The 461,373-nt window shown below is 43.2% G+C and carries 391 protein-coding genes, 1 tRNA gene and 4 pseudogenes (1 of these 396 only partly in view); 236 read left to right on the forward strand and 160 right to left on the reverse strand.

Annotation, left to right across the window (positions count from 1 at the left end; translation table 11 throughout):
* Window positions 1-346 precede the first annotated feature (346 nt).
* Complete coding sequence (locus tag RM544_RS05260) at window positions 347-1,258, forward strand: alpha/beta hydrolase (protein ID WP_311360732.1); 912 nt, start codon at window positions 347-349, stop codon at window positions 1,256-1,258.
* Between the two features lie 47 nt (window positions 1,259-1,305).
* Here the strand turns inward: RM544_RS05260 and RM544_RS05265 are convergent, their stop codons facing one another.
* Complete coding sequence (locus RM544_RS05265) at window positions 1,306-3,336, reverse strand: DUF3857 domain-containing transglutaminase family protein (RefSeq protein WP_311360733.1); 2,031 nt, start codon at window positions 3,334-3,336, stop codon at window positions 1,306-1,308.
* Window positions 3,333-4,694: a hypothetical protein gene (locus RM544_RS05270; RefSeq protein WP_311360734.1), complete on the reverse strand. Its 1,362-nt coding sequence runs from the start codon at window positions 4,692-4,694 to the stop codon at window positions 3,333-3,335. The genes RM544_RS05265 and RM544_RS05270 overlap by 4 nt, the downstream gene beginning before the upstream one ends.
* Before the next feature lie 1,194 nt (window positions 4,695-5,888).
* On the opposite strand from RM544_RS05270, the gene RM544_RS05275 reads away from it, so the two are divergent.
* Window positions 5,889-8,102 (forward strand): winged helix-turn-helix domain-containing protein, encoded by a 2,214-nt coding sequence (locus tag RM544_RS05275; protein ID WP_311360735.1) that lies wholly within the window; start codon window positions 5,889-5,891, stop codon window positions 8,100-8,102.
* Here RM544_RS05275 and RM544_RS05280 read toward each other — a convergent pair.
* From RM544_RS05280 to imuA, 3 genes are read right to left on the reverse strand one after another with little or no spacing between them, the layout of a single operon-like run.
* On the reverse strand, window positions 8,086-11,205 hold the full coding sequence (locus RM544_RS05280; RefSeq protein ID WP_311361331.1) for an error-prone DNA polymerase: 3,120 nt from the start codon (window positions 11,203-11,205) through the stop codon (window positions 8,086-8,088). The genes RM544_RS05275 and RM544_RS05280 overlap by 17 nt on opposite strands.
* Window positions 11,189-12,652: a Y-family DNA polymerase gene (locus RM544_RS05285; protein WP_311360736.1), complete on the reverse strand. Its 1,464-nt coding sequence runs from the start codon at window positions 12,650-12,652 to the stop codon at window positions 11,189-11,191. Before RM544_RS05285 ends, RM544_RS05280 begins: the two co-directional genes overlap by 17 nt.
* Before the next feature lie 18 nt (window positions 12,653-12,670).
* A complete protein-coding gene (imuA, locus tag RM544_RS05290; protein ID WP_311360737.1) occupies window positions 12,671-13,360 on the reverse strand; it encodes a translesion DNA synthesis-associated protein ImuA in 690 nt (229 codons plus the stop codon).
* Between the two features lie 254 nt (window positions 13,361-13,614).
* Here imuA and RM544_RS05295 point away from each other — a divergent pair, with 254 nt between their 5' ends.
* On the forward strand, window positions 13,615-14,070 hold the full coding sequence (locus RM544_RS05295; RefSeq protein ID WP_311360738.1) for a YciI family protein: 456 nt from the start codon (window positions 13,615-13,617) through the stop codon (window positions 14,068-14,070).
* A 34-nt stretch (window positions 14,071-14,104) separates the two neighbouring features.
* Here the strand turns inward: RM544_RS05295 and RM544_RS05300 are convergent, their stop codons facing one another.
* The 9 genes from RM544_RS05300 to RM544_RS05340 form a co-directional block, all read right to left on the reverse strand.
* Window positions 14,105-15,331, reverse strand: coding sequence for an EAL and HDOD domain-containing protein (locus tag RM544_RS05300; RefSeq protein ID WP_311360739.1), 1,227 nt, complete (start codon window positions 15,329-15,331; stop codon window positions 14,105-14,107).
* Window positions 15,332-15,465: 134 nt separating this feature from the next.
* Window positions 15,466-17,016: a polyamine aminopropyltransferase gene (locus RM544_RS05305; protein WP_311360740.1), complete on the reverse strand. Its 1,551-nt coding sequence runs from the start codon at window positions 17,014-17,016 to the stop codon at window positions 15,466-15,468.
* Window positions 17,017-17,400, reverse strand: a complete 384-nt coding sequence (gene speD, locus RM544_RS05310; RefSeq protein ID WP_311360741.1) for an adenosylmethionine decarboxylase — start codon at window positions 17,398-17,400, stop codon at window positions 17,017-17,019.
* A 108-nt stretch (window positions 17,401-17,508) separates the two neighbouring features.
* Window positions 17,509-18,393: a hypothetical protein gene (locus RM544_RS05315; RefSeq protein WP_311360742.1), complete on the reverse strand. Its 885-nt coding sequence runs from the start codon at window positions 18,391-18,393 to the stop codon at window positions 17,509-17,511.
* Between the two features lie 13 nt (window positions 18,394-18,406).
* Window positions 18,407-19,021: a sigma-70 family RNA polymerase sigma factor gene (locus tag RM544_RS05320; RefSeq protein WP_311360743.1), complete on the reverse strand. Its 615-nt coding sequence runs from the start codon at window positions 19,019-19,021 to the stop codon at window positions 18,407-18,409.
* A complete protein-coding gene (locus RM544_RS05325) occupies window positions 19,022-20,881 on the reverse strand; it encodes a vWA domain-containing protein (RefSeq protein ID WP_311360744.1) in 1,860 nt (619 codons plus the stop codon). It abuts the gene before it with no gap.
* Between the two features lie 184 nt (window positions 20,882-21,065).
* Window positions 21,066-22,283 carry a response regulator gene (locus tag RM544_RS05330; RefSeq protein ID WP_311360745.1) on the reverse strand — a complete coding sequence of 406 codons (1,218 nt, stop codon included), beginning with the start codon at window positions 22,281-22,283 and terminating at the stop codon, window positions 21,066-21,068.
* Window positions 22,267-24,843, reverse strand: coding sequence for a hybrid sensor histidine kinase/response regulator (locus RM544_RS05335; protein WP_311360746.1), 2,577 nt, complete (start codon window positions 24,841-24,843; stop codon window positions 22,267-22,269). The genes RM544_RS05330 and RM544_RS05335 overlap by 17 nt, the downstream gene beginning before the upstream one ends.
* A gap of 108 nt (window positions 24,844-24,951) precedes the next feature.
* Window positions 24,952-25,581 carry an alpha-glucosidase C-terminal domain-containing protein gene (locus tag RM544_RS05340; protein ID WP_311360747.1) on the reverse strand — a complete coding sequence of 210 codons (630 nt, stop codon included), beginning with the start codon at window positions 25,579-25,581 and terminating at the stop codon, window positions 24,952-24,954.
* Window positions 25,582-25,805: 224 nt separating this feature from the next.
* Here RM544_RS05340 and purT point away from each other — a divergent pair, with 224 nt between their 5' ends.
* Complete coding sequence (gene purT / locus RM544_RS05345; protein WP_409220062.1) at window positions 25,806-26,987, forward strand: formate-dependent phosphoribosylglycinamide formyltransferase; 1,182 nt, start codon at window positions 25,806-25,808, stop codon at window positions 26,985-26,987.
* A 143-nt stretch (window positions 26,988-27,130) separates the two neighbouring features.
* On the opposite strand, the gene RM544_RS05350 is transcribed toward purT, so the two are convergent.
* Window positions 27,131-28,534: a YdgA family protein gene (locus tag RM544_RS05350; RefSeq protein WP_311360748.1), complete on the reverse strand. Its 1,404-nt coding sequence runs from the start codon at window positions 28,532-28,534 to the stop codon at window positions 27,131-27,133.
* Between the two features lie 209 nt (window positions 28,535-28,743).
* Window positions 28,744-30,522 (reverse strand): DUF885 domain-containing protein, encoded by a 1,779-nt coding sequence (locus tag RM544_RS05355; RefSeq protein ID WP_311360749.1) that lies wholly within the window; start codon window positions 30,520-30,522, stop codon window positions 28,744-28,746.
* A 426-nt stretch (window positions 30,523-30,948) separates the two neighbouring features.
* On the opposite strand from RM544_RS05355, the gene RM544_RS05360 reads away from it, so the two are divergent.
* The gene (locus RM544_RS05360) at window positions 30,949-31,992 is read left to right on the forward strand and encodes an alpha/beta hydrolase (protein WP_311360750.1); all 1,044 of its coding nucleotides are present in this window, start codon (window positions 30,949-30,951) and stop codon (window positions 31,990-31,992) included.
* A 13-nt stretch (window positions 31,993-32,005) separates the two neighbouring features.
* Here RM544_RS05360 and RM544_RS05365 read toward each other — a convergent pair whose 3' ends face one another.
* Both RM544_RS05365 and RM544_RS05370 read right to left on the reverse strand, forming a co-directional pair.
* On the reverse strand, window positions 32,006-33,154 hold the full coding sequence (locus RM544_RS05365; RefSeq protein WP_311360751.1) for an MBL fold metallo-hydrolase: 1,149 nt from the start codon (window positions 33,152-33,154) through the stop codon (window positions 32,006-32,008).
* Window positions 33,151-33,744: a TetR/AcrR family transcriptional regulator gene (locus RM544_RS05370; RefSeq protein WP_311360752.1), complete on the reverse strand. Its 594-nt coding sequence runs from the start codon at window positions 33,742-33,744 to the stop codon at window positions 33,151-33,153. The genes RM544_RS05365 and RM544_RS05370 overlap by 4 nt, the downstream gene beginning before the upstream one ends.
* Before the next feature lie 372 nt (window positions 33,745-34,116).
* On the opposite strand from RM544_RS05370, the gene RM544_RS05375 reads away from it, so the two are divergent.
* From RM544_RS05375 to RM544_RS05385, 3 genes are all read left to right on the forward strand, one after another.
* Window positions 34,117-35,763, forward strand: coding sequence for a M28 family metallopeptidase (locus RM544_RS05375; RefSeq protein WP_311361333.1), 1,647 nt, complete (start codon window positions 34,117-34,119; stop codon window positions 35,761-35,763).
* Between the two features lie 169 nt (window positions 35,764-35,932).
* Window positions 35,933-37,015 carry a CDP-glycerol glycerophosphotransferase family protein gene (locus RM544_RS05380; protein WP_311360753.1) on the forward strand — a complete coding sequence of 361 codons (1,083 nt, stop codon included), beginning with the start codon at window positions 35,933-35,935 and terminating at the stop codon, window positions 37,013-37,015.
* Between the two features lie 131 nt (window positions 37,016-37,146).
* A complete protein-coding gene (locus tag RM544_RS05385; RefSeq protein ID WP_311360754.1) occupies window positions 37,147-38,352 on the forward strand; it encodes a capsular polysaccharide export protein, LipB/KpsS family in 1,206 nt (401 codons plus the stop codon).
* On the opposite strand, the gene slmA is transcribed toward RM544_RS05385, so the two are convergent.
* Both slmA and coaBC read right to left on the reverse strand, forming a co-directional pair.
* Window positions 38,341-38,934 carry a nucleoid occlusion factor SlmA gene (gene slmA, locus RM544_RS05390; protein ID WP_311360755.1) on the reverse strand — a complete coding sequence of 198 codons (594 nt, stop codon included), beginning with the start codon at window positions 38,932-38,934 and terminating at the stop codon, window positions 38,341-38,343. The two genes, RM544_RS05385 and slmA, sit on opposite strands and share 12 nt — an antisense overlap.
* Window positions 38,935-38,956: 22 nt before the next feature.
* Window positions 38,957-40,171, reverse strand: coding sequence for a bifunctional phosphopantothenoylcysteine decarboxylase/phosphopantothenate--cysteine ligase CoaBC (coaBC, locus tag RM544_RS05395; protein WP_311360756.1), 1,215 nt, complete (start codon window positions 40,169-40,171; stop codon window positions 38,957-38,959).
* A gap of 93 nt (window positions 40,172-40,264) precedes the next feature.
* Here coaBC and radC point away from each other — a divergent pair, with 93 nt between their 5' ends.
* The 6 genes from radC (at window position 40,265) to mutM (ending at window position 43,961) form a co-directional block, all read left to right on the forward strand.
* Window positions 40,265-40,939: a RadC family protein gene (radC, locus tag RM544_RS05400; RefSeq protein ID WP_311360757.1), complete on the forward strand. Its 675-nt coding sequence runs from the start codon at window positions 40,265-40,267 to the stop codon at window positions 40,937-40,939.
* A 119-nt stretch (window positions 40,940-41,058) separates the two neighbouring features.
* Window positions 41,059-41,811, forward strand: a complete 753-nt coding sequence (locus tag RM544_RS05405) for a glycosyltransferase family 25 protein (protein ID WP_311360758.1) — start codon at window positions 41,059-41,061, stop codon at window positions 41,809-41,811.
* 293 nt (window positions 41,812-42,104) lie between these two features.
* Window positions 42,105-42,341, forward strand: coding sequence for a 50S ribosomal protein L28 (rpmB, locus tag RM544_RS05410; protein WP_311360759.1), 237 nt, complete (start codon window positions 42,105-42,107; stop codon window positions 42,339-42,341).
* A 9-nt stretch (window positions 42,342-42,350) separates the two neighbouring features.
* Window positions 42,351-42,506, forward strand: a complete 156-nt coding sequence (gene rpmG, locus RM544_RS05415) for a 50S ribosomal protein L33 (protein WP_311360760.1) — start codon at window positions 42,351-42,353, stop codon at window positions 42,504-42,506.
* Window positions 42,507-42,665: 159 nt separating this feature from the next.
* Window positions 42,666-43,139, forward strand: coding sequence for a hypothetical protein (locus RM544_RS05420; RefSeq protein ID WP_311360761.1), 474 nt, complete (start codon window positions 42,666-42,668; stop codon window positions 43,137-43,139).
* 9 nt (window positions 43,140-43,148) lie between these two features.
* The gene (mutM, locus tag RM544_RS05425) at window positions 43,149-43,961 is read left to right on the forward strand and encodes a bifunctional DNA-formamidopyrimidine glycosylase/DNA-(apurinic or apyrimidinic site) lyase (protein WP_311360762.1); all 813 of its coding nucleotides are present in this window, start codon (window positions 43,149-43,151) and stop codon (window positions 43,959-43,961) included.
* 20 nt (window positions 43,962-43,981) lie between these two features.
* Here mutM and coaD read toward each other — a convergent pair whose 3' ends face one another.
* The gene (coaD, locus tag RM544_RS05430; protein WP_311360763.1) at window positions 43,982-44,473 is read right to left on the reverse strand and encodes a pantetheine-phosphate adenylyltransferase; all 492 of its coding nucleotides are present in this window, start codon (window positions 44,471-44,473) and stop codon (window positions 43,982-43,984) included.
* Between the two features lie 188 nt (window positions 44,474-44,661).
* On the opposite strand from coaD, the gene RM544_RS05435 reads away from it, so the two are divergent.
* A complete protein-coding gene (locus RM544_RS05435) occupies window positions 44,662-46,131 on the forward strand; it encodes a capsule assembly Wzi family protein (protein ID WP_311360764.1) in 1,470 nt (489 codons plus the stop codon).
* A 184-nt stretch (window positions 46,132-46,315) separates the two neighbouring features.
* Window positions 46,316-48,652, forward strand: a complete 2,337-nt coding sequence (locus tag RM544_RS05440) for a bifunctional diguanylate cyclase/phosphodiesterase (protein WP_311360765.1) — start codon at window positions 46,316-46,318, stop codon at window positions 48,650-48,652.
* Here the strand turns inward: RM544_RS05440 and RM544_RS05445 are convergent.
* Window positions 48,644-49,429: a 3-deoxy-D-manno-octulosonic acid kinase gene (locus RM544_RS05445; RefSeq protein WP_311360766.1), complete on the reverse strand. Its 786-nt coding sequence runs from the start codon at window positions 49,427-49,429 to the stop codon at window positions 48,644-48,646. The two genes, RM544_RS05440 and RM544_RS05445, sit on opposite strands and share 9 nt — an antisense overlap.
* 85 nt (window positions 49,430-49,514) lie before the next feature.
* On the opposite strand from RM544_RS05445, the gene RM544_RS05450 reads away from it, so the two are divergent.
* The 5 genes from RM544_RS05450 to RM544_RS05470 are packed head-to-tail and all read left to right on the forward strand — an operon-like array spanning window position 49,515 to window position 53,839.
* Entirely contained in the window at window positions 49,515-50,558 is a 1,044-nt protein-coding gene (locus RM544_RS05450) for a glycosyltransferase family 9 protein (protein WP_311360767.1), read from the forward strand.
* A gap of 54 nt (window positions 50,559-50,612) precedes the next feature.
* Entirely contained in the window at window positions 50,613-51,806 is a 1,194-nt protein-coding gene (locus RM544_RS05455; RefSeq protein ID WP_311360768.1) for a glycine C-acetyltransferase, read from the forward strand.
* A 26-nt stretch (window positions 51,807-51,832) separates the two neighbouring features.
* The gene (gene tdh, locus RM544_RS05460; RefSeq protein ID WP_311361334.1) at window positions 51,833-52,864 is read left to right on the forward strand and encodes an L-threonine 3-dehydrogenase; all 1,032 of its coding nucleotides are present in this window, start codon (window positions 51,833-51,835) and stop codon (window positions 52,862-52,864) included.
* Window positions 52,865-52,892: 28 nt separating this feature from the next.
* A complete protein-coding gene (gene glpE, locus RM544_RS05465; RefSeq protein ID WP_311360769.1) occupies window positions 52,893-53,219 on the forward strand; it encodes a thiosulfate sulfurtransferase GlpE in 327 nt (108 codons plus the stop codon).
* Between the two features lie 47 nt (window positions 53,220-53,266).
* Window positions 53,267-53,839, forward strand: coding sequence for a rhomboid family intramembrane serine protease (locus RM544_RS05470; protein ID WP_311360770.1), 573 nt, complete (start codon window positions 53,267-53,269; stop codon window positions 53,837-53,839).
* Here the strand turns inward: RM544_RS05470 and RM544_RS05475 are convergent.
* Entirely contained in the window at window positions 53,836-54,303 is a 468-nt protein-coding gene (locus RM544_RS05475) for a flagellar basal body-associated protein FliL (protein WP_311360771.1), read from the reverse strand. The genes RM544_RS05470 and RM544_RS05475 overlap by 4 nt on opposite strands.
* A gap of 12 nt (window positions 54,304-54,315) precedes the next feature.
* Between RM544_RS05475 and RM544_RS05480 the strand changes: the two genes are divergently transcribed.
* On the forward strand, window positions 54,316-54,951 hold the full coding sequence (locus RM544_RS05480) for a chorismate--pyruvate lyase family protein (RefSeq protein ID WP_311360772.1): 636 nt from the start codon (window positions 54,316-54,318) through the stop codon (window positions 54,949-54,951).
* A 31-nt stretch (window positions 54,952-54,982) separates the two neighbouring features.
* Window positions 54,983-55,846, forward strand: coding sequence for a 4-hydroxybenzoate octaprenyltransferase (ubiA, locus tag RM544_RS05485; RefSeq protein ID WP_311360773.1), 864 nt, complete (start codon window positions 54,983-54,985; stop codon window positions 55,844-55,846).
* 4 nt (window positions 55,847-55,850) lie between these two features.
* Here ubiA and ubiK read toward each other — a convergent pair whose 3' ends face one another.
* Entirely contained in the window at window positions 55,851-56,099 is a 249-nt protein-coding gene (ubiK, locus tag RM544_RS05490) for a ubiquinone biosynthesis accessory factor UbiK (RefSeq protein ID WP_311360774.1), read from the reverse strand.
* Between the two features lie 197 nt (window positions 56,100-56,296).
* Here ubiK and rep point away from each other — a divergent pair, with 197 nt between their 5' ends.
* Window positions 56,297-58,306, forward strand: a complete 2,010-nt coding sequence (gene rep / locus RM544_RS05495) for a DNA helicase Rep (RefSeq protein WP_311360775.1) — start codon at window positions 56,297-56,299, stop codon at window positions 58,304-58,306.
* A 24-nt stretch (window positions 58,307-58,330) separates the two neighbouring features.
* On the opposite strand, the gene RM544_RS05500 is transcribed toward rep, so the two are convergent.
* From RM544_RS05500 to RM544_RS05520, 5 genes are all read right to left on the reverse strand, one after another.
* Window positions 58,331-60,955, reverse strand: a complete 2,625-nt coding sequence (locus tag RM544_RS05500) for a bifunctional diguanylate cyclase/phosphodiesterase (RefSeq protein WP_311360776.1) — start codon at window positions 60,953-60,955, stop codon at window positions 58,331-58,333.
* A 68-nt stretch (window positions 60,956-61,023) separates the two neighbouring features.
* Window positions 61,024-61,419, reverse strand: a complete 396-nt coding sequence (locus tag RM544_RS05505; RefSeq protein WP_311360777.1) for a c-type cytochrome — start codon at window positions 61,417-61,419, stop codon at window positions 61,024-61,026.
* Window positions 61,420-61,599: 180 nt separating this feature from the next.
* Entirely contained in the window at window positions 61,600-63,285 is a 1,686-nt protein-coding gene (locus RM544_RS05510) for an SWIM zinc finger family protein (RefSeq protein WP_311360778.1), read from the reverse strand.
* Window positions 63,286-63,307: 22 nt separating this feature from the next.
* Window positions 63,308-64,213 (reverse strand): dienelactone hydrolase family protein, encoded by a 906-nt coding sequence (locus RM544_RS05515; protein ID WP_311360779.1) that lies wholly within the window; start codon window positions 64,211-64,213, stop codon window positions 63,308-63,310.
* Window positions 64,214-64,364: 151 nt separating this feature from the next.
* Window positions 64,365-65,696: an NCS2 family permease gene (locus tag RM544_RS05520; protein WP_311360780.1), complete on the reverse strand. Its 1,332-nt coding sequence runs from the start codon at window positions 65,694-65,696 to the stop codon at window positions 64,365-64,367.
* 211 nt (window positions 65,697-65,907) lie between these two features.
* Here RM544_RS05520 and RM544_RS05525 point away from each other — a divergent pair, with 211 nt between their 5' ends.
* The 5 genes from RM544_RS05525 (at window position 65,908) to RM544_RS05545 (ending at window position 71,717) form a co-directional block, all read left to right on the forward strand.
* Entirely contained in the window at window positions 65,908-66,930 is a 1,023-nt protein-coding gene (locus RM544_RS05525; protein WP_311360781.1) for an adenosine deaminase, read from the forward strand.
* The gene (locus RM544_RS05530) at window positions 66,930-68,012 is read left to right on the forward strand and encodes a 5'-methylthioadenosine/S-adenosylhomocysteine nucleosidase family protein (RefSeq protein ID WP_311360782.1); all 1,083 of its coding nucleotides are present in this window, start codon (window positions 66,930-66,932) and stop codon (window positions 68,010-68,012) included. Before RM544_RS05525 ends, RM544_RS05530 begins: the two co-directional genes overlap by 1 nt.
* Window positions 68,013-68,015: 3 nt before the next feature.
* Window positions 68,016-68,687: a YceH family protein gene (locus RM544_RS05535; protein WP_311360783.1), complete on the forward strand. Its 672-nt coding sequence runs from the start codon at window positions 68,016-68,018 to the stop codon at window positions 68,685-68,687.
* Between the two features lie 50 nt (window positions 68,688-68,737).
* A tRNA-Arg gene (locus tag RM544_RS05540) sits at window positions 68,738-68,814 on the forward strand.
* Window positions 68,815-69,128: 314 nt separating this feature from the next.
* Window positions 69,129-71,717, forward strand: a complete 2,589-nt coding sequence (locus RM544_RS05545) for an AAA domain-containing protein (RefSeq protein WP_311360784.1) — start codon at window positions 69,129-69,131, stop codon at window positions 71,715-71,717.
* On the opposite strand, the gene RM544_RS05550 is transcribed toward RM544_RS05545, so the two are convergent.
* Complete coding sequence (locus RM544_RS05550) at window positions 71,691-72,686, reverse strand: nuclease-related domain-containing protein (protein ID WP_311360785.1); 996 nt, start codon at window positions 72,684-72,686, stop codon at window positions 71,691-71,693. The genes RM544_RS05545 and RM544_RS05550 overlap by 27 nt on opposite strands.
* A gap of 380 nt (window positions 72,687-73,066) precedes the next feature.
* Here RM544_RS05550 and RM544_RS05555 point away from each other — a divergent pair, with 380 nt between their 5' ends.
* The 5 genes from RM544_RS05555 (at window position 73,067) to RM544_RS05575 (ending at window position 79,058) form a co-directional block, all read left to right on the forward strand.
* Window positions 73,067-73,591: an excalibur calcium-binding domain-containing protein gene (locus tag RM544_RS05555; RefSeq protein ID WP_311360786.1), complete on the forward strand. Its 525-nt coding sequence runs from the start codon at window positions 73,067-73,069 to the stop codon at window positions 73,589-73,591.
* A gap of 44 nt (window positions 73,592-73,635) precedes the next feature.
* Entirely contained in the window at window positions 73,636-75,378 is a 1,743-nt protein-coding gene (locus tag RM544_RS05560; protein WP_311360787.1) for a class I SAM-dependent methyltransferase, read from the forward strand.
* A gap of 109 nt (window positions 75,379-75,487) precedes the next feature.
* Window positions 75,488-75,886 carry a (deoxy)nucleoside triphosphate pyrophosphohydrolase gene (locus RM544_RS05565; RefSeq protein ID WP_311360788.1) on the forward strand — a complete coding sequence of 133 codons (399 nt, stop codon included), beginning with the start codon at window positions 75,488-75,490 and terminating at the stop codon, window positions 75,884-75,886.
* Between the two features lies 1 nt (window position 75,887).
* The gene (locus RM544_RS05570; RefSeq protein ID WP_311360789.1) at window positions 75,888-78,695 is read left to right on the forward strand and encodes a DUF3427 domain-containing protein; all 2,808 of its coding nucleotides are present in this window, start codon (window positions 75,888-75,890) and stop codon (window positions 78,693-78,695) included.
* A gap of 189 nt (window positions 78,696-78,884) precedes the next feature.
* Window positions 78,885-79,058 carry a hypothetical protein gene (locus RM544_RS05575; RefSeq protein WP_311360790.1) on the forward strand — a complete coding sequence of 58 codons (174 nt, stop codon included), beginning with the start codon at window positions 78,885-78,887 and terminating at the stop codon, window positions 79,056-79,058.
* Between the two features lie 31 nt (window positions 79,059-79,089).
* Here RM544_RS05575 and RM544_RS05580 read toward each other — a convergent pair whose 3' ends face one another.
* Entirely contained in the window at window positions 79,090-79,947 is an 858-nt protein-coding gene (locus RM544_RS05580; protein ID WP_311360791.1) for a helix-turn-helix domain-containing protein, read from the reverse strand.
* Between the two features lie 110 nt (window positions 79,948-80,057).
* Here RM544_RS05580 and RM544_RS05585 point away from each other — a divergent pair, with 110 nt between their 5' ends.
* From RM544_RS05585 to RM544_RS05605, 5 genes are all read left to right on the forward strand, one after another.
* Window positions 80,058-81,716, forward strand: coding sequence for an alkaline phosphatase family protein (locus RM544_RS05585; protein ID WP_311360792.1), 1,659 nt, complete (start codon window positions 80,058-80,060; stop codon window positions 81,714-81,716).
* Between the two features lie 106 nt (window positions 81,717-81,822).
* Window positions 81,823-82,242, forward strand: a complete 420-nt coding sequence (locus RM544_RS05590) for an MAPEG family protein (protein WP_311360793.1) — start codon at window positions 81,823-81,825, stop codon at window positions 82,240-82,242.
* Window positions 82,239-82,808, forward strand: a complete 570-nt coding sequence (locus RM544_RS05595) for a gamma-glutamylcyclotransferase (RefSeq protein ID WP_311360794.1) — start codon at window positions 82,239-82,241, stop codon at window positions 82,806-82,808. Before RM544_RS05590 ends, RM544_RS05595 begins: the two co-directional genes overlap by 4 nt.
* 104 nt (window positions 82,809-82,912) lie before the next feature.
* Window positions 82,913-83,635, forward strand: a complete 723-nt coding sequence (locus tag RM544_RS05600) for a hypothetical protein (RefSeq protein WP_311360795.1) — start codon at window positions 82,913-82,915, stop codon at window positions 83,633-83,635.
* A 114-nt stretch (window positions 83,636-83,749) separates the two neighbouring features.
* Window positions 83,750-87,019: a glycosyl hydrolase gene (locus RM544_RS05605; RefSeq protein ID WP_311360796.1), complete on the forward strand. Its 3,270-nt coding sequence runs from the start codon at window positions 83,750-83,752 to the stop codon at window positions 87,017-87,019.
* Window positions 87,020-87,070: 51 nt separating this feature from the next.
* Here RM544_RS05605 and RM544_RS05610 read toward each other — a convergent pair whose 3' ends face one another.
* Together RM544_RS05610 and RM544_RS05615 are read right to left on the reverse strand one after the other, a co-directional pair.
* Window positions 87,071-89,935 carry a M16 family metallopeptidase gene (locus RM544_RS05610; protein ID WP_311360797.1) on the reverse strand — a complete coding sequence of 955 codons (2,865 nt, stop codon included), beginning with the start codon at window positions 89,933-89,935 and terminating at the stop codon, window positions 87,071-87,073.
* Between the two features lie 146 nt (window positions 89,936-90,081).
* Window positions 90,082-90,606, reverse strand: a pseudogene (locus tag RM544_RS05615) (DNA/RNA non-specific endonuclease); the annotation flags it as partial.
* 335 nt (window positions 90,607-90,941) lie between these two features.
* Here RM544_RS05615 and RM544_RS05620 point away from each other — a divergent pair.
* The 8 genes from RM544_RS05620 to RM544_RS05655 all read left to right on the forward strand — a co-directional run bounded on the left by RM544_RS05620 (window position 90,942) and on the right by RM544_RS05655 (window position 98,993).
* Window positions 90,942-91,859: a mechanosensitive ion channel family protein gene (locus tag RM544_RS05620; RefSeq protein WP_311360798.1), complete on the forward strand. Its 918-nt coding sequence runs from the start codon at window positions 90,942-90,944 to the stop codon at window positions 91,857-91,859.
* A 284-nt stretch (window positions 91,860-92,143) separates the two neighbouring features.
* The gene (locus RM544_RS05625; protein WP_311360799.1) at window positions 92,144-93,523 is read left to right on the forward strand and encodes a sigma-54-dependent transcriptional regulator; all 1,380 of its coding nucleotides are present in this window, start codon (window positions 92,144-92,146) and stop codon (window positions 93,521-93,523) included.
* Entirely contained in the window at window positions 93,520-93,750 is a 231-nt protein-coding gene (locus RM544_RS05630; RefSeq protein WP_311360800.1) for a histidine kinase dimerization/phospho-acceptor domain-containing protein, read from the forward strand. Before RM544_RS05625 ends, RM544_RS05630 begins: the two co-directional genes overlap by 4 nt.
* The gene (locus RM544_RS05635; protein ID WP_311360801.1) at window positions 93,725-95,215 is read left to right on the forward strand and encodes a sensor histidine kinase; all 1,491 of its coding nucleotides are present in this window, start codon (window positions 93,725-93,727) and stop codon (window positions 95,213-95,215) included. Before RM544_RS05630 ends, RM544_RS05635 begins: the two co-directional genes overlap by 26 nt.
* A 17-nt stretch (window positions 95,216-95,232) precedes the next feature.
* On the forward strand, window positions 95,233-95,694 hold the full coding sequence (locus RM544_RS05640; RefSeq protein WP_311361335.1) for a response regulator: 462 nt from the start codon (window positions 95,233-95,235) through the stop codon (window positions 95,692-95,694).
* A gap of 12 nt (window positions 95,695-95,706) precedes the next feature.
* Complete coding sequence (locus RM544_RS05645; protein ID WP_311360802.1) at window positions 95,707-97,644, forward strand: response regulator; 1,938 nt, start codon at window positions 95,707-95,709, stop codon at window positions 97,642-97,644.
* Between the two features lie 193 nt (window positions 97,645-97,837).
* Window positions 97,838-98,383, forward strand: coding sequence for a BON domain-containing protein (locus tag RM544_RS05650; RefSeq protein ID WP_311360803.1), 546 nt, complete (start codon window positions 97,838-97,840; stop codon window positions 98,381-98,383).
* Between the two features lie 103 nt (window positions 98,384-98,486).
* Window positions 98,487-98,993, forward strand: coding sequence for a hypothetical protein (locus RM544_RS05655; RefSeq protein ID WP_311360804.1), 507 nt, complete (start codon window positions 98,487-98,489; stop codon window positions 98,991-98,993).
* A gap of 15 nt (window positions 98,994-99,008) precedes the next feature.
* Here RM544_RS05655 and RM544_RS05660 read toward each other — a convergent pair whose 3' ends face one another.
* From RM544_RS05660 to RM544_RS05710, 11 genes are all read right to left on the reverse strand, one after another.
* Window positions 99,009-99,452, reverse strand: a complete 444-nt coding sequence (locus tag RM544_RS05660) for a hypothetical protein (RefSeq protein ID WP_311360805.1) — start codon at window positions 99,450-99,452, stop codon at window positions 99,009-99,011.
* Window positions 99,453-99,477: 25 nt separating this feature from the next.
* Window positions 99,478-99,789 (reverse strand): hypothetical protein, encoded by a 312-nt coding sequence (locus tag RM544_RS05665; RefSeq protein WP_311360806.1) that lies wholly within the window; start codon window positions 99,787-99,789, stop codon window positions 99,478-99,480.
* A 346-nt stretch (window positions 99,790-100,135) separates the two neighbouring features.
* Window positions 100,136-100,294 (reverse strand): YqaE/Pmp3 family membrane protein, encoded by a 159-nt coding sequence (locus RM544_RS05670; RefSeq protein ID WP_311360807.1) that lies wholly within the window; start codon window positions 100,292-100,294, stop codon window positions 100,136-100,138.
* A 45-nt stretch (window positions 100,295-100,339) separates the two neighbouring features.
* Entirely contained in the window at window positions 100,340-100,804 is a 465-nt protein-coding gene (locus tag RM544_RS05675; RefSeq protein WP_311360808.1) for a pyridoxamine 5'-phosphate oxidase family protein, read from the reverse strand.
* Window positions 100,805-100,846: 42 nt separating this feature from the next.
* Window positions 100,847-101,065 (reverse strand): hypervirulence associated TUDOR domain-containing protein, encoded by a 219-nt coding sequence (locus tag RM544_RS05680; protein ID WP_311360809.1) that lies wholly within the window; start codon window positions 101,063-101,065, stop codon window positions 100,847-100,849.
* Between the two features lie 12 nt (window positions 101,066-101,077).
* Window positions 101,078-101,506, reverse strand: a complete 429-nt coding sequence (locus RM544_RS05685; protein WP_311360810.1) for a hemerythrin domain-containing protein — start codon at window positions 101,504-101,506, stop codon at window positions 101,078-101,080.
* Window positions 101,507-101,526: 20 nt separating this feature from the next.
* A complete protein-coding gene (gdhA, locus tag RM544_RS05690; protein WP_311360811.1) occupies window positions 101,527-102,864 on the reverse strand; it encodes an NADP-specific glutamate dehydrogenase in 1,338 nt (445 codons plus the stop codon).
* Between the two features lie 164 nt (window positions 102,865-103,028).
* Complete coding sequence (locus RM544_RS05695) at window positions 103,029-104,426, reverse strand: DUF2254 domain-containing protein (protein WP_311360812.1); 1,398 nt, start codon at window positions 104,424-104,426, stop codon at window positions 103,029-103,031.
* A gap of 70 nt (window positions 104,427-104,496) precedes the next feature.
* Entirely contained in the window at window positions 104,497-104,868 is a 372-nt protein-coding gene (locus RM544_RS05700; protein WP_311360813.1) for a hypothetical protein, read from the reverse strand.
* Window positions 104,869-105,000: 132 nt separating this feature from the next.
* The gene (locus tag RM544_RS05705) at window positions 105,001-105,198 is read right to left on the reverse strand and encodes a hypothetical protein (RefSeq protein WP_409220060.1); all 198 of its coding nucleotides are present in this window, start codon (window positions 105,196-105,198) and stop codon (window positions 105,001-105,003) included.
* A gap of 49 nt (window positions 105,199-105,247) precedes the next feature.
* Window positions 105,248-105,424 (reverse strand): DUF1328 domain-containing protein, encoded by a 177-nt coding sequence (locus RM544_RS05710; protein ID WP_311360814.1) that lies wholly within the window; start codon window positions 105,422-105,424, stop codon window positions 105,248-105,250.
* A gap of 307 nt (window positions 105,425-105,731) precedes the next feature.
* Between RM544_RS05710 and RM544_RS05715 the strand changes: the two genes are divergently transcribed.
* The gene (locus tag RM544_RS05715; protein WP_311360815.1) at window positions 105,732-107,141 is read left to right on the forward strand and encodes a DUF2130 domain-containing protein; all 1,410 of its coding nucleotides are present in this window, start codon (window positions 105,732-105,734) and stop codon (window positions 107,139-107,141) included.
* Between the two features lie 67 nt (window positions 107,142-107,208).
* Here the strand turns inward: RM544_RS05715 and RM544_RS05720 are convergent, their stop codons facing one another.
* From RM544_RS05720 to RM544_RS05750, 7 genes are all read right to left on the reverse strand, one after another.
* Window positions 107,209-107,787, reverse strand: a complete 579-nt coding sequence (locus RM544_RS05720) for a beta-class carbonic anhydrase (protein WP_311360816.1) — start codon at window positions 107,785-107,787, stop codon at window positions 107,209-107,211.
* Between the two features lie 135 nt (window positions 107,788-107,922).
* Entirely contained in the window at window positions 107,923-108,948 is a 1,026-nt protein-coding gene (gene arsB / locus RM544_RS05725) for an ACR3 family arsenite efflux transporter (RefSeq protein ID WP_311360817.1), read from the reverse strand.
* 9 nt (window positions 108,949-108,957) lie between these two features.
* A complete protein-coding gene (arsH, locus tag RM544_RS05730) occupies window positions 108,958-109,656 on the reverse strand; it encodes an arsenical resistance protein ArsH (protein ID WP_311361337.1) in 699 nt (232 codons plus the stop codon).
* 20 nt (window positions 109,657-109,676) lie between these two features.
* Window positions 109,677-110,147: an arsenate reductase ArsC gene (locus RM544_RS05735; protein WP_311360818.1), complete on the reverse strand. Its 471-nt coding sequence runs from the start codon at window positions 110,145-110,147 to the stop codon at window positions 109,677-109,679.
* Window positions 110,148-110,163: 16 nt separating this feature from the next.
* On the reverse strand, window positions 110,164-110,499 hold the full coding sequence (locus tag RM544_RS05740) for a metalloregulator ArsR/SmtB family transcription factor (protein WP_311361338.1): 336 nt from the start codon (window positions 110,497-110,499) through the stop codon (window positions 110,164-110,166).
* A 192-nt stretch (window positions 110,500-110,691) separates the two neighbouring features.
* On the reverse strand, window positions 110,692-111,036 hold the full coding sequence (locus RM544_RS05745; RefSeq protein ID WP_311360819.1) for a cupin domain-containing protein: 345 nt from the start codon (window positions 111,034-111,036) through the stop codon (window positions 110,692-110,694).
* Window positions 111,037-111,168: 132 nt separating this feature from the next.
* Window positions 111,169-112,047 carry an NAD(P)-dependent oxidoreductase gene (locus RM544_RS05750; RefSeq protein WP_311360820.1) on the reverse strand — a complete coding sequence of 293 codons (879 nt, stop codon included), beginning with the start codon at window positions 112,045-112,047 and terminating at the stop codon, window positions 111,169-111,171.
* 364 nt (window positions 112,048-112,411) lie between these two features.
* On the opposite strand from RM544_RS05750, the gene glf reads away from it, so the two are divergent.
* The gene (gene glf / locus RM544_RS05755; protein WP_311360821.1) at window positions 112,412-113,533 is read left to right on the forward strand and encodes a UDP-galactopyranose mutase; all 1,122 of its coding nucleotides are present in this window, start codon (window positions 112,412-112,414) and stop codon (window positions 113,531-113,533) included.
* A 4-nt stretch (window positions 113,534-113,537) separates the two neighbouring features.
* A complete protein-coding gene (locus tag RM544_RS05760; RefSeq protein ID WP_311360822.1) occupies window positions 113,538-114,578 on the forward strand; it encodes a glycosyltransferase in 1,041 nt (346 codons plus the stop codon).
* On the opposite strand, the gene bglX is transcribed toward RM544_RS05760, so the two are convergent.
* Window positions 114,558-116,765, reverse strand: coding sequence for a beta-glucosidase BglX (bglX, locus tag RM544_RS05765; protein ID WP_311360823.1), 2,208 nt, complete (start codon window positions 116,763-116,765; stop codon window positions 114,558-114,560). The two genes, RM544_RS05760 and bglX, sit on opposite strands and share 21 nt — an antisense overlap.
* A gap of 922 nt (window positions 116,766-117,687) precedes the next feature.
* Between bglX and RM544_RS05770 the strand changes: the two genes are divergently transcribed.
* From RM544_RS05770 to RM544_RS05825, 12 genes are all read left to right on the forward strand, one after another.
* Window positions 117,688-118,845, forward strand: a complete 1,158-nt coding sequence (locus tag RM544_RS05770) for a hypothetical protein (RefSeq protein WP_311360824.1) — start codon at window positions 117,688-117,690, stop codon at window positions 118,843-118,845.
* 145 nt (window positions 118,846-118,990) lie between these two features.
* Window positions 118,991-119,686 carry a response regulator gene (locus RM544_RS05775; RefSeq protein WP_311360825.1) on the forward strand — a complete coding sequence of 232 codons (696 nt, stop codon included), beginning with the start codon at window positions 118,991-118,993 and terminating at the stop codon, window positions 119,684-119,686.
* The gene (locus tag RM544_RS05780; RefSeq protein WP_311360826.1) at window positions 119,677-121,230 is read left to right on the forward strand and encodes an ATP-binding protein; all 1,554 of its coding nucleotides are present in this window, start codon (window positions 119,677-119,679) and stop codon (window positions 121,228-121,230) included. Before RM544_RS05775 ends, RM544_RS05780 begins: the two co-directional genes overlap by 10 nt.
* A 48-nt stretch (window positions 121,231-121,278) precedes the next feature.
* On the forward strand, window positions 121,279-121,833 hold the full coding sequence (locus RM544_RS05785) for an isochorismatase family protein (protein WP_311360827.1): 555 nt from the start codon (window positions 121,279-121,281) through the stop codon (window positions 121,831-121,833).
* A gap of 49 nt (window positions 121,834-121,882) precedes the next feature.
* Window positions 121,883-122,818 carry a peptidylprolyl isomerase gene (locus RM544_RS05790; protein WP_311360828.1) on the forward strand — a complete coding sequence of 312 codons (936 nt, stop codon included), beginning with the start codon at window positions 121,883-121,885 and terminating at the stop codon, window positions 122,816-122,818.
* 19 nt (window positions 122,819-122,837) lie between these two features.
* On the forward strand, window positions 122,838-123,488 hold the full coding sequence (locus RM544_RS05795; RefSeq protein ID WP_311360829.1) for a DsbA family oxidoreductase: 651 nt from the start codon (window positions 122,838-122,840) through the stop codon (window positions 123,486-123,488).
* 366 nt (window positions 123,489-123,854) lie between these two features.
* Window positions 123,855-125,951 (forward strand): S9 family peptidase, encoded by a 2,097-nt coding sequence (locus RM544_RS05800; RefSeq protein WP_311360830.1) that lies wholly within the window; start codon window positions 123,855-123,857, stop codon window positions 125,949-125,951.
* Between the two features lie 75 nt (window positions 125,952-126,026).
* Window positions 126,027-128,222, forward strand: a complete 2,196-nt coding sequence (locus tag RM544_RS05805; RefSeq protein ID WP_432264472.1) for a prolyl oligopeptidase family serine peptidase — start codon at window positions 126,027-126,029, stop codon at window positions 128,220-128,222.
* A gap of 177 nt (window positions 128,223-128,399) precedes the next feature.
* The gene (locus RM544_RS05810; RefSeq protein WP_432264473.1) at window positions 128,400-128,954 is read left to right on the forward strand and encodes a cytochrome b; all 555 of its coding nucleotides are present in this window, start codon (window positions 128,400-128,402) and stop codon (window positions 128,952-128,954) included.
* A gap of 81 nt (window positions 128,955-129,035) precedes the next feature.
* Window positions 129,036-129,503, forward strand: coding sequence for a hypothetical protein (locus tag RM544_RS05815; protein WP_311360831.1), 468 nt, complete (start codon window positions 129,036-129,038; stop codon window positions 129,501-129,503).
* 166 nt (window positions 129,504-129,669) lie between these two features.
* A complete protein-coding gene (locus RM544_RS05820) occupies window positions 129,670-130,440 on the forward strand; it encodes a class II aldolase/adducin family protein (RefSeq protein WP_311361341.1) in 771 nt (256 codons plus the stop codon).
* A 33-nt stretch (window positions 130,441-130,473) separates the two neighbouring features.
* Window positions 130,474-131,649, forward strand: a complete 1,176-nt coding sequence (locus RM544_RS05825; RefSeq protein WP_311360832.1) for a mandelate racemase/muconate lactonizing enzyme family protein — start codon at window positions 130,474-130,476, stop codon at window positions 131,647-131,649.
* 49 nt (window positions 131,650-131,698) lie between these two features.
* Here RM544_RS05825 and RM544_RS05830 read toward each other — a convergent pair whose 3' ends face one another.
* From RM544_RS05830 to RM544_RS05840, 3 genes are read right to left on the reverse strand one after another with little or no spacing between them, the layout of a single operon-like run.
* Window positions 131,699-132,682: an amidohydrolase family protein gene (locus RM544_RS05830; protein ID WP_311360833.1), complete on the reverse strand. Its 984-nt coding sequence runs from the start codon at window positions 132,680-132,682 to the stop codon at window positions 131,699-131,701.
* A 23-nt stretch (window positions 132,683-132,705) separates the two neighbouring features.
* Window positions 132,706-133,431, reverse strand: a complete 726-nt coding sequence (locus RM544_RS05835) for an SDR family NAD(P)-dependent oxidoreductase (RefSeq protein ID WP_311360834.1) — start codon at window positions 133,429-133,431, stop codon at window positions 132,706-132,708.
* Window positions 133,431-134,018: a hypothetical protein gene (locus tag RM544_RS05840; RefSeq protein ID WP_311361342.1), complete on the reverse strand. Its 588-nt coding sequence runs from the start codon at window positions 134,016-134,018 to the stop codon at window positions 133,431-133,433. The genes RM544_RS05835 and RM544_RS05840 overlap by 1 nt, the downstream gene beginning before the upstream one ends.
* Window positions 134,019-134,363: 345 nt before the next feature.
* On the opposite strand from RM544_RS05840, the gene RM544_RS05845 reads away from it, so the two are divergent.
* From RM544_RS05845 to RM544_RS05880, 8 genes are all read left to right on the forward strand, one after another.
* Window positions 134,364-137,099, forward strand: a complete 2,736-nt coding sequence (locus RM544_RS05845) for a M16 family metallopeptidase (protein WP_311360835.1) — start codon at window positions 134,364-134,366, stop codon at window positions 137,097-137,099.
* Between the two features lie 290 nt (window positions 137,100-137,389).
* Window positions 137,390-137,938 (forward strand): GbsR/MarR family transcriptional regulator, encoded by a 549-nt coding sequence (locus RM544_RS05850; protein ID WP_311360836.1) that lies wholly within the window; start codon window positions 137,390-137,392, stop codon window positions 137,936-137,938.
* Window positions 137,939-137,981: 43 nt separating this feature from the next.
* Complete coding sequence (locus RM544_RS05855) at window positions 137,982-138,926, forward strand: methyltransferase domain-containing protein (protein WP_311360837.1); 945 nt, start codon at window positions 137,982-137,984, stop codon at window positions 138,924-138,926.
* Between the two features lie 53 nt (window positions 138,927-138,979).
* A complete protein-coding gene (locus tag RM544_RS05860) occupies window positions 138,980-139,396 on the forward strand; it encodes a hypothetical protein (protein WP_311360838.1) in 417 nt (138 codons plus the stop codon).
* Between the two features lie 153 nt (window positions 139,397-139,549).
* Window positions 139,550-140,569, forward strand: a complete 1,020-nt coding sequence (locus RM544_RS05865) for a YncE family protein (RefSeq protein ID WP_311360839.1) — start codon at window positions 139,550-139,552, stop codon at window positions 140,567-140,569.
* A 33-nt stretch (window positions 140,570-140,602) separates the two neighbouring features.
* Window positions 140,603-141,772 carry a M14 family metallopeptidase gene (locus tag RM544_RS05870; protein ID WP_311360840.1) on the forward strand — a complete coding sequence of 390 codons (1,170 nt, stop codon included), beginning with the start codon at window positions 140,603-140,605 and terminating at the stop codon, window positions 141,770-141,772.
* A 116-nt stretch (window positions 141,773-141,888) separates the two neighbouring features.
* Window positions 141,889-142,728: a substrate-binding periplasmic protein gene (locus RM544_RS05875; protein WP_311360841.1), complete on the forward strand. Its 840-nt coding sequence runs from the start codon at window positions 141,889-141,891 to the stop codon at window positions 142,726-142,728.
* Window positions 142,729-143,076: 348 nt separating this feature from the next.
* On the forward strand, window positions 143,077-144,021 hold the full coding sequence (locus tag RM544_RS05880; protein ID WP_311360842.1) for a hypothetical protein: 945 nt from the start codon (window positions 143,077-143,079) through the stop codon (window positions 144,019-144,021).
* A 20-nt stretch (window positions 144,022-144,041) separates the two neighbouring features.
* On the opposite strand, the gene RM544_RS05885 is transcribed toward RM544_RS05880, so the two are convergent.
* A complete protein-coding gene (locus RM544_RS05885; RefSeq protein WP_311360843.1) occupies window positions 144,042-144,641 on the reverse strand; it encodes a 1-acyl-sn-glycerol-3-phosphate acyltransferase in 600 nt (199 codons plus the stop codon).
* A gap of 241 nt (window positions 144,642-144,882) precedes the next feature.
* Between RM544_RS05885 and RM544_RS05890 the strand changes: the two genes are divergently transcribed.
* The 3 genes from RM544_RS05890 (at window position 144,883) to RM544_RS05900 (ending at window position 146,828) form a co-directional block, all read left to right on the forward strand.
* Window positions 144,883-146,094, forward strand: coding sequence for a DNA methyltransferase (locus tag RM544_RS05890; RefSeq protein ID WP_311360844.1), 1,212 nt, complete (start codon window positions 144,883-144,885; stop codon window positions 146,092-146,094).
* Window positions 146,091-146,564 carry an NYN domain-containing protein gene (locus RM544_RS05895; protein ID WP_311360845.1) on the forward strand — a complete coding sequence of 158 codons (474 nt, stop codon included), beginning with the start codon at window positions 146,091-146,093 and terminating at the stop codon, window positions 146,562-146,564. Before RM544_RS05890 ends, RM544_RS05895 begins: the two co-directional genes overlap by 4 nt.
* A gap of 72 nt (window positions 146,565-146,636) precedes the next feature.
* A complete protein-coding gene (locus tag RM544_RS05900; protein ID WP_311360846.1) occupies window positions 146,637-146,828 on the forward strand; it encodes a DUF3185 family protein in 192 nt (63 codons plus the stop codon).
* Between the two features lie 80 nt (window positions 146,829-146,908).
* Here RM544_RS05900 and RM544_RS05905 read toward each other — a convergent pair whose 3' ends face one another.
* Together RM544_RS05905 and RM544_RS05910 are read right to left on the reverse strand one after the other, a co-directional pair.
* Window positions 146,909-148,069, reverse strand: a complete 1,161-nt coding sequence (locus RM544_RS05905; RefSeq protein ID WP_311360847.1) for a DUF547 domain-containing protein — start codon at window positions 148,067-148,069, stop codon at window positions 146,909-146,911.
* Between the two features lie 196 nt (window positions 148,070-148,265).
* Complete coding sequence (locus RM544_RS05910) at window positions 148,266-149,132, reverse strand: LysR family transcriptional regulator (protein ID WP_311360848.1); 867 nt, start codon at window positions 149,130-149,132, stop codon at window positions 148,266-148,268.
* Window positions 149,133-149,290: 158 nt separating this feature from the next.
* Here RM544_RS05910 and RM544_RS05915 point away from each other — a divergent pair, with 158 nt between their 5' ends.
* Window positions 149,291-149,977 carry a type 1 glutamine amidotransferase domain-containing protein gene (locus tag RM544_RS05915; RefSeq protein WP_311360849.1) on the forward strand — a complete coding sequence of 229 codons (687 nt, stop codon included), beginning with the start codon at window positions 149,291-149,293 and terminating at the stop codon, window positions 149,975-149,977.
* An 89-nt stretch (window positions 149,978-150,066) separates the two neighbouring features.
* On the opposite strand, the gene RM544_RS05920 is transcribed toward RM544_RS05915, so the two are convergent.
* From RM544_RS05920 to RM544_RS05930, 3 genes are all read right to left on the reverse strand, one after another.
* Window positions 150,067-151,158, reverse strand: coding sequence for a bile acid:sodium symporter family protein (locus RM544_RS05920; RefSeq protein WP_311360850.1), 1,092 nt, complete (start codon window positions 151,156-151,158; stop codon window positions 150,067-150,069).
* Window positions 151,159-151,253: 95 nt separating this feature from the next.
* On the reverse strand, window positions 151,254-154,433 hold the full coding sequence (locus RM544_RS05925; RefSeq protein WP_311360851.1) for an efflux RND transporter permease subunit: 3,180 nt from the start codon (window positions 154,431-154,433) through the stop codon (window positions 151,254-151,256).
* Window positions 154,434-154,446: 13 nt separating this feature from the next.
* The gene (locus tag RM544_RS05930; RefSeq protein WP_311360852.1) at window positions 154,447-155,520 is read right to left on the reverse strand and encodes an efflux RND transporter periplasmic adaptor subunit; all 1,074 of its coding nucleotides are present in this window, start codon (window positions 155,518-155,520) and stop codon (window positions 154,447-154,449) included.
* Between the two features lie 243 nt (window positions 155,521-155,763).
* Between RM544_RS05930 and cdd the strand changes: the two genes are divergently transcribed.
* The gene (gene cdd, locus RM544_RS05935; RefSeq protein WP_311360853.1) at window positions 155,764-156,177 is read left to right on the forward strand and encodes a cytidine deaminase; all 414 of its coding nucleotides are present in this window, start codon (window positions 155,764-155,766) and stop codon (window positions 156,175-156,177) included.
* A gap of 8 nt (window positions 156,178-156,185) precedes the next feature.
* On the opposite strand, the gene RM544_RS05940 is transcribed toward cdd, so the two are convergent.
* Window positions 156,186-157,001 carry a DUF4097 family beta strand repeat-containing protein gene (locus tag RM544_RS05940; RefSeq protein WP_311360854.1) on the reverse strand — a complete coding sequence of 272 codons (816 nt, stop codon included), beginning with the start codon at window positions 156,999-157,001 and terminating at the stop codon, window positions 156,186-156,188.
* 282 nt (window positions 157,002-157,283) lie between these two features.
* On the opposite strand from RM544_RS05940, the gene RM544_RS05945 reads away from it, so the two are divergent.
* The 7 genes from RM544_RS05945 to nosR all read left to right on the forward strand — a co-directional run bounded on the left by RM544_RS05945 (window position 157,284) and on the right by nosR (window position 171,443).
* Entirely contained in the window at window positions 157,284-163,313 is a 6,030-nt protein-coding gene (locus RM544_RS05945; protein WP_311360855.1) for an alpha-2-macroglobulin family protein, read from the forward strand.
* 5 nt (window positions 163,314-163,318) lie between these two features.
* Complete coding sequence (gene pbpC, locus RM544_RS05950) at window positions 163,319-165,802, forward strand: penicillin-binding protein 1C (RefSeq protein ID WP_311360856.1); 2,484 nt, start codon at window positions 163,319-163,321, stop codon at window positions 165,800-165,802.
* Window positions 165,803-165,935: 133 nt separating this feature from the next.
* Window positions 165,936-166,727 (forward strand): peptidylprolyl isomerase, encoded by a 792-nt coding sequence (locus tag RM544_RS05955; protein WP_311360857.1) that lies wholly within the window; start codon window positions 165,936-165,938, stop codon window positions 166,725-166,727.
* A gap of 319 nt (window positions 166,728-167,046) precedes the next feature.
* Window positions 167,047-167,619: a helix-turn-helix domain-containing protein gene (locus RM544_RS05960; protein ID WP_311360858.1), complete on the forward strand. Its 573-nt coding sequence runs from the start codon at window positions 167,047-167,049 to the stop codon at window positions 167,617-167,619.
* A complete protein-coding gene (locus RM544_RS05965) occupies window positions 167,616-168,449 on the forward strand; it encodes a phosphate/phosphite/phosphonate ABC transporter substrate-binding protein (RefSeq protein WP_311360859.1) in 834 nt (277 codons plus the stop codon). The genes RM544_RS05960 and RM544_RS05965 overlap by 4 nt, the downstream gene beginning before the upstream one ends.
* Window positions 168,450-168,463: 14 nt before the next feature.
* Window positions 168,464-170,137, forward strand: a complete 1,674-nt coding sequence (locus tag RM544_RS05970; protein ID WP_311360860.1) for a sensor histidine kinase — start codon at window positions 168,464-168,466, stop codon at window positions 170,135-170,137.
* A gap of 16 nt (window positions 170,138-170,153) precedes the next feature.
* Window positions 170,154-171,443, forward strand: a complete 1,290-nt coding sequence (gene nosR / locus RM544_RS05975; RefSeq protein ID WP_311360861.1) for a response regulator c-di-GMP phosphodiesterase, NosR family — start codon at window positions 170,154-170,156, stop codon at window positions 171,441-171,443.
* A gap of 10 nt (window positions 171,444-171,453) precedes the next feature.
* On the opposite strand, the gene RM544_RS05980 is transcribed toward nosR, so the two are convergent.
* The 6 genes from RM544_RS05980 to cyaY all read right to left on the reverse strand — a co-directional run bounded on the left by RM544_RS05980 (window position 171,454) and on the right by cyaY (window position 176,684).
* A complete protein-coding gene (locus tag RM544_RS05980) occupies window positions 171,454-172,620 on the reverse strand; it encodes a heme biosynthesis HemY N-terminal domain-containing protein (protein ID WP_311360862.1) in 1,167 nt (388 codons plus the stop codon).
* Window positions 172,617-173,942 carry a uroporphyrinogen-III C-methyltransferase gene (locus tag RM544_RS05985; protein WP_311360863.1) on the reverse strand — a complete coding sequence of 442 codons (1,326 nt, stop codon included), beginning with the start codon at window positions 173,940-173,942 and terminating at the stop codon, window positions 172,617-172,619. The genes RM544_RS05980 and RM544_RS05985 overlap by 4 nt, the downstream gene beginning before the upstream one ends.
* On the reverse strand, window positions 173,935-174,648 hold the full coding sequence (locus tag RM544_RS05990; protein WP_311360864.1) for a uroporphyrinogen-III synthase: 714 nt from the start codon (window positions 174,646-174,648) through the stop codon (window positions 173,935-173,937). The genes RM544_RS05985 and RM544_RS05990 overlap by 8 nt, the downstream gene beginning before the upstream one ends.
* A gap of 91 nt (window positions 174,649-174,739) precedes the next feature.
* Entirely contained in the window at window positions 174,740-175,675 is a 936-nt protein-coding gene (gene hemC / locus RM544_RS05995; RefSeq protein ID WP_311360865.1) for a hydroxymethylbilane synthase, read from the reverse strand.
* A 3-nt stretch (window positions 175,676-175,678) separates the two neighbouring features.
* Window positions 175,679-176,356, reverse strand: a complete 678-nt coding sequence (locus tag RM544_RS06000) for an alpha/beta hydrolase (protein WP_311360866.1) — start codon at window positions 176,354-176,356, stop codon at window positions 175,679-175,681.
* Window positions 176,357-176,360: 4 nt separating this feature from the next.
* Window positions 176,361-176,684 carry an iron donor protein CyaY gene (cyaY, locus tag RM544_RS06005; protein ID WP_311361343.1) on the reverse strand — a complete coding sequence of 108 codons (324 nt, stop codon included), beginning with the start codon at window positions 176,682-176,684 and terminating at the stop codon, window positions 176,361-176,363.
* A gap of 91 nt (window positions 176,685-176,775) precedes the next feature.
* On the opposite strand from cyaY, the gene gmk reads away from it, so the two are divergent.
* The 6 genes from gmk (at window position 176,776) to RM544_RS06035 (ending at window position 181,978) form a co-directional block, all read left to right on the forward strand.
* Window positions 176,776-177,447 (forward strand): guanylate kinase, encoded by a 672-nt coding sequence (gmk, locus tag RM544_RS06010; RefSeq protein WP_311360867.1) that lies wholly within the window; start codon window positions 176,776-176,778, stop codon window positions 177,445-177,447.
* 83 nt (window positions 177,448-177,530) lie between these two features.
* Window positions 177,531-177,803: a DNA-directed RNA polymerase subunit omega gene (gene rpoZ / locus RM544_RS06015; RefSeq protein WP_311360868.1), complete on the forward strand. Its 273-nt coding sequence runs from the start codon at window positions 177,531-177,533 to the stop codon at window positions 177,801-177,803.
* Between the two features lie 162 nt (window positions 177,804-177,965).
* A complete protein-coding gene (spoT, locus tag RM544_RS06020; RefSeq protein WP_311360869.1) occupies window positions 177,966-180,077 on the forward strand; it encodes a bifunctional GTP diphosphokinase/guanosine-3',5'-bis pyrophosphate 3'-pyrophosphohydrolase in 2,112 nt (703 codons plus the stop codon).
* Between the two features lie 17 nt (window positions 180,078-180,094).
* The gene (locus tag RM544_RS06025; protein ID WP_311360870.1) at window positions 180,095-180,481 is read left to right on the forward strand and encodes a RidA family protein; all 387 of its coding nucleotides are present in this window, start codon (window positions 180,095-180,097) and stop codon (window positions 180,479-180,481) included.
* Window positions 180,482-180,526: 45 nt separating this feature from the next.
* Entirely contained in the window at window positions 180,527-181,207 is a 681-nt protein-coding gene (trmH, locus tag RM544_RS06030) for a tRNA (guanosine(18)-2'-O)-methyltransferase TrmH (RefSeq protein WP_311361344.1), read from the forward strand.
* Between the two features lie 129 nt (window positions 181,208-181,336).
* Window positions 181,337-181,978 carry a peroxiredoxin-like family protein gene (locus tag RM544_RS06035; RefSeq protein WP_311360871.1) on the forward strand — a complete coding sequence of 214 codons (642 nt, stop codon included), beginning with the start codon at window positions 181,337-181,339 and terminating at the stop codon, window positions 181,976-181,978.
* A gap of 46 nt (window positions 181,979-182,024) precedes the next feature.
* On the opposite strand, the gene RM544_RS06040 is transcribed toward RM544_RS06035, so the two are convergent.
* Both RM544_RS06040 and RM544_RS06045 read right to left on the reverse strand, forming a co-directional pair.
* Window positions 182,025-183,224, reverse strand: coding sequence for a tetratricopeptide repeat protein (locus tag RM544_RS06040; RefSeq protein ID WP_311360872.1), 1,200 nt, complete (start codon window positions 183,222-183,224; stop codon window positions 182,025-182,027).
* A 5-nt stretch (window positions 183,225-183,229) separates the two neighbouring features.
* Window positions 183,230-184,453: a tetratricopeptide repeat protein gene (locus RM544_RS06045; RefSeq protein ID WP_311360873.1), complete on the reverse strand. Its 1,224-nt coding sequence runs from the start codon at window positions 184,451-184,453 to the stop codon at window positions 183,230-183,232.
* Between the two features lie 147 nt (window positions 184,454-184,600).
* On the opposite strand from RM544_RS06045, the gene recG reads away from it, so the two are divergent.
* The 5 genes from recG (at window position 184,601) to RM544_RS06070 (ending at window position 189,878) form a co-directional block, all read left to right on the forward strand.
* Window positions 184,601-186,676: an ATP-dependent DNA helicase RecG gene (gene recG, locus RM544_RS06050; protein ID WP_311360874.1), complete on the forward strand. Its 2,076-nt coding sequence runs from the start codon at window positions 184,601-184,603 to the stop codon at window positions 186,674-186,676.
* Window positions 186,663-187,571: a class I SAM-dependent methyltransferase gene (locus RM544_RS06055; protein ID WP_311360875.1), complete on the forward strand. Its 909-nt coding sequence runs from the start codon at window positions 186,663-186,665 to the stop codon at window positions 187,569-187,571. The genes recG and RM544_RS06055 overlap by 14 nt, the downstream gene beginning before the upstream one ends.
* A gap of 131 nt (window positions 187,572-187,702) precedes the next feature.
* Window positions 187,703-188,176, forward strand: a complete 474-nt coding sequence (locus RM544_RS06060; RefSeq protein ID WP_311360876.1) for a peroxiredoxin — start codon at window positions 187,703-187,705, stop codon at window positions 188,174-188,176.
* A gap of 66 nt (window positions 188,177-188,242) precedes the next feature.
* Window positions 188,243-188,650 carry a methyltransferase family protein gene (locus RM544_RS06065; protein ID WP_311360877.1) on the forward strand — a complete coding sequence of 136 codons (408 nt, stop codon included), beginning with the start codon at window positions 188,243-188,245 and terminating at the stop codon, window positions 188,648-188,650.
* A gap of 4 nt (window positions 188,651-188,654) precedes the next feature.
* Entirely contained in the window at window positions 188,655-189,878 is a 1,224-nt protein-coding gene (locus RM544_RS06070; RefSeq protein WP_311360878.1) for a BaiN/RdsA family NAD(P)/FAD-dependent oxidoreductase, read from the forward strand.
* Window positions 189,879-190,088: 210 nt separating this feature from the next.
* Here the strand turns inward: RM544_RS06070 and RM544_RS06075 are convergent, their stop codons facing one another.
* Both RM544_RS06075 and RM544_RS06080 read right to left on the reverse strand, forming a co-directional pair.
* Window positions 190,089-190,787 (reverse strand): hypothetical protein, encoded by a 699-nt coding sequence (locus RM544_RS06075; protein ID WP_311360879.1) that lies wholly within the window; start codon window positions 190,785-190,787, stop codon window positions 190,089-190,091.
* 231 nt (window positions 190,788-191,018) lie between these two features.
* Window positions 191,019-192,488 (reverse strand): sensor domain-containing diguanylate cyclase, encoded by a 1,470-nt coding sequence (locus tag RM544_RS06080; protein ID WP_311360880.1) that lies wholly within the window; start codon window positions 192,486-192,488, stop codon window positions 191,019-191,021.
* Window positions 192,489-192,979: 491 nt separating this feature from the next.
* Here RM544_RS06080 and RM544_RS06085 point away from each other — a divergent pair, with 491 nt between their 5' ends.
* A complete protein-coding gene (locus RM544_RS06085; protein ID WP_311360881.1) occupies window positions 192,980-194,671 on the forward strand; it encodes a serine hydrolase in 1,692 nt (563 codons plus the stop codon).
* Between the two features lie 24 nt (window positions 194,672-194,695).
* On the opposite strand, the gene RM544_RS06090 is transcribed toward RM544_RS06085, so the two are convergent.
* Entirely contained in the window at window positions 194,696-195,478 is a 783-nt protein-coding gene (locus tag RM544_RS06090) for a hypothetical protein (protein ID WP_311360882.1), read from the reverse strand.
* A 129-nt stretch (window positions 195,479-195,607) separates the two neighbouring features.
* Complete coding sequence (locus tag RM544_RS06095; RefSeq protein WP_311360883.1) at window positions 195,608-196,660, reverse strand: hypothetical protein; 1,053 nt, start codon at window positions 196,658-196,660, stop codon at window positions 195,608-195,610.
* 257 nt (window positions 196,661-196,917) lie between these two features.
* On the opposite strand from RM544_RS06095, the gene RM544_RS06100 reads away from it, so the two are divergent.
* Window positions 196,918-197,472: a hypothetical protein gene (locus RM544_RS06100; protein WP_311360884.1), complete on the forward strand. Its 555-nt coding sequence runs from the start codon at window positions 196,918-196,920 to the stop codon at window positions 197,470-197,472.
* Window positions 197,473-197,546: 74 nt separating this feature from the next.
* On the opposite strand, the gene RM544_RS06105 is transcribed toward RM544_RS06100, so the two are convergent.
* Together RM544_RS06105 and RM544_RS06110 are read right to left on the reverse strand one after the other, a co-directional pair.
* Complete coding sequence (locus tag RM544_RS06105) at window positions 197,547-198,167, reverse strand: YigZ family protein (protein ID WP_311360885.1); 621 nt, start codon at window positions 198,165-198,167, stop codon at window positions 197,547-197,549.
* A gap of 16 nt (window positions 198,168-198,183) precedes the next feature.
* On the reverse strand, window positions 198,184-199,794 hold the full coding sequence (locus tag RM544_RS06110) for a hybrid sensor histidine kinase/response regulator (protein WP_311360886.1): 1,611 nt from the start codon (window positions 199,792-199,794) through the stop codon (window positions 198,184-198,186).
* Between the two features lie 273 nt (window positions 199,795-200,067).
* Between RM544_RS06110 and RM544_RS06115 the strand changes: the two genes are divergently transcribed.
* A complete protein-coding gene (locus RM544_RS06115; RefSeq protein ID WP_311360887.1) occupies window positions 200,068-201,732 on the forward strand; it encodes an AMP-binding protein in 1,665 nt (554 codons plus the stop codon).
* Between the two features lie 108 nt (window positions 201,733-201,840).
* Here RM544_RS06115 and RM544_RS06120 read toward each other — a convergent pair whose 3' ends face one another.
* Window positions 201,841-202,692, reverse strand: a complete 852-nt coding sequence (locus RM544_RS06120) for a hypothetical protein (protein WP_311360888.1) — start codon at window positions 202,690-202,692, stop codon at window positions 201,841-201,843.
* Between the two features lie 101 nt (window positions 202,693-202,793).
* Between RM544_RS06120 and RM544_RS06125 the strand changes: the two genes are divergently transcribed.
* The 3 genes from RM544_RS06125 (at window position 202,794) to RM544_RS06135 (ending at window position 206,990) form a co-directional block, all read left to right on the forward strand.
* Window positions 202,794-203,894, forward strand: a complete 1,101-nt coding sequence (locus RM544_RS06125) for a polysaccharide lyase family 7 protein (protein WP_311360889.1) — start codon at window positions 202,794-202,796, stop codon at window positions 203,892-203,894.
* A 127-nt stretch (window positions 203,895-204,021) separates the two neighbouring features.
* Window positions 204,022-206,055, forward strand: a complete 2,034-nt coding sequence (locus RM544_RS06130) for a hypothetical protein (RefSeq protein ID WP_311360890.1) — start codon at window positions 204,022-204,024, stop codon at window positions 206,053-206,055.
* A 116-nt stretch (window positions 206,056-206,171) separates the two neighbouring features.
* Window positions 206,172-206,990, forward strand: a complete 819-nt coding sequence (locus RM544_RS06135) for an HAD family hydrolase (protein ID WP_311360891.1) — start codon at window positions 206,172-206,174, stop codon at window positions 206,988-206,990.
* A gap of 47 nt (window positions 206,991-207,037) precedes the next feature.
* Here the strand turns inward: RM544_RS06135 and RM544_RS06140 are convergent, their stop codons facing one another.
* On the reverse strand, window positions 207,038-207,277 hold the full coding sequence (locus RM544_RS06140; protein WP_311360892.1) for a hypothetical protein: 240 nt from the start codon (window positions 207,275-207,277) through the stop codon (window positions 207,038-207,040).
* Between the two features lie 199 nt (window positions 207,278-207,476).
* Between RM544_RS06140 and RM544_RS06145 the strand changes: the two genes are divergently transcribed.
* From RM544_RS06145 to RM544_RS06155, 3 genes are read left to right on the forward strand one after another with little or no spacing between them, the layout of a single operon-like run.
* Window positions 207,477-208,937 carry a RimK family ATP-grasp domain-containing protein gene (locus RM544_RS06145; RefSeq protein WP_311360893.1) on the forward strand — a complete coding sequence of 487 codons (1,461 nt, stop codon included), beginning with the start codon at window positions 207,477-207,479 and terminating at the stop codon, window positions 208,935-208,937.
* Window positions 208,938-210,116: a peptidase C39 family protein gene (locus tag RM544_RS06150; protein ID WP_311360894.1), complete on the forward strand. Its 1,179-nt coding sequence runs from the start codon at window positions 208,938-208,940 to the stop codon at window positions 210,114-210,116.
* On the forward strand, window positions 210,113-210,919 hold the full coding sequence (locus RM544_RS06155; RefSeq protein ID WP_311360895.1) for an RMD1 family protein: 807 nt from the start codon (window positions 210,113-210,115) through the stop codon (window positions 210,917-210,919). The genes RM544_RS06150 and RM544_RS06155 overlap by 4 nt, the downstream gene beginning before the upstream one ends.
* 104 nt (window positions 210,920-211,023) lie before the next feature.
* On the opposite strand, the gene RM544_RS06160 is transcribed toward RM544_RS06155, so the two are convergent.
* Window positions 211,024-211,179 carry a carboxymuconolactone decarboxylase family protein gene (locus tag RM544_RS06160; protein ID WP_311360896.1) on the reverse strand — a complete coding sequence of 52 codons (156 nt, stop codon included), beginning with the start codon at window positions 211,177-211,179 and terminating at the stop codon, window positions 211,024-211,026.
* A gap of 170 nt (window positions 211,180-211,349) precedes the next feature.
* Between RM544_RS06160 and RM544_RS06165 the strand changes: the two are divergent.
* Window positions 211,350-211,992 (forward strand): annotated as a pseudogene (locus RM544_RS06165) (transposase); the annotation flags it as partial.
* 330 nt (window positions 211,993-212,322) lie between these two features.
* The gene (locus RM544_RS06170) at window positions 212,323-212,784 is read left to right on the forward strand and encodes a hypothetical protein (protein WP_311360897.1); all 462 of its coding nucleotides are present in this window, start codon (window positions 212,323-212,325) and stop codon (window positions 212,782-212,784) included.
* A 401-nt stretch (window positions 212,785-213,185) separates the two neighbouring features.
* Here the strand turns inward: RM544_RS06170 and RM544_RS06175 are convergent.
* Window positions 213,186-213,398: pseudogene (locus RM544_RS06175) on the reverse strand (ATPase, T2SS/T4P/T4SS family); the annotation flags it as partial.
* Window positions 213,399-213,471: 73 nt separating this feature from the next.
* Between RM544_RS06175 and RM544_RS06180 the strand changes: the two are divergent.
* Together RM544_RS06180 and RM544_RS06185 are read left to right on the forward strand one after the other, a co-directional pair.
* Window positions 213,472-214,547 (forward strand): IS3 family transposase gene (locus tag RM544_RS06180; RefSeq protein WP_311360899.1). Its coding sequence is split into 2 segments (ribosomal slippage): window positions 213,472-213,721 and window positions 213,721-214,547, totalling 1,077 coding nucleotides; the frame shifts between segments, so codons are not numbered across the junction.
* 65 nt (window positions 214,548-214,612) lie between these two features.
* Window positions 214,613-214,846: pseudogene (locus RM544_RS06185) on the forward strand (RMD1 family protein); the annotation flags it as partial.
* 105 nt (window positions 214,847-214,951) lie between these two features.
* Here RM544_RS06185 and RM544_RS06190 read toward each other — a convergent pair.
* Together RM544_RS06190 and RM544_RS06195 are read right to left on the reverse strand one after the other, a co-directional pair.
* Window positions 214,952-215,500 carry a carboxymuconolactone decarboxylase family protein gene (locus RM544_RS06190; protein ID WP_311360900.1) on the reverse strand — a complete coding sequence of 183 codons (549 nt, stop codon included), beginning with the start codon at window positions 215,498-215,500 and terminating at the stop codon, window positions 214,952-214,954.
* A 105-nt stretch (window positions 215,501-215,605) separates the two neighbouring features.
* Entirely contained in the window at window positions 215,606-216,187 is a 582-nt protein-coding gene (locus tag RM544_RS06195) for a TetR/AcrR family transcriptional regulator (protein ID WP_311360901.1), read from the reverse strand.
* A gap of 262 nt (window positions 216,188-216,449) precedes the next feature.
* Here RM544_RS06195 and RM544_RS06200 point away from each other — a divergent pair, with 262 nt between their 5' ends.
* The 6 genes from RM544_RS06200 to RM544_RS06225 all read left to right on the forward strand — a co-directional run bounded on the left by RM544_RS06200 (window position 216,450) and on the right by RM544_RS06225 (window position 221,677).
* Window positions 216,450-217,151: a cupin domain-containing protein gene (locus tag RM544_RS06200; RefSeq protein ID WP_311360902.1), complete on the forward strand. Its 702-nt coding sequence runs from the start codon at window positions 216,450-216,452 to the stop codon at window positions 217,149-217,151.
* 9 nt (window positions 217,152-217,160) lie between these two features.
* Entirely contained in the window at window positions 217,161-218,282 is a 1,122-nt protein-coding gene (locus RM544_RS06205) for a glutathione S-transferase family protein (protein ID WP_311360903.1), read from the forward strand.
* Entirely contained in the window at window positions 218,272-218,880 is a 609-nt protein-coding gene (locus RM544_RS06210) for a DUF502 domain-containing protein (protein WP_311360904.1), read from the forward strand. Before RM544_RS06205 ends, RM544_RS06210 begins: the two co-directional genes overlap by 11 nt.
* Before the next feature lie 231 nt (window positions 218,881-219,111).
* Window positions 219,112-219,435 (forward strand): DUF3718 domain-containing protein, encoded by a 324-nt coding sequence (locus RM544_RS06215; RefSeq protein ID WP_311360905.1) that lies wholly within the window; start codon window positions 219,112-219,114, stop codon window positions 219,433-219,435.
* 206 nt (window positions 219,436-219,641) lie between these two features.
* On the forward strand, window positions 219,642-220,853 hold the full coding sequence (locus RM544_RS06220) for a sensor histidine kinase (protein ID WP_311360906.1): 1,212 nt from the start codon (window positions 219,642-219,644) through the stop codon (window positions 220,851-220,853).
* A complete protein-coding gene (locus RM544_RS06225) occupies window positions 220,850-221,677 on the forward strand; it encodes a LytR/AlgR family response regulator transcription factor (protein ID WP_311360907.1) in 828 nt (275 codons plus the stop codon). Before RM544_RS06220 ends, RM544_RS06225 begins: the two co-directional genes overlap by 4 nt.
* On the opposite strand, the gene RM544_RS06230 is transcribed toward RM544_RS06225, so the two are convergent.
* Both RM544_RS06230 and RM544_RS06235 read right to left on the reverse strand, forming a co-directional pair.
* Window positions 221,661-222,212: a prepilin-type N-terminal cleavage/methylation domain-containing protein gene (locus RM544_RS06230; protein WP_311360908.1), complete on the reverse strand. Its 552-nt coding sequence runs from the start codon at window positions 222,210-222,212 to the stop codon at window positions 221,661-221,663. The two genes, RM544_RS06225 and RM544_RS06230, sit on opposite strands and share 17 nt — an antisense overlap.
* A gap of 50 nt (window positions 222,213-222,262) precedes the next feature.
* Window positions 222,263-223,297, reverse strand: a complete 1,035-nt coding sequence (locus RM544_RS06235) for an AraC family transcriptional regulator (RefSeq protein WP_311360909.1) — start codon at window positions 223,295-223,297, stop codon at window positions 222,263-222,265.
* A 176-nt stretch (window positions 223,298-223,473) separates the two neighbouring features.
* On the opposite strand from RM544_RS06235, the gene RM544_RS06240 reads away from it, so the two are divergent.
* The 4 genes from RM544_RS06240 to RM544_RS06255 all read left to right on the forward strand — a co-directional run bounded on the left by RM544_RS06240 (window position 223,474) and on the right by RM544_RS06255 (window position 227,793).
* Window positions 223,474-224,628, forward strand: a complete 1,155-nt coding sequence (locus RM544_RS06240) for an acyl-CoA dehydrogenase family protein (protein WP_311360910.1) — start codon at window positions 223,474-223,476, stop codon at window positions 224,626-224,628.
* Between the two features lie 44 nt (window positions 224,629-224,672).
* A complete protein-coding gene (locus tag RM544_RS06245) occupies window positions 224,673-225,671 on the forward strand; it encodes an NAD(P)H-dependent flavin oxidoreductase (RefSeq protein ID WP_311360911.1) in 999 nt (332 codons plus the stop codon).
* A gap of 75 nt (window positions 225,672-225,746) precedes the next feature.
* On the forward strand, window positions 225,747-226,616 hold the full coding sequence (locus tag RM544_RS06250; RefSeq protein ID WP_311360912.1) for a crotonase/enoyl-CoA hydratase family protein: 870 nt from the start codon (window positions 225,747-225,749) through the stop codon (window positions 226,614-226,616).
* 28 nt (window positions 226,617-226,644) lie between these two features.
* The gene (locus RM544_RS06255) at window positions 226,645-227,793 is read left to right on the forward strand and encodes a DNA alkylation repair protein (protein WP_311360913.1); all 1,149 of its coding nucleotides are present in this window, start codon (window positions 226,645-226,647) and stop codon (window positions 227,791-227,793) included.
* On the opposite strand, the gene RM544_RS06260 is transcribed toward RM544_RS06255, so the two are convergent.
* The 3 genes from RM544_RS06260 to RM544_RS06270 all read right to left on the reverse strand — a co-directional run bounded on the left by RM544_RS06260 (window position 227,790) and on the right by RM544_RS06270 (window position 231,703).
* Window positions 227,790-228,707 (reverse strand): DUF2167 domain-containing protein, encoded by a 918-nt coding sequence (locus RM544_RS06260; RefSeq protein ID WP_311360914.1) that lies wholly within the window; start codon window positions 228,705-228,707, stop codon window positions 227,790-227,792. The genes RM544_RS06255 and RM544_RS06260 overlap by 4 nt on opposite strands.
* 265 nt (window positions 228,708-228,972) lie before the next feature.
* Window positions 228,973-229,578: a redoxin domain-containing protein gene (locus tag RM544_RS06265; RefSeq protein WP_311360915.1), complete on the reverse strand. Its 606-nt coding sequence runs from the start codon at window positions 229,576-229,578 to the stop codon at window positions 228,973-228,975.
* Window positions 229,568-231,703, reverse strand: a complete 2,136-nt coding sequence (locus RM544_RS06270) for a protein-disulfide reductase DsbD family protein (RefSeq protein ID WP_311360916.1) — start codon at window positions 231,701-231,703, stop codon at window positions 229,568-229,570. The genes RM544_RS06265 and RM544_RS06270 overlap by 11 nt, the downstream gene beginning before the upstream one ends.
* An 87-nt stretch (window positions 231,704-231,790) precedes the next feature.
* Between RM544_RS06270 and RM544_RS06275 the strand changes: the two genes are divergently transcribed.
* Entirely contained in the window at window positions 231,791-232,267 is a 477-nt protein-coding gene (locus RM544_RS06275; RefSeq protein WP_311360917.1) for a DUF4174 domain-containing protein, read from the forward strand.
* Between the two features lie 3 nt (window positions 232,268-232,270).
* Here RM544_RS06275 and RM544_RS06280 read toward each other — a convergent pair whose 3' ends face one another.
* The 3 genes from RM544_RS06280 to RM544_RS06290 all read right to left on the reverse strand — a co-directional run bounded on the left by RM544_RS06280 (window position 232,271) and on the right by RM544_RS06290 (window position 235,061).
* Window positions 232,271-233,287, reverse strand: a complete 1,017-nt coding sequence (locus RM544_RS06280) for a serine hydrolase domain-containing protein (RefSeq protein ID WP_311360918.1) — start codon at window positions 233,285-233,287, stop codon at window positions 232,271-232,273.
* Between the two features lie 245 nt (window positions 233,288-233,532).
* Entirely contained in the window at window positions 233,533-234,201 is a 669-nt protein-coding gene (locus RM544_RS06285; RefSeq protein ID WP_311360919.1) for a glutathione S-transferase family protein, read from the reverse strand.
* A gap of 143 nt (window positions 234,202-234,344) precedes the next feature.
* Window positions 234,345-235,061, reverse strand: a complete 717-nt coding sequence (locus RM544_RS06290; protein ID WP_311360920.1) for a hypothetical protein — start codon at window positions 235,059-235,061, stop codon at window positions 234,345-234,347.
* Window positions 235,062-235,223: 162 nt separating this feature from the next.
* Here RM544_RS06290 and trxC point away from each other — a divergent pair, with 162 nt between their 5' ends.
* Window positions 235,224-235,658 (forward strand): thioredoxin TrxC, encoded by a 435-nt coding sequence (gene trxC / locus RM544_RS06295; protein ID WP_311360921.1) that lies wholly within the window; start codon window positions 235,224-235,226, stop codon window positions 235,656-235,658.
* Between the two features lie 84 nt (window positions 235,659-235,742).
* Window positions 235,743-237,539 (forward strand): cation:proton antiporter, encoded by a 1,797-nt coding sequence (locus RM544_RS06300; RefSeq protein ID WP_311360922.1) that lies wholly within the window; start codon window positions 235,743-235,745, stop codon window positions 237,537-237,539.
* A gap of 18 nt (window positions 237,540-237,557) precedes the next feature.
* Here RM544_RS06300 and RM544_RS06305 read toward each other — a convergent pair whose 3' ends face one another.
* Window positions 237,558-238,769 (reverse strand): flavin monoamine oxidase family protein, encoded by a 1,212-nt coding sequence (locus RM544_RS06305; protein WP_311360923.1) that lies wholly within the window; start codon window positions 238,767-238,769, stop codon window positions 237,558-237,560.
* Between the two features lie 92 nt (window positions 238,770-238,861).
* On the opposite strand from RM544_RS06305, the gene RM544_RS06310 reads away from it, so the two are divergent.
* From RM544_RS06310 to RM544_RS06395, 18 genes are all read left to right on the forward strand, one after another.
* The gene (locus RM544_RS06310; protein ID WP_311360924.1) at window positions 238,862-239,410 is read left to right on the forward strand and encodes a TetR/AcrR family transcriptional regulator; all 549 of its coding nucleotides are present in this window, start codon (window positions 238,862-238,864) and stop codon (window positions 239,408-239,410) included.
* A 75-nt stretch (window positions 239,411-239,485) separates the two neighbouring features.
* Window positions 239,486-240,112, forward strand: a complete 627-nt coding sequence (locus tag RM544_RS06315; protein ID WP_311360925.1) for a hypothetical protein — start codon at window positions 239,486-239,488, stop codon at window positions 240,110-240,112.
* 155 nt (window positions 240,113-240,267) lie between these two features.
* The gene (locus tag RM544_RS06320; protein WP_311360926.1) at window positions 240,268-240,819 is read left to right on the forward strand and encodes an energy transducer TonB; all 552 of its coding nucleotides are present in this window, start codon (window positions 240,268-240,270) and stop codon (window positions 240,817-240,819) included.
* Window positions 240,820-240,927: 108 nt separating this feature from the next.
* Window positions 240,928-241,374, forward strand: coding sequence for a DUF2141 domain-containing protein (locus RM544_RS06325; RefSeq protein ID WP_311360927.1), 447 nt, complete (start codon window positions 240,928-240,930; stop codon window positions 241,372-241,374).
* Window positions 241,375-241,576: 202 nt separating this feature from the next.
* Entirely contained in the window at window positions 241,577-241,807 is a 231-nt protein-coding gene (locus RM544_RS06330; protein ID WP_311360928.1) for a FeoA family protein, read from the forward strand.
* A 1-nt stretch (window position 241,808) separates the two neighbouring features.
* The gene (feoB, locus tag RM544_RS06335) at window positions 241,809-243,626 is read left to right on the forward strand and encodes a ferrous iron transporter B (RefSeq protein ID WP_311360929.1); all 1,818 of its coding nucleotides are present in this window, start codon (window positions 241,809-241,811) and stop codon (window positions 243,624-243,626) included.
* A gap of 180 nt (window positions 243,627-243,806) precedes the next feature.
* Window positions 243,807-244,955, forward strand: coding sequence for an N-acetylglucosamine-6-phosphate deacetylase (gene nagA, locus RM544_RS06340; protein WP_311360930.1), 1,149 nt, complete (start codon window positions 243,807-243,809; stop codon window positions 244,953-244,955).
* Between the two features lie 366 nt (window positions 244,956-245,321).
* Entirely contained in the window at window positions 245,322-247,895 is a 2,574-nt protein-coding gene (gene nirB, locus RM544_RS06345) for a nitrite reductase large subunit NirB (RefSeq protein ID WP_311360931.1), read from the forward strand.
* 11 nt (window positions 247,896-247,906) lie between these two features.
* Window positions 247,907-248,290 (forward strand): nitrite reductase small subunit NirD, encoded by a 384-nt coding sequence (gene nirD, locus RM544_RS06350; protein ID WP_311360932.1) that lies wholly within the window; start codon window positions 247,907-247,909, stop codon window positions 248,288-248,290.
* A 23-nt stretch (window positions 248,291-248,313) separates the two neighbouring features.
* Window positions 248,314-251,250: a nitrate reductase gene (locus RM544_RS06355; RefSeq protein WP_311360933.1), complete on the forward strand. Its 2,937-nt coding sequence runs from the start codon at window positions 248,314-248,316 to the stop codon at window positions 251,248-251,250.
* The gene (cobA, locus tag RM544_RS06360; RefSeq protein ID WP_311360934.1) at window positions 251,247-252,155 is read left to right on the forward strand and encodes a uroporphyrinogen-III C-methyltransferase; all 909 of its coding nucleotides are present in this window, start codon (window positions 251,247-251,249) and stop codon (window positions 252,153-252,155) included. Before RM544_RS06355 ends, cobA begins: the two co-directional genes overlap by 4 nt.
* 24 nt (window positions 252,156-252,179) lie before the next feature.
* Window positions 252,180-253,199, forward strand: a complete 1,020-nt coding sequence (locus RM544_RS06365; protein ID WP_311360935.1) for a glycosyl transferase family protein — start codon at window positions 252,180-252,182, stop codon at window positions 253,197-253,199.
* Window positions 253,200-253,322: 123 nt separating this feature from the next.
* Window positions 253,323-253,928 carry an ANTAR domain-containing response regulator gene (locus RM544_RS06370; RefSeq protein ID WP_311360936.1) on the forward strand — a complete coding sequence of 202 codons (606 nt, stop codon included), beginning with the start codon at window positions 253,323-253,325 and terminating at the stop codon, window positions 253,926-253,928.
* A 73-nt stretch (window positions 253,929-254,001) separates the two neighbouring features.
* Window positions 254,002-255,078 (forward strand): CmpA/NrtA family ABC transporter substrate-binding protein, encoded by a 1,077-nt coding sequence (locus RM544_RS06375; RefSeq protein ID WP_311360937.1) that lies wholly within the window; start codon window positions 254,002-254,004, stop codon window positions 255,076-255,078.
* A gap of 392 nt (window positions 255,079-255,470) precedes the next feature.
* Window positions 255,471-256,883, forward strand: coding sequence for a CmpA/NrtA family ABC transporter substrate-binding protein (locus RM544_RS06380; RefSeq protein WP_311360938.1), 1,413 nt, complete (start codon window positions 255,471-255,473; stop codon window positions 256,881-256,883).
* Between the two features lie 72 nt (window positions 256,884-256,955).
* Window positions 256,956-257,909, forward strand: a complete 954-nt coding sequence (locus RM544_RS06385) for an ABC transporter permease (RefSeq protein ID WP_311361345.1) — start codon at window positions 256,956-256,958, stop codon at window positions 257,907-257,909.
* 43 nt (window positions 257,910-257,952) lie between these two features.
* Window positions 257,953-258,855, forward strand: coding sequence for an ABC transporter ATP-binding protein (locus RM544_RS06390; RefSeq protein ID WP_311360939.1), 903 nt, complete (start codon window positions 257,953-257,955; stop codon window positions 258,853-258,855).
* A gap of 122 nt (window positions 258,856-258,977) precedes the next feature.
* Complete coding sequence (locus RM544_RS06395) at window positions 258,978-260,198, forward strand: alginate export family protein (protein ID WP_432264474.1); 1,221 nt, start codon at window positions 258,978-258,980, stop codon at window positions 260,196-260,198.
* An 81-nt stretch (window positions 260,199-260,279) separates the two neighbouring features.
* On the opposite strand, the gene RM544_RS06400 is transcribed toward RM544_RS06395, so the two are convergent.
* Window positions 260,280-261,011 carry a FadR/GntR family transcriptional regulator gene (locus RM544_RS06400; RefSeq protein WP_311360940.1) on the reverse strand — a complete coding sequence of 244 codons (732 nt, stop codon included), beginning with the start codon at window positions 261,009-261,011 and terminating at the stop codon, window positions 260,280-260,282.
* 312 nt (window positions 261,012-261,323) lie between these two features.
* Here RM544_RS06400 and RM544_RS06405 point away from each other — a divergent pair, with 312 nt between their 5' ends.
* The 4 genes from RM544_RS06405 to RM544_RS06420 all read left to right on the forward strand — a co-directional run bounded on the left by RM544_RS06405 (window position 261,324) and on the right by RM544_RS06420 (window position 264,610).
* Window positions 261,324-262,292: a sugar kinase gene (locus RM544_RS06405; RefSeq protein WP_311360941.1), complete on the forward strand. Its 969-nt coding sequence runs from the start codon at window positions 261,324-261,326 to the stop codon at window positions 262,290-262,292.
* 236 nt (window positions 262,293-262,528) lie between these two features.
* Entirely contained in the window at window positions 262,529-262,666 is a 138-nt protein-coding gene (locus tag RM544_RS06410; protein ID WP_311360942.1) for a hypothetical protein, read from the forward strand.
* A gap of 85 nt (window positions 262,667-262,751) precedes the next feature.
* On the forward strand, window positions 262,752-263,618 hold the full coding sequence (locus tag RM544_RS06415) for an ATP-grasp domain-containing protein (RefSeq protein WP_311360943.1): 867 nt from the start codon (window positions 262,752-262,754) through the stop codon (window positions 263,616-263,618).
* A gap of 26 nt (window positions 263,619-263,644) precedes the next feature.
* Window positions 263,645-264,610 (forward strand): carbon-nitrogen hydrolase family protein, encoded by a 966-nt coding sequence (locus RM544_RS06420; protein WP_311360944.1) that lies wholly within the window; start codon window positions 263,645-263,647, stop codon window positions 264,608-264,610.
* A 21-nt stretch (window positions 264,611-264,631) separates the two neighbouring features.
* Here RM544_RS06420 and RM544_RS06425 read toward each other — a convergent pair whose 3' ends face one another.
* The 5 genes from RM544_RS06425 to RM544_RS06445 form a co-directional block, all read right to left on the reverse strand.
* Window positions 264,632-265,063, reverse strand: a complete 432-nt coding sequence (locus tag RM544_RS06425) for a response regulator (RefSeq protein ID WP_311360945.1) — start codon at window positions 265,061-265,063, stop codon at window positions 264,632-264,634.
* A 274-nt stretch (window positions 265,064-265,337) separates the two neighbouring features.
* A complete protein-coding gene (locus RM544_RS06430) occupies window positions 265,338-266,738 on the reverse strand; it encodes a DUF3300 domain-containing protein (protein WP_311360946.1) in 1,401 nt (466 codons plus the stop codon).
* An 85-nt stretch (window positions 266,739-266,823) separates the two neighbouring features.
* Window positions 266,824-267,441, reverse strand: coding sequence for a GTP cyclohydrolase II (gene ribA / locus RM544_RS06435; RefSeq protein ID WP_311360947.1), 618 nt, complete (start codon window positions 267,439-267,441; stop codon window positions 266,824-266,826).
* Between the two features lie 59 nt (window positions 267,442-267,500).
* Window positions 267,501-270,455, reverse strand: a complete 2,955-nt coding sequence (locus tag RM544_RS06440) for an EAL domain-containing protein (RefSeq protein WP_311360948.1) — start codon at window positions 270,453-270,455, stop codon at window positions 267,501-267,503.
* A 132-nt stretch (window positions 270,456-270,587) separates the two neighbouring features.
* Window positions 270,588-272,105 carry a protein adenylyltransferase SelO gene (locus RM544_RS06445; RefSeq protein ID WP_311360949.1) on the reverse strand — a complete coding sequence of 506 codons (1,518 nt, stop codon included), beginning with the start codon at window positions 272,103-272,105 and terminating at the stop codon, window positions 270,588-270,590.
* An 88-nt stretch (window positions 272,106-272,193) separates the two neighbouring features.
* Between RM544_RS06445 and RM544_RS06450 the strand changes: the two genes are divergently transcribed.
* Window positions 272,194-272,526, forward strand: a complete 333-nt coding sequence (locus RM544_RS06450; protein ID WP_311361347.1) for a c-type cytochrome — start codon at window positions 272,194-272,196, stop codon at window positions 272,524-272,526.
* Between the two features lie 145 nt (window positions 272,527-272,671).
* The gene (locus tag RM544_RS06455; RefSeq protein ID WP_311360950.1) at window positions 272,672-273,340 is read left to right on the forward strand and encodes a glutathione S-transferase family protein; all 669 of its coding nucleotides are present in this window, start codon (window positions 272,672-272,674) and stop codon (window positions 273,338-273,340) included.
* Here the strand turns inward: RM544_RS06455 and recQ are convergent.
* Entirely contained in the window at window positions 273,337-275,169 is a 1,833-nt protein-coding gene (recQ, locus tag RM544_RS06460; protein ID WP_432264475.1) for a DNA helicase RecQ, read from the reverse strand. The genes RM544_RS06455 and recQ overlap by 4 nt on opposite strands.
* A 206-nt stretch (window positions 275,170-275,375) precedes the next feature.
* On the opposite strand from recQ, the gene RM544_RS06465 reads away from it, so the two are divergent.
* The 6 genes from RM544_RS06465 to trpS (RM544_RS06490) all read left to right on the forward strand — a co-directional run bounded on the left by RM544_RS06465 (window position 275,376) and on the right by trpS (RM544_RS06490) (window position 281,369).
* The gene (locus RM544_RS06465; RefSeq protein ID WP_311360951.1) at window positions 275,376-275,612 is read left to right on the forward strand and encodes a prevent-host-death protein; all 237 of its coding nucleotides are present in this window, start codon (window positions 275,376-275,378) and stop codon (window positions 275,610-275,612) included.
* A gap of 54 nt (window positions 275,613-275,666) precedes the next feature.
* Window positions 275,667-276,080 carry a type II toxin-antitoxin system VapC family toxin gene (locus tag RM544_RS06470; protein ID WP_311360952.1) on the forward strand — a complete coding sequence of 138 codons (414 nt, stop codon included), beginning with the start codon at window positions 275,667-275,669 and terminating at the stop codon, window positions 276,078-276,080.
* Between the two features lie 63 nt (window positions 276,081-276,143).
* Window positions 276,144-277,073, forward strand: coding sequence for an EamA family transporter RarD (gene rarD, locus RM544_RS06475; RefSeq protein WP_311360953.1), 930 nt, complete (start codon window positions 276,144-276,146; stop codon window positions 277,071-277,073).
* A gap of 143 nt (window positions 277,074-277,216) precedes the next feature.
* Window positions 277,217-279,436 (forward strand): putative bifunctional diguanylate cyclase/phosphodiesterase, encoded by a 2,220-nt coding sequence (locus RM544_RS06480; RefSeq protein WP_311360954.1) that lies wholly within the window; start codon window positions 277,217-277,219, stop codon window positions 279,434-279,436.
* Window positions 279,437-279,521: 85 nt separating this feature from the next.
* The gene (locus RM544_RS06485; RefSeq protein ID WP_311360955.1) at window positions 279,522-279,974 is read left to right on the forward strand and encodes a hypothetical protein; all 453 of its coding nucleotides are present in this window, start codon (window positions 279,522-279,524) and stop codon (window positions 279,972-279,974) included.
* 372 nt (window positions 279,975-280,346) lie between these two features.
* On the forward strand, window positions 280,347-281,369 hold the full coding sequence (gene trpS / locus RM544_RS06490; protein WP_311360956.1) for a tryptophan--tRNA ligase: 1,023 nt from the start codon (window positions 280,347-280,349) through the stop codon (window positions 281,367-281,369).
* 96 nt (window positions 281,370-281,465) lie between these two features.
* Here the strand turns inward: trpS (RM544_RS06490) and RM544_RS06495 are convergent, their stop codons facing one another.
* The 5 genes from RM544_RS06495 to uvrD all read right to left on the reverse strand — a co-directional run bounded on the left by RM544_RS06495 (window position 281,466) and on the right by uvrD (window position 288,732).
* Window positions 281,466-281,702, reverse strand: coding sequence for a TIGR02647 family protein (locus tag RM544_RS06495; RefSeq protein WP_311360957.1), 237 nt, complete (start codon window positions 281,700-281,702; stop codon window positions 281,466-281,468).
* Window positions 281,703-281,866: 164 nt separating this feature from the next.
* Window positions 281,867-284,971, reverse strand: coding sequence for an efflux RND transporter permease subunit (locus tag RM544_RS06500; protein WP_311360958.1), 3,105 nt, complete (start codon window positions 284,969-284,971; stop codon window positions 281,867-281,869).
* Window positions 284,972-284,976: 5 nt separating this feature from the next.
* Window positions 284,977-286,071: an efflux RND transporter periplasmic adaptor subunit gene (locus RM544_RS06505; protein ID WP_311360959.1), complete on the reverse strand. Its 1,095-nt coding sequence runs from the start codon at window positions 286,069-286,071 to the stop codon at window positions 284,977-284,979.
* Window positions 286,072-286,204: 133 nt separating this feature from the next.
* Window positions 286,205-286,501, reverse strand: coding sequence for a putative signal transducing protein (locus tag RM544_RS06510; RefSeq protein WP_311360960.1), 297 nt, complete (start codon window positions 286,499-286,501; stop codon window positions 286,205-286,207).
* Between the two features lie 50 nt (window positions 286,502-286,551).
* A complete protein-coding gene (gene uvrD / locus RM544_RS06515) occupies window positions 286,552-288,732 on the reverse strand; it encodes a DNA helicase II (RefSeq protein WP_311360961.1) in 2,181 nt (726 codons plus the stop codon).
* Window positions 288,733-289,138: 406 nt separating this feature from the next.
* On the opposite strand from uvrD, the gene RM544_RS06520 reads away from it, so the two are divergent.
* A complete protein-coding gene (locus RM544_RS06520) occupies window positions 289,139-293,038 on the forward strand; it encodes a hybrid sensor histidine kinase/response regulator (RefSeq protein ID WP_311360962.1) in 3,900 nt (1,299 codons plus the stop codon).
* A gap of 60 nt (window positions 293,039-293,098) precedes the next feature.
* Entirely contained in the window at window positions 293,099-293,911 is an 813-nt protein-coding gene (cysE, locus tag RM544_RS06525) for a serine O-acetyltransferase (protein ID WP_311360963.1), read from the forward strand.
* 35 nt (window positions 293,912-293,946) lie between these two features.
* On the opposite strand, the gene RM544_RS06530 is transcribed toward cysE, so the two are convergent.
* The 8 genes from RM544_RS06530 to RM544_RS06565 form a co-directional block, all read right to left on the reverse strand.
* Entirely contained in the window at window positions 293,947-294,663 is a 717-nt protein-coding gene (locus RM544_RS06530; RefSeq protein ID WP_311360964.1) for an HAD-IA family hydrolase, read from the reverse strand.
* The gene (locus tag RM544_RS06535; RefSeq protein WP_311360965.1) at window positions 294,660-295,595 is read right to left on the reverse strand and encodes a tyrosine recombinase XerC; all 936 of its coding nucleotides are present in this window, start codon (window positions 295,593-295,595) and stop codon (window positions 294,660-294,662) included. Before RM544_RS06535 ends, RM544_RS06530 begins: the two co-directional genes overlap by 4 nt.
* 15 nt (window positions 295,596-295,610) lie before the next feature.
* Complete coding sequence (locus RM544_RS06540; protein WP_311360966.1) at window positions 295,611-296,306, reverse strand: DUF484 family protein; 696 nt, start codon at window positions 296,304-296,306, stop codon at window positions 295,611-295,613.
* Window positions 296,303-297,133: a diaminopimelate epimerase gene (dapF, locus tag RM544_RS06545; RefSeq protein ID WP_311360967.1), complete on the reverse strand. Its 831-nt coding sequence runs from the start codon at window positions 297,131-297,133 to the stop codon at window positions 296,303-296,305. The genes RM544_RS06540 and dapF overlap by 4 nt, the downstream gene beginning before the upstream one ends.
* 52 nt (window positions 297,134-297,185) lie before the next feature.
* Window positions 297,186-298,436, reverse strand: a complete 1,251-nt coding sequence (gene lysA / locus RM544_RS06550; RefSeq protein ID WP_311360968.1) for a diaminopimelate decarboxylase — start codon at window positions 298,434-298,436, stop codon at window positions 297,186-297,188.
* A gap of 1 nt (window position 298,437) precedes the next feature.
* Entirely contained in the window at window positions 298,438-298,602 is a 165-nt protein-coding gene (gene lptM, locus RM544_RS06555) for an LPS translocon maturation chaperone LptM (RefSeq protein WP_311360969.1), read from the reverse strand.
* A gap of 83 nt (window positions 298,603-298,685) precedes the next feature.
* Window positions 298,686-299,756, reverse strand: coding sequence for an MJ1255/VC2487 family glycosyltransferase (locus tag RM544_RS06560; protein WP_311360970.1), 1,071 nt, complete (start codon window positions 299,754-299,756; stop codon window positions 298,686-298,688).
* Between the two features lie 19 nt (window positions 299,757-299,775).
* Window positions 299,776-300,294: a phosphatase PAP2 family protein gene (locus RM544_RS06565; RefSeq protein WP_311360971.1), complete on the reverse strand. Its 519-nt coding sequence runs from the start codon at window positions 300,292-300,294 to the stop codon at window positions 299,776-299,778.
* A gap of 176 nt (window positions 300,295-300,470) precedes the next feature.
* Between RM544_RS06565 and rraA the strand changes: the two genes are divergently transcribed.
* Together rraA and RM544_RS06575 are read left to right on the forward strand one after the other, a co-directional pair.
* Entirely contained in the window at window positions 300,471-300,956 is a 486-nt protein-coding gene (rraA, locus tag RM544_RS06570) for a ribonuclease E activity regulator RraA (protein ID WP_311360972.1), read from the forward strand.
* A 217-nt stretch (window positions 300,957-301,173) separates the two neighbouring features.
* Complete coding sequence (locus RM544_RS06575) at window positions 301,174-301,461, forward strand: GIY-YIG nuclease family protein (RefSeq protein ID WP_311360973.1); 288 nt, start codon at window positions 301,174-301,176, stop codon at window positions 301,459-301,461.
* 98 nt (window positions 301,462-301,559) lie between these two features.
* Here the strand turns inward: RM544_RS06575 and RM544_RS06580 are convergent, their stop codons facing one another.
* From RM544_RS06580 to mpl, 3 genes are read right to left on the reverse strand one after another with little or no spacing between them, the layout of a single operon-like run.
* Complete coding sequence (locus RM544_RS06580) at window positions 301,560-302,342, reverse strand: S1/P1 nuclease (protein WP_311360974.1); 783 nt, start codon at window positions 302,340-302,342, stop codon at window positions 301,560-301,562.
* A 38-nt stretch (window positions 302,343-302,380) separates the two neighbouring features.
* Window positions 302,381-303,022, reverse strand: a complete 642-nt coding sequence (locus tag RM544_RS06585) for a flavin prenyltransferase UbiX (protein WP_311360975.1) — start codon at window positions 303,020-303,022, stop codon at window positions 302,381-302,383.
* A 3-nt stretch (window positions 303,023-303,025) separates the two neighbouring features.
* On the reverse strand, window positions 303,026-304,429 hold the full coding sequence (mpl, locus tag RM544_RS06590; protein ID WP_311361349.1) for a UDP-N-acetylmuramate:L-alanyl-gamma-D-glutamyl-meso-diaminopimelate ligase: 1,404 nt from the start codon (window positions 304,427-304,429) through the stop codon (window positions 303,026-303,028).
* A gap of 221 nt (window positions 304,430-304,650) precedes the next feature.
* Here mpl and RM544_RS06595 point away from each other — a divergent pair, with 221 nt between their 5' ends.
* The 5 genes from RM544_RS06595 (at window position 304,651) to RM544_RS06615 (ending at window position 309,653) form a co-directional block, all read left to right on the forward strand.
* On the forward strand, window positions 304,651-305,619 hold the full coding sequence (locus RM544_RS06595) for a class 1 fructose-bisphosphatase (RefSeq protein ID WP_311360976.1): 969 nt from the start codon (window positions 304,651-304,653) through the stop codon (window positions 305,617-305,619).
* Window positions 305,620-305,760: 141 nt separating this feature from the next.
* Window positions 305,761-306,294, forward strand: coding sequence for an inorganic diphosphatase (ppa, locus tag RM544_RS06600; RefSeq protein ID WP_311360977.1), 534 nt, complete (start codon window positions 305,761-305,763; stop codon window positions 306,292-306,294).
* A 199-nt stretch (window positions 306,295-306,493) separates the two neighbouring features.
* A complete protein-coding gene (locus RM544_RS06605) occupies window positions 306,494-306,919 on the forward strand; it encodes a DUF3299 domain-containing protein (protein WP_311361350.1) in 426 nt (141 codons plus the stop codon).
* A gap of 54 nt (window positions 306,920-306,973) precedes the next feature.
* Window positions 306,974-308,593, forward strand: a complete 1,620-nt coding sequence (locus tag RM544_RS06610) for a methyl-accepting chemotaxis protein (RefSeq protein ID WP_311360978.1) — start codon at window positions 306,974-306,976, stop codon at window positions 308,591-308,593.
* A 238-nt stretch (window positions 308,594-308,831) separates the two neighbouring features.
* Window positions 308,832-309,653 carry a DUF4198 domain-containing protein gene (locus RM544_RS06615; protein WP_311360979.1) on the forward strand — a complete coding sequence of 274 codons (822 nt, stop codon included), beginning with the start codon at window positions 308,832-308,834 and terminating at the stop codon, window positions 309,651-309,653.
* An 88-nt stretch (window positions 309,654-309,741) separates the two neighbouring features.
* Here the strand turns inward: RM544_RS06615 and RM544_RS06620 are convergent, their stop codons facing one another.
* The gene (locus RM544_RS06620; protein WP_311360980.1) at window positions 309,742-310,455 is read right to left on the reverse strand and encodes an anti-sigma factor; all 714 of its coding nucleotides are present in this window, start codon (window positions 310,453-310,455) and stop codon (window positions 309,742-309,744) included.
* A complete protein-coding gene (locus tag RM544_RS06625; RefSeq protein ID WP_311360981.1) occupies window positions 310,452-310,991 on the reverse strand; it encodes a sigma-70 family RNA polymerase sigma factor in 540 nt (179 codons plus the stop codon). The genes RM544_RS06620 and RM544_RS06625 overlap by 4 nt, the downstream gene beginning before the upstream one ends.
* 294 nt (window positions 310,992-311,285) lie before the next feature.
* Here RM544_RS06625 and RM544_RS06630 point away from each other — a divergent pair, with 294 nt between their 5' ends.
* Together RM544_RS06630 and RM544_RS06635 are read left to right on the forward strand one after the other, a co-directional pair.
* Window positions 311,286-312,878, forward strand: a complete 1,593-nt coding sequence (locus RM544_RS06630) for a DUF4331 domain-containing protein (RefSeq protein ID WP_311360982.1) — start codon at window positions 311,286-311,288, stop codon at window positions 312,876-312,878.
* A 25-nt stretch (window positions 312,879-312,903) separates the two neighbouring features.
* Window positions 312,904-313,419 (forward strand): Ig-like domain-containing protein, encoded by a 516-nt coding sequence (locus RM544_RS06635; protein WP_311360983.1) that lies wholly within the window; start codon window positions 312,904-312,906, stop codon window positions 313,417-313,419.
* A 25-nt stretch (window positions 313,420-313,444) separates the two neighbouring features.
* Here RM544_RS06635 and RM544_RS06640 read toward each other — a convergent pair whose 3' ends face one another.
* From RM544_RS06640 to RM544_RS06660, 5 genes are read right to left on the reverse strand one after another with little or no spacing between them, the layout of a single operon-like run.
* Complete coding sequence (locus RM544_RS06640; RefSeq protein WP_311360984.1) at window positions 313,445-315,139, reverse strand: hypothetical protein; 1,695 nt, start codon at window positions 315,137-315,139, stop codon at window positions 313,445-313,447.
* Window positions 315,117-317,618, reverse strand: a complete 2,502-nt coding sequence (locus tag RM544_RS06645) for a glycoside hydrolase family 2 protein (RefSeq protein WP_311360985.1) — start codon at window positions 317,616-317,618, stop codon at window positions 315,117-315,119. Before RM544_RS06645 ends, RM544_RS06640 begins: the two co-directional genes overlap by 23 nt.
* 16 nt (window positions 317,619-317,634) lie before the next feature.
* The gene (locus RM544_RS06650; protein WP_311360986.1) at window positions 317,635-318,963 is read right to left on the reverse strand and encodes an alginate lyase family protein; all 1,329 of its coding nucleotides are present in this window, start codon (window positions 318,961-318,963) and stop codon (window positions 317,635-317,637) included.
* On the reverse strand, window positions 318,963-319,736 hold the full coding sequence (gene kduD, locus RM544_RS06655) for a 2-dehydro-3-deoxy-D-gluconate 5-dehydrogenase KduD (protein WP_311360987.1): 774 nt from the start codon (window positions 319,734-319,736) through the stop codon (window positions 318,963-318,965). Before kduD ends, RM544_RS06650 begins: the two co-directional genes overlap by 1 nt.
* A 14-nt stretch (window positions 319,737-319,750) precedes the next feature.
* Complete coding sequence (locus RM544_RS06660) at window positions 319,751-321,085, reverse strand: glycoside hydrolase family 88/105 protein (protein WP_311360988.1); 1,335 nt, start codon at window positions 321,083-321,085, stop codon at window positions 319,751-319,753.
* 247 nt (window positions 321,086-321,332) lie between these two features.
* Here RM544_RS06660 and RM544_RS06665 point away from each other — a divergent pair, with 247 nt between their 5' ends.
* The 6 genes from RM544_RS06665 to RM544_RS06690 all read left to right on the forward strand — a co-directional run bounded on the left by RM544_RS06665 (window position 321,333) and on the right by RM544_RS06690 (window position 330,980).
* Window positions 321,333-322,712 carry a DUF4861 family protein gene (locus RM544_RS06665; RefSeq protein WP_311360989.1) on the forward strand — a complete coding sequence of 460 codons (1,380 nt, stop codon included), beginning with the start codon at window positions 321,333-321,335 and terminating at the stop codon, window positions 322,710-322,712.
* Between the two features lie 47 nt (window positions 322,713-322,759).
* Complete coding sequence (gene kduI / locus RM544_RS06670; RefSeq protein WP_311360990.1) at window positions 322,760-323,590, forward strand: 5-dehydro-4-deoxy-D-glucuronate isomerase; 831 nt, start codon at window positions 322,760-322,762, stop codon at window positions 323,588-323,590.
* 206 nt (window positions 323,591-323,796) lie between these two features.
* Complete coding sequence (locus RM544_RS06675) at window positions 323,797-326,667, forward strand: TonB-dependent receptor (protein ID WP_311360991.1); 2,871 nt, start codon at window positions 323,797-323,799, stop codon at window positions 326,665-326,667.
* 116 nt (window positions 326,668-326,783) lie between these two features.
* On the forward strand, window positions 326,784-327,974 hold the full coding sequence (gene uxuA, locus RM544_RS06680; protein WP_311360992.1) for a mannonate dehydratase: 1,191 nt from the start codon (window positions 326,784-326,786) through the stop codon (window positions 327,972-327,974).
* A gap of 94 nt (window positions 327,975-328,068) precedes the next feature.
* Window positions 328,069-329,481 carry a glucuronate isomerase gene (uxaC, locus tag RM544_RS06685; RefSeq protein WP_311360993.1) on the forward strand — a complete coding sequence of 471 codons (1,413 nt, stop codon included), beginning with the start codon at window positions 328,069-328,071 and terminating at the stop codon, window positions 329,479-329,481.
* The gene (locus tag RM544_RS06690; protein ID WP_311360994.1) at window positions 329,478-330,980 is read left to right on the forward strand and encodes a mannitol dehydrogenase family protein; all 1,503 of its coding nucleotides are present in this window, start codon (window positions 329,478-329,480) and stop codon (window positions 330,978-330,980) included. The genes uxaC and RM544_RS06690 overlap by 4 nt, the downstream gene beginning before the upstream one ends.
* Before the next feature lie 16 nt (window positions 330,981-330,996).
* Here RM544_RS06690 and RM544_RS06695 read toward each other — a convergent pair whose 3' ends face one another.
* Entirely contained in the window at window positions 330,997-331,701 is a 705-nt protein-coding gene (locus RM544_RS06695; RefSeq protein WP_311360995.1) for a FadR/GntR family transcriptional regulator, read from the reverse strand.
* Window positions 331,702-331,951: 250 nt separating this feature from the next.
* On the opposite strand from RM544_RS06695, the gene RM544_RS06700 reads away from it, so the two are divergent.
* The 4 genes from RM544_RS06700 to RM544_RS06715 are packed head-to-tail and all read left to right on the forward strand — an operon-like array spanning window position 331,952 to window position 335,223.
* Window positions 331,952-332,968, forward strand: a complete 1,017-nt coding sequence (locus RM544_RS06700; protein WP_311361351.1) for a TRAP transporter substrate-binding protein — start codon at window positions 331,952-331,954, stop codon at window positions 332,966-332,968.
* Window positions 332,968-333,507 (forward strand): TRAP transporter small permease, encoded by a 540-nt coding sequence (locus RM544_RS06705; RefSeq protein WP_311360996.1) that lies wholly within the window; start codon window positions 332,968-332,970, stop codon window positions 333,505-333,507. The genes RM544_RS06700 and RM544_RS06705 overlap by 1 nt, the downstream gene beginning before the upstream one ends.
* Window positions 333,507-334,808 carry a TRAP transporter large permease gene (locus RM544_RS06710; protein WP_311360997.1) on the forward strand — a complete coding sequence of 434 codons (1,302 nt, stop codon included), beginning with the start codon at window positions 333,507-333,509 and terminating at the stop codon, window positions 334,806-334,808. The genes RM544_RS06705 and RM544_RS06710 overlap by 1 nt, the downstream gene beginning before the upstream one ends.
* A 49-nt stretch (window positions 334,809-334,857) precedes the next feature.
* Window positions 334,858-335,223 carry an MmcQ/YjbR family DNA-binding protein gene (locus RM544_RS06715; protein ID WP_311360998.1) on the forward strand — a complete coding sequence of 122 codons (366 nt, stop codon included), beginning with the start codon at window positions 334,858-334,860 and terminating at the stop codon, window positions 335,221-335,223.
* Window positions 335,224-335,238: 15 nt separating this feature from the next.
* On the opposite strand, the gene RM544_RS06720 is transcribed toward RM544_RS06715, so the two are convergent.
* The 3 genes from RM544_RS06720 to uvrA are packed head-to-tail and all read right to left on the reverse strand — an operon-like array spanning window position 335,239 to window position 339,232.
* Window positions 335,239-335,961 (reverse strand): 2OG-Fe(II) oxygenase, encoded by a 723-nt coding sequence (locus RM544_RS06720; protein WP_311360999.1) that lies wholly within the window; start codon window positions 335,959-335,961, stop codon window positions 335,239-335,241.
* A 21-nt stretch (window positions 335,962-335,982) separates the two neighbouring features.
* Window positions 335,983-336,390, reverse strand: a complete 408-nt coding sequence (locus RM544_RS06725) for an acyl-CoA thioesterase (RefSeq protein WP_311361000.1) — start codon at window positions 336,388-336,390, stop codon at window positions 335,983-335,985.
* 1 nt (window position 336,391) lies between these two features.
* Window positions 336,392-339,232, reverse strand: a complete 2,841-nt coding sequence (gene uvrA / locus RM544_RS06730; protein ID WP_311361001.1) for an excinuclease ABC subunit UvrA — start codon at window positions 339,230-339,232, stop codon at window positions 336,392-336,394.
* Between the two features lie 208 nt (window positions 339,233-339,440).
* Here uvrA and RM544_RS06735 point away from each other — a divergent pair, with 208 nt between their 5' ends.
* From RM544_RS06735 to RM544_RS06745, 3 genes are all read left to right on the forward strand, one after another.
* A complete protein-coding gene (locus RM544_RS06735; protein ID WP_311361002.1) occupies window positions 339,441-340,796 on the forward strand; it encodes an MFS transporter in 1,356 nt (451 codons plus the stop codon).
* A 214-nt stretch (window positions 340,797-341,010) separates the two neighbouring features.
* Window positions 341,011-341,601: a single-stranded DNA-binding protein gene (ssb, locus tag RM544_RS06740; protein WP_311361003.1), complete on the forward strand. Its 591-nt coding sequence runs from the start codon at window positions 341,011-341,013 to the stop codon at window positions 341,599-341,601.
* A 149-nt stretch (window positions 341,602-341,750) separates the two neighbouring features.
* A complete protein-coding gene (locus RM544_RS06745) occupies window positions 341,751-342,674 on the forward strand; it encodes a universal stress protein (protein WP_311361004.1) in 924 nt (307 codons plus the stop codon).
* A 56-nt stretch (window positions 342,675-342,730) separates the two neighbouring features.
* Here the strand turns inward: RM544_RS06745 and RM544_RS06750 are convergent, their stop codons facing one another.
* On the reverse strand, window positions 342,731-343,246 hold the full coding sequence (locus RM544_RS06750) for a prepilin-type N-terminal cleavage/methylation domain-containing protein (protein WP_311361005.1): 516 nt from the start codon (window positions 343,244-343,246) through the stop codon (window positions 342,731-342,733).
* A 425-nt stretch (window positions 343,247-343,671) separates the two neighbouring features.
* Entirely contained in the window at window positions 343,672-344,826 is a 1,155-nt protein-coding gene (locus RM544_RS06755) for an iron-containing alcohol dehydrogenase (RefSeq protein ID WP_311361006.1), read from the reverse strand.
* Window positions 344,827-345,090: 264 nt separating this feature from the next.
* Here RM544_RS06755 and pilM point away from each other — a divergent pair, with 264 nt between their 5' ends.
* The 25 genes from pilM to tldD all read left to right on the forward strand — a co-directional run bounded on the left by pilM (window position 345,091) and on the right by tldD (window position 374,564).
* Entirely contained in the window at window positions 345,091-346,083 is a 993-nt protein-coding gene (gene pilM, locus RM544_RS06760) for a type IV pilus biogenesis protein PilM (RefSeq protein WP_311361007.1), read from the forward strand.
* Window positions 346,080-346,682, forward strand: a complete 603-nt coding sequence (locus RM544_RS06765) for a PilN domain-containing protein (protein WP_311361008.1) — start codon at window positions 346,080-346,082, stop codon at window positions 346,680-346,682. Before pilM ends, RM544_RS06765 begins: the two co-directional genes overlap by 4 nt.
* The gene (locus RM544_RS06770; RefSeq protein ID WP_311361009.1) at window positions 346,675-347,385 is read left to right on the forward strand and encodes a type II secretion system protein M; all 711 of its coding nucleotides are present in this window, start codon (window positions 346,675-346,677) and stop codon (window positions 347,383-347,385) included. Before RM544_RS06765 ends, RM544_RS06770 begins: the two co-directional genes overlap by 8 nt.
* Complete coding sequence (locus tag RM544_RS06775) at window positions 347,375-347,755, forward strand: hypothetical protein (protein ID WP_311361010.1); 381 nt, start codon at window positions 347,375-347,377, stop codon at window positions 347,753-347,755. Before RM544_RS06770 ends, RM544_RS06775 begins: the two co-directional genes overlap by 11 nt.
* On the forward strand, window positions 347,748-349,427 hold the full coding sequence (gene mshL, locus RM544_RS06780; protein WP_311361352.1) for a pilus (MSHA type) biogenesis protein MshL: 1,680 nt from the start codon (window positions 347,748-347,750) through the stop codon (window positions 349,425-349,427). The genes RM544_RS06775 and mshL overlap by 8 nt, the downstream gene beginning before the upstream one ends.
* Before the next feature lie 2 nt (window positions 349,428-349,429).
* The gene (locus RM544_RS06785) at window positions 349,430-350,356 is read left to right on the forward strand and encodes an ExeA family protein (RefSeq protein ID WP_311361011.1); all 927 of its coding nucleotides are present in this window, start codon (window positions 349,430-349,432) and stop codon (window positions 350,354-350,356) included.
* Window positions 350,353-351,531, forward strand: coding sequence for a tetratricopeptide repeat protein (locus RM544_RS06790; RefSeq protein ID WP_311361012.1), 1,179 nt, complete (start codon window positions 350,353-350,355; stop codon window positions 351,529-351,531). The genes RM544_RS06785 and RM544_RS06790 overlap by 4 nt, the downstream gene beginning before the upstream one ends.
* 3 nt (window positions 351,532-351,534) lie before the next feature.
* Window positions 351,535-353,367, forward strand: a complete 1,833-nt coding sequence (locus tag RM544_RS06795) for a GspE/PulE family protein (RefSeq protein WP_311361013.1) — start codon at window positions 351,535-351,537, stop codon at window positions 353,365-353,367.
* A complete protein-coding gene (locus RM544_RS06800) occupies window positions 353,367-354,593 on the forward strand; it encodes a type II secretion system F family protein (protein WP_311361014.1) in 1,227 nt (408 codons plus the stop codon). The genes RM544_RS06795 and RM544_RS06800 overlap by 1 nt, the downstream gene beginning before the upstream one ends.
* Before the next feature lie 15 nt (window positions 354,594-354,608).
* On the forward strand, window positions 354,609-355,106 hold the full coding sequence (locus RM544_RS06805; protein WP_311361015.1) for a hypothetical protein: 498 nt from the start codon (window positions 354,609-354,611) through the stop codon (window positions 355,104-355,106).
* A 32-nt stretch (window positions 355,107-355,138) separates the two neighbouring features.
* Window positions 355,139-355,744, forward strand: a complete 606-nt coding sequence (locus tag RM544_RS06810) for a prepilin-type N-terminal cleavage/methylation domain-containing protein (protein ID WP_311361016.1) — start codon at window positions 355,139-355,141, stop codon at window positions 355,742-355,744.
* 69 nt (window positions 355,745-355,813) lie between these two features.
* Window positions 355,814-356,305 (forward strand): prepilin-type N-terminal cleavage/methylation domain-containing protein, encoded by a 492-nt coding sequence (locus tag RM544_RS06815; RefSeq protein WP_311361017.1) that lies wholly within the window; start codon window positions 355,814-355,816, stop codon window positions 356,303-356,305.
* Between the two features lie 23 nt (window positions 356,306-356,328).
* The gene (locus RM544_RS06820; protein ID WP_311361018.1) at window positions 356,329-356,886 is read left to right on the forward strand and encodes a type II secretion system protein; all 558 of its coding nucleotides are present in this window, start codon (window positions 356,329-356,331) and stop codon (window positions 356,884-356,886) included.
* A complete protein-coding gene (locus tag RM544_RS06825; RefSeq protein WP_311361019.1) occupies window positions 356,876-357,487 on the forward strand; it encodes a type IV pilus modification PilV family protein in 612 nt (203 codons plus the stop codon). Before RM544_RS06820 ends, RM544_RS06825 begins: the two co-directional genes overlap by 11 nt.
* Window positions 357,487-358,359 carry a PilW family protein gene (locus RM544_RS06830; RefSeq protein WP_311361020.1) on the forward strand — a complete coding sequence of 291 codons (873 nt, stop codon included), beginning with the start codon at window positions 357,487-357,489 and terminating at the stop codon, window positions 358,357-358,359. Before RM544_RS06825 ends, RM544_RS06830 begins: the two co-directional genes overlap by 1 nt.
* Complete coding sequence (locus RM544_RS06835; RefSeq protein WP_311361021.1) at window positions 358,349-358,858, forward strand: type II secretory pathway component; 510 nt, start codon at window positions 358,349-358,351, stop codon at window positions 358,856-358,858. Before RM544_RS06830 ends, RM544_RS06835 begins: the two co-directional genes overlap by 11 nt.
* Window positions 358,859-358,861: 3 nt before the next feature.
* Window positions 358,862-363,763, forward strand: coding sequence for a LamG-like jellyroll fold domain-containing protein (locus tag RM544_RS06840; protein WP_311361022.1), 4,902 nt, complete (start codon window positions 358,862-358,864; stop codon window positions 363,761-363,763).
* Between the two features lie 146 nt (window positions 363,764-363,909).
* Window positions 363,910-364,953, forward strand: a complete 1,044-nt coding sequence (locus RM544_RS06845) for a rod shape-determining protein (protein WP_311361023.1) — start codon at window positions 363,910-363,912, stop codon at window positions 364,951-364,953.
* A gap of 26 nt (window positions 364,954-364,979) precedes the next feature.
* The gene (gene mreC / locus RM544_RS06850; RefSeq protein WP_311361024.1) at window positions 364,980-365,915 is read left to right on the forward strand and encodes a rod shape-determining protein MreC; all 936 of its coding nucleotides are present in this window, start codon (window positions 364,980-364,982) and stop codon (window positions 365,913-365,915) included.
* Window positions 365,912-366,388 carry a rod shape-determining protein MreD gene (gene mreD / locus RM544_RS06855; RefSeq protein ID WP_311361025.1) on the forward strand — a complete coding sequence of 159 codons (477 nt, stop codon included), beginning with the start codon at window positions 365,912-365,914 and terminating at the stop codon, window positions 366,386-366,388. Before mreC ends, mreD begins: the two co-directional genes overlap by 4 nt.
* 1 nt (window position 366,389) lies before the next feature.
* On the forward strand, window positions 366,390-366,962 hold the full coding sequence (locus tag RM544_RS06860) for a Maf family protein (protein WP_311361026.1): 573 nt from the start codon (window positions 366,390-366,392) through the stop codon (window positions 366,960-366,962).
* A 10-nt stretch (window positions 366,963-366,972) separates the two neighbouring features.
* Window positions 366,973-368,439 (forward strand): ribonuclease G, encoded by a 1,467-nt coding sequence (rng, locus tag RM544_RS06865; protein ID WP_311361027.1) that lies wholly within the window; start codon window positions 366,973-366,975, stop codon window positions 368,437-368,439.
* Window positions 368,436-372,299, forward strand: a complete 3,864-nt coding sequence (locus tag RM544_RS06870) for a YhdP family protein (protein WP_311361028.1) — start codon at window positions 368,436-368,438, stop codon at window positions 372,297-372,299. The genes rng and RM544_RS06870 overlap by 4 nt, the downstream gene beginning before the upstream one ends.
* Window positions 372,292-373,122 carry a carbon-nitrogen hydrolase family protein gene (locus RM544_RS06875; protein ID WP_432264476.1) on the forward strand — a complete coding sequence of 277 codons (831 nt, stop codon included), beginning with the start codon at window positions 372,292-372,294 and terminating at the stop codon, window positions 373,120-373,122. The genes RM544_RS06870 and RM544_RS06875 overlap by 8 nt, the downstream gene beginning before the upstream one ends.
* The gene (gene tldD, locus RM544_RS06880; RefSeq protein ID WP_311361030.1) at window positions 373,119-374,564 is read left to right on the forward strand and encodes a metalloprotease TldD; all 1,446 of its coding nucleotides are present in this window, start codon (window positions 373,119-373,121) and stop codon (window positions 374,562-374,564) included. The genes RM544_RS06875 and tldD overlap by 4 nt, the downstream gene beginning before the upstream one ends.
* 24 nt (window positions 374,565-374,588) lie before the next feature.
* On the opposite strand, the gene RM544_RS06885 is transcribed toward tldD, so the two are convergent.
* On the reverse strand, window positions 374,589-375,362 hold the full coding sequence (locus RM544_RS06885; RefSeq protein WP_311361031.1) for an MBL fold metallo-hydrolase: 774 nt from the start codon (window positions 375,360-375,362) through the stop codon (window positions 374,589-374,591).
* A 38-nt stretch (window positions 375,363-375,400) separates the two neighbouring features.
* Window positions 375,401-375,691 (reverse strand): YebG family protein, encoded by a 291-nt coding sequence (locus RM544_RS06890; protein WP_311361032.1) that lies wholly within the window; start codon window positions 375,689-375,691, stop codon window positions 375,401-375,403.
* A gap of 228 nt (window positions 375,692-375,919) precedes the next feature.
* On the opposite strand from RM544_RS06890, the gene RM544_RS06895 reads away from it, so the two are divergent.
* Both RM544_RS06895 and RM544_RS06900 read left to right on the forward strand, forming a co-directional pair.
* Window positions 375,920-376,573, forward strand: coding sequence for an HAD family hydrolase (locus tag RM544_RS06895; RefSeq protein ID WP_311361033.1), 654 nt, complete (start codon window positions 375,920-375,922; stop codon window positions 376,571-376,573).
* Window positions 376,574-376,739: 166 nt separating this feature from the next.
* Window positions 376,740-378,467: a helix-turn-helix domain-containing protein gene (locus RM544_RS06900; RefSeq protein WP_311361034.1), complete on the forward strand. Its 1,728-nt coding sequence runs from the start codon at window positions 376,740-376,742 to the stop codon at window positions 378,465-378,467.
* A gap of 18 nt (window positions 378,468-378,485) precedes the next feature.
* Here the strand turns inward: RM544_RS06900 and RM544_RS06905 are convergent, their stop codons facing one another.
* Complete coding sequence (locus RM544_RS06905) at window positions 378,486-380,717, reverse strand: GspE/PulE family protein (protein WP_311361035.1); 2,232 nt, start codon at window positions 380,715-380,717, stop codon at window positions 378,486-378,488.
* Between the two features lie 544 nt (window positions 380,718-381,261).
* Between RM544_RS06905 and rpsJ the strand changes: the two genes are divergently transcribed.
* From rpsJ to RM544_RS06965, 12 genes are all read left to right on the forward strand, one after another.
* A complete protein-coding gene (gene rpsJ / locus RM544_RS06910) occupies window positions 381,262-381,573 on the forward strand; it encodes a 30S ribosomal protein S10 (RefSeq protein ID WP_006012796.1) in 312 nt (103 codons plus the stop codon).
* An 18-nt stretch (window positions 381,574-381,591) separates the two neighbouring features.
* Window positions 381,592-382,230 carry a 50S ribosomal protein L3 gene (rplC, locus tag RM544_RS06915; RefSeq protein WP_311361036.1) on the forward strand — a complete coding sequence of 213 codons (639 nt, stop codon included), beginning with the start codon at window positions 381,592-381,594 and terminating at the stop codon, window positions 382,228-382,230.
* Window positions 382,231-382,247: 17 nt separating this feature from the next.
* A complete protein-coding gene (rplD, locus tag RM544_RS06920; protein ID WP_311361037.1) occupies window positions 382,248-382,853 on the forward strand; it encodes a 50S ribosomal protein L4 in 606 nt (201 codons plus the stop codon).
* The gene (rplW, locus tag RM544_RS06925) at window positions 382,850-383,149 is read left to right on the forward strand and encodes a 50S ribosomal protein L23 (protein ID WP_195733443.1); all 300 of its coding nucleotides are present in this window, start codon (window positions 382,850-382,852) and stop codon (window positions 383,147-383,149) included. The genes rplD and rplW overlap by 4 nt, the downstream gene beginning before the upstream one ends.
* Before the next feature lie 11 nt (window positions 383,150-383,160).
* Window positions 383,161-383,985 carry a 50S ribosomal protein L2 gene (rplB, locus tag RM544_RS06930; protein WP_311361038.1) on the forward strand — a complete coding sequence of 275 codons (825 nt, stop codon included), beginning with the start codon at window positions 383,161-383,163 and terminating at the stop codon, window positions 383,983-383,985.
* Between the two features lie 15 nt (window positions 383,986-384,000).
* Window positions 384,001-384,276 (forward strand): 30S ribosomal protein S19, encoded by a 276-nt coding sequence (rpsS, locus tag RM544_RS06935; protein WP_010179506.1) that lies wholly within the window; start codon window positions 384,001-384,003, stop codon window positions 384,274-384,276.
* Between the two features lie 10 nt (window positions 384,277-384,286).
* On the forward strand, window positions 384,287-384,619 hold the full coding sequence (rplV, locus tag RM544_RS06940) for a 50S ribosomal protein L22 (RefSeq protein ID WP_311361039.1): 333 nt from the start codon (window positions 384,287-384,289) through the stop codon (window positions 384,617-384,619).
* A gap of 9 nt (window positions 384,620-384,628) precedes the next feature.
* Complete coding sequence (gene rpsC, locus RM544_RS06945) at window positions 384,629-385,330, forward strand: 30S ribosomal protein S3 (RefSeq protein WP_311361040.1); 702 nt, start codon at window positions 384,629-384,631, stop codon at window positions 385,328-385,330.
* Window positions 385,331-385,332: 2 nt separating this feature from the next.
* The gene (gene rplP, locus RM544_RS06950; RefSeq protein ID WP_195733447.1) at window positions 385,333-385,746 is read left to right on the forward strand and encodes a 50S ribosomal protein L16; all 414 of its coding nucleotides are present in this window, start codon (window positions 385,333-385,335) and stop codon (window positions 385,744-385,746) included.
* On the forward strand, window positions 385,746-385,937 hold the full coding sequence (gene rpmC, locus RM544_RS06955; RefSeq protein ID WP_195733448.1) for a 50S ribosomal protein L29: 192 nt from the start codon (window positions 385,746-385,748) through the stop codon (window positions 385,935-385,937). Before rplP ends, rpmC begins: the two co-directional genes overlap by 1 nt.
* Window positions 385,937-386,188, forward strand: a complete 252-nt coding sequence (rpsQ, locus tag RM544_RS06960) for a 30S ribosomal protein S17 (protein WP_195733449.1) — start codon at window positions 385,937-385,939, stop codon at window positions 386,186-386,188. The genes rpmC and rpsQ overlap by 1 nt, the downstream gene beginning before the upstream one ends.
* Before the next feature lie 130 nt (window positions 386,189-386,318).
* On the forward strand, window positions 386,319-388,259 hold the full coding sequence (locus RM544_RS06965; RefSeq protein WP_311361041.1) for an alpha/beta hydrolase family protein: 1,941 nt from the start codon (window positions 386,319-386,321) through the stop codon (window positions 388,257-388,259).
* Here RM544_RS06965 and RM544_RS06970 read toward each other — a convergent pair.
* Window positions 388,254-389,045: a hypothetical protein gene (locus tag RM544_RS06970; RefSeq protein WP_311361042.1), complete on the reverse strand. Its 792-nt coding sequence runs from the start codon at window positions 389,043-389,045 to the stop codon at window positions 388,254-388,256. The genes RM544_RS06965 and RM544_RS06970 overlap by 6 nt on opposite strands.
* A 273-nt stretch (window positions 389,046-389,318) precedes the next feature.
* On the opposite strand from RM544_RS06970, the gene RM544_RS06975 reads away from it, so the two are divergent.
* Together RM544_RS06975 and RM544_RS06980 are read left to right on the forward strand one after the other, a co-directional pair.
* The gene (locus tag RM544_RS06975) at window positions 389,319-391,214 is read left to right on the forward strand and encodes a S8 family peptidase (RefSeq protein WP_311361043.1); all 1,896 of its coding nucleotides are present in this window, start codon (window positions 389,319-389,321) and stop codon (window positions 391,212-391,214) included.
* Window positions 391,215-391,421: 207 nt separating this feature from the next.
* Entirely contained in the window at window positions 391,422-394,730 is a 3,309-nt protein-coding gene (locus RM544_RS06980; protein ID WP_311361044.1) for a ligand-binding sensor domain-containing protein, read from the forward strand.
* Window positions 394,731-395,071: 341 nt separating this feature from the next.
* Here RM544_RS06980 and RM544_RS06985 read toward each other — a convergent pair whose 3' ends face one another.
* Window positions 395,072-398,179: a sigma 54-interacting transcriptional regulator gene (locus RM544_RS06985; RefSeq protein ID WP_311361045.1), complete on the reverse strand. Its 3,108-nt coding sequence runs from the start codon at window positions 398,177-398,179 to the stop codon at window positions 395,072-395,074.
* A gap of 244 nt (window positions 398,180-398,423) precedes the next feature.
* Here RM544_RS06985 and moaA point away from each other — a divergent pair, with 244 nt between their 5' ends.
* The 3 genes from moaA to RM544_RS07000 all read left to right on the forward strand — a co-directional run bounded on the left by moaA (window position 398,424) and on the right by RM544_RS07000 (window position 403,526).
* Complete coding sequence (gene moaA, locus RM544_RS06990) at window positions 398,424-399,398, forward strand: GTP 3',8-cyclase MoaA (protein ID WP_311361353.1); 975 nt, start codon at window positions 398,424-398,426, stop codon at window positions 399,396-399,398.
* 103 nt (window positions 399,399-399,501) lie between these two features.
* Window positions 399,502-402,219, forward strand: a complete 2,718-nt coding sequence (locus RM544_RS06995) for a PAS domain S-box protein (protein ID WP_311361046.1) — start codon at window positions 399,502-399,504, stop codon at window positions 402,217-402,219.
* On the forward strand, window positions 402,216-403,526 hold the full coding sequence (locus RM544_RS07000; RefSeq protein WP_311361047.1) for a 3-deoxy-D-manno-octulosonic acid transferase: 1,311 nt from the start codon (window positions 402,216-402,218) through the stop codon (window positions 403,524-403,526). Before RM544_RS06995 ends, RM544_RS07000 begins: the two co-directional genes overlap by 4 nt.
* A gap of 136 nt (window positions 403,527-403,662) precedes the next feature.
* Here the strand turns inward: RM544_RS07000 and RM544_RS07005 are convergent, their stop codons facing one another.
* Together RM544_RS07005 and purU are read right to left on the reverse strand one after the other, a co-directional pair.
* The gene (locus tag RM544_RS07005; protein ID WP_311361048.1) at window positions 403,663-405,828 is read right to left on the reverse strand and encodes a M3 family metallopeptidase; all 2,166 of its coding nucleotides are present in this window, start codon (window positions 405,826-405,828) and stop codon (window positions 403,663-403,665) included.
* A 125-nt stretch (window positions 405,829-405,953) separates the two neighbouring features.
* Window positions 405,954-406,802, reverse strand: coding sequence for a formyltetrahydrofolate deformylase (gene purU / locus RM544_RS07010; protein ID WP_311361049.1), 849 nt, complete (start codon window positions 406,800-406,802; stop codon window positions 405,954-405,956).
* 331 nt (window positions 406,803-407,133) lie between these two features.
* Here purU and phbB point away from each other — a divergent pair, with 331 nt between their 5' ends.
* Complete coding sequence (gene phbB / locus RM544_RS07015) at window positions 407,134-407,856, forward strand: acetoacetyl-CoA reductase (protein ID WP_311361050.1); 723 nt, start codon at window positions 407,134-407,136, stop codon at window positions 407,854-407,856.
* 92 nt (window positions 407,857-407,948) lie between these two features.
* On the opposite strand, the gene RM544_RS07020 is transcribed toward phbB, so the two are convergent.
* The 7 genes from RM544_RS07020 to RM544_RS07050 form a co-directional block, all read right to left on the reverse strand.
* Window positions 407,949-409,190, reverse strand: coding sequence for a lytic murein transglycosylase (locus tag RM544_RS07020; RefSeq protein WP_311361051.1), 1,242 nt, complete (start codon window positions 409,188-409,190; stop codon window positions 407,949-407,951).
* 233 nt (window positions 409,191-409,423) lie between these two features.
* Window positions 409,424-410,641: a polyhydroxyalkanoate depolymerase gene (locus tag RM544_RS07025; RefSeq protein ID WP_311361052.1), complete on the reverse strand. Its 1,218-nt coding sequence runs from the start codon at window positions 410,639-410,641 to the stop codon at window positions 409,424-409,426.
* Between the two features lie 197 nt (window positions 410,642-410,838).
* The gene (locus RM544_RS07030; RefSeq protein ID WP_311361053.1) at window positions 410,839-411,189 is read right to left on the reverse strand and encodes a phasin family protein; all 351 of its coding nucleotides are present in this window, start codon (window positions 411,187-411,189) and stop codon (window positions 410,839-410,841) included.
* Window positions 411,190-411,240: 51 nt separating this feature from the next.
* Entirely contained in the window at window positions 411,241-411,981 is a 741-nt protein-coding gene (gene phaP / locus RM544_RS07035; protein WP_311361054.1) for a TIGR01841 family phasin, read from the reverse strand.
* A 173-nt stretch (window positions 411,982-412,154) separates the two neighbouring features.
* Window positions 412,155-412,622 (reverse strand): polyhydroxyalkanoate synthesis repressor PhaR, encoded by a 468-nt coding sequence (gene phaR / locus RM544_RS07040; RefSeq protein ID WP_311361055.1) that lies wholly within the window; start codon window positions 412,620-412,622, stop codon window positions 412,155-412,157.
* An 86-nt stretch (window positions 412,623-412,708) separates the two neighbouring features.
* On the reverse strand, window positions 412,709-414,496 hold the full coding sequence (locus RM544_RS07045; protein ID WP_311361056.1) for a PHA/PHB synthase family protein: 1,788 nt from the start codon (window positions 414,494-414,496) through the stop codon (window positions 412,709-412,711).
* 59 nt (window positions 414,497-414,555) lie between these two features.
* Window positions 414,556-414,789, reverse strand: coding sequence for a hypothetical protein (locus tag RM544_RS07050; protein WP_311361057.1), 234 nt, complete (start codon window positions 414,787-414,789; stop codon window positions 414,556-414,558).
* A 175-nt stretch (window positions 414,790-414,964) separates the two neighbouring features.
* Here RM544_RS07050 and mrcB point away from each other — a divergent pair, with 175 nt between their 5' ends.
* The 5 genes from mrcB to RM544_RS07075 all read left to right on the forward strand — a co-directional run bounded on the left by mrcB (window position 414,965) and on the right by RM544_RS07075 (window position 421,499).
* Window positions 414,965-417,295 (forward strand): penicillin-binding protein 1B, encoded by a 2,331-nt coding sequence (gene mrcB / locus RM544_RS07055; protein WP_311361058.1) that lies wholly within the window; start codon window positions 414,965-414,967, stop codon window positions 417,293-417,295.
* Window positions 417,296-417,478: 183 nt separating this feature from the next.
* Complete coding sequence (glnK, locus tag RM544_RS07060) at window positions 417,479-417,817, forward strand: P-II family nitrogen regulator (protein ID WP_101182143.1); 339 nt, start codon at window positions 417,479-417,481, stop codon at window positions 417,815-417,817.
* 31 nt (window positions 417,818-417,848) lie between these two features.
* Window positions 417,849-419,165, forward strand: coding sequence for an ammonium transporter (gene amt / locus RM544_RS07065; protein ID WP_311361059.1), 1,317 nt, complete (start codon window positions 417,849-417,851; stop codon window positions 419,163-419,165).
* A gap of 318 nt (window positions 419,166-419,483) precedes the next feature.
* On the forward strand, window positions 419,484-420,302 hold the full coding sequence (locus RM544_RS07070) for a sulfite exporter TauE/SafE family protein (protein WP_311361354.1): 819 nt from the start codon (window positions 419,484-419,486) through the stop codon (window positions 420,300-420,302).
* A 30-nt stretch (window positions 420,303-420,332) separates the two neighbouring features.
* On the forward strand, window positions 420,333-421,499 hold the full coding sequence (locus RM544_RS07075) for a pyridoxal phosphate-dependent aminotransferase (RefSeq protein WP_311361060.1): 1,167 nt from the start codon (window positions 420,333-420,335) through the stop codon (window positions 421,497-421,499).
* Between the two features lie 7 nt (window positions 421,500-421,506).
* Here the strand turns inward: RM544_RS07075 and RM544_RS07080 are convergent, their stop codons facing one another.
* Together RM544_RS07080 and RM544_RS07085 are read right to left on the reverse strand one after the other, a co-directional pair.
* The gene (locus RM544_RS07080; protein WP_311361061.1) at window positions 421,507-423,147 is read right to left on the reverse strand and encodes a diguanylate cyclase; all 1,641 of its coding nucleotides are present in this window, start codon (window positions 423,145-423,147) and stop codon (window positions 421,507-421,509) included.
* Window positions 423,144-424,649, reverse strand: a complete 1,506-nt coding sequence (locus RM544_RS07085; RefSeq protein WP_311361062.1) for a bifunctional metallophosphatase/5'-nucleotidase — start codon at window positions 424,647-424,649, stop codon at window positions 423,144-423,146. The genes RM544_RS07080 and RM544_RS07085 overlap by 4 nt, the downstream gene beginning before the upstream one ends.
* Window positions 424,650-424,871: 222 nt before the next feature.
* Between RM544_RS07085 and ggt the strand changes: the two genes are divergently transcribed.
* The 5 genes from ggt (at window position 424,872) to htpX (ending at window position 430,538) form a co-directional block, all read left to right on the forward strand.
* Window positions 424,872-426,566 carry a gamma-glutamyltransferase gene (gene ggt, locus RM544_RS07090; protein ID WP_311361063.1) on the forward strand — a complete coding sequence of 565 codons (1,695 nt, stop codon included), beginning with the start codon at window positions 424,872-424,874 and terminating at the stop codon, window positions 426,564-426,566.
* A gap of 4 nt (window positions 426,567-426,570) precedes the next feature.
* Window positions 426,571-427,512, forward strand: a complete 942-nt coding sequence (locus tag RM544_RS07095) for a Dyp-type peroxidase (protein WP_311361064.1) — start codon at window positions 426,571-426,573, stop codon at window positions 427,510-427,512.
* Window positions 427,512-428,198: an ATP-binding cassette domain-containing protein gene (locus RM544_RS07100; RefSeq protein ID WP_311361065.1), complete on the forward strand. Its 687-nt coding sequence runs from the start codon at window positions 427,512-427,514 to the stop codon at window positions 428,196-428,198. The genes RM544_RS07095 and RM544_RS07100 overlap by 1 nt, the downstream gene beginning before the upstream one ends.
* Entirely contained in the window at window positions 428,199-429,572 is a 1,374-nt protein-coding gene (locus RM544_RS07105) for an ABC transporter permease (protein ID WP_311361066.1), read from the forward strand.
* Window positions 429,573-429,665: 93 nt separating this feature from the next.
* Window positions 429,666-430,538 (forward strand): protease HtpX, encoded by an 873-nt coding sequence (htpX, locus tag RM544_RS07110; protein WP_311361067.1) that lies wholly within the window; start codon window positions 429,666-429,668, stop codon window positions 430,536-430,538.
* Window positions 430,539-430,555: 17 nt separating this feature from the next.
* On the opposite strand, the gene RM544_RS07115 is transcribed toward htpX, so the two are convergent.
* Window positions 430,556-431,014, reverse strand: a complete 459-nt coding sequence (locus tag RM544_RS07115) for a hypothetical protein (RefSeq protein WP_311361068.1) — start codon at window positions 431,012-431,014, stop codon at window positions 430,556-430,558.
* 198 nt (window positions 431,015-431,212) lie between these two features.
* On the opposite strand from RM544_RS07115, the gene RM544_RS07120 reads away from it, so the two are divergent.
* Window positions 431,213-432,142 carry a DMT family transporter gene (locus RM544_RS07120; RefSeq protein WP_311361069.1) on the forward strand — a complete coding sequence of 310 codons (930 nt, stop codon included), beginning with the start codon at window positions 431,213-431,215 and terminating at the stop codon, window positions 432,140-432,142.
* 45 nt (window positions 432,143-432,187) lie between these two features.
* Here the strand turns inward: RM544_RS07120 and RM544_RS07125 are convergent, their stop codons facing one another.
* The 5 genes from RM544_RS07125 to RM544_RS07145 all read right to left on the reverse strand — a co-directional run bounded on the left by RM544_RS07125 (window position 432,188) and on the right by RM544_RS07145 (window position 436,663).
* Window positions 432,188-432,481: a protein-tyrosine phosphatase family protein gene (locus RM544_RS07125; RefSeq protein WP_311361070.1), complete on the reverse strand. Its 294-nt coding sequence runs from the start codon at window positions 432,479-432,481 to the stop codon at window positions 432,188-432,190.
* 27 nt (window positions 432,482-432,508) lie between these two features.
* Window positions 432,509-433,549 (reverse strand): adenylate/guanylate cyclase domain-containing protein, encoded by a 1,041-nt coding sequence (locus RM544_RS07130; protein ID WP_311361071.1) that lies wholly within the window; start codon window positions 433,547-433,549, stop codon window positions 432,509-432,511.
* Between the two features lie 15 nt (window positions 433,550-433,564).
* On the reverse strand, window positions 433,565-434,857 hold the full coding sequence (gene hemL / locus RM544_RS07135; protein WP_311361072.1) for a glutamate-1-semialdehyde 2,1-aminomutase: 1,293 nt from the start codon (window positions 434,855-434,857) through the stop codon (window positions 433,565-433,567).
* A 1-nt stretch (window position 434,858) separates the two neighbouring features.
* Entirely contained in the window at window positions 434,859-435,875 is a 1,017-nt protein-coding gene (locus RM544_RS07140) for an aspartate carbamoyltransferase (protein WP_311361073.1), read from the reverse strand.
* 149 nt (window positions 435,876-436,024) lie between these two features.
* The gene (locus RM544_RS07145; protein ID WP_311361074.1) at window positions 436,025-436,663 is read right to left on the reverse strand and encodes a TetR/AcrR family transcriptional regulator; all 639 of its coding nucleotides are present in this window, start codon (window positions 436,661-436,663) and stop codon (window positions 436,025-436,027) included.
* 160 nt (window positions 436,664-436,823) lie between these two features.
* Here RM544_RS07145 and RM544_RS07150 point away from each other — a divergent pair, with 160 nt between their 5' ends.
* The 3 genes from RM544_RS07150 to RM544_RS07160 all read left to right on the forward strand — a co-directional run bounded on the left by RM544_RS07150 (window position 436,824) and on the right by RM544_RS07160 (window position 442,052).
* Entirely contained in the window at window positions 436,824-438,041 is a 1,218-nt protein-coding gene (locus tag RM544_RS07150) for an efflux RND transporter periplasmic adaptor subunit (RefSeq protein ID WP_311361075.1), read from the forward strand.
* A 2-nt stretch (window positions 438,042-438,043) separates the two neighbouring features.
* Window positions 438,044-441,187: an efflux RND transporter permease subunit gene (locus RM544_RS07155; protein ID WP_311361076.1), complete on the forward strand. Its 3,144-nt coding sequence runs from the start codon at window positions 438,044-438,046 to the stop codon at window positions 441,185-441,187.
* Window positions 441,188-441,341: 154 nt separating this feature from the next.
* Window positions 441,342-442,052 carry a DUF2982 domain-containing protein gene (locus RM544_RS07160; RefSeq protein WP_311361077.1) on the forward strand — a complete coding sequence of 237 codons (711 nt, stop codon included), beginning with the start codon at window positions 441,342-441,344 and terminating at the stop codon, window positions 442,050-442,052.
* A 44-nt stretch (window positions 442,053-442,096) separates the two neighbouring features.
* Here the strand turns inward: RM544_RS07160 and RM544_RS07165 are convergent, their stop codons facing one another.
* Together RM544_RS07165 and RM544_RS07170 are read right to left on the reverse strand one after the other, a co-directional pair.
* The gene (locus tag RM544_RS07165; RefSeq protein WP_311361078.1) at window positions 442,097-444,037 is read right to left on the reverse strand and encodes a tetratricopeptide repeat-containing diguanylate cyclase; all 1,941 of its coding nucleotides are present in this window, start codon (window positions 444,035-444,037) and stop codon (window positions 442,097-442,099) included.
* Between the two features lie 2 nt (window positions 444,038-444,039).
* Window positions 444,040-447,186, reverse strand: a complete 3,147-nt coding sequence (locus RM544_RS07170) for a hybrid sensor histidine kinase/response regulator (protein ID WP_311361079.1) — start codon at window positions 447,184-447,186, stop codon at window positions 444,040-444,042.
* Window positions 447,187-447,363: 177 nt separating this feature from the next.
* On the opposite strand from RM544_RS07170, the gene parC reads away from it, so the two are divergent.
* Window positions 447,364-449,688: a DNA topoisomerase IV subunit A gene (gene parC / locus RM544_RS07175; RefSeq protein ID WP_311361080.1), complete on the forward strand. Its 2,325-nt coding sequence runs from the start codon at window positions 447,364-447,366 to the stop codon at window positions 449,686-449,688.
* A 3-nt stretch (window positions 449,689-449,691) separates the two neighbouring features.
* On the opposite strand, the gene RM544_RS07180 is transcribed toward parC, so the two are convergent.
* Window positions 449,692-450,225, reverse strand: coding sequence for a mechanosensitive ion channel domain-containing protein (locus RM544_RS07180; protein ID WP_311361081.1), 534 nt, complete (start codon window positions 450,223-450,225; stop codon window positions 449,692-449,694).
* A gap of 445 nt (window positions 450,226-450,670) precedes the next feature.
* On the opposite strand from RM544_RS07180, the gene rimK reads away from it, so the two are divergent.
* The 3 genes from rimK to RM544_RS07195 are packed head-to-tail and all read left to right on the forward strand — an operon-like array spanning window position 450,671 to window position 453,084.
* On the forward strand, window positions 450,671-451,576 hold the full coding sequence (gene rimK / locus RM544_RS07185) for a 30S ribosomal protein S6--L-glutamate ligase (protein ID WP_311361082.1): 906 nt from the start codon (window positions 450,671-450,673) through the stop codon (window positions 451,574-451,576).
* Between the two features lie 2 nt (window positions 451,577-451,578).
* Window positions 451,579-452,616, forward strand: a complete 1,038-nt coding sequence (locus tag RM544_RS07190) for a succinylglutamate desuccinylase/aspartoacylase family protein (protein ID WP_311361083.1) — start codon at window positions 451,579-451,581, stop codon at window positions 452,614-452,616.
* 45 nt (window positions 452,617-452,661) lie between these two features.
* Window positions 452,662-453,084 carry an ATP-dependent zinc protease family protein gene (locus RM544_RS07195; RefSeq protein WP_311361084.1) on the forward strand — a complete coding sequence of 141 codons (423 nt, stop codon included), beginning with the start codon at window positions 452,662-452,664 and terminating at the stop codon, window positions 453,082-453,084.
* Here the strand turns inward: RM544_RS07195 and RM544_RS07200 are convergent.
* The 8 genes from RM544_RS07200 to rpe form a co-directional block, all read right to left on the reverse strand.
* A complete protein-coding gene (locus RM544_RS07200; RefSeq protein ID WP_311361085.1) occupies window positions 453,081-453,899 on the reverse strand; it encodes a DUF1338 domain-containing protein in 819 nt (272 codons plus the stop codon). The genes RM544_RS07195 and RM544_RS07200 overlap by 4 nt on opposite strands.
* 10 nt (window positions 453,900-453,909) lie before the next feature.
* Window positions 453,910-455,382 carry a succinylglutamate-semialdehyde dehydrogenase gene (astD, locus tag RM544_RS07205; RefSeq protein WP_311361086.1) on the reverse strand — a complete coding sequence of 491 codons (1,473 nt, stop codon included), beginning with the start codon at window positions 455,380-455,382 and terminating at the stop codon, window positions 453,910-453,912.
* A 9-nt stretch (window positions 455,383-455,391) separates the two neighbouring features.
* Window positions 455,392-456,426: an arginine N-succinyltransferase gene (astA, locus tag RM544_RS07210; RefSeq protein WP_311361087.1), complete on the reverse strand. Its 1,035-nt coding sequence runs from the start codon at window positions 456,424-456,426 to the stop codon at window positions 455,392-455,394.
* 39 nt (window positions 456,427-456,465) lie between these two features.
* Window positions 456,466-457,671 carry an aspartate aminotransferase family protein gene (locus RM544_RS07215; protein WP_311361088.1) on the reverse strand — a complete coding sequence of 402 codons (1,206 nt, stop codon included), beginning with the start codon at window positions 457,669-457,671 and terminating at the stop codon, window positions 456,466-456,468.
* A gap of 413 nt (window positions 457,672-458,084) precedes the next feature.
* Entirely contained in the window at window positions 458,085-459,299 is a 1,215-nt protein-coding gene (locus tag RM544_RS07220) for an HDOD domain-containing protein (RefSeq protein ID WP_311361089.1), read from the reverse strand.
* A gap of 25 nt (window positions 459,300-459,324) precedes the next feature.
* Window positions 459,325-459,927, reverse strand: coding sequence for an anthranilate synthase component II (locus tag RM544_RS07225; RefSeq protein WP_311361090.1), 603 nt, complete (start codon window positions 459,925-459,927; stop codon window positions 459,325-459,327).
* A 14-nt stretch (window positions 459,928-459,941) separates the two neighbouring features.
* Complete coding sequence (gene trpS, locus RM544_RS07230; RefSeq protein WP_311361091.1) at window positions 459,942-460,949, reverse strand: tryptophan--tRNA ligase; 1,008 nt, start codon at window positions 460,947-460,949, stop codon at window positions 459,942-459,944.
* Window positions 460,950-461,013: 64 nt separating this feature from the next.
* Window positions 461,014-461,373, reverse strand: the 3' portion of a protein-coding gene (gene rpe, locus RM544_RS07235) for a ribulose-phosphate 3-epimerase (RefSeq protein ID WP_311361092.1). It continues 318 nt past the right edge of the window; only the last 360 of its 678 coding nucleotides appear in the window; its start codon lies beyond the right edge, outside the window; the stop codon is at window positions 461,014-461,016.

Raw genomic sequence — 461,373 nt, forward strand, 5'->3', positions numbered from 1 at the left:
GAATTAAAAAGGGGGTCAGAGTGAATTATTTATCATTTAGCGTTGAGCAGGCCCTCACCAATATAAACACGCTTGTTGGCATCCTGCCCGCTCCCAAACGGCATCCCTGCCGTTTGAAGGTTTATATTGGTGAGCGCCTACTCAAAGCCAGAAAAATAAATTCACTCTGACCCCCTTTTTAATTCACTCTGACCCCTTTTTTACTGACCCCTTTTTTAGGGTGTTTTTGTTGAGTGCCTTCTTACAATGTTTTAACGCATTACATACGAATTCACCTTCGTAGTGCTGGCTTTTTTATGTAAATAGGCAGAAGCTTAGTTGAATATAGGTAAAAGGAACTTTGACGATGAAATATAAATTACTTCCTTGCATCACTGTTTTGATGCTATGTGCGGCTGCACGACCAATCCCTAAAGTAATCAGTGAGGGTAGCATTCATACAATTGAAAACTTTGAATCCGAGTTTATCGCACCAAGAAATGTACACGTTTGGTTACCTGATGGTTATACGGTAGAGAAAAAGTACCCTGTTTTGTATATGCATGATGGCCATATGTTGTTTGATCCGACAAACACATGGAACAAACAAGAGTGGGGTGTGGACGAAGTTGTTTCAAAGCTCATCAAAGATGGAAAGGTGCCTCCGTTTATCGTTGTGGGCATAGATAGCTTAGACGACACGCGTTACCAGGAGTATTTCCCAGAAAAGGCACAAGTGTATGCAAAGAATAGCTCAGAAAGCATTCCAGAGGCCTTTCTTGAGATTGATTTTATGGCAGACAATTACCTTCAGTTTTTAGTAAAAGAACTGAAGCCATTTATAAAATCAAAATATTCAGTTAGCACAAAGAGGGAAGATACTGCTTTGATGGGGTCTAGCATGGGCGGACTAATTTCTATGTATGCCTTGAGCGAATATCCCAATGAGTTTGGGAAAGCGGCCTGTATCTCAACTCATTTTCCTGGATGGGTCCCCGAGCAATCCAATGGTATCGGAGGCTCTATCGTGGCCTATATGAGCGACAATTTCCCGGAAGCAGGGAATCACAAAATATATTATGATTTTGGTACTGAAGATTTAGATAGTTTTTACGAGCCTTACCAAGTGCTAGTTGACGAACTAATGAAGACTAAAGGGTACACAAATAGTGACTGGTTAACCTTTAAAGATGAAGGCGCGGGTCATAATGAAGTGTCTTGGAATAAACGTCTTCATATACCCATGACATTTCTATTTCAAGCTAAGCCTAAATCTTAGGCCTAGCTTGCCTCAAGAACCAACAATAAATTAACTCTGCACCCATTTTAGTTTTTGCCTAATGCCTCACGAAGGCGTTGTTGCAAGGACTTGCTTACGGAGTTCGATTTATTGGGCACTGCAACTGAATAGTAAAGCGCATCTCTAATATCACGAATATTAGCAATATGCTCTTTTGTATCATCGGCAGCAATGTGGTCTGATTTTGTAGCGTATTTATGTGACACACTAATGGCGCTTGGCTCAGCAACAATATTCCGTTGATAGCTTATGCCCTTATCTTCAATGGTCAGATCTTTATCTTCAAGCTCCCAACCGATCGAAAAAGGTAGCTTAATATCAATATTGTGTTCCGAGGTGAATCCTTCATATAAAGCCATCGGCATCTTACGCTCCTTAACAGCAGGAAGTTCCACATAAGAGCTTACATTGGTACCGTATAGGGGAAAGACGATGGTCTCTTCAGTACTAATAAATGGATTCGGCATGAGGTAAGTACTACTGAAAGTCAGGCGATTGTCTACATAAGAATCTGACTTAGTGAGATCACTTTCTTCTACCAGCGTTGGGTAGGTTCTTAAATAATAGTTATATAGTTCCGATTGGAACACTTTCATACCGGCACTGGCGATATATTCTCGCATCCTCTCGGCTTCAGCACCCGTATAGACTATGTCAATTTGCACTTTCACATCGCTCGTTTTATCGCTGTAATCAAAACGTTCGTTTAAGGTTACATCTCTAGCATGTTGAGTCGGCGGCGTAACCGGTACTAAACTTGTCTCGTCGTCTTTGATCAACAAGCCATATTGAAAATTATTGATACTCTTGTTGTCCAAATCAGTCAACTGAAATGATTTAGTGCCATCGATCCAGTATTCTTTCCCATCGTAAATAAAGCGCGTAACTACATGGTTAAACTGCCCTGGACTAGGTAAAACATCGAGCAGTTTTTTGCGTTGGTTTGTTGAAATTAAAGCGGCATGAGCCTCAATTCCTGCATCTTGAAGTAAGGCAGCAATCAGAAGTGCCTTATCTTTACAGTCACCAAAGCGTCTATCGAATACTTCAATTGGACTATGCGGTTTATGGCTATTTTGTCCAAGCTCAAGTCCTAAGTAACGGATATCATTTTGGGCAAATTCAATCACCTTATTAATGTAATCTTTTTTATTTTCGCTGCTATCTAACCATTCTTGGTTTTTAGCGTGGATTTGCGGTGACAATTCATCGCTGTATGGAAATAGCTCAGTTGCCCAGTTAACTACTTCTGCCCATGATTGATAAGAGGTGAATTCAATAAATCCATAGGGGTTATGCCAATATGGATAGTTGTCTTCACCCGCTACCTCAGGTACATCTTGGTATGTCCAATCGTAGCGCGTTAATCCCGAATCCATTTGCTTAACCTGAATTTCCCCTGGCGTATTTTCCATTCGGTATTGCATCTTCTGATCTGACAACACTGTTATATAACTATCATTGACAGGCACCTGCCAAGTTGTTGTGTAGCCGGTAAAGGCTTTGTCGCCAAAGATTGTATTAACACCGTCTATGGTAAACGAGTAATCGATTTGATCACCGACCCGCACGTCTGAAAGTAATACTAAGGCAGTCACTTGACCGGTTATTAAGCCCATATTTAATTCGCTTTCAGGTTGGATCAAACGAATATCGGCAGATTGAATAATACTTTGCTCTTGGCCATTCCGCGTGAGCGTGATGTCATGGAAGATTAAATTTTGAAAATCAGGGCTGAAACTAACCTCTAAGCGAGCGCCATCTTGCAAGCCCTGTTCTGAACTAATTGTATGTACTGTGCGTCGGTAACTTTGGCGAACGTCGCCTTGTACGAGAAACTGTGAATCTAATAACTGATAGTTTATGCCAAAGCCTGCATCTACTTCATAACTCCTCTTGGCGCGAACTTCTACCCAAGCTGGTGTTTCATCTATTTCATACTGGAAGCTATTGGATTCGATTACTTGCGCGCTGGCTGAGAATGAAGTTATAACGAAGAAGCCAAGTATATTGGCAAAAAGTAGTTTGTAGGTGTTAATCATTGTTTTTGTGTTCACTTTTGTGGTGTCCCTTGCATTGCGATATCGCTAGCCTGATGCGCTTGCAATACAGTGTAAAAATCCTTTATTCGCTTTCGTAACGAGCTTGATAATAGTGGTCGCGTGCCAGCAAAATTCGTGAGTGATAGCTTCCAAGCGTCAACAACATGAGTATCAAGTTGTTTCGCCAAGAGGTCTAAGTAAAGATTGAATTCTGAATCCGCTAAAAAGGTGCGAACCCAAAGATAGCTGGCATTCTCCAAGCCAATTTTATCAACGGTTCGCATAAAGGCTTGACTGACAATGCCTACATTACCTTCAACGTCCATTCTAAGTAGCGCTTGGCTTGCCACAGATTGTAATTCTGGAATACCTAACTCTGCATAGTAGACAAGGTCATCCTGTACATTAACTTGAGCATCGAACGTACCTAATGCCATGTGTGCCTGCGCACGAAATGCCAACGCTAAGGGAGTGTCTTGCTGTCTGGTGTTAATGGTTTCAAGGAGTTCTTCGTACTCTCCATCGAACAGCATGTTCCGGTAACTATCAATTTGTACCGCATAATGTTGCGAAGATAAAAGTGCTTGTTTCTTAATATCAATGATTGAGGAGATATCATCAAAGTAAGTTAATTCACTGTCGCTCAGAGTGGCTTTGATTGAGGATATAAAGAAGTCTGTTTGATCTGCATAGGTTAATGAATATTGGTTTGTGACAGAGTCGATGCCATGGTGCATGATAAGAATGCGATCTTTTTCGACCACCATTTCTGTATCAAATAGATCAATACCCGCTAAATCCAACAAATACTCCGCTTCATAGACTTCACGGACTTTCAGCGGTGTGTTGTCAGAAAAACCATTCTGACTGCTTCCTATGAGTTCACTGCTAATTGATACAATACTGTCGGCGATTGAGTTTTGAGCGTCAACCATGTCGTATTGATTAGCACAATCCAACAAAACAGATAACATGGGTAGGCTGCTAGGGTGGTAAACCATGGCTTGTTTGATAATTCTTAAATGCCGAGTGCTGCATTTGTTTGCATCTGAGATTGTGTGAACTCGGTCAGATAAGTCGACATACTTCGATGTCGCTCTTGCCACTTTTTGTGATTCATAATTACTAATATCTTTTCGCCATACATCAGGCTGCTGATTTTTCCTTGCTAATGAAGCAGATATTTGAATCAGCATGCTCACTGCTTGAGAATCAATACTTGATGCTGATTGGCGAGCTTCTGTTGGTGATGATGCGTTACTAACGGCAACGGCTTGTTGATTAGAAGGCTGAGTTGACCCGCATGCACCAAGAATAGACAATGTGCCTAATAGAAATAATTGCTTAGTAAGTGAAGAAGCTTTGTCCTTCATGATTTTGCTGTAAGACGTCATCCCTGTACAACTCAATATTTAAACGACTTTTGAAGATACTATATAATGTCAAAGATTAATAGCATGCCATTTCTCGTGTGTATCATCATCTAGTCTACTCGGTACATTAAATACGGCATAAATAGCCTGCCTAAGATAAGTTCTGCTAGCCATGACATCACAACTCAGGCGGCCAGTTCGAGCAATAAACTAACGCTTTTCTGTTCTTATATTTTCATCATTTTAATTATGGTTTGTAAGTGCTTACTGGGGTGGTTTAAGTTAATGTAATTGTTGGAGAATAAAATTCTCATCATACTAGTTAAGAAAATAGTCCAATTCATGATGAGACAATGAATCTGTTCTTTTTTTGGTTTTGCGTAACTTTAAAAAATTCAGCTTTATTCGTCATTTTAGTGCTCTTTGATTTATTATATGTAGCGAATTTCTTAAGACCAACCAGATTGAAATTGAGCTCAAAATCGAGAGAATTCGATCCATCATTATGATCTGAGGGTTTGGCTTTATTCTTATAAAAATTGAGATCAGAAAACGTTAAGAGTGAAAAATTGTCGGTTATGCGAAATTTTTAATTTTCAGTTATGCGTATCTTTTATGAGCGACACAAAACATCTCCAATGAGGGCGTTCAAATTAATCATAAATTATCCGATATTTTTGAAAGTAAAAATGACAAAACGAGAGCAGAGTTAATCACACTTATATTTTTTTAACTTCCATATCAATCCATAGAACCTATTTTGCATTTGCGAGTTGACGTTTAGTTTACCCCTGACATATTTTCGCATTTGTCAGGTTCGGGAGAGTTTTTATCGGTTTTTGCCTTGTTTGAACTGACACCTTTTTAACTGCAGACTGTTTGTGAAATTGCAATGTGAACATATTGTCCGATTTTGCAAACGCAAGGTCACATGGCATCATCAAGAAGTAAAATTTCTTCATCGAGGGCGAAAGTAGCGAATAAAGATGGCTACGAACGGATGAAATTAAAGAGTAAATGTGCGACCTTTACATGAAAAAGGGTGAGTAAAAAATAAGCGGTGAAGCATACACGTTCATCTAAATTGGTGATATAGTCGATAGCCTAAATAGTGAACATGAGTTTTCTTGTCTGTCCTAAGATAAGTAAATAAGCGGCCTTCAGCCGTTCACAAAAAGTCATATAGGAAGCTAAGTGCAAGATTCCCTGCTGCAATATTTTGGTGAAAGCGAAATCACCTTTGATAATTTCGTGATCCAAACCCCTAGTGGCAATGTCACCTTCAAAGGTGAGCCAGTCAAATTAGAACCTCAAGTATTCACTTTTCTATTATTGCTGATCAGACATAAAGAGCACATCGTTTCACGCGAAGAAATTGTTGCTGAGGTGTGGTCTGGCAAGACCGCAAGTGATGATGCAATTCGAGCCTTAGTGAAAAAGCTGCGCATTGCACTGGGTGATAACGCACGTGCACCGAAGTTCCTAAAAACGGTTCCTTTGAAAGGCTACTTGTTCATAATGCCTGTTGAAATCAATTTTCACCAGGGTGATTGGTGGCGATCAAAATATGTTTTCTATGCTTTTGGTGCCGTCCTAGTCATTGCCCTTACTTTACTTATTCAATCTCAATTTGGGTCATTTCAAAGTAAGGATCTAACACCAAAACGCGAAGTCACAAGCTCACTTATTACACAAATTAAAGGTAGTGAAGTAAGTCCTTACTTATCAAAAAATGATCGACTCCTGTTTTCACACCAAGGGAATAATGAGTCATATTTACAGGTTTTTGCCAAAGAGTTGGGGCAAGGGGCGGCTAAACGACTCACGTGGGCGGATGCCGACTTCACCAATGGCATTTTGTCAGCGGATGGCCGCCAGGCGATTGTTACCAGAACCGATGAAAGTGGTGAATCGATCGTATTATTTGATTTGGACGATAAGTTAAACCTAGTTTCTTCGCAAACTTTGGCTTTGGACCCAGCCTTGTTAACTCAAAACATTGCAGCTTTGTCTTATGCTAACAATGGCAAGTCACTCTATTTATATGGTCAGGCCAAAGCTGAAGACGGCAATGCGAGTTACGGCTTGATAAAATATGATTTGGCGACTAAATCATCTCGCATCGTCACCTTGCCAATCTCCGCAGAGGCGAGAGTCGTAGCGGCCAAGGAATCAGCAGACGGACGTATGTTGGGTGTTTTGGCAAATCATACAAATAGCGCTGTAATGGTTATTCTTAACCAAGAAGTGGGCGAAGTAGTCGTTACCAAAACTTTACCAAGCCCGGCGAGTAGCTTTGTATGGTCACCTGAGGGCGAAAGTGTCAGCATCGCCAGCAATTCAAATACGCTTCTCAATTTACATATCCAAAAGCAGCGTCTTTATGAATGGACTGGCCTACCGAAACCAATTAACAAAGTGATCAGTCAATGCGCTGAATACTGTTTTGTTGTGCAAGAGTTAGGGCAGCGAAGTGTGGATGTTATTGAAAGGCCAGCAGTGTTTCAAAGTATTGACTATATGAGCACGGCGCAGTTTGCTAACGCTAGCGTTGATTTCTTTCCAAGTTACTTTAATCAAGGCGAAGGTGTGTATTTCTTATCCTTGAGTGAAGACAAGTTACAGCTCAACCAGTATTTGAATCAAGGCGAATCAAAAGCAGTTTTTAATCTGCCGCAATCAGACTCTATTGAATCCATGGTTTTGAGCCCAGACGAGCAGTCGTTCATTGGTGAGCTAGACCGCAGACTATTTGCATACAGTGTGAAAAACAACACGCTACGTTTCTTGAATGTGCCAGAAGCCAATCCTAGCAATCCCGTTTGGTCTCTTGATAGTCAAAAAGTCTATTATCGAACCGCCGCTACTACTGCAGCGAGCACGAATAGTACTGAGCCTGCACAATGGGTGAACAAGATATATGCTCACGATATGAGTTCGAACAAGAGTGAACTGATTGCCGAAGGCTTGGTGTTTCTTAAACCATTAGATCAGCTAAAGTGGTTAGCCATTAATGAGGCAAATGAGGCCTTTTTCGTAGCGGATAGTTTGTTGTTTGCCGAGCCAGTGTTTAATGCTGCCCAGTTAGAGGAGCAGAATAAGATCACTGAGATTAAGCGCTATAACACCAACAATTTTAGTTTGCTCAATGAGATACTGTATTTTACTGAACAGCAGGATGAGCAGACGATCTTGGTCAGTATCCCTATCAATCAAGAAGCCCCCGCAGAGAATCTACAAAGCTGGACCCTGAGTGGGAGTATGCTATTGCCTCACTTAGACATTCACCCCGATGGTCAAAAAATGTTATTGGTAGAGTCAGCTCTGAATCAGTCTAATTTGATGAAAGTGGATGGCTTGACCCTAGCACCTCTGCAAGTTAGACAAGTGGCTACCGAAACTCCCTAGACTTTAAATCTAGTTGCGCTAGTAGGTGAGTTTGGTCAACAAGCTTACCTGCAATAACGTGCACTACATCGCCATCACCCCTTTCCAGTATGCCTTTCACTTGTAGTATCTTGGCATTCATATAGGCCTGCTTTTGTGCGCGAGCTGATGATTGCCAAACAATCACATTGATATTTCCAGTATGATCTTCAAGCGTGATGAATGTGACACCCGCGGCTGTGCCCGGACTTTGTTTTCCAGTAACCACACCAATAATGCTAATAAATGACTGGTGTGGAATGTCGACTAAGTGATTCGCAGGGGTAAACCTTGGTAATAATGCTGCTTGATGCAATAAGGCCATGGGATGGTGTTCAAGTGATAAACCTGTACTCGCAAAGTCTTCTATTAGGTTATCAAATAGTGATGGCTGTTTAATGTAGCTTGGCTGTGGTATTTCATCTACGCTGTTAGCAAACAAAGGCAGTTCTTGGATCGAGTCCATCAGTTGCCAACGTGCTTGATAGCGATCGTTTGCTATTTGCGCAAACGCATTTGCACTGGCTAGGGCTTGTAAACAAGATGAGGGCAGCCCAAGTTGACGTACTTCCGCAATACTTTGATAACCTGTTTCTGGTCGCTGCTTAATTAAATAGTCAACAGAGTCTTTCTTCAAGCCTTTTACTAAGCGTAATCCCATGCGAATGCTTAGCGATTGGCTTTGTTCATGCTTGGTTTGCAAAGCATGATCGTAGTCTGATGCATTTACGCAAAAATTCAGTGTACTCACACCATGCTGTTTGGCATCTTGAATGATTTGCGAGGGTGAATAGAAGCCCATCGGTAAGCTATTCAGTAAACCGACATAGAATGCTTCGGGATAGTAATGCTTTAACCATGCAGACACATACGCTAAGACTGCAAACGAAGCCGAATGAGATTCAGGAAAACCATACTCACCAAAACCGCAAATTTGTTCAAATAGCCTTAGCGCATAGTCGTGGCTATAACCTCGTTCGGTCATGCCGTCAGTAAGCTTTTGTTTAAATTTATATAAGTCGCCGTTTTTCTTCCAGCTCGCCATTGCTCTGCGCAAACCGTCAGCTTCGCCACCTGAAAAACCCGCAGCAACCATTGCCAATTGTATGACTTGTTCTTGAAAAATAGGCACGCCCATAGTGCGTTTCAGTACCTTTTCGATCTCTGGTGAAGGGTAATCAATTTGCTCTTTTCCATCACGACGAAGTAAATATGGATGCACCATATCACCTTGGATCGGACCCGGACGTACTATCGCAATCTGCACTACTAGGTCGTAATACTCCTTGGGTTTTAGGCGCGGTAACATGCTCATTTGGGCACGGGACTCAATTTGGAAAATACCCACAGTATCGGCTTTTTGGATCTGTGCAAAAACTTGCTGATCATCCGGTAGTGCAGTAATAAAAGGGATGCTATATGTGTGCTGGTAATGCTGTTTAATCAAGTCGAAACTCTTACGAATAGCCGTGAGCATACCTAACGCGAGCACGTCGACTTTCAATAGCTTTAATGTTTCTAAGTCGTCCTTATCCCATTGAATCACCGTCCTTTCTGCCATTGAAGCATTTTCGATGGGTACCATTTCATACAAGGGACCTGCGGAAATAACAAAACCGCCAACGTGCTGAGAAAGGTGGCGAGGAAAGCCAATAAGTTGTTCAACAAGATGAATGAAGTGCTGTCCTTTAGGGGATTCAGGATCAATACCCAACTCAGTCAATTGAGATTGCCAGCTAAGCTCGCGATCTCGACGATTCACATTCTTGATAAAATAGTCTAAGTCGGTATTGTTGATACCAATCACTTTTCCAACTTCTCGTAAGGCGCTTTTAAAACGATAGCAGACCACGGTCGCGGCAATTGCGGTGCGCTCTCGACCATATTTGCGATAAATATACTGGATGATTTCCTCACGCCGTTCGTGCTCAAAGTCAACATCAATGTCGGGCGGCTCATTGCGTTCCTTAGAAATAAAGCGTTCAAATAGCACACTGATTTGGCGTGGATCTACCGCTGTTATTTCTAAGCAGTAACACACAATCGAATTTGCGGCTGAGCCGCGGCCTTGATACAGGATATGCTTGGCTTTGGCGAATTGAACAATGTCGTAAATAGTGAGGAAGAAGTATTCATAAGCCTGTTCATTGATGAGTTTGAGCTCTTTTTCAATCGTGGCGCGGATCTCCTTACTAACTCCAGATGGAAAGCGTTTTGCAATGCCCTGTTCAACTAGTTCGCGTAAGTAAATAGCGGGTGTGGAGCCCGCTGGTAATATTTCAGCAGGATATTGATAGGCTAACTCAGAAAGGTCAAAGTGACACAAATCAGCAATTTTAACACTGGTTTCGAGCCAGGCTGACGGGTATAAATTACTTAGCTTTTGCAGTGGTCTTAGACAAGCTTCCTGATTTGATAACGCTTCACGCCCCAAGTCTTGGATGAGACAAGCTTCTCTGATGGCGTGTTGGCAATGTTGTAAGGCTTGTCTGCTTGGATCATGCATTAAAGCACATGAGCTCGCGACAAGATCTAAGTCAAAACGCTCTGCAATATCCTCACAATAACTAATGTGCTCGTACTCGTTTGCGGTTAACCAACGTTTTATACCTAGCCATGTACGTCCAAGGTAGTGCTTATTGAGCCATCTTGCCCAATCATGATCTTGTTGGCTGTCACCGCTAGGAAGCCAAATACATAGGCAGTGCTTCACCGATTTTAAGTCCCATTCGCTTAGCTCATAGTGGCCTTTCTCTGCACGGCGGCGAGCGTTGGTGATAATACGGCAGCACTCACTGTAGGCGAGTTTATTGGGGCAAAGTAAAACAATAATGTTGCCATTGAAAACGAACTTACTGCCGACAATCAGTTTAATCGGTAGATGATGTTGTTTAATTTCAGCATAAGCGCGCACGATGCCAGCCATTGAGCATTCATCGGTGATAGCAATAGCTTTGTACTGTAAAAAGTAAGCTTGGCGAACCATTTCCTCTGGGTGAGAAGCACCCTCCAAAAATGAAAAGTTGGTTTGGCAGACGAGTTCAGCAAAGGCCGCGTGTAGCTTGTTTTTAGATGAAGTAACCATGAATAAACCACTCGTCTTTGGGTGTTCTAAATATCCATAATTGCTGTCCCTGTTTGCTTTGCGCCAAAAAGTAATCGCGCTGTATTTCTTGTTTATCCCACCATCCTGACACAATGCGTTCTGGGCCATCTATGATTTGTGCCTTGCCTTGTAAAGGGCGAGGTTCTTTGAGTAAAAACCCCGGCCTGTCTAAGTAGATTTTAGTGGCCTTTATCCGCTTTCTATTGTCCTGTTGTTGGTGGTATCGACTATTGCACTCAGGCCGATAATCGTCGCTGTAGTGCAGCAAGCTCACTTGCTCTTCTCCAAGTTTAGCTTGCAAGCGAGAAAGCAAAGTCATTGCCGCAATATGCGTGCTTTTTTGGGTGAAAAAATCGCTATCACACAGGTCGGCTTTTTCAATTTTACGACAGCTTAATGTAATCCCATATACTGCTGAGCTTAAGCTAAGGCTCTCAAATCGCAGGGCAATAATATCTAGCCAGTGAGCGCTTTTGTACAAAGGCTGCGCACTATTAATCACTTGTTCAATAGGCTCATGTTCTCGTTGATGTAAGCAAATCGTCAGACTCAATGCTAATGCGTTACGTACTAACAAATATGATTCAAGTGTTTGCAAACAACGCTCAAGCACAGGAAGAAGTTTATCCACAAGCTCAATGTCGTAAAGAAGCTCTAGGTATTGTTGATAATGCTCGGGTGGTTGGTAAAAACGAAGTTTTGCCGGCGCTTCTCCGCGTAGCTCAGCAATTAGGTGTAGACTCAATTTAGATACCCGAGTAGCAAGCTCTGATGAGGGATGTGATAATAAGTCATCAATTGTTTTTACGCCGACACGTTGTAGCTTTTCAATATCTTTACGATCAATATCACTCATAGAAAGCGTACATTGCTTGAGTTCTTGCGCAATGGAGGTTTTGTTATCACTCATGAATCGGCGACGATGTTTCGCAATGAGTTTTGCTACATTTACAGAATAAGCGCTAGCATAATAAACGTCGAATGAGTGTTGCGCTAAGCTGCGTTTTATCGCTTGCCAGTAGTGCTCTAAACTGCCATATAAACGCAGCATATTTTGTGCACGTAAATACAAACCGTGGGGCTCATCAATAACGATATCAGAGGTTAATAAGTACAATTCATTGGCCAAACTTTCGAGAGTTTGCTTAGCAAGTTCAAGCTTGTATTCACTGACCGCTAACTCAGCACAAAGTAGACTTGCACTCGCTAAACCCATGCCATGCTTAATGCCTAGTTTAGCAGCTGCACGATTGAGCTGAATAACCTGATTGAGTTTGGGATCATATACAATCCGAGCTTGTTGAGAGCGTTGCTGCACCCTTTGTGTATTTGGTTCTTGCAGATGAATACCTTCCGCTTCTTGGACATTTAGCTGTAAATTCGGGAGGTAGATATATATCCACAATGAAGAGGTATCGAACTGCATAGGGTTTGACTGCTTAAACTATTGATTAGCATGCAGTGCAACAACATTGTGTTGTTGAGCTTTCATTGGCTTTCGCATAGGTGAACCGAGCTTTGCTTTGAAAGGCACTTTCACCGTAAATGGTGGCAAGGGCCAGCCCACTTTTTGTTTATTGATTTTTACCTGAACCATTTGCTTATCTCGCTTCATTGAAAGTGACAAGCTAACCGGCAAATTCTCAATTTGATGCTGACCACTGGTAAAAAAGAAGTTCAAGCACTGGCCCTTTAAAGCCGCGAGCTCTAACTTTTTTGCTTGGCTTTGTTGTAAGGTATTTTGCCATACAAATACAGCGCTACAGGCGCCACTTTTGGCACATTGCTCTGCGCTCCAAAGCGCTTCTTGAGAGCTATTCGCCTGAATAATTAATACCCGTTCTAAGTCGATGCCTTCGCTAAGAAGGAACTCGGCATTTAATAAATGAGGTGGAGCAATGAAGGCACATAGGCGCTTGTCTTCGTGCATGTTAAGTAGCGCTGGTACGACTAAACGCATTTCGCCACAGCCTAGAATAGAAGCAATGTGCACTAGTCCTGATTGTGGAAATCCACCATTGAGTGCTTCGTCGAGCTTTTGATAACCTGTAGCAACACGCTCCTGTTGTTGATCTAGTTTGGCCGCTGTCCACACAAGTTGTTTTTTCTGTAAATCATGTAGCAGAGATTTCATCTAGCACCTAATCATAATTAGCTTATATGTATATTTATACAGTATAAATGCTTATGTTTTTTGATCAAGGAATTGTTTTACAATGCCGCTACAGGCGAGAACAAAAAGCACAAGTTAATGATTAGATTATGTTTTTATTTTTGATGTCTGTGCATTTTGAATTTGTATTTTATAGGGCTCTTATGTACTGTAGTTTTACACCTTTGCTCACTATTTTATTGAGTTCAAGGACTTAACTTAGGAGCGGCGTCGCGATGAAAAACAGACTCAAAAAAATGTACTATGTATTAATGCTTAGTTTATGCATGAGTGTAAACAGCTATGCGGAATACGATGAAGAGCTCGCAGCCTCGGTGGGAGCGGATGACTACGGCATGAAATCTTATGTCATGGTGTTGTTAGTGACCGGCGATAAAACAGTTGAAGATAAAGCGGAAAGAGACAAAGCATTTGCTGGCCATTTTGCCAATATGAGTCAGTTAGCAGAAGAAAAGAAGCTGGTTGTCGCTGGCCCTTTTGTTGAGGCGAGGCCAAAACGAGGCTTATTCATCTTTAATACCGATAGTTTAGAAACGGCTGAAACCTGGGTGAAAACCGACCCTGCAGTAAAAGCGGGCATTTTCAATTATGAGCTATACAAAATATACAGCTCAGCGGCTTTGATGTTGGTGAATGAACAACACAAGAAACTGCAAAAAACGGCAATGTAAACAGGCATGCCTATGAAGAGTAGTTTGATGTTTATTACAAACTACTCTTCATTTCATTCGCCCAAGTAGTCGCTTGATAGTACATCTGAAAAAGATCTTCCATGGGTGAATTAATTCTTTCAGCGAAAGCTTCAATTTTAGCCCAATCTGCAGTCTCAAACGCGACGCACAATTGATATTGCTGGGCGAGTTCATCCTCTTGCTCTTTTTTACACAGTACATTTTTGATGACTTCAGTGAAAGGTAGCTTCTCTAAAACTTGTTCAATAGGCATATCGAGTAATGCGTCTGTTCGTGAGAACAAGCCCAATATAAAACTATTTGGCGGATCTTCAGCAATGCCCATTTTAGATGACACTAACTTACAGAATTGTGCTCGGGTTAAGCTTGAAACTAATAAGTCTTCTGGCTTATTACCTTTTAAATTGGCAAGTGTTAGCAAGGCAATAAACTTTTTCAGTTCGACATGACCTAAGTACTTTAGAGCATGAGACAATGACTCAATCTTGTTGCGCTTATTCACACTGGGGTTGTTAATAAAGCGCATTAGCTTAAATGTAAGCCCCACATCTTTTTCAAATACTTCAGTGACCTTCTGTACATCTAAGGTCGTTGCTACGCTAATGCGTAAAAGTTCGACAACAGAGGTCATCGAGATATCGATATTTTTATGCTTTACCACTTCTGGTTTAGATAAAAAATAGCCTTGAAAATAGTGAAAACCCGCTTCTTTAAAGCGTTCGAACTCTTCATGAGTTTCGACTCTTTCAGCTACTAATATTTTACCTTGTTTCTTAAAGGCGTCTATTTGGTCAACGACACTTGGATTTGTTAGGTCAACCGCTTCAACTTCCAGTTTGATATACGATATGAAGGGCATGAGTGGCTGCCAATGAGCACTAAAGTCATAGTCATCTAGCGCAATTTTATAACCCATTTCATGGATTTGTTCGCAAGCCTTCACTAATTCAGGGCTGACATCGACCGTTTCAACAATTTCAATAACGACATTTTTGGGGTCTAGCGTAGACGGAAATCGATAAATAATAGTGTCGGTATGGAAGTTGATAAATGCGGCTTTGTTGAAAGTGATGCTTTCTACGCCGATAGACAAGTGACTGGCGGCTAGCATGTTGCTTGTGGCTTCGTCTGGAGAGATATCAGGGAAACAGTTTTTTACACCATCGCGGAATAATAATTCATAGCCAAACACGTTTTTCTTCGTGTCGTAAATCGCTTGTCGTGCTACATATGCAAACATCAATGGCCTATCAAGGTGTAAAAGAAGAAATCTAGTATACACATATCGGTTGTGTTGTTAATACTATGAGGCTTAATTGTGATTGAGCTGCTTATTTAAGCGGCGTTCAGGCATATAATACGCTTTATCAAAAGCTAGTATCCAAAGCGTTGCCAACCTTCCAAATAGTAGCTGATTAACACCGGGTTATGGATGTTATTTACTTCTACGTCGGCATGCGCTTGGTCCTTTGCAAAAACGCGCATGGCATCGAGCATCTTTATGTTCAAAAACTCGTTTGAGGGTAAAATGGCGTTCTCACGTAAGGTGGATAATTCAGTATCGCTGGCCATGATAAAGCCCCAATCTCCAAATGAGGGGACATCAGCGCGATAAGGTACGACGTGAGTAAAGCCGCTGGCCTCAACGGTGTTATGAATGCTCCAAAATGCTTTGGTCGCGAAATAAGGGCTGGTGGATTGCGTTACGAATATGCCTTTGGGCGCTAAGTTTGTACGCATGGCCTGATAGAACTGCTTGGTATATAGACGTGCAAGTTCAATATTATTAGGGTCGGGTAGGTCGCTAATGATTAAGTCGAACGGTACTTGGTTTTCCATCAAATACGTAAAGGCATCGGCAAACACAATTGATAATTTAGGATCGTCTAAACTACCCTCATTATGTGTGAGTAAATGTGGGTTTGTGCGCGCTAGTTCAACTACGCGCTCGTCCAAATCAACTAATACGATAGCCTCTATCTCAGGGTATCTTAGTAATTGCTTCACCGCTAAGCCGTCACCCGCTCCAAGTAATAGGACTCTTTTCACTGGGCCTTGTTTATAGGCTAAAGGATAAGAAATAAGAGATTCATGATAGCGATACTCATCGCGAGATGAGAACTGGATATTGCCGTTCAGATAGAGACGAATATCATCTTCGTTTTTAGTTAGAATGATCTTTTGATAGCGGCTTTGCTCAGCGTGCACAATTCGGTCATCGAATAAGGCTTGGTCCCATTCATATAGGGCTTGGCTCGTAAAAACAACACCGGCACTTAGCACTACAGCAATCACAATCAGCCAAGTGACGATCTGCCTCTTTGCTGTTCCTAGACTGTTACCAAAATACCGCATGAGGACAGCAATGATGCTCAAGTTAATTAGGCCTAAAACTAAGGAAGATTGATAATTACCTAGTACCGGCAATAAGAAGAAAGGAAAGGCGATAGTGGCAATTAAGGCACCAATATAGTCGAACGTAAGAATATTGGCGATATTGCTTTTTAAGGCCTTAAAAGATTCCATTAAACGAGTGAGAAAGGGGATCTCTAAACCAATCAAAAAGCCTATGGCACAAGTAAGCAACACATAAGTTGGAATAAACAGACTCTCGTGAATATAACTTAAATATAACAAGGGGATACTTAGACCGCCGAGCGCCGCCAAGGCAATTTCGAATTGTAAGAACCGCGAAATAAGATTTTCGCCGATGTACTTAGAGCAGTATGAGCCCGCGCCCATTGCTGCCATATACATACCAATAGTTAAGGAAAAGTACCGCACGCTGTCACCCAAAAAGTAGGAGACAGTGGTAGCGATAAGTAACTCATAGACTATCGAGCATAAACCCGCGACAAAGGCTGCGTAGGTCAGAGCTAAAGCTTGCTTTTGTGTTTCATCCGAAGGCGGAATAGGCTCACTCATTTAAGCGATCTTTCGTCGCAAACCAGCATCACTTTGGCCGCCTCGCGAGTACACTTGTTTATCGATTTTTTGCGGTTTAAAGCTTTTTTCTAGGGGAGTGATAGCTTGCTCGGGATCGCAATCACCACACATGAAAATATCAATGGCTGCAAAATGCGTTTCGGGCCAAGTATGAATACTGATATGGGACTCAGCGAGAAGTGCAACGCCAGTGATCCCTTGGCCTTCACCAAAGCTGTGCACTTGTATGTTCAAAACAGTTGCGCCGCATGCGTTGGCAGCGCTCTGTAATGCTGTTTTTATAAAGTCAGCATCGCAAAGGTGTGACGCTTTATAAAAATCCAATAGCACATGTTTGCCCGGTGCGAAGTTGGGCTGAGACATCTAAACTCCTTGTCAGTCACGCTGCTTTTCTTGGGCCTAAGAATATGGCATTCGAGACGGTGGCGCAATCATAAAAAGTCGATGAATGGTCGCAGTCTTCCAGGCTCTTTATTCCTCTTTGAGCAGTATTGCGATTTGCTTCTCTGTTAATCCTGTTTTGTATTTTTCAGGCAAGCGCCAGTCTTCTTCTGTTAACTTTTGTTTTTGTAAGATATTGAACAAGGTTACTTGTAACTCGATGTAACTGTCTGGTTTTTTTGTATTTGCTTGCGTCTGACTTTCAGCGTTTGCCACTTTCTGAGGTACTTCACTGGCATCTTGCTTGCTACTCGTTTCCTGGTTTTCCGCACTGTCTTTCAGGCTGACTTTTTCTTTTTCAACAAGGCGCCTTTGGTTTTCTTTTTTCGCGCGAGCTTGCATGGCCATGGCGCTTCGAGCTGCAATTTCATCGGCCTGCCTGATACTTTGCATTTTCGTAAATACAGCTTTCGCTTGCGCTGTTAAGCTCAGCTCTATTGGTGCTTCCATTCCAGAGGAAAGGCTATCCATTTCGTTAGCAACCAGCTCCATTGGTTTGCTTTCAGAATTTCTCGTTTGCATAGGTGAGGGTGCAAGTAATTCTTCTTGAGTGTCTATCAATGAACTTAGGCTTGTAGGGTTTGATAATACCGCCTGTTCGGGCATATTTTCATGCTGGCCAATATAAATAAATACCAATATAAGCACAGAGGCTGCCACGGAACCGCCGTATTGCCAACGCAGCCAAGAATATGGCTTTTTCTGAGTGCTTGTTTGTTTTGTACCGCCTTGTTGTGTCACTCCTTGCATTATATTGGCCTGCTTTGCTTTTGCCAAAATAGCGTCATCAATAGCAACACTAGGCGAAGACTGACTTTCGCTTACTTGTTGTTCACGCATCGCTTTTTGATACTGTTTGCTTACCCATGCTTCATCTTCATTCATGGGTTTGTCGTTTGGTGGTGTCTGACTCATGTTCCGAAGCTCCTTATGGTTTAAGCCTAATATCGCGCTGGTTTAAGCAAGAACGTAAATTCTTGTATGCTGTTTTTAAGCGACTTTTAGCAGCCTCTAGTCCTACATCAAGAATTTGAGCAATATCATTGAGTGATAAGCCAGATTCTTCTCTGAGTAAAAACGAGTCTAATTGATGCTTTGGCAATTTCTCTAAACAATGTGTGATTGCTTCAGCTTGAATAGCTCGTTCATGCGCTTGTTGAGGAGTGTCATTTTGAACCGAAGTACTATTGGGTGGATCATTTCTATCTTGAGCATCTTGAGACGAATCCTCAATTTCAACTTGATCGTGGTCAGCCATCACAGTACTGACCACTTTTAAATGTCGATGTTGATCGATGACTTTGTTGCGTGCGATGCGGTATAGCCACGTCGTAAACTTAGCACTCTGTTGGTAGTTTGAAGCGCTATCAATGACCGCACTCCACACTTCTTGAAATAGCTCTTCAGCCAAATTCTGTTGTTTTAATTGGCGCAACAAGTAGCGATACACACCGCCCTTGTTACGCTTATATAAAGTCTCGAAGGCTGCAAAATCACCATTTGCATAACGCTTCATCAACAATTCATCTGAGAGTTCGTCCACTCACTTCCTCATTTGGCTAAGTCGTTCACTATCCGCACTAACGACATCTCGGGCACTTAGTTGCTCTGCATTTCGCACTAACTGAATGAACTCACTACGGTAGCCAAACTCATCTTTGCCTTTTGTCTGCAAGGCAGTTTGGGTAATCCACTGATAGTCGATGTTCGCTGCGTATTTACTGTTCTTTAAGCGCTGAGCAAAGCTCGCGACTGCGCTTGCAAACTTAAAATCATTACTTTGCTGGGCGAATGTTTTTATATCCCGCTTTTTCACTATCGTATCAATTAATTGGCTAGTATCAGAATCAGTTGGTTTATATCGTAGCTTAACATATGCTAATTCGTCGGCGGTGTTATCTGATTCAGTCGCTTTTTTCAGACTTGACTCCGAGTTGGTATAGCGGCGTTCATCGTTGAATTTATGTTTGCTATCGCTCAAGGTAATTTCGTACAGCGCCGTCACTTTATGGCCAGCGCCAATATCACCCGCATCCACTTTATCATTATTAAAATCTTCGTTAGCAAGTTGGCGGTTTTCATAACCAATCAGACGATATTCCGCCACATTGTCTGGGTTGAATTCAACCTGAATTTTGACATCTTTCGCGATCATCTGCATGGTCGATTGTAGCTCGTCAACTAGGACTTTGCGTGCTTCGTTAATTGTATCAATATAAGCATAATTACCATTTCCGGCGTCTGCCAACTGCTCCATTAAATGGTCGTTATAGTTACCTTGGCCAAAACCAAGGGTGGTTAGGGCAATGCCTTTTTGCTTCTTCTGTTTGATTAGGTTCAAGAGTGCATCGTGGTTAACAGTGCCAACATTAAAGTCGCCATCAGTTGCCAGGATAACTCTATTCACCCCCCCTTTAATAAAGGCTTTCTCTGCTAATTGATAGGCTTGTTCTATGCCTGCTGCACCGTTGGTTGAACCGCCAGCACTGAGTTTATCCAGTGCTTGTTGAATCGCTAGCTTGTTATTGCCATCAGTTGGCTCGAGCACCACGCCTGATGCGCCGGCGTAGACAACAATAGACACTTTATCTTTACTGTTAAGTTGATTGGTCAACATGGTGAGAGAGCGCTTTAACAGTGGTAACTTGTTTGTTTGGTTCATTGAGCCAGAAACATCAAGTAGAAATACTAAGTTGCTGCCTTTCGATTCACTCAGTTCGGCTTGATAGCCCTTTAGCGCAATTCTGAGAATGTGGCGCTCGCTATCCCATGGCGCTTCAGAAACTGCTGTGTTAACACTAAACGGCGTATCGATTGTCTGAGGAGCCTCATATTGATAGTCGAAATAGTTGATGAACTCTTCAATTCTTACCGCGTCAGCCGGTGGCAAATAGCCCTGATTTAACATGCGTCTTGTGTTCGTATAGCTGCCAGTATCAACGTCGATAGAAAAGGTTGAGACTGGCTCCAATGCACTTATCTTCACCTCGTTAATTTCGGGCGACTCATACTTCTCACCATTGCTTGGTGTTGCCTGCCATTGCACATCTTTATCAAACTCTGGTGGCATTGGGCGAGAAACCATTTTCATGAACGCTTGTTCTTGCTGCGGTGCGGAGCGCATGATCGAAGCGATATCTCGGGTTCTGTTTGCCTCAGCTCTTAATGCCTTTTGTTTTTGTTCATGTGCGCGCGCTGTTTGTTCAGCTTTAGCCGCTTGTTCTTTTTCCTGAATTTGCTGAGTAGACTTGTCTTCAGGTGCTGCACAAGCGCTCAAAAATACGATTGCTGCGCTGGTAGCCGCTACCAGAACGCTTCGTTTAAAGCGCACAGGATAAGGTCTTGTTTGATTAATGCTAGCTAGATTCTTCTGTGTATTTAGCAGTCGGTGTTGTTTAGTCATGATAGTCATCCTTTGGTTAGCTTAATTCACAATCCACCCCTTTATTTGTTTACAGTGAGGTATGGATTTTATGTGCTTCTTATTGCTTACCAACGGATGAGTTTTACAAAAGGGTTTTTTATTTTTCGGTGGGGCGAAGATAAACCTATAGTGTGCTATTAAACTTATGATAGTCCCAGGGCGCTCATTGTAATTGAGGCAGATGTTTCTCGAAAATGGCTTGTATGGTTTTCTTAGTCAGCGGTTTAACAACATAACCTTTAGCACCATTTTTTAGTGCTTCAGCCACTATTTGCTTTCTCTTGCTACCGGTCAGCATAATAATAGGAGTGTCATAATTTAAATGACCCTCCGTTTTTGTTTGCGACATTATATAAATGCCGTTTGTATCCGGTAAACTGATGTCCATTAAAATTAAATCATATTTTACGCTGCTGAGGCTTGCTAAAGCCCGTCTTCCAGATACGGCAAGCTCGGTTTTTGTGTTTAATGAACTTAGCAGCCTCACGGTTAATTTTTGACTGATCAAATCATCTTCAACTAACAAAATTCGTATTGCCGACTGCTTGGTGTTGGGGTCATCTTGCGCATTGATATCTTGCTGATAAAGGCGATTAAATACTGGCGTGGGTTCATCTGACTTTGCAGTGTCTGTTTCATCTTCAGCGTTTCCTGAGGCGCCAAAAGTGATGGTTTTTTCAAGCAATGAAATGGCCTTTGCTTGCAATTCCAGTAGTTTTGGGCGAATTTCATTTGAACGTATTTGTTTGAGCGTTTCTTGTAGTTTATTCAGATCAAGGTCGACCGCTTGATGTTGTTGGATTTTTTTATCAGCTTGGTTCAAACAAGTCTCAATATCTTCAATTGAGCTTTTGAATGACAACTCAATTTGATTTTTATCTTCTAGTAACCGAGACATAAGAGCAGCGAATTCTTCACTTACATTGTTCGTTAGTCTTTTACTGAGCTGTTCTTCACGCATGGACGGTAGCGATACGCCTAACTCCAACAATAAGTGCTCGATAATGAGGACGATTCTATTCGCTTCATACAGAGGTCTGGCAATCAAATAGTCGTCAATTGCATTGCATCGATGTGCTTCAAAGGCATCAATTTCTGATTTAAGTGGTATGAGAGAAACCACCTTGTGTTCACAAACGGTGTAGTCTTTTACTGCGTCCAATGACCGATAGTAATTGAGCATGCTTTCTTCGAGATTATCACCCGTCATCAAGAAAACAGTGGGCGTGTTTTTGGTCGTGAGATGACGACATAACTCTTTTAAACTGCGACATGCTTCACAGTTTTCGAAGTACTGCTTAATTTTTTCAAACATGACCTTATCATTTTCCATGTCGGTCACATACAGCACTATTTTGTAGTCTTTAATCGTCGATTTCATTGCGGATCCAATTTTTGATGTCAATTAAAGAGTCGTCGAGTTGTTTTTTCACCTGCATAAACAACTGACCTATTTCCTCGGCATTGCCGGTTTTGCACAAGTCTTCTAGTTTTTCGCAACTCAAAAACATGGGATGATTTCCCGCAACTTTCGCGCTGCTTTTCATACTGTGTGCAGTTTTACCAGCTTGAGAAAACTTACCTGAGCTAATCTCGTACTCCAATTGAATAACAGATTGCTCAATGTTGTCCATATACATTTTTAGGAAATCAGCGATCTCCCCAACATCAGATTCGTCCAGTATTTCATGGATGACTGATATATCAAAAACACTCTTTGTGTCCCATGCAAAGTCAAGCTCTTCAAAAGAGGCAGTATCGTCGATTTCAAGGCTAGTTGTGGTCTCTATTGCTTTATCTTCGCCGTTTTCTGGACTTACCAAACCTATCAGTGCGTGCAGCTTTGTCACGGAAATTGGTTTCATGATGATTTTATCGGCACCCGCCTTGTTGCATTCATACTCGCAGTCTTCAGTTTTATCTGCAGTAAGAACAAACATCTTATTGGGTGGTAATCCATAGCTTGATTCATAGGATCTCAGTGTAGAGATGAGCTCTGCACCAGACATGCCTGGCATTTGATAGTCAGTGATAACCACATCAAACTCATGCTTTTGCCAGCACTCAAGAGCTGAGTGTCCATCGTGGGCAAAGTGTGCGTTTAAGCCTAAGGCTTTTGCTTGTTCTTTAATGACAAATAAATTGTTTGGGTTATCTTCCACAAACAGTATCGAGGTGTGTGTATGCTCAAAAAGAGTACTTGTATCGACAGTTTTAGTAGACGAGTTATCTTGGCTCGTTCCACTTTGTAAGCAATGTACGATTTGGTTAAGTAGCAATGGACTTCTATTTACAATGGCTGAACTTGAGCCACCCAAAGAGTAGGGGTTTGATCCCAAATGGAAAAGACTGTTTTGCGGCTCGCCATGGTGGATTTCTTTGTTCGTTATAATTACCTTGTTTGCGCTACTGATATCTTCAATATTTTCAATAAATACGAATTCGCTATCAAAATAAGGCTGATATTTTTGCAGTGAGTCATAGAATTTAGCGTCGTCAGTTAACAGTGTTTTCGAGCAATCCAAGGTTTTTTGTAAACTCTGCTTAAAGGGCTCATCGTCTGTATGAAGTGGCAGCGTGACAGAAAACTGTGTTCCTCTTCCTAACTCACTATCCACTTCAATTTTGCCCTCCATTAAGTCACAAATTTGTTTACAAATACTTAAACCCAAGCCACTTCCACCGAAGGTGCGGTGTATGTCAGTTGATGCTTGTGAGAAGCTTTCGAAGATGGTTTCTTGTTTGTCACCTGCAATGCCGATCCCATTATCTGTAACGCTTAACAAGAATGATGATTCTGAATTTTTTTCTATGCTAATTGAAACGTGACCATGTTCGTTTGGTGAGAACTTAATTGCATTGCTGATCAGGTTGTTGAGAATTTGCGAGATTCGAATGTCATCTACTTCAATATGAGTGGGTAATTCAGGGTCAATAAATAAAGATAAGTGAACCCCCTTGTGTTCGCACAGTGCAATCTGATCAAGCGCTATTTGCTCAAACAGAGGGCGCACCTCACACCGAACCTTAGACAAGCTGACTTTTTCAGCATCGAACTTAGTGAAGTCGAGTACGTCGTTCACTAAGCGAAGTAGATGGTCAGCACTGCTTGATAGTCTTGATATGTATTCGTGTTTTGCGAATTGAGGCTCTAATGCACAAAGATCTAAAATCCCGATCATCGCATTCAGCGGTGTTTTCACTTCATGACTCATTGCTGCCATAAAGCTGCTCTTAGCCTTACTTAGGCTGAGGGATTCCGTATAAGCAAGTTCAAGCTGTTCATGTAAAAACATAATCGAAGATTCATCGATAAACATACAAATCCGTTCACCAGCTTCAGATACGGTATCTCGGTATTCAATATATCGACTATCTGTATTCTTAAACGAAAAGTTAATCGCTTGTTTTTGTTTCAATTTTCGTTTGAGTAACCTGCCGAATGCTTTTGCTCGCTTTGGGTTCTCTGACAGCACTTGTTCCGCTATGAGCGTAAACAAATTTCCGATTCTTTGACCTTCTACGGTTGGCCTTTCTAAATAGGAAAATAGTTGGAACAGAGTATCATTGCAAAAATCAATATAGCCAAACTCATCAACTATTAAGACAGCTTCACTCATTCGATGAAGGGCCTTCACCATCGCGTTATAGCGCTTTCCTTGCTCAACTGGCGCTGAACTACTCAAAGACACTAGGTATGTTTGCTTTTGTGTTTCTATCGCCCGAAAAGACGTGTTCGCAATCGGGCTTGCGCCCTCATGGATAGCGTTTTGTAAAGAATCTCTCACAGTATTGATGAGCTCTGAGAGCTTGACATCACCCAGGTTTAAGCCGAGTAGGTGAGTGTTGATGTGGCACAGTTTGTCTGGGCCCAATAGCAGTGCTGGACCAGGTAAGGATTCACAAAAACTGATTGCTTGCTCACTAAAATGATTTGGCAATATTCACTTCTTTGTCAGTGCTCAATATTCTAATATGGGCAACACGTGATATACATTAACTTATACAAGATGATGGGTTTCTGCAACTTCCTGACTTGATTGAACTTGTCACTCTACTATCACTACTTTTCCAGAGAAGGCCTGAACACCGATGGCTTGCTGTGTGACAAAGCGCTCAATATCTTTGCCAGACGCACTAACGGAGTCACTTTGCCAAACGGCTACTTTTGTTGATGCCATGAAACCAAATGGCAGTGGCATTTCCTGTGTATTAAAGGAGAAATTCAATGCGATATATGCTCGCGCGCTACCATTTTGTCTCGAATATGCAAATACGCCTTCAGCGTTGTCGGCGTAATATACTTCCAACCCTCCGTTTTCTAATACAGGCATGGTCTCGAGTAAATGCTCTAAAGAAGCAATGTATATAGCCTCGTCAGCGGCTTGCTTTGGATCATAAGGGCTCACTTGTTGAGATATACGATGTAACTCTTTCTTCCCGTAGGTGGTCGCGAGCTGAAACAAAAGTAACTTATACCGATTGTACTGGCGTTCTCTTTTCGCGTTATTTTCCGACAGCGCGGGCGTCAATACTTCGGAGTTCTTATATGCTTTAGCACCTAGCCATGCTTGACTATTCTCATTGACTAAACTTTGTAATTGTTCGGCAATACTTTGCACATCAATGGTCTCGCTATCGCTGATGATAGTGCTAGTCATAAAACTCGACCAAGCCATTCTATATTCTTCTTTAGGTACTTTTGAGCTCGTATTATTGCCCTGAATACTTGGGCTGCATGCACTGAGTGATAAGCTAAGTATCAGTAGGTAAGTTTTTATAATGAAACTGTGCGGCATATTTTGATCGAGTTTAATCAGGTGTAGTATTAAGTTTTGATACGCAACAAACTCTCAATTAGGCTCATAGTGCTGAGCGCCCAAATTAATTAAAAAGGATCGTCATGACAAATATTGGTACCCCATTTTCTTCAACAGCAACGAAGGTCATGCTATGTGGCGGCGGTGAGTTGGGTAAAGAAGTGGTGATTGAATTAAAGCGTTTAGGTTGTGAAGTGATTGTGTTGGATCGTTATGAAAATGCCCCAGGTATGCAGGTGGCCGATCGCAGCTATTGTATTTCAATGCTCGATGGTGACGCGCTACGCAAGATTGCCTTAGAGGAAAAACCAGACTTTATTGTTCCCGAAATTGAAGCCATTGCCACACAAACCTTACTCGATTTAGAGGATGAAGGCTTTCATGTGGTTCCGTCGGCTAAAGCGGCGCACTTAACTATGAATCGTGAAGGGATCCGCCGTTTGGTTGCTGAGGACTTAGGCCTGCCAACTTCTCAATATGCTTTTGCAGATAACTATGACGACTTTGTATCAGCGGCTGATAGCATTGGCTTTCCATGTATTATTAAACCCATCATGAGTTCATCAGGAAAAGGACAATCTTTTGTTAAAGACCAATCTGAACTTGCACAAGCTTGGAAATATGCACAAGAGGGTGGTAGGGCAGGTAAAGGAAAAGTCATCATTGAATCGGTTGTTAATTTTGATTATGAAATTACCTTGCTGACCATTTGTCATCAAGGTGGTACATCCTTTTGCGAGCCTATCGGACATCGCCAAGAAGAGGGTGATTATCGTGAATCATGGCAGCCACAACAGATGAGTGATGCAGCTTTGGCATTATCAAAAGAGATTGCGAGTAAAGTGACTCAAGCGCTGGGTGGAAAAGGATTGTTTGGTGTTGAATTATTTATCAAAGGTGATGATGTTTTCTTTAGTGAAGTATCGCCAAGACCTCATGACACTGGCATGGTCACGCTTATTTCTCAAGACTTATCTGAATTTGCTTTGCACGCCAGAGCATTCTTAGGATTGCCAATCCCGAACATTCATTTCCATGGACCGTCGGCGTCAACAGCGTTATTGGTAGAAGGAAATTCGACACAAGTGAGCTTCGGAAACTTAATTGAAGCTCTCAGTGTAGCCAATACCGACCTTAAATTATTTGGTAAACCAGAAGTTGCTGGGCGTAGGCGAATGGGGGTCGGATTGGCGCGAGCTGAGAGTGTTGAAGCCGCGATCCGTTTATCAACACAAGTAGCGGATGCAGTAAAAATTACGCTCTAAAAAGCAATGCTAAAACCAAGGTCCTAAACAAAGGCCGAAAACCAAACGCTAAAAAAGCCCAGCAGGTGAAAGCACATGCTGGGCTGAGATTTTCTACTGACTATCCGCTAACAACAATGCTGTTTAGCTATGTGACGTGTCACTTAGAAAGGTAGAGGCATTGGGTTACCATTTAACATTGCCTGACCATCTTTCATGGTGAAAGTCATTTCATGCATACCTTCAGGCGTCACTGTAATCATACCTTGTTGAGTAAACATACCAATCATGCCTTCAACTTGTTGGGCAGCTATCGCGCTGATTTCTTCTTCTGTCATACCGGCAGTATTGGGGTCAGACATCATTTGAGCGCCTACAGCTTGCTCACCAATCCACAAAGCCATTGCTTTATCCATGCTTATTTTAGAATCCACGACTAACTTCGACATCCAAAAACTCGTGTCGGTTATTAATGCCGGCATTGCATCGACACCTTCGAGCTTAGTATGAATCTTACCCGTAAAGTTGCCGTCATTGATTTGACCAGACAGTTCAGCAATATTTATCTCAGGGTTTGCTTGTAGTTGAGGAAGTAGCTTTGTTTCCATCACTTCTGGCAACAACTCAGGGTCCATACTCGCTTCTTGATAAGCTTGGAAGAATGTTTTCTCTAGGTTGTTAAACTCTGTCTTAAGGAGTACATTCTTGGCGTCTACGCCAACTACGCTGAGCTCATCCATTGCATAATTTAAATCCATATCCATCAACGTGCCCGCGTCATTTACTTTAGTCACCGCATCAATGACGAAGTTTCGCATCGACATGTTGGCTTCTTCTAATGGTGAAGAAACAGCGAGCTCTCCCATTACGAACTTCGCATTAGAGTTATAGAGAACGTTCTCCATAGCCGCAGCGAAAGAACCTTCGAGCGAGGACTCCATCGTTATCGTGGATATCGTAACTTCTGTATCAGCGTCTGGTGCAGCGAACTTGAATGAGTCCATAGCACCGTCATAAATAGTGTTCGAGCTGGACACAGAAAATTCACCCTTCCAGCCACTGAACTCTAGTGAGCCACCATCAATTGTACCTTCTGCTTGCGTAAACGAAGGGATGGTGTCAGTACCATTGAATGAACCCGTAAAACCAACATTACCTGCGATAGTGTAAAAACTCTGATCGCCAGCATATTGCAAACTATCGCGGAATGTATCTAGATCCGTTTCTGCTTTTACTGCGGTTAACCCTAAGCTGAAGCCGTTGAGAAGAAGCACTGGACCGTGTTGGGCATTTACATTTAACGTGAAGGTAAGATCTTGAAACATTTCCATTTGTTCAGCAGGCAACGCTTCATCTTCAAACATTGCTGGATCGATACCAAACTCTATGACTGAAGAGCTAGTGAACCAATTTTGGGTGCGCTCGTTAATCGTCGCCGTATAACCTGGCATGTCATTTACGCTGGTAACAAACTCATCGAGTTGGGTGTTATAGCTTGAACCGGCTAGTTTAGGGCCAATTAGGCCAATCGCAGCGATAAGTGCTACAGGAATAATCACTTTTTTCATTTTACTTCCTTGTGAGGAATGTCGACTTCGAAACGGAAATTATCCGTTTCACGTTTTGTGTATCATCATGATCACACTCGTCACTAAGTTTATCCTAGGGAGTGTTGAGGTGCGACCGTTTTTGAATCGAAAATAACAATATATAGATCAGCCCTTTTAGCAAGAGCTTGATCTATATCGTAAATTTCAAGGTTTGTGATGTTTGCTGTTTAGCGATTATCTTCAATAAATTGGTCGATGTTTTGTTCTAAAACGAACAAGGGCACAGAGCCATGTGCTAATACCGCATCATGGAAATCGCGAACATCAAATTTTTCGCCTAAGGCTAATTCTGTTTTCTTTCGCAATTCTTTAATTTTTATCTCACCAATTTTATACGAGAGAGCTTGTCCGGGCCACGAGATATAGCGGTCAATCTCTGTGCGTACATTATGCTCGGATAATGCCGTATTCTCCATCATATAACTGAGTGCCTTGTCTCGACTCCAGCCAAACATATGCATGCCAGTATCAACAACTAAACGACAGGCGCGCCACATTTCATAGCTCAAACGACCAAAGTTATCGTATGGATCCTCATAAATACCAACTTCTAAGCCAAGGTATTCTGAATACAAGCCCCAACCCTCACCAAAAGCTGATATATAGGTTGAACGGCGTACATCAGGTAGTTCGTCCATTTCTGCCGCTAAAGAAATTTGCAGGTGATGACCGGGTACTGCTTCATGTAAGGTTAAGGCAGGTAATGCATACAATGGACGCTTGTCTAGGGCATAAGTATTTACCCAATAATAACCTGGACGGTCATCTGAACTGGGTGATATGTATCGGCCAGTTGTATATTTGGGCGCTATGCTGTCTGGTACAGCTTCAACGCCGTATGGCGTGCGTGGTAATTTTTTAAAAAGTTTCGGTAGTTGAGCATCCATTTGTTTGGCGATATACGATGCCGTGATGATCAGATCTTCTGGTGTTTGCGCATAAAAACGCGGATCAGTACGAAGAAACTCAATAAACTCATTAATATCGCCATCGAATTCCAGAGCGTCGACTATTTCTTGCATTTCAGCTCTGATACGAGCGACTTCTGCTAGGCCAATCTCATGTATTTCTTTGGCTGTGAGGTCGGTGGTAGTGAAGTGCTTGATTCTGTTCTGGTAGAAAGCTTCGCCATTCGGCCATGTTTTGACTGAAATATCACGCTTGGCTTCAGGGATATATTCGTCACTTAAAAAGTGATAAAAATCAACGTAAGCTTGATTGACCTTTTCAATTTCTGCCTTCGCTTCACTCATATCTCTATCGGTTTTTAAGCTGTCGGGCATATTCGCAAAAGGAGAGAAGAAAAGGCTATCTTCTGGTGTTTCAGCAATGAATGCAGAAACCGATTCTTCGAAGCCTTTCAAGACAGCTTTGGGTTGCACTTGGCCTACTCGCATACCTTCTTTCATATAAGCGATTTGTTGAGCAAAGTAATCTGGTATTTCAGAGAGCAACATCATGTAGCTGTTGAGTTGCTCATCGGTTTTGATTTTTGTATTGCTAGCACTATTGCCTATTGCACTATGAAAACCATATTCAGCGGTAATTGGAACGAGATATTCTTTAAATGTGTAAGAGTCGATATAGTTTTGAAGTCGATACTTCTGCATTAATAAGGAGATGTTTTCTGAATGGCTTAGTTCTTCGCTATTTATTTCATTCAGCATGCTCATAAAGGCTTTGTATTGAGCTGCTTGCTCAGCAAGCCCTGATTCACTGATATCCTCTAACGCCCTTTGGGTTTTTTGCCCTCGCGACTTTGCCAAATAAGGTGAAACAGACATTTCATATGCCCAAATTTCATCTAATAAAGATTGTAAAGTATAGGATGCTACCGGTTTGACTTGTGCCATCGGTGCCGTGGTGCTAGTTGGAGAAGTGGGCTGGGTTGAACCACAGGCCGCCAGTGATAACGCCACTGCAACAGAACAAAAAACCTTTTTCATATCTTACCTCGTTTATCAATCAGGCTCTCAGGTTACTCGAAAGCTCGATTAAAGTTAACCAAAAGTTAAATATGTCTCGTCATCCGTCATTCCTGCAATTATCCGTCATTCCTGTAATCATCCGTCATTCCTGCAATTATCTGTCATTCCTGCAATTATCTGTCATTCCTGCAATTATCTGTCATTCCTGCGGAGGCAGGAATCTAGGTCCCCGCCTTCGCGGGGATGACGAAAGCGCGGGGATGACGAAAGCGCGGGGATGACGACAGCGCGGGGATGACGAAAGCGCGGGGATGACGAAAGCGCGGGGATGACGACAGCGCGGGGATGACGACAGCGCAGGGAAGACGAGAGTGCGGGGATGACAAGCAAGCGTGTGGCTGATATAAAACAAGTCATGAAGTACCACACAATGGCAAAATAGCGATGAGTAAAATGGAAAATGACCCAAGAATAGATCCAAGGATTAAAGCCGCTTTTGGAAAAATGCGTCTTACGGGGTCTAACGATATAGAGAGTCGCGAGGCCGCTCTTGAAGCTGCTCAGTCAGAACGAGCGATAATGACTCGCCAAATGATGAAAGGCTTCCTAGATAATTGCAACGATGAAACCATTGCACCTAGCACGGGTCTGAATATTAGTACTCATTCTTTCACATCAAGCCCAGATGGTAATCAGGTCAATATTCAATTCATTCGACCCGACAATCAACATAACTTACCGTGTATTTATTACATACATGGTGGCGGTATGGCGACGATGTCCTGCTACGATGGCAATTACACTGCATGGGGCAAAATGATTGCTGCACAAGGCGTAGCGGTTGCAATGGTAGATTTTAGAAATGCACTGTTGCCTTCATCATCACCCGAGGTTGCGCCGTTTCCTGCGGGATTGAATGATTGCGTATCGGGACTTCAGTGGTTATCTGAAAATAGCGATACCTTTAACATCGATGTGGATAATATTGTGGTATCGGGCGACAGTGGTGGCGGGAACCTAGCTATCGCCACGGCTCTGACTTTAAAAAGCAATAAGCAATTATCGCTTATTTCTGGCGTTTACGCATTGTGCCCTTACATTGCAGGGAAGTGGCCCTTGCCAGAAAATCCATCATCGGCAGAAAATAACGGTATTTTGCTCGATCTACACAACAATATAAGTGCGATGATTTATGGCATCGAGGCATTCGAAGCACAAAACCCTTTAGCTTGGCCAGGTTTCGCGACTGAAGAAGATCTAAAAGGCTTTGTGCCAACGATGATTAGCGTTAATGAGTGTGATCCTTTGCGAGACGAGGGAGTGAATTTCTATCGCTTGTTATTGCGTGCAGGTGTTCAAGCCAGTTGTAGACAAGTGATGGGTACCACTCATGCAGTTGAAATGTTCCCCATTGCCTGTCCTGACATTAGTCGTGAAACTGCTAGCAGTATGGCAAATTTTTGTGCTGAAGTAGCCAAAGGCCGATAGGTTCACGAACGGCTTATGGTTCAAAACGCATTGTTTCGCCGATAGCCATCGTGGTGAATTTCGATTCATCTAGTGATTGTGTTTCTTGGGCATGTTTGAGCGCTTTGACTGGGTCACCCGGTTCTTCCGCGGTGAGTGGAAAGGTACCCCAGTGCATCCCAATTGCTTTGCTAGCTTTTACATCCGTCTGTATTTTCAATGCTTCGTCTGGATTCACGTGGTATTTCTGCATGAACCATCGAGGTAAGTAGGCACCTATGGGAATGAGCGCCAAGTCGATAGGATCGGTACGTTCGCCAATCTCTTTGAATTGAACGCTGTTATAGCCAGTATCTCCGGCAAACCAAATGTGAAACCCATCAATATTTATTGACCAGCTTGCCCAAAGCGTTTGCAATCTGTCACTTAGCCCCCGCGCTGACCAATGTTGGCTTGGTAGTGCCTGTATATCGGCCGAAGCAAAGGCGTTTTGCGCAATGCTCTTATCCCACCAATCTAGCTCAGTTATATTATTAGCGATTACGCCCTCTTGTTCTAAGTGGGCTTTTAAACCTAGAGGCACAAAAAAGCGAGTAGGTGAGACCTGTTGTAAGCTTCTTTCGGCTAAGGTGCTCAAGGTACTGTTGTCTAGGTGGTCGTAGTGATTATGGCTAATAATGACAATGTCGATATTAGGTAAGTCTGCGTAGTCCATTGCATGTGGTACATAGCGTTTTGGTCCGGCAAACGAGAGTGGAGATGCCCGATTACTAAAAATAGGATCGGTGAGTAAGGTGAGACCTTTATGTTGAATCAAGAACATAGAGTGCCCCAGCCATGTTATTAACGGCAGATCTGTCTCGGCTTGCAGATCACTTTTCGCTTGAATTCTAGCAATATCTACTTGTTGCTGAGGCACTTGGTCAGCCAAAGCGGGGTGGTCTGCCCATACTTCATCGCCCAGTAAACGCATTTCCAGAAAATCAAAAAAGCTCTTATCGGTATCAACAACGTATAAGTTCTTAAAACCATCGGGCGTATGATGCTCTTTGCCCTTGCGCTGTTGGAAGCTGTCAGTACCAGCACACGATGCTAAAAATACAATAAAAATCAGACCAATGAGTCGATGTGACCACGTGAGCTGATACTTTGCCGAAGTATGGCTCTTTGTCATATTTCTCATGTGTCGGCTTCTTGGTTTAGTGCAACGCTAGACAAAACCTGACGCATGGCAATGAGCACATCGTCTTCGCCATCTTGCAAAATACTCGATACCGCAAAGCCTTGAGTAAAACAGGTAAGCTGTAAGGCAATTGCTTCAATATTCACATCTGGGCGAATTTGTTGATGTTTCTGTGCTCGCTCTAAACAAGCAATAAAGCATAATTGCAATGAATCATAATAATGACGCGCGATAGTTTGCACCTGTTCGTCGCTTCGGCCTAGTTCGCTAATACAGTCAACTAATAAGCAACCTTGTTCGGATATAAGTGAATAATAAGCTCGGAAGTAGTCGTCTATTGCAACCGTACCCGTTTCTCTGCGTGCAACTAAGCTTTCTTGGCATCGCGATAATTGCGTGTCGACGTAGTGCTGTAAGACCGCGTGTAGGAAACCGCGTTTACTCTTAAACTCTAGATAAAACGCTCTTCGATTAAATTGCGTTCGAGCGATGATTTCTTCCATCGAAGCGCTAGCAAAACCTTGCTCTGTGAAGATTTCAACTGCGTACGAAAGAATGTCGTTGATGTTGTACTGGGCTTGCTTTGGCATAGGCAACCTTCCTATTCACAACCTGTTTTTTGCGCATGCAGGTGGCGATTTAAGCCAATACAATAGCGCTAAACATAAAAGAACATCTGTTCTTAATGCTATAGGTATAACAGCCTTTTAGGAAAATGCCAAGAGTTTGAATTTCCCCTCCTTAGATTACAAACACCTATTAAACGAGCTTTCAGAAGCAACCTTAGGAAAATGTTACACAATATTTCAGAAGGCATTACATCGTAATATTGGGCCTGAATTTATGATATAAACACGGCGTGAAAAATGAAAAGCAAAAATCGAAAATCAAACTCGAAAACCAAATTCGAAAACAACACTGACACGAAAAGAGACAATAGTATGAAACGCTTTACGCAACTAATGCTGAAATCGACGATTGCAGCAAGCGCCAGTTTACTGGTTCTAGGCTGCTCCATGACAGCCCAACAACACTCGATGAGTAGCATGGTAGATGTGACTCCTAATATTGAGAACATTAAGTCACATATGGGCTTTTTGGCAGACGATTTATTAGAGGGAAGAGAAACCGGTTCCCAAGGTCATGAGATTGCTTCTTTGTATATTGCTGGCGAATTTGCCAAGTACGGTTTAAAGCCTGCTGGAGACAACGGTACTTATATTCAACGCATTAATTTCCGTAAAGGTTTGCTGGTGCAAGATTCACCTAGCTTTAATGTAGAATCTAAAGGTGAAAGCTTTGCGCTAACGTATCCTGATGACTTTTTGAGTGGACCTAACTTAGTGTCTGAAGATGCTAGCGTTACTGCTCCCATTATTTTCGTGGGATACGGTATTGTTGCACCAAATCTAAACCATGACGATTACGCCGGTTTAGACGTTGAAGGCAAGATTGTACTAGCTTTATCGGGTAAGCCAGCTTCGTTTCCATCGGAAGAAGGCTCGCATGCTGCTTCAGGTACGCAAAAATCAAAGTATGCTGCAGAGCGTGGCGCAGTTGGCTACATGACAGTCACAACACCAAGCAGCGAAAAAAGACGTCCTTACAAGAATTTATTGAATTACCTATATTCTCCTAGAATGCGCTGGGTGCAAGAAGATGGTAACCCTTCAAACGTGCAGCCTGGCTTAGTGGGTAGTGCTTATCTCAGCCCGCCAGCGGCTGAAAAACTGTTTGCACTTGGGTCAACTCCTATTGCAGATGTCTTCGCGCAATTAGAAAAAGAAGAATCTCCAGTGGGGTTCGATATTCCAGCAACGGTTACCCTGAGTCGCAAAACGACCCATGAGAACCTAACTAGCCCGAATGTCGTCGGTATCTTGGAAGGCAGCGATCCCGTTTTGAAAAATGAGTATGTTGTATTTTCTGCTCACTCTGATCATATCGGTATTTCTAAATCAGTAAAGAAAGACAAAATCAATAATGGCGCAATGGACAACGCTACTGGTACATCTGTCTTAATGGAAACGGCAAGAATGTTCAGTGAGTTACCTGTGGCACCGAAACGCTCAATCATCTTCATCGCTGTCACAGGAGAAGAAAAAGGTTTGTTGGGTGCAGATTATTACGCGCGCAATCCAACGGTACCAAAGGGGAGTATGATCGCCAACGTGAACCTAGATATGCCAATTCTCACTTATGAATTTGCAGATGTGATTGCCTTTGGTGCAAATCATTCTTCTATGAAAGCATCGGTAGAGTTAGCTGCGAAAAACGCTGGATTAACATTGAGTGAAGACCCGTGGCCAGAGCAGAACTTATTTACCCGCTCTGATCACTATAGCTTCGTAAAACAGGGCATCCCAGCGGTATTCTTAGTACCTGGTTTACAATCAAAAGATCCAGAAATAGATGGCAGCAAAGTATTCAGTACTTTCTTATCTACCAACTATCACAAACCGGGTGATGATATGAGCCAACCTTTTGTATGGGAAGCGGCGAAAACCTTCACAAACGTCAACTTCCAAATTGGCCTGACTTTAGCTAACCAAGCTGAAAAGCCGACTTGGAACGAGGGCGATTTCTTCGGCGAGACCTTCGCGAAGTAAATTCAAAAACAAGTACCACCTAGGATTTTCTTAGGTGGTACCATCTTATTCTAACGGATGCCTTGACGAGCTGTCGCTTATCGCGTTTGAAAGAGCCTGTTGTCATCAAACTGTCATAAATAGTTCATGTACGGTATTATATTGTTTTGACATATAAACTTGCTGGATTATGAAATCAGTCATCTTCGACGTGTTGCACTTGTACTACTTACCTCAGTTTTTACCTGTGGCACATTGCCTTAAAAAAGCGGGATGCGAGGTATCGTTTTTACTCCATGAAGAACCTGAAATCTCCCCGATTACAAAAAAAGCCTTAGATGAAGAGGGCTTTACTTACGCAATGGTAAACGATGGGCAGGAAGCGAAAGCTTTCTATGCTAACAAGCAGCCTAGCTGGATTGTGTTTGGCAATGCACCGGATGATGCTTTCACGCAATTACAAGAGCAGGGGATCAAGTTAGCCTACATGCAACATGGCATTGGTCCAAAAGCTTGCTATTACGTCACTAGTCAATTCCCGTTTGATGTTCGTTTCGTTGAAGGCGACACCCGAAAACAGCGATTAGAAGAAATGTTTCCAAATCGTCGCTTTGAAGATGTGGGTTACGCTAAGCTCGATCCTTTATTTAGCGAAGATAAAGCATTGCAATCAGAGTTAACTCTGCAGTCTATCGGTTTAGATCCGACCAAGCCTACTGTGCTGTACGCTCCCACATTTTTTCCATCCAGCATTGAGTGTTTCCCGAAAGATTGGCCGGCAGAAATGTCCGAATACAATTTTATTATCAAGCCCCACTTTTTTAGTTTCACCAAAGCAAAGTATGCAAAACAGCGCGCCTTGCTAAATGCGTGGTCTACTTATGACAATGTGTATATTGGTCCTGTAGATTGCTATTCTCTGCTCCCGTTTATGGATCTCGCTGACCTCATGTTGTCAGAAGCTTCCTCAACAGTTTTTGAGTTTGCAGCACTCGATAAGCCAGTTGTCTGGTGTGACTTTTATAAAGTGAGATGGAGCTACCGAGGTCTGTTTAAGTTCAGAATGGGTAAACGTATGGACCAAGACTTAGCTTTATTTCATGACTTATGTGAGCAAGCAAAGAGCCCCAAAGAAGTGAAAGACAAAGTCGCTTACTGTTTAGCAAATCCCAGTGCTAAGTCAGCCTATAGAAAGAAAATTACTTTGGAAATGGCCGGTAAAACTGACGGGAAATGCAGTGACCGTATTACCGATTTTATTCTTGCGAACTAGTTAAAAACAGATTCTTGTTAATATTTGATATTGTCACAAAAGTGACATTCCTCGTTAATTTAAGCATCATCTTATTTTCATAAACTCTTGGGCTAGTGTGCGCCAAATGCGCGCAAGAGTCGGAGTGATGGATGTTAGATGTATTGTTTATAATAAAGCGAAATAGTCATGGTAAGTACTTTGCAAAGCTCTCTAAAGGCGTACGTCTTAAAACAGAAGTGAATTACTTAGGCATGCCAACCTTAGGCGCGCTATTTGGCTTGCTCCCTGCGATGAAAGCTGATCTTAATGACATTGTTGAGAAGCAAGTTGAAAAGAAATCAGTGCAGTCTCCATGGCTTTTTTCATATCGACTTTTTCGCAATCTCCACTATGTCGTGACTTACTTTTTGCAAGTTTTACGATTCGCTAAATACCATGAAATTTTCAAGCAAAAACAGCCAGCAGCTATCGCTGTTTGGAATGGCCATAAACTACCAGCCGAGACATTAGTTTACCTTGCAAAAAGTCTTAATATTAAGGTTTGGTATTTTGAGAATGGATTACTGCCTCGTACAACGACGCTCGATTGCAATGGAGTAAACGGTACTAGTTCAATCCCAAAGGATCCTCGGTTCTATTTAAATCGTGACGGGTCTTTAGCATCTTCAACGATATCGTCTCACTCATTAGTGCAGCGTAAACCGCATAAACAACGAGCAACACAAACTGAAACGAGCCTCCCTGACAATTTCATTTTCATACCCTTTCAAGTGCCAAACGATTCTCAAATTATCAGTAATTCTTCATGGATTAAAAGCATGGAGCAGTTTTATGAAGAAGTTGTGAGTGCCTTTGATGCCTATCTGAATGATGCTTTTTACCTTGTATTCAAAGAGCACCCATCGTGGCCCAAGCATTATGAGCAGTTGTATGACAAGCACCCAAACACCCTTTTTGCCAATGGAAACAACACGCAGGAGTTAATTCAGAAAGCGAAAGCGGTTGTCACCATTAATTCGACCGTTGGTCTGGAGGCATTGTTGCTTGGCAGAAAGGTTATCACCTTAGGCAGCGCTTGTTACAACGTACCGGGCTTAGTTATTCACTGCCCAAACTCAGATGTATTAGGTAAAAGAATAGCTGTTCTTGATGAGTGGGAGATGAATGAAAGCCTACGTTCGCGGTTTCTGGCTTTTCTTCAAACTGAGTATTGTATTCCAGAGCAATGGGTAGATGCGGGAACGGCCAACATTCATGCAGTTGAAAGGCGCATGAATGGACAAGATGGTTTTTTAAAAGAATTTGAAGAAGTGAGTGTCGATAACACTCACCACAAAAATTGGCTAGTTAGCTAAGTAATGGTCTTTAAAGGCTAACCAATACTCACCAAACTGTTGCGTTGGTGGACGCTCAAACTTCGTTCTCACGAACTGATTGATTTTACCGTCAACAAAACAGATAAGAATATTGGCTAACACAGCTTCGTCTACACTCAGTGTTTTGCCTTCACGCAACTTGCGCTCTCTTAGTATTTGCTTCAATTGTACTTCTAAGCGTTCGAACAATTTAGCAATGCGGTCTCGCAGGCGCTCTTGTTCGCCAAGTAATGCATCGCCGTTTAATATTCTAGTGATACCTGGGTTTTTCTCGGCAAAGCCTAAAATTAAATGCATGATCAATTGGCATCGCGTTGCGGCTTCTTTCTCTTCTTCCATAATCTTATTGATACGGGAAAAAAGTGTTTCTTCAATGAACTCGATCAAGCCTTCAAACATACGCGCTTTACTAGGAAAGTGACGGTATAAGGCGGCTTCAGAAACACCTACTTGCTCAGCAAGCTTTGCAGTTGTGATTCGTTGACCATGATTGTGTTCTAGCATTCCTGCAAGTGCTTGCAGTATTTGTGCGCGGCGGTTGGGTCTTTTTGTCGCGGGCATGAGAGTACCTATTTACTTTTTATTATTTTTGATTGCTATATTCAATATGCAACAGTGTTAGTAACTCTTTCGCTAGCGCTTTTTTGCTAGCCGGTGGTAAATCCGTTTTATTATGCTTTGTAATTACCGTTAGTGCATTTCGATCAGAATTAAAACCTAAGTCTGTTGATGATACATCATTGGCGGCAATCATATCCAAATTTTTACGCTCAAGCTTACCTCTGGCATAGGCCTCTACGTCATTTGTTTCAGCGGCAAAACCTAGGGTAAACGGTTTCTTATTTAGTGCTGCAACGGTCTTTAGAATATCAGGGTTTTGCTCAAATGAAAGCGTTAACAGCCCTTCTTTTTTCTTAACTTTGTGAGTAGGTACTTCGGCCAAACGAAAGTCGGCTACGGCTGCGCAGGCAATAAATATGTCTTGGTGGGTAATATCTCGCATTACCGAATCCAGCATGTCTTGAGCACTAACAACCTGATTGCAAACAATATTCTTCGGAGGGTTTAGGTTAACTGGGCCGGAAACCAAGGTGACTTCAGCACCTAAATCTCGTGCGACTTCAGCAAGCGCATAGCCCATTTTACCCGAGCTATGATTCGTTACATACCGCACAGGATCCAGTGCTTCTCGAGTCGGACCGGCTGTAATCATGATTTTCTTACCAGCGAAAATCTGTTCACTGGCTTGGTCTTCGAAATCATATTCGAGTAAGAATTTGACGATATCTTCTGGTTCAACCATACGACCATAGCCAATGTCACCGCAGGCTTGTTCGCCACTTGCTGGCCCAATGAAGCTTAATCCTCTTGCTTTTAGTTTTTCAGTATTTTCAAGCGTTGCTGGCGCAGCCCACATTTGTTGGTTCATGGCGGGCGCAATAATAATTGGCGCTGGTGTCGCTAAGGCGAGGGTAGTGAGCAAGTCATCAGCTAGACCGTGAGTGAGTTTAGCCATGACATTTGCGGTCGCGGGTGCTAACAAGAATACGTCTGCCCAGCGTGCTAGTTCGATGTGACCCATCGCCGCTTCAGCATCTTCGTCCAAAAGACTGTTACTAATCTTATTCCCTGAAACGGCTTGAAGTGCTAAGGGGGAAACAAACTCTTTGGCTGAATCAGTCATCACAACTCTGACATTAGCGCCTACAGCAGTCAGTTTTCTGACCAAGTCAGGTGTTTTATATGCGGCTATGCCACCACTAATACCCAGTAAAACGTTCTTTTGTTCAAGTTGCATATTTTGCTATTGAGAGTACAAGTATAGCTTGCGCTCGTTCTTCAAAGGATTGGATAAGCGCTATTGTGACAAAGAAACCAAAGGAATGGAAATATGAAAATGATGAAATGGCCAGAACATGAGAGGCCGCGAGAAAAATTATTGAAATTTGGTGCAGAAACACTATCCGATGCTGAACTGCTTGCCATTATTATCAGCACCGGTAGTAAGGGACGAAACGCTGTTGAACTTGGGCGTGAGGCATTGGCGAGGCATGGCTCTGTTCGCGCTATAGTTAGTGCAAGTAAGGCGCAATTAAGCCAAACCACTGGCTTTGGGCTAGCAAAATATGCAACCTTAAATGCTTGCTTTGAATTGACCAAACGTTCGCTAGCAGAATCACTGACAAAGCCCCAAAGTTTCACGCACGCAGAATCAGCTTCAGATTACTTATTAGCGCAACTGCAACGAAAGCCTCATGAAATCTTCGCTATGCTATTACTCGATAGCCAGCACCAACTCATTGCCTTTCGGCATATGTTTAAAGGCACAATCAACAGTGCTGCAGTGTATCCAAGAGAGCTTGTAAAACAAGCATTGGAAGATAACGCTGCAGCTGTGATTTTAGCGCATAATCATCCAAGTGGTGTGGCAGAGCCTAGCCAAGCTGATATCCAAATCACGGGCCGAATACAGCGTGCAATGGAGCTAATAGATGTGAGAGTGCTAGATCATTTTGTGATTGGAGACGGTGAGACAGTGTCTTTTGCTCAACGGGGTTTGCTATAGCTCTTTGCTTGCATGTTCTTCTTGATATTTTTTGTCTGTATGCAAATAGCGCCTATGTGATCGCGTTTCAATCTGCGTTATCATTCGTCTATTCAGTCGGCAGGAACAAATAGTATTACATGAAGAAATGGAAAATTTTTGTCATCAATTTGGCAGAGTCAAAGGATAGACTCGGGGCTTGCGCTCAACAACTAGATGATGCCGGTTTAGACTTTGAGCGTATCGAGGCAGTCAATGGCCTGTCGATGTCAGCTGAAACCTTAAGCCAACTCTATCAGTTTGCAGAGTCCGACTATTATAAAGAACTGAGCCCCGGTGAAATTGGTTGTTGTTTGAGTCATCAACAAGTCTGGAAAAAAATCATCGAAGATGAGCTTGATTTCGCAGTAGTACTAGAAGATGACTTTGTTCTACAGGATAGCGCTAGCGATGCCATCCAGACCTTGGCTGAACTTGACACATCTTGGGATATTATCAAATTAGGTGAAACGCCTATTAAGCGACGCGCTATCCATCAGATCCCCAAAAATGACTTTTCATTGGTAACCTATAATAAAGTGCCAGCCGGCACTTATGCGCAAGCAATCAGTGCCGAAGGTGCAAAGAAACTGTTAGCGTATGATGGTTTTATTCAACGCCCGATCGATATCGATATTCAATATTGGTGGGAGCGCGATCTCAAAGTGTTTGGTTTGTTGCCGTATTCAATTTTGGTTGATCGCCAAAAGTTAAGTGATATCGGTAAAAACAGCAGTCAGGATGATGCCAGAAGCCAGGCCAAAAAGAGCTTTTGGAAACAGCTCACCAGTCGACTTTATTTCTTGTTCAAAAACAAAAAAGAGCGAGCGAAACGTTTAAACCAATTAGATTAGTCATAAAAAAGCGACCCGATAGCCCTTTATTCGAACTCTTATCGCTTAAGTGATTGATATATTGTAAGTATGTTCTATATCGCCAAGTGATTTTATGAGTTCTGCAAGTGTTGCCCGTTCAAAAATAATACAATCGTTTTGAGCTGATCGTAAAAAGATCGCCCAAAAAGCAAGTTTTTGTTGAATTGGGGTGGCGTTTCCTGTATAAAATGCGCCCTCATTATTAAAGACGTTTAACAGCAATATTTGTTTGCTTGGGTTAGACGGCAAACAGTTTTTCTGGAGACAATAAGATGTCAAAAGTTTGTATAGTTACAGGTAAGCGTCCTGCAGTCGGTAACAACCGCTCACACGCTAGAAACGCGACTCGTCGTCGCTTTTTGCCAAATCTTCAAACTCACCGTTTTTGGGTTGAGAGTGAGAACCGTTTCGTGAAATTACGCTTAACTACTAAAGGTATGCGTATTATCGATAAAAAAGGCATTGATACAGTACTAGCTGATATCCGTGCTCGTGGCGAGAAAATCTAAGGAATTCCCATGAGAGATAAAATCAAATTAGTTTCATCTGCTGGTACGGGTTTCTACTACACCACAGACAAAAACAAGCGTAACATGCCTGGCAAAATGGAGATCAAAAAATACGATCCTAAAATTCGCCAGCACGTTATGTTCAAGGAAGCGAAAATCAAGTAATAAACTTGTGCTTTGTCTCCACGAGAACCCAGCTTTTGCTGGGTTTTTTGTGTTGTGAAATAAGATAAAATGTTTGATGATGTTGTTCGGACCATAAAAGGTCCAGTTATTTCTTCAATCACAGTGACTTAATTATCGGAAAGGCAAAAAGGGCAAAGCATGGCGCGTTTATCTCAAAAAGCTTGGAATAATGTCATTATTTTCGCAATGTTAGCGATGATATTTGCGCTAAATATTGGAAATTTTCAATCAGATGATGCTGACCAGCCTTTTCCTATAATTGAAGAGGGAGCGGTATTACTTAGCTTACATATCGATCAAGATATTGTTGAGAGAGCGGGTAAAGCTTGGCGTCTGAAGATGGGCTCTCCTAGTTTATCTGAATCGGCACCTGCCCCCGGTCAGCTTGCAGCATTAATCGACAATTGGACCAAGGCGCTTGTTAAGCGTCAGAGCATGGTTGATAAAGCCGCGTTTTCTACTCCCGATCACGTCATTGTTTTATGGCTTGCTGGTGAGCGCAATGGTCGGGTTATTTCCACCATCGAGCGCGAGCAGCAAACCTACATTTTGTTTAATGACGAGGTATTATTGCTCGACTTTCCAACTATCCAACAACTAACCCAGTGGTAAATCCTTCTTATGCCTGAATTACCTGAAGTTGAAGTGACCAAACTCGGTATTGCTCCATTCCTTGAGGGGAATATCATTTCGAAGATTGTGGTTCATCAGCCGCAGCTTCGTTGGTTGGTTCCCGATGAGGTGCATTTAGCCAGTCAGCAAACTATTCGATCGGTAACTCGTCGGGCTAAATATCTATTTATTAACACAGATCTAGGCGCCTTAGTCATGCATTTGGGGATGTCGGGTAAAATGCGTGTTGTTGATACAAGTTTACCCCGCAAGAAGCACGATCACATTGAGATTGAGTTGAATACGGGTAAGAAACTTGTTTTAAATGATGCTAGACGGTTTGGCTCCTGTTTGTGGCAATCTCCTGATGAAGAACCGCTAAAAATACTACGAGCGCTGGGTCCTGAGCCGCTTACTGATGACTTTAATGCTAAGCTTTTGTTCGATAAGTCACGCGGTAAGTTGTCACCAGTGAAAACTTTCATTATGGATAACGCAATTGTGGTCGGTGTGGGAAACATTTATGCCAATGAGTCTTTATTTAAATCAGGGATCGATCCACGTAGAGCTGCTGGCAAAGTGGGTTTGAAGCGTTATCAATTGCTCACCGAGAACATTAAATTAGTGTTGGCCAACGCAATTAGCCAAGGTGGAACAACGTTAAAAGACTTCGCCCAAGCTGATGGAAATCCAGGTTACTTCGCTCAACATCTTTTAGTGTACGGTCGTGCAGGCGAGGAGTGTGAGGTTTGTCAGACACCTATCCGCTCTAAAGTAATAGGGCAACGTAATACTTTTTACTGTATTCATTGCCAAAAGTAATATTATTGTTGGAGTAGACCTCAGTCTTTATCTTCTAGGCGTTTTCGCAAGGCTTCTAGTACCACCGGAGAGCAGAAGCTACTCACGTCACCATTGTGTAATGCCACTTCTTTCACCAAAGTAGATGAAATAAATGAGTTTTCTTCCGAGGGAGTCAAGAATACACTTTCCAAATCTTTATTTAATCGGCGATTCATATTAGCGAGTTGAAATTCAAATTCAAAATCTGAAACCGCACGTAAACCGCGAATTAAAATATTTGCCCCTTCCGCTTTTGCTAAGTCAGCAAGCAAGCCTGTAAAACCTTTAACCTCTACGTTAGGCAAGTCTTTGGTGATCTCTGTGACCATTGCAACCCGCTCTTCTAAACTGAACAAAGGTTGTTTATTAGGGTTATATGCTACCGCAACCATCACGTGTGAAAACATTTTGGCAGCGCGACCGATTAGGTCTGCATGACCATTCGTAATAGGATCGAAAGTACCAGGATAGATCGCTTTAATCTGTGTCATCCCTACAGCCTTGGTGTTTGATTTCGTGTGTGGAAACGAACAGTAACTGAAAGCAGACAATAATTGCAACGAAAAACCGATAAAAAGTGTTTAACTACAAGCCAATGAGTTATTATTACCTATTCGGTTTTCAGATTATTGGACTTTAATTTGACTGTAATTTTTTCACTTTTCGGGGATGCTTTTTAGTGACAGGACGCACGACATTTTTCATTTCTCTTTTTATTGCTTTATTAGCGATTGTTTCGCCAAGCAAGGCTTCACCTTGGGTAGGCACAGTAGATAAGCAGTTGCATTACGATCTTCAAACGCTTCAAGAATGGGGTTATTTAGATGCCACCGTGATCACTTACCCGGTGCCATGGAGAGGTGTTGCTGACCAAATAATGAAACTCGACATCGCTAAAATGCCGAATATTCCTAAACAGGCTGCGCAGCGTTTAGACCATTATTTGTACTTACAGAAACAGCAAAAAAGACGCACCTTTCTTGAGATCCAAGGCGCAACGAGCGAACCTCGCCTTACGTCATTGGATGGTGTCGAAGATGTGAAAGCGTCTGTCAAAATAACCAATGAATTCTATTGGCAACGTTTTAGTGCGCAACTCAGCGTAAATTACCAATCGGGTGGTAAAAAGAATCTAGATAACAGTTTCTTAGCATACCAATTTGGAGAGTGGAATTTGCGTGCGGGCGCAATCGACCAGTGGTGGGGGCCCGGTCAATCGAGCAGTCTAATTTTATCGAATAACGCACGGCCAATCCCAACATTAGCACTGAGCCGCTCAAGTGCTACACGTTCTGAAAGCCCTTGGCTCTCGTGGTTAGGTCCTTGGTATTTAACTAGCCAAATCGGGCGCTTGGAAGAAGACCGAGCAGTGCCTAACACAAACTTATTACTTAACCGTTTTACCTTCAGCCCGTTAAAGCGCCTTGAAATTGGTGCATCTTGGGCAGTAATGTGGGGAGGCGAGGGCAATCCCAGTGGGTTGAGTGCGCTGCTCGACGTTGTCACATTCCAAGAAGTCTGCCTTCGCCGTGAAAGCTGCACTAAAGACCAGCTGACGAAAGCAGGCAATCATTTAGCCGGATATGATATCAAATATAGTTTCGAAGTATTCAATCGTCCTATCTCTATTTATGCACAACGCATCGGTGAAGATTCAAAAAGCGGTATTCGCATCACCGATAACGCAAACTTAGTTGGTTTATCGACTTATATTGGCAACGCAAAAGTGTACTTGGAAACGAGCGATACTAATATTTCTTGTGGTGGTGACGATGATACCAGTGTGAATTGTTTCTATGAAAATGGGACCTATTCAAGCGGATATCGATACCGAAACAGAGTTATTGGAAGCACTTTTGATAGTGACGCAAAGCAACTCACGCTTGGCACGAATATACGCTTTGAGGGTGGCGCTTTAGCTGAGGTTATTTTGCGTGTTGCTGAGCTGAACAAAGATGGGACAAGACCTTCTCCTGTGTTAACGGATGCAGTGACTGAAGACTTGGTACAAGTGAGTGGGTTTTACCAAAGACCCTTTGGAAATTGGTTGTTAAAAGCAGGTGGAAGTATCGAATCACGAGACCTTGTCGACCAAGGCAGCGAAGTTGACGCCTTGCTTTATCTTAACGCTACTTACGCGTTTGATTAAGGTTTTGACATAAGCCAAATTGCTGACCTCCTTTTTGGAAGGAAATTTGGGGATAAACACTGACGATAAAACACTCAGTTGTATATATTCTGCTTGTGGTCTATTCTTGAGCAAATAAGATTGTTAGTGATCACTATAATTTATGATGTGGTGGTTGAAAGCTTTACTCCTGAGGAGATCCAGCTTGAGAGTTGCTCCATTACCGCCTAACGAAAAAGACCGAATTTCGGTATTACAGAAGTTAAATATTTTAGATTCGGAAAAAGAAGAGCGCTTTGATCGAATTACCCGCTTAGCCGCAAGTATTTGCAGGTGCCAATTCTCTACGATCTCATTTATCGACGCTGATCGACAATGGTTTAAGTCCGACGTTAACCTTGGGCTCAATGAAACCCCTCGCTCATCTTCTTTTTGCTCTCATACCATTCTCAGAAATGACATCTTTATTATTCCAGACACCCTCAATAACGAAGATTTCAATAACAACCCATTTGTTATCAATGCGCCTTTTATTCGATTTTATGCGGGTGTTAAGATTTCTATTGAGGGTCATCATATTGGTTCGCTTTGTGTTTTTGACACCAAACCGGGGACTTTGAGTGATGAGCAAGTTCGAGCGCTTAAGGATCTTGTCACGATTGTTGAAGATGAATTAAATAAAGACAGGGCGTTGAGTACGCAATTATTAGGCCTTAGACTACAAAAGAAGCTTGAAGAAACGCAGAAATTAGCGCGTGTTAGAGATGTTTTGTTAGAAAAGGTGGTTAGTTCATTCTCGCTACAGCCGGTTCTTGAAGAGATTGTGACTGCGGTAGAACAAGAATACGTCGGACAATATTGCAGTATTTTGTTGCTAGATGGCACGCGCTTATTGCTAGGGGCTGGGCCCTCATTACCTCAGTTCTATAACGAGGCTATCCACGGTGTTGAAATCGGTGTAGGTCAAGGTTCATGCGGTACTACAGCGTTCACAGGTAAACGGACGGTGGTAGATAATGTCAGCACACATCCTTATTGGACAGATTGGGCCTCTATCGCGGAAAAAGCTGGATTGGCAGCCTGCTGGTCAGAACCTATAAAATCTGCTGATGGCAAAGTTTTAGGTACCTTCGCTATTTACCATTCAACTCCAACACTGCCAACAGCAGAAGAACTCAACAGAATAGAGCAGTTCGCACATGTTGCCAGTATTGCAATTGAACGTTATCACGCAAGTGAGCTTATCTGGCGTCAAGCCAATTTAGATGAACTCACTATGCTTCCAAATAGAAGCGTAATGCAGAAACACTTGAAGCGCGCCTTAGCGGCAGCGAATAGCAATGGAACATTAGTCGCTGTTATGTTTATCGATTTAGATAACTTTAAAGATATTAACGATACTTTGGGCCATAGCACTGGTGACGATCTACTGATAGCGTGTTCGAAACGAATAAAGAGCTCTATTGCTCAAAAAGATATAGTAGCTCGCTTGGGTGGTGATGAGTTTATTGTAATATTGAATGATATTACTCAAGTATCTGACATTGACACTGTAGCCAACAAGCTCATCGAAAAAATAAGCCAAGGATTTCAGCTGCAAGATGAGTTTGTTTACACTACCGCCAGTATTGGTATCACCGTCTACCCAAATGATTCTAACAATGTTTCGAGCCTCTTAAAAAATGCAGATCAGGCCATGTACGGAGCGAAAGCGATAGGCAAAAACAAGTACCATTACTATACCAAAAGTATGCGAGAGCAGGCCTTAAAACGCGTCACTTTGATCAGTGACATGCGTAACGCAATCAAGAATGAAGAGTTTTTTGTGTTGTACCAGCCTATATATGACTTGAAGACAGGGAAAATAACCAAAGCAGAAGCTTTGATTCGTTGGCAACACCCGACTCATGGCGTAGTTAGCCCCTATGACTTTATCCCTTTAGCTGAGGAAACCGGCCTAATTAATGAAATAAGTGATTGGGTTTTTGAGCAAGTTTGCAAAAACATTTGTTATTGGCGCCAGCACTATTTACCGGAATTACAAGTCTGTATCAATACATCGCCAATGCAGTATGTAGACACAGAAAATGGAATTGCTACTTGGTTAGAGCATCTTCGGAAGTCGGAAATATCCCCGCAAGCTATTGTGTTAGAAATAACTGAGCGTTTGCTGATGAGTGCTGACCATACAGTTTCTGATATATTAGCTCAATTTCGAGCTGCGGGTGTGCAAGTAGCTCTTGATGACTTTGGTACCGGTTATTCTTCTATCTCCTACTTACAAAAATTTACAACAGACATTATAAAAATAGATAAGTCATTTGTACATTCGATAAATGACTCCAAGATCAATAGAACCCTGTGTGAGATAATCATCATGTTGGGGAAAAAACTAAACCTACAAGTTGTCGCTGAGGGAATTGAAACTAGCGAACAGAATGAGATCCTACAGGCTTTGCAATGCGATTTTGCACAAGGCTATTTATTTTCTAAACCGATAGAGCCTGAGGAATTAACGGCCTTATTGCGCGATTCAAGCTGATTGATAACCTTGAGTAAACCAGTGCCAGTTTTCTTCGCTGAAGAAATACTGGTCCTGTTTATTGCATTGCTTGTCGAGTGAACGTCTGAAGCGAGCCAAGTTTTCTATTTTCCAATTTTCACCTTTTCTCTCTTTGCAGCCATCAAAATCAAGAATGAATACTTTTGTCATCCCGATTTTATCTAACTCTTTGCTATTCATATTTGCCTGCAAAAGCAGGTTTTTCACGTTGAGGTCGGTGTGGCAAACTTGAGCGTTGTGCAGGAGCTTAATGGTTTTGCCTATCTCCAACCAAATAGGTTTGTCTAAGCTGGTTTGCATTAAAAGCTGATGCAACTCCTGAGATTCTTCAATAGCGCCAGTAATAATATCAGCGCTATAACTAAGCCCTCTTCTTTGTACTTTCGCCGCCAAGGGCTTTGGTACGTTCAATCCGGCATTAAATAACTTGCAGAGCATTGATAGCTCTCTGTAAGGGCGAGTTTGTTGTATGCCGGTAAAAACAAAATTATCGTCAGTGAGTTTAGCTACCATGCCGCCGCGGAAATAATGTCTCAGTACACACTTTTCATCCATGGCTTCAAAAAAATAAACCATACCTCGACCAGATGCGGTTTCGCTCACTAAACCTTCAGAAACTAACCAGTCTGGCTGAAAAAGCTGCAGGTATTTCGCCACGTTGATATCTAGAGAGCCGCGCACAATATCACGTTGCCAGTGACTATCTCTCACTAGCATCAGCTGTTCATCGGGGTTAATAGAGTATAGTTCTATCATATTGATATTTACCAAGCGCTCTGTAAAAGCTTAGGATTTGGTGTAACATAACAAAAAAAACGACATTTCGCCTTACGGATTTCATTTGAGCCAAGCTTTTCAACTCTGTATTTTACGACTTTCTGCTATTGGAGACGTTTGTCACGCCGTGGCAATGGTGACTCGCATACGAAAACATCGCCCTGATATTAAAATTACCTGGATCATCGGAAAGGTCGAATATCAACTTCTCAAGGGGATGCAAGGTGTTGAATTTATCGTCTATGACAAAAAAGCAGGTAAGCAAGCGAAAGAAAGCGTAAAAGAAGCACTCGGTGATAGAGTCTTCGATGCACTGTTTGTGATGCAAGTTGCCCTTCGTGCGAATTTATTATCCAAAGTCATAAAAGCGAAAAGACGCATTGGTTTTGATTGGAAGCGCAGTAAAGAAGGTCATCGATTCTTCACTAATGAACGTATCGCTCCTCAACGCTACGCCCATGTCCTAGAGGGGTTTATGGGTTTTGCTGATGCGATAGGCATTCCCAAAGATCCAGAGCCTAGTTGGGATATGCCGTTGTCTGAAAGCGACTGGCAATGGGCAAGAGAGCAAACCCAGCATCTTGGCAAGTATATCGTGATTAGTCCCGCGGCGTCGAAGGCAGAAAGGAATTGGACTGTACACGGTTACGTAGCTGTAGCTGAGTACTTAAGCGAGAAAGATTACAAGGTAGTGCTGTGCGGTGGCCCCGGTCCTTTAGACGCTGAAATTTCTGCTAAAATAAAAGAACAAAGTCAGCATATCGATCTTGACCTCGTTGGAAAAACAAGTTTAAAACAAATGTTAGCATTGCTTGCAGATGCTCAATTAGTGATTGCGCCAGATACTGGGCCGGCACATATGGCAACCGCCATGGGCACTCGCGTTATTGGCTTATATGCCCATAGCAACTACCGACGTACCGGGCCATACTTATCGCAAGACTACGTGGGCTCTGTCTATGAAGTGAATATAAAAGAGCAAAAGGGCAAAGAGTGGGTTTATTTACCTTGGGGAACACGCGCTAAAGGTAAAGATTTAATGACGCATTTACTGGTACAAACAGTGTTGAAAAAGGTGGATTTAGCCCTTCGTCACCTAGACACATAGAGCACAATACTGGACAATGCGCGAGTCTAAGAACATGCAACCTGAGGGTAATCTATGTCACAAGGTTTTATCTCACACATTCAAGCGCAATTGGATGCCACTAAAGCAGATGGTTTATACAAAAATGAGCGCGTAATCACGTCACAACAACATGCCGACATTAAAGTCGCAGGTGGCGATGACGTTATCAACTTCTGCGCGAATAACTACCTTGGTTTAGCCAACCATCCAGACCTTATCGCGGCAGCGAAAGCTGGCTTAGATTCTCATGGTTTTGGCGTTGCATCTGTTCGTTTTATTTGCGGCACGCAAGATATACACAAAGAACTTGAGCAAAAAATCAGTGAATTCTTAGGTACAGAAGATACCATTCTCTATCCCTCTTGCTTTGACGCGAATGGTGGTTTGTTTGAAACCGTTCTCGAAAAGGAAGATGCGGTTATTTCCGATGCATTAAATCACGCCAGTATCATTGATGGTGTACGCCTGAGTAAAGCCATGCGCTATCGTTATGCAAGTAATGATATGGCAGCGCTTGAAGAACAGCTAATCAAAGCGACAGAGGATGGCGCACGCTTTAAGTTGATCGCAACTGATGGTGTGTTTTCAATGGACGGCGTTATTGCTGATTTGAAAGGTATTTGTGACCTTGCTGATAAATACGATGCGATGGTCATGGTCGATGATTGCCATGCTACCGGTTTCGTTGGTGAAAACGGCAAAGGTAGTCATGAGTACTGCGATGTTATGGGCCGAGTGGATATATTAACAGGTACCTTAGGTAAAGCGCTCGGTGGTGCATCTGGTGGTTATACTTCAGGTAAAAAAGAAGTGATTGATTGGTTGCGTCAACGTTCACGTCCTTACTTATTTTCTAACTCTGTTGCGCCTCCTATCGTATCAGCCTCGTTGAAAGTATTCGATATGATGGCAAACGGTAAAGACCTTCGCGATGCATTGATCCGAAACTCTTTGCACTTCAGAACTCGCATGGAAGATGCTGGTTTTACACTTTCGGGCAAAGATCACGCCATCATCCCTGTCATGTTAGGCGATGCAAAACTTGCCAGTGTCATGGCTGAAAAAATGTTAGAGCGTGGTATCTACGTGGTTGGTTTTTCTTTCCCAGTCGTACCTAAGGGCAAGGCAAGAATCCGCACACAAATGTCGGCAGCTCATTCTATTGCTCACATTGATAAAGCGGTAGACGCATTTATTGAAGTTGGTAAAGAATTAGGAGTGATTTAATGAATTCTCCCGCTAACCCTCAGCAAATGAAATCACTTGCTAAGCTGCATCGCGAGCCTGGTATATGGATGGCTGATAACCCGGTGCCTGAAATTGGCCCGAATGACTTATTAATTAAGATCCGCAAAACCGCGATTTGTGGTACCGACATGCACATCTTTAATTGGGATGAATGGTCGCAACAGACTATTCCAGTGCCTATGATTGTTGGTCACGAGTATGTAGGTGAAGTAGTCAAGATTGGGCAAGAAGTCGCTGGTTTTACCCTAGGTGACAGAGTGTCGGGTGAAGGGCATATTACCTGTGGTCATTGCCGAAACTGTCGTGCTGGACGCCGCCACTTATGCCGCAACACAACCGGCGTTGGTGTAAACCGTCAAGGTGCGTTTGCGGAGTATCTTGTGATACCTGCATTCAATGCATTTAAAATTCCTGCCAATATCAGTGATGATATGGCGGCGATTTTTGACCCGTTTGGCAATGCTGTTCACACTGCTTTGTCTTTCGATTTAGTCGGTGAAGATGTACTGATCACGGGTGCTGGTCCGATTGGGATTATGGCGGCTGCTGTTGCAAAACATGTTGGTGCTCGTCATGTGGTGATTACTGATATTAATGACTATCGTCTTGATTTAGCCAAAAAGATGGGCGCAAGCCGTGTGGTGAATGTGGCGTCAGAAAACCTTAAAGACGTGATGAACGAACTCGGCATGACAGAAGGGTTTGATATTGGACTCGAAATGTCGGGCGTGCCAAGCGCATTTCGTGACATGTTAGATAAAATGAACCATGGTGGCAAAATTGCCATGTTAGGTATTCCACCACAAGATGTCGCCGTGGATTGGAACCAAGTGATATTCAAAGGACTCACGATCAAAGGCATATACGGCCGAGAAATGTTTGAAACTTGGTATAAAATGGTCAGTCTATTACAAAGTGGTCTGGATCTTTCGCCAATTATCACTCACCAGTTTGGCATAGATGATTTTGCGAAAGGCTTTGAAACCATGGGCTCTGGGCGTTCAGGTAAGGTATTATTAAACTGGCAGGCCGATTAGTCGAACCCAAGAAAAATAAAGGTGTTATATGGAACAGTTTGCACACATTTCGATCGTAGACACAAAAGCAAAGCTTGATGAAGGCAGCGCTAAGATTGTAGACATTCGTGACGATCAATCGTTTGAGCAGGCTCATATTCCCGGTTCAATCCAATTGAATAATGGCAGCATTGCTCAGTTTATGAATGAGAATGACTTTGATACGCCAGTAGTCGTGGTCTGCTACCATGGACACAGCTCTCAACAAGCAGCCCAATACCTTCTGCATCAAGGCTTTGAGGAAGTATATAGTATGGACGGCGGTTTTGAGATGTGGCGACAACAGTTTCCCATTGAAGCTGGCGATCGCTCTTGAGTTTTCCCGAGCCGAATAAATCCGGGGGGGCACCTCCTTGGTTGCAAATGGCGAAACAAACGCCTTTTACATCTATTATTCTACTTATATGTGCTCTTGTTTATATCTTTAGCTATTTCGGTGCATTTCAGCCCATCGCCCAAGCAATCAGTATTCGTCCAATTGGCGTGCTAACACAAACACATGAGTGGTGGCGTCTTATTGGGCCTGTATTCCTGCATTTTAGCATGCTGCATATCGTATTTAATCTTTTATGGTGGTGGGTATTAGGAACGCAATTAGAGCGAATGTTTGGCACGACTTCGTTAGTCATTATGTTTTTAATATCTGGCGTCGCGTCAAACGTCGCACAGCTGTTGATTTCGGGGCCTAATTTCGGCGGTCTATCTGGCGTAGTGTATGCATTATTCGGTTTTGTTTGGTGGATTGGCTGGTTGCGCCCGCAATGGGGAATTGGCTTACCAAGAAACTTAGTGTTGTTTTTACTAGCTTGGTTGGCGCTGGGTTACGCTGATGTTTTGTGGGTGAATATGGCGAACGAGGCACATCTGTTTGGCTTAATATCAGGGTGTTTGATGGCACTCGCGAGCCACCAAATTGCAGGTATTAAAAAGAACTAACCGCCCTGACGTAAATACTTGGTGAAGATAATGTTTTGTATTGTATCTTCGCCCGTTTCACGCTTCATAATATCTCTGAATTGTTGTAACACCATTCTGCGAATATCCTCACGACCCGTTAGTGATCGGATCTTGTCCTCTGGCTGTGCGCCGAATACTTCAATCGCTGTGGCTCTTAGCAGTGGCATATGATGTTCAATTTCTGGAATGAGGCTAGGATCCGAAACCATCATTTCAATGGTCACGCGAACATAACCCAACTTCTTCGAATTGTCTCCCGCATAGTTTGTTACGATGTCTGGCTCAAGGCCCACATAGGCGTATGATGGAGCGGCAGACTCGTCTTGAGCATTCGCGCTCACTGACAGCGCCAGTGAAAAACCAATGAGTAATGCTAATGAAAGCAGAGCCTGAAGGACTTGCTGTTTACGATTACTCTGATGTCTTTTTTGCCAAACTGCCATGATCAAGCCTCTGTGAAGAACAATACGGATGCAGATATATTCTTTGCTGTGTTAGACTTAGTATATCGGATTAAACTCAAATTTCTAAATCACTTGTCAGAAAATAATCAATTTCCCATCGGTATTGACGCCAACTGGGTATCACCAACACAGCATCATATTCCGCAAGTCGGCTTGTCTGACTGGCTGCTTAATACCGGTTCATTAACAGAACGTTTACAAGCACTTACTTCTAGCTTTGAAGTTGAAGTGATTGGACAAGCAACCATGCACGGTGACGAAAGTGAACAATTAGCGTTACCGCAATATGACGAACAAGCGTGGCAAGTTCGCGAAGTCATTTTGTATGGTGAAGGAAAACCATGGGTCTTTGCTCGCAGTGTGTTGCCTGAACATTTGTGTAAGACAACATGGGCGACTCTTGGCAATCAACCTTTAGGCCAACGGATTTTCAACGATGACCAATTCGTTCGTAGTGAATTCTCTATTGCAAAACTAACGACAAATCCGATTGACCCACATGCCGAACTCAAGCACGCTCTGTGGGGACGCCGCTCGAAGTTCAAAGTACATGACTGGCATTTGCTGGTGGCTGAAGTTTTCCTGCCCGACTGTCCTTGCTATGTCGCCGAGAGCATGCAGGCATGAGTTACTTGTTCACCTTGCTGAGCGTTGGCTAATGTTACTTAAGTGGCAAAATCGTGAAGCTTATTGGCACCTAATGCGTGCTGATAAACCCATCGGTATTTATTTGTTACTGTGGCCAACCATGTGGGCTTTGTTGTGGGCAGCAAACGGGTTTCCTGCTTTTCATATCCTTTTTATTTTCACAGCGGGTGTCGTTTTGATGCGTTCAGCCGGTTGTGTGATCAACGATTATGCTGATCGCAAAGTAGACGGTGAAGTTGCCCGCACCAAGTCAAGACCACTCGTGTCGGGCAGAGTCAGCGCAAACGAGGCCCTGCAATTGTTTGCATGCTTGATTGCGTTAGCGTTTATCTTGGTCTTGTTTTTAAATTGGCAAACGATTGTGCTTTCTGTTGGCGCTTTATTTTTGGCTAGCCTTTATCCTTTTATGAAGCGTTATACACACTTACCACAAATATTCTTGGGCGCCGCTTTTAGCTGGGCAATTCCTATGGCGTTTATGGCGATCCAAGAAAGCCTGCCGTATTGGTTGTGGATTGTATATTTGGCGAACTTAACATGGACTGTGGCCTACGATACCGCCTATGCCATGGTCGACAGAGATGATGACCTGAAAGTGGGGATCAAATCGACGGCCATATTGTTTGGTCGCTATGACGTGTTAGCCATTGGTATATTGCAGGTCATCAGCCTAGGTTTATTGATTTGGGTGGGGATAATTACTGAGCTGAATGTGGCGTATTTTGTGTCGCTATTCATTGCTGCAGGTATGTTTATTTATCAGTTGCGCTTGGTGACAACTCGCCAAAAAGAACTGTGCTTTAAAGCATTCTTACACAATCATTGGGTTGGCTTAGTCATCACCTGTGGCGTATTTGCAGGACTGTCTTTCTAGCGGCTTACTTTTCTTCCGGCGTCTCTAAAGCAGCTAAACGCGCTTCCAAGGCTTCGAGCTTCTCACGTGTTCTGATCAATACTTGGCTTTGCACATCAAACTCTTCTCGCGTCACTAGGTCGAGTTTCGACAACTGGGCCTGAAGGACTTGTTTGACGCGATTCTCAGCTTCACCAGCCATCGTTTTTACGCCTGGCGGGATAGCATCACTGATATTTTTGGCAATTTCTTCTAACTTTTTTGGGTCAAGCATCGCTTATTCCTTCATTTAAATTCTCTGTATAATTGTAGCCCGAAATACAAAAGAAAAAAGCGTTATCTACGCGTCATTTGTTATAATTTATTTCTTGTTTCGGATCCTGCCTCCTAAGGTGTTTTCCGTCACTACCAGAACAGCTTTTCAAAACAGCTATTCAAAATCACTCAACGCGAGTCTATTAGAGAGAAAATATGCGCTTAAACGATGCACAACAAGAGGCAGTCGAATATGTATCAGGTCCATGCTTGGTACTTGCCGGTGCAGGTAGCGGAAAAACACGTGTTATTACCAATAAAATAGCCTACTTAGTCCGAGAGTGTGGTTATAAAGCTCGCCAAATAGCGGCAGTGACGTTTACGAACAAAGCAGCCCGTGAAATGAAAGAGCGGGTTGGACAAACCTTAGGTAAGGCAGAAGCACGTGGTTTGAAAGTGTCAACGTTTCACACTCTTGGCCTGAGCATTATTAAGAAGCATGTGCTGCAGTTAGGCTACAAGGCAGGTTTCTCTCTCTTCGATGATAAAGATACCTTAAGTCTCTTGCGTGATTTAACCGAAATTGATTACGACGGTGATAAAGACTTGTTGTCAGCGCTGCAAAGTCGCATTTCAAATTGGAAGAACGACCTAGTCATGCCAGAGGCGGCATTGAAGATAGCACAAGGTGATATCGAAGTTGAGCAGGCCAAATATTACGTACAATATGCCTCACACTTAAAGGCATACAACGCACTCGACTTTGATGATCTTATCCTGCTACCTACTTTATTGCTAAAGACGAATCAGGCGGTTAGAGAAAAGTGGCAAAGCATGTTGAAGTACTTGCTCGTCGATGAGTACCAAGATACAAACACCAGCCAATATGAGTTAGTGCGTTTATTGGTAGGGCAAAGAGCTCGATTCACTGTGGTAGGTGATGATGACCAATCTATTTATTCATGGCGTGGCGCACGTCCACAAAATTTGGTCTTGCTGCAAAAAGACTTTCCAAGCTTGAAACTCATTAAGCTGGAGCAAAATTACCGTTCTTCGGGCCGCATATTGCACAGCGCAAACATCCTTATTCAGAACAACCCGCACGTGTACGATAAACGTTTATTTAGTGAACTTGCTTACGGTGAGTCATTGAAAGTGGTGGTATCAAAGAATGAAGAACATGAAGCGGAGAAGGTAGTGGCCGAATTGATGGCTCATCGCTTCATGAATAATACGGCTTATGGTGATTATGCGATCCTGTATCGTGGCAATCACCAATCCAGAGTCTTCGAAAAAGTACTCATGAGCAACCGTATTCCCTATAAAATCAGCGGTGGCATGTCGTTCTTTGGGCGAACTGAAGTAAAGGATATCATGGCTTACTTGCGCCTTTTGGTAAACCAGGATGACGACAATGCTTTGCTGCGCGTCATCAATACACCCACTCGTGGCATTGGACGGGCTACCCTTGAAAAAGTTGGACACTTCTCTAATGCGAACAAAATTGGACTGTTTGAAGCCTGCTGCCACGACGGCTTAAAGAGTATTTTAGGCACTAGTGCGTACCAATCGGTCAGTAGCTTCTCACGCTGGGTTGTTGAAGCGGCAGACAACATGGACCGTGGCGATACGATTGGTGTGCTGCGAGACTTTATTAAAGCAATGGGTTATGAAGAATGGCTGTATGAACAAAGTGCGAGTCCCAAGGCGGCTGAAATGGCAATGGCCAATGTGAGTACACTGTTTTCTTGGGTCAATGATATGTTGCAAGGCGATGAGCTAGAGCCACCGATGACACTCGTTGAAATAGTTAATCGTTTAATACTGCGAGACATGATGGAGCGTGGTGAAGATGATGCCGAAGCTGATCAGGTTCAGTTAATGACATTGCACGCTTCCAAGGGACTCGAATTCCCATATGTTTATATGGTGGGCATGGAAGAAGGCCTGCTGCCTCATCAGAGTAGTATCGACGAGGATAATGTAGACGAAGAGCGCCGCCTTGCCTATGTTGGGATCACCAGAGCACAGCAAGAGCTTGTTTTCAGTATTGCCCGGGAACGTCGTCAATTTGGAGAGATAATTCAGCCTGAACCTTCTCGTTTCCTCTATGAATTGCCCCAAGATGATGTTCAATGGGAATTTCAAAAGAAAAAGCCAAGTGCTGAAGAGCGTCAAGAAAAGGGAGAAAAGAGTATCGCAAACCTGCGTAACTTACTGGGGTAGTTGCGCAGTTAAAAGGTGTAGTGCTTATTCTTCGGTGGCAGCGTCGTCAGTGTCATCAACGAAGTCGAGAAGAATCGTTTGTCCGAGCATGTCGCCTTGCCCAAACTCACATCCTAGCCCAATTAAACCATCAAGCTTAGCTTTGCTGGAGATACCTTCAGCAATAACTGTCAGACCCACTTTCTCTGCAACAAGAATAACAGACTCAATAAAACGTAAGTTCTTCTCAGAGCGAGTAAATGATTGGACAAATCGCTCGTCTATTTTTAAGAATTTGAAAGGATAAGAGAACAAATAGTTCAATGACGCAGAGCCACTGCCAAAGTTGTCTAGGATCAGACCGAAGCCGTTGCGTTTGATTTTCTTAATCGCAGGCAGAATAAATTGCGAGCGGTTGGTTAGTGCGCTTTCTGAGAACTCAAGTAGCAACATGTCCGGTTCGAAATCGGCTTCTTTTACTTGCTCAATTAACTCATTGACCAAGTCTTTCTGCATTAAATGCTCCACTGACAAGCTTACGCCAATGCGCTGGTTGGCGTATTGTGGATCGTGTTTCCACTGAGCCAGCAAGCCGATGGCACCATCAAGCAAGAATTGGTTTAAATCTAAAGTCAAACCGCATTGTTCAGCTATCTGCCAAAACTGCTCACGGTTGATTTGACCGAAGGTTTCATTATGCCACTGCAATGTGCATTCGTAGTAGAGCAATGTCTCATCGGTAAGTGACATAACCGGTTGGAGCACGCAGTCAAAGCTTTTTGCTTTAAGCGCTTTGCGGAATTCAGCTTCAAGTTGGATGTCTTCCAGTAGCTTTTCACGCATGCTCTTATCGAAGGTTATATAGCGTCCACGACCTAAGCTTTTCGCCTGATACATTGCTGCATCGGCGTCACGCAGTACTTCGTCTGCTGACATGTAAGTACTATTGAGGTGAGCAATACCGATACTTGCACCACTGAACATTTCTTTACCATCGAGTACGAAAGGTACGGAAACGGAATTAATAACGCGTGTTGCTACTTCTTCAACGGCACTGACCGTCTCAAAGTTATCCAAGAGGATAACAAACTCATCACCGCCTAGGCGCGCAAGTAAGTCATGGCCACGTTTACATAAGGCAATTCGCTGAGCAACTTCAACCAGGAACTCATCGCCAGCATGATGGCCGAGAGTGTCGTTAATAATTTTAAAGCGATCGAGATCGATAAAGAGAACAGCAAATTGATTCTCAGGATGTCGCTTTTTGTTAGCAATCGCCAACTCTAGGCGGCTATTAAACATAACGCGATTCGGTAAGTCGGTTAAGGCATCGTGATGGGCATCATGAATAAGCTTTAACTCAATTTCCTTACGCTGCTCTATCTGTTTCTTCAGGTATTCGTTAGTTTTGTTTAATTCTTCAGTACGCTCTTGTACTTTTTCGGTCAGCTGTAAATTGTATTCTTTCAGCGATTCCGAACTTCTTCTACGCTCCATTGCAACGGCAATGTGGTGGGAAACAAAGCGCAAAATTTCGAGATCTTTCTGTGTGTAATCTTCTAACTTACCGTAGGTTTGAACTGCAATAACACCGTGAACTTCGCCGTCGATCACAAGTGGTGAGCCCAACCAGGAGTTGTTATGCTCCATCATGTTCTGTGCAATAGTAACGTCGACTTCGCCTTCTTCAACTAAGGCTAAAATACGTGAGTTGTCTATCAGTGAGGCTTCACCGCGACGAATGATATATTCCGTTAAGCCAAGACCTAAAGGACGTTCTTCTGCCGATTCATGTAATTCATCACTGAAATACGGAAAGTTAAGGCTGTCTTTATTTTCAGTCAGTACGGCGACAAAACAGTTAGGTGCACTGATCAAACGAGCCAATATTGCATGTAGCTTCGAATAGAAGCGCGGCATGTCATCGTCTAAAGCGACTGATAATTCTGAAATTTCAAATAATGCGGTTTGCAGAGACTCAATTTTCTGACGTTCCAAGATTTCTTCTTGAAGGTCATCATTGATGGTTCGCAATTGTTTGGTACGTTCACGAATGGTGCGTTCGGTCACTTCACGACTTTTAACACGGTCGACCGTAGTCACAATGTGTTGAGAGATAAATGAGAGAACTTCAAAGTCGTCTTGGTCATAGCGAACATCGTCGTTATAACTCTGCACAACCATGGCACCAATGACTTCGGTACTGCGTTTCAATGGTACACCAACCAAATCAACCGGCGGAGTCCCTAGTATTCTAATACCCGTTTCTTCGACTACCGATTCGAGGTTTTCCTTGGTTAATACCAAGCTAGTACCGCTTTTTAGAATATACCCCGTAACGCCATCCATGATCCGTTCGTATGGCACTCGGCTGAGTTCTTCTTCATCAACTTCATCAACAAAGTAGGCAAAGTCGACGTGTTTATCGGAAGGATCGTAAAAAGCAACGTAGAAGTTGTCAGCGCTCATGAACTCACTAACAATGTCGTGAACGGCTTTATAAAGACGATCGAGATTACTTACTGAACTCGCGAGTTCACTAATCTCGAATAACGCTTTCTGAACTTGCTCAGCGCGCTTATATTTTTCGGTAAGTAACTGGAGTTGGGGAATAAGCTCCCGCAACTCTTGTTCACTTAACTCACCGATTACTTTTTCGTCTTCGCTCATTTCAAGGAATGATCCTACCCGCTCTTAATACAACTAAATTTAAGGGTACGCGCGACTGAATGCGCTAGTTAGATACCTTCGATCATGTACTCGACAGCAACTTTGATGTCTTCTTCAGTACAATCACCACAAGTTCCCATGGCAGGCATGGCATTGATACCATTGACCGCGTTTTTCCACACCTGTTCAAAACCTTTCTCGTCTAGGCGTGGTTTCCAATCAGCAGCAACTTGAAGTTTTGGTGCACCTAATACGCCAGATGTATGACAAGCGACGCACGCGCCATCATATATTTGTTTACCTGTACGAGGCCCGGCAGCTGCAGCAGGTGCCGCACCAGCAACATGCACTTTTCCGACCGGTTTAATGCGGTCTAGCAAATCTTGGTCGGTAGTCTCTTGAGCGTTTACACTCACAATAACCAAGGCTGATATAAATAGACTTAACAACACTCTAAGTTTCACAAAAATCTCCTGCAATTTACTAAGACTCACAACAACTTACCGCAATTATAAACATTAGTCAGGGGTAAACAACTATTTGTTGCGCTTTCACTACACGAATATAAACGTGGTAGAAAGGGTTTTATCTCTTTTTATCGGTTAACAAACTGTTTTGATTAGCTAAACTCTGCACAAAATGGTTTACAAGCCATAGTATTTACCTAACAAAGCAAGGAATTTTCGTTTCTGTTTGAACTCATAATTCAGTTCACTGACTAAAAAATCGAAAGCGAGCTTGGCCTTTTCAGGGCTTTTTGAAGTGAATAGCAGCGCCTCTTTTAATTCATTTAACAAGTTAATCGCTGTCATATAATCTTCATGCGTGGTTCTTGCTGGGTAGTGCATGATCAGTTTACGATACAAATTGAGACCCGTATCGTAATCTTCAGTAATGGCTCTTTGAGCTAATTGGTGCAGTAATGCTGGTTTGAGATCACTTTGCATCGCTACTTGATAGGCCGCTTGCCAGTTATTTGTGATCATAAACACTGCAACTAGCTTATCATTATCAAACGAACTAGCTTTGTCATTGAGCTTCATTTTTGCGAGGTTCTCAGCTTGCTGTTGATAATTTTTTACCTGCTCAGGCTCAAGATGATTGAGCATATTCAAAAACGCCTGCAAATCGGCGGGCTCTAAGTTGCTTTCGAAAATATCCCAGAGCTGTTTCAACTGCACTTCTTTTGGGCTTGTCGCTCCCTGTAGCGCTAATTCAAGTTTCTGTAACTTTGTTATTTGAGTTTGGTTTAAGGTGGTTGCCTGCAATTCATCCATGAGGTCTTTAGCACTTTTTACTTGTTCTGCTTTTATATAATAACCAAGTAATTCCAGCTTTTGATTCGCCTCGGTTGCAGTGCTTTCGCTGATAGAAATCAGGCTTTTCCAGTCGCTGTTGAGCATGAAATAATGCCGTAAATCTTCCGTCAGCGTAAGCGCTTGGTCGGCTTGCAGGCTCTCACGCCAATCAAGAATGGATTGCACTATGGCTTCTTTCTGTTCGATGTCATTTGTGAAGAAACGAGATAGGACAGGACGAAGTGTAAAATTAGCATAGTGCGTCAAATACAGATTCTTTAAAAACGAAACATTCTGCTCAATAGGCCAAGCGCATGCCTCGCTGAATTGTATGAGCCACTGTGTGAATAAATACTCAACTTTTAAGCTCTGGCTTTTATCGTCCTTTATTTTATTCATGACCTTATCGTAGCGCTTTAGCGCGTACTCGGTAATTTCCACAGCGTTTTCAGCAGGTAAGCGAGGTAAAATATCGTGCACAGCATTCAGTTTGGTGATGGCAAGGTCGAAGTATGTTTTGACTCTGTCTTTGCGCCATACTTCACGGACTGGCAAAGCGGTATTGATGATGTCGCAGATATCTTTGATATTGGCCTTTTTCGCTGAAATGTCAGCAATGATTTGCCATTTGTTGAGATCATCAGTTTGTTTTGTCATGAGCTCAAGCAGCATTGCTTTGGCATCATCTTCATCTAAGCTGCTCACGTACGCGGCGATCCGGTCCTTTGCATCGCCACTGCGAAGTCGCTCCAGCTCTTGTTCTTGCTCATCGTTTGCTAAAGCGACAGCAACGCAATGCTGGCAAAATTCAAAGCCTTCAGAAACATCACACTCACATTGCCCCTCGTACTTATCATTTACTAAGGACAGGCTCACCCGATACTGTGTGTTATCTTCGACAATGGCTGTAATTAACAGTTGATCCCGTTGCAGAGCGCGTACTTTTTTTTGCTCATGAAGACGCATACCTTTACTAAACGCGCGTTGGCCTGCAACTTTCTCTAAATACAGATTGATGTTATCTGATGGCATTAAGTCAATGTCTCGCGAAGAACTACGCGAGATGTTTACCAAAGAAATCTAACGTACGTTGCCAAGATAAGTCGGCGTCTTGAGGGCTGAAACGACTGGTAGAGTCATTATGAAAGCCGTGTTGAGCGCCAGCATAGAAATGCGCTTTATAATTCGCATCGTTAGCCTTAAGAACGGCTTCGTACGACTCCCAAGATGCATTCACACGCTTATCCAATTCGGCAAAGTGGATCATCAATGGGCCTTTCACATTCTGTTGGAGCTCAGCTTTTGCTGGTGTGCCATAATACGGTACAGCGGCATCGATCTCATTAGGCATTGTCGCTGCTAACAAGTTACTAATATAACCACCAAAACAGAATCCAACGACACCTAATTTGCCTGTACCACTTTCATGCTTTTTCAGCCAGTTAGCTGCTGCCATGAAGTCTTGTTCAATTTTGTCACGATCTAGGCTTCGCTGCATGCTTCGACCTTCGTCATCATTCCCAGGGTAACCACCTAAAGGTGCTAAGGCGTCTGGTGCAAATGCAACAAAACCTGCTTTGGCAAGACGTCGAGCGACATCCTTAATGTAAGGGTTTAAGCCTCTATTCTCGTGAACCACAAGTACAGTGGGTGCCTTTTTGTCGAGATTACGCGGTACCACTAAGTAACCTTCGCCTTTCCCATGCCCTAGCGGCGAGTCGAAAGTTTCATAGGTAGCTTTAATATCAGCGTCATTGAAGCTAACTTGCTCCGCTTTTGCGTAGTCTGGGATAAGTGAGCTAGAAATAAGCCCTAAAGATAAACCTGCAACAGACAAGGTACCTAATCGTGATAAAAACGTTCGTCGGTTAATATCGCCATGGGCATATTCGTCATACCAATCGAAGGCTTGCTGTGGGATATCTTCCGGTTTAAGTGAGTCAGTTTTATGCGATGTCATTGATTTTCCTTTTCATACCGTTGCTATAGTCATTGAGCAAGACAATGCGAGCGGCCTTGCAGTCACTGGATTGGTAAATACTACGTACGTTTATATCCTGACAGTTCAAAATCTTTACAATTGGAAACATGTTTAGCTTGTCACTAAGCGCTTATTTCAAATCAAGTATATACCTTAGTAAGAAAACTGCCGCCATTGCGTAGGTTAAAAGACTCACTTTTTTGAATTCACCCGTCCCCAAGCGAATACCTACATAAGTGATAAAGCCCAAAGCGATCCCCTCACTGATACTGAAAGTCAGTGGCATTGCCATTAACGCGATGATTGCGGTAGCGACGCTGGTTAGGTCGTCAAACTCTAGCTCTTTGATTGAGTCCATCATGAAAATACCCACCATCACCAATGCTGGCGTGGTTGCCATTAGGGGTATAACTAACATGAGAGGGGACAAAAATAAGGCGAGTAAGAAACAAATCGCAACGACGACAGCGGTTAAACCGGTTCGCCCGCCAGCTGATACGCCCGCTGCAGATTCCACATAACTAGTCACAGGTGAGGTGCCCAAGGCTGCACCAACAACACCGGCAGTCGCATCCGCGGTCATCGCCCGGCCCATAAGCGGTAACTTGCCTTGTTCATCTACTAGCTTGGCTCGTTTCGATACACCAATTAAAGTGCCAATAGTGTCGAACATGTTCACAAACATCAGCGCAAATATTAAGTCCCACGTTGTAGCAAAGTTGATGATGGGATACATCAAGTCCATTGCGAAAAAGGTATCTGAAATAGGCGCGGGCAAACCAACGATTGCATCAGGTTTAGCAGTCAAGTAGCCGGCTTCTGTTGGAATGAAAAGACCAATGAGGGTAAGTGTAATAATAGAGATAAGGATGGCACCCGACACTTTCTTTAAGACCAAAACAATGGTGAAGATAATACCGAAGAGCGCAAGCAATACAGCAGGTTCCGAAAGGTCGCCCAATCCGACAAATGTCGCAGGGTTGTCAACAATCAGTCCTGCATTCTTCAGACCGATAAAGGCAATGAATAAGCCGATACCGCACTGTACGCCAATTTTCAGGGCCGCGGGGATTGCTTCGGCAATTTTTTGTCTTAGCCCAGATAACGTTAACAATAAGAACAGCACACCATTATAAAAAACGATGCCAAGCGCGGCTTCCCAAGGTATTTCTCGGCTTAAGCATATAGTAAAAGCAAAGAAGGCGTTCAACCCCATGCCGGGCGCAAGTGCCACCGGATAATTGGTTAGCCAAGCCATTAGCAAAGTACCTAAACAAGCAGCCAGCGCGGTGACAGTGATAAGGCCAGCCACTGGCATTCCGCTCAGGCCAAGTATGCTTGGATTCACTATGAGAATATATGACATTGCCGCAAAGGTAGTTAAACCAGCAATGACTTCAGTTTTCACGGTGGTCGCGTGCTGTTTAAGTGAAAATGTGGTTTCCAAGAAGCGGGCAAGCATGGGTCTTCCTCTTTATTATTCTTATTTTATGCAAGACATTGTTTGGCTTGTGATTGTTAGGGTTATTTATAGCAGATTATCACTACATCATCAGTATATTACTATGGTAATGTAATGGAAGCCGTGTTTACCTTTTCTTACTTGCCGAAGACCTCATCGCTTTGTTTGTCCAGATTTTGTAGACCAGATCAATCAGCCGCAGGAACTTGGAATGAGCAATCTTGAAACATTGATTCAGCGCTTACCGAAAGCAGAATTACATTTACATATCGAAGGTAGTTTAGAGCCACAACTCATGTGGGATTTGGCTCAAAAGCATCATGTTGAATTGCCTTTTTCCGATGTCGACGCAATCAAAAGCGCCTATCAGTTCGACAATCTTCAAAGCTTCCTTGACCTATATTATCAAGGAGCGGATGTGCTTCGAGACGAAGACGACTTTTTTCAGTTAATGTGGGCTTATTTGTGTAAGTGTCATGAGCAAAACGTATTGCATGCTGAAATTATGTTTGACCCGCAAACGCATACAGAACGCGGAGTTTCTTATGATGTCTTTATGCCGGGTTTTATTAAGGCCATCGAGAAAGCCAGAGATGAACTGGGTATTAGTGTTTATCTTATTTTGTCTTTCTTACGCCACCTTAGTGAAGAAAGCGCCATTGAAACCCTAGAAAAAGCGAGGCCTTACTATGAGCATATTAAAGCCGTCGGGTTGGATAGCTCTGAGCTGGGGAATCCGCCATCTAAATTTGAACGAGTGTTTGCACAAGCAAAAGCATTGGGTTTTAAACTAGTTGCACATGCTGGAGAAGAGGGGCCGCCAGAATATATTTGGGAAGCACTACATTTACTCAAGGTTGACCGCATCGACCATGGCGTGAGAAGTATTGAAGATCCCGAACTCATGGCGTACTTAAAGCAACATCAAGTGCCTTTAACCGTCTGTCCACTGAGTAATCTTAAGCTTTGCGTGATTGACCAAATGAGTGAGCACAACATTCTTCAATTGATGAATGATGGCTTACGCGTAACTGTGAACGCTGATGACCCGTCCTACTTCGGCGGCTATCTGAACGAGAACTTTATGGCACTAGCAGAGCATGTGAACATGCAAGCATCTGACCTGATTACCTTGGTGCAAAATGGTTTTAAAGCTAGCTTCCTGCCAGAAAAAACGAAGCAAGATTGGTTGGGCATTATTGAAGATACGGTATCGCAACTAGGAGTGAAGTGATGAAAACAGTAAGCCATTTATTGAAAGGGTTGGTGACAGCGCTTCTATTCGTGTTCGCGACTGGCCAAGTGCTCGCCGAGAATCGATATGGTCCAAGAGATTTCAGTACAGAAGAAGGTTTCACTGCCATTGTTGCTGCTTACTCGCCAGAGATAAAAGCCATTGATACTGCATTCAGTCAATTGGCGCACGCCCAAATTGATGAAGTCTTGACTATTCGCGGTGTGAAGTATCAATTAGGCACTTACAAAGGTGAGAAGGTTCTTATTTTTACCACAGGGATTTCAGTCCCTAACGCGGCCATGACGATGCAAATGGCACTCGATTACTTTCCTGTTAAACGAGTCGTGATGATGGGGATTGCGGGTGCCATCAACCCTGAGTTTAATGTGGGCGACATTGCGATACCTGAACGTTGGTATTTTCATGATGAGTCGGTGTATGTGAATCCAAAACCAGCGCGTGCCGCAGGTGGTACCAACAAAGCCTTGAAGGATAACGGCCAGGAATACACCTTACCGTCTTACTACGAACAAGCCTTAGCGCGATACAAAGAACGTGAAAAGAGCGATCCGCATGCGCCAAAGTACAAAAACTTTGGGTACCAATTCCCAGAAGAGATGTCGGTGGTTAAACAAGGATGGGACTCTCCTCAACAGATGCCTTATTTTACGGTATCAGATAACTTGCTTAAGCTTGCTCAACAAGCAGTAGACAATGTCGACGCGATCAAAATGCCCTCGGGTAAAGAGATTAACGTGAGAGTGGGCGGCAATGGTGTGACGGGCTCGGTGTTTGCCGACAACGCAGAATATCGAGTTTGGTTACAAGATGTTTACAATGCACAAGTGACAGAGATGGAATCGGCGGCAGTTGGGCAAGTTAGCTTCGTGAACGAAGTTGATTGGATTATTATTCGTTCGGTGAGTGACCTTGCAGGAGCGCAACACGGTAAAAATGAAGAAAGCGTGTTTGATGGTATCGCATCTGGCACGGGCACCAAATTCCTAATCGCACTATTAGATGAAATTGTTAGTGCATCGAACACAGATAAGAGCGCACAAACAAAAGAGGTGAAATAGAGTATGTTAATCCAACTGACTGCACTTGAAGCACGAGTTATAGGCGTATTGCTAGAGAAGGAAAAAACCACACCCGACCAATATCCCTTGACCTTAAACTCAATTACCACGGCGTGTAATCAAAAGAGTAATCGAGAGCCAGTAATGGAACTAAGCGAAGGTGAAGTGCAGCGTACCTTGGATGATCTGCGAGAAAAGAACCTTTTGTTTGAAGTCAGTGGCACAGGTAGCAGGGTGCTGAAATACAAGCATCGATTCTGCAATACAGAATTTAATAGCCTGAAATTCTCCGAACAACAAAAAGCCATTATTTGTGTGCTTCTGCTGCGTGGCCCTCAAACACCAGGTGAACTTCGTACCAGAACAAACCGCTTAGCAGAGTTCGCGAATGTAGTAGAGGTTGAACAAGCATTAAGCTCATTGGCTGATCACAATGGCGAAGAGATTGTTGTTAAGCTAGAGCGTGAGCCGGGCAAACGTGAAAGCCGCTATGCGCATCTATTTTCGGGCCCTGTTGATGCAGCGGTAGTCAGCAGCAGTGTGAGTGATTTCGCTCCAGATAAGGATGTTTCTGTAGGCGAAGCACAACAAGACCGCATTGCTAAATTAGAGAATGAAGTAGAAGAATTGCGCAAAGAACTAGCACAAATTAAGCAAGCGCTGGATTTGGATTAAGAGCTTAGTGACACGCTCGATAGTTATGATAAACTCCGCACCTCAATAAAGCTCCCGTAGCTCAGCTGGATAGAGTGTCGGCCTCCGAAGCCGAAGGTCACGCGTTCGAATCGCGTCGGGAGCGCCATTTCTTCGTTGTTTGTCATTGTGGTTTTTATCTATAACGCCCGTTTAACGTAGCTTAATTCAGCAACTTTTTTTATTTACGTGATTAGCTCACTGAGTATTCAATTCATGCAATCAAGTTACGGTGTGCGCGGCACCAACCAATGCTGCCGTATGGTCTGTAAAGTTTAATTATCCTATACTCTATAATATGCGATTTTAGTACAGAAGAATCTGCCATGTGAAACGCACTTAGCAAGCGCATCATTAATGCTATGAGTGCAAACCTTCCCTTAGGAGCAGGACTTGTTTCGTTGAAACCGAGGTACGGGCTAATTGGACAATTCAAATCAATATCAAAAAATTTTGCTCAAAGGAAAAGAACAGAGCGGTGTTGAGAGCTGTTTCCATGAAAACGGCAAATATAAGGTTAAGTTTGAGGGTAATGATACAGTCTATACATATCATGAACATGATGTGCAAATTGTAGAATCGGTTCTCTCTCGGCAAGATGCAAAGACTTGCTTGGAGTATTTGAAAGAACTCGCCAGCATTACTGGTTTGAAGGTTGTGACATCAGAAAGCGAGGAGTTCAACGCCTTACATCATTATTATTCAAACATCAGCTTCGTGGATTCGCAAAGCCTATTAGGTGCATTTTTAGCGAGTGAAGTACCAAAAGATAGTCAAACTCCGTTTATTTCAATCTCTTCTATCTATTACCCGTTTGGCTTTAATATCAGTCAAATAGAAGCTGTAAAAAACGCGCTTAATAACAGGATAAGCATAATCGAAGGCCCACCAGGCACAGGTAAAACTCAGACGATACTCAATATTATTGCCAATGTAGTATCTAATGGTGGAAGTGTTGCTGTTGTTTCAAGTAACAACGCTGCAACACAGAATGTTCACGCTAAACTCTCCAAATATGGTTTCGAATTTGTTATCGCGCCTCTCGGTAGTAAAAAGAATAAAACAAACTTTTTACAAAACCAGCAACCCCAACCTGATTTATCCTCTTGGAAGTTGTCGCCTAAAGAGCTAACGGATCTTCAGAATAATATCAGCCAACTTTACTCAACATTACAAGCCAAACTGAACTCTAAGGTAGAACTCTCCAAGCGAAAGAGTGAGCTTCAGGCCCTAGAACTTGAATATAGCCATTTTAGACAACAGCGAGAAGATTTTAATGTTGAGCAGTTGGACGATATGTTTAATATTCGCTCATTTCAAGAAGCCATTAAACTTTGGATATCATATCGGTCATATAGGATACGTAGCTTATTAGTAACCTCCTTGATATTTGTTTATGACAGCTTTAGGTTGCGAAAAAGTCGCGTTTTCAAATTACGACAGTACGTCTTAGAAAACTCACTGGCTTCATTAATTGAGTATTTTCAATCTAGCTTTTATCGATTAAAAATCAAGGATAGTCAGGAATTCATTTCTTCACTCGAACTTGACTTAGAAGCATTTGATTTTGATAAAAATATGAACCGGTACACGCAATTATGTATGAAGGTCTTCAGGCATAAAACTTGGCAGCAATATTGTCAAAATAGGCGGAAGCAATACACTATGCAGGAGCTAAAAACGCGTTCGAACGAATTTTTAAAAGACTATCCTGTGGTGTTGAGTACTACCTATTCTGTCAATAACAGCCTATCACCAGATACACAATATGATTATCTAATAATAGACGAGGCGTCACAGGTTAACATTTGCACTGGAGCATTGGCGCTTTCATGCGCTAAAAGAGTGGTAGTTGTGGGTGACACAAAACAGCTGACCCATGTGGTCGACAATAAAACCCATGGTTTTACAAAAGGCTTATTAGACAAATTTAGGTTGGATGAGAGGTACGACTATTCCAAACAAAGTTTACTATCGGTGTTTTCAAATTTTTTTGAGCACGTCCCCAAAACCATGTTGAAAGAACATTACAGATGCTCGCCCAAGATCATCGAATTCTGCAATCAGAAGTTTTATGGTGGTGAGTTGATTGTGATGACCGAATCGACAACGGATAAATCTCCACTCTTGGTATATAAAACAGTCCCGGGCAATCATCAGCGTAACCGGGTTAATCAAAGACAAATTGATGTTATCAAAAATGAAATAATTGTAGAGCAAAACCTTAATGTCTCCGACGGCTCTATAGGCATAGTTACACCATATCGTAGTCAAACTGACCAACTTCAAAAAGCCTTTGAGGGAACAACCATCCAAGCTGATACGGTTGATAAATTTCAAGGAAGAGAGAAAGACGTTGTCATTATATCTACGGTAGATAACCACATTTCGGAATTTGCAGACGAGCGTAACAGATTAAATGTAGCAGTGTCTCGCGCAATTGATCAGCTTATCTTGGTTGTAAGTGAAAATGATTCAGTCCTCGACACCAATATCGGGGATCTAATAAAATATATAGAATATAACAACATGACGATTGTAAAAAGTAAGGTCTATTCAATTTTCGATTATCTTTATCGCTCTTACGCAAATGAGAGACAGAATTATCTTAAATTCAGTAACAGAATATCAGAATTCGATAGCGAAAATCTTATGTATACTCTTATTCATAGTATTCTGGAAGACGAGCAGCTCTCTAACCTTGGTGTCTCGTCTCACGTTCCTTTGAATTTGATTATTCGCGACAAACGCAATTTAAGTGTTAGAGAAAAAGCCTATGCGGCTAATCAACTCACGCATGTTGATTTTCTAATTTACGATAAAGCATCAAAATTACCAAAATCCGCAGTAGAAGTTGACGGAGTCAATTTCCACAAAAAGGGCTCTTTGCAAGCAGTTCGAGATAAATTGAAAAACTCCATATTCGAAAAGTCAGACATCCCGTTACTAAGGTTTAGGACTGATGGAAGCGGTGAAGAACAATTGTTACGAGATCATCTTCGCGCCCTTTGAAACTAAGAATATATCCACCGTCGAATCACACTCATTACAAATCAAAGAATAAATATCTTTGCGTTTTTGTACTCTTGTTTGAGAGCTGTTGCAGCTCTGGCATTTAGATTTCATAGATGTATTACATGAGCAACTGCTACATGTTACGTAGTATCCATATCGACCATAATTAGCTGTTAAATTAGCATCAGAATGACATTTTTTACATTTGATAACAGTATCATTGCTGCTCTTCAAAACTGTGTTAGTTGATTCTGGCGTTGAAGTAACTGGCACTTGACCTTGTAATTCGTTGACTGGCTTTAATGCTTCTTTACAAATTGAATTATTGTGTTGAAGCAAGACGTTACCGATATTAGTGAGAACAGCAGCGCTGAACCAAGGGCGCTCATCTATTATTAGTTTTTTTATAATCGAATTATTCAAATTCATGATTTCATGTAGCTTTGCGACCAGAAATTCTGACTTAACAACTTGTTCTGAAATTTCTTCAGGGATTTCATCTCGCTCTACAATTGCATTGCTTGAAACTGCGCAAAGAGAATGCCATTGACGACCTCCGAAACCTTGAGGGATAAGACCAAGAAATTTGCTCTCATAAATTGAGTCTCTTCTCTCAATTAGAAACTTCAAAAGTAAGTCTCGTTGAAGCTTTGCTTGCATTAATGGTGAAGGCATTCCGCTCCATTTACCATTCAAACTGCGAGTCCACTCACCATGCTTATTTACTTTTATTTCACCCTTCACACTTTTTGATTCTATTAATATGAAACCATATGGATAAACGACTAAGTGATCTATTTGAGCATTTTCGCCGTCAACGTTAATACGGAGGTCGTTTAGAATAAGAATTGACTCTTCATTTTTAAATTCCCTTCGTAGGTAAAATGCAACATCCTTCTCTTGCTTTTCACCAGCGGCTATTTGGGGGTGTGTTGATTGAATATAGTCTTTTTCTCTTAAAATCATAAGCTAATGAAGTTCATCGTTTTTTTGTAGTGTATGCTTAAAATCAGTACAGAAACGTAGTTATAATAATACTTAGGTTTTTATAGTCTACTTCATTCGACATACACTTTTACTTAATGTCTAACTCCGCTCAACTAGCTGCTGAAGATCATCGACAAAGCATAATTTATCTGAACAAAGAACTCCGATGAACCCTCATGCCAGAGCTCTTGCTGCCAATGAAGTGTTCTCTATAGAATCACTGTTGACCAGGCTTGATCGATGGAAATAGCTTTGGGCTGGGTAAGCTCTCACAAGATTTAAAATGTTAGCCGCGCATCAATAGCATTTTTAAGTGTTCCTGTTAAAATTTATGAAATGAATACTAAACAAGGACTGTTATGTACAAAGGTAGATTAGATAAATGGGACGCAGTTAACGGTTATGGTTTTATTAGCTCGGACGAGTTAACAAGCGACACCTTTATTCATATCTCTGCACTTAAACACATGAGTCGGCAGCCGGTTGCAGGTGACTTCATCTATTTTGATGTGGAGGAGAATAAGGGGAAAAAACGGGCTACGAGAGCACGTATTGAGGGAGTGAAAGTAAAGTTTCCAAGTGAAAATACTGCTGACACCCAAACAAGTCCCATTAATTTGACGCCCTACTTTGTCGTCATTAGCATCTTAATCGCGGTATTTATCTTTTTTAAGTTAGCGCCGTATTTAGACAACCTGCAACCCGTAAATTACTTTACTTCGAGTGATAATACCCCGCAGAAGAACTATGTTTGTGACGGGCGGCAACACTGCAGTCAAATGACCTCTCGGGAAGAAGCGGTATTCTTTATACAAAATTGTCCAAATACAAAAATGGATGGTGATTATGATGGCGTGCCTTGTGAAAACGATTCGAGATTTTAATGGCATCTTTTGAATCAACAAAACAACAAAGTTGAGATAAAACTATGCCAACTCATAAATCAGGCAACGACGCTTTCTATGACAATCACGTCAGCGAACTCAATGCTCAATATTTGTCTGTCAAAGCGGAAGATGTTCATGAAGCATGGCTTCCTTCTTTGCAAAGTAACAACAGCGCTGAAAGCAACCTGCATGCCCTCGACGTTGGCACTGGCGTTGGTCGAGACGCAGCTTACCTTTCTAGTTTGGGCTACAAAGTCGTTGCCGTTGATAAGTCACAAGCCATGCTTGAGCAAGCTAAGCAAAATTTTCCTAATCAATCGATTACGTGGTTACAAGACGCCTTACCCTCACTGCGTGAAGTGAGAAAGTTGGACCTTAAGTTCGACGTCATTCTGTTAAGCGCGATTTGGATGCATATTCCCGCTTCAGAGCGAAGAAAGTGCATACGTATACTCAGTAGCCTATTGGTGCCAAACGGTAAAATCGTTATCACTTTGCGCCATGGTAGTTTTTCAGACGGTAGAACAGCTCATGGCGTTTCTCTTGACGAATTACGCTTACTCAGTCAAGCGTATGGCCTGATTTTTCGTTCTCCTTCTCGAGCATTCACACAAACGCAAAAGTGGCAATCAGATAAATTAAATCGCCAAAATGTGACGTGGGAAACGGCCATTCTTACTTTGCCTGATGATGGCTCCGGTGCGTTTCCTTTATTGCGAAATATTGTTATCAATGATGCCAAAGCAGCAACTTACAAAGTGGCTTTGCTCCGTTCTGTTCTGAGGATTGCAGAAGGGCATCCTGGGGCTGTTATTCAATCAAAATCCACTAGCTCAATGGTGGCAATTCCACTGGGTTTGGTCGCCATGTATTGGTTGAAGCTGTTCAAGCCTTTGATTGATAATTTCAATATGCCACAAAACTCAAACCCCAATAAAGGACTTGGCTTTGTGAAGGAGTCAGGTTGGTTGCAATTAAGCGGACTCACGAATAACGATGTTTTCGTTGGTGCCATCTATATGGAGACTCATAAACAGGTTCACCGAACCTTATTGGACATCACGCGTACGATAAAAAATATGCCTGCTAAATACATCACATTGCCTGGCACTGACACGTGTGTTTTCGAAGTGGATAGGTTACGAAGCAGAGCGCCAAAAACAAGTCTACTCTTGGATAACAATTACCTGATGGGCTTGGGAACCTTATATGTGCCAAGGAATATTTGGCGAACATTGAGTGACTATAGTTGTTGGATTGAACCGGCTTTAACAAATGAATGGCTTAGGGTGATGCAAGGGTTTGAGGCGAAAACGGGCCGCAGTTATAGTTTGGAACAATATCATTTAGCACTGAAGTGGGAAGACCAAACCCGCTCCACCAATAAAGTGAAACAGCGCGTCTCTATTTTACAAAAACAACAAGATATCGTGTGCACATGGGGCAAAACTAAATTAAATAAACGCTACGATATCGACCATACCTTTCCCTTTGCACGCTGGCCGAATAACGATTTGTGGAACTTGGTACCAACGAAACCAGCAGTCAATCGAAACAAGTCCGACAAACTGATCACAGAGCAGCGTTTGCTTAATTCAAAAGAAGAGGTCATGCACTTCTGGCAGCAGGCATGGCAGGAAGAACAAAGACTTTTTTTCACACAGGCAAACATGGCCTTACCTGATTTAAGCACTGAAAATACGGATTTTGATAGTGTGTTTGAAGCCATGTTGTCTCAACGCGATAGAATTAAGGAAACTCAGCAGTTGGTGGATTGGACTTGAGTGTGTTTGCCTATTGTAATCCGCATAGCTTGTTCTGATATGACTTAATTTGCGATGAATACAAATAAAGATTACCCTGGACGAAAGTAAGTGTTTTTCAGGTTAGTTAATGATTGAAGTTGTTGCTGCTGTAATCAAGGAAGATGGTTTGGTCTATTGCTTTAAAAAAGGCCAAGCGAAGTATGACTATCTTTCGAATAAATTTGAATTCCCGGGCGGAAAAGTTGAAGCTGGGGAAGATCATCGACAGGCTCTTCGACGAGAAATAAACGAGGAGCTACTCACCGATATTGACGTTGGTGAACACTTACTCAGCGTTGAACATAATTACCCTGATTTTTCTATTCGCCTCCATTTCTATACATGCACTATATTGCGCCCAATAGGCCGTCTTACCGAGCATACTCAGCTTGTGGAATTACCAACGGAGCAATTGCTAGAGTTAGACTGGTTACCAGCTGATGTACCCGCAGTGAATTTTTTGCTAAAAAATGCAATAGCTCAATAGAATGCGCGTTCAAGATACTTCCGCTCGATACGACTATTTAAGCATTGATGAGCTTAACGATAAGTTTGTGACTAACAATGCACAAGAGCGACGCCGTGTTCTGACAGAGTTAAAACATGCATTGAGTGAGTCTGAAAGTTTCGATATGGCTGTTGCATTTGTCACTAAGTCCGGTGTGATTTCATTACTTCAGTCGTTACTAAACTTTACTGAACGTGGTGGCCGAGCTCGTATTGTTGCCTCTGACTATTTAGCCTTTACACAACCCGATGCTCTCAATTTATTGCATGGGATTGATGGTATTGAGCTGAAATTGCTTCAAGGGGTTCAGTACCATGGGAAACTGTTTCTATTCAAAAAGAAACTATCTACTCAAGTGCTAGTGGGCAGTTCAAACCTGACTCAGGCGGCTCTCTCTAAAAACGATGAGATCAACTTTCTATTCTCCGATGGCTCAGAGCGTATCGATAAAGCTGAAAAAGAGTTTTCGAGGATTTGGTCGAACGCTGATGTTCTTAGTCCAAAATTGCTGACTGACTATGAGCAGCGTTACCTTGCTAATAAACAGAAAACACCTGCGGGCATCGTTAAGCTAAACACATTCACGCCAAACGAACTACAAAAGCAAGCCTTAGAAAACCTAAAATACTCGCGCAGTTTAGGTAAGCGTAGAGGACTTGTTGTATCAGCAACAGGAACAGGTAAAACCGTATTATCTGCATTTGACGTGAGGCAATGTAATGCAAAGTCCGCATTATTTCTGGTCCATCGAACCACGATCGCAAAAAAGTCGATGGAAACCTACCAAAGCATTTTAAAAGGGGAATATTCTTTCGGCTTGGTTGGTGGAGACTCCGATGATTGGGATGCTGATTTTTTGTTTGGGACCGTTCAAACTTTATCAAAAGCAGCGAACATGGCGCGTTTTGAGAAAAATCGCTTTGATTATATTGTTATTGATGAAACTCACAGAGCTGCATCGGACTCCTATCAGCGCGTTATTGATTTTTTTGAGCCTAAATTTCTATTGGGTATGACGGCAACACCTGAGCGTAGTGATAATCAGAATATTTTTGATATTTTTAACAATAATGTTGTTTGTGATATTCGTTTGCAAGATGCATTAGAGACTGAAATCTTGTGCCCCTTCCATTATTTTGGTATCGCTGATTTATGTACGTTAGATGGCGACGATATTTCTCTTCAATCATTAACACGCCAGAAAAGGTTTGCGCATATCTATTCACAGTCATTAAAACTGGGCTCAGATAGGCAACCAATCAAAGCTTTATGTTTTTTGTCTCGCGTTGAAGAAGCAGAAGCCTTCGCCGACTTTTTAGTTTCAACTGGAAAGACTGCGATTGCCTTGAGTGGAAAGTCATCGGAGCTAGAAAAACAAAATGCTATTAGACAACTAGATGATGGTGAACTCCAGTATATAGTTACCGTTGATATATTTAATGAGGGTATCGATATACCCAGCATTAATCAGATTATCATGGCGCGGCCGACACAGTCCGCGATTATATTCGTGCAACAGTTGGGGCGTGGCTTACGAAAATATGATGGCAAAGAATACCTGACAGTTATCGATATTGTAGGTAATTATGATAATAACTTCCTTATTCCTATCGCACTTTACGGTGATCGTAGTCGCAACAAAGATACGCTGAGACGGCTCATGCGTAGTGAAGAGTCCTTATTACCGGGTGAAAGTACCATTTCCTTTGATAGGATCGCAAAGGAGCGAATTTTCAAAGCCATTCAGACGTCACCGAAAATCGGTATTCGCGATTTAAAATCTGAATATAGGATTGTAAAAGCGAAAATAGGTGAGACACCCTCGTTAATGGACATAAGGCAACATGGAGACTTATCTCCATATTTGTTTTGTAATCAATCCCAAGTCAAGTCATTACATGAGTTTGCATCCAAATATGACAAAGATTACGACTCATCTGAGGTTGGTAGTTTTCCGTTGTTGGGGTTGTTAATAAAAGAGGGGCTGGATGGGGTCAGACCTTTTGAACCTATTGCATTGAGGCTGTTACTTGAAAATGGCCAAGTAGACTATGCTGAGTTCAGTAATTATTGCGATTCACATTGCGGTATAACACCTTCATTAGAAGACTTTGCATCCACTCTTAATACTTTAAGTTTTCATTATGGCCAAGCTACCAATGCACGCGTTTTTGACGTTATCAATGTAGACTCGAAAGTCATAGGAAAAGACTTAGCTTCTCTAAACTCAAAACAGATTTTGCTTATCAATGATGCTATTGATAATGCTCTGGGAGAATATTCTGACCGTCGGCAAATAGGGCCTTATAACCAAGGTTTCATTGTAGGTGCAAAGTATACGTATAAGGAAACTTTTCGTATTTTAGGGTGGAATAAAAACCCTAATCCACAAAATGTAGGAGGATACTTTTACAATCGCGACACCAATGATTGTGCGATTTTTGTGAACTATAACAAAGATGAGGAAATAGCAGAGTCGACACAATACAACGATTATTTTATTGATAGAAAACGATTCCACTGGACAACCAAAAACAGTCGCACCTTAGCGAGTCCAGAGGTTAAAGCCCTTCTAGAGCAAGATGAAAATAAGCTCAGAGTGCCTCTTTTTATTCGCAAAGAAGCTAAAGCTGAAGGGTCCGCACGTTACTATATTGGTGAATTGAAAGTGATTAAAGGCAGTGAGCGACCAACTACTATTGGCGGTAAAAATGCAGTGTCTATGGAATTTGAAATAGACAGCCCAATTCCACAAAAACTCTACCAACACCTTATTAAAAAAGTTTAGTTTGATCGCTGCTGATAAATGACTAACGTAAAATTAATTTTCGAAATATTACACATGGAACGTCCATTCAACTTTTGATACCCATCGAAAACACTTCCATTTATAATGGCACCGACAATGCCGCACCAAACATCACCTTATTTTCCGTTATCCAAGGAGCAGCGTTTACTTAATTCAAAGGAGGAGGTCATGCACTTCTGGCAGCAGGCATGGCAGGAAGAACAAAGACTTTTTTTCACACAGGCAAACATGGCCTTACCCGATTTAAGTACTGAAAATACGGATTTTGATAGTGTGTTTGAAGCCATGTTGTCTCAACGCGACAGAATCAAGGAAACTCAGCAGTTAGTCGATTGGGCTTGAACGTTAGTTGACTAAATTGGTCCAATTTGACCTACTTCAACATCTGCTTTCTATACTCAATCGCAGTGACCAGAAACGCTTGCTTAAACCGCCTGCAAAAATAAGAATAGTCATTGTATCCAAGTGAAAACGCGATGGCTTTCACCGACTTACTTGTGTACATCAATAGCTTGCATGCTTCGCGTAACCTTCGTTCTTCCAGTAAGCTCTTTACGCTTTTACCAAAGTGACGTTTGCAGATAACATTCAAATAATTGTTGCTGATGCTCAACGCGGAGGCATAAAAACTCACATTGCTATCAGAGGCAAAATGACGTTCAAGCAAAGCGCGAAACTTGGTGACATGAGATGTGCTTGATTCCTCCTGTTTTTGCCCTTTTTCTTCAATAAACCAGCGGTTTAGTATAACAAGCAGTTGATAAGTCATTGCTCTCAAACAGTGTTCACTATCCATTTTTAAATCTGTAAATTCATTCAGGATATCATCAAGAAGGCTGCTGACTTTCTTAAACTGTTCTGTCCGAAGCGTTAGTGCCATCTCTCCACTGGTAGAATGAAAGAAGCGAAAACGATGTAAGAATTCACTGTCTTGGAATAGGTGAAGAAAGAACGAAGGTTCGAAAAGTACTACAATGGCTTTAAAGTTACTTTTTAAGACAGTACGTCTAACAGAGTGAGGGCTTGTAAAAAACACCGTTCCCTCGGTCGCATGGAATTTGTACTGATCAATCCAGACGTCGGCATAACCTTCAAGCACAATAACAATCTCATAGAAGTCGATTATGTAGGGCGTGTCTGTTCGTACAAAGCTGCTTAAATCATCTAAGTATGCCGCATCAATGAGTAATTCTTGAGCATACTTTTTTCTATTGAACTTAAAGGTTTTCACAAAGATCTCAAAATGCGTGGATAGTTGAAAAGTACCATTCGTAACTTGCTTTGTCCATTGTCGTTCAGTCTAGTTCCTTTATGATCACTAGGTAAACCGGAGGAAGTAACATGCATCACAGTTTTCGATTAGTCATCGCGATAATTTTGTTTTCAACAGTATTTGCTATAAATGCGAATGAAAAAGAACGTCTAGTCATTCTATCAATCGATGGCTTGGGGTGGCATGAATTACAAACATTCAAAGACGATGGTACTTTGACTAGTGGCGCTCTAGTTCAACAAGACTTGATAATTAACAAGCTACAAGTCCTTGCGACAGGGAATACAGGGCCTAGTCATATTACTGCATATACCGGCGTTGAGCCGAAAGAGGGTGGTTGGGTTGGGAATACCTATTTGGTCCAAGGTCAATCACAAAAGACACGTCAAAGTGCCTTCACAGCGGTAAAACCGCACTCGGAAATTAAGCATGTAGTCACCAAAATTAAAAATAAAGGCTTGAGCACAGCCTGTTTGAATGCCCCTACCGTAAACCCAAACCTACAATGTGATTTCCAACTCAGTTTTTCTCCTCGAGTAGAGCCTTCCTGCGGCTTTTCTCTGACTAAGACAAATACTAAACTTCAATGCGGGACGGACAATCTCGCTATTGATTCGAATCGCTCAACAGTAACGTTCAATAATGTAGAAGTCACCTTGAAAGAAGGTGCCGTCGCGCCAATGTGCTGGTCAGAGAACGAAAAGTACTTTTCTCGATTGTTGTATAAAGAAACAAGTAGAGAAGGCATTAAACTCTATGTGGGACCTAAGCATTCTGTAAATGCCAATGATGCTTTTCACCGAGAGGCCCCGTCTTTTGTTTGCTGGCCTGGCTTAATCGATGGAAATAGCATAAGACTGGGTAAGATCTCACAAAGTGGTTTCTATAAGATCAGCCTATACCAACACGATTATGCTATGCGATTACTTCAGTATGTTTTGTCAATGCAGCAATATGACGTTGTTCTTGCCTACACTTCATTTTTAGACAAGGTTCAACACGAACTATTGTCTGAAGTAGTTATTGATTCTCAAGGTAATACTATCAACTTTGTTGAGAATGCTTTCGCGGTCGTTTCGGATGATCTTAAGAGCATCATCGACAGCCTAAATAAAAATGACTCGATGTTAGCTTTTTCTGATCATGGTTTTCAGAAATCAGACTTTGTGGTCTTTCCAAATGGTCTGTTACGCCCGTTCAATAAAAACATTCAGAACGATAAAAAAGCAGCTCACGTATTAGTGAGCGGTGCTTTAGGTCACATATATACAAATGACATGTCACGTTCGGAAAAAGAACAATTAAAAACCAGCTTGTTGAATTTGGAAATTAACGGCCAAGGTGTGTTTAATTTTGTTATTGAGAGAGGAGACGAAGGTTTTTCTGATTTCAATCATGAGAATAGTGGAGACATTGTTGTCATGGTAAATCCCGGTTTCAGCCTAGATCCTCGTGTGCCTCCTACCGACAGATTTATCTATCCATCAATGGCCAAACCGGATGAAAAGCTAAAGAAATTACTGGTCGATATAGAGTATTTGTTTTTAAGCAAAGGAACGTCCAATAGGGTCTCACCCGGCGTGCACGGTTTTAACAGTGATGTTGCAGAAATTGATGGCATTATTTTTGGCACCAACACATTTCAAGTTTTGCTTGAATCTGGCACAAGAAGTAAGAAAATCAGCGATGTAACTCCACTAATTGAAAAAGCAATATCAGCACATTAAGCCGAATACAAATATGCGAGTATTCAATGTATGAATGGCGGACTTCACACTTTCTGTTTATATTGGTCTACATAAAAATAAACATTTTGCTGATGAGGAAGCTGTAATGAACAACGAGATGATATTCCTGCCAGTACTTGCAAATATCCTACTGGTCTTTGGTATTTATGCCTACATGGGAAAAGCAAAATCACGAGCAGTAAAACAAGGAAGTGTTGATAAGAAAGTGGCAGCTCTAAACTCAAAGGCATGGCCCGAAAACGTTGTGAAGATTTCCAACAACCTAGACAACCAATTCGAATCACCGATCCTCTTTTACGTACTAAGCATTGTTTATTATTTAACAAATAATGTGACGGATATCCTAATACTCACCATGGCTGTCTATGTTATTACGCGTTACCTCCATAGTTACGTGCATATGACATCTAACTACGTGCCGTATCGCTTCAAATTGTTTGTCCTCGGTGTGTTAATTTTGTTGGGTTCATCGGTTTGGTTGGCAATAAAAATAATTACCCAATGACGCTAGACACCCAACACCTCAACAAAAATCGCCAAGACCTGAGTCAGTTAGACGAAATTTGGTTGTTCGGCTACGGCTCGCTGATCTATAAAGTTGATTTTGACTACATTAGAAGTGAGAGAGCACATATTTTCGGTTACGAGCGACGCTTTTGGCAGGGAAGTCATGATCATCGCGGTACGCCCGACAAGCCAGGCAGAGTGCTTACGCTCGTTGAGTCAGAAAACACGCGCTGCGGCGGTGTCGCATTTCAGGTTAGTCACGATGTATTCGATCATCTCGATCACCGTGAAAAAAACGGCTACCTGCGCCATGAAATTAGCCTTCATTTGGATTCCGGCAAGGCAGTCACTGGTTTGGTGTATACGGCTGATGCCGACAATGAAGCCTACTTAGGCGAGGCGAGCATTGCCGAATTAGCTGAGCAAATATATGAGTGTAGCGGACCAAGTGGACCTAATAGAGAGTATGTCTACGACTTGGCTGCGGCATTGCGTGCTCATGGCGAAATTGATGAGCATGTATTTGCGATAGAGAGGGCGCTCCGAGCAATGGAGCCAGCGTAAATACAATCGTCCCCTATTGACGACATGCGTTCATTTGATGATACTTAATTGATGGCACCAGCTATAACTTACACTTAAGTACAGCATTTATATTCAAGGAAGACATGATGAAAATGAAAACACCACTCTATGCTGCAGCGCTCCTTTCACTCGGCGTTGTTAACCAAGCAGCTTTTGCTCAACAACCAACCCTATCTTTCGTTGAGCTTGGATATGGTCAAACTAAGATTGAAGATGTATTTTCGGAAGACCGTTTTTCAGGTCTTAACCTGTCAGCCTCTTTTGAATTGACAGAGGATTGGTATTTGCCCATAAACTATTTCAAGCACAGTGCAGATGACACGGCTACTTTCTCTCAGAGTTATACAGACGGTGTGAATGTCTTCCAAGAAGACTTTGACGAAAAATTTGAAGTGGATTACTCAGAATTTAGTATCGGATTAGGCTACATATTCAGGCTAGGCGATAGTTCTATGTTCACGGCAGATATTAGCTACTTGAAAGTTGAGGCAGAGGTAGCAACCACCGTCAATATTCGCACAACGTCGCCCACTGTCCCTGAAACCTTATTCACAGATCGATTTAGTGCATCAGAAAGCGACGATGGTTTATCTTCAAGACTTATGTACCGCAAGCGGGTGAACGATGCATTTCAGTTCAACGCAGGCTTGCACCTTAAAGTTGCTAGAATTAATAGTGAAACGGAGTCAAACAGCAGCGTGATTGCAGAGGGTTTGTATCATATCAATGAAAATTTTGCTTTGAAGCTTGCTGCTAGCTTAGGCGATGACGATGCAATGATTGGCTCTGTCAGATATTCCTTTTAAGACGTACTGAGAATAGCGCACCGTTTACCTAGCTTTTCCCTGCTTATCGTGGCTTTTCACCGTAAGCAGGACCACTCAAAACGGGAAAATACCATTCCCTATAGGAATAGCGATATGTCGATTACTCAATATCTCACTGTTGGCAGTCTTGCCTTACTGTTGACGCTTAGCTCCCCGCTTACTGTTGCGCAAGAGAAGGAAACCAACCCTCTCGCAAACATCAAGTTACGTAATATTGGCCCTGCCATGATTTCAGGGCGAGTCTCTGATTTTGCTTTTAATCCAACGTCGCCCAACGAGTTTTATGTTGCAACAGCATCTGGGAACTTATGGAAAACCAGTAACAACATGACAACTTGGACTCCCTTGTTCGAGAATGAAGGTGCGTATGCAATCGGTGTGATTGAAATGGCACCCTCAAACTCCAATATCTTGTGGCTTGGATCGGGTGAGAATAATGCGCAGCGCTCTGTTGCGTATGGCGATGGCGTATACAAATCCTTAGATGGTGGTAAAAGCTGGTCAAACATGGGTTTGAAGGATTCCGGCCATATCTCGCAGATATGGATTGACCCGAAAGATGTTAATCATGTGCTGGTGGCGTCTCAAGGTCCTTTGTGGAGCAATGGCGGCGACAGAGGTTTGTATAAAACAACCGACGGCGGAAAGAATTGGCAGCGTATTCTCGACATTGATATTTACACCGGGGTGAATGAGTTTGTTGTCGACCCCAGTAATCCAGACGTGATTGTTGCCACTAGCTATCAGCGTAGACGACACGTATGGACTCTGATTAATGGGGGGCCGGGCAGTGGTATCCACAAAACCACTGATGGTGGTAAAACATGGTCACGCGTTACCTCGGGTTTACCTTCAGATAATATGGGACGTATTGGTATTGCAATGGCACCATCTTCCCCGAATACCTTGTACGTAATCATTGAATCTAATGATAAAGATAAAGGCGTTTATCGTTCGCAAGACTTTGGCCAAACTTGGCAAAAACGTTCAGGCTATATGAGTAGTAGTCCACAATACTACAATGAATTGATTGTCGATCCTCTTAACCCCGAGCGCATTTATTCGATGGATACGTTTACTAAAGTGTCAGAAGATGGCGGCCAATCTTTCCAGTCACTTTCAAACGAATTCCGACACGTTGATGATCATGCGCTTTGGATTGACCCAAACAATACGGAGCATCTCATCATTGGAGGCGACGGTGGTGTCTATGAAAGTTGGGACAGAGGACAAAAATGGCGACATGCGCAGAACTTACCTCTAGGTCAGTTTTATCGTATCCAACCAGACAACGAAAGCCCGTTCTACAATGTTTGCGGCGGAACGCAAGATAACACGTCGCTGTGTGCACCTTCACGCACCGACCTGATCCACGGTATCACGAATGCAGACTGGACCAGCGTCATCGGTGGTGATGGATATAAGCCACAAATTGACCCAACCGACCCTAATATCATCTATGCACAATTTCAATATGGTGGTTTAGCCCGATACGATAGACGAACGCATGAACGTGTATCGATAACGCCTCATCCTAAAGAAGGTGAGAATGCTTATAAATGGAATTGGAATTCGCCAATACTGATTAGCCCGCATAAATCGACTCGCTTGCTCTATGCTGCTGAAAAAGTCTTTCAATCTGAAGATCGCGGCGAAACATGGCGTGCGATCAGCCCAGACCTTACGCGGAAAATAGACCGCAATACGTTGAAAGTAATGGACCGCGTTTGGAGTGTTGATACCATTGCCAAAAATGCTTCTACCTCGATGTATGGCGCTATTATTGCCTTAAATGAAAGCCCAGTGAAAGAGGGACTGATTTACGTTGGTACAGACGATGGCTTGATTAGCGTCACTGAGGATGGTGGTGAAAACTGGCGAACGGAAAAGAGCTTCCGTGGCGTGCCAGAAATGTCACTCGTTGAAGATATCGTCACTTCTCTGCACAATGAAAACGTCGCTTATGCTGTGTTCGACAACCACAAGCGAGGCGACTATAAGCCTTATGTGTATAAAACAACGAACAAAGGGAAAAGCTGGAAAAAGATAAGTAATGATCTTCCAGAGTGGGGTTCGGCGCATACTATCGCTGAAGACCATATTGATCCGAACCTGTTGTTCGTGGGCACCGAATTTGGCCTGTTTGTGAGTCAAAATGGCGGAAGCAATTGGTCTCAAATGAAAGGTAACTTCCCTACGATTGCGGTGCGTGATATTGAAATTCAACGACGCGAGAGTGACCTTGTTGTTGGCACATTTGGTCGCGGTATTTATATCCTTGATGACTATTCACCTCTGCGTACGCCGGCATCGAAACTCGCGAAGCAAGAGGCCACTTTATTCCCAGTGAAAGACAGTTGGTTGTATCTTGAAGGTTATCAATATGGCGGCGAGCGCAAAGGCTCAAACGGCGATGCGTTTTATAGCGCAGATAATCCAGCCTATGGTGCTGTCTTCTCTTATTACTTAAAAGATGGTTATCAAACACTACAACAGGCACGACGTGCAAAAGAAAAGGAAATAGAAAAAGCTGGTGGTGATACGCCTTACCCAAGTTGGAGTACTTTGCGCAAAGAAGATCGTGAGGAAGCCCCCAGCGTCTTTCTTGAAGTAAAAGATGCACAAGGTGAAGTGGTTCAGCGTGTTGAAGCTGCATCAGGCAAAGGCTTCCATCGTGTTGCATGGGATATGCATTATCCCTCGTCTGCGCCAGTATCGCTTAGCAAACCATCTGGCTATGTGCCACCTTGGGCCATTCCACCGAAAGGTCCCATTGCCTTACCTGGCGACTATACCGTTACTCTGAAGAAGCGTCAGTTTGGAAAGGTATCAGCTTTATCAGAGCCGAAAACTTTCGCCCTGAAGTTACTGAATAATAGTCCGGAAATAACCTCTGATCGCGGCGGTTTGCTTGCAGTACAGCAGCGAGCAGCGAATCTTTATCGTTCAGTTAGCGGTGCGTCGAAAGCGCAGAGTGAATTGCGCACGCGAATTGCTCATTTGAAAGCGGCGATTGATGTCACACCATCAGCCACCGAGGAACAAGCTCAAGCGGTAAGAGCCTTGGCAGACCGTCTGGCTCAGCTAAGCGTGTTATTAGATGGCGACGCTACAGTACGCTCACGTCAAGAGCCTGTGCCATGGTCGGTCTCAGGACGCACACAAAATCTTTACTGGGCAATTAGTAGCAGCCAAAAAAGTGTGTCAGGAAACCATTTAGCATCACTCGATATTGCAGAGTCGGAATATACCCGCGTTGCTGATCAACTGAAAACCTTACGAGCGGAACTGGAAGGATTGGAGGCACAACTCGAAGCGATTGGTGCACCATGGACACCGGGAAGGATCCCAACAATAGAGTAAGAAGCTTAAGCAGTGTTAGACCCTGCAATAGGGTCTAACACATCTAAAGGACTAATTGAGTAAAACTGGCTTCCCAAAGCCTAGCTTTTCAAGTCTTTCAAGCTGCGTAGCAGCATCACCGACTACCACTACATGCATCGCGTCTGGGCGAACATGCGAATCTAGGACCGATTTAGCTTTTTCTAAATCCATTGCTTGAACAATTTCCATGTTTTTGCTTTTGGCATCATATGGCAAGTTAAAACGAGTGATTTCCTGAACCAAGCCCAGTTTGTCACCCAAAGTTTCGTTCTTCAGCGCCTGACCGCGAAGCAAGGCATCTTTCGTTTGAGCCAATTCTGCTTCAGTCATCTCTTCGCTATAGCGTCCTAAAATTTCATTGATTAAGCTTAAGCTTTCTAAGGTTACGTTAGTTCTTACTGACGTACCCACGCCAAATTGGCCTTGTTCTGCGTTACCAGTAGCGAACGAGCGAATACCATAAGTATACCCTTTGTTAACGCGAAGCTCGGTCATCAGCTTCGATGTATAAATACGACCTAGTGGGAAGTTAAGCGCTTCTAGCTTGGCAAAGTCATCATTTGTGACAGGCAATGCAGGACGGCTCATTTGCAGCACAGATTGCTTAGACTCTGGTACATCATAGAAATAGACTTTGGTCTTTTCGACAGCAGCCAACTTCGGCACGGCTAGCTTAGGTAATGCTTCTTTGGCTGGCCCTTCGAGAGAAGAGAACAGTTTCAGCGTTTTGCTTTCATCAAAGTCACCCACAATGTTTAATTTAGCCGACGAAATTGCATAGTACTTGGCGTGGAAAGCCTTCACATCGTCTAAGGTAATTGCATTAATTTGCGCTTCAGTGCCAGAACCAGCAATAGCAAGAGGTGTAGGCTCAGCATAGGTAATTTTCGCCATTTCACGAGCCGCGATGAAGTCAGGGTTAGCAAGCTGGGAAACCGCATTTTGACTATAGCTTTCTTGCATCAGTTTAAATTCGCTCTCATCAAAACGCGGTGCATTGATCATGTCTTGAAGCAGGGCAACAGTCTTATCAAGGTTTCGTGCTAATGTTTTACCGCGAATCAGCGTATATTGGCCTCTTGTTTGCGTACTTAAACTTGAGCCCAAAGCACCTAATGCTTTTTCAAATGCTGCAACATCTAAGTCGCCAGCACCTTTGGTGAGCATATTTCCTGTGATTGAAGCAAGCCCTGGCTTATCGAGCGGTGAGCGCATTTTGCCCGCATCAAACTCTAAAGAAAATTCAATGAGTGGTACTTCGTCAGATTGAATACCGACCATTTGCAAACCGTTGCTGCCTTCGGCGTCCCAAATGGTAGGTGTTGGCAATACAAATGAATCACCAAAAGGCGGTTCAACACTGCGATCGAAAGACGATTCAGTAGGTTCAAAAACGCGAGCAGTCGGGTCATACGGCACGTCTTTTTCTGCGCCTTGAACCACAACTTCTTCTACTACCTTAGCAACTTGCGCACCTTCCAGAGCCAACTCTTTTTGGCCTTTAGGGGTAAAGCTCGTGGAGATATAGTGCTTGTCTTTAATGTACTTCTTATAGACATTCATAACGTCTTCAGCAGATACAGCCTGAAGGTTTTTAATATCAGTCGTTAAAAAACCAGGGTCACCGGTAAAGATATTGTATTCACCCATCGCGATGGCTTTACCTAATGCGCTTTGGATACTGTCGAAAATACCCACTTCTGATTCGGTTTTGATGCGCGTTAAGGCTTCATCAGGAATACCGTCTTTTTCGAAGCGAGCGAACGCTTCCCATACCGCAGGAAGCAAATTGTCGATATCTTCGTTTGGTTTAGGGTTAATGAATAAATAGACTTCACCCGCCAGTTCTTTCGTATAGTTAAAACCAGAAACACCGGTAGTTAATTGTTTTTCGTCGATTAGCACTTGATTCATTGGGGCTTCTTTGCCGTCAATTAAGTATGACAACAAGACATTTAAGGCATAAGAATCTGGGTGATATTCTGGTACAGCAGGCCATGTTAAGGTCAGCTGTGGAAGTGTCGCAAAGTTGTCTTCGTGCACGAAATGTTTAGTTTCACTCAGTGTGACAGCTTGAGCTTGGGTTTCAGGCGTCGGTTCAGCACCACTTGGGATTTCACCGAAGTATTTTTTGATAAGCGTTTTGGCTTCTTCAAGTTCAAAATCACCTGCCAAGGTTACCGTCACATTATCAGGGCGGTACCATTGATTGAAAAAGGCTTTTGTATCTTCTAAAGTCGCATTTTCTAGGTCTTCAAGCGAACCAATTACTTGGTGATGATACGGATGTCCTTCAGGATAAATCGCTTTGCCAATCACATATAAGTTGTGACCATAAGGGCGATTGTCTACGCGCTGACGTTTCTCGTTTTTCACTACCTGCTTTTCACGGTCGATAATGTTCTGATTCACCGTTTTAATAAAGTAACCTAGCTTGTCAGCTTCAGCCCAAATAACCTTTTCTAAGGCGTCTTTTGGTACGGCTTGGAAGTACTGCGTCATATCGTTAGTCGTAAAGCCGTTTGTGCCTTCACCACCGATACGCGTGTTCATTTCATCAAGACCACCATAACCCAAGTTTTCTGAGTCCATAAATAAGAGGTGTTCGAATAAGTGAGCGAAGCCGGTTTTACCGACTTTTTCCCTACCAGAGCCTACGTGAACAGCAAGGTTGATCGCCACTAATGGATCAGAACGGTCGATATGGAGTACAACTTCTAAACCATTGTCCAAGGTCATTTTTTCAAAATCTAAAGAGGGAAGAGCGGCTGATTCAGCCTGCTCAGGTGCTTTTTCTGCAAGCGGTTCGTTGGTGTTTTTACTGCATGAAACAACCGCGAAGAGAGAAATCCCGACAAGAAAAGGAAGTGTGAGTGATTTGCGCAAAGGGTACATTCTAAGGTCCTTTTAATTTAATTATGCAAACGGTAATGTAAAACGGGCGCGATGTCGACAATCGCGCCTCTTAAAAGTGTCACTGAATGTGTAAGCGTTTGTAAAAAAAGTTGGGGTCGGCCTAACCGCCGACGCTGATGTACTTACTAGCAGCCCATTTCGCTTGTCATTCCACCAAGACGACCTTCTACCGAGTATTCAATGTAACTAGGGAGAGAGGGCATTAAGTTCAAGCCTGTGCGGTTCTCAATCTCATTGATAGTCACTTCTTTCGCGCAGAAATTATCACGACGTCCGGAATCTTGTTCCATGATAAAACCAGATGCTTCAATCCAACCTGAACTACTAATCGTCATCACGACTTTAAAATAACCAGATGGAACGGTGTGGCGCTCATTGGCTCTCGGTAAGTTCGCAAAGAAATATTCATACAACGGGCCCGTCACAACGTAAACCGATTCTCCGGTTCTCACGTGGGCACGAACAGCGTTTTCAAGTTTCACCCAAGGCCCTTGGTTTAGATTGGACGCTTGTGGAGTGATATTCGACAAGTAGTTTGTTTGTGACCAGTAAGATGTATTACTAAAACTTGCCAGTGGTGCTTGGTGACCTCGGTCAGTTTTTATCACAGCGTTGGCATCTCGGTAATCCGTTGGTTCAAGCGTATAGCGATAGAACTAGAGTAAATAGTGTTTTCATAGTCATCCTGTTGAGTACGTTTATTGTTTTATTGTTGTACTAGCAGCACAGACGACGGCTTTTAGAAGCCAGTACCTGTACTATGGTGAAGGTGCTTTGTAACAATTTTATGACCAGTGTATTTGGGCTCTGTAAATTTTACCGATTTGTTTGTTTCTATGCCTATGTGAAGTTATAAAAAATCAATTAATTCAGGTGTTTATGGTTTGGCCCTGTATTTGCAATCTAGGTAGTAATAACAACAAATATTGCCAGAAACATCAGGTAAAACTGAGTTTCTGATGGGTATCATAAGAGGAAGTACACAATGGAATTTGAAGTCATCAACCAATTTTGGGATCTGATCCACGAAAAAGTAGAGTCTTGGTTAGAAATGGGGATCAAGCACTTACCCAATATGGTAGTCGCCATCATCATAGTCATGGTCTTTGCTTTGATAGCGCGCATTGCATCACGCATCGTATCGAAGGTATTACACCGTGTGTTTGAATCCAAACAAATCGCGGATCTAATTACCGCCATTTTTAAAGTCATCGTGTTTATTGCCGGTTTGTTTATTGCACTCGAGTTCTTAGGCTTAACAGGCACGGTTACCTCATTACTTGCGGGTGCCGGTATCATCGGCCTCGCAATTGGTTTTGCGTTTCAGGATATGACAGAGAATTTGATTGCTGGCATAGCTATGGGTATTCGAAAGCCATTTCAAATCGATGACGTAGTAGAAGCAAATGGTGTGTTTGGCACGGTCAAAGCGATTAATTTGCGCAATACCATTGTTGAAACCTTCTACGGGCAATTAGAAATTGTTCCCAATAAAATTCTTTTTAGGAATATCGTGACCAATTTCTCGACTCAAGGGAAACGCCGTGTTGAAGTGCCGGTGGGTATATCTTATGCCGATGATGTCCTTGAGGCTGAAAAGGTGATTATTGAAGCAATTAATCAGCAAGACTTTGTTATCGAGCATGAAGAAACAGCTGTTTATGCTGAAAGTTTTGGAGATAGCAGCGTGAACCTACTTGTGTGGTTTTGGATTGACTATCCGGGCGAACCGGGCTTCATGCAAGCACGATCAGGTGCTGTGAATACAATTCATAAAGTATTGGCGAAAAATGATATTCTTATCCCATTCCCAATCCGTACCTTGGACTTCGGTGCGAAAGGCGGTGAAAAGCTAAACACCATGCTAACGAATCGCGAGGGCAGTGGCTCTGCCAACGCCTAGTTGGTGTAGTCCTGACGTTTAGATGTTTGAAAGGGTAGCAAGCTTCGGCTTGCTTTTCTTGATCTACACTATCAATCAGAAAGTAATATCAATAATGTTTAGCACAGCAATCGAATGCAGTTGATGAGTTAGGTGAAGTGATTGAAAATAGTCTACAATTACAAGCTAAAAATGAGTCCATCAGTCGTGCACGAGAAAGGAAGTTGCGGTAGATTAAGTGTCTACCTGAACGCTGATTGCTAAACAAACATAAGCATAACGACATAATAATTAATGGAATATAAGTGAAATCGATTCTACTGATAGATGACGACAAGGACTTTACGGAAGTCGCTACCCACATTATTGAATACCTAGGCCATATCGTTTCTGTGGCGCACTCGGTGGAAGACGCTAATGAGTGGATCGATAACAATGATTTCGACCATGTTTTTATCGACTTTATGCTGCCAGACGGAAGTGGTTTGCACATTTATGACCATCTGTCGAAAACGAAAACACGTACGCCTAAATGTACCTTTATTACCGGCAATCCAAAGATCAAACAAGCGATAGGCTCCATCGCAGGGCCAAGTGTCGACTATTTGATGAAGCCGATTGAACGTGAAGACATCGAAAACGCGCTACAAAAAAAGACGGTCAAAAAAGCAGGTTCTTCGAATAATAAGAAGCTCAAAGCTGACAGTGTAAGTAAGGCAACAGCCCTACCTAAAATGCATTTTGGCTGTCTAATTGGTGAGTCGAGCGCGATGCAAACCTTATACACCATGATTGAGCGAGTCGCTCGAAGCTCCGCAAACGTCATGGTGATGGGCGAAAGTGGCGTAGGTAAAGAGCTTGTTGCACAAGCCGTTCACAATGCAAGTGACTGTGATGGCGACCTAATTGCTACCAATTGCGGCGGGTTATCGAAAGAGCTTATTGGTAGTGAATTGTTTGGACACGAAAAAGGCGCTTTTACCGGCGCTATTGGTCAGAAGAAAGGTGTATTCGAACGCGCTGAAAAAGGGACTTTGTTTTTAGATGAAGTGACCGAAATGCCCATTGATATGCAGCCTAATTTGTTACGCGTACTCGAAACTAGACGGGTTAGCAGAGTCGGTGGTACACAAGAAATTCCGATTGATTGCCGCGTTGTCAGCGCGACTAATCGCTCCATTGACGATATTGCCAAAGAGAATGTGCTTCGGGAAGATATTTACTTCCGCTTAGCTGTATTCCCTATCGATATTCCACCGTTACGTAAGCGTAAAGAAGATATTCCCCTATTAGTGACAAGCTTTTTGCATGAGCTAAACGCCGAACATAACGAAAGCTATGAGATCAGCGATGCACAATTAAAGCGCCTGCTTGACCATGATTGGCCAGGCAATGTGCGTGAGCTTCGCCACACACTTCACCGTGCATTCATTATGGGCGAACCAGGTGGTAAAACAATTGAGCTTCCCAGCACGTTTGCCTCACCTTTCTCACAGATGAGTACTGATGAGGGAAACGATGGCGGGCAACTGCAAGCAGGTAAAACTATCGAAGAAGTAGAGAAAGCGCTCATTTACGCAACCTTGGACGAGGTTGGCGGTAACAAAACAAATGCGGCTGAGATGCTTGGTATTTCAACGAAAACCCTATACAACCGCTTGCATGCCTATGGTGACGACGCATGAGTAAATATCAAAAGCAACTGCATGATATCCGCAAACCATTGAATACTATCAGCATGCAAGCTGAACTCATTCGTATGTTAAGCGAAAAATTAGCGTCGCAAGGGGATGATATCGAACGCTTAGACGCGTCTGCTTTGAAGATTATTGCTAGTGCAAAAGACTGCAGCCAGCAGCTACAAGATTTATTTGAAGAGATTGAACATGACCAATCAAATCAACCTGACTGAGGGTAAAAGTACACGCTCTACTTGGGGATTCATTTTGTTCGTTTTCCTCTTACTCGTAGGGGTGAATAGCTACCTTAGCAGAACCACCATAAATGAACTGTCCGACTTGCAAACCGAAATCAGAAAGTCTTCAAGGATTGTGGGGCTGTTACAGCAATTGCATGTTCAAGTGTTAAGAGTAGAGTCTGGTCAGCGCGGGTTTCTGCTCAGTGAAGACCCAATGTACTTAAAGCAACACCAACAATCGATCAGTGAAATTGATCAATTGGTTGAGCGTTTTGCAGGCATTGAATCTTCTGATGAATCCCAACAATTGCTGATGCGAGAGTTGCTTCACACGGTTGAAATTAAATTATCTGAAATACAAAAGGTGATAAGTCAGGTTAAGGAGACAGAGTTGACTCAAGCCTTAAAAGTATATGAATCAGAAAAAGGTCAGCAACTGTATAGCCAAGTGCATCAGATGATCCAGCAGCTTAAAGAGAATGAGCAATCAATCTCGGATGCTCAAATTGCCGAGCTTGAAAAAGTCACCCAAGAGTCAGAGAGAAACCTAATTATTTCTTTTTCGACAACCATGATCCTAGTATGCGGCTTGTTTTTTCTGGTGCGTATCAACTTGAGAACGCAGCAAGAGAGACAAGAAGAAATTGAGCTACAAAATGAGAAGCTTCAAAATGCGGTAGAGGAGAGAACTAACGAATTATCACTCTACTCGGAGGAACTCACGCGGAGTAACCGAGAGCTGGAAGACTTTGCTTTTGTCGCCTCCCACGATTTACAAGAACCGCTCAGAAAAATCATGGCCTTTGGCGACCGTCTTGAGTCCCAGGCAGATGCACTGAATGACAAGCAACTCGACTATTTACAACGAATGCGCGGTGCAGCAGCAAGAATGAGCAAGCTTATCAGCGACCTGCTTGAATTCTCAAGAGTCAACACGAAAGGCAGAGAGTTTCAAGAGGTCGACTTAAACATTGTGGTCGCCGAAACCTTGGATGATCTAAATGTGCTAATCGAGGAATCGGGTGTTTCCTTAACTATTGCTGAGCTGCCAACGGTGACTGCTGACGCGCCTCAAATGCAACAACTGTTTTTCAATTTGATTGCGAATGCAGTTAAGTTTTCTGAGCAAAATGAATCACCTAGTGTAGAGGTGCGCGTAAATTCAGTGCCGCAACCTGAACAGCTAGAGCTGGAAGGACTTTCTAACTGGTATTGTTTTGAAATAATCGATAACGGTATTGGTTTTGACCAAGAACATGCGGAAAAAATATTCGCGCCATTCCAGCGCTTGCATTCACGATCGGAATATAAAGGAACAGGGATAGGATTAGCTATTTGCAGACGCATTGTTGAGCGGCATAATGGCATCATTACAGCAAGCGGTGAAAGTGGCAAGGGAGCTACTTTTTCAGTCACCTTACCCGCAAGCAATTATTTAAATAGTATTAAACAAAGCTAAGGAAGCGTGGTATGTCGATGAGTACAAAAATAGATGAACCCACCGTTATTCTCATGGCTGATGACGATGAAGACGATCGTTTGTTAGCAAAAGACGCAATGGAAGCTGCAGGCTCAAAATACAGTTGTTTTACCGTCGCTGACGGCCAAGAGCTATTGGATTACCTGCGTTGTGAGGGGGCGTTTACTGGCAAAGCGCCAGCCGAGCTTCCTAGCGTGATTCTGTTGGACTTAAATATGCCGGTGATGGATGGCAGAGAAACACTCAAGCAACTTAAGGCTGATAAGTTTCTCGCGAGCATCCCAGTCGTTATTCTTTCTACCAGCGCTGAAGTTGAAGATATTAATGATGGCTATGGCTTAGGCGCCTCTTCCTACATGATTAAACCGACGGAATTCTCCAGCATGGTCACTATGATGAAGCAGTTTAATGACTATTGGTTTGATTGTGCCTCAGTACCGATGATGGTTAGACACTAGTCTCAACCGACAATGAATAGCATCAAGCCTGTTTTAATAATTGATGATGATGAAGATGACTGTTTGCTCATTGAAGATCGCCTGCGCGATATTTTTGGTGATGATTGCTCATTTGTTGTTTGCTACGAAAAATCAGAGGCGATTCAATATTTAAAAGAGCGTACATTTTATTTATGCATTCTTGACTATCGCCTAGCGGGCTATGAAGGAATTGAGGTCTTAGAGGCGGTTTCTAAAGCAGAGTTAGCCACCCCAATTATTATGCTGACTGGGCAAGATGACAGTGTGGTAGCTGAAAACGCGATCAAGCAAGGGGCGCAAGATTTCGTAATGAAGTCTGCAATTGATGATGATGTTTTCGAAAAGTCAGTGCAATATGCAGTAACACGGAAAGCCCTCGAATTCGCTCGAACCTTGGGTAAAAAAACAGAAGCAGAAAATGTGGCCAAGGATAAATTTATCGCCCATTTGAGCCATGAGCTTCGTACACCGTTAACCTCCATCTTAGGCTATACATCCTTGCTTTTGGATAACGCAAAGGCAAGCGATTTTCATCAAGAACTCGGCATTATCTCTAATAACGGTAAGCATTTGCTTAACCTATTGAACGATGTACTGGATCTCTCGAAGATCGCGGCCAACAAGTTTGAGCTGAAAGAGGAGAGGGTTAACCTAGAGCAAACCTTAATTGAGTTGAATTCATTGGTTTCGATGAATGCGATAGAGAAAGGGCTGAATTTGCGTTTTGTCTGCGAAACGACTTTGCCAAAAGACCTAATAATAGATGATGTTCGTTTTCGTCAGGTACTCCTCAATTTGCTCAGCAATGCGATCAAGTTTACAGACACAGGTGAAGTCATAGCGACTTTTGCTTATCGAGAAGGCCCCGAGGCCGCACTCAAAATTGCTGTTAAAGACACCGGCATAGGCATGTCACCAGAACAGGTGAAAACAATCTTTTCTCCTTTTACCCAATTGGAAGATGTTGCAAATCGAAAGGCCGGTGGGGCTGGCTTAGGTTTGTCTATTTCGTCAGAGATAGTCAAGCACATGGGCGGCCACTTTCAGGTGGTGTCTGCATTAGACAAAGGCTCTGAATTCACCCTAACATTGCCCTGCAAAGGGCTAGAGCGTGACCAAAAGCTCGTTCAATTCAATTTGGAACAAGACGCTAGTATAGTCAAAAAACAACCTGCACCCGCATTGCACGGCAAAGTGTTAGTGGTCGATGACGTACTTGAGATACGCCAATTAGCGGGCTATTTTATTAAAGAGACCGGTGTAGAAGTAGAATATGCGAGCAATGGCCAAGAAGCGATTGAGAAGGTTTCACAGGCAGCCTCGCAAGGCTCTCCGTTTCAGATTGTTTTCATGGACTTACACATGCCAATCATGACTGGCAGCGAAGCCAGTGACAAGCTGAAAGCAGATTATCAAGAACTGAACATTGTTGCGATGACTGCCGCGATTAACAAGGGTATGGAGCACGAGTTACTCGCTGCTGGCTTTGACAAGCTAATCGCTAAACCATTGAATAAAAAATTATTATGGCGCTTGTTGAGTGAACTGCTAATGCGGGCGGAAAAACCTCAATCATCGGAGTCAACGCTGACAGTGGTGCATATCGTCGAAGACGATGCGGATAATGCCATGATTATGCAAATGATGCTTGAGCAACTCTCGTGTAATGTGCTCATTAGCAACAATGCGCAAAGTGCCATCGATACAGCACGCTCAAATAGCAATATTCAGCATCATATTCTCGATTTGGGGCTACCAGATTTGGCTGGCGAAGCGTTTTTGGCTGCTTTCTTTGCTCAACCAGTGTCAGGTGCTGTGAGCATTCTCAGTGGCAATCAGCCAGACCCCTCTTTAAGTCAGTCCTTTCCCATCACAAAGCAACTTGTTAAGCCAATCAACAAAGATGAATTAGCGTCACTCCTTAGCTAAGCGTTCGCTAGCGTTGTACCTCATATATATTGGGTAAAAACTACCTAAACTCTGTAAGTCTTACACCATGATGTTTATTTTTACGCTAATCATTTAGATAAAAGCTATATAAACCAATGCTTTAAATCTTGGTATGAACTTGGCATTAGCACAAGTGAAGTAAGATACTTTTACGATACACAAGGAGAAAAATATGAAACACATATTATTACCAGCTGCATTAGTAACTGCTTTATTTTCAACAAGCGCAATTGCCGCGAATAAGTGGGAAAAAGAATCAATGGATGCTTGGATTGATGGGAAAGCGGAAGCGACCATTTTATTCAACGGCAATTTAGATTCATTCGACATTAACACTGACGTTCAAGACGGCATTGTGACGCTAAGCGGTAGTGTCGATAATAAAATTGAGCGTGAGTTAGCCGAGGAGCTAATTTTAGGTATCGATGGCGTGAGTGATGTGGAAAACCGCTTAACGGTGATCAACAAAGATATGAAAGATGACAGCGAAATCGCCAATAATTTTAAAGACGCAAAAATTAGCACTGTCATCACGAGCCGATTGTTATTCGAATCGGAAGTCAGTGGCACAGCGATCGACGTTGATGTAGATGATAGAGTCGTTACATTGAACGGTGAATTAAGTTCTGAAGCAGAGCGCGATTTAGCCATCACGATTGCTGAAAATACGGCGGACGTGAAGTCGGTGAAAGACAATATCAAAATTGATGCCGAATAAATCGAATCAAAAGTGAATACTTACTTTTAATTAAATGTATAAAGGGCCTGTCTTTGAGGAGAAGGCCCTTTTTTATTCTTTTAAAAATCCAAGGGAGGCCAAGATGGCAGAACTTATTAACCAACGTTTCGACGAGCGAATTGCAGCAATTTATGACGAAGAAACGAACGCCCACCGAGCGAAAAAGAAGCTAAGAGAGGAGTTAAATTTGAATCCTCAAGTGCTACACGTAATAGGACCTAAAGAAAGAAAAACAGCCGAGAAACTCGAAGGAAGAAGCGCGCCGATTGGCAAGCAAATGCTGTCAGCTCACTTCTTGTATGCCATTGCTAGCTTTTTGCTGGGTATGTTGATTGCCTTACTGCTAGTTGAGTTTGGTCCTTCGTTATTTGCCAATAATCCCTTATTTACATTTATGGCATTTGTCAGCCCAGGTATTTTTATTGGTGTCTTCGTCGGTGGCCTCCGCAGCCTGAAGCCTGAAAGAGATAGAATTAACCAGGCAACAATAGAAGCGAAGGGGGTAAACAAATGGACCTTAGTGGTAGATACTGAAAAAGCACAGGCGTCAAAAGACGACATAATAGAGACAATTAAGCAAACGCTCTAAAACTAATGGCCGTGTTTACTGACTTATTACTATATCAATCAAGCGATTTAAGACCCTGCTTCTCTCATAGTCGCTATCAATTGAATTTGCTGCTGTATAAACCTGTTCCTGCAGCGCTTGTGATATCTCATTGTCATCGATAATTTGAAGCAGAAGGGTAGCAAGTTCGTAATCCGATTGAATTTCATTTTGTGCGAGCTTTACTAAATCGACCAAGTGGCGTTCGTGGGTTGATGATTTAGCAAGTGCTGTCATAGCCTCACGCATTTGATAATCACTTTGAATGCTATTCAAACTGTTTAGCATAGCATCGGTAGATTCACTCGCGACCGTCATATTGGCCACTTGCTTTACAAATACGTCACTGAGTAAGCTATCAGACTCGCTCGTACTGCTGAGACTAATTAATGCGGATATTTCGCTACTTTCAAGCTTTATTGTTTGTATGGTTTCCAACAAATAAGCACCTTTACTAGAGTCACTTTCAATGAGCGCTGACCTTCCCGTTGACTCGATATTCGTATTCGACCTTCCCCGAAACGTTCTCTATTTGGAGTCGGCGCTTTTGCCCTAATACTAAATCTCCAATAACTAAGCTAATAGATTCTGGGAGTACTTCAATATCGGTTTCATCATCATTAAAGCTTAGCGCATTGCGAGATGCTTTATTTGGTGCTTTCAACTCAAAGAAAAAATCATCATCGTAGATCATGTGTCTGTGCCCAATATGGATTGAGCAGGCCGATAGCATTGCTATGAAGATAACTAATAAAACGTTTCTGAAATGATGATGCATGATTCCCTATCCTGTTTATGCTTCCAGTGCTTGCTTAACCTTCTTGTTGTAAACATAACGATAAATACAAACGAGTGCTAACACTTATTTGTTTCAAGTTGTTTTATTCGGTTTTTGCTCTACCCCGTCATTACCTCGAAGGAGGGAATCCCGATTTTAGGTTACCGCCTTCGCGGCAATGACTAGTCCGTGATATTTCTTCCTCCCCACCTTCGTGGGGATGACGGTAAAAATGGCGTTACTAGAAATGGAGACTAAGGTAGATCCCCACTTTCGTGGGGATGACGAGCTTGTGGGGATGACGTTGACGTGGGGATGACGAGGTTGTTGGGATGGCTAGTCCGCGTTACCGTTTTGCAATTATCCAGACCGCATGCACGACGCCGGGTATATAACCTAAGATTGTCAGTAAGATGTTTAAAAAGAACTGACCCGTTAGGCCGACTTGCAAAAACACGCCAATAGGTGGCAGTAATACAGATAATAAAACACGTATAAAGTCCATGATATTTCCTCTTGTTAGTTTAGAAATTTTTGTTCTTTCTCTAAGTTAGTAATCGATTTTAATATTCTCGCCAACTTCACCTGACTTGATGGTAGCGCCAGTAGCAAGTTTGATCAGCCCGCGTAATGTTGGGTCAACTGACCATATTTCTGCGCTATCTAATTCAAAGCGCAGCATCACCAAACTGGGATCTTGCTTGCCTTCTTCAAACCAGGCTTCTACTTGTTTGCTCCAGTATTTATCAACGAGATCGTCGTCGGACTCATGAACTAAATGGCCACTGAAGCTGGCGAACATATCGTGATTTTTGCTGGAAAACGTGATTGTTGCCTTCCCACCTTCTGCTACGCGATTGTCCTTAGATGTATAAAACCAGAAAGCGTTATCTGCGTTTCTATCTAACAACGCTCTCATCGGTTCGGGATGTTCAGCATTTTTATTTAATCCAACCATCACGTATGGGCTATCCGAAATTGCTCCCCACATTTGTTCTACTAATTTGCTAGTCATATTTCCTCCAGTTTCGCATTTGAATGAATTGCGTTTAAAAATTTAACTACTTGGTTTTATTTCACTATGAGATTTCAGCACTTTGTCGCCGTCACTTTGTTCTATTAAATAGGCCGGATCATCTTCGCTAGCGTTACGAGTAACCTCGCTTCCTTTTAAGGTTTTGCTGACCTTGTCGGTAAATTTCTCTCGAATATATCCCTCTGCGGTGCCATTTCCCCAATCCCATGTCACCAGTGTGTTGGTCTGAAAATGTTTCATTGCCGTTCCTCCTTATGCATCCATTTCTTGCTGGTATTCTTTCGCTAGCTTTGTTTTTTCTTCGTCACTGAGTGTTTTACCCGCTTGCTGGAAGAACTCTTGCTCTTCTTCGGCTAAATGATGCTCAATTTTATCTGCTAGCTTTTTAAAGCCAGCTAACCACTGAGGAGTAGACATGTCAGTGTTATCAAGCTCTGCGACTAACTTATCCATTTGATGGTGCTCTGCAACACCATGGCGTGACATTTTGATTGTTGAATCTGCTTGCATAAGAGGCGCATAAAAGTGCCTTTCTTCTGCTTTTGCGTGCAAGGCTAACTCTTTTTTCAACTGCTGATAGTAGGTCTGACGAACCTCTGAATCACCTTGTGTATCTAGCAGTAATTTCACTAAAGCACGCTGTTTATCATGGTCCTTTCTTAAGGCTTCAAAAATCTTCATATACTTCTCCTAATCCTTCTCTAATATGCTGTTGCGACAATTGCATTCGCTAACTTTCGAAATGCGGCAACATTCGCACCTCGTTCATAATCTATAATGTCACTATCGGAATTTTTGCCTTCTTGAACGCATTGCTCATGGATATTTTTCATTGCTGCCTTGAGCTCTTCTTCTAGAGTTTGCTCAGATTGATAGCGCATAGCAGCGTTCTGCTGCATTTCAAAGCCGGATAAAATAACCCCGCCGGCATTCGCTGCTTTACCAGGCACGAACGTGATCTTATGCTGCTTAAAATACTGAACAGCCTTTTGTGTGCATGGCATGTTGGCTCCTTCAACGACGAATAGAGCACCATGATTTACAATGTCTTTTGCTTCTTGTTCGTCAACTTCGTTTTGAGTAGCGCAGGGCATCGCGATAGTGCTGTCGATGCACCAAGGGCTTTGGTCTTTAATAAATTCAGCTTCGCTCTCATCAGCCAATGCCGACAATGCGTTTTCTGCGTTTTGCCCTTCGGTCAAAAGCCAGCGAATATCAGATGCAGAGATACCTTTTTCATTTAATAAAAAGCCTCGGCTATTCGACAGTGTTTTCACCTTTGCCTTTTTCTCAATTGCTTTTAGGGCCGCGTGCAAAGCAACATTACCTGCGCCAGAAATACAAATAGTTTGATCTTCTAAAGCGTTCGAGTGACTCTGCAATACTTCTTCTGTAAAGAAAATGACACCAGAGCCGGTTGCTTGAACGCGATACTCGCTCCCGCCTAGCTGAATTGGCTTGCCTGACAACACGCCATCAAAAGACTTTTGATTCTTCAAATATTCACCGAACATATAGCCAAGCTCGGTGTCCGATACGTTAATGTCACCGGCAGGCACGTCGCTATTAGCACCGATATAGGGTTGCAATGCGCGCATGTAAGCTTTGCAAAATCGTCTAATTTCACTCTTTGATGCAGTTTTTGGATCGAAGTCAGCACCGCCTTTACCCGCACCTAAAGCGAGTCCGGTGAGCGCGTTCTTAAAGCTTTGCTCATATGCTAAAAATTTGAGCACAGACGTGTTAACACTTGGATGGAAACGAGTACCCCCTTTGTAGGGCCCCAATATGTTGCTGTGTTGAACACGGTAACCCTGATTTACTCTACAAGTACCAGTGTCGTCTTCCCATTCAACCTTGAACTGAAGCACTCTGTCGGGCGTGATTAAACGCTGCAAGACATTATGCTTTTTATAGTCTTCATTGGCATTCACGATAGGAACAATGTGTTGAAAGCTTTCTTCTAAAGCTTGGCGGTATTCCACTTCATGTTGAGTATGTTGACCAAGCCAAGATAAGGTATCTGTGTGTAGAGACATGTGTACTCCGAAATTAGTAATTAACGGAGGTGTTTCAATATACATGCCATTCGTTTTATTTTTCTATCGTTATGATTTTATTGGTAAAAATAATATATTGAAAATAATCAGGCGGGTGTTTTGGTAAGAAGTACAGAACCTATGAAATTTTTACATAGGCTCTTTTAGTCAATATCGCTGATACCTAATTTACGCAGACGCTGGTTAATTGCAGTCAAATCAAGCTCGCAGTGTAATTGACTTTGATGGCTGAACAACTTTTTAAGTGCCATGGCCTGAGTCTTAATAGGAGCAATTAAATGCTCTGGATTTTCACTCGCTTCAATTAAGGCGTGAAAAGTGTCTAGTAGATGACAAACAACCGCCGGGCGTTGCACTGCCGATTGCCTAATTTGTGTGAAGGCATTGGCAAAAATCTCTGCAAATGATTCGTCACAAGTGACTAGTCTTGCATTATCATCGGTATCGAGCATTAAATTGGAAGGTAAATTGCTCACAGTGAATGTGCCTAATGCACAAGCAATTTTATCAATACAGTTTTTTGCAGTATGCGGGTCATCCATGCTTGGTGAGAGTGCTCGCAAGGCGATTTCAACCAGTTGACTTATCGCATATTCTGGATCTTGCAGTGGCGTGCGTTTGTCACCTATCTCCAAAAAGCGCGACTGTGTGTATTCTTCCAAGTTAATGTCTGGGTCGTTAGTATATAAAGTCGCTATTGACGCTCCATTGATGAGATATTTTCCTGCCCTTGAATTCAGCTCAATAAAGCCCTTAGACTTTTTGGCGAGCTGCACCAATGCACCATATTCAATAGCTTGAACATAGCCGGGTAGCGATGCGCGAATCTGGTACTTTTCAGAGTATTCGCTCAAAGTTGGTTTGGCTTCATTCGACCCTAGTTTGTAGGCCATATTGTTATTTGCTTGGCTACTGTCATGGTGTTGTTGGAGGGCCTTCATATCTGCCATGAGTGATTTAGCAATCGTTTCCACAACGTTATCCGCTTGAATCGAGCTGGCCACATGATGGATAAAGAAAATGAGGGTGACAACACATAAAATGGCACTGATAAACACCACTGCAACCGGATAGCCTAAGTAGGCTTCTGTACTGTGAGCCTGTTCGAATAATTGCTTGTTTTGTGTATTTAACTTGGTGTAAACAATCACACTGTAGACGAATGTAGAGGTAAATAAGCCAAGCGTGAACTGGGTTTTCTTACTTTCCATAAAGCTTCGAATAATGCGGGGGCCAAATTGACCGGATGCCATGACGAGCGCAACCAAGGTCATAGAGAATGCAATACTGATCACGGATATTGTCGATGACGCGACTAAGTTGCTCATTCCTTGACTGGCAGTAACATCATTAATCTTTAGCAGATTGAGTATCCTGAGGTCTGTAGAGGAAAACGGGCTGAGGAGTAAACCAAAAAATATCGCAACAAAAACCATCATAAGAGGAGCGAACCAAAAACTTCCGCTCACCTGAATGGCGGTTTTCTTTAGTTTCACGCTCAACTTCTTGGGGCCTGTCACAATTGATTCAAAAAAACTCATGCTTTTTCCTTAAAAAGCCCCAGTGATAACATCCCTGGGGCGCTTGTTACTTTTTCAAAATCAAATCACTTTATTGTTTTGCAATTTCAGTGACGACCTTATCGGTTTTTGCCATTGCTTGATATGTTTTACGTATTTCTTCAGCTTTACCGCTGCTTGAAGCTGGAATAATCAGGCGTGTCGTTTCGCCATCGAGCTTAATTTCAATCTCATGTTTTACCCCTTCAATCGTCATGGCAAGGGTCTCACTTGGTTTTTTAACCTTAAACATTTTTTCGAGGTTTTTGTCCTCTAGTAACACTTTGTCTGGCGTATCAACGTCAACTTTTATCTCGTCTTTAGTTGAAGCCATCGCTACTGAAGTGTAGCCAAAAAATGTACAGATTACTGCTACTGATAGTAACTGTGTTGTTGTTCTGATCGTTTTCTTAATGTTTTTCATGATATCTCCTAAGGGTGAGGACTAGTAATAAATAGCCCTATTTTCAGCTAAGCCATAAAACTGAGTGACTGCTAACAAAAATGCCGCTACGTTCAGGCAGCGGCATTGACTTTATGTACTCGCTTTTTAGATTTAGCAGTCTTTATCTTTTGCGTCTGTTGCTTCTTTTGCGTCTTCACACGCATCTTCCACTGCGTTACCTGCATCCTCAACAATTTCGTCTATATTCTCGCCCGCTTCTTCTGCTGGGCCTTCTGAACATGCGCTTAAGCCCATGGCGAAGAAAATTGCTAATGCTGCAGTGCCAAATTTTTTCATTGAGTTTGTCATAATGATTCCTTTTTTTAATGTGTTGATAAATTGAATGACCTTAGTCTAGCTAGACTTGAGGCTTCTTACCTTTCAAAGCTCCTGCGACCAATGAAATGACTAAGAGTACGATAAATACAAAGAATAGAATTTTCGCTATTCCTGTCGCAGCTCCTGCAATACCCGTAAATCCGAATAGTGCCGCGATAATTGCGATAATAAAAAATGTAATTGCCCAACTTAACATGGCTTTCTCCTTTTTTGATTGTCACTGCAAAGATGTTGAACACATCAATGCGACTCCTGATTTCGGTGATTGTTATTCTTGAAGTTGCACAATAGATGCCAATAGATAAGGCATTGAAAATGTTAGATTATATTTTTTTAGTTAAGCTTTCGTGCAGCGAACATGGAAATTTTTACACACTTAAGTGGAACATCTTACTCAATAGTAAATAATGCTGGGTTTTTGCTTAACTAAAGCTTTACACTAATAGCAGATGAATCAGATGTCTTACTGATTAAAGTGAGATGAAAACCTAAGAGAACACACCATGCATGAAATAAAGTGCCCGCACTGTCAAAAGGCGTTTAAGGTTGATGAAACTTCCTATGCTGACATCCTCAAGCAAGTGAGGGATGAAGAGTTCGAGCATCAGTTACATGAGCGCTTGGCGCTAGCAGAAAAAGACAAAGTGAACGCCTTAGAGCTGGCTAAGAGCCAGGCGAGTAGCGAAATACAGAAAAACACCGCTGCTAAAGAGTCTGAAATACAGGCATTGAAAGCCGAGCTAGGTAATGTAGAAGTCAGCAAAAAGCTCGCGGTCAGTGAAGCGCTTGAGTCTATTAAAAAAGAGCGTGATGCACTTGCGAATAATCTTGAGCAGGCAAAACGAGATAAAGAAGCGGCGTTAGAACTGGCGAACCTGAAGTTGCAAAGTGAGTTGAAAGAAGTCCTTTCTACCAAAGATAAAGAAATCGACAACTTACGTACTCAACTTAACTCCATTCAATTGGAGCAAAAAGTCGCTATTACGACCGCTGTTAGCCAGGTTGAGAAAGAACGTGACGAGCTTAAAAGTGGTTTACAGCATGCTGCCTTAGAGAAGCAGTTAGCAGAAAAGTCGCTTACTGATAAATATGAAACACAAATAAAAGACCGAGATGAAGCTATTGAACGTCTTAAGGATATGAAGGCGCGCTTGTCGACGAAAATGGTAGGTGAGTCCCTCGAAATCCATTGTGAAACGGAGTTTAATCGAATCCGCTCAACCGCATTCCCTCGTGCTTATTTTGAGAAAGACAACGACGCAAGCTCTGGTAGTAAAGGAGACTATATTTTTCGTGACTCAGACGAAGAAGGCACTGAAATTGTTTCTGTCATGTTTGAAATGAAAAACGAAAGCGATACTACAGCGACGAAGAAAAAGAACGAAGATTTCTTCAAAGAGTTGGATAAGGACAGAAATGAGAAGGGATGCGAGTATGCTATTTTGGTTTCATTATTGGAGCCAGAAAATGACCTTTACAATACAGGTATTGTCGACGTATTCCATCGCTATCCTAAGATGTATGTGGTTCGCCCTCAGTTCTTCATTCCAATTATTACGCTTCTTCGAAATGCAGCAATGAAATCCTTGGAATACAAGAAGGAGCTTGCCTTAGTGCGCGAACAAAGCGTCGATATTACAAACTTCGAGGAAGACTTAGAAAAATTTAAGTCAGCTTTTGCAAAAAACTATGAGCTGGCGAACCGAAAATTTCAAACCGCCATTGATGAAATTGATAAATCGATTAATCATTTGCAAAAAACCAAAGACGCGCTGCTGAGCACAGATAGAAACTTGCGCTTGGCGAATGATAAGTCGCAAGATGTGACTATCAAGAAGCTGACGCGTCGCAACCCTACGATGGCTGCTAAGTTTGCTGAAATTGAGGAGAGCGACACTAAGGACAAGGGATAGATAACGTTGACTTATAGATACAATCTATTTGCTCTAAGCTCGGCGTGAGCTTTTTATAATCACAAGGTTAGACTTTACCAATCTCAGTCGCTTCAGGGACCTCAACTAACTTTCCGGTTTTGCAATCATAAATATAGCCATACACGGGAATGTTATTGGGGACCAAATTACTTGAACGTATGCGCTGAACATCTTCAACTACGCTTTTTGCATTGTCCTTAAATGTCAGCCAGTTAATATATTTACCGTCAGTGCTGCCACCTTCGGTTTGTTGATTGCGCCAGCCATTTTCATCTACCGTCGCTGTCGCTAAGCTGTCTTCTAATAAATCACCCATGATATTGCTATCAAACAACTCCATGCCGCAGTCGGTATGGTGAATCACAAACCATTCGTTTGTACCTAAAAGTTTATGTGAAATGACTAAGGAACGGATAGCATCGTCGCTGGCTCGCCCTCCAGCATTTCTTATTACATGCGCATCACCTTCAGCCAAGCCAGCATATTTGGCTGGATCAAGACGCGCATCCATGCATGTTAAAATGGCAAAACCTCTTGCTGGTGGTAATGCTAAGTCTGCTTTGTCACCGAAGTTTTCAGCATATTCTGCATTTGCAGCTAAGACTTCTGATTTAATTGTGCTCATATATAGGTACTCGTTTTTGAAAGTAAGGACCTGAGTATAGAGCGTGGTTGATTGTTAGCGCTATTAAATAAAAAGAGCGATTTGTTATTTCAAAGTTATTATGGTTATAGCGGCAATATGTGACACCAACCTTCATTACTGCTCAGGCTTGAACCAATGTTGCGTGCGGTTAGCAAACCAAACGAGTGAAAGCATCACCGGTACTTCTACTAATACACCGACAACGGTGGCAAGAGCGGCACCCGAATGTAGGCCGAATAGTGAAATTGCAACGGCAACGGCGAGTTCAAAGAAATTTGATGTTCCTATCATACAAGCAGGAGCTGCAACGTTATGAGGTAACTTCATTCGCTTGGCCAACCAATAAGCAATCGCAAATATTCCGTACGTTTGAATGAGTAAAGGAATTGCGATTAAAACGATTGCTTCAGGTTTCGATAAAATCGTATCAGCTTGAAAGCCAAATAAAAGTGTGACGGTTGCCAATAAGCCAAGTATCGACCACGGTTTCATTATCGCAAGAAATGAATCGACTCTGGACAGGTCGCCCTTCTTGTCCAATTTTTTACGCGTAATCGCGCCGGCTAATAACGGAACTAAAACGTACAAAACTACCGACAACACTAAGGTGTCCCAAGGCACGGTGATATCAGTTACGCCAAGTAATAAGCCAGCAATGGGGGCAAAGGCAAATATCATGATGATGTCGTTTATCGACACTTGCACCAAGGTATAGTTTGCATCTCCTTTCGTCATTTGGCTCCACACAAAAACCATGGCAGTGCAGGGGGCAACACCCAGCAAAATCATCCCCGCGATATACTCGGTTGCGGTTTCAGGATCGACCCAATCTGCAAATAATACCTTGAAGAACAACCAGCCAAGAAAGGCCATGGTGAAAGGCTTGATCATCCAATTTATCACTAAAGTGAGTGCAAGGCCTTTCGGTTTTTTACCCACGTCTTTAAGTGATGAGAAGTCTATCTGCACCATCATAGGATAAATCATCAGCCAGATAAGCACGGCAATCACAATGTTTACATGCGCAAATTCGAGCTCTGAGACGACAGTAAAAAAACCTGGCATGAAGCTCCCTGCAACAATACCAACAATGATGGCGAGACCAACCCAGACCGACAAATACCTTTCAAATAAACCCATAGCTATGCCTTAAATTGATTTTTGATTAACGCGTTGGCTGACTTGTTCGGCAGTTTCAACACGCTCTGAATAACGATCCACAAAGTGGTCCTTATTATCTCGAAGAAGAAGTGTGAATTTCATCAACTCTTCCATTACATCGACTATGCGATTGTAATAAGGAGAGGGTTTCATTCGACCATCATCGTCAAATTCTAAAAATGCTTTTGCGACTGAAGACTGATTTGGAATAGTGACCATTCTCATCCATCGTCCCAAAATTCGCATTTGATTAACGGCATTGAATGACTGAGACCCGCCGCACACCTGCATGATAGCGAGTGTTTTTCCTTGTGTAGGACGCACGCCACCCATATTCAAAGGTACCCAATCAATTTGGCTTTTAAAGATACCGGTCATTGAGCCATGACGCTCGGGCGAGCACCATACTTGCCCTTCTGACCACATCATTAACTCATGCAACTCTTTTACTTTTGGGTGAGAGCCGTCGTTAGTATCTGGTTGTGGAAGACCTTCGGGGTTAAAAATGCGCGTCTCTGCTCCAAAAGCATTTAATAGGCGAGCACTTTCTTCAATCACCAAACGGCTAAATGAACGCGCTCGCAATGAGCCATATAGCAACAGTATCTTAGGTTTGTGCGCTGTCGTGTTTATTTGCATCTTGTCAGGAGCAGGCACCTCAAGCATGGCTTGATCCAGGTTTGGCATGTTCCAGTTTTCTATTGTCATTAGTGAGCTCCTAACTCAGCCAGTGCTCGTTTAAGAGACACTCTATCTAGGCCTTGTTCAGCAATATCTTTTAACTTCATCACTCGGGATGATATTTCTTCAATACAGGATAAAAAGGCGGCTTCAAGTTGAGCATCATCCCCGTCTATTTTTGAAGGATCGCTTAGCCCCCAATGCACCTTTAGGCTAGCACCGAAATAAACCGGACATGTTTCACCTGCGGCAGAATCACAGACGGTAATCACAATATCCGGCTGAAAATCTTCAAAATAATCCCATGATTGGCTATGTAAACCTTCAATAGAATGCCCAGTTTTAACAAGGTATTTCAGTGATAAAGGGTGAACCACGCCAGCAGGCTGACTTCCTGCGCTTTTTGCTTCGATTACATCACCAGCAAGTTGATTGCTTATTGCTTCAGACAAAATACTTCTGCAGCGATTGTGAGTACAAATATAAAGAATTTTCATTTGAGTTGGTCTCTCATTAGCAACATTTTAGGCTTGAAGATTTTGAAGCGACCAACTTTTGTAGTGCCGTCTCAAAGTATGAACTATTATTCTGTGCTGCATTGACAATAACGTCGCGCGCCCACGCAGGGAGTTCGTGATGAAGCTTATAAAACACCCATTTTCCCCGCCTTTCGTCGAGTAGAATGCCGCACTTACGTAATTGCGCGAGGTGACGAGATGTTTTGGGCTGATCTAAATCGAGTGCTTCCATCAGATTACAAACACAAGCTTCACCCGCTTCTGCAATTAACAGGAGTGACTTCAATCTCGTATCGTCTGATAAGCATTTAAAGAATGTACAAGGATTCATCATTTATATGTCAGAATTATATGTGGAAAATAACATATGTGAAATATCGCATGTGATTGTATGTAAGTAAAGTGTTTCGTTGGTGGGACAAGGTTTGAGTACGAAAAATGAAACAGCTGGAGTGATGGAGCTAGAAAGGAAGAAAAAGGTGGCGTTGGGCAGGGAACGTCCAAGCCACCGTGTAGCTAAACTTTATAAATCGTCAACAAAGTCTTCACGAGCAGGACTGAATGTATCGATCAAAATGCCACCCGTTGGGCAAACTGCGCCATGGTCTACGTGTGGTGGAACGAAAAAGCTATCTCCCGCTTTGAGTACTTTAATCACGCCATCTACATTGACATGAAATTCACCTTCCACTACGTAAGAAACTTGTGAATGACGGTGAGCATGCACATATCCCTCAGCGCCCTTATCAAACCAAATTTTGACTGCCATTAATTCGTGGTTGTATCCAAGCATTTGGCGCTTTAGACCGCCACCGATGTCTTCTATTTCGGTTTCGTTGCCAAAAGAAAAATGTTCGCTTTGACTCATAAGAAATCCTCTTTTCGGTTTAGTCGTTTGATTCGCCAAAACTAAACTCGGTGTATTTTACCAATAGGTCGACTAATAAGCAGAACACTGCACTGCTTGTCGACCAAATTGTTAGACCAATAGATCCCTGTTTTACTTCTTCAGTTGAAGGAAGTAATCGTAAATCTCAGGAACGTTACCATTTGCCATACCAGCATCAAATGCTGCTTGTAAGTTAGCAGACGTACCTTCTGCAATTTCTGCGCGAGTACCTAAGTCTTTCACCATTTCCAAGAAGTAACCTAAATCTTTATTCGCGTTACCAATCGAGAAACCTAAATCGCTAACGCCATCTACGGCGTAGTTCTTACAGAACTGCATGAATGGAGAGTTAGACGGGCCAGTAGACATAATATCAAAGAGTTGTTGACGATCTACACCAGCAAGCTCTGCTACAGCGAATGCCTGTGACATAGCAGCAACGGTAGTCATTCCCATGAAGTTGTTAATCAGTTTCGTGGTATGACCGGCACCTAAAGCACCTAAGTAAAAGACGTTCTCGCCTTGCATTTCTAGTACAGGCTTCACTTTATCAAACGTCGCTTGATCGCCAGACGCCATAATGTTTAGTAGGCCATCTTTTGCGTGGGCTGGTGTGCGACCCAGAGGTGCGTCAATCATGCCAGCGCCTTTCTTAGCTAGGTCTGCGCCAATTTTACGCGTAGATGCTGGAATTGAAGTACCGAAATCAACAAGGACAGCACCCTCTTTAATACCAGCTAAAATACCGTTGTCTGCGTAGACTAGGCTTTCTACAACATTTGAAGTTGTTAGACACAACATAATGATGTCACTAGCAGCTGCTAATTCAGCCGCTGATGATGCTTCTTTCGCACCGCGGGCAACCACAGCAGCAACAGCATCTTTATTGAGATCCATTACAATTGGTTCGAAACCCTTCTTTTGAAGGTTCTCAACCATGTTGCTACCCATAAGGCCAAGGCCGATGAAACCTATGGTAGGTTTTGTCATATCTAACTCCTAAAATTGTAGTGTATATCTATCTGAGTACTAACAAGTGCAAGCGTTTTGCTATGCATTAGTAGTAAAAGTCAGCTGTTTCCAGTTAATGAGTTTGCAACGCTTTATTAAAGTCTTGTTTACATCTCTATCTTTAAAGTCACATACTAACCAATCTGCTTTTAAATTGTCAACCAATTTAGTTTAAATTGGATAACCATATCTGGTTTTGTTTTTTCGAAAAGTGTTTTAAGTCACAATGAAAGTGCCTTACTTGGCTTGTGAGCCCCAATTTTATTGATTGTAATGAATATAGCGTTTATCCTTGACCTCTCAATTTTTTGGCTTCTTCCTTACTAAAAATGGACTATAAAATATGACTACAAGTGCTAAATATGACTACCTAATCGTTGGTGCAGGCCTGTTTAGTGCTGTCTTTGCGCATCAAGCCAGTTTGCAAAACAAGCGCGTATTGGTCATCGATAAGCGTGACCATAGAGGTGGTAATATCTACTGTGAAAATGTAGAGGGCATTAATGTACATAAATATGGCGCACACATTTTTCACACCAGCAATAAAGAAGTATGGGATTACGTGAATCAGTTCGTTGATTTTAACCACTACGTCAATTCTCCAGTCGCAAACTATCGCGACAAGCTTTATAACCTGCCATTCAATATGAATACCTTCTATCAGCTATGGGGTGTAAAAACACCAGCGGAAGCAAAGGCCAAGATTGAAGAGGTACGCGCACCTTATAAAGATTTAGAGCCGAGTAACTTAGAAGAGCAGGCGCTATTTTTAGGTGGTAAGGATTTATACGAGAAGCTCATCAAAGGCTACACCGAGAAACAATGGGGCAGGCCGGCCACACAAATTCCTTCATTTATTATCAAGCGTTTACCTTTTCGTTTTACTTTTGATAACAATTACTTCAACGATTTGTATCAAGGGATCCCAATCGGTGGTTACAACAAACTGATTGATGGATTGTTCGGTGACACAGAAATATTGACCGGTTTGAATTACTTTGATGAAAAAGAAAAGTATGACGCAATGGCAGATAAGGTGCTTTACACCGGTAAAATAGATGAGTTTTTTGACTGCCAGTTTGGCAAGCTAGAGTATCGAAGCTTACATTTTGAAACCGAAGTGCTCGACACTGATAACTTCCAAGGCAATGCGGTGGTAAACTACACTGACAAAGATGTGCCTTTTACCCGCATCCTTGAACACAAACATTTTGAGTTTGGCACTAGTGATAAAACCGTGATCACACGTGAGTATCCGCACGAATTCAGTAAAGATAATGAACCTTATTACCCATTGAATGACAAAGTAAACGAAGCGTTACTGAGTCAGTATCAAGAACTGGCTCAATCTGCGCAATACCGTGAAAAGTACATTTTCGGTGGCAGGTTAGCTGACTATAAATACTATGACATGGATGACACCATAGAAGCGGCGCTTAAATTGACGTCGCGAGAATTAAGCTAATAATATGAATAATAAAGTTTTTATTGCCCGTAATTACCGCTCAAAGTTTGACGCTGCAGGTAAAGCAAAGATGGATTGTGAAACCATCCTATTAAACAATGGGTGGCGCAACGTTGGCTTTAAACAAACGTGGATTTCGAACTCCCTACTAGGCACCTTGATAAGCGCTATTGGTATTACTTGGGGAATATTGCGTATACCCAAAAACAGTTATATTTGTTTACAGTATCCATTCAACAAATTTTACGGTTATTGTTTGTGGGGTGCTAAGCGCAAAAATTGTAAAGTCATTACGATCGTTCACGATGTCAAAAGCCTGAAAGGTAAATATGGCTATTCGCAAGACGAAATCGACACCTTAAATGAATCTGACCAACTCATCGTACATAACAAAGCCATGAGAACTTGGTTTGAGAGTCAAAATATTAAGCCTGATATGTATGAAATTGGCGCCTTTGACTACTTACACGAACCAAAGCTTTCCTTACCAAAAGTAGCGATTGATTATGCGAATTTACGTATTGTCTTCGCCGGTAATATGGGTTCAAAACAAAGTTTTATTTATTCATTAGATGACACTGAAACAGCTGGTTTTACCATGGACTTATACGGCGTGGGTTTTTATCCCGAATCAGTTAAAAAGTCAGAAGGCTCAGTACTCAACTACAAGGGCATGTTCCCAGCCGACGAAGTGATCGATCGCATTGATGGTGACTTTGGTCTAGTTTGGTATGGCGAGTCTTTAGATTCCTGCGATGGCGTTGCAGGGCAATATCTCAAATATAATAATCCACATAAGTTGTCATTGTACTTGCTGTGTGAAATGCCAATTGTCATTTGGGATAAAGCGGCCATGGCTGCTTTCGTAACAGAGCATGATATTGGGATTACCGTCAGTTCCTTAAGTGAATTATCAAGCAAGATAACAAGTTTGAGCAAAGAGGATGTTGAGCGCTTTAAGACGAATGTTAAAGCGCTTAAATTGAAACTAGAAAAAGGCGAGCTCTTATCCGCTGCCCTAAGGTCAGCTGAGGCGGAACTGTAAACTTTCATTTGTCGAAGAGTCTGAGCCAACAAAAACCGTGAACTCACCGTTTTCAACGACTGTGCTCAGATTCTTGCCAATAAAGCCTAACTTGTCGCTAGCGATCACAAACTCAATGGTCTGTTGTTGTTCTGGCAATAACAGCACTTGCGCGAAGTCTTTTAGCTCCTTAAATGGGCGGCTTACCGAAGCCACTTCGTCTCTGATATACAATTGAACAGTCTCTATTCCTTGCCTTTCGCTGACATTCTTTACGTCAACACTCACGATAATTGAGCTGTCTAGAGTCATACTTTGAGAGGACAATCGCAGGTTTGAATATTCAAATTTTGAGTAACTCAAGCCAAAACCAAAACAATATAAGGGCTCAGACTGAACATCGCGATAAGTTGTACTGTAGCGTAGGTCATTCTCTCCCGCGTCAAAGGTGTGACTAGTGCGCTTGTAGTTATAGTAAATCGGCACTTGTCCTGAATGATAAGGAAAGGTTACGGGTAACCTGCCTGCGGGATTATACTCACCAAGTAAAATGTCAGCGACCGCCTTACCTCCCATTGTTCCTGGCATCCATGCTTGTAACAACGCGTTTGAATTTTTTGCAATATCAGTCAGAACATATGGGCGTCCAGATACAATGACCGTGACTACCGGTGTGCCGGTGAAAGCAATTGCTTCAAGCAACTGTTCTTGCAAGCCAGGCAAGTGCAATGAGGCAGTGCCACCGCCTTCGCCACTCATCCAATATTCCTCACCTAACACGACAACAGCGATATCCGCCTCTTCTGCGGTCTTTATAGCTTCAGGAATGAGATCAGCGCCAGATTGCGTAAACTTGTCAATGCTAACACCTTGCGCATAGCTAAGTTTTATTTTGCCAGCCAAGGCAGTGTCGAGACCCTCAAACACGCTGATGGTGTCCTCTGGGTTGCCTTCAGCAAACCACCATCCATTTAAGTCTGCTTTGGTTTTTGCAAAAGGACCAATAACAGCAATTTTGGTCAGATTTGAATTGCTTGAGTCAAGAGGCAAAATACCATTTTTGTTTTCCAACAAAACCATACTTTTGCGGCTTAGCGCCAATGCGGTCTGTTTGTTTTCAGTTTTGAGAAGCTCGTTAGTTTCACGTTGCTCATCAAAATATAGATACGGATCGTCGAATAAACCCACTGTGTACTTTAAGCGCAGTACCCTGCGAACCGATTCATCAATAATATCCAGACTTATTTTGTCCTCGTCCAGTAGGGCTTTCAGGTGAAGAGTATAAGCATTTGAGGTCATATCCATATCGACATTATTTGAGATTGCCATCAGGGTTGCTTGTTTTAAGTCTTCGGCAACGCCAATTTTAATTAAGTTTGGAATAGTTTCCCAATCTGTCATAACTAGACCTTGAAACCCTAGCTCGCCCTTTAACACATCCTGAACGAGAAACTCATTACACGTCAGCGGAGTACCATCATACGCAGTATAAGCTAACATAATGCTCGACACGCCAGCATCAATCGCGGCTTTGAATGGCGGAAGGTGGATCTCGCGTAACTCTCTTTCGCTGATGTCCTGAATGTTATAGTCTCTGCCAGCAAGCGCAGCACCGTAGCCAGCAAAGTGCTTAACTGTTGCGAGGACGTTTTCCGTTTGCAAGGTATTTGTGGCTTGAAAGCCCAAAACTCGACGCTCAGCAATCAGGCTTCCCAAAAAGGGATCTTCGCCAGCACCCTCTAGGATCCTTCCCCAACGAGGATCGCGACTCACATCGACCATTGGCGCATAAGTTAAGTGTAACCCTGAAGCGGCAGCTTCTCTCGCCGCGACAGCCGCTGAGCTTTGGATCAAATCGAGATCCCATGAAGCTGCCTCAGCGAGAGGAACCGGAGTAATCGTTTTGTAGCCATGGATGACGTCTTCTTGAAATAACAAAGGCACTTGACCATTTGAAACAGCGATTTCCTGCAATGCACGATTTTGCGCTGCGCCATTTGACTTCAATACACTACCAACTTTCCCTTCAGCAATTAACGCATGATGTTCTGACGTGGGTTTACCCTCAATTGGGATCAGATTAAGTTGCCCTATTTTCTGTGCCAAACTAAGTGAATTTAGTAGCGATTCAATTCTATTATTTGCGTCATTCCCTAAATCACTTCCCAAGGCTGTTTTTTTGCTATTTTCAATTGATAAGTTCGTCATAACACCGCTTCTTTCATGGCATTCATTCGTATTCTCTATCGAACAAGATACTGTGCATTTATGACGATTACATTATCATGTGCGTTTCGTCGGGCTGAATAATTAAATTTCATTATCAAATGTCGTAATTACATATTTTCAACGTCACGATGCCAAGCAGCCACCGCGAGAACAGCCGTCACCCCGCCCACAGCCGTCACCCCGCCCACAGCCGTCATCCCCGTCCACAGTCGTCATCCCCGCGAAGGCGGGGACCCAGATTCCTGCCTCCGCAGGAATGACGAAGAAAGTAGGAATGACGTGCCCCCCACAACCGTCATCCCGCCCACAGCCGTCATCCCCGCGAAGGCGGGGACCCAGATTCCTGCCTCCGCAGGAATGACGAAGAAAGTAGGAATGACGTGCGCCACAGTCGTCTTCCCCGCGAAGGCGGGGACCCAGATTCCTGCCTCCGCAGGAATGACGAAGAAAGTAGGAATGACGAAGAAAGTAGGAATGACGTGCCCCACAACCGTCATCCCCGCGAAGGCGGGGACCTAGATTCCTGCCTCCGCAGGAATGACGAGGAAAGTAAGAATGACGAAGAAAGTAGGAATGACGTGCCCCCCACAACCGTCATCCCCGCGAAGGCGGGGACCTAGATTCCTGCCTCCGCAGGAATGACGAAGAAAGTAGGAATGACGTGCGCCACAGTCGTCTTCCCCGCGAAGGCGGGGACCTAGATTCCTGCCTCCGCAGGAATGACGAGGAGAGTATGAATGACGTGGAAATCAGCAATAACCGTTGAACATGAGTCATTGCATGCCACGCGCATTCAATTTATTCTATGAGAGTGCTGTAAAAACAGAAGCGGCTTCAAATACCTCCTTCGTTCAAACGTTCAAAGGCAAGTTTACCTATATTAAACCCATGGAAGATTTCAATGCGCCTAGCCAAAACCTCTCGTCTTACTAAACCAAAAAAGCCAAAGATTATGCTCATTAGTTTGTTCTGGCTTGGCTTGTTTGTAGGCTTGATATTTATGGTGAGATACACTAACGAACATAATCAGGAAGTTGTTGTTGCCGAAGTCGGCGATCCTTGGGATCCTAAACTAATCGAATGCAATAAAGTGGAAGATGCCACGCCAAGTGATGCCTTATCAGCCTGTATCGAAGTTGCGCAAAACGGTTGGTACAATGCTATGTATCGTTTAGTTTGGGCGTATAACCAGCCTGGAGAGTTCTTCGATTGGCGTGCGTCCTATTATTGGGCAATGGCGCTTAGTGAAGTCGATGACTATGCTGAAGTTTTTGCACAGTTATTACTATTCAAAAATGGTGAGAGCGATACCGATAAACTAAAAGGCGAAAAGCGCATTCGACAATTGGCTTCAAACAACCATCACATTGCCAGTGCATATTTGGCGTCCTTATATTACCTAGAGTTAAACACCTTGCCTAAAACCGAAAGGATCAGTTGGCTGCTTGAGCGTTCATACAATGAGAATAAGCATTGGGTGTTGCCAACAGACATCGCGACTATTTATGCCGAGGGTTATTTAGGAAAAAAACAGCCTGCCAAAGCGAAGAAAGTGCTCCTGGCAGCTGCTGAATTAGATTTTCCACACCACGCAAATAATATTGCTTGGTTAATGGCTACCACACCTATCAAAGAACTAGCCGACTATTCCACCGCGTTGAACATTGCATTGAAAGTCACAGAGGTTGAAGAATACTCTATAGACTATGTTTACGTTGATACCCTCGCGGCAGCTTATGCTGCAAGCGGTGATTATGAAAATGCGGTTGAAACTCAGAAGAATGCGGTTGAGTTGCTAAAAATCGAATATGAAAATGGCGGAGAAGGGCACCCTAAGATTAGCTCCTTCGAATCGCGCTTAAGCTTATTTAAGCAACAGAAACGCTTTGTTGATGATCTACCAGCCAATGATGGAAAGGCCTTTTTTACCAACTTCAAGGATATGATTGAAGCGGATTTAGGGCAGAGCTTTTTCTTTGAAATCGAGGCGCCAGAAAACCCAATGGTGATTGAAGACGAGCCCACCGTTGAAGTTGATAGCAATAACACTCAAATGTAAAGCAATGTAAAGATGCTGAACTAAACTCTGTTCTCATGGACTTATTCACGTTGAAAGAGCGCATTGCAGGTTTCATCCCTACCTTTTCCTGCGATGCAATCTTTCACATTTTCAAAAGTGAATATGATTGGAGAGTCCAAGCCCCATGCAACAAGCTAATATCCTTCTTATTGATGACGATGTTGAGTTAACCGACTTATTGAGTAAGTACTTATCGGTTGAGGGATATCAAGTGACGGTTGCGCATGATGGGGAAGCCGGAGTTGCCTTGCTAACAAGCCATAATTTCGACCTGATTTTGCTAGACGTCATGCTACCTAAAATGGATGGTTTCGAAGTTTTAAAAGAAATTCGCTTCCGTCAGTTAGTGCCGGTGGTTCTGCTAACAGCGAAAGACGAAGAATTCGAGCGGGTTTATGGTTTAGAGCTTGGTGCTGACGATTATGTGCCGAAACCCTTCAGTTCTCGAGAGTTACTAGCCCGTATCAGAGCGCACATCCGCCGCGAAAACTATGCTTCTAATCGCAATATGCAATCGACACTGAACATTGGCAAGTTGGTTGTGAATACCAATTTAAGAGAAGTGTTTTTCAATGGTATGTTTCTTGACCTTACGGATACTGAGTTTTCACTCGTTGAAATGCTTGCGCTTCATAAGGGTAAGGTTGTATCTCGAGAAGACATCAGCCTACAAGTATTTCGACGTCCACTGAACGAATTTGATCGCAGCATCGATATGCATTTTAGTAATCTACGGAAAAAACTAGCGATGTGCAAAGCCAATAACTTGATCCGCACTATTCGCGGAAATGGTTATATGTTGGTGCAAGAATGGCGCTGATAAGCACTCATAAATTCAGTCAAATTTTGCGTCGTATTAATCCATCTGCGAGTATCTTCGCGAGAGTGTTTATCTGGTTTTGGTTTGCGACGATCATACTTATAGCAACAACAGCATATTTAGCTAGGCAGGTGTTCTTTGAGCTAGAGATCCACGACATAGACCCATCGCAATTGCTAGAGCTGAGCATGATTGAGCAGGATCTCAATAAGTACTTTCAATCCCTAGATGCGGAGTCACTCGACCCAAACCAAAAGGCAAAAGCACTGTTTGAGTACTCAACTGACAATAAGATATTTTTAATCGCTTTGCCCGCACAAGATCCTCTTCAAGCGCTATCAAATAGTCTTGAGCGTGATCTGGCTGGTGAGTTAAATGCTTCGATAAATTTGGATTTGATTGCACTTCCACCGCCTGTGATCCCGTCAAATATCCAACTGCAAATCTTTAAAAATCAACAAGAACTGAAACGTTTTGATACCAGTTCAGCGGCATACTATGGCCCATTAAATTTAAGTATCGGCGATGAACGCTTTTTGGTCTTTCGAGCAGTCCCCAAACCGCTTGCTTGGTTCGTTAGCGCAAATCAAAATAGCCCCAAGTTTTTGGCGCTTCTGTCAGTGCTACTCAGTGGCGTGTTTTGCTTTGCTTTGGTAAGAACCTTACTAAAACCTATTAAAGGTTTGCAAGAAGCCACATCACAGATGGCGAATGGGCAACTGAATTACAGAATGCAGGAAACAAAACTGGGGAAAGACGAACTCGGCGAGTTAGGGCGTCAATTCAACACAATGGCTGCTCGTATAGAGCAACAAATGTTGGCCCAGAAGCGACTTTTGGCGGATATATCTCACGAACTTAAAACGCCCTTGGCGAGGCAATCTATCGCCCTAGATTTGATTCACCAACAGAAAGACCAAGCACAGCAAATCCTTGCTGCCGACTCTATTTCATATGATGAGCACCTGCAGCGTATAGAAAAAGAAAATAAGCTAATCAACGAAATGATAGGTAGTTTGTTGACCTTATCCAGACAGGAGCTGGATGAGACAAGGCAGCAAGAGGTCTTTCAAATTGGTGTTGTGATCCAAGACTTAGTCGATGATGCAGCCTATGAAAACACACGGATCACAGTGTCATTTGACAATCATTTAAGCCAAGCACTATTACTCAATACAAACAGGCAACTTTTATCTAGTGGCTTAGAAAATATTCTGAGGAACGGACTGAAATATGCGAAATCATTTGTTTTGGTATCCTTACGACAAGAGGGGAAAACGCTCAACATTACCATTGAAGACGATGGTTGTGGCGTGGAAGAGGAAGAGCTTAGTAACATATTCAAACCCTTTGTTAGAGTATCAAAGGCCAGAGACCGGATTAGCGGCGGAGCAGGCTTAGGTTTGGCAATTGCACAAAAAGCGATTGATGCCATGAAAGGTGATATTGAAGCCAATAATAACGAGTATGGCGGCTTAACCGTCAGCGTTATTTTACCCATCGATTTATCAGTAGAGTTTGAGAATTCCGCCGCCGTACTCTAAGCTAGTAACACATCAAAACGATATCCAACATGCTTTAGGGAACGAAACGTGCTGCAACCAGAATCGACCGGCGTTATTTTTGTTGATATCCAAGGTAAATTGGCTGAGCTCATCGAACAAGCTGAGCCCTTTATTAGCAACACAGTGGCTCTGTTCAAGGGCGCACAAGACTTACACATGAAAACGCTTGTTTTAGAACAGATGCCGGACAAACTCGGTCATACGGCTTCTGCACTCAGCGACTGTTTTTCTTCAGAACAACAAATCATCGCTAAACACCATTTTAATGCGTGTCATGAAGCTGAATTTGTAACACAGTTGCAGGATCCCAGCATTAGCGACTGGCTAGTTTGCGGTATCGAAGCGCATATTTGTGTCTATCAAACAATCACTGGGTTGCTTGAAAGTGACCTAGCTACACCGCGGTCTATTCATCTAGTATGTGATGCCATTGGCTCGCGAAACCTGAATAATAAAGCCATCGCTATTCAGAAGCTCAATGCTTTGGGAGTGCAGTTAAGTTCCACTGAAATGTGTCTGTATGAGCTCTTAAAGGATGCTCAAAATCCGGCTTTCAAGCGCATTTTGAGCTACATCAAATAGGACGAGAGAATTCGCATGTCCCAAACATCGCAATACCAAAGGAAGACTAATGAACACGAATTACATATTGAATAGCCGCCTGCAACGCTCTGCACTAAACTTGCGGGCAGCAACCTTCGCCGGTTTGGCTCTGTTAAGTTTGTGTGCGACGAGTTTTCACAGCCAAGCTACACAGGTTGCGAATAAGTCTCAAGAAACGAACAAAGCTCAAGAAACCCTCTCTCAGGACAATTTGATATACATGCTCACTGACAAGGGCATGATAGTCATTGAGCTTGCCGACTTTATTGCCCCGAACCACGTGAAGCAATTTACCGCTCTAGTGGAAGAAGGCTTTTATGATGGATTAGATTTCTATCGTGTTATTGACGGCTTTGTGGCCCAAGGCGGGGACCTGAGTGAAAAGAAAGCATCGGCGCATAATGGCCCTTTGCAAGCCGAGTTTAGCCGGATAAGCGAGCCTAAATCTGAATTCTACCCGGTTCAATCTCCCGATTTATATGCAGACGAAACGGGTTTCATTAAAGGCTTTCCAGCGGGTCGAGATACAGAAGCAAAGACTGAGTGGTTGCTACATTGTCCTGGCGCTGTCGCAATGGCGCGGACTAATGACGCCAACTCTGGCACAAGCGATTTCTACATTGTGATTGGCCAAGCACCTCGTCAGCTCGACCGCAACATGAGTGTGTTTGGTCAGGTTGTTTATGGCATGGAGCACGTACAAGCCTTTTCACGGGGTAAAAGGGAAGACGGCGGACAGATTAGCGATGCAAGTCAAAGAAGCAAAATTATTAGCGCAAGACTCGGTAAGACCATCCCTAAACAAGAACAAATCGTGCTCACACGCCCAACCGTGCGAGGAGACATATTTCAGCAACGACTGGAAGGTGGCAGAACCTTGGATAATCCCTTTTTTCACCACAAAGGGAATGGCAATGTTGATGTTTGTTATTACCGGCCCATGACTTCCGTTGCACAGAACTAATTTAAAGAGGTAAACAAAAATGACTCAGTTAACTATCGATATTGTTTCAGACGTAAGTTGTCCGTGGTGCATTATCGGTTATAAAGCGTTACAAGAAGCGCTTGAAACCGTCTCACCAGATGTTACGGCTACTATTGAATGGCAACCCTTTGAACTCAATCCTCAAATGCCACCTGAAGGCCAAGAAATCACCGAACATCTGACGCAAAAATATCGGATTTCTGAAGAGCAAGCGGAGCAAAATCGCGAAGTGATTAAACAACGGGGGCTTTCTGTGGGTTATGAGTTCGGTAATCGAGGTGGCGGTCGTATTTACAATACCTTTGATGCTCACCGTTTGTTGCACTGGGCTAAAACAGTAAGTTCAGCAAAACAAACTGAGCTGAAACTCGCCTTGTTCGATCTTTACTTCAAAAACAGCGGAAACCCGAGTGATCATCAACAGCTATTGGACCTTGTCGAGCAAGTCGGTCTTGATAGAGAGCTCGCGTCTGAGGTTTTGAGTTCCAATCAATACGAATCAGATGTAAGGCAAATTCAGCAACGTTATCAGCAAGCGGGTGTGCAATCGGTTCCTGCGGTTATTGTGAATAACAAGCATTTGATTAGCGGTGGTCAACCTGCAGATGTATTTGCTCAAGCACTCACCGAGATAGCCAAGCAAGCTTAAACTGAGAAACCGCTTAATACTCTGCCTGCTATATTTGCCTGCTATCAGCACGGCAACTAGAACGCGCCTTACATGCCTTGCAGTGCGGCGAAGGAGCGGGTGTAAATTAAAATTTACACATCATGAAAAGATGAACAGTAAGCCAGTTTATAACGACTTAAACATAACAAGCGGCTGTTATAGGATGAACGATTAGCCAATACGGAACGTATAAAACGCCCGACGTAAACCCATTATAATAACGATAAATAAAAGCATTGCGACCAATCTTAATGGCATAGGTTAGGGTACTCTAACCGGCAGCTCAAGAGATGAAACGCAGTGGTCTGGATATTATTCTAACAATAAACATGGAGCCCCAAACTAATGACGAAAACAACAAGTCGCCTTCCTCTGAAAAAAGTTTTTAAAGCGAGCATTATTGCCGCTTCGCTAGCGTTCGCCGGATTTGCATCTGCCGCAGAAAGCTTCGAGATAGAACATCTACCTAAGGTGAAGCACGCTGGTAACATCACCGTTTCGGCCGATGGCAAACATACCGCTTACACTGTATCTAACCCACGCGACATGCTCGCGGGTGATAAAGATGGTACGGCCGACACTCATTTGTATGTGATCGGCAGTGGCAAGAACGCTAAGCCTATTAAGTTCATTGGGAATAAAGACGGCGTATCGTCATTACAGTTCAGTGCAGATGGCGAAACCTTATTCTTTAAGTCTAAGCGTGAAGACGACAAAATGACGTCTTTATATTCTATTTCAATGTCGGGTGGTGAAGCGATTAAGCGCTTTGAATTCGAAACATCTATTGGCGACTATGCAGTATCAGAAGATGGTAGCACCTTATATTTTGTTGCGCGTGAAAAGCAAAAAGAAGACGACCTAAAGAAAAAAGGTTTTAAAGCTTATGTTTATGAAGAAGACCAGCGTTTAGCATCACTATGGTCTGTCGCATTAGGTGATTCCGAAGCGAAAGCAACAAAACTGTTTGAAGGCGGAAATGTATCAAATTTTGACCTTTCACAAGACAATAAGATGATTGTGGCTGCCGTTGCTCCCACCAATCTAATCGATGATTACTACATGCAACGTGACCTTCATGTGATTGATGTTAACTCTGGTGACGTGACTGCAACTGTCGATATTCCTGGCAAATTAGGTAGCTTTGAATTTAGTGAAAATGGAAAGCACATTGGTTTACTTGCTGGAACGGATATTCACGATTCATCAAATGGCGTGCTGATGGTCGCTGATACAAAGTCAGGTAAGCTTACTCAGTTAACACCAGACGCGGAACAACACATTGTTGATATTGATTGGATGGGTAAAGACATACTCGCTGTTGCTCATCGAGGCGTTGAGAGTGCTGTTGTATTGTACGAAACAGACGGTGATATTAAGCGCACTTACAAAACACCTGAAGATATTGTGGTTCGAAGCGCAGATATTGGCAAAGGCGAGATTCGTTTTATCGCAGACAGCCCTAAGCATCCGCGCGAAGTATTCGAGCTAACGCGCAGCAAAGCGACTAAACTGACTAACAACAACACTTGGCTAAAAGATATCGAGTTGGCAAGCCAGTCAACATTTAGCTTTAAAGCAAGAGATGGCCGCACAGTTGAAGGTTTGTTAATGCAACCCAGTGGCGAAGCCCCTGCTGGAGGTTGGCCATTGATTATGGCTGTGCACGGTGGTCCAGAAGCCCATTACAGTGATGGTTGGTTAACTGGTTATTCAACGGCTGGGCAGTACGCAGTCGCAGACGGATACGCAGTCTATTATCCGAACTACCGTGGCTCAACTGGGCGAGGAGTAGCATATGCTAAAGAGCATCAGAACGATTATGCCGGAGCTGAGTTTAATGATTTAGTTGATGGTGTAGATGCGCTTGCTGAAGCTGGCGTAATAAACCGTGATAGAGTCGGTATCACCGGGGCATCATACGGTGGTTATGCGTCAATGTGGGGTGCCACTGCCTTATCTGAGCATTTTGCTGCATCAGTTGCTTTCGTTGGCATTTCAAACCAAGTCTCTAAGTTTGGTACCAGCGATATTCCAAACGAAATGCAGTTAGTTCACTCATTGAAATGGCCTTGGGAAGACAACTGGATGAACTTACTTGAGCGCTCTCCTGTGTTTCATGCTGGTAAGGCTAAAACACCCATCTTGATCCTACACGGTGAAGAGGACACTCGCGTTCACCCAGGTCAGTCGATGGAGCTATATCGTTCTATAAAAGTGCGTACTGAAACGCCGGTTCGCTTAGTATTTTACCCAGGCGAAGGTCATGGCAACCGCAAAGCAGCTGCTCAATATGACTACGCTCTTCGCTTAATGCGCTGGATGGATACTTATTTGAGTGAAGATGCAACTCGCACTACACCAATGCCTGAATTTGATTTAGGCATGGCTGAGCGTTTAAAGAAAGATGACGAAAGTAGCAAAGACGATAAAGCTGAATAGTGATTTAAGTGGCGACAAGCTATAAGTTTTGTTGCCACTCCGCTAAAACAAATAACAATAAACCGTGGAAATTTCATGAAAACAAAAAATAATGTAATGAAAACAGCAGTACAGGCCAGTATCGCCTTTGCTGTTGCTGGCAGTTTAATGGCTTGCCAACCTAGTTCAGATGAAAAAACAGCGCCAGCAGAGGCTGAAAAAGCCGCTAGCGCAATGAAAATGATTGAAGTCGAGTACCCAATGACGGCGAAAGGTGATGTGGTAGACACCTACTTTGGCGACGAGGTGGCTGATCCCTATCGTTGGCTTGAAGACGACCGCAGTGCGGAAACGGGTGAGTGGGTGAAAGCACAGAACAAAACGACGCAAGATTACTTAGCGAATATTCCTTATCGCGAAGATATTGCAAAAGTTGTTCGTGAAATGCTTGATTATGAACGTGTATCAGCCCCTTTCAATGAAGGTGACTATACTTACTTCTATAAGAACGATGGTTTACAAAATCAAAGCTTAGTCTATCGTCAAAAAGGTGATGGTGAGCCAGAAGTATTTATTGACCCTAATAAATTCAGTGACGACGGTACGGTTTCCTTGGCCGGTTTGTCTTTCTCTGGTGATGGCTCTTTAGCCGCTTACCAAACATCTACCGGTGGTAGTGATTGGCGCAAAGTGACAATCATCAATACTGACACCATGGAAACCATTGGTGAGCCACTTGTGAATGTTAAATTCAGTGGGTTAACTTGGTATAAAAACGAAGGTATTTACTACTCAAGTTATGACAAGCCAGAAGGCTCTGAGCTGAGTCAAAAGACTGATCAGCATAAACTCTATTATCATAAGCTGGGCACTGCGCAAGCCGATGACCTTAAGGTATTCGGTCACACCGACGCTGAGAAGCACCGCTATGTTGGTGCTCAAGTCAGTGAAGATAACCGTTACTTGCTAGTGTCAGCTGCTGTGTCTACGTCAGGTAATCGCGCTTATTTAAAAGACCTTACGAAACCAGATTCAGCTTGGAAAACAGTGATTGATACTGTCGATAATGATGTATCAATGCTCACAAGCAAAGGTGAAACCATTTATTTGTTTACCAACAATCAAGCACCAAATTCGCGTGTGGTTATGGTCGATGCAAATAATCCAGGTGTTGAAAACTGGAAAGACCTCATTCCTGAAACTGAAAATGTGTTGTCGCCCAGAATGGCCGGTGGCTTCATCTTCGCACAATACATGGAAGATGCGATTTCTAAAGTTTACCAGTACTCGCTAGAGGGTGAACAGGTTCGTACAATTAACCTGCCGGGTGTTGGAACAGCAAGTGTGAATAGCAGCAAGGCGAGCGAGTCAACAACGTATTATTCTTTCAGTAATTACGTCACTCCTACGACCTTCTACTCTTTAGATATTGAAACGGGCGAATCTACCGTTCATAACAAGCCAAAAACGAACTTTGATGGCAGCAACTATGTCACTAAACAAGTCTTCTATAAGTCTAAAGATGGTACTCAAGTACCTATGATCATTACGCATCATAAAGACACTGAGCTTAATGGTAAAAACCCAACTATTTTATACGGTTACGGTGGTTTTAATATTAGCTTAACACCACGTTTTAGCGCCACCGTTGCTGCGTGGCTAGAGCTTGGCGGCGTTTACGCGGTGCCAAACATTCGTGGCGGTGGTGAATATGGGAAAGCATGGCACAAAGCCGGAACTCAGCTACAGAAGCAAAATGTATTTGATGACTTTATAGCTGCAGCTGAATACCTATTTGCTGAGAAATACACAAGCAGTGATTACTTAGCTCTACGCGGCGGTTCGAACGGTGGCCTGCTAGTCGGTGCTGTTATGACACAGCGTCCGGAGTTGGCAAAAGTTGCCTTGCCTGCGGTGGGTGTATTAGACATGCTGCGTTACCATACCTTCACAGCGGGTGCTGGCTGGGCTTATGACTATGGCACATCAGAGCAAAGCGAAGAAATGTATCAGTATTTGAAAGCTTACTCTCCAGTGCACAATGTAAAGCCGGGTGTTGAGTATCCAGCGACAATGGTAACAACAGCCGACCACGATGATAGGGTTGTTCCAGCTCACTCATTCAAGTTCGCTGCAGTGTTGCAGGAGTTTCAAGAAGGGACTAACCCAACCTTGATTCGCATTGAGACAGATGCTGGTCATGGCGCAGGTACACCCATTAGTAAAACCATTGAGCAGTTTGCCGATATTTACGGCTTCGTGCTATACAACATGGGTGTTGAGTCACTTTAAGGTATTTGTACACTAAATATCTAACATGAGTACGACTATTAAAGCCTCCAGCAAGTGCTGGGGGCTTTTTTTTATTGGTGCTTTGCGTACTAAGTTGACGTTGATCAAAACGTGAGCACTTCAATCCATTACACTCTAATTTCCACAATCGTTAAATCGCGTTTAAAAAGGCCAAACATGATGAAAATCGAAATGTCACCGAACAAGCGTTTTGATTCTGCTGTCATTGCTATGCATTGGTTGATGCTGGTGTTGTTGATTGCAGTATTTGCTTCCATCGAACTACGAGAGCTTTATCCTAAAGGTACTGAAACGCGAGAGCTGTTTAAAACATTTCATTTCATGACAGGTCTGACGGTTTTTTTACTGGTTTGGATTAGATTAGGGTTTCGTGCCTTGTCAAAAAGGCCACCAGTCTACCCGCCAGTTGCAAAGTGGCAGCACTACGTGGCTATGGTAACGCATACTGTTTTGTATTTACTCATGATTGCTATGCCAATAGCGGGTTGGGCGATACTCAGCGCGGAAGGAAAGCCGATTCCATTTTGGGGATTGGAATTACCTGCACTTATCGCTGAAAACAAAGAGTTGGCGCATACAATTGAAGAGCTACACGAAACGGCCGGACTTGTTTTTTATTACACACTCGCACTACATGCATTAGCAGCTTTGTTTCATCACTATATTGTGAAAGACAATACTTTACGTCGTATGCTTCCATTCAATAAATAGCGCCTGTAATTTTTGATTGCATCGCCTAAACGCTTCCTCTAGCATGACCGACCTGAATTGTTAATTGCTATAAGGAAATGCATGAATCTTACAATTAAAACGGCTTTGGTCGCCTCTCTTTTTGCCCTCCACTTTACGACAAACGCTGAAGACATTTCTGTCGGAGTAGGTGCGGGAATGAGCTATTCAGGTTTAGGTGCTAATGTTGCTTATGTTTCCGAAACTGATATGAAATATGTCTCAGCCGGCTGTGTCTCTTATTCTTCTAATTCAGGCAGTACTTGTGGTGCTGGCATCGGCTGGATAAAAACAGACCTTTTCGACAATGACTCCAATAAACATGGTCTAGGTGCGTACCTTGGTGTTGTAGGCGTCGAAACAGCATTTTTGAGAGATGACAAAGCAGTGTATGGAGCGGGGCTTGGCTATCATTATTTCTTTAACGGAATCGATAAATCAGGTTTCAACCTAGGTATTACAGTTGTAGCAGCCGACACTGAAGATGATGATAAGTTTGGTCTTTCTTTGCAAGCGGGTTATCAGTTTTAAGCTATCATTAGGACCACTCACGGTAGTAAGCGCTTCAGCGCTTTAGTTTATAATGGTGTACTTCCGTATTGGGCGGCACTTGTATATATTACATGCATAGTGAAATTAGCGCTCAAGTGCCAAGACGATAGAGTGGCCGAGCCATTAGTAAGAGTGTTTAATGAGAATGTATAATATTCCGGAAGTAAACCTGCAAGGTAAAGTGTCAGACCAAGAATGGCAAACGCGCGTTGAGCTGGCGGCTTGTTATCGCTTATTGGTTATGCACGGTTGGGACGATCTTATTCACACCCATGTTTCTGCTCGGATCCCTGGCAGTGAACACCTGTTAATTAATGCCTTTGGCTTAGCGTTTGAGGAAGTCACAGCATCAAACTTAGTGAAAATAGACATCGAGGGTAATGTAATAGACTCGGAATCCCCATTCACAATCAATCCAGCTGGTTTTACCATTCATAGCGCTGTGCATATCGCTCGTCACGATGATCAATGTGCATTACACTTGCATCATCCCGACGCAATTGCAGTGGCTAGTTGTGAACAGGGCCTTCAAGCATACAGTCAGTATTCGGCGTTTGCGCTCGCCAGTATGAGTTATCATAATTATGAAGGCTTGGCGGTTAATCCAGATGAAATTAAACGTTTGCAAGAGAACCTTGGAAATGCGAATTTTATGCTGCTGCGGAATCACGGTGCACTCACGATGGGCGTGACCATTGGTGATGCATTTATGCACATGTACGATCTACTGCGGGCCTGCGAAATTCAAGTAAAAATGCAGAACAGTGGCGATGATCTTATTCGTGTGGACCAATCTATTATTGATGGTATCAAGGCACAAGCGAGCATCGTACATACGGGTCAAACTGGCGGTCAAAAAGCATGGCCAGCTATGATGCGCAGAGTAAAAAGAGCTTACCCAGACTTCGACCAATAGGTCACCCAATTAACTACATTAAAGAAGAATCAAATGAAGATTACCCATATCGAAATTTTTGATATCCATTGCCCAGAACGTCCGCCATGGAATCCCATATTTGTCAGAGTTCATACCGATGAAGGAATTCACGGTGTCGGTGAAGCCGGTTTAGCCTATGACTGGGGACACAGCGCCGCAGCTGCGATGATTAAGGAAATTGCCGAAGCGGTGTTGATCGGTTTTGACCCCTTTAAAACAGAATTATTATGGTCACGCATGTTACGTGAGAGCTTTTGGGGTTTGGGTGGTGGTCCGGTGCTTTACGCAGCAATGAGCGCCATCGATACCGCATTGTGGGATATTAAAGGCAAAGCCTTGAATGTGCCGGTTTATCAGCTTTTGGGTGGTAAAACGAATGATGATTTACGTACTTATGCCAGCCAACTTCAGTTTGATTGGAGCCAAGATTGCGTAAAAATGTTAACACCTGACGACTATGCGCGATCGGCTGCAAAAGCAATGGCAGAAGGTTATGATGCGGTAAAAGTCGACCCAATTGTTTACGATGAGAATGGTGATTCTTCTTTCGATCGAACAAAGCTTTTCACACCTAAACAGATGAAACTATTTGGTGATCGCCTTCGCGCTATTCGTAAAGAAGTTGGTGATGAAGTGGATATTATTTTTGAGGCTCATTCATTAATGGGTTGTGCATCTGCTATTCAGATGGGCAGTATCGTTGAAGAAGTTGGCTGTATGATGTTCGAGGAGCCAGTAAACTATCTCAATTCTGCGGTACACAAAAAAGTCGCAGAGAATGTAAAAGTGCCCATTGCTGGTGGAGAGAGGCTTTATCACCGTTGGGACGTTCGGCCTTACTTTGAAGACCAAAGTATTGATGTATTGCAACCTGATGTTGGCTTATGTGGTGGTTTCACTGAAGCTAAGAAAGTTTGCGACTATGCTGATGTTTACGACATTCGAGTTCAAGCCCATGTATGCGGTGGGCCGGTAGCAACTGCAGCATCATTGCAACTAGAAGCTGCAATCCCGAACTTCTTAATTCATGAACATCACACTTACGCGATCAAATCTTGGAATAGAGAATTGTGTATTCAGGACTATCAGCCAGTAAATGGAAAGTTTAAAGTACCAGACTTGCCAGGTATTGGTATTGAGTTAAACGATGAAGTGGTGAAACGTTCACCGCACATCACCGTTAAGTAATGTGATACACCAATAGAATGAATGGTAAAAAAGCTAAGATCACCAGGCCTTAGCTTTCAATGCCATAAATACGAGCGGCATTATCATGCAAAAGGGCAGTCATTAACGCTTCGCGTTGATTCTCATCCTTGTCTTTGAATAAATGCTGCAATGCTCCCAACGCGGTTTCCCAATAGTCCTGATAAGACATCGAGAATAAGCATAATGGAAAGTTGCTAGCCATCATGACTTTGTCAGAGCCGAACGCATCTATGCAATGCTTAACGACGGCAATAACGTCTTCGTTTGTGTATTGAATGACAGCGCCGATAGCATCCTTATCTTCGTTCAGCAAAGACATTTCAAAACCTGAACACTTCACGGCAACTTTGGGAAGTTTTGCTAGCAGCAACAGGTTTGCCTGCCAATTTGTGAAGTCGAGTTGATGGGCGTAAATCGATGCTTGATTGCTTTCTTCTTTTTCTAGAAAAGGGGCGAAACCTGCGTGATTTAATACTACTTGAAGTTCCGGTAAGCGATTAAAAAAGGCGTAGACGAGAACAACCAATTCCGTATTTTTCACATCTAATTGAAGTTCAAAAGTCCCTTTGTGTTTACCCAAAAAAGCAAGATTTTTATAAGAACATTCATTCTCTAGTGTCGCTTTTATTTCATTCAGCGAGCCGTCGAGGATATATCGTATGCCACGGGAGCTGCGAAATTCAGACTGCTTTCCTAGGGCATATAGGAAGTCGTCATGAGGTAGGGTGATATCTACATAACCCATAGTGCACATGGGGATCGACGCTTTTTCTTCAAGCATGGCTAATTCACGCTCGCCTGACTCATTATCATAGCCCGCTTCAATATGGACATAGGCGGCGAGACGCAATGGCTCTTCTAAGTATAGAGCGTTGTCGACGTAAGTTCGGTTAATCAAATATTTTTGCGGCCAAAAAGGGGCGTTGTTGGTTTTTAACCAGTCATAGTGTCCATTTTCAATATCGAACAAATGTACATGCGGATCGATAATGCTGAGTGTGCTTCCATTCATTTTTCATTCTCGTGTTGTTTTTATTATTTTGCGGTGTAACCACCATCTATCATCTGCAAACTGCCAGTAATGAAACTAGCGTCATCTGAGGCGAGGTATAGGGCCAATGATGCAACTTCTTCTGCTTGACCTATTCTTCCTAGGGGTTGCTGAGCTGCTTCTTCAGCATGTATTGCGGTTTTGTCTGCGCCACTTGTTGCACAATAGCGGTCAATCGCGTTGTGATAAAGTGGCGTTTCAATCGTACCAGGACAAATTGCGTTCGCTCTGATGTTATACGATGCGTAATCCAGAGCTGTGGTTTTGGCCATAGAGGCGAGGGCATGTTTACTCATGTTGTAAGCGAATGAATGAGTCTTTCCAATCACCGCTTGGTCTGATGCAATAAACAAAATGGCGCCATTATTGTTCGTTTTCATGAAGGGTAAAGCACTTTGTGTGGCAGAGAAGGCACCTTTCACATTCAAATTGAATAGGCCAATTAGGTCGCTTTCTGTTGTCGCCTCAATTGAGGCCGATAAGTGTTTGCCTGCGTTACAAATAAGGGTGTCTATACCATGCTTTTCACCAATCGAATGAATAGCTTCAGTCACTTGTTCATGCTGTGTCATGTCGCATTTTATAAACTGCCCGTACTCGCCGGATTGTATGTCGAGGTTGAAAACTTGATATCCCGCATCTTCAAATTTCTTTGCGATGGCTAGCCCTATACCAGAACTACCACCGGTAATGACAAGTGTTTTTGGCATTAGTCTACATAGCCCCATGGTGCAGGTGGCGGTGTGATCGGTTTCGTGAGATCAAAGTCCACACGGAACTCACGACCCTCTCGTACCAATCGATATGAAAATACATCTTCATAAATGTACATCTGCCATGTGTTAGTAATCGACTGCGGTAGACCTTCTTTCGCAAACAATTGTTTAGAGTACTCATCAACAGGGAATGATTGAATTTCATTATAACCGGCGTCTACAGTATGGCCGCCATACATGGTCACCGTGTCGTGAGAGCCATCTTCATGGCGATGATCATGCTTTAAACTTAAACCGCTGCCAGTTTTCGTTATTAGCCATGTACGTGAGGCGTTGTCACCAACGTAAAAAGGTACCTGTAACTGACTATCAGAACATTTGCGCACAAACATCACCAAAGGTGCATCAAAGGCACTACTTGGTTGATTGTCCACTGTCACTTTACCCTCGTATGCCTTTGAGCAGTGTGCTCGTATACTGTCAAAAAAGGCATCTTGAGTTGGAATTGAAACTAAAGGCGCAGGTCCAGTATCTGCGCCAGCATTTGCTTTAAACGTAAATAGTAAGCAGCTGATGACCATTACCATCATCGAACTTATGCTAATGAACGAAGGTTGCTTAGCGCTAGACTGCTTGCTGTTTGTGCTCTTTTCGAAAAACGGAGACGTCAACATGTTAGATTCCTTATTCTTATTCTTGGTTTTATCGCTCTAAGTCTACTGGATTCAAGGTAAATTACCTACTCTGTGCGTCAATTTCTCAGTCATCGATAACAGAAACGAAACATTTAGGTTTACAAATGGAACTTTAGATTGATTTTAATGACTTACATTAGACTACAAAAGGCGCTAAGTTCAGTTGATTAAAGCCAATTCAGTGTCTATTCTACACCACTAGGTAAATTTTCTTAACTATAGGGACGTAACATGAAACTACGACTAATCGGCGTCGGCTTTCTAGCTGGAATGCTCTCTCTCGCTAGCGCTAACGCTATGGCTCAAAGCAAACTCGAGCCAATAAACGCAGTAGAGGGTATCAGCGAATATAGACTGGATAACGGTCTTCAAGTGCTTCTATTCCCAGATCAAACCAAAGAAACGGTGACGGTAAATGTTACCTATCGTGTGGGCTCTAAGCATGAAAACTATGGCGAGACTGGTATGGCTCATCTACTTGAGCATTTGGTTTTCAAAGGCACACCTAAGCATAAAGATATCCCTGCAGAATTAAGTGCTGCGGGTGCAAGGCCAAACGGGACTACATGGACCGATCGGACCAATTATTTTGAGACATTCTCAGCCACCGAAGAAAATATCGAGTGGGCATTGTCTATGGAATCAAGCCGCATGGTTGATTCATTCATCTCTAAAGAAGATTTAGACAGTGAAATGACAGTGGTACGTAACGAATTTGAACGTGGCGAGAACAGTCCGTTTCGAGTGACTCTTCAACACATTGCCAGCGTAGCTTACGATTGGCATAACTATGGTAAGTCAACTATTGGTGCGCGCTCTGACCTAGAGAATGTGCCAATCGACCGCCTAAAAGCCTTCTACAAAAAATATTATCAACCTGACAACGCTACGCTAATTGTTGCTGGTAAGTTTGAAGAAAAGGACATGTTAGCTCGCATTCAAAAGTATTTTGGTGTGATTCCAAAGCCTGAGCGCGTATTACCAACATTGTATACTAGCGAGCCAGCGAAAGCGGGTGAGAGAAGTGTGACTGTTCGCCGTGTAGGAGACGCCCAAATCGTTGGTGCGGCGTATCACATCCCAGCCGGTTCACACCCAGATTTTGCTGCCATTGAAGTCCTCAGCCAAGTGCTAGGTGACACTCCAAGCGGTCGCTTACACAAAGCCATTGTTGAAAACAAACTCGCGAGTCGTGTTTACGGTTTTAACTTTCAGTGGCAAGAGCCGGGGCTTGCCTTTTATTTCGCAGAAGTAGACAAAGCGAGCGATTTATCTAAAACCAAAGATGTTTTATTAGATGTTGTCGAAAGCTTAAATAGCAATCCTATCACTCAAGATGAAGTTGATCGTGTAAAACGCAGTTTAATTAAAAATATTGAATTAACATCGAATTCTTCTGAACGTATCGCACTCGGATTAAGTGAGTGGTTAGCAATGGGTGATTGGCGCTTGTATTTCTTAAACAGAGATCGCATTGAAACGGTGACTTTAGAAGACGTTCAGCGCGTGGCTAACACCTATTTGGTGCGAAACAATAGAACACTAGGTCAGTTTATTCCTTCCGAAACAGCAGAGCGAGTCACTATTCCAGCAGTCGAAAGCGTTGCTGATATGGTTGATGGCTACAAAGGACGTGAGCAAGTGGCACAAGGTGAACTGTTCGAGCCTTCATTCGACAATATTGAAAGCCGTAGTGAAGTTGTTGCGTTTAATAATGGTACAAAAGCAGTGATGCTTGATAAAAAGACACGCGGTGAATCGGTGTCACTTACCATGATGTTCCAATTTGGCAACCTCGACAAATTAATGAACAAAGGCATGGTAGGTAACGCTACTGCAACCATGCTAACTCGCGGTGCAGCAGGTATGTCTCGTCAAGAAATCCAAGACGAGTTCGATAAGTTAAAAGCCAGAGTCAGTATTAGCGGTGGTTCAAGTTTAGCGTTTGCTAGCATTAGCACAACGAAAGAAAACCTAGCGGCTGTTATGACCCTGGTTGAAAAAATCATGAAGCAACCTGAATTTGATGCAAAAGAGTTTGAGCAGTATAAGAGCACGATGAAGGTGGATATTGAGCAAAACCTTCAAGACCCACAACAGCTTGCTTTTAATCAGTATGGTCGCTTAATGAACCCTTATCCAAAGGGTCACCCTTTGCACTCTGCTACTTTCGAGACCATGTTGGAGAACTTAGAAAAATTAAGCCTAGATGACTTAAAGGCTTTCCATAAAGAGTTCTACACTGATGACAACTTGCTAGTAAGCATTGTTGGAGATTTTGATAAGGCTGAGATCAAGAAGGTCTTGGAACAAAGCTTCACTTCTTGGGGTAGCGATGTTGATTACCAGCGTTTAAGCAACGCCTATCAAGAGATTGAAGCTCAGAATATTGTATTTGATACACCTGACAAAGAGAACGCGACTTTTGTCGCTGCTCTTATGTTGCCAGTAGGCCAAAAGCACGCAGATGCTCCTGCGCTAGAGTTAGGTAACTATATCTTCGGAGGTGGTTTCCTCAATAGCCGGATGGCAACGCGTTTACGTCAAGAAGACGGTTTAAGCTACGGTGCGGGTTCATTCATTTCTCAACTACCTGAAGATGATAAAACTACCTTTGGTGCCTATGCTATTTGCGCTCCGCAAAACCTCGATAAAGTCGAAGTTGGCTTCAAGGAAGAAATGGCTAGATTGTTGAAAGATGGATTCACTGATGAAGAAGTAGCAGCAGCTAAATCAGGTATTTTGCAATCGAAGAAAGTCAGTCGTGCACAAGACCGTGAGCTCGCAGGCACTCTGCGTAATACGATCCGTTATGATCGTGACTTACAGTGGTACGCCGATTACGAAGCGAAAATGGCAGCCTTAACGACGGAAGAAGTCAACGCAGTGATGCGTAAATATTTCGACCTCGACAAGATATCTATTATTAAAGCTGGCGATATGCAAAAAGCGAAGTCTGGAGAATAAGACAAGCGCTTAAAATCACAAGAGCCACTTCAATTTGAAGTGGCTTTTTTCTTTCTGTTCTGTTGCCCTCATGGTTTATGCACCCTCACCAAACGTTTCATTAATGGTAGCTTACTTGGGAATGGCTGTAATAATCTCTTGGCCGCATGTCTTAAAAGCTTATCACTCTCATCCTACTGAAAAAACCGTTTACCTTGCATAAATCCAATTCTTGTATTACAGTTATTTCTGTAAGTACAGAAATAACTGTAATACAAGCTTTCCAAACTAAAAGCACAAGGCTAATCAACATGAGTGATAACGATATTCGTATTACACCGTTAATGGAAACCTACATTTTGCACTGGGGAGAAATGGGCACGCGCTGGGGGGTAAATCGCACCGTCTCGCAGATTCATGCACTTCTTTACCTTTTAAATGCGCCAGTCAACGCAGAACAAATCGCGGCAGCCTTGTCAGTTGCTCGCTCCAATGTAAGCACTAGCATTAAAGAGTTACAGAGCTGGGATTTGATAAAAACTCACTCAGTGCTTGGTGACCGTCGAGATCATTTTTGTGTGAAAGGTGACACTTGGTCAATGCTTCTCACTATTGTTGAAGGTAGAAAGAAACGCGAGATTGACCCGATTCTTAGTATGCTTCGACAATGTGAACTCGATATGGAAAGCGATGCTGACACGCCAAAACAAGTCAAAGCTCAAATTAGCAAAATGCTAAGCTTTATGAATACGCTGACGGACTGGTATGAACAAATTAGAAGTTTACCAACCAGCAGTTTAGTCTCTTTAATGAAAATGGGTGCCAGAATTACGCGTTTCCTTCCTGGTAAAAAAAGCTAAACATTCGCGCTCATAGTAAGCGCTTTATGTGGAGTAAAGAGTTATGAAAGACACGGTCAAGCCCCTAGGTCAAAACCTTAATGTAGGTCCGCATACTGGTTTAAATACTCACTACCAGTTCGACGCAAGCCAGGTTTCCCAAGATATCATTCAATATTACTCACAGGTTGGACTCGACTACGAACCTTGGAGCCCAAATTACAACATGCACTTTGGTTACTATCTAATGGGAATGAATCCTTTTAAACGTGAACCTTTGCTTGTTGAAATGAATCATCAGGTGTTATCTAGACTGCAGCTCGACACTGATGCTATGAACCAAGTCATTGATCTTGGTTGTGGAGTAGGTGCGACGGCACGTTATTGTGCTCAGCATTATGAGAACACTTATATTACGGGCGCAACAGTGGTTCCTTGGCAAATTGAAAAAGCGTCGGTTTTCACTGAGCAGGCTAGTCTTCATGAACGAGCAAGCTTTCACCTAATTGATTATAGAAACACCCCATTTCCTGACAATAGCTTCAATGGCGCCTATGCTGTTGAAAGTAGCTGCTACGCTGATGGAACCAGTAAGGCGTCGTTTATCAATGAGGCTTTTCGGATCCTTAAGCCGGGAGCGCGACTAGTCGTTGCCGACGGATTTAGAAAGCGGACAAAGTCTAATCCATTATTTGAAAAGGCGTTTCGCCTTGTATGCAAGGGTTGGTCAGTTGATACTTTCGCTAATATTCATGATTTTACCCAAGCGCTCCGCGATGCCGGTTTTGTTGATATTAAGGTGAAAGATTCATCATGGCGTGCGTTACCGAGTGTTTTACATGTGCCTTGGGTGTCGATTAAATATTTTTTTAGTAATATTGCCATGAAAAAGGGCGAACGGACGATGCAGAAAATGCATTTTATCGCGCCTGTTATGGGCATGGTTATAGGTATGCACAGACGTGACTTTGCCTACTACCTTGTGAGTGCAAGAAAGCCAGAGCAATAAGCGCTTAGAAATGATATAACTATGAAAACTATCAAGATTTGAAGGAATAAAGAATGAAAGGTGCAGGTGGAAGTTCGGGTGGTGTAGGACTCTTTTTTATTGGTTTAGTGATGATGTGTGGTGGTTTCTACATGCTACTGAATGCAATAACAGTCAGTTCAAACTTTGGTTTAGGCTCTCGCCTTTTTGGTTTCTCTGGTTTTGGTAGTAATGTTGGTATAACTGGCGGCATGATCATGATTCCCTTCATTTTCGGTGTCGGCATGATTTTCTACAATAGTAAAAATTTACTCGGTTGGATCTTATCCATAGGCTCTATTACAGCTTTGATTTTTGGTGTGATATCTACCGTTAGATTCAACCTACGTACAATGTCTTCTTTTGAACTTATCGTCATACTTGTGTTGGCTGTGGGTGGCATCGGTCTGTTTTTGCGTTCACTAAAAAAGATAGATAGTAAATACAGTTAAGCCAAGACTCCTCAAATATTAAAGCGATGCTCGGCAGCACATAGGGGCTGCCATTGACATCAACTATTACATTTTCAACTTCGCAATGCTTCTATACTTGGTTTAAGCTGGGTGCATATTATCTAGAACAACGCTTTCTGAAGGACTAGCAAAATGCCTCACACTTTTTTATCACTGTTGTTATTGCCGTTTTTGGTTTTTACTTCGCCCACGAGCACAGCAATGTATCAACAGAAAGCGAAAGCAGGGGCCTCAGAGTCAAAGATTGTGGGACTGCTTGTGGTGGTAAATAAAACGGACAATAGCATCAGTATCATTGATACTGCTCAGCGAAAAGTCATCAATACATTACCAACAGGTAAAGGCCCTCATGAATTAGTGGTGAGTCAAAACGGAAAGTGGGCTGTAAGCACTGACTTTGTTGGCGGCGACAGTCTAACGGTGTTTGATATTGCAAACCAATCGGTGGTTCGCACCATAAAATTGGACAAATACCCTGGACCGCATGGCATTCGTTTTTTGAATGACCAACAACACGTGGCATTTACCTCAGGCAAGAGCCAGCACTTTGTGATCGCCAATATTTTTACTGGTGAAGTCACACAAGCAGTCAGCACGAAGCAAGACACTACCCATATGCTAGCGTTCAGCGAAAAAGAAGATTTCGCGTACACCACCAACATTCGCTCAAACACCATTTCAAAAATATCTTTGAATGATTTTAGTGTAGTTGAGCAGATCCCAAGCGCCGAAATGCCGGAAGCTATCAACATTACGCGTGATGGCAAGGAGATCTGGTATGGTGGAAATAAAGCAGGCTTGGTTCGTGTGATTAGTGCAGATTCTCATGAGACGCTGGCTCAGTTTGATGATTTTAGCTTCCCTTATCGCGTGCTTTTCTCTCATGATGAAAAGATTGCCATGGTGCCTGATTTTAGAAACCACGATATACGCTTTTTTGATGTTGCAAACAAAACGGAAATTGGACGTTTAGCGCTTGAAAGCGAAGCCGGTCCTCAAGGTATTACCCTACATCCAAGCCTCGATGTTGCATTCCTATCTTTGAACTTAAAAAATAAAATTGTTGCTATCGATATCCATACCCAAGAAATTATTGCAGAATACCCAACTGGCAATAACCCAGATGGCGTGGCTTTTATATCACTCAACTAATATTGAATTCCAGACAATAGGCAGTGTTAAACAGTGAACGATGATCTAAGTACGAGTAAGAATGAGCATTCTGATAAGCGTTTAAGAAAGTCTTATATTGCGGTTGCACAGAACGCTTCAGGTAGAAGTTTGAATGTGCCCATCTACCGAATTAGTGACAACCTACCTGGTCCAAAAGTATATATCCAAAGCTCCATTCACGGTGCAGAAGTGCAAGGTAATGTGGTTATTTATCACTTGATAAACGCACTTAAAGATATCCAAATTCAAGGCGAAATTGTACTCGTGCCTAACTGTAATCCGGTTGGAACGAATATAAAAGCGGGAGAGTACACGCTCGGGCGATTCGACCCCGTGAATGGTACGAATTGGAATCGTGGTTATTTTTATGACAAGGAAAAAGTGCAAAGCTTCGCTGATACCGTTTCTGCTGAAGACGATGAAGTGACGATAAAAGCCTTATTCCGCAAACAGTGGCAACAAGAGATTGAAAACAAGTTAGAACAACCTTGGGGGCTAGGCTTAGCGCAACAATTAAACCTTCGACTTCAACAATTAGCATTTGATGCCGACTATGTGCTCGATTTACATAATGGTCCAGTATCTACCCGTCACGTTTACATTCCTGAATACGCAAAATCAGCTGCAAAGGCCTTTTCTATTCCGCATTGTATCTTCATACCAAATGTTTTTGCTGGCGCCCTTGATGAAGCTTGCTTTTGCCCTTGGTGGACCTTACAAGAACACTTAAAAAATCGGTTTAATCAGGCTTATGATTTCGGTGTTCAAGCATTTACTTTGGAGATGGGTAGCCAAGAGGTTATCGATTTTGACGAAGGTGCGAAAGATGCAGCTAGCATTTTAGGTTTCTTAGCTGAAAACGGCGGCCTAGCGCAAAAAGAAAGCGCCGATGTTCATTATGCGCCTGCCAAAATGCAACGCTTAGGTGTTTATTTACGTCACTACAAAACCTTGTTCACGGATTTTGGTGGTATGGTCGAATACTGCGTTAGGCCGGGTCAACATGTGAAGCAAGGCGAAGTGATGGCACGTGTACTCAATATTGATGACCTTGATAACGATAATGCAATGCATGAAGTCAAAGCGCCTTGCGACCTAATCCCTATGCTACATTTTCCATCAGCGTCGGTGCTCAGTGGCACTCAATTATATAAGTGCTTTACTGAATATTTTGACGTTTAACCGAGTAAATGATTAAGCGGGATACTGCCGTTGTGTGTCTCTGCAGCCTAAAGTGAAACAAACTAGCTAATTCCAAATTGTATCGTATACTTTATGAACAGTTTAAGGAGTCACATATGAAAATTAGCTACTTGCTTATGATCTTTCTTCTTGCTGCTTGCAGCCCTCAAGTTGAAACAACAGAGGAAGCACAGAATACTACGGAAACGACCCTCCCCGCAGCTGCAGAACTTGCAGAATCTACCCCTATTGTTAAAGAATGCAGTCTACTTTTAGGCTTTGATGCGTGGGAACCTTATCAATACGCCGATGTGGGTGGACGAGTGGCTGGACTCGATATTGAATTAGTGAGTTTAGTTGCTAACGGAATTGGTTGTGAGATTACTTATAAACAAGGGACTTGGGTGGACTTATTAGGCTTACTCAAAGAGGGTGATATTGATATTTTGTTGGGGGCGTCTAAAACCCCTGCTAGGGAAAAGTTCGCCTTCTTTAGTGAGCCTTATCGTATGGAAGAGTTTTCTTTATACATCCGAAGCGGAGAACAAGACGACTTGGTTTTCACTACGCTTACAGAGTTTGTTAATAGTGGAAGCAAAGTTGGCGTCGTTGCTGAATACCTTTATGGAGAAGAAGTTGCGCGCTTAGTTGACCATCCTGAAACCTCGAAAATGTTTGTTAACGCCATTATGGGAGAGCTGAATGTTGCTCGCCTAATGGATGGCGATATCGATGGCTTTTTAGAAGACAGTTTCGTTGGTGCTTCAATGTTGAGACGCAAAGCATTGTCAGATTACATTATTGCCCAAGGCATCACGATAGAAACAGGCAACGCTTATGTGATGTTCAGCCAGGAGAGTGTTACACCAGAGCAGCTCGCTGCGTTTAACGCCGAGCTAAAACGGGTAAAAGCTAGTGACGATTATGAAGACCTCATGGCCAAGTATTCTTATTAACTAAACTGGTGGCGACCGGTCACTACCGCAACCGGTCACCAGCCGTCATCCCCGCAACCTGTCATCCCCGTAACCTGTCATCCCCGTAACCTGTCATCCCCGCTAGCCGTCATCCCCGTAACCTGTCATCCCCGCGAAGGCGGGGACCTGATTCCTGCCTCCGCAGGAATGACAATATGGATAGGAATGACAAGATGGGCAGGCGTTACAAGATAGGCAGGAATGACAATATGGGCAGGCATGACACCAACAAAAGTATAGCAATATAAATGTTATAAAAACGCCACAATAACGTGTTGAAACTGTGATTATTTGGCTGCTGCCTTTCCCCTATAATCAAGGCACCGAATGACTCATGAATCCAAAATCATGTATACACGAACTTCTTTATTGGCTTTTTTAATGCTGTTAGCAAATTCAGCATACTCTTTTGATTTTGATATAACGTCATTCAGAACTACGCTATCAAAGCCTGACACCAGTCACACATTGATATTTGAACCTCAAGGTATTGATGGGCAGAAAACGGTCTTTAATTTAACACCACTGAATAACGAACGCCTTGGTTTTTTTGTAGACGTCAATGGAATTGAGATTGGTTATGCCGTAGATGTTTTTGAAAATAGCGTTGAAACGAAAACCCAGAATTTCCTGTTTTCCTATCGCAAGCTTAAACACTCAAGGATTACTCTTAATTATCAAATACTCGAAGGCCTTGAGACTGAAGCTGAAAACCTGCGTGGCGTTGGTGCAGAGCGTCGTTTTTTGGAGAACAGCAAATCGTCCAAAATAGAACTCTTCGGTTTACATAATTTGTATACTTTTGGTGAAGGTGAGTCTTTATTTGAGCATTTCTTTTTAAATCGCCCTGTATTAAGTAACAAGTTTGATTGGTCTCTCAGTGTTGTTGGCGGATGGTCACTGAAGTATTTGTCGCTTGAAAGTCCCAACTCTATCCTATTTGATGCTGAATTTATTCAGGGAGATATACCTCAAGTGACTGAACTCAAATCGACTTCGTTTAGCGCGAATGTTGGACCTTTGTTGAGTGTCAACTTACCTAACAACTTCAACTTCTTTGCCGAGTATAAATACGGAAAAGGTCATATTAAGAATGAGAACAGTAGTATCGGTTTGAAGCAATCAGGAGATGAGAAGTCGAAAGCACTGGGTGTGGGTTTTTCTTGGACATCGCAAGATAAGAAAACCCTAGTCCTTATTCGTGGATGGGATCAAAAAGGACGCCATATTGAAACCTCCTTTGGTGACCTTTCGGTAGTGCGCTTCTTTTAAAGCACTTCGCTGAGTAGGGCTTATTCCGCTGGGAAAACAACTTTATCAGGGTATTTTGCTGGCACATTTTTATAATAGCCATAGACCGTCGTCATGTCTTGCTGGAAATCACCAGAGCTTTTGAAATTCGGACCAATCAGCACTTTTTTATCTACAAAATCAAAGCCAATTAAAACAACCGGCACATCTGCCTTGTGTGCAATGGCGAGAAAACCTGTTTTCCAGGGAAAAACCTGAGAACGAGTTCCTTCAGGTGCGACCGCTAAAATCATCTTCTCATTCGCATCGAACTCCTCAACAACTTGTGCCACAACACCGTGCTTAGAACGTCTGTCGACCGGCATACCGCCAATAAACTCTAGCAACTGTTTTACCACCGGGACAAAGATACTGTGTTTGCCTAAAAAGCGGATCTTGATACGCAGTGAGAACAATACTGCAACGCCTAAAAAGAAATCCCAATTGGATGTATGAGGGGCCACAGCCATTACAAACTTTGGCTCTTGTGGCAGCTTTCCTTCTATTTTCCAGCCAGTGACTTTTAGAAGAGTATCACCCAACCACCCAGAGAAACGGTTGCCGCCTTTTGGTGGCTCATTCGCCATCGTGTTTATTGCCATTTTTACCTTCATTGTTTGCTGAGCGATCAAGGAGTTTAGAAATAACAAAGATGAGTGCCACAATAGCAAGTAAAATTAAAAGGTATGGCAAGCAACACTCCTAACTTGTCTATTTCCAAATTTATGCACCATACTAGTGCCTTAATTTGTATTAGGCAATCAGCTAATCTTGTAGTCACCGACATGCCTAGGTAACATGCAGTTGAGCAAGCACACCGTGACTACGTATGGAAACCTTTAATTGAATTCTCAACAAGCAAATATGGAAGAATTGAATACGCTATATTTGGGCGATTGTTTGACCGAAATGCGTAAAATAAGGCCAAATTCAATTGACCTAATCTATCTCGATCCCCCGTTCTTCACCGAAAAAAAACACAGTTTGAAAAACCGAGATGGCAGCACGACATTCAGCTTTAACGATATTTGGGGCGATCAAGAAAGTTATGCTTTGTTTTTGCATGAACGTTTGTTGGTCATGCGAGATCTACTGAGCGACACCGGTAGCATTTTTGTGCATTGTGATAAGTCAGCAAATCATATTGTGAGAGCCTTGCTAGATGCTGTGTTTGGTGCGGAGAATTTTCAATCAGAAATTATATGGCACTACAAACGATGGTCAAATGCCAAAAAGGGCTTACTACCCAGCCATCAAAACATCTACTTCTTCAGCAAAACAAAGAACTTCAAATTCCGCAAAGTTTTTACCGCTTATTCTGATGCAACCAATTTAGACCAAATTCTGCAAAGACGTACACGAAACAAAGACAATAAGTCGGTATATGCACGCGATGCAAACGGTAAGATTGAAATCGGAGATGCCAAACAAGGTGTTCCTTTGAATGATGTTTGGGATATTCCTTATTTAAATCCAAAAGCCAAAGAACGCGTGGGCTACCCAACGCAAAAGCCCTTGCTGTTACTTGATCGCATAATCGAATTGGTCACAGACGAAGATGATGTCGTGTTGGATCCATTTTGTGGTAGCGGAACAAGCTGTGTGGCCGCAAAACTATTGAAGCGGCGTTACCTTGGTATCGACCAGTCTGAAGACGCTATAAACTTAGCACAAAGTCGCTTACAGGCGCCGGTAAAAACAGATTCAGCGCTGTTGACGAAAGGGCGAGACAGCTTCGCGAAACAAGACTCGGTAATACTGGAATGCCTAAAAGGCCTAGCTTTTAATCCGGTCAATAGGAACCAAGGAATTGATGCAATCCTGATCGAACAGTTTGAGAACACGCCCGTGTTGGTAAAAGTCCAAAAGAGCGATGAAACCTTAGCTGAAGCAGCTACTCGATTACTGAAGGCTGCGTCGAAGAAAGGCTCAAAACGTGTATTCTTAGTACAAACACTAATAGACCTGAATGACTTGCCGCCTAGCCGCGATAATATTGATATGATAGTCATTCAAACACCCAGTGTGCAAATCCAAGCAAGGAGTCTAGCTTGAATAAAGTCGCTATTTTTGTTGATGTTCAAAATATCTATTACACCACCAGGCACACTTTTGGTCGTCAATTTAATTACCGCCATTTTTGGCAGCATATTCAAGCCGATAAACAGATAAGTGAGGCTTTTGCATATGCAATCGATCGTGGGGATGAGCAACAAAGGAAGTTTCAAAGTGCCCTACGGCACATTGGTTTTGAAGTAAAACTAAAACCTTTTATTCAGCGTGCTGATGGCTCAGCAAAAGGGGACTGGGACGTGGGCATCACTATCGATATTCTGGAAGCGGCGCCTCATGTCGATGAAATTATATTATTGTCTGGCGACGGGGATTTTGACCGGCTACTCAGTAAGGTCCGACAAGACCATAACTGCAAAGCCAGTGTTTATGGTGTGCTGAATCTAACAGCGAACTCTCTTATCAATGCGAGTTCCGAGTTTATCGATATTGATGAGAAGTGGTTGATGTAGTAACTTTCCCACAGTGTTGGGTGGCATGAATGTGTAAACTGTGTAACAAAAATAATAGAAAACGGGTGAATAATGAATAATAAAATAATAGGTATCGTTCTTTTAGTAGTGGGTGTAGCGTTGGCTTTTTGGGGCTACGATGTTTATGACTCTGCGGGAGCAACGATAGGTCGTGCAATTAGCGGAGATACGCCCATCGAAGCCTGGCTAGGAATGGTTGGCGGAGCGGTGTGCATTATTCTAGGTGCATTAAAGCTTAAATGACGAATATTACTTTGAGCTTGCTAATGAGGACCGCTTGAGCACGATGATAATCTAAAATGCGCTCAAGCGACCAACTTAACTTAGTTGCTGTCTTTGTCACTCTCTTGTTTTTTCGCTTCAGCTTCAGCCCTGGCTCTGGCTTCTGCCTCTTTCCTAGGGTCAAGGTCGGTCACTGTGACAGACCCTCCGCCGAAGTTCACCGCTCTCACTCTCATAAGAGAAATAAGCTCGTTTTTCTGCGCTGGAGACATCTCAGTACCGGTAGCCATGCGGGTGCCGCCGCCATTAGCCACATAAAGTCCGATATCTCTGCGGCGAATGCTTCCGTACAAATCGTTAATACGCCAGTTACTGATGTCTGCTTTGAAGCTTGAGGCGTTTTCTATGAGCTCTCGAATAGACGCATTCGCAAACTGTAAAAGATGTGATTTGAGTGCTTGGTTAAAGCCCGGAAAAAGGTGCGCATTTCTCTCATAAAAACTGGAAACTCTCACGACACCCTTGCCACTATTGAACTGTGTGCCTCTATTTGAGTTAACAAACTCGGCGGCATTACTCTTTAAGTTCTGTATAACGTTACTTGCAGTGAAGGCTTTGGTACGAATATTAGGGCTACCTTTAATGCCTTGGTGTAAACCGTAAATGTATAAAGTACTATCGGGGTATAGAGCGGGAAGTACTCGATAATGGATATCATTGAGGCTCAGTTGAACGCCATCTACTGACAACAATTTCCTTTCAAGAATAGAATCTTCGCCGGTTAAAACGGGTCGTAAACTATTCATCGGATAAAGGAGAGCGACTTCATTAATAAGCGTCACATTGTATAGATTTAACCAGTAGGCCAACTGCGCTTCTTGTGTAAATTGATTCAAAGGAGTCACACTAGGGATGGCTTCAAGTTCTTTGCGCAGTCTTAGAATTTTTTCTTGGTCTTTCTTAAGGCTTTCATAAAAAAAACGGTTTGCTTCATTTTCTGTTGCGCGATCGACTGTTTGTGTAAGACGCGTCCCTGTTGATGGTGGTACAGGCCTGGCAAAAGCGCGCGTCGAAGGGCCCATATTCATCACGCCAGCATGCATTAGTTGGTCCACAACACTAAAATCCATTTCAAGCTGTGAGTTTTCAGTGAACTCTGAATACTTGGCATAATTCAGCGTGTTGCCTTGCTGAGCGATTAAGCTACCAGACACAGTGAGCAATACGGTAAGTACTGATACCTCGAACAATCTTTTAAACATTGCGGCAATCCTTGTTATTTAAGCTTCATCCGAAAAGTTAGAAAGGTCTAACTCTTGCTCTTGAGTATAAAAAACTTCTCAGAATTTATAAATATTACTCATGAGATTACTTATACTTAAATTGTCGCAAATTGTTTCAAATGACACATGAAAAAGTACATTCATACAGACAACTAACTTTCACCAGTTCGGCGCTTCACGATGCCGTAGAGGTGATCAGGTAATCCATTGCAGCACGGACCCGTAATGGTAAGAAGCGTTTACTCGGATACACCAACCAGGTAGGTATTGCACTGAAGCAGAATGGCTTAAGAATGGGCTGAAGTGATTGATTCTCGATAGCTTGCTGTAGCGTCGTTTCTGGCAAGTAACAAATTCCCGCACCCGTTACAGCGCTTGTTACAAGGCTTGTGGCGCTATTTGACTGCCATACTGCAGGGACGCGTACAGAAAACTCCTTACCGCCTTCTTCAAAGCGCCAAGTATCATTCATTGAGATAATGCATCGATGTTTGCTCAGTTCACTAGGGTGTGTCGGTTCGCCATGTTGTTTCAGATAAGCTGGCGAGGCAGCTGCAACCAACTTGCGCTCAGTGAGTTTGCGGGCAACTAAACTTGAATCAGACAAATGTCCGTAGCGAACAGCAAAATCAAAACCGTCGTCGATGAGGTTGATATTGCGCGGATTAAAATCCATTTCGATACGCAGTTTTGGATGCAATAATCCAAAGCGTGCTAGGGCAGGGGACACGAACCGCTCTGCATAATCACCAGCAGCTGATACCTTAATTCTACCTTCTAACTCTGCCGCATCAGAAATAAGCGAGGCATTGGCTTCCTCCATTTCATCAGAAATATCAGCGCACTTTTGAAAATAGTCATGGCCCGCATCGGTTAAGCGAACGACACGGGTAGTGCGGTGGACTAACCTAACACCAAGCTTTTCCTCAAGCGCATTCACTCTCCGACTGATATGCGAAGCAGACACTCCCAAACGCTTAGCCGCTTTTGAAAAACTTTGAGTTTGACCAAGCGCGATAAACTCTTCAATTGCAAAAAACATAGATTACTCCGACAGCTGCTTTAAGGAGTGTATCAATTTTAAATGCTTATTGTTGCTATATAGCAACAATGATTTGTGAATATATGGGATTATCACCAAATGGCTTCCAATCTATACTGTGCTAACTCGTGTATAAACACTGAATTAAATAATGGAGAATGGAAATGAAAAACATACTTGTTGTATTAACATCGCATGATGCCTTAGGTGATACTGGCGAAAAAACAGGGTTTTGGTTAGAAGAATTGGCAGCTCCATACTATGCATTCGTTGATGCGGGGCACAAATTGACCTTGGCGTCTCCGGCAGGTGGACAGCCTCCCTTGGATCCAAAAAGCAACGAAACAGATTTCCAGACTGAAGACACACATCGTTTTGAGGCCGACGCAGAAGCAAAAGAAGCTTTGGCTAACACTCATAAGCTTGCTGATATCGATGCGAGCCAGTTTGACGCAATTTTCTACCCAGGTGGTCATGGTCCTTTGTGGGATCTGCGCGAGAATGCAGACTCTATTAAGTTAATCGAAACTTTTTATTCTTCGAATAAGCCAGTTGCAGCGGTTTGCCATGCACCTGCAGTATTGTTGAATGTAAAAGATAATCAAGGCAACGCTTTGGTCGCGAATAAGAAGGTCACGGGTTTTACTAATGGCGAAGAAGCCGCTGTTGAACTGACAGATGTTGTTCCTGTGCTATTGGAAGATGCTTTCAAATCACTGGGTGCAAACTACCAGAAAGGCGACGATTGGAGTTCTTTTGTAGTCGAAGATGGTTTATTGCTAACGGGTCAGAACCCAGCTTCATCAAAAGCATTGGCAGAGCTTCTAGTAAGTAAACTGGCATAGCAATGACTTGCGAATGAAAAGTGACGAATAACAAAAAGCCATCAAGATGGCTTTTTTAATGTCGGAAACTATTGTTCGTTTGCCTGAAGTTAATCTTTAGGCTCTTGAGGAGGTTTGCCCCGCCACCACGCGGCCAAGGATGAGCCGGTGATATTCATCATCGGACCGAAAACCGCAGGTGCTAAACCCATCGATGCTACCTTACCCATCTCCAACGCAATGCCTGATGCTAAGCCCGAGTTTTGCATACCCACTTCAAACGCGATAGTACGTGAAGATGCTTCGTCCATTCCCATGACTCGGGCACTACCATAGCCTAATACATAGCCCAAAATATTATGAATCAATACTAAGACTATCAAAATCAAGCCTATGCTGAGTAAACTGTCTCGGCCAGCAGCAGTTATCACGGTAATGATGATAGCGATGCCGAGCATCGATATTTTTGGCATCGCTTTATCGACGATGGGAAACTTACCATGAAGAAAGTGATTGAATGCTAAGCCCAAAATAATCGGCAGTATGACAATTTTACTGATGCTCAAGAACATCGCCATTGCATCGATAGGCACAAATTGATCTGCAAAGAGTGACATATAGAATGGCGTAATGAATGGCGCAAGAAGTGTTGATACTGCCGTTAAGGTAAGTGACAGCGCTAGGTTTGCGCCGGAGATATATGCCATGACATTCGACGCTAAACCACTTGGCGAGCAGCCCACAAGAATAATACCGGCAGCGATTTCTGGTGGCAAATCTGACATTGTCGCCAAGCTGAAACCGACAATGGGCATAATAGAGAACTGCAATACTAGGCCGATCAGAACACCTTTTGGCATTTTACCAACCCGCACGAAGTCATTGACGCTCATTGAGGTGCCCATACCAAACATGATGATCATCAAAAGCGGCACTATAAGGCCCTTGAATTCGAAGTCACCTACACCGATGAAAAGCTCTGGGTAGTAGAGCGAAGCCGCAACGGCAGCAAAAATCACAAAGGTGAAGGCAAAACCAGAAAAGTGCTCGGTTTTGCGCAAGAAGAGAACTAGAAATATGAAAAATAGAATGATAGCTGGGCCTGATAGCGTCCACTGCTGCAAAACAAATAATACAATACTGCATAGCCCAGCAATAAGCGTCAGAGCACCAAATAGATTTAATCCCTGTGTCTTTGTCATTTTTCTCTCGATTTCTCTCGATATAGTAAAGCGCGTTTGTGTCAGCTAATACTATTCAACGCACAAATGCGGAATATCGTTCAAAAAATAAGTAACTAGTTTTCCTCAGGGGTTTCAGAAACTCGCACCGAAGATACGTCCTGAGTCTTCCGACGTTTAAAATATGCAGACATATTTTCACCCAGCATCAGCAAACACGGTGTTAAAAACAACGTCAGTAAGGTCGCAAAGGTAAGGCCCCCAGCGATTGCACTAGCAAGCTGCGTCCACCACTGAGCTGAAGGTGCACCTATTGAAAGGTCGCGACCCACAATATCAATTGTGAGTGCAAAAACCATCGGCAGCAATCCGAGCACGGTTGTAACCGATGTTAGCAACACTGGACGCATCCTTTGGGCACCCGTGCGAAGCAGTGCTTCTTGTGCGCTCATACCACGCTTTTTGAGGTCGTTATACGTATCTATCAGAACTATATTGTTGTTTACAACGATGCCCGCTAAGGCAATTACACCCAGCCCGACCATAACGACGCCAAATGCTTGCCCAGTTACCAACAAGCCGAGCAATACGCCCGCAGTAGAAAATACAATGGCGCTAAGTACCAGCATGGCTTGATAGAAACTGTTGAATTGCGTCACCAGAATAATAGACATTAAAAAGATGGCAGTGATGAACGCCTTGCTCAAAAATGCCATCGTTTCTTGAATATCTTCGTCTTGGCCTTTGAATTTAACGTTAATTCCGCGAGGTAATTCAAGCCCTTGTAAAGCTTCTTTAATCTTGTTTACCTGTGCATCCGGCAACAATTCAGGATCTACTGCGGCCTTGATTGTCATGACTCGTTTACCATCAGTGCGATTGATAATGCTAGTCTTCGGTGCAGGTTCGAAGGTCACGAAGTTACTAATTGGAATTTGTCCGTTTTGTGATGGCACGCGCAAGCGGTTTAATTGCTCTAAGGTACGATCGCTACGAGGGAATCGTAAACGTATTTCTACTTCTTCTTCGGCATCATCAGGGCGATATTCAGCAAGCAAAACGCCATTTGTAATTAAGGTAACGGCATTACCTACTAGCGTGACGTCGGCACCAAATTCTGCTGCTTTTTGTCTATTCACTTTTAATCGCCATTCAATACTAGGTAAGGGGCGTGAATCTTCAACATCGATAAAGCCGCCTATATCTTGCATTGTGTCACGTAGTTTAGCTATTGCAGCTGCAATGGCACCGCCATCAATACCGCTCACTTCTATTTGAACCGGCTTACCAGAGGCTGGGCCCGACTCTTCCTCGCGCACTTGAACTTGAATGCCCGGAATCGTCGAGGCTTTGTCACGTAGCATCGGTTTAATTTCCTCTGCAGATGGACGATTTCGCCAATTGACAAGCTCCAGTTGAATGACACCGATAGTGTCGTCTGGCATATTGCTATTTGATTGATTATTAGCGCCTAGTGTGCGCGCATAGACCGATTTGATTTCATCAACATCAAGCACATGACTTTCTACTTGGCGAACAATTTGGTCACGTTCAAAAATAGAGAGGTCGCCACGTGCTTGCACTTGAACTTGCAAAAATTCTGGTTCAACCGACGGGAAGAATTCGACACCTTTGCCTAAAAAGGCATAAACGGTGTACGCGCCAACGATGAAAAACATTGCGGTTCCGAAGGCTTTAGCAGGATGCTTTAGAATGAATGCTAAAGCGTTTAAGTATTTTCCAACCCAACCTTTTATGGAAGATAAGTCGCCGTCTTCGGCCGCTTTCATTTGTTCGTCTTTCTCATCTACTCGCTTTTTGGCTTTGGTTTTCTTGTTCAATATCCCACCTAAAACAGGGATGAATATGAGTGCCATGGCAAGTGATGCAGTGAGCGTAATGATGACCGTAATTGGTAAGAATTTCATAAACTCACCAACCAAGCCTGGCCACACTAAAAGCGGTAAGAACACGACGAGCGTTGTGAGTGTTGAGGCGATAATAGGCCATGCCATCCTTTTAGAGGCCTCAGCATAGGCTACTTTGGGGTCACTTCCTTCGGCTGTTTTTCTGTCGGCAAGTTCGATAGTCACAATTGCACCATCGACCAACATTCCGACCACTAGAATTAAACTAAATAGCACCACCATATTCAGCGTAATGCCCATTAGGTCGAGCACTAGCATGGCAGCTAAAAATGAGCCAGGAATCGCAAAACCAACCAGAATAGCAGGACGAACACCCAGAGCGGCAATAATGACGATCATGACTAAAATAATAGCGGTGATAACATTATTTTCTAAGTCGCCAAGCATCGTACGGATGTTTTCAGACTTGTCCTGAAGATAGTTGACCTGCACTGCAGAGCCCCATTCTTGGCTTCTAGCGTCGACGATAGCGCGAACAGCTTCAATGGTTTCAATGATGTTGGCGCCACTGCGCTTGGATACTTCTAAGGCTAGTGCTGCTCGGCCATTTAATCGGGCAAAACTTAAGGGATCTTTAAACGTACGACGTAAGCTAGCAACATCTTGGAAAGTGACTACGGTGTTGCCGTCTACTTTGATTGGCAAAGTGGCAAGGTCTTCAGCGTTTTCAATAACACCTGGCACTTTAAACACCATGCGTCCCGCACCCGTATCTAAGGCTCCTGCAGCAACTAAACGATTGTTCTGCTGTACAAAATTGAAAAGTTCGGTGTAGGAAATGTTGTAGGCTTCCAGTGCAGATGGGTCAACGATAACCTCTAAAACCTCTTCTCGGTCACCGCCTATTTCAACTTCAAGCACGCCAGCAAGCGCTTCAATTTCATCTTTCAAGCTTCTGGCTATTGCCACTAGTGACCTTTCAGGAATGGGGCCTGACAACACCACATTTAGTACCGGGAACAAAGCAACGTTAACTTCTGTTACTCTCGGTTCGTCTGTCCCTGGTGGCAACTCTGCGCGTGCTAGGTCTACTTTTTCACGTACGTCTTGAAGCGCTTGGTCAGAGTTAAAGCCTGCATCAAATTCAAGCGTAACCGAGGCATAGCCTTCGGCACCAATTGAACGAATCTCTTTTAGCCCTTCAATCGATTGTAACTCTTTCTCTAATGGTCGAGCCAAAAGTCGCTCAGCGTCTTCTGGCGCAATACCTTCGTAGCTAACGGAAACATAGACAATAGGAATGGCGATGTCAGGTTCTGATTCTTTAGGGATAGTGACGTAAGCGCTAGTGCCCATTAGCACTAACATCACAAATACCAAAACAACGCTACGACCGCGACTGAATGCTGCGTCAATGATGCTGTTCATTTAACGTCGCTCCTTATTCGCTTTTGGCGCTGGTTATTTGAATCTCGACCTTCGTACCGTCGTCAACAAAACCTTGCCCAACAGTAATAATACGAGCCGTTTGCGGTAATCCAGTTACCCACAGACCGGCTGTTTCAGATTTGACGATAGTGACCGAGTGAAACTCGACCTCGTTGTTCTCATTGGTAATTTTCACGCCAATATCTCCATCTGTGCTCAAGGCTAAGATGGCTGGTGAAACAAAGTGAGCATTCACTTCTTTCACAGGTATTTTAATTTCAGCGCTCATACCGGCAGGTAAACTCTGGTCGCGGTTGTCTAACATAATTTCAACACGGAAAGTTCGCGTACCTTGATTTGCCAGTGGGGAAATGTAAGTGATTTTTCCTTCTTTAACCTGGCCTGTCGCTAAGCGAACCTCTGCCGTTCCGCCAATGCTTACCTGTTGAATATTCTGTTGAGCAACGGGGGCGATGACCTTTAAGCTTGTATTATCGACAAAACGGGCAATCTCAGTACTTTCAGTCACATAACTACCTTGCTCAACCATGCGGCGGTCGACCGTACCGGAGAATGGTGCGTTTATTTCCAGCTTTTCTATTTCAAACTCGATTTGTGCAAGGTCTGCTTCCGCTGCTTTTAGTTGGGCGTAGGCTTCTTCTAACATTGATTTGGATTGCAGATTGTCTTTTGAGAGGGTTTGCGTTCTTTTGTATGTTTCTTGGCGAGACTTCAATTGCGCCTTTTGACGTTCTAAACGAATCTCTCTATCTTCCAATGCCAAAGTCGCGAAACGCTCTCCGGCTTCAATACTTTGTCCTTCCTCTGCGTGCAAAGCGGCAATACGGCCTTTAATGTCTGAACGAAGGATAACTTGGCGATTCGGTTCAACTTGTCCTTGAACAGTGAGATACAAGAAAACGACTTGCGCTTGCTTGTCTTCAACTTGAACCAACATTTTTGCTTGGGCTTCACGTTTGGCTGGCGCTGAGTTTGTTTCTGACTCGGCGCTAAAAAGCATACCGCTAGCCATCCATAATACGATAATGGCGGTCATAGCGATGGCGATGATGTGTGGTTTTTTCATTAATACAGCCTGTTGAGGAACTGGGTGATAAGAATTCGAACTGAAAACGGACGCATATTATACGCTCAGTGGTCTTACAAGTGAATGACACAATTAAAACTATTTACCCATAAAATGTAGGGTTTCTGTAATAAAGTGTGTAGAGCTGCATAGAATCTTTACATTCAAGTCTTGCGAGCGCATATGAATTCATATAATTTATATTTTCTTCCCAATGCATAAGCACTACTTAAGAGAAATATTTTGTCATCAACAAAGATACACACTGAGTCACTAAAAACCGAGCTAAGCGAAATGCTTGGCAAAGCGTACAGCCCTTATTCAGGGGTTAAAGTGGCTGCAGCCGTCGAGTATGAAGTCAATGGCGAAAAGAAAGTTGCCTACGGTGTGAATGTCGAGAATGTGTCTTACGGCTTAACGGTCTGTGCTGAACGCTCGGCCATTTCTGCTGCGATAGCACAAGGGATGACATCTATTTCTGCACTTCATGTTATGTCCAATCAAGAACAGGCAATTTCGCCTTGCGGTGCTTGCCGACAAGTAGTGACGGAATTTATGGGACAAGTTGATGGGCCAGTGATGTGTGTTAATCAAGCTGGCACTGAAGTATGGGAAAGTACGCTTGGGCAATTGCTGCCCAACCGATTCGACCTCTAGTCTATCTCTTATTCGTAGTTGCGTTTAACTTTGTCAGCTAGGTCTGGGTTTTCTAATTCTAGGTCAACTGGACGATCAAGAATGATATTACCTTCAACAACCGAATCTGCACTAATATATAGCGTTGGTCTGCGCTTGTTGTAGTTGTTTTTAGAAATAGGTTCAAAATGAATGTCGCCTTTCACGACTGAACCGTCTTTCAGAGTGACGCTACCATTTTTTGTAGATATATCTTTGCTAACAATTACACCTTCAAGACGAATGCTGCCGTTCACGGTAGAAACTGCGCCACCCACAGAGCTGTCATTATCAATGCGAATCCCCCCATTTACGGTGCTCACCTGACCTCTTGATTTAAAGCCAGAACCAATTTTTACTTGGCCATTTACAGATTCAACACTGTCGGCACTCACATTGTCACCAATGCTCACCTTACCGTTAACACTAGAAATATCTTCAGCACTCACATCATCAGAAACCTTCACGCTACCGTTGACTGAACTGATATTTTCAACACTGCGTCCTTCTCCAACTTTGACACTTTTGTTGGTAGAGCTAATATCGCCTGAATAGCTACTTTCACTGCCTTTCTCGTAGTCCCAGTCGGCGTCTTTTGCATTCACATGCACAATGCAACCGCTTAAAAATATGCTGAATAATGAAATGCCGATGAATGTATAAACTGGGCGTTTAATTTGAGTGATCATGGTGTTCTCCGTTTTGCCTTGAGTGTGTTTGTTATTAATTGTGTATGCGTCATTTCTTACAAATGACTCTGTTAGCTCGCCTTTTAGCTCACTTTTTAGCTCAGTATGAGCAATCATTGTGCCTATATGTAAGTCTATGAAAATTAATAGTAAATTTTTTCAGTGCTGAATAAATGAGACTGACATCGGGTTACTTTCACTATTTCTTAGTCGTTTTCACTAATCAATGTGGGTTAAACCCTATCTCATCTTCAGAGCTTCTATATCGTTTGTCGCAAGGAATGTGCCTTTGGTTTAAATCCCTTCATAGGTTTCTGAACATCATGCTGATATGATGGTCTATCAAGGAGTTCTGACTCACAAGTAGGTCAGGCGAACCGCGACTTCCAGGATGAACGCATGCAGACTTTAGTAACCATTATTTTATTTCCTATTACGCTCATGATGAATGTACTGTCTTCAATATTTGGTAAGGTAGCGTGGTCGATGCCACCGTGGTTGGTGCACCTGAATACCTTGAGAAAAGCCAAGCCTCTAGCCTTTATCTTGACGCTATTCGTCATTGCGGCGCTTTTGATTGGAGGTTATAAAGGCTACGACTACTATCAAAATTTACCTGTGCCAAAACTCATCGAGGCGAAGGTGAACCTTCCTAAAACATCGATGGCTAGTGCTGAATTGAGCATGGAAGCATTCGATAGCGAACGACAGGAATCTCTGGCTAAAAAGAATCCCTTAGGCATCCAATTTTCTTATAACAAAGGGAGCAGCCTTCCGTCAGTCGCGCCTATTGAACTGATTGGCGCCGAGATAAAAGCAGGTATTAAAATTCGTCCTGCAAAAGAAGGTGAATGGATGTGGGTTGACGACCGGACTATCTCTTTTATTCCTCTTGAACCCTGGCCACCAGGTGAAGAATACGAAGTCAGTTTTGCTCCGGAAGTGTTCAGCACAAGTGATGAATTTGCTAGCGATTATGTGAAATTTACCACTGTTCCTTTAAGCGCAAGCTTGGAAGCGGCTGAATTTAATCTCGATCCAGAAACCCAAGAAAAACGTGTCTATTTTGATTTTAACTTCACCTATCCAGTGTCATTGCAGAGTGTTAAAGAAAACATCAGTCTCGCTTATCTTGAACAAAATGGGGAGACAACAAAGTTAAACGCTATTGAAAATGTTGAATACGCCCTCGATGCAAACAAGATGTTCGTCAGCGTATCTTACTCGCTCACAGCCTTACCTGAGCAAAGTCGTATAGTGCAAGCAAGCGTTTCTGAAGGTCTACGCAGCATTTATGGTGGTGCCGCTTTATCTAACGCACTCACATCGAAAGTGACCGTACCGGATGTTTATAGTTTTCTTGAGGTGAGCGATTTCACCGTCGATATTGTGCGCTCTCCTGAGAACGACCCTGAACAGTTTATATTGCTGAGTTTTACCGATTCGATCTCGCGCGACGAGTTACTGCAAAAGGTATCATTATATCGCCTGCCGAAAGGACAAGAAGAGCAGGGCAAAAACTATTGGGAAAGCCCAAGACAAGTCAGCACACAAGTGTTGTCCGCAGCAAAGAAAGTGAACTTTGAATTAATGCCCACTCAAGGCGAGCGTTCTACAGATTATCAAATCCGTATCGATCGTCCTGAGAATGAGCAGCTCTATTTTAAAATTGATGCGGGCTTGCGTTCTGCGAATGGCTTTATTCAGCGTAGTTTCTTTGATCGTATCATCGCAGCACCACAGTATCCGAAAGAAGTCATCATTAATGGCGAAGGTTCAGTGATGACCTATAGCACAGACCAGCGCTTGGCTTTCACTACACGCGGACTGGATTCTGTGTTGGTGTCGATTGGTAAAGTTATTGATGACGATTTATACCATTTGGTATCACAATCTCAAGGCGATATTAGCAATCCGAACTTCAACTCATGGAGCTTTGGCCCTGAAAACCTTGCTGAATTTACCACTAAAAAGATCACCATGGACAACCGAAGCGGCAAACCTCAAGACCCAAGTTATGCTTCTGTAGATTTTAATGCGTTAGTATCAAAGCAAGATGGCAAAGTCGGTTTGTTTTTCGTTGAAATTAAAGGCTGGAACAAACAAAACAACCGTGAGGAATATGGCATTAACGATAAGTTGTTGCTTCTTGTCACCGACTTGGGTGTGATTGTTAAAACCAGTAATGACCAAAGCCAAGATATATTTGTACAGTCTTTAAAGCAGGGTAAGCCGGTTGCTGGTGCGAAAGTGGAACTATTAGCAAAAAATGGTACTGCGTTGTTTACCAAAACAACAGATGCTAGAGGACATGCTAGCTTGCCTTCGGCGTCGGGTTTCAATCGTGAAAAAGAGCCGACTGTATTCGTTATCTCTCACGAGGGAGACGTGTCCTTTATCCCCTTTAATCGCTACACACGACAAATCAATTACTCTCGTTTTGCAGTGTTTGGGCGTTACGATAGACCCGAGCAAGAAGAAGACACGGCAAATCAAGCAAATGCATTTATGTTCAGCGATCGTGGTATTTATCGTCCGGGTGAAACAGTGAAATTAGCAGCTATTGTGAAAGGTAAAAACTTTCGTGACCTTAGCGGTATTCCTCTTGAGCTAGTTATCCGTGATCCCCGTTACACTGATGTGTTGGTCGAGCGCCTTATCTTGCCCGAAATGGGCTTGCTGGAGTACGAGTTTCCAAGCGAAAGCGGGTTCGCCACTGGCGACTATGTCGCGTCTCTACATTTAGTCAGAACCAATCGACAGTCGAATGGACGCACCTCAATGTATCGTGATCGCCAAATCGGCAGCGTCACCTTTCAGGTAGAAGCATTTCAGCCCGACACGATGGCAATAACCAGTGAGATAGAAGGTTTAGAAGAAAACAAAGGGTGGTTAAGCGGCAGCAGCATTAAGAGTAAAGTCAGTTTAACGAACCTCTTTGGTAGTCCAGCTCAATTGCGTGATGTGAATGCGGGCTTGAATTTAATGCCACGCGCTTTCAACTTTAAAGAATATGATGGCTATGCTTTTAACAGTATCGTTACCGCGAGCGATGTTGAAATTACAGATTTAGATATACCGTCCCAGTCTGCAACGACTGATGCGGATGGCATAGCTGAAATAGCATTTGATGTGTCGAATATTCAAGGTGGCTCTTACATTGCCTCGCAATACGCCGAAGGCTTTGAGGCATCCGGCGGTCGCTCGGTGAAGACCACGAGTACTTTCAGATACTCTCCGCAAACTTACATGCTCGGCTATTCTGCCGATGGCAGACTTGCTTACGTGAACAAGGGCAGCGAACGAAAGGTTCATCTGCTCGCAATTAATTCGCAGTTGCAGCCAATAGCATTGGAGGGAATAAGCCAACGCTTGAGTCAGCTTAAAACTATTTCAACACTAGTGAAACAATGGAATGGGCGCTACGAGTATCAAAGCATTGAACAGAAGCTGTTGGTTTCTACTGACGAGATATCTTTGTCGGCAAATGGATTACATTTTATTCTCGACGCAGAGCAAGCTGGTACGTATTTATTGGAATATCTCGATCCACAGGGCCGCTTACTCAGTGCGTTCAAATACACCATCGTGGGTGAAGGAAACGACACTGGCGAGCTGAGTAAAGATGCGCAACTAAAACTCAGTTTAAATAAACAAGACTTTGCACCGGGTGAAGAAATAGAGCTCAGTATTCAAGCTCCATATGCTGGCAGTGGTTTAATTACCATTGAAAGCAATAAAGTGCATCATTTCTCTTGGTTCACTTCCGATACGAAAAATACCGTTCAACGCATTACCATTCCGAAAAACATGGAAGGGAATGCGTATGTGAATCTCAGCTTTGTTCGTGATGCGTCATCGCCTGAGATATTTGCCAATCCTTTGAGTTACGCGGTACAACCATTCTCTATCGACCGCAATAAGCGCCGCATAGCCACAAGCATTGCCACAGATGAGATCGCACAACCAGGCGAAGCCTTAAAAATCGATGTTGATTTAAAAGAGGATGCGAAGCTAGTTGTTTTTGCTGTCGATGTAGGCATTCTGAATGTTGCCTCTTATAGTACGCCAGATCCTTTGTCTCACTTTTTGCAAAAACGAGCTCTAGGTGTCAGAACGATGCAAATACTGGATTTGATCCTACCGGATTTTGCCTTAGCGAAATCATTATCAGCAGCGGGCGGTGATATGGAAAGGAGCGCTGAAGCCGATATGTTTGCAGAGAAAATATCGGTGACCGGTTCACGCATAAGAAGAACCGATAATCCCTTCGCAAAACAAATACAAAAACCCGTGGTCTATTGGTCTGGCATTGTCGACGGTAAGAAAGGTGTGAATACACTTACTTATGATGTACCCGAAGATTTTGCTGGTGGTTTGCGAGTAATGGCGGTGAGTGTGAGCCAATCGAAAGTAGGCAGTGCGCAGAAGTCATTGTTAGTGCGTGGTCCATTTGTGTTAAGTCCGAATATTCTGAATCAAGCGGCGCCAGGAGATGAGTTTGATATCACTTTAGGCATTGCTAATTTAGTTGAAAATTCAGGTCAAGACGCTGAAGTCAGTATACAAATTAGCATGAGTCAACATTTAAGTTTACTAGATGAAAGCAATCAAAGGATGCAATTAACCTTAGACGAGAATCAAGAGGATTATGTACGTTTTCGCGTCAAGGCCAATGCGATCCTTGGGGCGGCAAAAGTATCATTTGATGTGTCCCTAACAGACCAAAGTGGGCGCACATGGCGCTCGTCGCGCAGCGCAAACATGAGTGTGAGACCGGCCATGCCATATCAAGTAGACATTGCTACCGGCCAAACGAATGATGAAGTGAAAGTGGATCTACGCACTGATTTCTATGCTGAACAATCGAGTCATATGCTGCGTGTATCATCAAGTCCTTTAGTTATTGTGGAAGGTTTGAGTGACTATCTTGCAGACTATCCACACGGCTGTACGGAACAGATGGTATCTCAGGTTTTTCCTTTGGTCGGTTTATCGAATCTAGCGAAATATAAAGCAACAAGCGGCTCAAAAGAATCGGCAGATGTCTTAGCTCATTTTAATGAACTGCTGACCACGCTTCGTCAACGCCAAACCTATGCAGGTGGTTTTAGCTATTGGCCAGGTCAAGAAGCGAATGATTTAGAAGTCAGTTTGTATGTTATGCACTTCCTTTTGGACGCAAGAGAATTGGGTTACCCTGTTCCGAAGGACATGCTCCAAAGTGGCATTAACTACATTGATTCCACACTGTCTGCACACTTGAAGAACAAACCACGCGGGCTTGGGCAAAGAGTTGGTTTAAATAATAATATGGTCAATGTCAGAAACCGAGCGTATGGCATTTACCTACTCACACGTTTTGGTGTGGTGACTTCAAACTTGCTCATTGATCTGCTTGATGATCTCAATCATACAGCAGGACAGGGAGGCCAAACCGATTCTGCGCTTGGTAATTGGAAGAAAGATATTGCGGCTGCCTACATCGCATCGAGCTATAGATTAATGCAAATGTCCGATGAGGCTCAGGCTTTGATAACAGGCTATGATGTGTCAGAAGATAAGCCAATTGCGCAAGCAATTATGGGTAAGGCGCCGCGTTTGGCTTTAGATGCTCAATATATTTATCTGCTTGCTAAGCACTTTCCATCACTCATTAATTCAATGGCACAAGATAGCAGCCTACCGCTATCAAGCGCCGTTCGGTCAATGAATGAGTCTATCTATCAGGGCAATTTCAATACGCTCTCGGCGGCGTACAGCACATTAGCACTGGGGGCTTATCATTCGGCGATTGGCAGCGACAATATCGAAGCCATAGACAAACAGATCGTTTTCACAGCTTATAGACAACAGCAAGCAGCAGCGTTAATGCCTCGTTATAATCCATTCCCCACCGTGTCTTTTTCGAGTCGGGAAGACAGAGTCACTGCGAAAAAAGAAAACGGTGACCTTACACCCTTACACTTCGTTAGTATGCAAGCGGGTTATCAAACGAAAGTACCTTCAGAACCATTAAAACAAGGAATTGAAATACAGCGCGCTTTCTTGAATGAAAACGGCGAAGCGGTAACTGAATTTGTGCAAGGTCAGAAGGTGATGGTTAGGTTACGCGTTCGAGCTACAGATAAGGATTTCATTGATAACGTGGCGATTGTTGACCTCTTGCCAGGAGGTTTTGAGGTACTGAGAGAATCTGTGAATAGACGAGCTGGACCTTGGCAGTCCGAATACATTGATATTCGCGATGATCGTATTGTGTATTACGGACAGTTAACAAAAAGGGTGACAGAAATTAAGTATCAAGTGCAGTTGACCGCGGCAGGTAAATTCGTTGTGCCGCCAAGCTTTGCAGAGTCTATGTACGACCGAGCATTGAAAGCTTGGTCCGCGAGTTCTTCGGTGATAGTAACAGAGGACGAAGAGTAGGCTTTATGCTGGCAAAGAAATCAGGCCGGTGGCATCAACTAACCGCTCGCTTCAAGTTGTCGATGTTGGTTCTCTTTGTTTTGTGCATAGGCGCATTAAGCTATATTTTATTGCCAAAACCTGAGCTTCGCTATTATCAAAGCTATTCGTCCGCGGTGTACGACCGCAATGGTCAACTACTGCGCTTAAGCCTAGCACAAGACCAGCGTTATCGTTTGTATACAGCGCTAGAAGATATTTCGCCCTTGCTACAAGAAGCCACGGTACTGTACGAAGACCAGGGCTTTTATGAGCATTCAGGGGTAGATTATCCTGCTCTTATTAGAGCATTTTGGCAAACTTACGTGTTAAGAGAGCGTCGAATTGGCGCTTCCACCATCGTGATGCAAGTCGCTAGGCTGCGTTGGCAGATTGAATCAAACAGTATTACTGGTAAAGCAGAGCAAATCTTTCGTGCCTTACAACTGGCTCGGCATTACTCAAAAGAAGAACTGCTTGAAGCCTATTTAAATTTTGCTCCTTATGGCGGAAATATCGAAGGCATTGGTGCTGCAAGTTTGATTTACTTTAACAAATCCGCATCACAACTAAGTTTGCCAGAAGCGATCACCTTGGCGCTGATCCCTCAAAATCCAAATAAACGAAATCCTTCAAAACCGAGCGGACAACAGGCACTCTCAGAAGCGAAAAAAATCTTATTCGCACGTTGGCAAGAAGCTCACCCAGAGGAAGCATCAAATATACTCGATATGCCGTTACGCGTAAGATCTTCAAAAGACTTGCCATTTGAAGCTCCTCACTATGTAGATTGGGTAATGCAAAAGAAATCGACTGCTCAAAAATCAAGGTCACAAAGTACTTTGGTCACTTCTCTCAATTTACCTTTACAGCACCTAGTAGAAAAGCAGCTTGAAGCCTATATAAACCAAAAGAAAGTACTTGGTTTTAGTAATGCGAGTGCATTGGTGCTAAACACCAAAACAATGCAAATTGAAGCGATGATCGGCTCGGCTGACTTTTCTGATGTAAACATTCAGGGGCAAGTAAACGGTACCTTAGCCAAACGTAGTCCGGGTTCCACTCTTAAACCCTTTATTTATGCGCTTGCAATTGATGCAGGGCTAATACATCCGCTCACTTTGCTGAAAGATTTACCCAAACGCTACAGCGCATTCACACCAGAAAATTTTGGCAAAGGTTTTGTCGGACCAATATCTGCAGCAGAAGCATTAATACGCAGTAGAAATGTACCAGCAGTAGAATTGCAGTCTCGCTTAAATCAACAACAAGAGAGTAAAGCGAGTCAATCAACTGCGAACAGTAATGTATTCACTTTGTATCAAATGCTGCAAGCTGCCAATGTTAGTCAACTTCGTTCCGAGGATTTCTATGGGCTTGCACTCGCCTTGGGCGGCGTCGAATTGAGTATGCTGGAACTTGTCTCATTGTATGCTGCTATTTCTAACGAAGGTATCTATAAATCAATTGATTTGGGCGGAGTAAGCGTTAACTGGGTGAGTGGTCCAAAAAGTGAAAAGCGCTTGTTTTCCGCTGAATCGGCTTACTTAATTCGTCAGATGCTAAGTCAGAACACTAGGCCGGACAATCAAATACCAAGCTACACAATGGCAAACGCTCGAAGTGAGCTTGATGCTATTGCATGGAAGACGGGGACCTCTTGGGCATTCAGAGACGCTTGGGCCATTGGTATTGCTGGCGACTATGTGGTTGCGGTATGGATTGGTAACTTTAATGGTGAGGGTAACAATGCCTTTATTGGGCGAACAGCCGCAGGTCCTTTGCTATTTGGCATTGTCGATGCCTTACGCGCAATTCAACCAATCAGCAAGCAAAGTGAAATGAAAGCGCATCTACCCATACGCCTGCCAGCCCACTTAAATCTAAAACACGTGAAGATATGCAAGCCAACAGGTGATTTGTATGAAGTTGGATGCCCTGAACCTGCGCTGTCAGCTTTTATTCCTGGGGTCTCACCAATATCGAGCTCAAATATTTACAGAAAGGTTTTAGTTGATAAGGTGACAGGTTTATTACGATGCGATCGTGATTACACTAAAGGCACAGAGGAGTTTGTCGCGTTCTGGCCCAAATCGTTCTTAGAATTATATGCAAATGCGGGCATTGTGCTAGAACCCCCCCCCTCATACATGCCAGGCTGTGATATGAACTTCCACAAACAAGTTAACGCATCGATAGACATATACTCGCCCCAAGAAGACCTTAGCTACATCGTAAACTCTACATTATCGGACGCTGCCGAAATCCCACTACAAGCCAATGCTGATGGCGCGGCCAGCAGGCTCTACTGGTTTGCGAATAAGGAGCTTATTGGAGTGCAGGAACTAATGAGTAAAGATCGCTCTAACATCATTACATGGAATGCTCGCCCCGGAAACTATGAGGTGCTAGTAATAGATGATCTTGGGAACTCGGCCAGTAAACAGCTGACTGTGTTAGCGGGCAAATGAGTTTGTGATAGAAACGTTAAGATTTACTGCTATTGAAGGGTGGTTTTAGGCTAAGGAATGCATTATTCTTGGGCTTCAATAAGGTTTGTCGTCGCAAATCGCTTTTACCTAAAATAACAAAAAGAATATAACTATGTTTTCCTCTTTAAAAAAATCAAAATTCATTGCCGGTGCTCTGTTAGGTGCTGCCCTTTCGTTATCTACTGTTGCTAACGCTACTGTTGTAGAAGTACGAACGAATGTGGGTAACTTTCAAATCAATTTGTTTGATCAAGAAACGCCAGAAACCGTTGAAAATTTCCTAAGTTATGTGAATTCCGGTTCATATGCTAACGCCGTTTTCCATCGCTCTGTACCCGGCTTTGTGCTTCAAGGTGGCGGGTTTGCCTATAATAATACCTTTCCACCAAATAGTATTGCTGCTGGTTCACCAGTAGTTAACGAACCTGTGTTATCAAATGTACGTGGCACCATTGCGATGGCGAAAGTAGGCGGGAATCCAAACAGTGCCACTAATCAATGGTTTGTAAATGCGGTAAATAACGCTGGAAACCTTGATAATCAAAATGGTGGCTTCACTGTTTTTGGTCAAGTACTTGGGGATGGCATGGATGTAGTCGACGAAATTCTTGCGCTAAATCGTTTCAACTATGGTAGCCCATTCGATACTTTACCACTAAAAGACTTTACTGCTGAGCAAGCCTCAAGTGGCGCTGAGCCTACAGGTGACAACCTGATTGTGATTTCAGATATTGTGGTTATAGACTCAACGGTTGTCACAAATCCTAACTTAAACCCAGTCCGCAATACTACTGTGGACGCTGGCGGTGATGATGGTGATTCAGATTCAGGCGGTTCCGTTGGCTGGTTGCTAGTGTCCGTAATGAGTTTATTCGCTATTCGTAAACGTATGATTGCTCGATAAATTGAAAATTGATATTTTGATTTGGTAAAAGGCCGCCGTAGTGCGGCTTTTTTATTGCGTAAAAGCCAAAATCCAGATTTTCTCTAAACTTAAGTCTTAGCTATTTGGCATCATATTACTTGACTTGCTTTTGTCTTATTTCTTGTGCCCTGCGGGGCATACTCAAAGGTTTAAGTACGCGCTTGTCTTCTCAGGAATGAATCTAAACTAGGTATATATTTTAATAGCTTAGTATGGTCGTAAATTGGCCTGAAAGTCGCATTTCAAATGGCCTTTTGCTAATGTTCGCTCCACGTTAGTATGATGTAGTCGATAGAATATGAAGTCATTCTCAAGTGGTGAAGTTGCTAAAATTTGTGATGTAAATCCACGCACAGTTATCCGTTGGATAGAAGCTAAAAAATTAAAGGCGTTCAAATTGCCAGGCCGCGGTAACAACCGTGTGAAGCACAGTGATTTGCTCGATTTTCTGGTCCAAAACCAGATCCCAGTTCCATCAGAACTGATCGTGGAACAAGAAAAGTCATGTTTCATTGTTTCTGTTGAGAAGCAATTAGTGAAAAACGCGCAGCGTATTGCAAGAAATGCAGGTTTCGTTACGCAAGTATATCAATATGGTATAGAATCTGGCGTAGAGATTGCGCAACATAAACCTTCTCTGATAATGATAGATTCTCAAACGTCACGAGTGGACATCACTGCTTTGACTGAGGTGATCGAAGAGAAGCTAGAGTATAAACCACATATTATTGTTTTCGATGAATTTACCGATAACAGAATAGCTACTCAAAACGACGCTAAAGTGTTTAAGATTGCTAAGCCAATAGATAACTATGCTTTAGCTATGGTCTTAGACTCAATCGTCGAGACCGAACAAGAGGCGTTTGCATGACACGAAGGCTTTTATGCCTAATATTGTATTGCTGCTGTATCACGTCGTTACTCGCTAACGACAAGCAAACTAAATTAACATTCGGAATTGTTCCACAACAATCCGCATCGAAACTGGCCGCCAAATGGGGGCCGGTTTTAGCTCGTTGGTCCGAAGAATCCGGCATTCAGCTTAAGTTCTCTACGGCCAAAAATATTCCCACCTTTGAGCAACGGCTAGCCGCTGGCGAGTACGATATCGCCTACATGAACCCCTATCATTACGTGAGTTATAGTGAAAGCTCAGGCTACCAAGCACTTGCCAAAGAGAAAGACAAATTACTGAAAGGTATTATTGTTGTTAGAAAAGATTCGCCAATTGAAGATATTTCACAACTGAATGACAAGCAGATTGCCTTTCCTGCGCCAGCCGCTTTTGCGGCAACGATCATTCCTCGCGCAGTGCTAGCTCAGAACCAAATCGACACCAAATCTCGGTTTGTATACTCTCACGATTCGGTGTACCTAGCGGTAGCACGAGGTTTCTCTCCTGCCGGTGGAGGTGTTATGCGTACCTTCAATAATACACCACAGGAAGTACGTGACTTACTAAGAATCGTGTGGACAAGCCAAGGTTATACGCCGCATGCTATCGCCACTCATCCAGATATTGATCAAGAGACCAGAGAGAAGCTGTTAGCGGCGTTAATGGTGCTGAATCAAGATGTGTCATTTCTGGCACTCATCAAAGAATTAAATTTTAAACCATTTGAAATGGCAACACACCAAGATTGGAATAGTGTGAAGGAATTAGGGATATCGGGCTTCTTGGCGCAAGACGCGTCTAAATAACTACTGAGGCCTAAATGCGTCTATCTATTACCGCAAAAACAACCATCGGCACTGCTCTGATTGAAGGGGTGTTATTGTTGATGTTAGTGATAACTGCGACGCACTTCATGGGCAATATTGCCAACGAAAATCTAGTTAAGCGTGCTAGTACAGCTTCTAAACTTTTCGCCGCAACAACGAAAAGTGCCGTACTATCATTTGATTTGGCCTCCCTCGACGCTATTACTGACGAAGTACTCACTAACCCTGACATAGTCTACGCCAAGGTATTTGATGTTGACGGCCGTTTACTCGCCGCTGCCGGGAATCTGGGTTTATTGAACCGCCCCTTCGTTGAAGACGTTTTAGTCGATGATGTGAATGATGGCGTATATGACAAAATGTCACTCATCTTTGCTGGAGACCAGACTTATGGAAGAGTCGAATTAGGTATCAGCATATCGGAAATGCAAAAAACCATGACTAAGGTAAAAACGTGGACTGCAAGTATTGCCTTTGTTGAGATGCTCTTGGTCGGACTGTTTTCAATATTTCTTGGTCGTTACCTCACTAAACAACTGAATGTGTTGCGCAGAGGCGCTAAAAAAATAAATGCGGCGTTGGATTCTGGTCAATTTGATGTTGCCAGAGTGCCGGAAGATAGTGACGATGAATTAGCTGAAGTGGCAAAGGCCTTTAATTCCTTGGTTGATAACCTAGAAGTAGAGTATCAACGAACTCAATCATTTCAGAATGCCTTGCAAGGGCTGAACCGTACTCTGGAAATGAAAGTCAAGAAGCGTACTCAGCAGGTTGAGGCGCAAAATGAAGAACTTACTCACATCAATCAGAACCTAAAAACTACGCAACAGCAGCTATTGCAGGCAGAAAAAATGGCCTCTGTAGGTCAACTAGCTGCTGGTGTTGCTCATGAAATCAACAACCCAATCGGTTTTATTAATAGCAATATGGGCGTATTGAAAGGATATATCGACACTTACATTGAGATAAGTCTCAAACTTGAAACCTTGGTAAAAACGCCTACCGATGATGACAACTATCAGAATATGCTCGATGAGTTTAAAGCATATTTAGACGAACAAGATATTTCTTTTATCAATGATGACGTTAAAGAACTCCTCGTGGATACTGACGATGGCTTGAGTCGTGTAATTGATATCGTGAAGAATATGAAATCATTTAGTCGAGCAGACAGCGACACTATGCAGTTGTTCGACATTAACCAGTGTATTTCTACCACTGCAAAAATGGTAAAAAGCAAGGTAACCCAGAATGCAGAGCTAGTTTTGGATCTGAAAGATGTGCCGGATAGCTTGATGAATGTGGGTAAAATCAATCAAGTGTTAACCAATTTGATCGTCAACGCGGGTCAAGCCATACAAAAAGACGGTACAGTGACTGTTCACTCTTTTCAGGACGGCGACAATATTAAAATTATGATAGTCGATACCGGGACTGGCATGTCGGCGGAAACGATGAAAGATATTTTCAACCCTTTCTTTACCACTAAGGAGGAAGGAGAAGGCACGGGACTGGGCCTGTCAATTTCATTTGATATTATACAAGAGCATGGAGGTTCAATCGCCGTTGAGAGCGAAATAAGCGTTGGTACAAGGTTTACAATCACGCTTCCAATAACGAGCAGTATGAATAGCGACTCAAGTCAAATTGAGTCTTCGATAAGTTAGAGTGGATACCCTTTTCATGAGTGAAGAAAAATCAGAAGTAAAAGCAGCTCCGAAATTCACTGTGCTTTTTGTAGATGACGAAACCAGCATCCTACGCACTATGAAACGTATTTTTCACAGTAAACCGTTCAAATTGGTGCTTGCGGATAGCGCGCAAAAAGCACTGGATTTTATGCAGGAAAATACCGTTCATGTGGTTGTTTCTGATATGAAAATGCCGGGCATGAATGGTGCCGCTTTTCTAAGCCAAGTTGCGTTAAACTTTCCCGATACATATAAAATCGTACTGTCTGGTTTTGCTGATTTAGAGTCGACTTTAGAAGTGATCAATAACGGCCAAATTCAACGTTTCTTGCAAAAGCCGTGGGACAATGAAGTATTGATCGAGGCAGTAGAGCGCGGCATCAACCAACATAAATTAGCAGCAGAAAACAAACGTCTTCAGCTACTAACAGCTAAGCAAAACAAAGAGCTGGCCTCTCTAAATGGCGTATTAGAGCAAAAGGTAGAACAGCGAACCAAGCAATTGAAAGTGGCACTTTCGCGTTCAGAGCAAGCGACAACTTCTGTGAAGAAAGTGATTTACAACATGCTTAGCAGTAACCCCTTGTTTAGCGGTGCTTATGCAAAATCGGTCAGCAGTGTGGCCAAATCGATTGCAGATAGAATGGATCTTAGCGATAAACAAGTAGCCGATATTACTTATGCTGCTTTGATTGCTGAAATAGGCATGGTTGGACTCGATACCAAAATTATCCAAACGCCTTTCTCAAAGCTTACGCCAGCACAGCAAGAAAGCTACTATAGCCAGGCTTATCGTGCTCAGTTAATTTTAGCGCCAGCGCAGTTGCCAGAGGTGACCGATATTATTATTAACCAGTTTGAGTTTACCAATGGACGAGGTTTTCCTAATAGTGTTGCCGCAGACCAGATACCGCTTGGCTCAAAAGTGTTGGCGGTGGCAAGAGATTATATGCGCTACCGTAAAGGACGCATAAATGGTACCGAATACGACGCTTTGGATGCGATTGACAAAGTAAATAATTATTGCGGTCTTCAATACGATGGCAGTATCGTGAACTTGCTGAAATTAGAGCAACAGGCCGGATCTGAAGATAAATATGATATTGGCTTGAAGACATCTCAACTCGAGCCAGGCATGGTGTTGCATGAAGCTTTGTACAATGAGAACGATATCTTAATTTTACCGCAGGGCCATATATTTGATGCGGGAAGCATTGAGAAAATTAAAGCGCTAGAAGAGCGCTTTAATATGACCTTGTCAATCCTGATAGAAGAAGATTAGTCGGTTCTATCTACGAGGTGAGTAAGCCTTTGTAAACATTATTCGCTTTCTCGAATGCATTTTGCTGTTCGAGTAAGCGGGCAAGTAGACGACCATCATCTGGATCGCTAGCGAGTTCCAAGGCTTTCCTTACCGCTTTTTCAGCTAATTCACTGTCACCACTATTGTAGGCCAAGTGCGCCAACACTGAATACAGTTTGGCGTTTTCAGGATCGGCTTTAATCCAGCTTTCAATCAAGCGCATGGCAGCAAAAGGAGAAGGGTGCTTGAGTTGCTTAAATAAACTGTGGAATGCACTATGCTGAGACTTCTTAGCTAAGTCGACCAAAATAGGCTCTGCATCTTTCGACAAGCCCTGATCTATGAGCAACTGTATAAATACAATCTGATTAGCGATGTCTTTTTTCGCTGCTCTCGGCAATTCTTCCCATTTTTGACGCAGTGCGTTCGCACCGTGTTTACTCGCAATTTCTGCAAACTCGCCCTGGGTTGCTTGCTGAGCCCAAACGACATAATCGTCACCTAAGACCTTTTTATGTAATTTTAAGCGTTCTTTTACTTCATCCCATTGGCCTAGAGCTGCTAGTACTGATAACCACAGACGCGCGATAACAGCTTGGTTCTGAGCTTTGGTATCGATGCCCTCAAGTACTTCTTTAGCTTTGTCAAATTGGTGCTGTTGTACAAAATGCGCCGCTTGTTGCGCTTTGGCCGATACTGCCGAAGCTTCAAAGGTTTCAGCGATACTGAGTAAATTCTCCAGATTGTTACCGTTATTTACTTTGCGATCGATATCCGCAGCTAAAATATAGTTTGAACCACCAAATTCACCAGGAAAGGTCTTGCTTATGGCCTTTTGAGCGGATTCATAATCACCAATCGCACAAGCGTTGATTGCCTCATGAAAGGCTTTTTGTTGTTTGCGCCGGGATAAGCTACCAAACCAGTTGCGTGAACCCGTCAACATGCGCGCTAACTTTACAAGTAGCCAGCCGATAATGATCACGCCAATACTGCTGGCGAGCAGGACAATGCCGGCGCTCACTACAGTCATCTGAATGCGTAAGTCACCCATCGCAATGAAAATACGCCCTTTTTCACCAATCGCATGATGGCCAAAAAGAATCGCCGCAAATAACAGGGCAATTAAGATGATGTAAAATATCAGTTTCTTCATAAGGCACCCTCAGAAATTTTGTCGGGGTCCTGGTCAAGAGTCGGTTGGTTGCCAAATGCGCCTTTAACGCGCTCGTCGATGATATCTTTTAATGCAGACGCAGAGCTTAATTCGCGAGGATAAGTTTTAGAGACTTCGGTACCTTGAAGTTGTTGCATCACTTCAATGAATTGCTTCACGTTGTTTTCTTCTAGCTGATAATGCTCAACGACAACAGCCATCGCTTGCTGCAATGACGCTTGATAAAGGGTATTTCGTTCGCTCAGTGCAGCACTTTGAGCTTGTGCTAAGGCTAGTTTTAGTTGTTCGGTAATCAGCCATCTTTGTTTGGTGGATAAATAGGGTAGAATGGGCTCGTCACTGACATCTACCTGTATAAAATCATCAACAATCGCTGTCCAAGTCTTAGATAAATTTTCCTGCCAGTCAGCAATATCGTCACTTAGCTCTGTTGCCGCTGGATTTGGCTCGAACTCTTGAATTTTCATGGCGTTTAGGGGCAACTGATCAACTTGAGAAATCATGCCATTCAAAGCTAACGCAACGGAGTTAGTCGATACTGGACTTACTTGGTGAAGCGCCTGAATGTCATTGGCAATGAGTTTTCTTACTGGAAAAAGTGATGGATCTGCGAGGTCCGCCAGTCGAGAATCTGCCGCCTGCAACATTAACATGGCAGTGCTAACATCTTTCTCTAGCCATAACTTCCTTCCGGCCATGCGCACAAGGTAATCGGCCTCAGCAAGCAGCCAGTCGGCAGGTCGTCGCCCAGATAATTCGCTTACTTTGCGTTTTAATAAATCAGTGTCGTCAGTGTTTTGCGCCGACAAGGCAAACAATTCATTTAGCGCAGAATCAAAATTAGCGCTCTGTGCGGCCATGGAGTCTTTGATACTGCTTTGTAATGTTTCATTGGCTTGGTTTAGCTCGCGTTTCAAAGAGGCTATTTCATCGTTCGCGTTACTCACTTCAGTTTGTAGTACCGTCAACTCGTCGTTCTCGTTGCTGGCGCCCTGTTGCCAGTTGTACCAAACCCAAGCAGCGGCGGCACAAAGACCTACAATGATGAGAAAGTTCAGCAATGCTAGGAACCACAAACCACCTGTTTTTACCGTTTTCTCTTCAGCACTACTAGTATTTGTACTACGTGCGTTTGTCGTATTTGAATTCGTCACAGGAGCACGCTTACTGAGGGTTTCAGCCGACTCTTCAATCACCACAGCGTCTTCAATTCTCTGTTCATCAAGCGTGCTCTGATCGTCAACATTGGCCTCGTTCTCATTGGCTTTCGATGTGTCGTTTGTTGACTTCTGGTCAGTCATTTTGTGATCCTTTGACTTTGCGGGTTGCTGCAATCAAACATTGATCACTTGCACCCTCGCTATTGATTATGTGTTTCGCACCCAATGCCGCAAGATGAAGTTTAACGCGGTCACTGACTACTATCCATTGGATAGTATTAAGCCATTCTGGTTCAAAGTAATTATAAGCCGCATCTACAAAAGCTGCACTTGTTGCAATAATACAATGAATATCACTTTGCACAAACTCTTGTGTAAATTGCGCTTCCTGCAAGCATACCCGTTTGTACAGGTCTTGATGGACCAGTGTTATTCCCACTTTTGCTAGGCTCTGCTGGATAAGTTGCCGGCCGCCTTCACCCTTTAATAGTAGCACTTGGGAAGGCTTGATTTTGCGAGCTTGAATGGCCGCGACGACCCCTTCTGAGTTTGCTGGCACGGCTTCACTAACACGACTGAACTTACAGGCAAGTTTCTTTGCGGTGCTGGGCCCTACAGCGATAATGGGTATGTCTTTGGCAAGGTCTTGCTGTACACGTTCAACAAAGATATCTGCAGCGGCGGTGCTGGTCACAATGATCAGGTCAGCCTGGTAATCACTAAATTTGATGTCACTCGATAAGGGGACGATATCAATGAGAGCACAACCAACGGCATCTAGACCCGCCTCAGCAAATCGCGCTACTGAGGTGTCTATTTTGGTTGTCGGTCGAAGTAGTAAAAACATACTCTTTGCTCTACATTCCTATTGTCGTGAATTCATCGATTTCGTTTGCGCTGTCAGTTTGTACAATCAACGGCTGATGCAGTGCAAAAGACTAGTCACCAAGAGCGTCTAAAATCTCTCTTGCACCTTGTTCAAGTAATTTATTTGCTACTTCAGTCCCGATGTTTTCTGCATCTGCAAGCTGACCCTCTGCTGAGGCTTTCAAGATCGTTGTACCATCAGGCGTCCCCACGAGGCCGCGCAATGTGAGTGTATCATCACTTAGTACCGCGTAACTTCCGATCGGCACTTGGCATCCGCCTTCCAATCTAGCATTCATGGCTCTTTCTGCTAGCACTCTGGCGGCAGTTTGTGAGTCGTTTAGTGCTTGCAGTAAGCTAATGAGTTCAGCGTCGTCATTTCTACATTCGATACCAACTGCACCTTGACCAACCGCAGGTAAACTCACGCCGGTGTCAATCTCTTGCTTGATACGCTCACGCATTCCCAAGCGAATAAGACCAGCGGAGGCGAGGATAATGGCATCGTACTGGCCCTCATCCAATTTGGCTAAGCGGGTATTCACGTTGCCGCGAAGGTCTTTTATCACTAGATCGGAGCGAAAAGCGCGTATTTGGCATTGACGGCGTAAGCTTGATGTACCAACGACAGCGCCTAGTGGGAGAGCTTCAATGCTGTCATAATGATTCGATACGAAGGCATCGAAGGGGTTTTCGCGCTCACAGATTGCATGCAAGCCAAAGCCCTCTGGGAAAGCAACGGGTACATCCTTCATAGAGTGGACAGCAATATCGGCTTCGCCATTTTGCATCGCAATTTCAAGTTCTTTAATGAATAGGCCTTTACCCCCAATTTTCGCGAGGGGAGTGTCTAAAATGCGATCGCCTTGGGTCGACATTGGCAGTAGCTCAACATTCACATGAGGATGATGCTCTAAGAGTTTGGCTTGAACATACTTCGCTTGCCACATCGCCAAATCACTTTTTCGGGTTGCGATTCGAATCGTCCTAGTCGTTGAGTTGCTCATGTCTTACTTTGCTCCCAAGTGATCTTGAATGAACTTAGAAATGTCGACTATTTCTGGCATACACACATTGTGCTGCATAACGTACTCTTTCCAAATCACATTGTAATCGTTCTGTTTCATGGTTTGATAAGCGCTATTGCCCAGAAATAGAGGGACAACTTCATCTTGTTGACCATGCGCAAAGAATACCGGGGTGTCTTGGTTTTCAACCGATTTTTCAGTTTGTAGTGTATTCGGGGCGCACATGTAGGTGCTGAGCGCGACGATACCAGCCAAACGATGTTTGATTCGGGTGCCTAAATGCAAAGAAATGACACCACCTTGAGAAAAGCCAATTAGCATGATTTTACTCGCATCAATACCGCTGGCTATCTCCGCCTCAATTAATTTTTCGACACGCTGAGACGAATCTAGAACGCCTTCTAAATCGGCTCTAGAGTCCATATCCATCGATTTAATATCGTACCAAGCACGCATCTCCATGCCGTTATTAATGGTCACTGGCCGGATAGGCGCATGGGGGAAAACAAACTTCACACCAAGCTCGTCAGGTAGCTTCAATTCAGGTGCAATTGGCGCGAAACCATTACCTGAATCACCAAGACCGTGAAGCCATATTATCGTTGCCTTGTGCTCAGCTTTCGCAGGGATAACAACGGAAGGAAGTAATGCGTCGCTCATTCATCTAGTCCTGTAAATTCAATTTAATATCTTGGCCCGCTTGCTTACTAAGCGCTTCATCGAAGAAGCTAAAGAACTCTGCATCGGTACGCTCATCAATCCACTGACCATCTGTAAAATTGAAATGATGGCCATTAAACTTAGTCGCCACCCACAGTTGTTGCAGGGGAGGTTGTTTGTTGAGTATTATTTTGGTGTGGTTAGGCATTGTCAGAGTGAGGATGCCACCAGCACCTTCATAATCGATGTCTACTTCACACACTTCTAATGCTTCTTCTATCGCGATAAATAAGTTATCGATAAGCTCATGATAATCAGCGTCTTTCATTCTTAAGTTTTCCATTTTGCGCACTTTGTATTGTGCATATGCTACCATTGTAAATTATTGCAACACTATCAATTAGCTAAATTTCCACTATATGCCTGATATTAAAACAAATTCTTCACCGAGTGAACTAACTAAGCCACTTGGTAACCTGTTTATCGTTGCTGCTCCCTCGGGCGCCGGTAAATCGACCTTGATCAAAGCTATTTTGGCAAAGTCGCACAGCAGCAATCCAATGCAGCTTTCGGTCTCTCACACTACTCGCAAACCGCGCCCTGGCGAAACGAACGGTGTTGAATATCATTTTGTTGATCATGCCGATTTCGAGGCCATGATTGAGCAAGATGCGTTTTATGAGTATGCCGAGGTCTTCGGTAATTATTACGGTACTTCTAAAGCTGCGATCAGTGACAAATTACATCAAGGGGTCGATATTTTCCTTGATATAGATTGGCAGGGTGCAAGGCAGGTGAAGGCACTTAATCCTGATGTGATTGGCATTTATATTGTACCGCCGTCCGTTGAGGCTCTGCAGGCCAGGTTATCCGGTCGTGGGCAAGATTCGGATGAAGTTATTGCAGGGCGTATGGCGCAAGCTAGATCTGAAATTTCTCACTACAATGAATTTGATTACGTGGTGGTAAATGACGATCTAGAACAAGCACTAAAAGAGTTTGAAGCAATCGTTTTAGCAAACCGCTGTGATTTAGAAAACCAAGAAAATAGACATCAGGCACTTTTTGAGCAATTATTAGCGGGTAAATGAGCTATTTTTACTAGGCTTTAGCGAGATTATGCAGTATACTTCGCGACCTTTTTGAAAACCCTATTGATTTTTCGGAGCATTAAATGGCACGTGTAACAGTTGAAGACGCTGTAGATCAGATTGGCAACAGATTCGATTTAGTATTAGTTGCAGCGCGACGCGCTAGACAAATTGCTACAGAAGGCAAAGACCCACTTGTAGAAATGGGTAATGATAAGCCAACTGTTGTCGCTCTTCGTGAGATTGAATTAGGTCTTGTGACTGCAGACACAGTAGAGCAGTCTGACCTTCACGATGAACGTGAAAAAGAAGCTGCAGAGTTTGCTTCGGTAGCAAGTATCCTATCTGAAAACTAGGCCACTTTGCTCAAGTCTTTTTTATCGCTATCTAGGCGCTTGAAAGACGAACAAATTGATTATTTTGAAACGTCGATGAAAATCGGCGTTTTTGCGTTTGCAAAGCGCAAAAATAACCGTATTCTACATATATGACAGTCATCATTTTCATAATAAATATCTGTGTATCTTTTTGAAGGTTTAAAAACAAAAGTAAGTAAATACTTACCCACTGATCAAGTCGAGTATATTCAAGCGGCTTACGTACTTGCGCGCGATGCACACGATGGCCAAACTCGTAGCAGTGGCGACCCTTACATCACACACCCAGTCGCGGTCGCTGGCATTCTTGCAGACATGCACCTCGATTATGAAACACTCATGGCAGCCTTGCTGCATGACGTGATTGAAGATACCCACTACGATAAAGAAGATTTAAGCTTGGCGTTTGGCGAGACGGTTGCCGAGTTAGTTGAGGGCGTGAGTAAACTCGATAAGCTGCAATTTAGCAGTAAGCAAGAAGCTCAAGCTGAAAACTTTCGTAAGATGCTAATGGCAATGGTGCAAGATATCCGCGTGATTCTAATTAAGCTCGCAGACCGCACACATAATATGCGTACTTTAGGTGCTCTGCGCCCAGATAAACGTCGCCGTATCGCCTTAGAAACACTCGAGATATACTCTCCACTTGCGCACAGATTGGGTATCCACGATATTAAAAACGAGCTTGAAGACCTGGGTTTTCAAGCTATGTATCCTATGCGTCACAAAGCCTTACGATCTGCCGTTAATCAGGCACGAGGTAACCGCAAAGCCATCATCGAGAAAACGCAAAGTGAGTTAGTTCAACGTTTAGAGTCTTATAAAATCGAAGGAACCGTTCTGGGGCGTGAAAAGCACCTTTACTCTATCTATCGTAAGATGAAAAACAAAGAACTATCGTTTACCGAAGTCATGGATATTTATGCTTTTCGTATCGTGGTAAAAAGCATCGATAATTGCTATCGCATTTTGGGCGCTATGCATGGCTTGTATAAACCTATTGAGAACCGCTTCAAAGACTATATTGCGATTCCACGCTCTAATGGCTATCAGTCACTTCATACTTCGCTTGTCGGCCCTCATGGTATTCCCGTTGAAGTGCAAATTCGCACGGAAGAAATGGACCACATGGCAGATAAAGGGGTTGCGGCTCATTGGCTGTATAAAGAGGCGAACGATAAAGATACCACCGCACAGTTGCGAGCTAATCAGTGGATGCAATCCCTAGTTGAACTACAACAGCGCTCAAGCACCTCAGTCGAGTTTATCGAAAGTGTCAAATCTGATCTGTTCCCTGATGAAATTTACGTGTTCACACCGAAAGGGACTATTGTTGAATTGCCAATGGGAGCAACTGCCGTTGACTTCGCATATGCAGTCCATTCAGATGTAGGAAACACCTGTGTTGGGGCCCGCGTAGAACGTCGCAACTACTCGCTTAGTAAGCCTTTGGAAAACGGACAAACTATCGAAATCATAACTTCCCCTAGAGCGAAGCCGAATGCTAACTGGTTGAACTTTGTGGTGAGTGCAAGAGCACGCAGTAACATACGCCACTTCTTGAAGCGCCAACAGTCCGAAGACGCTATCAGCATGGGTAACCGTTTATTACGTCATGCATTAGGAACAATTAAACTCGACGAAATAGACCCGAGCGAAATTGAGCGCGTGGTAGAGGAAACCAAATATGAAAGCTTCGATGACCTGCTTGCAAATATTGGTATGGGTAATGAGTTGTCGGCAATTGTAGCAAGACGCTTAGTGGGAGAGACAACTGAAATCCCTGAGAAAAAATCAAACGTGGCGATTCGCGGTACGGAAGGCCTATTAGTTCATTTCTCGCGTTGCTGTCATCCTATACCCGATGACGAAGTGGTAGCCATACTGTCTCCTGGGCGCGGCATCGTGATCCACCAAACGGGTTGTACTAACATTCGTAAGTTGAGCAAAGAAGAGCCGCAACGTGTGTTGCCAATGGAGTGGGACGAAGATCCACAAGGCGACTTCAAAGCGTCATTGCGTCTTGAGCTCTTCAATCACCAGGGTACATTGGCTGCACTAACAAGCACCATTGCAAGCAGTGACTCAAGCATTATCAATCTACAAACTGAAGAACGTGAAAATAGCGTTTATCTAATCGATATCGAGCTGACCACTAAGAATCGCGTACATCTTGCCAATATTATGCGCAAGATCAGGGCAATGCCTGAGCTTCAGAAAGTATCGCGCCATAGTCAGTACAAACAACAATAAAATTTTAAGGATTACACATGTCAAAGTCTATTATTCAGACCGATGATGCGCCTGCGGCGATCGGCACATACAGTCAAGCCGTGAAAGCGGGATCTACCGTTTACTTATCAGGACAAATACCCCTCGTCCCTAGCACGATGACTATGGTGTCGGATGATTTTTCAGAGCAAGCTGTACAAGTTTTTGAGAACTTAAAAGCGGTTTGTGCAGCAGCGGGCGGTGACATGTCACACTTGGTAAAAGTGAACATTTTCCTGATCGACTTAGGGCATTTCGCTACTGTAAATGAAATTATGGCAAAGTACTTTAGTCAGCCGTACCCAGCGCGCGCAGCTATTGGTGTATCGCAATTACCAAAAGACGCTCAAATTGAAATTGACGGTGTGATGGTGCTGCCAGAATAGCCTTTTCGTAATTGCAGATAGAGTGTTATCGCTATGAATCAAAGCATGTCGCCCGAGCGCTATCAGCGTATCCGAGCTTTGCTCAAAACCCGCCAGCCAGACCTGACCGTGTGTTTGGAAGAAGTGACGAAACCGCATAACGTCTCAGCGGTAATCCGCACCTGTGATGCGGTTGGTGTTCACCAAATCCACGCGGTCTGGGACCAATCTGAAAACTTGCGCAAAGGCACCGCCATGGGCAGTCAGATTTGGGTAAAAACCAAACCTCACAATACGATTGCTGAAGCTGTCGGTGAACTGAAAGCGCAAAACATGCAAGTTTTGGTAACACATTTGGATGATAGTGCCTGTGATTTTCGAGAAATCGACTATACCAAGCCGACGGCCGTGCTATTGGGCCAGGAAAAGACCGGCGCAACCGATGAGGCGATAGCCTTAGCTGATCAATCTATTATTGTGCCGATGGTAGGCATGGTGCAGTCATTGAATGTGAGTGTTGCTGCAGCCGTTGTAATGTATGAAGCTCAGCGTCAGCGCGAACTCGCAGGTATGTACCAAGCTGCAAGATTAAGTGAACAAGAGTGCCAGGACATACTATTTGAGGGCGGTTTTCCGATCTTGTTTAAAGAGTGTGTTCGTCGTAATTTACCTTTTCCTCATATTGACGACCAAGGCATGATCCAAGCGGATGCTGATTGGTGGTCTGCCCTGCAGTTTTCAAAATAAATTCGTACTGACGAAATTTTATTTCTTTCCATCGGGTCTAGTGGTGTGAATAACTTCACGCCGCTAGATTGACATGCTAGTTTGGCATCAATGTACTGTATTTTTAATGATGTACCCCAAGGAATTAAAATGAAAAAATGGTTTTTAGCTGCTGCACTGGCAGTGTCAGCTTTAGTCTCAACTTCAGCTATGGCATTAGATCGAACTGTCATCGCAGAAAAAGCAGAAGATGTTACTCCTCTACTCATCGGTTCAACAGCACCCAACGTGACTGTTAACACCGCAGATGGGTCACCAGTCAGCTTTAAAGCCCTATATATGCAAAAGCCAACTGTGGTTATTTTTTACCGTGGTGGATGGTGTCCTTACTGCAGCCGTCAGCTTGCAGAATTAAAGACCATTGAGAAAGATTTAGTTGATGCTGGCTATCAAGTATTAGCAATTTCGCCCGAATCACCGGCTCGCTTACAAGAACAGAAGCTAGAAACTGAGTTTGCAGTGACACTGCTCTCTGATGAAAGCTTGTCTGCTATTCGTGGCTTTGGTGTTGGCTTTTACGTGCCGAATGACACTCGTAAGTTGTATAAAGATCGAATGAACGTTGACCTTACTGCAGATACGACTGATAAAGCCGTATTGCCAGCGCCAGCAATTTTCATTTTAGATGAGGCAGGTAAAGTACAATTTACCTATGTAAACCCAGATTACAGCGTTCGCCCATCTGCTGAGTTGGTATTGGCGGCTGCAAAACTAGTCAAGCCAAAAGCATAATGTGCAAGAAGCGCTAAGCTCAGCTTAGCGCTTCTTTGCTTTCTGTCTATTCCCAGGCATTTTTGAATTCTTCAGACTCAGTATAAAGCTGATATTCATCTACTGTAGCAATGGTTTCGCTTGTGATCCCGGCATCAAAAACTAGGTTAATGCGTTGCAATATATCGGTTAGCGATGCGAAGTCACCCTGAAGATTATAAAAAGTAGCTAAGTTCCAATAGCCACCGTCAAATTCAGGTTCGCTTTTAATCGCCAATTTCGACATTTCAATCGCTTTGTCCAATTTGTTCTGCAAAGAATAGATGGTTGATTTTAGGTTTAATAGAGCAGCATCGTTAGCTCCCCAAAATGCCATTGCCATGTCTGCTCCACGAAGAGCAGAGTCCAGATCATTGTTCATAAAATGGTAATCGATGAGCATGAACGCAGTTGATTCGTTATCACCATGATACTTGTTCAAATTGGACAACTGTTTCATGTATTCTGTGTCGTTGAGTTGCTGTGCAAACACAATCCCCATGTCTATCACGAAACGACTCTTTAACAGCTCTTCAGGTAACTTGTTTAGGCTTTCGTATGCTTTTTCTGGATCCCCTTCACGATGGTGAGCAATCATCTTTTGGAAGTTTTCCAATACCTGATTGTCTAAAGAATCTCCGCTCATCATTCTGGCTAGGAAACTGCGCTTACTGCCCACAAACATGCGTGCCGCATTTGCTGAAATTCGACTGGTTAAATTTGCTTTAGAGCCAAAGTAGAAGTCTTCAATAAGTTGGTTTTCATTAATAAATAACAAAACAAATTCGTGTCCGCCTTCTTCAAAGTCGATTCGAATGAGTGGCCTAGCACCAAACTCTTCGGTTTCGATTGTGCGTTTAAAATTGTAATAGGTGACTTCATTAGGAGATATGTTTAGAAAGCTGTTGACGAGTGATTCTGGAGTCGCGCTTTGTAAGAAACCTTTCATGAAACCTGTTTTCATCGCTGGCGTAAGGTCAAGTTCCTCAGTCACCAATTTAGCAAGGCTATTCACATCTAAGTATTGCTTGGCGCGCTCAATATCGCCGCTGTTTAATGCGTTTGCGAATTCACTTGCTATTCTTTCCCCGAGTTCTACTGGCGTTTCTTCTAATATACTGGCGAGTTCACTTTCGGCATATGCATTCTGGCTAAATGACATGACAGCAAAGAAAAGCGCGAGACCGATACTGCGCAAGCGCAAGCTCGCATTCTTGAAATACATCATTATCCTTATTCCTTTGCAAAGCTGTTTCTTGCGGCAGCTTCCTTAAATTCTTCTGAGCTAGGGTAATTCGCAACGGCACCACTTTCGGCTACCATTTGAGGTGTTAATTCTGGATTAAATCGTTTTTTAACTTCAGCAAATGTTTCTGTTAAACCGCTGAAATCTTGAGTTAGATCTTGTAACGCGACGAGTGTCCAATATGAATCTTCAAACTCAGGCTCTAGTTGAACTGCTTTTTTGGCTGCGCCAATTGCCGCGTTTAGGTCGTCCAATAGGAAGTACATATTTGCCTTTAGGTTATACAAGGCAGCATCCTCACCCCAAAACGCCATTGCTTGCTCGACACTTCGCATGGCAGCTTCATTTTGTTCTACCGTCACGTGGTAATCTACCAACATAAATGAGGTACTTGGGTCGTCGCCATAGTATTTATTCAACTTAGACAGTGCATCAATGTATTCAGCTTCCCCTACATTTTGTGCAATCAGCACTTCAAAATCGATGAGTGAGCGGCTCGAGCGCATTGTTTCTGGGAGGGTGCTTAATATGTCTAATACTTCTTGAAAGCGACCTTGTTGACGCAAAGCTAACATCTTTTGAAAGCTTTCAATTGCCTTTTCGGCATCGTCATCTTCTTTCAATAGGCGGGCCACAAAACGGTTCTGGGCAGGCAATATCATCTGTGTTGTACTTGCGACCGATTTACTTGTTAAATTGCCTTTCGTTGCATAAAACAAGTCGATGATTTTATTGTCCGCATCGAAGAATATAAGCATAAACTCATGGCCACCACTCAAATAATCCAGTCGAATGAGAGGGCGAACACCGAATAAATCTGTTTTAACGAGGCCCTTATAATCAAAGTTGGCTGGTGAATTAGGAGGTAAGATGAATGACGATTGAGCAAAGGTTCTGGCGAATGCTGGGGTTTTGTATTGCTGTGCCAGAGCGTTTTTTATATTCCGTTCGGTTTCCATTTGTGCCAGAACTAAATCGCCGAAAGCGGACATGTCAAAGAAGTTGGCAATGGTATCCACATCTTGACTATTAAGCGCCGCAGCGAATGCTTTCGCCACTTCAATCTGTTCTGGACTGACTTGACTTGGCTTTGTTGAATGGACAGTTTCCTCAGCCGTAACGTGAGTGCTCAAAAATAGGGCGGTAATGATTAATAGTAAAGGGGTAAGTAGTCTCTTGTATCGACTACCTTTTGATAGTGTTAATTCCATCTAATGCAACTCCAATAATGCCTGCAGTGGATTTTGATATTACGCGTTGAGCTAAGTTTTCTCAACCTGAATCATTGAACAGCTAGCATATTGGCGACGGTCTGGTAAAGTTTAGGGTACAAACACGGACTAAAAGAAACGTCGCATATGAAGTCACTGGCTGACACGCCGGTTACGACCTTAAAAGGGGTTGGAGCAAAGGTTGCAGAAAAGCTGAAAAAGTTGAATCTTGTTACCTTACAGGATGTCATTTTTCACCTTCCAGCACGCTATGAAGATCGCACTCGCATTTATCCTATTGCTGATTTGCATGCTTATCTACACGTCTCTATTCAAGGCGAAATCATGTCTGCTGACATTCAGTACGGACGTCGACGAATGCTGCTAGTGAAAGTAAGTGACGGAACCGCTTCAATTACGCTTCGCTTCTTTCATTTTTCCGCTGCACAAACCAAGTCACTCGCCATCGGCACAACCATCAGAGCGTTCGGAGAGGTTCGTACTGGCAAGAGTCAACTCGAAATGATGCACCCTGAATACAAGCTCATTGATGAAAATGAGGATGCGGCACTCGAGGACTCACTAACACCAGTATATCCGACTACTGAAGGCGTTAAACAACTCACTCTACGTAGCCTGACTGAACAAGCACTCAAACAGTTAGATAAGGGTGCGCTAGTCGAATTATTACCTAAAGGTTTGTATGAGAATCAAGTGTCATTGACCGAGGCATTGCATCTGGTTCATCGTCCGCCAGCCGACGTTATTATTGAAGATCTTGATGAGGGGCGACATCCAGCACAAAAGCGCTTAGTAATAGAAGAGCTACTCGCCCATCATCTCAGTATGTTGAAAGTTCGCTCGCAGTCTAAAGCCGATCCGGGCATAGCTATTCCAATTGACGAAGCCCTTAAGCAAAAATTCTTATCGACACTACCGTTTCAACCTACCGGAGCGCAGTCGCGTGTGGTTGAAGAAATAGAACAAAACTTACAAGAGTCACAACCCATGATGCGCTTAGTTCAAGGTGATGTTGGCTCTGGAAAAACCTTGGTTGCAGCATTGAGTGCCTTATCGACTATTAGCGCAGGCTATCAAGTGGCCTTAATGGCACCTACCGAGCTGCTCGCTGAACAGCACGCGAATAACTTTAGTGATTGGCTCACACCATTGGGTATTAGAGTAGGATGGTTGGCCGGTAAGCTAAAAGGCAAAGCCCGAACTGAAACTTTAGAGAAACTAGCAACAGGTGATATTGATATTCTCGTAGGTACTCATGCTATTTTCCAGGAACAAGTAGATTATAAAAACTTGGCGCTAGTGATTGTGGATGAGCAACATCGTTTTGGCGTTCATCAGCGCCTCGCTTTGCGCAAGAAAGGTGAAGTGTTGGGTAAGTATCCCCACCAGTTGATCATGACCGCAACGCCCATTCCAAGAACTTTAGCCATGACGGCATATGCTGATCTTGATACATCTATCATTGATGAACTGCCACCGGGTAGAACACCGGTGACCACCGTGGTATTGCCCGACACTCGTCGCGGTGATGTGATTGAACGGGTAAGACAAGCTGCTATTGATAATAAACGCCAAACGTACTGGGTCTGTACCTTAATAGATGAATCAGAAGTGCTGCAATGTCAGGCTGCAGAAGATGCGGCAATAGCGCTCCGAACAGCCCTACCTGAACTTAAAGTTGGTTTAGTGCACGGGCGGCTGAAGTCAGCCGAAAAACAAGCGATTATGGATGAGTTTAAACAAGGCGAACTCGACCTCTTGGTCGCAACTACTGTCATCGAAGTGGGTGTTGACGTGCCCAACGCAAGTTTAATGATTATTGAAAACCCAGAGCGTTTGGGTTTGGCCCAACTGCATCAATTGCGAGGTAGAGTGGGTCGAGGCTCTGTCGAAAGTCATTGTGTTTTGATGTATTCCAGCCCTTTGTCAAAAACAGCCAGTAAACGACTAGGCGTATTGCGAGAATCTCACGATGGCTTCTATATTGCCGAAAAAGATTTAGAAATTCGCGGGCCCGGTGAGCTTTTAGGGACAAAACAAACGGGTATTGCCGACCTTAAAATAGCTGATCTAATACGTGACGCGGCGCTGATACCAGATGTGAAAAATATGGCAGATTACGTGTGGCGAGAATATCCAAGTAATTCCCAAGCCTTGATCAACCGTTGGTTAGCGTACAAAGAAGAGTATGGAAATGCGTAAGGAAAGTACTTCAGAGGCGCCTCAAAATGATAAAAATAAAGGTATAGGAATAGTTATTCTTGTTGAAGACAAAGACCGAATCGAGCCAAGTGAGGACGCAAAAGCCTTATCGACTGAAACCGGTTTTCCAATAGTGACTCAAGCTGCTGTAACAAGAGCCACATCTCCTAAAAAGGGCGCGAAGCGAGATAAAAGAACAACGACGACGCCATTTCTTTCAGCAGATGCCCTATGGCAGTTAGTCTATACCGCTGAGGGTTTGTCCTTGCGCTTGAGTAACGAACCTAGCTGGGGAGATATTCGTGTTGATTTTGCATCTGCCGCACTAAACTACCGCAAGCTTCATGGCGGCGGGCGCAATGAAGCAATAGCCAAAGCGATAGGAATTAAAGGTAAAACATCATTGTCGGTAATCGATTGTACTGCAGGTATGGGAAACGATAGCTTTGTGATGGCTTCGGTTGGTGCTGAAGTGACGATGCTTGAACGGAGCCCAGTGATCGCCGCTTTACTGGAAGATGCCCTTAAACGAGCACAAGATATTCCAGAGCTTGCGGAACGCTTGAGTCTAGTCAAATCGGATGCTTACGATTACATTGCAAAGCATACATCAGGCGCCGAGAAAGCCCTAGCAGATGTGATTTACCTTGATCCAATGTTCCCACATAAAAAGAAATCGGCACTGGTGAAAAAGGAAATGCGCGCTTTTCAGCAATTGTTAGGCGCCGATATGGATAGCACTGAACTTCTAGAACTGGCGCTCAAGCATGCCGGTAGTCGCGTTGTCGTCAAAAGACCCAGTTATGCAGAGCCTATAGCCTTGCAAAGTGGCCGTAAGCCGGATACTGAGATTACCTCTAAGAAACATAGATTTGATGTGTATATTCAGCACTGATAGGTTACACTTTTGCACCTTCAGCACGTAGCATGTGCGTTAGTGAAACCTGTAAATTAAGCAGTTCAAACTATTATAAGACTCAAGCCAGTTTGGCGGGAGTTGTGTTCACAATAAAAAACGGAGATCCCATGATTGAAGTCGGCGGTACTTTACCAGAAGCAGTATTTAGTGTGTTACAAAATGGCGAAATGAAAAACCCTAATACTGGCACCCTATTCAGTGACAAAAAAGTGGTCGTGTTTGCCGTTCCAGGTGCGTTTACACCTACGTGTTCAGCTGCCCATTTACCCGGTTTTGTTACACTAGCTGATAAAATTAAAGCGAAGGGTGTAGATGAAATCATTTGCATTTCAGTGAATGATGCCTTTGTAATGGATGCATGGGGAAAATCTCACAACGCCAGTGAATTAACCATGCTAGCCGATGGAAATGGTGCGTTTACTCAATCGATTGGTTTAGACATGGACACAGATGCCTTTGGTGGTGTTCGTTCTATTCGCTACAGCATGATTGTAGACGATGGTGTAGTGAGTGTGTTGAATGTAGAAGAGCCAGGTCAATTTGAAGTCAGTGACGCCGAAACTATTCTGAAACAACTGTAAGATAAAGGTTATCCCATCAATTTAGAACTTAAAATTCCACCCGCAATCGTCTTTCTGGTTGCTTGTGTGGCGTGCTATTACACGCCTGATATATTGCCTTACTCTTTAGTACTTGGCGACAGCACAATGATGGTCTCTCGGATGCTGTTCGCTATGGCGATTGTTATTGGCGTAATGGGTCTACTTACCTTTAAAAAAGCCAGCACTACTGTCGATCCGGTGAATATCGATAAAGCTTCCAACTTGGTTACTGACGGTATTTTCCAGTTTACGAGAAATCCAATGTATGTCGCGATGGCACTAGGTATTATTTCTGTAGGTATGCGATTTGACTCTGTTCTAAACTTGGCTTGGTTAATCGCCTACATTTTGTTTATTACGCGTTTTCAAATTGCGCCCGAAGAGCGCGCGTTGTTGAAAATTTTTGGCGAACCTTACGCCGAGTATATGCAAAAAGTGAGACGGTGGATTTAAACCTGTGATCAAAACTGATGTTATTGTAATTGGAGCGGGCGCTGCCGGGCTTTTTTGTGCAACTGAAGCGGGTAAGCGCGGACGCTCGGCAATTGTATTCGACCATGCCAAGCGCTTGGGCGGTAAAATATTAATGAGCGGCGGTGGACGCTGTAACTTCACCAACATGTATGCTTCGCACGAGAACTTTATTTGCGAGAACCCTCATTTTTGCAAGTCAGCTTTGAGCCAATATACCCAATGGGACTTTATTTCATTGGTGAACGAATACGGCATTAAATATCATGAAAAAACACTGGGCCAGCTTTTTTGTGATGATACTGCAAAAGACATCGTAGATATGCTTTTGGCTGAGTGCAAAAAAGCCAATGTAAGCATTAAGAATCGCACTGAAATCCTCGATGTGAAGAGCTTAAGAGGCGTAGAGAGTGATAGCTCAGGGAAGCCTATAGGCCAGTCGATGCGTTATTTAGTTAATACTAGCCAAGGTGAATTTGCATGTGAATCTTTGGTGATCGCCACTGGTGGTTTAAGTATGCCAAAGCTTGGCGCAACGCCATTTGGTTACCGAGTAGCAGAGCAGTTTAATATTCCTATCATTCCAACCAAAGCGGCGCTGGTGCCTTTCACTCTGCATGAACAAGACAAGCAAGTTATTGGCGAATTAAGTGGCATTTCTGTAGATGCCAATGCGCAATGCAACGATATGAATTTTAATGAGAATATTTTGTTCACTCATCGTGGCTTGAGCGGCCCTGCTGTGCTTCAAATTTCGAGCTATTGGGAGCCAGGTCAAGCAGTAGAGTTTGATTTGTTTCCGAATGGAGATTTACATCAAGATTTAATCGAGCAGCAAAGCCAAACACCAGATGCACATCTATCAACCGCGCTAGCAAAACATTATTCCAAACGTTTCGTTCAGGCGGCACTACCATACTTTAACGTCGCCAATAAGCCACTAAAACAGTATAACCCCAAAGAGCTTCAATCTGCGGCCGAGGCCTTTAGTCAGTGGCAAATAAAACCTAATGGTACCGAAGGCTACCGCACTGCCGAAGTAACTCTAGGCGGCGTCAATACGGATTATGTCTCTTCAAAAACGATGGAAGTGAAGAATCAAGAAGGCTTATTCTTCATCGGTGAAGTACTTGATGTTACCGGTTGGTTAGGTGGTTACAACTTTCAATGGGCATGGTCTAGCGGCTGGGTTGCAGGGCAGGTGGTTTGATAGTGTGCAATGATGATATAGTTTGCACACTTCCCTCTAAGCTTGCACAGTAAGTGATTTGCCTTTAGTAAACCTTATTTAGACGTCAATGCCGTCCAAGTGCAGTCATTCGCAAATTGATAATTAAGCTATCACTACTCGATACCTAACCTACAATAACACCTGAATTGATAGCGGCACCAAATTTTTCAGGACGGTCTTGCTTGGCAATTAAAAAGCAATACGCATGCCTATGTTAAACGTTGTGATTTTCCCAAATTCGTAGCCTGTTATCAGTGCCATATTGGGAAGGAAACTCCAACGTCCGTTAACACCTATAAGAACATCTGTTTCAAAGGGGTCAGAACCACTAGTGGCTACGTCCCCAACTGCGGTATAGCGAGCATGACCCTGAAGATGAAATGTTGGAGCTGCTGCCCAGATCACACCAATCTCAGACCCGACGCCGCTATCTTCAGCGTCGATATCAAGATTGAAACCTTCAACGTTCGCATCCTTTAACTCTAGCTGGTCAAGGCTCAGACGAGCATAATAAGCCAACGTTTCCGAGACATTGTATTGATAACCAACTCCAAGACGCCAGCGCACCACATCATACTCACCTGCAGCAGTATTGATGTCGGTGCGGATTTCCAGTTCTTGGCCGAGAGAAGCATACTCACCAAATAGATGCATTTGATTACTAAACTGCCATGCACCACTAACAAATCCACCACCATCGGCATCACTCTCTAAGTCTAAAGGATCACTACCCATGATCACTTCGGACGTCTCTATGTCGTTGACAAAGCCACCGATAATTCCTCCCTCGATGTGGGTGAAGCCGATATCGCTTGCTTGCGCCATCCCATTGTTAAATAAGATAGTAAATATAGCTAAAACCAATAGCAAAGCTGAGTTGTTTTTCATTTTAATGTCTTTATTGTTTACATGAGCACAAAAGAGTTTTGCTCTTCTCTTGACATAATTATAGGTTAGTTCTTTCTGGAAAGCTCAGTTGATGTATGTTAAATTTTTTTAATCTCTGCTGTTGCAGTATTTTACCGCTGATTGAAAATAAGCGTAATATCGTGAAATCCAAAAAGGCGGCTGTCCGCTATGTGCGACTAGACAGACCTATATACCTGAGAATATGATTCCTTAGGCGCTAGCTATACAGTTGCGGCCATCCTTTTTCGCTCGATAAAGTGCTTTATCAGCCAAATCTATTAGTTGGGCATTGGTGATTGAGGCATCACATTTTTGTGTCGCTTTACCAATACTAACCGACAAAATGCCTTCACCAAGAGATGGCTCAAAACTAATATTCAAGGCCGCCATCGCTCGCATTACCTCTTGGGCCACACTTAATGATTGTTCTTGATTGGTATTTGGCAGTATTATGCAAAATTCTTCGCCGCCATATCTGGCTGCTAAATCGTCAGTTCGTTTGCAACAGCTATCAAGAGCCTTGGCAACTTTCTGTAAAGCTACATCTCCCGCACTGTGACCAAAACTATCATTAAAATGTTTAAAATGATCAACGTCTACCATTAATAGGCTGATATATTTCCCATCTCTGGTGCCACGTTTGAGCGCTTTTTCCAAGCTTTTATCGAACTGTCGACGGTTGGCGATACCTGTGAGGCCATCAAAGTTCGCCTGATGGGCTAATTGCTCGTTGGCTTTTTCTAGCGCAGTGGTCACCTGTTGTAAAGATACTCTATTCGTCACACTTTCCAGCGTATTACTAAGCATTTCACCTATTAACTTTAAATAACGAACATCATGCTCTCGCCATGAATAAGGGCTACCAATAATATCGCAACCAATAAAGCCAAATAGTTTATCGTTGATATGTACAGCAACACATAACACCGACTTAATTCGCTCTCGCTTAAACTCTTCTTTTTCTAGCGCGGCTTCATCAGGCAAATCATCGACGTTATCGATCTTAAATACATTCTTGGTTTTGATAGTATTATCAAAATAAGGTAAGTCGTTCGAGCTAACATTCTGTAAATCATCTTTATATGGGAGAACACCGGGCGCAACCCATTCATGGGTATTGTTCATGCTTGTCTTGTCATCAGAAAACTGAAACAAATAGCATCTATCAACACCACAAAATTCACCAAACGCACCAAGGCTTTTCTCAATTAACTCGTCCAGATGTTCTGTCTTTACATTAATCAGTTGAGAAGAAATGCCTGACAGTAAGCGACTAAAGGCTAAGTGATTGGCCATTGACGAGTAAGTCGTCTGTGTACCAGTAATATCATTGTCTTGAAGGCTATGTACATGAAGTACAACCCACGGTTGTCCGTCAAAAGTCACTTTCTTGCCTTCAATACGACAATTCAGGTTCTTGAAATTGCTTTTCACTCTGACTTCTAAATGAAGTGTATCTTGCCCATTGCAAAGCGAAAAGGGATGCTGTTCAGCCGTTAATGGTTGACGAGATTGTACATCGTAAAAAACCAAACTATTGCCGAAAGTATCAGCTTGCCGCTCGGCCCCAAACATACTCAAACAAGCTGGGTTAGCATAGACTTCGCCATTTTCCATGTTTTTACAAAGCAAACTAACTGGCAATGGCGCCAACAGTTCTTTATAACTTGTGTTAATCAAATACGCTTCCAATATCAATATCTACCTGATTTTCTGCTTTTCCGTTCTGATTTTTGACCGGATGCATATAGATGATTCCATGCAGCTAACACTTATTGTGAGGAGCGCAAGCCTAAGGTGACAACTCGATAGATTCATTTCGAAATGACGCCACATCTATTTCATTTCATTAGCTTACTATTCTTATGGTCATAATTTCTACACTTTTTTACGTGTTTGCTGCGAACGCATAGTATGAATAGCACGCAAACCGTTATTGCGCCAACGTGTCATCAGATCAGTCTTCGTTTCGGCAAGTAATGTTCGATTGGACAATGAATCAACCCATCGGCCATGGCGCTTTTTACGGCCTTACTTTGTTTGACATGCCCTCTGATATTTCAATACATCTCACAAAAAGGCCAAGCATTATTGGTTGCAAAACGTCCAAATTGATGTATTTTTGACTAAACAAGGAAAGCACTCCTAAGGGAACTCACGCAGGGAATACTATGAATATCTTAAAGTTATTGCTGTGTATAAGTATCGTTAGCTTACTTTTTTCATGTAATGCAACTGGACTAACAAATGAAAGTGAAGCTGGAGGTGATGTTAGTGCATCGACGTCTCTTTCAATAAAGTTTGATGCATTATTAAGTGAACAATATCAGTCTGACCAACCAGGCGCTGCGGCACTTGTGGCGATCGACGGCGAAGTAGTTTATGAAAAAGGGTTTGGGCTAGCGAACATCGAATTGAATGTGCCTATCAAGCCTGAGATGGTATTCGAAATAGGTTCCATTACTAAACAATTTACTGCCGTTGCAATTTTGATGTTAGTTGAAGAGGGAAAACTGAGTTTAGATGATGAGATTACCAAGTTTTTACCTCATTACCCGACCAAGGGTCATACGATTACACTCCACCATTTGCTTACTCATACCTCAGGTATCAAGAGTTACACTTCAATGGAAAGCTGGACTAAATTGTGGCGACAAGATCTTTCACCGCTAGAACTCATAAACATTTTTAAAGATGAGCCAATGGATTTTGAGCCTGGCGAGCAATTTTTATATAACAATTCCGCTTATTTTATTTTGGGTTATGTCATCGAAAAAGCTTCTGGCCTGACGTATCAAGATTATATTCATAAAGAAATATTTGAGCCTGTGGGCATGACTTCTTCTTACTATGGCAGCGCTCAGACTATTATTCCAAACCGAGCAAGTGGATATCAGCAAACCGATAAAATTATTAATGCGGAATATCTAAGCATGTCGCAGCCTTATGCTGCAGGTTCTTTAATGTCTACAGTACATGATTTATTCAAGTGGAATCAGGCAATTAGAAGCAACCAGTTAATTAATCAAGCGTCGACTGAGAAAGCCTTCACTAATTATGAACTTAATAACGGTGAAAAGGTTGGGTATGGTTATGGATGGTTTCTAAGTGAAATAAATGGTAGTTCAACGAAGGAGCATGGCGGTGGCATTTTTGGTTATGTCACGAATAGTATTTACTTGCCTGAAGAAAATGTATTTGTAGCGGTACTATCAAACACTGATTTTAATGGCCCGGGGTTTGTTTCGACGAAGATGGCGGCTATTGCTATTGATAAGCCCTATCCTGAGTTCTCTGATGACGTATCTGTAGATACTGATGAGTTAGCGAGTTTAGTAGGCGTCTATGATTTTGACGATGGTGCTACTAGGTTTATTACCATGCACGATGGCTCGCTATACTCACAACGAGAAGGCGGAACGAAATTCTTATTGCATCCAACAGCAGATGGCATGTTTTATTTTGAAGGTAGCTTTTCAAATTTACGATTTACGCAAGAAGATGGCAAAACAGAAGTCTTATTCAAAAGTCGAGCTAGCGAATCTGTTGGTATAAAAACTGACAAGCCTGTTCCGGTAAAAACTGAAATTACGCTAGGTAGCGCAACGCTGATGCAATTTGTTGGAGTATTTGAGTTACAACCTGGCTTTGATATCTCTATCACGCTTGAAGACGATAAATTAATGTCGCAAGCAACCGGACAACAAAAATTCCAAATCTACCCTATGACAAAAAGTCGATTTTTCTTGAAGGTAGTAGATGCAGAGCTTGAGTTCATTGCAAATGAAAATGGAGCATATACATCTATGATCTTGTATCAAGGTGGGCAAGAAATACCAGCGCAAAAGAAGACATCGAACTAAACATCGATAGGGAAATCACGGCGTCTATTTCTTTAAGTATTTATCGAGCGACTTTTGCAGTTGGCCATTGAATTTGTCGTACTTCCCACATCCGTTACTTGAGGTCCAGAGTTTTGGGCCCTTCCAAAATGGATCATCCAGTTCTGTGGTGGTTACCTTTAAGCATTTCCCATCCATCACTATCGTTTTCTCATTTGGCCCAAATTCAGATAGCACAATAATGTTAGCTTCTTTTGGTGCATAAGAAGTACTCGACTGCCTTAGCTCTTTGTTTATATTGGGTTCTGATGCTGGGTCACCAATCGCCTTAGGTTCTTTATATTGTCTTAGGGCACCTTCTGATAATCTTTCCACTTCTACTTGATGCAAGTTTTGTATGTAGCTAGAAACACCTTTTAAGCTACTCGATTGAGAGTCCATATTGTCTGTATCGAGTGCTGGTGAAATATCGATTGTATTGACTTCCTCTTTACTTCCAGTGACTTTACTTACTTCTGGCTGTGATCTTACTTCCTCTTTGTGAGTTGTAAGTTCACTTTTTATGATCTCTTCGGCAGGAGGAGTGGGCTCAGGTGGCTTCTCTACAGAGAGCTTTTCTTTTTGACTAGGGGCTTCCTGCAATTGAATTGGCTCTGTTTTGGCCGATGCCTCTGCTTCGAGTTTTGGAGCCTCAATGATCAAATAGCTTTTTATCGATTTTAGTTCTTGTTTGTCATTTTCGTATGGCGTGAATCCTTGGAACAAGGCATAAATAACCAATCCATGGAGCAGTATCGATAATAAGACAAAGCGTAAGGTATAGAGCACTAAACAGCACCAATAGGGTGAAAGAGTCGGTTGATGTCTAGCTTAGGACAGAGAACGCCAGTAGAAGTTCAGCGAGGGTGCTGGGACGTTACTGGCAAACTAAAGTTGAATTGAACCATGACTGATTACTTATTCGCTCACCTGAACATGAAGTCTGAGCGTACGAGAAACAGCTGGAATGTCACTATTTGAAATGATCAGAGAAATATAATTGTCACCCGCCTCGCTAAACGATGTTTGCACGAAAGTACCTACATCATCTACCTCGCCGTCACCATCATAATCCCATTGCCAGTTAGTCACATCACCGATACCCTCAATGCTGTAGCTGGACGTCACCTCAAAAAATACAGTTTGTCCTAAGTAAGCCTCATCGTCATATTTGACTGTTGCAAAGAGCGACTTGGCTCCTTTTCCTTCGATGATATCTGCCAGTTTCGTCGCTGTGGTTTCCACAAAATCTTTAGGCATTATCTCACTTTCTATTCCTGTCATCGTGAAGTTTAAGATTGGCCACACCATACCTCCCGTTTCAAATGCTAATGTTGCGAGTTTGCGCTCTTCAGGCTTTTCGCCGTAACGCTTACCCTTCAGAAAACGTAAGGTGTCACACTTTTGCATACTCGAATCTGGGTTTAGGACCATATGGTCGCGATCAACGGCCAATGCAAGGCTTCTATTACACCAAGCAGGGAAGGGAATAAAAGCATGAAACTCGGAGCGTCTATTTTTCAAATTCTGCATGAGTTTAGCGGTATCAGCATTTTCTAAGAGGTCATTTTTGCCATCGGAAAAAATGAGTACTATAGCTTCGTTAAGTTCAGGTGTGCTGGCGATCAATTGAAGGGCAGACAAGACATCTTCCGTTGATGAAATCAATTTGGTTTCAGCTAGGTTTGTTCTTATCTGGCTTAAGCTTCCCTTTTTTTCATCAATAATAACGTCGCGAAATGATATTAACTTTGCTGCATCAGTTAAGCTGCTATTGTCCTGTAGTTGCTGCTCTAATTCCTTCAGCATGTCAGCAATGACTGTTTGAGAAACTCCCATTGAAGAAGAAGCGTCAAAAATAACCCAGATGTTTGAGTCCTTTTCGGCAAGCGCTGACTTGGAGGATAACAACATGCACAGCATCATAGTGGCGACGCAGTTGAGTAAACCTTTCGTTTTGAAATTAAACACCTTTAACATCCTTATTTAAGGTAACGCACAGTTAGTAATACTTTGTACTACGAGCGTATTGGTTTGGTTTAATATCAGTATAGGCAAAGGAATGCTATTAAGGAATAGATTGCTTGGTATATGTCAATATTTCTTACATGTTATTTTTTTGTAAAAAATATGTTTCATGAAATCATAAGGTTATAGCGTGGCCTATTTAATGCATCCCCCTAATATCAACGTTTACTAAAACTAAAATCATATATTTAAGGAATCTCATGAAAACATTATTAATTGCAACTTTGTTTGTATTTTCAAATATTGCAAATGCCACTCTTATCGTTGACTACTCAAACACTGGAGTGAGTCAATCAGTTAATACATCTGAAGTCGGCATAAACGCCAATAGTGGTTCGTTCTCAATTAATGATGGAGACACTATTTTGGTCGACCTACTAATAGCGTTTTCAACAACGCAATTCTCTAATAATGCGACATGCCCGAATGGAACATGCTCAAACCCGTTCACATTAACTACCACTATTACTGCAAACTCTATAAGTGAACTCTTCACATTGACTGGTTTATATGACATCACACCAACTCAAGATATGTTTACGCTCAATGCTGGTGGTCCAGTTTCTTTCGACCTTCCAACGGGATTATTGACCTTAGTTGAAACCAGTGAATTGAATTATGTTGTAACGTCATTGGGAACGGTAAACACAAGTGTATCTGCGACTTTTACATACAGCGAAGTATCTGCACCACACTCACTAGCTCTTTTAATGGGAAGTGGCTTATTTTTATTATTCCTTCGCAAAAAGAAATAGGAGAACTTCGAGTTCAGTTCAAACTGTAGTCCGTGATACTGAACTCGAACATTTCGAACCTTATGCTGCTGTGTTTAATTATCTTTGGAAACAAGCAGCGTTAGTTTACCTGAGCAAATATTGGTGAGTTCCTCGCAAAAGGCATCTAGTTCATTACGGGGTACTAAACTGGTCAGTGAAACGCTTTCAGCATAATTAAAGTCAGTTTTCGCGCAATTAAAGCCTCCTAAGGCGCTCTTTATTGCACCTTCTAGTGCATAGTCAAAGCTAGCTTGCACTGCTACTCGGTCCACCTTCTCTTCGGTTTGAAGCTCTTTTAATACCAGCGCAACGGCATCTGAATATGCTCGCTGCAAGCCACCTGTTCCTAGTTTTGTGCCCCCAAAATAGCGAACTACCGCTACAGTGATATCTCCTAAGCCGCTGTGCTCCAGTATCTTTAGCATCGGCATACCCGCAGTTCCACTGGGCTCTCCATCATCGCTCATTGAGCGCAAGGTCGAATCAGGTGAACCAACAATGTAGGCCCAGCAAACATGGTTAGCTTGAGGGTGGGCCGCTCTGAGTGCCTTTACAAAATCGTTTGCGGTTGCTGTTGTGGCAGTTGGTCTAGCGAAAGTGAGAAATTTACTGCGTTTTACTTCATGCTCAATATCATGTTCATGAGTAGGTGTTAAGTAGGGCTTGAAGAGCATAGCATGCCAGTTCTTTTTAGTTAGGGCAGTATTTATTCAAAACACTGATAAGGTCAGACTCAGAAGCGGGTTTTGAAATATAGGCTTGAATACCATTTCGTGCTAGCTTCGAGTCAGCTTTAGAGAATACGTCGGCAGTTAAGGCAACAACTTTCTGATTTGGATCCATTGATGTGATCTTCTTGCTAGTTTCAAAGCCGTCTATACCTGGCAAATGTAAATCCATAAAAATCAAATCAAAATAATCACTTTTCAGCTTTTTGATAGCATCTTCGCCACTGCCACATACGCTAATAGAGATGCCGATTGTATGAAACATCGCTTTTGCAACTTCCTGATTAATCAAATTGTCTTCAACGACTAAGATTTTTGCGTTGGGGTTAAACGTATGCTGAGTTTGTGATGGAATGTCAGTTTGCTGGAATGTATTTTCAGTGCATACGGGGAGTTTTACTTTGAATAAGCTGCCTTGACCGAGCTTACTCGATAGCTTAATGCTTCCGTGCATATGCTCAACAAGGCTTTTGGTGATCATTAAGCCTAGGCCAGAGCCTTCTTGGTTTTCATTTGGCCTTACTTGCTGAAACTTCTCAAAAATAAGGTGTAAGTCTTTCTTCGCAATACCAATACCTTCGTCACGCACCGCAACAATAAGGTTAGCGCTAGAGAGCTTAATCTTTATGTCGATAGTTTGCTCATTGGGTGAAAATTTGATTGCGTTAGAGACCAGGTTCAAAATAATTTGGCTAAGCCTAGTTTCGTCAGTTTGAAAGTATTCATTTTCATTTGTTTCGCAGCTAAAGTTCACAACAAGGGATTTCTTCGCTGCAAGTGCCTTCGTAATCGAGTGAATAGATTCGAAAAAGGTCTTTGCATGTATGCTGGTGTATTCTAGGGTGAAATTCCCCGATTCAATTTTATTTAAATCTAATACTGAGTTAACTAAGCTCAATAGCCGTCTACCACTGTAGTCAAGGTGCTTTAGATACTGTTTTTGCTTGTCGGGTAAGTCAAACGTTTTGTCATCAATCATCAATTTGCTAAAGCTAACTATTGCGTTCAAAGGCGTTCGCAATTCATGACTTAAATTAGACAAAAAATCTGTTTTTCGTTCGTTTGCACTTTCAACTTCTTTGATCTTTAGTCTTAGTTGCAATTGAGTAATGACTTGTTTACCTAGCGTTTCAAGCGCCTTAATTTGATGGGCATTTAACTTTTTAGGTTTGTCGTTTATCGCACACAATGTTCCTATCGCGAATCCCTCAGGAGTGATCAGTGGCGCGCCAGCATATGAGCGAATGTTGGGTGATTCTGTTACTAAAGGGTTATCTTTAAACCGTTCATCAAGAAAAGTATCGCTTACCTCAAATACCTCTTCTTGATGGATTGCATGAGCACAAAATGCAATATCTCGGTGAGTTTCATCGGCACTTAAACCTACTTTTGATTTGAACCATTGGCGGTCTGCGTCAATAAGGCTAATCAGCGCGATGGGAGTATCACAGATCTCTGAAGCTAATTCAGTTAGCTCATCAAATACCTTTTCCATGTCAGTATCTAAAACTTCGTAACGATACAACGCTTCAAGGCGATATTTTTCGTTGCTTGGTATATCAGCTACTTTCATTGCTTGTACCTACAATATTGTGTTGCATCTAAAACAACCCACCGCCAAAAGCCCAATTTCCTAGGATACTTTCTTTATGTATAGCTGGCAATACGACTAAATAATGAAAAACACCCGGTTACTCACCGTGAACGACGACACGTCTTTGCTAGAACTTAATTAATAAAATACATCTAACAACAAAGAGAAGTTAGTAAGCAAAGACTATTTATTTCAATCACTCGAACTTATTTGATTTTTTACCATTCACCTAGCAATATCAATGTTAATTATATGTTGCGAGAAATTGATATGGATGCTGCGAAAATAGATTTACCCATCGATAAATTAAAATACTGGGCTAAAAACTACCCCGAACGCCAAGTCTTATTTCAACCCATCGATGGTAAACTTCACACATATACGTGGCAGCAAATTCTCGAACAAGCCACCGCAGTTGCCTCAAAGTTAGTGTCTTTAGGTTACGAACCAGGTGATAAAATTGCGCTGCTTTCTAAAAACGTAGCTGAATGGTTTATTGCCGATTTCGCCATCATGATGGGTGGATTTGTAAGTATTCCCATTTATCCTACTGCAAATGCTGAAACCATCGCATATGTGTTAGAGCACGCGGAATGTAAAGCAATTTTTATTGGTAAGCTCGATGATTTTGGCCCTCAAGAAGCAGGTATAAATACCAACGTGAAGCGTATTGATATGGGTTATCCAACCATGCAAACAGAGGTTTCTTGGTCGGATTGTATTGCCTGTGAAAGCGAATTTGCAGAACCAGTGGTCACGCCCGATGACGTGATGACAATATTATACACTTCAGGCAGTACAGGTATGCCAAAAGGTGCGCTTCACTCTTACCGTAGTTTTGTAAATACCGGACTTCACCTTGGAATGCGCGTTGGGACTACTCCTGAAGACCGTTCCTTATCGTATTTACCTTTGGCGCATTGTACGGAACGCGCGTATGTCGAATCGACCTTTTTAAGTTATGGCGCGCAAATCTATTTTGTAGAATCGCTCGATACATTCAATCGCGACTTGGTGCGTTGTTCTCCAACGGTGTTTGGCTCTGTACCGCGCTTGTGGACGCTTTTTCAAAAGGGCGTACTACAAAAGATGCCACAAAAGAAACTCGATTTATTGCTGAAAATTCCACTTATTAGTTCTTTAATTAAAAAGAAAATCAAAGCAGGCTTAGGCTTTAGTGATGCTCGTATTTTCCTCAGTGGTTCCGCGCCAATTTCAGAAAAAATACTGGAGTGGTACCAAAAGCTGGGGATCAATATAGGTGAAGCATGGGGTATGACCGAAACCTTCGCCGCTGGCACAACCCCTCGCATGGACAAACCAGCTAAATTCGGGACAATTTCACTGCCCACCGAAGGTGTAGATTTGCGAATTGCCGATGACGGTGAAATTGTCATGAAGACCGATTCCAACATGCTTGGCTATTATAAAGACGATGCTAAAACAGAAGAAGCACTCGTCGATGGCTTTGTGCAAACAGGCGATCTAGGCGAGCTCGATTCTGAAGGGTATGTGAAAATCACTGGGCGCAAAAAAGATATCTTTAAAACCGAAAAAGGCAAATATGTTGCGCCTGTACCTATAGAGAAGTTATTTGCAGAAAACGAATACATTGAGCAAATGTGCTTAATGGGGACCACTTTGAAGCAACCGGTATTGATAGTGAACTTAAGTCAGTCTGGTAAAAGCCAAGACCGAGGGCTGCTCACTGAATCTCTTGAAACTACCTTAGCCCACGTGAATCAAAGCTTGGAAAAGCATGAAACGGTCTCACACATTATCGTTGCAGGTTCAGATTGGACCGCAGAATCCGGAGAACTTACGCCGACATTAAAGGTTAAAAGGCATGTTATTGAGAAAGTATTTTTGAGCCAAGCGCAGAGTTGCGAAGGAGAAGGTAAGATCCGTTTTGACTAGGTGGATTTTCACTTAACAACATAAATAACTAGCTGCCGCACTGTTTCACAAAGCCTCGATTTATCGGGGCTTTTTTATTTCCAACTACCCGTCTTCTGATAACCGCGCTCAATCCACAGGAGCGCTTAATTCTATCCCAGTAGTCATATAAATATCGTCGTAAGCTAAACCGCCATTACCATAAGGTTGTTTGAGCGGCCCTGTATTTGCGATAGTGACAAAATACACCAATTCGGCTTCACGTTTCATACGAAACTCAGCATTGTCGTAGACCTTTTGCTGCTGACTAAACTCACCTCCGCGGATATAAACTGAATATGTTTGTCCGCCATTTTCTTTTAAGCGATTGTCTACCACATACCAAACTTCGTACCATTTACCTTCTTGCAGAGGTTCTGCAGCTTTACCATTGAGTGGATTTTGAATATCTTGATATTTCGCTTTTCCATTTAGCGCTTCTTTGATCACCATCAGCGCACCAGAATTCCGAGTGCCATCTGACTCTGTCTTATCTGTGACTCTTAACATCGGTTCGAAAGCATTATATGCGAGTTTATCGATATCCGCGGGGCGTTGATTACTCAAGCCAAAGGAATGATTATTTGGAAATGACTCAACCATGATACGGGTGTAAAAAGTAGCAGTGTCACCGACGTTGAGTGTATTAGGTAACTGTATGTAAGATAGGGCTTTTCTATTACCGAGCACACCGTTTGCTGCAGGTTTTTTTAGGTAATACCGATTTTGGGAAGCTTGCTCTTGTTTTATTAACGCTATTTGCGGACTCTTAACAAAGGGGTTGGTCTCGTTCTGGACGTCTCTAATGTGCCAGTCCGAGGACAGAGTGTTACTAGCGCTTTCGAAATCGTCAATTAACAGCCAAGAGGTATCTACTTCAGCCATGCCTTTTGCGCTGACACACAATAAACTGGCAACAAGTAGTTGGTAACTTTTTTTCATAAAGTCGTGATTTTTCATAGATAAACTAGAATCTGGACTGTGATTATTTAAACAAAATGATATAAATACCAAGTTACTTTAGCAATCAATAATAGGTCAATATGAAAATGACGGCATCTTCGGTAGCTGCATTCGCGGCTTTGTCTTCTCTTGTGTTGTTTGGCACAGCCGCGTGTAGCACAAACCAAACTGCACGCGAGAATGTTTCAAATAGTCCTGAAATAGATGTGCCAGGAGAGCATTTCGATCTGAGCCAATGGAATATCACACTACCTATAGATGCAAATGCAGACGGTAAGCCTGACATGGTGAAGGTGAAAGACATCCAGAATTATAGCCATCCGGATTTCTTTTATCTTAACGACAATAAAGAATTGGTGTTTACTAGCCCAAATGTAGGCGTCACAACAGCAAATTCAAAGAATGCTCGAAGTGAATTACGGCATATGTCGAGGGGCTTCAACACGAAGATAAAAACGAAGGCACCGAAAAATAACTTTGCTTTGGCTGCGCATGAAAACGCGAATGCATTTGCCGCTATTGGCGGAAGAATGGAAGCTACTTTGAGTGTGGATCATGTAGCCTTGAATAGCGACCGACCTGAAAAGTATCCAAGCTATTCTGTGGTGATAGGTCAGATACATGCAGGCAACGATCCAGACCGCTCAAAAGGCTTTGGATACGGGAATGAACCACTCAAGATTTTCTACAAAAAATTTCCAGACCACGACACAGGCTCAGTATTTTGGACCTATGAGCGTAATTTGCCAAAGGCGCACCCGGATAGAACAGATATCGCTTATCCAGTTTGGGGCAATACGTGGGAAAACTCTTCAGATCCGGGCAGTAAGGGTATAAAGCTCGGCGAAGAATTTAGCTATGTAGTGAATGTTTATAAGAATACCATGTCTCTTACGTTTACCTCGCCTAATCATGAAACGGTAGAATACTCGATTAACTTGGCAGATAATGTTGATGCTTACGGCAACATTGACGACAAAGACTTTAAGCACGGTTACGCTGGCGATTGGCACTACTTTAAAGCGGGTGCTTACAGCCAATGCAATGGCGGCACTAGCAATCCATTCTGGGGAACAGCATGCGGTGGCACGGGTGTTTGGGAAACAGACAAAGCGAATGGCGATTATTCGAAAGTAAGGTTTTCGAAGTTGGTGCTAAGTAATGGAACGCCTTCGTCGTAACTTGGACTAATTTCTGTTATTGAGTTAGTTTGTCTCTTGATTGGAAAACAAGCTGTATTTACGTAGAGAACGGAATCAAAGTGCTAGATAAGTATATCTAGCGAATTTACATAAAAAGGAATTTAAATTGAAAAAACTGATATTGATAGTAACTGCAATCGTATTAATGAGTGCTTGTGGTGGTGGCTCTGGTGATTCTTCTCCAGTAGGTGACCCTCCGCCACCACCACCACCGCCATCAACGGTCTCTTTGCAGATATCTGGAACAATAAGTTCCCCCGATCTACCAAATGCGCTGATTACCGCCACGGTAGCTGGAAGGAGTTTTGAAACAAGTTCAGACGAGCTCGGGAATTACAGTCTAGAGATTGAAATTAATGAAAGTGAGCAAACTAGTCTATTGGTCATTGATGCATTTGGCACAGGTAGTTTGAGCCACATACATTATAAAACCTATGTAGACTCGATTCAGAGTCTTCTTACCATCGGTAATCAGCTCAATGATAGCGATGTACCTTCCTTGAGAGTCTCTCAGATAAAAACGGCTCTTTCCGCTGTTTTACGCCATGAAGGTGAGATTACAGATCTAGACTCTTTGGCGCTCGCTCGCCAGGAATATGATAGAGATTTAGTCTTACCCTTTGCGACCACACTGGTTTATTTTACCGACCTTGTCGATGGGCAAATGTTTGATTTACCAGATGGAATTGAAACCACGTGGGAGTTACTTTCTGATAAAGAAACGGCTCTGGATATGGCACGGGTACTTGCTGAGCGCAATCCACCTGCCGCGCAAGGTGAAACCAGCGAGTTCAATGAGGTCACCCAATCTCTCGTTACAAATTCAGAGCTTGTAGGCTCTGCAGAATCGTTAAACTTACCCACTAATTTTTATTTCATCGGTCTGGGTGATAGTAATGGAGATGGAAAAATCGAATTGCTGGAAGACGGTTCCGGTTCTTTAACATTTTCCGGCACGGAATACCCTGCCACTTGGGATTTACAAGACCAATTACTAAATTTGCAGCTTGATGGAGCAGCATTTAGAGTTTTTCTAAGTGGTAATATTTGTGAAGGCTACATACGTACAGCAAATATTGGTTTCATTGATGACGCCGCCGACAGTACCTTGTTGAGCTTGCTTTTAACCAGAGAAGTGATCTGCGAAGACGAACCTTCATTGAATTACACAAGTCGCACTGTTCAAGCATATGAAGTTGTTGATGAGAGAGTCGTAGCTGATCCAGAATGGTTAACCGAGGGGGAATATGTCCTGCTGAGTCCAGATGTGGTAATTAGCCATATAACACCAGAATCACCTCAAGCAGTTTTAAACTTTTCGTATCTTACAAGAGTGATTGTGAGCGAAGGGAATGGTTTTGTATTACGACGTGCAATAGATTTTACAGTAGACAATGAATTGATATACAAAGAGTATCAGGGGACTTTTTCAAGCGATCAAAAACAGCTCATACTTCCACTTGAAGATGGTGAGACCTTCTCGTTTAATATCGCAAGGCCAATTAGCAATGAGCTTGCTTTGAGCTCAATTTCTGCCACTCAGATCGCTATTTCAAACGATGAATCAGAGCCCGACGCTGAAGTAGATCCCGATGCTAAAACGCTTGTTCAAAAAAGTGGATTTATTGTGCAAAAAGATGAGCAAAATTTTACCGACAATAGCATTGTTGGTTGGTATGAAAGTCGCAATGTCTCATGGTTCAAAACCCAAACCACTTGGTATGAGTACCGGGAAGATGGAACAGCATATACTTATAGTTGGATTGACCAAAATGACGATCATCAAATTCAAGAAGCATCTAATACAGGACAGTCTGAGATATCAATTTTTAAACGATACTGGCGTTTAAATGACGGTGGTGATGTTGAAGAGAAAGTGTATTTACCTATTTTTAGAGGCAACGATGATGCGTGTGCGAGTGCTACTTTTGATTCATTTCCTGAGCAAGATTGCTACTTGAGACAAACTAGTGTTATCAGTCGAATAAACTCCATTGATGATAAACTCTTGATTGATTGGCAATACAGTCGTTTTAGATTTACTGGTATATCAACCATTACTGAGCTCAACGCAGTAGAACCAGAGATGCTAAAGAGACTAGAGGCTAAGCCAACCTTAATAGAAGAAGCTGGACTATAGTTACACAGAGGTGGCCAGCCAGCCACCTCTTGTTACCCTGATACTGAGCCAAGCTTAGCTATGGTTCGTATATCTTCTTAATCGCGACTTAACACAACTAGGGTAACTGTATCGTAATGGACCTTATATTTTTCGACCTTGACGGGACCTTGCTCAATGCATCGTCTGAGATCTCTCCATTCACCAGAGAAACCCTAGGTCTACTTCGAGATAAAGACATTGCTTATACCGTAGCAACAGGGCGTTCTTTGTTGTCGGCAAAAAAGATTGTGGAAGGACACTTTTTTGAACTGCCGCATATTTACAATAACGGTGTCACTATTTGGGATCCAGCAAAACAAGCCTTGAGTTTCGATAACTTACTAGAACATAGCGAGATTGAAGACGTTGTAAATTCCGCTCTAACGCATGGCATAACACCCTTTGTAAATACTATTGAGAATCACCAACACTTCATTTATCACAGCCAAGTTCGACACCCCATCGAGAAAGAGCTTATTGAAAAGCATTTTTCGCGAACCGACGCTAAGCTATTGCCACTAGAGGCACTGCCTAAAAACAGCGATGTGACTAACATCAGCATGATAGGTGATAATAAAAAGGTGGCGTCTATTTGGAATGAAATCAATGAGCATCCGCATTTAATTGCATACTCTGGTCCAGCTCACGAGGGGCGAGACAACAGCTGGATGGACGTGCATCACCGTCTCGCTAATAAAGGATCTGCAGTAAACAACTTGAAGGTAGATTTAGGGGCAAGTAACGTGATCTGCTTTGGCGACGGTGAAAACGACTTAAGTATGTTTGAACTCGCCGACGAGTGTTATGCCCCTGACAATGCAAAACCTCAGGTGAAATCAAAGGCGAACGCAGTTATTGGACATAATCATGACGATGGAATTGCGCATTTTTTAAGGGAACGTTTTAGCTTGTAAAACGCTCCCAGCCTAATGGCCAATGTTAATTCTGTTGTTCAAAAAGCTTATTCAGGAAGCTTTTTAACCGGTTTGTAACCTTCTGATTCAAGTTCTTGATTCACGCAAATAAGTAAAAATTCTGGTAGCGACAAATCACCCGTACCATCATCTTCTGCGATCTCGGTACAGTACTCAACAAACTCTTGGATCAATTCCGCATCGGCTTCAGGACGATCGTCAGCATTTACAGCGAATGACAATAAACCTGCAAATAAAGCACTTGTTACTAGAGTAATCATTTTCATTAAAACACCTCAAAAAAGTGGTTGGCTATTTACGCCGAAGTGTAGGCTGAATTTCCCAATACGCTAACGAAATAATCTGTTCTTGAAGAACAATTTATTTCGTTCGAAAAATAGTCAGCCGGGTCTTGCTAATCAACAGATAAAGCCTATATTTCGCGCGAATTAACCATGCTTTATTTTGTGACACTGGACCAAATAAATGATTACAACTTTGATTGTTGTCGACAGCCTTAATGATTTCCCTGCGCTTGAACTAGACGCTACCGTACTGGACTTTGAGAGTTACCTTGCTGACTATCCAAAACTCAGCGAGCGGAAGACGCGCGTAATTAACTTATGCAATACAAACAAGTATTTAAGCAAAGGGTATTACTGCTCTTTGTTAGCTGAAGCGCGCCATCACAAAGTGCTGCCTAGCGTGAACACGATCAATGATTTGATAATAGAAAGCACTGAACAGTCTTTAGAAGTTGCTAGCTTAACATTACCAAAAGCGCTGAGTGACAGTGTTAAAGATAGTGCCGTGTGCGATTTAGTGTTTGGCACGGCAAATGATGATGCGATGCAAGCAGTTGCAAAGCACGTATTTGATCGTTTTCCAGCACCATATCTTCAGATCAGTGTGAGCAAACAAGTGAACGCAACTAGCCTAAAAGTGCGCTTAGGCAACTGGGACGAAATTATTTCTCAGGGTCAGGCATTTGTGGTTAAGGCCCTGCAAGACTACCTACAAAAAAACTGGGTGAAACGATTTTCTAAAAAGTCCGCACGTTGGGATATGGCGATTTTGTGTAATGAAAACGAAGCCACGCCACCAAGTGATAAAAAAGCATTAAAACACTTTGTGCAAGCCGCGAAGAAAGTGGGTATTAACGCGCAACTAATCGATAGTAGCCAACCAGCCAATATTACTCATTTCGATGCGCTGTTCATTCGCGAAACCACAGCGATCAACCATCCTACCTATCATTTAGCGAGGAAAGCTGAGCGTGAAGGTCTAGTGGTCATTGATGATGCCAATAGTATTCTTAAATGCTGCAACAAGGTGTTTTTACAGGACGCATTTAGCTATCACAAAGTGCCGGTGCCAAAAAGTGGGTTTGCGTACGACTCAAGCGATAAAACTTGCACGTCTCTAGGACAAGAGTTCGGCTTTCCAATGGTACTGAAATTGCCAGAAAGCTCTTTTTCTTTAGGTGTATTCAAAGTTAAAGATGAGACTGAGTTGAAAGTAAGACTTGCTGAATTACTTCATCAATCTGCTTTGGTGTTAGTGCAAGAATATGTTTTCACTGAATTTGATTGGCGCATTGGTGTACTCAACGGTAAGCCTATATATGCGTGTCGCTACTTTATGGCAAGAGGACACTGGCAAATCTATAATCATGCATCAAGCAAGAATACTTCAGGTGGTTTTGAAACATTACCCACTTTTGAGGTGCCAAAATCGGTGCTGGATGCAGCGATTAAAGCCAGCGGCATTATAGGTAAAGGCTTATATGGTGTCGATATTAAGCAGTCAAACGGCAAAGTATATGTCATTGAGGTCAATGACAATCCTAGTATTGAATCGAAAGTGGAAGATAAGTACTTAGGCAAAGAACTGTACATGATTATCATGCAAGAATTTGCAAATCGCTTGGAAGCGAGGGGGCGCTAAGTGAAGGCCACTTATCGTTTGGCGGAGCTTGATGATCTGCCTGCTTTGGTGCGCATTGAAAACCAGTGCTTTCAAACAGATCGCCTTTCAAAACGTCGATTCAAGCACTGGATACAAGCTGACAATGGCATTTGTTTGGTCGCAAGCAAAGATGAGCAAATTTGTGCTTATGGCTTGGTGATTATGCGCGATGGTACCCGTTCGGCGCGTTTGTATTCTCTCGCCTTAGAAAGCGAATATAGAGGGCAGGGTATTGCGCAAGCCTTATTACTTGAGTTAGAGCGCTTAGCGGTGGGCCAGCAGCGTCTGTTTATGCGTTTAGAAGTGGCTGAAACCAATGCGGCCGCCATTAAAATGTACCAATATTTGGGTTACAAGCAGTTTGGTGTTTATCAAAAATATTATGCTGATGGTACCAATGCGTTGCGCTTCCAAAAGCCAATCAAACAGAGCCTGGCGGTACAGAAACTTCCTGCATATCCATGGTATCAGCAGTCGACAGAGTTCACTTGTGGGCCGTCTGCTTTGATGATGGCCATGCAGAGTCTGAATGCAGATTTCAAAATGTCCGCCACCCAAGAAATTGATATTTGGCGGCAAGCAACAACCGTTTTTATGACCTCTGGCCACGGTGGTTGTCATCCTGTGGGATTGGCCTTAGCAGCGAAATCTTTAGGTTTCGATGCCGAAGTATATGTTAGTCAACCAGGCGATCTATTTGTTGAAGGTGTTCGCAGTGAGCACAAAAAATCGATAATGCAGTTAGTTGAAAAACAATTTTTTGAACGAGCTACTGAGTATAATGTAAGCGTTCACTTTCACGATGCGTCACTTAATACAATAGAGAGTGAATTGGCTCAAGGTCATGCTGTTATTTGCTTAATTAGTACTTATCAATTCGATGGAAAAAAAGCACCGCATTGGGTCGCGATCACGCATATCGATGATACGTTTCTGTACTTTCATGATCCTGACGCCAGCGTTGAAGGTGTTATTCAGGCTCAACTATTAAGCAAGACCGAAGAGCAGTTGTTCCAATCAAGTGAGATAGATTATCAACATGTCCCCATCCTGAAAGAAGATTTCACCAAGTTTTCAGTGTTTGGGAAGAGTAAGTTAAGAACCTGCCTTGTGATCAAAAAAAACACAAAGCGGCGCAATAGAGGAGGCGACGAATGAGTTTCTTTAATAAGAGTGTTGAGGTCATCGACTTTGCAGACCATATCAATTTAAAAAGTGCACAAAAGCAGTTTGCGACGAGGTACATCGCAGAGCAGTATCGTGATGCCTTGCATATAGAGATGCCAAAAGGACAAATGTTCATTTTTGACTATGGTGTAGTTGTTGCGTGGGGCGTGAACCCAGATAAAGCAGCTCAATACATAAACGAGTTAAAAGATTTGGCATCGAAATTACACGATGATCAAGTTGATACCTACGAATTTACCAAGGTCGATGAGCAAGCAGAGCAAGCCCTAGCGTCAAACGATACTCTGTATTTACCTAATTTTCAGACTAATACCTTGTTAGCCTTAAGCCATGCTTTCGCGCAATCGGCAAAGTTACAGCATTATGAAGAAATTGCAGAAAAGACGATAGTGAGCAATCAATACTTGATTGATATGTTGGCGAAAAGCGGCAAAATCGCGCTGAATCGTAAACAGTTAGCGAAACTGAGGGGGCAATTATTTCAGACGAAAACAGACATTGTGTTGCATTATAATTTACTTGATACGCCAGAGTTTTTCTGGGATTTTCCCGCGCTTGAGCATTACTATTTAAGTCTAGGTAAATACTTGGAGTTGAGTCAGCGAATTGAAATCTTGAATTTGAAACTAGAAACCATTCAAGACTTGTTTGATATGTTAGCTGCAGAACAAAATCATAAACATTCGTCATTTCTCGAGTGGATTATTATCATCCTGATTGCCATTGAAATTGTGATTTTCTTTGGGGAGTATTTTCATATTCTTCCAAAGTAAGTGAATGTTTACATTCTTTAAAGGCAATAAAAATAGCAACAATCACTCAGTAGTAAAAAGAGAGGTTTGCATAAAGCAAGCCTCTCCTCAGTTGTTTTTTAAAACTAGGCTGTCCAAGTATTTGGTTTGAACGCTTCATCCACCGGTGTTTCGGTAATGTGATTCGTGTAGTTGGACATGACTTTAAGGCTTGTGCCCAATACCACATTCAAGACGGTTTCTTGAGTGTAACATTCAGTCAATTGCGGTGAAGTTGACATGCCAGCCAGTAGGTTGCTGTTAATAATGTAATTTTGGAAAATTCAACAATCGCTTTTGTCAGCAATCATCAAGCTTCTTCAGATCAATATTATAACTTCGCTTTAGAGCGCCAAAAATGTATCACATTATTGCGGTCTTGGCCGAATATGGTCAGTTAGCCAATACCTCAGGTTTTTCCTTACACGCAGGGGTCTTCGCTAATACCGATGAGCCAGAAAAATTAGAAAGACTGTGCCGCTACATTAGCCGCCCAGCGATTAGCGAGCAACGTTTGAGCATAACCGACCATGGAAAAGTACGCTATGAATTGAAAACGCCTTATCGAGACGGTACAACCCACGTGTTCTTTGAACCTCTGGATTTTATTGGCAAGCTAGCCGCTCTGATTCCACCACCAAGACTTAACCTCACTCGATTCCGGTGACCGGCGCAGTTCGGCCTAATTCGCCCCTGACAGCAACCTTCGTGCGCAAGTCACTGCATCACAGCGAGGTAAAAATAGCCCTAAACTTATAAATAAAGAAGATAGCCAATCTGATAAGCCATACTATGCCAGAGGGATGACCTGGGCACAAAGGCTAAAACGGGTCTTCAACATAGACATTACTGAATGTGAGAAATGCCAAAAGCACAATGTAAGTATCATCGCTTGCATTATAGACGTTCTCGTTATTCAAAAAATATTGAAGCATTTAGATAAAAAGTACCCAACTTCTAAACAAACAAAACTGTTGCCACATTTGCGAGCGCCACCTGATGAACAATACGGAAACGATTTTACTATTCAACGTGACTTCACTTTTGGGGCGTAGGCTCTATTTACTGCTGCAAGAGTAAAGAATAACGCGAGTATATGGCGGGGCTATTCGCGGTTTAATTCTCCATTTTCTGTACCAAAGGCCTGTCTACGCATGAAATGCTAAACTAACACGCCATAAAACACTTCCGCAATTCGATATTTCAACAAACCAATCTAGTCAAAAAGTCAGCTGTCACAGGGGGTAGCAAATAGCTTTTATTTTTCTTATGCTCAGTTACTTATTCTCCAGCTTGAGTATTTTAAGGTATTGCTAACTGTATAAAAAACTTGTACGTATAATCATCGAATGGTAGCGTTTAGTTTTTTAGGGATAATTATGTTTATGAAAAATATAGTAAAGTCATTACTTTTAGGTTCGTTTTTACTCTTTTTATCTGCATGTGAAAATGAAAATTCTGTAACAAGTAATTCAAATGCTAACCTACCAGCAGCTAAAATTAATCAGGAAAATCTACTTCTAATAATGCAATCTATTAAAGATAATAAAAAACTCAGTGAATTTAATATACAAAGAGATTCTTGTATTGATAGAAATTGTAGACGACAAGCAAAGTATAGTTTCTTTGAAAATGCATTTACCGAACATGGGTTTTCGCATATAGATACCTTTAAAAGCTATATAGATCTGGTTAAGTCTGAATCTGAATTTTCTGAGTTATTTGGAGCATGGGGGCAAATATTTATGCCCACTTTTGAGTGCATCAGTAAAGACGAATGTAAGGCATGGCTTATTAATTCTGGTAAAATTACTGAATCAGAAATTACTAAAATGAATACCCAGTAATTTATTATTTATTTTTAAATACAAAACGATAATACATGGCCTTGATGTTCTGTTTGTCTGAGTATAATTCTTTTCAAAGCCGGCTTTACCGGCTAACAAAGCTTTGTTCATTACATTCTCGACTTATTGTTTATAACTAACTTTTAGAGCGGATGATGGGAGTGAAACGTTTTCCTTATCCTTAAAGTGGCTGGGTATGCGTCCACCTCATCTGATGCGGAAAAAGAGCAACTCAAGCTATTACTGCTCGCTTTTTTGTAATTGTTTAACACTCTCGAGGATTCAGTTCCAAGGACTATTAATATCAGACAGTAACGGACGCTATTTCCACAAATATCGCCACACACGCCTTTTCACAAGAAACAATCACAAGCTAAAGACAGTTGTTACGAGGGGAGCTTTTATTCATCGCTTATGCCCGACCCACTGAGAATCTGAATTTGAGCGATATCTGCTTGGCCATCAATAACTTTAACAATGGCATCCTGTACTAATGTGCGCATACCATCTTTCATTGCCTGATTCGTCAATTCTTCACTTGGCGCATTATTGTAGATCATCGAGCGCAGCGCCGGCGTCATAGACAATAATTCATGTACTCCAGTTCTGCCTTTGACCTATCCCCCTAAATTAAAACCATGAAATTGATGAGATTTCCAATTATTCTTAGATTGTGGAGATCTCAAAATGAAAAAACGTTACACCGAAGAACAAATCATTCGAGCGATTAAACAGCACGAAGCAGGAGCCAAAGTCGACGATATATGCCGTGATATGGGCGTATCTACAGGTACTTTTTACAATTGGCGGAGCAAATACGCTGGCTTAGAAGTGAACGAAGCCAAGCGGTTGAAAGAGCTGGAATCTGAGAACAATAAGCTTAAACGCTTGCTGGCTGAGAAGATGCTTGAGGTTGAAGCTATGAAGGATGTAGTTTCAAAAAAGTGGTAAAGCCTGCGGGAAAGAAGCGTATTTCTGCTCATTTAATTGAGCAGTTCAAACTGAGTGAGCGCAGCGCCTGTAGGCTTGCTGGAATAAGCAGAACGGCATTTAGATATATTATGAAACAAAAGGCTGATGGCGTTGTGCGAGCGCGGCTCAAGGCCCTCGCGACACAATATTCTCGTTACGGCTACTTGATGCTGCATGGTCTGCTAAAGAGCGAGGGCTTAGTGCAAAACAAAAAGCGCACTTATCGACTTTATACGGAAGAAGGGCTGCAAGTTCGAACAAAGAAACGCAAGAAGCTACAGCGACCGCGCCTGCCAATGGAGCTGCCGAACCGAGCAAATCAGCGTTGGTCGATGGACTTTGTTGCTGATCAGTTAAGTAGTGGTCGACGATTTATAGTGCTCAATATCGTTGATGACTTTACTCGAGAAATGGTCGGTCAGCTTGTTTCGGTTTCAATTAATGGTGCGATGGTAGCAAGATTCCTAAACCAGATTATGGAACAACGGGGTAAGCCTGATTCGGTTGTTTGTGACAATGGCACCGAATATACCAGCAAGGCAATGTTCTTCTGGAGTAAAGAAAGTGGCGTAAAGCTAAGTTTTATCCAACCAGGAAAACCGACTCAAAATGCCTTTGTTGAGAGCCTAAATGGTAAGTTTAGGAATGAATGTCTGAATCAACATTGGTTCAGAACTTTAGACGAGGCACGTTACGAAATTGAACTATGGCGAGAGCATTACAATAATGTTCGACCACATAGTTCTTTGAATTTTATGTCGCCTGTTGAGTTTGCAAAACAAGCAGCATAGTATGAAAAATCTCATCCGTGGATTGGTACTAATCTCGGGGATAGGTCACCCCGCCAGAGTTTTTCTGGGATTTTCCCGCGCTTGAGCATTACTATTTAAGTTTAGGTAAATACTTGGAGTTGAGTCAGCGAATTGAAATCTTGAATCTGAAGCTAGAAACCATTCAAGACTTGTTTGATATGTTGGCTGCAGAACAAAATCATAAACATTCGTCATTTCTCGAGTGGATTATTATCATCCTGATTGCCATTGAAATTGTGATTTTCTTTGGGGAGTATTTTCATATTCTTCCAAAGTAAGTGAATGTTTACATTCTTTAAAAGGCAATAAAAATAGCAACAATCACTCAGTAGTAAAAAGAGAGGTTTGCATAAAGCAAGCCTCTCCTCAGTTGTTTTTTAAAACTAGGCTGTCCAAGTATTTGGTTTGAACGCTTCATCCACCGGTGTTTCGGTAATGTGATTCGTGTAGTTGGACATGACTTTAAGGCTTGTGCCCAATACCACATTCAAGACGGTTTCTTGAGTGTAACCTGCCGCTAAAAGGGCAGCGACTTCTTTTTCACCTACCCAACCTCTTTTTTCATTTACCTGAGCAGAAAATATTCTTAATGCTTCAAGCTTAGGGTCAGCAATCGGTGAACCCGTTCTTAAGGCTTCGATAACATCAGCATCGACATTAGCCCCTTGAGAAATAGTTGTGTGTGCGGCCATACAATAGGTGCAACCATTCAGCCGGTTGTTAGTCATTAGGATGATTTGTCTTTCCGTTTCTGACAAATCAGTCTTATTAAAAATAGATGATAGCGTCATGTAACCTTCAGTCAATTGCGGTGACGTTGACATGCCAGCCAGTAGGTTAGGCACAAAACCATAGGCAGATTTTGCTGTTTTTAATAAAGGTGCGCTATCTGCCGGCGCCGATTTTTCATCATGAAAAGTAAAGTTGCTCATATTTGTTCTCCGTTAGTCAGTTAAAACTTGTTTGTACCGATTGGTTTAAACTGTAGTTTGTTTAAACCAATCGGTCAAGACATCAAAAGAAATATGATATAATAATTACTTAAGTAAGCGTTTCGCTTCGGTGGCGATAGCGTGTAAGGCAGTCTCGCTGAATACACCTCGCCCCAGAACTCTAATGGCGACGATCATTGCCATTAAAGCCTTCGCGGCATTTGCAGGATGAACACTTAACGAGACTTGCTTTCTGGCTTGAGCGACTTCAATCCCACGTTGAAAAAACTGTTCAAACTCCAAAAGACCTCGGTTTACAATTGTTCGCACCTCTTCCTCATGGAAAGGAAGTTCTGACGCGGTATTCACTAGGAAGCAGCCTTTCTTCTCTTTATCAGTGAGTGTTTCCGCAATCACTGCTTCAAAGCAACGATCAAACGATGCGAGTGGATCGTTCATCGCTTCTAACTCTGACAGGAACGCTCTTCTATGTTCAAGGTCGTATTTTAGCAAACCACGAGTGAAGAGCTTTAGCTTCCCGCCGAAAGCATTATATAAACTGCCTCGATTAATGCCGGTGGCACTCGTCAAATCATTGATAGATGAAGACGCATAGCCTTTAGACCAGAACACGCGCATGGCACGATCTACAATTTCGTTTTCATCAAAAGATTTTTCCCAAGGCATAATACACTCTCACGTTATTTTTGAAGAATATTAACAGTTTAAACCAGTCATAACAAACTAGCGTTTTCATATCACTTATTTCGTTTTAGACACTGACTCTTTGTTGACATTGTCACTACTGACCTATAGCCTACCTATCACGTGATAGGTTTCTTCATTCTCATTTTGAATACCCACATGTAGCTATGTTTATGACCTTGATGGGAATAAACTAAACTTCTTCAGTATGTAGTATAGACACTAACTTGGTAGGTAAAAAAGTATGGAAATCAGAGCAGACTTCAGTAAGCGCGAGGTAGTGCATAGTGAAACACTGGAATGGGTAGCCTCGCCAATGCCGGGAGTGGATCGTCGTGCTTTGGACCGAGTGGGTGACGAAGTTGCTCGAGCTACCAGCATTGTCCGATATGCCCCTAATAGTGAGTTCTCTCCACATGTGCATACTGGCGGAGAGGAATTTGTGGTACTTGAGGGCGTATTCCAAGACGAGCACGGTGACTTTCCAGCAGGCTCATACATTCGCAACCCTCCTCAATCCAGTCATAAACCCGGCTCTGATGATGGCTGTATTATTTTTGTGAAGTTGTGGCAGTTTCAAATGGATGACCGAACTCATGTTCGTTTGCAAATGAATGATCTGAGTGCCCAGCCAATCCATGTAAATAGTGACCTTATGCAAACTACGCTATATTCAGACGACCACGAAGAAGTTAGTTTGCTAAGCGCTGCCGCCAATACCGAAATATACATCGACAAACCCGGGGGAATTGAAATTCTTGTGTTAGAAGGGGACATGGTCGAACAAAATGATACGCTGGTGAAGAATAGCTGGCTTCGACTTCCCGTCGGTACAATCCTGAATGCACAAGCCGGTGAGTATGGTGTGAAATTTTGGATGAAAACAGGCAACTTAAGTGATGTTGAGGAGCAGATTAAACGTGTTAAGCTAGCAACAAAAAAATAAGGAAAAAATATGACCTCAGGATATAAGCTTTATGGAGCACCACTTTCGCTCTATACAGGTAAAGCGAGGTCGTATCTAACGTTTAAAAATATTCCATTCGAAGAAGTATTTTCGTCTCGCAAGGTATATAAAAATATCATCGAACCCAAAACGGGTGTGCGTTTCATTCCTGTCTTAGAGACGCCAGAGCATGACTTCGTGCAAGATACTGCCGTGATGATCGATTTGCTTGAGACGCGCTTTCCTGAGCGATCAATTATTCCAGACACTCCTAAACAAAAATTGGTATCAGCCATATTGGAAATGTGGGGTGATGAATGGTTACTTTTGCCTGCTATGCATTACCGCTGGAATCACGATAACTTCCCGTTTATTTACGAAGAGTTCGGAAAAATCGCGTTTCCACGCATGCCTGCTTTTATTCGAAGAATTGCGGGTAAAAAAATAGGCTCGATGTTTAAAGGCTTTGTACCTATGTTAGGGATAACACCAAAAAGCATTCCTGCTATAGAGCAGTGGTATGAGCAGGAGGTATTACCCTCGTTAGATGCGCATTTTGCGTTACACGACTACTTACTCGGTGCTCGCCCATGTGTCGGTGATTTTGGATTGATGGGGCCTTTATACGCGCATTTATACCGCGACCCAGCATCGGGTAGAATCATGCAAAAAATAGCACCAAACCTGGTTAAGTGGGTCGAACGCATGAATCAGGAAAATCTACCTTTAGGTGAGTGGCTCGCTGATGATGAAGTGCCAGACACATTACTTGCGATATTAACGCGACAGTTCAAGGAGTTTTGGCCGGTGCAGCTTAACTCAGCCAAAGAAACGCAAAAATGGATATTGAACAATCCAGAGCAACATGAGCTCCCTCGCAAAATTGGTGATCATGTGTTTTCACTAGGCGATGTCAGTGAAAGCCGAGCAATCCAGTCCTTTAGCCAATGGAAACTCCAGCGTGTCTTAGACCTATACAATGGTTTTAAGGCAGAGGAGCGTGCTCAAGTCGATAGCCTCTTACTCCAAATAGGTGGACTTGAGGCAATGCAAACGACCATTAAACACAGAGTAGCTAAAGAAAATAATAAATTAGTCTCGGAAAAGGGATCGCAAAGAAATGTTAAATGAACTTGCTAAATTAGTTGCCAAAGGTCTTCTCACCATCCTGCCTTTTGTGCTCACCATTTACCTTTTAGTTTGGATTGCCCTTGCTGCCGAAGGTTTGTTTTCGCCTTATATCCCTTCACAATACTATTTTCCGGGTCTGGGTGTGATTGTTGTACTGATTGTGTTGGCTTTCATTGGCATATTAGTCAACGCCTATGTAGTTAAGCTGATTATTGAACGCAGTAATGATTTACTTGAGCGAGTACCTGTGATCAAAACGCTATTTGGCGCAATTCAAGATGCGGTTCATCTCTTTCAAATCAAAAAAGAAACCAGCACCAAACGAGCGGTTTCTGTAGAGATGGCAGATGGGAGTCATGCCATTGGCTTTGTTACTAACGAGAGTGTTGCCAACATTGTGTTTCCCGGTCAAAACAAAATAGCCGTGTATTTGCCACTCAGCTACCAAATTGGTGGCTATACGATGTATATGGACCAAAGCAAAGTGGCCAATCTGGATATTGACGTTGAAACAGCCATGCGCATTGCGGTAACCGGTGGTAGCTCTCTTGATAAAAAAGGAGAGCCAAAAACGAAAGCGACTAAACAAAGTGAGTAAACAACTTACTAAGTAAATCAGCTTACCTTCACACTATCACAATATCAGTAGACCTTAGGTTCTAAGCTTTACAACTGGAATTTCATCGCGTGATTCAGTCACTCAGGTGACTTATCGAATTAAACCGTATTTTGTCGCAAATTTAACGACGACTATTCCTCTTTCGCATTTAATAAGACTATTGAAACGGCACAGGGCTGTTTCCATATCAGCTTACGAAAGGTGAATCCTATGTTGAATATCAAATGCTTATCTCTTTCTTTGTTCTTAGGTGCACTTGTTAGTGTATCGTCCATTGCACAGGCTAATCAGCTCTCACCGAGCTTAGAAAAAAAACTAGTAAAAGTATGTGAGGCCATCCAATCAAACAATCGATTTAAACTTCACCGTGCAATTAAAAACTCTGGCGTAGACAAACGCCAAATTGTGAAAGGCTTAGTTTGTAACGGAATGGATGGGGAAAGTTTTGCTCTATCGGTGAACGCTACAGTAACAGCAGAATTTCTGGCTTCGAATAAAAAGCCGAGTAAAGAGCAATTAGCTCGTAAAAGTTAGTGCATCAAATAACACTTGAGTAAACACAAGTGTACTCCCTAGCACATCGAGGGTCATTTCGGCCCTCGTTTTTATTTTTGTCGCATAAATCCGTCGTTCGTCTTTCAAACAGTCGACAATTGCCACCTAAATACTACACTATGAAAAAGCTGGGCTTAGATAAAACACGTGAACCACGCATTACTATATTAGGATTATAAATTGCAATGAGTAGTCAAATTGAACAAGCTTTACCCAATGATTCTCAGCTTCAGTTGAGCAATGACAGCTTGTTTTCGGACAACCACAAACCGTCTTTTTGGTTGTTGCACATTGCAGGTTGGATAGCATATGTCATTATTTTTTCTTTCGACAATATCCTATTTACTTATGAAACAGATGCGAGTTTTGGCATCATTCTTCCTCTAATCGGAAGCGCTGCGATTGCCTTTTTACTGACTTTACCTCTGCGCTACATTTACCGACGTTGTTGGCATCTCAATTCGGTTAAACTTATTATTCTTATCGTTGTGCTGAGTCTACTTGTTGCTTTAATCTGGACACCTGCTAAGAACTACACCATGTCTCTGTATTATGCTTTGGATGGTATGAGCAAGTTAGACAAAATTTTAGAAGGCGGAGATATTAATCCCTGGGGCATTTTGAGCTCACTTAGCTATGCATTCTTCATGATCTTGGTATGGAGTAGCATGTATTTTGGCATTAACTATCACTACCGCTTATTAGACGAAAAAAAGCTACACCTTGAAGCACTTCGTTTATCGCATCATGCCCAAATTAAGATGCTACGCTATCAAATTAATCCACACTTTTTATTCAATACGCTTAATGCAATATCCACCTTAGTGTTGCAGGGACAAAAGGAGAGAGCAAACGGGATGCTTGTTCGCCTATCGACCTTTCTGCGATTCTCGCTAGACAACGACCCTGAAAAGAAAATTGCACTTTACGATGAAATTAAAGCATTAATGATGTACCTGGAAATAGAAAAAACGCGTTTTGATGACCGTTTATCTATCAACATTCAAGTAGAACCAGAAGCTGAAATGTTAATGGTGCCAAGCTTATTGCTTCAGCCACTCATCGAGAATTCGATTAAATATGCGATTTCCAAAATGGAATCGGGTGGTGTGATTGGCATTCAAGCATACTGTGCGAAGGGTATGTTACACCTTTCGGTATCGGACAATGGACCTGGCGTGGCTGATTGTAAAACGCAGTCCAAAGTAAATGAAGGCGCTGCGGCACATAATGGCGTTGGTATTCAGAATATCCGAGACCGTTTAGCAGTACTTTACCCTCATAATCATATGTTCGACGTTGATTGTACTCAAGACCAAAGCAATGAGGGAGAGTTCGAAGAAAACACAGGGTCAGGCTTTAAAGTAAAAATTGCTATACCGATGGAGCGATCATGAACCAGAAAATCAAAGCGATGATAGTTGATGACGAGCCACTCGCCAGAGAGGGCTTGATCATGCGTCTGCAAACCAACGAGCATATCGACATTATTGCCTCATGTGCTTCAGCGAATGAAGCTAAGCTCACGATCGCTCAGCTTATGCCAGATGTCATTTTTCTAGATATCGAAATGCCAGGAATGTCAGGTATTGACCTCGCTCGATGGTTGCAAGCTAATGTTGAGGGTACATGCAAGATAGTGTTCGTTACTGCATATAGAGAATTTGCGCTAAATGCATTTGATTTTGAAGCGTTTGATTATTTGTTAAAGCCTTTTGCTGATGAGCGGCTAGAAGCATGCGTCGGACGCTTAATTAAATTGCAGCAGGAAGGTGAATTAGCCCAAAAGCACCGTGAATTAGATGAGTTAGTTGTGTCGAAGACGGGTAATTCTCTCAACGCATTCATGCAAAACCTGGAAACTGCAGTTCCTGGACGTGTCACTGAAATGCAAAAAACAATATCATTGAAAAGCGGTACAGAATGGTTACGAGTCAAACTAGATAGTATTTTTTGGATAGAAGCTGCGGGTGATTACATGTGTGTGCATACTCAAGAAGGTACACATATCATTCGAAAAACACTAAAGCAGTTTCAAGGTGAGCTAGATTCAATGTTATTTAAGCAAGTGAATCGCTCCGCCATTATCAATACAGCTAAGTTAAGTAAACTGACACCAAACTCTAATGGTGAGTATATGGCACTGTTAAGCTCAGGTGATAGCGTAAAAGTCAGTAGAAAGTTTAAGCTTCTTTTTGATGAGCTTAGCAACCACTCGTAATCAGTGTGATGTCAGGGATGCCAGTGCTTGTTTGGTCATAACGGACATAACAATTTGTGGGCGTCACCGCAGTGTTGTTTATATATTGGCCTTTTCTTCCGCCAATATCTGCTGTTGTAATTACAAATGCACCGTTGTAGAAAGTTGACCATGTCCACTCTTCGGATACTGATGAATCCATGGCTTTCACAATGCCATCACCGCGAGATCGACTTGGTATTCCATAATGTGTATTAATGTCACCGACCCCGTCACCATCTAAATCCACATAAGGTGCTGGTGTTGCATTGAATGGAATCTTTTCTAAACCTTGTAAAACAGCTTTTGAATAAACCAAGTTCGACGCTGATAGCATGGCTGATTTCATGCCCTCTAAACTCGCTATTTTTCCATCTTCGTTTAAATCCAGAAAACGCGGCACAGCAACCACAGTCAAGATTCCTAGTATAACGATTACTATAATAAGCTCTATCAGTGTAAATCCCTGTTGAAAAGGGTTTTTAGTCGTGTTTGATGTGCGTCGAATGTGCTGCATTTGCCCTCCAAGGCCCTTTCGTTTTTGCAATATTACTGTTTTATGTGTTTTTAACGATAGTTTCGGTAAGTGCTTGGCGACACACCTGTCCACTGCTTAAATGCACGAGAAAATGTAGCAAGTTCAGTGAAACCAACTGCCAAACCTATCTGTGCAATGGTTAAACTTCCTTGCTTAAACAGATTGATAGCTCTGTCTCTTCGCATATTATCTTTGAGTTGTTGAAACTTACTCCCTTCAGCGACGAGTTTACGACGTAAGGTTCTCTCGGTCATATTCAGCGTAGACGCTACGCTATCCAACTGAGTCTCCCTATCTGATTTCGCGCTTTCTAATATGCGAATAACTTTGGCGCTGTATGTGTCGTAGTAAGACTGTTTTTTGAACCATTGTAGGGGACTCTCTTTAAGGTATTTATCTAAGGCTTCCTTATTGCGTATAACCGGAAGCTGCAAATACTCGCTGTCGAATACCAATGCATTCTTTTCACTCATAAATTCGCACCGACACGGAAACATTAATCGGTATTCTTGGAAGTGCTCAGGTTTTGTGTGCGTCACGGCCACTTTGTTCAAGGCTATAAATTCAGCGACAAGCCAACTACTAAAACGATGAAAAATTAATAGTAACAACTCAGTTAGTAGGCTTTGAGGTGTTGTATCTTTTCTTTTTTGGGTAAAGTTTGGCTCAAGGTAGCAAAATACCCTGCCCCCTTGCTTTTCTATAGTGAGTAAGAGTTGATCTCCGCAGAGTCTGTAGAACTTTGCTGCATAGATCAAAACGTCCCCAAGGGTTTTGCATTGAATTAAGCGCTCGGCTAATAAAGCAAACATACCCAGTTTCATCGTTTGTTCAGTCAATCCTAAAAACTCGTCACCCGTTGCTAGCCAACAGCGTTTGACTATGCTGGCTAATTGGTCTGGTGTTATTCGCCGCTTTTCTTGTTCAATAACAGCATAGGACAGTCCTGCACCAGCTAGCACGAAACGAGTATCAGCCCCTAGGTTATGAGCATTTTTAACGTGTGTACGAGCAAAGTAGCTAGCAATCGTATGGTGATAAGATGGATTATGTTCTGTCTTCAAGTTTGTCCGCTTATAACAACTAAATCACTTAATTCAGCTTTTTTTATACTTTACCTGACACTTTTGTGTCCGTTTATGTAAAAAGTTTGGCTGAATCCATCATTGCCTGTGGTGGTTGTTATGTCAATAATTGAATGATGTGTTACCCCACTAATATTTAGCAACTGAGGTTTACTATGTCTTCGCATGTCGATGTCCAGAATGAAGAAATTGAAATGTTCCGTGATATGGTTTTACGCTTTTTAGAGCAGGAAGTGACTCCTCACTATGAAGAGTGGGAAAAGAACCATCACATGCCTCGAGAAATGTGGAATACCATGGGCAATGCGGGCATGTTGTTAGTCGATTTTGATGAAAAATACGGTGCTGCAGGTGCAAGTTTCGAAGTATGCCAGATGATTCAGGAAGAAATGTGCAGAATGAATTTTCATTCCCTAGCAACGGGATATAACATTCATGCAAATATAGTCGCTCCATATATTTTAAACATTGGCACCCAGCAACAGTGCGATAGATGGTTACCAGGAATGGCGAGCGGTGAAGTTCTGACTGCGCTAGCAATGACTGAACCCGGCGCAGGAAGCGATGTGGCCGGCATGCGCACGAATGCAGTTAAAGATGGTGACGACTATATTCTAAATGGCTCGAAAACATTTATTACTAATGGCAATAGCGCAGATATGATCATTGTTTGCGCTAAGACTGACCCTAGCCTTGGTGCTAAAGGTATTTCGTTATTTCTTGTGGATACCAGTTTGCCGGGCTTTTCAACGGGCAAGCCTATTGAAAAAATTGGTCAACATAGTAGTGACACTGGCGAATTGTTTTTTGAGAATATGCGAATTCCTGCCGACTCGCTGCTTGGCGAAGAGGGCCAAGGCTTTGTGTACTTAATGCGAGAGCTTCCTCGAGAACGTTTAGGGTGTGCGGTGCAAGCGATTGGACATGCACAAGGGGCCTTGGATATTACTTGCGAGTACGTCAAAGAGCGTAAAGCTTTTGGTCAAACGGTATCTCAATTTCAAAATACCCGTTTTAAGTTAGCTCAATGCCAAACTGACTTAGAATTAAGTCGCGCTTTGTTAGAAAAGCACATGGATAAATACAAACGTGATGAGATGACCGTGATTGATGCTGCTATGCTCAAATTAGCTGCTACTGAAATGCAAGTTAATACTGTGAATGAGTGTCTGCAGTTATTTGGGGGCTATGGTTATACCGACGAGTATCCAATTTCTCGTTTTTATCGCGATGCGCGAGTGCAAACTATTTATGCCGGGAGCTCTGAAATTATGAAAGAAGTCATCGCCCGCGGAATACTTGGGCGATAAAGTCGCCCCTCTGCTAATTGATCACTACCTTTTCTGGAGAAACAATGTCTATACCTGTTGAGTTTACAGATCGCTTGAGCATTCCTTTGATTGCTTCACCTATGTTCATTGCAAGTGGTATTAACCTTGTAGTTGAATGTTGCAAAGCAGGCATAGTAGGAACCTTCCCAGCATTAAACCAACGAACCAGTGAAGGCTTTGAAAGTTGGTTAATTGAGATAAACGCTAAATTGGCAAAATGGGAACAACAAAGCGGCAAAAAAGCAGCGCCTTTTGGTGTTAACCTTATTGTGCATAAGAGCAATCCTCGCTGGCAAGCTGATTTAGCACTATGCGTAAAGTACAAAGTGCCCTTAATTATTACCTCTTTAGGTGCTGTCGCTGATCTAGTAAAGGAGGTACATGCGTACGGTGGTCTAGTTTTCCATGACGTAGTGAACGCACGGCACGGACAAAAAGCTGCAGCGGCCGGCGTAGATGGCATTATTGCTGTATGTAACGGTGCCGGTGGGCATGCAGGTTCAACAAATCCTTTTGCCTTGGTCACAGAGTTACGACAATTTTTTGATAAAACAATCCTTTTAGCTGGCAGTTTATCGCATGGTAAAGATATCGCTTCGGCGCAAATGATGGGTGCTGATATGGCATATATGGGCACGCGTTTTTTAGCGACAAGTGAGGCGAACATTGATCGTGAATATCAAGATATGATTTTAGATAGCAATGCAAGTGACATCGTATATACACCGAAAATATCAGGCGTGAATGCGAGTTTTATTCGGCAAAGTATTGTAGATGCCGGTATTGATCCAAATGATCTCAGTCCAAAAGCAGAACTAGATTTTGGTGCCGAACTTGATATGAATGCTAAACCTAACAAAGACGACAAAAAGGCGTGGCGCGATATTTGGTCGGCAGGGCAGGGAGTAGGTTCAATCGACGAAATTAAAAGTACGTTGGAATTGGTGAGTCAATTGATTGGTGAATATCATGAAGCCACAGAGAAATACAATCGTTCATATAAGAACACTTTCGCAAAGTAGTCTACCTTTGATGTGTGGGGGGCAGACTATTGCGGTCAAATATAGTAAATATTTCAGCCATAATTGAGGCAAACCATGCAATACAATACGATCGAATACACAGTAAAAGACTTAATATTAACCCTTAGCCTAAACCGTCCAGAGCAAATGAATGCATTTACGGTTGAAATGGCGAATGAACTGATTCATGCGTTTAATCGAGCAAGTGATGACGATGAAGTGAGTGCCATTGTGGTAACCGGAAACGGACGGGCTTTTTGTGCCGGAATGGATCTTACTCGAGAAGGGAATGTTTTTGGTCTGGATGAAAGCCAGCAACCTTCGCTAGACGATATGCAGCAAAGCGATAGACTCGATGGTGTTTCTGATACCGGTGGTACGGTCAATCTAGCCATATTTGAGTGTAAAAAACCTGTCATTGCGGCCATCAATGGCGCGGCAGTGGGTGTGGGAGCAACGATGCTTGCAGCAATGGATATACGCTTGGCATCAGAAAAGGCAAAAATTGGTTTTGTGTTTGAAAAAATTGGTATCACGCCTGAAGCATGTTCAAGCTGGTTTCTACCTCGTATCGTTGGCATAAGTCAGGCACTTGAGTGGGTTTATACAGGTGAAATATTTGATGCGGAAACTGCTAAAGCGACTGGGTTCGTTCGCTCAGTGCATGCATCAGATGAATTATTAGACGCGGCATACGAGTTGGCCCAAAAAATTGCCAATAAATCACAGGTCAGTATTACTTTAGCAAGGCAGATGATGCAACGACTGTCAGCAATGCCGCACCCTAGAGACGCTCATAATATTGACTCACTCGCCATTTTCTATGCAAGCCAAACTGATGGAAAAGAAGGTGTGAAGTCCTTTTTGGAGAAACGAGAGCCTCGTTTTACTTCAAAATCGTCTACAGATATGCCTAGCTTTTATCCTTGGTGGGATGTTAAATAAGGATTCTCTAATTTTTAGTGGACAATAAATGCCTGAGGCGTTCAAGAATAAATTTAATCTAGATTCAGTTCGCCACATGGGCGAGTGCCTTGCTGCCCACGATGAGTATTTTCAATTGGATAGTTTTATTGCTGCCGCTACCAAAGGTATTGACTCTCTCGAGTTACTTCAGCGGTCTGATCAGATTTGTGAAGCCATGGGCAGCCATCTTCCACTGGACTACAAGCTTGCGATTAAAATTATTCTAGCTAGTTTGTCGCCAGTTTCTCTCAACCAGAATACAGATAGTATTATTGGGGCTGGTATCTCGGGTTGGTCGATTCTACCAATTAATCGTTTTGTCGGGTTAAATGGCCTTGAGCACTTTGACGATTCAATGCGTTTACTGAAAGAGGCAACAAAACGCTTTTCATCGGAATTTGGTATTCGATACTTTCTCCTTCATGATGAAGAAGCATGTTTAAGGCAGTTAACAGAATGGACGAGTGATGAAAATTATCATGTACGCCGACTCGTCTCTGAAGGTAGCCGCCCGCGTTTGCCATGGGCAATGCAATTACCGTCCTTTATCAAAGACCCACGCCCTGTTGTGAGGATATTGGAACTGCTGAAAGATGATCCAGAAGAGTATGTGAGGCGTTCAGTTGCCAACAATCTCAATGACATAGCAAAAGATCATCCAGACTATGTCGCGGAGATTGCTGAAAAGTGGTTGGTTGACGCCGATCCAAATCGAACAAGACTAGTGAAACATGCGTGTCGTACCTTATTAAAACAAGGACATACAAAGGTGATGAATGCCTTTGGTTTTGCTCCCGTTGATACACGAGATACATCAATAAGTATTGATACGAGTAAAGTAAGAATGGGCGAGGAAGTGACTTTTACTTTTAGCTTAAATGCTGCAAGGTTAGGCATCAAAGCTGCGAAAACCACTAGAAAGCTCATGATTGATTATGTTGTTCATCATCGAAAAGCAAACGGCAAGACCATGCCTAAAGTGTTTAAATGGAAGAACCTAAACCAAAGAAACGGTGAAGCATTAAGTTTCACGAAAGCACACAGTTTTAAAGCGGTGACCACCCGAGTTTATTACCCGGGTGAACACTTTATTGAAGTGATGGTAAACGGTGTATCAGCAGGTAAAATCAGTTTTGAGCTTACTGCTGCCAATTAGTCCTTGTTTTCCTGTTTGCTTTTACGTGAGAAAAGACCTTTGAGCAAAGCACCGATGCCAATGACGATGAAGACACCAAACTTTTTCAAGAATATGACCAGCATGGCTAGGAAGCCGGTTTTAGCTAATACTTTGCCTGTTATCAATGCACCCAAACCATACGCGGCATAGTTGTCTGTATCGGAATTAAAATCAGCATACTGATTACCCGTTTCAAAGTTAGCAATTTCTAACACTTCTGGTAAAACGGCATCAATTTCTGCTTTTTGCTCCATGCCAGCGATAAAGCTTAAAACGAGGACTCCGCGGCGTCCCAGCACTCGAATATCGTAGTTGAGCGTGTTTTGCTCATAACCGCCAAACTTAAGTTCTTTTGCCCAGTGCAGTTTGTGAGCTTGCTTATCGTAATATGGCTGACTTGCCCAGCCTATTAATTCAATGGTTTCATAACCCTGTTCAACTCGGTTTTTACTCGCTTCTAAGGTGTCTGATTGCATCTCGCTAAGCAATTCTGAATAATCGATTTCTTCCGCTTCTTCATCTGAAACGTAGCCATCTTCTTGATATTCGATAGTCACGGCCCAAGCATTACTATCAAAAGGCGTCACGCCAGCGGGCATCAACATTCCTAGTACATTGCTACCTGGCATGTTTCCCCATGCATCCACTAGAACAGATTCTGCGTCTTTGGCATTAAGAAAAATATAGTTGTCTGGCACATCTAACACAACATTCGCGGCGTCTATTCTAATAGTGCCTTGCGCTTGGTCCATAGCCTGCCAAAAATCAATTAAGGCTTGCGCTTCGTCGACGCTTGCTGCCTGGCTTTGGGCATCATCAATTGTTTGTGCATTAACGCCTACTGTAAAAAGCATGGCGCACGCAAGCAGTGAGGTAAGTGATAAGTATCTCATGTTCATTCCTTTGTATTGTATTTTCCTAAATAACGATGCAGTGCTTAACTAACATTAAAACCCTACTTCGAATAAGGTTACTGTAGCACTTGGGTACAGAGATTTATAGCGTGAATAACAATCGAATGAATTTTGTATCGTTCAGCTTGAAATATCTCGACAATACCCAGCTGTGATGAGTTTTTCTTGGTTTCAGCGTCTTCAATAGCAAGTGCGGCTGCATCAATCGAGCAGCCGCATGCTTTGCTTTAGTATTTGTATTAATTTAGCTTTTGTATTTAATTGAACAACCATATGGAGGTGTGAGTATTTTTTCAGGTGATTTTCCTGAGTTTAGAGCGTCCATACTTGCATTGACATAGTTGACTGCTTTGGGAATGTCCGCGGGGTTTGCCGACTTAATACTATCGATAGCGCCGGCATATCGTAACTCGCCTTCTGGATCGATGATATACATATGCGGTGTCGTTTTAGCGGCATACATTTTACCCACATCACCTTCTGGATCGAAAAGAACATGTGTGGGGGCAGCATTTCTATCAGCGCTTAACTGATTAGCCTCATCTGCGCTTACATAGCCTTGTTTGCCAGGTGCTGAAGAGATAATGGATAACCAAACTACATCTTCGTCAGTATATTTCTTCTGTAGTGATTGCATATTATCACTGCCGTAGTGTTTAACAACATAGGGACATTGATGGTTAGTCCATTCTAGGATGACATATTTACCTTTGTAGTTTGATAGGCTAACTGCCTCACCTTGGCTATTTTGCAGCGTAAAAGTAGGCGCAGCATCTTCAATTTTCGCTGCATTGACATTGGCACTTAATACCAGCGCTAATCCGATTGATATTATACGTTTAATAGACATTTGAAAGTTCCTCTTGGGCTTGTTTAAGGGCATTTACAACGATACCAGGGCTTAACATTTGGGGTAAAACTGTATACGAATTTGTTCCTGCATAGACCACATACAATGGAACGCCAGCTCTTTCATAGCGTTTAAGATAGTTTAGGATCTCATCATTCTTGTTTGTCCAATCACCTACCATGTAAGTGACATTATCTTCTGTTAATGCTGAGCTAACCGCTTGGGTGTTCAGTGCAACTTGTTCATTCACTTTGCAGGTAATACACCAATCGGCTGTCATATTCACTAGTACGACTTTTTGTTCAGCTTTAAGTTGCTCTAGCGTGTCAGCGTTGAAATCGATTGAGTTTTGCGGCAGTACATCGGTCACTTTAGCTGTTGTGGCCGTTAATACGGTGCTTGCCGGTGTCAGTGGAAGTGCAACAAGCAATATCATTAATGCGCAATATAACCACGGCAGGCGAGTTTTTGTCATCAACCAAGCAAATAGGGCAAAGAGAATGAGTGATAGAAGCAAGATAAACTGAGCTTCTGTACCTTGTTGGCTGGCAAAGACCCATGCTAACCATGCAACAGTAAAAAACATTGGGAAGGCCAAGAAATGCTTAAACGTGACCATCCAATTGCCTGGTTTTGGAAAGTAGTTGCGTAACCTTTCTGACGCGAATAACAAGGTGAGTGGCAAAGCGAAACCGATAGCAAGTGCATTGAAAATTAACACAGTCACATAAGGCTCACTGACCAGTGCAACGCCCAGCGCGGCTGCCATGAAAGGAGCAGTGCAAGGGGAAGCGACGATAACGGCGAGCACGCCAGTGAAAAAATGACTTTGAGCATTGTTTCCTGCCACCAGGCCATTACCAAATCCAGCCATTCGGGTACCGATAGTGAAAAGATCAAGCAGTACTAGTGCAATAAACGTAAACAAGAAGGCCAGTAACCATATTACTAAGGGTGATTGCATGTGAAAGCCCCAACCCAATTGCTCGCCGCCTTGTTGGAGTAAAATAATCAGAATAGCAAAGGCATTAAAACTGACGACTACACCCAGGAAATAAGCACTTTTTTGAAGTAGGCCGGTGTGCTCTTGTTGCATAGCTAGGGCTTTGATAGACAAAATGGGTAACACACAGGGCATCACATTTAGGATGAGTCCACCAAGAAAAGCGAAACCTAAGATACCCAATAAGGCAATACCACTTAGCGTGGCAGCTTCACTAAGCTGAGTGTTTGGCTCGCTGTTCAGATAATACGCTTTCTCACCTTGCTTGACTAAGAATCGTAATGTGTTTGATTCCTCTGTCATACTTGATGGATCAAAGTATGCGGAGCGCTTCAATAGCACGCTGACAGCATTGTTGGTCACGATTTGTTGCTGTTGTGCCGCATGATCAATAAGGTCGTTTCGCTCTGGAAAGACTTCCCAAGGGGCGTCGTTTAGCGTATTCAAGCTATTTATATCTGCGAGTGAAAACTTGATAGCAATAGTGTCTTCGTTTATTTCATAGTGACTACTTAGTTCAATTTCGGAGGGGAGTGTGGTCCTTGTTTTTTCAAAAAGTGGAGCGTCAGGTGTCTTGTTGGTTTGAGTGTCAACGGGCAATTGCAGGTGCAATGTTGCCCAACCCGGAATGCAATCCTCTTTACAAACCAGCCAAGAGAGAGCCGCGCTGATCTTGACGCTGTCGTGCGCTCGCAAGGAGTCTGTGCTGTTGATTGGTACGATCAGTAAATGTTGGCCGCTATAGCCATAATTGACCAAATGCGCGACAGGAATTGCGCTTGGTGTTGGCCATTGAATGTCGCCAAAGCTGAGTGTTTCTGTATTTTCAGACCAAGTCACTTTAGGCGGCTCACCGCTATCGCCAGGATTTAGCCAATAGGTATGCCACTCAGGGTCCGGTTGAACTTCGATCGCCAAGTACTGCTGAGTATTTGGCACGAGCGCTTGGTCTTCACTTAACAAAGCGACGCGAATGTGAGGTCCTGTTGCTCTTGATTCTGCCAATGGCTGCTCGTCTGTATTCTCGACAGAAGCATCTTGCGCTTGGCTGCAAAAAGTGAAAAATGTAAAACAACAAAACAGAAATATTCTGTGTATTCCTAAGTACTTTTTAAGACTCATGTCATTCCTTTTGAATCCAGACGCTGCAATATACGTAAAAATCAGCAATATGTATTACATTCTAGTAGACCAACTTGGCCTTTTTTCATGATAAACAAAATATTTACTATTTTCAGTGGCGCTACCTGTTTAGCAGTTTTGCTGAGTGTTTTAGTGTTTAGCCCTGAAACCAAGGCGTTGAAGTCTCGAAGTCAGACCGGAACCTCTGAACTCTCATCATTGAATGAATTAAGATGGCAGTATCGCCTTCTTATAGTCAACAGTGTCAGCCATGCTCAGACCGACGAACTACTTACCGAATTAGCCTCCAAACAACTAGCCTTAGTAGACCGCAAGCTTGTCGTCTTCATTTTGCAGTCAAACAAGGTGCGCATGTGGACAGGCGGGCAGTTTGTTGGGGCGTTGGAAGACTCAATAGTGCAAGATGTTAAAGTACGGCTAGCAGATTATCATACCATTTTGATTGGTTTAGACGGTGGTGGTAAAGCCAGCTATGATGGGCTTTTACTGAATGAAGTCTTTCGCGATATCGATGGCATGCCCATGCGACGAAGGGAGCGTTAAACGTCAATTGTGTAGTATGCTCAGAAGACGTGAGTACACAATCTGGGTCAGTAAAATCCTATCGTCGCCAGTGGTGTTAGTAAACTGAATTAAGACGGTATCACTGTCTTTATGATACCGCGCGATGCTGGAGTAGCCCAGCACCCAACCCGTATGATTATATTCGTACAAGTCACGATATATTTGGTTTTCCTTTTCTGTAAACAAGCTCCCATCGTTGAGTGCTCTCAGAAATACTCCGACGTTTTGTGCACTAGCAACGTATCCTTGGTCCAAGTGTTTAAAATCCTCGTCAGAGCCGACGTAATAGCCACTCATTAGCTCTTTTTTCGGAACGTCGTGGATAGAGAAATAGGTATCTTGCAGCCCTAAGGGTAGAAGAATTTCATTTCTAATATAGTCGGTATACTCATAACCCAATGCAGAGCTCATTATGTTCTCTAGTAGCAGGTAATTAGTGTTGGAATACGCATAGTCTTCACCGGGCAAAAAGTCTGCTGGCTTGTCTAGCACTAAATCGAGAGCATCAAGTGAATTCGATGCCCAATTAAAACCTTCTTGATCAGTGAAGTTTGGAATGCCGCTGCGATGCTGCACCATCATTCGTAAGGTAATTTGGTCAGCGTTCTCGATACGTGAACTTAGCTCAGGCAGATAACTTCCAAGAGTCTTTTCTAAATCGAGTACATTGGCTGCTGCGAGTTTAGCTACCGCGCTTGCGTCGTATAGCTTAGCGATACTCGCAATCTTAAAAAGTGCGTTGCCATACGCCGGAATTTTTTGGTCTCTGTTGTGCCAACCGCTAGCATATGTGCGAGGCTCTTTATTTCCTTCATCAACATACACAATCATGCCATCCAAGCCATGCTCGGTGGCTAATTGTATTTCCTCTTCAATGGTCTCGGGTACTGGTTTGACATAGTAAAGACCATATTCCCAAGGAGCGAAAATATAGATGCTAGTTGTAGTGATAGAAAGCGCCAATACGACCTTTAGCGCTATCTTTTGCCATTTTTTCATGAAGATTGGTCTTTTCTTTCGTTTGATAACATGATGCCAGTATTGCTAAAAAGAACAATCAAAAATGTGTAATTGCATGTTGCTGATTGGGATTCCTGCCTTCGCAGGAATGACGATAACAGCAGGAATGACGATAACAGCAGGAATGACGATAACAGCAGGAATGACAATAACAGCAGGAATGACGATAACAGCAGGAATGACGATAACAGCAGGAATGACGATAACAGCAGGAATGGCGCTCGCTATTTCTGTGCGAACGCTTTTTCCAGATATGCATGAAATGCAGGCGTGGCTGCTTTCCGTTCTTCTGCTATCTTTTGTACTTCTGGAAGGGCATTTAGTTTTACCATAAGTTCCTTTGCACCAGGGGCTTCCGCCAGTAAATCAATGTCGAATAGTTTCTTGGCCACCGACGATGCTAAATCAACTGAATATAGGAAGAAGATGTCAGCAGCACTCAAGGTATTGCCCGCTAAATAGGGCTTGAAGGATGCAGCTCTCGCAAGCGATTGCATGCCATTGTACAAAGCGCGTTTAACTTCTTTTTTTGTATTTTCATGCACTGGTACACCCCAGAAAGCCTCTGTGTGGCAACGTCTAGCAGGTAACTCGATGTAAAGTTCAACCATTTTGACGAGTTCTTTCACTCTGGCTTTTTCATAGCTATCTGTTGGATAGAGAGGCTGTGTGTCGCTAAGCTCATCCAAGAACTCCATGATGACATTCGTTTCAATCAATACGCCCTGACTAGTTTGCAGTGCCGGCACTTTACCGGTTGGGCATATACTCAGATATTCGGGGCTTTGGTTTGGATATGTGGTGACTTGTTCATAATCGATGCCTTTTAAGGCCATCGCCAATTTCAGCATATTGTGATAATTGCTAACGTCGAATCCATAGAGTTTCAGCATGATGCGCTCCTAAGCAGTAGTTATTTCAAGTTCACTCGTGTTTTAGAATTGTGCTACAAAGTAACAACTTTGCAACATTCATTGAGTGATAGACGTCTATTATTTACGCTAAGAGTATGGCTTTATACTGAAACTTCCAGCCACTACTTTGGTTTGTAGGCAATTTCGATCATGGTCTTGCCTGAGTGCTTGCGGATCATCACGTGTTCGGTAGTCATATAAAAGTGATAGTCTTCCATTAAGTTGAAGCTTTCAGGGAAAGTTGGCATCAGCAAAATTTCGCCTTGAACTAACTTCTTCACTTTATAGTCAGGTAATTTCGTTTGGTAGAATGCGAGCACTTTGTCTGGCTCATCGTCACTTTCAAAGGTGGCTGCGGGCAACGCTTGTACTTTTCCTTCCAAAGTCGGCATGATAATCCCAGTGGTCATGTGCATCATGACTTTACTCTGAGGATAAATAGGAAGCGTAATAAGGTCTAGCGTACTTTCGCTTGAGCGACGCATTGCATCCATAGCCGTTTCCATTTCATCTTGGCTTGCCATTTCGACTTGTCTGTCTGACTCATCAGCACAGTGGTCGAGTTTTCTCTTATTTACACCGGTTTTCTGGCTTAGTCCCTCCATCATGCAAAACTCCATGGTCTCTTCATTGTCGAATCCATGTTTCTTTAAGCATTCTGGCATAACGATCCTAATCGCCGTTTCGAACTTATCTGCGCTAATCCCAAGACAACTCGCCGAATCTACTAGCGTACCATTGCTTTTCATTAACTCGACCATAAAGTCGACCTCAGACTCTTGTGCTAAGACCGGAGCAGCAGAAAGTGCGCCTAATAGAAGTGTGGTTTTGAGATTCATTTGTACTAAGTTACTCCGACAATTTGCGATATCATAAGCAAAATTAAATCAGCCAAGCAAGCATTTAAAACTAACTAAGGTATGTATTTGAATGTTTTTTGGCTATTAACCCGGTCTTGTTAGTTAAACCTGATTTACATAAAGATGTTTAAGGAGAGGCGTATGCATTTAGTTTGCAGCCATTGCGGCGCAATTAATCGAAGTCCAGATGATAAAGATATTAGCGCTGCGAAGTGCGGTAAATGTCAGGAACCTATCTATTCAAATAGTCCGATTGATCTTAACGATAATACTTTCTATCGTTATATCGAAAAGAATGATTTACCTGTTATTGTTGATTTTTGGGCAAGCTGGTGCGGCCCCTGTAAAGCGATGGCGCCAACATTTGAAAAAGTTGCTTCGGAATCTGACAGTATTTTGTTCGCAAAAGTGAATACTGAAAACGCACCCTCGGTTTCTGCTGATGCAGTCATCCGATCTATTCCTACTCTGATATTCTTTCATAAGGGGCGCGAGATAGACCGTATTTCTGGTGGCCTTGGTGAGATGCAGTTGAAGCAATGGATTATGCAAAGCATTTCTAAGTTGGGCGAGTAACTTAGCTAACAAATACAAGACTACTTGTTGATATTGCGTTATAACTAGCGCATTAATCTCAAATTTTCTAAAAGGTTAGGTGTTTTGGACGACCCGCTCATCCCGCTCGTTATTGTTGGTTTGCTCTCTATTGCTTGCCAATATTTTGCCTTTAAAATTCGTGTTCCTGCCATTTTACCTTTATTAATTGTGGGTATTGTTGCGGGTCCTGTTACTGGCGTTATTAATGCAGATAGCTTGTTTGGAGACCTACTGTTTCCCATCGTTTCCTTGTCGGTAGCTATTATTCTTTTTGAAGGTGCGTTAACGCTCAAAACTAGCGACCTCAGCGGTCATGGTTCTATGGTCCGAAACTTGTGCACGGTGGGCACTCTGGTGACTTTTGTGGTGGTATCGCCGGTCGCTCACTTCGCCCTTGGCATGTCGTGGGAAATGTCCTTTTTGCTCGGCGCCATTGTAACTGTTACTGGGCCGACCGTGATTGTGCCGATGTTACGCACTGTTCGTCCTAGCGCTAAGATTTCAAATATTCTTAGGTGGGAAGGGATCGTCATCGACCCAATAGGCGCACTTCTTGCGGTGCTGGTTTTTGAATATATTGTGTCAGCGCAAGATGCTGTTTCCCACACCATTTATGCCTTTGGTTTAACCGTATCTATTGGTTTTGGTATTGGGATTGCGGCAGGGTATTTCCTTGGTTTAGCCCTTCGCAACCATTGGATACCTCACTATCTTACTAATACTGCAGTGCTCACTATCATGCTAGGTGCCTTTGCTATTTCAAATGTCATGGCTCATGAATCAGGTTTATTGACCGTGACGATTATGGGTATGTGGATGGCGAATATGAAAGACGTAGATGTCGACGATATTCTGGAGTTTAAAGAGACATTGAGTGTCTTATTAATTTCAGGTTTGTTTATTCTGCTGGCGTCTAGAATTGAGCTAAATGCCATCATGAATGTAGGGTGGGGCGCTATTTTCGTTCTGCTGGCCGTTATGTTTATCGCTCGCCCTTTAGGCGTATTCTTATCCTCATTCGGCACGGGGTTAAACTGGCGTGAACTGGCTCTTCTGAGTTGGATTGCACCGAGAGGGATTGTTGCCGCTGCCGTGTCTGCACTGTTCTCCTTAAAATTAGAATCACTGGAATTTGCGCAAGCTGAAATGCTTGTGCCTATGGTCTTTTTGATTATCATCACCACGGTAGTTGCGCAAAGTCTAAGCAGCGCTAAATTAGCACAGTACTTAGGAATTCGAGCACCGGCACCTAATGGTTATCTGATTTTTGGTGGGGCTCAGTTCAGTCGTATGTTTGCGCAAGAATTAATGACTCATAATATTACCGTTTGTCTGGCAGATACCAACTGGGAAACCATTAAATTAGCCAGAATGGATGGCGTACCCACCTATTTTGGCAACCCTATGTCGGAACACGCATCTCGAATGTTAGATCTTAACGGCTTTGGTAAAGTGTTAGTCATGTCACCTTATCGTCAGTTAAACCCATTGGTGACGTATCACTTCGAGCATGAGATGGGCAAAGGCTCGGTGCTTGGTTTAAGTAATAATGAATCGCAACAGCGACCGAGTCATCAAGTTTCAGAGTCGTATAATAAAAAACTGGGTCTTTTTGCGGACGACCTCACTTACGGACGTTTAGCTGGCTACACAGCGAAAGGTGCTCAAATTAAAACAACCGGTATCACTGAAAGCTTCAGTTTTGAGGCATACAAGGAACAGTACAAAGAGCGCTGCTTACCGCTATGCGCTATCGATACAGAAGGACGACTTCAGATTTATACGACATCAAGTGAAATCAAACCTAAGCCGGGATGGAAGATCATTAGTCTTATATTGGCAGAAAAGCCAACATCATAGCGCCTAAGGCGACTTATCTTAGCGAGTCACGAGTGCTGCGATAGCACGCTGGCTCGCAACAATCGCACCCTCCATATAACCCGCGTCGATAGGCGAAAACTCACTGCACGCAAAGTATAGATTTATGGCATCGAGTTGATCTTGCCATTTACTCAAATCAATATTCGGGTGTTGAGATGCTTCAGCTTGATCTGCTGCAGTGGCTACCCATTCATCTTTAGCCCAGTCTTGGTAATGAAATTGTATACACTCACTTTTATCGATATCGAAAATCTTTATCATTTGAGCTTGGCAAGCATCAACAATTTGCTGCTCACTCAAGCCTAGCCTTTGCTTTGCAGGTAGGCCAACAAAGCCAAACAGGGCGTGCACTGATGGAGCCTCATCTGAGCTTGCATCATGTCCGGCATCATGAATTTCAACCAATGGACCAGCTTGGCTGAAAGCTTGGCCGGATAGCTTTCGTTTTCGCCAAGAAGCGCTAACAAACTCACAAGCGAACTTCGCCTGAGCTGCCATCCATGTCGGTGTTTTGCGAAGGGTCTGCTCTAAACCATCGAAAGTACTGTGGCCGTCGGCTTTGGTTTTATCCAAAAAACTGCTGACTATTGGCGCAATAATTCGCGGTGGCGCAGCAAAAATTACCTGCTTGTACTCAGATATCGCTTTAGTCTTTTGGCCGCTAGATGTCTTTTCAATCGTCAGTTCCCAACCTGCCCCTCCTACCTTTTCATTATCGGTAGCTTTGCAGTTTACTACTTTGCTGTTATTCGCTAAGTTTATTTGGCAATCGCCCACTTGTTGTTTTTGAATCGCTTTTATTAATGCGTCAATCAGAGAATAAGTACCACCCACGATTTGATACATATCAGGTGGCGCAACGCCGCTAATTTGTCGAACTGGCACGCTGGGATGTTGCTGAAACAATGCATCACCCTCGGCGAATTGGTTTTTCAGTGTCAAGCCTAATTCTGCGACAAGTGTTTGTATCTGAGATTGATGAGGAAAAATCCACGAAGGGCCCATATCAAGCAGGTAGTCAGACGCCTGTGTTTCTACGCCCATTATTCTGCCGCCCAGACTTGTCTTAGCTTCATACACATCAACAGATATATTCCGTTGCGCCAACAAATAAGCACTATACAAACCGGCTAGGCCCGCACCAATAATGGCAACGTTTGCTTGTTTATTTTTGTTTCCTATTGTTTTCTTCGACGCTTGCGTATGCATGGCTTTTTAATTCTATATCTACTGATAGGTAAACTAGTGTAAACTTGCCTGTGAGCCATAGCAAGTATGTACTAAATGAAAGGTAAGCACTGATGAACAAAAGAGAAGCACTATTAAACGCAGCAGAAACGAAGGCAAGGATCGGTGGCTACAGTAATTTTAGCTTTCGAGAATTGGCGGCAGAGGTTGGTATTAAAAGTGCAAGCGTTCACTACCACTTTCCGACTAAAGAAGACCTTGGTGCTGAACTAGCGAAGCGTTATACGGAGAATTTCTTTATTGCACTTGGTTCACCAAGCGATTTATTGAAACAAGGTAAAAAACCGATAGCGGAATACATTCGGGTTTTCAGGCATGCCTTGGAAAAAGACCAACTAATGTGTCTTTGTGGTCTATTTGGCGCTGAGTCAGATGCACTGCCTGAAAAAGTAAAGCTGAATACAAAAATCTTCTTTGAAAAGAATCTCGAGTGGCTTCAAGAAGCTGTTAAGTTGAGTGTGAGTTCTACGGAAACAATTGCTCGAAATAAAGCGCTGTTTATTCTATCATTACTAGAAGGTTCAATGATGGTAAGTAACGTCCTAAAAAGCAATGACGCTTTTGGCGCAGTTACTGAGTTCATTGGGCCTGAATTTATATAAACCTGAATCTATTGAATCTGTGTAGAGAATTCATCTCAAAAACCATTCAACAATTTACCACAAGGAAGTTTTACCATGCGTAAAGCAGTTTTAGCGGCAGCTATATTTGCCATGTTTAGTGCCCCGTCTTTTGCTCAAAATGAAAATACTACCCACTTATACTCTCCAAACGGTTGGAGCTATGGTGCTGAGTTTTCATCAGTAAGTTTCGACTCTGATACAGCGCTTCAAGAGGGTATCGAAGACAAAGCGTTATTAATCGGTTTAGGAGTTAATTATCGCTCATCTTCTTTTATCACTTCGGCTAGCTTAGATTTTATTCTCTATGATGATAACGAAGAGTTTAGCCAACTCGTCGTTGGCGACGGCTTACTAAATGATGGCGACGTTTCTGTTGAATCATCGGATGCATCGGCCATCGGTTTTACACTGGCTTCTGGATATGAGTGGAAATTTGGCGAGAACGACCGTGCATCAGCTATTCTGCAAGGCGGTTTAACGGGAGTGTTCGGCTCTGAACGCTCGATTGCGAATTGCTCAGATTGCAGTACTGAAGATATCGATATTGATGGTGGTTTCTTCATCGGTGGAAAGCTCGGATATCACATGGAAAGCTTTTCTGTTGGTTTGAGCGCGCGTCAGTACCTTGGTGGAGATGGTCTATCAAATGTATTCGGCATTACCTTCGACACGAAATTTTAAAGCCTTACTAAGTCGCAATCCAGGCTCAAAAGCTAGATAACTTAAGCTTCTGAGCCCTTTTACTTTTTGACAACCAACATTGACAGCCAAGGGTTGTTGCACTATTGTCTAACGAAGGATCGTTTATTATTTAATCAATTCACAAGGAATTTAAAGTGAAAAATTTAGCCGTCATTTTTGCACTAGGATGTGCATCAACCTTAATAGCAACACAGTCTTTAGCTGCCTATGAATCTGCGGATTCTTCATATCATGAAAATTCAATTCCTACACAGAATAAGCCTGATGCTTGGGCTTCAGTAGAGCGAGACACACTTCGCTATCCAAGCAGAGCATCGAGCAATAGTACATCTGGATGTGCAACCGTGAAGTATATTGTAACACCATCAAATGAAGTTAAAGATGTTCGCGTTGTCAAAGCAACTGATAAAGGCTTCGCTCAGGCGGCCAAAAGAGCAATCGAAAAATGGGATTTTTCAAAGGTTGATGGAGCGTTTGTTGAGACGGATACGCCAAAGCAAACTCGATTCGAATTCTGCAAAGATGTGAGCACTGAAGCTTGCTTAGTCAAACAACAGTCCTACTGTGACGGCGATGACGTCATCGCGGCAGTGCACCGTTCAATTAATCCTGCAGACATTGGTAATACTCAACAACAAAAAAGCAGGGTTAATCGAGCGATGACCTTCGAGCAGAAATTTCAGTAGATCGCCAATAGCCCAAAAGTCATAAAAAAAGAAAAGTACCTCTGGCACATTCACCAAATTTGTCGTCGCGATATTCTAATCCTGTCAACTAACAACAGGAAACGACAAATGAAAACTTTAAATACTCTTTTACAAACAACTCTTTTAGCTTCAACTCTTATTTTTGGCGCAACAACAGTTCAAGCTAGTGAGCTAGAAGTTAACTTTATCGACATTGAGCGTCCAGTTGGTCAGCTTATGGTGGCAATCTATGACTCAGAAGAAGCTTACACCAACAAAACACAACCTTTGAAATACGCTACTGTGGAGGCCGATGCTGATACCGTCACTCTTAACTTTGACGGTCTTGCTGATGGCACTTACGCATTAATGCTTATCCATGACTTAAACAGTAATGGTCAAATGGATATCAATGCGATGGGTTTACCGCAAGATGGCTATGGCTTCAGTAACAATGTTGGCATGTATGGTCTACCACCATTCGACGCTGCTTCATTTGAGGTCAGAGAGTTTGCCAGTATCGACGTGATCGTGCGTAAGCCAGTCAACCTTTAATAAATCACTTTTTAAATAACAGGTAGCGAGTGCATACTCGCTACCTTTTTTCGTTTCAATTAATACTGTTGAATACTTTTATTGAGCTGTATCAAGCTTCTGTCTGGACATTTTTTTGTTTTGCTATAAACTTAAATGTAAATAAGAACTATTCCCATTAGAGGGTGGTTCGTTTAAAAACAGTAACTGAAGTGAGACTTGAATGACCGTTTGGGACATCCCCGCTAAAAAATCTGCCGCGATTAAATTGCTCAGTGCAAGCTTGCAAGAAGATGTTGCCATGCGATTGCACGAAATGGGCTTTGCCGAAGGCGAGCTTGTGACGTGTATCAAGCGTACAGCATTTAACGGGCCTACGGTCGTACAATTAGGCGATTGTGTTTACTCATTGGAGCAAAGTATTGCAAGTCATGTGCAAGTAAGCGCGTTATAAGATGCAAAAAATCATTCTCGTCGGCAAACCGAATTCCGGCAAAAGTCTACTTTTCAATCAACTCACAGGCCTCAAGCAAAAAGTAGCTAATTTTCCAGGTGTGACTGTTGAGCTTAAAACAGGTCGCTTCGACGACTTTGAGGTGGTTGATTTCCCTGGGACATACTCTTTAAAGTCTTTATCAAAAGACGAATCTATTGCCATTGATCAACTCCAGTTAGCAATGGCAGCGCCAGAAACATCAGTGATTTTGTGTAACCTTGATGCTACGCGTATGGAGCGCTCCTTGGTGTTTGCCTTGCAGGTACAGGCAATTGCCAAGGCGAATAACAAAGCAGTCGTTTTCACATTGAATATGATTGACGAACTCATACGCTTTAACCACTTCATCGATACAGAAAAGCTCAGTGAGAAGCTTGGCAGTCCAGTGTTTGCGATTTCAGCTAGAACGCTGATAGGTATTTCTGAGTTACAACATGGTCTAACAAAAATTGCATCAACACCGCAAGACTATTTGGTGAAAGAGACTGAAATCAAGCAGCTGAATGCGATGCAAGCCAGTAAAACCTTAGCGTCAGAGTTTGCGATACAAAGTGATATTGTTTTAAAAAGACAAAACAAGATTGACAGCTTGTTGCTTAACTCTGTTTTTGGCGGAATCACCTTTCTAGTCATCATGTTCTTTTTGTTCCAGAGTATTTTCACCTGGGCCGCGCCTCTGATGGATGCAACCGAGGCCGGAATCGGCGCGCTTGCAGGATTATTTACTCGCTTTATCGGAGAGGGGGTCGCCAATGATTTTGTCGTCGATGCCATTTTCGGTGGCTTAGGTGCATTTTTAGTATTTGTGCCACAAATTATGGTACTCACGCTGATAATTGGTTTGTTGGAAGATAGTGGGTATTTAGCTCGAGCAGCCTTGATATGCCACAAGCCCTTGAGTTTGTTTGGCTTATCAGGCCGCAGCTTTATTCCCTATTTATCAGGGCATGCGTGCGCTATTCCTGCTATTTTGGCTGCTCGAACCATTGAATCTCCACGCAAACGTTTTGTAACAATGATGACCGTACCACTAATGTCATGTTCAGCACGATTACCCGTCTATGCACTATTGATTGCGGTTCTTGTGCCGGATGTTCAATATTTAGGTGGTTGGGTTAACTTGCAGGGTGCAATGTTTTTCGTGTTGTACTTTTTCGGTATTTTGACAGCGCTCGTTGTTAGCGCTGTCTTAAATAAAATGACTGCGACGTCTGAGCAACACACCGATATGCCATTTATTCTAGAATTGCCTTCCTACCGTTTGCCGCACTGGCAGCCTCTGTTTTATAGGGTGCTGAACAGTGGTGTACAGTTCATCAAACGTGCTGCGCCAATTATTTTTGTTGTCTCTCTGGTGATTTGGGTTCTCGGTTACTTTCCAAATAATGGCGATTTACAAAACTCCTACCTAGCGACAATCGGTCAATTTGTTGAGCCTATCTTCGAGCCTCTTGGTATTGATTGGCGCTATGCGGTAGCGATTTTGGTCTCTTTTTTGGCTAGAGAGGTGTTCGTAGGTGTACTTGGAACGATGTTCAGCATTGAAAATGCGGATGAAAACATAGCTGGCTTAGCGGCAAACTTGCAAGCTGATGGTCTTACCCTTGCCTCAGGGATCGCACTAATGGCATTTTATGTGATTGCTCTGCAATGCGTCGCAACGGTCGCGACGCTCAAAGCCGAAACGGGCAAAAACCGTTATGCTTGGGGTGTGTTTGTTGCTTATGGTCTGCTTGCCTATGCGGTATCTTGGACTGTTTATACATTGATTGCATAGTGTTCAAAGATCGTCCAGTATTCGAATACACAGCTACGTTAACGGAATGACGCGAATCAAACTTATTTATTTTATTGCAGGTATTTTTTGTTCATTTTACTCGTAAGCTGGGCTCAACGATGTCGTGATCGCCAATGGAACTGAGTATGGCTATTATCTTAAAGGGGCAGTAGGAATAATATGATCAGTTATTATGCACATAAATTGTTGTACGACGGGAAGTTGCAAACGCATATGCTTCTGTCCGTTGACGATGGTGTCATTTCAGCGATAAAGCACTTAAATGCGCCGCCAGATAGCAACGCATATGATATTGAACTTGCTGGGCTGGTGAGTCCAGGGTTCATTGACACTCAAGTAAACGGTGGCGGCGGCGTATTGTTTAATCATGAGCAAAGTGTGCAGGCGCTCGAAACCATGATGAACGGGCATTCTCAGTTTGGTACAACAAGCATGCTACCAACCTTGATCACCGATAGCACCCAGACTATGCAGCAAGCAGCAGATTCTATAGCGCAAGCAATTCGGCAGGGTATCAAAGGGATTGCTGGGATTCATTTTGAAGGGCCTCATCTGAGTGTCGCAAAGCGAGGCATCCATTCAGGTCAACAAGTACGCCCCTTATCAGATACCGAAATGACGATAGTCACCCGCAAAGATATAGGGAAAGTTATCTTGACCGTGGCTGCAGAGAATGTCACCTGTGACCAAATTAGAGAGCTAGTATCCGAAGGTGTGATTGTGTCACTCGGGCATTCTGCGGCAAGTCTTGAACAAGCTATTTCGGCTATTGAAGCAGGTGCGACAGGCTTTACCCACCTTTATAATGCGATGTCTGGTTTAACAGCAAGAGAGCCTGGCTTAATTGCAGCTGCACTGCTGGATGAGCGAGTGGTGTCTGGTTTGATTGTCGATATGCACCACGTCCACCCCTACAATTGCAAACTGGCACTGCATACCATCGGTGCTGAGCGTTTAATGTTAGTCACTGATGCTATGGCGCAAGTTGGCTCTGACATAGATATCTTACCGTGGCTCGATTCTACAATCACTCGTCATGGTGACAAACTGACGTTGGAAGACGGCAGCATTGCTGGCTCATGCTTGGATATGGCCTCCGCAGTACGCAATATGTTTGCACACGTTAGTCAGGACTTACCATCAATTTTAAATATGGCCAGTCATACACCAGCGCGCTTTCTTGGCTTTGATGACAGAGGCGAAATTGCAGTGGGCAAAAACGCAGATTTCGTTTTGCTCGATAATAACTTGTCTTGTGTTGCAAGTTGGATTGAAGGCGAGCAAGTGGCTGGTGAATTACAAGCTTAATAAAGCATTCTAAAATACGACTCAATGATGACTATCGTCAGGCACGCTTACTTTTGATGCACTTTTGTTCCGTGATGGTGCGTTTTTTCATTGCTTGTGATTATCTATTTAGCTAACTATCTGTAAAGCTTGGTAAATATTTGTTGGCACTGCTTTTGTATAGCTTTCTGTAAGTAGTGAGCGCAAGAAAACCATGCGCCTAAGCATCTTTTAGCGTGAGTACTTGCTTTTAGCGTAAGTACTGAGCGCTGTAAAAAAAGAAACATACAATTTATGACCCACCAATGCAGGTGAGTCGCATTGGCAACGAAGCCCACAGTAGACTGTTAATCTCTGTGGGTTTTTTCGTTCTAGAGGAAACAGAAAATGGCAGAGCTAAACGACACTAGTATTCAGACAATCCCCAAAGATGATGTACTCGTTATCGGTAATGGTATGGTTGGACACCATTTTGTCGATCAACTTCGCGCACAACACCCTGCATGTAGCATTCGAGTGTTGTCAGGTGAACCCAGATTAGCTTACGACAGAGTGCACTTGTCTGAGTTTTTTAGTGGTAAGACAGCAGATGAGCTGGCCATGACAAGTGCTGAATATTATCAGGACCTAAAAATTTCATTCCATACCGATGCTTGGGTTCAAGAAATTAACAAAGAAGCAAAAGTAGTGACTACCCGGGATGGACAAAAATACGCTTACCAAAAACTGGTGCTAGCAACAGGGTCTTATCCTTTTGTCCCACCGATACCGGGAAATCAACAAGAGCATTGCTTGGTGTATCGTACTATTGAAGACTTAGAAGCCATTCAAGCTTCAGCGAATGTCAGCAAGGTAGGTGTCGTTGTTGGTGGTGGTTTGCTTGGCTTAGAGGCTGCTAATGCCATTAAGGAAACTGGATTAGAAACCCACGTTGTGGAATTTGCCCCACAACTGATGGCTGTGCAATTAGATGCGCCGGGTGGTCGCGTGCTTCGCGACAAAATCAATGAATTGGGCGTGAAAGTTCACACACAAAAAGCCACCACAGAAATAGTGCCCGGGGAAGATTGCCGATATCGCATGAACTTCGCAGATGGCTCGCATTTAGAAACAGACATGATTTTATTTTCTGCGGGTATTCGTCCTAGTGACGCCCTCGCCAGAGAGTTCGATTTGTCTGTGGGAGAAAGAGGCGGCATCGAAATAAACAACTTCTGCTTAACCTCCGATCCAAGTATCTACGCAGTGGGTGAATGTGCGCTTTGGCAGCAACGTATTTTCGGCTTGGTTGCGCCTGGCTATACCATGGCTCGCGCAGCGGTATCTCATATTTTAAATGGCGACTCCCCAGACACGCTCACCTTTGAGGGGGCCGACATGAGCACGAAACTAAAACTAATGGGCGTTGAAGTGGGTTCCATTGGCGATGCTCATTCAAATACCGAAGGCGCTCTCTCTTATACTTATGAAAATCAGGCTTTAGGTGTTTACAAGAAGATTGTTGTGGATGCCGAACAAACTACCTTACTTGGCGCTGTGCTAGTGGGTGACACTTCAGATTACGATACTTTATTACAATATGCCTTGAATGGGATTAGCTTACCAGAGTTTCCCGAGTCCTTAATTCTTCCTTCAACGGGTGACAGTGCGCCGGGCTTAGGGGCGGACGCTTTGCCAATGACAGCCACTGTGTGTTCTTGCCACAATGTCTCTAAAGGTGATGTCATTGCTGCTATTGACGAAGGAAACTGTGACTTAGATAGTGTCAAAAGCTGTACGAAAGCCAGTTCTGGATGTGGTGGTTGTGCAGCATTGCTTAAAAACGTGGTAGATAGCGAGTTGGAAAAGCGCGGCGTAGAAGTGAAGAAAGATATTTGTGAGCATTTTGCCCATTCTCGTCAAGAGCTCTTCCATATTGTGAAAGTAGAAGGTATTCGTACCTTTGAGCAACTGATTGAAAAACATGGCAATGGTTTGGGATGTGAAGTGTGTAAACCAGCCGCTGCATCAATTTTTGCTTCGGTTTACAACGAATTTGTTCTCGATAAGTCACATATCGGATTACAGGACACCAACGATACCTATTTGGGGAACATGCAAAAAGACGGCACTTATTCTGTTGTTCCACGTGTTCCTGGTGGCGAAATAACGCCAGAAAAACTGATATTGCTAGGCGAAGTTGCCAGAGACTATGCGCTGTATACCAAAATTACCGGTGGTCAGCGAGTTGATCTCTTCGGTGCTCGCGTCGAAGACCTTCCCGATATTTGGCAGCGCTTGGTCGATGGTGGTTTTGAAACAGGCCACGCGTACGCTAAAGCGCTTCGCACAGTTAAGTCATGTGTTGGAAGTACATGGTGTAGATACGGGGTTCAAGATTCAGTAGGACAAGCCATTGACCTAGAAAACCGTTACAAAGGTTTACGAGCTCCCCATAAAATTAAGTTTGCTGTCTCAGGCTGCACAAGAGAATGCGCTGAAGCTCAGAGCAAAGATATTGGTGTCATTGCGACTGATAATGGTTGGAACTTATATGTATGCGGAAATGGCGGCATGAAGCCGCGACACGCAGATTTGTTTGCGACCGACTTAGACAGTGAAACCTTAGTTAAATATATCGACCGTATTTTATCCTTCTACGTGAAAACAGCCGACCGTTTACAGCGAACCTCTGTCTGGATGGACAATATGGAAGGCGGTCTAGCGTATCTTCAAGACGTTATTATCAATGACTCTTTGGGTATTGCTGCGGAGCTCGAGGCACAAATGGAAACGGTGGTCGATACGTATCAATGCGAATGGAAAACGGCCATTGAAGATCCTGAATCCCGCAAACGGTTCCGTCAATTTGTGAATAGTAAAAACCAAGATGACAATATTACTTTTGTGCAGGAGCGTGGGCAAATTAGACCGGCTACTGAAGCAGAGAAGAAATCCATCAACGTAGTTGAACTGGCGTAAGGAAAAGATTTATGACAACTGTAAGCGTTATAGAAAAACCTGCCGTCGCCCTAGTCGACGTATGTGCAGTGAGTGATCTCATCATAAACTCTGGTGTGTGTGCCCTTATTGATGAGCGCCAAGTGGCTATCTTTGCGATTCAAACACCAAGCTCAGAACAAAAAGAGGCGACACTCTCCGTGTATGCGCTTAGTAATTGGGACCCGATTGGAAAAGCGAATGTGATGTATCGTGGTTTGCTCGGTTCGATGCAACAGCAACCCATGATTTGTTCACCTCTTTACAAGCAACATTATTCTTTACTGACAGGTCAGTGCTTCGAAGATGAGTCTGTGCACCTTGATGTGTACGAGTGTGTGATTGCTGACGATAAAGTTTGGATCAGTGTCGCGTAACGCGCACTAGGAATCTGCAGACAATGAATACGTCTTTTGTAGCCTGCTCAAAACAAAGTACATGCCCTTATTGCGGTGTGGGTTGTGGCGTAGACGTAGACCTCTTAGAAACTAATAAGTTTGCAAACAAAAGTCTGGAAGCTACCAACCTAAGCGGCAGTCGAGAACACCCTGCCAACTTTGGACGTTTGTGCGTAAAAGGGACACACCTATTAGAAACCACCTCACCTGAAGGACGTTTACTTGTGCCCAGCGTTAATGGACGTGAAGTTGAATGGGATGAGGCGACCGATCTGATTGCTCAAAAAATGCAGGACACTATTGCCAAGCACGGACCTAACTCGGTTGCCTTTTATGTGTCCGGTCAGCTACTAACAGAGGACTATTATGTTGCAAACAAGCTCATGAAAGGTTTCATTGGTAGCGGCAACATTGATACCAACTCACGCCTTTGCATGTCATCTGCGGTTGCAGGATATAAACGCGCGTTTGGTGCAGATGCAGTGCCTTGTAATTACGAGGACTTGGAAATTGCTGATGTACTGGTGCTTGTTGGCTCAAATGCAGCTTGGACACATCCGGTTTTATTTCAGCGAATGGAACAAGCAAAAAAGCGCAAGCCAAACATGAAAGTAATTGTGGTCGACCCACGCAAAACAGCGACCGCCTCTTTAGCGGATATTGCACTACATATAAAACCAGGCACCGACACAATACTATTTAATGGCTTACTGAATTACCTTCGTGAAACTGAGGCCTTAGACCAAGCATTTGTAAAACGGCATACCAATAATTTTGCCGATTCTATCCGTTGTGCTGAATCCTATACTGTAGATGCAGTGAGTGAGCTTTGCGATGTTGCGCGAGAAAGTGTTGAGACTTTTTATGAAGCCTTTGCGACAAGCAAGCGCAGCGTTACTTTCTATTCGATGGGCGTAAACCAATCAGTTTCTGGCGTCGACAATGCCAATGCGATTATCAATTGCCATTTGGCTTCCGGACAAATAGGGAAGCCAGGCTGCGGCCCATTTTCAATCACCGGGCAACCCAACGCTATGGGCGGCAGGGAAGTGGGTGGATTAGCTAATATGTTGGCTGCTCATATGGACATTGAGAATCCTCAGCACCATGATCTCGTTAGCCGTTTCTGGCACTCAAGCAAAGTCACATCGTCTCTTGGCCTAAAAGCAGTGGATATGTTTGACGCACTTGAAAGCGGGCAAATCAAGTTTATTTGGATAATGGCAACTAACCCGGTTGTGAGTATGCCAAATCGACAAAAAGTCGAGCGAGCTTTAGCGCAATGCGAATTTGTAGTGGTATCTGATTGTGTCGCTAAGAATGATACTTTGGCCTTCGCAAATGTGGTGTTGCCAGCGACAGGTTGGGCAGAAAAAGACGGCACTGTGACGAACTCTGAACGTAGGATATCACGTCAACGCGCTTTGTTTCCGCCGACAGGAAAAGCTCGTCATGATTGGCAAATAATCTCAGAAGTCGGGGTGAAAATGGGATTTGAAAAGGCATTCTCATATTCTTCACCCGCTGAAATATTTGATGAACATGCCGCATTGAGTGCTTTCGAGAACAAAGGTTCTCGTGATTTTGATTTGGCGGGTTTAGTGGGTATGACACCAAGCCAGTATGAACAATTATCGCCCATCCAATGGCCTGTGCGTTGGAGCAATAAACAAGATATACAGACTGCGCCAGAACGACAGTTTAGTGCAGCCCAGCCTAGCGGTACCGCTCGGCTATTTACCGACAATATTTTCTTCACACACAACCAGAAAGCGAATTTTGTTCCAATCATACCTAAACTTCCTGAGCAACTTACGTGTAGCGAATTTCCATTTGTCCTGAATACAGGAAGGAGCCGTGACCATTGGCACACGATGACAAGAACTGGGAATTCGGCTCGCTTACATCAGCACACTGGTCATGCTGAACTCAATCTTCACCCTTTTGATGCAAAGGCGTTGGGTATAAAAGAGCATGATTTATTGGCGCTGCACTCGGTGAATAATCCCGATGAGCCAGTGATTTTACCCGCAAAGTTCACCCGTAATCAGCGACAAGGTGAGTGCTTTGCGCCAATACATTGGTCAAAAGCGTGGAGCTCTCACGTTCACATTGCCAGTTTATTCAGTAATGCGCGCGATGCCATTTCGGGTCAACCAGAGCTCAAGCATGCTGCAATAAATATTACCAAAGTAACAGTTAGCGCAAGCGCACAAATTTATACTCGACAAGCACTACCGGAATTGATGCTGGAGCAAGTATGCAACTATTGGACAAAGACTAAGTTGACGCATGGTTATCAGTACCAGCTTGCTTTAGTAGATGAGCTTAGCGAAAAATCGACAGTAAAGACTGTCGAGAATGTCCATGCTTGGTTTGAAATGTTTCTAGAGAACTTTGCGGAGCAATCACAAGTGCATTCGCTTCAAACAGGAACTGAGCTCAATGCACTTAAGCTGGTGGACGGGTCTCTGTCATTGGTTGCATTCTTTCAACAATCCCAGTTAGACACAAAGCGCGATTCTAATCAGGTTTCCAAACAATTGAGTATCGCTGAGCAAGCCAACTGGGTAGATAGTCTACTCGGCCAAATGACACTGAGCGACGAGCATGCTAGAAATTTACTACGCAAAGTACCGAGCGATGAATTTACGCAAGGGCGTTTAGTATGTAGTTGTTTCAATGTGCGCGAAAAATCGATTAGCTCGGCCATTGAACAGGGGTGCGACAGCGTCGAAAAGCTGGGTGAAAAACTTAAATGTGGCACCAACTGCGGGTCATGTCGCTCGGAACTAGCTACCTTGATCGCAAATGAGCGCATCGAACCAGAAGCAAAACATAACAGTGAAATAGAAGTTGCGACGCAACGGTCTACTGCACACTCCACTAGTAACAGACAATTAACGATCCCTATAAAGCAAATCGAGGCCTTGAAATGAACATGATAAAGACAGCTCCTTTAAAGGCCCTGAACCTTCTTAAAAAAAGCACTAACGAGTCAAGCAAGTTGCGAAGTCTGTTTCCCTTTATTGGTAATAGTCACAAAACCGTAATTACGGAATCATCACCGGTAGGCAGCGTGGCTATTGTAGGCGCTGGACCCGGAGATGCAGAGTTGCTGACGATTAAAGCTTATAATGCACTACAAAACGCAGATATTGTTTTATTCGATTGGCTTGTAGACGAGGCGGTATTAAGAATGATACCGGCGCGCACAGCCAAAGAGTTTGTCGGAAAGCGTGCAGGACAACATAGCATGCCTCAAGAACAGATTTGTGATCGCCTCGTTGAACATGCTTTATTAGGTAAACGTGTGGTGAGACTAAAAGGTGGCGATCCCGCTATTTTTGCTCGTACTGTGGAAGAGACTGATATATTAAGCAAGCACAACATTCCGTTTTATATTATCCCAGGTATTACTTCTGCTTCAGGTGCATCGGCCTATACCGGTATACCTTTGACTCATCGGGAGTGTGCGCAATCTGTTCGCCTCATTACCGCCAGTTTACGTCAGCCTGAATCAGAACCGGATTGGCAGGAAATTGTTGTCAGTAGCGATAATCAGACTTTGGTGTTTTATATGGGCTTGAAGAAGCTGTCACTTATTATGCAGCGCCTTGAAACCTATGGTATGTCTGTCACGATGCCAGTAGCCGTAGTGGATAAAGCCTGTACTAAAGAGCAAGCTTTAGTCTGTTCAGATCTCAGGTCGATTTCGGAGCAAGTGAACGAAGCTAAGTTTGACGGGCCTGCTATGATAATTGTTGGAAAAGTAGTTAATTATCGACAAGTGATCACCAAGGAATTACTATCAACCTCCCTTTCTCACACAACTAATGTGTAAAAACAGCTTTCTTGCATACTAAAAATGATGACAGCAGAACAAAAGCAATTCGTTGAATTTATTCAGGCCGTGGGGCGCGGTCAACGAAGTGGTCGATGCTTGACTCAAGCTGAAGCGTCCACAGCAATGGGTTTGCTTCTCAATGACAAGGTTAGTGCGGAGCAGAAAGGTGCATTTTTGATGCTACTTCGAGTGCGTGAAGAAACTGCAGATGAAATCGCAGGCTTTACTGAGGCTTGTCGATACACATTGCCCAGTGCACTGTCCTCAATCAATGTCGATCTTGATATTGGCGCCTATGCGGGCAAACGCCGGCAATTGCCATGGTTTCTCTTAGCGGTGGCTTGTTTAGTTGAAAATGGTGTCACGGTGGGTATGCATGGTACTCAAGAGCCTGAATCAAAACGCTTGTATATTGAGGCTGTGATAAAAGCCATACTGGGTAAAGAAACAAACAAAGTGATGGCCATGACCTTAGAAGATATACCAAGTCGCTTGCAGTCGAAGGGCTTTGTGTATGCGAACTTGTCGATTTTGCATCCTCAACTGTATTCACTTATCCAACTACGTGAGCAATTTGGTTTACGTTCTTGCGCAAATACACTTGCAAGACTGCTGAATCCTTTTGCTGCGAAGTTTTCATTGCAAGGCGTACATCACCGCCATGTAGATGAGAAGCACATGGACGTTGCACAACGATTGATGGACAAAAACACGCTTTGCTTTCGTGGCGAGGGAGGGGAACCAGAACTTGATCCTAGCAAAGATACGCAACTTCTGTTCTGTCGCGATGGCGAAAGACAAAATGTTGCCTTTGTGGCAAAACAACAATGGGAAATAAAACCCAAAGCGCTAGAACCCGCAGAGCTTAAAATGGGTTGGAAAGGGGAGACCTTGCACAGTTATGGTGAAAACACCGTGCTAGCTAGCTTGAGCGCGCTACTGATGTTGCTAGATAACAGTGAATACAGTCAAGCAAGCAAACAGGCAAAGCATATGTGGGATACTAGAAATACCAAGCGTTTTCTGGGCTGTGAGGTTTAAGCGAGATCCTCGATTTACTTGCACTATCTATTCAGCTCTATCACTTATCAATAATGTAGTGACTGGCCAGTTATTTGCATCAAGCCCCATAAAGTCGTTATAAATAAGTAAGCTTTCTGCTCAATGAGTACAGCCTCAAGCAACCACAACGATACACTTAGTATATTGTTGATAGATGATAATGAATCTCGCGCTTCAGCATTAGTGGATGCGCTCGCACACTCGCGCTACCGGATCAAACACATTGCCAGCTCTGGCGCGTCCTTGCTTAAACAAGTTGATGAACTTAAACCTGATATGGTGGTGATTGACATCGAATCACCTGACCGCGATATCTTAGATAGTTTGCATACTCTGTCTAGTTTTAATCCTAAGCCTATTGTGATGTTTTCCGAGCAAGAAGACTCGGAGACAATTACCCGAACGGTGCATTCAGGTGTGAGTGCTTACGTTTGTGGTAATGCAGACCCTACAAGAGTTAGGGCAATCCTTGATGCCGCATTGGCACGCTTTGAAGACTATCAAAGTGTGAAACAAGAGCTTGCTTCCACTAAACACCAATTGATGGCTAAAGAGCAAATAGACAAGGCGAAACGTTTGTTGATGAAATCCCGAAATATGAACGAAGATGACGCTTTTCATGCGCTTCGCAAAATGGCAATGGATACGGGACAAAAAATGGAAGACGTAGCGCTTACCTTAATTAGCGTCCTCAATACAATTAAATGAGGTGGCTAATTGAGTCAATATACATTGCTTAAAAAGCGACAAATTAGGTACAGAGAGGTTATAAAAGCCAAGTATGTCAACTGAAGTCAAAGTGGGTTTTGTACCCTTAACCGACAGCGCGCCCCTGGTGGTAGCAGAAAAGCTAGGCTATTTTGAAAAGCTTGGTTTGCGTGTTTCATTGTACCCACAAAACTCATGGGCTACGCTTCGCGATAAACTTCAAATGGGTGCTTTAGACGCTGCACAATTATTAGCACCAATGCCGATAGCGAGCTCCTTAGGCTTAGGCGGTGCAAAAGTACAAATGAAAGTTCCCCTAATCCTGAGCCAAAATGGTAATGCGATCACTATCTCCAATGCCTTATTTGATGAAGTACTCGATAGCAATGGTCTCTTAGAGTTACCATTTCCATTGCCTGCAAAGTGCATAGCAAACGTGGTCGCAAAACGCGCCAGGCAAGGTTTACCCAAACTGAATTTTGCAACAGTATTTCCCTACAGCTGTCATCACTACCAACTCAATGATTGGCTCAATCAAGCTGACTTGAGTGGAAAGGTAGACGTAATCACTATTCCGCCTTCTGCAATGACTGACTGCTTATCGTCAGGTTTAATCGATGGTTTTTGTGTGGGTGGACCGTGGAATGCAAAGTCGGTCAGAGATAATGATGGCGTTACGGTGCTAACTTCATATCATATTTGGCAAGACCAAACTGAAAAAGTGCTGGCGGTCACCAAGCAATTCTTCGAGCAAGAAACACAAACAGTGATCAAACTTTCGGCTGGTTTATTAGGGGCCTGCTCATGGTTGCAATCCCAAGCGAACCGTTTTGAGGCCGCCCGTTGGTTGGCACAAAGTAGCTATTTGAACGAGCCACTAGATGTTATTGCACCCTCCTTACTAGGAAGCTGCATTACTAAATACGATTCTGCCCCTGAGCAAGTGCCGCAATACAACCGCTTCTTCGGGAGTGAGCCAAGTTCAGTGAATAAGCCAAGCTTGCAAAATCAAGAGTGGTTGATAAGAAAAATGCGAGAGGCAAAACAAATACCAGAAGACGAGATTGCAATGTCAGATATCTTTGATAAGCGTTATTTTGAAGAGACCGTCATGTTGTTTCAAGGTTCATTTACATCGCTGAAAAACTAAGCTGATGTTCATCGTTGAAGCACAGCTTTAGTGCGTCTTGCACAAACATGATTCAAAACTAGCGTGCTTGGGTTTGTTTTAAAAATGTTAAGTTGTTGATATGTATAAAATAAAATATTGGCATCAATGATGCTATACAGTAATTAAGAAGCGCGCGTATTGCTCATCAAATGTCTATCCCTTAACTGCTTTTTGGGTATGCATTCGGTCAGCGGGCCGTTATCTACTAATAATAAGAAACTAACGACATAGAGTGATCATCGCCGCTGAAGGTGTGATTTATTCAGGCAAAGTAGCCCACAATCCATGCACAGTAGTGCGCAATGGTTGTGGGTTTTTTTTTGGATTTTTGCCTGTGAATTGATTATCAAAAATTGTAAGGAATACCAGTTATGGTGAATCAAAAAGTAAGGTGTTTACATTCAAACATTCGTCACACAGTAAAAACCTTTGCATCAATAGTACTAGTCGCCAGTTCGCTGCTAACAGTAAGTGCAAGTGTAAGTGCGGCTGACAAAGTAGGTTACGCCGAAAAAGAAGAGCTGAAATTTGGCTTTATCAAGCTTACAGACATGGCGCCCTTGGCGGTGGCTTATGAAAAAGGTTACTTCGAAGACGAGGGCTTGTATGTAACCTTGGAAGCACAAGCCAACTGGAAAGTGCTTCTGGACCGTGTAATTGATGGTCAGTTAGATGGCGCACATATGCTTGCCGGACAACCATTAGGCGCCACGATTGGATACGGTACAAAAGCACACATTGTGACTGCGTTTAGTATGGATTTAAATGGTAACGGCATTACCATGTCGAACGACATTTGGTCACAAATGAAAGCTAATATCCCGCATGAGAATGGCAAACCAGTGCATCCTATCAAAGCAGACTATTTGAAGCCGGTGGTCGACAAGTTTGCAAGCGAAGGAAAGCCTTTCAAAATGGGCATGGTTTTTCCTGTTTCTACTCACAATTATGAACTTCGCTACTGGCTCGCGGCCGGTGGCATTCATCCAGGCTACTACGCACCGCATAAAGGTGATACGAGTGGTCAAATTGATGCGCAAGCCCTGTTATCAGTAACACCGCCACCGCAAATGCCTGCCACGATGGAAGCCGGAACGATCCACGGGTATTGCGTTGGAGAACCATGGAACCAACAAGCGGTATTTAAGGGTATTGGTGTGCCGGTAATTACTGACTACGAAATTTGGAAGAATAACCCTGAGAAAGTGTTTGGTGTAAGCGCTAAATGGGCTGAAGAAAATCCGAATACACATATTCGCGTGGTTAAAGCCATGATCAGAGCGGCCATGTGGCTTGATGCGAATGACAACGCAAACCGTCCTGAGGCGGTAAAAATATTGGCGAAAAGCACTTACGTTGGTGCTGATGAAGAAGTCATCGCGAATAGCATGACGGGTACTTTTGAATATGAAAAAGGTGATGTTCGCTCTGTGCCAGACTTCAATGTCTTTTTCCGTCACAACGCGACTTATCCCTATTATAGCGATGCTATTTGGTATCTGACTCAAATGCGTCGCTGGGGACAAATATCGGACGCGAAATCAGATGACTGGTATATGGAAACGGCGAAGGAGGTTTACAAGCCTGAAATATACTCCATTGCCGCTTTAGAGTTAATAAAAGAGGGCAAAGCGGATCCGAAAGACTTCCCTGACTTTACTTCGGAAACAGGCTTTAAGCCGCCTCAGACCGAGTTTATCGACAATGTGACCTTTGATGGTAGTCAGCCGAATGCTTACTTAGAATCCTTCAAAATTGGTTTGAAAGGTCAAGACAAGCTGTAAAACAAAAGCAAGGTTGATAAAGGAGCCTAGATTATGTTGAAAACAAATACTGCACCGGTTTTATTTCAAAAGATGAAAACCAATATGGTGAAAGACAAATTCTTTGCCACTTTAAATGCCTTGTTGCTACCGATTATTGGCATCTTACTATTTGTTGCGTTGTGGGCTGCCGTTGCCAAAAATATTGATACATCTTTGGGTGAATTCCCCGGTCCAATGGCGGTTTGGGAGCAAAGTAGTGTGCTGATTGATGAGCATAATGCGCAGCAAGAAAAAGCTGAGGCCTTTTATGCCAGGCAGGAAGAGCGCAACGCCAAACGTGTTGCCGATGACCCAAGTTATGCAGCAAAAGTTCGACCTTTTACAGGTGCGCCAACTTTCTTTGACCAAATTTGGACGAGTTTGTACACAGTGAGTATTGGCTTTTTAATGGCATCATTGATTGCTGTCCCACTCGGTATCCTGTGTGGTTTGAGCAAAGGAACCTATGTTGCCATCAATCCACTCATTCAGTTATTTAAACCGGTATCACCTTTGGCATGGTTGCCTCTAGTGACCATGGTAGTCAGCGCAGTTTACGTTAGCGACGATCCGATGTTTTCAAAATCATTTGTGACATCTGCATTTACGGTCGCTCTATGTTGTCTATGGCCAACCTTGATCAATACCGCGGTGGGTGTATCAAGTATCGATAAAGACCTCATTAACGTCAGTAAAGTATTGCGATTAAACGCCTTTAATCACGTACTAAAAATTGTTCTACCGTCTTCTATTCCAGCTATTTTTACGGGCTTGCGATTGAGTTTGGGAATTGGCTGGATGGTGTTAATTGCCGCAGAAATGTTGGCGCAAAACCCTGGGCTCGGTAAGTTTGTGTGGGATGAATTCCAAAATGGCAGTTCGGAGTCCTTAGCGCGAATTATGGTCGCCGTATTGACGATAGGCATTATCGGTTTTGCGCTTGATAGACTCATGCTAATGCTGCAGCGCAAGGTAAGTTGGGACAAGAGTGCAACATTACGCTAAATCGAAAGAAATAATAAAGCACACGCGAGTGCGAGGAGCAATGATGAAAAACAATCCAAAAGCCAGTTCACAGGAAGCTTTAGAAGAGAGTCGTCTTCAACGCCACCTAGAGCTTTCACAAGTTGGTATTGATTTTCCGACACCTAAAGGACCTTTTACCGCTTTACAGGATGTTAATCTGAAAATTGCCAAAGGCGAGTTTGTGAGTCTTATCGGGCATTCAGGTTGTGGTAAATCCACGGTATTGAATATCGTTGCTGGCTTACATCAAGCAAGCTCAGGTGGTGTTATCTTAGACAATCAGGAAGTGAATGCACCTGGCCCCGAGCGCGCCGTGGTTTTTCAAAACCATTCTTTGTTGCCTTGGCTTTCAGTCTACAAAAACGTGGAGCTCGCAGTGAAGCAAACTCGGCAAGGCCGCAATAAAGCTGAGATTAAAGAGTGGGTGCAACATAACTTAGATTTGGTCCACATGACTCACGCAGCGGATAAATTGCCTTCTGAAATATCAGGCGGTATGAAGCAGCGTGTGGGTATCGCCCGTGCTTTGTCTATGGAACCGAAAGTCTTGTTAATGGATGAACCCTTCGGTGCCTTGGATGCCCTCACCCGAGCTCACTTACAAGATTCCGTTATGGAAATTCACGCGAGTCTTGGTAACACCGTGATTATGATCACGCACGACGTCGACGAGGCCGTGCTTCTTTCTGACCGAATTGTGATGATGACCAACGGCCCAGCCGCGACCATTGGCGAAATTTTAGAGGTAGATCTCGAACGTCCTCGCAATAGATTGGAAATGGCCGATAACCTCAAATACAACCAATACCGTCACGCAGTATTAACCTTCTTGTATGAAAAACAAAAGAAGATTGAAACGGTTGGCGCGGCAAAATCTGATTTGAGTAAAGGGAAAATGAGTAAGAAAAAAAGTAGTGCCGCATAGCAGCGCTTCCCTTACGTTCTAACTTTTAATCACTAAATTGGCTGAATACATTTTTCAGCTATTGAACGCAATTCATTATATTTGAGCGGCTCGTTTGTGCTGCCTATAAAAAAGGAAATAACATGAAATTTCATTACTCTTCTTTATCAATGTGTGTCGCTTTAGCAATGTCTGTTGGACTGAGTGCAGAAACGCAAGCAGCAGATACCTTTTACGAGGCACTAAGCGAAGGTAAAGCCAAGGCTGATTTTCGACTCAGATACGAAGATGTGTCGCAAGACAATGCGGTTCAGGACGCCAGCGCTTTGACATTTAGAACACGCTTGGCTTATACCACTGCTGATTTGAATGGTTGGTCAGCCTCCATTGAAATGGAGGACAATCGGATTGTGCTTGGGCAAGGGGACTATACCGTCGGGCCTGCTGCTTATAATCTTGGCGAGTACAGCGTGATTGCCGATCCCGAATTTACGGAAGTTGATGTTGCATTTGTTCAGTACAAAACTGATAAAGCGACGTTCAAAATTGGCCGACAAGTCATTGCTTTGGACAATCACCGTTTTGTAGGACATGTTGGCTGGCGCCAAGATCGACAGACGTTTGATGCTGCCACTGCAATTTATCAGCCTACTGATAAGTTTACTGCGAAATACAGCTACATTACTCAACGTAACCGCATTTTCGGTGAGTTCGCTGATTTAGATGCCAAAGACCATTTGTTGAACTTAGGATACCGTACATCGTTTGGTACATTTACCGGCTATAGTTATTTGCTAGAAGTAGACAACGACACAGATAATGCCTTAGATACGTATGGTTTGAGCTTCAAAGGAGCAACGAAAGCAAAGTCTAAATCCGATGCTAGCTTTTCTTACATGCTTGAATATGCAACGCAGAGCAGTGAGTCTGCCGTAGCAAAGTTTGATGCGGACTATTTATTCGCCGAGTTTGGCGTAAGTTATAGCGGTATTAACGCGAAGTTGGGATATGAGGTTTTAGGGTCAGATGATGGCGTCTATGGCTTCTCAACACCTTTGGCAACCCTGCATAAGTTTAATGGTTGGAGTGACCAATTCTTAGGTACGCCTGCACAGGGCTTAGTTGATACTAGCATCAGCGTTTCAGGAAAAGTTGCGGGCGGTAGTTGGCTAGCTGCATATCACGATTTTAGTGCGGATGAGTCGAGTGACACAGTTGACGACCTGGGTTCAGAAATTAATCTGCAATATGTCAAACCATTCGGTGGGCACTATACTGCAGCAATTAAATACGCCACATATTCAGGTGAGAGTGGCCGAGTCGATGCGGACAAAATTTGGTTATGGTTATCAACTAAGTTTTAACTTGCCGCTGAGAGATGAATACAAAAAGGCCCAAACATGTTTGTTTGGGCCTTAGTTCTAAACGTTAAATGAGAATATCGCTTAACCAACTAAGTGATTGAGTGAATATAAATCACGTGTTTGATTCGATTGCTTTCTGACTTCTTCTAAAGCCTTAGCCTCGCTGATGGCAAACAAAGTGTTGATTAAGCGGTTAAAGTGCAGGTGCATAGCTGCTCTTGCTTCTGCTGAATCACGTTTCTGTAATGCCAAATAAATATTTCTGTGCTCTTCCATACGATCGCTATCGCTACCGTCGCAAACGCTCTTGTAAGCATTTATGATTTCAGGCTCGGAATCGCGCAGTTGCCAAAATTGTTCAACAGCAAGTAACACTGCGCTATTGCGCGTCGCTCTTGATATGATCAGATGAAATTCGCGGTCAGCTTTCTCTGGCTCGATACCTTTTTCCATCGCTGTTAATGTTTCATCAAGTCTGGCTAATTCTTCTTCGGTGATCGAGACCGCAGCTAAAGCAGCCGCTTCACCTTCGACAAGCGCGCGGGCTTGGGTAAGTTCAAATGCACTCACCTTCACATTGGAGCTGGCTGTATTTGGGTTTTCTAACACATATACACCAGAGCTCGTTTTAACTTCAACACGTTGACGAACTTCTAAAGCAATAATTGCTTCACGGATGGTCGGTCGACTAACGTTGAAAGTTTCAGCGAGTTCTCTTTCTGGTGGTAATCGACTACCAGGGGGATACTTTCCTGAGTCGATGAGTACTTCTATTTTTTCGACAATCTGCCAAAACATACGGCGATTTTTCATTTTTCTACCTTTTACCCAAACACAATTTCTTTGTTGCTTAATCGCACTAGTGCTAATTTCTTATTATTTGCGTTATATTAACTTAAATCCTGGTTTAAATAACCAAAAAGTTAGGATAGGACGACCGAAATCCGCACAGGATTAACATGCTTTATACTAATTTTACATAATTAGCACAACTAAAGCATACACCCATTGTTTGGTATTACAATAATTTTTGAATTGGTAATAACAAATAATTAAAAGTGGTTGACAAAAAAACGGTATGTTGATTAGATCGTGAGCCAAATAAAGCGCTATAAAGATGAAGAAATGCACTCAGAATCAGATATATTTAAACAACTTCGCGGCCCTCTAGTTTTCGCTGGCGAATGTATGCTGGAACTCGTTAACAAAGGGGCGTCTCAACTGGCGAAGTCCTATGCTGGCGACTTATATAATTCCAGTATTTATCTGAAAAGAGCTTTTCCAGAACTCAGTGTCGAGTTCATGTCTTGTATCGGTCAAGATATCTTAAGTAATGAGTTACTAGAGCGCTTATTATCTGAGGGTATTGGTGCGCATTTCTTGCCTCAGATTGCTACCCACCATTTAGGTGCTTATATGGTAGTAACTGATGAACAGGGTGAGCGTTCGTTTATCTATTGGCGAAACGACAGTGCGGCAAAAAGGCTGATGAGCTCAATGTCTGCCAATCAAACTAATGCCTTAGACAAAGTTGGACTGTTTTTCTTCTCTGGTATTAGTATTGCCATTTTGCATGATGACGAAAGAACCTTGTTTTGGGAAAAACTCTCTCAAATGAAACAAGCCGGTGTGACGATTGCCTTTGATCCAAACTACCGTCCTCAGCTTTGGAAGAGTCCTGAAGTAGCGAAAGAGAATATCGAAAAGGCATTTTCTTTGTCTGACATTCTATTGCCTGGCGTGGATGATTTTGACAAGCTTTATGGCATCACGGATGTTGAGGAATGTATTGCACTATGTCAGCAATATTCTCCGAAAGAACTGGTGATGAAACAAGGTGAGCGCACAGTGCATATCATTTCGTCTCAAGGGCGAGAAAGTGTGCCAGTTGTTGCTAACAATAATGTCGTTGATACAACATCTGCAGGCGATGCTTTTAACGGTGTTTACTTGGGTAGTCGTGTTAGCGGTCATAGTCCCACAGCGTCAGCCAATGCGGCCAGCGCAGCGGCGAGCAAAGTGATTGAAACGCCTGGCGCGATAATGCCAAAAGCATTGTTCGATGATTTTTGGCAAGCTTATCGCTTCAGCTAAATATTGCGAGACCAGCCACATGGCGTTTTCGCCGTCAAAATCAACTAAAACGTAGCGTTCTCAGTTAATTGGGTGTATTCTGACTCGAGGTTCAGGAGTAATTTCCTATCAGCAACCAAGCTAAGGGAAATTAGAACCTTGCGAGTAATGGCGAATCAATCAATTTTCGCCAGACCACGAGTGTCAGGCTTAGTCACAAGCTTGCAGTGGTAAAGCATATGTACAGGGAGAGACTCATGCATTTTAAACGCGATATTATCTTGAGCGCGATTGGCGCTTTGATCATCATGCTAGCGATTGTATTCAGCACTAACACCAATTCGGAAGGTGAAGAAAGCCTGCCTCAAGTAGAGCAATTCACCAGCGTTCAATAGCTTTAACGTACATCGTGCCAAAGCTAGATAATGTGTTTCTAATGCTAGTTCATGCAATATCGATGTATTAACTTGGAGCTAATTTATGCGCAAGCTTGCGATCCTTTCTACTGACCACCTTGAAGACTTCTTCGTTTACGATCGCATGTTAGTGGAACCTCTGAATAAACTCGGTTGGGAAGTTACAGAAATATCATGGCACACAAGCAATCATGATTGGGACCAATATGATGTCGTTGTGGTCAGAAGCACTTGGGATTACCAAGCCCACTGTGATGCTTTCCTTGATTGTCTTCGTCGTATCGATGCCTCTTCAGCGCAATTACACAATCCCCTGTCACTCATTGAGTGGAATATTTCTAAGCAATATTTAAAAGAGCTTGAAGACAAAGGTGTGCCAATTGTACCGACTTATTGGGTTGAAAAAGCCTTGGAACCAAGCGATTTTGCGCTGGCATTCGAACGATTCGCGGCAGATGAATTAGTGATAAAACCGTATGTGAGTGCCAACGCAGATTTCACTTACCGTTTAAAAAGAGAAGATATTGACGGCAGGTTCGACGCTTTGGCTAAAGAGTTCGAACATCGTGATGCAATGATCCAGCCCTTTTTAAGTAGTATTGTTGATGATGGTGAGTATTCACTCTTTTATTTTGACTCACACTATAGCCATGCCATTTGCAAACAACCAGCGGCGGGAGACTTTAGAGTTCAAGAAGAGCATGGTGGGGAGTTAAGCAGTATAAAACCCAGCGAGAAAATGTTTACCCTTGCTCAACAGACTCTGCAAGCTCTTCCATGTGATGCATTGTATGCTCGTATTGATATGGTGAACGTAGACGGGCAGCTATGCATTATCGAGGTAGAACTAATAGAGCCAAGCTTGTACTTCAATATGGATAGTAAGTCGGCTGAGTTGTTTTCCGAAATCTTTGCCAATAAATTTGCTTAACTCTGACAAACTGAAAAGGAAGTTTTATGCCTGACATTACCTCTCACAGTAAAATGAAAGTTGCCTTAGCCCAGATAGCACCGGTGTGGTTAGATAGAGATGCTACCTTGCAAAAAATTATGGCTGCGACAAGAGATGCGGCCGAGCAGGGCGCTGAACTGGTGACATTCGGTGAGTGTTTGTTGCCAGGTTATCCTTTTTGGCTAGAACTGACAAACGGTGCACAATTTAATTCTCAGAAACAAAAAGAAATTCATGCTCATTATGTATCGCAGGCGGTGAACATAGAAAGCGGACATTTAGAGCCACTTTGTGAATTAGCACAGCAACACCAAATTGCCGTGATTGTTGGTATAGCCGAACGACCAAGCGATCGCGGTGGTCATAGTTTATATGCCTCACTCGTCTATATCAGCAAAACAGGGAAGGTAGAAAATGTGCATCGGAAATTGATGCCAACTTATGAAGAGCGCCTAACGTGGTCTCCAGGAGATGGGCATGGCCTGCGCACATTCCCTCTGAACAACTTTACTCTCGGCGCTTTAAACTGTTGGGAAAACTGGATGCCATTACCTAGAGCTTCCCTGTATGCGCAAGGAGAAGACCTGCATGTGGCAATTTGGCCAGGTGGTGAACATAATACACACGACATTACTCGCTTTATCGCAAAAGAAGGTAGAAGCTATGTGATGTCTGTATCCGGTTTGATGCGTGCATCAGACTTTCCTAAAAACACGCCGTACTATGACGAAATTATCGCAAGTGCACCAGATACGCTAGCAAGTGGCGCATCTTGTATATCAGCGCCCGATGGTTCATGGGTAATAGAGCCCAAAATTGGGACTGAAGGCGTTTTTGTTGCAGAAATAGACCATCAGAAAGTGCTTCAAGAGCGACATAATTTTGATCCAGTGGGTCACTATTCAAGACCTGATGTGACTCGGTTACAAGTAAACCGTGAGCGACAAACGACCGCAGTATTTAAAGACTAGAAATGCCCTGGGTGCTATTGATTACTCTCTATTAGACAAAGCTGCTGGGTTCAAGTCGACCTTTCTCAGGAGTTTGATAATCCGATAGTCCAATTCTTTTGGTTGAAATGGTTTAGCTAAGTAGTCGCTTACACCAGCTTGAACAGCATCAAGGACCAACTTTTTTTCTGTCGCAGCGGTCAGCAATAAGAATGGGATATGTTGATGCAATTGAGACTCTCGAACGAGTTTCAACAATTGGTATCCCGTCATTTTGGGCATATCCCAATCGCATATAATGAGGTCATATCTGTTTTTATTGAGCATCTTCCAAGCTAGCTCTCCGTTGCTTGCCGTTTGGATTTTTTCTGCGCCAAGCTCGCGTAAGCAGCTTATGATTAAGCCGAGCATTGAATCCATGTCGTCAATAACAATGATGTTTATTTTTTTTAATAGGTCGATTGGATTCTTCACAGGGTCTCTTTTGATGGGGGAGAAAGGCACAAGATGATATAAAGTGTAACGGCAAATTCGACCAATTTCTTAGTCTTTTTACATCATAAACGAAGAAAAATTTTTTACCAGCGGGAAATGAAAATGCGTCTACACATTGCATCGTCAAACTAGTACCCATAGTCTGGCAAGTGTGTAGACGCTTGCGACAAACTTCTCCCATTGCTTTTCAGCATATCCGTGAGTTGTCGCAAAAACTGATTTGATTGTGGTTGGCTTTCCTTGTTTTACACCCTTATCTAATCTTTTGTACTCTGTCGTTAGAACGCTTATTCGTTTGCGATCTATTCTGACTGCGCTTTGGTTTGGAGACGTCACGGCTTCTTTGCACTTGCTTTTGTGTTGAACGCTTAATCTCCGATCTTTTCACAACTGTTTTCTTTTGAACCTTCGTGCGTTGAATGGCACTTTTTGTTTTTCTATCAACATGGACCTGCTTTTCCTGTTTAAAATTTCGATTATTCGCTTTTTGCTGCTTATCAACACGCTTCGGTTTTGCTTGGTATTGATGGTTCGTTTCTCTTTTTCTATACAGCTTTTGTCTTTCCTCGCCAGCTGAGCGCTTGGTACCTAGCTCTCGCTTGTTAGCACGAACCTGTTTGAATTCACGGTGCTTGCTGTTTATCCATTTGTTCTTATCGTGAACTCTGTGCACTTTTTTCGTGCCCGCGTATTTTTTGCGTTCAACATGTCGCGTGGCTCTTTTTACCGGACTCCAACGTTGATAACTTTTATGCTTAACACGCTTGTATCGAGTGTCAACGTAACGATAGTGTCTAGCGCCTCTATATGACCAATCGCGATTGATTGACACGTGGCGGTTGCTCCAGTGTATGCCACCAAATAATAAACGATGACCTATATATGCTGCTGGTGAAAAATAGACATGGCGGTGACGATAGTGGCGAGCATAGTACGGGCGTGTCCAACGATACGACGTGCTGACATGCCAACTAGGTCCGTAGATTACCGCGGTATCATAGTAAGGTACGTAAACCACTTCTTGGCGACGTGGCTCTATTACAATGACACGTTGATTTTGTGCTCGCTCAACAACGACTTCTACCTGATCGTCATTCTGCAAATTACCTTGGTCGTATGCTAATTCTCTTAAGGCCTGCACTCTTTGAAGCACCAGTTCTTGGTCATTTTCAAATGCTTCACCCAAATCACTTAACCAACCCAAGTCATCACTCATGTTATTTAAAATGTCTGGAAAAGCAGTCAGCGCGATAACCGAGGCATCCCAACCGTAATCTAAAGCGTCCTCTTGAATCGCTTCAATAAGGTCCTTGTTCAGTCCATTTTCCTGATAATCATCAATATCAAACTTAGGGTGTTGCTGAATGAAGCGCGCAGCTTCAATGACTTCAAGGGGATATGTTGAAGCAATAAAAATATGGGTAAGCAAACTATCGGGATATAACGCGATAGGAGCTAGCGCAGCGTCAATACGATCATATTCGTTTTGACTTTGTTTGTAGCCATAGACTTTGTCTGATTGTAGAGGCTTGGCTTGTGCGTAATGCATGCCTATCGTAAGTGATAGGGTCAACAAGGCAGTGTAACCAATTGTTTTAATGGTTGTTGCGGAAAGCTTTGCTTTGCGCTTCATTGTTGATTGATTGGTTTTCATAAAAGTATCCTCCTGCTTGGATACCCCTATTTATATAACAAGTAAACTTAACTGAAACTGAACAGAAACTAAGCGGTCGATTTATTTAACCGAGCTTATCTTTATTGAAGGTGTGGCCTAACTTTTCAGTTTTCGTCTTGAGATAGTTTCTATTTGCATCAGTCACCCCATGATCTATGGGAGTGCGTCGAACAACATCGATTCCCATTTCGCGCAATGCATTGAGCTTTTTAGGGTTGTTAGTCATGATTTCAACGTGTTTGACTTTCAGAGTATCCAGCATAGTTTTGCAAATACTGTAGTCTCTTAAGTCAGCATCGAAGCCCAAATGCTCATTGGCCTCAACGGTGTCGTAGCCTTGATCTTGTAAACTGTACGCTTTGATTTTGTTAAGTAGTCCAATGCCACGCCCTTCTTGGCGAAGGTAAAGTAAAACACCAGAACCATTTTCGACAATATTTTGTAAGGCTTTTTCCAACTGAAATCCGCAATCGCACTTTGTACTAAATAAAGCATCACCCGTTAAACATTCAGAATGAATGCGAATAGGTACAACATCACTTTCTTCCCATTTGCCGTAAGATAGCGCGACATGTTCTTGGTTGTTTGATTTATCAATAAAGCCATGAATAGTAAAAAGACCAAAACGAGTTGGTAATGCGGCTTCACTAACAAATTCAAAGGAACGGTATGGATTACTCATAAAACTGGCTTATTGACCTCAAGGTGTTCGATATGTGGGGATAAAACTTAGTTTTACAATCACTCCGATCGTAAAACGCGCTCATTATACGATACAAATGCACTTAATGGGTCAGGTTTAGCGACACAATATCCTTGTGCATAGTCAACGCCCATTTTTCCTAGTTGCACCATGATGTCTTCCGACTCCACAAATTCAGCAACCGTTTTTATCGACATCGCTTCTGCCACATCTTTGATTGAGGTGACCATGGCAAGGTCGATAGGGTCTGTGAGTATATCGCGCACAAAGTTACCGTCTATTTTTACAAAGTCGACAGGCAAGTTTTTTAAATATCCGTAACTCGAAAAGCCGCTACCGAAATCGTCTAAAGCAAAGGTACAGCCAAGCTTTTTGAACTGTTTGATGAACGCAATAGCATCGTTCATTTTGATAATTGCCATCGTCTCCGTAATTTCAAAACAAATCTTTTCGTAAGGAATATGGTACTTTTCAAAGGCGTTCAAAAGGAAAAATTGAAAGTCTTCATCAGAAAGTGATGGACCGGTAATATTAATATTACATTTACCTAGGGAATCAATGACCTCCGATTGCGAACTTAACCAACTGAAGTAGTTTTCAACGACCCATTTATCGATTTTATTACTTAGGTTGTAGCGCTCAGCGGCAGGCATAAAGAATTCAGGTAACATAAGCTCACCATCTTGCATTTTTAAGCGCACCAGAATTTCATAGTAATCTGCGTCATCAGCTTTATTGAGCGGGCGGTAGTGCTGGTAATAAAGCTCAAAGCTGTCTTCATTCAGTGCACGGTTGACTTCGCCCACCCAATACAACTCGCGTTCATAACTATTATTCGTTCCCATATCCTTGGAGAAAACGTGTACTTTATCTCTACCATTTTCTTTTGCGACGATGCAAGCGGTGTCGGCGAAGCTCAACAACTCCTCAGCACTGATAACATTCGATTCGTGTTTTGCAATACCAATACTGACGCTTTGCGTGAATAGGTGGCGATCCCACTTGAAGCTGAAACTTCTTACCTGAGTAAGTATTCGTTGGGTAGTTAATTCAATGTCTTTTTCATCGTCATAGTGAATCAGCAATCCAAACTCGTCAGCACTTAAGCGTGCGAAAATATCATTTGGCTGAACAATTTCAAATAGCACATGTGCGAGCTCTTTAATGAATACATCACCTGCGGTGTGGCCACAGGTATCGTTAATAAGTTTAAATTGGTCGACATCGATATAAAACAAAGCACAGTTGTTGTCATCTACATTGGTTTGAGTGATTCGCTCTTCCAGTAACTGCAAGAAGTGTCGACGATTATGTAAGCCAGTCAATTGGTCATGTGTATTCAAATACTGCATGTTGACTTGGTTGATTCGGCGTTCAGTGATATCGAATAAACTACCAAAGTGTTTCGCTTCAGATGTGGTTTTTGATAATTGACTAGAAATAGAAAACCAGAATTCACCGCCATTCAAACGCTTCCCTCTGAATTCTTTGCCTAACACGGTTTGATGAGACGATAGCTCGCCAAGTAACATGTCAGCTTCGATAGGGTCGGCGAAAAAGTCATGAATATTAGTAAACGATTTTAAGCATTCCTCTGGGCTTGAGAAGCCAAACAAGAAGGCCAAGGCCGGATTCACTTGTAATAAGACACCCTTGTCAGTTGCTGAATAAAGCCCTTCTGCGGTGTTTTCGAATAGATTCTTGTACTTACCCAAGTCGTCTATTGTCGATAATTGATTGGCCTCGATACGGTGAGTGTATGAGTGTTCACGGCTTATGATCGCGACTCCGATTAACATAATGCCAAAGCAGGTAAAGGCAAAAGGGAGTGCGGCGGAATAGCTTAAGTGGCTTGCTCCCTGCGTGAAGGATAATACTTCCAGAGCTGCAACCGCAGCGAGTGCCAGCCAACCACAGAAATAAATAACAGTGCTGCGCAAATCAATTTTTGAACGATAGATTAAGGTAGCGAAAAGCTTGCTGCACAAGAAGGTCGCGATAACACCAAGTATCGAAATCAGTTGCCAAAAATCGTTGTAAAGAAACAGTGTTACAACAGGCACAATTAACAAAATGTAATGCGCCCTAAGCCATAGTGGCGACACTGGCGCAAAAATATCTCGGCCTATCTTAATAGCGGCAAATAAACTAATCGTTAAGCTGAAGGCCGTAATTTCCGCTGCGAATGCAGGTAAATTAAACAGGCTAGGTAGCATCCCTTCAGCGCTTAACAAGGTTGTCATTGAAGCAACCGCAAAAATGGAAAACCAGAATCTCGCCGGGGCATTACGCAACATATACGTAATTAAAAAATAAGTCGCTAGCAAGGATAAACCGCCGCTGAGGGCACCTAATAAAATAAGTCTAATACTGCTTTGTTGCTGAAAACTCTTTTCTTGCCATAACTCTACTGGGAGCATAGCTGGACCATCATCATCAACTCGTAAATAAACACTTAATAGTTGGTCAGGGCGCACTGTTATCGCCATCTTAAAACCATGCAGTCCACTCGCATTGGCGCTTCGGTTCATATGATTGCGCTGAATGGATTGAATAATTCGGCCTTGTTCGTCGAGAAGAAAACCATCGACCCTATCAATGAAGGTGTTTCCCGCAATCAACATTAGGGACTCGTTGAGGTTACTGCTGTTTTGAATCTGAAAGCGTAACCACAACACCTTGTCATCGGGTATCGGATAAACAGAATAATCTCTATGCCATTTGGTTAACTGTGCGACATCAGACAGGAGTAAGCCTTGGCTAGTGTAATGAAGGTCGGCAATAACTTGAAGGTTGAGTGAGCGAGATATATCGCTGGCTTCAACGATACTAATGGGCTTGGTATCGGTTAGCAGATCACTTGCGACAGCATCTTGCGCGACCACATTTTGTGAGCCTACGCACAGCGCAACAAATTGAATGAAGGCCAAACATACAAATACACGGAAGTTGTTAAGCGACACAAAGTGTGAAAACCAAACTTTCAAGTCCATCTTGTCCCATTAGTTCCTAGAGTCCTCAGTGTAGCCAATTTTTAACCACACTGTGAAGTTTTTGTTGTTTAATTATCGATACAAATCCCTGAATTTTATAACGAAAGCTTTTTTGGACTTGATTAAGCTACCTTAACTACTGCAAGAAAGCGCTATCCCTTTATCTTGCGTAGCGGGCGGTTTCGAAAAACGCTCATAATCGGGGTGTTCTTCAAAAGGGCTCGTTAACACTGTCAAAAAAGCCTCGCAAAGAGAAAAGTCATCGTCTTCAGCGGCGGCAATTGCTTCCTGTGCTAAATGATTTCTTAAGACATATTTGGGGTTCACGCCCAGCATATCTTCTTGTATTTTTTCCCAACTTTTTTGATTTAAATCCAACAGGGCTTGTTGTATTTCTTGATAGTTAACACACCAACTTCTAACGCGATCAGCCTGAATGAAATTATCTGATAGTGCATTGTAATTATTATCTCTTATAGAAAGTAAGTGTTTACTCAAAGTTCTAAAAGCGACATGCATGTCGGCTTTTTCAGTTTGTAATATCTGCATCCACTCACCGATTAATACATCAATTTCATGACTGAGTTTTTGTTCATCACTTTGATACATTTTATCTGGTGTTTCTGCTTGCATGCTTAGACCCAGGCGCTGGCGAATGAGCGCTTGGTAATCATTGACCAAAGTATCCTCATAAGTCATCAAAATGGCTTTAATTTCTTTAATATCTAAGTAGGGACTGAATGCATGAGCCAAAGCGTTCAAATTCCAAAGTCCAATACTCGGTTGTTGGTCAAAAGCATATCGACCGCTGTGATCGGAACGATTGCACACATAGTTCGGGATAAAATCATCTAAAAAAGCGTAGGGGCCAAAATCGAAGGTGATGCCATGAATGGACATGTTATCTGTATTCATCACCCCATGATTAAAGCCATATGCTTGCCACTTTGCAATCATCGCTGCCGTTGAACTCACGATTTCCTGCAACATTGCTGCATGAGGTGATTGCTCTGGATGAGCGGCAATGGTGTCTGCAAAATGATGTTCAAATGCAAAGCTGAATAAATTTTGTAGTTGCTCGTGCTGGTCGGTATGAAAGTAGTATTCGAAATGACCAAAACGTAAGTGACTCTCGCATACTCTTATCATCATCGCACCGCGTTCTAGCGTTTCACGAATGACTGGCTCATCACTCCTAATTAAACATAAAGAGCGTGAGCTTGGGATACCTAGAGCATGAAGTGCTTCGCCCGCCAAATACTCTCTAATAGTGGAGCGTAAAACGGCTCTACCGTCGGCATGGCGACTATATGGGGTTGGGCCTGCACCTTTAAGGTGTAAATCGAAAAATTGCCCAGACTGGGCTTTGACTTCACCCAATAATAAGCCTCGACCATCACCTAATTGAGGGTTCCATTGACCAAATTGGTGGCCTCCATATTTTTGAGCAACGCTATGGGCCTGTAATTCACCATCATCGCCAAAAAGAGAAGGTAGTAGCTTTGCTGTGCTGAGCTCATCAACGGGAATATCTAGCGCTTCTGCCAGTTTGTTGTTCACCAGCGCGACGCGCGCTCTAAGGATAGGGAAGGGGACCACGGGGGTACAAATGTCTGCTAGTTCTTCAGCGTATTTATGAAAGAGTTGCATGCTATCTCGTTTGAATTACTATGGCTTAAATATACGCTAATTTTGTGAAAAGGACTCAATAATGATGCAAATAAAAAAACCAAGTGCCATGCAGTTTCTGTCGAGACCATTTTCAGTCTTGTGCCTGTTACTGTGTACTAGTTTGAGCGCTTGTGCTGAACAACCTTTGGTTGGTGATATCGAGCGAGGAGAGAAAATATCCGGTGTATGTGGCATGTGTCATGGCGACAATGGGATTTCAAATGTACCAATTTATCCAAATCTAGCAGGACAGAAAGAGCAATATTTGGTTTTGCAATTAAAAGCCTTTCGAGACGGTGAACGTGTCAATATGGCGATGACGTCACATGCCCAAAAGCTCAGTGATCAAGATATTGCTGATTTATCAGCTTATTATGCGCAACTTGACCCTCGTCCATAGGGAATACCGTCGTTGCAAAATTAATTTAAATCTAAAAGCTAGAGAGGTGAGTATCTATGATTACAGCAACCTCTTTTAAATAATTTTAGTGTAGGCTCAGTTAACGCATGTTTATTGCGCCCAGCCAATCACTCAAGGACGTTATATGTTTACATTACATCATTTGAATAATTCACGATCTCAACGCATTGTTTGGATGTTGGAAGCCCTTAATGCTGACTATGAAATTAAGGTATACAAACGCGACGCTGCTACCAATTTAGCGCCACCCGAATTGAAACAGATCCATCCCTTAGGCCGAGCGCCGGTGCTAACTCATGGTGATAAAGTCATTGCGGAATCGGGTGCTATTTGTGATTACATTGCTCACCAATTCCCTGAGTCAGCAATGTTGCCATCGCCTGAATCAGACGAGCACAACCAAGTACAGTTTTGGTCTCACTTCTCTGAAGGGACATTCATGGCTCCCCTAGTCACCAGTATGGTGCTAGAGAAGGCCAGAGCAAAAGCAAAACCATTTTTTGTGAAATTTATTGCCGACAAAATTATAGACGGTGTGATGGATGCCTATTTTGGAAAGAACATCGAGGGCAATCTGCTATTTGTTGAGAAGCACCTTAGCGATAAGACTTGGTTTGTAGGTGATGCCCCCAGCATTGCGGATATACAAATGAGTTTTGGTCTTGAAGCACTATTCGATGCAGGAAAATTAAAGCCTTTTAAAAACATGACGGCATACGTCTTGCGTTTGCGTCAAATAGAAAGTCACAAAATAGCAATGCAAAAAATGCGTGACGCAGAGGCGGCTAGTTAACGCGTTGCCAAGTAATCTTCTATTAAACTGATGAACGCTTTACCATAGCGTTCTAGTTTACGTTGGCCCACACCATTCACACCAATAAATTCAGTTTCATTGACCGGCGTTTTGTCGGTCATGTCGGCTAATGTGGCGTCACTGAATATCACAAAAGCAGGCACATTATCTTCCTCAGCAATTTGCTTCCGTAAATGCTTCAACTTGGCAAACAATTGACGATCGATGTTTACCGGCTCTGCCTTATTTCGTTTGCTTGTGTCGATACTGAGCTTTGGAACAGCTAGTTGTATGGTGCGGTCGCCCTTTAATACAGCTCGTGCTGATTCATTTAAACGCAAAATACCCGACATAGTCATGTCTATGCGCAACAAACCTTGATGAATTAGTTGTTGGATGAGGTTATGCCAATACGTATCTGATTGCTCTTTACCCAAACCATAGGTACTGAGTTCGTTGTGTTGATTATCTAAAATACGTCGAATGCTTTTGCCACGAAAAACATCAATTAAATATTGCACAGAAGTGTCTTGCTTCAAGCGCAATACACAAGAAAGAAGCTGCTGGGCTTGAGTTGTTCCGTCGAACATTTTGGGCGGATCTAAACAGATGTCACAGTTTCCACACTGCTCTTCACGGTAATCAGAGAAGTAATTTAATAGTACTTGCCTGCGACAAGTTTGCGCTTCTGCAAATGATTCCATCGCTTCAAACTTCTGCATTTCAATATCAAAGCGATCAGCAGATGTACCCGTGGATATCCACTGCTTGATTCTTGCAGCGTCACGTTCATCAAATAGTAATAATGCTTCTGCAGGCATACCATCACGACCTGCACGGCCAGTTTCTTGATAGTAAGATTCAACACTGCGAGGAACATCATGATGCACAACAAAGCGGACATTTGATTTATTGATACCCATGCCGAATGCAACGGTCGCGACGACTACTTGCAAATCATCTTTTAAGAACTGTGTTTGTACAAACTCTCGCGTGCCAGTATCCAAACCCGCATGATAGGCGTCACACTTAATACCTGCGCTTTGCAATCGGACTGTGAGATCGTCGACCTTTGCTCTACTGTTGCAGTACACGATGCCTGCGGCCCCATCTTGCTGCTTGACGAAGGTGACGACTTGGTCGAAGCCCTTATATTTGGCTAGTAAGTTATAGCGAATGTTCGGGCGGTCGAAGCCACCTTTATATACCAAGGGGTCAACCAAGCCGAGTTGGTGCTGAATATCAACTTGTGTCGCGTGGTCAGCCGTTGCTGTCAGTGCAATAAATGGAGTGTCGATAAAAACACTTTTGAGTCGCCCAAGATTTCGATAGTCTTGACGGAAATCATGCCCCCAGTGTGAAACACAGTGTGCTTCATCTATGGCAATAAGGCTCACCTTAACCTTAGCTAGGGAGTTAAGAAAGTAAGATTGTAATAAACGCTCTGGCGCTACATACAATAAATCTAGCTCACCCTCATGCAATGCATCATTCACTTTTTGTGCTTCTTCGGGGTCTTGTGAAGAATTCAGATAAGCGGCTTTAACGCCTTGAGTGCTTAATTGTTGCACTTGATCCTGCATCAGCGAAATAAGGGGGGAGACGACAAGGGTCAATCCATCCATTGCCAATGCCGGCACTTGATAACATAATGATTTTCCACCGCCAGTGGGTAGCAGAATAAGTGCATCTTGCCCTGAGATCACCGCTTCTATGACTTCGAGTTGCCCCGGACGGAATTCCGGATAACCGAAGGTATCTTTGAGTATCTTTCCGCACAAGATTTTAGTGTCAGCTGATTCGACGACAACTTCATCATGCGTGCTGATTTCTGTGCTGGTTTCAAAAGCTAGGGGCAAGGGACATCTCAATAAAAGGAATTGGGTGGATCTTACGTGTTTTCAACACAAAATTCATGCTGTACTCGAGCCCATTTTCTTAAAATTAGCGTAAACAAGATTTTGCACCTATCATTTTACTGTAGTAATGTAGTTACAACGTTCAAATATTAAACGATCGGAGTGAATAAAACACTATGAGCAGCGATACCTTTACCAGTAGACAATTCAACCAAGACCCCAGTTCTGTCAAACGTGCCGCAAAAAATGGTCCAGTTAAAATAACCGAGCGCGGTGTTGTGGCCTTTATGATGATGAATATTGATGACTACCTAGAGATAACGGGTAAAACCAGCACTATCTTAGATTTAGTCAGTGCGCCCAATACTCAAGATATTCAATTGGACGTGCCTAAGTTTAAAACTTCGAATTGAATCGCTCGTCTGAATTAACTGTTAACCTCAATGTAAGACCAAGGGAGTTTTTGCATGTTTTTACTCGATACAAACGTAGTATCAGCGCTTCGCAACCCAAGTGATGAAGATGCTAAGTTAGTAAAGTGGGCTACTAGCCAGCAAGTATTTAACCTTTATATTTCGTCGCTTTCAATACTAGAATTGAAGTTGGCAATACTAGAAAAAAGAAAAACAGATGCCTCACAGGGTGAAGCGTTAAATCAGTGGCTTCAAACGAAAGTTTTAAACGGTTTTAAAGGTCGTATTGTTGCTTTTGATGCCGAAATGGCTGAGTATTGCGCCGCCTTGCATGTACCTAACCCAAAATCAGAGCGAGATGCTATGATTGCGGCAACATGTTTGGTGAACAACATGACTTTGGTCACAAAGTCACCGGCAGATTTTAAACACATTAAAATCCAAACTATCAATCCCTGGGAAGTATAGCCCTGCGCATAGCAAGTATCGATTGCTGCTAGCTTGGATTGAATTCAACATGAAGAGTTAGTCTTGAATCAGCCCGCTACTACATCAGCCAAGTCCGGCGTAATATTTGCCCTTTGTGCCTACACAATGTGGGGCATTGCGCCTATCTATTTTAAAGCATTGCACATGGTACCACCGATGGAAATTCTCATGCATCGAGTGATATGGTCTGCAGTGGTCTTAGTATTGTTGATCGTTGGTTTACGCCATATTAAAAAAGTCATTGCTGCCGTTAGTAATCGTCGAGTGTTATTGACGCTGATGGCCGCCAGCTTACTGTTGGCGTGCAATTGGTTTTTATTCATCTGGGCAGTGAACAATAATTTCATGTTGGAAGCGAGTTTAGGATATTACATCAATCCCTTAATTAACGTGTTTCTTGGGCGTCTGTTTCTTGGTGAACGTTTACGTTTAACTCAAAAAATTGCAGTAGGCATAGCGATCAGTGGAGTGGCGATCATGATATTCAATTTTGGCTATTTGCCATGGATAGCCTTAACCTTGGCCTGTAGCTTCAGTATTTATGGACTAATGCGCAAGCAGGTGGCTGTGGATTCCTTGCCTGGCTTGTTTATTGAAACCATCTTTATTTTACCTGCAGCCCTTATATACTGGGCATTTTTCGTCACTCAGTCGGGAGACTTTACTCAAAATTCGAGCCAACTCAATATTCTCTTGTTGTGTGCCGGTATTGTTTCAACCGCTCCATTATTGTGCTTCACCGCAGCGGCTCGCCGAATACGCTACTCTACACTGGGCTTCTTTCAGTACATCGGCCCTTCATTGATGTTTATCTTGGCAGTTGTGATTTACAACGAACCACTTAGCACTGGCCGTTTGGTAACCTTTGGATTCGTGTGGACAGCATTAGCCGTATTTACTTACGATTCAGTTAAGCATTACCGTAGAGAGAAGAAGGAAAAAAAGCTAGCTGCACTCAGGCCGGAGGCTTAAGTTTTTCTGCGACTAATAGCGGGCGTTGAGTCGATTCAATGTAAGCGATTTATTGAATCTATTTTGGTGACGCTTCGTACACACTTTACCTATATATTTTTACAGTGCTAAACTCTGCGGCATGCAATGAAAGCAAGGATAAGATGATTAAAGATGTGAAAACAGAAGCAAAAATACAGTTATTTTTTGCTGAATGCCAAACTTTACTTCTAGACGCGATCATGACCAAACAACTGTCATCCTTTTTTGAATTGGTCGTTAAAAAAATCAAATCTGAAGTTGGTGCAAATGAAGCTGAATGTGCAGTCTATTTGCATGAATTTAATGCTTTTCATGCTCTCAGTCAAACATCTAAAAATCAATTTGAACTGCATGCTGAGAATAGCGATTCCCTCAAATTTAAAACAAACTCAACAGTAAGTAAACTTATCTCGGAAGGTTTAATTGCTCCTTCAAACCCTACACATAAACCCTCTGAAAAGTATGTTTACCGATTGAGGATTGCAAACGATGCTGGCGCACTTATCGGCGAATTGGTTTTGTTTGTCCCTCCTGAAGTTAGATTAGATAACCGACAGTTAAAACTAATTGCCTCAGTAGAGCCGATTCTTGCAAAAGCTTTTCATGCTTACGAACAAGCAAATATTGTTGATTCTAAAATACAAACCTTAGAGCGAGATAACGAAAAGTTTAGAGCCTTTATCAAAGTGATGCCTGATCTCGCTCTAATTATCAGTAAAGAAGGGGTTTATGAGGACGTTTATGGATCCCCAAATAATCTACTTTATATTTCAGCAACCGCTCTGGTTCATAAGAATGTAAGAGATGTCTTTCCTCCTGATGCTGCTCAGAGAATTATGAATGTTATTTCGAGAGCTTTGCAAACAAATAGTATTCAAGAATACGAATACCCTTTGGAAGAGGAAAATAGAATTGCTATTTTTGAGGCGAGAGTGACTCCAGTTAAATACCACCCGGGAGAGAATGAAATTCCATCCCACGTCTTATGGATGGCTAGAGATGTTACTGATGAAAAGAAAAACCAAGACCGCATCACAGAGCTGGCTTATTTTGATCATTTGACCAACCTGCCTAACAGAAGAATGTTTAACGAACGGTTAGAGTTAGCGGTAAAAACTAAAAAGGCATCGCATGAGTTTGGAGCTATTTTATTTTTAGACCTGGATAACTTTAAGCGTGTAAACGATTCTTTAGGTCATTTGGCTGGTGATGAGCTCCTAACCAAGGTGGCTAAAAGGCTCAAGAAATCTCTCAGAAAAACTGATGTCTTGGCGAGAATTGGCGGTGATGAGTTTGTTATCTTAGTCGAAAATGTTGGGCATACCATTGAACAGTCTCAAAGCGAAGTGGCAGTTGTAGCGAAAAAAGTACAAGCTGCTTTTTTTGACAAATTTATTATCGGTGACTTCTCACTAAAAATATCAAGTAGTATTGGTATTTGTTTTATAGACGATCATTCAGACGCTCAAAGTATTATGAAATTTGCTGACACTGCGATGTACAGTGCAAAGCGAAAGGGTGGCGATTTATTCAGTTTTTATGATGCAGAAAATCAAACATTGTTAGAGCGTCAATTAACCTTTGAATCAGAGATTGTCAGTGCGATTGAAAACAATCAATTTTGTGCATTTTTCCAGGCGCAAGTTGATGCTGATGGCAAGTTATGTGGTGCTGAAGCATTAATTAGATGGAACCATCCGGAAAGAGGTTTGGTGCCACCGAATGAATTTATTTCAGTCGCAGAACAGTTTGGCTTGATCCAAAAACTTCAGGACATTGTGCTTGAAGATATGTGCAAACTCATCAATCTTCTGGAGAAAAAGCAAGCTTTAACCGAGGGCTTCAGGTTATCTATAAATATCAGTCATTCGCAGTTTAGGTCACTTAACTTCGAGCAAATGTTGTGCGACATTCTGAAAAAACACAAGGTTTCTGCTAGCAAAATCATACTAGAGATAACGGAAAGTATGCTGGCACTTGATATTGAACAGACAATTAATCAAATGTCAGCTATTGCCCGTTTAGGTTTTAAGTTTTCTATTGACGATTTTGGTACTGGATATTCCAGTCTGTCAAATTTGCATTTATACCCTGTAGAAGAATTGAAAATTGATAAATCTTTCATTGATCGGATAACTGATGAGGGCGGTTTGAGCATTGTAGAAACTATCATTAGTTTAGCGAAGAATTTGAATATGAATATCGTTGCAGAGGGAGTAGAAAATCAAGAGCAAATAGCATTGCTGAAAGCGCGCGATTTGAATGTCATGCAGGGATATTATTTTTCTAAGCCATTGCCTATGGAAGACTACATAGAGTGGCATTGTGCCCATACAAAATAAACGGTAGAGTGGTTCATCCAACATTAACGAATGTAATAACCTCTATTATTCATAAACATGAGTTTTAATTTAAGCATGAATTAACATGAAAAGCTCGACACTATTATTAATAACAGCATTTATCATAACTGGTTTGTCAGCTTGCTCTAGCACTACTCGCCAAAATTCTTCAAACAAAAGCGCAACGGTAAAAGAAACTAAAGTGGCTGTTTTCACTAGCACTTCTTCTGAGCCAGTTGCGAAAGTTGGCGATACCTTCACATCAGAAAATATCATCTATACTGTGCAAGATGAGAACTCATTACTTACATTAGAATGCTCAGCCAGTGAGAAGGCCTCAACACCCGGTTTTGTTGTTGCGCTTTTTTGCAATAATTTCGCTAAAAGCACACTCATTGAAAAACAAAAAGAAGGGTATCTATTCAAAGATGAGAACACCGATAAACCTTTCGGTAACGCAAGCGATGTTATACAGTCACTACCAGATGCAAAAGCGAGCAATGTTAAGCTTGTTAAAACTTTTCCTTATAAAAAGTAGAACAATTACTTTCTAACACTTGTCTCAGAAATCGGCCTCGCTGATATATTTTTGAATATGGCGAAACACATTCTAGGACCAGTGCAGCTCTTGAGTTTTATTATGTGGAGCATATTTATTGCTTTGTCTAACATCACTGTTTTTACGTACGTTTTTCTATTGGTAATCCACTGTTGGGAGTTGATTTTCGAAAGAATTATCGTTAACCTACCTGCATGACATACATTCCAACGTCCACATCATTCTACTTCTGGTGGCGCTCTTTTTAGAGCGGCGCTGAATTCTTACATTCTTAAGCTGCTGGAAGGTAGCTAAGACTGTAATTTCTTTTATATCTCCAGTAGCGATCTATTTAAACTAGGAGATATACATATGAACACAAAACAAAATGCTGAAAAACCAGAAATTATTCTGACCGGAGACAGAGCAACAGGTCCCTTACATCTCGGTCATTATGTCGGCTCTTTAAAGCAACGTGTAACTTTACAGTCAATTCACGAGCAAACGATTCTCGTCGCTGATATGCAAGGTCTTACTGACAATGCCCACAATCCGAAAAAAGTATCATCCAACATTTTAAATATCGTTGCTGATTATCTCGCTGTTGGTATCGACCCTTCCAAAACAACTATTTGCCTTCAATCACAACTTCCCGCCCTTGCTGAGTTGACGATGTACTACAATAACCTTGTCACCATCAGTCGGTTAGAGCGAAATCCGACTGTTAAAAGTGAAATCCAAAACAAAGGGTTTGAACGGTCTATCCCAGCTGGTTTTCTAACATACCCCATATCGCAAGCTGCCGATATAACAGGGTTCAAGGCATCTTTAGTGCCAGTCGGAGATGACCAGTTACCCATGCTTGAACAAACTAATGAGATAGTGAGAAAGGTTAATTCACTAGCAGGACGTACGGTCCTGAGTGAATGCAGACCTTTACTAAGCAATGCGTCGCGGCTTCCTAGTACAGATGGAAAAAATAAGATGTCTAAGTCGATGGGCAATGCAATTAACCTTGGGGCCACTGAAAAAGAAATCTCCGTAGCTGTAAAGTCCATGTATACCGACCCTAATCATCTAATGGTTGAAGATCCCGGTAAAGTCGAAGGAAATATCGTTTTTACCTATCTCGATGCCTTTCATCCTGATGAGGCCTATATAAACCAATTAAAAGAGCACTATCGTCGTGGAGGTCTAGGTGACGGTACAACGAAAAAAATACTGGAGGAGTGTTTGCAAGACATGCTTCGACCTATAAGAGAAAGAAGAGGCGAGTTTTTAAATGATAAGGCTCAACTGGTAGATATTTTAGTCAAGGGAAGTCAAATCTCGAGAGAAAAAACAGCGGAAGTGCTTTTTAATGTTAAAGATATTTTTGGATTGAATATTTTCTGAGTAACTTGTTTTCATCAGCCAGCTTCCAAAGGTTCATTACCTCAACCTTGTGAAGCTGTTTCTGTAAACGTGATAAGTATAATTAATGTTTCCGTATTAGTTAGAATTTAGCGCAGATTGCACTACCTGTGCGTGTTCAGCCAAATCATGACCGAGGTCAGTCAGATAACCACCATCAGGCTGAGTAACAATCCCTTTATCAAATAAACGTTGAGCTGCATTAATCATAGCTGGATCAGCATCCTTATGGATTTTCAAACCTTGCATTAAACTTTTGTTTGGGAATTTAAGGATGAGGTTTAACTCTTCGGTTAATTCTGTAGTAAATGGCATTCGTCCCTCTCTTCTTTGTTGTTGCAGTCGTGTGTAGAGTCGATGTGTCTTGCTTGTTCATATTTCGCTAATTTACAGCGCTAGTCAACTGCTTTTGCTAGCGCTTCTGCCTATATCGCAAAATCTTACTGACAAAGGTTCGCCTCAGCTGTTGTATTCTTTCCCTATGAATGCGAGTTGCTTAGTTCTGGATCCTCGAGCTCATCGGGTGAATGCTTCGACGCTAACACCATATATACGCTTGGCAATACCAGTAAAGTAAATGCGGTTCCGACCAGCATACCGGCGACTAATATAATACCAATGCTATTTCTGGCTTCAGCGCCAGCACCCGTCACAAGAACCAGCGGGAAATGGCCTAACACCGTAGCACCAGTCGTCATCAAGACTGGGCGAAGTCGCGTTTTTGCGGCTATCTGGATTGCATCTATTTTTTCATAGCCTCGCTTTTGCATGGTGTTTGCAAATTCGACAATCAAAATACCGTTTTTGGCAATCAAGCCTACTAGAGTAATAAAACCGACTTGGGAGTAGATGTTGATAGTAGTAAAGTCGAGAAAAGCAAACATCATTGCACCAGCTAAGGCCAAAGGTACACTGCCAAGAAGAACAACTAGTGGGTCGCGGAAGCTATTAAATTGCACCGCCAAAACTAAGAATACAAATACCAAAGCAACTAAAAGAACGCCCTCTAAGGTATTTCCTTCAAGGCGAATCTGTCGTGATTCACCCGCATAATCAATGGTGTAGTCCTCAGGCAATAATGCGGCGGCAGCGTCTTCTAACGCACTTAAACCTTGCTCTTTCGTAGTGCCGGGGATCACTTCACCATAGATTCGAAAAGCATTTTTCTGTTGAAATTTGCTAAGCACACGCGGCGCAGTTTCGGTGACTAGTGTTGCAATAGAGCGCACTGGAACAAGGTCGCCTGCAGGTGTACGAATTTGTAAATCTAGAATAGCGTCGGGATTTGCTCTACCGGCATCGTCAATCATAGGAATAACCCGATAAGCTCGACCATCTTGGTTGTAACGGTTAACAAAGTTACCTGATAACAATACTGAAAGTTGTCGACTGACCGTACTGAGATCCATACCCAAATCGGCGACGCGTTTTCGATCAATATTGAAGCGTGCCTGAGGTAAATCGATTTTCAAGTCGGTTTCAGCAAACAAGAATTTGCCGCTTTCATTAGCTGCCTGGACCATTTGGTTGGCGAATACTTTCATGTCGGTATATGAATCAGTACTCAACACAACGAGCTCGACAGAAAAATTCCCTGATGTGGGCAACGCGGAATCGAGCACAGGGAAGGCTTTTAAACCAGACACTGAAGAAAGCGAGCCAAAGGCCTTCCAGAACATTTCCTGCACACTTTGCTCACGTTCACTTGGGTCAATGAAATCAACACCGCTGAAGGCACCCACTGGATTCACAATTTGCCACATGAATTTAGCACCCTCAAGCTCCTTCATCGTATCTACGACTTGGTCCATTTGTGTCATGCTGTACTCAAGCGACGCTTCTGGGGCTGATTCAACAATCACATTAATACTGGATTGATCTTCGGTTGGCGCTAGCTCTTTCAAAGAAAGCAGGTAAAAAGGGATTGAAAGTAGAGATAGGATGACGGCGATGGTTAACACTTGCGCTTTGTAGTTTAGTGTTGCCAAGAGTATTTTTTCGTAGCGGTTTTGGAGTGCTTCAAAAATACCATTTACTTTACGCGTTAGTTTACCTTCCTTGCCTCCTTCTGGCGAGGCATACGCACTCATGATAGGAGAAAGGGTGATAGCGACTAAACCTGATATCAACACGGCAATAGCCAGCGTAAAAGCAAACTCTTTGAATAATGCGCCAGTTAAACCAGAGAGTAATCCAATAGGCGCATAAACGGCGGCTAAGGTAATGGTCATACTGATGATCGGCGCTAAGAGTTGGCGAGAGCTCGCCAAGGCCGCTTCCATTCTGCTCATACCTTCACGCATGTAGCGAGCGACATTTTCCACCACTACAATCGCATCATCGACCACTAATCCAACGGAAAGTACGATCGCTAATACGGTAAGTAGATTAAGTGTGAAGCCCATTAGTGTCATCATCGCGATAGCACCGAGAATAGAAATCGGGATCGTAACGAGCGGTACAAGCGCCGTGCGGAATGAGCCCATCATAGCGACAACGACCAATCCGACCAATAGAACGGTCTCAATCAACGTAATGAATATTTCTCGCAAGGCGCTGCGCATATACAGAGTGCCGTCGTAGCCATCAGTAATGCTTAAACCTTGTGGAAGTGTTGGATTGATCTTGTCGAGCATTTCATACAAACGGTCGCCAATTTCAATCTCATTTGCACCTGGCAAAGGCCATACTGAAATATACAGCACGGTGTCTTTATCTAAACGTGAGCTAACTTGGCCTTCTTCTTCACCCAGTCGCACGTCAGCGATGTCTCTGATACGAATTTGCGCGCCATCTACTTGGCGAATGACAAGGTTTTCAAATTCTTCAACACTACTTAGAGAGGTGTCAGTGAGCAAGCCAACACGTTGTGAACTGTTTTCTGTGCGTCCGACTGTGGCAATGAGGTTGTTCGCTCGCAAAGCTGCGGAAACGTCATCCGCTGCCACGTCTAAGGCTGCCATTTTCTCTGCATTAAGCCATACTCGCATCGCTGGAGAACGGCCACCTTCTAAGCCAACGCGCTGTACTCCTGGAATAGTCGATAAGCTGGGCACTACGCGTCGCGACAGGTAATCAGTCACTTCGATACGTGACATACCGGCCTCAATCTCATCGTAGTTAACCGTGAGATAAAATACTGCAAATGGTCTATCAGCTCGCACAACCTGCACCGCTGGGTCTTCTGCTCCCTCAGGGAGTTCAAATCGAATTTGATCGAGTCGAGATGAGAGCTCTGCAAGCGCTCGGGTACTATCGACACCAAGTCGCAGCCAGACCGTTACCGTGCTCACTCCTGGTGTGGTGCGAGAATCGACATAATCGACGCCTGGTACCGAAGCCGCAGCTCGTTCTATCGGTTCGGTAATAAAACCTTGTACGACCTCTGCAGACGCGCCCACATATGGCGTCGTGATCTGTAACGAGGCACTCTCAATTTTAGGGAATTGCAAAATGGGTAAGTCGATTGCTGCTCTTATACCTACAAGCACAAGCGCCAAAGAAAGAACGATAGATAATACTGGACGTTTACAAAACACATCCATGATAGTTGGCTTGCCCAAGTCGGGCTTTTGGTCATTCATTCGACTTACTCTCTTCCGTCATCAACGTAAACGAGTATGTCATTTCGCAGTTTAAAGCTACCTTGTGTCGCTATTGTATCTCCTAGTTCTAAGCCAGGACTTTCGCTCAATTTAAGCACGCTTGTTTCGCCCTCAGTTGTGATCACTTTGACCACTTGGCGACTGGCACGGTAATCATCGTTCTCATCTTTATTGAGTTTAAACACATAGGTGCCGAAAGCATCATAACGAATGGCTTTAGTAGGTAAGCGAGCAACAGTTTCGGTGTTGCCGACCGGCAAAGAAACAGTCACTATTGCGCCAGGCTTTAGTGCAAAATCGCTGGTAGTTAGCTCTGCTCTTGCTCGCATATTCCGAGAGCGGGTTGAGATTTCTTGATCAACAGCAATGAGTTTAGCTGCAGTGGGTGGCAGATTGAGAATGCTGGAGCTCACTCTTAAAACCGAGCCTACTTCTACATTTGAATAAGCTTGTGGAATATTAAAGTCGACCCAAACAGTCTTGGTATCACTGATGAGTTTAGTGACCAAGGTATTACCAGACAAAAATGCACCAACTTCTAGCTGATGTAAGCCAGCTTGGCCGTCAAAAGGGGCAACAATGGTTTTCTTGGCAATAATGGCTTCAAGCGAACGCTTCCTAGCATTAGCGACAGCCAACTGCGCCTTGGCACGATCGTATTGGTCCCGACTAGATGCTCGTTGCTCCAATAGCTTTTCAAATCGGTTGACGTCAAGCTCTGCAATTTTTATTTCTGCATCGATGGCATCTAGCTGCGCCAGTTCATCATCAACCTGCATTTTTAACAAAACCTGCCCAGCCTTTACTTTACCACCTGATGCAAAACCGATGTAGGTCACAATGCCTTCCAATTCGTTTCGAATTTCGAGACTGCGGGTCGGCAGGACACTACCCGCTATGTTTAAGGTCGGTTGCCAGTTAGACTCACTGAGCGTTTGGACTTTGACAGTCTCACTTGGTTCGGGAAAGGAGTTTCCGAAAGCGATAGCAGCCATGACTTGGTTGAACTTGACGAAACCTAATAGGCCAATAACACTAAAAACAAAAACGAAGGTGAGTAACCAAGCACGCCAGCGCATGTAGAGCTCCTAAAGAAAGACTTAAATTTTAAGTAGATAGAAAAGTGAGATTGGTCAATGATAGTCTACAACTCACTTATCACAAGTCTTTTACCTTTAAGTTTCCGCTTTAGTTCAGTGCAGCTATGCTTTATTAATTTGCCGGTGCTTGGCAGTGCCAGCAGAGTTCAAATGAAGCGTCGTTTTTCTCTTGGCAATTCGCACATACCCACTCTTCAGTTTCTGGTGGGTTTTCAATCTCTTCAAGTATGCGCTTAGCTTTTTTTTCATCCGCATCATTGTTTACCCATACCTCCAAGAACATGAACTGAGGGTGCATTCCAGTAGAGCCATGTTCATTCTTGAGCGATACTTCAACACCCTCGTTCTCCAGGATATTCTTTGCATGGTTTACTAGTATGTTGTTTTCGTTGGTATAAACTAGCTTCATACTGTTTCGACCTCCGCCTAGGTATTGATAAGATTAGGTACGCTCAAAGTTTAGAAAGGGATTTTCACGAGTTTAGCATAAGCAAGCATGAGTATTTTTGTGCCCACCGAGTCAAAGTTCACATGAACTCGGGCATGTTCGCCAGAACCTTCATAGTTCAGTACAGTGCCTTCACCGAACTTTTTGTGCTCTACGCGTTCGCCTAACTTAAATCCACTTTCTTCAAAAGTAGCGTGGGAAGTTGCTGAACTGAAGCGATTATGGATTGGTTGTTTAATTTGCGTACGTAGACGTACTTCTTCAATGTAGTCACCTGGAATTTCTCGAATAAAACGAGAGGCTGTATGATATTTATCTTGACCATACAAACGGCGCGTTTCGGCGTAGGTGATAACGAGTCGTTGCATTGCCCTGGTCATTCCAACGTAGCAAAGACGTCGTTCTTCTTCTAGTTTTCCTGGCTCATCATTGCTCATTTGGCTAGGGAACATGCCTTCTTCGACACCCGCCAAAACAACAAAAGGAAATTCTAGTCCCTTAGCAGTGTGAATGGTCATCATCTGCACAGCATCTTGGTTGGCATCAGCCTGAGCGTCACCCGCTTCAAGAGAGGCGTGAGCTAAAAATGCGGATAATGGGCTCATTTCTTCAGCGTCTTCTGGCGCCTCAAATTGCTTACAAGCGGTAACAAGTTCTTCTAAGTTTTCTACACGAGCTTTGGCTTTTTCACCTTTTTCCGCTTGATACATGGCGAACAAACCGGAGTGCTTCATGGCATGATCTGCTTTTTTCTCGAGTGGAAGGTCCTTCACATCTTGTGTCATTTGTAGGATCATCTCTACAAATCCTTTTAATGAATTAGCAGCGCGGCCTGAAAGCATATTCTGTGCAAGCATCTTGCTACTTGCTTGCCACATTGAAATGTCATTTTCACGGGCAAATACACGTATGTTTGACAATGTTTTGTCGCCTAAACCACGAGTGGGTGTATTGACCACACGTTCAAAGGCGGCGTCATCAATTGGCTGATTTATTAGTCGTAGATAAGCCAAAGCATCTTTAATCTCCTGGCGTTCGAAAAAGCGTAAACCGCCATAAATACGATAGGCTAAGCCTTCGTGAAGTAGCGCTTCTTCCAACACTCGAGATTGCGCATTATTTCGATACAGGATTGCACAGTCGGCCAAAGCAGAACCTTGCTCATGTTGGCTTTTGATTTGGGAAACAATAAACCGAGCCTCATCGAGATCGTTGAACCCTGCATACAAACTGATTTTTTCGCCTTCGCCACCCTCAGTCCAAAGCTCTTTGCCGAGACGTCCAGGGTTATGACCAATAACGGCATTGGCTGCATTCAATATATTAGATGTTGAGCGATAATTTTGCTCTAGCTTTACTGTGTTTGCGCGAGGAAAGTCTCTTAAAAAGTGAGAAATATTCTGAACGTTGGCACCACGCCAACCATAGATTGATTGGTCGTCATCACCCACTATCATCATATTGTTATTGTCGGTATTGCTGGTCAACAGTTTCAACCAAGCATATTGAATGTTGTTTGTATCTTGAAATTCGTCCACCAAGACAGCGCGAAAGCGTTTTTGGTAGTGCTGCAAGACTTGCGGATTATTTGCCCATAGCTCATGAGCGCGCAATAACAATTCAGCAAAGTCAATTAAGCCTGAACGTTGGCATGTTTGTTCATAGGCAATATAAATTTCTTTCATTTTTTGCTGAGTATGGTCGCCATGCGTTTCTATGTTTTTAGCACGTAAACCTTCGTCTTTATTGCCGTTAATGTACCACTGTATCTGTTTTGGCGGCCAATGCTTTTCATCTAAATTCATTGATTTTAACAGACGCTTAATTAGCCGATATTGATCGTCTGAATCTAGTATTTGAAAATTTTCAGGTAGGCCTGCTTCTTCATGATGAGAGCGCAAGAGTCGATGTGCCAAACCATGAAACGTACCAATCCACATTGTGTTAAGCGCTTGTCCCATTAGCCGTTCGACTCGCCCTCGCATTTCTCTTGCTGCTTTGTTAGTAAACGTCACAGCCAAAATGCTATAAGGCGCAACAGACTCTACTTCCATCAACCATGCGATACGGTGAACAAGTACTCGAGTTTTACCACTACCAGCACCCGCTAGCACCAGAGTATCAGTTGCTGGTGCTGCCACCGCTTCACGTTGTTTATCGTTTAGGTCTTCAAGGAGTCGCGTTACGTCCATTATTCACTTCATATTTTTTGTGGATGGGCGCAGTATAGCAATAAACCTGTGTGTTTATACAGCACTTCATTCATGCGAACTGTAAACCTACTGAGTCTGCTTACAGCGCTACTTTCACGGTGAATCTAATTTATTCCGCAAAAACTTAGGCTAATCAATTGTTTTCTAATTAAAAAGCTTGTAGTTTTAGCTTCCTGAGTCGAACTTTATTCGAGTGTGATTCGGAAAGGGTTTTGCCGCGTGCTTCAGGCTTTTCGTCTTTCATGTTTCGCTTATTCAGTTATACTGAGGGCTGTGTGGTAGTACCTGTGAATATCGGTTTTTCGTAGCATTACTTCTGCAAAGTGTCGTTTTAATTAGCCAAAGTAGATTGAGATATTTTACTGGTCTGCCCAAGGGATTTTAGTTGTTTAATCGCATTCTCACTTTCTTCTGTTTGCTCTACCTTGTGGCGTTAGCTGGTCGCGCCGCTGCAGCGGTAGAGTATGAATACGAATTACTGAATGAAAATGATGGCATTTCTTCTTCAATTATTTTCTCTATGGTACAAGACGAAGACGGCTTCCTTTGGTTAGGAACCGGATACAATGGCGTTCTTCGATATGATGGAAAGAATGTAGCTACTTACCTCCACGACTCAGACGACGATTCATCCTTACCACATAATAATGCCGGAAACCTCTACTTAGATGAACAAGGGCGCTTGTGGATCGGTAGTTGGGGGGGGGGACTCATTTTATTTGATAAGGATGCTGAAACCTTTTCGAAATTCACTTTTTCACCGGAAGATGAGCGAGCTATTGGCAGCAATTTTGTACAATCTCTCCACCAAGACAGTAACAATCAATTGTGGGCTGGCACATACACCGCGGGTTTACATCAATTTCACGAAGGTACACAAGATTTCACACGCTTTCCTCAATTGGATGGTGAAACTAACGGCACTTCTGACCCACGTATATGGGATATTGAACAAACTGAAGAAAACATTCTTTGGATAGCCACAGATTTTGGCCTAAACAAACTCGACACTCAAACTAAACTATTTACGCACTACTATCCAGAAAGTGACTCTATGCTTTCAGAATTGAACAAAATCAGAAGGCTGGTGAAGGGGAAAAACCAAGTACTCTTCATAGGCACACAAAATGGTATTGTACGCTTCGATCTCAGAACTGAAACTTTTACTCCAATTCCTACTGAAAACAGTAAAGGCTTGGGTGCAATTTACTCTATGATTAAAACTAGTTTCAATGAATATTGGGTGACGACTGACAATGGGGTCTATAGTTTTACAGAACATGCAAAGACGCTCAAGAAAGTACCATTGGATTTTGACGACCGCTGTGGTCAAACATTGTTTGAGGATCGCCAAGGTACAATTTGGTTAAGTTGCGAAGGCGTTGGCTTATATAAAATAACGCGGGAAAGCATTTTTAGTGCAATAGAGGAACCTTCTCTTAACTCTGCATTTATATTGAAGCGTGCAAACGATGATAGTGTATTGATTGGAACTTCAGCGGGAGAGTTAAAAAGATGGGATCCGCGCACCGAGTCACTTACTTCTGTACTTAATAAACAATCTAGCGAATCAATTTCGGCCATTCGATTCATAGCTCAATCGAAACAAGGTGACATCTGGTATACGGGTTCGCAAACGCTATTCCGAGTGGACACTAATGGACATAAAAGCGAAGTTCTTCCGCCACCGTATTTGCAGGATTCATTTTATGATATTCGCGATATAGAAACTGACGATTCTGGTAACCTTTGGGTCGTCACTAAGTCTGGCTTATTTGTTGTTTACTATACTAACAATGAGTTTGAGTTTTTTACCTTGGATGATATATCCGCAGGTCAAATTGTTGAAACCGTCTCCTCTCGGGTTTATTTAGGTCCCAAGAACAGAATGTGGCTGTCTTTCGGTGATACACTTTTTTTGGTTGATATCCAACCATATTCCTTTACGAAAATAGGTGATGCTAGAGACGACTCCTCTGAAAATGAAGGATTAGCAAACCTCATTTACTCACTTTACCTAGATCAGCAAGATAATATGTGGCTTGGAAATAAGATAGGCTTATTTAAAGTAAATCTGACTTCGGGCGAAAGAGAATTGGTGAGCGACTTTTTCAATGAGCGTGACAACCAGGGCGTTAGATTTATAGACGAAGACGAAAACGGATACCTTTGGTTAGTGACTGCAGTAGGGGTCAGCCGCTTAGATCCTAGAACCAAAGAAATGCGTCATTTTGACAAACGCGATGGTTTGCCGGGGTCTCGTTATTTCTATAATCCCACATCAACTATTACTGACAAGAAAATCTTTTTATCCAGCCGTGATGGTGTTTTTTTCTTCGACCCCTTGGTCATTAAGGACAATAAGTCCGATGAAGGTACCAAATTAACTAATTTTGAAGTTTTGGGCAGTTCCGAAGATTTTAATATCAATGAGGTTAGCGAGTTAGGTGCAAAACTTGACTACGATCAGTCTAATATTAAGTTTGAATTTGCCACACTTGATTTACTCAATGCTCGCCAAATTCAATATAGCTACATGCTCGAGGGCTTTGATGAATCCTGGATTGAAAATGGTAGTAACACGTCTGCCACGTATACCAATTTGAATGGTGGAGAATACGTTTTCCGTGTTAAGTCTCGGATCAAACAAAACCTTTGGTATAACAATGAACTCGCTGTCGATGTTACTGTTGCAACGCCTATTTGGGAGCGAGGGTGGATGTTTGGCGTTTACGCCGGCGTTCTCATTTTAGGAATATTGATATATATCCAGCGCCAAAAACAAGCGGTGATTGAACTAGAAAGGCAGGTTGCGGAGAAAACGGCAGATATCGCCAATGAGTCTAGCAAGCTAGCTGCAGCAAACAGAATTAAGACGCAATTTCTAGCAAATATGAGCCATGAGATACGCACGCCTCTGACAACCGTTATTGGTCAAGCTGAAGCGATTATTTGCAGAGATGTTGAGCCTAAAGATATCTACAAAGAGGTTGAAATCATTCATGATAGTAGCCTGTATTTGTTAGCACTGTTGAACGATATTCTCGATTTAACCAAAATTGAAGAGAATAAATTTGAGCTTGAGTATTCACCTCAGGACCTGCACATATTATTGAGCAACATCAACACCATGTTTTCGATGCAGGCGAAAACAAAAGGCTTATCTTTCTCTTTGCATGAGAATTTACCACAACCATTTGTGGTGCACATCGATGGCTTACGCTTGAAGCAAATATTGATCAATTTACTTTCAAACGCTTTAAAGTTCACGTTACAAGGTAGCGTTGAGTTGAAGGTTGTACTAGAAAAGAATCAGCTAACGTTTCATATATCTGATACCGGCATCGGCATAAGCGATGAGCAAGTTCAACAAATATTCGGCAGCTTTACTCAAGGTGATAGCAGCATTCGCCGCCGCTTCGGTGGCTCTGGACTTGGACTTCATCTATCGAACCAGCTAGCTCACTTAATGGGCGGTCATATTACCGTTAGCAGTGAATTGGATAAGGGGAGCGTGTTTACTTTTAGTATGCCTGTTCCGATGACTAGCGGAAATAAAGAATTACCTCAGGGGACGCTGAATTTCGATACCCTCTCAGCAAAACCTTTGTTTAACGGTAAAATACTCTTAGCTGAGGACCATGAAGACAACCGCCGGCTAATTTCACGCTTACTCAGTAAATTAGGCTTAACAGTTTATGCAGCGAAGGACGGCTATGAAGCCACCGAGCTGTATAAAGAGCATCAACCCGAAGTGGTACTGATGGATATTCAAATGCCAAGAATGGACGGTATACAAGCATACAATGAGCTGCGAAAGCTTGGCTGCGAAAAGCCCATCATAGCCTTAACGGCAAATGCGATGCAAAACGAAGTGGAAGCATACTTTGAACTTGGGTTTGACGGTTATATCCAAAAGCCTATTGACCGACATTTGCTCATATCCACTATTGCAACCTTCTTTGGTAGCAAAGATGATGACTCGATGAACCGAGCTTCGTCAGTGTTAGGCAATGTAGACATGTCTGATTTAGTCGCGCAGTTTACAACTGGCCTTCAGAATGAACTTGTGGAGTTTGAAGCAAGCGCGAAAGATGAGAATATAGAGGCGATTAAAAACCGAGCCCACAGGCTTTCGGGGGCAGCACAGTTGTTTGGCTTTGATAACTTGAGCACAATGGCAACCCAATTAGAAAAGAACATAAAAGCGGGTGGAGAAAACATGCATTTAATACAAGATGACTACTTAGCCCTCATTAACGAAATTAAGAAGAATATTGCGTAAGTGCATATAAGCACTATGCTTTGATATCACACATATCATTAAACAAGACGGAATGATGACATGATACCTAGTACCTTTCACTCAAGTGAGAACTTCTGGAAAATTTTGAAGAGCGAAGCAATTGACGTTGCTGCAAAAGAGCCAATGCTTTCTTCATACATCCACGCTTGCGTCATCAACCATCACAATTTTGAATCTTCCTTGAGCTTCATTTTGTCCAACAAGGTCTCTGATGATGTTATGCCAGCGATTGCTGTGCGCGAGATTTTTGAAGAAGCTTATTTGCTAAACCCAGCAATGGTTGAATCGGCAATTATTGATATACAAGCTGTATTGAGCCGCGATCCAGCAGTGTCTTCATTCTTAACTGTACTCATCCATTTCAAAGGTTTCCATGCTCTACAAATTCATCGACTAGCAAACTATTTGTGGCACAAAGACCGAACTGACCTATCTTTGTTTATTCAAAGCCGTAATTCTATTGCCTCTGGCGTCGATATTCACCCAGCCGCAGTGATAGGTAAAGGCGTCATGCTTGATCACGCCACTGGTATTGTTATTGGTGAAACAGCGGTTGTTGAAGACAACGTTTCTATCTTACAAAATGTCACCTTAGGCGGCACCGGTAACGAACAAGGTGATCGCCACCCGAAAATACGACAAGGGGTGATGATCGGTTCTGGCGCGAAAATTTTGGGAAATATTGAAATTGGTGAAGGCTCAAAAGTTGGCGCGGGCAGTGTGGTGTTGTCTGATGTGCCTTGCTGCGTGACGGTAGTCGGTGTGCCTGCGAAAGTTGTTGGAAAACCTGATTGCACAATGCCTTGTGATTCAATGAAACAGAACGTATTGGAAGATAGCGCCAAGAGTTAGGCGCTATACTTTCAAACATGCTATCAAGTACACTATTAAACTAGGTAGGTAAGCTCTTCGAGTTCGTGTATTTCCAAATTTGGTAATACTCTCACTGGCTCAGACCTAATGTCCATCTTGCGGTCACATGCGTGCCAAGCCGTTGAAAAGCCAGCTAAGCTGGCGCCCCAGACGTCTTTCTCTAAATTATCTCCCACGTGGAGTATCTTCTTTCTAGGCACTGCCAATAACGCTGCTGCTTTATCAAACATGTGTGCATGAGGCTTCATTGGACTGTTTTGACTCGCCTTTAGCACCGTTTGGAAATACTCATCAATACCGATTTGTTTAGTATTAACATTACCGTTAGTAATGGCAACTAACGGCAGTTTTTTAGCAAGCGCAGCCAGCACAGTCGCAACAGCATCACTGACCTTAAAATTGCTTCTTTGGTAATAGAACCAATCGAAACAATCGTCAACGGCTTTCTTCAATGTACTGCCAGCATAACCACCACGCTGTAAACCTTCGCTTAGGACTCTGCGCCTTAATTCACCCATATCCGAAAAGAGTGTTGGGTCGTCTCGCAGCGCTTGACGCTTAAATTGTTGCCAATCGTCTTTATGCAGATGAGATGAGTCTGGATAACGTTCTGAAATATAATTTAATAGACCTCGTTCAGCCTCAACAAGATAAGGCCAATTATGATACAAGGTATCATCCAAATCGAAGGTCATAGCGGTAATTTTGGGTGTTGGTTTGTAAATAATCACTTTTTCTTGGCCCTAGGGTGTGCCTGGTCATATGTTTGAGATAGGTGCTGAAAATTGAGATGAGTGTAGACTTGAGTGGTGGATAAGTTAGCGTGTCCTAACAATTCTTGTACGCCTCTTAAGTCGTTGCTCGATTCGAGCACATGAGTTGCAAATGAGTGGCGTAATGTATGCGGACTAATTTGTTGATAGAGCGTTTGTTGCTTCGCCCAATGATCAAGACGAGTTTGTACTTGGCGATTACTAATCCTCGTTTTACGGTTCGAGAGAAATAAAGCACTTTCATCGTCACTTGCACGCAGTTTGTCTCTTTCTACCAACCAATCTTGTAATGCTTTGTTGGCTTTTTTGCCCAAGGGAAGTCGCCTTTCTTTGTTTCCCTTACCAATGACTCTAATTTCATTACTAGCTAATATGTCTGACAGGCGCAGGCCCGTTAGCTCGGAAAGACGAATACCACAACCATACAATAGCTCGAACATAGCTTTGTCTCTTATCCCGAGAAAGCTATTACTGTCAAAATTTAACAAGCTTCCCATTTCATCAACATTCAGTTGTTTCGGTAAAGGCTTTGATTGTTTAAGTGATTGAATAGAGGCTACAGGGTTATTCGGAAGATAGCTTTGTGAAACCATGTATTCGCAAAAATTGCGTAATACAGTGAGCCTGAGGTTAATTGTTCGAGTGGAGAGCTTTGCACTACTGCATTGCATCAACATCATCTTAATATGGTCCGCAGATAGTTGCTGCCACGAAGTCAGGTTGAGGTGCGCCAAGGCGCTTAGGATTTGTCTTTGGTAGTTACGACAAGTGTGTTCGGACAGTTGTCTTTCGACACGTATAAAATGGATAAATTTCACAATCCATGAAGAGAGTTCTTCAGGCAGGTCTTCAAGCTTGGTAATAGTGGTTTGAACGCGTGAGCTTGTCATTCAATCCAAAAGGGCTTAGTAATGCAGCAAGTCTGGCATCGCAACATTTAAGAACTCTTGCAGTTGCCTGATCAATAAGGTGTCCATATCCGGTGTAAAGTGAATCGGATCTGCACTGCCAATCGCTAAAATACCCAAGTCGCGCTGGTCACCTAAAAGCACTAAGGCAACTGATTCTGCAATGCCATCGCCGAATAACAGTTGTTTTTCATGCTGACTTAAACGACCAAAGAAGAAATCGGAGTCTTTGAAGCGCTTTTCCATAAACAAACGCTGTTGAATTTCAGGTAAAGCAAACATGCCTTTAAAAGGCTTGATGCTAGCTGCCGACATGTCTAGTTCATCTTGCAAGGTTTCTTCAATGGTATATTGCATTTCAGCAAACTCAGTGCATCGAAGTAAGCGCAGGTTAAGGTCAGCATATACTCGGTAAATGGCTTCGTTTTGCTTGGCAACGGAGATTAATTGGCTTAGTTTGAAACTGAGTTGACGAACTTTCTTGCGTAGCTGGTCGCTTTGTAACTCGACTAAGGACACAGAACCTTTTTGTTTATGAGGAATTTGTACTTTTTCAGCAACATCGGGATTTTTAACAAAGAAGTCTTTGTTATTCAGAATGTATTCACGCACTTCTTCTTCTGTCACCAAAGAAGGTGTGTAATCCTGCGCTAGCGCTTGCGCTGTATTTCCCTTAACACTTGATTTATTCATAGCGTTATTTGTCCATCGTAAATGTGTTCTGCGGGGCCCGTCATTTTTAAAAGACTGTCATCCCCATGCCATTTTATAATGAGTTTACCACCTGGGAGCTCGACATTCACTTCTTTATCGAGTTTGTCCTGCATAATTCCAATTGCGACCGCTGCACATGCGCCACTGCCACACGCCAAAGTCTCGCCAGCTCCGCGCTCGAAGACTCTGAGCTTAATTTCATTGCGCGAAATAATTTGCATAAAACCGACATTTACGCCTTCAGGGAAACGCTCATTTGCTCCAATCAATGCGCCAATTCCTTCAACATCATGTGTGGCGACGTCATCAACCTCCAGCACGCAATGAGGATTGCCCAAAGACACCGCACCACAAAAGTAGGTGCTGTCGTTATCACGCAGAATATAAGTGTTTTCTTGTTTATTGGCTTTAAACGGTATGCGTGCTGGTTCAAATATAGGTCTACCCATATTGACAGTGACCAACCCATCTTTCTCTAGGTACAAGACCATGCGGCCTGCTTTCGTACTGACTACGATTTTATTGCGATTAATCAGCCCTTTTTGTTTCACAAATTTGGCAAAGCAGCGAGCACCGTTGCCACATTGAGATACTTCAGAACCATCAGCGTTAAAAATACGGTAGTGAAAATCTTGATCTGGGTCGTAAGGAGGCTCAACGATAAGGAGTTGATCAAAACCAATTCCAAAGTTGCGGTCGGCAAGCTGTTGGATCTTCTCTTTAGAGAAGAACACATTTTGTGTCACATTGTCGACGACGACAAAGTCGTTGCCCAAACCGTGCATTTTCGAGAAATTTAACAGCATTCGCTTCTTATCGTTATTATTGTTGTTTTATTCATGGCAGCCTAAGAGTAGTTTACGTAACTTTATGCTCACCTTTCCAGAGATCTTTTAATTTTTCTCGTTCTCTGACCACATGCACTTCCTTACCGTCGACCATAATTTCTACTGGACGACAGCGGCTGTTATAGTTGCTCGCCATCACAAAGCCATAAGCACCGGCACTTCTCACCGCTAAATAGTCGCCGGCTTGAATAGCGAGTTCGCGATCTTTGCCCAGAAAGTCTCCGGTTTCACACACTGGGCCGACAATGTCATATAATTTACCTACCTCACCAGTACGAGGACGGACAGGAATAATTGCTTGCCAAGCGCTGTATAGTGCAGGACGAAGGAGGTCGTTCATCGCCGCATCAACTATGGCAAAGTTTTTCTCTTCGCCTTGCTTCAAAAACTCTACTGCGGTCACCAGTATGCCAGCATTTGCAGCAATCGCTCGACCTGGCTCCAAAATCAGTTTTAAGTGCTCTCGGCCTTGCATCTTCTTAGCCATTGCAGCGGCATATTCTTTAGGGTGTGGGGGGGTTTCATCATTATATGGAACGCCTAAACCACCACCAACATCGAGGTGAGAAATAGTAATGCCGTGCTCTGCTAACTCATCTATTAAAACCAACAAACGTTCAAGCGCATCAACAAACGGAGTAATGTCTGTGAGCTGAGAGCCAATATGACAATCCATGCCTTTAACATCTAAGTTCGGCATCGCTGCAGCGCGTTTATAAACTCGTAATGCATCGTCTCTAGCAATACCAAACTTGTTCGCTTTTAAGCCTGTTGATATGTAGGGGTGCGTTTTAGCATCGACATCTGGGTTGATACGAATTGAAATAGGCGCTTTAACACCCAGTTCACCAGCAACGTGGTTAATTCGGTCAAGCTCTGCGTCAGACTCCACATTAAAGCACATAATATTATGTTCTAATGCAAAGCGAATCTCAGCTGAGGTTTTGCCAACGCCAGAGAAAACCACTTTGGTAGGATCACCGCCCGCTTCGATGACTCGGCTCAACTCGCCCTGGCTAACAATATCAAAACCAGAGCCTAACTTAGCAAGCACGGATAGCACACCCAAATTGGAGTTTGCTTTTACTGCGTAGCAGATAAGATGGTCATGCGCAGCAACGGCATTGTCAAATGCATGCCAGTGCCTTTCTATCGTCGCTCTGGAGTATATGTAAGCAGGTGTACCGTATTCTTTCGCGATATCGGCAACCGGCACGTCTTCAGCAAAAAGCTGCTCTTGGGAATAAGTGAAAAAGTCCATGTTACTGCTCCTGCATTAAGGTTGATTCAGGGGCGTCCGCACGGTTTTCGGGTTCCGGTTTGTTCGCTGGTGCATCTTTGGGTAGGTATAGGGGACCACGTTGCCCGCAGGCAGATAAAAACAGCACTAAGCCCATCAATTGGGCGATTTTAGAAGATCGATTCATTAAGACAAGATAGCTAGCTTATAATGACCTAACAATGCATTGCAATGGCGTAAAATGCAAGCCTTGAACCAATAAATTACGCGTCAAATGTGGCTAAATTTCTTGCTAACTTCACTAGGGAATTCAACTTCTTGCCAGAGTTCCTGACATATGCCTTGAGTATCACTCCAATTACCAGCGAGGATCCAGTCAATGAAGCGATTAATATTACTTGGAAATTTTATCTTAGACGCACGATTTTCGGTCAACCATTCTTCAATATTGTCAGTGTCCAAAGCAAATAAGGTGTCAGATAGGCCGAGTTGACGTAGCGTGAAAGCATTCGAAAATTGTTCAAATTGACCGTTCAAGGGTTTCATCAATAAGGCTTTACCTAAACTCAAACATTCTGTTGCCAACTCAAAACCTCCGTTAGCAATTACCCTAGAGCATGACATTAGGGCATGGTGAAAGCCATCTTTAGAGGGCGGGAACCAATGCACGTTTTTGTCTATATAAGGAGTTTTAACTTCTGGATGATAACAGTAAAAAGTCGTTTCACTCAGTGGAGCAAGCGCTTGCTGAATACTCATTGTGGTTTCGAAGGGAAGGTAGACCAACACAAACGGTTGCGCTTCTATATCTGCTGAGCACGCTAATTCAGCTGGCACAAATGGCGGAATAATCGCTTGGTTAAAGTGATACCAATGTACGCCAAGTGCAAAGTCAGTAGGTGCAAAATGTTTGGTAATAATTTTGTCGACGACACCTTCTGCTTCAGTAGGCACGGAATAGTTAAACGCTGCCTGATGACTAATTGAAAGTGATGGCACTTTTTGTTTTTTGGCAGCCCATGCTGAAACGGGCTCGAAGTCATTGAGTACAAGATCGTAGCCGCTAAGATCTAATTTGTTGACGTCTCGCATGAACTCAAACAGCTTTGCTTGTTTCAGTGTTTTGAAGCGGTGCAGAGCGCCGTTTTCAGTGACAAATGACAAGCCGGTGCGAGTGCTGTATTCATTGAAAACTTGCATATCAAAATACGCATCTTTGTCCCGACCTGTAAACAAGTAGTCGACATGAACCTCGCTGCGCTTATTGAACGCCTCTGCCATTAATCTCGCCCGAGCTATGTGCCCATTACCCGTACCTTGAATACCATATAAAATTTTCATTCTGATTTGCGCTTCCTGTTTAAGCCAAAGAAAATAGGCTAAGAGTGGCTAAAGTACTGCCTAGAATGGCGCCGAGAATAACATCCAAGGGAAAGTGCACTCCCAATAAAATACGTGATAAACCAACTAGAGTTGCCCATATAAATGCGATAAGGGCTAAACTTGGGAAAAAGCTCGCAATAATCGTGGCCATTAAAAAGGCTGCTGCGGTATGCCCCGAAGGTAAGCTAAATTTATCTGAGGGTGTGATGTGAGCAGTGAAATTGCATAGGCATGCACTCGGCCGTTCTCGTTTAAACATTTGTTTCAAGATAAGGTAGATTGGAACCTCTAAGGCGTAGGCCATTAAAGCTGTGTATAAGAAGAGGGTGGCGTGTTCGTTGTCTATGAGAAACATCACAAACGCAATCACCAAATAAAGATAACCGTCCCCTGTCTTTGATACGGCTTTAATCATTTTGCAGTTGCTAGACTCAGAAAACCGGTTGAACCAAAAGAATAAAGCAGTATCTAATTCTGTAATTCGCTTTAGTGTCATAACATACCCTAAGCTAGTATTTTCAGGGCTAAAGATACGGTTACTATGTGAACAATCAGTGACAGAAATAAGAAAGCTCTGTGACAATTTATATTTGTGTTTCATCTCTTGTGAGAAGTGCTACTATGCGTGTGTCGTCTATCAAATAACCTATAAACAATGGTTTAAGGATTATCATGGAATACAATACCTCTGAGTTGTGCGATTTGTTTGCTGACAGCGTTGATGTTCTCGACCCAATACTCACCAGCTTTGGCGGTCGCTATTCTTATGGCGGCGAAGTGACAACCATTAAATGCTTTGAAGATAAAGGCCTCGTCGACAAGGTGCTTGCAACCGATGGTGAAGGCAAAGTGTTACTCATTGATGGCGGCGGCAGCACACGACGTGCTTTAGTTGATGCATACAATGCCCAAATGGCTGCAGAAAACGGTTGGGAAGGTATTGTTTGTTATGGCAGCGTGCGCGAAATTGATATTCTTGAAGATTGTGAAATTGGTATCCATGCCATCGCAGCTATCCCGGTTAATGCCGAAAGCCGAGAAGTCGGAGACCTCGACGTCGCAGTTAATTTTGCGGGAGTTACCTTTCTCCCAGAAGACCACCTATACGCAGACGGCACTGGGATTATACTATCCCCAGAACCCTTAGACATAGACTAACATCACGTCATTCCCGCGGAGGCGGGAACCCACGTTTATCGTCATTCCCCCTAAGCACGTCATTCCCGCGAAAGCGGGAACCCACGTTTATCGTCATTCCCGTGAAGGCGGGAACCTAAACTTCTATTTGACCTCAAGACTAGTTTACGAAAAGCTGATCTTTTCATTTCGTTAAAGCTTTGTATTGTTGCTCCTTCAATTGACAAGGAAATCAATAGTGAAGCAACCCTCTATATACATCATCACAAACAATAAAAACACAACACTGTATATCGGTGTAAGTAGTGATTTAAAAGCACGTATTTATCAGCACAAAAACAAACTAATCGAAGGCTTTAGCGCAACATATCATTTGCATAAACTTGTTTACTTTGAAGCCCTTGATGATATGGAAAGCGCAATAATTAGAGAGAAAAGGCTTAAAAAATGGAATCGAGCTTGGAAGAATCGGCTTATCTCCGAACTTAATCCAAGTTGGAGAGATTTGTATGGCGACTTGTTTTGAGTATTCTTTTGCTTTTATAAGTATGAGTTAGGTCCCCGCCTTCGCGGGGATGACGTACTTAGGGTGGATGACGTGCTCAGGGGGATGACGTGCGCAATTTATTTCGCAAATAACTCGTTTAAATGAGCAGCGATTCTCACACCACCTTCCTGCAAACGAACTTTGGCGGTTGGCAGATGTTGATAAAGGTAATCCCAACCTAAACGGTCGCCTTCAGGGTAGATTGTGTCTCTGATAGTTGCACTTTCTGTGATATAGATAAGCGGGTCGGTGGTATTCCATTTCGCTGCTTGCTCTGGTGTGATTTTTTCACTTAACCATTCCGTCCACTCAGTATAAGACAACTGTCTGCGGTCAAGTAGACCTGAATCCCACACGCGATGAAGGTTTGATTTTTCCCAAAAGAACTCAAGTTTGAAATCATTACCCCCTTTATCTGTGCCATCACCGGCGTGCAATGGTTGGTGTAAATCACCAATAATATGCACAATAAAGCGAAGCGCTCGTTGGCGTTCAGAAAGTGGGGCTGTATCGTCTTTTACTATTTTTGAAAACTTCTTCAACGCAGTGTAGGCATCGCCTTGTTCTGGGGCGTGTTTATGTTCTTTGTATGTTTCGCCTTTTGGCACGGTGACATAATGATAAGGGCCCGCCTCCTTTTGCCAGAACTCTTCTGGGTTAGAACGCATTTCGTCGGCATAAGTGGATGCCTCAGCCAAGCTTTCGTTCGGCAACAATGCAGCAATGGCAGCTTTTGCTTCTTCACTTAAGTACTGTTCTGCGATAGCACCAGTGATTCTATGCCCTGTTTGACCCCAAGCGTGCGCTTGTTGGATTGAGCTAGCGGCTAACAATGCACTTGCGATTAATAGTTTTTTCATATTTCTCTCTTTGTAAAAGTCTGTCGTTCAATATGTGTTTATTTATTCTGGCCGTAGCCCCAGCGCTCAACGAGTTGCTGGTCTACACCAATGTGGTCGAGTATCCGAGCGACTACAAAATCAATCAGGTCATCTATAGTTTTCGGTTGATGATAAAACCCGGGCGATGCTGGCATGATGGTAACGCCCATTTGTGACAGTTTTAGCATGTTTTCTAGATGAATCGTTGAAAACGGCATTTCTCTAGGCACCAGAATTAACTGTCCACGTTCTTTTATCACCACGTCTGCCGCGCGTTCGATCAAGTTGTCACATGCGCCCATTGCAATCGATGAGATGCTTCCTGTAGAACAGGGGCATACTATCATCTGTTTTGGCGCTGCAGATCCCGAGGCGACCGGAGAAAACCACTCTTCTCTTCCGCAGACAATGATCTGACCTTCTTTGGCTGAAAATCGCTCAGCGAAAAAACGACCCGCATCCTCTGGTTTGCTGGGTATTTTTAAATCTTCTTCGGTCGCAAACACGACCTTTGCAGCAGAAGAAATCAGCAGAAAAACAGTGTAGTCAGCTTTAACTAACTGCTCTAATAAACGCAATGCATAGGGAGACCCTGACGCACCAGTAATCGCTAATGTGATAGCTTTGTTCACTCGTTTTCCTTTTGGGTTTTGTGTCATTATTTACCTGTTTTGATGCTTATGCGCAAGAGCGCCGAGGAGAGTTTGATGAATGCCATTAAAACCACCGTTGCTCATCACCAATATTTGGTCTCCTGTGGCAGCAGTATCGACAACTTGCGCTACAATATCTTTCGTTTCATGGTAAACATGTACGGGCACTTGGCTATTTGCGACCATGTCTTTAAGCGACCAGCCTAAATTATTTGGCTCAAATAAGTGAATTTCGTCAGCTTCTTGCCACGAACTAGCGAGTGTATCTTTATGAACCCCCATTTTCATGGTGTTAGAGCGAGGCTCTAGAATCGCAATTATTTTAGTTTCCGGATGTTTTTTACGCAAACCATCCAAGGTTGTTTTGATGGCTGTGGGATGATGTGCGAAATCATCGTATACCGTAATCCCAGCAACTTCACCTTTTACTTCCATTCTACGTTTTACATTCTCAAAGCGACTCAAGGCTTGAATTGCATCTGCAAGCTGAACACCCGCATGATGAGCAGCAGCAATTGCCATGACGGCATTGCTAACGTTGTGTTCACCAATCAACTCCCAACTGACAGTGCCAACCAGTTTTCCTTTATGGTAGATATCAAATTCACTGCCATCGGCCGTAATTAACTGCGTTTGCCAATCATTCTTGCTACACATACCGTTTGACTGTTCTGGTGCAATGTTATTGCCAAGTGTTTGGGTTTCGCTCCAACAGCCCATGTCTAATACTTCGTTGAGTTTTTCATCCTCTGTCGGCGAAATAATCGTACCGCTAGCAGGGACACAGCGCACAACATGATGAAATTGCTTTTGTATCGCAGCTAAATTTTCGAAGATATCAGCGTGGTCAAATTCGAGATTGTTCATCACTAAAGTGCGTGGACGATAATGCACAAACTTCGACCTTTTATCGAAGAAGGCGCTATCATATTCATCGGCTTCAATCACGAAAAACGGTGATACGCCGACCCTCGCTGACACACCAAAATTCTCAGGTACACCGCCAATCAGAAAGCCAGGGTTTAAACCAGCGTCCTCCAATATCCAGGCGATCATACTTGATGTTGTGGTTTTACCGTGGGTACCTGAGGCTGCAATCACCCAGCGATCTTTTAGTAAGTTATCTAATAGCCATTGTGGCCCGCTAGTGTAGGGGAGGTTTCTATCAAGAACATACTCAACTGCAGGGTTGCCGCGGCTCATCGCGTTTCCGATGACTACCATATCAGGAGCGGGTTCAAATTGGTCAGTGTCAAAGCCTTGGGTGAGCGCGATACCTAAGTTTTCCAGTTGAGTGCTCATTGGCGGGTAAACGTTGGTGTCAGACCCTGTAACGGTATGGCCTAGCGACTTAGCTATCGCTGCGATTCCGCCCATAAAACTGCCACAAATACCGAGAATATGTACGTGCATGTCATCACTTTCTTTTTGTTTTTGCATACTTTACCAAAACATAGCAAAGGACGAATGTACTTTTTGAGAATATTCATAAAATGCTGCATATTTTCAGTATAAGACTAAATTACTGCATACGTATGCAAGAACTGGGTCGCAATTTTGAGGTTGCAAGGTTACAATACTCGTCCATTGATACAAACTGATTCTGATCACCTACCAAAGGAACCCTCGGTACAATGAAACGCTTAAACTCCCAGCTTCAACAGGACGGCGCACCGCTAGAACTTATCTTACTTATTCGCACACTGCTTGCTGGTTGCAAGGAAATTTCATTCCGTGTCAGCCAAGGTGCTTTGGCAGGAGTCTTGGGTTCAACTTTGTCGGAAAACGTACAGGGTGAAACTCAGAAGAAGCTAGATGTTATTTCAAACCAGATATTAAAGGATACCCTTAGAGAGTCTGGCTATGTGAAAGCGATCTCTTCTGAAGAAGAAGATACGGTCGTGCCATGCAACCCTGAAGGGAACTACTTAGTGAGTTTCGATCCTTTAGACGGTTCATCAAATACTGAAATAAATAGCTTAATTGGTACCATTTTCTCTATCACACACGCTCCGCAATGGATGAAACCTGATGATCCATCAGCGTTTTTGCAGCCCGGCACTCAAATGGTCGCTGCGGGTTACGTGTTGTATGGCCCATCAACTATGCTCGCAATGACCACTGGTCGTGGCACACATTTATACACTTTAGATAAGACGCACGGTGGCTTCCTATTAACTGAAGGGAACATAAAAGTACCTGAAGACACGGCAGAATTTGCAATTAATACATCTAATCAACGTCATTGGGAAGAGCCGATCCAAAACTATGTAACAGACTTGATTGCGGGTACCGAAGGTCCTCGCGAGAAAGACTTCAATATGCGCTGGGTTGCAGCAATGGTCGGTGATATTCACCGTGTGCTGTGTCGTGGAGGTATTTTTGCTTATCCATTTGATAAGAGAAACCCAAAAGTGCCTGGCAAACTTCGCTTATTATACGAAGCAAACCCGATGGCTTTCTTAATGGAGCAGGCTGGGGGTTTAGGCGATACAGGGCATGGTAGAATTATGGAAGTGATGCCTGAAGAAATACATCAGCGAGTGCCTGTATTATTAGGCTCTAAAAATGAAGTCGAGATGTGTAAGAGCTACTATAAATAAAATTGGGCCTTGGTCACTCATTCGAGAAAAGCATGAGACCAAACTCTTAGCCCCTAATACTAGATACTGCACGCGCTTTTACATATAATCGCGGCAGTTATTTTAATTAGTTTTTACATAGTTTTTTAATAGGAATACAGCATGAGCTTAAATGACATCCCTGTGGGCAAAAACGCCCCAGAAGAAGTGAACGTAATTATCGAAATCCCAGCTTACTCTTCACCAGTGAAATACGAAGTTGATAAAGACACTGGTGCGCTTTTTGTTGACCGTTTCATGGCAACTTGTATGCAGTATCCAGCTAACTATGGTTACGTGAACAAAACCTTATCTGACGATGGTGACCCGGTTGATGTATTGGTCATGGCACCACATCCACTTATTGCCGGTTCAGTAATTAAGTGCCGTCCAGTTGGCGTTTTAAACATGACAGATGAGTCGGGTGAAGATGCGAAAGTGATCGCAGTTCCTGTTGCCAAACTATCGACAATTTATAACGACGTTAACGACATCGATGATGTTCCTGCGCTATTAAAGAGTCAGATTGAGCATTTCTTCGCACACTATAAAGATTTAGAGCCAAATAAATGGGTTAAGATCAATGGTTGGGCTGACGTTGAGGCTGCTAAAGCAGAAATCGTATCTAGTGTTGAAAGATATAACAAAACAGCATAGTCGCTGATTTTGTAAGAAAAGAAGCTCGCTTTATGCGGGCTTTTTTGTGCTTGTTGATTGCGTCTGAAACTTTATACGCATAGACTAAAGTTGATACTTTAAAGGGGTGAAGTACTTGAAACTAATTAAAATGAATACGGTAAGCTTATGGGTCGCGGTAGTTTTGAGCGTCTTGGTGGGCACTCAATTTGCAAACGCCATGCAAGAAACGAAGCTTGAGCCTTTGGAATTGTATTGGGAAGACATGATACCAGAAGGTTACGTTGTGCCACCGAGTGCCATTGATCACAATGGTGACATGACGCAGTTGGAGCCCGATGCTCCGCTGAAACAAGAATTAAATGAGCAGTATGTAAAAATCCCTGGATTCGTTGTTCCTCTTGAGGGAGACGCCGATAATATCACTGAATTTTTACTTGTTCCTTACTTTGGTGCATGCATTCATGTACCGCCACCGCCATCAAATCAGATAGTTTATGTAAAATTTTCTGAAGGTGTGCCGATAGATAACTTATATGATGCTGTTTGGGTAACGGGCGTGTTGTCCACAGACGGCTGGAAAGGGGATATAGCAACAGTTGGTTACACCTTAAAAGGTGAGCTAGTTAGCGCTTTCGATGGATAGATAAGAATATTTTGCACGGTAGTTGTGCACAACCATTACATAATTAGGTGAAATATGAATTTTCTGGCCAAGCTCTCGATCGCGAAAAAACTTTTTCTTATCCCAATCATAGGGACAGTGAGTTTTGCGTTGTACATCGTTATCAGTACTATTTCTGCCTACGACAATGTTGCGCAGCTAGAAGATGCACAGGCAGTTCAAACGCCCGCTTTACTGAATTCTCGCGAAGCGCTTAATAGCATGGAGAACACCAAAGAAACCTTGAGTGCAGCAGTGACGACCGGCGATGAAGATGCCTTAGAAAAAGCGCAAGACTTGGCTGAAAAAACTGTTGATCATCTCAATTTGATTATTAATCTGGGCGAGGGCATGTCCGGTGACGTTAGACCCATTCTTAAAAGCTTCGAAGCATACTTCGCTATGGCTTACGACGTTAGTAAATCTATGATCGACGGCACCGCAGATTACTCGAAGCTGCAAGCTATCTCACAAGAAATGAACAACTTATTTGGTTCTGCCGTTTCTAAGTTGAATGAATTCAGTAAACAACGCGAGGACTCTTTTAACGCTGCCATTATTGGTGCGAATGAATCCGCTCAGTTTATGATTTACCTCGGTATTGGTATGGGCTTGGTAACCATGGTTCTATTGTTTGCGACCGCCTTACCGATTGTGAATAACCTTCGCAAAAGTATTGTTGATGTGGTTAATTCACTGAAAGATATCGCTCAAGAAGATGGCGATCTCACTATCAGAATTAAAACAAAAAACACCGACGAAATAGGTGATTTGGTTTATTGGTTTAATCAGTTTATTGAAAAGCTTCAAGGTGTTGTGAAAGACATTGGTAACTCTAGTAAGCCATTGTCGAACCTTGCTTCTGACCTTAACCAAGTGTCGAACCAAGCTCGTCAAACGATTTCCTCTCAACAACTCGCAGCGGCCGATGCGAAGGCAGCCGTAGATGAAATGACCATGAGCGTGGGTGCGGTAGCTAGCAGTGCGAATGAAGCTGCATTGGCGGCCGGAGAAGCATCAACAGCCGCAGACGATGGTCAGCGAGTCGTTAATCAGACTGTCATGAGCATTCAAAGTTTGGCTTCACGAGTTGAAGAGACCGCAGTGGTCATCAAAAAATTGGAACAAGATTCAAACCAAGTGGGTGTCGTTCTGGACGTAATTAAGGGTATTGCAGAGCAAACCAATTTACTAGCCCTGAATGCAGCAATTGAAGCGGCCCGGGCCGGTGAGCAAGGAAGAGGTTTCGCGGTGGTTGCTGACGAAGTGAGAACCTTGGCCTCGAGAACACAACAATCCACAGAAGAAATTCAAGCTACTATTGAGCAATTACAAGATGCTGCTCGTTCTGCGGTGTCTGTGATGGCCAAAGGAACTGAGCAAGCAACCATCAGTGTTGATGAAGCCAACAAAGCCGGTTCAAGTTTGAATGCAATTACTGAAACCATTAGCCGTATTACGCGCATGAATGATCAAATTGCTAACTCTACTGGCGAACAGCAAAAAGTGGCTGATATGATTTCATCTAACGTGGATGAAATTAACAATCGAACTGAAGACACTACAACAAGCTCTGAGCAACTTACCGTAGTAAGTGGTGAGCTAGAACAGCTATCCAAAGACTTCAACCGAATTATGCAGCAGTTTAAATACTAGTCATCATTAACGTCATAAGAAGCGGCCAATGGGTCGCTTTTTTTGTTTCTGTCCGCACAAAAAAGGCATTTATCTAGTTGGTTTTACCGTTTTTACACACATTTTGCATCTAAAGTGAAAAGTGGGGAGTAAGGTTTGTCGTGGGGTGAGGTTTGCTCATCCTTCGCCGTATTGTTTTAAGAATAAACATTCGCGCTTTACATACAAAGCGATAAAAACCGAGTTCTAAGGAGAGCCCATGCGATTCATTCCAAAGTGTGCCCTGATATGTCTATTGAGTGTCAATGTAACCATAGTTAATGCCCATGATTTTTGGTTAAACCCCAAGAGTTTTCATGCCGATACTGCTCCAACAAAAGTGCCTGTTAAGTTTTTAGTCGGCCATGCAAACGATGTGAGCCCTTGGTCATTGAGCTGGGATCGTATTGTTGCGCTTCGCACTTATAGTGACGGCGAATTTAAAGATCAGATTGAAAATGTGCATGTGAATAATGGTTTAATTAAGGGATTTGCGAATGTTGTCTTGTCAGAGGAGGGGACACACATATTGGGCTTTGAGAGCTATCATAGCTTTAGCAGTCTGGCCGCGGATAAGTTTAATGATTACGCTAAAAAAGAAGGTTTAGCGCTAGTGCTTGAGCAGCGAAATCGCTTAAACCAAAACCAGGACGATGGTCGTGAAATATATTCACGCAAGGCAAAAAGCTTACTCCAAGTTGGAGATACATATACCGACAACATCACTAAGCCCATTGGGCACATGCTTGAAATCGTGCCCATGCAGAACCCGTATACACTTAAAGGTGAAGCAACATTACCGATAAAGGTTCTCTTTAGAGGGAAGCCTCTTGAGAACGCGCTTGTCGATATTGCGCGACTTTCTGTGGCCTCGCCTGAAAAACAAGAAATGAGAACTAACGCAAAAGGTGAAGCGACTTTCACTATCGACACGCAAGGCAGTTGGATTGTGAATGTGATTTGGGCTGTACCAAATGCCGACCAGAGCACGGCCGAGTTTGAGACTTATTTTTCTAGCTTAACGTTTGGCTACGACAAGTAAAGTGAGTCTAGTCTATCCATTAAAAAAGCGAGCAACCTGAATGGATTACTCGCTTTTTTTGCTTACTTAGTATGTCTTTCAATTCACCTTATAGTAAGGCCAATTCCGCAGCAAATAAGACTTCAGTCGGCGCACCTGTTGGGCTACCGCCTTTGGGTTCTAAACTGACGGCCAAGGCTGCAATCTCAAGCTGATCGAAAACCTCAGGCTTTTGCAGTATAAAGGTACCTTCTTGCTGTAATAAACCCAAAGAAATAGGCGCGTCACCTGATGCAGGTACAATCCACAATTGATAGTCGTTTGCGGGACGTTTTGTTAAGTTTTGCGTGCTACGAATAAACAAACTGTCTTTACGCACATCAACTGACCACAAGGTTTTTTGCTCTGCGTTAGCAAAAATAGCGACAGCTTCAGGTGACTTAACATCACTTGAAAATTGATAGAATACAACGGCTAGAAACAAGCTAGCAGCCACCGCTAAACCACTCAAGGCTTTCCAACTGTCATTGGCGCTGGCTTGCTTTCTTATTTCAGGTGAAACTTCAATACCACTGAGCTTTTCCGGATTAAAATCAAAACCTAAGTTTTGCTGTATCTCTCTCCAAACACTTGCTGGAGGTTCAACAGGGTCAATGGCAGTGGCCATCACATTTAATTGAGATTCCCAGTAATGCACTGCTGCTTGTACTTTTGCATTCTTGACTTTAATAGCTTCAAAGCGATTTCGCGCAGCACCCCGTAGAGTGCCCAGAACGTATTCTGCGGCGAGTGAAGAAAGTAGTTTGGTATCATTATAATTCATAAGCTTAAACACCTCTCTAAGGCTTGAAGACCTCTTCGAATCCAACTCTTGATTGTGCCAAGTGGCTTCTCCATATGTGCAACAACTTCGCCATGCGAACAACCATTAAAATAGGCTAAATGAATAGCTTGTCTTTGCATGTGGTCTAGTTCATTCATACAACGACTAAGCTTGCCTGTCTCATGGTCGCTCTCTGACTCTGAGGCTTCAATATTTGACGAAGGAATGCTGTCCAGATCCGCTACCCCCTCTTCTTTGCGAACCTTGCGATACCTAAGGATATCAAGAGCACGGTAGCGCACGATACTGATAATCCATGTGAGGACGGTGCCTTTACCTTCTGTATATTGACTTGCGTTGTACCAAATCCGTACAAAGGCTTCTTGTGTTGCTTCTTCCGCTAACTCTGGTTTTGCTAACATCTTTAATGCCACAGCGTAAACTTGGCCACTGGTCTTATTATAAATTGCTTCAAAAGCCGGACGATCATTTCGCGCAACTTTTAACAGCAAAGGTAATAGTTCTTCATGTTCCATATTGTTTTCCATGATCTGCTTGTTTTTATACTTCAAACACCCAAACGGCTAGTAGTTCAAATTGGATGCAGGAAACGGCCTTTTTAAAAAATGTGCCGCCTGGAAATCGACATACGACTAAATGTTTACCCTAGTATAGTGCTTACTTTTTAAATTTCTTAACTCTTTCAGCTTCTTACTGCCTCGAAGCGCTTGTTCACATGCTTAATTTGAGAAAGCTTATATTTCTTGCATCCACTTCATTCCTTCGCGCGTTTGGCTCTTAGTAATTACAATCAATAAGGAAGACTAACTATGAGAAAAACACAGCTATCACTAATTGTTTCTGCTTTGTGCGGAATGGCTATTAGCAGTGCCGTGCAGGCATCAAGCCACAGAGAAGCACCGAATATCACGCGTTTTCCTACGGTAGATTCTACCGACTTTTATGCGTTTAATAGTTATGAAGAAGGCCGAGGCGACTATGTCACCATGATCGCCAACTACATTCCATTGCAGGATGCGTATGGTGGACCGAACTATTTTCCAATGGATCCTGAAGCCGTTTACAGCATCCACATTGATACTGATGGTGATGCTGAGGAAGATCTTAGCTTCGCATTTGATTTTGATAGAAAACTCGCGAACGACAACCAAGGCGTTAAATTAACGATAGGTCCTGAAGGTAACCAACGTTCGGTCGGTGTGCCTTTAATCAATATTGGTCCTATATCCAGCGCTGACCAAAGTGCTGCGAATTTTGCTGAGTCCTACACAATTACCATGATTGAAGGGAATGCGCGGACAGGAACACGCACACCCGTTACAAATGCCACCAGTGGTGGGGAAGCTTTTGGTAAGCCACTCGACTACATCGGTAATAAAACCTTTTCTAATCTTGCCGGTTATCAAAGCTACGCCAATAGCTTTATATATGACATTGCGATCCCCGGTTGTGATGAGATGGGCCGAGTATTCGTTGGTCAACGAAAAGACCCTTTTGCAGTGAACCTTGGGGAAACGTTCGACCTAGTCAATTATGTACCCGTTGAAGGCGACAGTGCGCCGGGTGCAGACGACAATGGTGGTTTTCCGGGAGGCATTACGCAAAACGCCAACAATGATGATTTAGTCGATAAGAATGTGACGAGTATCGCTATTGAAGTACCAAAGTCTTGTGTGACCGGCAATGGTAACGGCACCATAGGCAGTTGGACAAGTGCTAGTTTGCCTCAAGCACGGATACTAAACCCGAATGCAAGCTTTGATAAGCCTGAGGTAACAGGAGGCGCGCTTACTCAGGTATCTCGCTTAGGTTCGCCGCTAGTGAATGAACTTGTCATCGGAATTGGCGACAAGGACAAATTCTCTAGCGCTCACCCGAAGGATGATGGGCAATTTGCTGACTATGTGACTCACCCAGCACTACCAGAATTACTCAATATTCTGTTCAAAGACCCAGTTAATGCAACTTTGGGTGCAAGCTTTGAAACCATAGCGCCAACTAACTTCCCAAGAGTGGATTTAGTCACTGCATTTCTAACAGGATTTGAAGGTGTCAATCAGCTTTCTACCGTTACACCTTCTGAAATGTTGAGGCTCAATACGGCCATACCTGCTACCTCACAAGCCGAGCAGTCGCCTTTTGGTGTTGCAGGCAATGATTTAGCTGGCTTTCCGAATGGTCGTCGCCCTGGTGATGACGTGGTAGATATTGCTTTGCGTGTGGTAATGGGAGCACTTTGCCATCCGATTCCGATTAATGGTGAACCCACGAATTTAGGCTTATGTAACCCAGAGGATGCGGTTGTTGGGAATGTTCCCTTTACTGATGGTGCACCATTGGATGCCAGTATGATGGATGCAACATTCCCTTACTTAGCAAGCCCTATTGCAGGTTCGGAATAATTGGATACGAATTAAGGAGTAAAACATGAATAAACTAAGTCGCAATGGTATGAAATTACTGGTCGTATCGTCCATGATATTAGGCGTAAGTGCTTGCTTCGATAATGACGATGATGCTGACTTTGAACCAAATGTGCCGCCAATCGCCGCAGATGCCGTATTCACAACTCAAACCGAGACGGATATTATCGACGTGTTGCCAGCTAGCGATGATAATGGTGATGCATTAAGTTATGAAATTAGTAGTGAGCCGCAACTAGGAAGTGTCACCTTGACAGCAGATGGTACCTTTACCTACGTGCCATTTGACGAGCTCACGGGGGCAGATGTGTTTACCTACTCAGTCAGCGATGGTAAATCTAGCCCTGTAAGTGCGACAATCAATATTACTATTGAAGCCTTGCAACTGTCTTTTAGTCAGTTTAGCCGTGATGCTTTCAACCAAGGACCGAGCGATGAACCATTGTCGGTCAATGGCAGAGAGTTTATCCAAGACATTGCAAGTCAAACGGACTATCAGGATTTGATAGACGGAAATTAGGTTTCAAGCCAAGGATGGCTTTCCTTTATTCTTGCGATAAGCGCTTTTTAAGCTGATATTCAAACAGCGATTCTGCTTCAGGATACACCCAGTTAGTGCCTTCAATGTAGGCATCTGGACCATATTCTACATGTACTGGTAAATTGCCATTTACGCTGATCACTCGTGCTTTCGGTCCATCTTTCATCCCATTTAACAGCACACTTTGTGCACTTGCATGCCCGTTTTGAAAACGGACATTAATGTTCCAAAATGTATTGTAAGCTGCATGGGAAGGCTTCCAATAGCTTGCACCTCCGCCAGCAAATAGCGGATATTGTCGATTTTCATCTAAAGTGACGTTTACGCTAATCATGTCGAAGAGGTTTTGTTGGTTCACGCCGCTGTGTTGATCAAGTACCGGATCGATATCGATAGAGCTTCTTAGATAGACACTCTTGGTAGCAAAGGTGTTAAAGCTTAGAGGATGCTCTACCTTATTTTTAACATGAAGGTTTTCAACCAACACATTGTGCACCGCCCCCATTTGCACGGAATAATGAGCGAATTTTTCACCGTCAGTAACCACATCAGTGATACTGATATTCGCGACTTCCTCGGTTAAAATACCACTGTCGGCATTGGTAATTTTGACGTCGTCTACCCATCCGTTATATAAACGGGTTAAGTATATGCCATTGAAGCCTTGTTCTACGTGATGTGCAATGCGTTCAGCGAAAGGAAAGGTCATAGTGAAGTGCTCAAAGCCAATATTGCTGAGGTGCTCCCAAGGTGCCAAATTCACTTCCATGCCTTCGTGAATGTTGTGCAAAAGTGGTGTTTTCAATTCTACTTGATTGCCGTTGATAGCGACGATTTCTGATTGTTGTCTTGCGAGTGCTAGGTTAGCGAAGCGCCAGTGATGAGAGCCGACATTATCAACTAAACCGTGGTAAAGCTCATTGATAATGGGGGCGTTTTCGCCTTTGGTGTTGTACCACTGCAATTCGATGATTTCGCCTACTTTCAGTTTGTCACTAGTATCGACCGTGAGGATAAACTCCCCTTGTTTTCCCTTGTTTGGTGTCGCTAACGTACGAATGGGTACATCATATTTGTCGAGGTATTTTTTCACGCGAAGATCTTTAATACGTGTCCAAAAATAACCGCCTGACCAAGCCCACTCGGTGAAGGGAAGGTAGATGTTGTTTTTCTTCTCTTTTTGTATTTTATTTAATGAGACCAGATACTCTTTTAGCTCTTTCAATTCAGGTGCTTCGGTATAAATGAGTGGGCGAGGGAAGTAAAATTCAGTGCCGCTTACACCACTGCCTTCGCCGCGAACGACTAAGTTATTTCGGTCAAAGTAGATGATTGAACTAATAATATAGCGTCCTTTAGAAAACTGCAGAACAGTCGGTTCATCTGATTCACGTAGTTTGTCGAGTAAGGTTAATAAGGCTTGGCTGTCGTCTAAACCATCATTCGCAAAAATGCCGTGATCTGCTACGTTAATAACAGTGAAATCCTGCGTGCTGGGTGCTTTCTCTGAGTTCGCATAACCCGCAAAAGAGTAGTCTGGTAAGAACTTATCTTTCATGACTTTCTCATTTGAAAGAATGTCAGGCAGGGTAGCACCAATCGCTTGCACGGTGGCTTGAGCGGCACTTGCCGTCATAGCAGCAAGCGAGAAAGCCAGCGTTCCCGCGAATAGATGCTTAGTTAGGTGTAATTTCAACATACACTCCTTTTACATTTTGGCCGCGGTATTCGATGGTACTCGTTTTGCCATTGTCGATATATTCAATTGCAGCAAAACCACTCGCCATATCAATGGTGCTGCTTCCATATGGAGTACCTTGGTCTTTCACTAACTTACCTTGCTCTCCTATGTTAAAGAAGTAGGCGCGCTCTGAGTAATCTAGTACACGATTGCCCTCTTTATCTATAGCTTCTGCGGTGATCAACCAACGATTACCTTCAATGTTTTCTGCTTGTAAGTTAATGGTTTTAAACTTGCCATGTTTACCAATTAGGTAGGTAACTACATGCTCATCTTCTGCAACTTTTTCACCGTCTTTAAAGCCATTTACGCTAAGTGTGTTTTCACCATTATTAAAGGGGACTTTCCACACCAAACCGCCAGCAGGTACAACACCTTGTTGCTTCTCTTTTTTCCCTAGCGACTCACCATTAAGAAATAATTCTGCGCTATCGGTATTACAGTAAACCGTCACATCACGGCCCTCTTTTGGTCCATTGCGATGCGTCCAAGTGTGTGACTCTATCCAACAGAAGGGCTCTTTTTTCCAGTAGCTAGCAAACACATAATAGGCATCTTTGAAGTTTCCGCTGCGATCTACTAAGCCTTTCATGTTCGTATAAGGAATGGGGTTTAATGGACGTAAAGGCGTACCAAAGTCTTTAAAAGCCCATTGTGCGTTACCCGCAAAGTCAGGGAGATTCTCAGACACGTTCAAATGCCAATCAAACAGGTCTACGATATAGTTTGAGTTCCAATCACTGTCTTTCGCAACACTTCTTACAACGGCTTGATTGACCGCTTCAGACACAGACACCTGAGCGTTTCTCAAACCTTTAGGTGAAATAGGGGTTTCAGTGTGACGTCCAACGTGGCTAGAACCGCCGTATTCCATATGCATAAAGGTTGGATATTTTGCATGCGCATCTTTTAATGCCTCTTCATACTGACTGTAGGATCCACCGTACCAGCCTGCCCAAATTGAAGGCGAAAAAGCATCAACAATATCTGAACCCGGATAGTATTTGCGAATACTGGTTAAGCGATAGGGATCCATTTCTTTGGTCATTGTGTTTAGCTTTTCGAGGTAGGGATTAATTAGCTCGGTTGCGCCACCACCCTCAAAATCTTCCTCCCAATATATTTCATTACCCAAGGACCAGAATATAATGCTGGGATGATTTATGTTCTGTTTTACTTGGGCTTGCCATAGGTATTCGGTGTTCTTTTCCCATTCTGCACCGCCTTTACCGCCGCGACACCACGGCAACTCATCCCAAATGAGCAAACCTAATTCGTTGGCGGCTTTATACACTTCAGGATCTTGTGGATAGTGACCTAGGCGCACAAAATTGGCGCCCATGTCTTTCATCATCTGCATATCTTTACGGTGCAGCTCGTTCGGTAATGCCGCTCCTAAGCCTGCATGCTCCTCATGGCGATGGGTACCACGGATCAGAACGCGTTCACCGTTTAAGAAAAAGCCTTTGTGAGGTTTCATCTCAAACCAGCGATAACCGAAGGTATCGAGTTTGGTGTGCAATTCCTTCTTGTTAGCATCCAATAAGCTTAGTTTCATCTGGTAAAGGTTTGGCTCATCGATCGACCAGAGGATGGGTTGTTTGATGGCTTCGAAGTTCAGTTTTGTGCTGTTCATTCCCTTATTTGCAAGCAGTTCTATAGTTTGGCGTTGCACTCTCTCACCGCTTGGCGCAATAATCTCCGCCATCACTGTGAAGCTAGCTGCCTCGTCGGCGACGACATCGACTTTTACCTCTGTACTTGCTGACTCCGCAGACACAGACGGCGTTGTAATAGCCATGTAATCGATATGTTTTTGCGGTAAACGTTTTAACCAGACGTCACGCGTGATCCCGCCGAACAAGAAAAAGTCTGATTTCTGAGAAGGGATCAGGTTTCGGTTGTAACGATTGGATACTCTCACCAACAATTCGTTGTTGCCGCTGGTTTTCAAATATTTCGTCAGGTCGATAGTAAAACCGACATAACCACCAACATGCTCACCAGCCAGTTTTCCGTTTAGGTAAACTTGTGTTTCAAAATTAGCACCTTCAAAATATAAATGCGTCACTCCATCAAAGGCTTCTGCTTTAAAGGTTTTTTTATACCAGCTTGCGTTGCGTCGGTAGCCTGGTTCAGCATCCATCGTATCGGTTGCATTCCAAGTATGAGGCAAAGAAATTGCACTCCAATCACGGCTCTTCCGCGCAAGTGCAATGTCTCGATGATTCTCTTGTAAATATTCCCAGCTATCATTGAAAGGAGTCACCTCAGCGTGAACCTTGGCTTTTGGCGATGCAGAGTGGGCCCCTAGGCTCACAAGTACTAAGCAAATGGCAAATAAAACGGGCCCAAAGCTCATACGAACGGCATGAGCACGGCATTTAGCGCCTAATAGTGAGGAGCGAAAAAGTGAGGGTGGATGAACATTTATCATGGCTAAATCCTGATTTTTAATACGTACAACTACGATATTTCACATCGTTGTTCGAAGGTAATGAATAAGGGTAGTTAAATAGTGCGGCGCAAATTGCGAGCTGTTGTTTAGCTTGCTCTGATTTACTCGCTATAATCTGCAGGTATTGGTCAATCTGTTGGCTAACCGTAGGGTTTTCCGCGTAGGCTTTTCTGGCAAGTAAGGCCGGCGCTACTAGTTTGTAGTAGTCGATGCTTTTTTCCTGTTTACCAGGCCAATAGTCTGTGGTGGATAAATTGGCGACGGCAAATTCCAATGCCTTTAATATTCGTTGATCTGTAGCTGAAGGTTGCTCCCATAAACTTACCCCGATGCGATCAGACATATTCGCAATACGGGTGAAGCCGACCAAGTTGAATGCAGTGTAATTAAATGGTCGTGTGCGATCGAGCTCATGGGGCTGTTTGCCATTTTTCTTTATTTGCCCTTTTACTCGCTGTTTGCTGAGTGCGGTAATTTTTGTAGCAAGGTCGTCAAAACCAAGGTGCAAAGCGATACCAATCACTAGTACATCGTAGAAAGTACCATGGTTGTTCTCTTTTGCCGCTTCATCTTGGCCATTAGCACTCTCAAGCAACCAACCTAAGAAAATGGTGGTCCACTCATTAAAACTCGCTTGAAAGTCTTGGTCACTCACCTCTTTTATCAGTGTAACCGCATCCAAAATACGCAGTAAGTCACGAAACTCAATTATGCCAATACCGCGGCCATGCACTCTACCTGGAATACTTTGGGCAAAGTTAAGATGTGGGTTCATTTTTGTTTCGGCCCTTATGAACCAATGCGAAAGCAGACGCTGCGCTTTTTGAGCGTAACGTTTATCACCCGTGAAAAAATAAGCCAAGGATAAATGGTGACTGGCATTCATCAAAGTCGCAAACATCTTATTGTCTGCGCTTGGTCCACGAAATGTTGGGTTAGTCTGGCCGTCTTTTCTTATCCATGGAAGACCATTTTTCTTTGATTTGTCTGGCCACCAATACGGACCCACACTAAAGTAGTCGTGATTATCCTTACTGGCGGGTATCTCTGGGTTGTTTGTTACCGACAGATATTGAGTTTTCATGGCTTTATCGGCTTGCTCTAGTATGAGCTTGATTGCTTCGGTGTGAATCGAACGTCCATTTTTATTTTTCGCCGCGATATAAGCCGCTTTTACTTCAAGTAAGTCTTGTTCGTCGAGTAGCACCAGCCTTGCTATCACAGGCTCCTCTGTTGCTTGGGTCTGAGCAACAACATCTCTAATTAGAAAAACTGACGCAACAACACTCAGCAATAGCGCAGAACGAAGGGTAGAGCTAGCCATTAGCGAGCCATCCAGCCGCCGTCAACGAGCATAATATGTCCGTTAACATAGTTCGAAGCTTGGCTGGCCAAGAAGACCGCACTACCTGCTAAATCTTCTGGTTGGCCCCATTTTCCGCATGGGATCCGCGCTGTGATGCTCGCATTTCGTTCACTATCATCGCGAAGTTGTTGAGTGTTGTCTGTAGAGAAGTAACCTGGCGCAATTGCATTCACTTGAATATTGCTTGCCGCCCATTCATTCGCAAGTGCTTTTGTCAGCTGGCCAACAGCCCCTTTACTTGCGGCATAAGCGGGTACGGTAATACCGCCCGAAAAAGTGAGTAAAGAAGCGACATTGATAATTTTACCACCGCCTTGCGCCAACATCATTTGACCAGCGCTGCGGCAAAAATGAAAAACACCATTTAGGTTGGTGTCGATTACGTGTTGCCAATCTTCATCTGTTGTCTTATCGGCTGGCGCTCTGCGGATTGTCCCCGCGTTATTAACGAGAATATCGAGTTTGCCAAAAGTACTCTTTACTTCTTCAAACACATTGTTGATTTGCTCTGTTTGACTCTGGTCACAGCCAATAGATAGCACTTTTCTGCCTAAGCTTTGGATCTCGTCATGCGTGGACTTCAAGTTCGCTTCGTTGGTCGCTGTCAGCACTAAGTCTGCGCCTGCTTTAGCAAGAGCAATAGCCATCGCTTTGCCTAAACCACGACTTGCGCCCGTCACTAGTGCTACTTTTCCTTCAAGAGAAAACATAGTCTGTAGGTAATTATTCATGCTACGCTTCCTTTCTATTTCGCTGTCATCATTTTATAGATTTCAGATGCAGCTAAGAGCACTGCGCCACTGCCGTACAGCTGAGTATCCTCTTTTGTCGCACTGCCTGGTGCAAAGGCAACTTGCTGGACATAGCCGACCTTTCCATTTGGATGGATATTGGTCACGATAGATTCCCACGCTTTGGTAACAGCAGGCGTAAATTCATCGGCATCGAGATGTTCATGGTTGATACCCCACGCGAGTGCATATGCAAGCAGACCCGTTGCACTGGTTTCAGAGTGAGTATCAGCATTTTTCTCTAGCAATGAGGAAGGCCAACTACCGTCTTCTAGTTGATACTTCAGTAAGGTTTTGCTCATTGATTTATACAGGTCAATGTAGGCTTCACGCTTAGCGAAATCTGCAGGTAAATAATCGATGGTGCGGGCTAATCCAGCCAGTACCCAACCATTACCACGACCCCAAAAGATGCGACGCCCTTGATCATCTTTGCGGTCAAAATAGCGACTATCTCGTAAGTATAAGCCGTATTCTTCATCGAATAAGTACTTGGTCATTTCCCAGAATTCTTTATCCATGAAGTTCACGTATTTATTGTCGCCTGTGACTTTGGATAAATGCGCCATAACTGGAGGAGACATAAATACAGCATCAGCCCAGCACCAGCGGCTAGTGCAGCGAGGGTCAACAAATTTACGCAATTCGAATTGATGGGTTTCTTTGTCTTTGTTGTCGAAATAAAGGTCGACTGTGCTTGGTTCAGCGACGACTTGGTCGAAGTGCTGAATAGTATCCAAAATGCGGTGTTCGCCAGAATATTTGTTGAAAAGTGACAAGTAAACATCACCAACCGCATGATCGTCCGCATGGTAAACGCGAGGACCAAGTTGATAATTATTTAACTGACTTAGGTTAAGTACCGTTTGGCGATACATATCAGAGTCGCTAGTTTCTGCCCAATGCCAAAGACCAACATGCAAAGTCGCATACATCCAGCCATTCGGAATACCGCTGGGACGAATTTCAGTGCGCATTTTATTTGAGCGAATATCAAATTGTGCAAGCTGCCAGTCTGCAACAGCCGTGGCGACATTAGTGATGTCAGCAGGAGTTAATGCTGAACTGAGAGAGTACTGCGTTTCAATGGGGGCTTGATAATCTACTTTTGCAAAAACATGTGCTTGCGCCTCTGCAGATTGTAGCGGTGTCGCCGCTGGCTTTGTTATCGACTCTTTATCGTCTGTTGGGCCACACGCGCCAAGCATCACTAAGCTAGATAAAGTGAGCGCTTTTACTATAGAAGAAGGTGTCATGCTTATTGGTGTCATTTTGGTATTGTGCTGCACTGCGTTAGTTCCTCACTCTGAATATTTGTATGGGTGGTAATGTGGCATTACCAATTTAAGTATAGTATATTGCTCCTAGATCGATGTCTATGACAATTTTTAACATCAATGCAACAAATGCGCTCAACCATGCCTAAACTGGGGGGATGCTGAGTCTGTATTCATCTATATAGTGAATAGTAAAATGAATCTATTGCGAAAAGAAATTACATTGAAACAAAAGTGCGTGTTAACGATTAAAAAGAGGATGGCTAGTACAAGCAACTTGGCTTTTACTAAGCGTTACGGAATGATTGTGCCTTGCGGATTGATGGGACTTTTCGGAATGTTTGCGATGCCAGCAAACGCACTGTTGGTCAACAGTTCCATTCAGAATCCTCATAAAACAATGACCATTGCTGAAAGCGCGCTTGAGTGGAAATTGAACGCATCTAATTCCACTCCTTTGTCGCGAGAGGATGAGCTTATTAGAGTACCTGCGGCAAACCTACCTAAAGGCTTGCTTGTAGACGATAATCTATTGATATTAGTAGATCAAAAAGATGGCGAAATGCCGGTGCAATCACTTCCTTACCAGTGGGCTACATCGGCTTCTTTTTCAGAGCAAAAAGAATTGCTTATTCAGGCCTCTTTTAAACCTCATGAACATAAACGACTACGCATTATAAAATTGCAAGCTGGCAGCCTCGAAAAACAAAACAGCAGTACGGCTTATGCTGAACTGGCAGTTCGTTTTGGCGGTACCATGAATAATAAAATGCAATTCGAGGGCGGCACTTACAGTCAAGTAAGCGAGTTCCAGTTACCGAGTGACCATACAATAGGTAATAAACTCTTTAAATATGAAGGCTTTGGTTGGGAGTCAGAACTAGTGGGCTACCGCTACTACTTTGACAATCGAGGTGCAGTTGATATTTTTGGTAAACAACAAGTGGGCTTAGCGCTAAAAGAGGTCGGCTTAGACGGTGATGATTACCACGCACTAGACGAGTGGGGGATGGATGTTTTGAAAGTAGGGGGCTCACTTGGATTAGGCGCTTTAGGGGCATATGTTGATGGAGAAATAGTCAAAGTAACAGACTTCCAAAGTAGCCACGTAAGTATTCGAAATGACGCTATTTATGCAAGTGCAATGTTATCTGCAAAAGCTTGGCAAGTGGGTGACAAAACTTATGACTTGCAAGTGACTTACCGCATTGCAGGTGGTCAGCGCTTGACTGAGGTTATCGGTAACGCGGATGGCTTAAATCACTGGGCAAGTGGCATCGTGAACCATGTGAGCAATGATAAGAGCAAAGCAGATGTGAAATTGATGGCCGAGGGTATTTCGTCAACTACCCAAGGGCAAGACACAAAAGCATGGTGCTATCGCGCGACCTATGGCAAACAAAGCTTGAATGATGATAATTTAGGAATGGCACTTTTCTATCCTTGTGAAAACAGCACACTCATTGATTCTGAGCTCAATATTGCCGTGGCCATGCAGGGTTCTATGGCACACTACTACTTCCTTGCAGGTTGGGAAGCAGAAAACAGTCTATTTGCCTCAGAGGCACGTTTTTCTGAGTATTTGAAGCAGACTCAAACTAGGCTGAACAAACAGATAGAGGTAACTTGGCAGAACTAAGCCAGGCAATCGTATTACCGATTTAGAAGATAAGACCGGAGATAAACATGAAGTTTTTATTAACACCAGATAGCAATAGTTACAAACGAATGACAAACGCAGAGCTTGAAGATGGTTTTACTATTCCAGAGTTGTTTGTTGTGGACGAAATTACCTTAACTTATACCGACGTCGATCGTGCTGTCGTTAGTGGTGTTATGCCAGTCAGCAAAACCATTGACCTGCCGACCCATAAAGAGCTTGCATCGGCTTACTTTTGCGAGCGTAGAGAAGTCGGTGTCATAAATATCGGTGACGAGGGGGTGGTAACAGTAGACGGCGAGACCTTCAATATGACAAATAAAGATAGTTTGTATATTGGTCGAGGTAGCGAGAAGGTCAGCTTTGCGAGTAAGGACGGAAGCACGCCAGCCAAATTTTATTTAGTCAGCTATCCAGCCCACACTGCTTATCCAACGAAACTAGTCGCACAAGAGAACGCGAACAAACTCGCTCTAGGCGAGCAAGATCAGTCAAATAAACGCACAATTTATCAAAGCCTATGCCCTAAAACCCTCGAATCATGTCAGTTGGTAATGGGGATCACTGAAATTGAATCTGGCAATGTCTGGAATACTAAGCCACCACATACTCATGCTCGACGTACGGAAGTTTACATGTATTTTGATATGCCCTCACACGAGCGTGTTTTTCACTTCATGGGCGAGCCGTCAAATGTGCGCGCTGTTGTGATGAAACCTGAGACGGCAATCGCCTCTCCAACGTGGTCAATTCATAGCGGCGTGGGCTCAACCAACTACACCTTCATTTGGGCGATGGGCGGCGAGAACCAAGAGTTTGACGATATGGATCACTTAACACTTGCAGATATTAGCTAGCGCGAAGGCTAGCTGCTTTGAAAGTGGAATGAAATGTAAAATAAACGTTAAATTAATTGGTAAGGCCACTTGACATCAAGGCGGCATTAATGGACTATGTTATTGGACACTTTTCACCATAAGCGGCGTCGGCAGCCTCAGAACATGCTGTCGACACATAAGACCGTCATAAAAGTGGAAACACAATAATTAACGGAGAACATTACATGCACGCACGGTTTACCCAACAAATGATGCAGAGAGGAAAAAAAGCGCTCGCTTTAGCCATTGCTTCGTCCCTGACTATTGGTCAACTCGCTCATGCGCAAGAAGCACAAAGCGTCGGTGAAGATGACGACGTGGTTGAAGTCATCGAAGTCAAAGGCATCGCCGACTCTTACCGCAATGCAATAGCAGAAAAGAAAAATGCTAGCACCATAGTTGATGCATTATCATCCACAGACTTGGGTGCATTACCTGACCTCTCCGTTGCAGAAACGTTAGAACGTATTACCGGTGTCACCGGCGACCGTTTTAAAGGTAACGCAAGTGAAATTTCAATCCGTGGCTTAGGCCCATTTTTGGGTTTCTCTACGGTTAATGGGCGTGCTATTTCTTCTGGTAGTGGTAACCGTTCCGTTGCCTTCAGTCAATTCCCTTCAGAACTGGTCAATGGTGTCGTCGTTTACAAAGCACAACAGGCTAACTTATTGGAAGGCGGTGTTTCAGGTACGATTGATTTGAAAACGATAAAGCCAGTTGATTATGGTAAAGAGCGCTTTCAGGTTGAGGTGCGTGGCAATTATAATCCTTATCACGCAAAATTTGATGATGAGAGTGGCTGGGGCTATCGCTCATCTATTTCTTACACCAATAGCTTTGAACTGGAAGAGCTGGGTGAAATCGGATTCGCACTTGGTTATGCTGGTGTCGATTCATCCACGCCAGAAGAAAGTTATAACACCAGTTCAACTTTGAGAAACTGTAATTCAAATTTTGCCCTAGATGGCGGTAGCAACTGTAGTTTTAGTGACGCGAGAGCGGCAGCAAACGGTGGCAATGCGGAAGATGGCGATTATTACTTCATTCCCAATTCATTTTTCTACCGACAGATGAAGTCCGAAGAGGACCGGGATGCTGCAATCGCTGCGCTTCAATGGCGACCAACTTCAGACCTTGATATTAATATTGATGGTCAATGGTCGAATCGTTTTTACTTTGAAGATCGTCATGATTTGCTATGGGACGATGGCCGTCGTCGTATCTCAAACTGGTCTGTTAACGATGAAAACGCCCTGCAAAGCTATACCGGTGAATCACGCATCAGCTCTTATGGCGAATACCGAGTACGAGAAGAGGAATACAAAGGGATTGGTCTAAATGTAGATTGGCAAGCCACCGACGTCTTACATATCAATTTCGATAGCGCTTATACGGGCACCAATCGCTATCAAACTAGAACTTACGCTCGTTTCAGAGGGCAACGCAAGTTTTACGACTGGCAAAATTCTGATGGTACGCAATTCCCTACGGTGACAAATGTATACAGCGACTTCAATGATCCAATTGGCTCTGCTGAAGACTGGACTACTGATATTCAAGACATGGCATATTTTAATGCCGACAGCGAAGCAAGAAACTACCGTTTAGAAGTCGATGACAGAATTAGCAGCTACCGCTTAGATGCAGACTACGCTTTGGATACAGAATTTATCTACAATGTAAGAGCAGGCCTTGCGATATCCTCGCATCGCAATCAAAACTATCAGGAAGAACGTGCGCGTTTGAGCACACCATCTGCTGATAGACCCGCAAAGTTAGCCGCTGTTATCGACAACTGTCTAATTGACTTTCCACAAGATGACTATGGCGACGATGGCAAACCAGGATTTAGTTCTTGGGCCACGTATGACACGCACTGCGCGTATGACACATTGGTTGGTGACGCAGACCTCTCGGTTGATCCTAAAGCACCTTCAGGTGGTGATATTAATCTAACAGAAGATATTTCTTCGCTCTATTTAATGGCCGACTTCTCGACAGAGATTGGTGATATTACGGTAGATGGTAACTTTGGTATACGCAGAGTAGAAACAGACATCACAGCGGTGGGTATTCGAACTTCATATACCGTTGAAACTGACGCCAATGGTTTTATTAGTTTCTTGGCAAACCCAGACGTTGAAACAAATGTGCTGAATAATTCATACACGAATAACTTAAAGAGTCTCAACTTGGCGCTTGGATTAAGTGATGAAACACAACTTCGTTTCGCCATTTATGATGGTTTGTCGCGTCCTGATATGTGGTACTACGGTGCCGCTCGTGACATCGGTAGCGTTGGGGCCGATGAAGAGTTTACGAGTGTTGAGGCTGCCCTCGAAAATAACGTGACAGCCCTAGGAAATCCTTTCTTAGAGGCGCTTGAGTCTGATAACTATGACATCAGCTTGAACTACTTCTTGAATGAAGACACCATGTTCTCAGCCGCTGTGTATTATAAACAATTCAATGCGAACTTTGAGGTGAGTAGTGGTATTGAGCCTGTCGTCATTGACGGCGTGAGCTATGATGTTGAGGTAAATGGCCGGGTCAGTATCGTTGATAACGAGTCAGAAATTAATGGTTACGAATTGACGGCGTTACATCAGTTTGAAGCGATTGAGGGTTTAGGTATTTCACTGAATTATAATTTCGCTAACTCAGACTATGAAACTGCTGAAGCTGGCGGAAACATTAGCTCGGAAGTTCAAGAGAGAATTGAGCCTGCGAACGTTGCTGGGCTATCAAAACATAACTTTAGTGGGCAAATCTATTGGGAAAACAAATTGCTATCCGCTCGTCTTAGCTATAAGTATCGGTCTGAGTATCTGAAGCCTTTTGGCCCGAACTTAGCACAAACTAACCGTATTGTTGACGATACAGAACGAGTAGATTTTGATTTCCAGTACAAAATTACGAAAAACTTGAGAGCGAAATTCCAAGTCTTGAATTTAACCAACGAACCTTACGTAGAGCAACGCGTTGCTAGCGAAGCTTACAATAGAATTGAATATTCTGGCAGAAGGTTGTTCGTTGGCTTTAAATACAAGTTATAAGTAAACAGGGTGTTGTGTGTCGACGGTAACTCCGTTTCCCCAATAGGGAGTTACCGTTTTTTAAATAGTTACCACATCGCGCATTATGCGACTGGGTTAACTTTGAGGTAGATTAAATGATAGAAACTTGGCGATGGTTCGGACCTAGTGACTCGATTAGCTTACAAAAGATCCGTCAAGCTGGTGCGACTGGAATTGTAAGCTCTTTGCATGAAATAGCAACAGGCGAACTGTGGACGAAAGACGCGATCATACAAAGAAAAAAAGTCATTGAAGATGCTGGACTTAGCTGGGATGTGATTGAAAGCATTCCTGTTCATAATGATATTAAAACGCGAACAGGAAACTATCTTCAGTACATTGAAAACTATAAGCAATCTATCATCAATGCTGCAGAGTGTGGCGTATACACTATTTGCTACAACTTCATGCCGGTCGTAGATTGGACTCGCACCAATCTCATGTATCGCTTGCCAAACAACAGTCATGCTTTACGTTTTGAAATGACCGATTTCGCTGCATATGACATTTATATGTTGGATCGTGAAGGGGCTGAACAGAGTTACTCTGAGGCGGTCTTGAACAAAGCGAAAGCCCGTTTTGATAAAATGAGTGAAGCAGAAAGGACGGAATTGGAACGCAATATCATTGCTGGCTTACCTGGCGGTGAAGGGTCGTACACGCGTGACGAAATTCGGACTACCATTCAGCAGTTTATCGATTTAGGTACCGAAGGCTTCAGAGCGCATTTGTTTGCTTTCTTAAGAGAGATTATCCCAGTTGCAGAATCGGTCGGTGCGCTTATGTGCATTCACCCAGATGATCCTCCGTTTTCTCTGTTTGGCTTGCCACGGGTTGTATCCACAGCCAGTGACGCCAATGCTTTACTTGAAGCTTGTCCGAGTCCTGCGAATGGTTTGACTATGTGCGCAGGCTCTTATGGTGCCAGAGGCGACAACAATTTAGTTGAAATGGTGAAGCAATTTGGCCCAAGCATTTACTTTGTTCATCTTCGTAACGTTATTCGAGAAGATGATGGTTCGTTTTATGAGTCCGATCATCTTGATGGCGATAATGATATGGTAGGGCTAGTCGAGGCGCTACTATCAGAAGAAAAACGTCGTAAGTTAGCAAGCAAAGGTGAAGCTTACCAGCGTATTCCGATGAGACCCGATCATGGTCATTTGCTTGACGACGAATTGAATCAAGAAGGTGTGAAACCGGGCTACAGCTATATGGGTCGTTTAAAAGGCTTGGCCGAGTTGCGCGGCGTGATACACACTGTGGGCACTCTAGTTAATCGATAGTTGCTAAATATGGCTTCTAGTAGAAGTGAATAATCACTTCATAGATTTTATTCGCGGTTAATCCAACAACATTATTGAAATAAAGGAAGGTAAGGTGTCGAACCGTCTTCAACTTAATCCAAATCGACTTTTTAGTCCTGACCCTACAATTCGACAAATTGCGACCGAGTTGTATGACAGTATTAAGGGCTTGCCTATTGTCAGTCCACACGGACATACTGATCCTGCTTGGTTTGCAAACAACAATGCTTTCTCAAACCCAACCGAGCTCTTAATACAGCCTGACCACTATGTTTTCAGAATGCTTTACTCACAAGGTATCCGTTTAGAAGCCTTGGGTTTGGGGAATTCAAAAGAAGCACAATTGGTTGATCCTGAGGCTGTGTGGCAAATTTTCGCAGAAAACTATTATTTGTTTAGGGGGACGCCTTCTCGCATGTGGATGGATTATGTGTTCGCTGAAGTCTTTAAAATAGATGTTGCCTTAGACGCCCACACTGCTTCACATTATTACCAAGTGATTGCTCAAAGCCTGCAACAAGAGCAGTTTCGACCGCGCGCCTTGTTTGACCGTTTTAACATCGAAGTAATTGCAACCACAGAAAATCCACTAGATAAGTTGCAGCATCATCAAAAGATTGCAGAATCGGATTGGACTGGCAAAGTGCTTACCGCCTATCGCCCTGATAATGTTTTAGATCCGGAACAAGCTGATTTTGCAGAGCAAATAGGAAAACTATCTGATATTTCGGGTGAAACCACAACAGATTATCAGGGGTATCTAAATGCCTTGCAGAATCGCCGTGAATATTTCAAGCGCCATGGAGCAACATCTACAGACCACGGTCACTTAACTCCCTTCACAGCCAACCTCTCCGATGCTCAAGCGTCGAAACTCTATGACAAAGCGATGTTAGGGCAGGTGAGTGCTGAAGAGTGTGAGCTATTTCGTGGTCATATGCTAAGCAAAATGGCTGACATGAGCGTTGAGGATGGCTTAGTCATGCAAATTCATCCCGGTTGTTATCGAAATCACAACAAAGAGGTATTTGCTGGTTTTGGTCGCGATAAAGGCGCTGATCTTCCTATGCCGACAGAGTATGTTAAGAACTTAAAAGCCCTAATGGACAAGCACGGTAACAATCCTGATTTGCAGGTGATTCTATTCACACTAGATGAAACTACCTACAGTCGAGAATTAGCGCCCTTAGCCGGACACTACCCTAGTTTGAAGCTGGGCCCTGCTTGGTGGTTCCATGATAGTCCAGAGGGGATGAAGCGATTCCGACAGCAAACGATGGAAACGGCTGGCTTTTATAATACTGTTGGTTTTAACGACGACACCCGCGCATTCATGTCAATTCCAGCGCGTCATGATGTGGCTCGCCGCATTGATGCCGGCTTCCTTGCGGAACTGGTTGCAGATCATCGTTTACGTCTAGAAGAGGCTCATGAGCTTGCAGTCGACTTAACTTACAATCTTGTGAAAAAGGCCTATAAGTTATGAGTGAGCGTCTATCAGCTACGCTTGTAAAATCTTTGCCTGGCTGTGTTCAATGTCCACGTTATGATGCTGAGCAACACGGCGCGGGGATAATTCATATCGGTATTGGCGCTTTTCATCGTGGCCACCAAGCGGTGTTTACCGATGATGCCTTAGCCCAAAGTGGCGGTGATTGGCGAATTATTGGGGTATCGCTGAGAAGTCAGACGGTAAAAGAGCAACTCAATCCTCAGGATGGTTTCTTCACTCTTATTGAAAAAAGTACAGGTAAGTCAACAGCCAGAGTGATTGGTTCGATAAAAGAAGTTATCGCTGCGAGAGAAGAGCCTCAAAAACTGAGTGAAGCCTTAGCTGATCCAAGCATCAAAATTGTCACCATGACGGTCACAGAGAAGGGTTACCACTACGATCAATCAAGCCAATCGATTGATTGGGAGTCAGCAGATATTCAGCATGACTTAGTATTCCCCAATGAACCGAAAAGTATGCCCGGGCTTTTGGTCAAAGCATGCTTGAAAAGAATGAAAAGTGAGTATTCACACTCGTCTAAGCTCAGCATTATTAGCTGTGACAACTTGCCTGAGAATGGGGCGATTGTAAAATCTGTAGTGTTAGGCCTAGCCTCTCGCGTGGATAAAAAGCTGGTGACTTGGATCCAGAATAATGTGAGTTTTTGTTCGAGCATGGTCGATCGTATTGTGCCAAAAGTTACCGTAGCAGATGGCCAAGCGCTTACTCAACAATATGGCTATGAAGATCAAGGTTTGATAGTGACTGAGCCATTCAAACAGTGGGTGATAGAGGATAATTTTTGTACCGAACGACCAGACTGGGAATCGGCCGGCGTACTATTTGTTAAGCAGGTCTCGGACTACGAGAAACTGAAGCTTCGCACTCTCAATGGTTCGCATTCAGCCTTAGCCTATATGGGAGTGCTGTTGGGTCATAAGTGGATCCATCAGGCAGTTATTGATCCCTTGCTGGTAACAGTCATTCAGCGTTTAATGCAGAAAGAAACGGGACCAACTATTCCGACATTTCCGAATGTTGACCTGGCAGAGTATCAACAACAAATCATACAACGATTTGAAAACAGTGATATTGCCTATGCAACGCAGCAGGTGGCCAGCGATGGTTCACAAAAATTACAACAGCGAATTTTACAAGCGATGGAAGAGCTTTACCGCGAAAATAAAGAGCAACATACGGCATGCTTAATGGCAACGCTTGTTTGTTGGTTACGGTATCTGAAAGGGAGTGATGAAAAGGGTGTTACTTATATTATCAATGACCCTATTGCAGACTTATTGCATGCCTTAGTCAATGAGCATTGGGAGCAACCTATCGATTTGGTCGACGCTCTATTTAAGCAAACAAGTATTTTTCCCACTAGCTTAAAAACGACACCCAACTTTACCAAACGCTTGATTGACGGTATCCATAAGATTACTGAGCTTGGCACCCATGCTTATCTAAGTCAGATATTGCAAGATGCAGAATAGGACTTTTGCTTAAGTCCTACTTGTTGAAGTGGGTCGCTGCGTTTGATGTCGCGTTTTCAATGTGCTGCTTCATTGCCATGCGAGCTTTCTCTGGGTTGCGTTGTTCTAGTGCACGTAATATGTTTCTGTGCTCATCAATTGAAGGATGTACTCCTTCATCGCGAATACGCTCCAGAAATGCAGTACTTAGTGCGGATTCGTTACGAAGATCCCATAGCCAATCGACGACGGAGGATATTGCTGAGTTCTGGCATGCTTGCGCAATAATAGAATGGAACTTTTGGTCGGCTTTTTCAGAAGCATTTGGCAACTTCTGCTCTTCTTCCATTTCTTCCACGACTTGACGAAGTTCGGCTATTTGCTCATCGGTAATGCGCGCTGCCGCTAGGGCACAAGCTTCTGCTTCAAGGATATATCTAATTTCGAGAATTTCGAAAGGACCTACCCCTTTATCATTTAATTCGGGCGGAATTTTGGCTTTTTTGTCGGTGACATAAATACCAGAGCCAGTTCGGATTTCAATCACACCTGATAATTCCAGCGCAATCATGGCCTCACGAATAGTCGGCCGGCTAACACCTAGTTTCTCTGCAAGCTCACGCTCGGAGGGAAAACGTTCGCCGGGTTTGATCACATCATTGTCAATCAGCTTTTTCAGCTGCTCAGCAACCTTCATGTAAAGCCTGTCACTTTTTACGATCTGTAGTTTTAAACTATCCATAACATCCAAATTTGTTCTATTCAGCCCAGCGATTCATTATTCTTGCGCGGTTTCATCAATCATAGCGAAACTATTTACTGCAGAGAAGTTTTTATCACGAGAAAGTAACTTTATATACTGAATTGCCTTTTTTTAATATTAATATTGTTAAAAATAGGTTAATGTTGGTTAAGTGGCCTTACCAATAATGGTCTAGTAGAATCGCTTGATGAAGTAAAGAGTAAGACTAAGGAATCGTTCAATGAGCAAGATGGTGAAAAGGAAAAAGCTTAGCGCAATGGTGTTAGCCATTGTTGCCGTATTTATTCTGAATGCATGCGCCGAGCAGAGTGATGTGAAGGTGTTACGAATTGCGCATGGTTTAGATGTGAATCATCCTGTGCATGAAGCGATGGTTTATATGCAAAAGCGCCTGCAATTCTACTCTAACGGCAACATGGACTTATTAATCTATCCCTCCGGTCAACTCGGTTCTGAGCGCGAAAACCTTGAACTGCTGCAAATTGGTAGCCTTTCCATGACCAAGGTGTCGGCAAGTTCGTTGGAGGCGTTTGTACCTGAGATGAAAATGTTCAGCGTGCCGTATTTATTTTCTTCTCCAGCGCACTTTTGGAATGTACTGCAAGGCGATATTGGCAAAGAATTATTGAATGCGGGCGTACCTTATTACTTCATGGGCTTGGGCTATTACGATGCGGGAAGCCGCAGTTTTTATACGACAAAAAAACCGGTCTACCAGCCTGATGACCTAGAAGGAATGAAGATCAGGGTCATGAACAGCCAGTCTGCAGTGAATATGGTCAATACAATGGGCGGCTCGGCAACACCTGTATCTTGGGGTGAGCTTTATACCGCTCTGCAACAAGGCGTGGTCGATGGTGCTGAGAATAATCCTCCAAGCTTCTATTTGAGCAAGCACTACGAAGTGGCGAAGTATTATTTACTGGACGAGCATACCTCAATCCCAGATGTTTTAGTGTTTAGCACCAATGTTTGGGACCAACTTAGCAATACAGAGCAGGCGTGGGTGCGCAAGGCCGCCGCAGATTCAGTTGAGAAACAAAAGGTGTTATGGCAAGCCTCAACCGAATTAGCTTTAAGCGAAGTGAAAAAAGCAGGCGTTGAAGTTGTGAAAGCTGACAAGTCTCAATTTGTTAGCAAAACAGCAAGTCTGCGTGAGCAATATCAGGATACTAAGATTGGTTTACTCATAGACAGAGTTGTCGCCGAAGATGCCAGTGCTAGTGATACAAAGGGAGATGAGTAATGGGGACATTTCTGACCTTCGTGAGCAAGCTCGATTTGGCGTTAAAATACTTACTGATTATCTTAATGGCCTTATTATTAATAGATGTAAGTTGGCAAGTACTCACTCGTTTTTTGCTTCCTAAACCAAGCTCCTTCACAGAGGAACTAGCTAGGTTCCTATTGATCTGGATTGGCCTATTAGGAGCCTCTCATGCTTATCGTCACCGAATGCATCTAGGTGTCGATATCTTTGTTAAATCAATGTCGGCACGCAAGGCAAAAGTCACTACGCAAATCGTACAATTGATGACCTTAGCGTTTGCTATTTCGGTACTTATCTATGGTGGTTCAAAGCTCGTGTTATTAGCGTTTCACTTAGAGCAACGCTCAGCGGCGATGCAAGTTAATATGGGAGTGGTTTATATGGCATTACCGATTAGCGGCGTTTTATTCGCTTTTTTTGCCATTGAGCGACTTTTTGGACATTACCCAGGCGACGCGGAACAAATGATTAGTCACACTAGCAAAAGCAAAGCCGTCAAAGCGGAGGTGCAATAATGGATTTAACGATTGCGATATTGTTAGTGAGCTTTGTTGTACTACTAGCAATCAATACCCCCATAGCGATAGCAATTGCAGTGGCAACGGTTTTAACGATGCTCGCCACTATACCTGCTGATGCCGCACTAACAACCGTAGCACAGCGTATTGCGAGTGGTTTAGATAGTTTTGCTCTGCTTGCGATCCCTTTCTTTATATTGTCCGGCTACTTAATGGGGCAAGGCGGAATTGCGCGTCGACTGATTAACTTTGCTATGGTCTTAGTGGGCAGGTTCTCGGGTGGTTTGGCCCTCGTGAACGTGATTGCCTGTGCTTTATTTGGCTCAATCTCAGGCTCTGCAGTTGCAGCAACATCGGCGATCGGTGGTTTCATGATCCCGGCAATGAACAAAGAAGGTTACGATAAAAACTTCAATACTGCTGTAACCGTGACTGCCTCCACTACGGGTATGCTCATTCCACCCAGCAACATACTCATAATATATTCCTTAGCCAGTGGTGGCGTGTCGATTGCAGCACTCTTTATGGCAGGCTACATCCCAGGTCTATTGGTCGCACTTTCCTTAATGATTGTGTGTGGTATCTACGCAAAAAAGCATAATTTCCCTGCAGGCTTGAAATACTCTTTCGCTGAAGGTGTTCATCACTTAGTAGCCGCGATACCTTCATTATTGCTTATCGTCATTGTCATAGGTGGGATCATCGGAGGCTATTTTACGCCAACCGAAGCAGGCGCCATTGCCGTCATCTATGCACTGGTTTTGTCCTTGGGTGTGTATCGCGAAATCGCACTCAAAGATCTGCCTAATATCCTGTTAAAATCAGTTCAAACCACAGCAATAGTCATGTTGTTGATTGGCGCTTCCGCTTCCATGTCGTGGATGCTCAGCTATGAGTTCATCCCACAAACATTTACAGAATTAGTCTTAACCTTATCTGACAACCCCATCATGATCTTAATACTAATTAATATCATGTTATTGGTGGTGGGGACCTTCATGGACATGACACCCGCGGTATTGATATTCACACCTATTTTAATGCCGGTTATGGCAGCAATGGATATCTCGCCTTTGCACTTTGGGATAATGATGATCCTAAACCTGAGTATTGGCCTTTGTACACCGCCAGTCGGTAGCGTGTTGTTCGTTGGCTGTAGCATTGGTAAAACCAGCATTGGGGCGGTAGTAAAACCGTTACTCCCTTTGTACGCTGCAATGTTCATCTGCTTGCTATTAGTCACTTTATTCCCACAAATCAGCGAAACATTACCCCGTATGATGGGGTTGATAGAGTAGGGAAAAACGCTATAGTTAAATTACTGATTACAAGGACGGACGAGCGGCAGTGACCCACGATGAATTCAATGCGTTTTGCAGAGCAAAAGCTCACACAACTTATGTCGTACAATGGGGTGGCTCGCATGTTTGGAAAGTGGCGGGGAAATTGTTTGCCTTGGGCACAACCAACAAGGAAGGAGGGCCCGCGTATACCTTCAAAACCTCAGAAATGAACTATCACTTTCTTAGCCAAGCACCGGGGTACAAGCCAGCGCCTTATATGGCTTCTCGTGGTATGTTGTGGATACAGCAACATCAAAGTCCAGCCGAGAATGATGAAGAACTACGCTATTACTTAAACGAGTCTTATCGTTTGGTGACACTTGGTTTCAGTAAAAAGAAGCAACGGGAGTTGGGTTTCAATCAAATTTAATGCGACCGTTGCTAATTATCCTCGCGCAAAAATGTGCTCGGCAGGGTTGAACAATACCCAAGAGGTAAGAATGTATTTATCGTTCGAGATAGGAATGTTGCCGCGGTGTGTGTGGGTGAATCCACTCGGTGCAATTACCATTCTTCCGGTTTTCGCTTGGATCTTTTTATCCTGATAATAAAACTCAGTTTCTCCGCCTTCCTCTACATCATTGAGATAAAACATAAACAAAAGATTGCGATGCAATGCATCGGTTGAGCCTTGCTGAGGATAGTTTTCCGAATGCCAATAAGGGTAACCACCTTCACCGGCAGTGTATTTTTGCGCATTAATTTCACCAATCCTAAATAGGTAGTTCACTATTTGTGGTAGGCGCGGCAGGGCTTGTTCGTCGAAGTTGTCAGTAGTGAGTTTCACTGGCTCACCGGTCTGAATGTCGGCCATGGTGAGCCCGATTGGACCAATAAGTGCAAAGTGATACTTTTTGAAATAATCCACCAGGTGCTTACCGGTTATTGTCGCAACTTGTGGATAAAGAGACTGAAACTCTTCATGCCGAGATATTGAAACATCAAGTGACCTTTTTTTACTTTCATCAAGGCCGCCGCCCGTTTGACCGGGAGCAAGGTGTTTGCTGCTTTCTATGGTGTCGATGATTTGTTGGCATAGTTCAGGAGACAGCACATCATCGATTACGCTGATGAAATCCGAGTGAATTGCGTCTGCTTCCGTCGCCATTTTATGCCCCTTCGTCTTTCTCTACTTGTGCTCGCTCAAGTCTATCAAATGTTCGCTCAGCATCGCCCGCACTTCATCGGCGATTGGCGTTGCTTTCTTTGTTTGGTAATCAAAGCGCACTAGCGTAGTTGTACCTTTTGCTTTTCGCTGCTGGTTTTGCCACACTTCTTGATAAACTTCAAATGAACTGTTGCCAATCCGACTGACCCACGTTTTCACTTCGACTTCTGGGCTAAGATAAATTTGTTCAAGAAAATCTACGTTGTAGTTAGCCAAAATCAGTGGCCAATTTTGTAAATCAAGCTCAGGCGTAAAGTAACGAAATATAGGCAAGCGAGCAGTTTCAAACCAACCAACTAGTACCGTATTACTCACATGCTGAAGAGCATCAGTTTCATAAAAACGAACGTCGAATTTGATACTTAGCACCTTACTCTCCCTGTTTTACAGCTAACATCGGCTTGAGAAAACGTCCTGTATGAGAGCGCTCAACGGTACAAATCTTTTCAGGAGTGCCTTCAGCTACAATTTCACCGCCGCCTGAGCCACCTTCAGGACCAAGATCAACAACCCAGTCTGCAGTCTTAACAACGTCTAAGTTGTGCTCAATGACGACGACTGTGTTGCCGTGATCTCTTAGGCGATGTAAGACTTCAAGCAGTTGCTTGATATCATGGAAGTGCAAACCTGTTGTAGGTTCATCCAGAATGTACAATGTCTGCCCTGTATCTCGCTTAGATAGCTCTTTAGCAAGCTTGACACGTTGTGCTTCACCGCCAGACAAGGTCGTTGCAGACTGACCCAGGCGAATATAGGACAAGCCCACGTCCATCAAGGTTTGCAGTTTGCGATTAATGGCTGGAATGGCATCGAAAAATTCACGCGCATCTTCAACGGTCATTTCTAGAATTTCATGAATGTTCTTATTCTTATAGCGAATTTCTAGGGTTTCACGGTTGTAGCGTTTACCTGCACATACATCACAAGGCACATATACATCGGGTAAAAAGTGCATCTCAACTTTGATTAGACCGTCGCCTTGGCATGCCTCACAGCGTCCGCCTTTTACATTAAAGCTAAAGCGACCGGGTTTGTATCCGCGAGAGCGTGCCTCTTGCGTACCTGCGAAGATTTCACGGATCGGTGTGAAGATCCCAGCGTAGGTAGCGGGGTTTGACCGTGGTGTTCTGCCTATTGGACTTTGGTCAATATCGACCACTTTATCCATGTGCTCCAAACCAGAGATACTTTTGTAAGGTGCTGGTTCATTTGTGGTAGCTCGGTTTAACTCGCGTTGAGCAATACGATAAAAAGTATCGTTGATCAGCGTTGATTTTCCTGAACCAGACACACCCGTTACACAAGTCATCAAGCCCATTGGAATTTTCAATGTGACGGATTGAAGGTTGTTGCCTGTCGCTCCAGTCAAGGTGACCCACTCACGATCTTTCGTGCTTGTTCTTACTTTTGGTATTTCAATGAACTCTCTTCCTGAAAGGTACTTACCTGTAAGTGAATGTTCACTTTCCATGATATCTTTCAGTTGGCCTTGGGCGATAATTTCACCACCATGCACACCAGCGCCTGGGCCAATATCAACAATGTGATCCGCTTCTTTGATCGCGTCTTCATCATGTTCAACCACAATAACGGTGTTGCCTAAATCACGCAGATGACGCAGCGTTTTTAATAGACGTTCATTATCACGTTGGTGCAAACCAATACTGGGTTCATCGAGGACATACATTACGCCAACCAAACCGGCGCCGATTTGGCTCGCGAGTCTGATTCGCTGCGCTTCACCACCAGATAGGGTATCGGCGCTCCGAGAAAGTGAGAGGTAGTTCAAACCAACATTCACGAGGAATTGCAGTCGGTCTTTTATCTCTTTTAGGATCTTCTCTGCAATAGCAGCGCGCTGACCGCTGAGGTTTAGACTATCGAACAAGTCTAGCGATTCCGCAATCGACATTTCAGCGACTTGCGGTAGGTTGGTACCTTCGATAAACACGTTTCTAGCTTCTAAGCGAAGTCGTGTGCCTGAGCAAGTCGAACAATGCTGATGGCTCATATACTTGCCCAATTCTTCACGTACTGTGTTCGATTCAGTTTCACGGTACCGCCTTTCCATGTTGGGAATGATCCCTTCGAAAGGATGCTTGCGTTCCATGATGTCTCCGCGCTCATTGATATATTTAAACTTAACTGACGTGCCTTTACTTCCGAAGAGCACAATGTCTTTGGCTTTTTTATCTAACTCTTGGAATGGCTTGTTCAAGTCGAAGCCATAGTGGTCAGCGACAGACTGCAACATTTGGAAATAATAATAACTACGTTTATCCCAGCCGCGGATTGCGCCGCCTGACAAGCTGATTTCATCATTGCCAACGACACGATGTGGGTCGAAGAATTGTCGAGTACCTAAGCCATCGCAGGTTTGGCATGCACCGGCGGGGTTGTTAAACGAAAATATGCGAGGTTCTAGTTCAGTGATGCTGTATCCACAATGAGGACAGGCAAAATTTGCTGAAAAAACAACTTCCTCTCTGTCAGGTTCATCCATGTAAGCGACTTTAGCTGAACCGGAAGACAAAGTTAGTGCGGTTTCAAAAGATTCAGCAAGGCGCAATTGTAAGTCATCACGCACTTTGAAGCGGTCAACAACCACTTCAATAGTATGCTTTTTGTGTAAGTCTAAGGTAGGGGGATCAGATAGATCACACACTTCACCATCTATTCTCGCTCGAATAAAGCCTTGAGCCGACAATCCTTCTAAGGTCTTTACGTGCTCACCTTTTCTGTCTTGAACGACAGGAGCCAACAGCATGAGTTTGCTACCTTCGGGCATTTCTAACACTCGGTCTACCATCTGGCTGACGGTTTGGGCGTTCAGAGCAACATCATGGTCCGGGCATTTGGGCGTTCCCACGCGAGCGAATAGCAAGCGTAAGTAATCGTATATTTCAGTAATGGTCCCAACTGTGGAACGCGGGTTATGCGATGTCGACTTCTGTTCAATAGAAATAGCCGGCGATAAACCCTCGATATGGTCTACATCGGGTTTTTCCATCATTGACAAAAACTGTCTTGCGTACGCCGACAGTGACTCTACATAACGACGTTGGCCCTCTGCATATAAAGTATCGAATGCCAAAGATGATTTACCTGAACCTGAAAGCCCTGTAATAACAACTAGCTTATCTCGGGGGAGTTCAATATTGATGTTTTTTAGGTTGTGGGTTCTAGCCCCGCGAACTTCAATTTTATCCATAGTACTTTAGAGAGATGCCTTAGTGATGTGTATGCCAAAAACCAATCGCGTATTATGACACAAATTTGCAATGAAATATGCGTTTGTTACGCAAATGGCTGCAATGGGATCAAGCACTGGTGAGTCTGCAGATTTCTTGTGTTAGAATCGCGCCCCTGTCTCACGGACTAACCCCAATAACTTATAACTTAGAACGGAAACTGAACGATTGAACGCTAGTGAAGTAAGGGCTGCCATTACCTTAGCATCAGTATATGTACTGCGTATGCTAGGTCTTTTCATGGTCATTCCTGTATTGGCCATCGCGGCTGTCGAATACCCTGACTATTCTCCATTATTAGTAGGTTTAGCCATTGGTGGTTATGGCCTTACACAGGCTATTCTGCAAATTCCGATGGGGATACTGTCAGATAAATGGGGTCGTAAACCGGTTATTTATCTCGGACTAAGCTTCTTTGCGCTGGGTAGTATTATTGCTGCAACAGCCGATACGATGACCATGCTCACAGTAGGCCGGGTTCTTCAAGGTGCCGGAGCGATCGCTGGGGCGGTAATGGCTCTCGCTACAGATGTTACTCGAGAGTCTGAAAGAGCCAAAGTGATGGCAATTATCGGTGTGTCGATAGGTTTTTCATTCTACCTTGCTTTGCTTGTTGGGCCAGTGATCGCAGGTACGTTTGGCCTTTCTGGTATCTTCTGGATCACGGCCGTGCTGACGATATGCTGCATACCTTTAATTCAATTTGGTGTTGTGACCCCCGCACAACAAACGCCGGCTGGCGATACCATCCCTCGTCGTAATCAACTTAAATCATTGTTGATAGATAGCAATCTTTGGCGTTTGAATCTTAGCGTGTTAATTGTTCATATGCTGATTACTTGTTTCTTCGTGCAGGTGCCCACTTTATTGAGCGAGGCTGACTTTGGTCTGAATGAGCATTGGAAGATCTATACGCCAATTCTTCTCATCTCTGTACTGTTTCTGGTAGTACTGATGAAGCTAGGTGCACGAGTGCCCACCGGTATCGCTTTCATTTTCTCATTGCTATTGATGTCTTTTGGTTTCGGCCTTTTCTTATTGCCTGGCCTTGATTGGAAATTGATTACCCTAGCTGGCATTCTGTTTTTTGCAGGCTTCAACTATATGGAAGCGCATATGCCGGCATTAGTTTCCAGTATCGCGCCTGCAGGACGCAAGGGCAGTGCAATGGGGATTTATGCGAGTCACCAATTTTTTGGTGCGTTTTTAGGTGGCGTATTATCAGGGGTATTAACTCAGTGGATGGAAGCCGACACTGCTATCTACGCCTGTTTGCTCGTCATATTTATCGGTATGATTTTAGCTGCAGGTATTCAAAGCGCAAAACGAGTCAAGCGAGTGACCTTAAAAATTCCAGCAGGTGCAGCATGGACGAAAGAAACTGACTACAGCAACATCCAGCAAGAGTTGAGTAGCATTGAACAAGTGCATGACGTGTCTATCGATTTGGTCGAACAGGCAATTTATCTTAAAGTCGATAGCAAAGGTTTTGACTTGAAGCAGGCTAAGGCATTGATTCAATAGTTAAGTTTTTGAGCCGGTTTCATCCAATACGACTCAGGCAACAAAGCACTCAGCAAAAAGCTGAAAACTTACCATGAATACAGGTGCAAATTGTTCCTGTAAAGAGTATATTATTAGCGGAAAAATGCTGTGCTAGCTTCTGGGTATTTATCGTCAACTTTGGCATAAATTAAGCGGCTATACAGTAAACAAAAATTTGAAAACAGGAGTTAGCATGGCCTCTAGAGGTGTAAACAAAGTCATTTTGGTAGGTAATTTGGGTAACGACCCTGAAGTTCGTTATATGCCAAATGGAAATGCCGTTGCCAATTTAAGTATCGCCACTAGTGAGAGCTGGAAAGATCAACAAGGTCAATTGCAGGAAAGAACGGAGTGGCACAAAGTCACAATGTATCGTCGTTTGGCTGAAGTTGCAGGTGAGTACTTGAAAAAGGGTTCACAGATTTATCTTGAAGGTAAATTGCAAACACGAAAATGGCAAGACCAGCAAGGTAACGACCGTTATACAACTGAAGTGATTTGTGATCAAATGCAAATGCTTGGTGGTGGTGGTAACGGCGGTGCGCAAAGTGGCGGTCAAGGCGGATACCAACAGCGTCCACAGGGCGGTCAAAGTCAAGGTGGACAACAAGCCGGTTATCAACAAAACCAAGGCGGCGGTCAAGGCGGTTATCAACAAGGGCAAGGCAGCCAGTCAGGCGGGCAACAGGGTGGTTATCAGCAACCAGCTCAGCAGTCTCCGCAACAAAAAGCGCCGCCAATGGCTGAGCCAGATTTCGACTTTGATGATGATATCCCATTTTAAATGATAGAGAACTAGTTTGATCTAGATTAGTAAAAGTCTCTAAAAATGTTAAAACCCAGCCTTCGCGCTGGTTTTTTTGTTTTCTTTTTTCTACACTGACTAAGTTCGTCTAATTTTTAATCTATGGTGATGACAATGGAGGAATCGATATGACGTTTAATCGCGTTCTATTTGTGAGCAGAGGCCTAGGAAATGATGAGGATGCTTTGCGCAATGCTATGACACTAGCGCAGGAGGCGGAGTTTGGTTTAGATGTTTTAGTGATCGTACCTACACTTCCAGCAAAACTGCTTTCTTATTCTCAACAGCTTATTGATAACGCGCTAGAGGCTTATCAACAGATGTTGGAAAAGGTGCAAAGAGATCTACCTTTGGCCTCGCGTGTTTCGGTGAGCAGTATGCAAGCTCATGATGCTTCTACAACAGCGATCAAAAGAGTTCTGCAGGATGATTATGACTTGCTAGTTAAACAAGCTGAGACGAAAAATAACGAGATAGGATTTATGTCTGTAGATCTGGACCTTTTGCGAAAGTGTCCATGCCCTGTCATGTTATGTCGACCCGGTCATCAAATTAACCAAGGTAAAGTGGCAGTAGCCGTCGATCCTAATGCTAAGGATCAAGTCGAGTTATCATTGTCGAAAAAGCTTCTTCGCTTATCAACTGCGCTTACTTCAGCGTCGCAGAAACCGACAGAGCTCGTTGCTTGTTGGGACTTTACTTTAGAAAATACCTTGACCAATGGTACTTGGCTAAGCATGAGTACCACTCAGTTAAGTAATGAAAAGCGCGAAGCAGAACAGGAAAGTTTAGATAACTTAAAGAGGATGATTAAAGCGTCTGGCTGCAAGCAAACGTTTAATATTAATCATCTAGAGGGGTTTCCTTTCGTGAAGGTGCCTGAGTTTACCGAACTTGAGACAATCGACTTACTTGTAATGGGAACGGTTGCTCGCACCGGCATGTCTAGTTTCTTTATTGGTAATACTGCAGAGAATATTCTGCAATCCCTTTCTTGTTCGCTATTGGCGGTGAAGCCAGTAGGTTTTGTTTCGCCGGTGACTGTTGATTAAGTGACACAGTTAAACTCGTTGCAGTCAATTCTCGAGACAGCACTGAAAGTGGTATTTTAACAATCAGCTGTTTCCAGACCTATTTCGGGTTGACTGCCATCGGTACGGTTGATGAAGTAAACGCCGCATTCATCGTTATAGCTGTATCCCCTAGGGTAGGCTTTTGCCACGCGGGCCGGCAGAGTGAGTGTCACTCCGCTTGGAATAGCAGTTTGATTACCTTTTCCACACCAATCGTTAGTACAAATTTCTACAAAGGTAGAAAATGATTCATTATCTAGTTGCACAAGATAGCGCACCGAGTTGTTCCAATGCGCAGATGGAAAGCCACTTTCTAGTGCCATTGTTGCTCCGCCTACATCAAGAGAATCTGTGCCTTCGATTTTGTTTGCCAAGATAGCTTTTGCATTCACTAAGCCTACTCCGCTCTCCATTGCGCCTGCCATTGCCTCAAGTTTGGCGACAGTCGCATCCTTTTGTAAGTCGATAAATCGAGGTGTGGCGATAACCGCGAGGATGCCAATAATCACGATCACAACAATTAATTCGATCAGGGTGAAGCCTTTTTGCACTGCGTAAACCTTTTTTACGTTCTTATTTGTAGCTTAATGGTGATTATCGGTGATTCGATAAACATAGGGTTATTGGTTTCTATACCTACATATTGAAGCTATCTGATTTAACCGCTCTTTGCAGTGCCTTAAACCGGTAGGCTCCCAATATTATTGAGGTTGACGTTAGTATTAAACTAAAGTTTATTTTTTGTATCATAGTTAGTATTTTACATGCATTTTGCCATGTGAAGGGAATAAGTTGGCTAGATCGTGTACAGCAAGCTTAGAACAAATTTGATTTATTAATAGACAAAGCCTACCCGATAATAGACGTCCTGAGCAAAACCATACTGGAGTCGCAAGTTAACACCTTTTTATCTCATCATTTACCAGAAGCCTTTAAAGGAAAAAAGGAGTAAGTAAAGACTCACTCCCTTTTTGTGCTATGCAGCGTCTTCTAATATCTTTCTCGCAACCTCTGGGTTGATGTCTTTGTGCTCGCCAATGGCATGCAGTTTATGCTTCTCCATTTGGGCAACAAGACCATCAATGGCATCGGCAGCGATACCATAACCTGAGAGTTTGGTAGGAACCCCCATTTGCTCGAAGAAAGCCGCGGTTTTGGTGATTGCTTGGTCTATTACTTCTTCATCGGATGCTGATTCGATCCCCCAAACTCTACGACCATACTGTACTAATTTAGCCGCTTTTTTATCACGTTTATGTTGCATCAACGATGGCAAAACAATCGCTAAGGTTTGTGCGTGGTCAAGACCATGTAAGGCTGTTATTTCATGACCGATGGCGTGCGTTGCCCAGTCTTGAGGCACACCAACACCAATCAGACCATTAAGCGCCATCGTTGCCGCCCACATGATATTAGCGCGAACGTCATAATTGCTTGGATCCGATAAGGCTTTTGGACCTTCTTCAATCAAGGTTGATAGCAAGCCCTCAGCAAATCGGTCTTGTACCGGCGCATTGACGTCATATGTGAGGTATTGCTCCATTGTGTGTACAAAAGCATCGACCACGCCATTTGCGACTTGTCTTTCTGGCAAAGAGAAAGTTACGCTAGGGTCTAACACAGCCACTCTTGGATACACTAATGGGCTTGAAAACGGCAGTTTCTCTTGGGTGCTGCGTTTGGTAATAACTGAATTGCCATTGCTTTCAGTACCTGTAGCCGGAAGCGTCAATATGCAAGAAAGTGGTAAAGCGGACCGGACTTTTGCGCCTTTTGCCAAAATGTCCCATGCGTCACCTTCATACTTAACTCCCGCTGCAACTAACTTTGCACCATCGATCACGCTGCCGCCACCAACGGCCAGTATATAGTCAATATTCTCTTGCTTTGCGAGGGTGATAGCTTTACTCAGTGTTTCAATAGATGGGTTAGGTTCAACACCAGAAAACTCAGTGATTTTATGCTCTTTAAGAGAGTCGATAACTTGTTGATATACCCCATTTTTCTTTATTGATCCGCCACCATACATCAATAAAACGTGATGCTGATTGTCGATTTCCCGACCAATCGTTGCAATTTGTCCGTCGCCAAAGACGATTTTGGTAGGGTTACTGAACGTAAAATTATGCATGTTTACTCCTGTTGAAAACGCTTGAAGGCCTTGTAAATATTGGGTTGGCAAGGCCTTTGTCTTATAGGTGTGCTGATTTATGCGTATGAGACCGACAGCACTGTGTAGGTTTTTACATACCTAAAGCCCTTTTTTGATCACATAGAATCAATCTCACAAACTGCTATTGAATTAGTTAAGAGATTTATGTGGGGGTCGATACTCAAATAACAAGGTCTCTAAACGAACAGAGTAGCACCATTAACTTATAGGTACGAATAACTTATGCGCTTGAGTTGGCGACAACTTATAAAATCAAAACTTCAGGGAAAGTCGAAGTACTTCTCTGTGGGGATCGCGTTTTCTGGTGAAAGCGTGCTTTTATGTGTGCTAGAGAAAAAAGGCAATAAGATCGAGTGGGTTCTGGATGCGAGTTTTAGTCATTCGAACTGGAGTACTCAGCTTGCCGACTATGTACAACGGCATAAACTGAACAACACTGATTGCTACGTTTCTCTTACCTCCCATTGGTATCAGCTGTTGCAAGCAGACCAACCACAGGTTGAAGAAAACGAGATATATGCATCTCTTGCATGGCCTTTGAAAGATTTGTTGCCACCGAATGTAGATTACGTTTATGACTTCATGAATCCGCCTGCACAGGTTGCTGGCCAGTCTAAGCTGAGTGTCGTTGCTATCCCTCACAAAGATATCGACAGTATTAGTAAAGGCATTTACAACGCTCAACTAAAATTGAAAGGCATCTCGATCGAAGAGACTGCCTCTGTTGAGCTCACACCGCAATCAAGCGACGCCGTTATGAGCCTAGTGCAAGAACATGGCGAAGAAATCGTATTGAACATCGTTAAGAACAACCAGTTATATTTTACTCGACGTTTGAAAGGTTTTGAAAACTTGGGTAGTTATAGTGCAAACGAGTTATCAATGGGTATCACAGAAAGTTTGTGTGTTCAGATTCAACGGTCTATGGACTACTTTGAAAGTCAGTTGAGACAGCCTCCAGTTAAAAAAGTATTGCTGAAATTAGATACTACACTCACTGATACTCTCGCTGAACAAATACAAGACAATATGGGGCTACCAGTGATTAACTTTGAGCCTGAAATTCAATGTGGCTCTGGTTTTAACTTCAAAATGGCAAGTTTCTCGTGTTTGGGTGCTGCCTATACGAAGCAGTCTTTAAAGTTAGAAAAAGCGGCTAAAAGTGCTGAACAAAAATCATCTTCTGCAAGCGCAGACAAGAAGGTGTCAGCATGAAGACTAGAATTAATTTATACAGAGACGAATTCAAACCTCAGTTTGTGTGGTTGACTGTTGCTAATATGTTGTTACTCAGTTTTATTGTCTTACTGGTACTTTCGGGCATTTACTACACCGTTTGGAAGACAATGGAAAGTCGTACAAATGACCTAAATGAGCTACGCGCAACAATACAGCAACGACAAGCCACGCTCGACGAGTTAACTAGCAGCCTAACTCAGCGTGAAAAAGACCCCATTCTATTAAACCAACTAGCAATGCGCAAAACGCTGTTAGTGAGTAACCAACAACTTGCCACTAAACTGGATAGCTTAAATACCCTGCAGAAAACGCCATTTTCAACTGCGTTTGACTCTTTCAGCGTTGCGGACAGAAATGATGTCTGGTTAAGCTCATTCAAGATCAATGAAGACTTGGTGCGTATTGAGGGGAATATTAGCCGTCCCGAAGCTCTCCCCGCTTGGCTACAAGCAGTAGGTAAGACGGAATACTTTCACGACAAAAGCTTTCGAACTGCCAGCGTAACAAGAGAGCAAGGTCAGTTGAGTTTTGTTATCGAAAATACACAGTCGAAGAAGGATGCTGAACATGAGTAGTTCTTTAGACAACTTAGAGAAAAAGTTTAGTGCGGTTTCTGCTCGTGAACAACGCTTGGTTTTTTATGCACTGCCTTTCGTTATTTGTTTTGTATTCATACTCAGCTTGATAGAGCCAGCGATTACCAAAGCAATGAAAACTCGCTCAGAAATTCAGAGTACCAAGTTACAACTGAGTTCTATTTCCGAAAGCTTAGATGCGGTTCAGCGAGAATTATTACAAGATCCTGATGTAGAAACTCGTGATCAGATAAGAGCAATCAATCAGCAGATCACTGCGACAGAAAAGCGCTTTGCGAGTGAATTATCCAAATTAGTGCCACCTAGTATTATGCCAATGGTACTCGAGCAATTATTTAATAAGGCGAACAAATTAACGCTTATTGAGATGAAATCTATACCACCTAGCAATATTTTTGCTGAAGACAACGCACTAGCCGAAGCAAAAGCACAAGCAGCGCAAAAAGACGGTGAAAAGGTGCAAGCAAAAATGGCCGCACCAGTGCTTTTTCAGCATGGTCTACGCGTGACTTTCGAAGGCTCATATTTCGATACACAAGCATTTTTGGCAGAAGCTGAACAGCTAGATTGGAAGATCTACTGGCAAGAAGTTGCTTTCTCAGTCAAAGAATATCCGACGGCCCAGATCGAAATAGAGTTATTTACACTCAGCACAAGTGAGGCATATCTCAATGTTAAATAGAGCATGGTTACGCCCAACTGCACTGCTGGCGATATCTACTGTTAGTTTACTCGCGCTCAGTGCGGCGAGTCAGGCAATGCAAAAGTCAGATCCAACCAGACCACCGGGTAAGATTGAATTATTTTTGGAAGAAACAAAAACAAGTGACCGCACAATTAATGTCACTGCGGTACTGAAAAAGAACCAAACGTTCTATGCAGTGATTAATCAGCAATGGTTGAAAAAAGGCGAGTCAATTTCTGGCTGGCGCATCACCGGTATTACTAACAGTGGTGTGTATCTACAGAACGAAAATGAACCAGGGGCAAAGCCGCTCAGGTTTTTAGTGAATGAAAACAGTGATTTTAAGAAGCAGGCAAATGATGAATAGTTTACGAATCGGTAAGGCCCTAAGCCTATGTTTTATCGCGATTTCAATGGCAGGCTGTCAAACGACGGACAATAGTCACGTTGAAAAATCATTGGCGGCGGAGTTGGACGCTCAACTGCAAGTACCTGAAAAGAAAGTGGAGCCAGAACTTGAAGCAGCGGTTTCTGATTTCCTTCTGGCAGGTGACGCACCAAGTAAACAGAGTGATATGTTCATTGCTGAAAAGTACGATATTAATGCTCGCCAGATTGACGCTGTGAGCTTTTTCTCTGGGCTCGTTAAAGACACGCCATTTTCAGTTGCTATTCACCCTGAAGTAACGGGCTTGATTTCACTCGATTTAAAACAAGTTGAGCTAGATACTATTTTTGAGCTGGTTTCTGACCTTTACGGTTTTCACATAGACCGCACGGGTAACGTATACAAGGTTTTCCCTGCAGGCATGCGTACTGAAACATTCTCGGTTAATTACCTACTAATGCAACGCGATGGCAATACGCAAACCAGTATTATTTCTGGTGGTGTGGCTCAAGCAGGCAATAATCAAAACGGTAATAACAATAATCAAAATGGCGGTTTCAATAACTTCAGCGGCAATTCTCAAGTGGGTAATAACTTAGGCGGTAACTCATTTGGTAATAACGGTAACGGCAGCAACGGTACATCGATTACCACTCGCACCGAAACCAACTTCTGGGAGAACCTAGAAACGAGCTTGAAAGATATGTTAGGTAACGAAAAAGGTCGCTCAGTGATGGTGAGCCCTCAAGCCGGTTTGGTTACCGTTCGTGCCTTACCTGATGAAATTAAGACGATTAGAAACTTCCTTAATATTTCAGAAGAGAGTTTACAGCGCCAGGTTATTATCGAAGCACGCATTCTTGAAGTCGTGCTGAACGATGAATATCAGCAAGGTATCAACTGGAATCAAGTGCTTGCGCACGCAGGCAGCACCGATTTGGGTTTCTCGACCTCAGTTGCTAACTTGGGCAATGAAATTACGGCTTCTTTAGGTGGTATTACAAGCTTATCGTTTTTGAATAAAGATTTTAGCGGTGTGGTCAACCTACTAGATACGCAAGGCAATGTACAAGTGCTGTCTAGCCCACGAGTGACAGCTATTAATAACCAAAAAGCAGTGATTAAAGTCGGTGATGATGAATACTTCGTCACAGATGTGTCGAGTCAAAGCACGATAAGCAATAGCTCAACGTCAGTCAGTCCTGACATTGGCTTAACGCCTTTCTTCAGCGGTATTGCCTTGGATGTGACACCTCAAATTGATGAAAATGGCAGTATCCTGTTGCACATCCATCCTTCGGTTATCGAAACGGAAGAGCAAGAAAAAGTCATTACCTTAAACGAAGAACAATACATTTTACCTTTGGCACAAAGCACTATTCGTGAGTCGGATACTATTATTCGCGCAAGCTCAGGTGAAATTGTCGTTATTGGCGGATTGATGCAATCGGTAGTCACTAATGAAGAGTCAAAGATTCCTTTATTGGGTGATATTCCTTTCATGGGCAACTTGTTTAAAAACAAACGTGAAAAGGAAACGAAGAAAGAACTCATTATTCTACTGAAACCAACCGTTGTTGGCGAAAACACTTGGCGCACTCAAATTGAAGCTAGCCGTTCGCAAATGGCTGACTGGCTGTACGTGGAGTAATTATGTATTTGTATCACTTCGGTATTAAAGAGTTACCTTTTACTTTAACCCCTAACACCTCTTACTACTTTGGGTTACCCAGCCATAAAGAAGCAATTGAAGTGTTATCAACGGCACTTCGTAGTGGTGAGGGTTTTATTAAAGTGACAGGCGAAGTTGGTACGGGAAAAACCTTAATTTGCCGAAAGTTACTTAACGAATTACCCGATGGATTCGTGACAGCTTATATTCCTAACCCTTATTTGTCTCCTGCTGAATTACGCAGAGCTGTTGCGGCAGAGCTCAGCGTGGAATTACCCGAAGGCAGCGACCAACAAGAGTTTACTCAACTGATCCAGCAACGGCTCATTGAGATCCACAAGCAGCACAAAAATGCGGTGTTGATCATCGACGAAGCACAAGCCTTGCCTGATGAAAGTATCGAAGCGTTACGCTTAATGACGAACCTTGAAACAGAATCACAAAAGCTATTGCAGGTGGTACTGTTTGGGCAGCCAGAATTAGACCAAAAGCTTCGTCAGCCTAAGCTTCGCCAGTTGCTCCAGCGTATTACCTTTTCATATAAGTTGAAATTAATGAACGCTGATCAGCTTTATCAATATGTACGTCACAGAATGGCAGTTGCGGGGTATCGTATTGAGGGCTTGTTTAGTCCTGAGTGTTGCCAATTAATGCATAAAGCCAGTGGTGGCACGCCTCGTATCGTGAATGTGTTGTGTCATAAAGCCTTAATGCTAGCTTATGGCGAGGGTGTGCAAAAAATCAGTGTTGAGCATGTAAAAGCGGCAATTGAAGATACTGAAGCGGCGAAAAAAATGAATCGTAAGGGCTGGTTTTCCTGGTTTTCTAATAGTTTGTTTACTGCCGCCTCGGTATTCGCTGCAGTATGTACTAGCATTAGTGCCAGTCACACAGGTTGGTTGCCATGAGCGTCGTGAATAAAATGCTCAAAGACCTTGAGCAACGTGAAGGTAATCGGATATATGAAGCTGACTATGTGCCCATTGAGTCGAACAGTGCAAAGTCACGTCGATTTTTTGTGGGTGGCACATTGGTTGTTATTGCGACAGCAATCGCTGTGTGGTTATTGTTGCCTAGTGAAGAAAAAGAGGCCACGATATTAGCGAAAGCGCCTTTGAGCAATCTTACGATCTTGCCTCCAAACGCAACGCTAGATGCAGAAAAAGTGGAAGAAAAAGCGGATACGGTGAATATGCAAGATTTGGATGCTAACACTGTAGCCAGTCTATCAAATTCACCTCAAGTTGTGCCGACAGACGCAAGTGCAGAAGCGGTGAAAAAGAGTGTGCCAGAGTCTGCGCCAGTGACGCCAAAAGTTATTCAAACTGCGGCCGTTAAACCGGCAAAAGTCAGTCCTACCAAAGACACTGAAGTAGAAATCGTACAAACCAAAACTATCCAAGCGGCAATCATAGCTGAGTCTACACAAGAGCCAGAGCCAGTCATTCGGGTGGCAAAAGAAACCAAACAAGCAGAAGGTGTGTTTAGCGTTAGTTCAAATATGAAAAGCACGTCTAACAATAGAATGTTGGAACAACAAATACAGTTGTCTCTACAAAATGGTGATACGCCTGCCGCCATAAAAGATCTTAATGAACTCATTTCACTAGAGCCAAGAAATGTATCTGCCAGAAAGCGTTTAGCTAGCTTGCTCTTCGCCAATGGTGACCCAGTGCGCGCAGCAATGCTTTTACACCAGGGGCTACAGTTAAACCCAGAAGATAGCAGTATGCGTTTGATGCAAGCACGACTTTTATTTCGTGAAAAGAAAAATATACAAGCCTTGGCTTTGTTGAAAGAGCATCCACAGATGGTCATTGCTGACGATGAATTATTAAGTTTCCGAGCAGCCCTTGCCGAAAAACAGAGTGATTATCAGACCTCTCACGAAGATTATTCAACCTTACTTCAACGCCAACCTAACAATGCGCGTTGGATATTGGGTCTCGCGATCAGTCAAGATAAGCAAAAAATGCATGAGCAAGCAGTATCAAATTATAGAAAAGTAAAATCTTCAAATCAGTTGTCAGCGCAAGTACTTAGTTTTGTAGACGGACGACTAGCAGTTTTGGCGGGATCATAGAATATGAAAATTAGATTAGGCGACTTATTAGTCCAAAACAATTTAATTAACGATGAACAGTTGCAACAGGCCTTGTCCGAACAGCGTCAATCAGGTCGTAAACTCGGTGCCACATTGATTGCAATGAATTTGGTGACCGAAGACCAGTTATTATCACTACTGTCTACTCACTTAAATGTGCCCTTGATAAATATTGATGATTACCGTGTGGATCCTGAAGCGGTTAAATTACTGCCAGAAATACAAGCTCGACGTTATCGCGCATTGGTGCTTGATGATAAGGGTGAGAAGCTCTTAGTCGGCATGAGTGATCCGGGCGATATTAACGCTGTGGATGACCTTAGTAACCGCTTGCCGAAACCTATCGAAGTGGCGGTGGTCAGTGAAACTCAGCTGTTTGCGGCGTACGAAAACTTTTACCGTAAAACTGAAGAAATTGCCTCATTTGCTCAAGAGCTTGCAGAAGAATATGACGATTCTCAAGATTTTGAACTTGAAATGGGTGTGGACGGTGAACAAGACACAGCGGTTGCTAAATTATTGCACTCAATCTTCGAAGACGCGGTTATGGCAAAAGCCTCAGATATCCATATCGAACCTGAAGAGCGCCAATTGCGAATTCGTCAGCGAGTGGATGGCCAGTTGCAAGAAACGGTTATTCCAGAGCGTAATATCGCCGCGGCATTAGTACTTCGTTTAAAGCTGATGTCTGGCTTGGATATCTCAGAAAAAAGACTGCCACAAGACGGCAGAGCACAAATTAAAGTAAAAGGTCGCGCGATTGACGTGCGTGTCTCGACAATGCCAGTGCAAGCTGGTGAGTCTGTTGTTATGCGTTTGCTAGATCAATCACAAGGTATTTTAACCTTGGACCAAACGGGTATGCCGCCGGCTATTGTGAAGCGTTTCCGCAAGCTACTGGAGCGCCCACACGGCATGATTCTGGTAACCGGTCCAACTGGATCTGGTAAAACCACGACGCTTTATGGCTCACTCACAGAGTTGAATCGTCCACAATCAAAGATTATTACGGTTGAAGATCCGGTCGAATATCGTTTGCCTAGAATCAATCAGGTTCAGGTAAATCATAAAATTGATTTGAGCTTCTCACAGGTGCTCAGAACAACGCTCCGTCAAGACCCAGACATCATCATGGTTGGTGAGATGCGTGACAAAGAAACCGTAGAGATTGGTTTGCGCGGCGCGTTAACCGGTCACTTAGTATTATCAACACTTCACACCAACGACAGTATTAGTAGCGCAATTCGTCTCATCGATATGGGCGCACCTGGTTACTTGGTGGCAAGTTCTTTGCGAGCGATCATTGCTCAACGATTAGTTCGACGCATTTGTGAAAACTGTTGCGTAGATGAAGAGTTGAGTGATGAGGCGCGATTCTGGCTAAAAACCTTAAATGAAGATATTTCACAAGCCACTTTTAAGAAAGGTGCTGGTTGTCAAAAATGTAATCATTCTGGTTATCGTGGTCGAGTGGGTGTATTTGAGTTACTCGAAATGACTGAAGCCATGATGAACGCATTGAAAAATAACGATACCAGTGGTTTTTCGGTGGCAGCTCATGCGAGCCCAGATTATAAACCACTTGCTCATTCGGCCTTGCTTTATGCAATGCAGGGCATTACCAGTATTGACGAAGTATTGAAACTGGTTGAAATGGTCGGCGATGATTCACGAGATAAAGAAGTCGATACGAGTATAGAAAGCAATGTACCAGCGGCAATGGCGCCACAGGGCGTGCAAGCACCGTCGAAAGTAACTGGGAGCTTGCAAACCGGCTTCAGTGGCTCTGGCCTCTCCCTAGAGGATGACGACTAATGCCAGCTTTCGCATATAAGGGTAGAGAATCGGGTGGCAGTTTAGTAGATGGCACTATTGACGCGAGCGATGAGTCAACAGCAGCAAAAATCCTAATGAGTCGAAATATCATTCCAATTGATATTACCCAGAGCTTGAATGCGTCAGATAAGCGCAAAAGTGATGATGAGCTAGGACTTTTTGTACCGAAAGTGAGTATTGACGATTTAGTTATTTTTGCTCGTCAAATGTTTTCATTAACGAAAGCTGGGATCCCAATGATCCGCGCTGTTGCGGGCCTTTCGAATACGAACTCTAAGCGTATGCGCAAAGCCCTTATCAATGTGATTGAGCAATTAGAACGCGGTAGAAACCTTTCATCTGCTTTGGCTCAACACCCTAAAATCTTCAACCAATTATTTGTCAGTGTCGTACATGTCGGCGAAAACACCGGTCAGCTAGATGAAGCCTTCGCCCAGCTAGCCGAATACCTCCAACGTGAGCAAGAGACACGTAAACAAATCAAAGCAGCAACAAGATATCCGATATTTGTCGTGTTTGCTCTTGTGATTGCCTTAGTTGTCATGAACATTTTTGTCATCCCAGTATTTGCCGGTATGTTTGAGAAGTTCGATGCCGAATTACCTGCTATGACCTTGTTTTTAATAGGAATGTCTAACTTCTTTCTGCACCAGTGGTGGGTCCTTATTATCCTAATTAGCGTATGTGTTTTCATAACATCGCGTTATCTTGATACTAAACAGGGACGGTACAATTGGGATAAATTAAAGCTCGAGGTGCCTTTAGTGGGTTCCATTATAGAGCGCTCTTTATTAGGACGGTTCGCACGCAGCTTTGCAATGATGTTAAAAGCGGGTGTGCCGCTTACCACTGCACTGAATCTAGTCGCAGAAGCCGTAAGTAATAGTTATATGAGCAAAGCGGTCATTACGATGAGACAAAGCATCGAGAAGGGCGAAAGCTTGTCGAGAGTGGCGCAAAACAGTGGGCTTTTCACCCCTCTGGTAATGCAAATGGTCAACGTTGGTGAAGAAACCGGTCGCGTTGATGAATTATTGCAAGAAGTCGCGGAATATTATGAACGCGAAGTGGAATACGATTTGAAAAGTTTGACATCGAAGATTGAACCCATACTGATCGCAATAGTAGCGGCAATGGTGTTGGTCTTGGCGCTAGGTATATTTACGCCGATGTGGGACATGATGAGCGTTGTGCAGGGCAAATAATGGCGCAGTGTAACGATGGCCAGTAAGTTATATCAGTTCATTTGGGTGTTTCTTATTGTCATGATAGTTGGCGCTTTGCTGTATCGCAGCCTAATGACAGAAAACAATGAAGCTTGGGAACGCACGGGCTTTGAGAATTTAAAAGCGGGTGTGCAAGAGGGTTTAGCCCAGATGCATTGGCAGTGGCAGTACGAAGGTAGACCTAGCTCGATTACCTACGAAAGTAGTAATGCAGGACAAAGCGACCAAATCGAGATGAATCGAGAGGGTTGGCCAAAGTTAAATCGGTCTTTAGACGCTTGCCAAGGATTCTTGGCAATGTTCGCAGCGAAGAGTGCGGTTAACGTAGGTGGTTTGAGTGTCGAGGTTGACCTTCAAAAACAGTTAGAAGTACAAGTTGAGTTTATTGCTCAAGCAAAGGCTCAAGACTCTCAGAAAAGAGTCGATATATGTCGGTACAGCCGACCAGAACAAAAATTTGATTATTATTTGGGCACAGGAAACGTGTTTTGAATATGGTTAGCAACGAACACTTAGGAGACAACATGCAATCTGGTAATAACAAACAGCAACGCGGATTTACGCTTATCGAGTTAGTTATCGTCGTTGTGTTATTGGGCCTTCTTGGTGCTGTTGCTATTCCGCGCTTTTTAGATGTCCCAAGGGAAGCTGAAGACGCAACTGTTGAAGGTGTTGCCGGTGGTTTTGCTACTGGTGTTGGCCTGGTGAGAGCGCAGTGGGAAATTGAAGCGCGCCCTCAAGATAATAATGGTACGAATTTGAGTTCAGTGACTATTGAAGGGATCGCCGTTGGCGTGGACAGTGATACAGGTTATCCGACAGGCCAACTAAACAACGATGCGAGCACAGAAGACGACACAATGTCGCGTCTGGATTGTGAGAGCATCTTTAATTTGATTATGCAAAGTGCACCAACGATCACATCGACTTGGAGCACACAAGCTGTAGAAGATTTTCGTTACTTCACAAATGTGAATGAGAACGCTGGTTCGGGCGGCAATGACGTTTGTCATTACTACTTAACCCAAACCATAAAGAACAACGCTAGTGAGCCGCTTACCACGGGTGTAGGTAACGGCTTTGTTTATGACCCAAGGATAGGTCAAGTGATTGTGTTTAGTAATAACTAAGTGACTAGGTATTACTCGTATTTTTAACATTGTAAATTTAATAGAAACATCCACTTTGAGGGAATTATTATGAAAAACCAAATGACAAACCAAAAAGGCTTCACGCTTATCGAACTTATCATCGTGATCGTGATCCTTGGTATTCTTGCTGTTACTGCAGCTCCTCGTTTTATCGATCTTCAAACTGATGCTCGTGCTCAAACACTTGAAGGTGTTAAAGCTGCGCTTCAAGGTTCATCTCAGTTGGTTTATGCAAAAGCAGCCATCGCGGGTGTTCAAAGCAGTGCGACAGCGGTTAACGTAACAGTGAACGGTGCAGCCGTATCTACCGTTAATGGTTATCCAAACGCTGCAGTGATTACGTCTGCTGCAAACGTAGTTCCGTTCTTAGATTTAAGTACAGGTGACTTCGCAGTTATTAACGTAGATACAACTCTTGCTGCAGGTGAATTTATTATCGCTTTTGCAGGTGAGACAGCCACAAACAATTGTTATGTGCGATACGTCAACGCTGGGGCAAATGCTGCGCCTGGTATTACTACAGTCGCAACAGGCTGTTAATAGCTACTTGATTGTAGACGATAATGTTATGGCAACCTCTGGTTCCTAAACACCAAAAAGCTCAAGGAGGATTTACCCTTCTTGAGCTTATCGTCGTTATGATTATCTTAGGTGTACTGGCTGTTTATGCTATACCACGGTTTTCTGGTACCACAGGCTATGACGAATACGCTTTTCAAAACCGATTAGTGTCAGTCCTTCGGAATATGCAGATACGGGCAATGCAAGACTCTCGGCCCAGTTTTTGTCACCGAATTAACTTCATCAACACCAGCACGCAAACCGCCTTTGGGCCATCTTCAGCATCCTTCGCTAGTGGCAATGAAGCAGCAACATGCGCAACTACCATTGATTTTAATACCGATAGTTTCCTCAGAACCACCGCAAATGAAATACAAGATGCAAGCATATCTATGTCGGTCTTAGATGGCTCAGTCGCGATAGGCTTTATACAATTTGACTCTTTTGGCGCACCGCAAACCACGTCTTCCAACTGCAGCAATGGGTGTACCGTCAGTTTCAGTGGTGAAGCCACTGCAAGAGTATGCATTGCTTCTGAAGGGTTCATCAATGCCTGTTAGAAAGCATCGAATATGCATCACAATAACTGCTAACCAAGGTTTCACACTGATTGAGCTGATCGTAGGTATCGTGATTTTTGCGGTTGCGATGGTATCAGTGATTTCCTTTTTACAGCCTCAAGTTAAGCAGGGTATCGATCCAATATGGCAAGTCAGAGCGACTTCTTTAGGGCAATCCCTCAGCAATGAAATTCTAGCTAAATCATTTGATCAGAATTCGAATCAAGTGGGCGGCTTACAACGCTGCAACGAGGCGCTTGCATGCACTCGTAGCGGTAATTTAGGTCCTGAATCTGGCGAAACACGTAGCTTGTACAACGATGTTGATGACTACCATGGTTTGGACCTTAGCGATTTTAATATACTTAATTCTGTTGAAGCAGGAAGCGCAGTGAATGGTGTGAGTATTTATGCTGGGTTTCGCGCTCAAGTAAGTGTTTTTTATGACCAAAATAGTGATGGCATCAATGATGACGACCTGAATCAGGACGGTAGTTTAGATTCAGGTACGCTCGTTGCGAATAAGAAACTAGTCACCATTACGATCACTACGCCAGGCGGAGACACAATCACCGTCGCCGGTGTTAAGGGGAATTTCTGATGAAATATTCTTCTTGCACATTATCACGATCAAAAGGTTTCACTTTGATTGAATTAGTAATGGTCCTTGTGGTGTTAGCTATTGTCTCGGTAGGCATCACACAGTTCATCCGCTCTTCTACTCAAATTTTTATTGATACAAGTGAACGCGAGCGTTTACTAAGAGATGGCAGTTTTGCCGTTGAACGTATTAATCGCGAGATTGCCAGCGCCATACCAAATTCAGTGCGTTTAGCCGGAAATTCAGGTGTACATTGTTTGCAGTTCGTGCCGAGCAAATGGAGTACTTTCTATTTGGAATTGCCTATTGAACCGACTTCCGATGTCACCATTTCAGTCACTGAAATGCATGATATTAATGGCAATATTTTTGTGCCAACGGCAAATAGCGACCTTGCGTTTGTTTACCCAACAAGTTCTGTGGATATCTATTCTGCTAGTAGCGCACAAAGACAAGTTATCAGCGCTTGTGCAGACGATGGTGATGGAAATTGCGCGACAGATGATGATAGTGATGGCGTCATCGAATTAACTGTCGTTGATGGTTTTGAGCAATCAAGTCCCGCTAAACGTTTATATGTGGGGAGTTCAACGATAAATTATTGTGTCAGAAATAACGCCTTGTATCGTCATGAGTCATCCATAAGCGAAACACAGCCAGTGTTTTCCAATGGTGGTGTGTTAATGGCTGAAAACATGGGGAATCAACTTTCGTCGAACCCGAACGTACCAAATGCCAATGATCTCAATCCGTTCAGGATTGTCGACGCATCACTGCGCAGAAATGCGTATACCCAAACACAGTTTATCTTTGTGCGAGACGGCGAAAGTATGACATTCACACAGGAGATACATATTCCTAATGTGCCATAAATCGGATGATACGCGCTTCATTGCGCATAGTTTTGACGGCCTTGATAAGACAAGTGCTCTGCCGAGTCGACAAACTGCTGGCTCCCGAAAACAACGCGGCAGCATGATCGTAATGGCGTTGTTTGCAATTATTGTGTTAGCACTGTTAGCTGGCGTCTTAGTGAATATGTTGAGCACATCGTCCAATACGCTGTTGTATGAAGTATATGGTGTGCGTGCGAAAAATGCCGCACAAGCAGGTATACAAGAACTCGCACTCGCTTCATTTCCATTATCCAGTGGACCGCAGATATGTAATCAAGTGATCTCGAGCCCTGCATCATTTTCGTCAATCAATGGCTTCCAAGCCTGCCAATTTACTGCAAGATGTTCCACAAGTGATATCAACTTCAATGGTGAAGACTTCCGGCTGTATCGATATTCGAGCACTGGTACTTGTGGCTTTGATGATATTGTTGTCAGCAGAACTGTTTCTGTTGACGCAATGCAAGAGAATTAAATTATGAAGTACCGTCATTTACGCCTCGGACTCCCACTTTTTGCGAGTGTGTGTTTCCTATTTTTATCCTCCAGTGCGTTTGCAGCAAAATTGGCAGAGTATCGCTTTGATGAATCTGTATATAACGGCACTGCAGGTGAAGTGATTGATAGTCATGGTAACTTTCATGGAAGGGCGGTGAATGCTCAGCCAACAGAAGGAAAAATTTGTACTGCGGTGGATTTGTCGGCGAGTGGTATTTCAGATTACGTTATCTTGGATCCAGCGACTTTTGACAATCGAGATGATTTCACCGTTTCTTTATGGGTGAAAACGACAAAAACAGGTAACCAAAGTTTGCTATCTGGCGCTGCGACGGGTCAAGATAATGAAATGCTGATGTGGTTTCCTAGTCATACTAGTTTCCAACCGTACCTTAAGGGGGGGACCTTAAATACCATAAGCGTGACTTCATTTGCTGACAACAATTGGCATCATTTATTATGGACACGTACCAACGACCAAAACTGTCTCTATCGAGATAGTGTCTTTCAAGGTTGTACCACACTCACAACAGACTCAGTCACTGTTGAAAGCTTACTTTTGGGTCAAGAGCAAGACTCCGTCGGAGGAAGTCTAGTTTCATCGCAGGCTGTTGAAGGCTTAATCGACGAGTTAGTGATTTATGACAACGCCTTAACTCAAAGCGAAATAAACACTTTATATAATAACCAAAATGCAGGCTTGAATGATGATGGCTCTTCACGCACCTGTCCTCTACCCGAACCCATCGCCGAGTTTAGATTTGAAGACCTAAGCTGGAATAATGTTGCTGGCGAGGTTACAGACAGCAGTGGAAATGGGAATGACGGTAGGGCGCTACGCGGGTCAACATTGGCCGAAACTTCTCCTGCGCTGACGGGCAACCCTGGTACCTGTGGATATGCTTTTCAAAACGACGGTTCTATTCAAGTGACAGGTCTCCCCGTAGATACTTCAACTATAGGGGCAAAAACAACCGTCACATTCTGGATGAATTGGGATGGAACAAATAATGTTATGCCGATAGGTTGGAACTTCCATGACATTTGGATGACCAGTGGACTCATGGGTTTTAATACTTGGAATAATGACTTAAGAGGAATATCAACCAGTGGCTTTGCAAACACTTGGAGACACGTGGCTGTGGAGTTCACCAACGGAAGTGTAGATAGCAATAAAATTTTCATTGATGGCATTGAGCAGAGCTTGACACAATACAATAACGCTAATACCAGCAGGGCTTATGTCAATTCCGAGCTTCGAATAGGTGGCGTATCTAATAGTACGCAGTACGATTTTCATGGCTCTATCGATGAGGTCAGAGTCTACAACGGCGCGCTCACTAGCGCTCAAATTCAAACTATTATGGCCGAACGTCATCCGTGTACTGTTGAAGAGGCGGTACTTGAATATCGTTTCGATGAATTTTCTTGGAATGGCACTAGTGGCGAAGTTATCGACCGTGCTCCAAATGCCATTGACGGTGTGGCCGTGGGCGATGCAGATACGATATTTGATGGCCAAGTTTGCGGCGCAGGGACGTTTGATGGTACCGGTGATTATGTTGATGTAACTGGCTTTGACACCTATTTAAGAGATACCGCAAGTGTTGCGTATTGGTTTAAAACTACTCAAACAGGGAGCAACACAGCTTGGGTTGCGCCAGGTATACTAGGTTTAGAAGTTGCGGGTAACGGCGATGATATTTTCTGGGGGTATCTTGATGCCTCCGGACACCTGAGAATGCAAAAGGGCAATGGCTCATCTACGCGCTCAGATTCGCCCGTAAATGATGGTAATTGGCAGCATGTTGTCATGACCTGGAATGCTGATTCAGGCGCGACTCAAATGTTTATTAATGGGGTGTTAGAAGATACTGCGAATTCCGAATCGGGTATCGTGACCAGCTCATTTTCCAGTATTGGTCGAATTGATGGTAGTAATAGCGCATTGAACTTTATTGGTGAAGTGGATGAGGTGCTCGCCTTTGATTCGATTCTGTCAGCCACAGATGTGAACGACATATATACCAATCAACTCAACGGTCGAAACTACGACGGCACTGAACGAGAGTGTAAAGTTCCTCTGGCTGAATATCGTTTGGAAGAAAGTTCTTGGACCGGGGCGGCAGCTGAAGTTGAAGATCAAGTGGGTAACTTTGATGCGCAAGCAATCAATGGGGCCGTCACTGCTACTGACACACCTGCGATAGTGGGTAATCCTGGTACTTGTGGTTTTGGCGAGTTCGACGGTAGCAATGACTATATTGCTCTGCCCAACAGTTTCCCTAATCTAACGGATAGTTTTACGGTGACAGCTTGGATCAATCCAAGCAATTTGAGCGCAGGCTCTCGCATTTTTATTGATGATGAACAGGATAATGGTCAAACGCGTGGTTATGGTTTCAGTTTAGGGGACCCCGGCAGTGGCCGTTTACGGTTCTATTCACGAAACGTTAGCCCGATTTCTGTAGATACTCCTGCTGTAATATCTGCCGATACATGGAGCTTTGTCACCATCGTGCATGATGCTGCGAATAAAACCAGACAGATATACGTAAATGGGGTGGCTCAAAGCTTAAATGGTGGTAGTTCAATTAGCACCTACACTGGTTCATGGGGAGAGGATGATGGCCCTGCAACCATTGGTGGCGAAACCGACTCAGGTGAAACCAACAGTCGATTTACCGGTAAAATTGATGAAGTGAGAGTGTATACCGGCGCGTTGACGCAGACTGAAATTGCTTCTGTCTATGCTGAAACTCATGCGTGTGCCATCCCGGTGGTTCATCACTATGAAATTAGTCATGACGGACAAGGATTAACCTGCGATGCGGAAACAGTGACGATTAGAGCCTGCGCGGATGCAAGTTGTTCATCACTGAGTGCCCAAGCGACTTCTTTAAACGTTCTAGCTGACGGTGCCATAGTGGCTACCCCCACTTTTGTTGGTAGTACCACAATCAGTTTTAATAACACCGACGTTGAAACAGTCACGATGTCGATAAGCAGCCCATCAATTGCTGCGAGCAATCCTACTGTATGTGATGATGGTTCTGGAAGTTCGTGCGATATCGTGTTTGCAGATGCTGGATTTAGATTTTTATCGGGCACTTCAAATAGCACAATCATACCAAATCAAACATCTGGTATTGTGTTTGGTGAAGCATTGAAAGTGCAAGCGGTAGAAAACACGGATGGTGTGTGTACTGGCATTTTTAGTGGCAATCGTACGATTGAACTGGCCCAAGAAAACGTGAATCCTGGTGGGACATCTGGTTTAAGCTTCAATGTAGATGGCAGCCCAATCGCTAAACATAGCGGATCCACGAGTGTTACCTTGAACTTTGATTCAGATAGCATTGCGACAATTCCAAACCCAGCCTATTTAGATGCTGGCCAAATTCGTCTGCGTGCAAATTACAGTGTGGGCGGGGTTAATCTCAGCGGAAGCAGCAATGCGTTTTGGGTGAGTCCTGCAAACTTCGTTATTAGTGCAGAATCTGGCGGTAATGCTTTAAATGGTGCAAGTGCATCAGCGTCGACAACGCATCCTGCTGGCGATAACTTCGACTTTGTAGTAAGCGCCTACAATGGTGCATCGACACCTCAGATTACGCAAAACTACTCGCCGGGACAGCTCCAATTGCGTTTGAGCCGCACGGGTCCAACTTTGTCTGTTAGTGAAAACGGCAGGCTAAACTATTCTGCCAGTGGCTCTGTCATTAGCAGCGTGGGTGCAAGCTTTGAAAATGTTAACCTGACGAATTTTGTTTCAGGTGTGTCCTCTTTCAATGGGGCTCGTTATTCTGAGGTCGGCCTGATAAACGTCGATATACAGGATAATAATTATGGTAATGAAGGTATTATTGTGCCAGCAAACGCCATTGATATCGGTCGATTTGTACCAGCTTACTTCACTCAAACTGTGGTTGATAATGGAAGCTTAGTGGCAAATTATGCCTCAGGGACCGATTTTACAGCCTACATTGGTCAAATGGATGAGTTAGACGCTACGAAAGGTGCAATTTCGTACCTTTCCAAACCTACTTATGCCATCACTGCCTATAATCGCCAGGGTGAAATTACTCGAAATTATTACCAAGATAGTGAAGGTAGTGTTAATGATTTTATGAATCTGACTAGTGCGAATATCAGTGTCACAGTGCCCACTGCAGACGAAGCTGCGCTTGGTGTGGACTCTACAGCGTTGGCAGTAAATGCGACTATGAATGCCGGGACGCTAAGTCAAAACGATTTAACCGTGTTACCGACCGTCACGGCCTTACCAAAAGGTGTTTTGCACTATCAACTTGCCGATACTGATCACTTTGTCTACCCGCGAAGTGCCAATTCGCTGGTCGCACCCTTCACATCAGATATTGATTTTGCCGTATCCGCTATTACAGATGGCGACGGTGTCAGCGCTACAAGTGTAAGTGCAGCCTCGCCCACAGGTGTTGAATTGCGTTTCGGGCGAATGAATATTGAAAATAGCTTTGGACCGGAAACATCCGACTTCCCTCAACAGATGAAAATTGAATACTTTGATGGTGATACGTTTATTGTCAGTACAAGTGATAGCTTAAGTAGCTTCGATCCTGCTCGTATTGTGTTGAGCAATATCAGTTTAGACCCCGCTCTGAGTGACGTTTTAGGAAGTTCAGGCACCTTTATTGGTGGTAAAGCACAATCCATTCTATTGGAAGCTACGGGCGCTGGAAACCAAGGCGAAATTGGTGTGACCTATGAGGCCCTCGATTGGTTTACCTATGACTGGGATTCTGATGGTAATTTTGGCGACGATCCTAGTGCCGTTGCAACCTTTGGGATCTACCGTGGAAATGACCGCACAATTCACTGGCGAGAAGTGTTCAACGACTAATTTTATTATGCATTGCTTGCCCTTATGACAAGGCGTTGGTAAAGTTACAGGATTATTCCTATAATCCTGTGATAAGTGGGCGCGAGTGTTTATAAAAACACCTTTTGTAGCCGCAAATAACAACAAAAATAACCTAAAGGCATTCCATGTTTAAAAAGCTTAGAGGTATGTTCTCAAACGACCTTTCGATCGACTTGGGAACAGCGAATACGCTGATCTATGTAAAAGATCAAGGCATTGTTCTAAACGAACCCTCTGTTGTGGCGATACGCCAAGAGCGAGCTGGCGGCCCAAAAAGCGTCGCCGCGGTTGGTCATGAAGCAAAACAAATGTTGGGTCGAACACCGGGTAACATTAAGGCTATTCGTCCAATGAAAGATGGCGTTATTGCCGACTTTTACGTCACTGAAAAAATGTTACAACACTTCATTAAGCAGGTGCATGATAATAACTTCTTGCGTCCAAGCCCAAGAGTTTTAGTCTGTGTGCCTTGTGGTTCTACTCAGGTTGAACGCCGTGCTATCCGTGAATCAGCTTTGGGTGCCGGTGCGCGTGAAGTATATTTGATTGATGAGCCTATGGCGGCAGCGATTGGTTCTGGTTTACCGGTATCCGAAGCAACCGGCTCGATGGTTGTTGATATCGGTGGTGGTACAACGGAAGTTGCTATCATTTCCTTGAATGGGGTTGTTTACTCATCTTCAGTGCGCATTGGTGGTGATAAATTTGATGAAGCGATCATCAATTATATTCGACGTAACTTTGGTTCACTCATTGGTGAAGCGACCGCTGAACGTATTAAGCATGAAATTGGTGCAGCCTACCCGGGCGAAGAAGTCAAAGAGATTGAAGTGCGTGGCCGAAATTTAGCCGAAGGTGTGCCTCGTGGTTTCAATCTTAACAGCAACGAAATTTTAGAAGCCCTGCAAGAACCTTTATCAGGTATTGTGAGTGCGGTGATGGTTGCTCTCGAACAATCCCCACCTGAACTTGCATCGGATATTTCTGAGCGAGGAATGGTACTCACAGGCGGTGGTGCATTACTCAAAGACTTAGATCGCTTACTAATGGAAGAAACCGGTATTCCTGTGGTAATCGCTGATGATCCACTGACTTGTGTGGCTCGTGGTGGCGGTAAGGCTTTCGATATGATTGATTTACATGGTGGCGACCTATTTAGCTACGAATAGCCTCAACGAGTAGTCTATTTTCTATCATGAATGAAGTTTTCGCCAGAGGCCCAAGCCTCCCAGTTAGATTAGCCATCGTTCTAGTGTTTTCACTGGCTGCGATGCTTATCGATACTAAGGTTGAAAACTTCGCCACTGCACGTACTTATCTGAACTCAATGGTCAGTCCTTTGCAATATATCGCCAATTTACCTGGCGCTATGATGAGTTGGAGTGCTGACCGTTTCAAATCAAGACAAAAGCTCCTAAACGATAACGAAGACTTAACTTATCAAATCACTTTGATGAGTGAGCAGTTGCAGCGCTTCAAGATTTTAGAGCAAGAAAACAATAACCTTCGCAAGCTACTTGACGCTCCTGTGCGTGACAATATGCATAAAATGATCACCGAGCTAATGGCGGTCGATACTAACCCTTATAGTCATCAAATTGTGGTTAACAAGGGGGCAATTGACGGTGTGTTTCTGAACCAACCTGTACTCGATGACAATGGTATTGTGGGCCAAGTGTCAGAGGTTGGCACAACAAATAGTCGTATTTTATTAATCTCGGATGTTACTCACGCAATTCCAGTGCGCATTGAACGCAATAACGTGCGCTTTATTGCGATTGGTGACGGTAGCCTGGATGCGATAAATCTACAACATGTTCCCCATAGTGCTGATCTCCTGGAAGGTGACGTATTGGTCTCTTCTGGTTTAGGCGATGTCTTCCCTGAGGGTTATCCGGTCGGTATTATTACGTCCATCATTCGAGACGAAGGCCGCCCATTCGCACAAGTCCAGGCGACGCCCTTAGCGCAATTAGACCGTTTAAAATATCTTTTACTCTTATGGCCAGCGGATATGGCGCCAGATGGTGCTATTGCGCCAGGTGATGAGCGTTTTGAACAATTAAAATCCGGTATGACTGACAGCGACACTTCTGAGCAACAAGATCTGGAACAGGAGAATGCGCGATGAAGGGGAAGCAGTTTTTAATCCCTGCAAGCATTATTGTTGCCTTCATTTTGCAAATTATGCCGATGCCGGTGGCTATTGATTTATACCGTCCTGATTGGCTTCTTTTAATTCTGTGTTATTGGAGTATGGCCTTACCTAATAGGGTTGGTGTTGGCGTGGCTGCAATTTGCGGTATCGTGATTGATATTTTATATGGCACTGCGCTTGGCGTACATAGCTTTGCGATGGCAATCCCTGTTTACCTAGTTGCTGCAAATTATCAACGATTCCGAAACTACAGTGTAGTACAGCAAGCGGTCATGATTTTTGTGCTTGCGACGTTGTACCACATGCTGGTTTATTGGCTGCAATATTGGCTTACAGGTATTCAATTTCGATTTGAGTTGCTATGGCCTGTCGTCACTTCTGTATTTATTTGGCCTTGGCTTTTCTGGTTGCTTAGACGGTATCGCAGATTACTAAGAGTGACCTAAGATGTCTCTTTGTCGGGTTATTTTGGCCTCCGCGTCGCCGCGACGTAAAGAGCTTCTGCAACATCTCATTCCTCACTTTGACATCATCAGCGCAGATGTCGATGAAACGCCGCTAGCGGACGAGAGTCCAGAGCGCTTAGTTGCACGCTTAGCTGAAGCAAAAGCCACTAAAGTAGCCACTCATCATCCCGATAAATTAGTTATCGGTGCAGATACCATCGTGACATTTGGTGATCAAATATTTGGCAAACCTGAAAATCAAAATGATAGTATAAGAATGTTGTCTATGCTGTCTTCTCAAACCCATCAAGTGATCACAGCAGTGGCATTTCGTTATCAAAATAAATCTTTTGTAGAGCAAGTGAAAACTCAAGTCACTTTTGCCTGTCTTAATGAACAAGACATGCGCAATTATTGGCAGAGTGGAGAGCCACAAGACAAAGCGGGAAGCTATGCTATACAGGGGATTGGTGGCCAGTTTGTCAAAAGCATTAAAGGTAGTCATAGCAATGTTGTTGGACTGCCTCTCTACGAAACCAAAGTAATGCTGAACAAAATCGGGTACTTGAACTAGGAAATCACATATGAGCGCAGAGTTGCTAATCAATGTTACGCCGTCTGAATCACGGGTTGCGCTGATAGAAAACGGTATCTTACAAGAAATTCATATCGAACGGCACACCAAGAAAGGCCTCGTTGGCAATATCTATCGTGGCAAAGTCAGCCGAGTATTACCTGGTATGCAAGCCGCCTTTGTTGATATTGGTTTAGATAAAGCGGCTTTTTTACATGCTTCCGACATTGCTATGCATGACGAACTAGTAGATGACGTTAGCGATACGCCTATTGAGAAAAAAGACATTCGTGAATTGGTCCGTGATGGTCAGGATATCGTCGTGCAAGTGGTGAAAGACCCCTTAGGTACAAAAGGCGCCCGCCTTACCACTGACATCACTTTGCCATCAAGATACCTGGTATTTATGCCTAGCGTGACTCATGTCGGTATTTCACAACGTATAGAAGATGAAGCAGAACGTGATCGTTTAAAAGGGCTAGTAGGTGGACATTGCGATGATCAAGGTGGCTTTATTGTGCGCACAGCGGCAGAAGGCGTCTCAGAAAATGAATTGAAGCAAGACGCTGCATTCCTTAGACGGCTTTGGGCTAAGATCCAATCGCGTATGACCAAGAAGATGTCTCATGTGTTGTATGAAGACTTGCCGCTTGCGCGCAGAGTATTGCGTGACTTTGTTGGTACTGAGCTTGATCGTATTCGCATTGATTCAAAACTGTCATACACAGAATTACAAGAGTTCACTAAGGACTACGTCCCTGAGCTGAGCGAAAAACTAGAGTACTATAAAGGTGAGCGTCCAATATTTGATCTCTACGATGTAGAAAATGAATCCCAGCGAGCGCTCGAGCGTCGTGTCGACCTAAAGTCTGGGGGCTATCTAATTATTGACCAGACCGAAGCAATGACGACAATTGACATCAACACGGGTGCATTTGTTGGTCATCGAAACCTTGAAGAAACCATTTTCAATACGAACATTGAAGCGACCGTCGCCATTGCACGTCAACTGCGTTTGCGCAACTTAGGTGGCATGGTCCTAATTGACTTTATAGATATGATTGAACCTGACCACAAAAGACGTGTCTTACATAGTCTAGAAGTGGCAATGAGCAAAGATCGTGCGAAGTCGAACATTCACGGCTTTACGGCACTCGGCTTAATTGAAATGACACGCAAGCGCACACGCGAAAGCCTAGAACACATTTTGTGTGGTGAATGTCCCGCATGTAAAGGTCGTGGGAGTATTAAAACCGTTGAAACCATCTGTTTTGAAATAATGCGTGAAATAGTGCGTGTGAATAGGGCGTATGATGCTGATAAATTCGTCGTCTACGCTTCTCAAATTGTAGCTGAAGCGCTTATGGGTGAAGAATCTCATATGTTGGCCGAATTGGAAGTATTCGTGTCAAAACAAATCAAAGTACAAACGGAGTTGTTGTATCATCAAGACAAATTTGATGTGGTAATGATGTGAACAAATTTTCCAGCGTAGCAACCTATTTAGTCCGAAAGTTATGGACAGTAGTGGCTATCAGTTTAGTGGTTTTCGCTTTACTGATGAGCTTGTTACGCTATTCCCTGCCCTTACTGAATGACAAAAAGCATTTATTCGAAGAGTTTGCGCAAACTGAATATGGTGTAGCGCTGCAGATAGAGTCTATATCGGCTTCTTGGCAAGGTATCGGGCCGGCCATTGTGCTGAACGAGGTCAGCCTTGAACAAAATGAAAAGTCCCCCCTTTCCCTGAATATCGAAAATATTTATATTGAAATAGATTTTTGGGATTCATTACTCACTGGCCAAATCTCCTCTAAAAACTTCAGCCTAGATGGCTTGCTATTAGACCTAGACTTACAAAGAATACAAGACGACAGTAGCACTGACTTTCCTATTATGGACGCACTTGAAGGCTTATTCCTAGAGCAGCTACAAACCTTTTCGTTGGTGAATAGCGTGGTCAGTATTAGCGGTGAAAATAACCGACAGTCTTTCAATATTCAAAACCTTTCATGGCTGAACAAAGGTGAGCGTCACCAAGGTTCAGGCTTAATGAAAGTATCTGAACTTGCTAATAACTCTGCCGTATTTGTGATTGATTTAGTGGGCAATGCGAATAACTTTGATGGCACTATTTACGCGAAAGCCGATGAGCTCGATTTATCACCCTGGGTAAATGAGTTTTCCGCACTGGAAAGTGAGCTTTTAGAGGGGCGCGCCAACTTTGAATTCTGGGCGGATATTAATCGTCGTAAAATCACGAAGGTATATGGAAAGATAAAACCAACCCGCTTTATTTGGAAACAAGAGTCTGTAGACCTGAGCAGTGGTATCGATTCGGGAATATTTGTGGCCCAGCCGAAAGGTGGTCGCTGGCTGTTCAATATAAAAGAACTCAAACTTTCAGTGTACGACCAAGTATTAAGTACAGATTGGAAAGGCTCTCTGTCGAAAAGTGGTGAGTTGCAAATTCAAAGCGCCAGCGCATTCCCAATCAAACCTTTGCTACCCTTAACCGGGCTGTTTAGTAGTGAGCTCAATAGACAATTGCGCGATATGGACCTTTCAGCACGCTTAGATAAATTAGCCATTCAAAAACGACCTAATGGCATATCAGCATGGGCTGAAATTAATCAATTAGCTTGGCAACAAAATAAAAACGTCCCCGGCATGTCCGACCTTGCAATGACCTTCGCTTGGCAAAAAAATGTGGGCGCAGTGACGCTCGAGGGTAAGGATGTGAATGTTGCAGTGGGGGAAGTCTTTGACGATGATCTTGTGGTCGACAATCTGTTACTTCCTCTGCAATTTTACCAAGATGATGATGCGTGGCATCTGGGTGCTAAAGGCTTTGACATTGAGCTGCCAGAAACGTCAATGGGTGGCAGTTTTGAGTACAACTTTAGCAATCAAGTGCTGAATTCTGTGAGCACGGTAAAAGCCTTAGATGTATCACAAATCCAGCGCTTTTTGCCAAATGAGCCGCTTTTAGGAAAGGAAGTTAAGTCCTTCTTGAGCCGAGCATTCTATGCTGAAGGTCAGGTGGAAGAGGCGCGCATCTTGTGGAGTGGCCGCTTTGCTGACTACCCGTTCACAAATAATGAAGGTGTGTTTCAAGCACAAGTAGATATCCGAGACGCAGATTTTTTATTTGACAGAAGCTGGCCATCGATTACAAATTTAGATTTAGACCTGCATTTTGAAAATTTGGGTTTAACAATGAAGAGCAAAGAAGCCAAGTTGGGCGAAATCGACGTGCGTGATATCAATGCATACATCCCACTTCTGACCAAAGGCGCCGATTTGATTATTGAAGCGGTAGGTGTTGGCAATGGCTATGGGATTTCACAGGTTTTTGCGCAGAGCAGTTTACAAGATGGGCTTGGTCGTACACTGAGCAAAGACGTGTTAGTGAGTAACGAAATAGAAGCACAGCTGTCAATTTACGTTCCCCTAGATGATACAAAAAGTACTTCGGCGAGTGGAATCGTCACCCTAAACGATAATTTTGTGCAAATCCCAAGTTTGCAATTAGCTTTAGAAAACACCAAAGGTCGACTCATTTTTGACAATGACAAAATTTGGATTAATAGGCTGAAAGCAGAACTTTTAGGCCAGAGTATCGCTGTTGATTTTAAGGGCGAGCAAGCTAACGATGAGTATGTATTAGATATTGATGTTTTGGGAGAGAACTGGGACGTCAGCCCCTTAGTTCCTTATATTAGTGAAGAGCTAGGAAGCTACCTGAGCGGTGAGAGTAGTTGGCAGTCGAGTATTGATGTGGCTTTGGGGAAAGACGCATATGAATATACAGCAACGGTATTTTCTCAGCTAGATAGCATAGACTCTGTGTTACCAGCCCCTTTTGATAAACAGTCGAGTGAATCCAAGCGCTTATCGGCTGATATCAGCGGCAACAAACAAGCATCAAATATTAAAGTGACTTTAGGCGATGAAGTCACGTTTGATGGTATTTTACCGCATAAAGAAATGCAGTTTAGCCGTGCGCATTTGGCCATAGGTGCAAGCGATTTTGTTGGGCGAGGTGTTGGTTTTAGCATCAGTGCGAACCTGCCAGAAATACAACTCTCTACTTGGTATCAGAGCATCGCGGCACTGCTAGCTGGAGTGCCCAGCGGTGATGAATCTGAAGACGCAAAGAAGGCTTTATTTGAAGCTCCGCAGCGTATTTTTATCGAAACAGATAACTTGGTAGTTGCAGGCCAAAGTCTATCGGATGTGGATGCAACTGTGAAAACAATCAATAAAGATTGGATTATTGATTTGGTATCCGACCAAGCCAAGGCACAAATCACCTTTCATCAGCGCTGGGTCGAAGAGGGTATTGAAATCAATGCTGATTTTGTACGATTCAACGACTGGCTCGCTCAAGAACAAGATTTAGGCCCTGAAATTGAACCTCAGTCTTTACCTCGGATCCGTTTGAAATGCGCAGATTGTGAAGTGTTTGGTAATGACTTAGGAGCTATTAGTTTTGAAAGTTTTCCGAATGACGATGGTTTGCGTTTTGAGAGCTTCAGCCTAGAAGGCCCCAATGGCAAGATTCGCGCTAGTGGACAATGGTACAAGCGCAACGGTGACCACTATACATTCATTAATGGCGATATGAATAGCAGTGATTTTGGCGCATTCTTGAAAGACTTCCAATTTGATTCAGGTATCAAGGACAGTGAAGCCAGGATGAATTTCACAGCCACTTGGAAGTCGTCACCTTTTGATTTTTCTTTCGAATATCTTGATGGCGAAATCGATTGGCAGTTAAGCGATGGTTATATCACCGAACTGAGTGATAAAGGCTCCCGTATCTTTACTTTGTTAAGCTTAGACTCACTAGTCAGGAAGCTCAGCCTCGATTTTCGTGACGTCTTTGCCAAAGGTTTCTTCTATGATGAAATGCAAGGGACAGTGCAAATAACTGAGGGTAAGGCAGATACTCGCGATACAAGAATCGATGGTGGTGCGGGCGAGATGGAAATTTATGGCTACACAGATTTAGTATCCAAAGAGCTAAACTACAACGTCAGTTTTACACCTAACGTCACGGGGAATTTACCGGTATTGGTATACTTTATGGTAAACCCGCCAACAGCGCTCGCTGCACTTGCCTTGGACCAAATGCTGACATCAGCTAAGGTTATTTCAAATGTGAATTACAGCGTGACCGGCACCATCGCTGACCCCATTATGATAGAGACGGGGCGGGAAAGTACCGAGGTTGAATTACCGGCACGCCGAGATGCCCTGCCTGAAGAAATTGATGAATTCATTCCACCGAGCCCGGAAGATACCTTGATGATGGAGGTGAATGATGGATGACCTTATTGCGATTCAGATCACGTCTGGTCCCAATATTAATGCTAATTTGGATGCTATAGAAACTGAGTTAGTAAATCTAGACCATGACTCCGCACTGGTCGTTCTGCCTGAGTGCTTTGCCTGCTTTGGCGCCGGTGATAAGGTGCTGATGTCGATAGCCGAAGAGATCGATAATGGACATATCCAAACGCGTATTGCGGCACTGGCAAAACAATATAACAAATGGATTGTAGCCGGCACCATTCCTGTCAAAGCGCAGCAAGGTGAAGTAGGTTACGGGGAAGATCGCTTTTACGCCGCTAGCCTTGTGTATGATAATCAAGGACATCGCGTCAGGCGCTATGACAAAATCCATATGTTTGATGTTAGCGTAAATGATAACACCAACGAATATCGTGAGTCGGCGAGCACACTGCCAGGCCAGCATGTTGTCTTTTTTGAAAGTCCATGGGGCAGGGTTGGGCAAATTGTATGTTATGACTTACGTTTTCCGGAGCTTGTTCAGCGAATGGGGCAAATCGACGTTTTAGTGGTTCCAAGCGCTTTTACCTTGAAAACAGGAGAGGCTCATTGGCATGCATTACTCGCTGCTCGCAGTATTGAAAATCAATGTTATGTGATAGCGGCTAATCAGACTGGCGTGCACAGTAATGGCAGAGAGACCTATGGTAACAGCTGTATCTATTCTCCTTGGGGAGAGCTACTGGCCAATTTACCTGAAAATCAAGGAAAGGTTGGTGCTCGATACCAGCATGACTTACTATCTAGTATTCGGCAGTCAATGCCCATTCAAACACACAAAACACATAGGACAGCATTTTGAGTCATTCAGTTGAAGAAAATTTATTAGGCGCGTCGGGTATCGATAGAGCGCAGTTAACTGGTCTACTCGATGGTATCTTGTCCCATCAAACTAATTTTGCTGATTTGTATTTCCAATCCTCCCAGCATGAAAGTTGGGTTTTAGAAGACGGCATCATTAAAGATGGCAGCTATAACATTGAGCGTGGCGTTGGTGTTAGAGCTATTTCCGGTGAGAAAACCGGTTTCGCCTACTCCGATGAAATTTCGTTTGCTGCGTTAAATGACGCATGTAAAGCGTCTCGAGGCATCGCGCCAAGCGGTGGCATACTGAAAATTCCTCAATTTGAAGGGTTAAGCAATACACCGCTTTATACCGCTCAAAACCCTTTATTGGCAATGCCAGATAACGAAAAGATAAGTCTATTGAAAGCCGTGGATACTTATATTCGAAAGCAAGCTCCACATGCAAGCCAAGTCGTCGTTAGCCTCAGTGGTGTATATGAAGAAGTCTTGATTGCAGCGAGTGATGGGACCTTTTCTCAAGATATTCGCCCATTGATTCGATTGAACTGTTCAGTGCTTTTAGAAAAAGACGGTAAGCGCGAACGCGGAAGTGCTGGGGCTGGAGGTCGACGAACTTACGACTACTTCCACACTAGCTTGGCAGATAATAAACCTCTATTTGAACAGTTGGCAGATGATGCTATCCATATGGCTGAAGTCAACTTAGCTGCAGTGCCAGCACCAGCTGGGCTGATGCCTGTTGTGTTGGGTAGCGGTTGGCCAGGCGTGCTATTACACGAAGCGGTTGGTCATGGGCTCGAAGGGGATTTCAATCGCAAAGGTGCATCTACATTTAGTGGAAGAATAGGTCAGCAAGTTGCCGCAAAAGGCGTGACTGTCATTGACGATGGTACCTTAGCGGATCGTCGTGGATCATTATCGGTTGACGATGAAGGTGTAAAGACTCAACAGAATGTGCTTATTGAAGACGGCATTTTAAAAGGGTATATGCAAGATAAACACAACGCTTCTCTAATGGGCGTGGCGCCTACAGGAAACGGTCGTAGAGAGAGTTATGCTCATTTACCTATGCCAAGGATGACAAATACCTACATGCTAGGTGGCGAATTTGCGCCTGAAGAAATTATTCAGTCTGTCGAAAAGGGTATTTATGCACCTAATTTTGGTGGTGGGCAAGTTGATATTACCTCAGGCAAATTTGTATTTTCTACATCAGAAGCTTACTTAATTGAAAATGGTAAAGTAACAACGCCAATTAAGGGGGCTACATTAATTGGCAATGGCCCTGAAGTGATGCAAAAAGTATCCATGATTGGAAACGACTTGTCCTTGGATATGGGCATTGGCGTTTGTGGTAAGGATGGTCAATCTGTTCCGGTTGGTGTTGGCCAGCCTACACTGAAAGTAGACGAACTGACAGTCGGTGGAACAGCTTAAGCTGCCTTTTAACTCATATTAACCTTAGGACTTGTTCCTAAGGTTTAGTTTGTTCTTCGACACATATCCTTTCAACATCTGTTTAATTGCCATTTGGTTGGTTTCTGGTGTCTCTGGCGCTTTAGTCAATAAAGACTCATAGTCTTCAGCATCCAATGAAATTTCTTCTGCATGCGCCATCAAAACCGAATTAGGCTGCATTCTTTCAAGTTTTTGCAATGATGCTTTGTAAAGGTGAGGAATGTGGACCGGAAAGGGAGGCGACAACTCTTTTTTTACTCTAACGATTAAATCGGCTACATAAATTCGCTTACTTGGCATGTGCATTACGGACAAATCTCTGTCGGTATGACCCGGCGTCTCAAAAACGCTCCACTCGTCGAACTCTGGAATCTTATCTCCGTCGTTCAGGTGATAATCTGGCTGTAAATAGGGAGAATACCAAATGTTTCGCTTAGGTCGCTTCATTTTGTTTGCCACCCAGTAAGCTAAACCGATATCCATCAGGTGAGAGAGTCGACCTTGTAAACCACGATACCATTGCGTAGTTTTGTTCGCGCTAACGATCTTACAACCTGTTGCAGTTCTGAAGTGGTGTGCACAACCAGCATGATCGGGATGCATGTGAGTCACTACTACAATGCGGAGATCACTTAGCGGTCGTTTTAGGGTGTTGGCAAAAAACGCTTTCACCGTGGTAAAATCTGCTCGAGAACAGCCGTCGAGAAGCATGCACTTATCGGGATATTCGACCAAATAGATATTTTGGATAAAGCCTTTAATGCGGTGAATTTTCACTGACGCAAGATACCTCTAATGGTGTCAGTAATCGCTTACTATTTCTTGGCGGCGCTTAATTCAACTACATCAGCTGACTCTACTTCTAATATACTATCCGCTTCAGCACCTTTCATGATCTTCATCACTGAGTCTTTGTTCTTAGATAATAAAATACCAAGCTCTTCAGAAACGCTTTCCGTTAGTTCAACACCTTTAGCTGCTAAGTAAGCGCTAAGGTTGTCGGCAACCTCTAACATTTTGTCATACTTGTCGGCTTCTTTTTTGTCCGTTGTCACCAATTTCTCAACTCCTTTATGCTGAACTACATACTGAGTGATAACTGCCATATTGGCCTCCATTATTTATTTAATATTTTAGTGACCATGAGAGTTACTACAAACACAATCTTCTAAAAATCGACACTGCTTTTAATACAGAATACATTAATGCACTGTATAAATAAACAGTTTGTTAATAACTTTGGTATGCTCTACAAAACTGTGTATAAAACATTGCAATACGAAACAACATTTTTCAACTAAGCGCACACCCAACTTAGTTCCATTGTTAGAAAATTGAACCAAAATAAGACTACTCACGTTATCTTGGTTGATACACTTATTGCAAAAACTCAAGGACATCTTATTTTTTCTTTCGATAACGTCAGCGGGATCATATTCGACCTAGATGACACTTTAGTACAAACCCAGTTGAATTTTGCTGCAATAAAGAAGGACATTGCCTGCCCACATGATGCAGATATTTTAACATTTGTTGAGACTATCGGGTGTATGGAAACAAAAGCAAAAGCGCATCAAATTATTTTGGAACACGAATTGGATGACGCGCTCAGTTCCACATGGATGCCTGGCGCTGAGAATTTCGTTCAACAGGCGCGAGCAAAGCAACTTCCACTTGCGATTGTAACGCGCAATTGCAAAGCCGCAACGAACACCAAAATAGATAAAAATAAGATAGACATCGAACTCGTCGTTACTAGAGAAGATGCCCCTCCTAAACCAGATCCTAGCGCATTACTCCAGATTGCTGAGCAATGGCAGTTGCCATGTGAAGAGTTGGCGTATATTGGTGACTATAAATATGACATCTTTGCAGCACATAATGCGAACATGCAGGCTTGGCTGTATACAAATTGTGCAGAATCAAATAAGTTTGAAGATTGCTTGCGTTTTATATCTAAGAATAACTTATTGTTTCAACAAGCATAACTATCACTTGCCTGGTATCAAGCAAAATTCATACTTTCGTTTAATGTCAAAACTGTTTACTCTTTGCGCTCTCGCTGTATATATACACGCCTTAAGGCCAGTTGTTTATGTAAGGAAAAGTGAGCACCATAGCCTAAAGGATTAAGTTACACACACAGGAAGTACCGTGTTTTTGCAGTTTATAGATATTTTTCAACACCCATTGAGCAGTGTTTTATTCGACACTTTTCTCCTTGTATTGCTTGTCATCACTTTGTTTCGTGCCCAGCGCTATCGGCTTGCTTTGTATAGGGCCAAGAATCAATATACAAATGTTATCGAGCAGAAGAAATCTGCATTGGAATTAGTCACGCAGCAACAATTAAGCATTAACGCTATTGGCAAGCAAATGAGGGTAAGCTTGTCGCAAGAATTAGGTAAGCAAAGTGCATACCTTACGCAGCCTTTTGTTGACCAAGATCGTAGGCAGAGTAGTCGCAAAAACTGGAACAATATTGTACAACTTTCAGAACGTCTGCAGCACTTTTCACTCCGCGAACTTAGCCGTCCCATTAATCGAACTATTGTAAGCACCTCATCTGTGTTGCAGGCGAACACAGATTTTTTAAAATCAATTTGTTGGTCTTACAATCAAACTTTATTGTTGAACAATGGTAAGCAAGCGTACTTGGATCTTTCGGTTGGCGTGCTAGATAAAGTGCTTCGGGGTTTACTTCATGCAGTTGCAAAAACCTCTGATGCCAATACGGAACTGACTCTTACTACTCAGTGTGACGGCACTCACTATCATATCCGATTGACCGGTTTTGGTGCTGGTTTAACTGACCTTGAGGTCAAAAAGATTGGTTTTTCAGCGAAGGCGAGTCCAAATCTGCACTACAGTAAAAGAGCTTACGATGCAGAGAATGATGTGAACTTAGCCAGTGCACAGCGAATGATAGAATCTAATAATGGCAGTATTAAACTCGTCAGTGCAATTAACTACATGACCACGGTTTTCATTACCCTGCCAATCAACGCGTGTGACGTAGTTTCCTTTAAAGATGCCATAACAGCGAGAACGGAAGGTCTTAATAACGATGCATCTCAGCTCTCTATTACGAGTGCCGCGGTGGCAAAGCCGACTATATTGATAGTAGATGAAGACCAACAATCCCAGCGCTTACTACATCAAAGTCTTCAAGAGCATTTCATTTGCTTGGCGTGTACGCGTGCCTTGGACAGTTTACAGATGATTCATAATACCAAGCCGGATGTGATTTACATTGAGCAATCAACGCCCACCCTCGGTGCTATTGAACTGATTCGTTTGATTCGCAATAACCCGCAAACCCACGATTTGCCAATACTGGTGGCTTGTAGCCTTTCTTCTCAAAGCTTCAAGTTATCAGCCTTAGAGGTGGGTGCTTCTCAGGTCATCAGCAAGCCAATTGTGCAGCAAGAATTGCAACTCATCTTGGCTAGCTTGGTGCAGCAGAAACAAATGTTAGAAGATCGGGTTGGCGAAAAGCTCACTGAGTATCACCGCCAGCAATTATCTACACCGGCGCCATATGACGCCAGTGATGAAAAGGAGCAAAGCTTTATTGAACGCTTTAATGCCATGATCAGTGAAAATTATTCAAATGAATGTTTTACTCGAGAGATAGCCGCAACCCATATGAGTGTCACGGAGCGCACCTTGAACCGCCGATTAAAAGACGTCTATTCTCATAACTTCAATGAATATTTAAAAAAGTATCGACTAGAAACGGCCAAAGTCTTGCTAAATAAAGGTTATCAAATTAACGAAGTGGCTTTTGATGTTGGCTTTAATTCACCCTCATACTTTAGCACTTGTTTTAAGGCTGAATATAGCATTTCACCTTCTCAACTAGTGAGCAATTGCGCTTAACAATTTACAGCCGGTGGACTAGTGCCCACCGCCACTGAGGATTTGTACTTGAGCAATATCGGTATCGCCTTTGATGACTTTCAAGATAGCATCTTGGGTCAAGGTTCTCATACCGTCTTTGTCAGCTTGCTCCTTCATTTCTGGAACCGACGCCTCTTTATAAACCAGTGAGCGTAACTCTGACGACATGCCCAGTAACTCATGTACACCGGTTCTTCCTTTATAGCCAGTGCCACCGCAGTTCTCACAGCCTTCACCTTTGTGTAACTCTAGGTCTTTATCAAAGTCAATTCCAAGCTCTTCGATTCGCGCTTCACCATACTGACGGCGAATAAACGCCTTGTCGTCATCACTTGCCATATAAGGCTTTTTACATTCTTTGCAGATTGTTCTGATCAAACGCTGAGCTAGGATACCCACACAGGCGTCTGCGAAGTTGACTGGGTCAAGGCCTAAGTCTAGCAAACGAGTAATGGTCTCAGGCGCTGAGTTAGTATGCAGTGTTGACAATACTAAGTGACCCGTCAGTGACGCTTCGATACCAGCGTGTGCTGTTTCTTTATCACGCATCTCACCAATCAGTATAATGTCAGGGTCAGCACGCAAGAAGGCACGAAGTGCATTCGCGAACGTAAAACCGATCTTAGGTACTACCTGCACTTGTTGTAATCCAGGTTGCGTAATCTCCACCGGATCCTCGGCGGTCCAAATTTTCTTGTCAGGCGTGTTTAGGTAACCTAACACGGCGTGCAGTGTGGTTGTTTTACCCGAACCTGTTGGTCCAACAACCAGCAAGATACCATGCGGTCGTTTTATCATTTCCTCTATCATGCCCATATTGCGCGGCGATAGATTCATTTTTTCTATTGGCATCGCGCCACCGGTGGCAAGAATACGCATTACCACGCCTTCACCTGCTACAGTCGGGATAGTCGCTACCCGCACTTCAACAGGCTGTCCGGACATTCTAAACGTTAACTTACCATCCTGTGGTACGCGCTTTTCTGCGATGTTCAAACTTGCCATAATTTTGATACGTGCGATCACCGCATTGTGATGGGACGCTGGCACTTGATTAATATCTCTTACAACACCATCAACCCGCATCCGCACTCGAGTCGGCGCGCCTTTCTCTGGGTCAATGTGTATATCGGAAGCGTTTAGCCGTTTTGCGTCATGAAGTACTCGGCTAACCAGCCTAACAACCGCTGGTGCGTCATCTGATAACTCGTCACCGAGTTCATCGTCTTCTTCACCTGATGTGCCGATTTCGTCAAGAATCTCATCGAGTTCACCAGGGCCCGAGCCCCCCACGTTCTCACCGAGATATTGTAGGATATGATTTGGCAGACCGACGGCTATTTCATAACTATCGATACCTAATGCACTCTCTATTTCCATTAATAGCGTTGCATTGTTTGGTTCTGCCATTAAAACAATTGGACTATCGTTAGCGTCAGAAACAACCGCGACATGATTACGTTTTAAATATGAGAGGTTTAAGCGACTGTCACTTTGGTATAAATGATATTTGTCTGGCAAATAGTTAATAAACGGGACTTGATAATGCACAGAGATCGCGTTGCCAATTTCATCTTCCGCAATACGGTGTTCAGAAACAAGTCGTTGAATAATTTGTTTAGTGGTTGCTTCATTTTCTGATAGCTCATCAATGGTCTTCTGAGATGTTAAGCCGCGATGAATGAGATATTCGAACTGATGCTTTGTACCACCTAACTCGTATCTGAATTTGTCGCCTAATATTTCGGCAACCTGCACAGCCACTTGCACATCTTTATCTGAGAAAGGTTCATCGATTTTATTGATGATTTGCATGACACCCATTAATACATCTGCATTAATAACTGGCACACAAAGTATATTTTGTGTCGTGAATGTCCCTGATTTATCAAACTGACCTGCAAAACGTAGTCTAGGATGCACAGCAGCAAGCGCTTCTGCATTGTATGGGTCATCGATGACAAGAGGCCGTTGAGCTAGCGCAACGTAGCCAGCGATTGATAGTGGGCTGATCGGTACCTTTATAGAACGCGTTTCTTTACCCGTCTTAAACCGGGCGACAAGATCTTGATGTTGACGGCGGCGTTGAAATAAACTCATACGCTGAGCGCCGAAAATTTGTAGAATAATCGGCTCGACTTGGCCATAGGCATCCATTAGCGTGGGATGCGCGGCTAGCTGCGTTCTTAAATTTTCAATCGCTGGTTGATGCGCCGTACTTTCTATCATAGTTAAATCTTTAATCCTGATTGAGCTGCTATCATAGAATGATACAGCGTATTGACACAGACTAATTTTGAATACATAGGTATACCAAAGGTATCGGCAAGAATATCAAAAAACCTGATGTTTTCGTAATTCAAGCTGTTTTATGGCGAGTTTTTGCACTCAAGCTTCATATTTTAATGCTTTTTACCGTCGAATTTAATGCGACTATCAGGACAGAATAGTTCAGAAATAAGGCTATATGCAAAGAAAGCTATTTAGCGCTTGCCTTTTCCTCTCTCCTCTGTATAATTCGCGCCCACTGTCTTACAGATACTTTGAAAAAGACACTCGTTAGTTGTTCGAGTAACTAGGTCAATAAGCATTAGCTTCTTTAGTTACACGGCGCGCTCAATAGCTACTTCGGTAACTCCTGAGCAAACTGACATATGAACAGGACCTCAATTGGAGGTCAATGGTTTACGCACATCTTTTCATCCACGCTTTTTAAGAAAGCAATAGGAGTGAAAAGGTGAATTTTTTTGTTCTTTCGATTGGAGCTTAATCGATGCCAAATCAAAGAATTCGTATTCGTTTAAAAGCGTTTGATCACAAGTTGATCGATCAGTCTACTGCTGAAATCGTTGAAACTGCGAAACGTACTGGCGCACAAGTATCGGGTCCTATCCCTTTACCTACACGCAAAGAGCGTTACACAGTTCTAACATCTCCGCACGTTAATAAAGACGCACGAGATCAATACGAAATCCGCACACACAAACGTTTAGTAGATATCATTGAGCCAACTGACAAAACAGTTGATGCTTTGATGAGATTGGACTTGGCTGCCGGCGTTGATGTTCAAATCAGCCTGGGCTAACAAGAGAGGGTAATAACAATGTCGATTGGTCTTATCGGTCGTAAAGTGGGTATGACTCGCATCTTCACAGAAGATGGTGTTTCAATCCCTGTGACTGTTATTGAAGCGACCCCAAACCGTGTTACTCAGTTACGTACTGAGGAAACTGACGGTTATCGTGCACTACAAGTTACCGCTGGCACTAAGAAAGCTAACCGCGTTAATAAGGCTTCAGCAGGTCATTTTGCTAAAGCTGGCGTGGAAGCAGGTCGCGGCTTGTGGGAATTCCGTCTTAATGAAAATGAAGGCGGTGAAATTGAAGTGGGCAGTGAAATCACTGTTGAAATCTTCAATGACACGAAGAAAGTCGATGTAGCAGGTACATCAAAAGGTAAAGGTTTCCAAGGTGCAATCAAACGTTGGAACTTTAGTTCACAGCGTATGACTCACGGTAACTCACTATCTCACCGTGCTCCAGGTTCAATTGGTCAAAACCAATCACCTGGTAAAGTATTTAAAGGTAAGAAAATGGCTGGTCAGCTTGGTAACAAGCGAATCACCACTCAATCTTTAGAGCTTGTACGTGTTGATGCTGAAAACAACCTTTTATTAATTAAAGGTGCCGTACCTGGCGCAACTGGCAGTGACGTTATCGTCAAGCCGGCTGTTAAAGCGTAACGTCTGGGAGTAATCTGATGGAATTATCATTGAAAGACGCGAAAGGCGCTCTTGAAGTATCCGACACTACCTTTGGACGTGAATTCAACGAAGCACTTGTACATCAAGTGGTTGTTGCATTCGGTGCAGGTGCTCGTCAGGGTACTAAAGCGCAGAAAACGCGCTCTGAAGTACGTGGTGGCGGTAAGAAGCCATGGCGTCAAAAAGGCACAGGTCGTGCTCGTGCTGGTACTATCCGAAGCCCAATTTGGGTTGGTGGTGGTCGTGCATTTGCTGCGAAACCTCGTGACTTTGACCAAAAAGTTAACAAAAAGATGTACCGTGGAGCGATCAAAAGCATCCTATCTGAATTGGTACGTCAAGAACGCTTAATCGTTGTTGAAAAATTTGGTGTTGAAGCACCAAAGACTAAAGAACTTTTAGCGAAATTGAATGAATACGAATTAAACGACGTGTTAATTGTTACACCAGATGTTGATGAGAACTTGTTCTTAGCCTCACGTAACCTTTATAAAGTTGACGTTGTTGACGTTCAAGGAATCGACCCAGTAAGCCTAATCGCATTTGATAAAGTGTTGATTACTGCTGAAGCGGTTAAACAACTTGAGGAGGCACTAGCATGAACGAAGAACGTTTATTAAAAGTCATTTTAGCACCTCATGTTTCAGAAAAGTCTACAATGGCTGCTGAACTAAACAATACAGTTGTTTTTAAGGTTCTAAAAGACGCGAACAAAGCAGAAATCAAAGCTGCAGTTGAAAAATTGTTTGAAGTTGAAGTGAATTCTGTTCGTACCGTAGTATGCAAAGGTAAAACTAAGCGTCACGGTCAGTTTTTCGGCAAACGCAGTGACTGGAAAAAAGCATATGTTGTGCTTAAAGAAGGTCAAGACATCGACTTCGTCGGTGCGGCTGAGTAAGGGGATTAGAAATGCCATTATTGAAAGCTAAGCCAACTTCTGCCGGTCGTCGTCACGTCGTTCAGGTTGTTAACCCAGATCTTCATAAAGGTGCACCACATGCTCCTTTGCTTGATAAATTAAGCAAGTCTGGCGGTCGCAACAACAACGGTCGTATTACAGTTCGTCATATTGGTGGTGGTCATAAGCAACACTACCGTATTATTGACTTCAAACGTAATAAAGACGGCATCCCTGCGAAGATTGAGCGTTTAGAATATGATCCAAACCGTTCGTCTAATATCGCTTTGGTATTATACGCAGACGGTGAGCGTCGTTACATTTTAGCACCTAAAGGCGCTAAAGCTGGCGATGCAATCCAATCTGGTTCTGATGCACCTATTAAACCAGGAAATGCAATGCCAATGCGCAACATTCCTGTAGGTTCAACAGTACACGCGATCGAAATGAAGCCTGGCAAAGGTGCACAAATTGCACGTTCTGCTGGTGCATACGCACAAATGCTTGCTAAAGATGGAGCGTATGTAACATTACGTCTTCGTTCTGGTGAAGTGCGTAAAGTATTAGCTGACTGCCGTGCTACAATCGGTGAAGTGGGTAATGCTGAGCATATGCTTCGTTCACTAGGTAAAGCCGGTGCTACACGCTGGCGTGGTGTTAGACCAACAGTTCGTGGTGTTGCCATGAACCCGGTTGATCACCCGCACGGTGGTGGTGAAGGTCGTACTTCTGGTGGTCGTCATCCAGTATCACCTTGGGGTGTTCCTACTAAAGGTAAGAAAACCCGAAGTAATAAGCGTACCGATAGACTTATCGTACGTCGTCGAAATAAATAACAGCGAGGATTCACCATGCCACGTTCTCTCAAGAAAGGTCCTTTTATTGACCTGCACTTGCTGAAGAAGGTAGAAGCTGCAGTGGAAAAGAGCGACAAGAAACCAATTAAAACTTGGTCTCGTCGCTCCATGATCATCCCAGATATGATTGGGTTGACCATTGCGGTCCATAACGGTCGCCAGCACGTTCCTGTATTCGTCAGTGACGAAATGGTCGGCCATAAGTTGGGCGAATTTGCTCCAACGCGTACTTATCGCGGCCATGTCGCAGATAAGAAAGCCAAGAGATAAGGGGAATAAAATGGAAGCATTAGCTAAACACCGTTTTGCTCGTACGTCACCTCAGAAGGCACGCTTGGTAGCAGATCAAATCCGCGGATTGCACGTTGAAAAAGCTTTAGAAGTTTTAGCGTACAGCCCAAAGAAAAGCGCTGCGTTGGTCAAGAAAGTTCTTGAATCAGCCATTGCTAACGCTGAAAACAACGAAGGCGCAGATATCGACGAATTGTCGGTAACTAAAATCTTTGTTGACGAAGGCCCGACTATGAAGCGAATCAAAACACGTGCCAAAGGCCGTGCTGATCGTATCTTTAAGCGTAGCAGTCACATCACTGTGGTTGTGGCGGATAACTAGGAGTAGATTATGGGACAGAAGGTTCATCCTACCGGTATACGCCTGGGTATCAGCAAACCATGGACATCTACTTGGTACGCTAATACAGCAGAGTATGCAGATAACTTGTTTAATGACCACCAGGTCCGTCAATATTTGACGAAACAGTTAAAGAGCGCGTCACTTTCGAAAATCGTTATCGAACGTCCAGCTAAGAGTATCCGTGTGACTATTCACACTGCTCGCCCTGGTGTTGTTATCGGTAAGAAAGGTGAAGACGTAGAGAAGCTTCGCAATCATGTTTCTAAGCTAGCCGGTGTGCCAGCTCAGATCAATATTGCTGAAGTACGTAAACCTGAACTTGATGCACAGCTTGTAGCTGACAGCATTTCAAGCCAGCTTGAACGCCGTGTTATGTTCCGTCGCGCTATGAAGCGTGCTGTTCAAAACGCAATGCGTTTAGGTGCACTTGGTATCAAAGTTGAAGTTAGTGGCCGTTTGGGCGGAGCAGAGATTGCACGTGGCGAATGGTATCGTGAAGGTCGTGTACCACTACACACTTTCCGTGCAGACATCGATTATGCGACGTCTGAAGCACTCACTCAATACGGTATCATTGGCGTTAAAGTGTGGATCTTCAAAGGTGAAGTATTGGGCGGTTTGCCTCTTACTCAAGAGCAACCAGCTCCAGCACCTAAGAAGAAAGGCCGCAACGCTAAACGAGAGGGCTAATCATGTTACAACCAAAGCGTACGAAATTTCGTAAAATGCATAAAGGTCGTAACCGTGGTCTTGCTATTGCTGGTAGCAAAGTAAGCTTCGGGACATATGGTCTTAAATCGGTAGGCCGTGGTCGTATGACTGCTCGCCAAATCGAAGCAGCTCGTCGTGCCATGACTCGTCACGTTAAACGTCAAGGTAAAATTTGGATTCGAGTTTTCCCTGACAAACCAATTACTGAAAAACCTTTAGAAGTTCGTCAAGGTAAAGGTAAAGGTAACGTTGAGTACTGGGTATGCCAAATTCAACCAGGACGCGTGTTATATGAAATGGAAGGTGTTCCAGAATCATTAGCTCGTGAAGCGTTTGCATTGGCTGCGGCTAAATTGCCATTTAAAACAACCTTTGTAACTCGGACGGTGATGTAATGAAAGCGACTGAACTTAAAGAAAAAAGCGTAGAAGAGTTGAACGCGGAACTAATTAACTTGCTTCGTGAGCAATTTAATCTTCGCATGCAACACTCTACAGGCCAGCTTGAAAAAACTGACCAATTGAGAACAGTACGTCGCAGCATCGCACGTGTTAAAACTATCTTAACTCAAAAGGCTGATTCGTAATGACTGAACAGAAAATTCGTACAGTACAAGGCCGTGTAACTAGTAACAAAATGGATAAAACCATTACTGTTATGGTTGAGAGAACTGTTAAGCACCCAATCTATGGGAAGTTTATCAAGCGCTCAACCAAGCTACACGCACACGACGAAGCTAACGTGTGTAATGAAGGTGACGTAGTTACAATTACTGAATGTCGCCCAATTTCAAAGTCTAAGACTTGGAAGTTAGTTGACGTTGTAGTTAAAGCTTAATTTAAGCTATTTGAAAAAGGCGCAACCCCTCGGGGTCTGCGCCTTTTTTGTTTTTAATTCCGGAAGAATTTTGCTACATTAAAAAAGATGACCATGTAAGGTCGCTTAAATTAATTCAAGGATGAATATCATGAAAAGACTCTTTTTCATTTTTGCTCTGCTGTGCACAAGCCAAGTCTTTGCAACTATTTCCGCCACAGATATCTCAAAGTACTATACCTATACTAACGCTGACCTTTCTCCCGATGGCAGTAAACTTGCTATCAATATTACTCAAGACGGTTTAGGCCGCCTTGTCATTATGGATTTGAGTACCTTCAAACCTGTTGGTACTGTTTCTTTCGATGGACGCTACGAACCGGGTAATTATTGGTGGGTAAATAATGAACGGCTGGTTATTCAAGTGCTAGAAAGAGAGATTGCCAGTGAACAGCATGTTAACTACGGCGAACTCTATTCGGTTAACTATGATGGCAGTAACGGTCTCATGATTTTTGGTTACAGAGCCGGAGGTACAAAGACCGGTAGCAGGCTCAATCGGAAACAATCAACTCGTGGTTGGGGTGAGCTCTTAGACGTTTTACCTGACGACGAAAAACACGTTCTTATCATGTCAACACCCATGTCTTCTGATGGTAGTAAGCTCCCAACAGTACACAAACTCAATGTTTATAACGGTCAGATGTCAAATACCATTGCCCAGTCTCCAGTACCGCAAGCTGAGTTTATTACTGATAGTGACGGTAAGGTAAAATTAGTCGTGGGTGCCGGTGAGAACGGTTACGCTGCTGTGTTCAAGCGCATTCAAGAAACTAACGATTGGCAACAGCTTAGCAATGAAGTATTGGGCAAGAGTTTTAATCCCATTGCTTTAGACAGCAAAAACACAAGTTTGTACGTTACAGATAGTGGTGGTAAAGATAAGACGGGTTTGTATAAATTCGACCTAGAAACCGAAGAGGTGAAGCACCTGTTTACCGATAAGGTAGTCGATATCACTAGTATTGTTTTCAGTGCTGATGGTGGCACACCCTACGCTTTGCGTCTGGATGATGGTAGGCCTGACTATGTCATGTTCGGCAAGAACACTTATGAGGTGAAGCTTTACAAGCAATTCCTACAAACATTCCCCGGTAACAAGGTTGAATTGATCAGTCGCAGCGAAAATGGCAACAAATGGATACTCTATGTTAGCAGCGATATTTCGCCTGGTACCTTCTATTTGTTCGATAAGGCGACCAATTCCCTCCAGTTTTTGTTCAGGAACTTAGATTCTATTCCCATAGAACTGATGTCTGAATCCAAACCAGTCACTTTTGCTGCAAGCGATGACGTGCTCATTCATGGCTTTTTAACGCTACCTGTGTCGGTGCCTAAAGATAAAGATGCGCCTTTAGTAGTGCTGGTGCATGGTGGTCCTCATGGTGTTAGAGATTACTGGACGTTTGATCGAGATGTTCAATATCTTGCCTCTCAAGGTTATGCCGTGTTGCGTGTCAATTATCGAGGCTCTGGTGGATATGGTTCAGACTATCGCTATTCCGGCTACCAGGAATGGGGCAACCGGATTCAATTGGATATCATTGAAGGCGCACAATGGGCAATGAATCAAGACAGGGTCAGTAACGATAGAGTGTGTATTATGGGCGCTAGCTTCGGTGGCTATTCTGCGGTTATGGCAGCGACCATGGCACCTGAATTATTCGACTGTGTCGTGGCGAATGCTGGGGTTTACGATTTAACGCTGATGTTCGAAGAGGGGGACATTCCAGACATGCTCTACGGAAAAACTCGCTTGTTGGAATACTTAGGTGATGACCCAGACATTTTGAAGACGTTTTCGCCTATTAATTACATTTCCCGAATAGCCGCACCCATACTGATCGGCCATGGTAAAAAAGACAGACGAACACCCTTTATTCATGCGGAGTTACTCAGAGATAAGCTAATTGAACAGGGAAAACCATTTGAGTGGTTTGTAAAGGGTACCGAAAGTCATGGCTTTTATGATGAAGAAAATAGAGCAGAATGGTACGAAACCGTTGCTGCGTTTCTAAAGGAAAACTTATAGTTTTAGAGCCTCATGCGGTATGTCGAGATAAAGCGTAATCAATCTACCCGCTCTGTTTACCTTAAAAGTAAGTGTTTGAGCAGAGCGTATTTCCTTTTGAAGGTCACTTAATTGTTTATCGTCATCTATTTCGAAACCATTTACCTCTAAGAGTACGTCACCCTCTTGAAAACGTACTTTAGAATAGAGGTCTGGGTTCATACCAGGAATAATGACTTTACCCCCATCATTAAACAAGTTAGGAAGTGTTTTCACGATGTGTTCTAACTGTCTTGGTCTTGAACCTATTTCTTTCGCCGTCATCTCGTTGAATCGTTGTTGAGTCTGCTCTTCAATTAAGCTGTTTGTCTCGCCCAAGAAGAGCTCATAGTCTCTCGACTCAAACTCTAAAATAATTGACGCTTTATTGATGCGTTTAACATATACATCTAAGTTGTTAATGTTTTCGTCAACAAAGTACTCACCGGCAGCTTGGTCAACTAACAGAGCAGTAAAGCTTTCAGCAACACTCTGACTATACACAATGCCACTAAGCACAAACTTGGCAGGCAGATCGGACAGATCGTCGCTCACAGAAAGCACAGTAGGCTCTTCATCAACGACATTCTCCTTCTCTTGGTTAAAGTTTTTAATTTCTTGGTCGATACTACGTTTGTTAGCTTGCTGTTTTGGTATCTCAGTAAATTCACTGCCAGTGTCAGCAAGAGGCTCTTCGTTGATACTAAATACCGCGTAAGCGGCAACAAGCGCCACAACTACAATTAATACGACAAGCAATTTGTTCATAAACACTCCTATTATTTGAGCATTGTAATCAACAACCGCATAGATAACCATCTAACTTTTTGCAAGCCTAAGCTGCGACTTAAAAAATGACTCTATAAATGACTAAACCATAATTTAGTTCATAAATTAAGTCATATTGTTATTCGAAATTAAAATTTACATACCTTCCAAATAAATAGTCCAATAAAAACAGTGGGATACGATTTTTTGAAAGTTGGCATACACTGTGCATTATCGGCGACAGAGAAAGTATATTTTTATTTGGAGTTACACATGTCTATCAGCAACACTTTAAAGACGATGATGTTCGCCTCTGTTGCAGTAGTCGGTTTCGCCGGCGCTGTCGCAACGAATGGATACGGTGATTTTTTATCGACTGACGCTGGCAACGGTGCGGTAAAGAAGGCTAAAGAACAGCCTAAATCATACATCGTCCAAGGTAAAGGTTCAGAGACATTAAAAACAGCGGTAACAAGTGTTGGTGGGAGTATTTCAAGAGAGTTTCCAATCATCAATGCAGTTAGCGCAGTGCTAACTCCGTCACAAGCAGAAGTGATTGCACAGCTCGACGATGTAAGAATTCAAGATGATCGCTCGGTAGCTACAATGAGTGCGGGTAACGGCCAGAACAAAAAGTTCATCATTGATAACTACATTTCAACACAGACTGGTGCTGACCAATTGCACGAGCTCGGTATCACAGGTTTGGGTGTAACCGTTGCTGTACTAGACAGTGGTACTATCATGGCTGGCCAACACGGTTTCAACCTATTGGTCGATTCTGAAGGTTACTGGCGTGTTCCTGCTAAATACGATGCAATTAAAAGCCGTCGTACTTGGTGGTTGAACGATGATAAAAACGGTCACGGTTCACATGTGTCTGGCATTATCGCTAGTAGCCTGAAAGCTGACAACGGTAAGTTTAACGGTATTGCACCAGACGTTTACCTTTTATCAGTGAAAGCATTCGATAAGAATGGTCAAAGTAGCTACTCAAAAGTGTTAGACGGTTTGAACTGGATTTATCACAATCGTGAAACCTATCGAATTCGCGTTTTAAATTTATCATTGGGCGCTGATGTCCAATCTAACTATTGGGACGACCCAATAAACCAAGCGATCATGAAGCTTTGGGAAGCCGGTATTGTAGTGGTTACCTCTGCTGGTAACAGTGGTCACGAAGATATGAGTATTACCGTTCCTGGTAATAACCCATACATCATTACGGTTGGCGCGATTACAGATAGCTACACACCATTTGATTATTCTGATGACCGTGTAACTACGTTCTCTTCAACAGGTCCTACCGTTGAAGGTTTTGTAAAGCCAGAGGTTGTTGCTTATGGTGGTCACATTGCCGCTAAAGTAGATAACCGATATGCCTTCGGTCAGTTCTTCGAAAGTGAGACAGGCCTGGGTTACCAAGAAGTTTCTGGAACCTCACAAGCGTCAGCAGTGGTTTCTGGTATTGCAGCATTAATGCTTCAATACAATCCCTACTTGTCACCAGATGACGTTAAGTGTCGCATCATGGCAAGCGCAAAGATGGCGCATGACGAGTCTGGTAAAATGAAGTTTTCACCGTTCGAGCAAGGCCACGGTATGGTCAATGCTTACGCCGCTGTTGCGAGTAACAAAACAGGTTGTGCAAACCGTGGTTTAGATATCCAAGCTGATTTAGCCGGTACTGCGCACTTTATGGGCCCCGTAACAAAAACCACAGGTGGTGAATTTGCTATCTTAGTCGGCGACAAATTAGTTACTGAAGGTCATCAATGGGGAGACTCTAGTATGTTGGCTGAAGGTCATCAATGGGGCGACTCTGGTATTTTTGCAGAAGGTCATCAATGGGGCGACTCAGGTATTTTCTCTGAAGGTCATCAATGGGGCGATTCAGGTATCTTAGCAGAAGGTCATCAGTGGGGCGACTCAGGTATCTTCGCTGAAGGACATCAATGGGGCGACTCAGGTATCTTTGCTGAAGGACATCAGTGGGGTGATTCAGGTATGTTTGCGGAAGCTTGGAATAACCGTGACCTATTCTCTGAAGTTGCTGATTCGGTAGTGACTCCATCAGACCTTGCGATTCAAGATGAAGATGGTGAAGAACCAGTCCAAGAGTGGGAAACCACTGAAAGGTCTGCTCCAGTCGCACCGCCACTCAACTAAAAAAGTCCAAAATGACTTTAAAATCAAAGGCCATCATCGATGGCCTTTTTTATGTCAGCATTAAAGCAACTTAGTATAGAAAATAATACCTAAGCTAACTGATTTCTATGCAGAAATGACTTATTATGGGCCAGTTACTATCAGTCCCAGTACTTGCAGCTTGGAAACGCAAGCTTCTTTCATCGACAATTGCGGCAACAGGATATTATGAAAAATCGTTTCTCCATTGGTTTTAACATCGGAATAAAAGCACTGCTGTTTAGTGTCGTCCTATTCCATGGTCTATTGCAGGCCGGCCAAGATAATATCCGTTTTGAAACTTTTGGTCTTACTGAAGGTTTATCGCAAGAGAATGTAAGAGCGATTCACCAAGATAGCGAAGGCTTTATGTGGTTTGGCACGCAAGAAGGCTTAAATCGCTTTGATGGCTATCAGTTTAAAGTGTTTTCAAGCAGCTTAACCTCGCCTAACACAATGAGCTCTTCGTATGTGTATTCCATTGCTGAAACCTCTGACGGCCTAATCTGGCTTGGTACCGATAAGGGTGTGAATGTTTTCGATAAATCCACGCAGAGTTTCAAGAGCTATCAAAGTAAAGATGGCGGTGGGGAAAACAGTTTATCAGTAATTAAAGTCGTCTATGTTGATTCCTTCGATACCGTTTGGGGGGGCACAGAAGACGGGCTTGTGCGATATAACCGTGCAAACGACCGTTTTGAAACGGTCCAATTGGATCCTGTTTTTGATAACCCTTCTTTAATGGTCGATTCAATCACTGAAGATATTAGCAACGGTTTATGGATAGCGGTAACTTATCAAGGCTTATACCGATATGATAGAAGCACAGATACTGTAGAGTTATTTACCGATCGTTTTGTTGAATCAGAGAGCGAGCTTACAGTGTCGCCTCGGGCCCACCAACTCATGATTGATCAAGAACAGCGCTTATGGATTGGCACCTTAAAGAATGGCGTTCATGTTCTTGATTTAAAACAGCCAGTAATTGACGGAAAATTACCAAATTTTGTTAGACAAGAAAGCTTTGATGATATTAACGTTAAAGCAATATACGAAGATCAGATCGGCAATGTATGGATAGGTGCTGAAACCGGTCTATTCCTTATCGACAATGCGACCAAAAAAATAGAGTTACTGCAATACAATCTAAACGATCCTACCTCAATTTCTGACAACAATATCACTAGTCTTTTCCAAGACAAAGGTGGGGTCTTTTGGGTCGGAACGTATCGAGGCCTGAGCAAGTGGAATACTGCAACCGCGAAGTTCGACTACTATCGTGTTCAAGCTGACACCAGCGTTAGTTTGAGTGACCCTAAAATAAATGCTATTCACAATGCTGGCAATGACAAAGTATGGATTGCGACTCAGGGAGGTCTCAATTTACTCGACCTTGATACTAACTTAGTCGAGCAGTCTTTTTACAATGAAGACGATAAGAATAGCTTGCGAGAAAATAACGTCACTGCCTTACTGGCAACGTCGAAGTATGAATTGTGGATCGGTTATCGTTATTCTGGTATGAGCCGCCTAGATCGAAGAACAGGCGAGTATATTCACTACAAATCATCTAATTCTGACGATAAGACGATTGGTTCAAACAGTGTGACATCTATTATCAAGTCAAAAGCGAATGATTTGTGGGTGGGGACTTTCAGCGGCGGTCTCAACTTATTCGACAAAGAGACCGAAACGGTTAGACGCTATCAGCATGACCCTAACAACGACTTCACTATCAGTAGCGATAAAGTGGTTGCCCTTTTTGAAGATAAACAAGAAATGTTATGGGTTGGCACTATTGATAAGGGCCTAAACCTATTCAATCCTGCGCTAGGTACCTCGACAAGGATTCAACAAGAAAGTAATAACCCTAAAAGTCTTGGGAGCAATACCGTATTTACTATTCATGAAGATAAAAAGGGGAATATTTGGGTAGGAACAGGAGGTGCAGGATTAAACCTCTTGTCAGCCAAAAATCGAGCAATCGGCAATTACGAATTTGAAGTCTTTAGCCGGGAACACGGACTGCCGAGTAGTTCAGTGTTTGGTATCTTGGAAGAGCATGATGGGATGCTGTGGTTAAGTACCAACCGGGGCTTAACTAAATTCGACCCTGAAACAAAGTCTATTTTGAACTACGATAGTTCGCACGGTTTGCAGGGCAATGAATTTAACTTTGGTGCCTATCATGTCATGCCGGATGGAAAATTCTTCTTTGGTGGTACAAATGGCGTTACGGCTTTCTATCCAGACGATATTGCCCCTAATAACCATGTCCCACCAGTCGTTCTTACCCGATTCCAACGCCTCAATGAAGTGTCTTCGATGAATTATGCTCGTAACACAAAGAACAAAATTGAAGTGTCTTACAAGGATTACTTGATCGCCTTTGAGTTTGCAGGATTAGACTTTGCCAGCCCCGACAATAATCGTTATGCATATAAGCTAGAAGGCTTTGATGCGGACTGGATTGAAGCCAGAGATGTGAGAAAGGCAACGTACACTAACCTTCCTGCTGGTAATTACATTTTCAAAGTGAAAGCCTCAAACAACGATGGTGTTTGGAATGAAGAGGGCGCTGATATTCCGCTGACAGTTTTGCCTGCTCCTTGGTTCTCTTGGTGGGCATACTCAATGTACACCTTCGTTTTCCTAGCTATGGCGTTTTGGTTGTATCGTTCATACCTGAATAAAGTGAAGCAAGAAGAGATTTATCGCCTGCAGTTGGAAAATGAAGTACAGAAACGCACCATGGAACTCAGTGCTGCCAACGAACAACTAATGAACGCAAGTGTGACAGATCAATTAACGGGTCTACACAACCGCCGTTATTTAGCGAACGTTATCAAAGACGAATGTAAGAACATCTCTCAGGAGTTCAATGCTTACCTGGCTGATCACGATGCTGAATCTAATGAAGGCCCTCGATTATTCTTTTTGATGTTCGACTTGGATGGTTTTAAACCTATTAATGATACCTATGGGCATGACGCTGGAGACCGCGTTATTGTTCAAGTTGGTGAGTTATTACAAAGCGTTTGCCGAGAAGATGACATTGTTATCCGTTGGGGTGGTGATGAATTTATGGTGATCGGTAAAGTACATGACCAAGGTGAAGTTTCCTTCCTAGCTGAACGTATTCGAGAAACGATAGAGAAGTACGGTTTTAATATTGGCTTGTCTCAACGGATGCACTTGTCTAGCTCAATCGGCTACGCGATGTACCCTTTTGCACACTTTAGCCCTGATTCCTTGAGTTGGGAGCAAGTGCACTTGCTAGCAGACAAAGCATTGTATAAATCAAAAGATAACGGCCGAAACACTTGGGTGGGTATGGTTCAGTGTCCTGAAATACCGCCGGTGGGTGTTATGAATACGTTGACTCATAACGTTGATAAAGCCGTTGAATTAGGCCATATCATCCTAGAAACCCCGGACACTATGCGCGCAATGCATCAAAGCCGAAACAACGTGAGCGCATTAGCAGACCGTAAGTAGTGAGATCAGCCGTTGTGTGCTAAGCATCTATTGTCATCGCCGCAACCACGTCATTCCCGCGAAGGCGGGGAACCATGTTTTATCGCCATCCCCCGAACCACGTCATCCCCGCGAAGGCGGGGAACCATGTTTTATCGCCATCCCCCGAACCACGTCATCCCCGCGAAGGCGGGGAACCATGTTTTATCGCCATCCCCCGAACCACGTCATCCCCGCGAAGGCGGGGAACTAGATTCCTGCCTTCGCAGGAATGACGTATACGACGCAGGAATGACGTATACGACGCAGGAATGACAAGTTTGGAGTATAGTGGATGGGTATGTACTTACCTTGATTCTAAGCTAGGCCAGTTGACTGATTTGTTTCTTTAGCTTGTAGAATGTGGGTTCGCTGACACCAAGCAGGGCAGCGGCCATCGACATATTGTCAGGCTCACTTTTCAAGATTGCCTCCAGTAAAACCTGTTTGATTCTGTCAAAACAATCGGGGATACACACTTTCGCGTCAGCAATAGGCTGTAAACACGTCTTGACTTCATTCCAACTCACTGGCTTTTCTATATTTTGAGATTGCAAGTTCAACAGTATCTTGTTGACTCTCCTACGTGCGGTGCTTGTTGGCAATTGTAGGCGCGTAGATACATCCCTCATATTGCCATTACAAGCTTGGTATGTCAGGACTAAGAGCTCATCTTCGACGCAGTTACCGATAGATAAATGAATAAATGCTGCTTGATTTCTAATTTCGTTCAAAAAGTGCAAAGATGCGTTAAATAGACTAGTCAATAAGGTTTCTATTTCTTTTTGTTGGTTCAAAACGCCCAGACTTGGTTTCAAATCAACTACCTGTGAGTCTCGTTGTCGAGTATCATCTTGAGGCTGTCTTGGCACACGTGAAGCGTTATCTCGCTTTTCAGTGTCAGACATATTTCCTAGTTGTTCAGTACCTTGGTCAATTGCTTGGCTAGTATGCTGAGCCGGAACATCAATACTTTGTTCATTTTCGTGTACCTCTGAGAGTTCACGATATGACATTGCCTGTGAGTCAGTCAGATCAGTAATGTCGCTTTGAGCGCCGTGGGCTGAATCATATTCACTCGCTTCAAGTTCCAGATTGAGTTCGTCTAATGTGATCTCTGCATTCTCTGATAGCAACGTTGCCTGCATTAACTTATTTTCTAATTCTCGAATGTTGCCTGGCCAAGGATATCGTTGCATCGATTGAAGCGTTTCAGGCGCTAGGTATTTTTTCTCCGTTTCAAACTGCTTTGAAAACTTATTCAAGAAATGCTGAGCAAGAAGAGAAAGGTCATCGCCACGCTCTCTCAGAGCGGGGTTATTCAAAGTCACCACATTTAAGCGATAATATAAATCTTTGCGGAAGGTACCGCGCTCTACTTCTAGTGACAGGTCGCGGTTTGTAACTGCCACAATTTTCACGTCAACATCGATAACTTTGGTGCCACCAACCGGTGTGTAGTGTTTTTCTTGAACAAAACGCAATAATTTAGGCTGCATTTGTAATGGGAGCTCGCCTATTTCATCAAGTACTAAAATACCACCATCGGCTTCTTTCACTTTACCGTTTGCGCCTTTCTGAGCGCCGGTAAATGCTCCTTTCACATAACCGAACAGCTCTGATTCGATAAGCGTTTCGGGGATAGAACCGCAATCGACGATGATCAAAGGTTTCTTGCTTCTAGGACCCAAGGTATGAATTGCGTTGATAAGCCTCTCCTTACCTGTCCCACTTTCGCCCGTAATTAACACTGTCGTATCGGTTGCCGCGGCCCGCTGAGTCTGCTTCATAACAGTTTGCATCACTGGCGACTTGTAAACCAAGGCACTAGATGACAATCCACCTTTTAACTCATTCAGCTCATTCTCGAGCATTGCGTTTTGATTCTCTAAGCGTCTATTTAACTCTTCTTCTAACTGACTTCTGCGCAAAGCTTTCCCAATTTGCCTTACAAAGCCTTGGATAAGTACTTTTGTATCGTGAGTAAGGATGAAACGAGATGCTTCACCCACGATATAAAAGCAATCATCGGTATTCACTTCAAGAGGCAATACCCAATAAGCTGTATCTTCTGTAATTAGCTCTTGCTGACCTTTGGAATCAATGGCTAATGAAACTTGTTGTTCAATTATTTTATTCTGAAAAGCTAAATCGGGTTCTACTTGCAGGACTTGTGCATTATCACTCACTTCAAAGCATAAAGATGGAAGCGTAGTCACATCTGATTGTGCTCGCCACAAGCCCGCTGAATTAAAATCAAAGGTATTGGCTAGCCTTTGCACTACATTATGCAATAGCTTGGTAAATTCGAACTCGTCGGCGATGATTGATGAAATATCCCATAGCAAAAGCATATTGCGGTAGTTGGTCATGGTATCGCCGGTGAAAATACCACCTAAGTAATTGAACTGTTCTTCATTCATACTAAACTTGCTAATATCCCACGTCGTCACCGCAGGCTCCTCTTGGGCCTGTGATGCTTGCAGTGCTTGTTCAGCACGATTCATAAGTACCGTTGCTTTATCTATGTCGCTATTGTTTGGTTCGTCATATTCAACTACAGCAACACCCACGTGGAAGCTGAGTTTCACGGGCATGCCATTACTAGAATTTTCTATCAAATAAGCCTGTTGCTGCAAATACTGTTGCAGTTTATTGCCCAACACTTCTGCTTCTTTCACACCATTCGTCGCGGATGCCACTGCAAACAAGGCGCCGCCCAGGCGACTGATTCCATCATCATTTCGGGTACATGCTTGAATGGCATCGGCTAGTTCGAAAATAACTTGGTCGCCGACATGTGCACCTTGCTTTTTATTGATTTGTTGAAATTCCCGACAGTGCACTAAACATAGGGCCACAGAGTGCTCATCAGCAATATGATTCACTTTTTGTAGGAGTAAGCCTCGTGCGTCGAGTTTTGTTAATGGGTCGGAATTAATGCTCTGATGTTCATCCAACAACTGCAGTACCAGGTTACAAGACCTGAGTTGTTGCAGGAATGTTTGCTGTTGATCCGTTACTCTGATTTTCGATGCGCTATGTTTGAGGTTTAGCATCCAACCGGGAATGCGGTTTTGAAAATAGCAGACAATATAATAACTTTTTGAATCAGAATGCTTCTTGATTATTTGTCTGGAATCACTTTCTTCGTTTTTTTGATTGGCTACGTTTTGGCTTGTCACCTTCGCTTTAATCCAAACATGATGCTTGTTGTCAGTGTAAAAATTAAACTCTTCGCTGCTGACTTGAAATGCATCTTCTGGCAAATCGTGTAAGGAAACCGTATTGCTTTGTGAACGTGAGGGGAGTCTCGATAATTTTTGATTATTAATTGTTTGCAAGTGCTCACTAACCGCTGATATTTCATCACACCCAGAGTGAAGCATGATGGCTTCTAGTTGGCTTAGAAATACTTTGGTTTCTTGCAACGCGTTCTCCACTCAAATTATGAGTTATTTTATATCAGTATTGGGTTTTCCAGATACAATATGGTAGCGTGATCGCATCGAAAACATGAACTGTCATTTAAGTATATAAACATACTTTTAAGCTGCAAAAAACTATGCGTTTAATACCTATATCTAAAAAAAGGGTGATATGGATACCTTAAACAATCAAATTCCAATTGTGCACTTGCCAGAGAATTCTCCTGCAAGCGAGGGTGCGCAACTCATGGATAGATTTGGTCGACGATTTGAGTATTTGCGGCTGTCGATTACTGATGTATGTAATTTTAAATGTCAGTATTGTCTGCCTGACGGGTATCAATGTGAGTCGCCGAGAGCGTTTTTAAGTGTAGATGAATTACGCCTTATCGTTGAATCTTTCGCGAAAATGGGGACTAAAAAAGTACGCATTACTGGGGGCGAACCCTCGTTACGCAAAGACCTTATACAGATAATCAGGCAAACTGCAGCCGTTCCCGGCATTGAGCAAGTTGCTATCACGACCAATGGCTTCAAACTTGAGCGAGATTTGGACGCGTGGGTCAAGGCGGGTCTAACTTCACTCAACGTCAGTGTTGATAGCGTGGACCCAAGACAATTCATGCAAATCACCGGAGATGGTCGATTGCAGAGTATTCTCAATGGTGTGAGTAAAGCGATTGATATGGGTTTACAAGTGAAATTAAATGCAGTGCTTCTACGCTCATTAAGTCAAAGCCAAGTTCCTGAGTTTTTGGCTTTTGTTAAACATCACAATGTCACGCTGCGTTTTATCGAACTCATGCAGACCGGTGACAACCAAGCTTATTTTGATAGCGAGCATCTCAGTGGTGCAGACATTGAGAAGCAGTTGCAAGATATGCAATGGCAGCGCAAAACGAAAGCGCAATGGGCTGGTCCAGCAAAGGTCTACCGCCATAATGATTACCAAGGACGAATTGGACTAATTATGCCATACAGCAAAGACTTTTGTGCTGATTGTAACCGTTTGAGGATTTCTTCACTAGGGAAGTTACACCTATGTTTATTTGCCGAAAAAGGTTTGGATTTGAGACCAAAGATCGCTGAAAGTTTGAAAGCGGGCGATCCGACGATTCTGATGCAAGAAATTCAATCCTTAATGGGACAAAAAGAGGCGACACATTATCTGGACGAAGGTTATACCGGGGCGACACAGCATCTTGCAATGCTTGGTGGCTAATTTTCTTGCCTCGACCTTAGGTCAATTACATTCAAGACTAGCCAACATTTCGAATCACAGGTAGTCTATACATTGAATTTTTTCTTTCAGGCATGCTTTCACATTGACTAACGAGCGGTCCAATACATCGCAAACTTCTTCTACTCCAGCTGAGGCCCAAGCCGAGAAGCTGCTTAACGCTAGTGCTAGTGCTATTTTAGAAGTGAATTCAAAAGGCCACATATTGTTCGCCTCTGAGCCTATCTTTAATTTGTTCGGCTACCTTCCTGAAGAGTTGATTGGTCAATCTATTGAATTCTTGATGCCAGAGCGCAAGCGGGCTGGGCATCACGTGTACTTCGAACGTTTTTTACAACAAGCTGAAAACCGAAGTATGGGCATGGGCAGTTCCTTCCCAGGTCTTCACAAAAAAGGGCACGAAATTAATATTAGTATTGGTTTAACGCTGCTCGAAAGTGACAACGACAATGAGCAATCCGTGGTTGTCACCATCACAGAAGCGAACACACTCCAACAGGTTCAAGAGTCATTAAGAGACTCCCAAAAGCAAGCTTTACTCAGCCAAGCTGAGAATCAGCGTTTACTTGCTATGGTGCATAACTCACAAAATATTACGATGTTAGTAGAGCCTGACTTATCGATCAGTTGGGTTAATTCTGCTTTAATCAAAATGCTTGGCTACACTGCTGAAGATGTAATAGGTAAACATCCTCTATTTTGTCTTGCAGATACAACGCCAAGCGAAGAGCAAGTGCTTCTCAATCAGTCTTTTGAGCGCCATTTAGTATATTCGGGTAAGTTCCAACTTATTAAACACGATGAAACATTGCTGTGGGTTAATGTGAATGTATATCCTAGTTATGTCGATGAGGAATTTCTTGGTTTCGTCGTGCACATTAATGATGTGGATGCCCATCAAAAACTGATTGAAGAGGCTCTTAGGCAAAGTGAAAATCTTGAGTCTACAGCGAGAATAGCAAGACTAGGGACCTGGGAACTAAATATAGCCGACAACAAGTTGCATTGGTCTGATCAAGTTTACGCAATCCATGAAATTGAACCAGGAACCGAAATAGATGTTGCTAACGCAATCAACTATTATGCCCCAGAAGCTCGCCCCATCATCAATAAGGCGATTCAAGATACCATTGAAAACGGGGGGGAATGGGACTTGGAATTGCCATTCATCACGGCGAAAAATAATCGAATCTGGGTGAGAGCAGTTGGTTATGTTGAATATCAAGACGGCGTTCCAGTTAGGTTAAAGGGTGCATTTCAAGATATCTCGGATTTAAAAAATGCCGTGGCTGCCAGCGAAGCAGCGAATCAAGCCAAAAGTTTATTTTTAGCAAACATGAGTCACGAAATTCGCACACCTATCAATGGGGTGCTGGGGATGAATGATTTGCTATTGGCGTCGGGGTTAAATAATAAACAAACTGAATACGCGAACATTGTTAAGCGCAGTGCAGAGTCGCTTTTGCATCTGATAAATGAGTTGCTTGACTTTAGTAAGTTAGAAGCGGGCAAATTAGAGCTATTAGCGCGCGACTTTGACTTGCGTGAGAGAATGACTGAATGCGCTCAATGGCATGTCCATGCTGCGACCAAAAAAGGGCTAGACTTTACAGTAGACTTTGCCTCGGACTTACCTGGTTTAATCCATGCAGATGATCATCGCTTGGCGCAGATTATTAATAATCTATGCACAAACGCCGTGAAATTCACGCATCACGGCAGTATTCACCTTGCATTCTCATTGCAAGACGCTTCTACACTACTGGTGAAAATTGTTGATACAGGTATTGGTATCAGTAAAGAAAACCTTGAAAATGTATTTGCTGAGTTTGAACAAGCAGATAGTTCTATTACAAGAGCCTATGGCGGCACGGGTTTAGGCCTAAGTATCTGCCGTCAATTGGTGAACGTGATGAATGGAGAACTTGGTGTTGAGAGCCAAGAAGGAAGAGGCTCTACATTTTGGTTTACTCTACCATTCGAAGCTGTAGAACAGACTAAAAGTATTAATAAGCAACCGCACTTGGCACCCAGTATCATTATTAGCTGCCAAGATGATGTGATTAGCCAATGGCAGAACGTAAAAGTAAATAACGCACTGGATGTGAAAGTGGTTAATTCAATGTCTAAAGCGTTGGCTGAACTGAAATTGAGCCAACGCTGGTTTAACATCATTATCATGCCCGACGAGCATGAAAATATCGATATTACTTTGTTTGCCAAAAGTGTTATGCGCCTAGGTAGAATGAAAATGAGAATTTTCTGGCCAGATGCGGACAGCGAATGTCAGTTTGAAGAAAATGTACTTTCTTATGCGACAGAGAAAGTATTTTTTGATGATCCAACGACACTTTTGAAGAATCTTGAGACTTTATTGAAATTTGTTATGTCCCATCAGGCTGAGCAAAAGAGCCAGCGTTTCAATGCTTTAGAGAATAAACGCCTACTGATTGCTGAAGATAATCAAATCAATCAGGTCGTATTTACTGAGATGCTTTCATATTTAAACATTGAGCTTGATATTGCGGGTGACGGAGCTGAAGCAATCAGACTAATCGAACAAAATGGCGCATACGATTTCGTGATCATGGACTGTCAAATGCCTATTATGGATGGTTTTGAAGCGACTAAGTTGATTCGTTCGTCAGATAAGCCAAGTATTGCACAACAGCGGATTATTGCTGCTACCGCTCATGGCATGGCTGAGGATTTAGAAGCCTGTTTAAAAATTGGGATGGATGATTACTTGGTTAAGCCTTTTACCCAAGAGCAACTTATCTCTGCACTTATTCGAAATTTATGACTCAAGCATATAAACCACAATGGCATCACACGATATGGCGCTGGTTGTATAACCTGCTGTTGTTGCTCTTACTTCCCTTAGCTTTACTCAAGCTTGTTTTAAAGCGCGAGAAAACGGAGGGGCAAGCTAATAAAAATAGAGAGCGCTTTGGTTTCATCGGAAAGCCCAAACAGAATGGCATCTTGATACACTGCGTGTCTATGGGCGAAGTGAATGCCGCAAAGCAACTGGTTGCGCAAATAGAGAAAGCGTATCCGGATAAAGTTATTACAATATCGACTACCTCGACAACAGGGGCTAAACAAGCTAGAGCCATTTTTAAAGACCGTGTACAGCATGTATATTTAGCTTTTGATATTCCTATTTTCGTATGGCTTTTCTTCCATAAACTAGCGCCCAGTTTAGTCATTGTTACTGAAGTGGAAATATGGCCAAATATGCTGCATCAGTGCTATAAGCGCCAGGTTCCAGCTGTGCTAGTGAATGCTCGAATGTCCTCTCATTCTTTAAAAAATTATGAGATGCTTGCGAAATTATTTCGTCCCTGCTTGCGCAAGTTCACTCTGATTTGTGCACAAGGGCAGCAAGACTTTGATAACTTTTTAGCACTAGGTGTGTATAAATCAAATCTAAAAATTAGCAATAATATGAAGTTCGATTTGCTTATCGACCAGCGAGATACTGAGCTTGCGCAACAATTAAAGACCAAACTAAATTATCAAAAACAAGCCATTTTTATTGCCGGCAGCACGCATGACTCGGAAGAACTAATCTGTATTGATAACTTTAAGCGCTTGCGTGAACAAGATGCGTCGATAGTCTTGGTGGTCGTGCCAAGGCACCCACATCGTTTTGATAAAGTCGCCCAGCTATGTTTAGCAACTGGCTTTACTACAGTGCGCGTATCTGAGCTAGAGTTGATGGGGGAACTTAGCAACATGCCCGATATTGTCCTGGTCGATACGATGGGTATGTTGAATGCATTTTACAGTTTCTCTACATTTGCCTTCGTGGGTGGAAGTTTTGTAAACAAGGGGGGGCATAACGCTCTTGAACCATCAGTATATGGTGTCCCAAGTGTGATGGGGCCAAGCATTTTTAATAACCCAGTTATTTGCGAAACCTTAGCCTCCTCAGGAGGTTTGGCGTTGATTAATACACCTGATGAGATGACCAGTATTTTAAGTGCATGGTTGACAGATAACGAGGCTAGAAAGGCTGCTGGCTCGGCTTGCCAAGAGATTGTTACAAAGAATGCCGGGGCAGTGAAAAATACCTTAGCGTTTATTCAGCAGGTTTACCCATGATAAAAACGGCGCAGTTTTTTCTGCCGATAAGCGCTCTCGAAACATAAAAAAGGCCATATCATGTTAGATTATATGGCCTTCTATTTTCGCTGGATGAGACTATCGCTCGGTGACTATCGCACGATGAGCCTGATGGCTATTCTTCGGACGTCACAGGAAATCCACGATCTCGCATCAGAGCTTCAACCTTCGCATCTCGCCCTCTAAACATACGATAGGCTTCAGCTGGGTCCATTGCGTTTCTGACAGAGAATAAGTACTTAACTAAACGTGCACCAACTTCTTCATCGTAAAAGCCGCCTGGTGCTTCTGCGAAGGCTTCTGCAGCATCCGATGTTAATACTTCTGCCCACATATACCCATAATAAGCTGACGCATAGCCTTCACTTGAAAAGATATGACCGAAATGAGTTGTTCTGTGACGCATAACAACTTCTTCTGGCATACCTAAACGGGTTAATTGTTCACGCTCAAAACTATCAGGCTCAATCTTAGCTGGATCGGTTGTGTGATACAGCAAATCCATAATGGCAGAAGACATGTACTCTGTCGTTTTAAAGCCTTCATTGAAGGTTGAGGCGTTCTTAATTTTAGCAACTAATTCCTGAGGAATCGGCTCACCCGTTTTGTAGTGCACTAGGTATGTATTGATGACTTCATCTGTGGTCAACCAACGCTCTAACAATTGTGATTGGAATTCAGTGTAGTCACGCACACCAGAGTGCGAAGTGGGGTACTTCACGTCGGCAGATAAGAAATGTAAGGCATGACCAAATTCATGGAAATACGTCTCTGCGTCATCCCAAGAGATCAGTGTTGGTTCACCATCCGCACCTTTCACGAAGTTTGAATTGTTCGAAGACAGTACGGTTTTCTCTCCGTCGAAGGTAGTGTAGCTACGATAGGTCGTTGCCCATGCACCCGAGCGTTTACCTTGTCTTGCAAATGGGTCTAGGTACCACAATCCAACTAAATTACCGCTTGTTTTGTCTTTCACTTCCCATACTTTCACGTCTGGATGAAATACAGGTACTTTACCCTCATCCACTGGCGTAAACTCAAAGTTGAATAGGCGGCCGGCAACATAAAACATCGCTTCGCGCAGTTTGTCTAGTTGCAAGTATTGTTTCACTTCGTCAGAGTCGAGTGAGTATTTGTCTTTTCTCACTTTTTCAGCGTAGAAGCGATAATCCCAAGGCTCGATGGTAATATCAGCACCTTCCGCGTCAGCGATAGCTTGCATATCTGCAACTTCTTCTTCGACACGTGCGATAGCTGCAGGCCAGACTTTTTCCATTAAGGCCATTGCGCGTTCTGGTGTTTTAGCCATGCGGTCTTCCAGACGCCATTGCGCATAGTTATCATAGCCTAGTAACTTAATTCGTTCGTGGCGTAGCGCTAAGATTTGTTTGATTAACTCATTGTTGTCAAACTGATCACCGTTGTCTCCACGACTGTAATAGGTGCGCCATACTTTTTCTCTTAACTCTCGATTCTCAGAGTAAGTTAAGAAGGGGTCCATCGATGAGCGTGTATTGGTAATCGCGTATTTACCTACTTCACCGCGGCTCTCAGCCATACCTGCTGAAGCTTTTACGAATGATTCTGGAAGCCCAGCCAATTGGTCTTCACTCAAATATAGAACGTAGTTTTCTTCATCGGCAAGAATGTTACTTGAAAATTGTGTTTGCAATGACGCAAGCTCTTGGTTTATCTCGGCGTACCGCTTTTTGTCTTCCGCGTTCAAGGTTGCCCCGTTTCTGGCAAAACCATTATAAGTTAACCAAGTCACTCGTTGTTCTTCAGTACCGAGTGCTTTTAACTCGTCGCTTTCGTAAACCGCTTTTACGCGTTCAAATAACTTTTCGTTTTGGGTGATTTTCGAAGAAAATGCGCTGATGACCGGCACCATTTCTTTTTGTATCTCTCTGAACTCAGGCGAGGATATGTTCGAACTCCATATGCCCCAGTACGTGAACACTCGGCCAAGCTCGTCGCCTGCTCGCTCCATCGCGACAATCGTGTTTTCGAAAGTGGGTGGCTCAGGGTTGTTCGCGATCGCATCAATTTCAGCGAGATTCAATTCCATGCCTTTCTCTAGAGCAGGTTTCAAATCGGCCAAAGACATGCTTTCAAAAGCGGGTACGCCACCATAAGGGCCAGCAAATTGTTCTAAAAGTACGTTCTCAATACTTTGTTGTTCGATGATTTCGGGTTTGGCTTGCTCTGTAGGTTGTTCTGAGCAGCCGGCAAGTGATAAAGCCATCGCTATTGCAGATAGGCTTAGTAGCACTTTCTTCATGTCGTTTTCCTTTTTACTTATTTGAGATGGATAGAATCTGATGCTCTATTTTCATTTGTCGCCTCAATAGTAGGCATACCGCGTTTGTAACGCAAGTATTCAGGCCATGCTAGTTGAGGCGATTGTTATGCAAAAACAACAGTTTTGTTTTGATGAATGATGACGCGATCTTGCAGGTGATATCGGATACCATTGGCTAATGCGTTGACTTCACAACGTTTCCCTTTTCTCACCATATCTAAGGAGCTGTCGCTATGACTAATACGCAGTACTTCTTGTTCAATGATTGGACCTTCATCTAAGTCTGTAGTTACGTAGTGGCATGTCGCTCCGATCAGTTTTACACCTCTCTCGTAGGCTTGTTGATAAGGCTTGGCGCCAGCAAACGAAGGTAAGAAACTATGATGAATATTAATCGCTTTACCGGCTAGCTTCTGACATAAATAATCGGGAACTATCTGCATAAAACGCGCGAGTACGGTTAGGTCAATTTGATAATGGTCGAGCAGTCTTTCGATTTCAGCGAACGCCACTTTTTTATCGCTAAAATCAATATAATGAAAGGGGACTTTGTACCAATCGGCATATTCGCGCATCTTTTCATGGTTAGCAATAATACAGGGGATGTCACACTGCAACTCACCAGTATGCCAGCGATGCAGTACGTCGATTAAACAATGGGACTCTTTGCTCGCTAGCAAAGCAACTTTCGCTTTAGTGTCTGAATTATTAAGGGTCCAACGCATATCGTACGCTTGCGCTATTTTGCTAAAAGCGTCGACAAACGCTTTGTGGCTGAGTTGAACCGAATCAGCTTCAATCTCATGGCGCATAAAAAAGCGTTGTAACTGCAAATCTGTATGATGGTTGGCCTCGAGAATATTCGCACCATGGTCAGTGAGAAATTGTGATACTGCTGCGACGAGTCCAGTTTGGTCAGGACAATCAATCACCAAACGGTAAGTGTTTTGCACATTTACTCCTTTTTTTTCAAACAATCATTCACCTTATACCACCGAGTATAACGCCGCTAAAGCGCCCATGAACAGGTATTTTTAAAACTATGCACAAAGTGAATGGAATATGCCGATTGCGCCTTAAGTTGATGATCTACATCAAGCTATTTTACTGTTTTAAAACTGGATAGACCAAAGTCTCATTTTTGTCATGTATTGTATGTATTATAAACAATCATCTCATCTATTATGGTGTGCATGAAAAGGGAGGTGGATTCACCTGCCTTGTCGAAGTCGGCCTAGAAAGGTCTCGGAAACATAGCTAGCAATAACAAAACAGGAAATGGATATGACTAGAGTAGCATTAGTAACAGGCGGGACTCGTGGTATAGGCGAAGCAATTTGTACAACATTAGCCAATAAAGGATACAAAGTTATTGCGAACTATGGCGGAAATGACGTGAAGGCGGCTGAATTTAGCGAGCGCACCGGCATTCCCGCAGTAAAATTCGACGTGTCAGATTTTACAGCAACGGCAGCCGCTATTGAAAAAATCGAAAATGATTACGGGCATATCGATATTCTAGTGAATAATGCAGGGATTACGCGCGACGGGACAATGCACAGAATGAGTTTTGAACAATGGGATGCTGTTATTCAAACTAACTTAGCATCTTGTTTTAATACTTGCCGAGCGGTGATTGACGGAATGAGAGAACGTCAGTTTGGTCGCATCATAAACGTAGGCTCTGTAAACGGCCAAGCCGGTCAGTACGGTCAAGTGAACTACGCTGCTGCTAAATCGGGTATTCACGGCTTTACCAAAGCACTAGCCCTTGAGGGCGCTGGTAAAGGCATTACCGTGAATGCGATTGCGCCTGGTTATGTCGACACTGATATGGTGCGAGCGGTGCCTGAGGACGTATTAGCTAAAATCATAAAGACAATCCCAGTTGGGCGTCTAGGTAAACCTGAAGATATTGCTAACAGCGTGGCTTTTTTAGTTGATGACGAATCCGGTTTTATTACAGGCTCAACCTTGTCTATCAATGGTGGTCAACACATGTACTAAGCCTACTTGGCTTGTATAGAGACCCATCTGAACAGAAGAGAGGCCATTTATGGCCTCTTTTTTATGCACATATAACCAAGTGCCGATAAAGTCTATTGGGTGTTCATGATAGCAGTGTAGGTTTCCTTCGATGGAAAACCATCGGCAACCAAACCATGTTTAGCTTGGAACTGACTGATACCTGAGCGTGTCGCAGGACCAATAATGCCGTCAGCCCCGCCGACATCAATCCCAAGCGCGTTCAATTTTCGTTGCATATTTGCCATTTGTGAAACGCTGTAGCTAGGTAAGTCAGGGAGTGCTTTACTCAGCTCATCGTTACCCAAAATACGGTTTGCCAATTGACCCACTGCAATGCCGTAGAACTCAGAATTATTCCATCGCAGAATGACATCGAAGTTATGATATACCAAAAATGCAGGACCCTGATGGCCAGCGGGAATGATGAGTTTTGAGGGTATCGATGATTCCCCTAAGCTCTGGCCATTTGTTTTAGTCAGTGCCATTGCGGTCCAATGTGAGATTTCTTTCTTATCGCTTCCTAGCGTTGAATAATCAAATGCTTCTGGAAGTGTGACCTCTCTTCCCCAGCGCAGGCCAGGCTTCCAACCTAAGTTAGCGAGGAAGTTTGCGGCTGATGCTAGGGCGTCTTTTTCACTGTTCCAAAGGTCGATTTTTCCATCATCATCGCCATCGATGGCATATTTCATATACGCAGTCGGCATGAACTGAGTATGGCCCATTGCACCTGCCCATGAACCGATCATCTGTTCTTTATTGAGTGATTCGCGTTCCATCAGTTTCAATGCCAATATCAACTCACCGGTAAAGTATTCGCTTCTGCGAGGATCACAGGCGAGTGTTGCCAGGGAGTCTAGTGTAGACATCTTACCTTTGTAATTGCCAAAATTTGTTTCCAATCCCCAAAAGGCTAACAAATAATGACCTGGAATGCCGAATCGACGCGTCAACTCTTTTAGAAATTCATCGTGTTCTTTGAGTGCGGCTTTGCCTTTATCAATGCGCCAGTCGTTTACACGCTTGCTATAGTAACTCGGAAACGTCTGCACAAACTCAGGCTGATTTCGATCGTATTCAAGTACTTTTGGAATTTGTTTAAGTCTAGGGATTTCAGTTTGGATTAAATTAACACTGACCCCTTTTTCTTCTGCAGTGATGGCCAGTGTTTCTTTGCATTGTTCGAAGTCTATCGCTTCTGCGTTCTCATCGACGATAGTTTGTGCCATTGCGCCAAAACTAGACAGGCTGATTGCATTGGCGACGATGAAAATAGATAGGTAGTATTGAAGAGATTTATTGATGTTTTTCGTCATTCCTTTGGTCCACTGTGATTATGATTTGTATGAGGAGATATTGGTTCTCGAATCGGGTTTCAGCTTGTTTATGTGATAACTACCAATGACAATAAATTATCAGTAATTACCTTTTGTGACCATCAAAAAACAAAAAAGTGCATCACCCTATTTGGTAATGCACTGCTTTTACGAATTTTTATTGTTAATGAGCAAAGTAAATTCCTATTCCTTAACTCGTATTTCGCGTGAGCCTAGGAGTATTTATCGATAAATTCAGTGACGAGGGGACGAATGTTCTTTCGATACATCGAACCACTAAAAATACCGTAGTGCCCTGCTCCGGGTTGTAAATGATGTTTGCGCTTGTCTTTTGGTACATTAGTGCATAAATCTTGTGCCGCTTCAGTTTGGCCAATACCACAAATATCATCGTCAGCGCCTTCCACTGTCAGTAGTGCTGTATCTCTAATCGCACCAAAGTTGACGGGCTTACCTGCATAGGTAATTGTATTATTCGCTAATTCATTGTTCTTGAATACGCGTTCAATCGTTTCTAGGTAAAACTCTGCAGGCATATCGAGAACTGCCATGTATTCATCATAAAACGCTCTAAAACGATCTGCGTCTTCTTTTTCGCCAAACAACAGGTTTTGAAAATACATTTGATGCTTTTTCATGTGTGTTTGTTTGTTCATCGAAATAAAGCCGCCGAGTTGCATAAAGCCCGGATACACTTGACGGCCCTCACCAGGATAGCCTACTGGCACTTTCATAATGGCAACATTTTTGAACCATGTCATTGGGCGCTCATGTGAAAACTCATTCACTCGTGTTGGATTCTTTGTCGTGTCAATTGGCCCTGCCATCAATGTTAAGGATTTGGGCGTATTTGGATTTTTTTCTTCAGCCATCACTGCAGTGGCGATTAATGCTTGCACCGTCGGTTGGCAGATAGCAATCATGTGCGAGTTATCACCTAAATGGTTTAGGAACTCGATAAGGTAGCTTACATAGCAGTCGAAGGAGAAAGGGCCCGCTTCTAGAGGTACTTCACGAGCATCTAGCCAATCAGTAATATACACTTCATGTTCAGGCAGCAAAGCTTCAACCGTTCCTTTAAGCAGTGTGGCGTGATGCCCTGAAAGAGGCGCGACTAATAGCACTTTGTCTTTTGCAACCTGACCACTGCGATTGAAATGAATCAAGTTGCAAAAGGGTAGGTTCATAACGACTTCTTCATTGACGCTAATTGTTTTACCGTCTACGTCGACAGAATCTATGTTAAATCCGAGTTTGTCATAGCGCTGAGTCACTCTAATTGCTGTCTCTAGAGTAGCGCTGGCAATGCGGCCAGTCCAAGTATATGAAAAAGGATTGCTTGGGTGAGAGACAATGTCATTCATTAAGCCAAAGCCTTCACTCATTAGTTGACCACTGCGGGCCAAATAGTCATACGCTTGATAATTCATTTATTTTCCTCAGCTTCAGAATAGCACTTTGTATAATCATTTTAGGTAATATAAGTCTTTCTAACCTAGAGTGAGTATAGAAAGTGATTCTGTGGGATAAAAAAACTCCAATCACTAAGACCAAATGTATCCTTGCGATTGGAGCTTCGTTAACGATTTTCTTTATGCTGAAAGCAACAAAGATATAACGCTCTATTTTATTTTGCTGCAGCGGCTGCAGTCATTTTTGAGCTCAGCTCTTCGCTGATCCCTTTCATCATTTCGCCTGCTTTTGCTTGTGCGCCAGAAACGATAGTGTAAGTTTCCTTTGCAGCGTCTGTTACGGTTTCTTGTAAAGACTCTAAGTAAGCTTTTTGAGTTTCAGCAAGGCTCATTACGTCTTTTTGCTGGCTCGCTGTTTCAGCGAAAGAAACGCCACCACTCAATAGTGTAGAGAAAAGAGCATTTTGCTTTTCTGCTAATGCTTGAAGTGTAGACATGTTCAATGTTGCTAGTTCAGTTACTGGCTTCATCGACTCTTTAAGTTGTTCATTCATTTGTTCTAACATGATGTATCTCCGATTTAATTTAAAAAACTAATTACTTGGTCGCTGACTAACTTATTTAGTCGATTTTGTTGTCGTCGCGGTGGTTTTTGCGTCAACTTTACTACTCTTTACAGGCGCCGCTTTTGTTTTCGGCGTTGCTTTAACTTCATCTGCGCTTAAGTTGGCAACAGGCTTCGGTGCTGGTTTGACAGTAGCCTTTGGTGCCGTTGTTTTTGTTATCGTTTTTGCTGGCGCTTTCTTCGCTGCGGCTTTTGCTGGTTTTACAGCGGGCGCGGCCTTCGCTGGCGTCGTCTTAACTGTGTCTGCTTTTACTGGTGCAGATTTCACCTGAGCGCTATTTTTAGCAGGTGCTGTTTTTTTTGTGGCCGGTTTTGCTTTTGACGTAGTTGCTTTTTTAGCCGGTGTTACCTTTGATGGCGTCGCTGCCGTTACCGGCGCTGCTTGCATTTTTGCTACGGCAGCTTTGCTTGCTTCGCCTGCGCTTTCTAAACCTGTTTTCAGGGCATCAGCAAATTGCTGCGACACAGTATTCATCGTGCCATAGGTAGTTTTTGACGTACTTGTTAAGCGTTCTCTTACTGATTCGGCATACACTGATTGAGCAGCGAGTAGACCCTTTACTTCAGTTTGTTGAGACATCGTTTGTAACAGCTTTACACTGTCATCTAAAACACCTGACAAAAATTGAGTTTGTTGCTGAGAAACGGCTTCAAGTGCTTTCACATTAGCTGCAAATAAATCGCTAGCGGGTTGTGACGACTTTTTCATTTGTTCTGTAAATTGACCAAACATGACTTTTCCTCAATCTGATTTCGAATATTTATCGCTAATTGCTGCGCTGCAACATTTCGTATGTTCAAATAATAGTCAATTTGAGAAGAAGATCAAGGATTATTTTGTTGCAGTGCAACATTTTCTTGATCTAAATTAGGTTTGGACTGAGGAGCTTAAATCAACTAGCTGATTTAACTGTCTTTTTTGTTTTGAGGGTTCATGTTCCAAGCTGACATATTCTGTTCCATTATTTTTGAAAACATCCCGATCGGGCTGTTATCGACCATATTTTTCATCAAACCTTGGACTTTATCTTGCTGCTCAATAAACTGCACAATACTTTGTTCTAGGTACTGTCGAACGAATACTTCCATGTCGCTATCGTAGAAGCGGATAAGTTGTTTCAATAAAACATCAGTTAGCAATGACTGTTGTTCATTGGTTTCAGATTCGCTGATTATTTGAAGCAAGACCGACTTGGTTAGGTCTGCATCGGTTTTAGAATCGACAATTTTAAATTCAACACGGTCATTAATTAATACTTTGATAAAATCTAAGTTCACGTATTTGCTTTGTGAACTATCGTATAAACGCCTATTTGGATATTTTTTAATAACGACCAATGTAACCTCGACTCGATGAAAGATGGGGAGTATCAATACGCTAAATAGAGCGTACCTCTAAAGGTTAGCTTAGTTTCCGATAAAAAGCATGTTTTGAAATTGAATCAATGCGGAGGTTTGGACTATTCGCCCAAACGTTTCATCACATATGTGCCTGGTGCATCCATTAATGCAGGGTAATCCTTGTGCTGTCCAGGTATTGGTGCAGTGAGCTTTTTGCCTGAAAGTGGAGACAACCACGAATGCCAGTCAGGCCACCATGAGCCAGCGTGCTCTGTGGCGCCTTCGAACCATTCGTCAGGGCTCTCAGGTAAATCCTCATTGATCCAATGTGGATACTTGCCACCTTTGGTTGGATTGATAACACCGGCCAAGTGTCCAGAACCAGCTAAGACAAAGCGACTGTCACCTGAAACAAGTTTAGTTCCTTCATATGCCCCTTTCCAAAGTACAATATGGTCAGCAATAGTAGAGAGGAAATAGCATGGTACATCGATATTACCTAGGTCGATACTTACGCCGTCAATAACTATAGCACCTGGGTCCTTGAGTTTGTTTTCCCAGTAAGTCGTGCGTAAGTATTGCTTGAAACATGCTGCGGGGATGTTTGTTGAGTCACTATTCCAATGCAGAATGTCGAAAGGAGCAGGATCTTTTCCTTTCAAATAATTGTCGATGAAGAACGACCAGAACAAGCTGTTCTCACGAAGTAAGCTGAAGCTCATACCGATAATTCGACCATCGAAGACGCCTTTAATATCTGCGTTCTGTTCAATCATCGGTAGCATGTCTTCTGAGAAATAATTAGCAACTTCGCCAGGTTCACTGAAGTCCAACAGCGTGGTTAAAAATGTCAGGGAATTAACTGATTCATCCTTCAGCCCTCTCAGATAGGCAACTGTCATGGCAGAGAGAGTGCCACCCACACAAAAGCCCGTTAAATTCACTTTCTTTTGTTTGGTAATCGTTTTGATCTGTTCAATTGCAGCGATAGGCCCTTTGCGCATGTAATCAACAAAGTCGTTATCTGCTAGTTCGGCTTCAGGGTTTACCCATGAAATCATAAATACAGAATAGCCCGCATCCAATAATCCCCGCACCATCGACTTCTTCTCGTCCAAATCGAGCACATAATATTTGTTGATAAAGGGTGGGGTGATCAGCATTGGGGTCTGATGATGTTGTTTGTGCAGAGGAGCGTAATGAATGAGTTGCATTAATTCATTTTGATATACAATTTTTCCAGGTGTATTCGCTAAGTTCTCGCCCAATACAAAACCACTACTGTCAGTTTGACGCATTTTAAAAGCTTCTAGTGGACTTTTCTCCAAGTCCTCCAAGAAGTTTTGCATCCCTTTTACTAAGTTTTGTCCTTTGCTCTTTAATACTTCTTCACACACTTCAGGATTCGTTAGTACAAAGTTTGTGGGGGAAAGGGAGTTCACGTACTGACGAGTAAAGAACTTCGCTTGTTTCTCGGCTTTCTCATCAGCAAATTCAATGGCGTCAATCATGCTGCTGAGCAAATCTGAATTCGCTAAGTAAGATTCCTTTATATAGTGGAATACAGGGTTTTCGTTCCAATCGCCATGCGCAAAGCGTTTGTCTTTCGATTGTTCTGCTACTTTGGTTTGTAAGGCTTCACCCATCATCGCCTTTGAAGCTTCCTGCCATAACTCAGCTTGTTTTTGCATGTAGTGCATTTGCTGTTGGATAAGCTTGTTTGAATCAACTTTAATATCGCCATTTAACAGAGCACCCAGTTTTTGTGGGTCGAATAAACTTTGCATATCAACAGAACCACCCTCAGCATTTTGGGCTGAGCGGGCAAGCACTTCTTGCGCCATGGTATTGAAGACAGCCGCGTACTTTTCGATATAGGCGAGTACTTCTTTTTCATCCGTTCCCATCTGTGTTCTCCATTTGCCGAGTGAGTGTTAACGCTTTATCTTTTATTGTACTTAAATGGTTATTTGTTATTCGAGGCCAAGAATGACTCCATCATTTTTTGATAGGCGCTGAAGCCTGTTATGCCACTTTCCAATGACGGTTTGATGAAAGTTTCAAAGGCTTTCTGAGGATCTTGGGCACATTGTTTGGCCATATCCTCGGTAATGTCTGCATGTAACTGGCTAAAGTCGGGGAGTCCGAATATTTCACGCGCCTCTGCTGGGCTCAAATCTAGCTCGATTTTCACTTTCATAAACACCTCATTTAGACAAATCAGTTTACTGGCGAACTTTTAGCCTATGCCGCTGCCCTAATAAAGTCTATAGTTTTCGACCATGGTATTAAGCTAAAATACAGCGGACTCAACAAAAATAACAAGTTAATCATGACGAGTCTTTGCGCTAAATCACTAAGAGAAGTTAAGTTCATTGAAGATCAAAGAGATACCCTTACTCCCATTTAGATGGCTGAAGCGGCACTTCTGGAAGCTGTTTATTGTTTCTTTCGCTGCACTCGCTGCCTATTTTGTCTACATCGATGCGCAGGTGAAGCACCGGTTTGATGGAAATAAATGGCAAGTGCCTGCACAAATATTCGCTCGCCCTTTAGTGCTGCAGGAAAAACTCGAAATCAGCAAAGCTGAGGTAATGGATGAGTTACGACTTTTAGGCTATCGCAAAGTGGCTACAGCAAAATCCACTGGCGAATATCACGTGCATGCTGATCAGTTGCGTATTAAGCGCCGTTCTTTTCACTATCCTCAAGGCTTTGAGCCTGAAAGAGATATTCGCATAGTATGGGAAGGAAGTCGTATTTCGACGATCCAATTTATGTCTGATGGTGATTCGAATGGCCGTAATCGTCAGGTTGCTATGACACGTTTAGAGCCGTGGCTGGTGTCTCGTCTTGTAAAGGGTCTTGATGAGGATCGAATGTTAGTTGGTGCTGATGATATACCACCGCTCCTGCAGCAGGCACTGGTCATTGTGGAAGACCGAGATTTCTACGAGCATCATGGTATTGCGCCTACTTCTATCTTGCGCGCTTTTTTTGCCAATATCACTGCTGGACGCACGGTACAGGGCGGTAGCACTTTAACGCAGCAGTTAGCAAAAAACTTCTTCCTCACACGAGAGCGGTCTTATGTGCGCAAAGCGAAAGAAGCAGTCATGGCCTTGGTCATCGACTTTCGATATAGCAAAGAACAGATTCTAAACGCATATATAAATGAAGTGTTTTTGGGGCAGAATGGGGCCGTCGCAGTGCATGGTTTTGGCCTAGCGAGTCATTTCTATTTTGACAAGCCATTGCCAGAGTTATCCGTCCCGGAAATTGCCACGCTGGTAGGCTTAGTTAAAGGTCCTTCTTATTACGAACCAAATAAATATAGCGAACGCGCACTTGAGCGCCGTAACTTAGTCCTTCGTTTATTATTCGAGGCAAATGAAATAGATAGAAGTGATTATGAAGGTTACGTATCTACACCGCTAAATATCAATAGCAGCAAGAGTTTAGCTAGTGGCAAGCATCCAGCTTTTATGGATAAGGTGAGAGACGAACTTTACCAAGTGGTGAATCGGCCTTCAGAAAGATTATCCGGTGTTAAGGTTTATACGACGCTTGATATCAATGCCCAGCGTCGCGCAGAAGCAGCCTTGCAAGAAAAAGTTAAAGAGATCAGCGAACAGCGAAAGCAAACAGAATTGGAAGCCGCGATGGTGGTGTCCGATATACGCTCGGGTGAGATAAGAGCAATTGTGGGAGGCAAGAATACTAGCTTCAGCGGCTTCAATCGGGCTTTGAACGCTTATCGCCCCATCGGTTCATTGGTTAAACCCGCGGTATATTTAACGGCCTTAGAAGACTCAAGCAACTACAACTTAGCAACTATGTTAGAGGACACGCCTGTTAAGATGCGAAGCACAGGTGGAAAGTATTGGGAGCCCCTGAATGCCGATAAGCAATTTCGAGGACAAGTTGCGTTGATTGAAGCCTTAAGTAAGTCGTATAACGTGCCCACGGTTCGCTTAGGCATGGCATTAGGCTTGGATGAAGTAGCTTACACGATCAATCGTTTAGGTGTAGAGAAGGACATTGAATTAGTGCCCGCTTTGACGCTAGGCGCTATTGACCTATCACCTTTACAGGTCAATCAAATGTATCAAACTATTGCGAACAATGGTGTTTTCAATGAGTTACACAGCCTAACAGCAGTCACGTCTAACGAAAACGCGTTGTTGTATTTACGTGATGTAGACAGTGAAAATCGCATTGACGAGTCAGCTACTTACCTCATTAACTATGCTTTGCACAAAGTGACTTTAGAAGGCACCGGAAAAGCCATTCGACAAAACTTTCCTACAGTCAACATGGCGGGCAAGACTGGCACAACAAATGATTATCGAGATAGCTGGTTTGCAGGATTTGATCGCAATCTCGTCAGTAGCGTTTGGATGGGTGCTGACGAAAACTCGCCGGTGAATTTGTCTGGAGCCAGCGGTGCAATGCAAATCTACATTGCGTTTCAGCATCGACAATCACCTAAAAATCTATCGAGAAGATTCCCGCAAGGCTTAGGTATTGCGCATTTTGACGCAAGTACGGGTGAACTCTCAGCACCAGGTTGCGGCGAGATTATAAGTGTGCCGGCTATTTTGAGTGCTTTACCTTCACACTCCATGCCCTGCAATGGCAAGCAAGCGCCGGCGAAAGTCAAAGAGAAAAAACGAAGCCTCTGGGACCGTTTGTTCGGAGAATAAAACCACATTGCTCCTTACTGGGGCGATAATTTAAAAATGCACCATAAGGGTGCGTTTTTTGTATCTAAATATGTCTCTCATCTCATCATCTGTTTGAAAAATATAACTTTTATTTGTTGGCATTGCTCTTGAATAGCAAATCTTAATTGCAGGTATTACTAATGAAAAAAGCAGGAGCACATCATGAAACTAGTCACCGCAATCATTAAGCCTTTTAAGCTTGATGATGTTCGTGAAGCCATCTCAGAGATTGGCATCGACGGTTTGACCGTAACTGAAGTAAAAGGTTTTGGTCGCCAAAAAGGTCACACCGAGCTATATCGTGGCGCAGAATACCAAGTTGATTTTCTTCCGAAAGTGAAACTTGAGATTGCTGTGAATGACGACCAAGTAGAGCGCCTAGTTGAGGCAATCGTTGGTGCAGCGAAAACTGGCAAAATTGGTGACGGAAAAGTATTCGTCTATGACTTAGAGCAAGCAGTACGTATTCGTACTGGTGAAGCAGACGCAGACGCACTATAAAGTAGCGCAGTTAGATAATCGGAGTACAAAAATGGAAATCACATTCGAACTTGGGTATGCACTAGATACCTTTTATTTCTTAATCTGCGGCGCACTTGTTATGTGGATGGCTGCAGGTTTTACTATGTTAGAAGCGGGTCTTGTACGCGCTAAAAACACCACAGAAATTTTAACCAAGAACGTGTCGCTATATGCAATATCGTGCATCATGTACATGATTTGTGGTTATAGCATCATGTACGGCGGTGACGATTTTAGTTTCTTCCTTAAAGATATCACTGGCGATGGTGTAACTGGCGCAGAAGAGCCTGCAGGTTACGCGCCTTCAGCTGATTTCTTCTTCCAGGTTGTTTTCGTTGCAACAGCAATGTCTATCGTATCGGGTGCCGTTGCTGAGCGTATGAAGCTTTGGGCTTTCTTAGCGTTTGCAGTTGTGCTTACCGCAGTAATCTATCCAATGTCTGGTTCTTGGACTTGGGGTGGGGCTGATGTCTTTGGTATGTTTAATCTTGGTGCTCCTGTACCAGAAGATGCAGCCGCAGATTGGATGCCAGCATTTAGATTCTCAGATTTTGCAGGTTCAGGTATTGTTCATATGGCCGGCGCGGCAGCAGCTTTGGCGGGTGTTTTGGTACTTGGAGCTCGTAAAGGTAAATATGGAAAAGATGGCAAAGCCAATGCGATTCCAGGTGCTAACTTACCATTAGCAACCTTAGGTACATTCATCCTATGGATGGGTTGGTTTGGTTTTAATGGTGGCTCTGTGCTTGCGACCGCTAGTGTTGATAGCGCAAACTCTGTTGCAGTCGTGTTCATGAATACGAACATGGCGGCTGCAGGTGGCTTAGTTGCTGCACTATTGTTAGCTCGTATATTGTTTGGTAAAGCTGACTTAACCATGGCGCTAAACGGCGCATTGGCTGGTCTGGTGGCCATTACTGCTGAACCTTCAACACCAACTGCTTTACAAGCAACCTTATTCGGTGCTTTAGGTGGTGCGTTGGTAGTAGGAAGTATCCTTGCGCTTGATAAGCTTAAAATTGATGATCCAGTCGGTGCTATCTCTGTGCATGGTACTGTCGGTTTACTTGGTCTATTGCTAGTTCCGATTACTAACCCACTTACTGTTGATGTTGTCGCTGGTGAAACCGGTGGTGCCACGTTTGTTGGGCAATTGGTTGGCGCACTCACTATCTTTGTTTGGGTATTCGTTACTAGCCTAGTCGTTTGGTTAGCTCTGAAAGCTATCATGGGCATCCGTGTAAGCGAAGAAGAAGAATACGACGGTGTTGATATCAGCGAGTGTGGTTTGGAAGCCTATCCAGATTTCACCAGCGGTCGTTCATAAGACAGCTAAAAGGAGTTGGCTAAGGATCGCCAACTCTTATCAGGGAAACACATGGACGTAGTAAGGATGCACCCATTGGTGTGAAAATAAAAACAAATACATACCAATAGTTAATGTCACATTAACGCAAAACCCCAGCTTACTGAGTAGACTGGGGTTTTTTGTTTTGCACAAAAAATCAGCAAGCCCTACCCAGTTCAGTGCATTTCATAAACATGAAAATTTGTATCTGCATGATTAATATACATAATTATTCTGGCACTAATTCTGCTTTTGTTACCTTATTCTACATAAATAGCGATAACGGTTTAACGTGTGATGGAAATAGATATCGTTTTATTTGTAGCGACCCTCTTACTGGCTGGCGCCATAGCAGGAATCACGTCAGGTTTATTTGGTAATGGCGGTGGATTTGTTGTGGTACCAGTGCTGCTAGCTGTTTTTCCGCTTTTTTCTGAATCTAGTGTAGACATTATGCGGGTTGCGGTGGGTACATCTTTAGCATCAATTGTCATCTCCAGTGCGCGCTCGGTGCAAGCGCATAAACGCAAAGGCGCAGTTGACTTCGACGTTTTAAAGGCATGGACAGGATGGCTCATCGTGGGCGTTATTTTTGGTCTAGTGATAGCGTCATCTACAACAAGTGAGGTTTTGGTCTTTGTATTTGCCAGTGGCGTTTTACTTTATTCGATTTATTTCCTATTTCCACACATGTTTGTTTTCCGGTCTGCCTCTTTATCCATGCCAACAGGGTTTATGCGGGCAGGCCTAGTCACTTTTTTGGGAGGATTCTCTGCGTTGCTGGGGATCGGTGGTGGCACTATAACCGTGATGACAATGACGATATGTGGCAGACAAGTCCATCAATCTATCGCAACTGCAGCGGGAGTGGGCTTTATCATTGGCCTGCCAGGAGCGCTCGGATTTTTATTCATGGGGCAGGGCTCAGAAAACCTACCCTATGGCACACTCGGCTACGTCAATATACCAGCCCTTATTTCGATTAGTTTGGCTTCTATTGTAACCGCACCACTTGGCGCTCAGCTGGCACATAGCCTGAACGAGTTTCATTTGAAACGCTTGTTTGGCTTGTATTTGGTAGTGGTTGCTCTTTCTATGTTTTACAAAGTTATTTGAACTAACTTACTCAATAAAAAAGGTGAAGGAATGAATGATAGTATAAGTAGACGTTTGTTTTTAAGAGGTTCGGTAGCAACGGCAACGGCGTTAATTGCGGGCGCCTGTGCCAGCAGCAATGTTTATGCACTGTCCACGAATAGCGAAAAGTTAGGCTTACATTATGGACCAAAGCTTGGTATTGCTAAACTTGATTCAAATGAGAATCCATATGGTCCCAGTAAAGCGGCTCTAGAACAAATGGCTTTGGCGAGTGCGAAAGGAGCTTATTATGCGAGCGAGCCATATCGTTACCTTGTTTCTATGATTGCGGAAAAGAATAGCCTTAGTCCTAAAAATATTTCTCTCAGCTCCGGATCTAGCGGTGTATTGACGTATGCGGCTATCGCGGCATCTCAAACTGGCAAGATATTAGGTCCAGATTTGTTCTGGGATACGACAGCTAGAGCGCCGGAGAGGGCCGGTGGAGGCAAGATAAAACGTATTGCTAAAACAAGTGATCTTAGCATTGATCTAGATGCCTTATATGCTGCAATTGACGACGATGTAGCAATGGTTCAAGTAACGAATCCAAATAACCCTACGGGCATGCTTACTGATGCAAGGAAGCTTAGAGAGTTTTGTATAAAAGCTTCGAAGAAGACCTTGGTATTAGTAGATGAAGCATATAATGAAGTGACGGATATGCCAGCTGAAAACTCAATGGTGTCGTTGGTCAGAGAAGGCTACAACGTGGTTATCGCTAAAACATTTTCAAAACTATATGGTTTGGCGGGTATGCGAGTGGGTTATATGATGGCGCCTGAAGCGTTGGTAGAGCAAATTACTCGATTTGGACTAGGAGGCTATGCAATGAATCAAGCTGGCCTCGCGGCGGCAATTGCAAGCTATAATGACGAAGCGTTCCTGAAAATGTCTAAGTCAAAAATTATTGAAGGCCGAGAGATGGTAAACGATGCTGTCAAATCAAATGGACTATATGCTTTACCTTCACAAACCAGTTTTGTATTTGTCGACTTGGGTCAAGGCAATGCTGATATCTTTCGTGAAAGAATGGCACAACAAAATGTGCTAATACGCGGGATATATCAAGACTACAAAAACTGGTCTAGGGTTAGTATGGGCTTGCTGGAAGATGTCCAAAAATATGTCGATGCATTGCCAAGAGCACTAGAGGAAACACTTCGTTCAACATAATAGTCACTTATAAACGAGAAACTTGAACGGCATTGCGTCCTTTGCTCTTAACTCGATATAAGGCGATATCTGCTTCTTTAAGCATAAACTGAGGGCTAATCGAGCTCACTTCGGTATTGCGGATAGTCGCACCACCAATACTGATAGTAATGTGCTCTGCAACACTGCTACTTTTATGTGGTTCTTTAAGCGTTTCTATTGCTAACCTAAGGTCCTCAGCAACCTTACAAGCACCCTCATGATCACAGTTGGGCAACAGACAGACAAATTCTTCGCCGCCATAACGCGCTATTAAATCGACTTCTCTTTTGAGACTTTGTTTGAGCGTAGTGGCGACGGCTATGAGGGCTTCGTCACCTTTGATATGGCCATATTCATCGTTATACATCTTAAAAAAATCAACATCGATGAGGAGAATTGACAGTGCTTGTTTGTTTCGTTTTGCTAAATCGAAAGTGTTTAGGAATAGTTTATCGAACGCACGACGGTTGGCTATTTTGGTTAAGCCGTCTTGCATGGCCAACTGAGAAAGCTCTTTCTTTTGCTGCTCAATGGTGTCGACATAACTGTCGAAGGTAAGTGCAATATCGCTGATTTCATCTTTTAATTTGGTGTTTAAAAATTTTCTATCAAACTGAGATACATAGTTGTTGAGGCCTATTAAGCGGACGATGACTCGCTGTCTTAATTGCCACGCAATAAAACCAAACAATACAATACAGATAAACACAAAGAAGCCTAATAGACGAATTTGCAAGTCGATAGTTTCTTTTTCATTTTGGGCATTTGCTAGAATTTTTTTATTGATGACCGCACTTTTAAAGTTCAATGCTCGAGCAAAATCACTCACTAGCTTTTCTGTAAAATTCCCCCTACCAGTGGTTCGTCCTTTTATTCGAAGCTGCTTTACACGGAGGTTTATTAAACCCTGTTCGCCAAGAACGATGTCTTGAAAGTCTGCATTCAATGTAGACAATCTCTCTCCAAGATACGCAGGTTGTATCGTTTGAATGTAAGCATACTTGTTTCTGATTTTCTGACTAGATTTGCGAATTTGATTGAGTTTATCAGCACTCATTAGGTTGGCCGACATGATGGTCAGTTGGGAGAATTCTTCAAACCACGATGACGAAGATGTGCCAGTTGCCTTTGATATCGTGGCCGACAATGCTTTTGCCTCGTCAAATAAGGCATACAATTTACGCTCAACATCACTGGCTTTTTGATTTGTTTCCAAACGAAGTGTCACTAAGTCGTCAAGTTCATCTAGTTCAAATTTGATTGCTTCATATTCTTTTAACACTACCTCATCGAGCTTTGCAGCGCGCAATTGTTCTTCGATCTGATTGAGCTCGCTCTGTATTTTTTTATTCGCAATCCGCAAGGCGGGGTGGCTATCTGCGGTAGATAGCTTTTCAGTATAGAAAACTAACCTTTCACTGCGATTCGCAATACTATCGAACGATATGATTGTCGGTATTGAATCAAGTAGTGAGGATTCTAAGGCTGCTCTAAAGGTATTTAATTGATAGTAAACCGAGATCGTTAGAGACAAGAAAATGAGGAACAAAACACTGAAAGCACTTGTGAACACTTTGTTTAATGAAAAGCGTTTCTGAGATTTATTGTGTTTTTTAGCTGATATCACTGTTCAGCACCTTTTAGCTTAGCCGCGTTGACTATACGGTTCTGCTTCTCAACACTGATCACCTTTGTTTGTAAAATTGAATACAACACTAGGTCTGACAAGATAATCCGCTCATTCTGTGAGTTTTCAATAAGCTGACCATTAGCAAATTCAGTGTATCCGTCGCCTCCGTTATACAGATAGTCAGTGGTAGCGAGGGTATATAATTTGTCTGCTTGGATCTCTTCTCCTTGAATCTTGATGCTAAGCATTCGACTGTTAGCAGGTCTTGAGCTATCGAAAATTATCTCTGCACCGCTCAATTGAGGGAACCTTCCTTTATTGTAGTCAAATTCAGAAACACTCAGTTCTAAGGCTTCTAGTAGATCCTGACCCAATATTTGTACTGTGACGATCCCCGCTCTAAAAGGGAGTTCGCTGACTAAGTTCTTTCGTGTAAAAACATGAGATGGAGCATATACAGTATCACCTCTAATGCCACCGCTATTTATAATCGCAATGTCTGCATCGGTGTAGTCCAACATTGCGTCAGTGATCATATTAGCAAATTCATTCTCTGAACTTCTGGTGGCATTACGAAAGGTATTGAATCCCTTTTTCACGGTAGCAATTGGAAGATTCATGAGTCGGTCTAAACGCTGAACATAATCTAATTCTAGGCTAGCAATGTCTGGATCCAGTGCAAAGCGACTCAAGGTTTGTCGCTGCCATTGAATATCAATTGATTCGTCACTCTGTTTTGAAATCTGAAGTAAGGCAAAATCTCCAGCTTCAGTAATCAGTATTTTGTTATCGATATTTTTCGACTTTTCTATCTCGCGCTCTGGCGCGAAATGATCTTTTGATAGGGTAATATCAACAACCTTACGTTCCAGCAAGTCATCGAGTTCGGGAAACAAACTTCCATGCATCACGATAATTAACTCAGCCCCGGCACGTCGCAATATTTCAGCTTCTTGAGTAACGCTTGTTGAAATATCTTCAACAACCACTCTGTTTAGCAAATATTGTTGCTTAGCCAAGGGATCGACCACCGCCATGATGCCAATTTTTATTCCAGCGCGTTCTATGGTGACTGACTTCATGAGTCCGTTTTGCATCGAGTTTTGAAGTGGATCGAAAATGTTGCTAGCGACCATTGGAAAAACAGCTTCGAAGGAGCGCAGCGATAGCTGTTCTTCAAAGTAACTATATTCTCTTTTAGTAACGCCCATTGCGTCGGGTTCAATACTATTGAGCAAATCGACTATATGCGAACCGCTATCAAATGACGACATTGGGCTGGGACCTAAACTATTTCCGCCGAAAAGGAATAAGGTATCGGCTTGTGCGGCGCGATATTGTTTAACCGCGGTGGCTAGCTGGGCATAACTTCCCGATTCATTTTGCCCAATAATGGGCATGTCTGCAGCGAATAAGATGGTTAAGGTGTCTGACTGAGGAAAGCAAAAGCGTGAAAAACTGAATAATAACAGCAGGCTAGCAATCGTTTTTAAGTTCATATAACTAGACTTTTTTTGGATATTTTTAGTAAATATGAGAGGTGCTTTCATGGCTATAGAGTAAACACAATCGACGATTGTTGCAATTATGCTTTAGTTTTAAGTCACTTTTATGTTTTGAATGCTAAAACGTTTAATAATTGTGGATATTTTTGGCAGTGGTCTAAAACGCGGGTACACTGTATTAAAGTGTTCAAATAACTAGAAAAATAAGAGTACAGCATGATAAAAGTTCTAAAATTTTCCGCTATCGTCCTGATGACCAGTATGGTTTGCTCTGTCGGTGCCTACGATAGAGTGACTGGCGAACCTTTTGCTTCCCGCTCAGAAGTCATTGCGCAAAACGGAATGGCAGCCACTAGCCAACCTTTGGCCACGCAAGTTGCCATTGATGTACTTAAAGCTGGCGGAAACGCTGTCGATGCTGCTATCGCAGCAAACGCAATGCTTGGTTTGGTAGAACCGACTGGATGCGGTATCGGTGGTGATTTATTTGCAATAGTTTGGGATGCAGAATCACAAAAGCTATACGGATTAAATGCATCAGGCCGTTCGCCAAAAGGCTTAACTATCGATTACTTTAAACAGCAAGGCTTAGATCGTATTCCCGCGTTTGGCCCTTTACCCGTTTCTGTGCCGGGTGCAGTGGATGGTTGGTATCAGCTACATGAGCGCTTCGGTTCTAAGTCGATGCAAGAACTGCTTGCTCCATCTATTCGATATGCGCGAGACGGGTTTCCTGTTTCAGAGTTAATTGCCTACTACTTTGAAATGAATCAGAAGCGTATTGGCCAGTACCCTGGATTTGAAGAAACCTTCACTATCAATGGTAAAACGCCAAAGAAAGGCCAAATTTTTAGAAATCCCAACCTAGCAGCTACTTACGAAAAAATAGCAACAGGCGGGCGCGATGCCTTCTATAAAGGTGATATCGCGCGTACGATTGGTGGTTTTATGCAGAATCAGGGCGGTTTGTTGAGCTATCAAGATCTTGCTACCCATACGTCGGAATGGATAGAGCCTGTCTCGACCAATTATCGTGGTTACGATGTGTGGGAGTTACCACCAAATGGACAAGGTATTGCTGCTCTACAGATTCTCAATTTACTTGAACTCTATGATTTGGAAAGCATGGGACGTGATAGTGCTGAGTTTGTTCACACCTTTGTTGAAGCGAAAAAGTTAGCGTTTGAAGACCGAGCTAAATTTTATGCTGATCCCGATTTTAATGAGATCCCAGTAGACTGGTTAATCTCAAAAGATTACGCAGCTGAGCGTCAAAAGCTGATTGATGCAAACACTGCGGCAAAGCGTGTTGATGCTGGCAAACATGACGGTGACACGATTTACCTAACAGTCGCTGACAGCAAAGGCAACATGGTATCTTTGATCCAAAGTAATTATCGAGGCATGGGCTCGGGTATGATACCCACCGATTTAGGCTTTGTTCTGCAGAACCGGGGTGAAATGTTTTCTTTAGACAAGGACCACTTTAACAGTTTGGAGCCAGGCAAGCGTCCGTTTCATACCATCATTCCTGCATTCGTCACTAGAAATAACAAACCTCTGATGAGTTTCGGTGTGATGGGTGGCGGTACGCAACCACAAATGCACGCTCAAATTATTATCAATATGATTGATTTTGGTATGAATTTGCAAGAAGCGGGCGATGCACCTCGTATTCTGCATACAGGTTCCAGCTCTCCTGAGGGAGATGTCATGGTAGATGGCGGTTTTGTTAGCTTAGAGTCTGGTTTTTCGCATAAGACGAGACGTGAGCTGTTGAAGATGGGACACACCATTAAAGATGTCTCCGGTGCGTTCGGTGGCTATCAGGCTATTATGCTAGACGATAAAAATAAAGTGTACTATGGTGCATCGGAAACGAGAAAAGATGGTCAAGCCGCAGGATACTAAGTAAATGAGTCAACCGCAAAAAGGGATTTGTGCAGAGCCAAATCTGCACGCCCAATACCTGTTGTTTAATGTGGTTGATGATGACTTTCCAGCCATTCGTGAGAAGCTTTCGCGCTTGCTCGATCTGTTTGAGCATTTCGATGACGAGCATTATGAGGCAATGGTGTCTGGCGTAATCGGTGTCGGTGCCAGCTTTTGGTCAGAGCTCTATCCAATTAGTCGTCCCCAAGAACTCAATGCATTTCCCGATATGCAGAGTGAAGACCGTTGCGCACCTGTACTGCAATGTGACCTATATATTCAAATCCGCGCTGACCGTTTAGACATCTGTCATGCCATTGGTATTGAAGTACTCGACCTTTTAAGAGTGCACGTAGAGTTGGTTGAGCAAGTGAGCGCGTTTCGCTATCTAGATGGACGAGACCTTACCGGCTTCATGGTGAATGAAGACAATCCGCGAGGAATGAAGAAATTTGATATTGCCATTGTGGGTGATAGTGATCCCGAGTTCAAAGGTGGTAGTTATCTTCACATTCAGCGTTATCGTCACGATATGACGCGTTGGAATGCCTTAGCCTTACGTCGTCAAGAAGCTATTATGGGGAAAACCAAAGAACACAATCTACCATTGGTCGATACCGGGCGGTCTTCTCATACGTTTAGGACGAAACTGACCGGTCCTCAAGGTGAATACCCTAGCTTATTGAAGCAAAGTATGCCCTACGGTGATATGCTGATGCAGGGCTTGTTTTTTGTGAGTTGTGCCAACAATAGTAAGTCATTCCGAGAAATGCTGCATAGCCGCGTATTTGGTGATGAACTAGGGCACTACGACCGACTCTTAGATTATTCAAATGCAGAAACAGGCGCCGCGTTTTTCGCTCCTTCTATTCAATTTATCAAGCGTGCTGCAAAAGAATACGAAGATGGTAAGGTACCTTTTTGATGAGCGCCCCTCTTGCTATCCAAATAGATAAACTTCGTTTTGCTTATGATGCTGGAAAGCCTGTTTTAGCAATAGAAAACTGGCAAGTGAAAACGCAAGAACGTGTATTCTTATATGGACCATCAGGCTGTGGCAAGAGTACATTATTGAGTTTGATGTCAGGCTTATTAGTTCCTAATGAGGGAAGCATAACAATCGACGAAACGCTTATTTCTAGTTTAAAACCTAGCGAGCGAGACAGTTATCGCGCACAACATATTGGTGTGGTGCTACAGCAGTTTAACCTTGTACCTTATTTATCGGTTATCGATAACATTAAATTGGCGTGCTATTTTTCAAAAAATATGGACGACAACAGTGTTGGTATTGAGGAACACGCGTCAGAACTGCTACTCAAGCTACAACTCCCACTCGATTTATTACATCAACGCGCCGATGCTCTGAGCGTAGGCCAGCAACAGCGAATAGCAATCGCTCGCGCACTCATAAACACTCCCCGTTTGATGATTGTTGATGAGCCAACTTCTGCACTAGATGAGGATGCGACAAGTGCTTTTATGGATGTACTGTTAGAGACTGTTCATTCTTGCAAGGCGAGTCTCATATTTGTTAGCCATGATAAGCGCTTGTCCACATACTTTGACCGGGTTCAATCTTTACCAGACTTGAATGAGGCGGCGAAGTAAATGAGATTTAGAGTCGCTAAACAAAGCCTCTTGAATCGCAAAGTGAGCGTGTTACTTACCTTTTTTGCTCTGGTAGTGAGTGTCTGCTTGTTGATTTCCATTGAACATATTCGCAATGAAGCAAAGCAAAGCTTTTATCGCACTGTATCTGGTGTCGATTTGATTGTAGGTGGCCGAACAGGGCCTATCAACCTTCTTCTTAGCTCTGTATTTAGGGTCGGGGCGAACGCAAATGCAGTGAGTTGGGAAAGTTACCAAGAGATCATCGAAAAACCACAAGTAAAGTGGTCCATTCCGCTCTCATTAGGTGATTCACATAAAGGGTTTGCTGTGATTGGTACAACCAACGCCTATTTTGAACATTATCGCTTTGGTGATAAAAGCAGTTTGGCGTTCGCCAATGGTCAACGTTTTGCTGGCACCTTTGATTTAGTCCTAGGTGCCGATGTAGCAAACAAACTAGGCTATCAATTAGGTGATGAGGTCATTATTTCTCATGGTGTTGGTAGCGTTAGTTTTAGTCACCACGATGCACATCCATTTAAGGTGACGGGGATATTAAAGCCGACAGGTACTCCTGTAGACCAAGCCATTCATATAGGCTTAAGCGCGGTAGAAGCTGTACACCAAACCCCTCAGCGCTCGCTAAGTCGTTCAAGTTTGAAGAAGCCTGCTTCAGATAAAGTAGTTGAATCGCAGACTCACGAAGGAAGTGAGCACGACCAGCATGAGCATGACCACGACCATCACGAGCAAGAGCATGGCCATCATGAGCATGAGCAAAAACAGGCAGATTCGCCACTCGTTCATCATGAACATGCAGAGTTAGCGCTTGAACCTAGTCAAATTTCAGCGTTTATGTTGGGTTTGCAGTCTCGCATTGCTGTGTTGCAAGTTCAAAGGCAAGTTAACCAATATAATAATGAAGCGTTATCCGCCATTATCCCTGGTGTTGCTTTAGCTGAGTTGTGGAGGCTAGTCGGCGCAGTCGAAAATGTGCTCCGCGTAATTTCAGCCGCAGTGCTCATTGCTAGCCTCTTGGGTCTTTGCACTATGTTATTGGCAACCCTAAGAGAACGGAAGCAGGAAATTGCAGTACTAAGAGTCATGGGAGCCAAACCTAGTTTTGTTTTCTGGTTAATTGAACTAGAAGCACTGACCATTGCCGCCTTTGCTTGTGTCAGCGGCTTAGCCCTTATCGTTTCTGGTATTTGGCTCAGCAGAGACTTTATGCTCGCAGAATATGGAATGGCCTTGAGTGTCGATATTTTCTCGGCACACACCGCAGTGATGCTTGGTGTTATTATGTTATCAACCTTTCTGATTGCACTCGTCCCTAGCTTCAGTGCTTACAAAAGTGCTCGACTGGTATAAACCTCAATTCGAAAATATTTTTTATCTTGAACATTGTTATTTGTCCTATTCGTAATCATATTGTGATGTATAACAGGTAAACAGGTTTTCGCAATGAGAATTTTGCTATTTTTAGGTACCAACATCGCAATAATGGTGTTGTTAAGTCTTGTTTTTAGTCTACTCGGTTTGGAAGGTGTTCTTGCTAGCAATGGCGTAGACCTCAACCTCCAAGCATTACTAGTGTACTCTGCAGTGATTGGCTTTAGTGGCTCTATCATTTCTTTGCTTATTTCGAAATGGATGGCGAAGCGGAGCATGGGGGTGCATATTATTGCGCAAGCTTCTAATCCAACGGAGCGTTGGCTTGTCGATACGGTGAAGAAACAAGCTCAAGAAGCGAAAATAGGCATGCCAGAAGTCGGTATTTTTAATCATCCATCACCTAATGCGTTTGCCACTGGTTGGAACAAAAATAATGCCTTGGTTGCCGTGAGTACTGGCTTGCTGCATTCAATGAGTAAGGACGAGGTTGAAGCTGTGTTAGCTCACGAAGTCAGTCATGTTGCCAACGGAGACATGGTTACTTTGACTCTTATTCAGGGCGTTGTGAATACCTTTGTTGTGTTTCTGTCTCGTGTGATCGGTTTTATTGTGGACCGTGCCGTTTTTAAAGTAGAGCGCGGACATGGGCCCGCATTTTATATCGTGTCGTTCGTTATGCAGATAGTCCTGGGCATCTTAGCTACAGCAATCACTATGTGGTTTTCGCGCTATCGCGAATTCAAAGCGGATGCTGGTGGTGCGAAACTAGCTGGACGAGAAAATATGATTGCGGCGCTTGAGAAACTAAAACGTGGGAACGCAGAAGAAGCGATCCCAGAGGAAATGGCCGCATTTGCTATTAATGCAGGTAAAGTGTCGAAAATATTTGCGAGCCATCCGCCTTTAGACGAACGTATTCAGGCACTGAAGAACGCGCGTTAGGTGGCTGACTAACGCGCTCAGTCCGAGTGTTCTTCAATGATTTTGACCTTAGGTAAGGCGCTTTGAATATGCTGTTTTAAGGCGTCGAGCTGCTCTTTTGGAAAACAAAAACTCAGCACGACCCCCGGCTTTGCTTGGTTAAACGGTAATGAGCAATAGGCAATATCATCTTGGATATCGAGTACTAATTTGTTTACTTTTTCAATTTGTAAGTGCTTTTCTCCAAGCACTATTTTCCCATTGCTTACCTGCAAATACGCTACCGCGTCGTCGACTTTTGTAGCCATATCTTGTTGCTTAAATTCAGTCCAAATCAATAAAATCAAGAAAGCGTTTGAAATAGTCGACAAGCTTAGCCAATCAAAAGAAAGTCGAGTAAAAAAGGTTAAGGCAACATAGCCGACAAGCGTAATGACCCAAGCAGTGAGAATTTTTTTATGAGCGGGAGGAAGAGGTCTTTTAATGAGTAAAGGCATCGTTAAATCCATTTATAGTAGTGTTGAAAATGCACTGTTCGATCCTTTATCGACAGCACAGGGAAAATAACATAACTGCACTCAATTTAATATTTTTGTTGGCTGCAACAGAACTGTATTGCTTTAGATGATAAACTACGCGCCTTTAACCTTGCGCGGTCGTGTGCGCGAGGCATAATCATAAGGCGTAATGACACATTGGATGCTAGTGCTAAACCCTCTCTCATTGCAGGAATATTGCTTGCTCTTGCTGGCACATTGCTGTTTTCACTTAAGCCTATCGTAATTAAGTACGCCTATGACTTAGGGCTTTCAAGTGAACAAGTGATTGTACTTCGAATGCTAATGGCGCTGCCTTTTTACGCTGGCCTAATACTCTTTCTCTGGCTGCGTAATAAACCCAAGCGACACATTTATCTCTCTAATGTCATCCCAATTGGTACATTGGGCGTGCTCGGTTATTTTGTTGCAAGTTACCTGGACTTACTAGGTTTGCAGTACATCACGGCCCAACTTGAGCGGGTCGTCCTCTTTTGCTTCCCGACGATTGTTGTATTGATGTCTTACTTTTTCTTTAAAACCAAGCTTCCTGAAAATATTTGGCTACTTCTTGGTATGTCTTATAGCGGAATACTGCTGATATTTGGTCATGACCTTAGCACGCTAGGAGCAGAGGTTGCTCTGGGTACTAGCTTAGTGTTTATGAGTGCTATAGCCTTTGCTATTTATGTGCTTTGGAGCAAACCGCTTATGACCAAAGTAGGTAGCCAGATGTTTACTAGTGTCGCAATGCTTGCAGCCAGTATTTTTATCTTTGTGTATTTTTCGATAAGCCAAGATATCAGCAGTCTGTCTGTATCAAACGAGGGCTATATTGCGGTAGCCAGTTTGGCATTTTTCTGTACGGTAATTCCCTCTTTATTAGTCGCAGAAGCGATTCATAAAATTGGACCTGAGCGAACGAGTATAGTGGGTACATGCGGCCCAGCAATGACTTCCGTTTTTGCTGTCTTTTGGTTGGGGGAAGCGTTTACCCTTTACCATGCCGCAGGCTTGACGCTCATCATTGTTGCTGTGGGCATCATGATGAGAAAAAATGAGGGTGAAAAGCAAGTTAAGGAGGCTTAAGTCACTTTTCTCTGCTGCTAAAATACACAGCGAGTTTATCGCCGCTTATTTGGATTGGTAGAATTCGATAACCTCATCGATGTAGTCTTGCCAAGTCTCGTTGGGTTGCCATATTGCCAACATGTCTTTCTTTGCCTTCGCTTCATCTTCGTTTAGTTGTGTGACTTTATATAAGTAGGTAAATACCGCACCACGCCAATTTAAACGGCAATGGGTCAACGTGATACCTTCATTACCTTTTGATGAGTTCATATAAGCGACATAATCGATAAAGTTTTGTATGCTAGGGTCTTCCCATTCCACTTGAACATTGTAATAGCTCAGATCCAAAGACTGCATTAATGAACGTTCAGCTTTTAGAGTGAGCTATTCACTACCAATTTGTAGCGTACCATCCCAGTTCTCTGGAATGCCATGTAATATCAAATGCTCTGTCCATTTAATATGATGCTTAACGATGGGATCGTTTGGAGACAGTTTTCGAGCCTCTTTAAAGACTTCGAGAGCTTCACGTAACTTGCCTTCAATGCGTAACTCTAGGCCCAAATTGATTGCGACTGCGCGGTCGAGCCGTTCTTGTTGTAAATCATCTTCTAGGTGTTCGAGTATTTCAACTAACTTCAGAGGTTCTGTGCGGCCTTTAACTCTCACCCAATCGATTGTTCTTGATGCAAAAGCATAATCAGTAGTGGCAACTAATTGGTCTGATACAATAATATCAACATCGTAAATGGGCGCCAGGGTTTCTAAACGTTGTGCAATATTCACACTGTCGCCAATAACCGTTGTATCCATTCTATCGTCAGAACCTACTGTACCAATGATGACGGGACCAAAGTGGATACCTATGCCGATATTCACGGCACTATAACCACTTCTCTCACGGTGTTGGTTGTAGAGAAACAAAGCGCGGCGCAGTCCAATAGCCGCACGTATGGAGTCTTGTGCTTTATCTGAATCGGAACCTTCCGGATTATCGAACAAGGCCATAATAGCATCGCCGATAAACTTATCGATGAAGCCTTTGTTGTCATGAATGGGTGCATTCATCCGCAAAAAGTAAGAATTGAGAAAATTCATGAGCTCTTGCGGTTTCATTTTCTCTGATAGCCCAGTAAAGCCTCGAATGTCACAAAACATAATCGCAACATTATCTTCGTCGGCATGTCCGAGCTCCAGAGAGGCTCCTTGCTTAGCAATATGCTCTACAAACTGTCTTGGTACAAATTTTTGAAAGGTATGATTGAGGTGCATTGCTTGGTCAGCTTTTTGCTGATACGACTGTTTCTCGTTATCGGAATATTGTTGCAACTTATGCTTAGTACGCTTGGCTTTATAGGAGTAAAACACCCATAAAACTGTGCTCACTAGCGCATAAGTTGTTAATCCGATGACCCAATACAACACGTCTATTAAGTCCTTTTATTTCGCAGTGATTTGCTTGAATGCTCTGTCAGCAGCTTCAATGGTGGCATTAACGACATCTAAGGTGTGCATTTTCGAGACAAAGCCCGCCTCATAAGAAGCTGGTGCCAAATAAACACCTTCATTTAGCATGGCATGGTAGAACTGGTTAAACTGCTCTGTATTGCAACTAATGGCTTGCTTGTAGTTCGTCACTTTCGGTTCTTCGGTGAAGAATATTCCAAACATACTACCAGCTACATTTATGCTCATAGGTATATTATTCTGGTGTGCTGTATCTCGAATACCTTCAGCTAAAATACGAGTATTCTCAAAAATGCTATCGTAAAAACCTGGTTCGGCTAATTGAGTCAGTGCTGAAAGCCCCGCCGCCATTGCGATTGGGTTTCCAGATAATGTTCCGGCTTGGTAAATTGGACCTGTTGGCGCAACGTGAGTCAGAATTTTTTTCTTACCACCAAAAGCACCGACTGGCATGCCACCACCGATCACTTTTCCTAAGCACGTTAAGTCAGGTATAACCTTGTAATGCGCCTGTGCACCGCCTAAAGAAACTCGGAAACCAGTCATGACTTCATCAAAAATGAGGACCGCACCGTAGTTGTCGCAGATGTCTCGCAAACCTTCCAAAAAGCCTTCAACGGGTGGAATACAATTCATGTTGCCAGCAACTGGCTCAACAATGATACAAGCGATGTCGTCGCCATGTTCGTCAAAGGCTTGCTGTACTGACGAGAGATCGTTGAAGTCTACCGTTAAGGTATGCTTTGCAAAGTCATCGGGCACACCTGGAGAGCTAGGAACGCCCAGTGTTAATGCACCAGAACCCGCTTTTACTAGCAGTGAGTCTGCATGGCCATGATAACAACCCTCGAATTTGAGGATTTTATTCTTACTGGTATATCCACGAGCTAAGCGTATTGCGCTCATTGTTGCTTCAGTGCCCGAGTTCACCATGCGTACCATTTCCATCGAAGGTACCAGCTTGCTGACTAACTCAGCCATTGTGATCTCAGCTTCTGTTGGTGCGCCATAGCTCAAACCGAATTCAGATGCTTCAATGACCGCTTTACGGATTTTTTCGTTATTGTGGCCTAATACCATTGGGCCCCATGAACAAATGTAATCAATGTAACGATTCCCATCAACATCCCACATATAGGGGCCATCTGCTTTGGTGATAAAGCGAGGTGTTCCACCCACAGCTTTAAACGCGCGTACAGGCGAGTTAACGCCACCAGGGATCGTAATTTGCGCTCTGGCAAACAGTTTTTCGGATTGTGTTGTCATATTAATTTTGGCCTTTATTACTATACCAGTGAACAGGTCTGTCGAAGTCGCTCACTTTATCTTCTACACCTAGCGTTAGCGCAAACAACGCCATACGCACTAGCACTCCATTGTCGGTTTGGCGGAAAATAGCGAGATTAGGGTTTAAATTGAGGTCGTTATCTAATTCATTCGCCTCAGCACGAGAATCACGAGGAAGCGGGTGCATAATGACGGTTTTAGATTGAAAGTGTTTTGTGTAAATTTGTTGGTTCAGGCGGAATTTGCCACGATATTTATTCGCTTCGTCCTGAGATGGAAAGCGTTCTTCCTGTATACGAGTTTGATAACAAATGTCAGTTTTATTGCTGCCTTCAAACTGATCTGTAATCGTCAGTTTGTGGCCCGCATTCGTGATCATATCGCAAATATAACTAGGCATGCTCAACTCTTTCGGCGAGATCAAAGTAAAGTGAATATTTTGATATAAGCAGAGTAACTTAGAGAGTGAATGCACAGTACGGCCAAATTTCAAATCGCCTATCATGGCAATGTGTAGACCATCGATACCTTCACCATGCGACTTACGTTCCTTCTCGATAGTATATAAATCGAGTAAAGCCTGCGTCGGGTGCTCGTTAGCCCCATCGCCACCATTGATTACTGGGACACGACTACCTTCGGCAAATTCGGCAACCGAGCCTGCAACAGGATGACGCATGGCAATAATATCTGAATAACCGCTGAGCACTCGTGCAGTATCATAAAGTGACTCACCTTTGGCTAAAGCTGAGTTACTCATGCCTGTGGTTTCTCGAACTTCGCCACCAAGCAGGTTGAATGCTGTACCAAAGCTGACGCGTGTTCGCGTACTAGGTTCAAAAAACAGATTGCCCAAAATGGCACCATCTAATACTTGCGTCCTTTTTTGACGCATCGCATAGGGAGTCATACTGTCGGCAACGTGAAAAACTTTCTCGATTTGTGCGCGGTCAAATTGACCTACACCAAGCACATGATTACCTGTAAACGCTGTCACTGATATTGCTACCTTGTCCCCAATCTTGAAGTGGGGCTGAGTTTACCAAAAAAGTGAGCCTTAAATCCTGATATTTCGACAAAAACATCAGAAAACTGTCAACTATATTGCTCAAGATCATATTCCAGAACTTGGTGCCGCGAACGGGACTAATAAAGCGTTAATAATCGGGCGGTTTTCTTGACGACCTTTCTTGCGTACTCGAGCAGTGCAGCCTCGTCTTGTTCATAGCTTAAACCTAACATGCTGCGCATGTGATAATCGCCTTTTAACAAATTAAAGAAGTCGATTGCGGCATCTTTGGCATCTGCATTACTCAGTTGCGTGCTAGGGTGTTTCATCAGTAACTGTGACACCAAATTAACACTGTGTAATGGACCAGCATCATAAAATAACTCGGCAACATGCTTATTATATTTTGATTCGCCGATCACTACCGAGTACATAGCAATGACTCGTTTATCATTCAATAATTGGATAAAGTTCAGCGCAATGTTCTGAAGAATATCTTCAATGGCTTGTTTTTCGACACAAATACTCGCTTCTTCAATCCGATATTCTTCGCATTTCGTTTCGATGACTGCAGTATATAAAATATCTTTGTTTTTGAAGTGAGAATATACAGTTTGTTTAGAAACCTCACTCGCCTTAGCAACCGCGTCCATAGAGGTTCGATCATAACCCTGCTGCAAAAATAATTCGCTGGCGGTATACAGAATTTGCTTACGCTTTTGATTACTTTTAGGCCTACCAACGGCTTTGGGTTTTACTTCGATCTGTTCAGACATACATTCTTTCGTTTTTTCTATTGTGCGTAGTAAACCAATTTAGCATAAAAATAGTAATCATACTAGACGGTCTAGTATTTATGGTTTAGCATTGCACGCTCTTGCCGTTAACAGTTCATTCTTATGGCATCGCTTCTTTCATCTTTGGAATGTATACATTATGAGTTCTACAGCTAAACAGGCTTCTGGCGCGGAAAGTGCTAAAAGCGAGAAGAGTGCAGAAAACGCCAACAGTCGCAGCGGACGCCAACATCTGATCTTACTGAGCGTCGGTAGTTTTTCATTGTTAGCTATCTTACTTCTCTTTTCTGGTGAAAAAACCGCTAATGCATTTTCAGAAGCAGAGTCGATGGTGATGCAGAATGCCAGTGTTGAAGTTCAGGAGATAATGCTTCAGAACGCTTACAGTAAACAACGTAAAGTATATGGCTTAATCGAATCAGCAACACAAGCAACGATCGGGTTTGAGTTATCAGGTGTCATTAACGAACTGTATGTGAAAGAAGGCGATTCAGTTGCCAAAGGTCAGGCTTTAGCTGGCTTAGATTTACAAAGATTGTTAGCGCAACAACAGGAGCTAGAGGCCGCATTGACGCGAGCTCAAGCAGATGCGAACCTTGCTAAACTTTCTAACAATAGAATTGCAGAATTAGTAAAGTCTAAATTAGAGTCTTCACAGCGTTTAGACGAAGCCGAAGCTAACTTAGATGCCGCAAATGCGGCGGTAAATGAGGTGATAGCAAGGCAAGAAAGACTAGCCGTTGAAATTGAAAAGTCAACGCTGAAGGCACCATTTGATGGTCAAGTGGTGAGTCAAATTTTAGACCCTGGTACGGTGGTTAGCAGCGGCCAAGGTGTGTTTTCAATCCTTTCCCAACAACGACTCGAAGCACGCATTGGCTTGCCAACAAATTCACCTTTGGCCTTAAAGATAGGTGAGGTTTACCCTTTGAACTTTAATGGCCAAGTATTGAATTCGCGACTAAGCTCCATCGCTAAGCAACGAAATCGAGCTACGCGAGCCATTGACGCTGTATTTGCCATAGAGTCAGTAGACTTGGAACAAACATATATTATGCCGGGCGATATCGTGTCACTTTCAGTTGATGTTGATGTCCAACACACTGGTGCGTGGGTTCCTGTTGCAGCACTGGCAAATGGTGTACGAGGCTTATGGACTTTGTTTATTGTAAGCGAAGTTGATGGAAAGCAGATTGTGCAACCAAGAAGTGTGCAGGTTGAATACATGGAACAAGATCGTGCATTTGTGTCTGGTGCGATAGAGCAGGGCGATAAATTAATCGTGTCGGGCTTGCAACGATTTACCCCAAATCAAGCGGTAAACAATGTCAGCGTGAAAACGGTAACGGGTCGATAGTGATGAATACTTCTTCACCCTGGTATACCACGTTTTTCCGTCGAGGCCATTTGCTGGTACTAAGTATTATCATTATTCTAGTGGCTGGCTTGTCTGCAGTACAAAACCTCCCTCGCCTAGAAGATCCGCGTATCGATCTACGTAATGTGTTAGTACTTACTTCATACCCAGGCGCATCAGCAGAAAGAGTAGAGGCCTTGGTGAGCGATGTTTTGGAAGACGAGCTTCGCGAGCTGTTTGAAATCAAAGAAATAAAATCGACCTCAAAATCGGGCTTTTCGTTTCTGCAAATAGAGCTCCAAGATACGGTTGATAATAGCAATAATCAGCAAATATTCTCGAAGATCAGAGATAGCATCGAGAATGCGTCTACCCGATTTCCCGCAGGCGTAAACAAGCCAATTTTGGAAGACAAGCGCGGAGCGACTGCTTTTACACTTTTAGTCTCTATGAATGCCGATATTCCCGAAACAACCCCTTTATCGGTTAGTGGCCGCTTAGCATCTGAGCTTGTTGACCGAATGAGAAATGTGGTGGGAACAGAATTAGTCAGAGTTTACGGCGAGCCCAACGAAGAAATTACAGTAACACTCGACCCACAAGCCCTTGCCGCAGCGGGTTTAAGTATTGAACAAGTGAGTCAGCGCATCCGCTCAGCCGATCCCAAGTTGCCAGCTGGGGTTTTAAGAACATCACAAAAGAGCATCCGAATTCAGGTTGCTGAGCCACTTGAAAGCCTTGATATTATCTCAAATATTCCTCTGCAAGCGTCAGATAGCAGTTATTTGCGCTTGGCAGATGTCGCGAGTATTGAGCAGGGTTGGCAAACACCTGAAAGTGAAATTGCCATTGTTGATGGAAAGCGAACGATTTTCGTTGCCGCTCGAATGCAAACGACTGTTAGGGTAGATAAATGGACTGCCGCTATCAAGCAGAGGGTTGATGAGTTTAACGAAGAGTTTGCGGGTACAGTGCAAGCGGATATGGTGTTTGAACAAAACACCTACACCGAAGCGAGATTGACCGAATTGACTGAAAACCTCTTGCTTGGTTCTTTGGTGGTGATGTTAGTCATTCTATTGTTCATGGGAGCTAAAGCGAGCTGGATTGTTGGTTTAGCACTTCCATTGTGTGCTGCTTTTGCGATTTTCTCCCTTAGCTTTTTCAATCAGCAAATTCATCAAATGTCTATTTTCGGTATTATCATCGCAATCGGTTTACTTATTGATAATGCGATTGTAATCACCGATGAAATTCGATTAAATCTACTAGATCAAGACAAAACACGGCTGCAAGCGCTTGAAAAGAGTGTGAGACATCTGTTTGCTCCGCTGCTTGCGTCGACGCTGACCACCGTTCTTGGTTTTATGCCGATATTTCTTTTGAACGGTAACATTGGCGACTTTATTAGTCCGATTGCGATTAGTGTGGTGATGGCACTATTGGGATCTTTGGCTATTTCCCTCACGGTTATTGCTGCTTTAGCTGCACGCTTCCTGCCAAGAGATTCCGGAGTAGAGCACGCTTGGTATTTGCGTGGATTGCAACTGCCAAGCGTATCTTCTGAGTTTTCAAAGCTCTTAGCCAAGTCAATCAAAAAGCCACTCATTGTCCTTCCTTTGGTCACTGTATTTTGTTTGTCGGGCTTTGTGTTGTCACAACAACTGGCGAATGTGTTCTTTCCGAGTGCAGATAGAGATCAATTTGAGATGTATGTTTGGCTGCCCTCAGGCTCATCGATTGAAAGAACGAAGAGTCTGACCTATGAAATGGATAGTTATATTCGTGACAAGGAGCGGGTTGAACAGGTGACGTGGTTGGTCGGTGGATCCGCGCCTTCGGTCTATTATAATCAGGTGATGACGCGAGACAATTCGCCGGAGTTTGCAAATGCGGTAATAACTGTAGATAGCGTGAGTGCGGCTGCCAGTATGATTACTGAACTGCAGTTTGAATTGCAAGATAAGTTTCCTCAGGCGAAAGTGGTAGTCAGAGCTTTTGGACAAGGTCCCCCTATTGCCGCGCCGATTGAAGTAGATATTTTTGGTCCCGACGTAGATACACTGAACGCCTTGGGTGAAAAGGTACGTTTGGCGATGACCAAGGTGCCGGGCATCACACAATCTACGGCATCAATTACGACAGGAGAGTCTGAACTGCACTTTGATGTGTCTGAAAATGAATCGTTTATTTCTCACTTATCGCTAAACGACATTGCTCAACAGTTACAAACCTCCTTAACAGGCACGGTAGGTGGCTCTGTTCTGCAAGGTACAGAAGAACTTCCTATTCGAGTCCGCGTGTCGGAGCAACAACGCGCTAGTACACAAGAATTGGATGCATTGCCATTGATGAATACTTTGCTTGCACAAAACCAAGCCAGTGTTGGTGTGGCCGCCTTAGGCGAGATTACACTCTTGCCTAGCATCAGTGGTATCACGCGAATTAATGGGGTCAGAGTGAATAAAATTCAGGCCTTTTTATTACCAGGCATTCCCGCGATAGATGCAAGCAATCAGTTGCGTGACATCTTGGAAAGTGGGGAGTTAGTATTGCCGAAAGGATATCGGATCAAAATGGCAGGTGACGCCGATGAACAGCAACAAGCTCTGGGACAATTAGCGACCTATGCGCCGGTGTTACTCGTGTTAATGATTACGACACTTATCCTCACGTTCGGGAGTGTTCGCTTCGCTGGGGTGATTGGCGCTGTCGCAATCTTGTCCGTGGGCCTAGGTATGTTCAGCTTATGGTTGTCTGGCTTACCGGTTGGTTTCAACCCTTTACTGGGGAGCGCGGGTTTAATTGGTGTGGCAATCAATGGCTCAATTGTTGTTATTGCTGCAATTAATGCAAACCCACAAGCGAAATCAGGTGATACCGCAGCCATAGTTGATGAAACCATGAGTTGCAGCCGTCACATTCTATCGACGACGTTTACCACCGTCGGTGGGCTAATTCCACTTCTTTTGTTCTCAGAAGGATCTTTTTGGCCACCACTTGCCGTGGTTTTAGCCGGTGGCGTTGGCTTTTCTGTGCTCTTGTCGCTATTCTTTACCCCAACCCTAGTTGCGTTGTTGTGCAGAGTGAGAGAGCGTAAGTTGAAGAAAAAAGCGCTAAAAGACACGTCGGCAGTGCAAGTTTAAACACAGTAAAAAAGCATTTTAGAGACACTTGTGCCAAAACAAACAATGACCTTTACACAAAAAGTATTAAAATGGTGGCATACGGATTGTGCTTTTTGCCGCCGTTCCCGTTTAATAGTGATATGGGGAATTTTGATGTTGGTGTTTTATTTGTATGTCTGGAACTGATGATAGTATTTTTATAAAAGCAGCGTCGTCGCACAATGCGATGACTTCCTTGCTTGTTGGCTTTTCACTCATTGGCGCTGGGTCATTAGCTTTGATGTTGCTGCCAAAGATTTTTTTCCTTCCTGCTATCTTTATTATTAGTGGTGGTATCGTCGGTTTAATCATAGGCTGGTTTAAGATCAAAGAACCAGCCTTTAGCCTGCAATTAACTCGTGAACATATTATTTATCATCATCGTCGAGGCAAATGGCGCTTGTCATGGGAAAATATCCAGCGCATAGACGTGCCTCGTGTTACCAAAGGTATCGATCAAATTGATCTCGAAATGATTGGTTTCAGGCTGCGTGACAGTGACGTTTTTCTTGATGAAATATCGCCACGTTTGATCACATACTTACTTATGGAACAACGACCTTTAACAGTACAAAATCGAGATCCTAACTGTGCCACAGGTAATTGTTATGGCGATGATATGATTGAGGATGAAAAGTTTACCCGAAGCAGTGGCGAGGTGGTTAGAGGCGTAACAGCTATGTTTGGTAATCGCATGCAAAAACTGAATAGACAATTGGGCTTTGATATTTTCATTTCTACTAACGAAATCGATCGTGAGCCTCAAGCTTTTATCCGCTTATTAAAAGAGTGTCAGGAAAGCGCGGTCCAGAGTCAGCGAATGTCAGAGCTTACTCAAGATTAAATGGCTTTTCTTAGCAAGCTAGTCGCGGCTTTGCTAGTTTTTTGTTATCCAACAATGATTTGATTTCGACCATTGTCTTTGGCTTCGTAAAGCGCTTTATCAGCGCGGACTAAATTGTCATTTAGAGGCAGGGCGAGTTCTATTTGAACTAAACCAATGGAGACTGTTAGAGGGTTTCCCTTTAATTTATTAATGACAGGGTTTTCGCCAAGTATATTAATAAAGCTCCGGAATGCTTTCTCTGCTTCCACTTTGCTAGTGTGAGGTAAGCACACCAGAAATTCCTCTCCACCCATTCGGCCTACAATATCACTCACTCGAAAGTGCTGTAGACAGATTTGTCCAAATTCAGTTAATACTTTGTCTCCGACACCATGGCCAAATTGATCATTAATATGCTTGAAAAAATCGATATCGATAGCGGCAAGGGATACTTCATAACGATGTCTTTTCGCGCGGCTCACTTCTTCTTCGAGCCGTTTCAATGTGTATGAGCGTGAAGAAACGTTGGTTAATGAGTCGGTGTTGTAGAGTTTTTGAAGCTTACGCCTATGTCTTTTGCTGTTTAGGTAAAGCAGCAATAAAGATAAGACGAGAACGAGGCCTGCGATTGAGGCATACACATATATTTGTTGTCTTTGCTGAATAAGTATCTCTTGGGTTTCAGTCTGTTTCTGCAATACTTTGTTTAAGGCTTCTTTTTCTTTCAGTTCATATAGCGTGGTCAATTCGTGGAGTTTTTCGATATTCTGTTTGCGTGTAAATCGACGATAATCACCATACAGTTTCTTCAAAGCGATTAATGCTCCCTCGGTATTTCCTTGTAAGCGTAAGAGCTCCATTTTGGCGTAATCGAGCGACAATTGATGAGGAACCATCGAATCACCCTTCACATAGCTTTGCGCTAGACGAAGGTACTTGTCTGCCATCTCAAGATCTTGTTTTTGTAAACCAACTCTTCCAAGCGTAAAGTTCACATCCATTAGCATATATGGGTTTCCAGATTGCAAGAATAGTTCTCTTGCCTTCTCTAGCACTGCGATTGCTTCATCCGCTTGTTGCTTTTGCAAATAATAGCCAGATAACTCTTTGTTGGCATAAGCGCTGTATTGCCAAAAACCAATCTCTTCAGCCTTAGCGGCAGCTAAATGTAAAAGAGCTGCCCCTTCTTCAAGTTTACCTATGTTTTTTGACGAACGTCCCATTCCATAGATGGCTTTGACTTCCATGACTTTATTCTGTGTGCCACTAAATGCATCGCGCAGTTTGGCGTATTCTTTTAAGGCTAATTCATCTTGACGAGTATATTCATAGACCAAGCCCTTGTAATAATCCATTGCGGCCGCTTCGGTTTCTAAGGAGTGTGTTTCGCTCAACTCTCTGGCAACTTGAAAGTTAGCCATGGCTGACTCATTTTGGCCAAGCGTTAAATGTTGGATTCCTCTAATGATATGAGCTTTAAACAGCAATTCGTAATCTTTCCTTTGGTCCGCCCATTCTATCGCTTCCTGTGTTAGCTCAGTGCCTTTTTGCGTTTCGCCGAGTTGGTCAAAAGCCTCTGCTTTGTATAAATTAAAGTACTGAGTGAGCCAGGGTTGGGGGTACTTGGATACCAAAGCCAGTCCTTGTTCGACATGTTCCAGCGTTTTATTAAACATCACTAAGTTGGCATAAGCTTCGGCAAGCAATAATTGGTATTCCGCCTGACTCTCGGGGCTTAAAAATTCCGACTCTGCAGCAATGATCCTTTTTAGGCTAGCTTCAGGTTCAGACTTGAGTGTGCTGCGTAAGTGCGAGGATTGTTCTGACCAAGAGTGAATTACCCTTGGAGAACCTAAGCGATGTTCTTTGATGGCTTGGCTTTGTTTACCCTGTAACGCTGAGCCGTAGTCAGCAGCTTGGCTTACCGATATGAGTAAAGAAAGCGATAGGAACAAAATGACACGGCAGGTGGGCCTGAAGTGATAAGCAGACAATATCAACATCCTTAGGACCGTATAATATTAGTTGGTGTTTGTTGCATTGTTCTCCATTGCTCGATGATTGCATCAGCTTCGAGTAATATCGAAGATATCAGTTTCTTTATGTGCTGAGTTTGGTTTCGTTTCAGATTACTCTCTGTATCAAAACATAACTTTTGAAAAGTACTGGCACCGGTATATGCACTCGCACCATGCAGTTTATGTATGCATGCCTCTAGTTTATTGAAGTCTTGGTGCTGCCAGTGAGTTTCGATTTCGTCAATTGCGTTTGGTAGCATGGCAACAAAGCCTTGTAAAAATTCATGTGCACCCTCTTCATTGCCATTTGCCTTTCTTACGGCTAAGGGCCAGTTGATTGCATTCGCAAGTGGTTCTGCAATATCACAACCTTGACACCAGTTCTTGATAGTATCTATAAGGCCTTCTAAATTGACAGGCTTCGGTAAATAATCGTCCATTCCAGAAGCTAAGAAGCGTTCCTTTTCTTCAGGGAATGCGTGCGCTGTAATGGCAATGATGGGGGTACCCAAATTCAAGGCTGTCTTTCTGATGTGCTGTGTTGCTTCTAAGCCATCCATGTTTGGCATTTGTATATCCATGAAGATAAGGTCATATTCATTCTTGGTACACATCTCCACTGCCTGAGCACCTGATGTTGCCGTTTCTAAGGTGACGGGAGAGTCTTTTAGCCACGTATCTAGCAACTTCAGATTAAGTTCCATATCATCAGTGGCGAGCACTCTAGCAGCGGGCAAATGACGTAATTGCGATTTACTGCTCTTGTCTTGCAATTCGATTGGTGCAGAATCAAGGTCATTCAGACTCTTCAGTGTCAGAGGTGCTCTGAGGACGACAGGTTGATTCACGCTGCGGCCTAATTGATGTCTTTCAGGAGGAGGGCCGGAGTATAAGAATACCGTTTTTCTGGTGGCGATTTTTCTGATCCGATTAATAACGCTGGTGCGCTCACTCACCCGGTATAAAGGAAGTGTACAGAAAACATAGTCATAGGGTATGGTGGTTTTTTCAAAGACCTTCAATGAATCATAGGTGTAGGTATCAAAGCCAATGCCCTTTAAAAGGCGTGTGGTAATCTTTCGTGTGACTGGGTTTGGATCGTAGACACCGGCGCGCTTCCCTTCAAATCGACTTTGGTTACTAGGTGTTAGCTGATTATTTAAGAGCTTAAACGGTAGGTTGATAGTAAACCGGCTACCCTTTGAGTAAACGCTCTCTACTTCAATACTCCCCTTCATTAGAAAGGCCAGTTCTTGGCAAATGACTAAACCCAAGCCTGTCCCTTGAAACGAACGATTTAAATCATCGTCAATTTGGTTGAATGGTTTAAACAGTTTCTTCTTATCTTCTTCACTAATCCCTATGCCGCTATCCTCTACCTCCAAAGACAACATACATTCATCATTACCGAACTTGAAAAAACGAGCTCGCAGTGCAATCTCCCCAAAATTGGTAAATTTAAGCGCGTTGCTCAAGAGATTACTCAGCAGTTGTTTGATCTTAAAGCTGTCACCAATCAACACCGCAGGTAATGGACCAATATCGAAAATAAATTCGAGCTGTTTTAAGTGAGATGATTTTGCCATGAGGCTAGCGATATCCTCAAGAGCATCGCGCGGTGAGAAGGCTTTTTGGATTAAGTTCAATTTGCCCGCTTCCATCTTAGAGAAGTCAAGAATGTCGTTAACGATGGTGAGTAGATCGGATGCGGCGCTATTAATGATGCGCACGTGCTCATCTCGTTCCGCTTCATTGGATTTGTCTTGCAGCTCTTGGCTGAAGCCAATGATTGCATTCAGTGGGGTACGTATTTCGTGCGACATATTTGCCAAAAACTGGCTTTTCACTTCACTTGCTTTGATTGCCTCTCGGCGAGCAAGGTCTAAATGCACATTCTGCTCTTCAATTAATAAGAAATTATTTTCTGCATCAGAAGAGGCCTGCTTCACTTCAACTTCTAACTTGAATCTAATCTTGATGATTAATGCGAGCACAAAACACAAGGTGAGGGCGATTAAGGATATTTGGAAGGTATAAGTAGTCACCAAGTTTACTGGTAGTTTTCCAGCAATGAACAGACTGCTGAAGACTGAACCTAAAGCTAAGCATGACCAACCTATGAGGACTGTTTTTGCCGGCCTAAATTTCTCATTCATCATTTGGAACGACAATGCGATGTTGACGAACAAGGTTGCAAATCCCATCCCTCGTATGGCCAGCGCTTGAAAAACATCGCTAAACCAAGAAAACAGAACGCCAAAAAAAGTAAAGATTAAGGGAATAAACAAAAACTTCACCAAATGATATTTTGTTTGGGAGAACTGCGAACGAGGTAAAAATAAAAGCGTAAACAGGTTAGCAAAGATACAAATTAAAGGCAGCAAAATGTCCAGATTGTGAAAAATTTTGATAGCGTGCAATTCTGGAGGGAGGAGCTGTGAATGACCACTCCAGACCATTTGCCAAAGAAACACCAAACCGACTAAACCAAAAAGGACGAGTGCACTGAGCTCTTTTTTATCAACCAGCACTGCAATGCAATATAGACCGACTAGGAATAATGCACCGTAAAAAGCGCCCCAAATCAGATAGTCTAGCAAGACTGAGCCCTGAAAAGCCTGTTCGGCTTGTAAGTGAATGGGCACCACTAGAGGGATGCGCTCAGATTTCACAAACATATACACATCGTACTTACCTTCAGACTGCAATGAGAGTTTAAAGGTAGGAGTGCGATAGTAATGTTTACTTTGGCTGCGACCTCCACTCTTTTGGTATACAAGTTCATTGTTCTTAAGCAGATATAAATCGACTTGATCTAATTGAGAAAATGCCACCGACATTACCCATTCAGTATTACTGGACTTATTTTGTATTGTCCCAAATAACCAAGCACCCTCTGGGTTAAAGCCAAAATTTGGAATATGATAGCTTTGGTAGGGGAGGTTTGTGCGACTACTCTTAAATTCGTCGAAGCTTAACGAGCGATTACTTTGCATGTAAACAGCAAGAGAGGACGAGATTTCTTGTTCAGTTTGTTGATCTTCTAGCAAGATCGGCTCATTTGCTTTTACAGAAAATGCAAAGGTGAGCAGGAAAAACCAGCTTGTCAGGCGAAGTATTGTTAGTTTAGACACAAGATTTGTTATGCTGAGAGCGAAAATAATATAACATGGTGCTAATATAGGTTTTGTAGAGACATAAGTACAGCTTGTTTATTCTCCAATACGTTTACAGCAAAGCGTTTTCTCGAAGAGCAGCTTGTTCTCATGTCTAGTGTTGTGCACCCAATAAGAATAATTAAATAGTCAATCATGAGTAACGAAATAACGATCTCCCACGACGGCATCGAGCAGCTACCCTTAAGCCGATTTACCGAAGATGCTTACCTGAATTATTCCATGTATGTCATCATGGATAGAGCATTACCACATATCGGCGACGGTCTGAAACCGGTTCAACGACGCATCATCTATGCGATGTCTGACTTAGGTTTGAGTAATAATGCTAAATATAAAAAGTCTGCAAGAACAGTCGGTGATGTGTTAGGTAAGTTCCATCCACATGGTGACTCAGCTTGTTATGAGGCCATGGTATTGATGGCGCAACCGTTCTCTTATCGCTACCCATTAGTCGATGGTCAGGGCAACTGGGGTGCGCCAGATGATCCTAAGTCATTTGCTGCTATGCGTTATACCGAAGCCAGGTTAAGTAAGTTCAGCGAAGTCTTACTGACAGAGCTTGGGCAAGGCACCGTCGATTGGAATCCTAATTTTGATGGCACACTACAAGAACCGAAAGTACTGCCGGCGCGCTTACCACACATTCTTTTAAATGGCGTTACCGGTATCGCAGTCGGTATGGCGACCGATATCCCACCGCACAATGTACGAGAATTAGCGAATGCTTGTTGTTCATTGCTCGACAATTCGAAAACTGAATTAAGCGAGCTCTTAGAAATCGTTCAGGGTCCTGATTACCCAACTGATGCTGAAATTATTACACCGAAATCAGATATACAAAAAATATATGAGACAGGTCGTGGTTCAATAAAGATGCGAGCTGTTTATCATGAGGAGAACGGTGATGTAATTATTACTGCGCTACCTCATCAAGCCTCTGGTGGTAAGGTACTAGAGCAAATAGCGGGTCAAATGCAAGCTAAAAAGCTGCCTATGGTCAGTGATTTACGTGACGAATCAGATCATGAAAATCCAACCCGCCTAGTGGTGACACCACGTTCAAATCGTGTTGATGTTGCACAATTAATGCAACACTTGTTTGCCACCACCGATTTAGAAAAGAGTTACCGGGTTAATATCAATATGATTGGCCTAGATGGTCGCCCTCAGGTAAAAGATCTGCGTTCAATCCTCAATGAATGGTTAGTTTTCCGAAAAGATACGGTTACTCGTCGCTTACAATTTAGACTTGATAAAGTATTGGCGAGATTACACATTCTTGAAGGTTTGTTGATTGCGTTCTTAAACATAGACGAAGTCATTCACATCATTCGAACTGAAGATAAACCTAAACCCGTTTTAATGGAACGCTTTGGCCTTTCAGATACTCAGGCAGAAGCTATTCTAGAGTTGAAGTTACGTCACCTCGCTAAGCTGGAAGAGTTTAAAATCAAAGGCGAACAAGACGAATTGGCGAAAGAGCGAGATAGCTTACAGTTGCTGCTTAGCTCTGACAGACGTTTAAAAACCTTAATTAAGAAAGAAATTATTGCCGACGCCGAAACCTATGGCGACGAGCGTCGCAGTCCTATCGTTGAACGCGCAGAAGCTAAAGCCATTTCGGAAAAAGAATTAGTGCCGTCCGAGCCTGTCACAGTCGTTGTATCTGAGAAAGGTTGGGCACGTTGCGCCAAAGGCCACGACATTGATGTTGAAGGACTGAGTTATAAGTCAGGTGATAAATACCTGTGCAGTGCGAAGGGGCGAAGTACTCAGTTAGTCGCCTTTATCGATTCATCGGGTCGCGCTTTCTCTTGTGACGCGCACGGTTTACCTTCAGCGAGAAGCCAAGGCGAGCCACTCACTGGGCGCTTTAGTATTGTCGGCGGTGAAACCGTTGAGCATGTGGTGATGGGGGCGGACACCCAACAATACCTCATTGGCTCAGATGCTGGCTATGGTTTTGTTGGTAAGTTCTCAGACATGGTCAGTAAAGCGAAAGCAGGTAAAGCATTTGTTTCTCTGCCTACTGCAGCCAAGGTGATTCGTCCACAGCCAGTCACAGATGTGAAAACAGATTGGTGTTTATGTATTTCTAACGAAGGCCGCATGCTTTTATTCCCATTACGAGATTTACCTGTACTTGGTAAAGGTAAGGGGAATAAGTTAATGAACATCCCATCTGCTAAAGCAAAAACGCGAGAGGAGTATCTAACGGTCCTCACGGTAGTGCCTGAGAATGCCGATGTGAAGGTGTTTGCTGGCAAGCGAGGCATGACCTTAACTGCAAACGACTTGACTCATTATCAAGGTGAGCGTGGTCGTAGAGGCAATAAACTCCCTCGTGGACTGCAACGGGTCGATTCAATTGAGATTGAACTACCTAAAGCGAAAAACGCGAGTGATGTTGATGCTGAGTTACCTGATAGTAGCGGTGAAGCACCAAGCACAGAATAAAGCTTAGCCTCTAGGCAAACCTTCATTACTTTCATTTGTATGACTTTGAGGCGCATTACTTTGATGCGATGCGCCTTGGCTCACCTCACCATCTACTCCCACACTCACTGGCCCGATTTTGCCAAACCCTTGCATTTTCTTTTGGGGATTGAGCATTGTGATGCGCGTTAAAATCAGATTGTTGGGGTAGGTGATCGTTTCGTTATCATCGGTTAATAAGCGAATATTGAACAGGTTAACCTCTATGATGGTGCCTTCAACAAAGTTGTCACCCTCAAATATACGGACAAAATTACCTCGACTATATGATGGCTGAAACAAGAGAATAAAGTAAGCAGTGATGTTACTCAGCAACGACCAGTTAGCAAATAATGCGACGCCAGTCACAGTAATCAATGACGTTGAAATCAGTAACAAGCCAGAAAAATCAATACCCCAGACGATAAATAGGCAAGCAAGAGTGATCGTACCTACAATGATACGGACGATGTTAAAAGCCTTCTTTGCGCTCTCTTGGCTGAGGCGACTAATCTTCACTCCACTCTTAATTTTCGGTAGTGTCCATTTAACAATAACGAGGTGCAGCGTAACCACAGCAGCAGACCACAGAATGCTCACGTAATATTGGCTAATCCAATTGTTAAAGGTACTTAGGAATGATATTTCTTGCATCAATTCGTTCTCATGGTTTCGATGTTAGGAATACAGAATTAGGTTAAAAGTAAAGCCAAACGGTGTTACTGTGCGTTTATATTAACCTGAACTTTATGTAAGTCGCGCTAAGTTATCATAGCATCATCAAGTTTACACCATTACTCTCGTTCCTACTTAGCTTAGCTACTTATTAGGATTTTCGTTGGTATCATCATGCAGTGAATTAAATTGTGTGGCGATAAAAATAAATGTATCCAAACATTAAAAAACAGGATATATAGTCGCCACTATTATCACTTGCCAATCATTAACTGAGTCAAGGACCATTATGAAAATTGCAGTGTTGTCGAGAAACCCGAATCTATATTCAACCAAGCGTCTGCTGGAAGCAGGACAGCAGCGAGGGCATGATGTGTCCGTGATTGACACTATGCATTGCTATATGGATGTAACCAGTGCAAGGCCATCGGTGCGTTACAAAGGTAAGGCACTTCCTCGCTTTGATGCTGTTATTCCAAGAATAGGTGCCTCAGTGACGTTTTATGGCACTTCAGTCGTGCGTCAGTTTGAGATGATGGGCACTTATTCTATCAATGAATCTGTGGCGATAAGTCGCTCTCGAGACAAGTTGCGTTCCTTGCAGTTATTGTCTCGCAAGGGTATTGGTATGCCACGCACCGGTTTCGCTAATCATCCAGACAAAATTGACGATCTGATTAAGAATGTGGGTGGTGCGCCGGTGGTGATTAAATTGCTGGAAGGTACACAGGGTATCGGTGTGGTACTAGCTGACACTGCAAAGGCGGCTGAATCTATTATCGAAGCGTTCATGGGCTTAAAAGCGTCAATTCTGGTCCAAGAATATATTGAGGAAGCGGGTGGCGCTGATATTCGTTGCTTAGTTGTAGGGGGTAAAGTTATCGCTGCAATGAAACGCCAAGGTGCGCCGGGTGAATTCAGATCTAACTTGCACAGAGGTGGCTCTGCAAGTTTAGTACGCCTTTCTCCGGCTGAGCGAAAAACCGCTGTTGATGCCGCAAAAACCATGGGACTAAACATGGCTGGTGTGGATATTTTGCGTTCCAAAAATGGACCTATGGTGATGGAAGTAAACTCCTCACCTGGGCTTGAAGGTATTGAAAAAGCAACCGGCAAAGATGTGGCAGGCATGATAATCGATTTTATTGCGAAAACGGCGACGCCAAACAAGACTAAAACGAAAGGTAAAGGCTGATAATGAAACGCGAAGACTTCGTCATTGGCGGAGAAAAAATTAAAGCTGGCGAGCAAAGGCGTCTGCAGTTAGAAATGCCGCCACTGTACACCGACACAAACATGGGTATTCCTGTGTTTGTTCAGCATGGAAAACGACCGGGGCCGACATTATTTGTGAGTGCAGCTATTCACGGCGATGAGCTTAATGGTATTGAAATTGTTAGCCGTTTAATTAAAAGCAGAGGCATTAAGAACCTTAGAGGCACTCTCATTGCGATCCCAATGGTGAACGTGTACGGCGTATTAAATCAAAGTCGATACTTACCAGATAGAAGAGACCTTAACCGTTGTTTTCCGGGTAGTAAAAAAGGCTCTTTAGCAGGACGGATTGCACGATTGTTCTTGGATGAAATCGTGAGTAAGTGTGATTTTGGCATCGACCTTCACACTGGTGCTATTCACCGTTCCAATCTACCCCAGATAAGAGCAAATTTGGATGACCCAAAAACGCTTGAGATGGCCGAAGCATTCGGTGTACCGGTGCTTCTTAATGCGGACATCCGAGATGGTTCGTTGCGACAAGCTGCCGCAGATGAAGGCGCGAAAGTGCTTTTGTATGAGGCCGGTCAAGCACTGCGTTATGATGAGTTCTCCATCCGAGCCGGTGTTAAAGGTATTATCAAGGTGATGAGAAACATTGGAATGTTGAATGGCGTCAAAGCGCGAGGCCACACTATTCGTCCATTCGTTGCTAGACAGAGCGGATGGGTGAGAGCAAATGAAAGTGGTTTTGTTATGCACAAAGCACAATTAGGGGATCACGTTGAAAAAGGAGATGTATTAGCGATAATCTCCAACCCCTTTGGTGAGCAGCTTGGCACCATGTTCTCACCAAGTACTGGGGTAGTGATCGGCAAACAAAACATCCCGTTGGCGCAGGAAGGTGAAGCCATTTATCATATTGCGTACTTCAGTAAGCCTGACCAAGTAGCTGAACATGTTGAAATGCTACAGGACAATTTGGTGGTTCCAGATTATGCCGCAGGAATGAATAGTTAGGCAGCAGTATGACGCTGTTCTTGCCTTAGATAATGAGAGTGATACATGAAAAACAAAGTGATGGTGGGCTGCTTGGAGCAGTGCGATTTACCTGATTTGAAAATCCAAGGGCTGCATGTGCGAGTAGATACTGGCGCGGCAACATCATCCTTGCATGTGGATAATATTGAAGAGTTTGAAGAAGATGATGCATTATGGATAAGTTTTGATTTACACCCAGATATCCATGACGTAAAAAGGCTGACTCGTTGTAAAAGCAAGGTTGCTGGAAAGCGCAAGGTGAAAAGCTCCACTGCAACTAAGCAGAAGCGCTATGTTATTGAAACTGAAATAGTGATGGCTGAGCAGCGTTGGACAATTCAATTGACCCTAACCGACCGCTCAGAAATGACTTACTTGATGTTACTGGGCCGAGAAGCAATGTCAGGTAGATTCACTGTCGACCCAGAGTTAGAGTATTTACTCTAACTGGCGCTAACATTTGTATTGGTGCTTTCGAAGATTTTATCAGCAGAAGCTGCTACAAAACCTTGATAATATTCACCGTTGCTTAATTTATAACGCTGAGCAAATTCATAGAAGCAACTTGGTATAGATAGCACACCATCACTAAAAGTCACATCGGCGGAATCCGCCATTGTAGAAGACTGTGCGAGGCATACGTCTTCTCCACCTTTAATCTCACCACCAGAAGTGTTCAATCTGAAACCCGCATCTTTCAGCTTACTATTCACGTCACTTAGCTCATCAATACTGTTAAGATGATTCACACTGACGGTGAAATGATTTGCGCGATATCCCCATGCTGCCATCCAAGCTGCATACTCAGATTCTGCAAGCAAGGTCTTGTAATCTGCTTGAGAAACCTGCCAATGAGTGCCTGAATAAAGAAAGTCATCGTGTGTAGTTACCATGGGATCTATTTGGTCAACAAGCTTATGAATAATGGCCTGCGCAGTATCGCTAAGCTCTTCAACACGAAGCTCACTAATAAATACTTTAGGGTTCGTCAGGTCCGCATGCTCAAAGTGCATCGCGGTCAGTTTCTTACTTGCGAAGTCATAATCACCTTTTTGCTTATAACCTAAGCTAAGAAAGTGCGCTGCCAGCTTTTCCAAGTTTACTTTTTCAGTGTTAAAGGTGCGCAGTGCAATGTGGTCATTTACAATATCTGTCTGACCAGTAGCATTACCCAAGAGTTGATGGATTTTATCCGCTGAGGGTGTAATTTTTATGTAGTCTGCCCATAAGCCAGCAAACAAAGCGTCGATACTATTATGCATGACTATTTCCTTAGAATGTTAAACCAGGACTTAATGTAGAGGGTAACGTAACTACATCAAGTTCAACTGAAGCGACTGGGTAAGCGCAATAGTCTGCAGCGTAGTAAGCACTAGCTCTATGGTTGCCACTTTCACCTATACCACCAAATGGCGCTGCGCTGCTTGCACCGGTTATCGGTCTGTTCCAGTTAACAATACCAGCACGAATTCTGGCAAGAAAGTAATCATAATCTTCCTTACTATCTCCCAATAAGCCTGCAGATAAACCAAAGCTGGTGTTATTGGCCTGTTCAATCGCAGTATCAAAGTCAGTATAACGAACCACTTTAAGTAAAGGACCGAAATGCTCTTCATCTGGCATTTCAGTCACTATATCAGTTACATCAATAATACCTGGTGTAACAAAGCCTGTGTCTGTATCTGTATGTTCTAATTTTAGTAGACTTTTTGCGCCTAAATTGAGTAAGTCTTGTTGCGCACTTGCCATTCCTGCAGCCGCTGCTGCACTGATCATAGCACCCATAAATGGCTGTTCTTCAGCATCGTAATGGCCGACTTTTATTGCCTTTGTTACTTCTAAAAGGCGCGCTAAGATCTTGTCGCCTTGTTCGTTACTTTCTATGAATAAACGGCGAGCACAGGTACAACGCTGTCCACTAGTAACGAATGCTGATTGCACGATATCATGCACAGCGGCGTCTATATCAGCTACTCCCTTAACGATCAGTGGGTTATTTCCGCCCATTTCTAATGCTAGGATCTTGCCCGGGTGGCCTGCAAATTGTTCGTGTAAAATTTTACCCGTGCGTGAGCTACCAGTGAAAAACAGGCCGTCAATGTTTTGATGGCTTGCTAAGGCTTTACCTGTCTCAACTTGGCCTTGAACAAGGTTTAAAACACCTGCTGGCAGTCCCGCTTTTTGCCATAGTTGCACGGTAAACTCTGCGACCATTGGGGTCAGATCACTTGGTTTGAAAACTACTGTGTTTCCTGCAATTAAAGCAGGTACGATGTGCCCATTAGGTAAATGACCGGGAAAGTTATACGGTCCAAACACAGCGACAACACCATGTGGTTTATGTCTAATTATCGCCTGCCCAACGGGCATTGCGTTTTCGACGGTACCGGTACGCTCATGGTAGGCCTTCTCAGAAATCGCGATTTTGCCCATCATAGCTGCGGCTTCAGTGGCTGTTTCCCACTCTGGTTTACCTGTTTCTTTGGCGATGATCTTAGCCAAGCTCTGCTTATTTTCTGCCAGTAATTCAGCAAACTTTTTGATAATACTAAGGCGTTCTTCTACTGTTTTCAAAGACCAGCTAGGGAAGGCAGTTCTGGCAGCAGCAACAGCGTCGTTGACCTGTGCTTCGGAGGCTGCTTTAGCAGACCAGATAACCTGGTTTTTGGCTGGATCAACTGAATCGATAGTGTGGCCAAGGCCAGCTATCCATTTACCATCAATGTAATGTGTCGTGTCTGTCATGTATCACTCCTAATGCTTAGTATTTGCGGGTGAAAATCGAATTGAATCGCCATCTTTGATGCCTAGTGCGGAGGCGGTCAGTCTTTCTATTGCAACTTTATTGGCGTCAACATAGGCAACTTCTGCTATACATGCGCGAAAGTCTTTAACCGAGGTATTAATGGCGAAACAGGTTTCACCATCGGTTTGGGCTAAGTTATCGTTGATGACAATCGTTGCTTTGCGACTTGCTTGCACTGTGGCGACTTGATTAACGTCGGCCTCAACAGTAGGGCCTGCATCAAAAATGTCGACGTAGCCTCTACATTTAAAGCCTTCTTGTTCTAATAAACGTAAAGCGGGTTTAGTTTTGTCATGTACCTTGCCGATACTATCTTGCGCCGCTTTACTGAGTAGGTTGACGTAGATGGGATACTTCGGCATTAATTCTGCTATAAAGCCTTTCTTGCCAATGCCTGTAAGATAATCAGCTGTTGGGAAGTCTAATGAGAAGAAGTGTTCTTCTAACCATGCCCAAAAAGGTGAGCGACCTTTTTCATCACTGATACCACGCATTTCAGCAATCACGATTTCAGCAAAACGCTCATGATGCTCAGCCATGAATAAAAAGCGCATTTTGGATAAAAATCGGCCATTTAGGCCCTGTCGTGCATTCTCTCGTAGAAATAAGGTACAAATTTCACTGACACCAGTATAGTCATTGCAAAAGTGCAGTATTTCCACGGTGTTATGCACATTTAACTCTCTTGATGCATGCACTACCTTGCTCACATGGTAATGATAGAAGGCGTCTTCCAAACCGACAGTTGCCTCGATACCTGAAGTACCGACGACTTGGCCGGTTTCCGTATCTTCCATTACGAACAAATAGCTTTCTGGCCCAGGGACGGTTGGTGTCGATGCGATAGCATCTATCGCTCGACTGATTTTTCGTTTGAGTAACTCTTCATTCACCGGCAATGATGTAAAGCCAATACCCGACTCCTCTGCAATCTCGTACAGAGCTTGATAGTCGTCGGCTTTGATAGGGCGGATGATTTTCATCGAAGTATCCTTCTCAAAAGACTGTGTATAGTTGCGCGATTAACCCGCTACAACTGCAGCTACGGCTCGTTCAAATCGAGCTAAGCCTTCAACAATGTCTTCATCAGGAATAACCAATGAAGGTGCAAAACGAATCACGTTCATGCCAGCAACAAGGCACATAAGGCCTTCACTATTAGCTGCAACCATAAAGTCGCGCGCGCGGCCCGCATACTCTTCATTCAGTGCGCAACCCAAGAGCATACCTTGGCCTCTAACTTCACTGAATACGTGATACTTGTCGTTGATTTTCCCAAGAATTTCGCGATAAAGCGCTTCTTTTTTAAGAACACCTTCTAATACTTCTGGTTGGTTCACTACGTCAAGCGCTCTTTCGGCAACAGCACAAGCCAGCGGGTTACCGCCATAGGTACTGCCATGAGTACCCGGCTTCAAGCTGTTAGCGATATCGTTTGTGGTAAGCATTGCGCCAATTGGGAAGCCGCCACCTAGAGATTTCGCAGTAGTAAGGATGTCAGGAACAACATTCACGCCCATATATGCATATAAGTGACCCGTTCGGCCTACGCCAGACTGGACTTCATCAAAAATAAGGAGTGCGTTGTGCTTGTCGCATAACTCACGAACACCTTTTACGAATGCAGGATCTGGTACGATGATGCCGCCTTCGCCCTGAAGTGGCTCCATCATGACAGCACAGGTGCGTTCTGACATCATTTCGGCCAGCATTTCTAAGTTATTGAACTCACAATGCTCTACTGCACCTGGCTTTGGACCAAAGCCATCGGAGTAAGCTGGTTGACCACCGACCGTCACGGTAAAGAAGGTGCGACCGTGGAAGCCCTGCTTAAACGAAATAATTTGGTCTTTCGCTTCGCTATGGTGATCGATTGCGTATCTGCGAGCGAGTTTAAGTGCTGCTTCATTGGCTTCAGCACCAGAGTTTGCAAAATATACTTTGTCTGCAAAGGTTGCGTCACATAACTTTTTGGCTAAACGCATTGCTGGTTCATTTGTAAAAACGTTACTTAAATGCCACAGCTTAGCGCCTTGCTCTTGCAAGACCTTAACCAGTTCAGGATGACAATGACCCAAAACGTTGACTGCAATTCCTCCTGCAAAGTCGATGTATTCTTTCCCTTCTTGATCCCAAACTCGAGAGCCTTCGCCTCGAACGGGCACCATCTCTGCTGGGTTATAGTTGGGTACCATTACATCATTAAACGTTGCGCGAGTTACTTGCATACAAAACACCTCTTTGCGTTGATTCTGTGCGCTAATGTTGACCTTGTCTCACTAGCGAATTGGCCGAGTAGTATGCCAGAATATAGTCACAAAGTAAGCAAGAAATTTGCTTTGAGGCCAGTAAAAATAGGGGGTATGCAAGCATTTGCAGTTTTATTGCATATTTATTTGATGTGCAAAGGACAGCATCAATTTGGTGTTATGTCGTGACCAATCGAAGTATCAGTTGAAGGGCTGCTTGATGATAGAGTACACACGCGAGGGTTTGTCGACATTGACAAGCTTCCTTACTTATCCAGTAATTTCAGACTATTGTTTTACTTTTCGAAAAGAAGACTGGGCATAAGCATTCAAAAATAATTCTTAACAATCTAGAGAAGTGAGCTTGTTAAAGATGAATAAAGGTGCTGTTTTTATTCTGTTAAGGCTTTTGGCGGCGTGTGATGTTCCGGAATATTGATTTCAAGGCCTGTTAAATTGGTTTTCATCAACAACACGACGTCGTCAGACACAATGCCAAAATTTCGTAAATATAGCATCGAAGTTTGTTTTGACATGAGGCCATTAGCCTTCATCATTTTGAACTGCATATAGCCTTGGCAGCGGAAAAGAAGATCTGTCAGCGGGTGAAGATTCTTTGATTTTACATACTGATAGCTAATTTCTTGTATGCGAGTGTAATCTTCAAAACCAATGCCGATCATTAACCAACGGCATTTAAATTGCCCGACTAAATCACTAGTGAGTTGGTCGGCGTATTTAGTCCATAGGGTAATGAGGTATTTATGTGACGGCAATAGGGTTGCTAAGGCCTTCGCTTGTACTGGGTTATTCTTCTTACGTGCTTCAATGACCTTTTCTCGGAGTTTGCCATCGAAGGCTTTTAAGTACATCTTTGCTATAGCATTTCGCCCCATGGTACTGAACATGCCCATGTTGTAACCCAAATACCACTTTGAACCTTCCTTTTCGGCAATTGCTCGACATGCTTTGGCAGAACCTAAGGTGTATTCCCACATATGATTAGCGAGTTCTGGGAACATTTCTGAGCGGGCTGGTAACCCACGTTTTGATATCAACGCTGGGAGCAGTGTGCGTAAGCTCTCAATCCCGATAAAACTAAGCGCTTGTCTGAGTGTTTCAATGATGATGGGTTTACCGCGTGTATCAACACGTCTATATTTAGGTTGCTTGACGAATTTAATCAAACCTTGTTCTAACCAATCTAATTGAATAATTATCGCTTCAAGGCGGGATATAGAACACGATTCGGTATATAAGACATCAAGTAATTTACCGATGAGAGGGTCAAGCCCAAGGACTTTCTTTAAGACATAATCGGTATCTCGGATACTTTTCGCTAAATCATTGATTAAGCTAACATGAAATTCGGCTTCGACTTGTTGTAGAAAGAGGTTCTTTTTTTGATTCATTTCTTCGCGGTTTTTAATCGCGACTTCTTCGACAAAAAGCAGTTCTCTGCGTGCTTCAGCTTGCTCAGAATCTTCGTACGTACGTTGTTTTTCAGTTTTTTGACCAGACAAGATGACAGCCTCATCAATACTGACGAGGAGGTGCTCAAAACGATTATTCATCGTTGCAGCAAGTTGAGATACGCTTAACTTCATGTCTATTTGTACATCCGTATTCTAGCTATTGTTTCAGAAAGTTATTCAAAATTTGATGGCCCGCAGTTGTTAGTAGAGATTCAGGATGAAACTGAACGCCGTATACCGGCAGTGTTTTATGTTCAATTCCCATTATCTCTGTATCGTCACTTTCTTCACAAACTGCAGTTATTTCAAACATCTCTGGCAAACTCGCGTGCTCCAAAATCAAAGAATGATAGCGCGTAGCAACAAATGGAGACTCAAGCCCTTTAAATATAACACTATCTTGCACTATTTGTATGCTAGAAGTTTTGCCGTGTTTGATATTTTTTGCGCGTACCACTTTTGCCCCAAACACCTGTCCAATGGCTTGATGACCTAAGCACACACCAAGTAATGGTTTTCTACCTGCAAAATAAGCAATCGCATCTAAACACACCCCTGACTCATTTGGGGTGCAGGGGCCCGGTGAAATAACCAAATGAGAGAAGGCGAGTTGCTTAATTTCTGCTAAGGTCAAGTCGTCGTTCTTAATCACCCTAACATTCGCACCTAACTCCTCAAAATAACGAGCTAGGTTGAAAGTAAAGGAGTCATAATTATCAATAATCAATACCGATGGTAGAAGACTCTCATTATTACTCACTGAATGCAGTATCCTTAAGGGGTGACAAAACCGACAGCAGCATAAGCCTTAGCTAATGTAACGGCCGCTTTTGCACGAGCGTTTTCAGCACTTTTTGTCATCACTTCTGATAGGTAGTTATGATCAGATCTAATACGGGCATAGTTCTCTTGAATTGGCGCGAGCATAGACACTACAGCCTCTGCGACATCACCTTTCAAGTGGCCATACATCAATCCTTCGTATTTAGGTACTAAGGATTCGACACTCTCACCGGTAGTGCAAGATAGTAAGGAAAGGAGGTTTGAAACGCCGGGTTTTTCTTGTACATCGTAATAAATGCGTGCTTTTTCATCACTGTCAGTCACTGCTCTTTTAATCTTTTTAGTCAGTTTCTTTGGATCTTCTAGTAATCCAATGACGTTATTCGGGTTGTCATCTGACTTAGACATTTTCTTCATCGGGTCTTGCAGACTCATTACTCTGGCACCTGATTCTGGAATGAAGGGGTCCGGAATAGTAAAAACGTCACCGTATAAATTGTTAAATCGTGTTGCGATGTCTCTTGTCAGTTCTAAATGTTGTTTTTGATCTTCACCGACCGGCACTCTGTTGGCTTGATACACAAGAATATCTGCAGCCTGCAATACAGGATAACTGTAAAGACCCACGTTAATATTTGATGCATTCTTCTGTGATTTATCTTTGAACTGAGTCATGCGATTCAACTCGCCCATTTGGGTGTAACAATTCAGTACCCAACTGAGTTGCGCGTGCTCAGGAACGTGCGATTGCATGAAAATACTGCTTTTATTTGGGTCGATACCACACGCTAAGTAAAGTGCTAGGCCATCTAAACATGCTTCTTTTAATGCAGTCGGCTCTTGCCTAACAGTAATCGCGTGTAAATCTACGATCATATATAGACAGTCATGGTCATCTTGCATATCAACCCACTGGCGTAATGCTCCCATGTAATTTCCCATGGTTAGTTGGCCAGATGGTTGGCAACCACTTAAAACGATTGGTTTGGATGAACTCATGTTTTCTTTCTTTCCTGATAGTAGAGGTTATTACTTAATTTACAAAAGTGTGTGAATGCGCATGTTAGTCGCTTGTCGCTTGTTTCATTGCGTTTTTCATTTTGCTGATAGTACCAGCGTAGTCATCGGAATTAAAAATGGCAGACCCAGCTACAAACATGTCTGCACCTGCTGCTCGCACATCGCCAATATTGTCTGTTTTTATGCCGCCATCGACTTCGATTCTAGTATTCAGACCAGCCTGGTCAATACGTTGCTTGAGTTGTTGAATTTTCGCGAGAGTCGAGTCTATAAATGATTGCCCACCGAAACCTGGGTTAACTGACATTAGTAGCACATAGTCGAGCTTGTCTAACACACAATCAAGTACATGCAGCGGCGTTCCCGGGTTTAAGGCGAGACCGGCTTTGCAACCGGCATCTTT

Origin of the sequence: Brumicola blandensis, from assembly GCF_031846165.1 — a bacterium.
Classification (GTDB): domain Bacteria; phylum Pseudomonadota; class Gammaproteobacteria; order Enterobacterales; family Alteromonadaceae; genus Glaciecola; species Glaciecola blandensis.

Excerpts from the sequence above, each read along its gene's own strand:
- RM544_RS05260 (WP_311360732.1), top strand. The coding sequence starts at position 347 with ATGAAATATAAATTACTTCCTTGCATCACTGTTTTGATGCTATGTGCG.
- RM544_RS05270 (WP_311360734.1), bottom strand. The coding sequence starts at position 4,694 with ATGAAGGACAAAGCTTCTTCACTTACTAAGCAATTATTTCTATTAGGC.
- RM544_RS05280 (WP_311361331.1), bottom strand. The coding sequence starts at position 11,205 with ATGGTTACTTCATCTAAAAACAAGCTACACGCGGCCTTTGCTGAACTC.
- RM544_RS05285 (WP_311360736.1), bottom strand. The coding sequence starts at position 12,652 with ATGCAGTTCGATACCTCTTCATTGTGGATATATATCTACCTCCCGAAT.
- imuA (WP_311360737.1), bottom strand. The coding sequence starts at position 13,360 with ATGAAATCTCTGCTACATGATTTACAGAAAAAACAACTTGTGTGGACA.
- RM544_RS05295 (WP_311360738.1), top strand. The coding sequence starts at position 13,615 with ATGAAAAACAGACTCAAAAAAATGTACTATGTATTAATGCTTAGTTTA.
- RM544_RS05300 (WP_311360739.1), bottom strand. The coding sequence starts at position 15,331 with ATGTTTGCATATGTAGCACGACAAGCGATTTACGACACGAAGAAAAAC.
- RM544_RS05305 (WP_311360740.1), bottom strand. The coding sequence starts at position 17,016 with ATGAGTGAGCCTATTCCGCCTTCGGATGAAACACAAAAGCAAGCTTTA.
- speD (WP_311360741.1), bottom strand. The coding sequence starts at position 17,400 with ATGTCTCAGCCCAACTTCGCACCGGGCAAACATGTGCTATTGGATTTT.
- RM544_RS05315 (WP_311360742.1), bottom strand. The coding sequence starts at position 18,393 with ATGAGTCAGACACCACCAAACGACAAACCCATGAATGAAGATGAAGCA.
- RM544_RS05325 (WP_311360744.1), bottom strand. The coding sequence starts at position 20,881 with ATGACTAAACAACACCGACTGCTAAATACACAGAAGAATCTAGCTAGC.
- RM544_RS05330 (WP_311360745.1), bottom strand. The coding sequence starts at position 22,283 with ATGAAATCGACGATTAAAGACTACAAAATAGTGCTGTATGTGACCGAC.
- RM544_RS05340 (WP_311360747.1), bottom strand. The coding sequence starts at position 25,581 with ATGGCTTGGTCGAGTTTTATGACTAGCACTATCATCAGCGATAGCGAG.
- purT (WP_409220062.1), top strand. The coding sequence starts at position 25,806 with ATGACAAATATTGGTACCCCATTTTCTTCAACAGCAACGAAGGTCATG.
- RM544_RS05350 (WP_311360748.1), bottom strand. The coding sequence starts at position 28,534 with ATGAAAAAAGTGATTATTCCTGTAGCACTTATCGCTGCGATTGGCCTA.
- RM544_RS05355 (WP_311360749.1), bottom strand. The coding sequence starts at position 30,522 with ATGAAAAAGGTTTTTTGTTCTGTTGCAGTGGCGTTATCACTGGCGGCC.
- RM544_RS05360 (WP_311360750.1), top strand. The coding sequence starts at position 30,949 with ATGAGTAAAATGGAAAATGACCCAAGAATAGATCCAAGGATTAAAGCC.
- RM544_RS05365 (WP_311360751.1), bottom strand. The coding sequence starts at position 33,154 with ATGAGAAATATGACAAAGAGCCATACTTCGGCAAAGTATCAGCTCACG.
- RM544_RS05370 (WP_311360752.1), bottom strand. The coding sequence starts at position 33,744 with ATGCCAAAGCAAGCCCAGTACAACATCAACGACATTCTTTCGTACGCA.
- RM544_RS05375 (WP_311361333.1), top strand. The coding sequence starts at position 34,117 with ATGCTGAAATCGACGATTGCAGCAAGCGCCAGTTTACTGGTTCTAGGC.
- RM544_RS05380 (WP_311360753.1), top strand. The coding sequence starts at position 35,933 with ATGAAATCAGTCATCTTCGACGTGTTGCACTTGTACTACTTACCTCAG.
- RM544_RS05385 (WP_311360754.1), top strand. The coding sequence starts at position 37,147 with ATGTTAGATGTATTGTTTATAATAAAGCGAAATAGTCATGGTAAGTAC.
- slmA (WP_311360755.1), bottom strand. The coding sequence starts at position 38,934 with ATGCCCGCGACAAAAAGACCCAACCGCCGCGCACAAATACTGCAAGCA.
- coaBC (WP_311360756.1), bottom strand. The coding sequence starts at position 40,171 with ATGCAACTTGAACAAAAGAACGTTTTACTGGGTATTAGTGGTGGCATA.
- radC (WP_311360757.1), top strand. The coding sequence starts at position 40,265 with ATGAAAATGATGAAATGGCCAGAACATGAGAGGCCGCGAGAAAAATTA.
- RM544_RS05405 (WP_311360758.1), top strand. The coding sequence starts at position 41,059 with ATGAAGAAATGGAAAATTTTTGTCATCAATTTGGCAGAGTCAAAGGAT.
- rpmB (WP_311360759.1), top strand. The coding sequence starts at position 42,105 with ATGTCAAAAGTTTGTATAGTTACAGGTAAGCGTCCTGCAGTCGGTAAC.
- rpmG (WP_311360760.1), top strand. The coding sequence starts at position 42,351 with ATGAGAGATAAAATCAAATTAGTTTCATCTGCTGGTACGGGTTTCTAC.
- RM544_RS05420 (WP_311360761.1), top strand. The coding sequence starts at position 42,666 with ATGGCGCGTTTATCTCAAAAAGCTTGGAATAATGTCATTATTTTCGCA.
- mutM (WP_311360762.1), top strand. The coding sequence starts at position 43,149 with ATGCCTGAATTACCTGAAGTTGAAGTGACCAAACTCGGTATTGCTCCA.
- coaD (WP_311360763.1), bottom strand. The coding sequence starts at position 44,473 with ATGACACAGATTAAAGCGATCTATCCTGGTACTTTCGATCCTATTACG.
- RM544_RS05445 (WP_311360766.1), bottom strand. The coding sequence starts at position 49,429 with ATGATAGAACTATACTCTATTAACCCCGATGAACAGCTGATGCTAGTG.
- RM544_RS05455 (WP_311360768.1), top strand. The coding sequence starts at position 50,613 with ATGTCACAAGGTTTTATCTCACACATTCAAGCGCAATTGGATGCCACT.
- tdh (WP_311361334.1), top strand. The coding sequence starts at position 51,833 with ATGAAATCACTTGCTAAGCTGCATCGCGAGCCTGGTATATGGATGGCT.
- glpE (WP_311360769.1), top strand. The coding sequence starts at position 52,893 with ATGGAACAGTTTGCACACATTTCGATCGTAGACACAAAAGCAAAGCTT.
- RM544_RS05470 (WP_311360770.1), top strand. The coding sequence starts at position 53,267 with ATGGCGAAACAAACGCCTTTTACATCTATTATTCTACTTATATGTGCT.
- RM544_RS05475 (WP_311360771.1), bottom strand. The coding sequence starts at position 54,303 with ATGGCAGTTTGGCAAAAAAGACATCAGAGTAATCGTAAACAGCAAGTC.
- ubiA (WP_311360773.1), top strand. The coding sequence starts at position 54,983 with ATGTTACTTAAGTGGCAAAATCGTGAAGCTTATTGGCACCTAATGCGT.
- ubiK (WP_311360774.1), bottom strand. The coding sequence starts at position 56,099 with ATGCTTGACCCAAAAAAGTTAGAAGAAATTGCCAAAAATATCAGTGAT.
- rep (WP_311360775.1), top strand. The coding sequence starts at position 56,297 with ATGCGCTTAAACGATGCACAACAAGAGGCAGTCGAATATGTATCAGGT.
- RM544_RS05500 (WP_311360776.1), bottom strand. The coding sequence starts at position 60,955 with ATGAGCGAAGACGAAAAAGTAATCGGTGAGTTAAGTGAACAAGAGTTG.
- RM544_RS05510 (WP_311360778.1), bottom strand. The coding sequence starts at position 63,285 with ATGCCATCAGATAACATCAATCTGTATTTAGAGAAAGTTGCAGGCCAA.
- RM544_RS05515 (WP_311360779.1), bottom strand. The coding sequence starts at position 64,213 with ATGACATCGCATAAAACTGACTCACTTAAACCGGAAGATATCCCACAG.
- RM544_RS05520 (WP_311360780.1), bottom strand. The coding sequence starts at position 65,696 with ATGCTTGCCCGCTTCTTGGAAACCACATTTTCACTTAAACAGCACGCG.
- RM544_RS05525 (WP_311360781.1), top strand. The coding sequence starts at position 65,908 with ATGAGCAATCTTGAAACATTGATTCAGCGCTTACCGAAAGCAGAATTA.
- RM544_RS05530 (WP_311360782.1), top strand. The coding sequence starts at position 66,930 with ATGAAAACAGTAAGCCATTTATTGAAAGGGTTGGTGACAGCGCTTCTA.
- RM544_RS05535 (WP_311360783.1), top strand. The coding sequence starts at position 68,016 with ATGTTAATCCAACTGACTGCACTTGAAGCACGAGTTATAGGCGTATTG.
- RM544_RS05550 (WP_311360785.1), bottom strand. The coding sequence starts at position 72,686 with ATGATTTTAAGAGAAAAAGACTATATTCAATCAACACACCCCCAAATA.
- RM544_RS05555 (WP_311360786.1), top strand. The coding sequence starts at position 73,067 with ATGTACAAAGGTAGATTAGATAAATGGGACGCAGTTAACGGTTATGGT.
- RM544_RS05560 (WP_311360787.1), top strand. The coding sequence starts at position 73,636 with ATGCCAACTCATAAATCAGGCAACGACGCTTTCTATGACAATCACGTC.
- RM544_RS05565 (WP_311360788.1), top strand. The coding sequence starts at position 75,488 with ATGATTGAAGTTGTTGCTGCTGTAATCAAGGAAGATGGTTTGGTCTAT.
- RM544_RS05570 (WP_311360789.1), top strand. The coding sequence starts at position 75,888 with ATGCGCGTTCAAGATACTTCCGCTCGATACGACTATTTAAGCATTGAT.
- RM544_RS05575 (WP_311360790.1), top strand. The coding sequence starts at position 78,885 with ATGCACTTCTGGCAGCAGGCATGGCAGGAAGAACAAAGACTTTTTTTC.
- RM544_RS05585 (WP_311360792.1), top strand. The coding sequence starts at position 80,058 with ATGCATCACAGTTTTCGATTAGTCATCGCGATAATTTTGTTTTCAACA.
- RM544_RS05590 (WP_311360793.1), top strand. The coding sequence starts at position 81,823 with ATGAACAACGAGATGATATTCCTGCCAGTACTTGCAAATATCCTACTG.
- RM544_RS05595 (WP_311360794.1), top strand. The coding sequence starts at position 82,239 with ATGACGCTAGACACCCAACACCTCAACAAAAATCGCCAAGACCTGAGT.
- RM544_RS05600 (WP_311360795.1), top strand. The coding sequence starts at position 82,913 with ATGATGAAAATGAAAACACCACTCTATGCTGCAGCGCTCCTTTCACTC.
- RM544_RS05605 (WP_311360796.1), top strand. The coding sequence starts at position 83,750 with ATGTCGATTACTCAATATCTCACTGTTGGCAGTCTTGCCTTACTGTTG.
- RM544_RS05610 (WP_311360797.1), bottom strand. The coding sequence starts at position 89,935 with ATGTACCCTTTGCGCAAATCACTCACACTTCCTTTTCTTGTCGGGATT.
- RM544_RS05620 (WP_311360798.1), top strand. The coding sequence starts at position 90,942 with ATGGAATTTGAAGTCATCAACCAATTTTGGGATCTGATCCACGAAAAA.
- RM544_RS05630 (WP_311360800.1), top strand. The coding sequence starts at position 93,520 with ATGAGTAAATATCAAAAGCAACTGCATGATATCCGCAAACCATTGAAT.
- RM544_RS05635 (WP_311360801.1), top strand. The coding sequence starts at position 93,725 with ATGACCAATCAAATCAACCTGACTGAGGGTAAAAGTACACGCTCTACT.
- RM544_RS05640 (WP_311361335.1), top strand. The coding sequence starts at position 95,233 with ATGAGTACAAAAATAGATGAACCCACCGTTATTCTCATGGCTGATGAC.
- RM544_RS05645 (WP_311360802.1), top strand. The coding sequence starts at position 95,707 with ATGAATAGCATCAAGCCTGTTTTAATAATTGATGATGATGAAGATGAC.
- RM544_RS05650 (WP_311360803.1), top strand. The coding sequence starts at position 97,838 with ATGAAACACATATTATTACCAGCTGCATTAGTAACTGCTTTATTTTCA.
- RM544_RS05655 (WP_311360804.1), top strand. The coding sequence starts at position 98,487 with ATGGCAGAACTTATTAACCAACGTTTCGACGAGCGAATTGCAGCAATT.
- RM544_RS05665 (WP_311360806.1), bottom strand. The coding sequence starts at position 99,789 with ATGCATCATCATTTCAGAAACGTTTTATTAGTTATCTTCATAGCAATG.
- RM544_RS05670 (WP_311360807.1), bottom strand. The coding sequence starts at position 100,294 with ATGGACTTTATACGTGTTTTATTATCTGTATTACTGCCACCTATTGGC.
- RM544_RS05675 (WP_311360808.1), bottom strand. The coding sequence starts at position 100,804 with ATGACTAGCAAATTAGTAGAACAAATGTGGGGAGCAATTTCGGATAGC.
- RM544_RS05680 (WP_311360809.1), bottom strand. The coding sequence starts at position 101,065 with ATGAAACATTTTCAGACCAACACACTGGTGACATGGGATTGGGGAAAT.
- RM544_RS05685 (WP_311360810.1), bottom strand. The coding sequence starts at position 101,506 with ATGAAGATTTTTGAAGCCTTAAGAAAGGACCATGATAAACAGCGTGCT.
- gdhA (WP_311360811.1), bottom strand. The coding sequence starts at position 102,864 with ATGTCTCTACACACAGATACCTTATCTTGGCTTGGTCAACATACTCAA.
- RM544_RS05695 (WP_311360812.1), bottom strand. The coding sequence starts at position 104,426 with ATGAGTTTTTTTGAATCAATTGTGACAGGCCCCAAGAAGTTGAGCGTG.
- RM544_RS05700 (WP_311360813.1), bottom strand. The coding sequence starts at position 104,868 with ATGAAAAACATTAAGAAAACGATCAGAACAACAACACAGTTACTATCA.
- RM544_RS05705 (WP_409220060.1), bottom strand. The coding sequence starts at position 105,198 with ATGACAAACTCAATGAAAAAATTTGGCACTGCAGCATTAGCAATTTTC.
- RM544_RS05710 (WP_311360814.1), bottom strand. The coding sequence starts at position 105,424 with ATGTTAAGTTGGGCAATTACATTTTTTATTATCGCAATTATCGCGGCA.
- RM544_RS05715 (WP_311360815.1), top strand. The coding sequence starts at position 105,732 with ATGCATGAAATAAAGTGCCCGCACTGTCAAAAGGCGTTTAAGGTTGAT.
- RM544_RS05720 (WP_311360816.1), bottom strand. The coding sequence starts at position 107,787 with ATGAGCACAATTAAATCAGAAGTCTTAGCTGCAAATGCAGAATATGCT.
- arsB (WP_311360817.1), bottom strand. The coding sequence starts at position 108,948 with ATGGGTTTATTTGAAAGGTATTTGTCGGTCTGGGTTGGTCTCGCCATC.
- arsH (WP_311361337.1), bottom strand. The coding sequence starts at position 109,656 with ATGCCAAACCTGGATCAAGCCATGCTTGAGGTGCCTGCTCCTGACAAG.
- RM544_RS05735 (WP_311360818.1), bottom strand. The coding sequence starts at position 110,147 with ATGAAAATTCTTTATATTTGTACTCACAATCGCTGCAGAAGTATTTTG.
- RM544_RS05740 (WP_311361338.1), bottom strand. The coding sequence starts at position 110,499 with ATGAATCCTTGTACATTCTTTAAATGCTTATCAGACGATACGAGATTG.
- RM544_RS05745 (WP_311360819.1), bottom strand. The coding sequence starts at position 111,036 with ATGAGTCAAAGCGAACATTTTTCTTTTGGCAACGAAACCGAAATAGAA.
- RM544_RS05750 (WP_311360820.1), bottom strand. The coding sequence starts at position 112,047 with ATGACAAAACCTACCATAGGTTTCATCGGCCTTGGCCTTATGGGTAGC.
- glf (WP_311360821.1), top strand. The coding sequence starts at position 112,412 with ATGACTACAAGTGCTAAATATGACTACCTAATCGTTGGTGCAGGCCTG.
- RM544_RS05760 (WP_311360822.1), top strand. The coding sequence starts at position 113,538 with ATGAATAATAAAGTTTTTATTGCCCGTAATTACCGCTCAAAGTTTGAC.
- bglX (WP_311360823.1), bottom strand. The coding sequence starts at position 116,765 with ATGACGAACTTATCAATTGAAAATAGCAAAAAAACAGCCTTGGGAAGT.
- RM544_RS05770 (WP_311360824.1), top strand. The coding sequence starts at position 117,688 with ATGCGCCTAGCCAAAACCTCTCGTCTTACTAAACCAAAAAAGCCAAAG.
- RM544_RS05775 (WP_311360825.1), top strand. The coding sequence starts at position 118,991 with ATGCAACAAGCTAATATCCTTCTTATTGATGACGATGTTGAGTTAACC.
- RM544_RS05780 (WP_311360826.1), top strand. The coding sequence starts at position 119,677 with ATGGCGCTGATAAGCACTCATAAATTCAGTCAAATTTTGCGTCGTATT.
- RM544_RS05790 (WP_311360828.1), top strand. The coding sequence starts at position 121,883 with ATGAACACGAATTACATATTGAATAGCCGCCTGCAACGCTCTGCACTA.
- RM544_RS05795 (WP_311360829.1), top strand. The coding sequence starts at position 122,838 with ATGACTCAGTTAACTATCGATATTGTTTCAGACGTAAGTTGTCCGTGG.
- RM544_RS05800 (WP_311360830.1), top strand. The coding sequence starts at position 123,855 with ATGACGAAAACAACAAGTCGCCTTCCTCTGAAAAAAGTTTTTAAAGCG.
- RM544_RS05805 (WP_432264472.1), top strand. The coding sequence starts at position 126,027 with ATGAAAACAAAAAATAATGTAATGAAAACAGCAGTACAGGCCAGTATC.
- RM544_RS05810 (WP_432264473.1), top strand. The coding sequence starts at position 128,400 with ATGATGAAAATCGAAATGTCACCGAACAAGCGTTTTGATTCTGCTGTC.
- RM544_RS05815 (WP_311360831.1), top strand. The coding sequence starts at position 129,036 with ATGAATCTTACAATTAAAACGGCTTTGGTCGCCTCTCTTTTTGCCCTC.
- RM544_RS05820 (WP_311361341.1), top strand. The coding sequence starts at position 129,670 with ATGTATAATATTCCGGAAGTAAACCTGCAAGGTAAAGTGTCAGACCAA.
- RM544_RS05825 (WP_311360832.1), top strand. The coding sequence starts at position 130,474 with ATGAAGATTACCCATATCGAAATTTTTGATATCCATTGCCCAGAACGT.
- RM544_RS05830 (WP_311360833.1), bottom strand. The coding sequence starts at position 132,682 with ATGAATGGAAGCACACTCAGCATTATCGATCCGCATGTACATTTGTTC.
- RM544_RS05835 (WP_311360834.1), bottom strand. The coding sequence starts at position 133,431 with ATGCCAAAAACACTTGTCATTACCGGTGGTAGTTCTGGTATAGGGCTA.
- RM544_RS05840 (WP_311361342.1), bottom strand. The coding sequence starts at position 134,018 with ATGGTCATCAGCTGCTTACTATTTACGTTTAAAGCAAATGCTGGCGCA.
- RM544_RS05845 (WP_311360835.1), top strand. The coding sequence starts at position 134,364 with ATGAAACTACGACTAATCGGCGTCGGCTTTCTAGCTGGAATGCTCTCT.
- RM544_RS05850 (WP_311360836.1), top strand. The coding sequence starts at position 137,390 with ATGAGTGATAACGATATTCGTATTACACCGTTAATGGAAACCTACATT.
- RM544_RS05855 (WP_311360837.1), top strand. The coding sequence starts at position 137,982 with ATGAAAGACACGGTCAAGCCCCTAGGTCAAAACCTTAATGTAGGTCCG.
- RM544_RS05860 (WP_311360838.1), top strand. The coding sequence starts at position 138,980 with ATGAAAGGTGCAGGTGGAAGTTCGGGTGGTGTAGGACTCTTTTTTATT.
- RM544_RS05865 (WP_311360839.1), top strand. The coding sequence starts at position 139,550 with ATGCCTCACACTTTTTTATCACTGTTGTTATTGCCGTTTTTGGTTTTT.
- RM544_RS05875 (WP_311360841.1), top strand. The coding sequence starts at position 141,889 with ATGAAAATTAGCTACTTGCTTATGATCTTTCTTCTTGCTGCTTGCAGC.
- RM544_RS05880 (WP_311360842.1), top strand. The coding sequence starts at position 143,077 with ATGACTCATGAATCCAAAATCATGTATACACGAACTTCTTTATTGGCT.
- RM544_RS05885 (WP_311360843.1), bottom strand. The coding sequence starts at position 144,641 with ATGGCAATAAACACGATGGCGAATGAGCCACCAAAAGGCGGCAACCGT.
- RM544_RS05900 (WP_311360846.1), top strand. The coding sequence starts at position 146,637 with ATGAATAATAAAATAATAGGTATCGTTCTTTTAGTAGTGGGTGTAGCG.
- RM544_RS05905 (WP_311360847.1), bottom strand. The coding sequence starts at position 148,069 with ATGTTTAAAAGATTGTTCGAGGTATCAGTACTTACCGTATTGCTCACT.
- RM544_RS05910 (WP_311360848.1), bottom strand. The coding sequence starts at position 149,132 with ATGTTTTTTGCAATTGAAGAGTTTATCGCGCTTGGTCAAACTCAAAGT.
- RM544_RS05915 (WP_311360849.1), top strand. The coding sequence starts at position 149,291 with ATGGAAATGAAAAACATACTTGTTGTATTAACATCGCATGATGCCTTA.
- RM544_RS05920 (WP_311360850.1), bottom strand. The coding sequence starts at position 151,158 with ATGACAAAGACACAGGGATTAAATCTATTTGGTGCTCTGACGCTTATT.
- RM544_RS05925 (WP_311360851.1), bottom strand. The coding sequence starts at position 154,433 with ATGAACAGCATCATTGACGCAGCATTCAGTCGCGGTCGTAGCGTTGTT.
- RM544_RS05930 (WP_311360852.1), bottom strand. The coding sequence starts at position 155,520 with ATGAAAAAACCACACATCATCGCCATCGCTATGACCGCCATTATCGTA.
- RM544_RS05940 (WP_311360854.1), bottom strand. The coding sequence starts at position 157,001 with ATGATTGCTCATACTGAGCTAAAAAGTGAGCTAAAAGGCGAGCTAACA.
- RM544_RS05945 (WP_311360855.1), top strand. The coding sequence starts at position 157,284 with ATGCAGACTTTAGTAACCATTATTTTATTTCCTATTACGCTCATGATG.
- pbpC (WP_311360856.1), top strand. The coding sequence starts at position 163,319 with ATGCTGGCAAAGAAATCAGGCCGGTGGCATCAACTAACCGCTCGCTTC.
- RM544_RS05955 (WP_311360857.1), top strand. The coding sequence starts at position 165,936 with ATGTTTTCCTCTTTAAAAAAATCAAAATTCATTGCCGGTGCTCTGTTA.
- RM544_RS05960 (WP_311360858.1), top strand. The coding sequence starts at position 167,047 with ATGAAGTCATTCTCAAGTGGTGAAGTTGCTAAAATTTGTGATGTAAAT.
- RM544_RS05965 (WP_311360859.1), top strand. The coding sequence starts at position 167,616 with ATGACACGAAGGCTTTTATGCCTAATATTGTATTGCTGCTGTATCACG.
- RM544_RS05970 (WP_311360860.1), top strand. The coding sequence starts at position 168,464 with ATGCGTCTATCTATTACCGCAAAAACAACCATCGGCACTGCTCTGATT.
- nosR (WP_311360861.1), top strand. The coding sequence starts at position 170,154 with ATGAGTGAAGAAAAATCAGAAGTAAAAGCAGCTCCGAAATTCACTGTG.
- RM544_RS05980 (WP_311360862.1), bottom strand. The coding sequence starts at position 172,620 with ATGAAGAAACTGATATTTTACATCATCTTAATTGCCCTGTTATTTGCG.
- RM544_RS05985 (WP_311360863.1), bottom strand. The coding sequence starts at position 173,942 with ATGACTGACCAGAAGTCAACAAACGACACATCGAAAGCCAATGAGAAC.
- RM544_RS05990 (WP_311360864.1), bottom strand. The coding sequence starts at position 174,648 with ATGTTTTTACTACTTCGACCGACAACCAAAATAGACACCTCAGTAGCG.
- hemC (WP_311360865.1), bottom strand. The coding sequence starts at position 175,675 with ATGAGCAACTCAACGACTAGGACGATTCGAATCGCAACCCGAAAAAGT.
- RM544_RS06000 (WP_311360866.1), bottom strand. The coding sequence starts at position 176,356 with ATGAGCGACGCATTACTTCCTTCCGTTGTTATCCCTGCGAAAGCTGAG.
- cyaY (WP_311361343.1), bottom strand. The coding sequence starts at position 176,684 with ATGAAAGACGCTGATTATCATGAGCTTATCGATAACTTATTTATCGCG.
- gmk (WP_311360867.1), top strand. The coding sequence starts at position 176,776 with ATGCCTGATATTAAAACAAATTCTTCACCGAGTGAACTAACTAAGCCA.
- rpoZ (WP_311360868.1), top strand. The coding sequence starts at position 177,531 with ATGGCACGTGTAACAGTTGAAGACGCTGTAGATCAGATTGGCAACAGA.
- RM544_RS06025 (WP_311360870.1), top strand. The coding sequence starts at position 180,095 with ATGTCAAAGTCTATTATTCAGACCGATGATGCGCCTGCGGCGATCGGC.
- trmH (WP_311361344.1), top strand. The coding sequence starts at position 180,527 with ATGTCGCCCGAGCGCTATCAGCGTATCCGAGCTTTGCTCAAAACCCGC.
- RM544_RS06035 (WP_311360871.1), top strand. The coding sequence starts at position 181,337 with ATGAAAAAATGGTTTTTAGCTGCTGCACTGGCAGTGTCAGCTTTAGTC.
- RM544_RS06040 (WP_311360872.1), bottom strand. The coding sequence starts at position 183,224 with ATGATGTATTTCAAGAATGCGAGCTTGCGCTTGCGCAGTATCGGTCTC.
- RM544_RS06045 (WP_311360873.1), bottom strand. The coding sequence starts at position 184,453 with ATGGAATTAACACTATCAAAAGGTAGTCGATACAAGAGACTACTTACC.
- recG (WP_311360874.1), top strand. The coding sequence starts at position 184,601 with ATGAAGTCACTGGCTGACACGCCGGTTACGACCTTAAAAGGGGTTGGA.
- RM544_RS06055 (WP_311360875.1), top strand. The coding sequence starts at position 186,663 with ATGGAAATGCGTAAGGAAAGTACTTCAGAGGCGCCTCAAAATGATAAA.
- RM544_RS06060 (WP_311360876.1), top strand. The coding sequence starts at position 187,703 with ATGATTGAAGTCGGCGGTACTTTACCAGAAGCAGTATTTAGTGTGTTA.
- RM544_RS06075 (WP_311360879.1), bottom strand. The coding sequence starts at position 190,787 with ATGAAAAACAACTCAGCTTTGCTATTGGTTTTAGCTATATTTACTATC.
- RM544_RS06085 (WP_311360881.1), top strand. The coding sequence starts at position 192,980 with ATGAATATCTTAAAGTTATTGCTGTGTATAAGTATCGTTAGCTTACTT.
- RM544_RS06100 (WP_311360884.1), top strand. The coding sequence starts at position 196,918 with ATGAAAACATTATTAATTGCAACTTTGTTTGTATTTTCAAATATTGCA.
- RM544_RS06105 (WP_311360885.1), bottom strand. The coding sequence starts at position 198,167 with ATGCTCTTCAAGCCCTACTTAACACCTACTCATGAACATGATATTGAG.
- RM544_RS06110 (WP_311360886.1), bottom strand. The coding sequence starts at position 199,794 with ATGAAAGTAGCTGATATACCAAGCAACGAAAAATATCGCCTTGAAGCG.
- RM544_RS06115 (WP_311360887.1), top strand. The coding sequence starts at position 200,068 with ATGTTGCGAGAAATTGATATGGATGCTGCGAAAATAGATTTACCCATC.
- RM544_RS06120 (WP_311360888.1), bottom strand. The coding sequence starts at position 202,692 with ATGAAAAAAAGTTACCAACTACTTGTTGCCAGTTTATTGTGTGTCAGC.
- RM544_RS06125 (WP_311360889.1), top strand. The coding sequence starts at position 202,794 with ATGAAAATGACGGCATCTTCGGTAGCTGCATTCGCGGCTTTGTCTTCT.
- RM544_RS06135 (WP_311360891.1), top strand. The coding sequence starts at position 206,172 with ATGGACCTTATATTTTTCGACCTTGACGGGACCTTGCTCAATGCATCG.
- RM544_RS06140 (WP_311360892.1), bottom strand. The coding sequence starts at position 207,277 with ATGAAAATGATTACTCTAGTAACAAGTGCTTTATTTGCAGGTTTATTG.
- RM544_RS06145 (WP_311360893.1), top strand. The coding sequence starts at position 207,477 with ATGATTACAACTTTGATTGTTGTCGACAGCCTTAATGATTTCCCTGCG.
- RM544_RS06155 (WP_311360895.1), top strand. The coding sequence starts at position 210,113 with ATGAGTTTCTTTAATAAGAGTGTTGAGGTCATCGACTTTGCAGACCAT.
- RM544_RS06160 (WP_311360896.1), bottom strand. The coding sequence starts at position 211,179 with ATGTCAACTTCACCGCAATTGACTGAATGTTACACTCAAGAAACCGTC.
- RM544_RS06170 (WP_311360897.1), top strand. The coding sequence starts at position 212,323 with ATGAAAAATATAGTAAAGTCATTACTTTTAGGTTCGTTTTTACTCTTT.
- RM544_RS06190 (WP_311360900.1), bottom strand. The coding sequence starts at position 215,500 with ATGAGCAACTTTACTTTTCATGATGAAAAATCGGCGCCGGCAGATAGC.
- RM544_RS06195 (WP_311360901.1), bottom strand. The coding sequence starts at position 216,187 with ATGCCTTGGGAAAAATCTTTTGATGAAAACGAAATTGTAGATCGTGCC.
- RM544_RS06200 (WP_311360902.1), top strand. The coding sequence starts at position 216,450 with ATGGAAATCAGAGCAGACTTCAGTAAGCGCGAGGTAGTGCATAGTGAA.
- RM544_RS06205 (WP_311360903.1), top strand. The coding sequence starts at position 217,161 with ATGACCTCAGGATATAAGCTTTATGGAGCACCACTTTCGCTCTATACA.
- RM544_RS06210 (WP_311360904.1), top strand. The coding sequence starts at position 218,272 with ATGTTAAATGAACTTGCTAAATTAGTTGCCAAAGGTCTTCTCACCATC.
- RM544_RS06215 (WP_311360905.1), top strand. The coding sequence starts at position 219,112 with ATGTTGAATATCAAATGCTTATCTCTTTCTTTGTTCTTAGGTGCACTT.
- RM544_RS06220 (WP_311360906.1), top strand. The coding sequence starts at position 219,642 with ATGAGTAGTCAAATTGAACAAGCTTTACCCAATGATTCTCAGCTTCAG.
- RM544_RS06225 (WP_311360907.1), top strand. The coding sequence starts at position 220,850 with ATGAACCAGAAAATCAAAGCGATGATAGTTGATGACGAGCCACTCGCC.
- RM544_RS06230 (WP_311360908.1), bottom strand. The coding sequence starts at position 222,212 with ATGCAGCACATTCGACGCACATCAAACACGACTAAAAACCCTTTTCAA.
- RM544_RS06240 (WP_311360910.1), top strand. The coding sequence starts at position 223,474 with ATGTCTTCGCATGTCGATGTCCAGAATGAAGAAATTGAAATGTTCCGT.
- RM544_RS06245 (WP_311360911.1), top strand. The coding sequence starts at position 224,673 with ATGTCTATACCTGTTGAGTTTACAGATCGCTTGAGCATTCCTTTGATT.
- RM544_RS06250 (WP_311360912.1), top strand. The coding sequence starts at position 225,747 with ATGCAATACAATACGATCGAATACACAGTAAAAGACTTAATATTAACC.
- RM544_RS06255 (WP_311360913.1), top strand. The coding sequence starts at position 226,645 with ATGCCTGAGGCGTTCAAGAATAAATTTAATCTAGATTCAGTTCGCCAC.
- RM544_RS06260 (WP_311360914.1), bottom strand. The coding sequence starts at position 228,707 with ATGAGATACTTATCACTTACCTCACTGCTTGCGTGCGCCATGCTTTTT.
- RM544_RS06265 (WP_311360915.1), bottom strand. The coding sequence starts at position 229,578 with ATGTCTATTAAACGTATAATATCAATCGGATTAGCGCTGGTATTAAGT.
- RM544_RS06270 (WP_311360916.1), bottom strand. The coding sequence starts at position 231,703 with ATGAGTCTTAAAAAGTACTTAGGAATACACAGAATATTTCTGTTTTGT.
- RM544_RS06275 (WP_311360917.1), top strand. The coding sequence starts at position 231,791 with ATGATAAACAAAATATTTACTATTTTCAGTGGCGCTACCTGTTTAGCA.
- RM544_RS06280 (WP_311360918.1), bottom strand. The coding sequence starts at position 233,287 with ATGAAAAAATGGCAAAAGATAGCGCTAAAGGTCGTATTGGCGCTTTCT.
- RM544_RS06285 (WP_311360919.1), bottom strand. The coding sequence starts at position 234,201 with ATGCTGAAACTCTATGGATTCGACGTTAGCAATTATCACAATATGCTG.
- RM544_RS06290 (WP_311360920.1), bottom strand. The coding sequence starts at position 235,061 with ATGAATCTCAAAACCACACTTCTATTAGGCGCACTTTCTGCTGCTCCG.
- trxC (WP_311360921.1), top strand. The coding sequence starts at position 235,224 with ATGCATTTAGTTTGCAGCCATTGCGGCGCAATTAATCGAAGTCCAGAT.
- RM544_RS06305 (WP_311360923.1), bottom strand. The coding sequence starts at position 238,769 with ATGCATACGCAAGCGTCGAAGAAAACAATAGGAAACAAAAATAAACAA.
- RM544_RS06310 (WP_311360924.1), top strand. The coding sequence starts at position 238,862 with ATGAACAAAAGAGAAGCACTATTAAACGCAGCAGAAACGAAGGCAAGG.
- RM544_RS06315 (WP_311360925.1), top strand. The coding sequence starts at position 239,486 with ATGCGTAAAGCAGTTTTAGCGGCAGCTATATTTGCCATGTTTAGTGCC.
- RM544_RS06325 (WP_311360927.1), top strand. The coding sequence starts at position 240,928 with ATGAAAACTTTAAATACTCTTTTACAAACAACTCTTTTAGCTTCAACT.
- RM544_RS06330 (WP_311360928.1), top strand. The coding sequence starts at position 241,577 with ATGACCGTTTGGGACATCCCCGCTAAAAAATCTGCCGCGATTAAATTG.
- feoB (WP_311360929.1), top strand. The coding sequence starts at position 241,809 with ATGCAAAAAATCATTCTCGTCGGCAAACCGAATTCCGGCAAAAGTCTA.
- nagA (WP_311360930.1), top strand. The coding sequence starts at position 243,807 with ATGATCAGTTATTATGCACATAAATTGTTGTACGACGGGAAGTTGCAA.
- nirB (WP_311360931.1), top strand. The coding sequence starts at position 245,322 with ATGGCAGAGCTAAACGACACTAGTATTCAGACAATCCCCAAAGATGAT.
- nirD (WP_311360932.1), top strand. The coding sequence starts at position 247,907 with ATGACAACTGTAAGCGTTATAGAAAAACCTGCCGTCGCCCTAGTCGAC.
- RM544_RS06355 (WP_311360933.1), top strand. The coding sequence starts at position 248,314 with ATGAATACGTCTTTTGTAGCCTGCTCAAAACAAAGTACATGCCCTTAT.
- cobA (WP_311360934.1), top strand. The coding sequence starts at position 251,247 with ATGAACATGATAAAGACAGCTCCTTTAAAGGCCCTGAACCTTCTTAAA.
- RM544_RS06365 (WP_311360935.1), top strand. The coding sequence starts at position 252,180 with ATGATGACAGCAGAACAAAAGCAATTCGTTGAATTTATTCAGGCCGTG.
- RM544_RS06370 (WP_311360936.1), top strand. The coding sequence starts at position 253,323 with ATGAGTACAGCCTCAAGCAACCACAACGATACACTTAGTATATTGTTG.
- RM544_RS06375 (WP_311360937.1), top strand. The coding sequence starts at position 254,002 with ATGTCAACTGAAGTCAAAGTGGGTTTTGTACCCTTAACCGACAGCGCG.
- RM544_RS06380 (WP_311360938.1), top strand. The coding sequence starts at position 255,471 with ATGGTGAATCAAAAAGTAAGGTGTTTACATTCAAACATTCGTCACACA.
- RM544_RS06385 (WP_311361345.1), top strand. The coding sequence starts at position 256,956 with ATGAAAACCAATATGGTGAAAGACAAATTCTTTGCCACTTTAAATGCC.
- RM544_RS06390 (WP_311360939.1), top strand. The coding sequence starts at position 257,953 with ATGAAAAACAATCCAAAAGCCAGTTCACAGGAAGCTTTAGAAGAGAGT.
- RM544_RS06395 (WP_432264474.1), top strand. The coding sequence starts at position 258,978 with ATGAAATTTCATTACTCTTCTTTATCAATGTGTGTCGCTTTAGCAATG.
- RM544_RS06400 (WP_311360940.1), bottom strand. The coding sequence starts at position 261,011 with ATGAAAAATCGCCGTATGTTTTGGCAGATTGTCGAAAAAATAGAAGTA.
- RM544_RS06405 (WP_311360941.1), top strand. The coding sequence starts at position 261,324 with ATGCACTCAGAATCAGATATATTTAAACAACTTCGCGGCCCTCTAGTT.
- RM544_RS06410 (WP_311360942.1), top strand. The coding sequence starts at position 262,529 with ATGCATTTTAAACGCGATATTATCTTGAGCGCGATTGGCGCTTTGATC.
- RM544_RS06415 (WP_311360943.1), top strand. The coding sequence starts at position 262,752 with ATGCGCAAGCTTGCGATCCTTTCTACTGACCACCTTGAAGACTTCTTC.
- RM544_RS06420 (WP_311360944.1), top strand. The coding sequence starts at position 263,645 with ATGCCTGACATTACCTCTCACAGTAAAATGAAAGTTGCCTTAGCCCAG.
- RM544_RS06430 (WP_311360946.1), bottom strand. The coding sequence starts at position 266,738 with ATGAAAACCAATCAATCAACAATGAAGCGCAAAGCAAAGCTTTCCGCA.
- ribA (WP_311360947.1), bottom strand. The coding sequence starts at position 267,441 with ATGAGTAATCCATACCGTTCCTTTGAATTTGTTAGTGAAGCCGCATTA.
- RM544_RS06440 (WP_311360948.1), bottom strand. The coding sequence starts at position 270,455 with ATGGACTTGAAAGTTTGGTTTTCACACTTTGTGTCGCTTAACAACTTC.
- RM544_RS06445 (WP_311360949.1), bottom strand. The coding sequence starts at position 272,105 with ATGCAACTCTTTCATAAATACGCTGAAGAACTAGCAGACATTTGTACC.
- RM544_RS06450 (WP_311361347.1), top strand. The coding sequence starts at position 272,194 with ATGCAGTTTCTGTCGAGACCATTTTCAGTCTTGTGCCTGTTACTGTGT.
- RM544_RS06455 (WP_311360950.1), top strand. The coding sequence starts at position 272,672 with ATGTTTACATTACATCATTTGAATAATTCACGATCTCAACGCATTGTT.
- RM544_RS06465 (WP_311360951.1), top strand. The coding sequence starts at position 275,376 with ATGAGCAGCGATACCTTTACCAGTAGACAATTCAACCAAGACCCCAGT.
- RM544_RS06470 (WP_311360952.1), top strand. The coding sequence starts at position 275,667 with ATGTTTTTACTCGATACAAACGTAGTATCAGCGCTTCGCAACCCAAGT.
- RM544_RS06480 (WP_311360954.1), top strand. The coding sequence starts at position 277,217 with ATGATTAAAGATGTGAAAACAGAAGCAAAAATACAGTTATTTTTTGCT.
- RM544_RS06485 (WP_311360955.1), top strand. The coding sequence starts at position 279,522 with ATGAAAAGCTCGACACTATTATTAATAACAGCATTTATCATAACTGGT.
- trpS (WP_311360956.1), top strand. The coding sequence starts at position 280,347 with ATGAACACAAAACAAAATGCTGAAAAACCAGAAATTATTCTGACCGGA.
- RM544_RS06495 (WP_311360957.1), bottom strand. The coding sequence starts at position 281,702 with ATGCCATTTACTACAGAATTAACCGAAGAGTTAAACCTCATCCTTAAA.
- RM544_RS06500 (WP_311360958.1), bottom strand. The coding sequence starts at position 284,971 with ATGAATGACCAAAAGCCCGACTTGGGCAAGCCAACTATCATGGATGTG.
- RM544_RS06505 (WP_311360959.1), bottom strand. The coding sequence starts at position 286,071 with ATGCGCTGGCGTGCTTGGTTACTCACCTTCGTTTTTGTTTTTAGTGTT.
- RM544_RS06510 (WP_311360960.1), bottom strand. The coding sequence starts at position 286,501 with ATGAAGCTAGTTTATACCAACGAAAACAACATACTAGTAAACCATGCA.
- uvrD (WP_311360961.1), bottom strand. The coding sequence starts at position 288,732 with ATGGACGTAACGCGACTCCTTGAAGACCTAAACGATAAACAACGTGAA.
- cysE (WP_311360963.1), top strand. The coding sequence starts at position 293,099 with ATGATACCTAGTACCTTTCACTCAAGTGAGAACTTCTGGAAAATTTTG.
- RM544_RS06535 (WP_311360965.1), bottom strand. The coding sequence starts at position 295,595 with ATGACAAGCTCACGCGTTCAAACCACTATTACCAAGCTTGAAGACCTG.
- RM544_RS06540 (WP_311360966.1), bottom strand. The coding sequence starts at position 296,306 with ATGAATAAATCAAGTGTTAAGGGAAATACAGCGCAAGCGCTAGCGCAG.
- dapF (WP_311360967.1), bottom strand. The coding sequence starts at position 297,133 with ATGCTGTTAAATTTCTCGAAAATGCACGGTTTGGGCAACGACTTTGTC.
- lysA (WP_311360968.1), bottom strand. The coding sequence starts at position 298,436 with ATGGACTTTTTCACTTATTCCCAAGAGCAGCTTTTTGCTGAAGACGTG.
- lptM (WP_311360969.1), bottom strand. The coding sequence starts at position 298,602 with ATGAATCGATCTTCTAAAATCGCCCAATTGATGGGCTTAGTGCTGTTT.
- RM544_RS06560 (WP_311360970.1), bottom strand. The coding sequence starts at position 299,756 with ATGAAAATTTTATATGGTATTCAAGGTACGGGTAATGGGCACATAGCT.
- RM544_RS06565 (WP_311360971.1), bottom strand. The coding sequence starts at position 300,294 with ATGACACTAAAGCGAATTACAGAATTAGATACTGCTTTATTCTTTTGG.
- rraA (WP_311360972.1), top strand. The coding sequence starts at position 300,471 with ATGGAATACAATACCTCTGAGTTGTGCGATTTGTTTGCTGACAGCGTT.
- RM544_RS06580 (WP_311360974.1), bottom strand. The coding sequence starts at position 302,342 with ATGAAAAAACTATTAATCGCAAGTGCATTGTTAGCCGCTAGCTCAATC.
- RM544_RS06585 (WP_311360975.1), bottom strand. The coding sequence starts at position 303,022 with ATGACACAAAACCCAAAAGGAAAACGAGTGAACAAAGCTATCACATTA.
- mpl (WP_311361349.1), bottom strand. The coding sequence starts at position 304,429 with ATGCACGTACATATTCTCGGTATTTGTGGCAGTTTTATGGGCGGAATC.
- RM544_RS06595 (WP_311360976.1), top strand. The coding sequence starts at position 304,651 with ATGAAACGCTTAAACTCCCAGCTTCAACAGGACGGCGCACCGCTAGAA.
- ppa (WP_311360977.1), top strand. The coding sequence starts at position 305,761 with ATGAGCTTAAATGACATCCCTGTGGGCAAAAACGCCCCAGAAGAAGTG.
- RM544_RS06605 (WP_311361350.1), top strand. The coding sequence starts at position 306,494 with ATGCAAGAAACGAAGCTTGAGCCTTTGGAATTGTATTGGGAAGACATG.
- RM544_RS06610 (WP_311360978.1), top strand. The coding sequence starts at position 306,974 with ATGAATTTTCTGGCCAAGCTCTCGATCGCGAAAAAACTTTTTCTTATC.
- RM544_RS06615 (WP_311360979.1), top strand. The coding sequence starts at position 308,832 with ATGCGATTCATTCCAAAGTGTGCCCTGATATGTCTATTGAGTGTCAAT.
- RM544_RS06620 (WP_311360980.1), bottom strand. The coding sequence starts at position 310,455 with ATGAATTATAATGATACCAAACTACTTTCTTCACTCGCCGCAGAATAC.
- RM544_RS06625 (WP_311360981.1), bottom strand. The coding sequence starts at position 310,991 with ATGGAACATGAAGAACTATTACCTTTGCTGTTAAAAGTTGCGCGAAAT.
- RM544_RS06630 (WP_311360982.1), top strand. The coding sequence starts at position 311,286 with ATGAGAAAAACACAGCTATCACTAATTGTTTCTGCTTTGTGCGGAATG.
- RM544_RS06635 (WP_311360983.1), top strand. The coding sequence starts at position 312,904 with ATGAATAAACTAAGTCGCAATGGTATGAAATTACTGGTCGTATCGTCC.
- RM544_RS06640 (WP_311360984.1), bottom strand. The coding sequence starts at position 315,139 with ATGTTGAAATTACACCTAACTAAGCATCTATTCGCGGGAACGCTGGCT.
- RM544_RS06645 (WP_311360985.1), bottom strand. The coding sequence starts at position 317,618 with ATGATAAATGTTCATCCACCCTCACTTTTTCGCTCCTCACTATTAGGC.
- RM544_RS06650 (WP_311360986.1), bottom strand. The coding sequence starts at position 318,963 with ATGGCTAGCTCTACCCTTCGTTCTGCGCTATTGCTGAGTGTTGTTGCG.
- kduD (WP_311360987.1), bottom strand. The coding sequence starts at position 319,736 with ATGAATAATTACCTACAGACTATGTTTTCTCTTGAAGGAAAAGTAGCA.
- RM544_RS06665 (WP_311360989.1), top strand. The coding sequence starts at position 321,333 with ATGGCTAGTACAAGCAACTTGGCTTTTACTAAGCGTTACGGAATGATT.
- kduI (WP_311360990.1), top strand. The coding sequence starts at position 322,760 with ATGAAGTTTTTATTAACACCAGATAGCAATAGTTACAAACGAATGACA.
- RM544_RS06675 (WP_311360991.1), top strand. The coding sequence starts at position 323,797 with ATGCACGCACGGTTTACCCAACAAATGATGCAGAGAGGAAAAAAAGCG.
- uxuA (WP_311360992.1), top strand. The coding sequence starts at position 326,784 with ATGATAGAAACTTGGCGATGGTTCGGACCTAGTGACTCGATTAGCTTA.
- RM544_RS06690 (WP_311360994.1), top strand. The coding sequence starts at position 329,478 with ATGAGTGAGCGTCTATCAGCTACGCTTGTAAAATCTTTGCCTGGCTGT.
- RM544_RS06695 (WP_311360995.1), bottom strand. The coding sequence starts at position 331,701 with ATGGATAGTTTAAAACTACAGATCGTAAAAAGTGACAGGCTTTACATG.
- RM544_RS06700 (WP_311361351.1), top strand. The coding sequence starts at position 331,952 with ATGGTGAAAAGGAAAAAGCTTAGCGCAATGGTGTTAGCCATTGTTGCC.
- RM544_RS06705 (WP_311360996.1), top strand. The coding sequence starts at position 332,968 with ATGGGGACATTTCTGACCTTCGTGAGCAAGCTCGATTTGGCGTTAAAA.
- RM544_RS06710 (WP_311360997.1), top strand. The coding sequence starts at position 333,507 with ATGGATTTAACGATTGCGATATTGTTAGTGAGCTTTGTTGTACTACTA.
- RM544_RS06720 (WP_311360999.1), bottom strand. The coding sequence starts at position 335,961 with ATGGCGACGGAAGCAGACGCAATTCACTCGGATTTCATCAGCGTAATC.
- uvrA (WP_311361001.1), bottom strand. The coding sequence starts at position 339,232 with ATGGATAAAATTGAAGTTCGCGGGGCTAGAACCCACAACCTAAAAAAC.
- ssb (WP_311361003.1), top strand. The coding sequence starts at position 341,011 with ATGGCCTCTAGAGGTGTAAACAAAGTCATTTTGGTAGGTAATTTGGGT.
- RM544_RS06745 (WP_311361004.1), top strand. The coding sequence starts at position 341,751 with ATGACGTTTAATCGCGTTCTATTTGTGAGCAGAGGCCTAGGAAATGAT.
- RM544_RS06755 (WP_311361006.1), bottom strand. The coding sequence starts at position 344,826 with ATGCATAATTTTACGTTCAGTAACCCTACCAAAATCGTCTTTGGCGAC.
- pilM (WP_311361007.1), top strand. The coding sequence starts at position 345,091 with ATGCGCTTGAGTTGGCGACAACTTATAAAATCAAAACTTCAGGGAAAG.
- RM544_RS06765 (WP_311361008.1), top strand. The coding sequence starts at position 346,080 with ATGAAGACTAGAATTAATTTATACAGAGACGAATTCAAACCTCAGTTT.
- RM544_RS06770 (WP_311361009.1), top strand. The coding sequence starts at position 346,675 with ATGAGTAGTTCTTTAGACAACTTAGAGAAAAAGTTTAGTGCGGTTTCT.
- RM544_RS06775 (WP_311361010.1), top strand. The coding sequence starts at position 347,375 with ATGTTAAATAGAGCATGGTTACGCCCAACTGCACTGCTGGCGATATCT.
- mshL (WP_311361352.1), top strand. The coding sequence starts at position 347,748 with ATGAATAGTTTACGAATCGGTAAGGCCCTAAGCCTATGTTTTATCGCG.
- RM544_RS06785 (WP_311361011.1), top strand. The coding sequence starts at position 349,430 with ATGTATTTGTATCACTTCGGTATTAAAGAGTTACCTTTTACTTTAACC.
- RM544_RS06790 (WP_311361012.1), top strand. The coding sequence starts at position 350,353 with ATGAGCGTCGTGAATAAAATGCTCAAAGACCTTGAGCAACGTGAAGGT.
- RM544_RS06795 (WP_311361013.1), top strand. The coding sequence starts at position 351,535 with ATGAAAATTAGATTAGGCGACTTATTAGTCCAAAACAATTTAATTAAC.
- RM544_RS06800 (WP_311361014.1), top strand. The coding sequence starts at position 353,367 with ATGCCAGCTTTCGCATATAAGGGTAGAGAATCGGGTGGCAGTTTAGTA.
- RM544_RS06805 (WP_311361015.1), top strand. The coding sequence starts at position 354,609 with ATGGCCAGTAAGTTATATCAGTTCATTTGGGTGTTTCTTATTGTCATG.
- RM544_RS06810 (WP_311361016.1), top strand. The coding sequence starts at position 355,139 with ATGCAATCTGGTAATAACAAACAGCAACGCGGATTTACGCTTATCGAG.
- RM544_RS06815 (WP_311361017.1), top strand. The coding sequence starts at position 355,814 with ATGAAAAACCAAATGACAAACCAAAAAGGCTTCACGCTTATCGAACTT.
- RM544_RS06820 (WP_311361018.1), top strand. The coding sequence starts at position 356,329 with ATGTTATGGCAACCTCTGGTTCCTAAACACCAAAAAGCTCAAGGAGGA.
- RM544_RS06825 (WP_311361019.1), top strand. The coding sequence starts at position 356,876 with ATGCCTGTTAGAAAGCATCGAATATGCATCACAATAACTGCTAACCAA.
- RM544_RS06830 (WP_311361020.1), top strand. The coding sequence starts at position 357,487 with ATGAAATATTCTTCTTGCACATTATCACGATCAAAAGGTTTCACTTTG.
- RM544_RS06835 (WP_311361021.1), top strand. The coding sequence starts at position 358,349 with ATGTGCCATAAATCGGATGATACGCGCTTCATTGCGCATAGTTTTGAC.
- RM544_RS06840 (WP_311361022.1), top strand. The coding sequence starts at position 358,862 with ATGAAGTACCGTCATTTACGCCTCGGACTCCCACTTTTTGCGAGTGTG.
- RM544_RS06845 (WP_311361023.1), top strand. The coding sequence starts at position 363,910 with ATGTTTAAAAAGCTTAGAGGTATGTTCTCAAACGACCTTTCGATCGAC.
- mreC (WP_311361024.1), top strand. The coding sequence starts at position 364,980 with ATGAATGAAGTTTTCGCCAGAGGCCCAAGCCTCCCAGTTAGATTAGCC.
- mreD (WP_311361025.1), top strand. The coding sequence starts at position 365,912 with ATGAAGGGGAAGCAGTTTTTAATCCCTGCAAGCATTATTGTTGCCTTC.
- RM544_RS06860 (WP_311361026.1), top strand. The coding sequence starts at position 366,390 with ATGTCTCTTTGTCGGGTTATTTTGGCCTCCGCGTCGCCGCGACGTAAA.
- rng (WP_311361027.1), top strand. The coding sequence starts at position 366,973 with ATGAGCGCAGAGTTGCTAATCAATGTTACGCCGTCTGAATCACGGGTT.
- RM544_RS06875 (WP_432264476.1), top strand. The coding sequence starts at position 372,292 with ATGGATGACCTTATTGCGATTCAGATCACGTCTGGTCCCAATATTAAT.
- RM544_RS06890 (WP_311361032.1), bottom strand. The coding sequence starts at position 375,691 with ATGGCAGTTATCACTCAGTATGTAGTTCAGCATAAAGGAGTTGAGAAA.
- RM544_RS06905 (WP_311361035.1), bottom strand. The coding sequence starts at position 380,717 with ATGATAGAAAGTACGGCGCATCAACCAGCGATTGAAAATTTAAGAACG.
- rpsJ (WP_006012796.1), top strand. The coding sequence starts at position 381,262 with ATGCCAAATCAAAGAATTCGTATTCGTTTAAAAGCGTTTGATCACAAG.
- rplC (WP_311361036.1), top strand. The coding sequence starts at position 381,592 with ATGTCGATTGGTCTTATCGGTCGTAAAGTGGGTATGACTCGCATCTTC.
- rplD (WP_311361037.1), top strand. The coding sequence starts at position 382,248 with ATGGAATTATCATTGAAAGACGCGAAAGGCGCTCTTGAAGTATCCGAC.
- rplW (WP_195733443.1), top strand. The coding sequence starts at position 382,850 with ATGAACGAAGAACGTTTATTAAAAGTCATTTTAGCACCTCATGTTTCA.
- rplB (WP_311361038.1), top strand. The coding sequence starts at position 383,161 with ATGCCATTATTGAAAGCTAAGCCAACTTCTGCCGGTCGTCGTCACGTC.
- rpsS (WP_010179506.1), top strand. The coding sequence starts at position 384,001 with ATGCCACGTTCTCTCAAGAAAGGTCCTTTTATTGACCTGCACTTGCTG.
- rplV (WP_311361039.1), top strand. The coding sequence starts at position 384,287 with ATGGAAGCATTAGCTAAACACCGTTTTGCTCGTACGTCACCTCAGAAG.
- rpsC (WP_311361040.1), top strand. The coding sequence starts at position 384,629 with ATGGGACAGAAGGTTCATCCTACCGGTATACGCCTGGGTATCAGCAAA.
- rplP (WP_195733447.1), top strand. The coding sequence starts at position 385,333 with ATGTTACAACCAAAGCGTACGAAATTTCGTAAAATGCATAAAGGTCGT.
- rpmC (WP_195733448.1), top strand. The coding sequence starts at position 385,746 with ATGAAAGCGACTGAACTTAAAGAAAAAAGCGTAGAAGAGTTGAACGCG.
- rpsQ (WP_195733449.1), top strand. The coding sequence starts at position 385,937 with ATGACTGAACAGAAAATTCGTACAGTACAAGGCCGTGTAACTAGTAAC.
- RM544_RS06965 (WP_311361041.1), top strand. The coding sequence starts at position 386,319 with ATGAAAAGACTCTTTTTCATTTTTGCTCTGCTGTGCACAAGCCAAGTC.
- RM544_RS06970 (WP_311361042.1), bottom strand. The coding sequence starts at position 389,045 with ATGAACAAATTGCTTGTCGTATTAATTGTAGTTGTGGCGCTTGTTGCC.
- RM544_RS06975 (WP_311361043.1), top strand. The coding sequence starts at position 389,319 with ATGTCTATCAGCAACACTTTAAAGACGATGATGTTCGCCTCTGTTGCA.
- RM544_RS06980 (WP_311361044.1), top strand. The coding sequence starts at position 391,422 with ATGAAAAATCGTTTCTCCATTGGTTTTAACATCGGAATAAAAGCACTG.
- moaA (WP_311361353.1), top strand. The coding sequence starts at position 398,424 with ATGGATAGATTTGGTCGACGATTTGAGTATTTGCGGCTGTCGATTACT.
- RM544_RS07000 (WP_311361047.1), top strand. The coding sequence starts at position 402,216 with ATGACTCAAGCATATAAACCACAATGGCATCACACGATATGGCGCTGG.
- RM544_RS07005 (WP_311361048.1), bottom strand. The coding sequence starts at position 405,828 with ATGAAGAAAGTGCTACTAAGCCTATCTGCAATAGCGATGGCTTTATCA.
- phbB (WP_311361050.1), top strand. The coding sequence starts at position 407,134 with ATGACTAGAGTAGCATTAGTAACAGGCGGGACTCGTGGTATAGGCGAA.
- RM544_RS07020 (WP_311361051.1), bottom strand. The coding sequence starts at position 409,190 with ATGACGAAAAACATCAATAAATCTCTTCAATACTACCTATCTATTTTC.
- RM544_RS07025 (WP_311361052.1), bottom strand. The coding sequence starts at position 410,641 with ATGAATTATCAAGCGTATGACTATTTGGCCCGCAGTGGTCAACTAATG.
- RM544_RS07030 (WP_311361053.1), bottom strand. The coding sequence starts at position 411,189 with ATGTTAGAACAAATGAATGAACAACTTAAAGAGTCGATGAAGCCAGTA.
- phaP (WP_311361054.1), bottom strand. The coding sequence starts at position 411,981 with ATGTTTGGTCAATTTACAGAACAAATGAAAAAGTCGTCACAACCCGCT.
- RM544_RS07045 (WP_311361056.1), bottom strand. The coding sequence starts at position 414,496 with ATGGGAACGGATGAAAAAGAAGTACTCGCCTATATCGAAAAGTACGCG.
- RM544_RS07050 (WP_311361057.1), bottom strand. The coding sequence starts at position 414,789 with ATGAAAGTGAAAATCGAGCTAGATTTGAGCCCAGCAGAGGCGCGTGAA.
- glnK (WP_101182143.1), top strand. The coding sequence starts at position 417,479 with ATGAAACTAGTCACCGCAATCATTAAGCCTTTTAAGCTTGATGATGTT.
- amt (WP_311361059.1), top strand. The coding sequence starts at position 417,849 with ATGGAAATCACATTCGAACTTGGGTATGCACTAGATACCTTTTATTTC.
- RM544_RS07070 (WP_311361354.1), top strand. The coding sequence starts at position 419,484 with ATGGAAATAGATATCGTTTTATTTGTAGCGACCCTCTTACTGGCTGGC.
- RM544_RS07075 (WP_311361060.1), top strand. The coding sequence starts at position 420,333 with ATGAATGATAGTATAAGTAGACGTTTGTTTTTAAGAGGTTCGGTAGCA.
- RM544_RS07085 (WP_311361062.1), bottom strand. The coding sequence starts at position 424,649 with ATGAACTTAAAAACGATTGCTAGCCTGCTGTTATTATTCAGTTTTTCA.
- ggt (WP_311361063.1), top strand. The coding sequence starts at position 424,872 with ATGATAAAAGTTCTAAAATTTTCCGCTATCGTCCTGATGACCAGTATG.
- RM544_RS07095 (WP_311361064.1), top strand. The coding sequence starts at position 426,571 with ATGAGTCAACCGCAAAAAGGGATTTGTGCAGAGCCAAATCTGCACGCC.
- RM544_RS07100 (WP_311361065.1), top strand. The coding sequence starts at position 427,512 with ATGAGCGCCCCTCTTGCTATCCAAATAGATAAACTTCGTTTTGCTTAT.
- RM544_RS07105 (WP_311361066.1), top strand. The coding sequence starts at position 428,199 with ATGAGATTTAGAGTCGCTAAACAAAGCCTCTTGAATCGCAAAGTGAGC.
- htpX (WP_311361067.1), top strand. The coding sequence starts at position 429,666 with ATGAGAATTTTGCTATTTTTAGGTACCAACATCGCAATAATGGTGTTG.
- RM544_RS07115 (WP_311361068.1), bottom strand. The coding sequence starts at position 431,014 with ATGCCTTTACTCATTAAAAGACCTCTTCCTCCCGCTCATAAAAAAATT.
- RM544_RS07125 (WP_311361070.1), bottom strand. The coding sequence starts at position 432,481 with ATGCAGTCTTTGGATCTGAGCTATTACAATGTTCAAGTGGAATGGGAA.
- hemL (WP_311361072.1), bottom strand. The coding sequence starts at position 434,857 with ATGACAACACAATCCGAAAAACTGTTTGCCAGAGCGCAAATTACGATC.
- RM544_RS07145 (WP_311361074.1), bottom strand. The coding sequence starts at position 436,663 with ATGTCTGAACAGATCGAAGTAAAACCCAAAGCCGTTGGTAGGCCTAAA.
- RM544_RS07150 (WP_311361075.1), top strand. The coding sequence starts at position 436,824 with ATGAGTTCTACAGCTAAACAGGCTTCTGGCGCGGAAAGTGCTAAAAGC.
- RM544_RS07155 (WP_311361076.1), top strand. The coding sequence starts at position 438,044 with ATGAATACTTCTTCACCCTGGTATACCACGTTTTTCCGTCGAGGCCAT.
- RM544_RS07160 (WP_311361077.1), top strand. The coding sequence starts at position 441,342 with ATGTCTGGAACTGATGATAGTATTTTTATAAAAGCAGCGTCGTCGCAC.
- RM544_RS07165 (WP_311361078.1), bottom strand. The coding sequence starts at position 444,037 with ATGTTGATATTGTCTGCTTATCACTTCAGGCCCACCTGCCGTGTCATT.
- parC (WP_311361080.1), top strand. The coding sequence starts at position 447,364 with ATGAGTAACGAAATAACGATCTCCCACGACGGCATCGAGCAGCTACCC.
- rimK (WP_311361082.1), top strand. The coding sequence starts at position 450,671 with ATGAAAATTGCAGTGTTGTCGAGAAACCCGAATCTATATTCAACCAAG.
- RM544_RS07190 (WP_311361083.1), top strand. The coding sequence starts at position 451,579 with ATGAAACGCGAAGACTTCGTCATTGGCGGAGAAAAAATTAAAGCTGGC.
- RM544_RS07195 (WP_311361084.1), top strand. The coding sequence starts at position 452,662 with ATGAAAAACAAAGTGATGGTGGGCTGCTTGGAGCAGTGCGATTTACCT.
- RM544_RS07200 (WP_311361085.1), bottom strand. The coding sequence starts at position 453,899 with ATGCATAATAGTATCGACGCTTTGTTTGCTGGCTTATGGGCAGACTAC.
- astD (WP_311361086.1), bottom strand. The coding sequence starts at position 455,382 with ATGACAGACACGACACATTACATTGATGGTAAATGGATAGCTGGCCTT.
- astA (WP_311361087.1), bottom strand. The coding sequence starts at position 456,426 with ATGAAAATCATCCGCCCTATCAAAGCCGACGACTATCAAGCTCTGTAC.
- RM544_RS07215 (WP_311361088.1), bottom strand. The coding sequence starts at position 457,671 with ATGCAAGTAACTCGCGCAACGTTTAATGATGTAATGGTACCCAACTAT.
- RM544_RS07220 (WP_311361089.1), bottom strand. The coding sequence starts at position 459,299 with ATGAAGTTAAGCGTATCTCAACTTGCTGCAACGATGAATAATCGTTTT.
- trpS (WP_311361091.1), bottom strand. The coding sequence starts at position 460,949 with ATGAGTTCATCCAAACCAATCGTTTTAAGTGGTTGCCAACCATCTGGC.